The organism is Aeromicrobium sp. JJY06 (assembly GCF_044069275.1).
Lineage (GTDB): Bacteria > Actinomycetota > Actinomycetes > Propionibacteriales > Nocardioidaceae > Aeromicrobium > Aeromicrobium tamlense.
Genome location: NZ_JBIMRD010000001.1, coordinates 1,892,601 through 2,215,750, shown reverse-complemented (window position 1 = coordinate 2,215,750; position 323,150 = coordinate 1,892,601). Strand labels below are relative to the sequence as shown.

Sequence of the window (323,150 nt, the reverse complement as noted above, 5' to 3'; positions counted from 1 at the left end):
GGTGGGGGGGGGACACGGGGTGGTTCCCCCCCCACCTCACGCGAGCATCACTTGGTGATGTTCTGGTATTCCGGCTTGTTCTGCCAGTTGAACTCCACGTTCTCGACACCCTTGGCCGCGACAGCCGCGACGTTGGTGTTCCAGAGCGGGATGGCCGGCAGATCCTTGAAAAGGATCTCCTGGGCCTGCGCCAGCAGCTTGGCCATCTCGTCGCCCTCGGCGCTCAGCGCGTCGGACAGGAGCTTGTCGAACTCCTTGTTGGAGTAGTCGCCGTCGTTCGAGCCGGCGCCCGTGCCGAAGACCGGGCCGAGGTAGTTGTAGACCGACGGGTAGTCGGGCTGCCAGCCGGTACGGAAGGCGGTGCCGATCGTGCGATCGGTGACCTTGGTGCGCAGCTCGGCGAACGTCGCGTAGGCCTTGGGCTCCGCGTCGATCTCCAGGTTGTTCTTGAGCTGGTTGGTGAGGGCCTCGACCCACTCCTTGTTGCCCGGGCCGTCACCGTTGTACGCGACGACGAACTTGCCCTCGAACGGGGCGATGGCGTCGGCCTCGGCCCAGAGCTTCTTGGCCTCGTCGGCGTCGAACTCCAGGACCTCGGAGCCGGGGATGTCGGCGGTGAACTCGGGCATCAGCTCGGAGCTGAAGTCCTTCGAGGGCGAACGGGTGCCGTCGAAGATCTTGTCGGTGATCTCCTTGCGGTCGATCGCGCGGCTGATGGCCTGGCGACGCAGGTTGCCCTCCTCACCGGAGAAGTGATCGAGCGACTCGGGGATCGTGACCGTGCCGTTGACCGAGCCGGCCGCCTCGAACGCCTGGACCGAGTCGTCGGTCTTGAAGGTCGTCAGGGCGCTCGGCGGAGCCTGGTCGAGGACGTCGAGGTTGCCCGCCTGGACGTCGGAGTAGGCCGAGTCCGGGTTCGTGTAGAACTTGAAGGTCACGCCGCCGTTCTTGGCCTCGCGGTTGCCCTTGTACTCCTCGTTCGGCGTCATGACGGCCTCGACGTTGTTCTCCCACTTGTCGAGCTTGTAGGGGCCGTTGCCGATGGGGGCCTTGCCGAAGGCGTCCATGTCCTCGAACGCGGCCTCGGGCAGCGGGTAGTACGCCGAGTAGCCCAGACGCAGCGGGAAGAGCGCCTCGGGGTTCTTGAGCGTGACCTCGAAGGTCTTCTCGTCGACGACCTTCAGGCCGCTCATCTCGGTGCCCTTGTCGAGGATGACGCCCTCGTCGTCGGTGCCCTCGATCGGGTAGTAGAAGTAGCTCTGCAGCTGGGCGTTCTCGGCGGCAGCGCCGAAGTTCCACGCCTTCACGAAGGACTCGGCGGTGACCGGGGTGCCGTCGGTGAAGCTCCAGTCCTTGAGCTTGATCGTCCAGACCTTGTTGTCGTCGGACTCGATCGACTCGGCGATCTCGAGCTCCTGCGAGCCGTCAGCCTTGTACGAGACGAGACCCGCGTAGATCAGGTCGATGATGTTGCCGCCGCCGACCTCGTTCGTGTTGGTCGTGATCAGCGGGTTCTGGGGCTCGGTGCCGTAGGCGGTGATGACCGCATCGGTCGACTCCGAACCGCCGTTGTCGTCATCGCCGCCGCTCGAGCAGGCCGCCAGGGTCAGGCTGGCGACTGCGGCGAGGGCGACACCTGCGAGGGCTGAACGCCGAGTTCGCATGTATTTCCTCCTGTGAAGGCGTACGTCGGTGAACGTGCATGTGTACGCGTGCTTCATAGGTATCACCTTGGGGGTGCCCCAGCCCACTCCCGACGGCGTACTTCATCGAACTGCAACCAAACGAAAGAACCACTCCCATTGGCACGATCGGGCCATGCCCGAGCACGACGACGGCCCCGCTCCCGAAAGGGAGCGGGGCCGTCGGGCGAGGGCCGATCAGCCCTTGCGCTTGGTGATCTCCTCGGTCGCCTGCGGCAGGACCGACTTGAGGTCGCCCACGACGCCGAAGTCGACGAGCTCGAAGATCGGCGCCTCCTCGTCCTTGTTGACCGCGACGATCGTCTTGGACGTCTGCATGCCGGCGCGGTGCTGGATCGCACCGGAGATGCCGTTGGCGACGTACAGCTGCGGCGACACGGTCTTGCCGGTCTGGCCGACCTGGAACGTGTGCGGCTTCCAGCCCGAGTCCACGGCGGCGCGCGAGGCGCCGACGGCGGCACCGAGGGCGTCGGCCAGGGCCTCGACCTCGGAGAAGTCGCCACCGGTGCCACGGCCACCGGAGACCACGATGGCGGCCTCGGTCAGCTCGGGACGACCGGTGGAGACACGCGCCTCGGAGGACACGATCTTGACCTGCTTGGCCGACTCGGGGACGTCGAAGGACACGGCCTCGACGGTCCCGGCGCCGGCAGCGGCCTCCGGAGCAGCCGAGTTCGGCTTGACGGCGATGACCGGGGCGCCCTTGGTGACCTGCGCGGCAACGGTGAAGTTGCCGGCGAAGGCCGCCTGGGTGGTGGTGATCGAGCCGCCGTCGACGGCGACGTCGATGGCGTCGGTGATCAGGCCGGCCTCGGACTTGAGCGCGACGCGAGCCGCGATCTCCTTGCCCTCCGAGGTCGACGGGACCAGGACGGCCGCGGGCGACTTCTCGGCGACCAGGGCGGCGAGCGCCTCGGCCTTGGGGGCCACGAGGTACTCGGCGAAGGCGCTGTCGGCGTACGTGTAGATCTTCTCCGCGCCGTACTCGGCCAGGACCGAGGTGTCCGCACTCTGCCCATCAGCGTCGGCGAAGACGACGGCCGAGGCCTCGCCGATGCGGCGGGCGATCGTCAGGAGCTCCAGCGAGGGCTTCGTGACCTTGCCCTGCGGGGCGTCGATCAGAACGAGAACTTCACTCATTGATTCAGGCTCCTACTCACACGAACTTCTTGGACGCGAGGAACTCGACGAGCTTGGTGCCGCCGTCTCCCTCGTCGGTGACGATCTCGCCGGCGGTGCGCGGCGGGCGGGGGGTCGTGGACTCGACCTTGGTCCAGGCGTTGTCGAGGCCGACCTCGGCCGCGTCGACACCCAGGTCGGCGAGCGTCCACTCCTCGACCGGCTTCTTCTTCGCGGCCATGATGCCCTTGAAGGACGGGTAGCGGGCCTCGCCCGTCTGGTCGGTGACCGAGACGACGAGCTTGCCGGTGGCCTCGATCTCCTGCGTGGCAGCATCGCCGTCGCGACGGATCTTGACCGTCTCGCCGTCGACCGAGATCTCCGAGGCGAACGTGATGGCCGGCAGGCCCAGGCGCTCGGCGACCAGCGTGGGCACGACGCCCATGCCGGCGTCGGTGGAGCCCATGCCGAAGAACACCAGGTCGTAGTCGAGCTTCTCGATGGCCTTGGCCAGCACGAGCGACGTCGCGAAGGCGTCGGAGCCCGCGATGGCGTCGTCCTCGACGTGCACGCCGGCGTCGGCGCCCATCTGCAGGGCCTTGCGGACCGCGTCGGAGGCGTCGGCGGGACCGACCGTCAGCACGGTCACCTCGCCGTCGCCGGCCTCGACGACCTGCAGCGCCTGCTCGACCGCGTACTCGTCGAGCTCGGACAGAAGTCCGTCGACGTTCTCACGATCGACAGTGTTATCCGCTTCGAACGTGCGGTCCGCCGTGGCGTCCGGCACGTACTTCACAGCGACAACGATCTTGGTCACGAGGACCCTCCTGTGAATTCGGGGCGCGAGCGACGGTTTGATCACTCGCGAGTTATCGGGTCCACCTTGCCACGCGAAGCCATTCGCGAGTGAGGCGACCCTTCCTGTGGACGATGTTACCGAAAGGTAACCAGCGCGCCCATCCCAGCGGGAGTGGCGTGGGTCACGTGCCGGTGAACGTCGCCTTGCCGGGACCGTTCTCGACGAACGACCGCATGCCGTTCGTCTGGTCCTCGGTGGCGAACAGGCCGCTGAAGCCGGCCCGCTCGATCTCCAGGCCGGTCTGCAGGTCGACCTCCAGACCCCGGTCGACCACGTCCTTCGCGGTGCGCAGCGCGATCGCCGGCCCCCCGACGAACTGCGACGCCCACGCGACGGCGCGCTCGTACACCTGCGCCGCGGGCAGGACCTCGTCGACCAGCCCCAGCGCGAGCGCCTCGTCGGCACCGACGAACCGGCCCGTGTAGATGAGGTCCTTGGCCTTCGACGGGCCGATCAGGCGCGCGAGGCGCTGGGTGCCGCCGGCGCCGGGGATGATGCCCAGCAGGATCTCGGGCTGGCCGAGCTTCGCGTCGTCGGCGCAGAAGCGCAGGTCGGTGGAGAGCGCGAGCTCGAGGCCGCCGCCGAGCGCGAAGCCCGTGATGGCCGAGACCGTGGGCTTGCCGATCGCGGCGATCGCCCGGGTGAAGTCCTGCAGGAGGTGTCCGTGACGGAACATCTCCTGGTAGCCCATGTCGGCCATCTCCTTGACGTCCGCGCCCGCGGCGAAGACGCGCTCGCCGCCCCACACCACGACCGCGGCGACGTCGTCGCGGCGGTCGGCCTCGCGCGCCGCCTCCAGCAGCTCGGTCTGGACCTGTGCGTCGAGTGCGTTCATCTTGGGCCGGTCGAGGCGGATCGTGCCGACGCCGTCGGTCACCTCGAGTCGGACGAATGCGGCCATGTCAGTGCCTCCTGTGTGGGTTGCGCCCGAGCATAGGACAGCGTCAGGACACCGACCCGACGGCCTGCAGCGCCTCCCCCGACAGCCGGTAGGTGCGCCAGTCCTCGAGGTCGACCGCGCCCAGGGATCGGTAGAACTCGATCGACGGGGTGTTCCAGTCCAGCACCTGCCACTGCAGCCGGCTGTAGCCCCGCTCCACGCACACCCGGGCGAGCTCGGTCAGCAGGGCCTTGCCCAGGCCGCTCCCCCGCTGCGCCGGGTCGACGTAGAGGTCCTCGAGGTGGATGCCGTGGACCCCGTCCCACGTGGAGAAGTTGAGGAACCAGATCGCGGTGCCGACGACCGCGCCGTCGGCCTCGGCGACGTGCGCGTAGAGCGCGGGCTGCGTGCCGAACAGGCACTCGTGCAGCATCTCGTCGGTCAGGACGCACTGCTCCGGCGCCCGCTCGTACGCGGCGAGGTCGTGGACGAGACGCACCATGGCGGGCACGTCGGCGGCGGTGGCGGGGCGGATCCGCGGATCGGTCATGGGCTCGATTCCATCACGGCGGCCGGTAGCCTCGGCCACGTGACCGAGCCCGCCGAGCCCACCGCCTCCCTGCGCGACGACGACCTCGTCCTCGAGCCCACCTCGGGCGCGGACGACCTCCACGGCTTCGCGGTGGTCTACGGCGGCGATCGCATCGGCACCGTGGCGCTGCAGCACGCGCACGGCAAGGCCGGCCGACGGCTCGGGTCGATGCGGTGGAACTTCTCCTCGGGGCCCGGTGCCATGGTCGCCAGCCGCGCACTGCGCATCGCGGTGGAGTACGCGTTCGACCAGCTGGGCTGGACCCGGATCGAGGCGCGGGTGCCGGCGGACGACCCGCTCGGCCTGCGCGCCGCGTCGATCGCCGGTCTGCGCCGCGAGGGCATCGCCCGCTCCCCCGGCGACGCCGAGGACCTCGTCCTGCTGGGCCGCATCGTCGACGACCCGCCGGCCTTCAGCCGCGAGGGCTTCGTCGCCATCCTCAACGCTGGGCTGCCCCGCAAGCGCGTCATCGGGCAGGGCGTCCTGCGCGACCGCGACGGCCGGGTGCTGCTGTGCGAGCTGACCTACAAGCGCGAGTGGGACCTGCCCGGCGGCGTGGTCGAGGTGGGCGAGAGCCCGGCCACCGGCCTGGTCCGCGAGCTCGAGGAGGAGCTCGGCATCACCGTCGAGGTCAACGGGCTCGTGACGATGAACTGGCTGCCGCCGTGGAGCCGCTGGGACGACGCGTGCCTGTTCGTGTTCGACCTCGGGGTCGTCGACGCCGAGCTGGTCGAGCAGATGGTTTTGCAGCGCACCGAGATCGCCGCCGTGCACTGGTGCGACCTCGACCTCGTGCGCGAGCGCGCCACGCTGGCCACGACCGAGCTGCTCGAGTCGCTGGCCGACTCCCCGCTCCCGGCCTACCGCGAGGCCCCGCGCCAGCCCGACCCGGTCCGCGACCAGGCCCGCTGACCTGCGACCCGGCGCCTCAGAAGAGGGCGGCGGCGAGCGAGCGGCGGGCCTGCGCGACGCGCGGGTCGGCCAGGCCCACCACGGTGAACAGGTCGAGCAGGTGCTGGCGCACGCGCTCCCGGTCGTCCTCCGAGGTCCGCTTCACCAGGTCGATGAGGCGCAGGAACGCATCCTCCACGTGGCCACCGGTGACGTCGAGGTCGGCCACGAGCAGCTGCGCGTCGATGTCGTCGGGCGCGTCGGCCGCGGCGCGACGGGCCTCCTGGAGGTCGGCGCCGTCCACCCGCGCGTACAGCTTGGTCGCGGCGAGGCGCTCGGCCACCTCGGCATCGGCCGGGGACTGCGCGAGCAGGGCCTCGTACTCGGCCACGGCGGCGGCGAAGTCACCGCGGGCGTAGGCCTCGTCGGCGGCGGCGAAGCGCGGGTCGTCCTCCGGCTCCTCCGGGGCCTCGACCTCGGCGCCGCCCGACGGCTGGGCCCGACCGTTGAGGCCGTTCTGCTGGGCGAGGCGCACGAGCTCGTCGAAGAACCGCTTGACCTCGTTGGCGTCGACCGTGCCCTGGAACAGCGGGACGGGACGGCCCTGGACGAGGCCGACCACGAACGGCACGGCCTGCACCTGCAGCGCCTGGGCGATGCCCGGGTTGGTGTCCGCGTCGACCTTGGCCAGCTGCAGCGCGCCCCCGTAGGCGGCGGTGGCCTGCGCGAGGACCTCGTTGAACTCCACGCTCTGCGGCGAGCGCGGGGACCACACCGACAGCACGACGAGGTGCTGCATCGAGGAGTCGACCACCTGCTGGAAGTCGGCCTCGGTGACGTCGATGACGTAGACGGCGCCCTCGGGCGCGGGCGCGCCACCGCCGGCGGCGGGGCGGGGCTGGGCCAGGGAGGACAGGTCGAACGCGCCGGGCTGCGAGAAGCTCATGGGGACAGTCTAGGAAGACGGCTCACAGGCCGCGGATCGGCTCGGTGCGCTCGTCCCCGTCGGGTCCGCCGTCGAGCCGCCGGTCGCGCGAGGCCGACATCAGCCGCTCGCGCCGTCGGTTCTCCTTGTTCACGGCGTTGTTGATCTCGCGGTCGACCGCAAGGATGTCCGGCACGAACTTGATCTCGCGCAGGCCCTGCTCCTGCGCCGCCGACTCGAACACGAAGTGCCCGTATCCGAACACCCGGCCGAGCAGCGGGCGCGTCATGGTCATGTCGAGGATGCGGTTGATGGGCATCGTGGCCACGCGCGCGGTCAGGACACCGCTGAGCCGGACGACCCGCCAGTTCGTGACGACGAAGACGTCGCGCCACTCGACGTACGCGCGCACGGCGGCCGCGCCGACGACGACGAGGGACAGCAGCCACAGCACCTGCGCCGGGCCGGAGTTCCAGTGGAAGAGCAGGACGAGCAGGCAGCCCGCGGACGCCAGCACCGAGGCGGGCAGCGGCCAGTACACGGCCACGTGCTTGGGCACGATCTGCAGGACGCGCTCGCCGCTGCGGGGATTGAGGCGCTTGTTGAGCGCGACGTGGTGCTCGGGGTCGGGGAACGGCTCGCGCAGGCGTCCCCAGAACCGCGCCGTCACCGGAGGGGGCGCGGTCTCGATCGCCGGACGCTCGGTCATGGCGCCGGCCTAGAAGAGCTCGGCGACGAACACTCCGACCTGCCCGAATGCGCTGATGGCAGCGTCGAAGGCCCCGCGAACGGCCGACGCGGCGTCCTCAGGCGTGCTGAACAGGTAGTAGAGCCCGAAGCCCACCACGAACAGGATCACTGCCTTCTTCACCACGCGCACAGTTCTACCGGACCTGCAACCCGAAATGCGGGACGCCGCGCAGGCGTGTGCGCTACGCGTCGAGATCGGCCAGGAGCGTGTCGGCGGCCGAGAACGGGTCGACATCGCCCGCGAACGCCCGCGCGGCGAGCGCGTCGAGATCCTCGCCGCCGTCGAGGACGAACCGTCGCCGGACCTGGTCGAGCGCGATCGCCTGGATCTCGCGGCGGAGCCGATCAGTGCGTCGCCGGGCCAGCTGGCCGGAGGTGCGCAGATGGGCCGCGTGCTCCTGCAGATGGTCGACGAGCTCGGGCACGCCCGTGCCCTCGGTGGCCACGGTGAGGTCGATCGGACGCTTCCAGCCGTCCTGGCGGTCGCTCATCGAGAGCATCGTGCGCAGCTCGCGCCGCGTGGTGGCGGCGCCGTCGCGGTCGGCCTTGTTGACGCAGAAGACGTCACCGATCTCGAGGATGCCCGCCTTCGCGGCCTGGATGCCGTCGCCCATGCCGGGCGCCAGCAGCACGACCGTGGTGTCGGCCAGACCCGCGACCTCGACCTCGGACTGCCCGACGCCGACCGTCTCGAGCAGGACCACGTCGCAGCCGGCGGCGTCGAGGACGCGGATCGCGTGGGGCGTGGCCCACGACAGGCCGCCGAGGTGGCCGCGGCTGGCCATCGAGCGGATGAAGACCTCGGGGTCGGTGGCGTGGTCGGTCATGCGGATGCGGTCGCCGAGCAGCGCTCCCCCGCTGAAGGGCGAGGTGGGGTCGACCGCGAGCACGCCGACGCGCAGGCCCCGGGCGCGCAGCTCGGTGACGAGGGCCGACGTGGTCGTCGACTTGCCCACGCCCGGCGATCCGGTGAGGCCGACGACGTGCGCGCCCCCCACGAGCGGGGCCAGCGCGGCGCTGACCTCACGCAGGTGGTCGGACTCGGTCTCGACGAGGGTGATCAGACGCGCCACCGACCTGGCCTCGCCGGCTTGCGCCCGCGTGACCAGGTCGGTGACGTCGACGTTCCTGGGACTCAACTCCGCAGATTCGGGTGAGGGCCGATCAGGCCTGCGGGACCCGGATGATCAGAGCGTCGCCCTGGCCACCGCCGCCACACAGCGCGGCCGCGCCGGTGCCGCCGCCACGACGCTGCAGCTCGAGGGCGAGGTGCAGGACGATGCGCGCACCGCTCATGCCGATCGGGTGGCCGAGCGCGATCGCGCCGCCGTTGACGTTGACCTTGTCCTGGCTGACGCCCAGCTTGTTGGCCGAGACGATGCCCACGGCGGCGAACGCCTCGTTGAGCTCGAACAGGTCGATGTCGGAGACGGCGATGCCCTCCTTCTGGGCGGCCTTCTCGATCGCGTTGGCCGGCTGCTCCTGCAGCGTGGAGTCGGGGCCCGACACGTTGCCGTGGGCGCCGATCTCGGCGAGCCAGGTGAGGCCGAGCTCCTCGGCCTTGGCCTTGCTCATGACGATCACGGCACAGGCGCCGTCGGAGATCTGGCTGGCGGTGCCGGCCGTGATCGTGCCCTCCTTGGAGAACGCGGGACGCAGGCGGCCGAGGGACTCGCCGGTGGTGTCGCCACGCACGCCCTCGTCGGCGCTGACGACGACCGGGTCGCCCTTGCGCTGCGGGATCTCGACGGGGACGATCTCGTCGTCGAAGACACCGTTCTTCTGGCCCTCGGCGGCGAGCTGGTGCGAGCGGGCGCCGAACGCGTCCTGCTCCTCACGGGTGAGGGTGTCGGTGGCGGCGTTGCGCTGCTCGGTGAGCGAGCCCATGGCCTGGTCGGTGAGCGCGTCCCACAGGCCGTCGTACTCCATGTGGTCGAGCATCGTGACCTTGCCGTACTTGTGGCCGTCGCGCGAGCCCGTGAGCAGGTGCGGGGCCTGGGTCATCGACTCCTGGCCGCCGGCGACGACGACGTCGTACTCGCCCGCACGGATGAGCTGGTCGGCCAGCGCGATCGCGTTGATGCCCGACAGGCACACCTTGTTGACGGTGATCGCGGGGACGTCGAGCGGGATGCCGCCCTTGAACGCGGCCTGGCGCGCGGGCACCTGGCCGGCTCCGGCTCCGAGGACCTGGCCCATGATCACGTAGTCGACCTGGTCGCCGGTGATGCCGGCCTTGTCCAGGGCGCCCTTGATCGCGATGCCGCCGAGATCGGAACCGGACAGCGACTTGAGGCCGCCCTGCAGTCGACCGATCGGGGTACGGGCCCCGGCGACGATGACGGAAGTGGTCATGAAACGTGCTCCTTCGGTGCGTGCGTTGGGGTCACTGTACCCATGGGACCGGACGGCCCGACCGGGCGTGGGCCACCTCACATGACGGGCGTGAGGTCGGGCTCCGGCCCGAAGCGGAACCGGCGTCCGCTGATCTCGCCGACGTCGATGACGACGAGGTGGTACTTGAGCGTGGGCACCCACGAGTGCAGGTCGGCCAGGTCGAGCTCCTCGGCCTCCTCCTGCGTCTCGATCCGGCGCGCCGTGCCCTTCAGCACGACGCTCGTGGCGCCGTCGGCCGAGACCTCGTCGACCTCGAAGGCGACGTGGCTGTCCAGCAGGACGCCCATGAGCTTGGTGCCCTCGGCCGTGCGGAAGGCGATCCGGCGGCCGACGAGTGCGTAGTTGACGGGGAAGATCTCCGGCTGGCCCAGGACCGTCAGCGCCAGCCGCCCGAAGGTGTGGTCGGCGACGAAGTCCCACGGCTCGTTCCCGGTCATCTCGGTGATCGCAGAGGTGTCCATGTCTCATTGTCACCCCGGAAGCGGTCCACGGGGAGGACCCGCCGCTCCCGTACTAGGCTGCCCGCCATGATCAGTGAATCGCTCGTTCCGGGCCACCTGCTCACCGCCATCGACCACGTCGGCATCGCCGTCCCCGACCTCGACGACGCCATCGAGTTCTACTCGCGCGTGTTCGGCCTCGAGTCGATCCACGAGGAGGTCAACGAGGAGCAGGGCGTGCGCGAGGCGATGCTCGCCGTCGGCGACTCCGGCTCGTGCATCCAGCTGCTCGCCCCCCTGAGCGAGGAGTCCACGATCGCCAAGTACCTGGACCGCAACGGACCGGGCGTGCAGCAGTTGGCGTACCGTGTGACCGACATCGACGCGGTCTCCAACACCCTGCGCGACCGCGGCGTGCGCCTCCTGTACGACACCCCCAAGCGGGGCACGTCCGACAGTCGCGTCAACTTCGTGCACCCGAAGGACGCCGGGGGCGTGCTCGTCGAGCTTGTCGAGCCTGCGGCCGCGCACTGATTCCGGCTCGCGGCCCAAGTTCCCCGCCAGTAACATCACCGCAGACCCCCTGCACCACCGACGCGAAGGACCCTCAGTGCAGCACATCCTCGACGCCATCATGTCCGGCGACCGCACCGCAGAGACGTACCAGAACCTCGAGCTCCCCGAGACCTACCGGGGCATCACCGTCCACAAGGACGAGCAGAACATGTTCGAGGGCGTGGCCACCCGGGACAAGGATCCCCGCAAGAGCCTGCACCTCGACGACGTCCCCCTGCCCGAGCTGGCTCCGGGCGAGGCCCTCGTCGCCGTGATGGCCAGCGCGATCAACTACAACACGGTGTGGACCTCGATCTTCGAGCCCGTCTCGACGTTCGGCTTCCTCGAGCGCTACGGCCGCCTCTCGGAGTACACGAAGCGCCACGACCTGCCGTACCACGTGGTCGGCTCCGACCTCGCCGGCGTCGTGCTGCGCACGGGCCCGGGCGTCAACGCCTGGAAGCCCGGCCAGGAGGTCGTCGCGCACTGCCTGTCGGTCGAGCTCGAGAGCCCCGACGGCCACGACGACACGATGATGGACCCGCAGCAGCGGATCTGGGGCTTCGAGACCAACTTCGGCGGCCTCGCCGAGCTGGCGATCGTCAAGTCCAACCAGCTGATGCCCAAGCCCGCCCACCTGTCGTGGGAGGAGGCCGCCTCGCCGGGCCTGGTGAACTCCACCGCCTACCGCCAGCTGGTCAGCAAGAACGGCGCCAACATGAAGCAGGGCGACGTCGTCCTGATCTGGGGCGCCTCGGGTGGCCTGGGCTCCTACGCCACGCAGATGGCCCTCAACGGCGGCGCCATCCCCGTGTGCGTCGTGTCCAGCCCCGACAAGGCCGAGATCGTGCGCTCCCTCGGCGCCGAGCACATCATCGACCGCTCGGCCGAGGGCTACAAGTTCTGGAAGGACGAGCACAACCAGGACCCGAAGGAGTGGCAGCGCTTCGGCAAGAAGATCCGCGAGCTCACCGGCGGAGAGGACCCGGACATCGTGTTCGAGCACCCGGGTCGCGAGACCTTCGGCGCCAGCGTCTACGTCACCCGCAAGGGCGGAACGATCATCACCTGCGCGTCGACCTCGGGCTACATGCACCAGTACGACAACCGCTACCTGTGGATGAACCTCAAGAACATCAAGAGCTCGCACTTCGCGAACTACCGCGAGGCCTTCGAGGCCAACCGCCTCATCGACAAGGGCCTCATCCACCCGACCGTGTCCAAGGTCTACAAGCTCGAGGACACCGGCCAGGCGGCGCTCGACGTCCATCACAACAAGCACCAGGGCAAGGTCGGCGTCCTGACGCTGGCGCCCGAGGAGGGCCTGGGCGTGACGGACGAGGCCAAGCGCGCCAAGTACATCGACGAGATCAACCGCTTCCGCGGCATCTGATCCCGATGAGGTCGCGAGTCCGTGGGCTGGATGCCGCCCGCGGACTCGCGCTCGTCGGCATGGTGGTCGCCCACCTCGACACCCGGATCGACTTCGATCCGGGTGTCGCTGCGTCCTGGCGCCATGTGGGCGACGGGCGCGCTGCCGTGCTGTTCGTCGTGGTGGCCGGGTTCGCGCTCGCGCTGACCACCGGCGGCACGCGTCCCCACGAGGGCGAGCGGATGGCCGACGACCGGCTGGCGATCTTCGTGCGCGCGGCCGTGCTGGCCGCGCTCGGCGCCGCCCTGACCGCCCTCGGCACGCCCGTGGCGGTCATCCTGGCCTCGTACGCCGTGTACTTCGTCGTGGCGCTGCCCTTCCTGCGGGCGCCGGTCCCCGTGCTGCTGGGCGCCGGCACCGTGCTCGTCGTGGGCGGGCCGGTCATCATCGCGTGGCTCGTCGAACGGGTGCCCGAGCTGGCGGAGAGTCCCGTGGGCGACCTCTTCGTCGCGATGCCCTACCCCGCGATCCAGTGGACCGGTTTCCTGCTCGTGGGCCTCGCGCTGGGGCGCCTGCAGCCCTCCGACACCACGCTGTATGCGATCGCCGCCGTCGGGCTCGGCGTGGGGATCATCCTGCACCAGCTCATGCTCGACGTCCTCCAGCGCCTGATGAGCGAGCCGGGTGCGCGCGACGGCCTGGTGCTGAACCTGCTGAGGTCCGACCACCGCTCGCAGAACCCGATCGAGGCCGCCTCGGTGCTGGCGATCAGCGTGGCCGTCCTGGCCCTGCTCATCGCGCTCACGCCCCAGCTGCATGGGCTGCTGTACCCGCTGGAGTCCGCCGGCAGGATGGCGCTGACGCTCTACGTCGGGCACATCGTGGCCTACTGGATCGCGATCGAGACCGATCCGGTGCTCGAGGCAGGATCGGGCGCCCTGGCGGGGTGGACGCTGGTCGTCGCGCTCGTGCTGGCGAGCCTGTGGTTCCTGCGGTTCTCCCGCGGTCCGCTCGAGTGGGCGCTGCACCGGATCGTGCAGGCCACCCTCGGGCCGCGGCACGGCGTCAGCGCGGCTGGTCCTTGAACACCGCGGTGGTGCGGTCGGCGTAGGCCGACGAGTCGGCGCGCTCCATCGGGCCGTCCCACTCCCCCGGCAGGGGCAGGTCGGCCTGTGGGTTGAGGCGAGCGACGATCTCGTCCAGCACGCGCTCGGTGTCCCCCACCCACAGGTGCTTGGCGCCGTCGACCGCGATCACCTCGGCCTGCGGCACCGCGGCGAAGCGCTCCCGCGCCTCGGCGGGCTGGAGGTAGTCGTCGAACTCGGGCACGAGCGCGATCAGCGGCCGGCCGTCGGCGGCCCAGGCCTCCAGGTGCTCGGGCGCGCTGAAGCGCAACGGCGGCGACAGCAGGATCGCCCCGGCGACGTCGGGCTCCAGCCCGTACATGAGGGTCAGGTCGGTGCCGAAGGACCAGCCCACGATCCACACGTTCGGCAGCTCGGAGAACTCGGCGTACTCGATCGCGGCGGCCACGTCGAACCGCTCCCCCTGCGCCCGGTCGAACTCGCCTTCGCTGCGGCCGCGCACGCTCTCGGTGCCGCGGGTGTTGAACCGCAGGACGGCGATGTCGGCGAGCGCGGGCAGGCGGTAGGAGGCCTTGCGGAAGACGTGGCTGTCCATCATGCCGCCGTGCGTGGGCAGCGGGTGCAGGCAGATCATCGTCGCGACCGGGTCGCGGTCCTGCGGCAGCGCCAGCTCGCCCACCAGGGTCAGTCCGTCGGCGGTCGTGAGCTCGATGTCCTCGCGCCGGGCGGGCAGCACCGACGATCCCGTGATCTTCACACGTCCATCCTGCCCGAGGAGGCACGACGCCTCGCGCCGGGCGCGATCAGGACTGGCGCTGCCAGCAGTGCTGGTGCCAATGCCGGCGCTCGTTGATGCCGTCGGTCTCCAGCAGGCTCGGGACGTCGGGCCACACGACGAAGTGCGGGGTCGCCGGCGGGATCAGCTGGTCGCAGCCGGGGCACCGGTAGGGGTACGACGAGGTGGTGCCGGTGATGAACCGCTGCCAGAAGTCGCCGGAGCGCCGACGGACCAGCTCCTCGGGCCGCGCGGGAGGCTCGCGCCGGGCGGCACGGGCGGCGGCTGCCTTGCGACGCGACATGGCCCCGATCGTACCGATCGGGGCCATGTGCGAGAGGCGTGCGGTGCGGCTCAGTAGGTGTGGAAGCCGGCCTTGGTCTTGCGGCCCAGGCGGCCCTCGGCGACGACCTTCTCCAGCGACGGGGCCGGCTGCCAGCCCTCGTGGCCGAACGTCTCGACGAGGGTCTGCTGGATCGCCAGCGAGACGTCGTTGCCGACCACGTCGAGCAGCTCGAACGGGCCCATCGGCAGCTTGGTCTCCTTCATCGCGGCGTCGATCTGCTCCATCGAGGCGGCGCCGGACTCCTGCAGACGGATCGCGTCGTTGAGGTAGGGGAACAGCAGCGCGTTGACGATGAAGCCGGCGCGGTCACCGCACGAGACCGGGTGCTTGGCGGTGGCCAGGCACAGGGCGCGCACGGTCTCGTCGACGTCGGGGTCGGTGACCTCGGTGGTGACGACCTCGACCAGCTTCATGACCGGGGCGGGGTTGAAGAAGTGCATGCCGATGACGTCGGCCGGACGGCTCGTGGCGTCGGCGCAGGCGCGGATCGACAGCGACGACGTGGTGGTCGCCAGGATCGCACCGGGCTTGCAGATGCGGTCGAGGTCGCGGAACAGCTCGAGCTTGATGTCGAGGTCCTCGGCGATGGCCTCGACGACGAGGTCGACGTCGGCCAGGGCCTCGCGCTCGGTGGCGCCGGTGAGGCGGGCGAGCACGGCGTCCTTGCCGGCCTCGTCGAGCTTGCCGCGCGCGACGGCGCGGTCGAGGTTCTTGGTGACGTACGCGACGACGCCGTCCAGCTTCTCCTGCGAGCGACCGACGTAGACGACGTCGTAGCCGGCCTGGGCGAAGACCTGGGCGATGCCCGACGCCATGGTGCCGGTGCCGACGACGCCGACCGTGGCGACGGGGCGCTTGACCTCGGGGACGGGGGTGCCGTCGGCGCCCTCGCCGGAGAAGGAGGAGCCGGAGTCGGCGATCTCGACCAGCGCGGGGGCCGGGCGGTGCAGCGGGTCGCCGGTCTGGGCGAACTGCTCGGCCAGGCCGTCGACGACCGTCTTCGCGCCGAGCGCGTCGATCAGCGCCAGCGGGCCGATCGGGTAGCCGCAGCCGAAGCGCATGCCCGCATCGATGTCGGCCGCGGTCGCGTAACCGTCGCCGTACATCGTGGCCGCGTGGTTGAGGTACGGGTAGAGCAGCGTGCGCGCGATGCGTCCGCCCTCGTCGTCGGCGGTGATGCGATCGACGATCTCTGCCATCAGAATCTCCTTCGAGGCTTGGCCCGCCGGTACTGCTTCCCGCCGAGCGTTCGTGAAAGGGTAGCGTGACAGCACCTCTGTCTCGATGGGAGTCCCATGTCCTCACGTCTCGCCGCCACCGCCCTCGCGACCGTCCTGCTGGCCGGTTTCGCCGGGTGCGCGAAGGACGAGCCCGCGACGCCGTCCGACCCGACCTCGCAGACGCCCAGCGCCACCGTCGCCACGGACGATCCCCGCGCCGCGCTCGTGGGCTCGTGGCGCGCCGACGAGGCGGACTGGACCGTGCACTTCGCGGCCGACGGCTCGTTCACCGAGGACTTCGAGGGCAACGTGGACTTCCGCCGCGGTGCGTACCGCGTCGAGGACGGCATCGTCTACCTCGACGGGGACGACGGCGAGACCACCGAGGGCGAGCTCTCCGGCGAGACCATCAACTTCAAGCTCGGGATGCTCGAGCGCCTGTGAGGATCGTCGTCGCCCGCTGCCAGGTCGACTACGCCGGCCGGCTGACCGCGCACCTGCCGCTCGCGCTGCGGGTCATCATGGTGAAGTCCGACGGCTCCGTGCTCGTGCACGCCGACGGCGGGTCCTACAAGCCCCTCAACTGGATGAGCCCTCCGTGCACGCTGCGCGAGGGCGTCGCCGAGGACGGCGTCGTCGAGTGGACCGTCACGGCCAAGAAGACCGACGACACGCTCCGCATCCGGCTCGAGGAGGTCATCCACGACTCCGAGCACGAGCTGGGGGTCGACCCCGGCCTGCAGAAGGACGGCGTGGAGAAGCACCTACAGGAGCTGCTCGCGGAGCACACCTCGGCCCTCGAGGACGGCATGTCCCTCGTGCGGCGCGAGTACATGACCGCCATCGGCCCGGTCGACCTGCTGTGCCGCGACGCGGCCGGCGGCTCGGTCGCCGTGGAGATCAAGCGCCGGGGCGAGATCGACGGCGTCGAGCAGCTCACACGCTACCTCGAGCTGATGAACCGCGACCCGAAGCTGCGTCCCGTGCGCGGCATCTTCGCCGCCCAGGAGATCAAGCCCCAGGCGCGCACCCTCGCCAAGGACCGCGGCATCGACTGTGTCGTCGTCGACTACGACGACCTCCGCGGCCTCGACGACCCGAGCCTGCGCCTCTTCTGACCTCCGGTCAGCCAGATCTGTAGCGGTATCCACCCATTCCCGGCCGACCTGGCCGGAAAACGGTGGCTGCCGCTACACATCTCGCGCGGCGGAGCCGCGGGTCAGCGGGAGCAGACGCGCAGGTCGGCCCAGACGGCGCGGTGGTCGGCGCCGGAGATGTCCTCGGTGCCCGAGTCCTGCACGCTGAGGCCGCGCACGAGCACGTGGTCGATGTCGGCGAACGGCGGGTAGAGGCGGTCCATCGGCCACGTGGCGGTGGGCCACAGCCCCGCGGTGTCATACATGCCGCGCTTCGCGTCGCGGAAGGCGGCGTGCGCCGAGGACGCGTTGAAGTCGCCCGCCATCACGAGCGGGCGGCCGCGGTTGGCGCGCTGCCACTGCCCCAGCTCCAGCAGGCCGCCACGCCAGTCCTCGAGCCACTGGCTCACCGGCGGCATCGGGTGCACGGCGCGCACCAGCACGGCCGTGCCGTCGACGTCGACGGACATCGCCGGCTGCTGGAAGGTGGCGGCCTCGCCGGCCGGCACGTCGACGCGCGTGGCCGGGTACCGCGAGAGGATCACCGAGCCGTCGGTGTCGCGCGCCTCGGGCGTCTGGCCGCTGCGGTGCGTGAAGCGCTTGCCGTCCTCGGTGGCGGAGATCGCCGCGATCATCGGCTCGGTGACCTCGTTGAGGATCAGCACGTCGACGTCGTGGCTCTTCACGGCCGCCACGATCTCGTCGACGTCGGCCTCGGCGTAGTACGCGTTGAGTGTCATCACCGACAGCCGCGCCTGGCCCGCGTCGCAGTCCGGACGGTTGCTGACGTTGAGGATCGTCACGAGCGCCACCGCGATCACGACGGCGTTGGCGCCGCACGCGAGCCAGGCCCGCGCGAGCACGCTCAGGACGATGCCCGCGACGGCCAGCACGATCCAGAGCCGCCCGAGCGCCTGGACCGCGGGCAGCCACGACGGCTCCACACGGTCCAGCCACGGCGTCGCCGCCAGTGCCAGCAGCACCACGGCGACGAGCGTCAACAGCGCCCGGACGACCCTCACGGCGTCAGGCGCCCGCGATCGGCGGAGCGGTGGGGTCGGAGTCCTCGCCGGTCTCCTCGCGCGCGATCCAGTCCTCGATGCGCTCGTAGTCGTCCTTCGAGCGCGTGACCACCGCGAGCAGGTCGCTCATCTTGGCGACCTCCTCGACCTGCTCCTTGATGAACCACTGCATGAACTGGTCGGAGGCGAAGTCGTTGTCCTCGCGGGCGAGTCGCGTGAGCTCGTTGATCTGCGCGGTGACGCGCTTCTCCTGGTCGAGCGCGACCTGGACGGGCTCGACCACGTCGGCGAAGTCCATGCGCGGGGCGGGCAGGCCCGGGATGACGACCTGCTGGTCCTGGTCGAGCAGGTACTGCACCATCATCATGGCGTGGTCGCGCTCCTCGAGCGCCTGGGCGTAGAACAGGGCGGCCATCTGCGGCATCGTGAGCGCGTCGTAGTACGTCGCGATCCCCACGTACTGCTGGTGTGCGCTGAACTCGTGTCCGATCTGCTCCTGCAGGGCCTTCACGAACTGCTGGGACGCCATGTGCTCCTCCTTCGGCGAGGACAGCCTCACCTCGCGATGTACCGTGGATGTCGTGCCGAAGCCGCCGAAGAAGAAGTGCTGCGTGAGCAAGCCGCGCTGCAAGCGCTGCCCGATCCGCATGATGGCCGACGGCACGCTCCCCGACGGCTACACCGTCAAGAAGCGCAAGCTGGTCAAGGTCAAGAAGGACAAGAAGAAGGACAAGAAGTCCTCGAAGTCCTCCAAGACCAAGGCCAAGCCGCTGGCCGCCTGATCACTTCGACCGCTTCGATCACGGCGAGCCTATTGGTCGGCGCGCGCCGACGCCACGAAGGAGAGGCGAGCCTTCGCCCACCTGTCCCTCGAGCGGACCATTCCCGGAATCAGACGGGGAGGTCGTTGGCCTTGCGGATCTCGTCGACGACGCGGCCCATGATGTCGGTCATGCCGAAGTCCTTCGGCGTGAAGACGGCGGCGATGCCGGCGGCCTCGAGCTTGCGGCCGTCGGAGTCGGGGATGATGCCGCCGACGATGATCGGGACGTTCGTCAGGCCGGCGTCCGCCAGGCCCTTCTGCACGTCGGGCACCAGCTCCATGTGCGAGCCGGACAGGATCGACAGGCCCACCACGTGGACGTCCTCGGCCACCGCGGCCGCCACGATCTGCTCGGGCGTCAGACGGATGCCCTGGTAGATGACCTCGAAGCCGGCGTCACGGGCGCGCACGGCGACCTGCTCGGCGCCGTTGGAGTGCCCGTCGAGTCCCGGCTTGCCGACGAGGAAGCGCAGGCGGCCGCCCAGCTCCTCACCGGTCTGGCGGACCTTCTCGCGCACGGCGGTCAGCTCGGATCCTGCCTCGGCCACGCCACTCACCCCTGCCACGCCCGTGGGCGCCCGGTACTCGCCGAAGACCTCGCGCAGCGCCGCGGACCACTCGCCCACCGTGGCGCCCGCGCGCACGGCGTCGAGGGTGGCGGCCATGAGGTTCTGATCGGTCTTGGCCTGCTGCTGGACGACCTCGAGGGCCGCGTCGACGGCGGCCTGGTCGCGCTGGCTGCGCCACTGCTGCACGTCGGCGATCGCGTTGGCCTCGGCCTGCGGGTCGGCGACCATGATCGCGGTGTCGAGGTCGGCGGTCAGCGGCGACGGCTCGGTCTCGACGAAGCTGTTGAGTCCCACGACCTTCATCTCGCCGGACTCGATGCGCGCGCGACGCTCGGCGTGCGACGTGACCAGCTCCTGCTTCATGTAGCCCGAGACGACCGCGGCAACGGCGCCGCCCATCGCCTGGACACGGTCCATCTCGGCCTTCGCGCCCTCGACGAGCTCGTCGACCTTCGCCTCGATGACGTGCGAGCCGTCGAAGATGTCGCCGTACTCGAGCAGGTCGGACTCGTAGGCCAGCACCTGCTGGAGCCGCAGCGACCACTGCTGGTCCCACGGACGCGGCAGGCCGAGCGCCTCGTTCCAGGCGGGCAGCTGCACCGCGCGGGCGCGGGCGTTCTTGCTGAGCGTGACGCCCAGCATCTCCAGCACGATGCGCTGGACGTTGTTCTCGGGCTGCGCCTCGGTGAGGCCGAGCGAGTTGACCTGCACGCCGTAGCGGAAGCGACGCATCTTCGGGTCCTTGACGCCGTAGCGGTCGCGGGTGATCTCCTCCCACAGCCGGCCGAAGGCGCGCATCTTGCACATCTCCTCGACGAAGCGCACGCCGGCGTTCACGAAGAAGGAGATGCGGCCCACGACCTGCTCGAACTGGTCGTCGGGCACCTGGCCGGAGTCCTTGACCGCGTCGAGGACGGCGATGGCCGTGCTCATCGCGAAGGCGAGCTCCTGCACGGGCGTCGCGCCCGCCTCCTGCAGGTGGTAGCTGCAGATGTTGAGCGGGTTCCACTTCGGGATGTTCGCGACGGTGTACGCGATCATGTCGGTGGTCAGCCGCAGCGAGGCCTCGGGCGGGAACACGTAGGTGCCCCGGGAGAGGTACTCCTTGATGATGTCGTTCTGGGTCGTGCCGGCGAGGGCCGAGGGATCGACGCCCTGCTCCTCGGCGGCCACCTGGTACATCGCCAGCAGCCACATGGCCGTGGCGTTGATGGTCATCGAGGTGTTCATCTCCGACAGCGGGATGTCCTCGAAGAGGCGGCGCATGGCGCCCAGGTGCGGGATCGGTACGCCGACCTTGCCGACCTCACCACGCGACAGCACGTGGTCGGGGTCGTAGCCCGTCTGCGTCGGCAGGTCGAAGGCGACCGAGAGGCCGGTCTGACCCTTCGCCAGGTTGCGCCGGTAGAGGGCGTTGGACTCGGCTGCGGAGCTGTGGCCGGCGTAGGTTCGCATCACCCACGGGCGATCAGGCTGCACTGACATGCGGCAAGGGTACCGCTGCCCTGCGGCGCGCGACGGCGGGTCCACCCCGCCGTCACGCTCGGTTGCGATCAGGCGCCGGTGCGGTCGCCGCCGGGAACCCAGAGCACGTCGCCGCGCTCACGGTTCGCGTAGCGACCGAGGATGAACAGCAGGTCGCTGAGGCGGTTGAGGTACTTCGCGACGAGCGGGTTGACCGTGTCGCCGTGCTCCTCGATGGCGCGCCAGGCCGCGCGCTCGGCACGGCGGGTGACGGTGCGGGCCACGTGCAGCTGCGCGGCGGCCATCGTGCCGCCGGGGAGGATGAACGAGTCGAGCTTCGGCGTCGCCTCGTTGAAGCGGTCGCACCACTGCTCGAGGCGCTCCACGTAGTCGGGCTCCACGCGCAGCGGCGGGTACTCGGGCTCATCGACGATCGGGTTTCCGACGTCGGACCCGAGGTCGAACAGGTCGTTCTGGATGTGCGTCAGCACGGCGGTGACGTCGGCGTCCAGCTCGCCGGTGGCCAGTGCCACGCCGATCTGGCTGTTCGCCTCGTCGACGTCGGCATAGACGACCAAGCGCACGTCGTTCTTCGACGTGCGCGAGAAGTCGACGAGATTGGTGGTCCCGTCGTCTCCGGTCCTGGTGTAGATCCTCGTCAGGTGAACCATGCGTTCACCCTAGAGGTTGAGGTCAGAGGACCTCGCATCACATCCAGTCGATGCGGTTGATCTTGATGGGCGCCGAGGAGTCGTCCGCCTGGGCGGGCGAGGCGACGGTGCCCGCGGCGACGGCGAGGGCGAGGAGCGCTGCAGCGATGATCTTCTTCATGATCACAAGTGTGAAGGGTGGCGAGGTCACGAGCAACCGAAATGGCGGAGTTGCCTCGTATCGAAGATCACAGGACGTTGTTCACGCCACGTCCGGGCGGCGATGACTCCAGCCACGACAGCAACCCGGTCAGCGAGTTCGGGCTCAGCGCGAACTGCTCGATGCCGGCAGCGTTCTCGGTGCGCACGACGATGTGGCCGTCGTGCAGGGCGTACGCCTCGGCGCCCTCGGGGTCGCGGCGCCCCTCGATGAGGACGCCGCCGCGCTCGAACCGGTGGCGCGGGCGCGGGGAGAAGGAGAAGGTGCGATACCAGTCGATGGCGTCGTCACGATAGACCGCGACGCCGAGCACCCAGCCGGAGGCGGAGTGCTCGGCGCCACGATTCACGCTCAGCTCGAAGGTCACGCCCTGGCGGGCGATCCACCGACGACGTGCGATGAGCCCGACGAGGAAGAGCAGGCCCAGCACGACGATGATCGCGAGGGAGTCGACCAGCCACAACCACAGCGGCATCGATCAACCCCTCGCGATCACCATCAGGACGCCTTGCCGATGAGGCGGAGCTTCGCCTCGGCGCGGCGGACGGCCAGCTCGTCGTCGGACGAGCGAGCCTTCTCCAGGTCAGCGGTGGTGGCCGCCTCGTCGACCTCGTCGGCGAGGAACGTGTCCTCGGACAGGATCGACACGCGGTCGGCCGCCACGGAGATGAACCCCTCGCTGACGGCGGCGCGCAGGACCTCGCCGCCCTCCACGGGGTGGATCTCGACGACGCCGGGCACCAGCAGGGACAGCAGCGGCGCGTGGCCGGTGAGCACGCCGATGTCGCCCTCGGCGGTACGGGCGATGACCTCACGGGCCTCGCCCGACCACACGACGCGGTCGGCGGCGACGAGCTCGATCTGCAGTGTCATGTCAGCGGACCTCAGAGGTTCTTCTGGATCTCGGCCCACTTCTTGTCGACGTCGTCCAGACCGCCGCACATGAAGAACGCCTGCTCGGCCACGTGGTCGTACTCGCCGTCACAGATCTTGGTGAAGGCGTCGATCGTCTCGTCGAGCGGGACGGTCGAGCCCTCGATGCCGGTGAACTGCTTGGCCACGTAGGTGTTCTGCGAGAGGAAGCGCTGGATGCGACGAGCGCGCGAGACGATCGTCTTGTCCTCCTCGCTGAGCTCGTCGACACCGAGGATCGCGATGATGTCCTGGAGCTCCTGGTTGCGCTGCAGGATGCCCTTGACCCGGTTGGCCGTCGCGTAGTGGTCCGCCGCGATGTAGCGGGGGTCCAGGATGCGCGAGGTCGAGGTCAGCGGGTCCACGGCCGGGTAGATGCCCAGCGACGCGATCTCACGGCTCAGCTCGGTCGTGGCGTCCAGGTGGGCGAACGTCGTGGCCGGGGCCGGGTCGGTGTAGTCGTCGGCCGGCACGTAGATCGCCTGCATCGAGGTGATCGAGTGACCACGCGTCGAGGTGATCCGCTCCTGCAGCACGCCCATCTCGTCGGCCAGCGTGGGCTGGTAGCCCACGGCCGAGGGGACGCGACCCAGCAGGGTCGAGACCTCGGAGCCGGCCTGGGTGAACCGGAAGATGTTGTCGATGAACAGCAGCACGTCCTGGTTCTGGACGTCGCGGAAGTACTCGGCCATCGTCAGGGCCGACAGGGCGACGCGCAGACGCGCTCCCGGCGGCTCGTCCATCTGGCCGAAGACCAGCGCCACCTTGTCGAGGACGCCCGACTCCTCCATCTCGACGATGAGGTCGTTGCCCTCACGGGTGCGCTCGCCGACGCCGGCGAACACCGACACGCCGTCGTGGTCCTTGGCGACGCGGGCGATCATCTCCTGGATCAGCACGGTCTTGCCGACGCCGGCACCACCGAACAGGCCGATCTTGCCGCCCAGCACGTACGGCGTCAGCAGGTCGATGACCTTGATGCCGGTCTGGAACATCTCGGTCTTGGACTCGAGCTGGTCGAAGGCCGGAGCCTTGCGGTGGATGCCCCAGCGCTCGTTGACCTCCCAGGTCTCACCCTCGGCCAGGTTCATGACCTGTCCGGTGGTGTTGAAGACCTTGCCGAGGGTCTGGTCGCCGACGGGAACCGAGATCGGCTCGCGGGTGTCGGTGACGGGGGTGCCGCGGACGACGCCGTCGGTGGGACGCAGGCTGATCGCGCGGACCATGCCGTCGCCGATGTGCTGCGCGACCTCGAGGGTCAGCGTCTCCTTGGTGCCGGCGACCTCGGTGTCGACCAGCAGGGCGTTGTAGATCTCCGGCATCTGGTCGGCCGGGAACTCGATGTCGAGCACCGGGCCGATGACCCGGGCGACGCGGCCGGTCACGGCGGCCGAGTCGGTGGTGGTCTCTTCGACGGTTGCAGTCATGGTGTCTTCCTCAATCGGACTGGGAGGCCTCGGCGAGCGCGTTCGCGCCACCCACGATCTCGCTGATTTCTTGGGTGATGCCGGCCTGGCGAGCCTGGTTCGCCAGTCGGGTGTACTTCTCGATCAGGTCCTGCGCGTTGTCGGTCGCGGACTTCATGGCCTTCTGGCGCGCGGCGAGCTCGGAGGCCGCCGCCTGCAGCAGGCAGGAGTAGATGCGGCTGTAGAGGTACTTCGGCAGCACGGCCTCGAGCACCTCGGCGGCGCTCGGCTCGAACTCGTAGAGGGGCAGGACCTCGGAGTCCTCCGGGGCCTCCTCCCCCTCGACGATCTCGAGCGGGAACAGACGGATCGCCGTCGGCTCCTGCACCAGCATCGACTTGAAGCGCGTGTAGACCACGAAGAGCTCGTCGACGGCCTGGGCCGGGTCGATGGCCTCCTCGGCCGTCTCGTGCTCCGCGCCGCGAGCGATCAGCTCGTCGCCGATCGCGCGCGCGTCGTCGTACGTGGGCTTGTCCGAGAAGCCGGTCCACGACTTCTCGAACTCACGCTGGCGGAAGTTGAAGTACGACTCCGCCTTGCGGCCGGCCAGGAAGTACGTGACCTCCTTGCCCTCCGCGCGCAGGCGCTCGGCGAGCTGCTCGGTCTCCTTCAGCACGCTGGACGCGTAGGCGCCCGCCAGACCGCGGTCGCTGGCGACCACGAGGATGGCGGCCCGCTTCGCGTCCGGGTTCTCCGTCGTCAGCACGTGGTCGACGTTGGAGTACGTGGCCAGGGCCGACACCGCACGCGTGAGCTCTCGCGCGTACGGTGCGGCCGCGGCCGCGTGCTGCTGGGCCTTGATGATCCGCGACGCGGCGATCAACTCCATCGCACGCGTGATCTTCTTGGTCGACTGCGTCGACCTGATCTTCGCGCGGTACTCGCGGAGTGAGACAGCCATCGTCAGCCTCGCTTCTGTCGGACGATCTGCTCCTGCTCGACGTCCTCGTCGGCGAGTGCGTCGAACTCCTCGTGGCCGGCCTTGATCGATCCACCGTCGCTGGTCTCGAACTGGTCGAGGAAGGAGTCGTACGCGCCGTCGAGCGTCTGGGCGCTCGAATCCTCGAACTTGCCGCTCTCGCGGATCGCGTCGAGGACACCGGAGTGCGAGCGCTTGACGTAGTCGAGGAACTCGGCCTCGAAGCGGTGCACGTCGTTGACGGGCACGGCGTCGAGCTTGCCCGTGGTGGCGGCCCAGATCGAGACGACCTGCTGCTCCATCGGGAACGGGTTGTACTGCGCCTGCTTGAACAGCTCCATGAGGCGCTGTCCACGGGCGAGCTGGGCCTTCGACGCGGCATCGAGGTCGGACGCGAACATCGCGAACGCCTCCATGGCGCGGTACTGGGCCAGCTCGACCTTCAGCGAGCCGGTGACGGCCTTCATCGCCTTGGTCATCGCCGAGCCGCCCACGCGGGAGACCGAGATGCCGACGTCCACGGCGGGACGCTGGTTGGCGTTGAACAGGTCCGACTGCAGGAAGATCTGGCCGTCGGTGATCGAGATGACGTTGGTCGGGATGTACGCCGACACGTCGTTGGCCTTCGTCTCGATGATCGGCAGACCGGTCATCGAGCCCGCGCCCAGGTCGTCGCTGAGCTTGGCGCAACGCTCGAGCAGCCGCGAGTGCAGGTAGAAGACGTCGCCCGGGTAGGCCTCGCGGCCCGGCGGGCGGCGCAGCAGCAGCGACACGGCGCGGTACGCCTCGGCCTGCTTCGACAGGTCGTCGAAGATCACCAGGACGTGCTTGCCCTGGTACATCCAGTGCTGGCCGATGGCCGAGCCGGTGTACGGGGCGAGGTACTTGAAGCCGGCCGAGTCCGACGCGGGGGCTGCGACGATCGTGGTGTACTCCAGGGCGCCGGCAGCCTCGAGCGCGCCGCGCACGGAGGCGATGGTCGAGCCCTTCTGGCCGATGCCGACGTAGATGCAGCGGACCTGCTTGCTCGGATCGCCCGACTCCCAGAACTCCTTCTGGTTGATGATCGTGTCGATCGCGATGGCGGTCTTGCCGGTCTGACGGTCGCCGATGATCAGCTGGCGCTGGCCACGGCCGACCGGGGTCAGCGAGTCGATCGCCTTCAGGCCGGTCATCAGGGGCTCGTGGACGCTCTTGCGCTGCATGACGTTCGGCGCCTGGAGCTCGAGGGCACGACGTCCCTCGAGGTCAGCGATCTCGCCGAGGCCGTCGATGGGCGTGCCGAGCGGGTCGACGACGCGGCCGAGGTAGCCCTCGCCGACGGGGACCGAGAGGACCTCGCCGGTGCGCTTGACCTTCTGGCCTTCTTCGATGCCCTCGAAGTCACCGAGGATGACCACACCGATCTCGCGGACGTCGAGGTTCAACGCCAGACCGAGGGTGCCGTCCTCGAACTCGAGCAGTTCGTTGGCCATCGCCGAGGGAAGACCCTCCACCTGCGCGATGCCGTCGGCCGCGGACGCGACGACGCCGACTTCTTCGGCCTCGCCCTGCGTCGGGGTGTAATCCGACACGAACTTCTGCAACGCGTCGCGGATCTCCTCCGGACGAATCGAGAGTTCAGTCATGCTGTGTGCCTGCCTTCTTGTGCGAACGATGCGTTCTGGTCAGCCTGCGATGCGCCGGCGGGCGGCCTCGAGGCGGGTGGACATGGTGGCGTCGACGACCTCGTCGCCCACGGAGACGGCGATCCCGCCGATCACGGACGGATCGACCACGGTGTTGAGCTGGATCGCGCGGCCGTAGCGACGCGAGAGGGCGTCGGTGAGCCGCTGGCGCTCGGCGTCGTCGAGGTCGTAGGCCACGCGAGCGACGGCGACGAGCCGGTCCTCACGCGCTGCGACCTGACGGCTGAACGCCTCGAGGACCCGCTCGAAGGAGCCGGAGCGTCCGACCGCGGCCTGGCCCAGGAGGGACAGGGTCGACTCGGAGACCTTTCCACCGAAGACGTCCTGCAGCAGGGTGGTCTTCGCCGCGACCGGAACGGTCTTGTCGGAGACGACCTGACGCAGCTCGTCGGACTGGTGGATGACGCGACCGGCCTCGAACAGCTCGTTCTCGAGATCGTCGCCCCGGCCGGCCTCGTCGGCGGCCCGGGTGAACGCCGCGACTCCGGCGATCTCGAGGCCGTCGGTGAGGTCACGACCCGCGGCCCAGCGACCGCCGACCGCGGCCTGCAGGACCGCGAGGGCGTCCTGGCTGACCTTGCCGTCGAAGATGCCGGCGGCGAGCGTGCGCTTGCCGTCGGCCTCGATCGAGGGATCGGTCAGCACCCGACGCGCCGCGACGGCGGAGTCGAGGGCCTCGACGATGCCGAACAGCTCGGCGCCGACCTGGGCCGCCGACGCGCCCGGCACCGCGGAGACCGCGGCGAGGGTCGCGTCGAGCGACTTGGCAGACGATCCGCGCATCAGTTCGCCGACCCCTCGAGCTCGTCGATGAAGCGCTGCACCGTGCGACGCTGGGCATCGGTGTCGGCGAGGGACTCACCGACGATGCGACCCGCGAGCTCGGTGGCCATGCCGCCGACCTCGGACTTCAGCTGCGCGATGGCCTGCTGGCGCTCGGCCGCGATCTGGGCCTGCGCCGCCGAGACGATGCGCGCGGACTCGGCCTGAGCCTGCTCGCGCATCTCGACGACGATCTGGGCGCCCTGCTCGCGCGCCTCCTCGCGGATGGCGGCGGCCTCGTGCCGGGCCTCGGCCAGCTGCGCCGTGTACTGCTCGAGCGCGGCCTGGGCTTCCTTCTGCGCCGACTGCGCCTCCTCGATCCCGCCCTCGATGGCGGCCGTGCGCTCGGCGTAGGCCTGCTCGAAGTTCGGAATGACGTACTTCCGGATGAGGAAGTACAGGATCGCGAAGACGACCACTGCCAGCACGATCTCCGAGAGGATCGGCATCAGCGGGCTGTGTTCCTCGCCTTCGGCAGCCGTGGCGAGAATCGTGGAGTACATCAGTCAGTTCCTGACGTTGTCAGAGGACGAAGGCGAGCGCGATGCCGATGATGGCCAGGGCCTCGGCAAGAGCGAAGCCGAGGATCGCGATCGTCTGGAGGCGGCTCTGGGCCTCGGGCTGACGGGCGACGCCGTTGATGTAGGCGGCGAAGATCAGACCGATGCCGACGCCCGGGCCGATGGCGGCCAGGCCGTAGCCGATCATGTTCAGGGAGCCGAGGGTTTCGAGATCCACGGATTTTTCCTTTCGTTGACGACGCAGGGCGCGCCGTCGGTTTGCGAAAACTGGGAGGCTATTCGGTTGTGGCCGGCGCTCAGTGCTCGTCGGCGAGTGCCCCACCGATGTACATGGCGGTCAGCAGGGTGAAGACGTAGGCCTGCAGGAACAGGACCAGCAGCTCGAGGAAGCTCACGGCGATGCCCAGGACGAACGACAGCGCGCCGACCGGGATGTACCAGGGGTTGCCGGAGTCGAGGATCAGGTAGGCCGCACCGGTCGCGAAGAGGATCAGCAGCAGGTGGCCGGCGAACAGGTTGGCGAAGAGACGAAGCGCCAGCGTGACCGGGCGGACCAGCACGGTGGACAGGAACTCGAGCGGGATGATCAGCACGAGGATCGGGCCGGAGATGCCGCCCGGGACCGTGACGTGCTTGAGGTAGCCGAGGAAGCCGTGCTTCGCGACGCCGACGCCGTTGAAGACGAGCCACACGAGCGCCGCCAGCGGCAGCACGAAGCTGAAGCGCGAGAACGACGGGAACTGCAGGAACGGGATGAGGCCGAAGTAGTTGTTCACCAGGATGAAGGTGAAGAGCGAGAACAGCAGGGGCACGAACTTCATGAAGTCGTGCGAGCCGATCGAGTCGCGGGCGACGCCGTTGCGGACGAAGCCGTAGACGTACTCGCCGGCGAACTGCAGCTTGCCCGGGACGACGGCCTTGTTCTTCGAGGCGGCCCAGAAGAAGCCGACGATCAGCGGCACCGAGAGGACCAGCAGGAGCATCGGCTTGGTGACCCCGAAGTCACCGATCGAGAAGACCGGAGGGAGGTCGAAGCTGGCCGGCCCGGGGGCGTGATAGCCCTCAGAGTCCGAGGCGGCGTTCAGCACGGCGGTCGTCACGGCGGACAATCGATCACCCTTCTGTGGCGTCGAGCCCTGTCGGCCCCGACGTCGGTCGGCAGTTCGCGCGGGTCACTTCTCGCGTTGCGCCATCGCGACCGTGAGAATGCCCAGTGCAGCACCCACCACGACTCCGATGGCCACCATGAACGACGTGTCCCACCATCGGTCGAGCAGGAAGCCCACTCCACCGTAGAAGATCACTCCACCGGCCACACGCCCGAAGGCAACCCACGGATCCTGCGGCGGCGGTGCGTCGTTCATTGCACCCCGAATCTATCAGGGCCGTTTGCAGCCGCTGCAGGCAGGTCGTGAAAGTTGTCACTTGCTCGCGTGCGACCCGTTTCGCAGCGTCGAGGACACGCGGGCGAGGCTCAGTCGCGACCGGTTTCGCCCGGTTCTCCAGCGGTCTTCTCGGGCAGGTCGTACATCGGCGTGCGGTCCCGGGTGGCGTCGACGAGTCGGGCGGTCAGCCACGCGAGGGTGGTGGCGATCACCGTGACCGAGACCGACTCGGGGTCGATCGGGCCCGAGTCGCCGGACGAGCGCTGCAGCACCACGAACAGCGCCAGCAGGGCGACGACCTTCGTGAAGAAGAAGATCAGCGCGAACATCATCGACAGGCCGGGCGTGGCCTTCGCCACGGGTCCGAGGACCGCCGGGGTGGTGGCGAAGAACGCCAGCACGATGACGCCGCCGATGATCGCGCCCAGGAGCCCCTCGACGCCGACGACCGCCGCGGCCACGACGGTGCAGACCACGATCACCGCGAGCGCGATCCACGGGGCGAGCTGGCGTCGTTTCACGACCACACCTTCGATTCGAGTCGGGGAAGCAGGAAGATCGCGGCCGTCACCAGGGCGGTGATCAGCGCGATCGCCACGAAGAGCTGCCAGCCGCTGAACAGGCCCACCGCGACCACCCCGAACGCGACGAGCGCCGCGGCCGCGTACATGAGCAGCACGGCGCGACGGTGCGAGTGCCCGATCTCGAGCAGCCGGTGGTGGATGTGCATCTTGTCGGGGCTGAACGGCGACCGGCCCGCACGGGTGCGCCGCAACACCGCCAGGCCCATGTCGAGGAACGGGATCGTCAGGATCGCGAACGGCAGGATCAACGGGAGTATCGCCGCGGGCAGCAGGCTGGAGTCGGCGCCGCCGATGCCCTCGGAGAGGCTCGTGGCCGGGAACTGCCCGGTGAGGCTGATCGACGAGCACGCCAGGACGAAGCCCAGCAGCATCGAGCCGGAGTCGCCGATGAACATGCGAGCCGGGAAGAAGTTGTGGGGCAGGATGCCCAGGCACGCACCGGCGAGGCTGATCGTGAGCAGCGCGGCCGCGACCGCACGGGTCTCGCCGTTCTCGACGGCGAGGACGAACGCGTAGATGAAGAACGCGATCGACCCGATCGCGGCCATGCCGGCGGCCAGTCCGTCGAGGCCGTCGACGAAGTTCATCGCGTTGGCCGTGGCCACGATGAGGAAGACGGTCAGGATCATCGCCTGCGCCTGATCGAGGCCCAGGTAGGTGTTCGGCAGCGGCAGGTAGACGAAGTGCAGGCCCATCGCCACGGTGATGACGCCGGCCAGCACCTGGCCGGCGAACTTGCTGAGCGCGTCGAGCTCGAAGAGGTCGTCGATGATGCCGACGATGCAGATGACGCTGGCGCCGACGAGGACGGCGCGGACGTCGGCGTAGAGCGACGCGTCGCCGCCGGAGAGGAACGGCAGGTGGGTGGCGGTCAGGTACGCCGCGACGAGTCCGCCCAGCATCGCCGGCCCGCCGAAGTACGGCGTGGGGATGGCGTGGACGTCGCGGTCGCGCACCTGCGCGACCGCGCCGAGCTGCTGGGCCGTCTGCCGCGCGATCGACGACAGCAGGTACGCGACGCCGATCGCGACGCCGAAGACGACGAGGTACTCACGCACCGGCTCCACCGCCGGCGGGCTCGATCGTGTTGTTGTAGCGGTGCAGCGTGGCGAGCTCGATCGCTCCCTGGCGCAGCACGCGCGGCACGGGGCCCGTGACGTCGAGGATCGTGGACGGCGTGGAGCCGGCGGACGGGCCACCGTCGAGGTAGACCTTCACGGACTCTCCCAGCATGGCCTCGGCCTCGTCGGCCGACTCGGCCGCGGGGCGACCACTGAGGTTGGCACTGCTGACCGCGCTGGGGCCCGAACGGCGCAGGACGGCGCGCGTGCGCTCGTCGTCGGGGACGCGGACCGCCACGGTGCCGTGCGTCTCGCCGAGGTCCCACGTGAGCGACGGCTGGGCTCGGAACACGACGGTCAGCGGGCCGGGCCACAGGTCCTCGAGCATCGTCTGCAGCCACGCCGGCGGGCGCTCGGCGACGAGCGCGTCGAGCGTGGCGGGATCGGCGATGAGTACGGGCGGTGGCATGTCACGACCTCGGCCCTTCGCCTCGAGCAGCCGCGCGACCGCCATCGCGTCGAACGCGTCGGCAGCCACGCCGTAGACGGTGTCGGTCGGCAGCACGACGAGCGCGCCCTCGCGCAACGCCGAGACCGCCGCCTCGACACCCTCGTCGAGCTCGGTCGCGCAGTCGAACCTCATGGGTCAAGGTTAGGGGTCGACACCGGCACCCACGGCGCGGGATGCCGCCGGGGGGATCGTTAGAATCGTCAGGATGCGTTCCTCCAGGCTGGTCACCCCCGACGTGGCGCGATGACCCCGTCCCCCACGCTGGCCGCCGTCCTGGCCCTGAGCTCGGCGCTCGGGTTCGCGTTCTCGACCTCGTTCCAGCACCTGGCCGCGGGACGCGTGCAGCTCACCGTGACGCATCCCCTGCTCGTGCTGCTGCAGCTCCTGCGCAGCCCGCGCTGGCTGGCCGGCAGCTCGATCGGGCTCGTCGCGTGGCTGCTCCACGCGGTCGCCCTCAACCTCGGCACCCTGTCGCTCGTCCAGCCGATCATCCTGCTGGGCGTCGTGCTCGCGGTGGTCGTGAGGTCGGCGCTCGACCGCCGCTGGCCGCGCCGCAACGAGCTGGCCGGCGTGCTCGTCACGATCGTCTCGCTCATCGCGGTGGTCTCCGTGGCCGACACGAACCACGGCGGCGCGATGGCGCCCACCGGTCTGATGCTGGCCGTGGCCGGAACGGGCGTCGCGACCGCGCTCGTCGTGACGCGCTTCGCGAACGAGCTCCCGCGGCGCGGCATGGCCGCGTTCTTCCTCGGCATGACCGCGGGCATGCTGTTCGGCATCACCGCCTGCCTGATGAAGGTGGTCGGCAGCGCGATCGGCGACCACGGCGTCCCCGGGTTCCTCGGCACCTGGTCGCCGTGGGTGCTGCTGGCGTGCGCGTTCCTCGCGATGTCGCTCAACCAGCGCGCCTACCAGCTCTCGCGCCTCTCGCACTCGATGCCGGTGCTCAACGTGACGTCGGTGCTGCTGTCGATCCTGCTCGGCGCGCTGCTGTTCGACGAGTCGCTGCCGACCTCCCCCGCGACCCTGGCCCTGCAGGCCCTCGGCCTCGTCGGCATCGCGTGGGGCCTCTACCGGATCGCCGACGCCGGCCCCCGGGCCCGCGTCGCCTGACCTCCGCCTCCGCGCCCGCGCCCGCTCCGGCGCCGCCAGACCCGCGAGTGGCGCAAATCTGCCCGCCACTCGCCGAGTGGCGGGCGATTCTGCGCCACTCGTGACCCTGGTTTGCGCCTCTCGGGCGGCCCTGTGGATGGCGGTTCGACGCGCGTGCGCCGACGCCCGACGCTGGCGCGATGGAACCCATCCTCCATCGCAACGCCGCCGCGCACGGTCAGACCCTCAAGCAACTCCGTGGCCAGTCGTTCTCCCACCCGGTGAACGGCGTCGCGGTCGCGGCCAGCGAGTCCGAGGACCTGCGCACCCGCACGCGCGCCGCGCTGATGGTAATGCCCGACCATGCCGTGGCCACCCACCTGACCGCAGCGGCATTGCGGGGCTGGGCGATCCCCCGCGGCATCGCACCTCCGGTGATCGTCTGCACCGACTGCGAGGCACCCCACCTCGACCGACGTGGGGTCTACGTCCGCCGCTGCGAAATCCCCCCGAGGCACCGCTCCGTCGTCGATGGGATAGCGATGGCGTCGGCCGAGTGGACGATCGTGGAGCTCGCGGAGACGTTGAGCCTTCTCGACCTCGTGACGGTCATCGACTCGGCCCTCGCCGCCGGACACACGACGGTGCCGCACCTGCGCGAGGCCCTGGTGCCGGGGCGACGCGGCGTGCGGGTGCTGCGGCGAGCGCTCGAGTACTGCGACGGGCGCAGCCAGTCGGCCGGGGAGACAGCGCTGCGGCTGGTCCACACCCTCAGCGGCATCTCCGTCGACTCTCAGGTCGAGCACCGTGAGCACGACGGAACCCTGATTCTCGCGCTCGACCTCCTCGTCCGTGGCACGTCCTACGCGCCCGAGTTCGACGGCGCCGACCATCGCGATCCACGAACCCATCGGCGTGATCTCCGCCGCGAGCGGCTGCTGCACGGGCTCGGCATCCAGCGCGCCGGCTACACCTTCGTCGAGATCAGTCGCCAGCCCGAGGAGATCGTGCGTATGGCGGCCGAGGCGCTGGGGACGCCCGGGCGATTCTCGGCGGTCGACGCACGCGTCGAGATCGACCGGTCGAGCCTCACCCGCGCAGGGACGGCGGCCCTGCAGGAGCGTATGGCGCGGTTCGCCCGGACGAGTTCCCCGCGCGCCCGTCCGTGAGTACCGCGAGTGGCGCAGAACGGGGTCGCGAGTGGCGCGAAATCGCCCGCCACTCGGCGAGTGGCGGGCAGATTTGCGCCACTCGCGGTTCGGGGGGGGCGGAGGGGTCGGGAGGGGCCGGCGGGCTAGGGGCGGCGGGCGGTGACGTAGCGGGGGCGGTCGGCGAGGTCGGCGTGGTCGCGGACCTCGGCCCAGCGGGCCGTGAAGACCGCGGGGGCGGACTCGCCCTGGGCGTCGGCGTGCTCGGCGCCGACCACTCCCCCGGAGCGCAGGAGTCGCCAGGCGACCTGCTCGACGACGCGCATCGCGTCGAGACCGTCGTCGCCGGACCACAGCGCGAGCTGGGGGTCGTGGTCGCGGGCCTCGGGCGCGACCGACTCCCACGCGTCGAGCGGGATGTACGGCGGGTTCACCACGACCACGTCGACCGTGCCGTCGAGGTCGCCGAACGCGTCGGCCATGTCGCCGCGGCGCAGGTCAACTCCCGTGCCGTCGAGGTTGCGCAGGGCCCAGCCGTAGGCGGACTCGTCGAGCTCCACGGCGTGCACCCGGGCCTCGGGCACCTCGTGGACCACCGACAGCGAGATCGCGCCGGAGCCGGCGCACAGCTCCACCACGACCGGCGGACGGCCCTGCGCGAGGACCTCGCGCGCCGAGTCGATCGCCCAGCCGGCGAGGAGCTCGGTCTCGGGGCGCGGCACGAAGACGCCCGGCCCCACCTCGACGTCGACGTAGCGGAACGCGGCCGAGCCGGTGATGTGCTGCAGCGGCACGCGACGGGCGCGGGCGTCGATCATCTCCAGGTAGGTACGGCGCTGGGCGTCGTCGACCCGCGCGGTCAGCGTGAGCAGCGCGCGCGGCGTGCCGGTGACGTGGCTCAGCAGGACCTCCGCGTCGTGGCGCGGGGACGCGACCCCGCCCTCCTCGAGCCGCGCGGCGGCGTCCTCGAGCAGGCGGCGCGTGCTCATCCGCGGTCCTCGAGCGCGGCGAGCCGCTCGGCCAGGTCGGCCTCGACGAGCGAGCCGATGACGTCGTCCAGGGCGCCGTCGATGACCTGGTCGAGGTTGTAGGCCTTGAAGCCGGTGCGGTGGTCCGAGATGCGGTTCTCGGGGAAGTTGTAGGTGCGGACGCGCTCGGAGCGGTCGACCGTGCGCACCTGCGAGCGGCGCGCGTCGGCGGCCTGGGCGTCGGCCTGCGCCTGCGCGGCGTCGAGCAGCCGCGAGCGCAGGATCCGCATCGCCTGCTCCTTGTTCTGCAGCTGCGACTTCTCGTTCTGGCAGCTCACGACGATGCCCGTGGGCAGGTGCGTGATCCGCACCGCCGAGTCGGTGGTGTTGACGCTCTGACCGCCGGGGCCGGACGAGCGGAACACGTCGATGCGCAGGTCGTTGTCGTTGATCTGGACGTCGACGTCCTCGGCCTCGGGCAGCACCAGGACGCCGGCGGCGGACGTGTGGATGCGTCCCTGCGACTCGGTGACGGGCACGCGCTGGACGCGGTGCACGCCGCCCTCGAACTTCAGCAGCGCGTAGGGGGCCTCCCCCGGCTCGGGCGTGCCCTTGGCCTTCACCGCGGCCGTGACCGACTTGTAGCCGCCGAGAGCCGTCTCGGTGGAGTCGAGCACCTCGACCTTCCAGCCGTGCTGCTCGGCGAAGCGCGAGTACATCCGCAGCAGGTCGCCCGCGAACAGGGCCGACTCGTCGCCGCCCTCGCCGCCCTTGATCTCGAGGATGACGTCCTTGCCGTCGGCCGGGTCGCGCGGGACGAGCATGCGCTCGAGGCGCTCGGCGAGCGCGGGGACGCGACGCTCGAGGGCCTCGGCCTCCTCGGTCATGTGGAGCTCCTGCGCGGCGACGAGGTCCTCGCGGGCCTCCTGCCACTCGCGGTACACCCGGATGATGGCGGTGAGCTCGGCGTAGCGTCGCCCGAGGTCGCGCGCACGGCGCGCGTCGGAGTGCACGGCCGGATCGGCCAGCTGCTGCTCCACCTCGGCGTGCTCGTCGATCAGCGACTCGACGGCCTCGAACACGTCGTCACCTCCTTGCCTTCGGGTGCCCGGACACGACAACGGCGCCGATCGCTCCGTAGAGCGACCGGCGCCGGAGAAGTCCTACTTCTTGCCGTAGCGCTTCTCGAACCGGGCCACGCGGCCGCCGGTGTCGAGGATCTTCTGCTTGCCCGTGTAGAACGGGTGGCAGGCCGAGCAGACGTCGGCGCGGAGGGTGCCCTCGGTCGCCGTGCTGCGGGTGGTGAACGAGTTGCCGCAGGTGCAGGTGACCTGGGTCTCCACGTACGCGGGGTGGATGTCCTTCTTCATGATGTCCTCTCGTGTGGTCGCCGGGTCGGGACGCGGGGCGCGGACCGTGAACCGGAACCAAGGATCGATTGTGCCAGTCGGCATTGGCATAACCCAAATCGGGGTCCGGGTGTTCCCGGCGTTCCGAAAAACCCCGCACCGCCTACTATGACCTCCATGCGCACCGGGAGACTCAAGACCATCCTCGTCACCCTGGTGATGCTCGTCGTCATCGGCGGAGCCGGCCTCTACATCGCGAGCGAGTACGGCCGCTCCCGCGCCATCACGGTGATCGCGGCGGTCGGACTGATCGCTGCCCTCACGTGGGTGGTGCTGGCCGTGGTGTCGATCGCGACCGCGACCCGCGCCCGCCGGGTGGTGTCCGAGGAGGACACCACCCCGCGCAACGAGCAGCGCCCGGTGGCGCGCCGCACGATCCTGCCGGGCGACGACCAGCAGGTGGGTCGTCGTCGCCGCAAGGACGTCTCCGACGCCTGATCAGGCCGGCAGCAGCGCCTCGATGTCCTGGGCGATGTCCTGCGGGCTGGTCGTGGAGCCGTAGCGCTTGACGACGTTGCCCTCGGGGTCGACGAGGAACTTCGTGAAGTTCCACTTGATCGCCCCGCCGAGCACGCCCTTCTTCTCGGACTTGAGCCACTGGTAGAGCGGGTGCGCGTCCGAGCCGTTCACCTTCACCTTGGAGAACATCGGGAACTGCACGCCGAACTGCGACTCGCAGAACGTGGCGATCTCGCCCTCGGAGCCGGGCTCCTGGCCGCCGAACTGGTCGCACGGGAACCCCAGGACGACGAAGCCACGCTCGGCGTACGTGTCGTAGAGGTCCTGCAGCGGTCCGTACTGCGGCGTGAAGCCGCACTGCGAGGCGGTGTTGACCACGAGCGCGACCTTGCCGCGGTAGTCGGCCAGCTGCTGCTCGATGCCGTCGATGGTCGTGGCGCTGAAGTCCCAGGCGGTCGTCATGCCGCGAGCCTAGCGACGAAGGCCCGGTCCCCTGACGGGAACCGGGCCTTCGTGGATCGGCGGAGGCGGCTCAGGGCCGCCCGCGGTCAGCTCTGACCGTCGTTGGACCCGCCGGGCATCGTCTTGTTGATCTCCATGAGGAACTCGACGTTGTTCTGCGTCTTCTTCAGCTTGCCCAGGATGAGCTCGAGGCCCTGCTGGCCCTCGAGGCCCGAGAGCAGGCGACGCAGCTTCCACACGATGGCCAGCTCGTCGCGGGCCATCAGCAGCTCCTCGCGGCGCGTGCTGGAGGCGTCGACGTCGATCGCCGGGAAGATGCGCTTGTCGGCGAACTCGCGGCGCAGGCGCAGCTCCCAGTTGCCGGTGCCCTTGAACTCCTCGAAGATCACCTCGTCCATGCGCGAGCCGGTCTCGATGAGCGCGGTGGCCAGGATGGTCAGCGAGCCGCCGTCCTCGATGTTGCGCGCGGCGCCGAAGAACTTCTTCGGCGGGTATAGCGCCGAGGAGTCGACGCCACCGGACATGATGCGGCCCGACGCGGGCGCGGCCAGGTTGTAGGCACGACCCAGGCGCGTGATGCCGTCGAGCAGCACGACGACGTCGTGCCCCAGCTCGACGAGGCGCTTGGCGCGCTCGATGGCCAGCTCGGCGACCGTGGTGTGGTCCGAGGCCGGTCGGTCGAACGTCGACGCGATGACCTCGCCCTTGACGGTGCGCTGGAAGTCGGTGACCTCCTCGGGACGCTCGTCCACCAGGACGATCATCAGGTGGCACTCGGGGTTGTTCTCGGTGATCGCGTTGGCGACCTGCTGCATCACCATCGTCTTGCCGGCCTTGGGCGGCGAGACGATGAGGCCGCGCTGGCCCTTGCCGATCGGCGAGACGAGGTCGATGACGCGACCCGTCATGCCGCCGGCCTGGCCCTCGAGGCGCAGGCGCTCCGACGGGTACAGCGGCGTCAGCTTCGAGAAGTCGACGCGGCGCTTGGCCTCCTCGGCGTCCGACCCGTTGACCGAGTCGACCTTGACCATCGGGTTGAACTTCTCCTTGCGCTCGCCCTCGCGGGGCTGGCGCACCTGGCCGGTGATCGCGTCGCCGCGACGCAGGCCGAGCTTGCGCACGAGCGACATCGAGACGTAGACGTCGTTCTCGCTGGGCAGATAGCCCGTGGTGCGCACGAAGGCGTAGTTGTCGTGGATGTCGAGGATGCCCGCGGCCGGCACCAGGACGTCGTCCTCGGTGAAGGTGGGGTTGTCCTCGAGGCGGCCACCGCTGCCACCGCGGTTGCGGCCACGGCGGTTGCGGCGGCGTCCGCCGTCGTCGTCGCGGTTGTCGCGGCTGTCGCGGTTGTCGCGGCCCTGGTTGTCGCGGTTCTGGTCGCGGTTCTGGGTCTCGCGGCTCTGGTCGCGGCTCTGGTTGTCGCGGTTGCCCGCGCCCTGACCCTGGCCGCGGCCCTGGTCCTGGTTCCGGTTGCGTCCCTGGCCCCGGCCCTCGCGGTCACCGGACTCGCGGCGATCGCCCTTGTCCTGCGCCTTGTCGCCGTGGGCCTTCTCGCCCTGGCCGCGGTCGTTCTGACCCTTGTCGCTCTTCTCGCCCTGCGGCTTGTCGGCCTTCGCGGGCTTCTCGGCCTGCTCGGCCTGCGCCTCGACCGGCTCGGCCTGCGCCGGCTCGGCCTGCGGGGCGGCGTCGGCGGCCGGCTCGGCGGCGGCGGCCTTCTTGGCGCGGGCGGGGCGCGAGGTCTTCGTCTCGGCAGGCACGTCGATGAGCGTGTCCTGGCTGGCGCGCGGCGCCTCAGCCGGCTTCGCGTCGCCGCGAGCGGTCTTGATGGCGTCGATCAGCTGGCCCTTGCGCATCTTGGCGGCACCTTCGATGCCGAGGCCGTTGGCGATCTCCTGGAGCTCGGCGATCACCTTGCCGCCGAGCGCTCCGCCGGACTTGCGGGGAGCCTTCGCGGGGGCCTTGTCGGCACCCTCCGCGGGAGTGGGATCGACCGTGGTTGATTCCGTCACACGTTGTCCTTATCGGGAGGCCACGTTCCTGCCGACGCCGGTCGGGTTCGCCGACGGTGCGTCGCGTTCAGGATCGCCCGTATCCGACGGGCTCAGAGGTGGCATGGTGTCGGGGAGAGAAACTCGACTCCGACCAGTTCACTGTAACACGCACTCACGGCGCGACGTGGGCACCTTCGGGCGACACGCGCAGCTCGCGTCGCGCCCATCCGGACGGGGTCCAGTCCTCGAGTCCGTGCGCGAACGCCAGCACCGTGGGGCCGGCCCCGGAGATCACCGCGGGCACCCCCTCGACCCGCAGCTGACGGACCAGCTTGTACGAGTCGGGCATGGCCTCGGCACGGTACGTCTGGTGCAGCCGGTCCTCGGTGGCCGAGATCAGCCGCTCGGGCGCGGTGGTCAGTGCCGCGACCAGCAGGGCGGCGCGACCGGCGGTGAAGGAGGCGTCGGCGTGCGGCACGCTCTCGGGCAGCAGGCCCCGGGCGACCGACGTCGCGACGGGCTCGGGCGGCACGAAGACCGTGACGTCCGCCTCCACGTCGAGCCGCTGCGTCTCGGCGGCCGCTCCCTCGATCCACGAGATCGTGAAGCCGCCGAACAGGGCAGGGGCGACGTTGTCGGGATGGCCCTCGAGGTCGTTCGCCAGGCCGAACATCGTGCGGTCGTCCATGCGGTCCTCGCCGCCGACGACGAGCGCGCGCGCCAGCACCAGGCCGGCGGCGATCGCCGCCGCGGACGAGCCGAGGCCGCGACCGTGCGGGATCGTGTTGCGGCAGGACAGGTGCAGGCCGGCCGGCTTCTCGGCCAGCAGGTCGAACGCGGCGTCCATGGCGCGGTAGAGCAGGTGGGTCTCGTCGCGGGGCACCTCGTCGGCGCCCTCGCCCTCGATGTCGAACGTCAGGCCCGACGTGGTGACCTCGGCCGTGACCTCGTCGAACCAGCTCAGCGCCAGGCCGAGGGAGTCGAAGCCGGGGCCCAGGTTGGCGCTCGTCGCCGGGACCCTGACGGTGACCGGCACGTCGACGAACGTCATGCGAGACCGGCCGCCTCCGCGGCCGCGTGCACGTCGGCGTCGATCACCGTGTCGACGACCGAGCCGATCTGCGACAGCGGGGTGTCGATGTCCTTGAGGCCGTGGCCCGTGACGGTGATCGAGATGGTCAGGCCGGTGGGCACGTCGCCCGCCTCGACCGCGGCCAGCAGGCCGGCGACGCCCGCCGCGGAAGCGGGCTCGACGAAGATGCCCTCGTGACGGCCGAGCTCGCGCTGGGCGTGCAGGATCTGCTCGTCGGAGACGGCCTCGATGCGGCCGCCCGACTCGTCGCGGGCGTTCTCGGCGAGGGTCCACGAGGCGGGGTTGCCGATGCGGATCGCGGTGGCGATGGTCTCGGGGTTCGCGACGACCCGCCCGCTCACGAGCGGCGCGGCGCCGGCGGCCTGGAAGCCCCACATCTGCGGACGCGAGCTGGCGACGCCGTCCTCGTGGTACTCGACGAAGCCCTTCCAGTACGCGCTGATGTTGCCCGCGTTGCCGACGGGCAGCACGTGGATGTCAGGAGCCTTCCCGAGGACGTCGACGATCTCGAACGAGGCCGTCTTCTGGCCCTCGAGACGCATCGGGTTGACCGAGTTCACGAGCGCGACCGGGTACTCCTTGGCGAGTCCGCGCGACATGTTCAGGCAGTCGTCGAAGTTGCCGCGGACCTGGATGATGTCGCCGCCGTGCATGACCGCCTGGGCCATCTTGCCGGCGGCGATCTTGCCCTGCGGGACGAGCACGATGGGCGTCAGCCCCGCCCGCGCGGCGTAGGCGGTCATGGAGGCGGAGGTGTTGCCGGTGGAGGCGCACACGACGGCCTTGGCGCCCTCGGCGAGGGCCGCGCTGATCGCGGTGGTCATGCCGCGGTCCTTGAAGGAGCCGGTGGGGTTGTTCCCCTCGACCTTGACGAAGACGTCGCCGCCGACCAGACCCGACAGCCACGCCGAGTGGACGAGCGGCGTGCCGCCCTCCCCCAGCGACACGGCGGTCGCTCCGGCGTCGAGCGGGATGCGGTCCCGGTACTCCTCGATGACTCCGCGCCACGGGCTGGCCATCACGACACTCCTTCGACTCGCATGACCGACGAGACCCCGCACACCATCTCCAGCTCGCGAACCTGTCGCACGGTGGCCGCCAGGGCGGCGTCGTCGGCCTCGTGGGTGACGACGACGAGCTGGGCGTCGCCGCCGCGGCCCTCCTGGCGGACCGTCTTGATCGAGACGTCGTGGACGGCGAAGGCCTCCGCGACGGCGGCCAGCACGCCCGGACGGTCCTCGACGTCGATCTGGACGTGGTACCGCGTGCGGGCCCGGCCCATGTCGAGCACCTCGACCTGCGCGTGCGCGGTCTCGCCCGGGCCGAAGACGCCGTCGACGCGGTGGCGGGCGACGGTGACGACGTCGCCCAGGACCGCGCTCGCGGTGGGCGCTCCGCCGGCCCCGGGGCCGTAGAACATGAGCTGGCCGGCGGCCTCGCTCTCGACGAAGACCGCGTTGTAGGCGCCGCGGACGCTGGCCAGCGGGTGGGTCGACGGGATCATCGCGGGGTGCACGCGGACGGAGACCGCGGTGCCCGCGGGGTCGATCTCGCAGATCGCGAGCAGCTTGACGACCGAGCCGATCTCGCCGGCCGAGCGCACGTCGGCCGCCGTGACCTCGGTGATGCCCTCGCGGTGCACGTCGCCGATCGTGACGCGCGTGTGGAAGGCCAGGCCGGCCAGGATCGCGGCCTTGGCGGCGGCGTCGAAGCCCTCCACGTCGGCCGTGGGGTCGGCCTCGGCGAAGCCCAGCCGCTGCGCCTCGTCGAGGGCCTCGTCGAAGCCGGCGCCGGTGGTGGTCATCGCGTCCAGGATGAAGTTGGTGGTGCCGTTGACGATGCCCAGCACGCGCTCCACCTTGTCGCCGGCGAGGGACTCGCGCAGCGGGCGGACGATCGGGATGGCACCGGCCACGGCGGCCTCGTAGTAGAGGTCGCGCTCGGCCTTGACCGCCGCCTCGTAGAGGGTGTCGCCGTCCTCGGCGAGCAGCGCCTTGTTGGCGGTGACGACCGACGCGCCGCTCTCGAGGGCCGCCAGGATCAGCTCGCGGGCGGGCTCGATGCCGCCGATGACCTCGATGACGACGTCGAGGTCGCCGCGGGTCACCAGCGCCTTGGCGTCGGTGGTGAACAGGTCGGACGGGAGGTCGAGGTCACGTGCACGGTCGAGGCGGCGGACGGCGATGCCCACCAGCTCGACGGGGGCGCCGACGCGGCGACCCAGCTCCTCGGCGTCGCGGACGAGGAAGCGGGCGACCTCTGTGCCGACGACGCCACAACCGAGCATCGCGATGCGGATCGGGCGGGCTCCGGCAGGAGCCTCGGGCGAGGTCGTGGTCACCCGAGCAGCCTATCGGCCGCCGGACGCCGCCAGACCCGGGAGGGCGAAGGATGGGACGGGCCCACCGCGCAGGCGGGTCCGCCCCTCGACCTCACGACTCGCGCAGGCGTCCGCTGAGGACGACCGCGCCGAGGGCCACGAGCGGCGCGACGCCGAGGACGACCGCGAACGCCTCCTCGCTCGAGCGTGTGAGCAGCGCGGCGAAGACCGCACTGCCCAGCGCCAGTCCCATCGCCTGGACGACGGCGTCGTTCGTCTGCATCGCGGCGCTCGCCGCGCCGTGCTCCCCCGGCGGCGCGGTCTCGAGCAGCAGCACCGAGAGCGTCGAGGTCGCCATGCCCATCCCGAGGCCGGCCAGCGGCCACAGCAGCACGAGCGCCGTCAGCGGCAGCGCCTCGACGAGGACCAGGACGCCCGCCAGGCTGCCGATCGCGACCAGGGTGGTCCCGATCCGGACGCGCCGGTGCTTGTCGGCGAGCGCGGGCACGTTGGCGGCCAGCCACGAGCCGCTGAACCACAGCACGGCGCCACCGGTGAGGAACATGCCGCCCTGCGTCGGGGTGAGGCCGCGGTGCTCCACGAGCGCCAGGGGCAGGTACGCCTCGACGCCGAAGAACGCCAGGGAGACGACGCCACGAGTCGCGATGACCGTCGGCAGGCCGCGGCGGCCGGTCCACGTGCCCGCGGGGAGCAGGGGCGGGACGACGAGGACCGCGGTCACGAGACCGAGCAGCAGCAGGGCCCACCAGCCGTCGAAGCCGCGCTGGCCGGCCACGCTCACCGCCAGGACGGCGAGCGCGCCCAGGCTCGCCAGCCCGACGCGACGGGCGCTGAGACGGACGTCGGACTGCGCGCCGGGGGTGCCGAGCGCCGGCGTCAGCAGCCCGGCCGCCAGGAGCGCCGGGACGATGGCGCCGAGGACGGCCCAGTGCCAGCCGAAGGTCTCGGCGACCCAGCCGGCGACCGGCGGGCCGACGAGCGCGGGCAGCACCCACGCCGAGGTGAGGACGACGAACACGCGCGGGCGGATGTGCTCGGCGAACGCCTGCCCGACGAGCACGTAGAGCGCGACGGTGGTCAGGCCCGAGCCGAGGCCCTGCACGGCCCGCCCGACGACGAAGACCTCCATCGTCGAGGCGGTGCCCGAGACGACGAGGCCGACGACGAAGCCGGCGACGCCGGTCAGCAGCGGGACGGTGGGTCCCTCGCGGTCGCACCACGGCGCCGAGACCGTCATCGTGACCACCGACGCCGCGAGCATGACGGCGAACGAGACGCCGACGAGCGACAGGCCGTCGAGGTCCGCCGCCACGAGCGGCAGGGCGGTGGCGATCGCGTAGGACTCGAAGGCGAAGAGGAACGCCGTGGCGAAGACGCCGGCCACGACCGCGCCCTGCGGGCCGGTCCACAGCCGCTCGCGCGTCACCGTGCTCATCGGTGGGTCTCCTTCGGGACGGGGACGTGGAGTCCTCCGTGGTGGTGCAGGCGTACGGCGCGCATCGCTCTCCTTCAACGGGTTCGACGCCAGCCAACAACCTCAACCGCGGTTGAGGTCAAGCCGGCGCCGACCCGGCGCTCCGTACGGGTTCAGTCGACGTCGAGCGCGAGGAGGTCGTCCTCGGTCTCGCGGCGCAGGATGAGGCGCGCCTCGCCGTCGCGCACGGCGACGACCGCGGCCCGGGGCACGTGGTTGTAGTTGCTGGCCAGCGAGCGGCAGTAGGCGCCCGTGCCCGGCACGGCGAGCAGGTCGCCCGCGGCGATGTCGGACGGCAGGAACTCGGACTTCACGACGATGTCGCCGGACTCGCAGTGCTTGCCCACGACGCGGGCGAGGACCGGACGGGCGTCCGACGCGCGCGACGCGAGCGTGCACGAGTAGTCGGCGCCGTAGAGCGCGGGCCGGATGTTGTCGCTCATGCCACCGTCGACCGACACGTACATGCGCGAGCCGCCGCCGTCCAGACCGACGGCCTTGGTCGTGCCGATCTCGTAGAGCGTGAACGTGGACGGGCCGGCGATCGCGCGACCGGGCTCGATCGACAGCTGCGGGAGGTCGATCCCCAGCGCCGCGCACTCGTCGGTGACGATCTTGACGATCTCGCGGCCGAGGTCCTCGGGGGCGCGGGGGTCGTCCTGCGTCGTGTAGGCGATGCCGAAGCCGCCGCCGAGGTCGAGCTCGGGGGCGGTGACGCCCAGCTCGCGCGCGATCTGGTCGTGCAGGCGCAGGACGCGGCGCGCGGCCACCTCGAAGCCGTCGGTGACGAAGATCTGCGAGCCGATGTGCGAGTGCAGGCCCAGGAAGTCGAGGCCGTCGGCCGCGAGCACCCGGCGCACGGCCTCCAGCGCGGCGCCGTCGGAGATCGAGAAGCCGAACTTCTGGTCCTCGTGCGACGTGGAGATGTACTCGTGGGTGTGCGCCTCGACGCCGGCGGTGACGCGCACCATCACGGGCGCGCGCACGTCGAGCTCGGCGCTGAGCGCGGCGAGCCGCTCGATCTCCTCGAACGAGTCGATGACGATGCGGCCCACGCCGACCTCGAGGGCCCGGCGCAGCTCGGCGACCGACTTGTTGTTGCCGTGGTGGCCGATGCGGGCGGGCGGGAAGCCGGCGCGCAGCGCGACCGCCAGCTCTCCCCCGGTGCACACGTCGAGGTTGAGGCCCTCCTCGGCGATCCAGCGGGCCGTGGCCACGCACAAGAACGCCTTCCCGGCGTAGTAGACGTCGGCGTCGGGGAACGCGTCGCGGAACGCACGCGCCCGCGAGCGGAAGTCGTCCTCGTCCACCACGTAGAGCGGGGTGCCGAACTCCTGGGCCAGCTCGGCCGCCGTCTCGCCGGCGACCGTGAGGACGCCGTCGACCTTGCTGACGTTGGCGGACCACAGGTGCGGGACGAGCTCGTTCGCGTCGTCGGGCTCGCGCAGCCACTCGGGGCCACGGGTGCCGGCCTGGCCGTGGAGGGCTCCAGCCTCGTGCGATCGCATCGTCACATCCGTTCCGGCGCCGAGACGCCCAGCAGGCCGAGTCCGTTGGCGAACACCTGACGCGTGGCGGACACCAGCACGAGGCGGGCGCGGTGCGTGTCGGTGGCCTCCTCGTCGCCCTGAGGCAGGACGCGGCACACGTCGTAGAACTTGTGGAAGGTCGAGGCCGTGTCCTCGAGGTAGCGGGCCACACGGTGCGGCTCGCGCAGCTCGGCGGCGCGCTGGACGACGCGCGGGAACTCCGCGAGCGCCCGCAGCAGGTCGCCCGCGCGCTCCTCGACGAGCAGCGACGGGTCGAACGCGCCGAGGTCGGCCGTGAGACCCAGGTCGGCGCCGTTGCGCAGGATCGACGACAGCCGCGCGTGCGCGTACTGGACGTAGTAGACGGGATTGTCGTTGCTGGCGCTGGCCCACAGGTCGAGGTCGAGGTCGATCGTGGAGTCGGTGGAGTACCGGGCCAGGGCGTACCGCGCCGCGTCGACGCCGATCGCGTCGACGAGGTCCTCCAGCGTGATGACGGTGCCCGCACGCTTGCTCATCCGCAGCGGCTGGCCGTCGCGCAGCAGGTTGACCATCTGGCCGATGAGGATCTCGAGGTTGACGCCCGGCTCGTCGCCGAACGCGGCGCACATCGCCATCATCCGCGAGACGTAGCCGTGGTGGTCGGCGCCGAGCATGATGATCGCCCGGTCGAAGCCACGCTCGCGCTTGTCGAGGTAGTAGGCCAGGTCGCCCGAGATGTAAGCCGGCTTGCCGTCGGACTTGATGACGACGCGGTCCTTGTCGTCGCCGTAGTCCGACGTGCGCAGCCACTGCGCGCCCTCGGACTCGTACATCTTGCCCAGCTCGGTGAGGCGGGCGATCGCGCGATCCACGGCGCCGGTCTCGTGCAGGTGGTTCTCGTGGAAGAAGACGTCGAAGTCGACGCCGAAGTCGTGCAGGCTGCCCTTGATCTCGGCGAACATCTGCTCGACGCCCTCGGCGCGGAACAGCTCGGCGGCCTCGTCGTCGGGCAGCGCGGCGGCATCCGGGTGGTCCTCGACGATGCGGGCGGCGATGTCGTGGATGTACTGGCCGCCGTAGCCGTCCTCGGGGGCGTCCTCGCCACGCGCCGACGCCAGCAGGGACCGCGCGAAGCGGTCGATCTGCGCGCCGTGGTCGTTGAAGTAGTACTCGCGGGTGACGTCGCCGCCACTGAACTGCAGCAGTCGGCCCAGCGAGTCGCCGACGGCCGCCCAGCGGACGCCGCCGATGTGGATCGGGCCGGTGGGGTTCGCGCTGACGAACTCGAGGTTGATCCGCTGGCCCGCGTAGAGGTCGTTGCGGCCGTAGCCCTCCCCCGCGTCGAGCACGACGCGGGCGATCTCACCCTGGGCGCCGGCGGCGACGCGGATGTTGAGGAAGCCCGGACCCGCGACCTCGGCGCCGGCGATCCCGTCGTCCGTGGCCAGCTCGGCGGCGAGCAGCTCGGCGAACTCGCGCGGGTTCATGCCGGCCTTCTTGCCCAGTTGCATCGCGATGTTCGTGGCGTAGTCGCCGTGCTCCTTGACCTTCGGTCGCTCGACGCGGACCTGGGTGGGAACCGGGTCGGGAAGGGTCACGCGGCCGGCGTCCACGAGGGATGTCAGGGCCGCGACGATGGCGTCGGAGAGCTGGTCGGGGGTCACCGACACAGCCTATCGGCGTCGGTCTACGCGCGGGATTGCAGGACCCGGCGCACGGTCTCGACGAGGTTGTCGGGGTCGAACGGCTTCGTGACGTAGTCGTCGACGCCCGCGGCCGCGGCCCGGTTGAGGTCGATCTGCTGGCTCTGGGTGGACACCATCACCAGTCCGATGCCGGCGTAGCGCTGGTTCGAGCGGATGCGCATGATCGCGGTGACGCCGTCCATGCGCGGCATCATCATGTCCATCGTGATGACGTCGGGCAGGGTCTCGAGGTCGCGCAGGGTGTCCAGGCAGTCCTGGCCGTCCTCGGCCTCGATCACGTCGAAGCCGGCCAGCTCGAGGTTGGTGCGGATGAGGAAACGGATGGACGCCGTGTCGTCGACGACCAGCACGGTGGGGGGCACGGGGTCAACGCTACCGGTGCGCTACCTTGGTTCTCGCGACGTCACGCCGTGAAAGGCCCCCGTAGCTCAGGGGATAGAGCACCGCCCTCCGGAGGCGGGAGCGCAGGTTCGAATCCTGCCGGGGGCACCACGCAGCACGAGAAGCAGCGCAGCACCAGGATCCGTCCCGTCTCGGGGCGGATCCTCTTGCTTTTCTCCGGGGTCCGCCAGTCATTGAAGTCACTACATCGTGAAGTAGACTCATCACATGGAGTCCCGCGCCACGTCCGTGCTCGACAAGCTGCTGCTGCTGTCGAGCCTGATGTCGACCGACCTGACCCGGTTCGAGCAGGAGTCGGGTCTCACCACGGCCCGCACGCACCTGCTCTGGGTCCTCGGACTGTCCGGGCCCAGCACCCAGCAGGCGCTCGCCGCCGCGCTCGACGTGACGCCGCGCAACGTCACGGGTCTCGTGGACGGGCTCGTGGGATCGGGGCACGTCACGCGCGAGCCCCACCCCACGGACCGCCGCGCCATCCTCGTGACCCCGACCGCGCGGGGCTGTCGGGCGATCGACGACCTCAGGTCGAGTCACGCCGACCTGGCCGTTCAGCTCTTCGGGGACGTCCCCGACACGCGCCTGACCACCTTCGAGTCCACGCTCGACGAGACCATCGCGACCTTCCGCCGCCTGATGGAGGAGGCCACGTGAGCGGGCGAGGGCTCCTCCACCTCGGTCGGGAGGCCGTGCTGATGGAGCTCGCGCTGTACCGCTCGCTCGGGCGCTGGATCGCCCGTCGGCCCGACGTGCCGGACGGCGCCACTCCCCTCCGCTACGCCCAGCTCGTCGGACCGATGCTGTGGCTGTGGATCCTCGGCTCGGCCACCGAGACGGTCGCGGTCGAGCTGGTCCTGCGGCACGTCGACGCCGGCTGGGCCGAGGCGATCCGGCTCCCGCTGCTCGTGCTCGGCATCTGGGGCGTGCTGTGGATGCTCGGCATGCTCGCGTCCTACCGCGTGCGGCCGCACCTCCTGGAGGCGGATCACCTGCGCGTCCGCAACGGTGCCCGCACGTGGGTCGACGTCCCGCTGGCCGCGCTGACGCGCGCCCGCTCGGTCGAGCACGAGCTCCCGGGGACCATCCGAGCCGTGCACCACGAGGACGGCCTGCTGCTGGTCGGCGTCAGCGGCCGGACGAACCTCGAGCTCGACCTCGGCGGCCCCACGGTGCTGCGCTCGTCGCGGGGCGAGGTCACGGCGGACCGCGTCGGCCTGTGGGTCGACGAGCCGCGCGACGTCGCGCGGGAGCTGGCCTCACGGATCGCCGTGCGCCCCTGATCGAGCCCCCGCCTCGACCTTGTTGCGCGTGGCGCACGCGTACTAGGTTCGGACGAACACCTTCGACCGAGAGCGAGTCCGTGGACCCAGCCCCTGCGCAGAACCCACCCGTCGTCACCGCAGCCGACCTGCGGATGTCCTACGGCGAGAAGGAGGTGCTGAAGGGGCTCGACTTCGAGGTCCGGCGCGGCGAGGTCGTCGCGCTGCTGGGCCCGAACGGAGCCGGCAAGACCACCACGATCGAGATCCTGGAGGGCTTCCGCAAGCCGTCGGACGGCGACGTGCGCGTGCTCGACGCGGTGCCGCTGACCGCCGACGAGGCCTGGCGCTCGCGTGTCGGCGTCGTGCTGCAGTCGTGGCGCGACCACGGCCGGTGGAAGGTGCGCGAGCTGCTCGAGCAGTTCGGCTCCTACTACGCGCCGTACGCCACGCCCGGCCGCGAGCGGCCGTACGACACCGACGACCTGCTCGACCGCGTCGGCCTCACGCCGCAGGCCGACGCGAAGGTCAAGTCCCTCTCGGGCGGCCAGCGCCGGCGGCTCGACGTCGCGATCGGCATCGTCGGTCGGCCCGAGGTGCTGTTCCTCGACGAGCCCACCGTGGGCTTCGACCCGGTGGCCCGGCGCGACTTCCACGCGCTCGTCGACCGGCTCAGCGACCTCGAGGACACCACGATCCTGCTCACGACCCACGACCTCAACGAGGCCGAGAAGCTGGCCGACCGGATCCTGATCCTCAATCACGGCCGTATCGTGGCCGACGGCAGCGCCGCCTCGCTCGCCGAGCAGATCTCGGGCACCACCGAGGTGCGCTGGACCCAGCACGGCACGACGCACGCGCAGACCACCGCCGACGGCACCGCGTTCGTGCGCGAGCTCCTCGCGAGCCACCCCGACGGCATCGCCGACCTCGAGGTGCGGCGGTCGACCCTGGAGGACACCTACCTGGCCATGGTCGCCCGGCACGAGGAGTCCGACAAGCAGCAGGAGGTGCCGGCATGAGCGCATCCGACGTCGCCGTCCGGTCGGGCCTGAGGCGTGGCTGGATCGAGTTCCGCAACAGCCTGCGCGCCCCTGAGGACCTCACGTACTACGTGTTCCTCAACGGCATCCTCGCGCTGGTGCTGTACCTCAACCGCAACAACATGATCGAGGACGCCGACATCAGCGTGGCCCACTTCATCGTGCCCAACGCGCTCGCGATGATGGTGGTCTTCGGCGCCGCCTACGGACTGGCCACGGCGGTCACCACCGAGCGCGAGGACGGCACCCTGCTGCGCGCGAAGAGCGTGCCGCACGGCATGCGCGGCTACGTGGTCGGGCAGTCCGCCCGGGTCACGTACGAGACCGTCTTCGGCTCGGCGATCATCCTCGTCGCCGCCACCGTGCTCATCGACGGACTCTGGCACCGCGGCGTCCTCGGCCTCCTGGGCGTGGTCGGCCTGATCGTGCTCGGCCTGCTCGCCTGCGCGCCGATCGGCTTCGTGCTGGGCTCGATCTTCAAGAACCCGCGCTCGGTGGGCGGCTGGGGCATGGTCGTCATCGGCGCGCTCGTCTACGCCTCGGGCATCTTCAGCACCGGCGGACTGCCCCGCTGGGTGGAGGTCATCGGCCAGCTGTTCCCGCTGCACTGGCTCGCCGCGGGGATGCGTGCGGCCCTGCTCCCGGACTGGGCGGCGACGCTCGAGCCGGGCGGCGAGTGGCGGGTCTGGCAGGCGGTCGCGGTGCTGACCGTGTGGACCGTGATCGGGCTCGTCCTTGCGCCACGGCTGCTGCAGCGGATGGCCCGCCGCGAGTCCGGATCGGCCGTCGCCGCACGGCGCGACAAGGCCCTCACCCGCGTGTGACCTTCCCCCGTGGGGGCGACGCCCGGAGTCGCTTCCACCACAATGGACCCGATGCCCGACACCACGAGCGCGACCCACGACGACCTGCCGACCCTCCCGAGCCCGTGGCGTGCCCGGGTTCCCGGGTACTCCGACATCGACGCCCTCGTGGCCCTCAGACGGCTCGACGAGCTCCAGGGCACCGGTGAGGCGCACGTCGATCCGGCGGGCATCGAGTCCGAGGTCGCCGGCCAGGCCTCGTGGACCCGGCGCCAGCTCGTGGCCGTGGGCGAGGACGACGTCCCCCGCGCCTGGATCACGGTGCACGACCGCGCCGCGGGCCGTGCCCTCATCTGGGGCTACTTCGACCGCGACGTGCCCGAGATCGACGCGATCGCCGCGGCGTTCTACCGCTGGGCCGAGTCCGCGGCCGTGACGATGGCGCGCTTCCGCGGGATCAGCGCCACGCGGCTCGACGAGAGCCCGTTCGCCAGCGACACGCGCCAGGCCGGATGGCTCATCGACGCCGGCTACGCCAAGCGCCGCACGTGGTTGCACATGGAGCGGCCCGTCACCCCCGACGAGGCCTCGCTCGAGCCACGCGCCGGCGTCACGGTGCGGCCGGTCGAGCGGCACGAGAACGGGATGCCGGTGGCCTCCGACCTGCAGGTCGTCCACCAGATGCTCGAGACGTCGTTCCAGGACCACTTCAACTCGTACCGCGAGAGCTTCTCGGAGTTCGTCCAGCGGATGCGCGAGGACCCCGCGCACAGCTGGGACCATTGGTGGCTCGCGTACGTGGACACCGACGATGGCCATCACGTGCCCGCGGGCACGGTCGTGTGCTCGTCGAGCGCGGCGCCCGAGGGCGGCACGCAGGGCACGTACGTAGAGTACATCGGCGTCACGCGCGCCGCCCGGGGTCGCGGCGTGGCCAAGTCGCTGCTCGCCACGGTGATCGCCGACGCCGCCCGCAACGGTCGCGACCGCGTGTCCCTCGAGGTCGACGCGGACTCCCCCACGAAGGCCGACGAGCTCTACCGGTCACTGGGCTGGGAGACGGACTACGTCACCGAGTCCTGGTTCAAGGACCTCGACCTCGGCGTCTGACGCTCAGCTCCCGGCGGGACTGGTGCGCTCGCGCAGCCACGAGGTGGTGCCGGGCTCCAGGCCGCGCAGCTTCGGCGTGCGGTCGACCGGTGTCACGATGAGCGCGGCGTCGTCGGGCAGCGACCACTTGATCGCGTGGTAGACGACCGACAGCGTCTCGGAGCTCTCGACCAGCAGCAGCCCCGGCGCGATCGTCCGCGCCTCCACCCACGGCCCCTCGAGGTCCTCGGGCTCCCGCTCCGTCCACGCCAGGTACACGCTCACGCGACCATCCTGTCGGCCTCCGGGCGCCCGCGCACGGGGCCGCCGATTCCCCGGCACCGGTCAGCGCCGGACCTGAGGCGTCAGGCCATCAGGCCGAGGGCGGCGCGGACGATCTCGTCCTCGCCCAGCAGGACCTGGTCGGAGGCGGGGCCGAGGGGGATGAAGCTGTCGGCGCTCGCGACGCGGGCGATGCGGCCCGGGTGGCGGGCGGCGACGAGGGCGCTGACGACGCCCTCCCCCACGCCGCCGGAGTGTCGCGTCTCGTCCACGACGAGCACGCGGTCGAAGCCGCGGCAGGCGTCGACGATCTGCTCCTCGGGCAGCGGCGCGAGCCAGCGCAGGTCGACGACGGTGGCCTCGACCCCCCGCCGACGCAGTTCCTCCACGGCTCGCCGGCTCATGAACGTGCCGTTGCCGAAGGTCAGGATCACGAGGTCGCGACCGTCGCCGTGCACCCCGACCTCGCCCGGGGCGATCACCGCGTCCTCGGACGGCGGGGCGGTCCACAGGCCGTCGCCGTCCTCGTGAAGGTCGCGCGAGTGGTACCGCGCGATGGGCTCGAGGTAGACGCAGACCCGACCCTCGCGCGCCAGCCGGTGGCAGGCGCGCAGCAGGCCGGGCGCGTCGGCGGGGTGGCTCGGCACCGCCAGCACCAGGCCGGGGATGTCGCGCAGCACGGCCACGGAGTTGTCGTTGTGGAAGTGGCCGCCGAAGCCGCGCTGGTAGGCCAGTCCGGCGATGCGCACCACCATGCCGTTGCGGTACTGCCCCGCGGAGAAGAACGCGAGCGACGCAGCCTCGCCACGCAGCTGGTCCTCCGCGTTGTGCAGGTAGGCCAGGTACTGGATCTCCGGGATCGGCACGAAGCCCGCGAGCGCGGTGCCCAGCCCGGTGCCCAGGATCGTCTGCTCGTCGAGGAGGGTGTCGAAGACCCGCTGACCGCCGAACCGCTTGCGCAGTCCGCGGGTGACGCCGTAGACGCCGCCCTTGACCGCCACGTCCTCGCCGAACAGCAGGGTCTCGGGATGGTCCTCCAGCAGCTCCCCGAGCGTCGCGTTGATCGCCTGCGCCAGCGTGCGCCTGGATCCCTCGACCTCACGCCCCGGCACGGAGTCGAACCGCGGCAGCGCGAGCGGCGCGACGACGGCTGCGCGCGAGTCGAGTCGCGGCTCGCCGATGATCTCCTCGGCCTGCGCCATGACGCCGCGCCGCGTGCTCTCGTAGGCGTCGAGGGCCTCGGCGCCGGTCATCGCTCCTGCGTCGACGAGGGCGCGCGCCGTGGCGACGATCGGGTCGCGGTCGTAGTCGGCCTCGATCCGCTTGCGCGTGCGGTACGCGACCTCGGCGTCGGACCCCGCGTGGCCGAGGAACCGCACGGTGGAGAGGTGCAGTACCCCGGGGCTGCGGCTCGACCGGACGGCGTCGAGGGCGTCCTGCGTCTGGCGCAGCAGCCCGACGGGGTCGTCGCCGTCGGCCGCGCGGTACGCAATCCCCGGCAGGCCCTCGAGCATGGCGCCGGGCCAGCCCTCGGGCGAGGCCGTGCTGATGCCGATGCGGTTGTCCTCGCACACGAACAGCACGGGGCAGGCGAGCCCTCGGTGGGTCAGGTAGGCCGCGGCGTTGAGTGCGCCGACCGCCGTGGAGTGGTTGACCGAGGCGTCGCCGAAGCTGCACAGCACGACGGCGTCCTCGGGCCAGGCCGTGTGACGCCCGAGCCGGCGCGCGAAGCCCAGCCCGAGCCCGAGCCCCACTGCCCGCGGCAGGTGCGAGCTGATCGTGGAGGTCTGCGGGACGATGCTCAGCGCCGGGTGCCCGAACACCTTGTGCCGCCCGCCCGACATCGGGTCGCTGCGCGCGCTGGTGAGGCTCTGCAGGATCGCCCGCACGCCGTCGTCGCGGCCCGACTTCGCCGACCGCGCGGCGTACAGCCCGCCGGATCGGTAGTGCAGCAGGGCCGGGTCGCTCACCTCGGACAGCAGGCCGAGCGCCGCGTTGCTCTCGTGGCCGGCGGAGCCGATCGTGTAGTGCCCCTCGCCGCGTCCCTGCAGCCAGCGCGCCGCGAAGTCGAGGTGGCGGCTCTGCACCTGCGCCGCGAAGAGGTGGCGCAGCGCCACCACGTCGACGTCGCGGGCGGCCTCCGGGTCCGGCTGCAGTCCAGGCAGGGTGCGGACGACGTACTCGTCGATGGTCTCCATCAGACGCTCAGCGCCTCGCCGACCGCACGCGCGATCGGGACGTGGGCCGCGGGACCGTGGCCAGGCAGGACGAGGTCGGCGTCGAGCAGCGCGAGGTCCGGCAGCGTGGCCCGCAGTCGCGCCGTGTCGTGGTGGAAGAACGCGTCGATCGCCTGGGGCCCCTCGACCGGGCTCAGCGAGTGCCCCGTGACGAGCGCGTCACCCGTGGCGACGGCGCGCTGGGCCGGGAAGTGCAGGGCGATGTGTCCCGAGGTGTGCCCGGGCAGCGACACCGGGACGGGCGAGCACGGGAGGTCGAGCGGCTGCCCCGGCACGACGGCCTCGACCGTGTCGACGTGCGGGTGGCCCGACGCGCCGAGGCGCGCGATGCCGAGCGCCCAGCGCAGCACGCGCGGACGCCACGCGCGCAGCAGGACGTCGGTGGTGGTGGCGCTCTCGACGCGCTCGCCCCGCAGCATCGGCATCTCGTCGGCGCCCGCCAGCACGCGCACGCCGCGCGCCGAGAGGGCCGGCATCGAGCCCGTGTGGTCGACATGGTTGTGGGTCACCACGAGCGCCTCGACCTGCTCCATCGTGACGCCCGCGCGCCGCACGGACTCCTCGAGGAGGCCCGCCTGGCCCGGGTAGCCGCAGTCGACCAGCGCGGCGCGGTCGCCCTCCACCAGGACGATCCAGTTGACGTACTCGGTGCGGGCGAACCAGATCCCGTCGGCAACCTCGGTGACCTCCACGGCTCGAACCTAGGAGGCCGCGCAGGCGCTGTCCACGGACGCGCCGTGCGGACCCGCCGAAACGTGGTTAGCGTCGAGAGGGAACCACCACGTGAGCACCACACCCCGAGCCACAGGAGGCCCTCATGCCCACTCGCACCGCACGCACCGCCTGGGACGGCGGCTTCGAGGACGGATCCGGCCAGGTCGAGCTGACGTCGTCCGGCCTGGGCACCTTCGAGATGTCGTTCCCCAAGCGCTCGTCCGACGACGGTGGCGGCGCCACCAACCCCGAGGAGCTCATCGCGGCCGCGCACTCGGCCTGCTACACGATGCAGTTGACCGCGCTGCTGGGCCGCGCGGGCGCCACGGTCAACGCCGTCGAGACGTCGGCCGACGTCACGCTGGGCCCCGATCCCGACGGCGGGTTCCGCATCACCCGCATCAACCTCACCGTGCGCGCGGAGGCCGAAGGCATCGACGACGCGGAGTTCCAGCAGGTGGCCGAGGAGGCCAAGGAGACCTGCCCCGTGAGCAAGGCGCTCGACGGCGTCGACGACATGGGTCTCGACGCCACCCTCGAGACGCTCTAGAGCCTCGCGCCGGTCCCCGGCGCGAGGTTACCGACGGGTTCTGCGACCTGCCTGCGACCCTGTGGGCGAGCGCGTTACCCTGTCTTGAGTCCACCATCCGTGCGCGATCACGCGAGCGATTTTCCCCGGAAGAGGCGATTCAGGCCGTGGCCGAGTCCTCCCCCACCGCGTCGGCGACCGACGCTCCCCACCCCGACTTCGGCAGCAACGAGTGGCTGGTCGAAGAGATGTACGACCAGTTCACCGCCGACCCGTCCTCGGTCGACGCCGAGTGGGCCGACTTCTTCCGCAAGGGCGGCTACGGCGCCAACGGCGCCGCCTCGTCCGAGTCGAAGACGGCCGGGTCGTCGACGACGGCCGAGAAGCCCGCCCCGAAGTCCGAGTCCTCCGAGACCCGCACCGACGAGCCGGCGATCGAGCCGTCGCAGCAGCAGGCCGAGAAGCCGGCCACGCCGCAGAAGGCTCCCTCGGCGCGTGCCGCCGAGGAGAAGAACCCGCCGGCCCCGGCCGCCGCCCCGACCTCGCCGAAGCCCGCCGCCAAGGAGCAGCCCGCGAAGGCGCAGCCCGCCGCGGCCAAGTCCGCCGCGCAGGACAAGCCCGCCGAGACCCCCACGGGTCCTGGTGAGGTCGAGAAGGTCGTGCTGAAGGGCGCCTCGGCGCGCACCGCGACCAACATGGACGCCAGCCTCGCGGTCCCCACCGCCACCAGCGTCCGCTCGGTGCCGGTCAAGCTGCTGTTCGACCAGCGCGTCGTCATCAACAACCACCTCGCCCGCGCTCGCGGCGGCAAGGTGTCGTTCACGCACCTCATCGGCTACGCGGTCGTCAAGGCCGTCGCGGCCATGCCCGAGATGAACACCGGCTTCGAGTACAACGAGAAGGGCAAGCCGGTCCAGCTCAACCCCGAGCACGTGAACTTCGGCCTGGCCATCGACGTGCAGAAGGCCGACGGCTCGCGCCAGCTCATGGTGCCAAACATCAAGGCCGCCGAGACGATGGACTTCGCGCAGTTCTGGCGCGGCTACGAGACCATCGTGCGCAAGGCCCGCGACAACAAGCTCGAGGTCAGCGACTTCCAGGGCACCACCGTCAGCCTGACGAACCCCGGCGGCATCGGCACCAACCACTCGGTGCCGCGCCTCATGGCCGGCCAGGGCCTCATCGTCGGCGTCGGCTCGATGGACTACCCGCCGGAGTTCCAGGGCGCGTCCGAGGACACCCTCGCGCTCATGGCCGTCTCGAAGATGATGACGCTGACGTCCACGTACGACCACCGCGTCATCCAGGGCGCGCAGTCGGGCGAGTTCCTGCGTCGCGTGCACCAGCTCCTGCTGGGCGCCGAGGGCTTCTACGACGAGATCTTCACCTCGCTGCGGATCCCCTACGAGCCGATCCGCTGGGCGCAGGACATCTCGGTCCGCCACGACGACGACGTCGACCGCCAGGCGCGCGTCCTCGAGCTGATCCACTCGTTCCGCGTGCGCGGCCACCTCATGGCCGACACGAACCCGCTGGAGTACCGCCAGCGCACCCACCCCGACCTCGACATCGCGTCGCACGGCCTCACCCTGTGGGACCTCGACCGCGAGTTCCCGGTGGGCTCCTTCGGCAAGGCCTCGGGCAAGCGCTTCATGAAGCTGCGCGAGATCCTGGGCATCCTGCGCGACTCCTACGTCCGCACGATGGCCGTGGAGTACATGCACATCCAGGAGCCCGAGGAGCGCAGCTGGTTCCAGGAGCGCCTCGAGCGCCCGCACGTCAAGGAGCCCCGCGAGGAGCAGCTGCGCATCCTGCAGAAGCTCAACCAGGCCGAGGCCTTCGAGACCTTCCTGCAGACCAAGTTCGTCGGCCAGAAGCGCTTCAGCCTCGAGGGTGGCGAGACGATGGTCCCGCTGCTCGACGAGATCTGCGAGGGCGCCGCCGCCGACGGCCTCGAGGAGGTCTGCATCGGCATGGCCCACCGCGGCCGCCTCAACGTGCTGGTGAACATCGCCGGCAAGGACCCGGCCAACGTGTTCCGCGAGTTCGAGGGCAACATCGACCCGCGCACCGTGCAGGGCTCGGGCGACGTCAAGTACCACCTGGGCGTCGACGGCGAGTTCACCTCGGTCCGCGGCGACAAGATCAAGGTCTCGGTCGCGGCCAACCCGTCGCACCTCGAGGTCGTCGACCCGGTGCTCGAGGGCATCGCCCGCGCCAAGCAGGACGTGCTGAACCGCGGCGAGGAGTTCCCGGTCCTGCCGGTCCTCGTCCACGGCGACGCGGCGTTCGCCGGCCAGGGCGTCGTCGCCGAGACGCTCAACCTGTCGCAGCTGCGGGGCTACCGCACCGGCGGCACCGTGCACGTGATCGTGAACAACCAGGTCGGCTTCACCACGAGCCCGTCCTCGTCGCGCTCGTCGACCTACTGCACCGATGTCGCGCGCATGATCCAGGCGCCGATCTTCCACGTGAACGGCGACGATCCCGAGGCCTGCATCCGCGCCGCGCAGCTGGCCTACGAGTACCGCCGCACGTTCCACAAGGACGTCGTCATCGACCTCGTCTGCTACCGCCGCCGTGGCCACAACGAGGGCGACGACCCGAGCTTCACGCAGCCGCTGATGTACGACACGATCGAGAAGAAGAAGTCGGTGCGCAAGCTGTACACCGAGGCTCTCGTCGGTCGTGGCGACATCACGCTCGAGGAGGCCGAGGAGGCGCTCAAGGACTACCAGAAGCTGCTCGAGCAGAACCTGGCGAAGGTCAAGCAGGCGCAGCACGACCCCGGCTACACGCGCACCCCGGACTACCCGGAGAAGCCGTACGACGAGGAGCTGGTCACCGCGATCAGCGCCGACACGCTCAAGGCCATCTCCGACGCCTACACGAACGTGCCCGACGGCTTCACGGTCCACCCGAAGGTGCTGCCCCAGCTGCAGCGCCGCGCGGCCTCGATCACGGCCGGTCCCATCGACTGGGGCACGGGCGAGATCATCGCGATGGGCTCGCTGCTCGCCGACGGTCGCCCCGTGCGCCTCGTCGGCCAGGACTCGCGCCGCGGCACGTTCACCACCCGCTTCGCCACGATCATCGATCGCAAGGACGGAGCCGAGTGGACGCCGCTGCAGCACGTGGCCGACGAGCAGGCGTCGTTCTACGTCTACGACTCGCTGCTCTCGGAGTACGCGGCGCTCGGCTTCGAGTACGGCTACTCCGTGGCCCGTCCCGAGGCGCTCACGATGTGGGAGGCCCAGTTCGGCGACTTCGTCAACGGCGCCCAGTCCGTGATCGACGAGTACATCAGCTCCGGTGAGACCAAGTGGGGTCAGAAGTCGGGCGTCGTCCTGCTCCTGCCGCACGGCTACGAGGGCCAGGGCCCCGACCACTCGTCGGGCCGCATCGAGCGCTTCCTGACGCTCGCCGCGAACGACGAGATGACGATCGCCCAGCCGTCGACGCCCGCGTCGTACTTCCACCTGCTGCGTCGTCAGAACCTGCAGTCGCAGCACCGTCCGCTCATCGTCTTCACGCCGAAGTCGATGCTGCGCAACAAGCTCGCGGCCAGCCAGCCCGACGACTTCACCTCGGGCACGTTCCGCCCGGTGATCGGCGACGACACGGTCGACGCCGAGCGCGTGGAGAAGGTCATCCTGTGCTCCGGCAAGGTGACGTGGGACCTGCTGACCGAGCGCAAGAGCCTGGAGGGCGACAGCCCCCGCACGGCGATCGTGCGCCTCGAGCAGCTCTACCCGCGTCCGCTGGAGGAGATCAAGGAGGAGCTCGCGAAGTACCCCAACGCCCGCGAGATCCGCTGGGTCCAGGACGAGCCCGAGAACCAGGGCCCGTGGCCGCACGTCGCGCTCTACCTGCGCGACGCGCTGGGTCTGCCGATGACGCAGGTCACCCGCCCGGAGTCCTCGGCTCCGTCGGTGGGCTCGCACTCGGTGCACGTCACCGAGTTCAAGGACCTGATGAACCGCGCGTTCGCCTGATCGGTCGATGTACTTCACCGACCGGGGCATCGAGGAGCTGGCGGCCCGCCGCGGCGAGGAGGAGGTCTCCTTCGCCTGGCTGGCCGAGCAGCTGTCGATCTTCGTCGACCTGAACCCCGAGTTCGAGGTGCCCGTCGAGCGGCTGGCCACCTGGCTGGCCCGCCTCGACGACGACGAGGACTAGCCCGACCCGCAGCGCCTGCACCGCCCCGCCACCCGCGAGTGGCGCAGAACGGCCCGCCACTCGACGAGTGGCGGGCCTTCTTGCGCCACTCGGCGTCGGCCGGGCGCAGGGGCGCGGCTCGCGCGGCTCAGCGGGTCAGGACGATCTTGCCGAAGACGTCGCCGTCGATCACGCGCTGGAGGCCCTGTGCGGCGTCCTCCATGGCGATCTCCGCGTCGATGAGCGGCTTGGTGCCGGTGACGTCCATGAACTCGGCCAGGCGCCGCAGCTCGTCGCGGGTGCCCATCGTGGAGCCGTGGACGCGCATCTGCTGGAAGAAGATGCGGGTCAGCTCGGCGTGCGAGGGGGCGTCGCCCGACGTGGCGCCCGAGATGACGATCGTGCCGCCGGGGCGCATCGCGCGGACCGAGTGCGACCACGTGGCGGCACCGACGGTCTCCATGACCGCATCGACCTTGACTGGCAGCCGCGCACCTGACTCGAGGACCTCGTGGGCGCCGATCTCGAGCGCACGCCGGCGCTTGTCCTCGTCGCGGCTGGTCGCGAACACGCGAAAGCCCGCGGCCCGGGCCAGCGTGATCGCGGCGGTGGCCACGCCGCCGCCCGCGCCCTGCACGAGCACGGAGTCGCCGGGGTGCAGGTCGGCCTGCGTGAAGAGCATCCGGTAGGCCGTCAGCCACGCGGTGGGCAGGCACGCGGCCTCGGCCATCGACAGGCCCGCGGGCTTGGGCACCACGTTGCGCCTCGGCACGGCGACCTTCTCGGCGAACGTGCCCTGGTGGCGCTCCGACAGCAGCGAGCGGCGCGGGTCGAGCGTCTCGTCGCCGATCCAGTCCGGGTCGCTGATGACGGCGTGGACGATGACCTCGTTGCCGTCCTCGTCGAAGCCCGCCGCGTCGCAGCCCAGGATCATCGGCAGCGACTCCCCGCGCAGGCCGACGCCGCGCAGGCTCCACACGTCGTGGTGGTTGATCGACGCGGCCTTCACCGTGACCGTGGTCCAGCCGTCGGGGACCACCGGATCGGGCCGCTCCCCCACCACGAGGCCGTCCAGGGGGTTCTTCTTGTCCATCGAGGCGGCGTAGACGGCGAACACGGGCGATCTCCTGGGGTCGGGCGACAACTACCGCTGCGACCCTAACGGGGTCCGGCCGTGCTCGCCCGCGAGGGGCGTCCGATCAGTACGGGCGGCGAGCGAGGCCGTCGCGGCGCGCGGTGTCCGTCACGGCGCGGGCCACGGCCTGCGAGACGCGAGGATCGAACGGCGACGGGATGATGTGCGTCTCGGTCAGCTCGTCCTCGTCCACGAGGTCGGCGATCGCGCGCGCGGCCGAGAGCTTCATCGACTCGGAGATCTCGGTGGCGCGCACGTCGAGGGCGCCGCGGAAGATGCCCGGGAAGACCAGCACGTTGTTGAGCTGGTTCGGGAAGTCCGAGCGGCCGGTCGCCACGATCCGCGCGTGCCGGTGGGCGACGTCGGGGTGCACCTCGGGGTTCGGGTTCGCCAGCGCGAAGATGATCGCGTCGGGGGCCATGCGCGCGACGGCCTCCTCCGGAACCGTGCCGCCGGAGACGCCGATGTAGACGTCGGCGCCGTCGAGGGCGTCGGCGATGGTCCCGGGCCGGGCCCAGCCCGACGTCTCCTGCGCCAGCCACTGCTTGACCTCGTTGAGGTCGTCGCGCTCGGGCGTGATGACTCCGGCGCGGTCGGTGACGCTGATCTTGCGCACGCCGGCCGAGCGGAGGATCTTCGTGATCGCCACGCCCGCGGCTCCGGCACCGGAGATGACGACCTTGACCTCGTCGGGCTCGCGGTCGGTGAGGCGCAGCGCGTTGTAGAGGCCCGCGAGCACCACCACGGCCGTGCCGTGCTGGTCGTCGTGGAAGACGGGGATGTCGAGGCGCTCGATGAGGCGACGCTCGATCTCGAAGCAGCGCGGGCTCGAGATGTCCTCGAGGTTGACGCCGCCGAACGTGGGCGCCAGGCGCACGATCGTCTCGACGATCTCGTCGGTGTCGGTGGTGTCCAGCGCGATCGGCATGGCGTCGACGCCGCCGAACTGCTTGAACAGGATCGCCTTGCCCTCCATCACGGGCATCGCGGCGGCCGGGCCGATGTCGCCCAGGCCGAGCACGGCGGTGCCGTCGGTGATGACCGCGACGGTGTTGCCGACCCACGTGTACTGGTGCGCGACCTCAGGGTCGGCGGCGATCGCCTCGCAGACCTTGGCGACGCCGGGGGTGTAGGCCAGCGACAGGTCGTCGGCGTTCCCCACGGGTACCGTCGAGGTGACCTCCATCTTGCCGCCGCGGTGCAGCGAGAACACGGGATCGTCGTCGTCGGTGAGCGTCATGAGCAGGTCGGTGTCGATCGGGTCGATGTGGGTGGACATGGTTCCTCGCGCAGCAGGGGGTGATCAGGTGCGGGCGGCGCCGATCCGGCTGCCGGGTGCGGTGTCGTGCCGCGGGTGAGGACGGGGTGTGCCCCACCGTCCAGTCTCCCACACCGGTCATTCCCCGTGGTCGTCGGCCAGCGCCCGTCGCGCCGGGCCGGTGGCCAGGCAGGCGAGCACGACCAGCGCCGAGACCGCGATCGCGATCCCCACGGCGCGGTTGTCGCCGGTGTTCGCGTCGGGGTTGCGCAGGGACCACGCCAGCCCCAGGCCGATCAGCTGGGCGACCACCACGGGTCCCCGGGCGACGTGGGCACCGCGCACCAGGCCCACGGCCGCGGCCACGAGGCCGGCGCCGAGGATCAGCAGAAGCACCCCGATGCCCACGCCCACGGCGATGCGTCCGGGGACGAGTCCGGCCAGGTCGAGCACCGCCAACGCGATGAAGACCAGCCCCTGGAGGGCGACGACGACGGCGGCGATCCCGAGGGGGATGCGAGAGGACACAGGCACGCGCTCAGGCTAACGCGGCGCGAATGCAAGCATTTTCCACGTTACGAATATGTGACGTTTCCCTCAGGATCTGTCCGGGTACATCTGTTGTGGAGTGCGCAGAACCTTGCAAAACTGGTTGAGCGTGCGCCCCGGCGTACTCGATCCCCCCACGTAAGCTGCCCTAAGGAGTCATCCGCATGGATTGGCGTCATCGTTCGGCCTGTCTGGACGAAGATCCCGAACTGTTCTTCCCGATCGGCAACACGGGCCCGGCGATCCTCCAGGTGGAGGAGGCCAAGCTGGTGTGCCGCCGGTGCGACGTTCGCGACCAGTGCCTGCAGTGGGCTCTCGAGTCCGGCCAGGACCACGGTGTGTGGGGTGGCCTCAGCGAGGACGAGCGTCGCGCTCTCAAGCGCCGCAACGCGCGCGCCCGCATCAAGACCGCCTGATCGCCCTCACAGGCTGAAGGCGATCGTCACGGTCGTGCCGCCCGAGGGCATCGACTCGTAGTCGAGGTCGCCCTTCAGCTCGCCACGCACCAGCGTGGACACGATCGACAGGCCCAGGCTCAGTGTCGGGTCGAAGTCGTCCGGCAGCCCCCGTCCGTCGTCACTCACCCTCAGCCGGATCCGTCCGCGGATCCGGTTGACGGCCAGTGTCACGCGCCCACCCTCGGGTCCGAAGGCGTGCTCGGCAGCATTCTGCACCAGCTCGGTCAGCGTCATCGCCAGCGGGGTCGCGATCTCGGCGGGCACCAGCCCGAACGAGCCCACCCGCTCGGCCTTCACGACGCCGCCACCGACGTCCAGCACGGTGCGCAGCAGCGTGTCGGCGATCGCGTCGAACTCCACCGACTCGTCGAAGGACTGGCTCAGCGTCTCGTGCACGAGCGCGATCGAGCCCACCCGCCGCTCGGCCTCCTGCAGCGCCTCGCGCGCCGCGGGGATCTCCATCCGCCGGCTCTGGAGCCGCAGCAGGGCCGCGACGGTCTGCAGGTTGTTCTTCACCCGGTGGTGGATCTCGCGGATCGTGGCGTCCTTCGAGACCAGCTCGCGCTCGCGCAGTCGTAGCTCGGTCACGTCGCGCAGCAGGATGAGCGAGCCCGTGGCCGCTCCCCCGCTGCGCAGCGGCATGATCCGCAGCAGCATCGACGCACCCGACGCCTCGATCTCGGCCTCGGTCTCGCCGGCTCCGAACAGCGTGGAGAACGGGCGGTCGGCGTCGTTGCCGATGAGGTACGTCGTGACGTCGATCAGGTCGGCGCCCTGGAGGTCGCCCACGTAGCCGAGCCGACGGTACGCCGACAGCGCGTTGGGGCTCGCGTACAGCACGCGGCCCTCCGCGTCGGTGCGGACGAAGCCGTCGCCCACCCGCAGCGAGTCGGCCAGCTCGGACGGCACGCCCGGCAGCGGGAACTCGCCGCGCTGGATCATCTCGAAGAGCTCGTCGCTGGCCCGCTGGTAGGCCGACTCGAGGGCGCTCGCGGTGCGGCGGTCGGTGACGGGGCGGCGCTTGACGATCACGCCGATGCGTCGGCCGGCCCACATCACCGGCACGGCGGCCTGCGTGATCGAGGTGCCATCGGCGAGCCGCTCGTCCTCGACCGCGGTCAGGTCGCGCGGGACGAAGGTGCCCACCACGTCCTCCAGCAGGGTGGTCGGGCCCGTGGTCGGACGGATCTGCGCCGCCGCCCACATGCCCTTCTCCTCCGCGTCCTCCACCCACAGGACCAGGTCGCTGAACGACAGGTCGGCGACGATCTGCCAGTCGGTGACCAGCAGCTGCAGCCGGTCGATCTGTGCCGTGGTCAGCGCGGTCTGCGCGTCGGCGATGTCTTCGAAGGAGGGCACGTTCCGAGACTAGGGCTCCGCTGGAAGCGACTCGCGGGTAACCTGCGTCACATGACCGAAGACCAGCAGCAGGACGCCGCGTTCCCGGAGCCCACCGGACCGCACGGCGGCCACCACGCACTCGACGTCGCGCGGGCCCACGGAGCCGAGGCGATGTTCACCCTCTCGGGCGCCCACATCTTCCCGATGTACGACGCCGCCGTGAAGTCCGACGAGCCGATGCCGATCATCGACGTGCGCCACGAGCCCTCCGCGGTCTTCGCCGCCGAGGCGATCGGCAAGCTCACGCGCACGCCCGGTCTCGCGGTGCTCACGGCCGGCCCCGGCGTGACGAACGGCGTGAGCCCGGTGGCGCAGGCCTACTTCTCGGGCGCTCCCCTCGTGGTCGTCGGCGGCCGCGCCGCGCAGTCGACGTGGGGCACCGGCACGCTGCAGGAGCTCGACCACCCGCCGATCTTCGAGACCATCACGAAGTCCGCCACGACGGCCAAGAGCCTGGCCGACATCGCGCCGGTCGTCGACGAGGCGTTCACCCTCGCCGGCTCGTCGCACCGCGGCCCCACGTTCGTCGACATCCCGATGGACGAGTTCTTCAACTCCGGCCCGGTCACGCACGTGTCGAGCGGCCCCTCGACCGAGCGGATCGAGCCCGACCCCGACGCGGTCGCGTCGGTCGTGCGCCTGCTCGCCGAGTCCCGGCGTCCGGTCGTGATCCTGGGCAGCGACGTGTGGTCCGACCACGCCGAGGAGGCCGCCCTGCGCTTCGTGCAGGAGTCCGGCATCCCCGCGATCGCCAACGGCATGGGCCGCGGCATCGTCCCCGGCGGACACCCGAACCTCGTCACGAAGGCACGCTCGAAGGCCCTCGGCACCGCCGACCTCGTCGTGGTCGTCGGCACCCCGCTCGACTTCCGCCTCGGCTTCGGCCGGTTCGGTGGCAAGGAGGGCGGCGACCCCGCCGTCACGGTCCACATCGGCGACTCCCCCGGCCAGGTCTCCACCCACGCGTCGCTCGGCGCGTCGGCGGCCGGTGACCTCACCACGATCTTCGACGCGCTCCTCCAGGGACTCCAGTCCGGCACCAGCCGGCCCGACTGGTCGCCGTGGCTGAGCGAGCTGCAGGACGTCGTCGCGGCGGCCGTCCAGCGCGACGCGGCGCTGCTGACCGCCGAGGCCGACCCGATCCACCCCGCGCGGATCTACGGCGAGCTGCTGCCGCGGCTGGCCGACGACGCGGTCGTGATCGGCGACGGCGGCGACTTCGTGTCGTTCGCGGGCAAGTTCGTCGAGCCGCAGCGGCCCGGCGGCTGGCTCGACCCGGGCCCGTACGGCTGCCTCGGAGCCGGACTGGGCGCGGCGATGGCGGCCCGCATCGCGCGGCCCTCGAGCCAGGTCGTCCTGCTGATGGGCGACGGCGCCGCCGGCATGTCGATCATCGACGTCGACACGCTCGTCCGCCACGACCTGCCGGTCGTCATGGTGGTGGGCAACAACTCCGCCTGGGGTCTGGAGAAGCCCCCGATGCAGATGCTCTACGGCTACGACGTCGCGGCCGACCTCGCCCCGAACACGCGCTACGACCAGGTGGTCCAGGCGCTGGGCGGCGGCGGCGAGTTCGTCACCGACCCGAAGGAGATCGGCCCGGCGCTCGACCGCGCGTTCGCCTCGGGCGTGCCGTACCTGGTCAACGTCGCCACCGACGTGAACGCGCTCTACCCGCGCAACACGATGGGCGTCTGAGCGTGACCGACCCGTCCGGACAGGCCACCGTCACGCACACCGTCGGCCCCGAGCACACCGCCCGTGCGGTGGGCAGCGGCGACCTCGAGGTCCTCGGCACGCCGGTCGTGCTGGCCTGGCTCGAGGCCGCCACGTGCGCCGCGCTCGACCTCGAGCCCTCGCAGACCAGCGTGGGCACCCGCGTGGAGGTGCAGCACCTGGCCGCGAGCGCCGTGGGCGCCACCATCACTGCGACGGCCGCGGTCACCCAGCGCGACGGGCGCCTGGTGATCTTCGACGTCGCCGCCCGCGACCAGAACGAGGTGCTCGTGGCCAGCGGGCAGGTGCGCCGGATCGTGGTCGATCGCGAGCGCTTCCTGTCCCGTGTGCCCGCGGTGGGCTGAGTGTGCGAGACTTGATGGTCAGCGTTTTGAGGAGGAACCATGGGCAAGACCGGTCGCAAGCGCCGGGCGCGTCGCAAGAAGGGCGCGAACCACGGTAAGCGCCCCAACGCGTGAAACCGCGCCGATAACGCACGAAACCCCATCCGGCGGATGGGGTTTCGTCGTCTCCGGGACTCAGCGCAGGTCGGTGATCTCGACCTGGACGGTGCGGATCTGCAGCCGCACCTTCTCGCGCAGGGGCTCGGGAGCGATCTCGGTGCACGAGCGACCGACGAGCGCCTTCACGATCTGCTCGAGGTGGTACTCGTTCAGGCAGTCCGAGCAGTCGTCCAGGTGCGCCTGGATCTCGTCGCAGCTGGCGCCGTCGATCTCCTGGTCGAGGAAGACATAGAGGTTCTCCAGCGCCTTCTCGCAGTCGGGTCCGTCACAGCTCACTTGGTGTCACCTCCGGCCGGAACCTTCATCCCACGATCGCGGGCGTAGTCGGTGAGCAGGTCGCGCAGCTGCCGACGTCCGCGGTGCAGCCTCGACATCACCGTGCCGATGGGCGTGTCCATGATCTCCGCGATCTCCTTGTAGGGGAAGCCCTCGACGTCGGCGAGGTACACCGCGTAGCGGAAGTCCTCGGGGAGCGCCTGCAGGGCGTCCTTGACGTCGGAGTCGGGCAGGCGCTCGAGCGCCTCCATCTCCGCCGACTTCAGTCCCGACGAGCTGTGCGCCGCCGCCGCCGCGATCTGCCAGTCCTCGATCTCGTCCGTGACCTGCTGGGGCTGGCGCTGCTTCTTGCGGTAGTGGTTGATGTACGTGTTCGTCAGGATGCGGTACAGCCACGCCTTGAGGTTGGTGCCGGGCTTGAACTGGTGGAAGGCGCTGAACGCCTTCGCATAGGTCTCCTGCACCAGGTCCTCGGCGTCCTGGGGGTTGCGGGTCATGCGCAGAGCGGCCGAGTACAGCTGGTCGAGGAAGGGAAGGGCGTCGGCCTCGAATCGGGCCTGGCGCTCCTCCGGGGTCTCGTTCGACGGGTCCACGACGGTGTCGTCAGTCATCGTCGTCCAGCCTACTGTGGCCGGTCGTACGGGGCATGCGAGCATTCGTACCTCCTGTCAGGTCAAACGACTCGCCACGTGCCCCTATTCCCCCTCGATCGGGATCGGCTCGACCAGCTCGGGACCGTTGTTGCGGACGTTGTTGACCTCGGTGGAGACCGGCCACGTGCGCAGCACGCCGGGCGTGGCCGGGACGAGGTGGTCGAGCGCCTCGGGCCACGGCTCGGCCGCCAGCCACCGGCTCGCGACGTCGGGCTCGACGATCAGCGGCGCGCGGTCGTGGATGCGGCCGTCCTCGCCCTCGGCGGACGTGGTGAGGATCGTGTAGGTCAGCAGCCACGCGCCCTCGGGGTCCTTCCAGAACTCGTAGAGGCCGGCGAGGCCCAGGCCCGACTCGGCGCTCATGAAGAACGGCTGCTTCGGCGGCTTGCGCTTCGCGCCGGGCTCGCCCTCGGGCTGGTACCACTCGTAGAACCCGTCGGCCGGCACGATGGCGCGCCGCTTGGCGAAGGCCTTGCGGAACGAGGGCTTCTCGGCCACCGTCTCGCTGCGAGCGTTGATCAGCCGATTGCCGATCGAGGGGTCCTTGGCCCACGAGGGCACCAGGCCCCACTTCGCCGTGACGAGCTCGCGCCGGACCGTGTCCTCGCCGGTGCGCTGCACCACGAGTGGAGCGAGCTTGGTGGGCGCCAGGTTGTAGTCGGCGCCGGTGTCCTCGAACAGGTCGCCGAGGTCAGCCTCGAAGTCGTCGACCAGGGTGGCCGGGGTCCGGGAGGTCGCGTAACGGCCGCACATGCGGCCATCGTAGGCGCGGGCACCGACGCTCCGGGCCGAGCCGGCGGGTTCCGCCACACCCGAGATGGTGGCGGATCCCGCCGGTTCAACCGGTGAGTGCGTCGAGCACCCAGGTCACGTCCTGGGCCACCGGCGGCAGCAGCTCGAGCCACACCCGCGGCGGGGGCGACTCGAACGTCCGGCGGAGCAGGACCGTGACCAGGCTCAGCGTCGGCTGGTCCAGGCGCCGGCGTTCGGCCAGCACGCAGAACCGCCGCGGGCTCAACTGGGCGATGACCTCGTCGCCGGGGAACGCGGTGCGCAGGGCGACGCTCACGTCGACCGCGTGCAGCGCCTGCTCCAGCGGGTGACCGGGCTCCGGAGGCAGCTCGACCACCACGAGGGCGTGACGATCCGTGACCGTCCCGTCGTCCCGGACCGCGCCGCGGTACAGCCCGTCCAGGCTGTGTCGCAGGTGCGCCAGGGTCGACAGCTGGGTCAGCGGGTCCTCGCACGACGTCTCGAGCTGCAGCGCCCTCGACGTCTCGGCCCACGCCACGGCGACTCCACGGACCATCGCGAACGACGGTTCGAGGCCGTCGAAGGCCCTCTCCACGCGATCCAGGACCTCGTGGAGCGGGACTCCGAGAGACGCTGCACTCGCTCCCACCTCGTGTGCAACGTCCACTGCGTCCACCCGGCCGGCACGAACGGCCGAGTCGAGGTCGACATAGCTGACGTCGAAGGGGTCCATCTCCGTGCCTCCTCTCACAGGTGCCGGGCGCAGTCGCCGTGTTGTTCACCGAGGAGACGGGCGGCACCGGGGCCCATGACGCGACTTCGGCGACGAGTTTTCGTGCAACCGTGAGTTCGTCCCGAGAAATCCGGGCAAAACGAGTCCGCCCCCGTAGTCACAAAGGGCCACGTGAACACCGGACAGCAGCGGATCGGCCACCTAGACTGAGGAGCGTGGCTGACCGAGGTCACGCGCGTTCTGCTTCGCGACCACTCGGGAAAGGGGCTGGCAGTGACCCTCGACGCCCCGCCGCCTGCCCTCGGACAGGAGCGCAGCGACGCCGACCTGCTCACCGCGGTGCGCGGTGGTGACTCCGGCGCGTACGGCGAGCTGTACTCCCGCCACCAGGCGGCGGCCCAGCGCCTGGCGCGCCAGCTCATGCGGGGGCCCGACGCCGACGACCTCGTCGCCGAGGCGTTCACCAAGGTCCTCGTGACGGTGCAGAACGGCGGCGGCCCCCAGGAGTCGTTCCGGGCCTACCTGCTGACCGCGGTGCGTCGCCTGCACGTCGACAGGATCCGGGCCGTCACGCGCGAGCGTCCCACCGACGACCAGTTCGAGCTGGACGGCCGCGTGGACTTCGTCGACACCGCCGAGCTCGGCTTCGAGCGCACCACCACGGCCGAGGCGTTCGCGTCGCTGCCCGAGCGCTGGCAGATGGTGCTGTGGCACCTCGACGTCGAGGGCCAGAAGCCCGCCGAGATCGCGCCGATGCTCGGCATGAGCGCGAACAGCGTCTCGGCCTTGGCGTACCGGGCGCGCGAGGGGCTGCGCCAGGCGTACCTGCAGAAGCACCTCGTCCCCACGACGACGCCCGACTGCCAGTTCGCGATCGGCAACCTCGGCGCGTTCGTGCGCGGCGGCCTCTCACGACGCGACGCGGGCAAGGTGCAGCGCCACCTCGACGAGTGCCGCTCGTGCATGGGGCTGTACCTCGAGCTCCAGGACTTCAACCACGGCCTCGCGGGCATCCTCGCCCCGGCGATCCTGGGCACGGCCGCCTCGGGCTACCTGCAGGGCACCGGTGCCGCCGGCGCGCTGGCCGGTGCCGGCGGCGGCCAGGGTGGCGCGGGCGGCGGAGGCGGCGCGGGTGCCGGCGGTGGCGCGGGCGCCGTGGGCGGCTCGACCTCCGGTGTCATGGGCGTGCTCGGCACGATCGGTCCCGCGGGCATCGCGGCCGGTGCGGCCGCCAGCGTCGTGGTGATCGCCGGGGCAGCCGCGCTCATCACCGTGGACCGTCCCCCGGGGTTCGACACCACCACCTCGGCCGACGGGCCCGGCTCGGTGCTGCGGCCGAACGGCTCGGTGGTCCCCCAGACCCAGGGTCCCGACGTGGGACCGCTGCCCGACCCGATGGTGTGGCAGGACCCCGAGGAGCCCGTGGACGAGCCGACGGACGACGACGAGCCGCCGCTGCCTGACGACCTCGCGCCCGAGGACCCGGTCCCCACCGACCCCGTCCCGCTGCCCACCGAGCCGACCACCGAGCCCACGCCCTCCGAGCCGACCACGATCCCGACCGCGGAGCCGACCACGGAACCGACCACGGAACCGACCACGGAACCCACGACCGAGCCCACGACGGAACCGACCACCGAGCCCACGACCGAGCCGACCACGGAACCCACCACCGAGCCCACGACGGAACCGACCACGGAACCCACCACCGAGCCGACCACGGAACCCACGACCGAGCCGACCACGGAGCCGACCACCGAGCCCACGACGGAACCGACCACCGAGCCCACCACCGAGCCCACGACGGAACCGACCACCGAGCCGACCACGGAACCGACCACCGAGCCCACGACGGAACCCACGACCGAGCCCACGACGGAACCGACCACCGAGCCCACGACGGAACCGACCACCGAGCCCACGACGGAACCGACCACGGAACCGACCACCGAGCCGACCACGGAACCCACCACCGAGCCGACCAGCGAGCCCACGACGGCTCCGGTCGACCAGACCGTCCGCGCGTCCGCGACGACCTCGTTCTTCTCGACGAGCTTCGCCTTCACGGTCGGCCGCGACGCCCAGCCCGGGCAGGCGGCGCAGATCCGCATCACCTTCACCGGCGGCTTCCCGGACCTCGAGATCATCACCAGCTGGTCGGGCTGGACCTGCACCCGTCCCGGAGGCATCACGAGCCCGACCCTCACGTGCAACCAGACCGTCACCGCGAACCGCACGCTGCCGACCCTCACGGTCCGCACCCTCATCCCCTTCGCGTCGGGCACCTACACCGTCACCAGCGGCGGCACGTCGCTCTCGGGCTCGTTCCGCTGAGCGCGACCTCGGCAGCGTCCGCATCCTGCGGCATGATGAGGGCATGACTCTCCTGCGCGCGGTGGCCCGTCCGATGCTCGCCTCGATGTTCATCTCCGGCGGGGTGATGGCGCTGCGCAAGCCGCAGGCGCTGGCCGCGAAGGCCCAGCCCGTGGCCGACGTCCTGCGCAGGATCGCGCCGCAGGCCGACCTGTCGGCCGCGAACCTCATCCGGCTCAACGGTGTCGTGCACGTCGCCGCCGGCGCCGCGCTCGCCACGGGCCACCTGCCGCGCACCTCGGCACTCGTCCTGGCCGCCACGATGCCCGCCACCACCGTGTCGGGTCACCCGTTCTGGAACGAGACCGACCCCGTCGCGCGCCGCAACCAGTTCACCCACTTCGTCAAGAACGTGTCGCTCACCGGCGGCCTGCTGCTGTCGACCCTCGACCCCGACCCGCACAAGCCGTGGCTGGGCACCCGCGCGAAGAACACCGCGGTCGCCGCCAAGGACACGATCGTCGACCAGATCGACGACCTGCGGGGATGAGGATGGACTGGCCCGCCCCGCTCCCCTCGGCCGCCGTCGACGCCGACGTCCGGCTGCCGGGCTCGAAGTCGCAGACCAACCGTGCCCTCGTGCTCGCGGCGATCGCCGACGGCCCGTCCACGGTGCACGAGCCGCTGGCCGCCCGTGACACCGAGCTGATGGCCGAGGCGCTCGTCTCGCTCGGCGCCCGGATCGAGCGCGGGACGCGCTCGTGGACCGTCACCCCGATCCGGCCCGTCGAGGCGGCCTCGGTCGACTGCGGCCTCGCCGGCACCGTCATGCGGTTCGTCCCGCCGGTTGCCGCCCTCGGCTCGGGCGAGGCCCGGTTCGACGGCGACCCCCGGGCCCGCGAGCGTCCGATGGGCACCACGATCTCCAGCCTGCGCGACCTCGGCGTCCGCGTCGACGACGACGGCCGCGGCAGCCTGCCCTTCACCGTCCACGGCGCCGGGTCGGTGCGTGGCGGTGCGCTCACCGTCGACGCCTCGGCCTCCAGCCAGTTCGTCTCGGCCCTGCTGCTGGTCGCACCCCGGTTCGCCGAGGGCCTCGACCTGCGCCACGAGGGTGGCTCGCTGCCGTCGCTGCCGCACGTCGCGATGACCGTCACCGAGCTGCGCCGCCGCGGCGTCGTGGTCGAGGAGTCGGCGGGTCGCTGGCACGTCCGTCCCGGGCCCGTGAAGGCGCTCGACGTGACGATCGAGCCCGACCTGTCCAACGCCGGACCGTTCGTCGCGGCCGCCCTCGCCACGGGCGGTCGGGTGCGCGTGCGCGACTGGCCCGAGACCACCGACCAGGCCGGCGACGCCTGGCGCGACCTGGTCACGGCCTTCGGCGGGCGCACCGAGCGCGACGGCGCCGACCTCGTCGTCCTCGGTCCCGAGCGCCTCGCCGGGGTCGACCTCGACCTGCACGACGTCGGCGAGCTGACCCCCGTGGTCGCGGCGCTGGCCGCGGTCGCCGACGGCCCGTCCCGGCTCTCCGGCATCGGCCACCTGCGCGGTCACGAGACCGACCGCCTCGCGGCACTGGCGACCGAGATCAACCGCCTCGGCGGTCAGGTCGAGGAGCAGCCCGACGGCCTCGTGATCACGCCGGCCCCGCTGCACGGGGGCACGTTCGCCACCTACGAGGACCACCGCATGGCGCACGCCGGCGCGGTCATCGGGCTGCGCGTGCCCGGGGTCGTCGTGGAGAACATCGGCACCACCGCCAAGACCTACCCGGGCTTCGCCGACGACTGGGCGGCCGTGGTCTCGTGAGGGACGAGCACGACCAGTACGAGCGCCCCCGCCGGCGCACGCGGCCCCGCACGAAGGACCGGCCCGACTACTCCGACGCGCTCGTCGCCGTCGTCACCACGGTCGACCGCGGGCGCTACACGCTGCTGCTGCCCGACGGCACCGTCCTCACCGCGATGAAGTCCCGCTCGCTGGGCCGCCAGGGCGTCGTCGTCGGCGACGAGGCGCGCGTGGTCGGCGACGTCTCGGGCTCGGCCGGCAGCCTCGCCCGCATCGTCGAGGTGCTCGAGCGCCGCACGGTGCTGCGCCGCAGCGCCGACGACGACGACCCGATCGAGCGCGTCGTGGTGGCCAACGCCGACCAGCTGGTGATCGTGGCCTCCCTCGCCGACCCGCCGCCGCGCCCCGGCCTCATCGACCGCTGCCTCGTGGCCGCGTACGACGCCGGGATGGACCCCGCGGTGTGCCTCACGAAGGCCGACCTCGCTCCGGCCGACGAGATCCTGGCGCAGCTCGAGCCGCTCGGCGTCCGCGTCGTGACCACGCGGATCGAGGGCGACCTCGAGCCCCTGCGCGACCTGCTGCGCGACCGCACCAGCGTCCTGATCGGCCACAGCGGCGTGGGCAAGTCCACCCTGGTCAACGCCCTCGTGCCCGACGCCGGCCGCACCACCAGCCACGTCAACGAGGTCACCGGACGCGGCCGCCACACCTCCACCTCGGCGATGATCCTGCCCCTGCCGTTCGGTGGCCGGATCGTCGACACGCCCGGGTTCCGGTCCTTCGGTCTCGCCCACGTGGAGATCGACCGGATCCTGCGGGCGTTCGCCGACCTCAACACCGCGGCGCGCGACTGCCCACGCGGCTGCACGCACCTGGCCGAGGAGCCCGAGTGCGCGCTCGACGCCGCCGCTGCGGCCGGCGAGATCGATCCCGCCCGGCTCGCGTCGTTCCGCCGGATCATGGCCAGCCGCTCGCTGGCCGACGAGTACTGACCTGACCGCGGCCGCCAGACCGTAGGGTGGGCCCCATGGCCAACCCGTACCTGGATGACCTGCGCCTGGCCCACGTGCTGGCCGACTCCGCGGACAACCTCAGCATGGACCGCTTCGGCGCCCTCGACCTCGAGGTCTCCACGAAGCCCGACATGACCTACGTGACCGAGTCCGACCGTGCCGTCGAGGAGGCGATCCGTCGCACCCTCAAGACCTCGCGCGGCCGCGACATCGTCCTGGGCGAGGAGGCCGGCGAGACCGAGGGCACCGCCGAGAACGCCGACCGTCGCTGGATCGTCGACCCGATCGACGGCACCTCGAACTTCGTGCGCGGCGTGCCCGTGTGGGCCACCCTCATCGCCCTCGAGGAGGCCGGCGAGATCGTCGTCGGCTGCGTGTCGGCCCCCGCGATCGGCCGCCGCTGGTGGGCGATGAAGGGCGACGGCGCCCACACCGGCAAGTCGTTCCGCCAGACGCGTCCCATCCAGGTGTCGGGCGTGCGCGAGCTGACCGCCGCGTCGATGTCCTACTCCTCGGCGCCCAGCTGGGGCCAGATCGGCCGCCAGGGCGAGTTCGACGCGCTGCTGCGCCAGTGCTGGCGCACGCGGGCCTACGGCGACTTCTGGTCGTACATGATGGTCGCCGAGGGCGCCGTCGACATCGCCGCCGAGCCCGAGCTCAACGTGTGGGACATGGCGGCCCTCGACATCATCGTCCGCGAGGCCGGCGGCCAGTTCACGAGCCTGGCCGGCGAGCCCGGCCCGTGGGGCGCGAACGCCGTCGCCACGAACGGACGCCTGCACGACGCCGTGATGGCCTACCTCGGGCACTTCCCCGACGACGAGCCGTCGACGTGGCCCGACGAGCCGGAGGACGACGACGAGCCGCTGGCCGACAACGTCACCCGGCTGCGCTTCTCCCGCGACGACTGACCCGTGAGACCGACACCTGCGCCTCGGGTGTGATGCGGGCTACACTCCCCACACAGTCGAGTGTCGACGACAGTCGAGGAGGCAGCCATGCGCGTACGTGACGTACTCGCCGCCAAGGGCAGTGCGACCGTGTTCACCATCTCCCCCGATGCCACGGTCGAGGAACTCCTCGACCTGCTGGCCGAGCACAACATCGGCGCCCTCGTGGTCAGTGCCGACGGCCGCTCGATGGCCGGCATCGTGTCCGAGCGCGACATCGTCCGCAAGCTGCGGGCCCTGCCCGAGCCCCGGTCGGCGACGGTGCAGCAGATCATGACCACCGACGTGCAGGTGTGCCACCCCGAGGACTCGTTCGGCTCCCTCATGAGCTCGATGACCGAGCACCGCGTGCGCCACATCCCCGTGCTGGAGAACGAGGAGGTCGTCGGGCTGCTCAGCATCGGCGACGCCGTGAAGTTCCGCATGGACCAGCTGGAGTTCGAGCGCGACCAGCTGACGCACTACGTCCAGGGCTGAGGCCCTTCCACCCCCGCAGTGACCGCTCTCACCTTGCGCGTCGATATGCAATCGATATATCGTAAGTACATCGGATGCCGCAGTGGTGTCCGTGGAACACCGAAAGGGGACGAGCATGCATCGCACTCCTCCCAACCCCGCCGGTCCGCACCGGCACCCCCGCCGGGCGCGTCGTGCCGGCGGACCCCTTGACTTCGACTGGGACCTCGGTCCCGGCCGCGGCCGTCCCGGACCGCGCGGTCCGCGTCGAGGCCGCAAGGGGGGCGACGTCCGCGCCGCCGCCCTGCTCCTGCTCGACGAGGCGCCCGCCCACGGGTACCACCTGATCCAGCAGATCGCCGCCCGCAGCGAGGGCGCGTGGTCGCCCAGCCCCGGGTCCATCTACCCGGTCCTGCAGCAGCTCGAGGACGAGGGCTTCATCGACTTCGAGCGGGTCGACGGTCGCAAGACCGCCACCCTCACCGACGCCGGCAAGGCCTACGTCGAGGAGCACCGCGAGACCCTCGGCGAGCCGTGGGACCCCGAGCAGCTGCGCCGCGGCGGCGACGCCGAGTCCGGCGCGCTGATCACCTCGGTCAAGACGCTCAACGCGGCCACACGGCAGGTCATGACCGTCGGCAGCCTGGCCCAGCAGGCCAAGGCCGCCGAGATCGTCAACGAGGCCCGGCGTCAGCTGTACGGCCTGCTCGCGGACGATGACGCCTGACAATCGCCTGAGGCTGCCCGAGTCGGAGCTGGGCTGGCGGTTCAGCCGCTCCTCCGGCCCGGGCGGCCAGCACGTCAACACCACCGAGACCCGCGTCGAGGTCCTCTGGTCCCCCGCGGACAGCACCGTGCTGACGCCCGACCAGCGCGACCGCGTGACCGCGCGCCTGCGCAACCGCCTCGTCGACGGCCGGATCTCGGTGGTGTCGTCGACCCACCGCTCCCAGCTGCGCAACCGCGAGGACGCGCTGCGCCGGCTCGAGGAGCTGGTCGCCGAGGCGCTGCGCCCCGCCAAGCGCCGCCGCGCGACCCGTCCCACTCGGGGATCGGTCGAGCGCCGGCTCGACGCGAAGAAGCGCCGCAGCCAGCTCAAGCGCGACCGCCGCGACTGGTGATCCCATCCGCCGGTGATGACCCCGGGCGGTCCCCCGGCCGATAGCCTGCGGCCATGGACTGGGGCACGATCATCTCGCTGGCGGCCGTGGTCGCCGTGGTCTCGATCAACATCGCGGCCCTGGGCATCATCCCGGAGAACCGCCGTCCCCAGACCGCGATGGCGTGGCTCATCCTCATCGTCTTCGCGCCGTTCCTGGGGATCCTGGCGTTCCTGTTCTTCGGCAGCGCGCGCATCGGCCACCAGCGCCACCGCCAGCTCACCGCCGCCAACGAGGTGATCGCCCGCGAGACGCAGGTGCTCGCCTCCGACGTGCCCGCCGGCGCCCCGGACTACCTCGACGGCATCGTGCGGCTCAACCACCGGCTCGCGCTGATGCCGCTCACCGAGGGCAACCACGTCACCCTGCTCCCGGAGTACCAGGAGTCGATCGACGAGATGATCGCCGCGATCGACACGGCGCAGCGCCACGTGCACGTGGAGTTCTACATCATGGCGCTCGACGACATGACCCGTCCGTTCTTCGACGCCCTCGACCGTGCCACCGCGCGCGGCGTCACGGTGCGCCTGCTGTTCGACCACCTCGGCACGCGCGGCATCCCCGGCTACCAGGACCTCAAGGCACGGCTCGCCGCCTCCGACATCGAGTGGCACCTCATGATGCCGCTGCTGCCCTGGAAGCGGCGCTTCCGGCGGCCCGACCTGCGCAACCACCGCAAGCTCCTCGTGGTCGACGACGTCGTCGGCTTCACCGGCTCGCTCAACCTGACGCACCCGTCGTACAACAAGCCCAAGAACCTCGCAGTCGGTCGGGAGTGGGTCGAGCTGTGGATGCGGCTCGAGGGGCCCGTGGTCGCCACGATCGACGCGCTGTTCGCGGCGGACTGGGCGCTGGAGACCGAGGAGGTCCTCCAGGTCTCGATGCAGCAGGTCGACCAGGTGCCGCACTCCGAGCGCGACGTCGTGGGCGTCAGCGCCCAGCTGGTGCCGAGCGGCCCGGGCTTCGAGGCCGAGAACAACCTGCGCCTGTTCACGTCGCTGATCTACAGCGCGCGGCATCGGATCAGCCTCACCAGCCCGTACTTCGTGCCCGACGAGACCCTGCTCTACGCGGTCACGACGGCCGCCCAGCGCGGGATCGACATCGAGCTGTTCGTCAGCGAGCAGGCCGACCAGTTCATGGTCGGCCACGCGCAGGCCTCCTACTACCGCGAGCTGCTCGAGGCCGGCGTGCGCATCTGGCTCTACCCCAAGCCCTTCGTCCTGCACGCGAAGCACTTCAGCATCGACGAGGACGTGGCCGTCGTGGGCACGAGCAACATGGACATGCGCTCGTTCGCGCTCAACTACGAGATGAGCCTGCTGGTCGCCGACCCCGGGGTGGTCCGGCGGATCCGCGTCGTCGAGGACGACTACCGCGCGAAGTCACGCGAGCTGCTGCTCGACGAGTGGCTGGAGCGCCCCGCGCGCACGCGCTTCGTCGACAACGCGATGCGCCTCACCGCGACGCTGCAGTGAGCGGTCAGGGACGCCCGAAGACCTGCACGGTGTAGGTGCGGCCGTCGGCCTTCGCCACGCCCGTGGCCAGGCGGGTGTACCCGCGGCTGAGCATGTTCCGCCGGTGACCCGGCGACTTCAGCCACGCCCGCACGTTGGCCTTCGGCGACGTGAAGCCGGTGGCGACGTTCTCGCCGACGCGGCTCATCCTGCACTTCTTGAGCACGACACCGAGGTTCTGGTGGAACATCCGGCGCTCCGCGGCCATGCGCTTCGCCTGACGGTGGGCGTACCGGTTGAGGCACGAGTGGTGCTTCAGCTTCTTGATGTCACGGAAGGCCCGAGACGTGTTCGTCTGCTGGAACAGCTTCCGGTCGAACGTCGTGTTGGACATCGCCGACGCCTGCGGTGCCGTCGGGACGACGAGCAGGGCGAGAGCGGTCATGAAGGCTGCGATGACGTGACGCATGCCTTCCAGTGTTGCGAGGGTGATCCCAGGGATCAAGCGCCGGAGTAGCCGTTGAGCAGGGCGAAGAACACCAGGAGGGCGGCTCCCGCGGCCAGCAGTCCGCCCAGCGCGCCCAGGCCCGCGAGGCGTCCCCTGTCGTGCGGACGCGACGACAGACCCGGGATCAGCGACCACAGCAGGGCGCCGACCACGACCATCACGACGACGAAGAGCGGCAGGATCAGGTCCTCGTTCGTCTCGTCGAGCACCGCCGCCGTCGAGGGGAACAGGCCCAACGCGAGCAGCAGCAGGATGCCGCCGACGGCGAAGCGCCGATAGCCCCGGCGCTCGGGGGGCGAGTACAGCTCCTTGTCCTCCATGCCCCGAACCTACTGCGACGTCCGGGTGCATCGCACCCGCACGCGACACGCGCCCTGCGGGTGACCGCACGGTGGGGCAGGATCGAAGGACAGTGAAGGAGGCACCATGACCACGAGCCCTGACGAACCCCTGCCCGACTCCCCGCTGCCGGAGGTCGACCCCGACCTCGAGCCCGCGGCCGAGCCCGCCGACGCCGCCGACCAGCGCCGCGAGGTCTGGCAGAACGAGGACGACACCCTCGTACCCGACGCCGAGCGCATCGTCCCGATCGACGAGGACGCCGACGACTGAGCCCGGCTAGACCACGCCGGTCGTGCCGAGCAGCTGGCCGATCGCGTAGGTCAGCGCGAGAGCGAGCGCGCCGCCGATCACGAGGCGCCCGGCGGCACGTACCTTGCGCCCGCCGCCGATGCTGGCCGAGATCGTGCCCGTGAGGGCGAGGGCGACGAGCACCGCCACGAACGTGACCGCCACGCGCCAGTCGGCGGTCGTGAGCAGCATCGCGAGCAGCGGCAGCAGTCCGCCCACCGTGAAGGCGGCCGCCGAGGAGAACGCCGCGTGCCACGGGCTGACCAGGTCGTCCTGGTCGAGCCCGAGCTCCACCTCGAGGTGGGCGGCGAGCGCATCGTGCTCGGTCATCTCCTTCGCCGCCGTGAGGGCGGTGGGAGCGCTGATCCCCCGGTCCTGCAGCATCTGCGCGAGCTCGTCGAGCTCCCCCTCGGGGTCCTCGCGCAGCTCGTCCTTCTCGATCGCGATGAGGTTGCGCTCGGAGTCGCGCTGACTGCTGACCGAGACGTACTCGCCGAGCGCCATCGAGATCGCGCCGCCGACGAGGGCGGCGGTGCCGGCGGTCGCGATCGCGCTCGCGTCGTTCGTCGCGCCGGCCACGCCGACGACGAGGGAGGCGACCGAGACGATGCCGTCGTTGGCTCCGAGCACTCCGGCCCGGAGCCAGTTCAGCTTCTGCGACGTGACCGCTGCGTGCGGCTCTTCGACGACCATGCTCGAAGGCTAGGCCACGCCCCGGGCGGTGAGGACAGGCTCACAGCCGCACGGACAGCAGCGCGAGAAGCCACGCCATCGCGGTCAGCAGCGCCAGCGTCAGCTCGACCAGGATCGAGATGCCGGTGGCGCGCATCGCGTGGCCCGTGGCCTTCCGCGCCGCGACGGGGTCGCCCAGGCGCTGCAGCTCGGCGAGGTAGGTGCCGCCGATGAAGCCGATGAACAGGCCCACGAACGGGATGACGAAGAACCCGATCACGCCCAGGACCGCGCCGAACAGCAGGCTGCGGTTGGGCACCCCGCGTCGCTTGAGGTAGCGCCCCGCGATGAGGTACTTCAGCACGACCCCGCCCACGGTCAGCGCGGCGGCGAGGACCGCGACGGTCCAGCCGGCCGTGCCGCCGGTGATCGCGCCCCACGTGAAGACCGCGATGCCGACGACGAGGCCGCCGGGGATGACCTGGACGATCGCGCCGACGAGGCCGACGAGGATCGCCAGCGCGACCAGCAGGTCGAGGACGACACTGCTCACGAGAAGGCGCTGATCCCGGTCTCGGCCCGCCCGATGATGAGCTTCTGGATCTGGCTCGTGCCCTCGTACAGGGTCATGACGCGGGCGTCGCGCATGTACTTCTGGACCGGGTACTCGTCGACGTAGCCGTAACCGCCGAACGCCTGGATCGCGAGGTTGGCGGCCTTCACCGCGGCCTCGGACGCGAACAGCTTGGCCTTGGACGCCTCGACGCTGAACGTCTCGCCGCGATCGATGAGGTCGGCCGCGCGCCACGTGAGCAGCCGGGCGGCGTCGGCGTCGACCGACATCTCGGCGATCATGTCCTGCACCAGCTGGTAGCTCGCGATCGGCTTGCCGAACTGCTCGCGCGAGGTGCTGTACTCGACGGTCGCGTCCAGACAGCCCTGGACGATGCCGACGCAGCTGGCGGCGATGCCCACACGGCCCTTGTCGAGCGTGGTCATCGCGATCCGGAAGCCGCGGCCCTCCTCGCCGAGGAGGGCGTCGGCGGGCACGCGCACGTCGGTGAACGAGAGCGCCGCCGTGGCCTGGCCGCGCAGGCCGAGCTTGCCCGTGACCTCGGTGGCCTCGAAGCCCGGCGTGTCGGTGGGGACGAGGAACGCCGAGACACCCCGCGCGCCGGGACCGCCGGTGCGCGCGAAGACGAGTGCGACGTCCGCCCACGTGCCGTTCGTGATGAAGATCTTCGAGCCGTTGATGACCCACTCGTCGCCCTCGCGCACGGCGCGGGTGGTGAGGTTGCCGGCGTCCGACCCGTGGTCGGGCTCGGTGAGGCCGAAGCAGCCCAGCAGCTCGCCCGAGGCGATCCCGGGCAGCCAGCGCTGCTTCTGCTCCTCGGTGCCGAACTTCAGGACGGACTTGCCGAACAGGCCCGTGGACACCGACACGATGCCGCGGATCGCCGAGTCGGCGCGGCCGAGCTCCTCCATCGCCAGCACGTAGGTGACGTAGTCGCCGCCGATGCCGCCGTACTCCTCGGGGATGGTGAGGCCGAGGAATCCGAGCTGTCCGAGCTTGGGGATGATCGCGGTGTCGACCGACTCGACGCGGTCCCACTCGGCGCGGAACGGCACGACCTCCTTGTCCAGGAACTCGCGCGCGAGCGCGCGGAAGCTGCGTTGGTCCTCGTTCAGGCTCAGATCCATGCCCCGATCCTGCCATCGACCTACGATGCAGAGCATGACCCTGCCCGTGGCACGCACCCCCGATCCTCGCGACGCCCCCGCCCTGCGCTGGGGCATCCTCGGCGCGGGCGGCATCGCGGCGACGATGACCACGGCGCTGCAGGAGGGGACCCGGCAGCAGGTCGTCGCGGTGGGCTCGCGCGACCTCGGCCGGGCTCGCGCGTTCGCGGGGCGCTTCGGCATCGGGCGCGCCCACGGCTCGTACGAGGACCTCGTCGCCGATCCCGAGGTCGACGCCGTCTACGTCGCCTCGCCCCACTCGGAGCACCACGACCACGCGCTGCTCGCGATCGCGGCAGGCAAGCACGTGCTGGTGGAGAAGGCGTTCACCCGGAACGCGGCCGAGGCGGACGCCGTGCTCGAGGCCGCGGACGACGCGGGCGTCACGTGCATCGAGGCGATGTGGTCGCGGTTCCTGCCCGGCTACGACGTCGTGCGGCAGGCCGTCCTCGACGGCCTCGTCGGTGACGTGCGACTGGTCCAGGCCGACCACGGCCAGCTGCTCTACCCCGACGGGCCCGAGCGGCTCGCCGACCCGGCGCTGGCCGGCGGCGCCCTGCTGGACCTCGGCGTCTACCCGATCCACCTGGCCGCGATGCTGCTGCCGGACGTCGTCGAGGTGACCGCCACCGGCACGCTGACGCCGCTCGGGGTGGACGAACAGGAGAACGTGACCCTGCGCGACGCCTCGGGCGCCCTCGCCGCGCTCAGCGCCACGATGTCGGCCACCTCGCCCACGGTGGCCACCGTGGCGGGCACCAAGGCCCGGCTCGATCTCCAGGGGCCCTTCTTCCAGCCGTCCACGATCCGGCTGGTGGACCCCAACGACCGCACGCTCGACGTGTGGGAGCCGCCGACGCGCGACGCGCTGCTGGGGCTGCGGTACGAGGCCGCCGAGCTCGCCCGGTGCGTGGCCGACGGGACCCCGGAGTCTCCGCTCCTGCCGTGGTCCGAGACCCGCCGCGTCATGGCGCTGATGGATGAGGTCCGGTCGCAGCTGGGCGTGGTGCTGCCGGGCGAGTGAGGCCCGACCGGCGACGGCTGCGCCGCCTCCGCCGCTCGCCCGTCTACCGTGGAGTCACATGCGTTCCGACCGATCCCGCCGCCGCGCCGCCCCCGCGCTCGTCGCCGTGGCGATCGTCGTCGGCCTCCTGCTCGTGGCACGGCCGCTCAGTGCGGTCGACGCGCTGGTCGTGGTCGTGGTCGGCCTGCTGGCGGTTCTGGGTGCACACGAGCTGCTCACGGGCTCCCGCCTGCGCGACCGGCTGATCGGCGCGGGGGTGCTCGTCGCGTCCGTGGTGCTGGCGCTCGAGCCGCACTGGACCGTGCGCGTGCTGGTCGTGGTGTTCGCGGTCGTCCTGCTGGGCGAGGGGCTCGCGCGGGTCCGGCGGCGTCGCACCCGCTCCGAGCTGGCCACCGGCGCCGGCCTGGCGATCCTCGGCGTGCTGGCGCTGGCCTGGCCGGACGTCACGGTCTTCGTCATCGGGCTCGTGCTCGGCCTGCGACTCCTCCTGTTCGGGTTCCCGCGGCTGGGGGCACGGGTGCCGCCGCCCGTCACCGCGACGTTCGTGCTCGCGCTGGCGGTCTCACTGGCCGCCTACACGGTCGTCGTCACGGCGATCGCGCCGCGGCCCGACGCGTTCTACGTGGCGCCCGACGACACGCCCCGCTCCCCCGGCCTGCTGCTGCGCGCCGAGCCCTTCGTCACCGACGTGCCCGACGGGGCCCGCGCCTGGCGCATCCTCTACAGCACCACGCGCGCGGGCGACGAGCCCACGGTGGCGAGCGCGCTCGTCGCCGTCCCGCGCGAGCACCTGCAGGACCGGCCGCCGGTGATCGCGTGGGCGCACGGGACGACGGGGTTCGACCGTCGGTGCGCGCCGAGCCTGCGTCGGTCCCGCACGATCGGCGCCGGCGGGATCGAGGCCGTGCACGCGGCGCTCGCCGAGGGCTGGGCCGTCGTCGCGCCCGACTACCCGGGGCTCGGCACCCGCGGGGTGCAGCCGTACCTCGTCGGGTCGGGCGAGGCGCGGTCGGTGCTCGACGCGGTGCGCGCGGCACGGCGGCTGCCACAGCTGTCGCTGTCGAACGAGACGGTCGTCTGGGGTCACTCGCAGGGTGGGCACGCGGCCCTGTGGACCGCGATGACGCAGCCGGGATACGCCCCCGACGTGCCGCTCGCGGGCGTCGCCGCGATGTCGCCGGTCAGCAACCCGACCACGTTCCTGCGCGACCTCGGCCGGCGCCCGGTGGGCACGATCTTCGTCGCCTACGCGCTGGCGGCGTACAGCGGGACGTACCCCGACGTGGAGCCCGGCGACCACGTGCGCGCCAGCGCGCGGCTGCCGCTCGAGCGGATCGCCGACCGCTGCCTGCGCTCGCCGACCTCGGAGATCTCACTCGCGCAGGCGCGGGTGATGGCCGACCGGTTCGTCTCGAACTCGCTGTACGAGGGCGCGCTCGGGCGGCGGCTCAGCGAGAACGACGCCACGGGCGCCATGGAGGCGCCCGTGCTGATCGCGCAGGGCGAGAGCGACCGCGTGGTCACGCTCGGCCTGCAGGACGCGTACGTGCGCGAGCGGTGCGCGGCCGGCCAGTCGCTCGACTACCGCACCTACCCCGGCCGCGGCCACGGCGACCTCCTGCGCGAGGGCTCCCCCTTCGTCGAGGAGCTCCTCGACTGGACCACCGACCGCTTCGCCGACCAGCCCACCACGACCACCTGCTGACCTCCGCGCCTCCGGCGCGCCAGATGTGTAGCACTGTCCACCCTTTTTCGGCCGATCAGACCGTAAAAAGGTGGAAACCGCTACACATCTCGGTCGCCGGAGGCGACGGAGCCGGTCTGGACGCGCCAGAGGGCGGCGTAGGCGCCGTGGCTCGCGACGAGCTCGTCGTGGGTGCCGGCCTCGACGATGCGGCCGGCGTCGAGGACCCAGATGCGGTGCGCGTGGCGGACCGTGGAGAGGCGGTGCGCCACCATGATCGCGGTGCGGTCGCGGGTGGCGGTCTGGAGCGAGACCTGGATCGCGGCCTCGGTCTCGTTGTCCACAGCGCTGGTCGCCTCGTCGAGGATCAGCACGGCGGGGTCGCGCAGCAGCGCGCGGGCCAGCGCGAGCCGCTGGCGCTGGCCGCCCGAGAGCGTGACGCCGCGCTCCCCCACCCACGTGTCGTAGCCGTCGGGCAGCGCCTCGATGAACGCGTCGGCGGCGGCCTGGCGAGCGGCCTCGGCGACCGCCTCGTGATCGGCACCGGGACGCCCGTATGCGATGTTCTCCGCGATCGTGCCGGCGAACAGGAACACGTCCTGCGAGACGTAGCCGATCGAGCCGCGCAGCGACTCCCACTCCAGCTCGCGCAGGTCGCGGCCGTCGAGGCTCACCTCGCCCGAACGGGGGTCGTCGAAGCGCAGCATGAGGCGCAGCAGTGAGGACTTGCCGGCGCCCGTGGGTCCGACGATCGCGTGCGTCTCGCCGGCGGGGACGACGAGGTCGATGCCGTGCAGGACGTCCGGCCCGTCGGCGTAGCCCGCGCGGACGCCCGACAGCTCGAGCCGGCCGGCCACCGGAGACGGCAGCGCGACCGTGCCCGCGGGCACCTCGATCGGCTCGTCGAGCAGCGCCAGGATGCGCGCCGTCGAGGCGCGACCGCGCTGGTAGAGGTCGAGCATCTCGGCGATCTCGGTGAGCGGCCACAGCAGCCGCTGGGTCATGAACACGAGCACCGAGTACAGGCCCACCTCGAGCTCGCCGTTCAACGTGGCCCAGCCGCCGAACAGCAGCGTGCACGTGAAGCCGACGAGGATCGCCATCCGCACGAGCGGCACGAACGCGGCCGACGAGCGGATTGCGTCGACGTTGGCCTGGCGGTAGTCCGCCGAGGCCCGCTCGACACGGTCGCGCTCGCGATCCTCCGCGGTGAACGCCTTGATCGTGGTGATGCCGCCGAGGTTCGCCGCGACGAGGCCCGACAGGTCGGCCACCCGCTCGCGCACCGCGGCGTAGAGCGGCTCGAGGCGTCGCTGGAACCACAACGAGCCGAACACGATGAGCGGGATCGGCAGGAACGCCAGCACCAGCAGCTCCCACGACGCCACCGCGAACACCGCGCCGACGAGCAGGATGTTGAGGGCGGTCTGCAGCAGCGCCGGCGCGCCGATGTCGAGGAACCGCTCGAGCTGGTTCACGTCGTCGTTGACCGTGGCGAGCGTGGTGCCCTGCGGCCGGCCCTCGTGCCAGTGCACGTCGAGGCGCTGCGCGTGGTCGTACGCCTCCACCCGCAGGTCGTGCTCGACCGACTGCGCGAGCCCGCGCCAGGTGACCGCCGCGAAGTACTGCGAGGCCGACTCGACGATCCACACCAGCGCGTTGATCGCCGCGAGCCAGCCGAGCTGGGCGAACCGCGACTCCACGCCGAGCACGTCGGCGACGAAGGAGCCCTCACCGCGCACCACCACGTCGACGGCGGCGCCGATCAGCAGCTCGGGGACGACGTCGGCCACCTTGTTGACCGTGGACAGCACCACCGCGAGCACGAGCCGCTTGCGGTAGCGGCCGTAGCGTCGCCACAGCTCCTCCAGGGGTGCGCGGTCGGCGCGGTCGGACATGCGGTCTCCTCGGTCGGTGGGGTCGGGTCTCAGGCGTGGGGCGCCGAGAACCGGGGCAGATGCCAGTGCCAGTGGATGGCACCGACGCGGATGAGCAGGACGACCGCCCCGGCGGACAGCGCGGCGGCGCCGGTGGGCACCGTGGTCTGGCGCAGGACGACGTAGAGGGCGGCGCCGGCGACGGACGCCAAGGCGTAGATCTCGCCCACCAGGACGAGCGGCTTGCGGCGCACCAGCACGTCGCGGATGACGCCGCCGCCGGTGCCCGTGATGACGCCGAAGACGACGGCGACCCATGGCCGGACGTCCTCGGCCAGCGCGATCGACGCGCCCGTGACGGTGAACGAGGCCAGGCCGACGGCATCGGCGTAGAGCACGATGCGCCACGAGTCGACCTTCGACTGCGGGTGCCGCGATGCCACGGCGATCACCACGAGAGAGGTGACGGCGGCGACGATCAGCAGGCCGGGCGCGGTGACCCACCAGACCGGCTCGATGCCGAGCAGGAGGTCGCGCAGCGTGCCGCCGCCGACCGCGACGACCACGGCCAGCACGACGACGCCGAGCCAGTCCATCCCGGCCCGGACGGCCGCGTACCCGCCGGAGACCGCGAACGCGACGATCCCGACGACCTCGGCGGCCGCGAAGAGATCCTCGTTCACGGATTCCACCGTAGGGGGCCGTCCTGCCAGTAGCGTGCGCAGCATGGCCCGGACCCCCTCCTCGACCGACCACGCCTCCCGCGTCCTCGCGGCGCGCTGGCCGGCGCTGGCTGCCTTCGCCCTGCTGGTCATGACCACGCAGATCCTGTGGCTGACGTTCGCCGCGGTGACCCCGCAGACGGCCACGCACCTGGGCGTCTCCGAGGGCGCCGTCGGCGACCTCGCCGTCGTCAACGCGGCGATGTTCGTGCTGCTGGCGATCCCGACCGGACGCTGGATGGACCGGTCCTACGAGCGGGCGCTGGCCGCCGGTGCGCTGTTCACCGCCGTCGGCGCGATCGTGCGCGCGCTCGACCCGTCCTCCTACGCGGTCATCCTGACGGGCCAGGTGATCATGTCGGTCGGCCAACCCCTGGTCCTCAACGCGCTGACCAAGGTGGCCGCGCGCCACTTCCCCGACCGCGAGCAGACCACGGCGATCTCGGTGGCCGCGGGCGCGCAGTACGCCGGCATCCTCGTCGCGGTGCTGACCTCGGCCTGGCTCGTGGACGCCGGCGGATTCCGACTGCTGCTGGTCTCGCACGCCGTTCTCGCGGTGGTGGCCGCGGCCGCGGTGCTGCTCAGCCTGCGCCTGCCGGCCCACGCGGTCGACGTCCTGGGCCGCGCGAGGCTCGGCGAGCTGCGCCGCGACCCGCTCGTGTGGAAGATGGCGGGCCTGCTGTTCCTCGGCTTCGGCATCTACAACGGCATCGCCACGTGGCTGGACTCGATCCTCGTGGACTTCGGCCACCCGGGCCTGGCCGGACCCGTGATCGCGACGATGACGCTGGCGGGCATCGCCGGCGCGGCCGTGCTGCCGGGGCTCGCGGCGGCTCGCGACGCCCGCCGCACCGTGGCGCTCGGCGCCACCGCCACCCTCGCGGTGGTCATGGTGACACTCGCGGCCACGCAGCCGGTCTGGCTCGCGTACCTCGGCCTCGCGCTCGTCGGCTTCATGCTGATGGGCACCCTGCCCGTGGTGCTGGACTGGTCCGAGCTCCACGTCGGGCCCACCCGCGCGGGCACGGTCACCGGCATGCTGCTGCTGGCCGGCAACCTCGGCGCCGTGCTCGTGGTGCTGACCGTGCAGCTGGCCATCGGCGACCCGACCGCGGCACTCGTCGTGATGGCGGCCTGGGCCGTGCCGGGCTTCGTGGTGGCGTGGCTGCTGCCGAGACGTCAAGCGGCCCGGGGTCGCGCCTAGGCGGCCCTCTCGATCCGCACCACCACGGCCTTCGACACCGGGGTGTTGGACTCGCGCGCCGTGGAGTCGAGCGGGACGAGCACGTTGGCCTCGGGGAAGTACGCCGCGGCGCACCCGCGCGCGGTCGGGTAGGCCACGGCCCGGAAGCCGCGCAGGACGCGGTCGGGCTGGTCGGGCCACTCGCTGTAGACGTCGATCGCGTCGCCGTCCGCGATGCCGCGCTCGGCGAGGTCGTCGGGGTGCACGAACACGACGTCGCGGCCCGACTTGATACCGCGGTAGCGGTCGTTGCGGCTGTAGATCGTGGTGTTGAACTGGTCGTGCGACCGGACGGTCTGCAGCAGCAGACGCCCCGGCTCGAGCTCGATCGGCTCGAACCGGTTGGCGGTGAACCGCGCCTTCCCCGTGGCGGTCTCGAAGGTGCGGGAGTCGCGGGGGCCGTGCGGGAGGACGAACCCCTCCTCGCTCGCGACCTTGCGCTCGTAGTCCTCGCAGCCGGGGACGACGCGGCTGATGTGGTGGCGGATCGTGCCGTAGTCGGCCTCGAACGCCGCCCAGTCGATCGGCTGCCGGTCGGCCAGCGTGGCGCGGGCGAGCCGGCTGATGATCGCGACCTCCGACAGGAGGGTGTCGGCGACGGGGTCCACCTTGCCCCGCGAGGCGTGGACGGCGCACACCGTGTCCTCGACGGTGATGAACTGGTCCCCCGAGGCCTGCCGGTCGATCTCGGTGCGGCCCAGCGTGGGCAGGATCAGCGCGGCGTCGCCCGTGACGCCGTGCGAGCGGTTGAGCTTGGTGGAGACCTGCACGGTCATCGCGGTGCCGCGCAGCGCCGCCTCCGCGGACGCGGTGTCGGAGATCGCCGAGACGAAGTTGCCGCCCAGGGCCATCCAGAAGCGCACGTCGCCGCGCTGCATCGCGCGCACCGAGTCGACCGAGTCCAGGCCGTGACGGCGCGGCGGCTCGAAGCCGAACTCCGCGGCGAGCGCGTCCATGAAGCTGTCGGGCATCTTCTCCCAGATGCCCATCGTGCGGTCGCCCTGCACGTTGCTGTGGCCGCGGATCGGGGAGGCGCCCGCGCCGGGCCGGCCCATGTGCCCGCGCAGCAGCAGGAGGTTGACGATCTCCTTGATCGTCGCGACGGCCTGCGTGTGCTGGGTGAGCCCCATCGCCCACGTGACGATCACCTTGTCGGCGGCGAGGTAGCGGCGGGCGAGCTCGTCGATCTCGGTCGAGGTCAGACCGGTCGCACGCAGCACCGCCTGCTCGTCGAGGTCGGCCACGCTCGCGCGCAGCTCGTCGAGGCCCGACGTGTGCTGCTCGATGAACGCATGGTCGAGCACGGTGCCGGGCGCGGCGTCCTCGGCGGCCAGGACCCGCTGGATGACCGCCTGCAGCAGCGGGCCGTCGCCGCCGAGGCGGATCTGGCAGAACTGGTCGGCCATCTTCGTGCCCTTGCCGATCACGCCGCGTGCGTTCTGCGGGTTCTTGAACCGGATCAGCCCGGCCTCGGGCAGCGGGTTGATCGCGATGATCGACGCGCCGGCCCGCTTCGCCCGCTCCAGGGCCGAGAGCATGCGCGGATGGTTCGTGCCCGGGTTCTGACCCATGATGATGATCAGGTCGGCCTGCGGGATGTCCTCGTAGGTCACGGTGGACTTGCCCACGCCGATCGTCTCCACGAGCGCCGAGCCGGTGGACTCGTGGCACATGTTCGAGCAGTCGGGCAGGTTGTTCGTGCCGAACGCCCGCACGAAGAGCTGGTAGACGAAGGCGGCCTCGTTCGACGCACGGCCGGAGGTGTAGAACGACGCCTGATCGGGGTGGTCGAGGCCGTTCAGCGTCTCCGCGGCGAGCCGGAACGCCTCGTCCCAGGACACGGGCCGGTAGTGGTCCTCCCCCGGCGCCTTGTAGACCGGCTCGGTGAGCCGCCCCTGCTGGCCGAGCCAGTACTCGCTCTTGCCGGCGAGGTCGTCCACGGAGTGCTCGGCCCAGAACTCGCGCGACACCGTCAGCGGGGTCGCCTCCCACGTCACGGCCTTCGCGCCGTTCTCGCAGAACTCCGCCGAGTGCCGCCGGCCCGGGTCGGGCCAGGCGCAGCTCATGCAGTCGAAGCCGTCCTTCTGGTTGATCGACGTGAGCAGTCGCGCCGTGCGCGCCACGCCCATCGCGCTCAAGGCGGGACGCATCGCGTGCAGCACGCCCGGGAGGCCCGCGGCCCAGTCCTTGAGGCCGGTCACCTCGATGCCGTCGTCGTTCGGGTCCTCCACCAGCGGCTTGCGTGTCATCAGGCCTCCACCCGATCGGGACGTGAGTAGACGACCATCGACGACCCGCGCAGGAAGCCGACCACGGTCAGGCCGGCCTCCTCGCCGAGCTCGACCGCCAAGGACGAGGGAGCCGAGATCGCCGCGAGCAGCGGGGCGCCCGCCATCGACGCCTTCTGCACGAGCTCGAAGCCCGCGCGCCCCGAGACCAGCAGGACGCAGCCGGCCAGTGGCAGCTTCTCGTGCTCGAGCGCCCAGCCGACGACCTTGTCGACGGCGTTGTGGCGCCCGACGTCCTCGCGGACCACGAGCGGCTCCCCGGTGCGGCCGTCGAAGAGTCCCGCGGCGTGCAGTCCCCCGGTCTGGTCGAACACCGACTGGACGTCGCGCATGCGGTCGGGCAGGGCCGTCAGCAGCTCGGCCGGGACCGTCAGCGGGTCGGGCCCGACCTCGAAGGCGGACTTCGTGGTGACGGCGTCGATGCTGGTCTTGCCGCAGACGCCGCACGAGGAGGACGTGTAGCCGTGGCGCTCGAGGGCGAGGTGGTCGAGGTGGGCGCTGGCGTCGACCTGGACGTCCAGGACGTTGTACGTGTTGACGCCCTCGTCCGTGGTGCCGGCGCAGTAGCGCGCGGTGCGGATCTGCTCGCGCCGCGTGATGACGCCCTCGGAGACGAGGTAGCCCAGCGCCAGCTCGACGTCGTGGCCCGGCGTGCGCATGGTGACCGCGAGCGCGCGGCCGTCCACCCGGATCTCGAGTGGCTCCTCGCCGGTCAGCCGGTCCTCGCGGACGCGCGAGCGGCCGGCCTCGACCACGGTGACGCGACGGCGGACGGCGGGCTTGGTCATACGGCCACCGTATGCGAGATCGGCGGACCGGGCCGGGCGATGGGAGGCGGAGTCGGTACCCCCGCCTCGGGGGGTGTGCAGGGGCACCGACTCACGACAGACACAGCTCGGCTGGGGGACCGAGCGCTTTCCCTCCCGGCAGTCTCGAGTGGTGTGAGCTCGAGGCGCCGCGAGCCAAAAGTACCGGACTGGTACACAAGCGCGCCCGAAAATCGCACAATTTGTTCAGTCCCTGCACAAAGCCTGCAACGGCGGGGGAAAACGCACCTCAGACCGGGCGGAGGAGGCTGGTCTGGATCGAGACGACCGGCGGCACGATCGCGGACAGCCGCAGCCGGCGACGCGGTGGGGTCCGCCGGATCTCGCGGGCGACGAGCTCCTCCGCGGCGCCGATGGCGCCGACGACCTCGAGCTCGGTGGGCACGCGCACGTCGGCACCGGACGCCGCGGCGAGCTCGGCCACGCGCGCGAGGCTGCGGGCGTGGCGCTCCACCACGACATCGCGCTGGCGGCGCAAACGCTCCCCCGCGGCGTGGATCTCCACGACGAAGCTGCGCGCGAACGTCGGTCGCGCCTCGAGGCAGGCCGCGAGGCCCCGCACGCCGAGCTCGATCCGCTGCTCCCAGGCCGCGTCGTCGAGGGTCACGCCCTGGTCGCGGATGAACTGGACCAGCTGCTCGCTGATGGTCTCGTGGGCCGCGGCGAAGGCCTCCTCCTTGTCGGAGAAGCACTGGTAGAAGGTCGTGCGCGAGACGCGAGCCCGTCGGGTGATGCCCGTGACGGTGGCGCCGGCGAACCCCGCGTGCGCCACCTCGTCGGACACGGCCTGCAGGATGCGGCCGCGCTGCGAGGCGGCGACCTCGGACTCGGGGAGGGCCGCGCGCCCCCGCGGAAGTTCGAGCCGCTCCGGCAGCAGGCTCAGGGCGTCTTCGGGCACCCGGCACACATTATCCGCAGGAATCCCGGGGCGTCTCGGACTTCTCCCGCGACTGGACGCGGCCGACGACGCAGAAATGTTGCTCCGCAGGGCTTCGCACGCAACGTTTCCGTGCTGAGCACGCAAGAAATTTCCGTTGTTTGCACCCTGACCCCTGCGTAGCGTTGACTTCATGAGTTCCGTCCCCTTCCTCGACGTGGCCAACACCGTGCGCTGGGTCCGCTCCCGTGGCGCCGAGGCCGTCATCGCTGGCATGACCGACGCCGTCGAGGCCGACTTCCGCCGCTGGCCGTCGTTCGACAAGACCCCGCGCGTGGCCGCGCACTCGTCCGAGGGCGTCATCGAGCTGATGCCCACGAGCGACGGCGTCGCGTACGGCTTCAAGTACGTCAACGGGCACCCCTCGAACCCCTCGTACGGCCTCCAGACCGTCACCGCGTTCGGCGTCCTGGCCGAGGTCTCCTCCGGCTACCCGACGTTCGTGGCCGAGATGACCGTCCTGACGGCGCTGCGCACCGCCGCCACCTCGGCGATGGCGGCCCGCCACCTCGCCCGTCCGGACTCTCGCGTCATGGCGATGATCGGCACCGGCTCCCAGGCCGAGTTCCAGGCGCTCGGCATGCGTGCGGCGCTGGGCATCACGTCACTGCGCGTCTGGGACGTCGACCCCGCCGCGATGGAGAAGTTCGTCCGCAACGCCGAGCCGCTCGGCTTCGAGGTCCACGTCGCGTCCAGCGCGGCCGACGCCGTGCGCGGCGCCGACGTCATCACGACCTGCACCGCCGACAAGCAGCGCGCCCTCGTCCTCACCGACGACATGGTGGCGCCCGGCGTGCACGTCAACGCGATCGGCGGCGACTGCCCCGGCAAGACCGAGCTCGACCCGGCGATCCTGCACCGCGCGGACGTCTTCGTGGAGTTCGAGCCGCAGACCCGCATCGAGGGCGAGATCCAGGCCGTCGCGGCCGACCATCCCGTCACCGAGCTCTGGCAGGTCGTCACCGGGCAGGCGACGGGTCGCCGCGACGCCGACGCCGTCACGGTCTTCGACTCGGTGGGCTTCGCGGTGGAGGACTTCGCGGCGCTGCGGTACGCGCACGAGTCCGTCGCCGGCACCGACCTCGTGGGGTGGCTCGACCTCATCGCCGACCCCGCCGACCCGAAGGACCTGTTCGGCCTCGTCGCCGGCGCGGACGTCCTCTCGGCCGCCCACTGATCCACCGATCGCGAAGAAGTCCGGCGTCGCTCTTGACGCCGGACTCTCCTCGGCATAACGTGCAACCAAATGGTTGTAAATACTCAGAACGAGCTGACCGACGCCGAGGTCGACCGCATCTTCCACGCCCTCGCCGACTCCACTCGACGCGACATCGTCCGCCGCACCCTCGTGGGCGAGGCGTCGGTGTCCCGTCTGGCCGACTCGTACGACATGTCGTTCGCCGCGGTGCAGAAGCACGTGGCCGTGCTGGAAGGGGCCGGACTGGTGACCAAGCACCGACAGGGCCGCGAACGACTGGTCCGGGGCAATCCGCACACGATCGCCCGGGCCCAACAGCTGCTCGACGAGTTCGAGCTCATCTGGCGCTCGCGCGTGGAGCGCCTCGACGCCCTCCTGGCCGAGGACGAACCCGATCCCTCCTGAAAGGCACGACCATGCCCATCACCTCCGTGTCCAAGGACACCGACGACCTCACGATGACCGTCGTCGCCGACTTCCCCGTGCCGGTGCGCCGGCTGTGGGACGCCTACGCCGACCCCCGCCAGCTCGAGCGCTTCTGGGGGCCCGTCGAGTGGCCCGCGACGTTCAGCCGGCACGACATGACGCCGGGCGGCGAGTCGCACTACGTCATGACCGGCCCGGACGGCGACCAGAGCGCCGGCTACTGGAAGTTCCGCTCGGTCGACGAGGGGAAGGGCTTCGAGGTCGAGGACGGCTTCTGCACCGACCCGGGCGTGCCGAACCCCGACATGCCGTCCATGCGGATGACCTTCGCGTTCGAGGAGACCGGCGAGGGCTCCCGCGTCACGACCACGACGTGGTTCGCCTCCCTGGAGGACCTCGAGGAGCTCATCGCCCAGGGCATGGAGGAGGGCATGACCTCCGCCATGAGCCAGATGGACGCCGTCGTGGCCGACCTGAGCTCGTTCGCCGCCTCCGTGGGCACCGAGAGCCAGCTGCTCGACGACACCCACGTGCGGATCACCCGCATCATCCGCGGCACGGTCGAGCAGGTGTGGCGCGCCCACACCGAGCCCGAGCTGCTGCGGCGCTGGCAGCTCGGGCCCGAGGGCTGGACGATGCCGGTGTGCGAGGTCGCCACGAACGTCGGCGACACCTACCGCTACGAGTGGGAGCAGGAGGGCGGCGAGAACCGCTTCGGCTTCACCGGCGAGCTGCTCGAGGTGAGCCCGCCCGTCCGTTCGGTCACCACCGAGCGGATGATCGGCATGGAGGGCGAGGGCACGATCAACGAGCTCACCCTCACCCCCGTCGAGGAGGGCACGCTCATGTCGCTCTACGTCACCTACCCGAGCCGTGAGCTGCGTGACCAGATCCTGGCGACGGGCATGACCGACGGCATGGAGACCAGCTACGCACGGCTCGAGCGCGAGGTGCTCGCCCCGGCCTGAGCCATCGCCTCATCGCAGCCGCAGGCTCACCACCGCGGCTGCGATGAAGCGGTCACGCCCCTCGGGGCGGATGCGGCCCTCGACGAGGCGTGCGGGAACGGACAGGGACGGGCGGACCCGGCGGCGCCGGGTGGGCTTCGACTGGAGCATGGTCTGATCGAACAACCTCAACTAAGGTTCAGGTCAATGACTGTCCTCCTGACCCCGTCCCAGGTCGCCGAGCGAGCCGGCGTCGCGGTGTCCGCCCTGCACTTCTACGAGCGCGAGGGGCTCCTCACGTCCACGCGGACGGCGGGCAACCAGCGCCGCTACACACGCGACGTGCTACGGCGCATCGCGTTCATCCGCACGTCGCAGCGCGTCGGGATCTCCCTGGCCGAGATCCGCGAGGCGCTCGCGTCCCTGCCGACCGACCACGCCCCGTCCAAGGCCGACTGGTCGCGGCTCTCGCGGCGCTGGCGCCGTTCGCTGGACGAGCGGATCGCCCGGCTCGAGCGGCTGCGCGACGACCTCGACGGCTGCATCGGCTGCGGCTGCCTGTCGCTCAGGACGTGCCGGCTGCGAAACCCCGACGACACCCTCGCCGCCGACGGCGCCGGCCCTCGCCTCCTCGACCCCGACTGACGCTCAGACGTTGCGGCGGTACTGGCCGCCGACCTCGAAGAAGGCCTCGGTGACCTGCTGGAGCGAGCAGACCCGCGCGGCGTCCATCAGGACGGCGAAGACGTTCTCGTGGCTGGCGGCGGCCTCCTTGAGCCGTTCGAGGGCGGCCTCGGCCTCGCCGCGGTGCGCCTGCTGGAACGCGCGCAGGCGGCGCAGCTGCGACTCCTTCTCGCCCTCGGACGCCCGCGCGAGCGCGAGCTTCTGCGGCACCTCGTCGCCGTGCGGGTTCTTGAACGTGTTGACACCGACGATCGGCAGCGAGCCGTCGTGCTTGCGGTGCTCGTAGAGCATCGACTCGTCCTGGATGCGCCCGCGCTGGTAGCCGGTCTCCATCGCGCCGAGCACGCCGCCACGCTCGCTGATGGCCTCGAACTCGCGCAGCACGGCCTCCTCGACGAGCTCGGTGAGCTCCTCGATGACGAAGGACCCCTGCAGCGGGTTCTCGTTGGCGGCCAGCCCCCACTCGCGGTTGATGATGAGCTGGATCGCGAGCGCCCGGCGCACCGACTCCTCCGACGGCGTCGTGACGGCCTCGTCGAAGGCGTTGGTGTGCAGGCTGTTGGCGTTGTCGTAGATCGCGATGAGCGCCTGCAGCGTGGTGCGGATGTCGTTGAAGTCCATCTCCTGCGCGTGCAGGGACCGGCCCGACGTCTGCACGTGGTACTTCAGCTTCTGGCTGCGCTCCCCCGCGCCGTACTTCTCCTTCATCGCGACCGCCCAGATCCGGCGGGCGACCCGGCCGAGGACCGAGTACTCGGGGTCCATGCCGTTGCTGAAGAAGAACGACAGGTTGGGGGCGAAGTCGTCGATCGCCATGCCGCGGGCGAGGTAGGACTCCACGTACGTGAACCCGTTCGCGAGCGTGAACGCCAGCTGGCTGATGGGGTTCGCCCCGGCCTCGGCGATGTGATAGCCCGAGATCGACACGGAGTAGAAGTTCCGGACGCCGTGCTCGATGAACCACTCCTGGATGTCGGCCATCATCCGCAGGCTGAACTCGGTGGAGAACAGGCAGGTGTTCTGGCCCTGGTCCTCCTTGAGGATGTCGGCCTGCACCGTGCCGCGCACCTGCCGCAGCGCCTCGGCGGCGTCGATGCCCTTCTCGGCGGCCTGGTCGATCACGGCGTTGAGGAAGAACGCCAGCACCGTGGGCGCCGGGCCATTGATCGTCATCGACACCGAGGTCGACGGATCGAGGAGGTCGAAGCCGTCGTACAGGACCCTCATGTCGTCCAGGGTCGCGACGGAGACGCCCGACGTGCCGACCTTGCCGTAGATGTCGGGGCGCAGATCGGGGTCGCGGCCGTAGAGGGTCACCGAATCGAAGGCCGTGGACAGCCGCGTGGCGGGCTGGCCCTCGCTGAGCAGCTTGAAGCGGCGGTTCGTGCGGAACGGGTCGCCCTCGCCGGCGAACATGCGGGCGGGGTCCTCGTTGTCGCGCTTGAAGGTGAACACGCCCGCCGTGAACGGGAAGAAGCCGGGCAGGTTCTCACGCCGCCAGAAGCGGACGAGGTCGCCGTGCGAGCGGTACCGCGGCAGGCTCACCCGGCGCAGCCGGTTGCCCGAGAGCGTCTCGCGCGCGAGCGAGAACCGCAGCTCACGGTCACGGACCCGCACGACCTGCTCGTCGCCGGAGTACGCCTCCACGACGGCAGGCCAGGCGTCGAGGGACTCGCGCACCGGGGCCGGGAGCTCGTCCTGGGCGCGGCGCGCGGCCTCGGCCAGACCCGGTTCGTCGGGCAGCTCGGCCGCCGCCGCGGCGAGGTGCTGCGCCCGGTCGGCCGCGTCGGCCCAGCGCTCGGTCTCGTCGTGGAAGTCGCGCACGGTCTCGGCGATCTCCGCCAGGTACCGCACCCGCTGGGGCGGCACGAGGTGGTGCTCGTCGCTGGAGTGCCGCACCGACACCTCCGGCAGGACGCCCGGCTCGATGCCCAGCACTGACCGCAGCTCCTGGTAGAGCGCCGTCACGCCGTCGTCGTTGAAGTGCGCCGCCGACGTGCCGAACACCGGCATGTCCGACGGCTGCTGCCCGAACGCCTCGCGGTTGCGCACCAGCTGGCGACCCACGTCGCGCAGCGCGTCCTTCGCCCCGCGGCGCTCGAACTTGTTGATCGCCACCACGTCGGCGAAGTCGAGCATGTCGATCTTCTCCAGCTGACTGGCGGCGCCGAACTCCGGCGTCATGACGTACAGCGAGGCGTCGACGTACGGCAGGATGCCGGCGTCGCCCTGGCCGATGCCGGGCGTCTCGACGATCACCAGGTCGTTGCCCGCCGCCTTCAGCACGGCGATGACGTCGGTGAGGTGGTCGGGCACCTCGTGGCTGCCGCGCGTCGCGAGCGACCGGAACGACACCGGCCCGCCGATCGCGTTCATCCGGATGCGGTCGCCCAGCAGCGCGCCGCCGCCCTTGCGTCGCGTGGGGTCGATGGCCACGACCGCCACCCGCAGCTTGTCGCCGTGGTCGAGACGCAGCCGGCGCACCAGCTCGTCGGTCAGCGAGCTCTTGCCCGACCCGCCGGTGCCGGTGATGCCGAGGACGCGCGCGGTCGAGCGGCCGGCGCCGGTCGTGATCGCCGCGGTGAGGTCGGGACCGAGGCGCCCGGACTCGGCGGCTGTCAGGGCCCGCGCGACCGAGGCGCGGTCACCCGCCAGCACGGCGTCCGCCGCGGGCAGTCCCGCCTCGACGAGGTCGACGTCGCAGGCCTCGACGAGGGTGTTGATCATCGCCGCCAGGCCGAGCCGCTGGCCGTCCTGCGGGCTGAAGATCGTCACGCCGGCGCTGCGCAGGCGGGCGATCTCGTCCGGCACGATGACGCCGCCGCCCCCGCCGAAGACCCGCACGTGGCGGGCGCCGCGCTCGGCCAGCAGCTGCACGAGGTACTCGAAGTACTCCACGTGACCGCCCTGGTAGGAGCTCACGGCGACGCCCTGGACGTCCTCCTCCACGGCGGCGTCCACGATCTCGGCGACCGAGCGGTTGTGACCGAGGTGGATCACCTCGGCGCCCTGCGACTGCAGGATCCGTCGCATGATGTTGATGCTCGCGTCGTGCCCGTCGAACAGGCTCGAGGCGGTGACGAAACGCACTGGATTCGCGGGGACGTGCATGGCGACCTCATCAATTACTAGGATGTCCTAGCAATATACTCGGACGTCCGAGCATTGACCATGGGTCAGCGCCGCGCGATGCGGTGAATGGTGAAGGAGAGGACGAGGTCAGTGCCCCCGCGATCGGGGGGTGAGCGGGGGCACCGACCTGTCGGACGGGGTTCGGTCGGGGGAGACGAACCACACCGTCATGGGCAAAAGTACACCGCGGGTACAACTGTCCCGCCACCACCACGAGCGTGTCGGGACGTGGCCTGCGTCACGGTCGGTGCATGACGGCCGTGACGATCTCCCGGATCGGCGGGGCGACGGCGGCGAGGTCGAGGTCCTCGTCGTGTCGCTGGCTGCGCACCCGCCGCGCGACGAGCTCGTCGAACGCGCCGATCAGGGCGCGGAGGACGTCGTGCTCGGGCAACCGGATCGTGGGGTCGTCGGCCGACGACACCTTCGCCAGCTCGTGCAGGATCTGCACGTGCCGTTCGAGCATCTCCTCGCGCTGGCGTGCCAGCTGCTCCCCCGCCGCGAGGATCTCGACGAAGAAGCAGACGGTGAACGACCGCGCGGTCTCCAGCACGTGGAGGTAGCTGGCGAGCACCGTGGCGATGCGCTCGTCGAACTCGAGGTCGGGCCGGGTGAGCGCCGGCTCCCACACCCGCGTGAGGGCCAGGTCGCTGGCGTGCCAGTGCGCGGCGGCGAAGGCCTCCTCCTTGTCGGCGAAGGCGTCGTAGAACGAGGAGCGCGAGACGTGGGCCCGCTTCGTGATCGCGGCGACGGTGGCGGCGGCGTAGCCCGACTCGGCGACCTCGTCGAGCGCGGCCTGCATGATGCGGCCCCGGCGGGAGGCCTCCACGTCGGACTTCGACAGGGCCGATCGGCCGCGGGGCAGGTCGAGGCGATCGGGCAGCAGGCTGAGCAGACCGTCGTCCTCCATTCCCGCAGGATAGGTGGGCGCGGACGGCCTGTCCGGCGCTTCGGCAGACGCCTGCGATCAGGCGCGCGCCTCGACCCGGCTCCACCCGTCGGCGGTGCGCTCGACGGCGAGCTGCGCGGGCAGGCGCTCCTTCATCGTCTCGACGTGGCTGATGAGCCCGATCGTGCGGCCGTTCTGACGCAGCCCGTCGAGGGTCTGCATCGCGACCTCGAGCGTCTCGGCGTCGAGCGAGCCGAAGCCCTCGTCGATGAACAGGGTGTCCAGCGTGATGCCTCCGGCACGGTTGGTGACGACCTCGGCCAGGCCCAGCGCGAGCGCCAGCGACGCGAGGAACTTCTCGCCGCCCGAGAGCGACTCGGGGCTGCGGGTGACGCCCGTGTACTCGTCGCGGACCCGGACCTCGAGTCCGGAGTTCGAGCCACGGGTGGCGGTGACGTCGCTGCGCTCGAGTGCATAGCGGCCGCTGGACATCGCGTGCAGGCGCAGGTTGGCCGCGACGACGATCTGCTCGAGCTCGGCGGCCAGGACGTAGCTCTCGAGGCGCATCCGCCGCGTGTTGGGCGACTCACCGTGCACCGACCGGGCCAGCCGGTCGAGGACCGCGAACTCCGCGCGGGCCTGCGCGTGCGTGGCCCACGCGCTTCGGATCGTGGTGGCGAGCCGGTGCGCCGTGACGGCGCTGGTCTCGACCGAGCCGTAGCGGATCGTGGCGGCCTCGCAGGTCTCGCGCGCCTGCGCGTGCACCGCCTGCGGGCCCTGGATGTCGACCGGCTCGGCGGGCAGGTCCTGCAGCTCGGGAGCGGCGAGGGCGGTCTGGCTGGCCACCCGCAGCGCCTCGTGCTTCTCGATGCGTCGGCTGAGGTCGGCGATCGCGGCCGCGTCGAGGCGCGCCTGGGCGAACTCGCCCTCGTCGGCGAAGCCGTTCTGGTCGAGCGTGGCGGCGAGGGTCTCGCCGCATTCCCGGAGGCGCTCGCGCGCACCCTCGTCGGCGGCGCGGGCCTCGACGAGACGGCTCGTGGCCTCGAGGTGGCCGGTGACGACGGCGATGCGCTCCACGACCGAGCCGGAGTCGCCACGGACCCGGGCGACCGTGGCGGCCAGGGCGTCGGCCTGCTGCTCGGTGGTGGCGGCGCGCTGCTGGACCGCCGCCCGCTGCACCCCGAGATCGGCCAGCGCTGCGGCGATGCGCTCCTTGGCGGCTCGCGAGTCGACGCGCTCCTGCTCGGCCTGCTGGGCCCGGGCCAGCGCGTCCTCGGCCTCGCGCACCGCGGCGGTGAGCTCGTCGAGGGGACGGACCTCGGCCCAGCCCTGCACCGTGGCCCGGAGCGCCGCCGCCTGCTCGCCCGCGCGACGGGCCGCGTGGTCGGCGCGGTCGAACGCCTGCCGCGCCTCGTCGAGCGCCTCCTCGGTGACGTGCCCGTCGGCCAGGACGGCCGGCGCCGGGTGCTCGGCCGAGCCGCAGACCGCACACGGCTCGCCCGTGACGAGCGCCTGGGCCAGGGTGCCGGCGTACTCGGCGAGGCGACGCTCGTTGAGCGAGTCCAGGACCGTGGAGGCCGCCGTGCGGGCCTTGCCGCGCTGCAGCTCCTCGACCTGCGCCGCGGCGAGCTCTCGCTCGGCGGCGGCGCGCTTGCGGGCGAGGGCGAGGGCGTCGCGCAGCCGCTCGAGGGCGGACCCCGCCTGCTCGGCCGAGACGTCGACCTCGCGCTCGAGGACCGCGTCGTGGTGGAGGGCCTGGGCCGCGAGGTCGTCGGCCCGCCGCCCGAGGTCGTCGAGCTGCTCGGACAGGGTGCCCGCGAGGGCCCGCAGGCGCTCCAGCTCCTGCTCGTCGGCGAGGCGGGCCGTGAGCACCGCGAGGTCGGACGTGAGCCGGTCGCGGTGCTGGACGAGGTCGGTCGGCGGCGGACCGTCGACGACCTCCTCGAATCCCGCCAGCGCCGCGGCGAGCCCGGCCGCGGCCTCTTCGGCACGGGCCGCGGCGACGACCCGGGCCCGGTGCGCCACCTCGACCGACTGGGCGGCCACGGCGAGGTCGCGACGGACACGGTCGGCCGCGATCGCCGGCGCCTGCTGCACCACGAGGGTCATCGCCTCGGTGGCACGGGCGAAGCGGCGCTGGCGCTCGGCCAGCTCGGTGGCCTGCTGCAGCAGCTCGGCGGCGGCCTCGACCTCCTTGGTGGCCTGGTCGAGGTCGCCCCTGGCGAGCTCGACGTCGGCGTCGTGCGTCTCGAGGACCTGGGCGATCCACGCCTCGTCGACCTCCTCGGGCACGTCCCGGCCCGCGTGCTGGGCCAGGGCGGAGATCGTGGCGGCGGTGCCGGACTCGGCCTCGCGCAGGGACTGTCGCAGGGCGCCGGCGCGGCGCTGCAGCTCGACGTCGTAGTCGCTGAAGCGCTCGCTGCGGAACAGGGTGCGCAGCAGCTTCTGGCGGTCCTCGCTGGAGGCGACGAGGAAGCGCTGGAAGTCGCCCTGCGCGAGCAGGACGACCTGGAGGAACTGGTCGCAGCGCAGCGGCAGGATCTCGTGCAGCTCCTCGCCGACGGTGCGCGGCTGGGCCGCGATCCCGACCCACTGATCGCCCTCACGCACCGACAGCTCGGCGGTGGCCTTCTCGCGGGTCATGCCGGTGCCGCGCACCTTCGGCCGCGGGTACTCGGGCGTGCGGACGACGCGGTAGGTGCGACCGGCCGCACTGAAGACGAGCTCGACCCGCGTGGGCTCGTCGGGCGTGCAGTGCGTGCTGCGCACCTGCTTGCCGCCGCCGGTGGCGTAGCGCGGGGCCGAGTCGTAGAGGGCGTAGACGACCGCGTCGAGAATGCTGGACTTGCCCGCGCCCGTGCGGCCGGTGATGAGGAAGATGCCGTGGTCGGCGAAGGTGTCGAGGTCGACGGTCTGCGTCTGACGGAACGGGCCGAACCCCGTCATCGAGACCTGGTGGATCCTCATCGCGCCGCCTCGGTGCCGGCGACGTGGCCGACGAGGTCGTCGAGGATCGCGGCCTCGGCCTCGGTGGGACCCTCTCCCCCACGCACGAACGACAGGAACTCGGCCATGACCTGCTGGTCGGTGAGCGTGGCGAGCCGACGGGGATCCGTGGGCGCCACGGAGTCGTCGACCCGGCTGGGGCGGAACTCCAGCAGGGCGCAGTGCGGGAAGCGACGCTGCAGCCGGCGCATGGGGTCGTCGGGACGCGCGTCGTCGGTGAGGATGGCGCGGACCCACGACGACTCGTGCGCCGCGTGCGCGGCGTCGGTGAGCAGCTCGTCGAGGGTGCCGGTGAGCGTGGCGAGCGGTCGCGGGACCGGCAGGTCGAGCCAGTCCACGGCGCCGAGGCCGTCGGCGTCGAGGGTGACGAGCCACGCGCCGCGCGGCTTGTCCTGCTCGGAGAACGACAGGTGCAGCGGCGCGCCGCTGTAGCGGACGTGGGGCGCGAGCGTGTGGCGACCGTGGATGTGGCCGAGCGCCGCGTAGGTGACGCCGTCGAACGTGGGCACGGGCACGCGGTCGAGGCCGCCGGCGGTGATGCCGCGCTCGGACTCGCACGACTCGCCCTCGGCGCCGGAGACGAAGGTGTGCGCCAGCACGACCGAGCGCCCGCCGCGCTCGGCGAGGTCGGCCCGGATGTTGTCGAGCGCGAACCCGATCGCGTCGGCCTGGTGCGCGAGGCGCTGGTCGGGCCACACGTGGCGGATCAGCGCGGGCTCGAGGTAGGCGATGCCGTAGAAGTGCACGGGCCCGTGCTCGTCCTCGAGCGTGACGGGGGTGGCGTGGTCCTCGGGCCGGGTGACGACGTGGACGCCGGACTCGCGCGCGAAGGCGGCCTTGGCGCCCAGTCGCGCCGGCGAGTCGTGGTTGCCCGACGTGACGACCACCGCGGCGCCCGTGCGACGCAGGGCGATCAGCACGCGGTCGAGCTCCTCGACCGCGGCGGCCGACGGGGTGGACGAGTCGAAGACGTCGCCCGCCACGACCACGACGTCGACCGCATGGTCGCGCACGGCCTCCACGAGCGCGTCGAGCACCGAGGCGAGGGCCTCGGCGGTCGAGTGCTGGTGGAACGTCCGGCCGATGTGCCAGTCGGACGTGTGGAGGATCTTCACGTCTTCGACGCTAGCCAGCGGCTCGGACAATTCGGTGCACCGCACCGGGCGGGTCGCCGCGGCGTCGGCCACATCCGCCTCCCGCTAGGGTTCAGGCCATGGCGATCGTCCTGCTGGTCCGGCACGGTCGGTCCACCGCGAACACGTCCGGCACCCTCGCGGGCCGGCTCCCCGACATCCACCTCGACGACCTCGGGCGCGAGCAGGTCGAGACCACCGGCGCCCGTCTCGCGGACGTCCCGGTGGCCGACGTGGTCACCAGCCCCCTCGAGCGCTGCCGCGAGACCGCCGCCGCGATCGCCGGACGCCACGGCATCGAGCCCACCGTCGACGAGGCGATCACCGAGTGCGGCTACGGCGACTGGCAGGGCCGGGCCCTGAAGGAGCTCGCCGCCGAGGACCTGTGGAAGACCGTCCAGCTCCACCCCGCGGCCGCGGCCTTCCCGGGCGGCGAGTCGCTCGCGGCCATGCAGGCGCGCGGCGTCGCGGCCGTCCGCGGCCATGACGCACGGGTCGCGGCCGAGCACGGCGACGAGGCCGTGTGGGTCGCGGTCTCGCACGGCGACGTCATCAAGGCGGTCCTGGCCGATGCGCTCGGCATGCACCTCGACCTCTTCCAGCGCCTGCACGTGGACCCGGCCTCCGTGTCGATCGTCCGCTACGGGTCGCGCCGGCCCGACGTCGTCGCGGTCAACACCTCGGCCGGCGACCTGTCGTGGCTCAAGGCCGCCGAGCCCTCTGCCGACGCTGCGGTGGGCGGCGGCGCGGGTCCTCGTGCCTGATCGCATGAGCCGTGTCACGTCCACGCGCCCAGCGGCGTGCGGCACGGGCTCCTAGCATGGGTGCCATGGCGCAACGGGTGCACGAGTTCGACTGGCCGGACCGTCTGGTGATCGGCACGGTCGGCCGTCCCGGCGAGCGCTCGTTCTACCTCCAGGCGCGCACGGGTGAGCACCTCGTCAGCGCCCTCATGGAGAAGGAGCAGTCGGCCACCCTCGCCGAGAAGCTGGACGAGGTCCTCGACGAGCTCATGGCCCAGGACGGCAACCCGTTCAGCGTGCCGGCCGAGGCCCCCGAGGGACTCGACGACGACGGTCCGCTGGACTCCCCCGTCGTCGAGCAGTTTCGGGTCGGGATCCTCTCGCTGGGCTTCGACCCCACCACGGCGCAGGTCGTGATCGAGGCGTTCCCGCTCGTCGAGGACTCCCCCGAGTCGCTGCTCGAGCCAGAGCCCGAGGGACCGTCGGAGGTGCTGCACGTCCGCATCCCCGTGGGCGCCGCCCGCTCGTTCTGCAAGCGCACCCGCGCGGTCGTCGAGGCCGGCCGCCCCTTGTGCCCGCTGTGCTTCGAGCCGATCGACGGCGACGTCCACGTGTGCGGCGCCACGGACGACTCCTGGTGAGCCTCGAGGGCGACCTCGAGCTCGAGGGTCGCATCCTGCCCGCGTCCAACGCCACCTTCGTCGGCCGGATCGACGGCGTCCGCGTGGTCTACAAGCCCGTCGCCGGCGAGCGGCCGCTGTGGGACTTCCCCGACGTCGTCCTCGCGAAGCGCGAGGTCGCGTCGCGCCTGGTGTCGGAGGCCACGGGCTGGGACGTCGTCCCGCCCACGTGGTGGGGCGAGGGTCCCCACGGGCCCGGGATGCTGCAGGTCTGGCAGGACGCCGATCTCGAGGCCGAGGCCGTCACGCTGGTGCCGGCGGACGACCTCCCCGACGGCTGGTGCCACGTCCTCGACGGCCTCGACGCCGAGGACCGGCCCGTCTCGCTCGTCCACGAGGACTCCGCCGGCCTGCGCCGCATGGCGGTGTTCGACGCGATGGTCAACAACGCCGACCGCAAGGGCGGGCACGTGCTGGCGATGACCGGCGGCCACCGGCACGGCGTGGACCACGGCCTGACCTTCCACGAGGAGCCGAAGCTGCGCACCGTGCTGTGGGGCTGGCTCGGACAGTCGCTCTCCGACGACGAGCTCGGCGGCGTGCATCGAGTCCGCGACGGCCTCGACGCCGAGCTCGGCACCACGCTCGCGGAGTGGCTCGGCGAGCCCGAGCTGGCGGCCCTGCACCGTCGCTGCGACCGCTTGCTGGCCGAGGGCGTCTTTCCCTCGCCCGAGGGCGACATGCCCGCCGTGCCCTGGCCGCCCTTCTGAGCGTCCTCTGCGACTGAACGAGGTTTCCTGTCACTTCACGTGGTTCGCAAACCTCGTGAAGTGACGGTTTCCCCGGTTAACCGGGGAAACCGTCACCGCGACGAGGAGCGGCCGCCCGGGGCTCCGGGCGGCCGCTCGTGTCGGGTCGGTCAGATGCTGGCCAGCTCGGCGTCGCGGGTCTTCGAGTGACGCAGACCCAGGGCGGCGAGGACCGCGAGGACCACGGCTCCGGCGAAGGAGGCGATGGCCGTCAGCCCGGCGATCAGGCCCATGGTGCCGAAGGCGTAGGCGTTCAGGAGCATCCCGCGCAGGGTGTTGCCCATGAAGAGCGACTGCCGCAGCGCAGCGACCTGCTGGCCGGCCTCGGAGGCCTTCTCCTGGTCGGACAGGGCCATGAACTCACCGCTGACCTCCTCGTACGTGCGGTTGCCGCTGGAGGCGTTCATGTGGGCGAGGATGTAGTGGTCGGCGAAGGCGCGGGCCTCGGCACCGGTGTCGAGCGGGCTGCCGGCGAAGGGCTCGAGCGCCTCGCGGTCCGCGTCCGACAGGCTCGTCAGCGCGTCGCCCTCGGGCATCGTGATCCGCTGCGCCACCAGCTGCGACTGCACCTGGTCGTCGATGAAGAAGTGTGCCCAGGAGGCCAGGCCGCCCACGACCACCAGCAGTCCTGCCAGGGCCAGTCCGGTCCACGAGATGAGCTTGTCGAATGCCGAGCGGCGCATGATCTGTTCCTCCTGTGCGATGACTCCGCGTCGTTGCGTCGTCATCACTGACGCTACGGAGCGCCGCGCGCCCCGGGATGAGGCCAAGTGACCCACTTTCCCGGGCCCTTGGTCCCGGGTGCGTAGGGACCCGGCACGCGACGACGCCCGGCCCCAGGAGGGACCGGGCGTCGCGGGGACCTGCGTCGATCAGGACAGCGTCTCGAACGCCGGCAGGTTGCGCTTCATGACCTTGCCGGTGGGGTTGCGCGGCAGCTCGTCGAGGAACATCACCGCACGCGGCACGGCGAACCGGGCGACGTGCTGCTTGGCGTAGTCGACGACCTCGTCCTGCGAGAGCTCCTCGCCCTCGCGGACGACGACGTAGGCGGCCAGGCACTGGCCCCACTGCGGGTCGGGGATGCCGGTGACGACGACGTCCTGGACCTTCGGGTGCTCGATGAGGGCGTCCTCCAGCTCGCGCGGGAAGACGTTCTCGCCGCCGGAGATGACCATGTCGTCGTCACGGCCGGCGACGAACAGGCGGCCCGCCTCGTCGAAGTAGCCGAGGTCGCCCGAGTGCATGAGGCCGTCGCGGAAGTCCTTCGTGCGGCCGTCGGTGTACCCGGCGAACATCATCGAGTTGCCGACGTGGATCACGCCGGTCTCGCCCTGCGGGACCTCGTGGCCGTTCTCGTCGAGCACCTTGACCACGGTGTGCCACGGCACGCGGCCCGCGGTGCCCGGCGCGTCGCGCAGGTCCTTCGGGCCGGCGATCGTGACCCAGCCGGTCTCGGTGGCGCCGTAGAAGTTGTAGACCGAGTCGGTGAACGTGTCCATGAAGTGCGTGGCCAGCTCGCCGGCCAGGGCCGAGCCGCTGGACGCGGTGATCTTGAGGCTGGAGACGTCGTGGTTCTTGATGACCTCGGGATCGGCGTCGACGAGGCGCTGCATCATGAGCGGCACCACGACGAGGACCTCGGCCTTGTACTTCGCGATGTCCCGGATGACCTGCTCGGGCACGAAGCGGCGACGCAGGACGTAGGTGGGGACGGTCGAGAGGCCGAAGCCGAAGTTCAGCAGGCCCCACGAGTGGAACAGCGGCGCCGCGACGACCACGGTGGAGTTGCCCTCGTACGGGATCGCGCCGAAGTAGGTGAGCAGGGGCTCGAGGTTCTCGGGCTCCTTGCGCTTCGCGCCCTTGGGCAGGCCGGTGGTGCCCGACGTGAAGATGACGATGCTGCCCGGCTTGGCCGGCTTCGGGTGGTCGGCCGGCGACAGGCCCTTGGCCAGGCTGCCCAGCGTGGGCAGGCCGTGGGTCTCGTCGTCCTCCCACGCCACGACGATCGACTCGCGGTCGATGTCGGCGGCGACGGGCAGGAACTCCTGGTCGAGGATGACCATCTTGGCGCCCTCGCGCTTGACCAGCTCGGTGAGCTGGCCGCCGCTGGCCATCGTGTTGAGCAGCAGCATGCGGCCGCCGAACTGTGAGATCGCGACCATGGCGATCACCATGTGGCGGTGGTTGCGGCACAGCACCGCGATCGGGTCGCCGGGGACGAAGCCCTTGTCCTTGAACGCCTGCGTCAGGCGGTTGATGGCGTCGCTCGTCTCGCGCCACGTCAGCTGGCCGGCGTCGTCGATGATCGCGACCTGCTGGGGCTTGCGGGCAGCCGCGGCGCCGACGGCGGACGGGAATCCGGGACCCCACGAGGCGAGCTTCTTGCCTGCCTTCACCAACCGGACGGGGTTCTGGGCCTTGAGCAGCCCGATTCGCCGCAGCACCTTCAACTTGTAACCGAGGTCGCCCATCTTCTCTCCGCATCCTGTGTGTACCGGCAGGTAATGTGACGAAGGTTACCAGCGGGTCACTTGATCGCGTCAGGGACTTGTCCAAGATGCGGCGGGTTCGTCCTCGAATCGCAGGACGGATTCGTGACCGGTGTAACTCCGGGTGACCCCGCCGGTGGCGAAAGTCACTCGAATCCCAGCGGTTTCCAGATACCTCGGGAATGTCGCCGAAAGCCTCGCCCCGGCGTCCGGCCGCGCGCAGGATGGGTCGGGTGGGACGCGTGGCGCGTCCCGGGAACGAGGTCGACGTGACGCACCGGGTGGCAGTCGTGACGGGCGGGGCGAGCGAGACGGGGCTGGCCGCCGCACGCCTGCTGGCGCGCGACCACCACGTCGTCCTCAGCGACGCACGCGGCGAGCGGCTGGTGCGCGCCCTGGACCGTCTGGACTCCCCCGGGGTCTCGGCCGAGTCGATCGTGGCCGACGTCACCGACCTGCGCTCGGTGGAGGCGCTGATGCTGGCGGCCCGCGAGGCGGGGCCCGTCGTCTCGGTCGTCCACGCGGGCGGCACCACCGACTCGGCCGACTCACCCGAGGCCATCGTGCGCGCCCGCGTCCTGGGCACGATCAACGTCACGGCCGCCACCCTCGCGGTGGCCGGGCTGGGCACCACCCTCGTCCACGCCTCGTCCGCCGCCGCGACGGCGCTGCCCGTGCTGCCGCGCTGGGTCTTCCGGCTCGCACCGGCCGACCCGGAGGGCCTCGTCGCGACCCTCACGCGCCTGGCCACCCTGTGCCCGGCGCGGCGCGCTCCCGCCGCGGCCCACGCCATCAGCACCAGCTTCCTGCTCGGCTACACCTCCCGGATGGGCGAGGTCTTCGACTCGTGCGGTGCCCGGCTGCGCTCGACCCCCGCCGAGTCCGTGGTCGAGCTGTGCCGTCACGACCTCGTCCCGGCCGCCTGAGCCAGCCGCCGCGAGCGTTCTGGCGCGGCTCCCCTCCCCACTTTCGGAACGCGTTGAACCGTTTCGCGGACGGAAACGGTTCAACGCGTTCCAAGAGTGGAAGAGGGGGTCAGCCGCGCTTCTTGAGGTCGCGCCCGATGACGAGGCGCTGGATCTGGTTGGTGCCCTCGAAGATCTGCATGACCTTGGTCTCGCGCATGTAGCGCTCGACCGGGAAGTCCTTCGTGTAGCCCGCGCCGCCGAGCACCTGGACGGCGTCGGTGGTGACCTTCATGGCGTTGTCGGTCGCGACGAGCTTGGCGATCGAGGCCTGCCGCGAGAACGGGCGGCCGAGGTCGCGCAGGCGCGCGGCGGCGAGGTACGTGGCGCGGGCGCTCTCGACGGCCGCGGCCATGTCGGCCAGCAGGAACGTCAGACCCTGGTGGTCGATGATCGGCACGCCGAACGCCTCGCGCTCCCTGGCGTACGCGACGGCCGTGTCGAGGGCGCCTTGGGCGACGCCCGTGGCGACCGCGGCGATGCCGAGCCGACCGGAGTCCAGTCCGGCCAGCGCGATCGCGAGGCCCTGGCCCTCGTCGCCGAGCCGGCGCTCGACCGGCACCCGCACGTCGTCGAACAGCATGGTGGCCGTCGTCGAGCCCATCAGGCCCATCTTGTCCTCGGGCACGTCCGCCGCGAGTCCCTCGGCGTCGGCGGGCACGAGGAAGCACGTGATGCCGGCCTCGGCGCGCGCCATCACCTTGTAGTAGTCGGCCTGGCCGCCGTGCGTGGTCCACGCCTTCGCGCCACGGATCACGTAGTCGTCGCCGTCACGCTTCGCGGTGGTGCGCATCGCGGCGGGGTCGGAGCCCGCGTGCGCCTCGGACAGGCAGTACGCGCCGAGCAGCTCGCCGCCGAGCATGTCGGGCAGCCACCGCTGCTTCTGCTCGGGCGTGCCCGCGTGGTCGAGGCCGAAGCAGCTCAGCGCGTGCACGCTCGTGCCGACGCCGACGCTGGCCCACGCCGTGGCGATCTCCTCGACCACCTGCAGGTAGACCTCGTACGGCTGGCCGCCGCCGCCGAACTCCTCCGCGTACGGCAGCCCCAGCAGCCCGGCCCGACCGAGCGTGCGGAACACGTCGCGCGGGAACGTCGCCGAGCGCTCGTCGGCGTCCACGCGCGGGCGCAGCTGGTCGTCGACGATCTGGCGAGTCAGGTCGATCAGGTCGCTCGCCTCGTCGCTGGGCATCACGCGCTCCACGGCCACGGTGGGTCCTCCTCGGTGTGTCGGCACCTCCAGCATGGACCACCGCCGGAATGGTTGGATCAGGACATGGAGATCACTGGAGCATCAGCCATCGTCACCGGAGGCGCGTCGGGAATCGGCGCCGCCGTCGTCCGCCAGCTCGCCGCGAAGGGCGCGCGCGTGGTCGTCGCGGACCTCAACGACGACGCGGGCCGCGCGCTCGCCGACGAGGTCGGCGGCGTGTTCATCCACGTCGACGTCACCGACACCTCGCAGATCGAGACGGCGGTCGCCGCCGCCGAGGAGCTCGCGCCGCTGCGCGTGCTGGTGAACTCGGCCGGCATCGGCTGGGCCCAGCGCACGGTCGGTCGCGACGGCTCGTTCGAGTCCGCGCACGACCTCGACGCCTACAAGAAGGTCATCGCCATCAACCTGATCGGCACCTTCGACGCCATCCGTCTCGCCGCCACCGCGATCGGTCGCACCGAGCCGCTGGAGTCCGGCGAGCGCGGCGCGATCTGCAACCTCGCGTCCGTCGCGGCGTTCGACGGCCAGATCGGCCAGGCGGCGTACTCCTCGTCGAAGGGCGGCGTCGTCGGCATGACCCTGCCCGTCGCGCGCGACCTCGCGGCGATCGGCGTGCGCGTCAACACCGTGGCCCCCGGCCTGATCGACACCCCCATCTACGGCGAGGGCGAGGCGGCCGAGCAGTTCAAGGCCAAGCTCGGCGAGTCGGTCAACTTCCCCAAGCGCCTCGGCCACCCCGAGGAGCTGGCGAGCATGGTCGTCGAGTGCGTCACGAACTCGTACATGAACGGCGAGACGGTCCGCGTCGACGGCGCGATCCGGATGCCTCCGAAGTAGGTCGTCCCGGGAGGCGAGCACGCGGGGGCCCCGGCAGGATGGACCCATGCGTGCTCTCCTTCTCATCGACCTCCAGGAGGACTTCCTCGACCCGCCGCCGCTGGCCGAGCAGCGCTCGGACCTGGTCCGCGCGGTGCAGCGCTGGGCGGACTGGGCCCGCGACCACGACGTGCCCGTGATCGAGGCGCGCACGGTGCTGCCGGAGGACAAGTCGACGTGGGCGCTCAACATGCGCGAGGACGACCAGCCGGTGGTGCTCGAGGGCACGCAGGGCGCCGAGACGCTCACCGAGCTGGACCTGCGGCCCGACGTCGAGATCGTCAAGCGACGCGACGACGCGTTCCACGGCACCGACCTGCTCGAGCGGCTGCGCGCCCTCGACGTGGACGAGCTGATCGTGGGCGGCGTGGTCACCGAGGCGTGCCTCGCGATGACCGCCGCCACCGCCTACGCCCACGACCTGCGCGTGCTGATCGCCGAGGGCGCCGTGACGTCGGCCGATCGCGACGCCCACGACGCGGCGCTGAAGTGGCTGCGCGAGCAGTACCGGCAGGACGTCGTCTCCCCCGAGGACCTCGACGACTGAATCAGCCGACCGCTGAGGAGCGGTGAGAGGTCAACCCTTCCCGCCGAGCGGCGGTGAGTCACCAACCGAATCGGGCTGCCATGGGGTTGACGACTCACCGCTCTGCCAGCCAAGCCGCGGCGCCAGGTCAGGCGGCGGGAGCGGCCGTCGAGCGCCGGGTGTCACGGATCGGTCGCGACCGGTGTCTTGATGTCGGACGACCTCGCCGAGGTCCGATGAAGGAGACACCATGCCCAGCACGTTCCGCATCCCCGCCGCCCCGATGGACTCCCCCGCCGCGCGCGTCGTGAGCGCCGCAGCGCGCCGGATGTACGGCCGCGTGCCCGACCTCGTGCCCGTGCTGTGGAACCACCGCAAGGTGCTGCGCGCCGTGCTGGCGTGGGAGCGCCGCGTCGCGACGTGGGACGCTCTCGACCCGCACCTGAAGTCGTACGCCGTGATGGCCTCGGCCGCGAGCATCGGCTGCAGCTGGTGCCTCGACTTCGGCTACTACCTGGCCCACGACGAGGGCCTCGACGAGCAGAAGGTGCGCGAGGTCCCGCGGTGGCGCGAGTCGGACGCCTTCACCGAGCTCGAGCGCGACGTCATGGCCTACGCCGAGGCGATGACCGCGACCCCGCCGACGGTCACCGACGAGCAGGTGGCCGGGCTGCGCGCGGCCCTGGGCGAGCAGGCGCTCGTCGAGCTCACGATGATGGTGGCCGTGGAGAACCAGCGCTCGCGCTTCAACCTGGCCGCCGGCCTGGCCAGCCAGGGCTTCAGCGACGTGTGCGAGCTGCCGCTGGCGGACGTGCGGTGACGTCCGTCCTCGACGAGTTCACGGCGCACCGCGCGCTGCTGTTCACGGTCGCCTACGAGATGCTCGGCTCGGCCGCCGACGCCGAGGACGTCGTGCAGGAGACGTGGCTGCGCTGGAGCGCCGAGGACCGCGAGGACGTCCACGACCCGCGCGCCTACCTCGTGCGGATCACGACGCGCCTGGCCCTCAACCGCCTGCGCACGCTGGCGCGTCGGCGCGAGTCGTACGTCGGGCCGTGGCTGCCCGAGCCGCTCGTCACCGCGCCCGACGTCGCCGACGACGTGGCCCTGGCCGACTCGGTCTCCACGGCGATGCTGCTCGTGCTGGAGACCCTCGGCGAGACCGAGCGAGCGGTGTTCGTGCTGCGCGAGGTCTTCGACGTCCCCTACGAGGAGATCGCCGCCGCGGTCGACCGCACGCCCGCCACGGTGCGCCAGATCGCGCGGCGGGCACGGGCGCACGTATCCGCGCGCCGGCCGCGCGTGCAGGTGACACCGCGCGAGCGCACCGAGGTGGTGGCGCGGTTCCAGCGCGCGATCGCCGAGGGCGACCTCCAGCAGCTGCTGGACGTCATCTCCCCCGACGTGGTGCTGGTGTCCGACGGCGGCGGCAAGGTCAGCGCGGCCCGGCGCCCGATCGTCGGGCGCGACAAGGTGCTGCGGTTCCTCGCGGGCGTCATGCCCGACGACGTCGTCGTCGAGGCCGCGTGGATCAACGGCGAGCTGGGCCTCGTCACCCGTCAGGCCGGCGCGATCACCGCGATCGCGACCGCGGTGGTGCAGGACGGGGTCGTCGTCACGATGAACATCGTGCGCAATCCCGACAAGCTCGGGGCGACCGGCCCCGTGCGGCTCAGCCGGAGCTGAGCCGCACGGGCGGACGGTCAGGCGTCGTCGTCCTCGCCCTCGTCGCCGGGGCCGCCGGTGCCGGGGTCGTCGGGCGTCGGCAGGTCGGGAACCCCCGCGGGGCCCTCGACGCCGGGCACCGTCTCCGTGCCGGCCTCCTGCTCGTTCCCGCCCGGCTCCGAGACGCTCGCGTGCTGCGGGTCCACGGTGAGCTCGTCGGCCAGCTTCGCGGCCTTGCCCTCCGCCTGGTCACCGGTCTTCGGCGTGCTGTCCATGCTGTCCTCCTTCGGTGGTGCGGTGCAGCAGCAGGACGGCGCCGCCGTCGAGCTGCCGGCTCTCGGCGATCGTGAGGCCGCGCTCGGCCGCGTCGGCCTCGAGATCGCGTCCCTGCCCCTCGTCGCGCAGCTGGAGCAGGCCGACGCCGCCGCGGCACAGGTGCCGGGCGATCACGGTCAGGCACTCGCGCGCGAGGTCGAGTCCGTCGGCGCCCCCGTCGATCGCGGTCAGCGGGTCCTCCGGGAACTGCCCGACGCCGTCCGAGGTCAGGTACGGCGGGTCGGCGATGATGAGGGCGAAGCGCTCGTCGGGCAGCAGCACCTCCGACATCCCACCGTGACGGATGTCGGAGTCCACGCCCCACGCCCGCGCGTTGCGCGAGGCCCACACGCAGGCGTGCAGGTCGGCGTCGACCTGGACGAGGTGCCTTCCGGTGCCGGCCACGGCGAGCAGGCCGATGTGACCCGCCCCCGCACAGACCTCGAGCACGGGACCGGCCGGCACGCGGTCGAGCCACTCGCGGGCCCAGGCCGACTGCGCCTCCGTCCAAGGGCGGGGCGTCAGCACGCGCTCGTCGTAGCCGATCGACCGGCCGCCGAACGTGGTCGACCGCGCCTCGGGCTCGGTGGCCTGGAGCATCAGAAGACCGGCTTTCCGCCGGTGACGCCCAGGACGGTGCCCGAGACGTAGCTCGCGTCCGTCTCCGACGCCAGGAACACGAACGCCGGCGCCACCTCGGCGGGCTGGCCCGCGCGACCCAGCGGCGTGTCCGAGCCGAACTGCTCGAGCTTCTCCACGGGCTGCGTCGCGGGCTGCAGCGGCGTCCAGATCGGGCCGGGCGCGACCGCGTTCACGCGGATCCCCCGCGGGCCGAGCTCGGCCGCGAGGTTCACCGTGAGGTTGTTGATCGCGGCCTTCGTGGAGGCGTAGTCCAGCAGGCTCGTCGACGGCTCGTACGCCTGGATCGACGTGTTGTTGATGATGCACGAGCCACGACCCAAGTGCGCCAGCGCGGCGCGGGTGAGCCACAGCAGGGCCAGCACGTTGGTCGTGTAGGTGCGCTCGAGGCGCTCGTCGTCCATCTGCTCCAGGCCCTCGTCGCGCGCCATCTGGTAGCCGGCGTTGTTGACGAGGATGTCCAGGCCCCCGAGGCCGTCGTGGGCGTGGGCGATGACGCGGTCGCACGTGGCGCTGTCGCGCAAGTCGGCCTCGATGGCCAGGCAGGTCCGGCCGGCCTCCTCGACGAGGCGCGACGTCTCGCGGGCGTCCTCGACCTCCTCGGGCATGTAGGTGAATGCGACGTCGGCGCCCTCGCGGGCGTACGCGATCGCGACCGCACGACCGATGCCGGAGTCGCCGCCGGTGATGAGGGCCTTGCGGCCCTCCAGCCGGCCGGTGCCGACGTAGCTCTCCTCGCCGTGGTCGGGCACGGGCTCCATCACGTCGGTGCGGCCCGGGGGCTCCTGCTGCTGCGGCGGGAAGCCGCTCTGGTCCTCACTCATGGGACTCTCCTTCGTCGTCGAATCGGGTCCTGATCGCCTGGTGGGTCGCGTCGCACCAGGGCAGCGACGCGGACTTGCCGCACCGGCACACGGCGCTGACGGGTCTCTCGGTGCGGTGGATCTCGCCGTCGGGGGCGCGCACGCCGATGTCCCCGCGGATGAGCAGGGGTCCGTTGGGGCACACGCTCAGATCGACGCGGCGCGACATCAGATCCCCCACTTGTCGAACATCGCCGTGGCGAACCGGCTCTCCTGGTCCAGGCACGTGAAGACGCCGAACGCGACGTCCTCGGCCAGGTGCGGCTCGGCCTCGACCAGCGCGCCGGCGATGAACCGCGCGGCGGTCTGCTCGTGCACGGCGTCGGCCTCGACGTGCTCGTCGTAGTAGGCCGCGATCTCCTCGGGCAGGCCCAGCCGCCGCAGGCCGCGCGCCATCCGGCGCGACGGTCCCGAGCTGGAGGCCTCGAACGCCACGAGGTGGCCCACGGAGGCCCCGCGCAGCCGGCGCTGGAGGCCGAACATCGTCAGGGTCACGTTCATCTCGAGCACCTCGACCGGCACGTCGTCGATCGCCGCGCCCTCGCGGGCGTCGAGGCCGAGGGCGCGCATGCCCTCGGCGAACAGGTGCGCGTGGAGCCGCTCGGGACGACCGCCGCCGTACTCGTCGTACTGGAGCTCGGCCAGCGCGGCGCGCGCCGGACCGGGCAGCCGTGCGACGGTCCACGCGGTCGGGTCGGCCTCCTTGAGGTGGTAGATCGACCGATACCAGAGCAGCTCGCGGACCTGCTCCGCCGTGGCGGAGCGCTGCACGTGCGCGGCCAGCGACGGCCCGTCGTCGTTGCGCACGTACTCGAGCAGGACGTCGGGATCGGCGGACTCGGGCAGGCGACCCACGGCGCGCTCACGCAGTCGCGCCTCCAGGTCGCGCTCGACCTCGTTGCGCACGGCGATGAGCTCCGGCGTCCACTCCGCGTCCTGCACGTCGGCGAAGCCGCGGTGGTGCAGCTCGTGCGCGATCCAGGCCGTCAGCAGCCCGTCCTCCTCGCTCGACGGGCGGACCCGCGGGATCCGGTCCCACGGCATCGCCCCGGTGAGGGCCGCGACGGTCGCGGCACTCAGGTCGCCACGAGGCTGCGGCAGGGTCGACGTGGTCGGCCCACTTCCGGTGATGACGGCTGATGGCATCCGTGGTCCTTTCGATCTGCAACGGGGGGACACGGAGGGGGTACCCCCCGGAGCGCGCCTCATGCGCACCGCGCGCCCATCGTGCCCCGGCGCATGGAACCGCGCGAGTCGGCGCATGGAACCGCGCGAGTCGGGTACGTGAACCTCGACCGTCGAAACGAGGAGGATCCATGAGCACACCGCACCCTGACGCTCCCGCCGAGGGCCCCGATCCCGACGACCCGTCGACGCAGCCCGATCCGACCGAGCCGGACGACCCGCCGCACGACGCGGTCGACGCCGCGCCGAACCAGGACGTCCAGCAGCAGCTCCTCGAGCGCGACGGGCTGGCCTGAGGCGCCGATGACCGACGACAACCGACCCCTCTGGCTCGTGCCCGCGGAGGTCGCGGGCTCCGACACGCTCCCCGACGCCTGCGACGACCTCGTCGTCGGCGCCGGGGTGGTTGGCCTCACCACCGCCGTCCTGCTGGCCCGCGCGGGCCGGCGGGTCTGCGTGGTCGAGGCCCGCTACGTCGGCGCCGGCTCCACCGGGCACAGCTCGGCCAAGGTCTCGCTGCTGCAGGGCACGCGCCTGTCCACGCTGCTGGAGCAGCACTCGCGCGACGTCGTGCAGTCCTACGTCGAGATGAACCGGGCCGGCTTCGACTGGCTGGTCGACTTCGCCACGGCCCACGACGTCCGCATCGACCGCCGCGCCGCAGCCACCTTCGCCGCCAGCCCGAACGAGACCTCGCGGGCGCGCGCCGAGTTCGTCGCCGCGCAGTCCGTGGGCCTCCCGGTGGAGTGGTCCGACGGGCTCGACCTGCCGGTGCACGTGCACGGCGCGGTCACCCTCGCCGACCAGGCGCAGGTCGACCCCGGGTCGCTCCTGTCCGCGTTGGCGACGGAGCTGCGCGCCCACCAGGGCGTGATCGTGGAGAACGCGCGGGTCGCGAGCGTGGACTGGGTCGGTCCGCCGACGGCGCATCTGGAGGACGGCCGCACGGTGCACGCCGAAGCCCTCGTCGTCGCCACCGGCTCGCCGATCCTCGACCGCAGCCTGGCCTTCAGCGATCTCGAGCCCCAGCGGTCGTACGTCGTCGGCTACGAGCTGGCCGACCCGCCGCAGATCATGGCGCTGTCGTCCGGCTCGCCCTCGGTGTCGCTGCGCGACGCCCGCACCGCCGACGGGCGGCCCGCGCTGCTGGTGGGCGGCTTCGGCCACGGCGTCGGGCGCACCGAGTCCGAGCGCGAGCACGTCGAGGCCATCCGCACGTGGACCGCCGAGCACTTCCCCGCCGCTCGCGAGGTCGCCGCGTGGTCCGCGCAGGACTACACCACTGGCGACGGGCTGCCCCGCTTCGGGCGGATGCCCCGCGGCGGCGACCGGATCCGCTTCGCCACCGGGTTCGCCAAGTGGGGCTTCACGAACGGCACGGCCGCGGCCCTCGCGATCGCGCACGACGTGCTCGGCGACCCGATGCCCTGGGCGGACAGCGTCGTCGACCACTCCTCGCCGCTGCAGTCGGTGAAGGGCCGCGCGTCGATCAACGCCAAGGTCGCCAAGGAGGTCGCCACCGGCGCCGTCCGCGCGCTGTCCGGCTCGGACGCGCCGCTGGAGACCGGCGAGGGACGCGTGCACCGCGAGGGCGTCCACGTGGTCGCCGAGTCGCGCTCCGAGACCGGCACCTGCCGCGTGTCCGGGCTCTGCACCCACCTCGGCGGCGTGCTGCGCTGGAACGACCACGAGCAGTCGTGGGACTGCCCCCTCCACGGCTCGCGCTTCTCCCCCGAGGGCGACGTGCTGAACGGTCCCGCGACGAAGCCGCTCAAGCGGCTCGAGCCCTCGGAGGAGTCCTGACGTCGCGAGCGCCTCAGGGGCGGACGTGTCGCGCCTCCTGATCGGCGTCAGCGGCTGGAGCTACGACGGGTGGCGCGGCGACTTCTACCCGAAGGGCCTGCCCGGCGTCGCGAGCTCGAGCACGTCGCGTCGCGCCTGACGGCCGTCGAGGTCAACGGCACGTTCTACTCGCTGCAGCGGCGCACCACCTTCGAGCGCTGGGCCCCGGAGGTGCCCGAGGACTTCGTGTTCGCACTGAAGGGCCGCCGCTACGTGACGCACCTGCTGCGACTCGTCGGCGTCCGCACGACCGCGGAGGCCGCCGTGCTGGCGGGCGAGCACGACGACCGCGTGCCGCCCGAGCACGCCCTCGAGGTCCGGCACCCGTCGTTCGCCGATCCCGCCTTCGCGTCACTGCTGCACGACCTCGACGTCGCCGGCGTCTGGTCGGACGCGCCCAAGGACTGGCCCGTCCTCGACCTGCCCTCGAGCTCGATCGCCTACGCGCGCCTCCACGGCCACACCCGCCTCTACGCCAGTCGCTACAGCGATTCCTCCCTGGACGCGTGGGCGCAGTGGTGTCGCAGGCGGTCCGCCGAGGGCCGCGACGTGCACGTGTACTTCGACAACGACTCCGAGGGTCACGCGCCGCACGACGCCGAGGGGCTGCTCCACCGGCTCCGTCCGAGCTGACCTCCGCTCGGGTTGCCGACCCCCGGGGGCGGTGTGAGGCTGAAAGCGGTTGAACCCCCAGCCACCCGGTTCTCTCCCGATCCGACGGAGGCTCCATGACTGCGTTGTACGACCACCCCCACACGACGAGCTGCGAGGACCTCGTCCTCGAGCACCTGTCGCTCGCCACCGCCCTCGCCCGCCGGTTCGGCAACCGCGGCGTCGACGCCGAGGACCTCGAGCAGGTCGCCCGGCTCGCCCTGGTCAAGGCGGCGAAGCGCTACGACCCCGCTCAGGGCCCGTTCCCGCCGTTCGCGACCGCCACGATCCAGGGCGAGATCAAGCGGCACTTCCGCGACCGGGCCTGGATGGTGCGACCCCCGCGCCGGGTCCAGGAGATCCAGGCGCTCATCGCCGGCGAGCAGCTGCCCGAGCTGACGACGGCGAACCTCCACGAGATGGCCGCGCGCCTCGGCGTCGCCCCGGAGGACCTCCGGGACGCGGCCGCGGCACGGGGCTGCTTCCACCCCGACTCCATGGACGACGTCAACCACGGACGGCGCGAATTCGTGCGCGAGGACGACGACCTCGAGTTCGTCGACGAGTGGCTCACGGTCGCGCGCCCGCTGCGCGAGCTGGAGCGCGAGTCGCGCGAGCTGCTGCACTGGCGCTACGTCGACGAGATGACTCAGCAGGCGATCGCCGACCGGCTCGGCATCAGCCAGATGCAGGTGTCGCGCCGGCTGTCCAAGGTGCTGTCCTCGCTCCGCGGGCATCCCGACCTGGCTGCGGCATAAAATGGAGGAGCTCCACCGGCTGTAGGAAGGATCCGGGCGTGACCGGCGACACCACCACTCCCCTCATCAACCAGCTCGCGGACGTGGCCCTGTCGATGCATCAGGAGCACTCGGCCGAAGCGACCGTCGAGTCCGTGCTCGGCTACATCAAGACCGCGGTGGGCGCCCAGTACGCGGGCGCCCTGCTCTTCGGCGAGAAGGGAGCGATCGAGACCGTCCCGGGATCGGACGACATCGTCGAGAAGGCGGGCGCCGTCCAGGCCGAGGTCGGCGAGGGGCCCGACCTCGCCGCCATCGAGGAGGCCCAGTCCATCCTCGTCTCGGACATCCGCGCCGAGCCGCACTGGCCGCACTGGGCGCAGGCCATGGCCGAGCTGGGCCTGCGCAGCCTGGTCAGCGTGAAGCTGTCCACGCGCGACCGAGCCTTCGGCAGCCTGACCGTCTACTCGACCCATCCCGACGCGTTCACGGACGAGGACCGGTCGGTGGTCGAGGCGTTCGCGCGCCACGTGGCCATCGCGATCTCCACGTCCGTGCGGGAGCAGAACCTCAACGCGGCGATCGACTCGCGCAAGCTCATCGGCCAGGCGCAGGGCATCCTCATGGAGCGCTTCTCGCTGTCCGACGCGCAGGCCTTCGCGGTGCTGCTGCGGTACTCGCAGCACTCCAACACGAAGCTGCGCGTCATCGCCGAGCGCCTCGTGTCCGAGCGCACGCTGCCGCCCGAGTCCGACTGACTCAGGCTCGGCGCACCCGTTCGACCGAATCCAGCCATGCCGCCACCACGCGGTCGGCCATGTCGGAGGTGGAGCGCATGTTGCGCGTGACCTCCAGCCCGCGAACGAGGGCCATGAGCGACTCGAAGGCGAGCGCCTCCTCGTCGGGGTCCTCGATCCCGGCGTGGCGGCGGAAGAGATCGCGCAGCGCAGAGCCGAGCCGACGCTCGGCCGGCAGCAGAGCGGCCCGCAGCTGCTCGTCGGTGCGCGAGGCCGACCACAGCTCGAGCGCCGCCTGGAAGTACGGACCGGTCATGGCCTCGCGGATCGCCTCGACGAGCAGCCGCAGCGAACCCGGACCGTCCTCGAGCTCCTCGAGTGTGCTGCTGATCATCGCGAACCGTTGGTCGGCGACGTGATGAATGGCCGCGACCAGCAACTCGGACTTGGAGCCGAAATGGTGCAGCAGGGCGCCACGGGAGAGCCCCGCGGCGTCCTGGATGCGCTGGGTCGTCGTGCCCGCGTACCCGTAGGTGACGAGGCACTCCACGGTGGCGTCCAGCAGGCGCTCACGCGTGTGGGCGAGCTGCTCCTTGCGGGTCATGGACACGACGCCACGTTACTGAATCTCCGCGGCGGTGTTCACAGCTGCGCGAGCTCCCCGGCCGCGATCTGGTCGCGAAGACGGAACTTCTGCAGCTTGCCCATGGCGTTCGTCGGCAGCTGATCGGCCACGAACCACGACTTCGGCGTCTTGTGCGGTGCCAGGTGCTCGCGCAGGAACGTCTGGAGCTCGCCCGCCGAGGGACGCGCGGCGCCCGCGAGCTGCACCACGGCCGCGACCGACTCGCCCCATGCCGCGTCCGCGAGCCCGACGACGACGGCCGAGGCCAGTGCCGGGTGCGTGACGAGGACGTCCTCGATCTCGCGCGGGTAGATGTTCTCACCGCCGCGGATGATGAGGTCCTTGATCCGGCCGGTCACGGTGACGTAGCCGCGGGCGTCCATGCTGCCGAGGTCACCGGTGTGCAGCCAGCCCCGCGCGTCGATCGTCTCGGCCGTGGCCTCCGGCTGGCCGAGGTACTCGATCATCGCCTGGAAGCCGCGAGCGCAGATCTCGCCCTCCGTGCCGACGGGCACGACCTCACCGGACCGCGGGTCGAGGATCGCGACGTCCACGTTCGGCAGCGGCTGACCCGCGGTGTGCAGGGCGTCCTCGCGGGCGTCGTCCGGGCGGGTCTGGCACACGATCGGGCTCAGCTCGGTCTGGCCGTAGACGGCGCTGAAGCGGGCTCCGCACACCTCGTCCCAGCGGTCGACGAGGACGGGCGGCACGAGGTCACCACCCGACATCACGACGTCGAGCGCGGAGAGGTCGAAGCCGGCGAGGCCCGGGTGGGCGAGCATCGCGTGCAGCATCGCCGGGACCGCACCGATGCCCTTGACGCGATGGTCCTGGATCGCCGTCAGCAGCAGGGACGGGTCGAAGAGCTCGGCCAGCACGAGCGTGCCGCCCTGACCGAACGTCCCCATCGCGGCCAGGCCGCAGCCGGCGGTGTGGAACAGCGGCAGAGCCGTGGCGTAGGTCGCCCCGTACGGCAGGTCGCAGCGCTCGCGCACGTAGCGCGCGTTGTTGACCATGGCGACGTGCTTGAGGACCGCGGCCTTCGGGCGGCCCGTGGTGCCCGACGTGAACTGGATCTGCGTGGGCGAGTCCGGCGAGACCTCCGGCAGCTCCACGCGGCGCGGGGCGGCGCGGACGTCCTCGAGCCAGCCGCCGAGTGCGACGGCCTCGCGGATCCGCGACACCTGCGGCAGCACGGCCTTCACGATCGTGGCCATGTCGGTGCCGCGGAAGTCGTCGACGTGGAAGACGCCCACCGCCTCCGACGCCTCCAGCACGTGGCGCAGCTCCTCGCCGCGCAGCGCGGGGTTCGCCGTGACGAGCACGAGGCCCGCCAGCGCCGCCCCGTACTGGAGCACGATCCACTCCGGCACGTTCGGTGCCCAGACGGCGACGTGCTCGCCGGGCTCGAAGCGCTCGAGCAGCCAGGCGGCCGCGTGCTCGGCGTCGGCCAGCAGCTCGGCGTAGGTCCACACGCGGTCGTCGCGGTCGGGGGCGACCGAGACGAGCGCGATCGCGTCGGGCGCCTGCCCCGCCCCGTCACGCAGCAGGTCGCCGACGGTGAGCGGCAGGACGGGCTCGCTGGTGTCGGCCTCCCACAGCGACCGGGTCAGCGCCCTCATCGGCCGCCGCCCGCCGTGTCGCGCCGCATCGCCGCGACCTCGTCGGCCGTGGGGATCGCTCCGCCGCCGTCGGGGATGAAGCGGCCCGTGTCGCGCCACTGCACCGCGGCACCGAAGCCGTGCTCCTTCGCGAAGTCCACGAACCACCGGCCCTCGGGCGAGTGCCGCGTGATGCCGTCGAACAGGACGGCCATGTTCTGGGTGCTCTGCAGGCCCATGTTGTCCAGCGCCTGGTTGACCATGAGCTTCTGCATGACGAGCTGGTTGATCGGGACGCCGGCCATCCGCTCGGCCAGCCGCTCCACCGCGGCGTCGAGCTCGTCGGCGGGGACGGCGTCGATCACCAGGCCCCACTCCTTGGCCTGCGCGCCGTTGATCGTGTCGCCCGTGAGCAGCATGCGCTTCGCCCGCTCGGCACCGAGCCGGTACACCCACATCGCGGTCGTCGGGCAGCCCCAGATCCGCGCCGGCATGTAGCCGATCTGCGCGTCCTCGGCCATCACGACGAGGTCGCACGAGAGCGCGATGTCGCTGCCGCCCGCCACCGCGTGGCCCTGCACCTTGGCGATCGTCGGCTTGGCCGAGCGCCACAGGGAGAAGAAGTGGTCGGTGTTGGCCTTCATCATCTGGAAGTCCTGGATCGGGTCCCAGACCTCCCCCTGGTGGTCGATGCCGCCCTCGGCGTACACCTTCAGGTCGTAGCCCGAGCAGAACGAGCGGCCGCTCCCCTGCAGGACGATGACGCGCACCTCGGGATCGGCGTTCGCCTCGTCGACGGCGGCGTGGATCTCGCGGGCCATCTCGGCGGTGATTGCGTTGAGGCGCTCGGGGCGGTCGAGGGTGATGTAGGCCCGGCGGTCGCGGGTCTCGTAGCGCACGGTGTGGCCGGTGAAAGGCACGCTCAGCTCCTTCTCGGGGTGTGTGGTCGCCGTCACGATTTCACAGTCCGTCCGGACTGTCAATCAACACCGGCGATCACTCGTCGCCGTCGCGTCGCCCGCGCTTGGTCCGGCTGTCGTAGTGGGGTGCAACACTTCAGTGTTCGCGCCCGGCGAACGCGTCTCGAGGAGTTCCGTGAATCTGTTCGCTCGCTTCAGCATGGCCAACCGCGCCCTCATCGCGCTGGTCACCGTGGTCGCCTCCATCGCCGGCGTCTACTCCGTGACCCAGCTGAAGCAGGAGCTGATCCCGGCTCTGGAGTTCCCCGCCGTCATCGTGGTGTCGCAGTACCCCGGTGCCTCCGCCGACGTCGTGGACGCGCAGGTCACCCAGAAGGTCGACTCGGCCGCGAAGTCGCTGGAAGGCGTGGAGTCGATCCAGTCGACGTCCACCCCGGGCAGCTCGATCGTCATGGTCACGCTCGACTACGGCACCGACACCGCCTACGCGCGCCAGCGCCTCGAGAGCAGCCTCGGCTCCGCGCTGGCGGGCCTGCCCGACGACGTCAAGCCCCTCGTGATCGCGGGCAGCATCGCCGACATCCCGATCGTGCAGCTCTCGGTCTCGGGCGAGGGCGCCGACCTGGCCGACCTCACGTCGAAGGTCGACGAGGAGCTCGTCCCGCTGCTCGACGACATCGCCGGCGTCCGCGACGTCACCGTCTCGGGTGGACCGGTCGACCAGGTGCAGCTCACGATCCAGCCCGCCGCGCTCGCCGCCGCGAAGGCGAACGTCGGCGACATCGCCACCACGCTGCAGCAGAACGGCTCGCTGCTGCCCGCCGGCGCCGTCACCGACGACACCACCACCCTCAGCGTCCAGGTCGGCAGCGAGCTGCAGGACGTGAAGGAGATCGCCGCACTCCCCCTCGCGGGCAGCCCCGGCACCACGCTGGGCGACGTCGCGCGCGTCCGCCTCGCCGAGAAGGCCGCCACCTCGATCTCGCGCACCGACGGCAACCCCAGCATCGGTCTCGCGATCACCAAGACGCCCGACGGCAACACCGTCGACATCTCGCACGCGGTGGCCGAGGCCGTCGACGAGGCCGGCACGGCACTCGGCGAGGGCACGTCGGTCGACGTCGTGTTCGACCAGGCGCCCTTCATCGAGAAGTCGATCGAGGACCTCACCACCGAGGGCCTGCTGGGCCTGGTCTTCGCGGTCGTCGTGATCCTCGTGTTCCTGGCGTCGCTGCGCTCCACGATCGTCACCGCGATCTCGATCCCGCTCAGCCTGCTGGTCACGTTCGTCGGCCTGCTGGTCTTCGGCTACTCGCTCAACATCCTGACCCTCGGCGCCATCACCGTCGCGATCGGCCGCGTGGTCGACGACTCGATCGTGGTGATCGAGAACATCAAGCGACACCTCTCCTACGGCACGCGGAAGTCCGAGGCGGTGCTCACCGGCACCCGCGAGGTCGCCTCGGCGATCACCGCCTCGACCCTGGCCACGGTGGCGGTCTTCCTGCCCATCGGCCTGGTCGGCGGGCAGGTCGGCGAGCTCTTCCGCCCGTTCGCGTTCACCGTCGCGCTGGCGATGCTGTCCTCGCTGCTCGTGGCGCTCACGATCGTGCCGGTGCTGGCCTACTGGTTCCTGCGCGAGCGCCAGGGCGAGGTCGACCCCGTCGCCGTCGAGGCCGCCGCCCAGGAGAAGGAGCGCCGCACGCTGCTGCAGCGCGGCTACGTCCCGGTCATCGACTGGGCGCTGCGCCACCGCGTCATCACGCTGGTCCTCGCGGCCGTCCTCTTCGTCGGCTCGATGGCGCTCACGCCGTTCATGAAGACGAACTTCCTGGGCAACTCCGGCCAGAACACGTTCACGGTCGTGCAGTCGCTCGAGCCCGGCGCCTCGCTCGCCGCGATCGACACCGCCGCGCAGAAGGTCGAGGGCGCGCTGACCTCGGTCGACGGCGTCGACACCGTCCAGGCCACGATCGGCTCGGGCGACGGCCTGGCCGCGCTCTTCGGCGGGGGCGGCGACGCCAACTTCGCCGTCACCACCGACGAGGACGCCGACCAGGAGGCCCTCCAGGACGAGGTCTCCGCGCGGCTCGACGAGCTGCGGGACGTCGGCACGGTGCAGATCAGTGCCGCGGCCGCGATGGGCGGCTCCTCCACGATCGACGTCGTCGTCACCTCCGACGACCCGGCCTCGCTCGACGACGCCGCCGCGCAGGTGCTCGAGGCGCTCACGGACGTCGACGGCGCGTCCGACGTGTCCTCCAACGCGCAGGCCGCCCAGCCGACGATCACCGTCACCCTCAACCAGGTCGGTCGCACGCTCGGCGTGAGCGAGCAGCAGATCAGCCAGGCCGTGTCGTCGCTCACCGGTCCCACGCCGTTGGGCAGCGTCGTGCTCACCGGCGCGCAGACCGACGTGGTCGTCCTGCCGGGCGGCGAGGTGCCCACCTCGGTCGAGGAGCTGCGCCGGCTGCCGTTCGGCGACGCCACCCTGGGCGACGTCGCCGAGGTCGAGCAGGTCGCGCTGCCCGTGTCGGTCACGCGCCAGGACGGCGACCGCTCGATCACGGTCTCGGTCACGCCCGAGGGCGACGACCTGGGCACCGTGAACTCGTCCATCGCGAAGGCGATCGACGGCGTCGACCTCCCGGAGGGCGCCGAGGCCACCGTCGGCGGCGTGTCCGCCGACCAGGCCGAGGCCTTCGCCCAGCTCGGCATCGCACTGCTGCTGGCGATCGCGATCGTCTACATCGTCATGGTGGCGACGTTCAAGAGCCTCATCCAGCCGTTCCTGCTGCTGGTGTCGATCCCGTTCGCCGCCACCGGCGCTGTCCTGCTGCTCGTCATCACCGGCGTGCCGCTCGGCGTCCCGTCGCTCATCGGCATGCTCATGCTGATCGGCATCGTGGTCACCAACGCGATCGTGCTGATCGACCTGGTGAACCAGTACCGGCGCCAGGGCGCCTCGGCCGAGGAGGCGGTCCGCGAGGGCTCGCGCCACCGCGTCCGCCCGATCGTCATGACGGCCCTCGCCACGATCTGCGCCCTGACCCCGATGGCGCTCGGCGTCACGGGCGGCAGTGCGTTCATCAGCCAGCCGCTCGCGATCGTCGTGATCGGCGGCCTGGCCAGCTCGACCTTGCTCACGCTGATCCTGGTCCCGGTGCTCTACCTCGTGGTCGAGCGCTGGCGCACGCGCAAGGAGCAGCGCCGCGAGCGTCGCGCCGCGCGCCCTACCGCGGTCTGACGGTTGTGGTGGCTCCGGGTCGCGGCTAGTATGCAAATCGTTGTATGCAACGAGTTGCATGAGTCCCGGCCCGGAGGTCACCCCATGTCCCTGCCCACCGTCCTCGAGAACCGTCTGTCCATCCCGGTGATGGCGTCCCCGATGTTCATCGCCTCGGGTCCCGAGCTGGTCATCGAGCAGTGCAAGGCCGGCGTGGTCGGCTCGTTCCCCGCCCTCAACGCGCGCCCGGCGTCGCTGCTGAACGACTGGCTCGACCGCATCGAGTCCGAGCTCGCCGGCACCGACGCCGCCCCGTTCGCGGTGAACCAGATCGTGCACCGCTCGAACAACCGCCTCGAGGAGGACATGGCCACGATCGTCGAGCACCAGGTGCCGATCGTCATCACCTCGCTGGGCGCCCGCCCCGAGATCAACGACGCCGTGCACTCCTACGGCGGCATCGTGCTGCACGACATCATCAACAACCGCTTCGCGCACAAGGCGATCGAGAAGGGCGCCGACGGCCTCATCGCGGTGGCCGCGGGCGCGGGTGGCCACGCCGGCACCCTCTCCCCCTTCGCCCTCGTGCAGGAGATCCGCCAGTGGTTCGACGGACCGCTCGCGCTCTCGGGCTCGATCGCGCACGGCCGCTCGGTGCTGGCCGCGCAGGCGGCCGGCGCCGATCTCGCCTACGTCGGCTCGGCCTTCCTGGCCACCGAGGAGGCCAACGTGGTCGACGGCTACAAGCAGATGATCGTCGAGAGCTCGGCCGACGACATCGTCTACTCCGACCTGTTCACCGGCGTGCACGGCAACTACCTCCGCGGCAGCATCGAGGCCGCCGGGCTCGACCCGCACAACCTCCCCGCCGGCGATCCGTCGACGATGGACTTCGGCTCGGGCGGCACCACCGACGCGAAGGCCTGGAAGGACATCTGGGGCGCCGGTCAGGGCCTCGGCGTCGTCGACGCGACCGTGCCCACGGCCGACCTCGTCGCCCGCCTCGTCCGCGAGTACGACGAGGCCCGCCGCGACCTCCTCGCCGCCGTCCCGGCCTGAGTCTCAGCCGTCACACGATTCCCCGGTTAACCGGGTTTTCCTGCACGATGCGGGGGGAGCTTCCCCCGCATCGTGAGGGATTCCCCTGCTAACCGGGGAATCTTCTTTCCTACGCGCACCACCGACGCAGACGGGCCCCGGGGGCCGTCAGCGGAACCCGTAAGGCAGGCTTGGTCCCGCACGCCACGAAATCTGAACGTAACAAAGCAGACGGGAATGAAGCCTGGTGACCTTGCACGAGAGCCTCGGGACGATCTACGACGAAGTCCTGCACCGCAACCCCGGTGAGACCGAGTTCCACCAAGCCGTGCGCGAGGTGCTGGACAGCCTCAACCCCGTGGTCAGCAAGCACCCGCAGTACACCGACGCCGCCGTCATCCGCCGCGTCTGCGAGCCCGAGCGCCAGATCATCTTCCGTGTCCCGTGGGTCGACGACCAGGGCAACGTGCAGATCAACCGTGGCTTCCGCGTCGAGTTCAACTCCGCGCTCGGCCCGTACAAGGGCGGCCTGCGGTTCCACCCCAGCGTCTACCTGGGCATCGTCAAGTTCCTCGGCTTCGAGCAGATCTTCAAGAACTCCCTCACCGGCATGCCGATCGGCGGCGGCAAGGGCGGCTCGGACTTCGACCCCAAGGGCCGCTCCGAGGGCGAGATCATGCGCTTCTGCCAGGCCTTCATGACCGAGCTCTACCGCCACATCGGCGAGTACACCGACGTGCCCGCGGGCGACATCGGCGTGGGTGGCCGTGAGATCGGCTTCCTGTTCGGCCAGTACAAGCGCATCACCAACCGCTACGAGTCCGGCGTCCTCACGGGCAAGGGCATCACGTGGGGCGGCTCGCTCGTGCGCACCGAGGCCACCGGCTACGGCACGGTGTTCTTCGCCGGCGAGATCCTGCGCACCCGCGGCGAGTCGTTCGACGGCAAGCGCGTCGTCGTGTCGGGCTCGGGCAACGTGGCGACCTACGCGGTCGAGAAGCTGCAGCAGCTCGGCGCCACGGTCGTGGCCTGCTCGGACTCCAGCGGCTACGTCGTCGACGAGAACGGCATCGACCTCGAGCTGCTCAAGGACGTCAAGGAGGTGCGCCGCGCCCGCATCAGCGAGTACGCCGAGGGCCGCGACGGCGCGCACTTCGTGAGCGACTCCTCGATCTGGCACGTGCCGTGCGACATCGCCCTGCCGTGCGCCACGCAGAACGAGCTCGACGAGACCGACGCGAAGACGCTGGCGCAGAACGGCTGCACGATCGTGGCCGAGGGCGCGAACATGCCCTGCACGCCCGAGGCGATCAAGGCGTTCGGCGAGTCCGGCATCACCTTCGCGCCCGGCAAGGCCGCGAACGCCGGCGGCGTCGCGACGAGCGCGCTGGAGATGCAGCAGAACGCCTCGCGCGACCGCTGGTCGTTCGAGTACACCGAGGAGCGCCTCGCCGAGACGATGCGCGGCATCCACGACCGCTGCCTCGAGACCGCCGACGAGTACGGCACGCCGGGCAACTACGTCGCGGGCGCCAACATCGCCGGCTTCACGCAGGTCGCGGACGCAATGCTGGCCCTCGGCGTCATCTGAGACCCGACGGAAGCCGTCCGTCCCGGACGCGAGATATGTAGCGTTGTCCACCCCTTTCGGGGTGGATCCGCCGGAAAACGGTGGATGCCGCTACACATCTCGCGCGGCGGAGCCGTGGCTCAGGTCGCCTTGCGGCGGAACTCCGGCTGCTCGATCGGCTTGCTGGAGCCGTGGGACTTCTCGCTGCCGTCGTGCTCGGCCCCCTCGGCCGTGGCGTGGTGACGGTGCTTCTTCTTGTCGAGCGCCTCGCGGAACTTGGCCTTCATGTCGTCGGAATCGGTCACTGCGGCCTCCTCAGGTCGTGTCCAACGTAGCCCGGCGCGCAGGCCAGCGCGAGGGCGTCAGCGCCAGTGCCCGTGCCCCTTCGGCTTGCCGACGTCGCCCTTGCGGTAGTCGCAGACGCCCTCGGGGAACACCTGCTCGAGGCGGGCGATCTCCGCGCGGCCGGGACGCCACGAGCCGTAGAGCCCCGACTTCACGGCCTTCGAGACCGGCTGGAGCGCGCACTTCCAGATGCCGCCCTCGTACGGGGCGCCGGCCACGCGACGCGAGCTGGAGTAGATCGGGAAGCGCTGCGTGCACTCCCCTGCGGCCTTCGTGTCGAGGACGCCGTTCCAGACCTTCGGCCCGGCGGCGATGACCTCGCCACTCGTGGTGAAGCACGTGTCCACGGCGCGCGCCGGCTTGTTGCCCGAGACGCCCTTCCTCGGGTTCCGCGCGATGTTCGCCATCCACTCGTCGACGACCTCGAACGCGCGCAGCGTCGGGTCGTAGTCCTGCTGAGGCCGGGCGTCGGCGAACCAGATGACCTGGTTCGAGGCGTCCCGGTCGACGTTGAGCATGCGCTGGCGCACCGCGAACGACTGCTGGGTGTTGTGCATGTCCAGCTCGTCCTCGAGGTACGGCCGCAGGTCGATGATCGGGATGTCGATGTCGCCCTGGAACTGCATGCCCGAGGTGTAGGCCGCGCGGATGGCCTTCAGGTCGCCCGACCGCCGCGGCGCGGGTGCGTCGCCGCCGGGGCTGAGGTTCATGTTGCGCGAGCTCCACGGGTCGAAGTTCTGCGGAGTCGTGGCGCCGGCGAACGGTGCCCCCTCGGTCACCATGTCGCGGGCCTCCTTCCAGCTGCCCACCTTGGCGTTGAGGTCGACGAACTCGGCCGGCGTGATGACGCCGTCCTTCAGCGCCTGCAGGCCGTACTGGACGCCCACGTTGTCCCACGGCACGCGGGCGTACCCGTCGGAACCGGTGCCGTAGATGTTCACGAGGTCGGCGAAGTGGGTCCACTGGACGCCCTCGGTGCCCTGCGCGAGCTTGTCGAGGTCCTGCACGTCGGTGAACGTCGGGTTGAGCGCCAGCGGCGTGAGCCCGAACCAGCCGGGCTTGCACTCCATCAGCGGGGGCGCCGCCGAGCCGGGCGCACGGTCCATCACCTGGTAGCCCAGCGCCTGCATCGCGCCGTACAGCTGGTTCCACTGCGCGATCTCGCCGGCGGACAGGTTCTTCGGCTCCTTCGTGCCGTTGAGGCCGATGATCGCCTGCCGGACCTCGGGGTCCTTCCACTTCGGGTTCGCCCGGTCGGTGGCGTCGAAGTAGTGCTCCAGCAGCTCGCAGTCGCCCACGTGGATGATCTGCGTGACCATGTCGGGGTACGAGTACTGCGGGATCGCCGCGTCGATGATGCCCGGGTGGTTCTGCGCGTAGACGTACTGCTGGATCGCGCCGCCCGAGCCGCCCACGGCCACCGTGTAGTCCGGCACGCCGTAGGTCTCGATCGCGCGCTCCTTGAGCATCAGCGCGGTCTCGCCGCCGAGCTGCAGGTTGTAGTGCGTGCTGGTGCGGGTGCCGCTCGACCACATGACGCCGTAGCCCTGGCCGAGCAGGTCGGCGGGCAGCATCGCGCTGTCGCTCGTGGTGCCCTGCGCGTGCCCGATGGCGACGCCGCCCTGGAAGCTGAACACGAGGCGGCGGTTCCACAGCGCGTCGTCGGGACGCTCGGGATCGGCGTCGCCCACGGGCGCGAGCGCCGCGATGCTGTAGACGAAGCGGTTGACCGTGCCGCGCTCCCACCGCACCACGAACGGCACCTGCTGACCGTCCTTCGTCGTCGTGGTCGCGGTGTCGGCCGGCGCGTTCGCCGGGTCGTCGAGCCAGTGGAACCGGTTGTCCGTGGTGGAGCGGTAGACGTAGCCGATGCGGCGCTCGGCGGCGCAGTTCGCGCTCCAGCCGACGGTCTCGGCGTCGGCGGTCGGGTAGCCGCGCCCGTCCTGCGGGTAGTCGCCGTTCGCGTCCTCGCGCGCCACCGCGATGCCCTGCCGGTCCTGGTTGTCCACGATGGGCTGGCCGAGGATCTTGCGGCCGTCGAAGCGGCCGCGCGCCGTGGTGCAGACGAACGGCTGCTGCTGCGGTCCGGAGAAGATCGGCCCGGACTCGGGGAAGTTCGTGACGCGCAGCGAGGCGGAGCGGGCGCCGTGCCGGGCGCCCCTGCGGACCTCGGCCCGCAGCGTGGTCCGCCCGACGCGCAGGTCGTCGACGAGTCCGACGAGGGTGCGGTCGGAGGTCAGGTCGAAGGCGTCGGTGACGTCGGCCGCGCCGGCGCGGATCACCACGTCGGACGGCCGCACCTGCTTCGGCAGACTCACCTCGACGAGCGCGTCACCCGCGGAGACCTGGTCCGGGGCGCTCGACAGCACCTCGATGCGCAGGGCGTTGCCGTGGCGCGGGCTGCCGGCCTCGGCGGCGACGGTGGCGCCCGCGACGAGCGCGAGCCCGGCGGCGCCGACGAGGACGAGACGGAGGGGACGGTGGGGTGCACGCATGCCTGACTCCCAACAGGACAGCCCGAGAGACTCGATGTTCGAGCACCCTACTGTGACCTACGTCACATTGTCACGACCTGCGGACGAAGGCGACTCGCCCCGGTCCTCCCGCGCCGTCTCGTAGGCGGGCTCGCGCAGGCGCCTGACCCAGTCGTAGTTCTGCAGTCCCGGGACCGTCCTGCGGACGGGGTCGAACGAGGGCTGCTCGGCGGACTCGTGCAGCAGTCGCAGCACCGCGAAGGCGACCCAGGCGCCCTGCCCCTCGGCACGCAGCAGCACGTACTGCTGCGGTTCCGTGGGCGCGGCGGCCAGCAGCAGCGGACCCTCGGGGCCGCGGTACGGCAGCAGCGTCGTCGACAGGTGCCAGCCCGAGGACTTCACGGGGCGCAGCAGGAAGCGACTGAACCGCCCCGAGCCGGTGCTGGCGAGCAGCACGTCGGCATTGCCCTGCTCGGGCAGCCGCAGGGCGAGGCCCTGGATGTCGGGCCAGCCGTGCGGGAACCCGAACGCGGCGGAGACGCGGACGATCGCGCGCTCGGTGCCGGGCTCGTCGAGCCACGGGACCCCGGTCGGCAGCAGCGTACCCGTGCGGGTGAGCTCGGCCTCCCACACCGTGCCGCGCGGGTGCAGCGGCTTGCGGGCCCGACGAGCCACCGCGACGGCGTGCGTGGCGCCCTCGAGGACCAGCCCGCCGGCCCGCGCGGCCACGCGGCCGGCTCCGGTGGCGAGCTCCTCTGCGGCGCGGGGCAGTGAGGTCATCGGGGCTCCTGACGGGTCACGGGTGCAGCGGGGGCATCGTGCTGCCGGCGCGCTCGGGGATGCCCGACAGCAGCGCGTTGACCGCGTCGCGTCCCGAGTGGTCCGGGGTCCAGTCCAGCTCCGTCCGGGCGCGCTCGGTGGACATCAGGGGCACGCGCATCAGCGCACCCAGCAGGCTTCCGGGCACCGGAGCGGCGTGCACGCGCCACGCGGCGCCGAGCACGGCCTGCACAGCGCGCGCCGGGACCTCGACCGTGCGCGCACCCATGAGCTCGCCCAGCTCGGAATGGCGCAGCACCCCCTCGCCCGCGAGGTTGAACGGGCCGCTGACGGGGCGCTCGACCGCGGCCCGGATCGCACGGCCGACGTCGCCGGCGTGGATCGCCTGGAACCGGAGCCCGGCGGGCACGGGCAGGATCGGGATGCGGCGGCGATCCAGCAGCGCGGGCCTCGCGAGGGCGCCGCCGAAGATGCGGCGCTGCTCGCTCGCGGCGGAGCGCTGGAACACGAAGGCGGGACGCAGTCGCACCACGCGGACGTCCGGGTGCGACGCCTCGAAGCCGTCGAGGGTGCGCTCCACGTAGGCCTTCTCGCGGCAGTAGGTCGCCTCCGAGGCACCGTCCGTCAGCCACGACTCGTCGACGGGCGTGTCGTGCTCGACCGGCGAGTAGGCGGCCACCGACGACGCGACGACGACCTTCGGCACGCCGACCGCCTGGACCGCGTCGAGCACGCGCCGGGTGCCCACGGCGTTCGTGGCCCACGTGACGTCCTGGCGGTGCGTCGGCTGGAACTTCCAGGCGAGGTGCACCACGGCGTCGGCGCCGGTGAGGACGGTCGTGAGCTCGTCGTGCGAGACGTCGGCGGCATGCCAGCGCACCGAGGAGGCCCCCGCATTCGCGATCTCGGGCAGACGGCGCGCGACGGCGGTGAGCTCGTGCTCGCCGCCGGTGGACAGCTCGCGCAGGGCGGCGGACCCCAGGTTCCCGGTCGCGCCGGTGATGACGATCCTCATGCAGGACACGTACCCGCGGCGCGTGCTCTCACACCCCAGCCGTCGCCGCGGCGCTCGACCAGCCCCTGCTCCTCGAACGCCTCGAGCCAGCCCGTCATGGGCCAGCGGCCCCAGCGGCGGTGGAACAGCGCCCCGTTGCGCAGGATGTCGTCGAGGTGATCCACCGGGGGCCGTTGCACCGGGTGGTGCTGGTGGAAGGCCCTCGCGCCGCCGGTCCAGCCGAGGTCGACGCCCGCGCGCGCGGCGCACTGCGAGAAGTCGGTGTCCTCGCCTCCGTAGCCGACGTACTCCTCGTGGAAGCCGCCGATGCGGTCCCACGTCTCGCGGTGCACCGCGAAGGAGAGCGACCAGAACAGGTCGGGGTCGCCTCCGCGGATCCGCTCCCCCGGGGCCGGCGCCGGCCGGGCGGCGTGCGGTGAGTCCCACGCCTCGAGGTCCTCCGGGTAGCCCTCCGGCGGCGGGGGCGGGAGGTAGGTGACCGGGCCGCACCACAGGAGGTCCGGCTCGGTGGTCACGGCGTCCACGTAGTCCTGCACCAGCCCCGGCGAGACCAGGCAGTCGACGTCGAGGAACACCAGCACCTCGGCGCCGGCACGGAGCGCGGCGTCGGCGCCCGCGTTGCGCGCGGCGGCCAGCGGCAGACCGAGCGGGTCGCGATCGATCGCGAGGGCGTGCACGGCGGGTGGCGCCTCCGGGCTCCACTCCAGCAGCTCCGGGTCGTCCATCGCGACGAGCACGCGCTGGTCCGGCAGGCGGGTGTTGCGGGCCAGGCTCGCGTGCTGCGCCCGCAGGTGGTCGTGACGCCCGTGGGCGACGGTGATCACCGCGACGGACGTCATCGCGCGACCGGCTCCGCGACGAGTCCGGCGACGAGCGCCGCGAACCGCTCGGGTGCGTGGCCGTCACACCAGCGCTCCCAGCCTGAGCCGTCGAGGCGTGCGGCGCGCTCGAGCCGCTCCGCCCACCCGGCCGCGGGGAACCCGAACTCGACGAGTGCCGGCCACGACTCCCCGGCCAGCACGCGCGCGGTGGAGTGCTGCTCGTCGTGCGGCCGGTCGGCCGGGACGACGATCGCCGGGCGGCGTGCCGCGGCGACCTCGGCGATCGCGTTCTGGCCGGCGTGCGTCACCACGACGTCGGCCTCGCAGATCGAGGGGAACGGATCGGTGAGCCACGGTCCGTCGGCACCGCCCAGCACCTCCCACTGCCAGCCGGGCGTCTGGGCCCGGGCGACCTCGAGCTCCGCGTCGGTGAGGCCGCCGCCGCCCCTGCCGCCGAGCACCACGACGCGTCGCGCCGACGTCCTCCGGACGGGCTGGTCCTGCACCGGGAATCGCGAGACCGCGCCGACGCAGTGGAGCGGCTCGTCCACGCCACGCACCATGCCCTCGGCCTCCTCGGGCCAGAACGCGACGAGCGCGCTCGAGGCAGCCCGACCCAGCCGGTGGGCACGGTCGCCGCGGTCGCCGGGCAGGACGACCGAGACCACCGGGACCCCGTGCAGGCGGGCCAGCAGCGCGACCTCGACCGAGACGTCGCTGACGACGAGGGACGGGGCCGTCTCGCCGATCCACGTCGAGATCGCGGCCATCCGCGAGCGCAGCCCCGGCTCGCCGAGCGGCGCCCAGTGCAGGAGGCCGTCGGCGGTGTCGCCGGCCTCCTCGACCCACGCGTCGTCGCGCTCGAGCCGGACCCACTCCCCCGCCCAGCCTTCCGGCTTCGGCAGGGACGACAGGCCGGTCACCGGCTCGTCCAGCGACTGCGCGAGGACGGTGGCGCGGTGCAGATGGCCGCTGCCCTGGTGGTGGACGTAGTAGCCGATCATGCGGCGAGCGGCGTCGACACCGCCCGGTACAGGTCCTCGTACCGGTCCACCATCGTCGAGATCGAGCAGCGCTCGACCGCGGCTTGCCGGACGCGCGACCGGTCGAGCCGGGCCGCGAGGTGCATGGCCCGGGCCAGACCGTCGACATCGTCCGCCGCGGCGAGCGCGCCGACGGTGCCGTCGACGAACTCCGGCAGGGCGCCCCTGGCGAACGCGGCGACGGGCGTGCCGCAGGCCATCGCCTCGGCGGCCACGAGTCCGTAGGGCTCGTCCCACATCGGCGTCACCACGGCCACCCGCGCGGAGCCCACCGCGGCCCGCAGCGAGTCGTGCGTGAGATGTCCGAGATACCGGACATCCCCACCGAGCCGCGGCTCGATCTGCGTGCGGAAGTAGTGCGCGTCCAGCGACGGCCCGGCGAGGTCGAGCGGCATCCCGGCCGCCCGCGCCGCGTCGATCGCCAGGTGCGGACCCTTCTCCGGCACGAGCCGACCCGACCAGATCGCCGCGCGGCCGCCGGGCCCGGGCCACCACCGCTCGACGTCCACCCCGTTGGGGATGGTCGTCGTCGGGGTGACGTGGGCCCACGCCTGCGCCGTGAAGCGGCTGACCGCCACGAACGTGCTGGCGGGCGACGCGAACTTCAGGGCGGACTCCAGCCACGGCACCGGCGGCGTGTGCAGCGTCGTCACCATCGGCACGTCGAGCATCGCCGACATCGCCACGGGCAGGTGGTGGAGGCTGTTGTTGTGGATGACGTCGAACCGGCGGGCGTTCCGCGCGAGGTCGAGCATGAGCCCGAGGTAGGCGTGGTGCTCGTCCATCCAGGCCCCGGGCGTCACGTCGACGTCCGGACGGTTCACCTCTTCGTGCCGCAGCGCCTCCACCGGCAGCTCCGCCGTGCGCAGGTCCGGGTCCGATCCCGGCGCAGCGAACAGCGAGACGTCGTGGCCGCGCTGGGTCAGCTGGCGGGCGAGGGCGTGCGTGTGCGCCTCGAGTCCGCCGGCGAAGGGCTCGCTGATCGGGAACCGGCTCGAGGCGATGAGGCAGATCCGCAGGCCGCTCACGACAGCAGCCTCCGGTAGAGCTCCTCGTGGGCGCGGGACACCGCGATCCGCTGGGCGCGACGCTCGTCCACGTCGGCCCCGTGGTCGGGCCGGGCGGCGTGCGCGAACCGGACCGCGTCGCGCAGGGACTCGGCGTCGAAGTGCGACTCGTCGAAGCCGTAGCTCAGCACCGGCCCCTGGTCCGCATAGAAGCCGCACGTCGGCGCCACCACGGTGGTGCCGAGGTCGCGGCACGCCTCCAGCCAGCCCGAGTGCGTGCCGAAGCGGTAGGGCAGGACGGCCACGTCGAGGCTCGCGAGGTACTCCCACAGCTGGTCGTCGGGCAGGAAGTCGTGCACCCGCAGGTCGATCCGGCCGGCGGCGGCCTTCTGCTCGAGCCAGCGCGCGAGCTCGTCGTCGCGCCGGGCGCCGTCGGCGTCGAGGACGTCGCGGTGACCGTTGACCTGCAGGACCGCACCGGGCAGGACCGCAAGCGTCTCGTCGAGCACCTCCAGCACCGGGAACGGGTCCATCGACTCGCGCAGGCTCTTGATGTGCACGCCCACGCGGAACCCGTCCGCGTCACGGGCGGCCCGCTCGCGGCGGAGCCGCGCCATCGTGTCGAGCTCGACGACGTGCGGGTGCGGCAGCACGATCGCCTCCCGGCCCCAGCGGCGCCGGATCTGCGCGGCGGCGCCCTCGGTGAGCGTCACCACCGCGTCGGCGGCGGTGATGAGGACGCCGAGCTGCTCCTCGTGCAGCTGCGGGGTCGGGTGGTGCGGGTTGCGCAGGTCGTGCGCCGTCAGCACCAGAGGCTTGCCGCGCTCGCGGAGGACGTCGACGAGGCGCTGGAGGTCCTCCGGCGAGCAGGCGTCGAAGCCGAACTGCACGTGGAACACGTCGAAGTCGGCCGTGGCCGCCCACTCCGGACGCAGCATGACCGGCGGCCACCACGTGCTGGTGGTTGAGCGCGAGGGGTGGTCGGGGTCGGGGTCCGGCAGGTGCACGAACGGGCTCGGCCCGTCCGGCGGACGCAGGTGCCGCACGTAGACGTGCGTCGACGGGACGGAGGCGATGCGCAGCGGCTCGGTGGCGGCGCGCTCCGCCCCGGACCACGGACGGGCGTCCGTGGTCCGGGGGGACGGGACGGAGTGGGTGGTCAATCCAGGTCCCCGATCACGACACGGCCACGGGGAACCGGTCCCACACGCGGTGCGAGGCCATCAGCTCCTGGACCTGTCCGAACACCGTGGTGGCGTCGTCACCCGTCACGACGCCCGTCAGCCGACCCGAGTAGCCCGCCGACTCCAGCGCCGTCACACCGTCGCCCCACGCACCGATCACCTTCGCGTGGCGCCACGTCTCGTCGATCAGCAGCTGCACGCGCGGGTCGAGCGCAGGGCCGCTGGGCGCACCGGACTTGTCGTCGCGCGACGCCAGCGCGTCGGGCGCGGGCTTCGGATGGCCGGCCAGCAGGAGGACGTCGAACTCGACCGAGCGACCGGTCGCGAACGTCCGCTGCACCGTGAGCGGACCGACCGTGCCGCCGTGCGGGCCCACCACGAGCGGGACGGCGCCGGCGGAGAAGATCGCCGCACGCAGCGCCTCGACGCCCGCCAGGTCGCCGTCGGGGTCGACGACGATGCCGATCATGCGGCCGTCCGCGGGCCACGTGCCGCCGACCTGCGACAGCGCGGGGCTCGGCGTCTCCTGCGTGAGCTCGACCGTGGGCGCCGGGGCGGGCAGGCCGAGGGCCGTGGCCACCTCCTGGCACAGCACGGGATCGATGTCCGCCAGGTGCTGGAGCTGGCGCTCCTTGATCGCGTCCTCGTAGCACTTGCCCAGCTCGAACGAGTAGGCGCGGATGATGTGCTCCTTCTCGACGGGGCTCATGCTGGCCCAGAACAGCCGCACCTGGCTGAAGTGGTCGTCGAACGAGGCCGGGTTCGCGCGCACCTTCGTCGCCTCGGCGACGCGCACCGGCGTGTCCTCGAAGGCGCGGTCGTCGGCGCCGGCGAAGAACGGGCAGCCGCCGTCGAGCGAGTTCGGCTTGTACGGCGCGACCCCGGCGTGCACGGCGTGCTGGTGGAAGCCGTCGCGGAGCATGTCGTTGACGGGCGCGTGCGGCCGGTTGATCGGGATCTGCGAGAAGTTCGGCCCACCGAGACGCGTGATCTGCGTGTCGATGTACGAGAACAGCCGCGCCTGCAGCAGCGGGTCGTTGGTGACGTCGATGCCCGGCGGCAGGTGGCCCGGGTGGAACGCCACCTGCTCGGTCTCGGCGAAGAAGTTCGTCGGGTTGCCGTTCAGCGTCAGGCGGCCGATCGGCTGCACGGGCGCGAGCTCCTCGGGGACGATCTTCGTCGGGTCGAGCAGGTCGATGCCGGCGAACTCCTCCTCGGGGTTGTCCTCGAAGACCTGGATGCCCAGCTCCCACTCGGGGAACGCGCCCGCCTCGATCGCGTCGTAGAGGTCGCGGCGGTGGAAGTCCGGGTCGATGCCGTTGATGAACTGCGCCTCCTCCCACGTCAGGGAGTGCACGCCGAGCTTCGGCTTCCAGTGGAACTTCACCAGTGACGTGCCGCCCTCGGCGTTGACGAGGCGGAACGTGTGGACGCCGAAGCCCTCCATCATCCGGTAGGAGCGCGGGATGCCGCGGTCGGACATGTTCCAGATCGTGTGGTGCTGGGCCTCGGAGTGCAGCGAGACGAAGTCCCAGAACGTGTCGTGCGCGCTCTGCGCCTGCGGGATCTCGCGGTCCGGGTGCGGCTTGCCGGCGTGGATGACGTCGGGGAACTTGATGCCGTCCTGGATGAAGAACACCGGGATGTTGTTCGCGACGAGGTCGAACGTGCCCTCCTCGGTGTAGAACTTCGTGGCGAAGCCGCGGGTGTCCCGCACCGTGTCGGCCGAGCCGCGCGAGCCCAGCACCGTGGAGAAGCGCGTGAACACGGGCGTCGTGACGCCCTCCTGGAGGAACTGCGCGTGCGTCACCTCCGACGCCGTGCCGTAGCCCTCGAAGACGCCGTGGGCGCCGGCGCCGCGGGCGTGGACGACGCGCTCGGGAATCCGCTCGTGGTCGAAGTGGGTGATCTTCTCGCGGAAGTGGTGGTCCTGCATGAGGATCGGCCCGCGCGGGCCGGCCTTCAGCGAGTGGTCGCTGTCGCGCAGGCGCGCGCCCTGCGAGGTGGTCAGATACGCGCCGTGCTGAGTGCGCACGTCGTCGGGGGCGCCGGACGGCGCGCCGGTCGCCGACCGGGTGTCGGGTGCGCTCTGGTCCTTCTTGCGCGGCAGCGGCTCGCGCGGGGTGGTCGGCTCGTCCAGCGGGGCCGGCTCGGGTCCGGGCTGGCCCGGGATGTCCGGGCTCGCGAGCTCCGCCGCCTTGTCGAGCGCCTTCTCCGCCGTGCTCTCGACGGCGTCCTTGATGTTCTTCGCGGCCTTGCTCGGGTCCATCGTGGTCTCCTCGTGGAATCGGCGGTCGTCCTTTCCGGACGTACCCCTCCGCATGGGGGTCAATCGCGGGCGCGTCATCTCGTCGCGAACGGGTACTGGAGACCCACAAGGAGGCACGATGACCACAGATCCGCAGGACCCCCAGGAGCGCCCCGACGAAGCCGAGCAGGAGGGCACCGTCAGCGAGTCGGCGGCCAACCCGACGCCGCCGGACACCGATGTCACCACGTCCGAGGACGTGCACGACATGCCGCAGTCGCCCACCCGGCCCGACGTGGCCGAGGACGACCGCCAGCCCGACTGAGTCCCCGTGCGCCACATCGGGATCGAGGAGGAGCTGTTCGTCGTCGACGCGCGCGGACGGCTCGTGCCGCGGGCCGAGGAGGTGCTCGCGGCACACCTCGAGCGCGATCCCGAGCACCCGCTCGACCACGAGCTGTTCCTGCAGCAGGTCGAGCTGAAGACGGGTGCCCACGACGACCCCGACGCCCTGCGCGAGGATCTCGTGGCGCGCCGCGGTGACGCGATCGACTCGGCCCGCTCGCTGGGCCTGGAGCTGGCGGCCGTCCCCGTGGACGTGCTCGGTGGCGAGGACCCGGTGGTGACGCCGTACCCGCGCTACACCCGCATCGTCGAGCGGTACGGCGAGCTGGCCCGCACCACGATGGTCTGCGGCATGCACGTCCACGTCGAGGTCGATCCGGACGACGCGATCCCCGTGATCGACGCGCTGCGCCCGTGGACGCCGCTGCTCGCCGCGCTCGCCTCGAACTCGCCCTTCACGAACGGCCGGGACACGCGCGTGGCCAGCTGGCGCGGCCACCTGCGCGACACGTGGCCGTCGGCCGGGGTCGTCGAGCCGTTCCGCGACCGGGAGGCCTACCGCCTGCTCGTCGAGCACGCGATCGCGTCGGGTGCGGCGATCGACGAGCACATGGTCTACCTCGACGCGCGCATCGCGACCCGCTACCCCACGGTCGAGGTCCGCGTGGCCGACGTGTGCACCGACGTGGACGACGCGCTCCTCGTGGCCGAGCTGGCCCGCGCCCTGGTGGCCACGATCGTCACGGAGCGGACCGACCCGGGCGAATGGCGGATCGACGTCCTGCGCGACGCGGCCTGGCGCGCTCGCCGCGACGCGCTCGACGCCACGCTGCTCGACCCGCTGTCCGGGATGTTCGTCCCGGCCGCGCAGGCGCTCGACTCCCTGCTGAGGACCGTGGCGGTCGCGCTGAAGGACGCCGGCACGGCCGACCGGGTCGAGTCCGGCGTGCACCGGCTGCTCACGTACGGCACCGGCGCGGTGCGCCAGCGCGCGGTGGCGGGCGACCCGCCCGACCTCACGGCCGTCATGACCGACCTCGTCCGCCGCACCGACCCGCGCCCGGCCTGACGGTTTCGTCCCGCGCGTCCCGGGGTACGTGACCGCCGTGCATCGCGTGGGCATCGAGGAGGAGCTGTTCGTCGTCGACGACCGGGGACGTGTCGTCCCCGAGTCCGAGGCCGTGCTGAGGGCCCATCGCCGCATGGACCCCGGCGAGGAGCTCGACCACGAGCTCTTCCTCCAGCAGATCGAGCTGCAGACCTCGCCCCACTCCGACCACGCCGACCTGCGCGACGACCTGCTGACGCAGCGGTCCGGCGCGGTCGCTGCCGCCCGGGCCGTCGGGCTGAACGCCGTGGCGATGCCGGTGGACGTGCTGGGCGGCAGCGAGCCGCGACCGACGCCCCACTCGCGCTACGAGCGCATGATCGCCCGCTACGGCGAGATCGGCCGCAACGGCATGACCTGCGGCATGCACGTGCACGTCGAAGTGCCGGACGAGCAGGCGATCGGCGTCATCGACGCGCTGCGTCCCTGGACCCCGGTGCTGACCGCGCTCTCGGCGAACGCGCCGTTCTTCCACGGCCGCGACACCCACCACGCCAGCTGGCGCGGGCACCTGTGGGACATGTGGCCCACGGCCGGTCCGGTCGAGCCGTTCCGCGACCTCGAGACCTATCAGGCGACCGCCCAGGGGCTGATCGAGTCGGGCGCTGCGCTCGACGAGCACATGCTCTACCTCGACGCGCGCATCGCCGAGAAGTACCCGACCGTCGAGGTGCGGGTGGCGGACGTGTGCACCGACGTCGACGACGCGCTCCTCGTGGCCGAGGTCGCCCGCGCGCTGGTGACGACCCTCGTCGCTCGGCCCGAGTCGGGTGAGTGGCGGCTCGAGACCCTACGCGCGGCGCGGTGGCGCGCCCGCCACGATGGACTCGGCGGCACGCTGCTCGACCCCGTCACCCGCAGCTTCGTCCCGGCCGAGCAGGCGCTGGAGTCGCTGCTGTCGTCGACCCGCGACGCGCTCGACGCCGCCGGCACGACCGACGTCGTGACCGACGGAATCCATCGCGTCCTGACCCGCGGCAACGGCGCCGCCCGGCAGCGCGCGGCCGCCGGCGACCCGCCCGACCTGGGGGCCGTGGTGTCCGACCTTATCGCCCGCACCGACCCGAAGGAGACGTCATGACGAGCGTGTTCCGCCAGTGGACGATCGACGCGCACGACATTGAGCGGCTCGCCCGCTTCTGGTCCGGGGCGCTCGACTACCGGATCGAGTCCGACGGCAGCGACGGGCCGACGTGCCACCTGCTCCCCCGCGAGGACGCCCCGGCCGGCGCTCCCACGGTCTGGGTCCAGCACGCCGGCGACCCCTTCGTGGTCCTGCGTGACCCGGAGGGCAACGAGTTCTGCATCCTGCGCGATCCTCACTGACCCCGGTGACCGATCAGGGCTTGAACAGCACCTTGATCGTGGAGTCGGTCTTGTCCTGGAAGTTCTTGTAGGCCGCGGGCGCCTCGTCGAGCGGCACCCGGTGCGTGGCGAAGTCGGCCAGGCCCAGCGGATCGGACGAGTCCTCCGCGAGCGGCTTGACCTGATTCACCCACCGGCGCACGTTCGCCTGACCCATGTGCAGCTGCACCTGCTTGTCGAACAGGGTCTGCATGGGGATCGGGTCGACCGTGCCGGCGTACACGCCGCTGAGCGAGATGATGCCGCCGCGACGCACCGCGTCGATCGCGAGGTGCAGGGCGCCCAGGCGGTCCACGGCCACCGTGGTCATCGCCTTGCGGGCGAGGAAGTCCGGCAGGAAGCCGACCGCGGTCTGGCCGGCGTGCGCCACGGGCGAGCCGTGCGCCTCCATGCCGACGGCGTCGATCACGCCGTCCGCGCCGCGCCCACCAGTGGCCTCGCGGACGACCTCGGCGACGTCGACCTTCGTGACGTCGTACGTCTCGGCGCCGCGCGCGGCGGTGCGGGCGAGCCGCTCGGGCACGAGGTCGGCGCCGATCACCCGGGCGCCGCGATGCAGGGCCAGTCGCGCCGCCATGTCGCCGATCGGCCCGAGGCCGATGACGAGCAGTGTGTCGCCCTCGCCGACGGCCGAGTACTCGAGCGCCTGGAAGGCGGTGGGCAGCACGTCGGACAGGTACACGAAGTGCTCGTCGTCGAGGTCGGACTCGATCTTGATGGGCCCGTAGTCGGCGTGCGGCACGCGCAGCAGCTCGGCCTGGCCGCCGGGCACCGCACCGTAGAGGCTCGAGTAGCCGAACAGCGAGGCGCCCATGCCGGTGTCGCGGTTCTGGGTGACCTCGCACTGCGTCTGCAGGTCGCGGCTGCACATCCAGCATGAGCCGCAGGCGATCTGGAACGGCACGACGACGCGGTCGCCGATGTCGAGGTTGGTGACGCCCTGGCCCACCGCGACGACGCGGCCCATCGGCTCGTGGCCGAGGATGTCGCCGGGCGTCATGAACGGCCCGAGCACCTCGTACAGGTGCAGGTCCGAGCCGCACAGGCCCGTGGTCGTCACCTCGATGATCGCGTCGGTGTCCTCCTGGATCGTCGGATCGGGCATCGTCTCGACGCGCACGTCGCGCTTGCCCTGCCAGGTCACGGCCTTCATGTCCCCACCTCTGTCCTCGAAGTCACGGTCTCTCGGGGAGTACCCGACGACGGCAGGACTACACGGGAAGTCGCGTCAGGACTTCGACTCGCGGCTGAAGAACGAGAACGAGCCGTCCTGCTCCAGGACCGCCCAGGCGATGTCGTCCAGATCGGTGATGCCCTCCTGCCGGGCCGCGACCATGAGATCGTCGTGGGTCACCCGCTCGGCGCGCATCGACTCGGTGACCAGCTCGCCGTCGCGCACCAGCAGCGTCGGAACGCCCTCGAAGAACGCGCGCCGGCTCGGCATCCGGTACGACAGCCACGACATCGCGATGGTCAGCAGGCCGAAGGTGGCCACGGCGGTGACGGCGCCGGTGACCGAGGTGTCCTCGGCGATCACAGCCTCGGCGATGAGGTCGCCCATCACGACGAGGATGACGAGGTCGAACGGGGCCATCTCGCTCAGCTCGCGCTTGCCGACGATCCGGACGACCACCCAGACGAGGAAGAAGACGGCGGTGGCGCTCAGGACGATGCTCATGGCAGCACCACCGTTCGGACCGAGGCGACCTCTGCGGGCGGCTCGCCCCCCGTACCGACCTTGACCGCGTACCTCACGGGGCCGAGAGTCGACCGAGTCGGCATGCGGCCGTGCAGGTAGACCGTGAGCTCGCCGGCTGGCGGTCGGGCGAACGTCAGACGCACGGCCGTCTTGTCGCCGGTCTCGGCGGCGGGGCGCGGTGTCACGACCTCCAGACCGAGCGTCTCGAGAACGTCGCGCGGCAGCTGGACGGTCACCGGGCCGGTGACGTCCTCGATCGAGATCTCCAGCGCGGCGTCGGCGCCCGACCGCGTGAGCAACGGGTAGGTGACCGTCACGTCGGAGCCGTCGGGCGTCGCTCCTCGTGCCGTGGCGTCGCGGGGTCCGAGCCAGCCCAGGCACGCGAGCACGATGACCACCAGGAACAGCACGATGCCGAGGCGGCGCCAGTTGCGCGAGCGCCGCGCCTGGGCGGGTCCCGCCACACCTCGGAGGACGGGGATGTGGGCGTCGTCGTCAGAGCTCATGGGCACCTCCAGTGGCCGGTCGCCCGTCACCCTAGACCGCACCGGGTCTTCGTGCCCGCGGAGCGATCAGGGCGTCGGGTAGACGAGCTGGCCGTCGACGACGCGAGCGCCCTCGCTCGGCTCGTGCGCCGAGAGGCGACCGTCGGGCATGACGTGCTCGACCGGCAGCCCGTGCAGGAGCACCGCGGCATCCGAGACGAGGCGGCGGTGGCAGCGCCACCACACGAACTCCGAGCACATCACGGCGACGGTCGCGTCCTGGGCGCGATCGACGACCTCGCCGAGGGCTGCTGCGAACTCCGGTGTGCGGGTGTACGCGGCGTAGGCCCGGAACGCCTCGACCCGCCACCAGGCGTCGGTGTCGCCGGCGTCCTCGGGCACCCGGCGGCGCCCGCCGAGGCGCTCCTCCCAGACGTACTCGACCTTCTCGTCGGGGAGCCACGCCTCGAGGGCGTCGCGGGACACGTCGGGGTTGCGGCGGCTCCCGGGGAACCGCCGGATGTCCACGAGCACCTCGATCCCGGCCTCGTGCAGGCGTCGGGTCAGGTCGGACCGGTCGGACGTGCCGTGCCCGATCGTCAGCAGGCTCACTCGAATGCGGGGTGCTCGCTGGCGACCTCACGCACCTCGTTGAGGTGGGCGCCGAGGTATCCGGCCGCAGCGGCGACGATGGCTGCGCCGAGGGCGAGGTTTCGTCCCCGGCCGTGCTCCCCTCGACGGCGCGCCTGCCACGAGGCGGCGTACCCGACGACGGCAGCCGCGTTGCCGACGGCGTGCACCACGCCGACCCGTCGCTCGGGACGGCGCGGGATGCTGCCCCATTCGGCCCAGCCGGTGATCGCGGTCGGCGCCGCCGACAGGACCCCGAGGCCGACCAGACGTCGCGCGGCCGGACGCGAGTCCTTGCCGCCGACCAGGTCGAGCACGCTGGCCGAGGTCCAGAGCCCCAGCGGCAGGTCGGTGAGCAGCGGGTGGATCGCGTGCCCCAGCCAGTCGCCCTGCAGCAGCCGGCGGCGCTCCTCCGAGCCGATGAGGGCCCCGGCCACCGGGCTCAGGGCCCGGACGGCGGGGTCCAGCACGCGGGCGCCCTCGAGTCGCTGCGTGATGCGGACGAGAAGGGGTGTCGAAGAACGAGGATCTCGATCGGTCGTTCGATGCATGCCAGGCCTCCTTGCGTTCCCCTCAGGTCTACCCCGGGTCGCCGACCAGTGCGACCTCGACGCTCACTCAGCCGACGAAGATGCAGAACGGGTGCCCCTCGGGGTCCGCGAACACGTAGAGCGGCTCCTCGGGGTCGTCGGTGCGATCGAGGATGACCGTCGCCCCGAGCGACTCCGCTCGCTGGCGCTGCCGTCCGAGCGCCTCCGCGTCGGGCACGTTCGTGTCGAGGTGGATCTGCATCGGCACCTCGGGATCAGGCCACGTGGTCCGCTTCAGCTCGTCGGCATGCTGGAACGCCAGCCCGTGCCCGCCCTCGCGCCCCCGCAGCACCAGCCACTCGACGTCCTCCTCGCCCTCCCGCGGCTCGTCGCCGGCGCGGTACTCCAGGCCGAACAGCTCGCGATAGAACTCGGCCGTCCGCCGCACGTCCGTCGCGTCGATGACCGTCTGCAGGATCCGGGGATGCTCGCTCATGCTCCGAGGTACCCACAGTGCGCCCCCCTCAGGCAAGTCCTCGCGTCGTCTACACGCCCAGCCGATGACGTCCCGCGGCGTCGAAGTTGCGGCACCCAAGCCCAGATATGGGTCTGACTGACACATCGTCTACGCGTCTTTCCGTCGCGAAAGTCCTGAGGCGTCACTCCTGGAGCCAAATCTCACGAGTCTCGTAGCGCTCCCGTTCTGACCCTGCCGGCGCAAACCCCGCGTCGAGTGGCGAAGCACGAGGGCAAGATGGACGGCATGAGATACCTGCAAGTCCATTGGAACCACGGATTTAGCGGGGACCCGGTCATCCTCTACAGCGAGATCGATGCGGACGGGTATGAGATCCGAAAGGTTGACGAGTACGCCAACGGGCGACTCGATCTCGCCGATTATGGAATCGAGACCGGAAACACGTCCCTCGGAACGGCGCCGACTCCAACGCTAGAAGAGATCAACCGCGACGCCCAGTTCCGGGCGACGCCTCTGGATCCAGAGGAGTTCGAGCGCATCTGGGACCGAGCGAAGGCGTGTTTCGAACTGTCGTGAGGTCTCATCAGTGTTCGATCACCGCGCACTTCCGGGCGTCATTCCGCCGCCAGTCGCCCGCACTGATCTGCCGTGAGCGCGGATCCGTCCTATCTTCGGTGCAGTTCGGAATCGCATCGTCACGACCCTTCGAGGTCTCATAGGGTTGGCACGTGGAGGAGCCGAAACTACGGGAGGTGCTTACTGTCGCCCGTGCCTTCGAGTCTCTGGGCTGGCTCCTTCCGTCCGACTGGGTCGACATCTGCGTTGCGCTACTCATCCTTGGTGTCGAGGACGATGATGTGATCGCGCTAGCCTGCATGGACGCAGCGGTCACAGGGTGGGAAGTCGACCAGCCGGTTGCAAATCTGTATGAGCGCTACGGCATCAGTTCGCCCGCCCCAAAGGACTCTGTCGACGTGGCGGCGCAAGCTCTGGCGATGGACTTGCGAGCCCGCTCCGTCGCCGTGACGGGGCCGATGATACGAATGTTGGCGAAAGTCGCGGGACCGCACTACGAGTCCGATCTTGCGAACCAGGCCCTCGGCGCCGAGGAGTACCTGGACTGCACCTGTGTCGCGTCGGTCGACCCATCGTTCGAGGCTGAACTGGAGAACCTACCGCCTCTCGACGTGCCTGATGATCTCATCCGTCTGACGACCCGCCGACTACGTAGCACGCTTCCCGCATCGCAGCCGCCCCACTCGCACTAAGCGCCCGACCAGTACGCGAACCGCGCACAATTGAGGGCTGCGTCTATCCGCCGCGAAGGGACCGCCGGCCCGTCAGATGAGTAGTACTGAAACAACAAGACCAAATGCGAGCGCCAGCGCGACCGTTCGGAGTTCTCGGGTCGCTGCTGATGCCGCCGCGTAGCGAGCGTCGAGCCACCGAACGAGCCTCACGAATGCCCATAGGACAACGACCAGCAGGCCGAGACGCACGACGTGGTCCATGCGGGCAGTGTGGCAGGGAACGCGAGCCTGCGGAGCAGAACTCGGCTCGCCGGCCACAGCTACTCCGCATGTCGGCAGCGGGGCTACGCAGCCGCGAAGACTCAGCGCCGATGCCGCCGCGACCGTGCGCTCAGTTGACCTGAGGCCGCACCGCGAGTCAGTCGATCAACTGCTGCGCGAGGCGCTCGCCGATCTCGTTGAGCGCCCGGACCTGGGTCGGGTTGAGGTGGGTGGCGCCGTGCTCGTCGACGAGGGTCTCGGCGGTGCCGAGGTCGAGGGGCGTGTCGAGATCGAGGCCGGCGACGACGTCGGCCAGCGCCTCGACGGACTCGGCCACCAGCTTCTCCACGTCGGCCGCAGGCGTCGAGTCGGAAAGCGCGTCAAACTGCTCGTAGATCGCGCCGAACGACTCCATCAGCGAGGGCTCGGCGAACCGCTCGTACATCTCCTGGATGAGCCGCGACGCCTCCTCTCCCCCGAGGTGCGCGAGCAGGAGCAGCTGCTCGCGCTCGAGCCTCGCCAGTCGCGGGGACAGGCCGATCGCGGAGACGAGGGCCGCGTGGGCGGCCAGCTCGGGCGGCAGGTCCGGCGCGGCACCGCCCGCGCGCAGCGCCGCGACCACCGCGCGCTGCGCGGTGAGGCGATCGATCTGCGCCGCCAGCTCGGCGTCGAGGGACTCCAATCGCGCGTCGTGGTCGGCGTCGTCCTCGAGCGGGAGGTCCTGCAGCGAGAACCCGAGGTCCGCGAGCCGCTTGATCCGCAGCACCCGCACGAGGTGGCCGACGTCGTACTCGCGGTACCCGTTGAGCGACCGCGACGGCTCCTCGAGGATCCCGATCTGGTGGTAGTGCCGCAGCGTCCGCACCGTGACGCCCGCCAGCTCGGCGAGCTCCCCACTACGCATCGATGGACTCCGGTTCGCTCGGCTCGAGGTCGCGCAGCACGGAACCCGCGACCGCGACGACCGACGTCACGACCCACAGTGCCACGAAGCCGGCCGCCGCAGCCGTCAGGCTCACGTGCTCGATCGTGACCGCGGCGAGCAGGATCGCGGCCGGCGCCGCCGCGGTGACGAGCGCGTTCTGCGTCCCCATCACCCGGCCGAGCGCCCGCTCCGGCACCGCGCTGATCGTCAGCAGCCCCAGCAGCGCACCGGACAACCCACTGCCGAGCCCGAGCACGAACCCCGCGCCGAACAGCAGCCACGTCGGCGGCAGAAGCCCGATCACCACGAACCCGACCGACGACACGAGCAGCCCCGTCACGAGCCACGTCCGCCGCGCCAGGCGATCGGCGAGGGCGACGTACAGCCCACTCCCCACCAGCAGGCCCGCCGCGATCGACGTCAGCACGAAGCCCAGCAGGCCCGGCGTGTCGATCAGCGTGAAGTGCACCGGCAGGATCAGCGCCTGGAACGCCGACAGCACCATCACCGACAGCAGCGACAGCCCCGTCACCATCGCCACCAGACGGGTCCGCGTGAGGAGCCGCCAGCCCTCCACGAACTCCCGCCACGCCCCGAGCGGCGCGGTCGCCGGCACGTCGTCGGTCCGCCCGACGCTCCGCGGGATGCCGAGCGTCAGCAGCGCCGCCAGGAACGACGTGCCCGCCGTGATCCACAGGACCGTCGAGCCCTCGAAGAGCGTCATCAACAGACCCGCGACCGCCGGGCCGATCAGCAGCGAGATGGCACCGAGCGACTCGCGCAGTCCGATGAGCCGTTCGGTCGAGAGGCTCGAGCTCCTCGCGATCCCCGGCAGCAGCGCCTCGCGCGCCGTCATCCCCGGCACGTCACCGAGCGACCCGATCACCCCGAACAGGACGAACCAGCCGACCTCGAGCCCCACCAGCCCGTCCACGATCGGCAGCGCCGCGATCGACGCCGCCGACACGAGGTCCGTCACGACCGACGACGTCACGCGGTTGATCCGGTCGATCACCACGCCCATGAACAGGCCGGCGAGCACCGCCGGCACCGCGGTCGCCGCCGCCACCCAGCCCGCCGACATGGCGCTGCCGGTGGCCTGCAGCACGATCAACGGCAGGGCGATCGCCGCGATCGAGTTGCCCAGGACCGAGACGAAATAGGAGCCGAGATAGAGCACTGATGTCCGCATGGGACCAGTCCAAACCCTGACGTCGCGTCAGGGTCAAGTCGACCGATCCACACCTCTGCAACGGGCCCGAGGTCTTGTCGGTGGTGCTCACTACGTTGGGCTTCATGGAGTTGAGCCGAGCGGTGGTCACGGGTGACGCGGTGCGTCGCGCGCGTGCGATCGCGGAGTTCGAGGAGTGGGAGTTCGTCGTCTCCCACCATGCGATGCGGGTGGCCGAGATCGACCGCGTCGATGACATCCCGCTGTCGAAGGATCTGGCCCGGCGTGAGGTCACACTCGACCTGGCGCGAGCGCTGCGGACCACCGAGCACCAGGTGTGGGGCATGGTCCACGAGGCCGACACGCTGCAGACGCGGGCGCCGGGGGTGTGGGAGTCGTTCCGGTCCGGTGACATCGACGCCGACCGCACGTCCGCGATCGCCTCGACGGCCGAGCGGCTCCAGACGCGTGAGGCGTGGGCGGCGCTGGAGCACTCGGCTCCGGAGTACGCGGCCACCCACACGCTGGCCGAGCTGCGGTCGTGGCTGCGTCGGCTGCGGGCACGGCTCGAGCCCGAGGAGACGCAGGCCGAGGCCGACCGTGCGGTCGAGCAGCGTCGCGTCTCGATCACCCACAACGACGACGGCACCTCGTGGTTCAACGCGCTGCTGCCCACCGGACTGGCGATCGCGATCGGCGAACGCCTGCGCAAGGCCGCCCGCGCGATTCCGTCGGTCGATCCCGTCACGGGTGAGCGTGACCGCCGCACCCGCGACCAGAAGCAGGCCGACCTCGTCGCCGACTGGCTCACCTCCAACACCGGCACCGTCGGCGACCTCCGTGCCGAGATCGCCCATCAGCATCAGCGCCACCGACCTGCTCGGCTACACCAACGGCCCCGGCCTGACGCTCGACGGCGAGCCCGTCGGCGCCGCATGGGTCCGCGAGCTCGCCGCCAGCGAGCACGCCGTGCTCCGACGGCTGGTCCTCGACCCGATCGGGCACGTGCTCGACACCCAAATCTTGAAGTACCGACCACCCGAATCACTCCGCCAAGCGCTGCACTGGAGAGACGGCACCTGCCGCGTCGCCGGCTGCCGAGCACCCGTCCACGAGACCGACCTCGACCACGCCAAGGCCTACGACTCCGGCGGCCAGACCTCCGGCAACAATCTCCGGTGCCTCTGCCGCAAGCACCACAACATGAAGTCCCACGGTCACCTCCACGACCGCCACCTCGACGCGCCCCTGCAGCACGTGGAGCGGTACCGCACGACCCCGTAGGCCGGGCCGACAAGCCTGCGTCAAGCCGCGTCAAGAACGCGTCAAGACCGGCGGGTTCCGGCCTGCGCGGGTCTTGGCTGGCGGCATGAGCATCGAAAGCGTCCTCGTGACGGCCGTGGTGGTCGTCCTGGCGATCTACCTGCTGGTCGCCCTCGTCCTGCCGGAGCGGTTCCAGTGACCGACACCCTCGCAGGCCTCATCTCCATCGCCCTCCTGCTGTCGCTGCTGGCCGTCGCCTACGTGCCGGTCGGCGACCACATGGCGCGCGTCTTCACCAGCACCCGGCACCTGCGCGTCGAGCGCGCGATCTACCGCCTCACCGGCGTCGGCCCAGACGCCGAGCAGAGCCCACGGTCGTACGCCACGAGCGTCGTCGGCTTCACCCTCGTCAGCGTTGCTCTGCTGATGGGCATCCTGCTCGCACAGGCGCACCTGCCGCTCAGCCGCGACCTCGACGGCATGCCGTGGTGGATGTCGTTCAACACCGCGATCTCGTTCGTCACCAACACGAACTGGCAGTCCTACGCGGGCGAGTCCACCCTCGGCTTCACCGCCCAGATGGCCGGCTTGGCCGTGCAGAACTTCCTGTCGGCGGCCGTCGGCATCGCGGTGGCCGTGGCGCTGATCCGCGGCTTCGCCCGCTCCCGGTCGGGGTCGCTCGGCAACTTCTGGGTCGACCTCACCCGCGCCACCGTGCGCATCCTGCTCCCGCTCGCCTTCGTCGGAGCCGTCACCCTCATGGCCGGCGGCGTCATCCAGACGTTCAGCGACACCACGGCGACCACCCTCACCGGCGCCTCGCAGGTGATCCCCGGCGGACCCGTCGCCAGCCAGGAGGCCATCAAGCTGCTGGGCAACAACGGCGGCGGCTTCTTCAACGCGAACTCCGCCCACCCCTTCGAGAACCCCACGGCGTACACGAACCTGCTCGAGGTCTTCCTGATCCTCGTCCTGCCCGTCTGCCTGACGCGCACCCTCGGCACGATGGTCGGCAACCGGCGTCAGGGCCTCGCGGTGCTCGGCGCGATGACCGTGCTCGCCGGTACCGCACTCGCCGCCGCCACGTGGGCCGAGTCCGGCGCGCACGCCCCGTCCGCGCAGGCCGCGGGCGCGGCGATGGAGGGCAAGGAGACGCGGTTCGGCGAGTGGGCCTCGTCGCTGTTCGCGGTGGCCACCACCGGCACCTCGACCGGCGCCGTCAACGCCTCGCACGACTCGATGACCCCGGTCGGCGGCGGCGCCACGCTCGTCAACATGATGCTGGGCGAGGTCGCGCCAGGAGGCGTCGGCGCCGGGATCTACGGCATCCTCGTGATGGCCATCCTCGCCGTGTTCGTCTGCGGGCTCATGGTGGGCCGCACGCCCGAGCTGCTCGGCAAGAAGATCCGCGCCCGCGAGATGACCTGGGTCGCCCTCTACGCCCTCACCACGCCGACCCTCGTGCTGCTGGGCACCGGCGCCGCGATCGCCCGCGACTCCACCGCCGACGCCATGGGCAACCCGGGCGGCCACGGCTTCAGTGAGGTGCTCTACGCCTACACGTCGGCTGCGAACAACAACGGCAGCGCGTTCGGCGGGATCACCGTGACCTCGGACTTCTTCCAGATCACCCTGGGACTGGCGATGCTGCTCGGCCGGCTGATCCCGATCGTGCTCGTCCTGATGCTCGCCGGCTCGCTGGCCCAGCAGGCGAAGGTCCCGGTGACCGCCGGGACGCTGCCCACCCACCGCCCCCTCTTCGTCGGGATGCTCGTCGGCGTGATCGTCATCATGACGGCGCTCACGTACGTCCCGGCCCTCGCCCTCGGACCCATCGCGGAGGCCCTCGCATGAGCACCACCATCAACACCAGCACGCTCGGCCGCCAAGCACTCGACCAGCTGCCGGCGGCGCTGCGCAAGCTCGACCCGCGCCACCTGTGGCGCTCCCCCGTCATGTTCATCGTCTGGCTCGGCTCGCTGGCCGCCACCGTGGCCGCGATCGCCGACCCCGGCACCTTCACGATCTCGATCGCGGCGTGGCTGTGGCTGACGGTGATCTTCGGCAACCTTGCCGAGGCCGTCGCCGAGGGCCGCGGCAAGGCGCAGGCCGCCTCGCTGCGCGCCACCCGCACGGACACGATGGCCCGACGCCTGACTGCCAACGGTGAGGAGCGCGTGCCCGGCACCGAGCTCGCCGTCGGCGACCGCGTCGTGGTCGAGGCGGGCGAGGTCATCCCCGGCGACGGCGACGTCGTCGAGGGCATCGCCTCGGTGGACGAGTCGGCCATCACCGGCGAGTCGGCGCCTGTCATCCGCGAGGCCGGGGGCGACCGCAGCGCCGTCACCGGCGGCACGCGCGTGCTCTCGGACCGCATCGTCGTGCGCATCACCGCGGCGGCCGGCCAGACCTTCCTCGACCGGATGATCGGCCTCGTCGAGGGAACCTCGCGGCGCAAGACGCCGAACGAGATCGCCCTGTCGATCCTGCTCACGAGCCTGACGTTCGTGTTCCTGATCGCGGTCGCGACGCTCGCGCCGATGGCCGACTACGCCGGGGCGCCGCAGGATCCCGTCGTGCTGGTGGCCCTGCTGGTCTGCCTCATCCCCACCACGATCGGCGCGCTGCTGTCGGCGATCGGCATCGCGGGCATGGACCGGCTCGTCCGCGTCAACGTCCTGGCCATGTCCGGCCGCGCCGTCGAGGCCGCCGGCGACGTCAGCACCCTGCTGCTCGACAAGACCGGCACGATCACGCTGGGCAACCGCCGGGCGACGCTCCTCATCCCCGCCCCGGGGATCGACGAGGAGCGCCTGCGCGAGGCCGCCCGGCTGGCGAGCCTCGCCGACCTCACGCCCGAGGGCCGCTCGATCGTCGAGCTCACGAAGGGCGGCGACGAGGCACCCGCGGGTGCGGAGTTCGTCGAGTTCACCGCCCAGACGCGCATGTCGGGCGTGGACCTGCCGGACGGGAGGTCCATTCGGAAGGGCGCGGGCTCGGCCGTGACGGCGTGGCTCGGGGTTGCCCCGTCCGACATCGTGACGGACACGATCGACTCGATCGCCCGCCTCGGCGGGACGCCCCTCGTGATCGCCGAGACCGACCCCGACGGCAAGGGCACGGTGCTGGGCGTCGTCCAGCTGACCGACGTGGTCAAGCCCGGCATGACCGAGCGCTTCGACGAGCTGCGCGCGATGGGCATCCGCACCGTCATGGTCACCGGCGACAACACGCTCACCGCGCGAGCGATCGCGAAGGAGGCCGGCGTCGACGACTTCCTCGCCGAGGCCACCCCCGAGGACAAGCTCGCCTTCATCCGCAAGGAGCAGGAGGGTGGTCGGCTCGTCGCGATGACCGGTGACGGGACGAACGACGCTCCGGCCCTCGCCGCCGCCGATGTCGGCGTCGCGATGAACAGCGGCACCGCCGCCGCGAAGGAGGCCGGCAACATGGTCGACCTCGACTCGGACCCGACGAAGCTCATCGACATCGTCGAGATCGGCAAGCAGCTGCTCATCACGCGGGGCGCGCTGACCACGTTCTCGATCGCCAACGACGTGGCCAAGTACTTCGCGATCATCCCCGCGATGTTCGTGGCGGCCTACCCGTCGCTCGACGCGCTCAACGTCATGAACCTGGCCACGCCTGAATCGGCGATCCTCTCGGCGGTGATCTTCAACGCCCTCGTGATCGTCGCCCTCATCCCGCTGGCGCTGCGGGGCGTGCGGTTCCGCGCGGCCTCGGCCGTCTCGGTGCTGCGCCGCAACGTCCTCGTGTTCGGCCTGGGCGGCGTGCTCGTCCCCTTCGCCGGCATCAAGCTCATCGACCTGCTCGTCTCGAACCTCCCCGGAATCGGCTGATCATCATGCTCCTCACCACCCTCTCCGACCTCGGTCGCCAGTCCCTCGCGGCGCTGCGCCTGCTCGTCGTCCTCACGCTCGTCCTCGGAATCGCGTACCCGGTGGCCACGTGGGGCGTCGGCCAGGCGTTCGGGGAGCGCGCCGCCGGTCAGCCGGTGGAGGTCGACGGCCGCGTCGTCGGCTCCCGTCTGCTGGGCCAGTCCTTCGACGGCCCGCAGTGGTTCCACTCGCGGCCCTCGGCCAACGACCACGACACCCTGGCCTCCGCCCCCAGCAACCTCGGCCCGCTCAACGAGGACCTGATCGCCACGATCGCCGAGCGTCGGGCGGAGGTCGCGCAGCGGGAGTCCGGCCCCGAGTCCGACGTCCCGCCGGACGCCGTCACCGCGTCGGGCTCGGGCCTCGACCCCCACGTCTCGCCCGCCTACGCCGAGCTCCAGGTGGAGCGCGTCGCCCGCGCGAACGGGCTCACCCCGGCGGCGGTGCGGACGCTCGTCGCCGCGCACACGCAGGGTCGGTTCCTCGGCATCCACGGCGAGCCGGGCGTCAACGTCCTCGAGCTCAACGTCGCTCTTGCCGAGGCGGCTGCCGGGAGCGCCGGCGCGGGTGGAGACTGAGCACGTGGGAACGGCGAACGAGCGAGGCACGCTGCGCGTGTACCTCGGCGCCGCACCCGGCGTGGGCAAGACGTTCAAGATGCTCGACGAGGGCAACCGCCGGCTCGCCCGCGGCACCGATGTCGTGGTCGGCTTCGTCGAGACCCACGGCCGGGCCCACACGATCGACGCCGTCGCCGGGCTCGAGGTCGTCCCTCGGGCCCGGCGGCAGTACCGCGGCACCGTGCAGGAGGAGCTCGACCTCGACGCGATCCTCGAGCGCCGGCCCGCGGTCGTGCTGGTCGACGAGCTCGCCCACACGAACGTGCCGGGCAGCCGTCACGAGAAGCGCTGGCAGGACGTGGAGGCCCTGCGCGACGCCGGCATCGACGTCATCACCACCGTCAACATCCAGCACCTCGAGTCCCTGAACGACGTCACCGAGTCGATCACCGGCGTCCGCCAGCGCGAGACCGTGCCCGACGAGGTGGTCCGCGGCGCCGACCAGATCGAGCTCGTCGACATGAGCCCGCAGGCGCTGCGCCGGCGCCTCGCGCACGGCAACGTCTATGCCGCCGAGAAGGTCGACGCCGCGCTGCACCACTACTTCCGCGAGGGCAACCTCACGGCCCTGCGCGAGCTCGCGCTCCTGTGGCTCGCCGACCGGGTCGACGAGGGCATGGACCGGTACCGCGAGGAACATCGGATCACCGGCACGTGGGCCACCCGCGAGCGGATCGTCGCCGCGGTCACGGGCGGCCCGGAGTCCGCCACCCTGATGCGCCGCGCCGCCCGGATCGCGTCGCGGCGGGCGGGTGGCGAGTGGCTGGCGCTCTACGTCACGCGCCACGACGGACTCAGCTCGATCTCACCCGACCGCCTGACCCAGCTGCGCGCGAAGACCGAGGAGCTCGGCGGCACGTTCCACACCGTCGTCGGCGACGATGCGGCGGAGGCCATCCTGGCGTTCGCCCGGGCCGAGAACGCCGACCAGGTGATCATCGGCGCCAGCCGGCGCGGACGGCTCTCCACCCTGCTGCGGCCCGGGATCGGCGAGCGCGTCATCAGCGCATCGGGCGACGTCGACGTCCACATCGTCACGCACGACCACGCGCGGGGTCGCGGCTCCGCGTCGCAGCGCCCGGACCCCGCCCTGAGTCCCCGGCGCCGGGCTGTGGGCTTCGCGTTCGCCGTGCTCGCACCGAGCCTGCTCAGCCTGCTGCTGTGGTGGACCGACTCCCTGCACGGGCTGCCGTCCGAGGCGATGCTGCTCATGACCGTCGTGGTGGCGACCGCGCTGATCGGCGGCCTGTGGCCCGCCGTGCTGTCGGCCGTGCTCAGCGGGGTCCTGCTGAACGTGCTGTTCACGCCGCCGCGCTACACGCTCACGGTCGCCGAGCCCGAGAACGCCGCAGCACTCGTGCTGTTCGTGCTCGTGGGGATCGCGGTGGCGAGCGTCGTCGGCATCGCCGCGCGACGAGCCGTCGAGGCCCGGCGAGCCCGTGCCGAGGCGGACAGCCTCACGGTGCTCGCGCACACGCTGCTGACCTCCGGGCACGACCTCCGCGCGCTGCTGACCTCGGCCGTCGAGCTCTTCGGTGCCGACGGGGCGGCGGTGCTCCGGACCGACGGCCCGGAGATCGTCGCCGCCGTCGGGGACGCGCCGACGAGTCCCGAGAACGCCACCACCAGCACGTCCATCGACGACCGGACGGTCCTCGCCCTGCGCGGTGGCGCCCAGCACGCCGACGAGCGCGGGCTGCTCAACGCGTACGCCGCCTACGCGAAGGTGATGGCCGACCGCTCGCTGGCGCAGGAGGCGGAGGTCGACCGCCACCGTCTGGAAGAGGCGAACCGGACGCGCACGGCGCTGCTCGCGGCGGTCTCGCACGACCTGCGGTCGCCGCTGGCCGCGATCAAGGTCGCGGTCGCCAGCCTGCGCGGCACCTCGGTCACCTTCTCGCCCGAGGACGAGGCCGCCCTGCTGGAGACGATCGAGGAGTCCACCGACCGGCTCACCGCGCTCGTCACGAACCTGCTCGACATGAGTCGCATCCAGGCCGGCGCCGTGACCGCGCACCCGAGCGTGGTGGGACTCGAGGACGCCGTCCTCTCCGCGCTCGCGCCGCTCGAGTCCGGTGAGCGCATCCGCGTGGACGTCGCGCCCGACCTCGACGTCCTCGCGGACCCCGGCCTGCTGGAGCGGGTGCTGGCGAACATCGGCGAGAACGCCGTGAAGTACACGCCCGCGGACACCCCCATCCGGGTCGACGCCGCGGTGGTCGGCGGTCGCGTGACGCTGCGCGTCGCCGACACCGGTCCGGGCATCGGCGACGGCGACCTCGAGCGCATCTTCGCCCCGTTCCAGCGGCTCGGCGACGTCCCGGGACAGGACGGCGTGGGCCTGGGGCTGGCCGTCGCCCGCGGCCTGACCGAGGCCATGGGCGGGACGATCGCCACCGAGCCCACCCCCGGCGGCGGGCTCACGTTCGCCATCGACCTCCCCCGAGCGACCGAGGAGCAGCCATGACGTTCGTGCTGGCCGTCGACGACGACCCCGCGATCCTGCGCACGCTCGGGATCAACCTGCGGGCGCGCGACTACGACGTCGAGACGGCGGGCGACGGGCGCTCCGCGCTGCAGATCGTCGACGAGCGGATGCCCGACGTGGTGCTGCTCGACCTCGGCCTGCCCGACCTCGACGGCATCGCCGTGCTGCGGCGCCTGCGCGAGTTCACCCAGGTTCCGGTCATCGTGGTCTCGGCGCGCACCGAGCCGGACGACAAGGTCGAGGCCCTCGACCTCGGCGCGGACGACTTCATCACCAAGCCGTTCTCGATCGAGGAGCTGATGGCACGCATCCGCGTGATGACGCGGCGCGCCGCGGCCGAGCCCGCCCTCGTCGTCCGCGCCGGCGACCTGACTCTCGACGTGACGGAGTCCCGCGCCACCCGCGACGGCGAGGAGATCCACCTGACGCCGCTCGAGTGGAAGATCGTGGCGGCGCTGGTGCGCCGGCGCGGCCGGCTGGTGCGCCAGGGCGAGCTGCTGCGCGAGGTCTGGGGCCCGGGCTACGAGGGCCAGTCGAACTACCTGCGCGTCCACCTCGCGAGCATCCGTCGCAAGCTCGAGACCGATGCCTCGCGCCCCACGCTGTTCGTCACCGAGCCCGGCATCGGGCACCGGTTCGATCCGCAGGACATGCCAGCAACCCCTTGACCACTACTCAGTGATGCTATCTACTGGTACTCAACAACACTGAGTAGCAGCAGGAGTGACGTGGGCAAGCAGCTGACCGAGATGCTCAAGGGCACGCTCGAGGGGATCGTCCTGGCGATCCTGTCGGACCGTCCGGCGTACGGCTACGAGATCACCTCGTGGCTGCGCGACCGAGGGTTCGCCGAGATCGCGGAGGGCACGGTCTACGCCCTGCTCATCCGCATCGAGAAGCGAGGGCTCGTCGACGTGTCCAAGGTGCCGTCCGAGAAGGGCCCGCCGCGCAAGGTCTACTCGCTCAACGACGAGGGCCGGCAGTACCTCGACGAGTTCTGGGAGACGTGGAGCTTCCTGACCGAACGACTCGCCCAGCTCCACGAAGGAGAGAACTGACATGACCAACCCCATCTCCCGCATGATCGGCGAGAAGAAGCAGTGGCGGCAGTACAAGGCGCGCGTCGCGGCACTCCCCCAGCCGCACCGCGCGGCCGCCGAGGCGGTCGAGCACTACCTGATGCGCGTCGGCGCGGTGTTCGTGAGTGACGCCCAGGGCCTGATGCAGATGTTCGACGACCTGGCCGAGCTCTTCGAGCAGTCCGCCGCCGACGGCACGCCCGTCCGCGACATCGTCGGCGACGACCCCGTCGCGTTCGTCGAGGACTTCATCACCAACTACCCGTCCGGCCGCTGGCTCACCAAGGAGCGCGAGCGGCTGATCGAGACGATCACGAAGGCGGGGACATGAGCGCGATCAGCGTCCGCGACGTCCGGAAGTCGTTCGGCACGGTGGAGGTGCTGCGCGGGGTCGACCTCGAGATCGAGACTGGCAGCGTGTTCGCCCTGCTCGGCTCCAACGGCGCGGGCAAGACCACGCTGGTGCGGATCCTGGCCACCCTGCTGCGTGCCGACGCCGGCGAGGCCACGGTCGAGGGCTTCGACGTGGCCACGCAGGGCGGCGACGTCCGCGGCGCGATCAGCCTCACCGGGCAGTTCGCCGCCGTGGACGGGATGCTCACGGGCCGCGAGAACCTCGTGCTCATCGCCCGGCTCCGGCACGTCGACGATCCCGGTGCCGTCGCCGACGAGCTGCTCGCGCGGTTCGACCTCGTCGAGGCCGGCGCCCGGCGCGTGGGCACCTACTCCGGCGGCATGCAGCGGCGGCTCGACATCGCGATGAGCCTCATCGGCGACCCGCCGGTCGTCTTCCTCGACGAGCCCACCACCGGGCTCGACCCGCAGGCGCGGCTGGAGGTCTGGCGCACGATCGAGCGACTCGCCGCCGGCGGCACCACCGTGCTGCTCACCACGCAGTACCTCGACGAGGCCGAGCACCTCGCCGACCACATCGCGATCCTGCACGGCGGCCGGATCATCGCGCACGGCACGCTCGAAGAGCTCAAGCGGCTGCTGCCGCCCGCGAAGGTCGAGTACGTCGAGAAGCAGCCCACCCTCGAGGAGATCTTCCTCGCGATCATCGGCACGCCCGAGGAGGCGGCATGACCACCCACTCCGTTCGATGGACCCCCCTCAGTGACACCGCGGCCCTCACCGGCCGGTCGCTGCGGCACGTGCTGCGCAGCCCCGACACGATCATCACGACCACGGTCATGCCGATCATGTTCATGCTGCTGTTCGTCTACGTGTTCGGCGGCGCGATGGAGGTCGGCACCGACGACTACGTCGACTACCTGCTGCCCGGCATCCTGCTGATCACGGTCGCGTCCGGCATCGCCTACACGGCGTTCCGGCTGTTCATGGACCTGCAGGGCGGGATCTTCGCGCGCTTCCAGTCCATGCCGATCGCCCGGTCCGCCGTGCTGTGGGCGCACGTGCTGACCTCGCTCGTCGCGAACCTCGTCTCGCTGGCCGTCGTGGTCGGTGTGGCACTGCTGATGGGCTTCCGGTCGAGCGCCGGCGTGCTGGAGTGGCTCGCGGTGCTGGGCCTGCTGGTGCTGTTCACGCTGGCTCTCACGTGGCTCGCCGTGATCCCGGGACTGACGGCGAAGTCCGTCGACGGCGCGAGCGCGTTCGCGTACCCGCTGATCTTCCTGCCGTTCCTCAGCTCGGCGTTCGTGCCCACCGAGACGATGCCCGGGCCCGTGCGCGCCTTCGCCGAGAACCAGCCAGTGACGTCGATCGTGGACGCCCTCCGCGGGCTGCTCGACGGGCAACCCGTCGCCTCGGACGTGCTGATGGCGACCGCCTGGTGCGTGGCCCTCCTGGTCGCCTCATGGGTCCTCGCGACCGCGGTCCACCGGCGGAAGGTCAGGATGGGGGCATGACCTCCTCGCCGCAGCCCCGCTGGTTCACCGACACGAAGCCCGGCCACTCCCAGTGGTTCATCGAGCGCTTCCGGGCGCTGGAGGCCGACGGCGCCGACCTGCTCGGCGAGGCGCGGTTCGCCGACATGCTGGCGGCACGCGGATCGCGGATCCTCGACGCCGGCTGCGGCACCGGGCGGATGGCGGCGGCGCTGCACGAGGCCGGGCACACGGCCTACGGCGTCGACGTCGACCCCGAGCTGATCGCCGCCGCCGAGACCGACCACCCCGGGCCGACGTATGGCGTCGCCGACCTCAGCGAGCTGGCGCTCTCGGACGTGGGCGGCGAGCCGGTCGACCTGGTCATGTGCGCCGGGAACGTGATGGTCTTCCTCGCCCCGGGCACCGAGCGGCTGGTCCTCGAGCGGCTGTGCGCGGTCACCCGTCCCGGCGGTCGCGTGGTGGTCGGCTCGCGCCCCGGAGGCGACTACGCGTTCGAGGCCCTCGACGCCGACCTCGCCTCGCTGGAGGAACGCGGCATCGCCACCGTCCAGCACCGCTTCGCCACGTGGCACCTCGACCCGTTCGAGCCCGGCGGCGAGTTCGCCGTCACGGTCCTGGAGCGCGGAGAGGCCCCGATCGACGTAGCGTGAAGGGGAACCCGATCCTCGAAGGAGACTCCCCCATGAAGCTGGCCGAACTCCCCCTGCGCCTCGCCACCGGAGCGTTCATCCTCAACAGCGGCCTGAGCAAGCGGAACCTGCCGCCCGAGGCGGCCGAGGGTCTCCAGGGCATGGCCGCGAACGCCGTGCCGCAGGCCAAGGAGATGGAGCCGACGGCGTTCGGCAAGGCGCTCAGCAACGGTGAGATCGCGCTCGGCGCGGCCCTGCTGGCCCCGTTCGTGCCGTCCGCGGTGGCCGGCGCCGCGCTCACCGCGTTCGGCGGCGGGCTCATCAAGATGTACCTCAGCACGCCGGGCATGACCGCCGAGGGCTCGAGCGTCCGCCCGAGCCAGGACGGCACCGCGATCGCCAAGGACATCTGGCTCGTCGGCGCCGGCCTCAGCCTGCTGATCAGCGGTCTGACGCCGAAGAAGCCCCTGATCGGGCACTGAGCCGACCGACCACCGCCTCCGCCGCGTCGCGCAGCGCCTCTAGCTGTGAGGGACTCAGCGCGTCGAAGAACAGGTCGCGCACCTGCGCCACGTGCGCCGGCGCGGCGGAGCGGACGGTCGCCCAGCCGTCCTCGGTGAGCGCCACGAGGGGCGCGCGTCCGTCCTCCACGCACGCGTCGCGGCGCACCAGGCCGCGCTGCTCCATGCGCCGGACCTGATGCGCGAGACGGCTCTTCTCCCAGCGGAGGCGGCAGCGCAGCTCGCGCGCTCGCAGGACGCCATCGGCCTCCTCGGAGAGGTGCGCCAGCACGGCGTAGTCGGCCGCCGAGAGGTCGGCGTTCGCCTTCAGGCCCTGCGCCAGCTCGGCCATCAGGTCGTCGTGCATCGCAAGCAGTGCGCGCCACGTGCGCTGCTCCTCGTCGTCGAGCCACTCAGCCACGATCGACCAGCTCGCGCACGGCGGGGGCGATCTCGGCCGCGAACCGCTCGGTCGTGGCGGTGTCATCGGACGCGACGATGAACCCACTCGTGCCGTAGGACAGCGCGATGTCCGCCAGCTGCTCGGCCGACAGGTCAGGCCCGATGTTGAGCAGTCGACGGATGTCGCGCGGGTCGCGTCCCGCGCCGACGGCGGCGTCGTCGATGCGCCGGTTCATGTCGGCCAGGTCCGACGCGCCACCCTCGAGGTACGACAGCGAGGGCAGCCAGCCGTCGGCGACCCGTCCCGTCATCCGCAGGATCCGCGGCTTGTACGCGCCGACCCAGATGCCCACCGGGTGCGCCGGCGCCGGGCCGCGCTTCGCGCCGTGCACGTCGTAGTGCTTGCCGCGCACCGAGAGCACGGCGCCGTTCTCCGCGTCCCAGATGCCCCGGATGATCTCGATGGCCTCCTCGAGCGCTTCGATCGACTCGCCCGGGGTGCGGCGTGGGCCGCCCATCGCCACGATGCCGTCCCAGAACGCGCCGGCGCCGAGCCCGAGCTCGATGCGGCCACCGGTGAGCTGGTCGAGCGTGGCGACCGCGCGGGCCAGCACGGCCGGCGGCCGCAGCGGCAGGCTCGTGACGTTCGCCGCCAGCCGGACCCGCTCGGTTCTGGCCGCCACATAGGCCAGCAGGGTGGAGGTGTCGTGGAACTTCGCGACGTACGGGTGGTCCTGGAAGGTCACGAGGTCGAGACCCGCGCGGTCGGCCACGACCGCCTGCTCGACGGCGTGCTGGACGGGCCGGTTCGCCGGGGTGACGAAGGTGCCGAACAGCAGGTCGTGGCCGTAGGCGGTGGTGTCGGTCATGAGGCGCTCCTGGTCTCGGGGACGTCGATGTTGAAGTTGTCGCGGAAGAGGTTGTCCGGGTCGAGCTCGGCCTTCAGCCGCCGTAGTCGCGCGAGCGTCGCCGGCGGGAACGCGTCGGCGAGCCGCGCCGGATCGTCACTGCTCTCGAAGCTCAGGTAGAGCCCGTCGGACTGGCGGCGCACGGAGTCGAACCAGTAGTCGAGCCGTTGGGCGTTCGAGCCCATCGCGGTGATCGAGTAGGTCGCGTCGCGGTGGGCGTAGGCCGTGGCGTCCGACGGCACGTCGGCGACGGCACCGCCGACGGTGCGGACCTGGAAGAAGTGCGAGGCACCGCTGTTGATCAGGTCGGCCGAGGCGGACGCGAGTCCGGGCGTCATCTCGCGGGCCAGGACCGAGCGCGAGACGGGTTCGCCGCGACCGTGGTGCGGCGTCTCGGGAAACATGTTCATCACCGCCGCATACGGCGCGACGACGACCTGCTGCTGCACGAGCGGCGCGGCCTCGGCGAACGGCTGCAGCTGGCTCACGATGACGTCGGGGTCGGACGAGTCGACCATCGCCATCACCTGCGCCATGCCCTGACCGAGGATGAGGAACGGCGTGGTCTCGCGGGGCAGGTCGGCCACGACGCGACCGAACGACTCGAGGTAGGCAGCGGGATCGGGGGCACGGAACGCCAGCTGCGCCCAGCCGACGTCGGCGACCTCGTCCACCTCGAACTCGAAGGCGACGGCGATGCCGAAGTTGGCCCCGGCACCGCGGGCCGCCCAGAACAGCTCCTCGTGCTCGTCCGCCGTCGCGCGCACGAGACGGCCGTCGGCGAGCACCATCTCGACGGCGCGCAGGTGGTCGATGGTCAGGCCGTGCGCACGGCCGAGGAAGCCGATGCCGCCGGCCGTGGCGAGTCCGCCGACGCCCACTCCGCCGTAGTCGCCCGAGCTCAGGGCCCAGCCGTGCGGCTGGAGCGCCGTCGCGACGTCGCGCCAGCGCGCGCCGGGCTCGATGCGGACGAGCCGGGTGGCCTCGTCGAGGACCGTGATCGCGTTCATCCGACCGAGGTCGATGACGAGGCCGCCGTCGTTCGTCGAGCGGCCGCTGATGCCGTGTCCGCCGCTTCGGATCCCCAGCGGCAGGTGGCGGTGGGTGCGCGCGAAGGCGATCGCGCTGGCGACCTCGTCGGCGTTCGTCGGACGCAGGACGAGGCCGGGATCGCCGCCGCGCAGATAGGTCGATCGGAGCCCGGGGAACTCCGGATCGCCGGGCTCGACGACCCGGTGCGCAAGCTCCTCCGGGACGTGGTCGTAGCCGATGCCGGGGCGCCGCAGGGCGCGTCGGCGCGGTCCCTCGATGGCCTCGCGCACCTTCGGCAGGATCTCCACGGCGAACGTGCGCATCGCCGGCTCGTCCGCCCGGAGGACGAACGTGTCGTGCTCGAGCGCGAGCGCCGCCAGCTCGGCGATGCTCTCCGTGGTGATCGGGACCGCGCTCGCGTCGTCACGTGGCCAGACCGGGCTGACGACCTCGATGCGGCCGCCCGAGAGTCGCTCGAGGGTGCCCACGGCATGGGCGAGCATCTCGGGCGTCCGCTCGTCCGCGTCGACGCGCGCCACGAGGTGCAGCGCCTCGGTGCGCGCAGCCGCCCAGGCCGCCGTAGTGAGCGCGTCGTCGTCGGTCAGGAGGGCGAAGTCGTAGCCGAGCGCGTCGACGAGGTGGGCCGTCGCTGCCGTGGCCTCGACGCCGAACCGGAGCGGCCGGCCGTTCGCATAGGTTGACACATCAACATCTTACGTGGCCCTGCGTGAGAAGGTCACGTGCACGACACCGCTCTCGGCGGTCTCGGTGTGCGGGTCGTGGGTCAGCTCGAGGCCGCGCAGGTCGTCCCACAGTCGGATGCCGTCGCCCAGGATCATCGGCGTGATGCCCACGTGGAGCCGGTCGACGAGCCCCGCCCTGAGGAACTCGCGCACGGTCGACGCGCCGCCGCCGATGCGCACGTCGCCCCCGTTCGCCGCTTCCGTCGCCCGGTCGAGCGCCTCCTGCGGCGTGGCGGAGAGGAAGTGGAAGACCGTGCCGTTCTCGAACTCGATGTCGGCGCGCGGCGTGTGCGTCAGGACGAACACCGGGACGCGGAACGGCGGCTCCTCACCCCACCAGCCGCGCCAGTCCGGATCGTCGGGGAAGGTGTGGAGGCCGAACATGCCGGCGCCCATGACCTCGGCCGCGATGCCCTCGAAGTAGGCGGCGGCGTAACGGTCGTCGACGCCGGTGGTGCCCTCGCCGCTGGTGTCGCCGAACACACGCTCGCGGAACGTGCGCGTCGCGGCGTAGGCGGCGACGAGGCGCATCCAGTCCTGCCCGATCGGGTCGTCCGGCGTCCCGTCGGTGGTGGTGGCGAAGCCGTCGAGGGAGATGTTCAGATCCACGCGCACGCTCATGGGTCCTCAGTCTGGAGGCCGCGGGGCACCCCGACAAGACCGCGCCGCCCGTCCACTAGCGTGAGCCCGTGACCACGACGACCCGCCGCTTCGGCCACCGTCTCCTGCGTGACATCGGCGCGCCGGTCGAAGGCACGATCGTCGGCGCCGCGGCCGTCACCATCGCCGGCGCGCACGCGAGCTCGGCCGCCCGTGTGACGGTCGCGTGGGCGGTGGTGATCGTCGTGTATTGGCTCACCCACGTGTACCTGCATGCGCTGCGCGACCAGCTCAGCCGCCAGGCCGCTCCGCTGCACCGGCGTCTGGCCGACAACGCCGGCCTGCAGGTCGGCGTGCTCGTCGGGGGCGTGCCGGTCATCCTGGCCTACCTCGCCGCCGTCGCAGTCGGGCTGAGCCTGAGCGAGGCCGTCTACGTCTCGATCGGGTGGACGATCGTCCAGCTCGGCGGCACGGTCTTCATCGCGTCACGCGCGGCGCGCCTGTCGACGCGCCGCGCGTTCCACGAGTCCCTCATGGCCAGCCTGCTGGGCTTCCTGCTGCTGGGCGCGAAGGTCTTCCTGCACTGACCTCGCTCAGCAGCTGAAGCCGGAGGCGGCCCGGTCGCGCGCCGCCTGCAGCTGGGCGAAGTCGTCGACGAGGGAGGCGCGCGCCTCCTCGGGAGTGGAGCTGCCGTCCACGTTCTCGACCGCGTCCTCGAAGCGGTCCCACGCGTCGTCCACCTCGTCCCAGGACGCCTCGTCGGCCTCCTCGATCCGATCCTCGGCCTTCTCGATCGCCTTGCGGACCTCGAAGCGGGCGTCGCGCCACTCGTCGACCGTGGACTGGGCGTTCAGGGTCGACCCGACGTCGGCCAGCGTGGTGCGCAGCTCGTCGATCGCCTCGCAGGCGGCGGCCTCCTTCTCCTCCTGCGACTGGCCACAGGCGCTCAGGCCGAGGGTCAGCGCACTGGCGGTCAGGACGGTGGCGAGGGTCTTCTTCATGGTGCTCCTGCTCGGGGATGTCATGGGAGGGGGACGAGTGCGGGGACCTGCCACGTGCCGTCGAGGATCTCGCGGCGCGGGCGGTACAGGCGGACGAGGAAGTTCCAGCCCTCGGGCGTGGGGATCACGTTGGGCACCTCGGGCCCGAAGTCGCCGAAGCGCACGGTGACCGAGCCGTCCTCGTTCCGGGCTGCGGTGATGTCGTTGAGGTTGTAGGCGTCGCGGTCGTTCTTCGCGAAGAAGCCCTTCGCGTCGTAGACCGAGACCGACCAGAAGCCGTCGACGGGCACGTCGCGCATCGTCAGCTCGAAGCGTCCGTCGCCCTCGGGCTGGACGCCCACGTAGGCGGCCTCGGAGCTGGGCAGTCCGCCCCAGCCCGCGGCCGTGCCGATGAGGTGGCGGACGGGATCGACGTCCTCGGGACGGCCGAACATCCGGTCGAAGCCGGTGAGGCCGCGGGCGAGGTCGAGCAGCGCGTCGCGCGTGGCGTCGAAGCTCGACGAGTCGTAGTCGGCCATCGCGAACGGCTCGGACGAGCCGGCCTCGAGGGTCACCTGGTCCTGGAGGCGGTTGACCTCGGCGACGTCGGCGGGATCCTGCGAGTCCACCAGGATCCGCAGCGCCACGGCGGCATACCGCGAGCCGACCTGGGCCTGCGTGAGGCGGTGGGTGCCGGAGTCGTGCAGCACGAGCGGGACGAAGTGGCCCTCGTTGACGACCATCGCCGACAGGTACCGCTCGCCGCAGTCGGGCAGCGTCAGGATCGCGTCCTGCGCGAGGTCGACGACGGCGAAGCTGTACAGGGTGTCGCGATTGAGCCGTACGACGAGCTGGTGGTCGACGGGCGAGGGCTCGCGCACGTGCGAGAACGCGTTGACGCCGCCGGCGTCGGCCTGCAGGTCGCGAAGCATGCGGGAGTTCTCGGCGTCGACGAAGTTGTCGACGTTGACGTGTACGGGCACGGATCAGGCCTTGCGCGAGGCGAGGGCGCCCCAGGCAGCGGTCACCACGAGCGCACCGAGGAACGAGCCGATGAGGCCACTGGCCCGCAGCTCGATCCCGTCGCCGGCGATGAGGCTCGACACGAGACCGCCGAGCAGCGAGCCGAGCAGGCCGGCGACGATCGCCACCGTCCAGTTCACCGATTCCATGCGACGGCCCAGGACCATCTGCGCCAAGCCGCCTACGAGGATTCCGAACACGATGATCGCGATGATGAGCATGGGCACAGCGTAGAGCTCCGACGCGTCGGCGAGCGATGGTTGCCGCGCGGTCCGCGCGCCATTCACCCTCCCAGGGTGAGTCGCACGGCCTCGCGCCGCGTCGAGGCGCCCAGCTTGCGGTAGATCGAGCGCTGGTGCGTCTTGAGCGTGTTGGGCGATACGTGCAGCGCCGCGGCGATCTCGGCGTTCGTCATGGTGCTGCGCATGTAGGCCAGGATCTCGCGCTCGCGCGGTGAGAGGGCCGCCACGCCGGACGTCTCCTCGTCGACGGCGCCCGCGGCCAGCAGGCCGGCCACGAACTCCGGGTGGTGGGTGCCGCCCTCCAGGTGGGCCTCCAGCATCCGGCGCATGCCGGGCAGCGACAGGTCGTACGGCTGCGTGATGCCGAGCGGCACCGCCAGGTCGAGGCTGCGCTCCAGCAGCCGCGCGGCCGAGGCGTGCTGCGCGCGCTGGCGCTGGACGAGGGCGTTCAGAGCCAGCGCTGCGACCCGGAGGTAGAGGGGCAGCAGCTCCAGCGGGGACAGCCGGCGCAGCTGGGCGGCGACCTCGGGCCAGCGACGCGCCCGGCACATCAGCACGGCGGCCTGGAGTCCGATCACGGGCACGTGGCCGCGATCGACGGCGGCCCGAGCGAGCTCGAGCGCGGTCGCGAGGTCCCCCTGGGCCGCGCGGATCATCGCCGCAGCCATCGTGGAGTAGTGACCCCACGGCACGCCGTGCTGGTCGACGCTCGGGACGTCGCGCCGCAGCGCCTCGGCACGCTCCAGCCGACGCGGGTCACCGGTGTCGCAGGCCACGAACGTGCACATGATCCGCGCCAAGGGCGCGTAGGCCGCGGCCTCGTGCCGCTCGAGGACCTCGAGGAACCGGGTCTCCGCGGTCGTCGGGTCCCCCGACCAGTAGGCGATCCACCCCTCGGCGAAGGCCTCGATGCCGCCGTCGTAGACGTTCCACAGGTCGGTGCCGCGGCGCGTTCCGGGACCGAGCAGCTCCAGCTCACGCCTCGCGACCACGAAGTCACCGGCGAACGCGGCCGCGAAGGCGGCGTTGGCGTGGGCCCGGTGGGCCAGGACCGTGGCCCCGCGGCGCTCGGCGAGCTGGCTCGCGCTGCGCAGCAGCTCAAGTGCGACGAGTGGCTTCCGCCGCAGTCGCATCTCCGCCCAGCCCAGCAGGAACAGCGTGTCTGCGTGCGCCGGGTCGCCGGGAGCGAGGTGGGTGCGCAGCAGCTCGTCGAGCTCGTCGCAGGCCGCCGCCAGCTCGGCGCCGTCGTCGATCACCAGCAGGCGCCCCCGGGCGAGGGCGAGCCGCGCGCGGTCGGAGGACTCGGTGGCCCGTCCCGTCGCCTGCTCCAGCAGCATCGTCGCCACGGCGCGCTGCCCGCCGAGGTCGGCGCAGACGGCCTCGACGACGAGGATCACGGGGTCCTCGCGGTGGCTCTGCGGCAGGCCGTCGACCGCCGCGCGCAGGACGTCGAGGTCACCCTCGATCACGAGGGACAGCCAGTGCGCGGCGATCGTCCCCAGGACGAGGTCCGGATCGCCGGCGACGCGCGCCACGTCGAGCGCGGCCAGCGGGTCCGTGGGTCCGGCGAGGCGTGCGGCCGTGCGGCACAGCCGGACGAACTCGGCCGGATCGCTGCGTCTCAGGAGCGCGCGGCAGACCTGGGCGAAGCGGGCGTGCCAGCGGTACGCCACGTGCCCGTCGTGAGAGATGCGGGTGAGGAAGAGGCCGCGCGCCTCGGCGTCGGCCAGCAGCTGCTCCACGTCGTCGCGCCCCGACAGCTCGCGCGCGGTCCAGTGGTCGAACTGGTCGAGCACCGTGGTGCGCAGGGCGACCTCCCGCAGCGGCGCGGGCAGCCGGGCGAGGACCTCGAGCTCGATGTACTCCCCCACCGACTCCTCGGTGCCCGGAAGGGTCGAGCCGGGCGTCAGCAGGTCGAGCCGCACGGCGACGGGCCAGCCGCCCGTGGCCCGCACGATCTGGTCGGCGTCGTCCCCGTCGAGCCGAGCGTCGACGCCCCGCCCGACCTCGATGACCTCGTCGAGTGTCATCCGCAAGTCGTCGGCCGCGACCTGGACGGCACGGCCGGTCGGGCGGTGGCGGACGAGTCCGGGTGCGGGCGCTCGTGTCGCCAGGACGATCGAGAGGTGGCGTGGCGCCGCCGCGAGGAGGTCGGCCACGAGGCCGTGTTCGGTGAGGCCGGGCACCTCGTGCGCGTCGTCGAGCGCCAGGACCACCCGGTCGGGAAGCGCATCAAGCGCCGTCAGCAGCTCGCCGAGCAGCTCCTGCAGCGGTGCCGCCCGACCTCGGAGCCGGGCAAGCTGCGCGTACTCGTCGCCCGCGGTCGCTGCCGCCGCGGCCAGCGAGGCGAGGACGACGTTCGCGAGGCGCTGGGGGTTCTGGGCGTGGGTGCTCAGCGAGACCCAGCCGACGGGGCACGACTGCGCGCGCGCCCACTCCGCCAACACCGTGCTCTTGCCGAACCCGGCCGGCGCGACGATCTCCACCGCCGACGTGCCGGCCACGGCCTCGGTCAGGACCTCGACGAGCCGAGGTCGCGGGACGATCCCGGGCGCCGGCTCGGGCGGGCGGATCGCCATCCACGGCGCCGACCCGTCGACGATGGCCTGCCCCATGCGGGGCAGGCTATCGCAGGCGCTGCGCGCCCCGGTCCAAACGTCCGACGGTCGATCAGGCGAGCGCCTTGGCCTTCAGGACCTCGAACTCCTCGGCCGAGATCGTGCCCTCGTCGAGCAGCGCCTTGGCGATCGCGATCTGGTCGGCAGGACCGGCCGCGCCGGCCGGGGTTGCGGCCACCTCGCGGATGTAGCTCTCGGTCGCGCGACGCGAGCGCTCGGCCGCCGCGATCGAGCGCTCCGTCATCCCCCGGCCCCGGAAGATCACGTAGACCAGCGCCGTCAGCGCGGGCACGAAGATCAAGAACAGCAGCCAGACGGCCTTGAGCCAGCCTGACAGCTCGTGATCGCGGAACAGGTCGGCGATGACGTTGAACAGCACGATCAGGTAGGCCACGAAGAAGAAGGCCCAGAGCATCACCAGCACGAAGTCCCACACGTCGTTCATGTCTCTCCTCGGAGTCGGGGCGCGAGCGCGCCGGGACGATCCTCGCGGCTGGAGAGGTGCAGAGTTTCGTGCACGAAGGGAATTCACCCTGCGCGGGTGACCCGCGCAGGGTGAAGCGGCTCAGCTCTTCAGGTTGTCGACGAAGTCCGGGTTCTCGTCGAGCCAGGTCTTGACGGCGGCCTCGACACCGGCCTCCTTGTCCGCGTCGTACGCGTCGACCACGGACTTCTCGAGCGAGCCGTAGGTCTCGTCGTCGAGCGTGAAGTTCGCGAACATCTTCGCGACCTCCGGGTGCTCGTCGCCGAAGCCCTTCGTCGCGATCGCGTGCAGGGCCTCGGTCTTGCCGAGCGCGCCGTCCGGGTCCTCGAGGTCCTTGACCTTGAACTGGGCGTTGGCCCAGAACGGACGCCACAGGGTCACCACGATCTCGCGCTGGTCCTTCACGGCCTTCTGCAGCTCGGCCAGCATCGCGGTCGTCGAGGACTCGACGAGCGTGAAGTCGTCGTCCAGGCCGTACGCCGGGATGACGCTCTCCTTGGTGGTCTTGGTCAGGCCGGCGCCGGGCTCGATGCCGATGATCTTGCCGTCGAGCTCCTTGGCGTAGTCGGGCAGATCCGCGATCGAGGAGATCTTCGAGTACTCTGGGACGGCCAGGGTCAGCGCAGCGCCCTCGTAGTAGGCGCCCAGGTCCTCCAGGTCGTCGCCGTACTGGTCCATGTACGCCTCGTGCGTGACCTCGGACCAGGCCGAGGGGTACACGTCGATGTCGCCCTTGGCGACACCGGTGTAGAGCGGCGCGGCGTCGGCGATGTCCTTGATCTCGACGTCGTAGCCCTCGCGGTCGAGGATCTCCTTCCACAGGTACGCCGTGCTGAGGCCGTCGGTCCACGACGGGATGATGCCCAGGGTGATGCTCTTGTCAGCGCCCCCGGCACCGTCTCCGTCGTCGGAGCCACAGGCGGCCAGGCCGGCGCAGAGGGCCACGAGCGCCGCGGTCATTCCCACCACGCGGCGGATGTGTGTCGTCAACTTCTTCTCCTTGTTTCGTGTTGCTTCGTCAGGTTCGAGAATCGTGCGTTCAGTCAGTGCGAGAGGTGCGTGATCAGGCGGCGAGGGCGGGCTCCTCCGCTTCTCGCGAGCGCCGTCGCGACGGCCGGCGCCGCTTGCGCGCGCCGACGCCCGCGGTGACGCGGTCGAGGTAGATCGCGAGCGCGACCACGGACAGGCCCGCCTCGAAGCCCAGACCGACGTCCAGGCGCGAGATCGAGGTCATCACCGCGCCGCCCAGGCCGCCGCCGCCGACGAGTCCGGAGATCACCGCCATGGACAGCGCGAGCATGATCACCTGGTTGACGCCGGCCATGACGGTCGGCATCGCCAGCGGCAGCTGGATGCCGCCGAGGATCTGCCGCGGGGTGCCGCCGAAGGCGTGACCCGCCTCGACGATCTCGCGGTCCACCTGGCGGATGCCGAGCTCGGTGAGCCGCACCGCGGGTGGGAGCGCGAAGATCACGGTCGCCACCAGACCCGCGGCGACGCCGATGCCGAAGAGCATGACGACCGGCACGAGCCAGACGAAGGCCGGCATCGTCTGCATGAGGTCCATGACCGGCCGCACGAGGCGACTCACGCCGTCCCAGCGCGCGGCCGCGACGCCGATCGGCACGCCGATGAGGAGGGCGATCGCACTCGCGACGAGCACCACCGAGAGCGTCTGCATCGCGTTGTCCCACTGGTCCATCGCGATGACCGCGGTGAGGATGAGCGCCGCGCCGATCCCGAGTCGCCAGGTGGCTGACAGCGCGGCGATCACGGCCATGACGAGCACGGTGACGAGCGCGGGCGGCCACTGGAGCAGGTCGGTCAGCGCGCCCGAGACGGCGCCGATGCCGTCGGCGATCGCGTCGAAGAACCCGCCGGCATGGTCGAGGACCCAGTCGAACGCGACCTCGATCCACTCGCCCACGGGGATCCGCGGGACGCCGGACTCCACGGTGTCGATGGTTGCCAGGGTGGAAGTCATCACACTGCTCCTGCCGTCGTGCCGATGCCGTTGTCGCCGGTCTCCTTGCCGCCGACGGAGCCCAGCGCGCTGAGCAGCGTCACCCGCGGGATCACCCCGATCAGCCGGTCGTCCTCGACGACCGCGAGCGCCGCCGGGCTGTCCGCCGCGGCGCCGAAGAGGTCGACGACGGGCACGTCGGGACGCACCGTCACCGCGGGCCGCACCAGTCCGTCGAGCGACTCCTGGCCGCGGGCCAGCGCGGAGACGACGTCCTCCTCGAGCACGACGCCTCGCAGCCGCCGCTCGCGGTCGACGACCATCAGGGTGGAGATCTGGTGCTCGCGCAGGAGTCGGTGCGCGGCGCGCGGCCCCTGGAGCGAGCCGAGCACGGCCACCGGCGGCTCCATGACCGAGGCCGCCGTCAGCACCCGGGTCCAGTCCACGTCCTGGACGAACTGGGCGACGTAGTCGTTCGCGGGGTTGTTGAGGATCTGCTCGGCCGTGCCGACCTGCACGACGCGTCCGTCCCGCATCATCGCGATGCGGTCGCCCAGTCGCATGGCCTCGTTGAGGTCGTGCGTGATGAACAGGATCGTCTTGCCCAGCCGGTGCTGCAGCTCGACCAGCTGGTCCTGCATCTCACGGCGGATCAGGGGATCGAGCGCACTGAAGGCCTCGTCCATCAGCAGCACGTCCGTCCCGGCGGCCAGCGCCCGCGCGAGGCCGACGCGCTGACGCATGCCTCCGGAGAGCTCGTCGGGCATGGAGTCGCCCCAGCCGTCCAGCCCCACCATCGCCAGGGCCTCGTTCGCCGCGCGCTCACGATCACTGCGGTTCAGACCCCGCAGCTTCAGGCCGTAGGCGGCGTTCTCGCCGACCGTGCGGTGCGGCAGCAGGGCGAAGTGCTGGAACACCATGCTCACCTGGTCGCGGCGGATCTCACGCAGCTGCTTGGCATTCGCGCGACTGACGCTCTGCCCGCCGACCGCCAGCTCGCCCGCGGTGGGGGTCAGCAGACCGTTGACCATGCGGATCAGCGTGGACTTGCCCGAGCCCGACAGGCCCATCACGACGAAGATCTCGCCGGCCTCGACGTCGAAGCTCGCGTCGATCACGGCCGGAACGAGGCCGCGCTCCATCAGGTCCTGTCGCGAGGCTCCCTGTCGCAGCGGCTCGAGCGCGCGTTCGGGTCGCTTGCCGAAGACCTTGAAGACGCTCTCGGCTTGGATGACTGGCACTCGCGCTCCTGCGGATCGGTGGTCGGGTCGGGAGCGTCGCTCCCACGACGAGAGCCGATCTCTCCGGTTCGACCACCATGCGATCGCCACATCAAGCCAGGCACCACACGACAGAAATCGTCCGATGAACGCTCACGCCGCGTCCTCGAACGTATCAAGGCCCGGCGGGGCACCGAGCACCCGGTGCAGGCGAAGGGCGGCCCCAGGTGGGATCGGGCCGCCCTTCTCCTGCTCCCTCAGAACCGCGAGAACGGCCTCGGCGTCGCGTAGCCGAAGGTCGCGTTCTCCGTGAAGGCGTCGACCCCGAAGGTGGCGTTGAGCGCACCCGCGGCGGTGTCGGTGAGCGTCAGCCGCACCGCGCCGAGGTCACGACGATCCGAGCTGCGGATCTTGAAGAGGTCCACCCGGCCGACGTCGCCGATCGTGCCGGTCACCTTGCCGCTGACGCGTCCCCGCGCCAGGTCGATGGTGAAGTCGGAGACCGTGATCGTCGACGCGCCGGCGGTCAGGCTGAGGCCGCCGCTGTGCTTGATCTGCAGACCCTTGAGGCGGTAGCCCGTGATCGGGAACCGGGCGGCGAGCGTGCCCTTGTACGCGAACGCCTTCGCGCCCGCGGTCGGAGCGGGGGTGATGCCCGCGCCCGCGATCAGGTCGTAGACCGGCGGTGCCACGACGACCTGCGTGTAGCCGACCTTCTTGCCGCTGTGCTTCGCCGACGTGGCCTGCGCCGGTGCCCCCAGGGCGGTCGCCATGCCGAGCGTGAGCACGACCGTCAGCAGCGCGAGAATTGCCTTCCTCATGATGGATTCCCCTTTCGGCGACCGGCGGATCCGGCCGCTCGAGGGGGCTTCGTAGGCGGCTTCGATTCGGATGGGTCCGAATCGGTCAGGCCCTGTGGGCCTTCCAGATGCCCATCAGGAACAGGCTGATCGCCGACGCGATGGCCAGGGCGGTCCAGCCGGCAGTGACGCCGTCGACGGCACCCGAGCGGGCGGGGCCGAGGCTGAGCAGCGCGACGACCGAGGCCGCCCAGCAGCCCACGGCGACGAGCATGCCGATGCCGAGGATGACGCCGCCGATGTGGGAGGGTCTGGTGCCGTCGCGGTGGGCCTGGTCCTGCGGCTGGCCGACGTGCGGCACGTGCAGGTGCGGCAGGTGGAGATGAGCAGTGGCCATGATGCTCTCCTTCGCTCGAGGTCGCATCGACCGGTCCTTCGACTGTACGCCTGGTGCGCCGGGTCGACAACGGTGATTGAATGGCGCCGTGAACAAGCGTTCACGGCGTCACGAGGCGCCGGCTCCCAGTGCGGCACTGATCGTGACGACGCTGTCGCTGTGCGGCATCGTCGTCTCGCTCCAGCAGACGCTCCTGCTCCCCCTGCTCCCGGTCCTGCCGGACCTGCTCGACACGTCGGTCGACAGTGCCTCGTGGCTCGTCACCGCGACCCTGCTGGCCGGAGCGATCGCCACGCCGACCGTGACGCGCCTGGCCGACATGTACGGCAAGCGCCGCATGCTGATGCTGGCCCTCACGATCTCGGTCCTCGGCTCGCTCCTCGGCGCGTTCAGCCAGGACCTGCCGCTGCTGATCGTCGCCCGGGCCCTGCAGGGCGTGGGCACCGCCGTGGTCCCGGTCGGCATCGCGATCATGCGCGACGAGCTGCCGCGCGAGCGGATCCCGCTGGGCGTGGCCCTCATGAGCGCGACGCTCGCGATCGGCGCGGGTGTCGGGCTGCCGGTGGCCGGCCTGATCTCCGAGCACCTCGACTGGCACGCGATCTTCTGGGTGACCGGCGCCGTCGGTCTCGTCCTGCTCGGCGCGGCCATGGCGGTCCTGCCCGAGTCCCCGGTCCGCACCCGCGGCACCTTCGACATCCGCGGCGCCGTCCTGCTGTCGGCCGCGTTGACCGCCCTCATGCTCGCGATCTCGAAGGGCTCGATCTGGGGCTGGACCTCGCCGACGACGCTCGGCCTGGTCGTCGTGGGCGGCCTGCTGCTGGCCGCGTGGGTCCCCATCGAGCTGCGGACGCCCAGCCCGCTGGTCGACCTGCGCGTCTCGTCGCGCCGCGCCGTCGTGCTGGTGAACTCGACGTCCATCCTCGTCGGGTTCGCGATGTTCGCGAACATGCTGCTCACCACGCAGCTGCTCCAGCTCCCCGAGGAGACCGGGTTCGGGCTCGGCCTCGGCGTGCTGGAGACCGGCTGGTGGATGGTGCCGAACGCGGCCGCGTTCGGCCTGATGGCGCCGGTCTCGGCGTGGCTGACACGCCGCTTCGGCCCCCAGGTGACCGCCCTGTCCGGGACGCTGATCATGGGCGTCGCCTACATCCTGCGCGTGTTCCTCAGCGACGACCTCGCCCAGGTCGTGATCGGCTCGGTGATCGTCGGGATGGGCACCGCCATGGTCTACGGCGCGCTGCCGACGATGATCATGCGCGCCGTCCCGGTCACCGAGACGGCGTCGGCGAACGGCCTGAACGTGCTGCTGCGCTCGATCGGCACCACGAGCGCGAGCGCGATCGTCACGGCCGTCACGTCCGCGTTCGTCGTGACGGTCGGCGGGCAGGAGGTGGCCGGCGAGCAGGCCATCACCCTGCTGTTCTGGCTCGCGGCGGCCACGTCCCTCGCGGCGGCGGCGGTCACGGTCCCGACGCTGCGGATGCAGGACTTCTCCCCCGACGCCGACCGCGCCGGCACGGCGACCACGAGCCGCCCGACCCGCGTCGTGCGTGGCCAGGTCGTCGACGAGCAGGCCCGCCCGGTGCGCAGCGCCGTCGTGACCGTGCTGACCACCGACGGCAGCGCCGTCGACTGGGGCCAGGCCGACTCCGAGGGTCAGGTGGCCGTCGCGGTGCCGGGCCCGGGCGACTACTTCGTCGTCACGTCGGCCGACGGCTGGCAGCCGAGGTCGCGCATCGTCACGCTCGGCGACGAGACGCGGATGCCGCCGCTCGTGCTGCGCCACCGGCTGACGCTCGAGGGCACGATCACCGACACCGACGGCCAGCCCATCCCCGGTGCGCTCGTCATCCTGACGCACCACGCGGGCGAGGCGGTCCACTCCGCGCGCACCGACCACGACGGCCGCTACGCGGTGCCTCGACCGCCGAACGGACGCTACGTGCTCAGCGCGATCGCCGACAACGGCGCGACGGGTGCGCGGCCGGTCACGGTGTGGGAGGCCAACCGCACGGCCGACCTCACGCTCGGGACTCCCCTCGCATGACCGTCCGCGACGAGCCTGCCGCCCTGCGTGCCTCGGTGCTGCGGGCCGCCGCCGAGCTGTTCGCCCGCAACGGCTTCCCCGAGGTGACGATCCGGGCGATCGCCGCGCGCGCAGGCACCTCCCCCGCACTCGTCATGAAGGTCGCGGGCAGCAAGGAGGAGCTCTTCCACCGCACGGCGACGATCAGCGCGCCGACGCTGCCGGACGCCCCCGCGAGCGGCCTGGGCGCCGCCTTGGTCGAGGAGCTCGTCGACCGCCAGCGGCGCGGCGACCTCGAGCACCTGGGTCGTGCGCTGATGCTGCGCGTCAACGCGCCCGATCCCGAGGCGGTCCGCGCGAAGTTCCTGCGCGGCTACGTCGATCCGCTGGCCGAGCGACTCGAGGGCCCCGACGCGCGCCTGCGCGCCGAGCTGGCCGTGGCGGCGCTCACCGGTCTGGCGACCGTGCTGCGCTTCTTCGAGAGCCCCGAGCTGCTGGCCGACCTCGACGGGGTCGAGCAGGCCTACGGCCCGATCGTCCAACGGCTGCTCGACGGCGCGTGAGGGAGCGACCGCCGCCCGACTTGGGCATGCTTGCGGTCATGACGATCCTGGACGACAACCGGTACGTCGCGCTGGCCCGCCTGGTCCGGCGCCACGGCCGGTCCGACCTGCTCGCCGGAGCCCACCTCGACGAGTTCGACATCGACGACGAGACCCCGCTCGGCGACGCCGAGCGCGCGGAGGCCTTCGCCGCCGACCTCGAGCGCATGGGCCCCACGTTCATCAAGCTCGGCCAGCTGCTCTCGACGCGGTTCGACCTGCTGCCGTCCTCGTACACGACGGCGCTCGAGCGCCTGCAGGACGAGGTCGACCCGATCGACTTCGAGACCGTGCGCGAGGTCGTGGAGACCGAGCTCGGGGCCACCATCAAGGAGCGCTTCAGCGACTTCGACCCCGAGCCCCTCGCCGCCGCCTCGCTCGGGCAGGTGCACCGGGCGGTGCTGCGCAACGGGCGCGAGGTCGTGGTGAAGGTCCAGCGGCCCCACGTGCGCGAGACGGTGCGCGAGGACATGAAGGTGCTCGGCCGACTCGCCCGCGTGGCCGACAAGCGCACCGAGGCCGGGCGCAGCTTCGGGTTCGGGCGCCTGCTCGACCAGTTCCGCAGGTCGCTGGCCGGTGAGCTCGACTACCGCCGGGAGGCGCGCAACCTGGTGACCTTCGGCGAGCTCACGGCGGCCTACGACCTGCTCCTGGTCCCCCAGCCCGTACCGGCGTACACGACCTCGAAGGTCCTCGTCATGGACTACGTCGAGGGCCGCAAGGTCACCGACATCGGTCGGCTGGGCCTGGTCGACGTCGACGCGCGGCCCATCGTCGAGCAGCTGTTCAGCGCGTACCTGCACATGATCCTCGACGCCGGCATCCTGCACGCCGACCCGCACCCCGGCAACCTCCTGCTCACCGACGACGGCCGGCTCGCGCTCCTCGACCTCGGCATGACCGCCTCGGTGCCGCCGCGGGTCCAGCACGACATCATCAAGCTGCTGCTGGCCATCAGCGACGGCGACGGTGAGGAGGCCGCCTCGATCCTCGCGAGCGCGGGACACCGGCTCGACGGGTTCGACGCCGCGGCGTTCCGCGACGACGTGGCCCACCTCGTCTCCGAGGCCGTGGCCAGCGGTGCCGACGTCGAGGTCGGTGCCGTGCTGGTGGACCTCAGCCGGCTGTCCGGCAGCCACGGCCTGCGCCCGCCCGCCGAGATGTCGATGGTCGGCAAGGCGCTGCTCAACCTCGACCGCGCCACCTCGCACCTCGACCCCGGCTTCGCTCCCGCCGAGGCGATCCGCGAGAACGTCTCGAACATCTTCACGGCCGGGCTGACGATGTCGCCGGGTGGGATCGTCGCGGCGGCGATCGAGTCGCGGACCTTCGCGGCCGAGCTGCCCAAGCGCGCGAACCGCATCATGGACGCGCTCGCCGAGGGCGAGTTCCGGGTCAAGGTCGACGCGGTCGACGAGGAGCGCCTGCACACCGTGCTCCAGCGCGTCGCGAACCGGCTGACGCTCGGCATCATCATCGCCGCCACGATCCTCGGCGCCGCCCTGACGATGCGCGTTCCCTCGGAGTGGACCCTGCTCGGCTACCCCGGCCTGGCGATGCTGCTGTTCCTCTTCGCCGTGTGCGCGGGCGTCGCCCTGGCCGTCTGGATCGTCATGACCGACCGGAAGGTGGCCCGCACCGAGCATCCGACGGGGCCACCGCGGACCTGACTCAGGCGTCCACCCGCGGGCGTCGTCGCGCGGCCCGTCGGATGACCGAGCCGGGCTTGGACGCGAGCAGCGGGTCGAAGTCCTCGGTGATCTCCGTGAGCCGGGACTCGTCCACGAACACCGCACCGTCGCGAACCTCCTGCACGAGGTCGCGGCCCAGGATCGCGCTCGCCGTGCCCATGCCGCCCCAGATGGTGGCGTTGATGCCGAACAGGAACTCCGTGCTGCCGCCGGCCAGGAACAGGCCGGGGACGTGGGTGGTGACGCGCGGGCGGAACGGGCCGAGGTTCTTCATCAGCGGGGCGATGCCGTAGCAGGAGCCGTCGGTCGCGAGGGTGAACCGCTCCTGCGTGATCGGCGTCGACGCCTCGCAGAACACCATGCGCTCGCGCAGGTCGGGGATCATCATCGAGGCAGTGTCGAGCACACGCTCCGTGAGCTCGGCCTTGAGCTGGCGGTACTGCTCGTCGCGGCCGTAGCCCGCGCCCTGCGTCGGGTCCGAGTCCACGTTCCAGAACGCGTGCTCCTTCGGCGCGAAGCTCACGAGCTCGAGGGTCGAGTAGCCGGGCGGCGCCGAGTGCGTCCCGTGGGGATCCTTCGCGGTCGGGCAGCTGATGCCCACCGGCATCTGCTCGGGACAGCGGCCCGCGGCCACCTCCCGGTAGTAGCCGTCGACGTCGTGGTTCGGCCACACCCAGGCCAGCGGCGGGGTGTCGCGCTCGCGCAGGTCCACGTCGAGTGCGACGTAGACCGCGAACATCGGCAGTGTCATCTCGAGGTCGCGCAGGCGCCGCCGCAGCCGACGGGTGAGGTGCTCGTCGCCCACCAGCTCGGCCCACGTCTTCTTGAAGTCGGCCGCCGACACGACGACCTCCGAGCGGATCTCCTCCCCGCCCACGAGACGGACCCCGGCCGCGCGTCCGTCCTCGATCAGGATCCGCTCGACCGTGGCCTTGGTGCGGACCCGACCGCCGTGGGTCTGGATGACGTCGGTGAGGTGCGCGCCGATCACCTGGCCACCGCCGCGGGGGTAGTAGGCGCCGGCCTGGAGGTAGTGGTGCAGCAGGCCACCGTGCATGACGGCGGGCGTGCGGTGCGGGGGCCAGGTGTAGTCGCCGTTCTCCGCGAGGATCACGGCCTGGGCGTCGGCGCTGAGCCCGCAGGCGTCGAGCAGCTTGGTGATCGGCCGGACGCCCCAGCGCAGCAGCGCCCACGGGCGCCGGCGCGGCTCCTCGCCCGCGGAGATGATGCGCAGGATCCGCACGCAGCGGCGCAGTCCCGCCTCCTCGTCGGGGAACGTCTCGACGAGGCGCTCGAGGTAGGCGTCCCAGCCGGTCGGCGTCTCGAAGGTGGTGCCGGGCACCATGACCCGGCAGTGGCCGTCGGGGTTCTGACGCAGCCACTCGATCCGCCGGGTGAGGGCGAGGCCCGCGAGCGCGGTCTGCATGCGGCCACCCGGCTCGCACTCGCCGACGTAGTGGGTGCCGACGTCGAACTCGAACTTGTTGCCCGCGCGGCGGAAGACCTGCGTGCTGCCGCCGACGACCTGGTTGGCCTCGAGCACCAGCACCCGCTTGCCGTTCGCGGCGAGGTACGCGCCGGTCGTCAGGCCGCCGGGGCCCGCGCCCACGATGACGACGTCCCAGACGGCGGGGTCGCGCGAGGTCGTCGGAGTCTGCGTCATGGCGGCCCTTCGAAGAGTGATCTGGAGTCTGACTCCAAGTCAACCATGCTCGGGCGCCGCGGCACCCACCAACAGGCCTTCGAGCAGCACGAGTCCCGACTCGATCACGGCCGCCTCGACCCGCTCCGGCGAGAGCTCGAGGGCGTCGCGCCGCAGGGCCAGGGCCGCGACGCCGTTCCATGCGCCGAAGAGGAAGAAGGAGGCGAGCTCGGGGTCGACCCGCCGGATCGCGCCGGACTCCACCGCGTCGCGGATGCTCTCCTCGAACTCGCGGCGCAGCTCGCCGAACCGCTCGACGACCTGGACCTCGACGGGAGTCCGCGGCCCGCGCTCCCCCGTCACCATCAGGTACTTCACGACGACGGGGTGGTCGAGCACCAGCCGCAGGTAGGCGGCGCCGACACCGGCGAACCGCTCGAGCGGCGAGGTCTCGGCGGCGTACGCCGCACGCAGCGTCTCGGTGGCGACCGCGACGACCCGTTCGGTCACGGCGGCCAGCAGCCCGTCCTTCGTGCCGAAGTGCACGTAGACCGACGCCGGCGAGACGCCCGCTTGCGCGGCGACGTCCTCGATCCGGATCTCCTCGGGCGCGCGCTGCGACACGAGCAGCTCGGCCGCGTCGAGCAGCGAGGTGCGCGTGCGCTCGCGCCGACGCGCGCCACGCGCCGCGGCGGACTTCTCGGCGTCGCTCACGGCCCCACCCTAGGGGCGGCGACGCCCGGGTCAGCCGAGCGCGCGGCGGGTGGCCTCGTCGGCGGGGTAGAACGCCTCGATCGCGAGCTCGGAGAGCGTCACCTCGCGGGGCGTCCCGAAGACCGTGGTGGTCGAGATGAACGAGAGCACCCCGGCCTCGGTGCGCAGCTGGAACGGCACGACGAGCGCGGGCGAGGTGACCGGCTCGATGCCGCCGGCCACGACCTCGTCGTGCAGCTCGGCGAGGAACGAGTCACCGGTGCTCGTGTGCTCGCGGTGCAGCCGCTCGGCCAGGTGCGCGCGCCACTCGTCGAGGTTCGCGATGCGGGGCGCGAGCCCTCGCGGGTGGATCGACAGGCGGATCACGTTGACCGGCGGCTCCAGCAGGCCGGCGCCGACGCCCGCCAGCAGTCCGTACGTCGCCTCGTTCGCGGCGACGAGGTCCCAGCGGCGGTCCACCACGAGGGCCGGGTAGGGGTGGTGGGCCGCGAGGATCGCCTCCAGCGCGCGGTTCGCCTCGGCCATCGGCGGATCGGCCAGACCGTGCTCGGGGTGCGCGGGCGCGTGCCCGGCGGCGAGCAGCACCTGGTTCTGCTCGCGCAACGGCACGTCCAGCTGGGTGCACAGGCGCAGCACCATCGAGCTCGTGGGACGACTGCGTCCCGTCTCGATCCAGCTGAGGTGCCGCGTGGACACGTCGGCCCGGTTGGCCAGGTCCAGCTGGGAGAGGTGGCGGCGCTGGCGCCACTCGCGGATCAGGGTGCCGGCGGTTGCGCTCACGATCGTCAACCTAGCCACGCGAGGGCATCGTGACCATGACCTCGGAGGTCATCGACCATCAAGCGTGCTCGGGGTGTGATCGAGCCATCCACCCCGACGAACGGAGCACCTCATGACCACCACGACCAAGGCCTACGCCCTCGCCTACCTCCGCGAGGTCGACCTCGGACCCGAGATCGTCGAGTACATCGAGCGGATCGACGCGACGCTGGAGCCCTACGACGGCCGCTTCCTCGTGCACGGCGGTCAGCTCACCGGCATCGAGGGACCCTGGGACGGCGACCTCGTGATCATCGAGTTCCCGAGCGCCGACGCGGCCCGCGCCTGGTACGACTCGGACGCCTACCGGGCGATCCTCGCGCTGCGCACCGAGCACTCGAACTCGATGACCTGCATCGTCGAGGGGGTGCCCGACGGCTACCGCGCCGTCGACAAGATCGCGTCGCTGCAGGCCTAGGAAGGACTCGCGTGCCCACCTCCGCGATCGCCGGTAGCGTGAGGTGGGTCACACGAGGAGAGGCAAAGGCCGTGAGGATCGGTGTCCCGCAGGAGATCAAGAACCACGAGTACCGCGTCGCGATCACGCCTCTTGGCGTACGCGAGCTGACCAGTCGCGGACACGAGGTGCACATCCAGACCGGCGCGGGGGTCGGCTCGTCGATCAGCGACGAGGACTACGTCGCCGCGGGCGCCACGATCGTCGGCGACGCGGAGGCCGCGTGGGGCACCGACGGCGGGATGGATCTCGTGCTGAAGGTGAAGGAGCCCGTCGAGGCGGAGTACCACCGGATGCGCGAGGGCCAGCTGCTCTTCACGTACCTGCACCTCGCGGCCGACCGCCCACTGACCGAGGAGCTGCTCACGCGGAAGATCACCGGTGTCGCCTACGAGACGGTCACCGGCGCCACCGGCGGGCTGCCGCTGCTGTACCCGATGAGCGAGGTCGCGGGCTGCCTCGCTCCGCAGGTCGGGGCGCACGCACTGATGAAGGCGCAGGGCGGTCGCGGCGTACTCCTCGGCGGGGTGGGCGGCGTCGCGAACGCGAAGGTCGTCATCATCGGAGCCGGCGTCTCGGGGCAGAACGCGGCCAACATCGCGCTCGGCATGGGCGCCGACGTGACGCTGCTCGACACCGACCTCGACAAGCTGCGGATGAGCTTCTGGCGGTACGACAACCGCGTCCACGGGCTCGCGTCGTCGATGCTGGCCATCGAGCAGCAGGTGCTCCAGGCCGATCTCGTGATCGGCGCCGTGCTGCTGCCCGGCGCCGCCGCGCCGAAGCTGGTGACCAACGAGCTGGTCTCGCGGATGAAGCCCGGATCCGTCCTGGTGGACATCGCGATCGACCAGGGCGGCTGCTTCGAGGACTCGCACGCCACCACCCACGACGACCCGACCTTCACCGTGCACGGCTCGACGTTCTACTGCGTCGCCAACATGCCCGGCGCGGTCCCGAACACCTCCACCTACGCGCTGACGAACGCGACCCTCCCCTACGTGATCGCGCTCGCCGAGCACGGCTGGGTGGACGCCATGCGCGCCGACGCCGGCCTTGCGCAGGGTCTCAACACGCATGCCGGCGAGGTCACCCACGCCGGCGTCGCGGCGGGCGTCGGGCTCGATTCGGTCGAGGTTGAGTCGGTGCTCGCCTCCGCCTGACGCGTCGCGCGGGCGCGAGCGGGTACGTCCCTCACATGAGCGACTCGACCCTCTATGCCGCCCTCGCCGCGACCCTCATCGCCACCGGCTGGCTGCTGCCGATGGGCGTGATCCGGACGATGGCCACGCACGAGGTCGACCGCACCCCCGGCATGCGGAACCTCGCGCGGATCTCGCTCGCCCTCGGCTGCATCTCAGCGATCGCCTGCCTCGTCATCGCGATCGTCATCCTCAGTCGGTAGCCAGTCTGCGGTTCGGCGCCACCCTGAGGTGGGCGCGCTCCCCCTGCTTGCCGACGAGGCTGAGGAACTCGACGGGCCCGGCGCTCGTCGCGCCGAACCAGTGCGGGGTGCGGGTGTCGAACTCGACGGCCTCGCCCGGCTTGAGGACGATGTCGTGCTCGCCCAGCACGAGCCGCAGCCGACCGTCGAGGACGAAGGCCCAGTCGTAGCCCTCGTGCGTGCGCAGCTCGGGCTCGTCGTCGTCGCGACCGGCGGGCAGCACGAACTTGTAGGCCTGGATGCCGCCCGGGCGGCGGCTCAGCGGCACGATCGTCCGCCCGTCCTTCGTCGCGAGAGGCTTCAGGGTGACGCGCGGATCGCCGGTCGGCGGGGCGTCGACGAGTTCGTCGAGGGTCACGCCGTGCGACTTCGCGAGCGGGAGGAGCTGCTCGAGCGTGGGACGGCGCAGTCCCGCCTCGAGACGCGAGAGGGTGCTGGTCGAGATGCCGGTCTCGGCGGACAACTCGCTCAGCGTGACGTCGCGCCGCTGGCGCAGCTCCTTGAGCCGAGGCCCGACGGCATCGAGCGTGCGATCGATCTCCATGGCCCCAGTTTGCCATTCGGCAACAAAGGTTGCCGAATCGACGACCCGCGGGTCATGGTCGATGCATGGACCACACCTTCGACGACCACTACTGGAACGACATCTGGACGGGCGACCGCGCCGTCGCGATGAGCACGAGCGAGCCGAACCCCCACCTGCAGCGCGAGACGCGCGACCTCGAGCCCGGGACGGCACTCGACGCGGGCTGCGGCGCCGGAGCCGAGGCGATCTGGCTGGCGAGCCGAGGCTGGACCGTGACGGCTGCCGACATCTCCCCCGCGGCGCTCGCCTTCGGGGAGGAGCGTGCCGCGGCCGCCGGACTCGCCGGGCAGGTGGAGTGGTTGAGCGCCGACCTCTCCACGTGGACGCCCGGCACGACGTACGACCTCGTCACGACGCACTACGCCCACCCTGCGATGCCGCAGCTGGAGTTCTACGACCGCATCGCCCGGTGGGTCGCGCCCGGCGGCACGCTGCTCATCGTGGGACACCTCCACGGGCACGACTCGCCGGACGAGGCCTCCGCAACCGCCGCGAACATCACCGCCCGCTTCGACTCACCCGAGTGGGAGGTCGTGAAGGCCGAGGAGTCACAGCGGACGGTCACCGGGCCCGGCGGACACGAGACCGTCCTTCACGACGTCGTCGTCCGGCTCACGCGGTCAGCTGGATGAGCGCGAGCGAGGTTCCGGCCGCGACGGCGGTCGAGAGCGTCGCCAGGAGAAGCGCCCGCACCGGGACCGGCCACAGCTCGCGACCGCGGATCCCGAGGCCCAGCCCGAACATGCCCGCCGCCAGGAGCACGTTGGTCACAATGCCGGAGAAGGCGACCGCAGAGTCCGGCAGCACGCCGACGCTGCGGACGACGACCGCGATCATGAAGCCGACGACGAACCACGGGAGCAGCGGCGTGCTCGCATCCCGAGCGGCCTCGCTGCGCCGTGCGACGAGGATCGACATCGGGGCGAGCATCGCCACCCGACCGAGCTTCACGGTCGTCGCGAGAGCCACGGCGCCGCCGCCCAGGACGGACCCGGCCGCCACCACCTGGGCGACCTCGTGGATGCTGGCGCCCGCCCACACCGCCGTCTGGCCGTCGTCGAGACCGAGGACGTGGCCCGCCCACGGGATGAGCGCGATCATCAGCGATCCGAAGACCGTGACCAGGGCTACCGCGAGGCCGACGTCGCGCTGACGTGCGCGCACGGTGTCGGACACCGCCGCGATCGCCGCTGCGCCGCAGATCGAGAAGCCGGCGGCGAGCAGTGTCACGAAGCGTGCCTCCAGTCCCAGCCGCCGGCCGACGGCGAGCGTCCCGTAGTAGGTCACGAGCACGGTCGCCACGACCACGGCCACTCCGCCGGCGCCGATGCCGATCACCGCGTCGAGCGGCAGCTTCAGTCCCAGCAGGACGACGCCCCATCGGAGCAGCAGCTTCGTCACTCGATCCTGCCCGTGCATGAGAGACAGGTCCGCCAAGCGCGTGTTCGTGACGACGACACCGATGACGAGGGCGACCAGCAGCGGGCTTGCGAGGGGGAACGCCACGTTCACGGCGGTCGCCAGCGCGGCCGCGGCGACCACCGGAACGAGCCGGGACCCGGACGTGCGGACGTCGGTCATCAGGGCCATGTCTCGACCCTCGCCGAGCCGACCCGTCGCCAGTAGACCCCAAGTTCCAGGCGGGGTATAAACAGAGGTGATGACTCCCGACCTCGACCTGGAGACCCTGCGCCTGCTCGTGGCCCTCGGCGAGTTGGGCAGCCTCAGCGCCGCGGCCCAGTCTCGGGAGGTCAGCCAGCCGGCCGCGAGCGCGCGACTGCGGGCGTTCGAGGCGCGCTGGCGCGTCACCGTGGCCGAACGATCTCCTCGCGGAACCACCCTCACCACCGACGGGCTGGCGATCGTCACCTGGGCCCGAGGGGTGCTGCACGAGGTGGACCTCATGCGGTCCGCGCTCACGGCCATGAGCCAGGAGCGGCACGCCGAGCTCGACGTCGCCGCGAGCCTGACCATCGCCGAGTTCATCCTTCCGCGCTGGCTGGGCGAGCTGCGCCACGTCTCCCCCGACGTGAGGCCGCGCCTGCACGTCGTCAACAGCGAACGTGTCGCCGACCTCGTCCGGTCGCGCACCGTGGACGTCGGCTTCATCGAGAGCGCGGCCGTGCCGCGTGACCTGGCCCACCGGCTCGTCGGCTCGGACCAGCTCGCGGTGGTCGTCGAGCCCCGGCACGCCTGGGCCCGCCGCAGCACGCCGGTCCCCCACGCCGCACTGCGCGACGAGGCGTGGGTGCTCCGCGAGCCCGGCAGCGGCACCCGCAGCACGTTCGAGCGCGCCCTGCGCCTCGAGCCGCGGCTCGCGATGGAGGCCGACTCGACCACGGCACTCGTCGGCGCCGCTCGCGCCGGAGTCGGGGCGGCGGTCGTCTCGCGACGCGCGGTCGTCGCCGAGCTCGAGACCGGGCGGCTCGTGGAGGTCGAGACCGACCTCGACCTGTGGCGCCCGCTCACGGCGATCTGGCTGGCCGACCGCCGGCTGCCCGACTCGGTCGACGCCCTTCTGCGGATCGCCCGCTCGGGAACGACCACCCGCGTGCACGCCGCTCCGACTCGCGAGTAACGGGGATTGCAGGGTAGAAACGCTGTCGTGTCTGCTCCCGGAGTGTCCAACTCGATCACCGTCCGCCTCACCGTTCCTGCCGGCGGCTCCGGCGTGAGCGCGCTGAGCGCGTGCGTCGAGGAGGCCGGTGGGCTCGTCACCGCGCTCGACGTGACGGGCTCGGGCGTCGACGTGCTGCAGATCGACCTCACGTGCGCGGCGTCCGAGGGCGACGGGGCCGCCGAGCGCGTGGTCGACGCCCTGCGCCACCTCGAGGACGTCGAGATCCTCAAGGTCTCCGACCGGACGTTCCTCATGCACCTGGGCGGGGTCATCGAGACCGCCTCGAAGCACCCGCTGCGGAACCGCGACGACCTCTCGATGATCTATACGCCCGGCGTCGCCCGCATCTGCAACGCGATCGCCGCCGACCCCGAGGACGCGCGCCGGCTCACGGTCAAGCGCAACAGCGTCGCCGTGGTCAGCGACGGCTCGGCGGTCCTCGGCCTGGGCAACATCGGCCCGTACGCGGCTCTGCCCGTCATGGAGGGCAAGGCGGCGCTGTTCAAGTCGTTCGCAGGCATCGACGCCTGGCCGATCGTGCTGGACACGCAGGACGTCGACCAGATCGTCGAGACGGTCTCGGCGATCGCGCCGGGCTTCGCGGGGATCAACCTCGAGGACATCTCGGCGCCACGCTGCTTCGAGGTCGAGCGTCGGCTGCGCGAGCGACTCGACATCCCGGTGTTCCACGACGACCAGCACGGCACGGCGATCGTCGTCCTCGCAGCGCTGACGAACGCGCTGCGCGTGGTGGAGAAGGAGCTCGCGCACGTGCGCATCGTGCTCGCCGGCGCGGGTGCCGCGGGCACGGCGATCCTCAAGCTGCTGCTGACCGCCGGCGCGCGCAACGTCGTGGTCTGCGACGTCGACGGCGTCGTCCACCGCGGCCGCGAGAACGACCACGAGTCGCTGCGCTGGATCGCCGAGCACACCAACCCCGACGACGTCACGGGCACCCTCAAGGAGGTCCTGCCCGGCGCGGAGGTCTTCATCGGCGTCAGCGCCCCGAACATCATCGACGGCGACGACGTCGCGGCCATGGGCGAGGACGCCATCGTGTTCGCACTGGCGAACCCGACGCCCGAGATCGACCCGGCCGTCGCCCGTCGCACCGCCCGCGTCGTGGCGACCGGCCGCTCGGACTACCCCAACCAGATCAACAACGTCCTCGCGTTCCCCGGCACGTTTCGCGGCCTGCTCGACGCCCAGAGCCACGACATCCCCGCCGGCGCGCTCGTGGCCGCGGCCGAGGCCATCGCCGACGCCGTCACCCACGGCGAGCTCAACGCGAACTACATCATCCCGAGCGTCTTCCACCCCGGCGTGCACCACGCCGTCGCGAAGGCCGTCCAGGACGCCGCCGACCCCAGCTTCACGTTCACGGAGTTCGGCGACTCCTGGTGAGACGGCCGGCTAGGGCCGGCTGAAGGGGACGAGGCGGCGCAACTGGGTGACGTGGGCGGGCTCGAGCTCCGCGATGGAGGAGGCCCCGAGCAGCTTCATCGTGCGCACGATCTCCGTCTCGAGGATCTCGATCGTGCGGTCCACGCCCTGGCGCCCGCCCGCCATCAACCCGTAGAGGTAGGCGCGGCCGATCATGGTGAAGTCCGCCCCGAGCGCCATGCACGCGACGATGTCGGCGCCGTGCATGATCCCGGTGTCGACGCCGATCTCCAGGTCGGCGCCCACCTCGCGCACGACGTCGGGCAGGAGATGGAACGGGACCGGGGCGCGGTCCAGCTGGCGGCCGCCGTGGTTGGACAGCACGATGCCGTCCACCCCGCGGTCGGCCAGGGCGCGCGCATCCTCGAGGTTCTGCACTCCCTTGACCACGATCCTCCCCGGCCACAGGCCACGGATGACGTCGAGGTCGTCATAGGAGATCGTCGGGTCCATCGCGGCATCGAGCAGCTCGCCCACGGTGCCGCCGGTGGAGCTGAGGGAGGCGAACTCGAGCTTCGGTGTGGTGAGGAAGTCGTACCACCACCACGGTCGGACGGCCGCGTTGAGGATGGTCTTCAGGGCGATCTGCGGCGGGATCGAGAACCCGTTCCGGCGGTCGCGCAGACGAGCCCCGGCGACGGGCGTGTCGACGGTGAACTGCAGGGTGTCGAAGCCGGCAGCGGCCGCCCGGCGCGTCAGGTCGTACGAGATCTCCCGGTCACGCATGACGTACAGCTGGAACCAGTTCCGGCCGTCCGGATTGGCCGCCTTCACGTCCTCGATCGACGTCGTGCCCAGCGTGGAGAGCGTGAACGGGATGCCCGCGGCGCCCGCCGCACCGGCGCCGGCGATCTCCCCCTCGGTCTGCATGAGGCGGGTGAAGCCCGTGGGCGCGATCGCGAACGGAAGCCGCGACGGCCCGCCGAGGATCGTGGTCGAGGTGTCCACCGAGACAGCGGGTCGCAGCACGCGCGGGTGGAACTCGACGTCCTCGAACGCCTGCCGAGCCCGCGCCAGGGACAGCTCGTTCTCGGCCGCGCCGTCGGTGTAGTCGAAGGCGGCACGCGGCGTCCGACGCGCCGCGATGCGCCGCAGGTCGTGGATGGTCAGCGCGGCGTCGAGCCGTCGCTGCTTGGCGCTCCAGACCGGCTTCTTGAAGCGGAGGAGGTCGAAGACCTCCCTCGGACGCGGCAGCTGACGTTGGGCCATGACTCAACCTCTCACGGCTACGGTTGACGGATGCCGACCGCTTCCCGCTGGGGCGCCCTGGCGCTCGTCGCGCGTCCGCTCTACATCGCGACGGAGATCTTCGTCGCCGCCGCGGTGATCGGCGACTACAGCCTCCTGGCCGACACCGTGAGCAGACTGGGCGAGAGCGGCTGCGCGCCCGACTACTGCTCGGTCCGCCACGCCTGGATGAACGGATCGTTCGTGGCGTTCGGCCTGCTGCTGGCCGGCAGTGCGGTGACGCTGAGCCGTCGGCTCGGCCCGTGGGCGACGGGCCTGCTGGTGGTCTCGGGACTGAGCTCGGTCGCGACGGGCCTGACGCCACAGGATCAGCACCCCACCGCCCACGTGATCGCCGCGACCCCTCTGTTCGTCGCCCAGCCGGCAGCGCTCGTGGCGCTGGCGTTCCGCATCCGCGACGAACAGCCGATCCTGGCGCGCGTGATGCTGGGCGGTGGCGTGGTCACCGGCGCCGGCGCCGCGGCGTTCATCCTGGCCGGGGACGAGTACGCGGGCCTGTTCGAGCGCCTCGCCCTGTGGCCCGTGGTGATCCTGCTGTCCGCCTACGGCGTCAGGGCCCTTCGCCGTCCAGTCCCGGTGACGCGGGAGGTGTCCTGAGCAGGGCGAGCCGGTGGAGCTCGTCCTGGTAGGCGCGATAGGCGTCGCGCAGGTCGGCCGCGGGCCAGTGCGACGGGCGCAGGGCCGCCGGCAGCAGCGGATCGGTGCTGAGGTGGTGCACGAGCATCGCGGCCGCAGCGAGGCGAGATGCCGGCTCCCGGACGCTCGCGAGCCGGTCCAGCAGTTCTTCACCCTCACGCGCCCAGCCGCCGAGGTCCCACAGGCGCGCGGTCAGCTCCTCGGGATCCTGCTCCGGCGTCGCCCTGAAGGTCCGCAGCACGGGGTCGACCGGGGACGCACGGGTGAGGTTCGCCGGACGGGTCCAGACGCCCTCCCGCAGCTCCGCGAGACGGCGGGCCGCCAGCGCGTCGCGAAGGGAGGCGCGCTCCGCACCCGAGCGGCCGGAGACGACCACGATCGCCATCTCCCACGTGCCGTCCCAGGCCGTCTCGGCGTCCCGCACGGCCTCGTCCTGGTGCTGCTGGCGTCGCAGCAGGCGGTCGCCGAGTCGGTAGCCGGCGTCGGTGCGCCGCAGGTCGCCGTCGGCCACGGCGCGGGTGACCGCGACGCGCACCGTCGAGGGCGCGATGCCGAAGTATTGGCCGGCACGGGTGAGATCGGCCGGCGTGAACGGCTCCGGGTGCGCGCCGAGCACCAGGCTCAGGACCGTCGACCGCGCGGAGAGCGACGCGGGAGCGACACGCTGGGAAGCCACGGCCCCATCCTCGCACGCTACGCATCTGGACACGACTGTTGTCGAATATGTAACATCACGGCATGACGAGTGCCACGCACGAGGTGTTCAACCAGGTCCCCCCGCTGGTGGGGCACAACACGGCGGCGGATCCCGCGCTGCGCGAGGGTCTCGAGCGCGAGGGCGCCGGCTGGGCGCTCCCCGAGATCGACGAGCTGGGCCGGCTGGCCGGCACGACCGAGGCCCAGGACTGGGGCCGGCTCGCCGAGCGCGTGCCGCCGCGCCTCCACACGCACGACCGCTACGGACACCGCGTGGACGAGGTCGAGTACGTCCCGGCGTACCACCAGCTGATGCGCACCGCGGTCGAGCACGGCCTCCACGGAGCGCCGTGGGCCGACGACCGTCCCGGCGCGCACGTCGCCCGCGCGGCCAAGTTCTTCACCTGGAACGTCGACGCCGGCCACGGCTGCCCGATCTCGATGTCCTACGCCGTCGTTCCCGCCCTGCGCGCCAACCCCGAGCTCGCCGCGCGGTTCGAGCCGCTGCTGACGAACCGCGAGTACGACTTCGGCCTGCGCGACCCCGAGACGAAGCGCGGCCTGATCGCGGGCATGTCCATGACCGAGAAGCAGGGTGGCTCCGACGTCCGCGCGAACACCACCACGGCCACCCGGCAGCCGGACGGCACCTACGTCCTGCGCGGGCACAAGTGGTTCACCAGCGCGCCGATGAGCGACCTGTTCCTCACCCTCGCGCAGACGCCCGCCGGAGTCTCGTGCTTCCTCGTGCCGCGCGTCCTGCCCGGCGGCGAGCGGAACGCCATGCGGTTCATGCGCCTCAAGGACAAGCTGGGGAACCGGTCGAACGCCTCGTCGGAGATCGAGTACGACGCCGCCGTCGCGTGGCTCGTCGGCGAGGAGGGCCGCGGCGTCCGCACCATCGTCGAGATGGTCAACATGACGCGCCTCGACTGCGTGATCGGCTCCGCCTCGGGCATGCGCTCGGCGCTCACGATGGCCGCCCACCACGCCCGGCACCGGTCGGCGTTCGGGAAGCGGCTGGTCGACCAGCCCGCGATGCGCAACGTGCTGGCCGACCTGCAGGTCGAGTCGGAGGCAGCGACCACGGCGATGCTGCGGCTCGCGGGCGCCAACGACCGGGCCACGCGCGGCGACGAGGGCGAGGCTGCCCTGCGCCGCATCGCGCTCGCCGTCACCAAGTACTACGTCTGCAAGCGCGCGCCCTCCATGGTGAACGAGGCGCTGGAGTGCCTCGGCGGCAACGGGTACATCGAGGACTTCGACGTCGCGCGCATCTACCGAGAGATGCCGCTGCTCTCGATCTGGGAGGGCTCGGGGAACGTCGCGGCGCTCGACGCGCTGCGCGCCATGACCAAGGAGCCGTACACGCTCGACGCGTTCTTCGCCGAGGCCGAGCTGGCGAGCGGGGCGGACCGCCGGTACGACGCCGCGGTCGACCGGCTCAAGAAGGAGTTCACCTCGTTCGACGACCTCGAGTTCCGCGCCCGCCGCATCGTCGAGCAGATGGCCCTCGTGTTCCAGGGCAGCCAGCTCGTCCGGCACGCGCCGGCCGCGGTCGCGGACGCCTTCACCGGCTCGCGCCTCGACCGCGACTGGGGCGGCGCCTTCGGCACGCTCCCCCCCCGCGCCGACGTCGCCGAGATCATCGACCGCGCGATGCCGGCCTGAACGATGTCCGTCACGATCACCCGGGACGGCCCGGTCACGACGATCGGGATCGCGCGGCCGGAGGCCCGCAACGCCGTGGACCGGGCCACCGCGGAGGCGCTCGTCGAGGCGTTCGCGGCCTTCGACGCCGACACGGAGGCCAGCGTCGCGGTGCTGCACGGCGAGGGCGGGACGTTCTGCGCCGGAGCAGACCTGAAAGCGCTCGCCGCCGGTGACCCCAACCGGTTCGAGCCCGACGGCGACGGACCCATGGGACCCACGCGGATGCGGCTCGGCAAGCCCGTCATCGCGGCGATCGAGGGTCACGCCGTCGCCGGCGGCCTCGAGCTGGCGGTCTGGGCCGACCTGCGCGTCGTGGCGCAGGACGCGGTGCTCGGCGTCTTCTGCCGGCGCTGGGGCGTGCCGCTCATCGACGGCGGCACGGTCCGCCTGCCGCGTCTCATCGGCACGAGCGTCGCGATGGACCTGATCCTCACCGGACGCGCGGTCGAGGCCGACGAGGCCCTGCGCATCGGCCTGGCCAACCGCGTCGTGCCGCCGGGCGAGGCCCTCGCCGCCGCTCAGCAGCTCGCGCGCGAGATCGCCGCGTTCCCGCAGACGTGCCTGCGCGAGGACCGCCTCTCGGTGATCGAGCAGGAGGGTCTCGACGAGCAGGCGGCGCTGGCCGCCGAGTACCGCCACGGCGTCGTGTCCATCGACGCCGGCATGGTCGCCGGGGCGACCCGGTTCGCCGAAGGCGCCGGCCGCCACGGCGCCTTCGACGACTGAACTCTTCTCGCCCTCACACCGACGTGCCCGAGGTCGGCAACCGGACCACCTCGGCGGACGTCCTTCCCCTGGCGCAAGACTTCGGCGACAAGTCTCTCGATCAGGCGGTCGTAGTCATCGTGCTCGACCAGAACCTCCGAGATCGAACTCCTCTGCAATGACGGGTCCGTGGCTCGCCGTGCTGCGGTCGTTCCGCTGACACACCAAGCATCGGGCCGAATCCGTGCGGCGAAGGTGCATCAGCATCGGACTCGCAGCTCGCGCTCCATCAGAGCTGCGACAAGCTGTGGCAACGACAGCTGCCGTGAAGCTCGTGGCGGGTGGCCACGGCCGAGATCGACCGTGGCCACCGTCGGATTCACATGGCGGCAGCGGCCGGCTCTCGGCCGGTCAGTGCCAGCAGCTCGTCCCCGTCGATGCGGTAGGTCTCCCACACGTCCATCTGGTCGCCGCCGTGACTGACCAGGGCGCTGCGCAGGGGGTTGCTGCTGATCACCTGCCCCTCCAGACGGGTGTAACCCTGATCGACGGCGAGTCGTGCGAGCTCGGTCATCAGGATCAGACCCGTGCCCTGGCCCCTGGCCTCAGGGTCCACGTAGAAGTCCTCGACGTGGATGCCCGGCGCGGCGTCCCAGGTCGAGTACGTGCGGTACCAGAGCACCATCCCGGTGATGCGCCCGTCCCGTTCGGCCACGTGAGCCTTCAGGGTGGGATCGGTTCCGAAGAGCTGGATGCGCAGGATGGGCCAGGTCATCCGGCAGGATTCACCTTCGCCATGGAAATCGGCGAGGGCCTGGATCATCTCGGCCAATCTGGGCACGTCGGTCACGAGGGCCGGACGGACGTGGGTGGATGGGGAACGGGGGTTGTTCTTCATCAGGTGTCCTTTCACGGGGACGGAGCAGGTGATCCGTCCTGTGTGTCGGGACATTGCCATCAACGGTCTGATGAGCCATAGGGGCTGTGCAGCAACTGGACTCGCCGGACGAAGCGTTCGGCGTCCTCGCCCGGCGTCGGCACACAGATCGTGGTGGCGACGGACGCATCGAGACCCAGGGCAGTCTGCGCCTCGTCGTCGATCAGCAGCTTCGCCTGCTGAGCCTGGGCGGGCCTGAAGACGGCGACGAAGGCCCAGTCCGCCAGTCGTCCCCATCGCACGCTGGGAAACATCATCTCCAGGCGCCGGGCGACGACGAACATGGTCTCGTCCTCACGGGCTTGAGCGTCTGCGGGGAGAACGTCCACGCGGACTGCTGCGTGCCTGCTCGTCGTGGCAGCGCGCAGGAGCTCGATGGTCTCGCGCTGATTGAGGGTCTGCGTGGCGGGGTCGTGACCGGCGAGGGCTCCGGAGATCGAGGGGAACGACGACGTGCTCACGCTGGACCGCACGGGCCGCAGCATCACCACCCAGTCGCTCCGTCCTGTTCGCGAGGTGGGATCGACCCGGTGGATGTGGGCGGAGGTGCGCATGCGCCCACCCACGAGGTCGAGGTCGATCCGCTCGCCATCCTCGAAGGGAAGCGGGCGACCGAGAATGTCCGCTGCCGTGAGCTCGCGTTGTGACCGCTCTCCCGTGATCAGCTCGATGAGCCGATCGGCTGGTCCATTCCAGTCCTTGAGCCGGCCCAAGTGGTCGAACACGAACAGGAAGACGCCGATGGCGTTGAGCAGACTGTCGGCACGGGCTCGCGACGTGCTCCAATCGTCCGGGTGGCGCGCGACCCAGACGGCGAAGAGGGCGGCCAGGACGAGCACGAAGTGCGTCTGCTCGCTGGCTGAGACCTCCATCGCGATGATCGCGATCACCAGGATCTGGGACGTGAGGACGAAGATCCGAACGCGACGCTGAGGGTGCCGTTGACGGATGTTCAACGTCAGGATCACGCTCAGCAGCAGGGCGAAGCAGTAGGCCGCGTGGACGATGAACGGCGCGGTGCGACGGAACTCGGCCGAGGTGAGGTCCGGGTACACCACCAGGCGGACGAACACGATCACGATCGGCTCGATGAAGAACACGATCGTGACGAGGGTCGGTATCGACCATCGACCCGACACGAGGCGCTGGGCAGCCACGAAGGCGGCGGCGGCGGCGGAGGCGGCGGCCGCGAGGATGCAGGCGTTCGCGCTGGCGTTCGGGCCAGGGTCCGCGTAGTTCCACGCAGCACCGACCGACCAGAAGGCCGCGGCCAGGCACAGGATGGCGATCGGTCGCGCGGCAGCGGAGGCCCGCACCGGCAGTAGGAGGCACGCAGCGACCAGAGCGATGGAGGCTGCAGCCAGACTCGCTCCGATCACCTGCTCATTGTCGCGCATGGTCACCGAGCGCGGGCCCGATGGCCCCACAGACAAGCGATCAGGCCCGGAATCCAATGGATTCCGGGCCTGATCTTCGTGGTAGCGGGGGCAGGATTTGAACCTGCGACCTCTGGGTTATGAGCCCAGCGAGCTACCGAACTGCTCCACCCCGCGTTGCTCGGACAACTCTACCGGAGGGAGTGGAGGGACCCCAAATCGGGGTCCCTCCCCTCGCCGTCCTCAGATGAGGTCGTCGGTCAGGTGGTTCGGCGTGCCGAACCGGTGGGCGGTGATGCTGACGGCCTGCTCGTGGACGAACGGGAGCAGCTCCACGTGGCCCGCTTCGGTGGGGCGCGCCGCCCAGATCGCGAGGTCGGGCTTGCCGCCGGTCTGCTGCGCCACCGTCGTGCGGCTGCCGCCGACGAGGCGGACCCGGCCGTCGGTGAGGTGCGAGGCCATCGCGGTCCACGCCGCGTCGTCCTCGACCAACACCGAGACGCCGAAGGCGCGCAGCGCGGCGTGGACCGCGTCGGGCACCTCGAACGCCGACGAGACCTGCAGCGGAGCGCCGGAGGTGAGGCCGGCGCCGATCACGCGGAGGCCGTCGGCCAGCTGGGCGTCGGCGGCCAGGCGGACGTGCACCCGCGTCGGCACGTAGCGCAGGATGTTGCGCTCGGCGAACAGGTTCGAGACGTCGCGGGCGACGCCGAACTCCTCACGCCACGCCACCGCGTCGCTGCTGAAGCCACGCTCCAGGAACGCGAGGTCGTCCGCCGGCAGGTGCGCCTCGCGGGCCGCCTGCAGCAGCCGCTCGGCGCGTGCGTCGAGGCTCGCCTTGACGGTCGAGCGGGACCGCTCCCAGTCGCCGAGTCCGAACAGGTAGTGCGGGCCGCCCGCCTTCGTGCCGGCGCCGATGGCCGACTTCTTCCAGCCGCCGAACGGCTGACGCCGCACGATCGCGCCGGTGGTGCCGCGGTTCACGTAGAGGTTGCCCGCCTGGACGCCGTCCAGCCAGACCGCGATCTCGGCCGGGTCGAGGGCGTGCAGGCCGGCGGTCAGGCCGTAGTCGACCTGGTTCTGGATCTCCAGCGCCTCCTCCAGCGTCTCGGCGGTCATGATGCCCATCACCGGCCCGAAGTACTCGGTCAGGTGCGTGGTCGAGCCGCGCTTCACGCCGACGCGGACGCCGGGCGACCACAGCTGACCGGCCTCGTCCAGCTTCTTCGGCTCGACGAGCCACCGCTCCCCCGCGTCGAGCTGAGTCAGGCCGCGCAGCAGCTTGCCGCTCGCGGGCTCGATCAGCGGACCCATCTGGGTCTGCGGGTCCGACGGCCAGCCGACCGTCAGCGACGTCACGGCGTCGACGAGCTGCTCGCGGAAGCGCTTCGACGTCGCTACCGAGCCGACCAGGATGACCAACGAGGAAGCCGAGCACTTCTGGCCCGCGTGGCCGAAGCCCGACGCGGCGATGTCCTTGGCGGCCAGGTCGAAGTCGGCCGACGGCGTCACGACGATCGCGTTCTTGCCGCTCGTCTCGGCCAGCAGCGGCAGGTCGGGACGGAAGCTGCGGAACAGCTCGGCCGTCTCGTAGGCGCCCGTCAGGATCAGGCGTTCGACGCGCGGGTCGGACACGAGACGCTGGCCGAGGTCGGACTCCTCCACGTGCACGAGGTGCAGGACCTCACGCGGCACCCCGGCCTCCCACAGGGCCTCGACCATCACCGAGCCGCAGCGCGCGGCCTGCGGCGCCGGCTTGATGACGACCGCGGAGCCGGCGGCCAGTGCGGCGAGCGTGGAGCCCGCCGGGATCGCGACCGGGAAGTTCCACGGCGGGGTCACCACGGTCAGTCGCGACGGCACGAACGTGGCGCCGTCCACCGAGTCCAGCCGGCGCGCGAGGTGCGCGTAGTAGCGCGCGAAGTCGATCGCCTCGGACACCTCCGGGTCGCCCTGGTCGAGCGTCTTGCCCGCCTCGGAGGCCATGACCTCCAGCAGGTCGGCGCGACGCTGCTCCAGCCGAAGCGCGGCGCGCTCGAGGATCTCGGCGCGCTCGGTGGCCGGACGGCGACCCCACGCGTGACCCTCGACGACGGCGCCGGCGACGATCGCCTCGAGGGCGTCGGCGTCGGTCACGGTGTGCTCGGCGACGAGGTCCTTCCCGAGGGCGGAGTCGGCGACCTTCGCGAGGATCTGGCGGCCCCATGAGCGGTTCGCCGGCAGCGACGGGTCGGTGTCGGGGGTGTTCTCGAACGGCGCACCGATCGGGGTCTCCTCCACCGAGGCGAGGCGGTTCTGCCGGCGGTTCGGCGCGGGCACCGAGTCGTCGAGGGCGGCCAGCGAGGCGAGGAAGCGCTGCTGCTCTCGCTCGAACAGCTCGGTGCTGTCGTTCAGCTCGAACACGGCCGACATGAAGTTGTCGTGGCTCGCGCCCTCCTCGAGGCGGCGGATCAGGTACGCGATCGCGACGTCGAAGTCCTTCGGGTGCACGACCGGCGTGTACAGCAGCAGTCCGCCGACCTCACGGCGCACGACCTCGGCCTGGCTCTGCGCCATGCCCAGCAGCATCTCGATCTCGACGCCGTCGCGGACGCCGCGCTGACCGGCGAGCAGCCACGCGTGGGCGAGGTCGAACAGGTTGTGGCCGGCCACGCCGATGCGCACGTTCCGGACGCGCTCGGGGTGCATCGACCAGTCCAGGACGCGCTTGTAGTTCGTGTCCGACTCCTGCTTCGACGACCACGTCGCGAGCGGCCAGCCGTGCAGCGAGGCGTCGACGCGCTCCATCGGCAGGTTGGCGCCCTTCACGACGCGCACCTTGATGCCCGCGCCACCACGGGCCCGGCGGGCCGCCGACCACTCCTGCAGCTGGATCATCGCGCGCATCGAGTCGGGCAGGTAGGCCTGCAGCACGATGCCGGCCTCGAGGTCCTCCAGGCCGGGGGTGTCGAGGATCTTGGTGAAGACCGCGATCGTCAGGTCGAGGTCGTGGTACTCCTCCATGTCGAGGTTGATGAACTTCGGCGTCGCGGCCGCCGCGGCCTGGCGGTACAGCGGCATGAGGTTCTCGGCGACGTGGTCGACGGCCTCGTCGAACGCCCACGGCGAGTGCGGCGGCACGGTGGACGACACCTTGATCGACACGTAGTCGACGTCGGGACGCGCGAGCAGGTCGTGCGTGCCCTTCAGGCGGCGGGCGGCCTCGCGCTCCCCGAGCACGGCCTCGCCGAGCAGGTTGATGTTGAGGCGCACGCCCTCGCCGCGGATCTCGGCGATGCTGCGACCGAGCTTCCCATCGGTCGCGTCGACGATGAGGTGGCCCACGAGGGAGCGCAGCGCGCGCTGCACGACCGGGATGACCAGGCGCGGCACGAAGCGGCCGGCGAACGCGCCGAGGCGCACGGCGTTGCGCAGGTGCCACGGCAGGAAGGCCGGCACGTCCGACGCCAGCACGGCGAAGTTCCGCGCCGCGATCCTCGGGTCCTCCGGACGGATCACGCCGTCGATGAAGCCCACGGTGAAGTCCAGGCCCTTCGGGTCCTTCAGCAGACCGGCGAGCTGCGCGCCCGCCTTGTCGGCGGGCACCTTCGCCGCCTCGGCGAGCCAGTGGCGCACGAGCGCCACCGACTCCTCGGCCAGCGCGTCGGTCGGAGGGGGAGCGAGATCGGGGGTCATGCCGCCAGTCTGAGTCGCCCAGCCGTTAAGGTAAAGCGATCTTTTGTGACGGATATCGGTCAGATTCAGTGAAGGATGAACATGCTCGACGTACGCCGCCTCCGCCTCCTGCGCGAGCTGCAGATCCGGGGCACGCTGGCCAGTGTCGCGGCCGCCCTGCACCAGAGCCCGTCGTCGGTCTCGCAGCAGCTCTCGCTGCTCGAGCAGGAGGTCGGCGTCGAGCTGCTGAGGAAGGTCGGGCGCCGCGTCCAGCTCACGCCGCAGGCCGAGATCCTGGTCGAGCACACGTCGGCCGTGCTGGAGCGGCTGGAGCGGGCCGAGTCCGACCTCGCGGCCTCGCTCGACGAGGCGACGGGCACGTTCCGGCTGGCCGTGTTCCAGTCCGTCGCGCTCGCGCTGATGCCGGCGACGCTGTCGATCCTCGAGACCGAGCACCCGCGGCTGCGCGTGACGATGACGCAGCGCGAGCCCGAGTCGGCCCTGTACGAGACCTGGGCGCGCGAGTTCGACCTCGTGATCGCCGAGAAGTACCCCGGGCACAACACGCCGTGGCACCCCGAGCTGGACGCCGTCGACCTCACCACCGACGAGGTCCGGCTCGCCGTGCCGCCCGCGGGCAGCCGTTTCGGCGACATCACCTCGATCGCCGGGGCCGCGCGGGCGCCGTGGGTCATGGAGCCGTCCGGGGTCGCCTCGCGCCACTTCGCCGAGCAGGCGTGCCGGGTCGCCGGATTCGAGCCCGACGTCCGCTACGAGACCGCCGACCTCCAGGCCCAGATCAGCCTCATCGAGTCGGGCCACGCCGTGGCACTGCTGCCCGACCTGCTGTGGCTGAACCGCACGCCGCCGGTGACGCTGCACCGGCTCGCGGGCCGGCCCCGCCGCACGATCTTCACGTCGGCGAGGCGGGCCTCGGCCCACTCCCCCGGCGTCACGGCCACCCGCCAGGCGCTGTCGCGCGCCGTGGCGGAGGGCCGGTGACGCCAGCGGTCATCGAGTGACCACCTGGTCGCGCCGCGTCTTGACCAGGCTGGCCACGGTCACGACTGTCAGGACGACCGCGATCACGATCAGGCTCAGCCACGTCGGGATCTCCGGGACCGAGGCCGACACGTCCACGTGCGCCCAGTGCAGGATGAGCTTCACGCCGATGAAGGTCAGGATCAACGACAGCCCCGCCGAGAGGTAGACGAGCCGGTCCAGCAGTCCGCTGACCAGGAAGTACAGCGCCCGCAGACCCAGCAGCGCGAAGGCGTTGGCGACGAAGACGATGTACGGCTCCTGGGTCACCCCGAAGACGGCCGGGATGGAGTCCAGGGCGAACAGCAGGTCGACGCTGCCGATCGCCAGGAGCACGATCAGCATCGGGGTCACCATGGTCCGCCCGTCGACCCGCGTGACGATCCTGCCGTCGACGAAGTCGTCGGTGACGGGGAGGACGCGCCGGGCGAGCCTCACCACGGCCTGGTTCTCGATGTCGGGGTCCTCGCCGTGGTGGCGGTACATCTGCACGGCCGTGTAGATCAGCAGGACCCCGAACAGCAGGAACATGAAGGAGAACAGCGAGATCAGGGCCGCCCCGGCGAGGATGAAGAGCGCTCGCATGACGAGCGCCAGGATGATGCCGAACGTGAGCACCTTGTGCTGGTGCCGGTCCGGCACCGCGAAGGTGGACATGATCACGACGAACACGAAGAGGTTGTCCACCGACAGGCTCTTCTCCAGCACGTAGCCGGCGAAGTACTCGGTGCCGAGGGTCGTGCCGTACGCCCAGGTGAACCACACGCCGAAGGCGATCGCGATGGCGACGTAGAACGCCGACCACGCCGCCGCCTCGCGGAACCCGACGTGGTGCGGCTTGCGCCACCCGCGGACGAGGTCCAGGGCCAGCAAGCCGACGATGACCGCGATCGTCACGGCCCAGGTGACGCCGCTGATCTCGGTCATCGGTGCGTCCCTCGGTCGAACCCCGTCCGGGCGCGGTGGCGTCCATGGTGACTGCGGTACCGACGAACGTCGGCCACCGCCATCCACACCACTGCGCCGCCCCAGACGACCGCGCCGATGATGGCGATCGCCTCCACTGCGCCGACGTCGCCGTCCAGCGCGAACCAGGACGTACCGGGGGATGTCAGGAATGACGTACTCATCACGAGCCTCCATCGAGTCGTTGCACGATGAAGGTCTTCTCCAGCCCCCGAGGGCCCCGCGCGCCGGGTCTGAGCCGTAGTGACGACCACGCGGTGGAGGAGTACTCCCCTTCCTTGCCCATCAGGTTACCTCCCATCGACCAGACCTGCCGCCCCTCGAGGTGTGGCACCCCGCTCGCGGCCCTAGCGTCGAGACATGGCCACCATCGCGAAGAACATCGTCGACACCCTCGAGGCCAACGGCGTCCAGCGCGTCTACGGCATCCCCGGCGACTCCCTCAACGGCTTCACCGACGCGCTGCGCACGTCGGGCGTGGAGTGGGTCCAGGTCCGCCACGAGGAGGCCGCCGCGTTCGCCGCGGCCGGCGAGGCGGCCACCACCGGACGGCTCGCCGTGTGCGCCGGCAGCTGCGGTCCGGGCAACCTCCACCTCATCAACGGCCTCTACGACGCCAACCGCTCGCGCGTGCCGGTGCTGGCCATCGCGGCGCACATCCCGACCTCCGAGATCGGCACCACCTACTTCCAGGAGACCCACCCACAGGAGCTCTTCCGCGAGTGCAGCGTCTACGTCGAGCACGTCTCGAGCCCCTCGCAGATGCCGCGGATGATGCGCATCGCCATGCAGACGGCGATCGAGAAGCAGGGCGTGGCCGTGCTGGTGGTCCCCGGCGACATCGCGCTGATGGAGGCGCAGGACGACGCGATCACCGTGCTGCGTCCGTCCGAGTCGCGCGTCATCCCGTCCGACGCCGAGCTGCAGCGCGCGGCGCACCTGCTCCAGGGGAAGGTCACGATCCTCGCCGGGGCGGGATGCGAGGGCGCCCACGACGAGCTCGTCACGATCGCCGACCACCTGGCCGCGCCGGTCGTGCACGCGCTGCGCGGCAAGGAGCACGTCGAGTGGGAGAACCCGTACGACGTCGGCATGACCGGCCTGCTCGGCTTCGCGTCGGGCTACCGCGCGATCGAGGCGTGCGACGTCCTGCTCATGCTCGGCACCGACTTCCCCTACCCCGACTTCTTCCCGCCGAAGGCGAAGATCGTCCAGGTCGACGTGCGCGGCGAGCAGATCGGCCGGCGGACCCCGGTGGACCTCGGCCTGGTCGGCACGGTGCGCGACACGGTGCAGGCGCTGCTGCCCCTGCTGAACCGCACGTCCGAGCTCGACCACCTCGAGGACTCGCGCCAGCACTACCTCAAGACCCGCGAGAAGCTCGACGACCTCGCCACGCCGGTGAAGAAGGGGCGGGCCCAGCACCCGCAGTTCGTCGCCCGCGCGATCGACGAGGCGGCCGCCGAGGACGCCGTCTTCCTGCCCGACGTGGGCTCCCCCGTCATGTGGGCCGCGCGCTACCTGCACATGAACGGCCGGCGCCGGCTGATCGGCTCGTTCAGCCACGGCTCGATGGCCAACGCCGTCTCGCAGGCGATCGGCGTGCAGGCGGCGCACCCGGGCCGCCAGGTCGTCGCGCTGTCCGGTGACGGTGGCCTGACGATGATGCTCGGCGAGCTCATCACGCTCGTGCAGGAGGAGCTGCCGGTGAAGGTCGTCGTCTTCGAGAACAGCTCGCTCAACTTCGTGGAGCTGGAGATGAAGGCCGCCGGCTTCGTCAACTGGGGCACCGGACTGCGCAACCCCGACTTCGCCGAGGTCGCCCGGGCCATCGGCATGCACGGCGCCCGCGTCGAGCGGTCGGAGGACCTCGCTCCCGCGCTCGAGGAGGCCTTCGCGCACGACGGTCCCGCGCTGGTCAACGTGATCACCGAGCGCCAGGAGGTCACGATCCCGCCGTCGGTCAAGGCGTCGCAGCTGAAGGGCTTCTCGCTCTACGCCCTGCGCACGGTGATGTCCGGCCGCGGCGACGAGATCGTCGATCTCGCGAAGGCCAACCTCCGCCAGGTGCTCTGAACGGACCTAGGCTCGGCACATGAGCGAGGAACGCGCGATCGCCGCCCTGGACGCCGCGGGCGTCGCCCACACCGTCACCCGACACGGGCAGGTGGGCTCGCTCGCCGAGGCCGCCGCGGCACGCGGGGTCGACCCCGACCGCATCGTCAAGACGCTCGTGGTGCGCCGCTCCGGCGACGAGTACCTGTTCGTCCTGGTGCCCGGCGACCGGCAGATCAGCTGGCCCAAGCTGCGCGGCCTGCTGGGCGTCTCACGGCTCTCGATGCCTCCGGCCGAGGACGCCTTCGCGGCCACCGGCTACGAGCGCGGCACCATCACCCCGTTCGGCGCGAGCCACGCCTGGCCCGTGATCGCGGACGAGACCGTGCAGGGCACGATCTCGCTCGGCGCCGGCGCGCACGGCGTCGCCGTGACCGTGGAGGCCGCCGACGTGATCGCCGCGCTCGACGCGACGGTGGCCGACGTCACCGACTCCCCCACCGCCTGAGCGGTGGGGGCGCCGGCGATCACTCCCCGAGGAGTCGCTGCGCGGCCTCGAGGGCCTCGGCCATCGAGTCGATGCGAGCCTGGTACGTGGCCAGGTCGCCGTCCTCGAGCGCGGCCTGCGCCTGGTCGTAGAAGCGCGACGCGTCGGCCAGGTACTGCTCGGCCGTCTTCGTCTCGCCGCCGGCATCGCCACCGGCGTCACCGTCCGGCGTCGGCTCCTCCGGCGGAGGCGTGGCGTTCGGCTCCAGACCCAGCGCCGAGCGCAGCGCCTCGTCGAGGGTCTGGCCCACGCCCACGCCGTCGCCGAACGTGGCGGTGATGAGCTGGAGCACCGGGTACGAGCCCTCGCCCACGCGCTGGATGTAGATCGGCTGCACGTAGAGCATGGCGCCGCCGACCGGCAGGGTCAGCAGGTTGCCGCGCAGGATCCGCGTGTTCTGCGACTGCTCGTACTGCAGCAGCGCCGCTCGCACGCCGGCGTCGGACTCGAACTGGGCCGCGATCTGGTTCGGGCCGCCGACGCGCGTGTCGCTCGGCAGCTCGAGGATCTGCACCTTGCCGTAGTTCTCGGTGTCGGACGCCTCGGAGTTCACGCTCATGAACGACGCCAGGTTCTGCCGGTTGTTGGGCAGGTAGACGCTGGTCAGGCTGAAGCGCGAGGCCTCCTCGCCGGGACGGCTCATCGAGAGGTAGTACGGCGGCTGCTTCGTGTTGCCGGAGGCCGAGGGGTCCTCGGGGATCTTCCAGCGCTCGCCGTCCTCGTAGAACGTCTGGGCGTTGGTCACGTGGTAGCGGCTGAGCACGTCGCGCTGCACCTTGAACAGGTCCACGGGGTAGCGCAGGTGCTGCAGCAGCGACTCGCTGATCTCGGACTTGGGCTCGACGACGTCGGGGAACACCTTGGACCACGTCTTGAGGATCGGGTCCTCGGTGTCCCACTCGTAGAGCTTCACGGTGCCGTCGTAGGCGTCGACGACGGCCTTCACCGAGTTGCGCATGTAGTTGACCTGGTCAGTCGGCAGCGCGATCTGGCTGGCGCCGTCGGTGAGCGTGTCGCTGGTGGCCTCGTTGAGCGAGCGCGACTCCGAGTAGGGGTAGGAGTTGCTCGTCGTGTAGCCGTCGACGATCCACACGACCCGGCCGTCGACGACCGCGGGGTACGTGTCGCCGTCGAGCGTCAGCCACGGGGCCACCTTGCGGACGCGATCGCGCGGGTGACGGTCGTAGATGATCTTGGAGTTGCTGTTGACGCGGTCGGACAGCACGATCTTCGGCTCGGCGAACTTGAACGCGTAGAGCACCTGGCGGAACAGCGAGCCCATCTCCACGCCGCCCTTGCCGTCGTACGTGTTGGCGGTGGAGTCGCCGTCGGTGCCGTCGCCCTCGTCGGAGCCGCCGCCGCGCGGCGTGTCGACCTCGATCGGGTTGGCGCCGTCGGGACGGCCCACGATCGAGTACGACGGCGACTTCTCGCCGAAGTAGATCCGCGGGGCCTTCTCGAACTCGAGCTCGCCGGTGGGCGGGATGTCCTTGGCGACCCACACGGGCTCACCCTGGGAGCCGCGCTTGTTGCCGTACGCGGCGATCACGCCGTAGCCGTGGGTGTAGACGGTGTGGTCGTTCGACCACGTGCGCTGCGTGGACTGCAGGCCGTCGAGGTCGACCTCGCGCGCCGCGATGATGACGTCCTGCGGCTGCGGGTCGTCGCCGATCGCGTAGCGGTCGACGTCGAGCGTGCTCTGCACCGTGTAGTAGCCGCGCACCTGCTGCAACTGCTGGAACGCCGGCGAGATGAGCGTGGGGTCGAGCAGTCGGGTGCTGACGCGCGACTCGGCCGACGCGTTGAGCTCCTGCGGCGTCAGCTCGGTCTTGGCCGAGTAGTCGGCCGTCTCGACGTCGGCGACGCCGAACGCCTCGCGCGTGCCGTCGATGTTCTTCTCCAGGTACGGGCCCTCGCGGTCGGGCTCGGACGGGTTGACCTGGAACTGCTGCATGATCGCGGGCCAGGCGGCACCGATCAGCAGCGACGTCAGGAACCACAGGCCCAGGCCCAGCGCGGGCAGGGTCCACGAGCGCAGGAAGATCGTGGAGAAGAACATCAGGGCGCACAGGATCGCCACGACCATGAGGATGTTCTTGGCGGGGATCTCGGCGTTGGCGGCGGTGTAGGTGATGCCGTCGAACAGACCCGACGTGTCGTAGGACAGCGCGTAGCGGTCGAGCCAGTAGTTGGCGGCGCGCACGAGCATCGCGAGGCCGACGAGGACCGCGACCTGCACCTGCGCGGCGCGGCTGAAGCTCGGGCCCTTGTTGCCCAGGCGGATGCCGCCGAAGACGTAGTGGACGAAGACCACCGCGATGGCCGAGATCAGCAGCAGCGCGAACACGAACGAGACGATGAACTGCAGCCACGGCATGTCGAAGACGTAGAAGCCCACGTCCTTGCCGAAGTGCGGGTCCTTCGTGCCGAACGGCTCGCCGTTGCGCCACAGCTGGAAGGTCTCCCAGCGGCTGCTGCCGATGATGCCGGAGAAGAAGCCGACGAAGGCGGAGACGGCGATCAGCGCCCACTTCGCGATCGGCGTGATCGCCATGCGGTAACGGGCGGCGGGGTCGTCGCGTCGCAGGCCCAGCGGGTTCGGCCGGTTGCGGTGCGCGAGCCAGACGTTGGCGCCCACGACGAGCGCACCGAACAGGGCGAACACCACGAAGAGCGCCGAGCGCGTCAGCAGGACGGTGGTGAAGACGCCCTGGAAGTCGACCGAGCCGTACCAGAGCCGCTCGGTCCACAGGCTCACGAACAGCGAGCCCAGGACCAGCAGGGCCGCCAGCGTGACGATGGTCGGGATCAGCACCCTCCGCCCGCGGTCGGAACGCGGTTCAGGCTCGCGTCGAGGGGGTGTCGATCCGAAGATGTCGCTCACGGTGCTCCTGGCTCACAGCAGTGTGGGTCTGGTGGCGCCAGCCTACGGGGTGTGGAAGAACCGCGGACTCACGCGTCGTCCGCGAGCGTCCCGGCGACCAGGTCGGTCAGCCCGGGGACGAGGTCCGGGCCCTCGATCAGCGGCGCGTCCTCGGGTGCCCGCGGGCGCACCGCGACGTGTGCCGCGCCCTCGCGCAGCACCGCCGCGACGATGCGCATCTCCTGGCGGTCGGGGTGCTGCGCGGCGAACTCCGCGGCGGCGGCCGGGTCGTCCGGGAGGTCGTCCTCGGCCTCGGCGGGCAGCGTCAGCCGCTCCACCACGACGGCACAGCCGGCGACCTCCTCGGGCCAGCCGATCTCGGCCAGCAGGTCCTCGACCTGGCGGTCGGCGGGCAGCTCCTGCTCGATCGGCGTGTACGAGTCGGGGGCGCCCAGCTCGTCGGCCAGCTCGGGCTGCGCGGCGAGCAGGTCGCCCGTCAGCACGAGGGCGAACAGCCGCGGCGGCTGGTCCCAGCCACCGTCGTTCACGTGGGCCTCGACCTCGAGCGCGGCCTGGCGGACGGGCGAGTCCTCCCCCATGCCGCCACCGGTCACGGTCAGCTTCGGATCACTCACAGCTCGCCACCTTCGCCTTCGGGTCCTTCGCGAGCGTGCCCAGCGCATCGATCGCGTCCTGCAGCGTGGCCACCTTGACCAACGTCATGCCGAAGTCGTCCCCCTCGGCCGCCTCGCGGCAGTTGGCCGCCGGCACGAGGAAGATGTCGGCCCCGGCCTCGGCAGCCCCGGCCATCTTCTGGCGGACGCCGCCGATCGAGCCGACGGTGCCCTCGGGATCGATCGTGCCCGTTCCGGCCACGTTCTGCCCGCCGGTCAGGGCGCCGGGCGTGAGCGAGTCGTAGATCGCGAGCGCGAACATCGTGCCGGCGCTCGGGCCGCCGACGCGGTCGCCGATGTGGTTCTCGATGTCAATCGGGAACTCGAACGTCGAGCCCACGGCGATGCCGACGCGCGCCTGGTCGGGGTCGTCGTCCATCGCGGTGGTGCGGATCGTGACGGTGCCGTCCTTGCCGTCGCGCCGGTAGCCGATCGTGACGTCGTCACCCGGCTCGCGGTCGCCGACCGCCTGGCCGACGGACTCCTGCGTGGCGACCTTCTCGCCGTCCACGGTGAGGATGAGGTCGTCGACCTCGAGCTTGCCCTGCGCGGGACCGTCCTCGACGACGGCCGACACCTTCGGCACCTCGGGGACCGTGATCCCCGCGGCTCGCAGTGCGGCGGCGCGCGAGGCGTCCTGCGAGCTGGCCAGCTGCGCGGCTCCCTCGGCCGTGGACTGCTCGTTCGTCTGGTGGTCGGGGTAGACGAAGTCGTGCGGGACGACGTTGACGTCGGGGTCGAGCCAGCCCTCGATCGCGCCGGCCAGCGACATCCGCGACTCGGCGCGGGTGACCGAGACGGTCGTGAAGTCGAGGCGCCCGTCGGTGGGATAGGTGCGCACGTCGTCACCGAACGTGAGCATCGGGGTGCCGTCCAGCTCGCCGAGCGTGTTGAACACCGGCCCGGGCCGCATCGTCACGAAGGGCACCGGCAGGAACGCCACGAGGCACGTCAGCACCGTCACGACGGACAGGCCCACGGAGAGGGTGAGGGTGCGGCGGCTCAGGCGCAGCGGAGATGACACACCGACACCCTAGAGCCGGGCGGGAAACGCCGGGGCACGCCTCAGGACGGAGCGCCTAGGCTGGCTCCATGGCCGAGGAACCGCGCGAGGACCCCCAGAACCCCTTCAAGGGCACGCCCCTGGAGGGCCTGTTCGGACAGATGGGCGCAGGTCAGTTCGACCTCAACCAGATGATGTCCCAGATGCAGCGGATGTTCGAGCCGCACGAGGGCACCGTCAACTACCAGCTCGCCGCCGACGTGGCCCGCCACGCGGTCGCCGCCGAGGGCGAGGACCCGAGCCCCCACAGCGGCCAGGCCGGTGCCGTCGCCGACGCCGGCCGACTGGCCGAGATGTGGCTCGACAAGGCCACCGACGTGCCCGCCGCCGCCACCTCCGCGCTGGCGTGGAGCCGCGCCGAGTGGGTCGAGCACACGATGCCCACCTGGCAGGTCATGGTCGAGCCGGTGGCGCAGCACGTCGTGTCCTCCATGGCCGACGCGATGCCGCCCGAGGCGAAGGCGATGGCCGGCCCGCTGCTGGGCATGCTCAACCAGGCCGGTGGCGCAATGTTCGGCCAGCAGATCGGCTCGGCCATCGGGGCCCTCGCCACCGAGGTGCTCTCCTCCACCGAGGTCGGGCTGCCGCTCGGTCCCGAGCACACCGCGGCCGTGCTGCCGCACAACGTCTCGGCGTTCGCGACCGACCTCGAGGCCAGCCAGGCCGACGTGCTGCTCTACGTGATGCTGCGCGAGGCCGCCCACCACCGTCTCTACGCGCACGCCACGTGGCTGCGCGGCGCCGTGCTCGGCGCGATCGAGGACTTCGCCCGCGGCATCCGCATCGACGTCGGCTCGATCGAGGAGCAGATGCGCTCGATCGATCCCGGCAACCCCGAGGCGATGCAGGAGGCCCTCTCCGGCGGACTGTTCGACCCCGCGCCCACGCCCGAGCAGGAGCGCGCCAAGGAGCGCCTCGAGCTGCTGCTGGCCCTCATCGAGGGCTGGGTCGACGAGGTCGTCGCCCAGGCCACCGCCGGCGTCATGCCCGCCGCTCCCGCGCTGTCGGAGGCGATGCGTCGTCGTCGCGCCACCGGCGGCCCCGCCGAGGACACGTTCGCCTCGCTCGTCGGCCTCGAGCTGCGGCCCCGCCGCCTGCGCGACGCCGCCAACCTGTGGTCGGCGCTGCGTGACCGCCGGGGCGCCGAGGCGCGTGACGCCGTGTGGAGCCACCCCGACCTGCTGCCGACGTCGGCCGACCTCGACGACCCGCTGGGCTTCTGCGAGCGGCAGACCGCCGAGCTGAGCGATGCCGACTTCGACGCCGCCCTGCAGGAGCTGCTGTCGTCCGACGACTCCGGCGACGCGGACGACACCCCCGACGACCGCGCGTGAGCCTGACCGCGGACATCCGCGACGTCCTCGAGCAGTGGTCGGCGCCGTCGGGCGAGCAGGACCACCTGCGCGTCCTCTTCGCCGCGTACGCCGGTGCGCATGACGAGCCAGGAGCGCGCGCCTGCGCGCCCGACCACGTGACCGCGAGCGCCCTGGTCGTCTCGGCCGAGCACGACCGTGTGGCCCTGGTGCTGCACCCGAAGTTCGGCCGCTGGCTGCAGACGGGCGGTCACTGCGAGGCCGGCGACCCGTCGCTCGCCGATGCGGCCCGCCGCGAGGCCGAGGAGGAGACCGGCATCGCCGGCCTCACGATCGATCCCGAGCCGGTGCTGCTGTCGCGCCACCCCGTGCGCTGCCACGAGGGCGGCCACCACCTCGACGTGCAGTTCGTGGCGGTCGCGCCCGCGGGCGCCGAGCCGAAGTGCTCGGACGAGTCCGACGACGTGCGCTGGTTCGCGCTCGACGCGCTGCCCGAGCCGACCGACGACTCGGTCAGGGCTCTCGTCGACGCTGCCAGGTCACGCCTTCGAGGAACCCCATCGCCTCGTCCATCCGCGGGTGTCGCCTGACGATCGCGTCGAACCGCGGGCCGTGGCCCGAGACGACGAGGTGGGTCAGCTCGTGCACCAGCACGGCGTCGACGACGTGGTCCGGCATGTCCTGGAGCCGGTGCGACAGCCGGATCGTGCGGTCCAGCGGCGTGCAGGAGCCCCACCGCGTGTTCTGGTTGGTGACCCAGCGGACCGACGCGGGCTCGGGAGCCTCGGGCACGTAGCGGGCGGCCAGCTCGGCCGCGCGACGGGCGAGCGCCTCGTCGGAGCGCGGCGCCCGGCGGCTCCGCTCGCGCGCGTCGAGCTTCGCGACCATCTCGTCGACGGCGCGTCGCTCCTCGCGGGCGGACATGGTCGCGGGGATCATCACGATCGTCAGATCGCCCTCCCGGCGCGCCGAGACGGTGCGGGTCCTGCGGGCGCTGCGGCGCACCTCGATCCGGGGCATGGACACCAAGGTAGACGGCTGTCCACACGAACCCCACACCCTCCGTCGGCGTTCCCCACACGATGTGCACAGGTTCATCCACAGGCGGTGGACAGAGATCCGACATACCCATTGACCGAGCCCCGGGAGTCGGCCTACCTTGAGCGCAGTCGAAGCCCCGCTCCGACGCGCAAGGGGAAGGCGCGCCGGGTGGGGCTTCGCCCTTGCTTGCCGCCTCTTTGCGCCGATTTGCGCCTAGGCTGATCGTGACCTGTGCCACATTGGGCGGCACACATCGGCAAGGAGGCCGCTATGGCGGAGACATGGACCGGCGAGTTCTACTGCGTGAAGTGCAAGGACAAGCGCGAGACCAGTGGCGAAGTCCAGGTCAGCGAGAAGGGCACCCGCATGGCCAAGGGTGTGTGCCCCGTGTGCGGGACGAAGCTCAACCGCATCCTCGGCAAGGCCTGAGCATCGCGGTGGGGGCGGACCGCCGCCCCCACCGCCGCTCCCCTCCCCTGTGGATCGCTCGGGCGCGCGTCCGCTGACCTGGGCCACGATGGCCCGATGGCGCCCACCCCGATCCGCGGTCCTCGACTCCTTCCGGGCGCCCTGCTGCTGCGTCGCGATGCCCGCACGCTCCAGATCGGCACCAGCCCCGGTGTCCCCGTCCGCGACCGGCCGGGCCTGGCGCGCGTGCTGCGCCTCCTCGACGGCTCGCTGCCGCTGCCCGTCCTCGCCGACCTCGTGGCGCGCGACGTGCCCGAGTTCGCCGACGATCTCCACGCCACGCTGCGCGAACTCCGTGCCGCGGGTGCCGTCGTCGATCCCGTCCCGGCACCTCCCCGTCCGCGCGTGGCCGTGCGCCACGACCGGTCCACACCCGACGTCGCCGCGCTGCTGATCGACTCCCTCGGATCGGCGACCGCCGAGCCCGAGCTCGAGATCCTCCTCAGCGCGGGCGAGCCCGGCCGCTCGACCGTGGAGCACCTCGTCGGCGCGGGGGTCGCCCACCTGCCGGTCGTCCTCGACGAGCGACGCGTGCGGATCGGGCCGCTCGTCGTGCCCGGCGTCACGCCCTGCCTGGGCTGTCACGACGCGCACCGCTCCGCAGCGGACCCGGGGTGGCGGGCCCTCGTCCCCCAGTTCGAGCGAGGACGCCTGCTCGCGTGCGGGCTGGCGCCGGGCGTGCTGTTCCGCGCGACCGCCGAGGTGCTGCACCAAGTCGACTGCCTGCGGGACGGCACCCGTCCGCCGGCGCTCGGGCGGGTCGTGTCGGTGGCCTCTCCGCACGACGCCCCCGAGGTCGAGGACGTGCCGTTCGCGACCGAGTGCGCGTGCCGGCTGCTCGCCGCGTGACCGGTCGGATGCGGCGGGCGCCACTATCCTGACCACGTGGCCGACACCGACCCGGACGACGCTCCCGACACTCCCCTGACCGGCAGTGCCCTGCGACGCGGGGCCCGCCTGGCCAGCCTTCCCGCCGGCTTCGCGGCTCGTACGACCTGGGGCATCGGCCGCAGACTCGTCGGCGCCCCCGCCGCCGCGGTGATGACCGACGTCCAGCGCCGCACCGCCGACCAGGTGTTCTCCGTCCTCGGCCAGCTCAAGGGCGGCGCGATGAAGTTCGGCCAGGCGCTGAGCATCTTCGAGGCCGCGCTCCCCGAGGAGGTCATCGCCCCGTACCGCGAGGCGTTGACGAAGCTGCAGGACGCGGCGCCGCCCATGGGCTCGCCCACCGTCAGGCGCGTCATGGAGCGCGAGTTCGGCGCCGACTGGCCCGAGCGCTTCCCCGACTTCGAGATGACGCCGGCCGCCGCCGCCTCGATCGGCCAGGTGCACCGCAGCGGCTTCGTCGCCGAGCCGGGCGCCGAGCCCGTCGAGGTCGCGGTCAAGCTGCAGTACCCCGGGGCCGCCGAGGCGCTGAACTCCGACCTGCGCCAGATCGGCCGGCTGGCACGCCTGCTCGGCACGATGATGCCGGGCGTCGACGTGAAGGCGCTGGTGCGCGAGCTGCAGGAGCGTGTCGCCGAGGAGCTCGACTACTCCCTCGAGGCCGACGCCCAGGCCCGCTTCGCCGAGGCGTTCGCGAACGACCCGAACATCGTCGTGCCCCGACCGCTCGCGCACACCGAGCGCGCCCTGGTGACCACGTGGCTGCCCGGCGACCGCTCGCTGGCCGACGTCATCACCGACGGCACACCCGAGGAGCGCGACCGGCTGGGCGAGACCTACGTGCGCTTCCTGTTCGAGGGACCGGCGCGCGCCGGGCTCCTGCACGCCGATCCGCACCCGGGCAACTTCCGCGTGCTGCCCGACGGGCGACTCGGCGTGGTGGACTACGGTGCCGTGGCACGACTGCCCGACGGACTGCCCGCGCCGATGGGCCCGCTGCTGCGGGCCGCCGCCGACGGCGACTACGTCACGGTGGCCGAGGGGCTGCGCCGCGAGGGCTTCGTGCGCCAGGGCAGCACCGTCGACCCCGACGTGCTGGGCCGCTACCTCGGTCCGATCGTGGAGCCCGTGGCGGTCGAGGCGTTCACGTTCGACCGCGACTGGCTGCGCCGCCAGGGGCAGCGTCTGTCGTCACCGGGCGCGGAGGGCATGGGCACGGCGCTCAAGCTCACCGTGCCGCCGAGCTACCTGCTGATCCACCGCGTGTGGGCCGGCGGCGTGGGCGTGCTGTGCCAGCTGGGCGCCACCGCGCGCTTCCGCGGGATCGTGGCCGAGGCGCTGCCGGGCTTCGACGCCGCCTGAGCCTCAGGAGCCGGCCACCACGGCCAGCACGTCGTCGCCGTACTTCTCCAGCTTGGACTGGCCGACGCCCGAGACCTGCAGGAGCTGGTCTCCGCTGCTGGGTCGCAGCGCCGCGATGGCCTTGAGGGTGGCGTCGTTGAAGACGGTGAACGCCGGCTTGCTCTCCTCCTGCGAGACCTCCTTGCGCCACGCGCGCAGACGCTCGAACAGCGCCTCGTCGTAGTCGAGATCGGGGGTGGGCAGCTTGACCTTGCGCTGGGGCGCGCGCGAGACCTGGACCTCCTCGGGCAGGAGGCGGTCGAGGAAGCGACTGGGCTTGCGGCGCGCCTGGCCCCCGGCCTTGCGCGCGGCCGACCACGACACCATGAGGTGGCGCCGGGCGCGGGTGAGGCCGACGTAGAACAGCCGACGCTCCTCCTCGACCGAGGCCGGGTCGTCCATCGTGGCGACGTACGGCAGCGTGCCCTCCTGGGCGCCGGCGAGGAAGACGGCGTCCCACTCCAGGCCCTTGGCCGCGTGGAAGGTGGACAGCGTGACGCCGTCGGTGGACGGGGCGTGCGCCTGGTCGGCCCGGCGGTCGAGGTCGGCGACGAGGGCGGCGAGGTCGGCCTGTGGCTGCTCCTGCGCCAGGTCGGCAGCCATCGTGTGGATCGCCTGCAGCGACTCCCAGCGGTCGCGGACGGCGCCGCGTCCCTCCGGCGGGGTCTCGGAGAAGTCCATCGCCGCGAGCACGGCCCGGACGTCGTCGGCCAGCGAGCCCGAGCCCTCGCCCGCGTGGGCCGACCCGCGCAGCAGGGTGACCGCCTGACGCACCTCGGGCCGCTGGAAGAAGCCCGTGCCGCCGCGCATCGAGTACGGGATCTGGAGGCGGCCGAGCGCCTCCTCGTAGACCTCGGACTGGGCGTTGATCCGGTAGAGCACCGCCATCTCGCGGTAGGGCACGCCCTGGCGGTGCAGCGCGACGATGCGGTCGGCGATCGCGTCGGCCTCGGCGGGCTCGTCGGCGAACGGGCGGTAGTCGACGGCGGGGCCGGGCGAGTTCTGCGACTGCAGCCGCACGCCGAGCGTGACCGAGGGGCCGCGCCCGGCGAACACCTCGTTGGCGGCGGCGACGATCTGGGGCGTGGAGCGGTAGTTGCGCACGAGCTCGATGCGGGGAGCGTCGGGGAACCGGCGCGTGGTGAAGTCGCCGAGGATCGTGGCCGAGGCGCCGGCGAACGTGTAGATCGTCTGGCGCGGGTCGCCGACCACGCACACCTCGTCGCGCCCGCCGAGCCACAGGTCGAGCAGCGTGGACTGGAGCGGGTTGACGTCCTGGAACTCGTCGACGACGAACCACTTGTACTGCCGGCGGATCTCGGCCGCGATGGCCGGATCGTCGGCGAGGATCGCGGCGGTGATGAGCAGGATGTCCTCCATGTCGATCCGGCCCCGGTCGCGCTTGACCTGCTCGTACGCGCGCAGGACGGCGCCGACCTCGCCCGGGTCGATGTCGCCCACCGTGCGCTGGCGGCGGATCGCCTCGGCGCCGTAGTCGTCGGGGCGGACGTTGGACACCTTGGCCCACTCGACCTCGGCCGAGAGGTCGCGCAGCAGCGCCTGGTCGGCGCGCACGCCCACCTGTCGCGCGGCCTCGGCGACGAAGGCGAACTTGGACTCGAGGATCTGCGGGAACTCGGTGCCGTAGACGCGCGGCCAGAAGTAGCGCGCCTGGCGTAGCGCGGCGGAGTGGAACGTGCGCGCCTGCACGCCCGCGGCGCCCAGCGTGCGCAGCCGCTCGCGCATCTCACCCGCCGCCTTGACCGTGAACGTGACGGCGAGGACCTCGGTGGGCTTGTAGACGCCCGTGGCGGTGCCGTAGGCGATGCGGTGGGTGATGGCCCGGGTCTTGCCGGTGCCGGCGCCCGCGATGACGCACAGCGGGCCCCTCAGCGTGGTCGCGACCTCTCGCTGCTCGGGGTCGAGTCCGTTGAGCAGGTCGTCGGCGTCAGACATGGTCTCCCAGATCGTGTGCGGGGGTGGGCAGCGACCAGCGTAGCCGCGCCCGGCGACACGATCGGCGGTCGCACACAGGCCGCCGGGGAATGGGACGATCGACGGGCACGTTGACCATGACAGAAGCAATCGATCGACCGAGAGGGTCCCGATGTCCGACGCATCGTTCGTCCTGTACTCCACGCCATGGTGCGGCTACTGCCACCGCCTCAAGTCGCAGCTGCAGCGCGAGGGCATCGAGTTCACCGAGGTCGACATCGAGCAGGATCCGGACTCGGCCCTGATCGTCGAGCAGGCCAACGGCGGCAACCAGACCGTCCCCACGCTCGTCTTCGCCGACGGCACCGCCCTCACGAACCCCTCGGTCGCGCAGGTGAAGGCCCAGCTCGGGGTCTGAGTTCTCAGAAGCGCCCGCGAGGGCGACCCGCGGCCGGTAGCCTCGCGCCGTGACCCAGCCTCCGCAGCTCCCCCCGCCCGCCTACGGCTACGGCTACGTGCCGCAGCCCGCTCCGAGCGGGATGTACCAAGCGGCGGCCATCATCAATTGGGTGGTCCTGGGCCTCGTCGTCGTGGGCACGTGCGGACTCGGCATCATCGCGGCCGCGTGGTTCATCCCGATGACGATCAACATCCACCGCGGCGCGAGGGATCGTCAGAAGCACACCGCCCTGGCCGTCTGCACCCTGCTGTTCTGCAACCTCGTCTCAGGCATCCTGATGCTCGCCGAGGATTCGAACCGCTCGGAACGCCCGATCTACTGAGTCCTGTGGCGCGACGTCGGTGTTCGACGATAGGACGTCATCATGGCGCGGACCGAAGAAGCACACCTCGACGACGAGACCGCGCGTCGTAGGCGCATCGAACAGATCCAGGAACTCGCGGCCGACCCGCGGTTAGACGGCGAGGAACTCTACGACGCGTCGGGCCTGCCGCGGTAAGTGCTGGGAACGAGCTCTCGGCGCGCCGCTGGTCACTTCTCGAGGCCGGCCGGCGCCTACCAGGCGCCGGGGAGCTCGCCGCCGTACCACTGCTCGACGAGCCAGCGCGAGATCGAGACCTTCGGCGGCGGCAGCACGACCTGCTCGGACTCGACCGCCGCGAGCAGCTCCTCGCGGGTGAACCAGCGCGCCTCGGCGATCTCCTTGGGGTCGAGCACGAGGTCGGTGGTCTCGGCGACGGCGTTGAACCCGAGCATGAGGCTCTGCGGGAACGGCCACGGCTGACTGCCGAGGTAGCTCGCGCGCTCCACCTGCACCCCGACCTCCTCGGCCACCTCGCGGCGCACCGCGTCCTCGAGGGTCTCCCCCGGCTCGACGAAGCCCGCGAGCGTGGAGAAGCGACCCTCGGGCCAGTTCGGGTTCCGCGCCAGCAGGGCGCGGTCGTCGGCGTCGGTGACCAGCATGATCACGGCGGGATCCGTGCGCGGGTAGTGCTCGGTGCCGCACGACGGGCAGACGCGCAGGTGGCCCGCCTGGGCGCTGTAGAGGTACTCGCCGCAGCGCGAGCAGTAGGTGTGCGACTGCAGCCAGCGCGCCAGCCCCACCGCGTGGATCGCCAGGGAGAGCTCGTCGGGGTCGAGCAGCGGCGCCAGCACCCGGACGCTCACCGGGTTCAGCTCGCGCGGGACCCGCTGCACCGCCACGGCCGCGTGACGCGTGCCGTTCTGGTCGCCGAGCAGGATCCACTCGCCGTCGGGCGCCTCGTCGACCGGCACCCAGCGCAGCGCGGGCCCGTCGATCGTGGCCACGTGCTCGCCGCCCAGGACCAGCACCCGCGTGTCGGGGGTCCGCCACAGCTCATCGCTGCCTCGCAGGTTCCCCGCTCGGTCGTGCCGGGCCCGTTCGAACGCGAAATCCACGCCTCACCGTAACCCGAGCCGCGTCTCGAGCGCCGCACGCTCGGGCAGGTCGTCGAACGTGTGCGACCGACCGAGGCGGACGTAGTGGAACGTGCCCACGACCAGACGCGGGTCGAGGTCGTGCATCTCGGCCCACGCGAGGCGGTAGAGCGCGAGTTGGAGCGGGTCGGCGTCGGGCGTGCGGCTGGTCTTCCAGTCGACCACTTCGAAGCCGGCCGTGCCGTCGGCGAGCTCGGTGGCGAAGACGGCGTCGATCCGGCCGATCACCTGCTGCCCGCCGAGGCGCAGCGTGAACGGCGCCTCGATCGCGACGGGCTCGCGTCCGGCGAACGGTCCGGACTCGAAGGCCTCCTTGAGCGCCTCGAGGTCGGACTCGTCCATCACCTCGGCGTCGCCGCGGCCCGGGAGCTCGTCGGGGTCGAGCAGCGTCTGCTGGCCGTACCGGGCCTCGATCCAGGCGTGGAACCGCGTGCCGAAGCGGGCCGCCGCCGAGGGCTGGCGCGGCATCGGCCGTGCCAGCGCCCGGACGAACACCTCCTCGTCCTCGGCCAGCGCGAGCACGGACGTGGCCGACAGCGAGGCCGGGAGCTCGAGGTGGATGGCTCTCTCGGCGCGGGCCCGGGCCTCCTCCAGCAGCAGGTCGAGGTCGGTGCGCAGCTCGGCGAGGCGCTCGTCGCCCTCGACCGGAGGCGCCTCCTCCGCGTCGAGATGGCGCCGGACGGCGGCGGCGAGCTCGCGGCGGCGGTCGAACGAGGTCAGCGCGACCGGCCACGGGACGGTCTGGTCGACCAGGTGCGGGTTCTGGTCGTCGTCGACGGGCGCCTCGGCCCACACCACGGGGTCGCTCCCGTGCTCGGCGAGCCAGTCGCGGACGTCGACGAGGAACTGCGACTCGGCGCGCGGCCTCAGCTGGGTGCGGCCCCAGCGGTGGCCACTGACGTGCAGGCGCCGCTTGGCGCGCGTGAACGCCACGTAGGCCAGCCGGATCTCCTCCATCAGCGCGTCACGGCGGGTGTCCTCCTCGAACGCCTTCTTCGCCGGGCTGGTGAACTCGGCGACCTGCGGGACGAACGCGACGTCGCCGCGCAGCGGTGCCGGGAGCGCCTTGGCGACCGTGGGCCAGCGCGAGCGCCCGCGACCGGAAGGGAAGACGGTGCCCGAGACGAAGGGCACGAAGACCTCCTCGAACTCCAAGCCCTTCGCACGGTGGATCGTCAGCAGCTTGATCGAGTCGGCGTCGGACGGAGCGCTGAGCTCCATGCCCTCGTTGTACTCGCGTTCGGCGTCGAGGTGCGCCAGCAGGCCCGGCAGCGAGGCGTAGCGGTCGTGCTGGGCGTAGTCGCCGATCGCGTCGATCAGCAGCGCGAGGTTGTCGGTGGGCACGCCCGCGACCGGCAGCTCGACGTCGAGGTCGAGCTCGGTGACGACGCGGCGGGCGAGGTCGAGCAGCGGCTCGTGCGCGTGACGGCGCAGTCGTCGCAGCATCGCGGCGAGGTCGGCGAACCGCGAGCGCGCCTCGTCGGAGTAGGCGGCGTCGCCCGGGTCCTCGATCGCCTCGGCCAGCGACACGATCTCGGTGGGGTCGACGCCGGTGGTGGCCTCGTCGAGCGCCGCCTGCAGCAGCGCGTCGGGGTCGCTGGCGTCGACGTCTCCCCCGTCGCGCCACTGGCGGCCGAGCTCGGCGGCGCGACGGCCCAGCAGGGCGAGGTCGCGCTCGCCGATCCGCCAGCGCACGCCGGTGAGCAGGCGAAGGACGGCGGGGTTGGCCGTGACGTCGTCGAGGACGGCCAGCACCGACAGCACGTCGACGACCTCGGGCTGCTGGAGCAGGCCGGTGAGGCCCACGATCTCGACGGGAAGGCCCCGCGAGCGCAGTGCCCGCACGATCTCGGGGTTCTCGTTGGTGGTGCGCACCAGGACGGCGATCTCACGACGCTCGGTGCCGCGCTCGACCGAGTCGACCACGAGGTCCACGAGCGCCTCGATCTCCTCGGCGACGCCCTGGTGCAGCGCGACCGACACCTCGCCCGACGGATTCTCGGGCGCGGCCTTCAGTGGCGTGACGATCTCGGCGACGCCCGGCGAGCCGTAGTAGTCGCGGGCGACGTGGCCGGCGAGGTCGATGATCTCGGGCGCGCACCGGCGGGTGACGTCGAGGCTGAACAGCCGTCCCTTCGCGCCGCCGGCGCCCGGGAAGTCGTCGAGGAACGCCGTGAGGTTGCCCGAGGCGGCGCCGCGCCAGCCGTAGATGCCCTGGGCCGGGTCGCCGACGGCGCTGATGGGCCGGCCCGCGAACAGGGCCTGCAGCAGGTCGCGCTGGGCCACCGAGGTGTCCTGGTACTCGTCGAGCAGGACGACGTCGAAGCGCTCGCGCAGGACCTGCTGGACCTCGGGCAGGGTGGCCAGCTGGGCGCCCCAGGCCATCTGGTCGGAGAAGTCCATGACCCCCGCGTCGGCCTTGGCGGCGCGGTACTCGTCGACGAGGTCGGCCAGCTCGTCGCGCTTGAGGCAGGCCGCGACGATCTCCTCGTGCCACTTGAGCTGCTTCTCGGCGGACTGGGCGCGCTCGATCGTGGCGCGGTCGAACTCCCGCAGCTCGTCGGTGGTGACGAGGTGCTCCGACAGCTGGCCGTCGAGCTCGAGGAGATCGCCGATGACGGTGGGCAGCCACGCCGAGACGTGGCGCAGCGGGCCCTCGTGACGCCGGGCGGTGCGGGCGGCGATCTGGAAGCGCGTGGCGTCGGCGAGCACGCGCAGGTCGGGCTCGATCCCCATCCGCAGGCCGTGCTCGGCGATGAGGGTGCCGGCGAACGCGTGGTAGGTGGAGACGGTCGGCTCGCCGAACTCGGAGAAGTCGCCGACGAGCTCGAGCGACTCGCGCACGCGGCCGGCCAGCTCGGCCGCGGCCTTCGACGTGAAGGTCAGTCCCAGCAGCCGGTCGGGGGCGTAGCCGAGGTGGCCCACGAGCCACACGACGCGTGCGGCCATCACGGCGGTCTTGCCGGCACCGGCGCCCGCGATGATCGCCTGCGGCTGCGCCGGGTCGGCGGTGATCGCGGCCAGCTGCGCCTCGCTGAAGGGGATGCCGAGCACCTCGCGCAGGTGGTCGGTGTCGCGCACGAGCGGCGTCACTCGGCACCTCCGATCGTGGGACCGGTGAGCACGGGACACAGCGTGCGGAAGTCGCAGAAGCCGCAATGGTCGTTCGGGCGGGCCACGAGACGCTCGTCGCGGACCGCGCGCGCGGACTCGGCCAGCAGGTCGAGGGCGAAGAACGCCTCGTCGGGCGCGGGCGGGGCCTGCGGCTGCACCTTCGGCGAGTCGGGGTCCTTCGCACCGGCGGGGGTGCGCAGCTGGACCAGCTCGGCGCCGCCGGAGCGGGCCTCCTCGACGCCCAGCGACGCGACGGCGCCGTGCTCGACGGCCACCTGGTAGATCCCCAGCTGTGCGTGCTCGGCGATCTTGCGCGGGCCGGGGGCGTTGCGGCTGGTCTTGAAGTCGACGACGTGGACGTGGCCCTGGGCGTCGATCTCGACCCGGTCCATCGAGCCGCGCAGCAGCACCTCCTCGCCGCCCACGACGAGCGTGGTGGTGAAGGCGTGCTCGGCCGCGAGCGGCGTGCGCGGGTTGGCGCGGTGCCAGCGCGCGAAGCGGGTGAGGGTCTCGTGCGCGGCCTGCCGCTCGCGCTCGCCCAGCCAGGCCGCCTGGTGGTCGAGCCGGTGCCAGATCTCGTCGAGGCGTGCCGCCATCGCGATCTCGTCGGGCTCGACGCCGCGCTGGACGACGTCGGCCGCGAGGGCGTGGACGATCGACCCGAAGCCCTGCGCCGAGGTGGACGCGGACTCGCCGTGCGCCTCGCGTCCGAGGAACCAGCGCAGCGAGCACGCCGTGATCCCCTCGACCGCCGAGCCCGACAGAGCGAGCGGCTGGTCCGCCGGGCGCCACGGCGACTCGGCCTGCGTGGGCTCGGCCAGACCCCACCAGCGGGCGGGGTCGGCGGCGCGCGTGAGGGCGAGGTCGGCGCGCACGATCTCGGCGAGCATCGCGGCGGCCTCGTCGCGCACGGTCTCGTCGTCGGACTGCTCGCCGATGCGGCGCAGCTCGGCCACGACGCCGCGCAGCGAGACGGGACGGGCGGGACGGCCCAGCGGCAGGTCGGCATCGACCCCGAAGCCCGCGGCGATCAGCTCGGTGACGAAGCGCGAGGGCTGGTCGCCGTCGTCGGTGGGCGTCTGCACGGCGGTGACGACGAGGCGGCTGGTGGCGCGGGTGCACGCGACGTAGAACAGCCGGCGCTCCTCGCGCAGCTGCTCGCCCCGGGCGCCGGGGCCGACCGGCCCGTCGAGGTGCTCCGAGCGGAGCAGGCTGCCGCGCGACCTCAGGTCGGGCCAGCGGTCGGCCTGGACGCCGGCGACGACGACGAGCGGCCACTCGAGGCCCTTCGAGCGGTGCGCGGTCATCAGTCGGACCGCGTCGGGTCGCGCGGCGCTGGTCTCGAGCTGGTCGGCCGGGATCTGCTGGGCGCGCAGCTCGGCGACGAAGTTCACGGTGTCGCGACGACGACCGCCCTCCTCGGCGCGCGCCGCGTGCCGGAACAGCGCGCACACGGCGTCGAGGTCGCGGTCGGCGTGGACGCGGCCCTCGACGGTGCCCCACTGCTCGCGCAGGCGCGCGGGCCAGCGAGTGCCGTTCCACAGCAGCCACAGCGCCTGCTCGGGCGGCTCACCACGGCGCAGGACGGCCGCGGCACGCCCCAGCAGCGCCGCGAGGTCGCGGGCGGCGCCGACCGCGTCGGCGGTGGAGGGGTCGGAGGTGTCGACGCCCAGTGCGGTGGGGTCGTGCAGGGAGGCGGCCACGAGGTCGGTCGAGGGCGTCTCGGGGTCGCGGCGGCGCAGCGCGCGTCCGAGCCGGCGCATCGCGGGTCCGTCGAGCCCCGCGAGCGGACCCGCCAGCAGGGCCTCGGCCATCTCGGGGTCGAGCGGCTCCTCGCGCGCGATCCGGTCGGCGGCCTCGAGCGCCAGCAGCAGGGTGCGGACGGACGGCTGGGCGACGAGGGGGACCTCGTCGCCCGCGACCTCGACCGGCACACCCGCCGGACCCAGGACGCGCTGGAGACGCGTGAGGTCGGCGCCCGTGCGCACGAGGACGGCCATGTCGGACCACGCCAGACCGTCGTCGAGGTGGGCGCGGCGCAGCACCCCGGCGATGTGCTCGGCCTCGGCCGTGGCGGAGGCGTAGGTGACGACCTCGACCCGGCCCTCCTCACGGGCGGCCGAGTGCAGGTTGCGGTGCTGGCCGGCAGCGCGTGCGTCGAGCCCGGGCGGGACCGGCGGGCTGCCCAGCGCGACTCCGGCCGCAGCGAGGATCCGCGGTCCGAAGCGACGCGTGGTGGTGAGGGCGACCGTGGGGGCCGGCCGGTCGGCAGCGCCGAACTGCTGGGGGAACCGCGTGATCGCACTCGGATCGGCGCCGCGGAAGCCGTAGATGGCCTGGTCGTGGTCGCCGACCACCACGAGGTCGCGACCGTCGCCGGCGAGGTCGTGCAGCAGCCGCACCTGGAGCGGGTCGGTGTCCTGGTACTCGTCCACGACCACGAGGCGGTACCGGTCGCGCAGCGCGCGGCGGTGGTCGAGGTCGCCCGCGATGGCGGCGGCACGCGTGACGAGGTCGGTGTAGTCCGTGCGGTTCTGGAAGTCGATGACCTGGTGGTACTCCTCGATCGCGTCGGCGACGCGGGCCCACTCGGGCCGCTCGCGCGTGGCGGCGAGGGCACGCAGGTCGTCGGGACCGAGACCACGGGTGACCGCGGCGGCCATGAACGACTGGAGCTCGGCCGCGAGACCGCGGGTGCCGAGCGCCTCGCGCAGCGACGCGGGCCAGGACGACGCGTCGTGCCCGCCGAGCAGGTCGGCGACCACCGCGTCGCGCGTGGGCGCGGTCATCAGCTCGGGCGGTGCGGCGAAGGCCTCGGGGTCGCTGAACTCGCGCACGAGGGCGTAGCAGAACGCGTGGAAGGTCATCGCCGGAACCGTGCCCGACGTCGCCGACAGCCGGCGCCCGATGCGGTCGCGCAGCTCGCCGGCGGCCTTGCGGCTGAAGGTCAGGACGAGGATCTGGTCGGGAGTGAGCTCGCCCGACTCGATGCGGTCGACCACGACCTCGACCAGCGTGGTGGTCTTGCCCGTTCCGGGCCCCGCGAGGACCAGCAGCGGGCCGCCGCGGTGGTCGACGACGGAGCGCTGCGACGCGTCGAGCGCGGGCGCGTCGGCGCGCACGGGCTCGGGCCGCTGCAGGACGAACTCGGGTGGCACACGCCCATGGAACCAGACCTCGCCGACAGTCCTCGGGAGCCGGGGAGGGTCAGAAGTCCGGCGCGAGGGCGTCCTTCACGATCACCCGGCCGCTGCGGACGGGAGTGCCCTCGTCGCGCCAGTGCTGCTGGGCGTCGATCACGAGATGGGCGGGCAGGGAGCCGTCGGCGCGCACGACGCGCCACCACGGGACGCCGGCGCCCTCGAGCGACATCACGCGTCCGACCTGACGCGCGCCGCCGCGCCCCAGCCGCTCGGCGATCAGGCCGTAGGTGGCGACGCAACCCGGCGGGATCTGCTCGACGACCTCGAGGACGGCCTCGGTGAACTCCTCGTCCATGACCCCGATCCTGTCAGCAGGACCGGGGCCACGACGAGCGGTCAGTAGTTGGGCTGGCTCGGGTCGATCTGGTTGACCCAGGCCACGACGCCGCCGCCGACGTGCACGGCGTCGGAGTAGCCGGCGCCCTTGAGCACCGCGAGGGCCTCGGCCGAGCGGACGCCCGACTTGCAGTGCAGGACGACCTGCTTGTCCTGCGGCAGCTGGTCGAAGGCACGGCCCGCGAGGACCTCGCCCTTGGGGATCAGGACTGATCCGGGGATGCGGTTGATCTCGTACTCGTTCGGCTCGCGCACGTCGACCAGGACGAAGTCCCGACCACCGTCGCCGCGCTCCTTGAGCCAGCTCTCGAGCGTGGCGACCGAGATCGTCGAGTCGGCCGCGGCGTCGGCGGCCTCGTCGCTGATCGCGCCGCAGAACGCCTCGTAGTCGCCCAGCAGCTCGGTCGGCAGCACGCCGTTCGGGTCGCGGCGGACCTTGAGCGTCGTGTACCGCATCTCGAGCGCGTCGTAGACCATGAGGCGGCCGATCAGCGGATCGCCGATGCCGGTGATCAGCTTGATCGCCTCGGTGACCATGATCGAGCCGATCGAGGCGCACAGGACGCCCAGCACGCCGCCCTCGGCGCACGACGGGACCATGCCCGGCGGCGGCGGCTCGGGGTAGAGATCGCGGTACTGCGGACCCTCCTGCGCCCAGAAGACCGAGACCTGGCCCTCGAAGCGGTAGATCGAGCCCCACACGTACGGCTTGTTGAGGATGACGGCCGCGTCGTTCACGAGGTAGCGCGTCGCGAAGTTGTCGGTGCCGTCGAGGATCAGGTCGTACTGGCTGAAGATGTCCAGCACGTTGTCGTTGTCGAGGCGCACGTGGTGGGTGATGACGTTGACGTAGGGGTTGGCCTCCGCCACCGCCTCCGCGGCGCTCTGCACCTTCGGCTTGTCGATGTCGGACTGGCCGTGGATGATCTGGCGCTGCAGGTTGGACTCGTCGACGACGTCGTCGTCGATGATGCCCAGCGTGCCGACGCCGGCCGCGGCCAGGTACAGCAGCGCGGGGCTGCCGAGGCCGCCCGCGCCGATCACGAGGACCTTCGCGTTCTTGAGGCGCTTCTGTCCCGTCATCCCGACGTCGGGGATGATCAGGTGACGGCTGTACCGACGGACTTCGTCGATCGTCAGTTCGTCGGCGGGCTCGACCAGGGGCGCGACCACGGGCTTCTCCTTCGATTGCGGGGCTCACCGGGCTCAACCCGGCGCCGACGACCATTGTTCCCGTCCGGTCCCAGCATGTGGCGGCCCGTCCGCTGGGTGGACAGCACGCCACACGGCCCGCAACGCCGCGCTGCAAGCGACCGGTGGGTAACCGACCGCTAGGGTTGGGGCGTGACCCAGACCCCTGAGGCTCGGCCCCGCGCTGGACGGCTGCCGCGCACCGCTCGGCGGGCCCAACTGCTCGACGTGGCCCTCGACGTGTTCGTCGAGCAGGGCTACCACGCGGCCTCGATGGACGAGATCGCCGAGCGCGCGGGCGTCTCCAAGCCCGTGCTCTACCAGCACTTCCCCGGCAAGCTCGACCTCTACACCGCGCTGGTCTCCTCGGCCGTCGACACGGTGATCGAGGGCGTGCGCGAGGCCCTCGCCTCCACCCAGGACAACCGCGAGCGCGTCCAGGCCAGCATGCGCCTGTGGTACGACAGCGTCGCCGACCAGGAGAAGGCGTTCCGCCTCGTCTTCGAGTCCGACCTGACCAGCGACCCCGAGGTCCGCGAGCTGGTCGACCGGGTCACCTCCGAGTCCGCCGCCGCGATCGCCGAGGTGATCGTGGAGGACACCGGCCTGTCACGGGGCGCCGCCGAGCTGCTCGCGGCCGGCCTCGTCGGCATGGGCCACGTCGGCGCCCGCGCCTGGCTCTCCGGCGCGTCGGGCCTGTCGCGCGACGACGCCGTCACGCTCGCCTCGACTCTCGCCTGGCGCGGGATCGGCGGGTTCCCCAAGCCCACCAACCAAGGAGATGAGTGACCGTGGAGGTCAAGATCGGCGTGCAGAACGCCGCCCGTGAGCTGTCCGTCGACACCGACGTCGAGCCCGACAAGGTGCTGGCGACCCTGAACGACGCCCTCAAGGACGACTCGCTGTTCACCCTGACCGACAGCAAGGGTCACACCGTGGCCGTGCCGGCCGACAAGGTCGCCTACCTGTACTTCAACGCCGACAGCGGCCGCAAGGTCGGCTTCGGCCTCACGAGCTCCTGAGCCTGCGCCCGCCTCAGGCGTCCAGCCCGAGGCGGGCCATGCGCTCGGCATGGGCCTCGGTGATGCGCGTGAACATGCGCCCGATGGAGGCCAGGTCGAAGCCGCCCGGTCGATCCGCGGCACCGACCACCACGGCCGTCAGCACGTCGCGCTCGGCCACCACCATCTGGGCCTGGCTGAGCGCCTCGCCCATCAGCCGCCTGCCCCACAGCGCGAGCCTTCCGGCCACCCGCGGGTCCGCGGCGATCGCCTCGCGCACCTGGTCGACGACGAACTCGCTGTTGCCCGTCTGGCTCATCGTCTCCAGCACCAGCTGGCGGGTGTCGGCGTCGAGGAACGCCGCGATCTCGCGGTAGAAGTCGGCCGCCAGCCCGTCGCCCACGTAGGCCTTCAGCAGGCCCTCGAGCCAGTCCGACGGCTCGGTCTTGCCGTGGAAGCGGCTGAACGTGGTGCGGAACGAGTCCATCACCGCGTAGGGGTCCTCCCCCAGCTCGACGAGGCGGTCGCGCAGTTGCACGAAGTGGCTCCACTCCGACGCGGCCATCGTCTGGATCGCGACCTTGGTGCGCAGGTCGGGCGCCTCCTGGGCGTCCTGGTTGAGCTGCTCCACGGCACTGAGCTCGCCGTAGCTGAGCAGGGCCAGCAGCTCGACCACGCCCGCACGGTAGTCGGGGTCGTCGAGGGGTCCACCGGGGGTCGCGTCGGAGCTCATGATCGGGACTGTAGCGCGGCGTCCGCCCGGCCCGAGGCACGCGACGTTACAGTGGAGGGGTATTCGCCGATCCTGTCGCCACAGGATCCAAGCCATTTCAGATCCGCTGACAGTAGATCGCGCACAGAAACCAGAGCAGACCCCTGACTACCTTCACCGAACTGGGCGTCATGCCCGAGATCGCCGACGCCCTCGCCGACAAGGGCATCATCGAGGCCTTCCCCATCCAGGAGATGACCCTCTCGGTCGCCCTCGTGGGCACCGACCTCATCGGACAGGCCCGCACCGGCACCGGCAAGACGCTGGCCTTCTCCATCCCCGTCATCCAGCGCACCGTGGCGCCGCACGACCCCGACTACGACCAGCTGGTCGAGCCGGGCAAGCCCCAGGCCCTCATCGTCGCGCCGACGCGCGAGCTCGCGATCCAGGTCGCCGGCGACGTCGCCACGGCCTCGAAGAATCGCGGCACGCGCAACCTCACCATCTACGGCGGCGTGCCCTACGAGCCGCAGCTCGAGGCCCTCGAGGCCGGCGTCGACATCGTCGTCGGCACCCCGGGCCGCATCCTCGACCTCGTCAACCGCGGCGCGCTCGACATCAGCCACGTCAAGTCGCTCGTCCTCGACGAGGCCGACGAGATGCTCGACCTGGGCTTCCTGCCCGACGTCGAGTCGATCCTCGCGCGCACGCCCGAGACCCGCCAGACGATGCTGTTCAGCGCGACGATGCCGTCCTCGATCGTCACCCTGGCGCGCAAGCACATGCGCCACCCGATGAACATTCGTGCCGAGTCGGCCGAGGCCGGCCAGACCGTGCCCGCCACGAGCCAGTTCGTCTGGCAGGCGCACGACATGGACAAGCCCGAGGTCGTCGCCCGCATCCTGCAGGCCGACGACGTCGAGCGCGTCGTGATCTTCACCCGCACCAAGCGCCAGGCGCAGCGCGTGGCCGACGACCTGGCCGACCGCGGCTTCCCGGCCTCGCCGCTGCACGGCGACATGGCCCAGAAGGCCCGCGAGAAGGCGCTCGACGGCTTCCGCGAGGGCAAGGTCAGCATCCTGGTCGCCACCGACGTCGCCGCCCGCGGCATCGACGTGGCGAACATCAGCCACGTCATCAACTACACGTGCCCCGAGGACGACAAGACCTACGTGCACCGCATCGGCCGCACCGGTCGCGCCGGCGCGACCGGCACCGCGGTCACGTTCGTCGACTGGGCCGACATCCAGCGCTGGAAGCTCATCAACAAGGCGCTCGACCTGCCCTACGACGAGCCGCAGGAGACGTACTCCACGTCGGACCACCTGTTCCACGACCTCGGCATCGACCGCAACGTCAAGGGTCGTCTGAAGCCGCCGGCGCCGAAGGAGCCCCGCTCCGAGGGCGGCCGCGACGGCCAGAAGCGCGACGGCGATCGTCGCGACGGTGGCAGCCGCAACCGCAGCCGCAGCCGTCAGCGCACCCGCGGCGGCCAGCCCGTCGAGGGCGCCGAGCGTCCCGCGGCCGAGACGGCCTCCGCGACCTCGGGCGAGGACCAGCCGGCCGGCGAGGGCCAGGCGCGTCGCCGCCGCCGTCGCCGCCGTCCCTCGGGCGAGCAGGCCTCCGGCTCCACCCCCGCCTCCGCGTCCTGACGCGACGTGACAGTTTCCCCGGTTAACCGGGGAAACTGTCACTGAGCGAGGTTTGCGAACCCTGTGAAGTGACAGGAAACCTCGTGAAGTGGGCCGGGCTCGTCGCCGTCACGCCGTGACGACGACCGGAGTGCCGTCGGGTGCCCAGTCCCAGAGGTACTTGGCGTCCGACTTCTCCTGGCGGATGCAGCCCGCCGACAGGGCCTGGCCCAGCTGCTCGATGGTCTGTTCCGGCTTGCCGTTGTTGTAGACCGGGATCGAGTGGAAGCCGATGGGCGCGTTCTGGCCGGTCGTGAACTGCACGAAGTACTCCATCGTGCCGGTGTAGTCGAAGCTCGTGGCGTGCCGCGTGCGCGACTGCACGGCGTAGCTGCCCGGCTGGAGGTTGTCGAAGCGGCTCCCCGAGACGAGGTAGGTGCGGTCGACGGTCCCGTCGGCCTCGATCAGCCAGACCCGCTGGTCGGACTGGTCGAACACGATGCGGCGGCCCTCACCGGAGCTCGCCGGGGGCGGCGGGCTGGCCTTCGCCTTCGCGGCCTGCTGCTTCGCCTTCTTCTCGGCCAGGGCCTTCGTGCGCTGGGTCTGGAGGGCGAGCTCGCGCGTGGTGTGCGCCTGCTCGCCGGCGGCCGTGATCACGGGAGCCACCGTCTCGACGACGGCGGCGCCGGTTCCGGCGGTGGCGGACGTCGCGGGCTCGCGCACGAGCGAGACCGCGGAGACGGTGGCGGTGAGCGCGACGGCGCCGATGAGCGCGGCGACGCGGCCGAGACGGACACGGGGCGGGGAAGCCATGTCCTCCACGGTAGGCGCGACCTTGCGCCGATGGCCGACTTCGCGCGGTGTGCGCGTGGCGGACTCGCCGGGCCCGTCGGGTCCGGTCATCGGGCCCCGACCAGGACGCGGGCGACGGCGCGGTAGGCGTCGGCCCCCTTGTGGGCACGCGCCGTGCTGAGGATCGAGCGGCCGATCGCGGGCGCCTCGGCGAAGCGGATGGTCTTGGGGATCGGGGGCTCGAGGACCTCGAGGTCGTAGGTGTCACCGATGGCCGCCAGGACGTTGCGCGCGTGCGCGGTGCGGCCGTCGTACATCGTGGCCAGCACGCCGCGGATCACCAGATCGGGATTGATGAACTGGCGCACGTCGTGGATGGTGTCGAGCAGCTGGCCGACGCCGCGGTGCGAGAGCGTCTCGGCCTGCAGCGGGATGACCACCTCGTCGGCGGCCGACAGCGCGCCCACCGTGAGCACGCCCAGCGCGGGCGGGCAGTCCAGCAGGATCCAGTCGTAGTCGTCGGCGATCTTCGCCAGCGCGACCCGCAGCCGCTGCTCGCGGCCGGTGCGCGTGACGAGGTTCTCCTCGGCCTCGGCCAGCGCGATGTTCGCCGGCAGCAGGTCCAGGCCCTCCTCGGTGGTGACGATCGCGTCGCCGGCGGGCGCCTTGCCCAGCAGCACCTCGGCGATCGTGACGTCGAGCTCCTCGGGGTCGATGCCGAGGGAGAACGTGAGGCTGCCCTGCGGATCGAGGTCGACCAGGAGCACGCGCTGTCGCTCCTCGAGGAGCGCGGCCCCGAGCGACGCGACGCTGGTGGTCTTGGCGACGCCGCCCTTCTGGTTGGCGAGGGCCACGGTGGTGGTCACGCGGCAATTGTGCCATCGACGGGCGACCGCGGGGACGCGGACGAGCGCGCGTCCGCCACGTGAACCCGCCGGCTGCCTAGCGTGGCGGCATGGACGACGTGGTGGCCGTGCGCGGTCTCGTGAAGACCTTCGGATCGTTCCGCGCGCTGGACGCGTTCGACCTGACCGTGAAGGCGGGCGAGGTGCACGGGTTCCTCGGCCCGAACGGGGCCGGCAAGTCCACGGCGATCCGCTGCCTGCTGGGCCTGCTGCGTCACGACGCCGGCACCGCGACGGTGCTCGGGCTGGACCCGTGGAGCGACACGGTCGCCCTGCACCGGCGACTGGCGTACGTGCCGGGCGACGTCGTGCTGTGGCCGAACCTGACCGGCGGCGAGATCGTCGACCTGCTGCTGCGGACCCGCGGCTTCGAGCCGCGCCGCACGCGCCGGGACGAGCTGGTCGACGCGTTCGAGCTCGACCCCGCGAAGCGGGCCCGCGCGTACTCGAAGGGCAACCGGCAGAAGGTGGCGCTGGTCGCCGCCCTGGCCGCGCCCAGCGACCTGCTGCTCCTGGACGAGCCGACGTCCGGGCTCGACCCGCTGATGGAGCAGGTGTTCGTCGGCTGCGTGGCCGAGCACCGCGCGGCCGGGTCCACCGTGCTCTTGTCGAGCCACGTCCTCGGCGAGGTCGAGCGACTGGCCGACAGCGTCACGATCATCCGTGAGGGCCGCACCGTGGAGAGCGGCGCCTTGGCCGACCTGCGTCACCTGCGCCGCAGCCGCGTGACGGCGACCGTCGCCCGGCCCGAGGCGGTCGCGGGGCTGCGGCTCGACGGCGTGCACGACGTCCGCGTCGAGGGCTGCACCGTGTCGTGCACCGTAGATGCCGAGGCGATGACACCGCTGCTGGGCGCCCTGGCCGGGGCCCAGGTCGAGTCGCTCACCAGCACGCCGCCGACGCTGGAGGAGCTGTTCCTCGACGCCTACCAGTCCACTCCGGCCGAGCAGGTCCCATGAGCCAGACCTTGGCCGGCGCGCCCACGCTGCTGCGGCTGGCGGTGCGACGCGACCGGTGGTCGATCCCCGCGTGGCTCGCGGTCCTGACGCTCGTGTGCGGCACGTCGGCGGCGGTCACCCCGGGCCTCTACCCGACCGAGGCCGACCGGGTGGCCGCGGCGGCCGGTCTCAACGCGAGCGCCGGCATCGTCGCCCTCTACGGACCCGTCCTCGACCCGACGAGCCTCGGCGAGCTCGCGATGACCAAGATGACCGTGACCTACTCGGTCCTGGTCGCCGTGATGACGCTGTTCCTCGTCCGCCGACACACGCGGAGCGAGGAGGAGACCGGTCGCGCCGAGCTCCTCGGCGGCGCCGGCGTCGGACGGCTCGCGCCGCTGGTCACCGCGCTCGGCCTCGCGGCCGTGGTCTCCGCCCTCCTCGGGCTGCTCGTCGCCGTGACGAACGCCCTCGCGGGCCTGCCGTGGACCGGCTCGGTGGCGTTCGGCGCGGCATGGGCCGGGACGGGACTCGTGGGAGCGGCGATCACCGCCGTGTGCTGCCAGGTCTCGGCGAGCGCCCGCACGTGCGCCGGGCTCGCCGCCGCGGTCCTCGCGGTCCTGTTCGTCGCCAGGGCCGCCGGTGACGCCTCCGGCGCGGAGTGGCTGAGCTGGCTGTCGCCGTTCGGGTGGAACACGCGACTGCAGGCCTACGGGGACACCCGGTGGTGGGTGCTGGGCCTGTACGTCGCGCTGGCCGTCGCGGCGGCCGCCGTCGCGGTCGTGCTCGCGGCCCGGCGCGACCTCGGCGCGGGCCTGCTCGCGCCGCGGCCGGGTCCGGCCCGAGGTCCGGGCTGGCTCGCCGGTCCCCTCGCCCTGGGCGTGAGGTCCCACGTGGCGCCGCTGTGGGGCTGGACGGCCGCGGTCGCGCTGATGGGACTGCTGTTCGGCGCGATCTCGCCGAACCTCGACGGCATCCTGTCCGACGAGACCGAGCGCCTGCTGGAGGAGCTCGGCGGCACGGGTGCCCTGCGCGACACGATGATCGCGTCGATCGCCTCGATCGCGGCGCTCATCGTGTGCTGCTTCGGCATCACGGTCCTGACCCACGCCGCGGACGACGAGCGCGACGGGCGCACCGAGATGGTCCTGTCCACGCGGGTCACCCGCGCCCGCGCGTACTGGTCGGTCGTGACGCTCGCGCTGGGCGGCGTCACGTGGCTGCTGCTCGTCGCGGGGCTCGCCCTGGCACTCGGCGTCCGGCAGGGCACCGACCACTCCCCGGCCCGGATCGTCGAGGCGGCCCTCGGACAGGCGCCCGCCGCCTGGGTCACGGTGGCCGTCGGGGTGCTGCTGTTCGCGTTCCGAGCCCGCTGGGCCGTGGTCGGCTGGGGCGTCCTCGTCGCCTTCGGCACGCTGGGACAGATCGGCGAGCTCCTCGGCCTGCCCGACGCCGCCCTGCGGCTGTCGCCCTTCACGCACGTCCCCCACCTCCCGCTCGAGGGCGCCGATCCCGTGTCGACGCTGGCTCTCTCGGGTGTCGCGGCCGCCCTCCTCGGGGTGGGCTGGTGGGCCTACCGGGGCCGGGACCTCGCGTGACTGGCATGCTGGGCTCCATGACCCGCACGGCCCTGATCACCGGCGCCACCGCCGGCATCGGAAACGCGTTCGCCCGGCAGCTGGCGCGACGGGGGACGAACCTCGTCCTCGTCGCCCGAGACACCGTCCGGCTGGAGCAGGTCGCGGCCGAGCTGACCGACGCGCACCGGGTCGAGGTCGAGGTCATCACCGCCGACCTCACCACCCTGCAGGGCATGGATCGCGTCGCCGACCGCCTGTCCGAGTCCGGCCGCCCGATCGACCTGCTGGTCAACAACGCCGGCGCCTCGCTCGCCGGCTGGTTCGGCACCACCGACATCGCCGACGAGGACCGCCAGCTCGACCTGCTGGTGCGAGCCCCGATGCACCTCATGGACGCCGCCATCAAGTCGATGTCCGGACGCGGACAGGGCGGGATCATCAACGTCGCCAGCGTCGCCGCGTTCACCCCGCGGGGGGCCTACTCCGCGCACAAGGCATGGCTCGTGAACCTCTCCCAGTGGGCCAACTGGCACTACTCCGACGTGGGCATCACCGTGCAGGCGCTGTGCCCGGGCTTCACCCGCACCGAGTTCCACCAGCGGATGGGCGCCGAGATCGGCGACGTGCCGCGGTGGATGTGGCTCAAGGCCGACGCCGTCGTCAAGGGCTCGCTGCGCGACCTCGAGCGCGGCAAGGCGATCTCCGTGCCGTCGGCGCGGTACAAGGTCCTCGCCGCGATCGCCCGCCATGCTCCGGCCACGGTGGTCGCGAAGATCGCGCAGCGGGGTCGATGACCCGGTGAGCGTTCCCAAGACCCTCGACATCCCCGAGGGCGTCGAGGTCCTCCGCGCCGAGACGTCCCGCACCGAGCACGCCGTGCACCTGGCCCGCGCCACCGGCGAGCGGCTCGGCTCGATCCTGCTCGTGCCCGGCTGGACCGGCAGCAAGGAGGACTTCACGCCCGTCCTGCCGCTGCTCGCGGCGCTCGGGTACGACGTCGTCGCGTTCGACCAGCGCGGGCAGTACGAGTCGCCCGGTGACCCGCTCGACGACTACTCGCTCGACGCGCTCGCCGAGGACGCGCTCGCCCTCGCCGACACCCTTCTCGAGGACGAGCGGTTCCACCTCATGGGCCACTCGTTCGGCGGGCTCGTCGCGCAGACCCTGACGATCGCGCACCCGCAGCGGGTCCGCAGCCTCAGCCTGCTGTGCACGGGCCCGGGCGCGCTCGGCGACTCCCCTACCCGGCCGCTGCAGCGGATCGCCGCGGCGATCGGCAAGGTGCCGCTGCTCGACATCCACCAGCTGCGCGAGCAGGGCATCAAGCGCCCCGCGCAGATCACGGCCTTCCTCGCGAAGCGGTTCACGGCCAACGCGCCGGCCTCGCTCAAGGCGATGACGCAGCACCTGCTGGACGCCCCCGACCGGGTGGACGAGGTCGCCGCCACCGGAGTGCCCGTGTGGGTCGCGCGCGGCGAGACCGACGACGCCTGGCCCCACGACGCGCAGGCCGAGATGGCCGAGCGCCTGGGCACCGAGATCGTCGTGCTGCCCTCCGCGGCCCACTCCCCCGCCGTCGAGGCCCCCGAGGAGCTCGTCGACGACTGGCGCGGCTTCCTGCTCGCCCACTGACGCCTTCCGGAGCCGCGGCGGTCAGCCGACGATGGCGCGGAGGGCCTCGACGTGGCCGCGGTAGGCGGCGCGGCCTGCCTTGGTGAAGGCGGCCCAGGAGCGGACCCGACCGGCGCGGGTGGCCTTGGTGACCTTGACGTAGCCGGCGTCCTCGAGCGCCTTGACCTGCTTGCTCAGCACCGACTCGCTCACGTCGAGCCGCTCGCGCAGCAGCGCGAACTCCGTCTTGTCGACGGTGTCGAGGATCGCGCAGATCTGCAGCCGGTGCGGGGCGTGGATCAGCGGGTCGAATCCGTCCGAGCTCACGGCTGCTCCTCGATGCTGCGCACCCAGTCGGCGTCCCAGCGCGGGCCGAGCACGGCCCACGTCGCGGTGGTCACCAGCGCGGCCACGGCCGCGACCACGGGCCCGAGGAACGCCAGGCCGAGCGAGACCAGCGAGACGGCCACCATCAGCCACGCACGCCAGGCGCCCGGCTCGCGCAGCGTCGCGAACGTGACGATGCCCGTGTGCTTCGTGTACCAGGTCATCGCCCCGAAGGCCGTCGCCAGGCCGACCGCGTAGAGCAGCCAGCGGACCCAGCCGTCGAGCCCCAGCCCGAGGATCACGAGCCCCATCCCGAAGCCCGCCACCGCGTAGTAGCCACGCGGGCTCGCAGCCCGGTGCGCCGTCTCGCGCCGCGTGGCGGCGATCTGCTCGAGCGCCTCGCGCGCCTCGTCCCGTTCCGTCATGATGCCTCCGTCTCGACTTGCCAACACGGAAAGTCTAGACCCCGACTTTCCATTGTGGCAAGCCACTGCGGCAAGCCGATACGGAAAGTCAGCCGAGGAGGCGCTCCAGCTGCTCGGGATCGGTGAGGTTCGCGCCAAGGTGGAACGCGGAGCCCTTGCCGGTGCCGTGGTGGTCGCTGGAGCCCGTCCGGGCGAGGTCGAGGTCGGCGGCAATGGCCGCGAGCTCGGCGCGGGCGCGGGCGTCGTGGTCGGGGTGGTCGACCTCGATGCCGGCGAGGCCGACCTCCGCGAGCTCGGCCAGCAGGCCGGGGGTGACCTTGCCGCGGCTGTCGCGCGCCCAGGCGTGGGCGATCACGGGCCGTCCGCCCGCCTCGCGCACGAGCCGCACGGCGTCGAAGAGGCTCGCCGCGTAGCGCGCGACGTACGCGGGCTTGCCGGGAACGAGCCAGTCGCGGAACGCCTCGTCGCGGTCCTGGATGTAGCCCTTGGCGATCATCGCGTCGGCCACGTGCGGGCGCCCCCACGCGGCGGCGTCGCCGGCCACCGCCAGCACCTCCTGCTCGGTGAGCGGCATCCCCAGCGCTGCGAGCTTGTCGAGGATCCGCGGCAGGCGCTGGTTGCGGCCACCCAGCACGCGCTCCAGCTCCTCCACGAGCGGCGCGTACGTCGGGTCGAACTCGTAGCCCAGCAGGTGCACGCTGAGCCCCTCGAACTGCGTGGAGATCTCGATGCCGCGGATGAGCCGCAGGCCCACCTCGTCGGCGGCCTCCTGCGCCTCGGCCCAGCCCTCGGTCGCGTCGTGATCGGTGAGGGCGATCGCGTCGAGTCCCTCGGCCTTCGCCTTGCGCACGAGGTCGCCGGGCGTGTCGGTGCCGTCGGACCGCGTCGAGTGGGTGTGGAGGTCGATGCGCACGTTCAGAAGACTAGGCCCTGCTCGCGCGACCGCCCTGCTGGACGTTCCACTGCTGGACCACCGGCTGACCCCGGTCGTCGCCGAGCACCGAGTAGGTCGCCGTGTCGATCGCGAACACCCGCCCGTCGGCCACCTCGAGGCCCAGCCAGCGCGCCGCCAGGACGCGCAGCGAGTGCGCGTGGGCGAACACCAGCGTGCGCCCGCCGAGCGACCGCGCCCGCTCCACCACGCGGTCGAGGCGCGCGCCGACCTGCTCGGCCGTCTCTCCCCCGGGCGTCGGGTGCGACCACACGGTCCAGTCCGGCACGGTCTGGCGGATCTGCTGCGTCGTGATGCCCTCGTACTCGCCGTAGTTCCACTCGACGACGTCCTCGACCACCTCGGGCTCGAAGCCGGCCAGCTCGGCCGTCACGAGCGCGCGACGCCGCGGGCTGCTCCAGACGCGGTCGAACCGCACGCCCGACAGCTGCGGGCGCAGCGCCTCGGCCTGCTCGCGCCCGAGGTCGGTCAGCTCGACGTCGGTGACCGACGTGTGCTTCCACGAGCGGCTCCACTCCGTCTCGCCGTGACGGACGAGCCACAGCTCGGCGGTCTCGGGCTCCTGCTCGGCGCTCATGGACTCAGCGTGGCACGAGGACCCAGTAGTCGAGGTCCAGCAGCACGCCCGGCGCGTACTTGCCGTCCTCGCCCCTGAGGGTCATCGACTCGTCACGGCCCTTGGTGGCGACGAGCCGCAGCCGCAGCGCGCCGACTCCGGGCGCGGAGGTCTCGGCCTTGTCGAGCACCTCGCTCCACGCGTAGATCGTGTCGCCGGCGAACGCGGGCGACGTGTGCGCGCCGGCGTTGATCGCGGCAATCAGCTGGGCGTTCGCGAGACCGTTGAACGACAGGGCGCGCGCCAGCGAGATGACGTGGCCGCCGTAGACGAGGTTGTTGCCGTCGGGACGCGCCTCGACGTTGAAGTGCACCTTGGCCGTGTTCTGCCACAGGCGCGTGGCCTGCTGGTGCTCCGAGGCGGTGAGGGTGACGCCGTCGACGTGATCGATCCGCTCGCCGACCTCGTAGTCGTCGAACCGGTGCGGCTCGCCGGCGGCGACGAAGTCGTACCCGGTGAAGTCGAGCCCCTGCGGGACGACGAGGTCCTCAGGGGCCACGAACGGCGCCAGCTCGGGGATCACGGTCTCGGGCGCGGCGGCCTCGGCGTCGCGCTTGTGCACCATGACCCAGCGCGCCCAGTCCAGGACGACCTCGTCGCGCTGGTTCGTGGCGGTGGAGCGCACGTAGACGACGCCGGACTTGCCGTTGGAGTTCTGCTTCAGGCCGATGACCTCCGACGAGGTGGAGATCGTGTCGCCCGGGACGATCGGCGCGTGGAAGCGGCACTCCGCGTAGCCGAGGTTCGCGACCGCGTTGAGCGAGACGTCGGGCACGGTCTTGCCGAACGCGACGTGGAACCCGATGAGGTCCTCCACCGGGTGAGGGTCGAGGCCCACCGAGGCGGCGAACGCCGCGGACGAGGGCACCGCGAACCGCGTGGGGTACAGCGAGCCGTAGACGGCGCGGTCACCCTCGGTGATCGTGCGCGGCGTGGCGTGCTGGATCACCTGTCCGAGCGTGAAGTCCTCGAAGAAGTTGCCCGGGTTCGTCTTGCTCATGTCGTCCTCACTGTCGCCGATGGTGCGGGACCATCATGGCGGATCGTCAGAACGCGAGCGTCGCCGCGACCATGTGGTGGTCCGACGGCGGGGTCGCGCGGTAGCGCGCGGTGCGCAGGTTGGCGTCCACGACCGTCTCCCAGCCGCGCGCTCGGATGCCCGCCGCGAGCACGTAGTCGATCCGCGTGCCCTGGTGCTTGTAGTACGCCGCCGGCGTCGAGCCGCGCGGACGCTTGAGCTTCTTGTCGCGGTACATGCACGTGTTCTTCGCGCTGCCCGGGCCCTTGCCCGCGACGGCGTTGGACGAGTTGTACGAGACGTTGATGCGTCGCTTGACGTGCAGCGGCACGCGGGCGAAGCGGGTGGCGGACAGCGACGAGGTCACGCCGACGGACTTGCAGGAGCCGCGCCACTTCGCGCTCTTGGAGCGGTAGACGCGGCGGTCGGTGCCGAGCAGGTCGACCAGGCCGGCGCGCGTGAAGTCGTCCACGGCGGTCGTGCTGCGGGTGCGGCCGTTGCTGTTCAGGTCGCCCACCAGGACGGCCGGCAGGCTGCCCGCGCGCAGCTGCTTGACGGTCGCGAGCACCTGGGCCGCCTGCTTGCGGCGGAACGAGTTCGACGCCGAGGTCGTGATGGCCTTGCCGCGGTAGCGGGCGTCGAGGTGCGTGTTGGCGAAGAGGAACTGCTTGCCGGTGGCGCGGACGCGGAAGATCGTCCAGTCCAGCGTGCGCTTCGTGCTGGTGGCGCTGGACAGCGGGCGCGAGCCGTGGCGCACGACCTCGAGGACGCGCGAGTCGTAGACGGTGCGGTTGTCCGAGGAGCTGGCCGAGGCCGAGGTCGTGCACGTGCGCCACGGGGCGCGCTCGCCGCGCCACGTGCCGTTCCAGACGGCGGGGTTCGGGCCGGTGGTCGGGCACGACTTCCGGTACGTGTTGGTGACGCGGTACGGCGCGCCGGGCGTGCGCGCATTCATGAGGTCGACGACGTGCTCGAACTGCGCGTGGTTGCGCGAGCCGGCCGCGCGGCGCTGCATCCAGGCCTCCGAGGCCTCCTGCAGGCCGATCACGTCGGGCGAGCAGCGCATGATCATGCCGACCACGCGGTCGGCGCGCGACTCCCAGCCGGGCATCGTGCCGGCCGAGGCGTTGTAGCCCGCGATGTTGTAAGACGCCGCGAGCAGCGGCGTACGCCCGGCGAGCACTCCACCGGCCGAGGTCTCGCGGACCACGTCGTGGTACGCCGCGCAGCGCGCGTTGGCCGCCGATGCGGGCGCGACGGCGGCGAGCGGGGCGACGAGCAGGCCGGCGGCGACGGCGAGGGCCAGCGCCAGGGCAGCACGAGGGGAACGCACGGGAGACCTCCGGAGGACGTGCGACCCACCCGGTCGCACGGTCTCCCATCCTACGTTCCCACGCGTCACTCCAACAAAAAACCGTCACATCCGCCGCAGCGGACGCGCGTCAGAACGTCGGGGTCGCGCCGGGCAGGCCCGCGAGCAGCTCCTGGCCCCGCGCGAGGTGCTTGTGCTCGACGAGCAGCTCGTACTTGCTCGGCAGGATCGTCTTGACGCTGCTGAAGTCGCGCTGCCCGCGGGTGGAGGCGTAGCCCACCGCCGCGATGATCGCGCCCCACACGACGCCGAGCAGGATGCCGGCGAGGACCGCCGCGAGCCAGTCGCCCTCCGCGGCGAAGATGCCCAGCAGCAGGCCGATGAGCAGGCCGAACCAGGCGCCGCCGAGCACGCCGCTGAGGATCACCCGCCCCCACGTGAGGCGCCCGGTGACGCGCTCCAGCTGCTTGAGCTCGGTGCCGACGATGAGCACGTTTTCGACCGGGAAGTCGTGGTCGGAGAGGTGGTCGACGGCCTTCTGCGCCGCGTCGTAGTCGTCGTAGACGCCGAGGGACTGCGGGTACTCCAACGAGAAGATCTGGGCCATGCGGCCAGCCTAGACCCGTGAACGCACGAGAACCCCGCGTCCACGGAGTGGATGCGGGGTTCTCGTCGCGGGACTCAGAGCTTGTAGTCCTTGAGCAGGTTGCGCCCGATGATCATCTTCTGGATGTCGGACGTGCCCTCGCCGATCAGCATGAAGGCCGACTCGCGGTAGAGCCGCTCGATCTCGTACTCCTTGGAGTAGCCGTAGCCGCCGTGGATGCGGAACGACGCCTCGACGACCTCGTTGCAGTACTCGCTCGCGAGCATCTTGGCCATGCCGGCCTCGACGTCCATGCGCTTGCCCGAATCCTTCAGGCGCGCGGCCCGCACGACCATCGTGTGGGCGGCCTCGACCTTGGTGGCCATCTCGGCCAGGCGGAACAGGATGGCCTGGTGCTGGGCGATCGGCTTGCCGAACGTCTCGCGCTGCTGCGCGTACGCGATGCCCAGCTCGAAGGCGCGGTTCGCGATGCCGACGGCGCGGGCGCCGACGTTGACGCGGCCGACCTCGACGCCGTCCATCATCTGGTAGAAGCCCTGGCCGGGCGTGCCGCCGAGGATCTGGTCCGCCGAGATCTGGTGCTTCTCCAGGATCATCTCGGTGGTGTCGATGCCCTTGTAGCCCATCTTCTCGATCTTGCCGGGCACCGTGACGCCCTGGGCCGTCTCGCCGAAGCCCGGCTCCTTCTCGATGAGGAAGGTGGTCATGTTCTTGTAGACGCTGTCCGAGCCCTCGTCGGTCTTGGTCAGCACCGCGACGAGCGTGGACGAGCCGCCGTTCGTCAGCCACATCTTCTGGCCGGTGATCTCGTACGAGCCGTCGTCCTGCTTGGTGGCCTTGGTGGAGATGGCCGAGACGTCGGAGCCGAGCGAGGGCTCGCTCATGCTGAAGGCGCCGCGGACCTCGCCGGTGGCCATCTTCGGCAGGTACTTCTGCTTCTGCTCGTCGGTGCCGTGCTGGATCAGCATGTAGGCGACGATGAAGTGCGTGTTGATGACGCCCGAGACGCTCATCCAGCCGCGCGCGATCTCCTCGACCACGAGCGCGTAGGTCAGCAGCGACTCGCCGAGTCCGCCGTACTCCTCGGGGATCATCAGGCCGAAGATGCCGAGCTCCTTGAGGCCCTCGACGATGTCGGTCGGGTACTCGTCCTTGTGCTCCAGGTCCGTCGCGACCGGAATGATCTCCTTCTCGACGAACTGGCGAACGACCTTGAGGATCTCGACCTGCTCTTCGGTCAGGCCCTCGGTGCTGACAAGACGCCCCATGACGGTGCTCCTCGAATCTCGGTGGGAATCGGGGCGAGCCTACAGTGGCGCGCTGTCGGGCACCGGGCGGGGACCGCGCGGATTCAGTCGGCGACGAGGGTCTCGGCCCGGCGCGCCCGCCCCGTGGACGCGGTCACCACGGCGAGGCCGGCGAGGATCAGCACGATGCCGCCGTACGTCAGCCACGGCAGCGACTCGCCCAGGAACGCCGCGGCCAGCAGGGCCGCCCCGGGCACCTCGAGCAGCAGCATGAGCGACACGACCACGGGCGACATGACGGCCAGCAGGTGGTTGATGACGGAGTGCCCGAGCAGCTGCGCGCACACCATGACCGCCACGATCATCACCCAGGCCCGGGCCGACCAGCCGCCCAGCGGGACGCCGGCGACGAGGCAGACGACGAGCAGGATCGCCGAGCAGATGCCGTAGCAGGTGAAGGTGTAGGCGGTCGTCGAGAGCGTCTCGCGCACGCGGGCGCCCACCACGACGTAGATCGCGGCGAACAGGCCGCCGGCCAGCGCCAGCGCGTCGCCCCACAGCGCCTCCTTCGACAGCGAGAGGTCGACGCCGGAGATCGCGGCCACGCCGACCACGGCGAGGAGGGAGCCGGCGACCACGGCGGGCGCGGCGCGCCGGCCCCGCAGCGCGTCGATCGCGATGACGAAGAGGACCTGCATCGAGACCAGCGCCGTGGCCGCCGCGACCGAGGTCAGCTTGAGCGAGCCGACCCAGCAGGCGAAGTGCGCGGCCAGCGCGGCACCGGCGACGATCGCGAGGGTCCAGCCGTGCCGGTCCTGTCCCGTGATCGCGGTGCGGTGCCGGGTCAGCGCGATCGGCGCCAGCAGGCCCGTGGCCATGGCGTTGCGCCAGAAGGCGATCGCGAGCGCAGGCGCCGCCGTGGCCGCCATCAGCGGACCCGACATCGACACGCCGATCACCGCGACGAGCGCCAGCAGATAGTTCACCGCGTCAGTCTCCCCCGCCCTTCCCGTGACCCGCGTGCTGGGGAGGCGGTGAGTCCTCAACCCTTCCCTCGCTCCGGCGGTGCGCCATGAACCCCATCGGCCCTCCGTCCGGTTGCTGGCTCACCGCCCACCAGCCGTCCGCCGACCGTAGGGTTGACCACTCACCGCCCCACCAGCCCCCATCGGCGGGCGACCCCCGGCCGGTAGCCTCGGACCCGTGAGCAGCCAGCCGACCCGGATCTTCGTGTCCCGTCTCGTCGGGCAGGCCGTCTTCGACCCCGTGGGCGACCAGGTCGGCAAGCTGCGCGACGTCGTCGTCGCCGTCCGCAGCGCCACCCAGCGCCCGCGCGTGCTCGGCCTCGTCGTCGAGGTCCTCGGCCGGCGCCGCGTGTTCCTGCCGATCACCCGGGTCACCTCGATGGATTCCGGTCAGGTCATCACCACGGGCGTGCTGAACCTCCGTCGCTTCCAGCAGCGCTCCACCGAGACCCTCGCCGTGCACGAGCTGTTCGACCGCCAGGTCACGCTCGCCGACGGCACGCCGGCCGCCCTCTACGACATCGCGATCGAGCAGGACCCGCGCCGCGACTGGTACGTCTCCACCGTCGCCGTCGCCGAGCCCCACAAGCGCTTCGGCCGCCGCGGCACCAGCCACGTCGTCGAGTGGGACGAGGTCCGCGGACTGGCCAGTGAGACCGCCGCCCAGGGCGCCACCCACCTGCTCGCGATGATGGACGAGATGCGCCCGGCCGACATCGCCAACGCGCTGCGCGACCTGCCGCCCAAGCGCCGCATGGAGATCGTGCGCGAGTTCGGCGACGAGCGCCTCGCCGACGTCCTCGAGGAGATGCCCGAGGCCCTGCAGGTCGAGGTGCTCGGCATCCTCGACCCGAGCCGCGGCGCCGACGTGCTGGGCGAGATGGACCCCGACGACGCGGCCGACCTGCTCGGCGAGCTGCCCGCGCAGACCGCCGAGGAGCTCCTCGGCCTCATGGAGCCCGACGATGCCGAGGACGTCCGACGCCTTCTCTCCTACGAGGAGCGCACCGCCGGCGGCATGATGACCACCGAGCCGGTCGTCCTCGACCCGAGCGCCACGATCGCCGACGCGCTGGCCCTGGTCCGCGAGCCCGAGCTGAGCGTCGCGCTGGCCTCGATGGTCTACGTGTGCCGGCCGCCGCTGGAGACCCCCACCGGCCGCTTCCTGGGCGCTGCTCACTTCCAGGCGCTGCTGCGCGAGCCGCCCTCCACGCTGGTCAGCCAGATCATCGTCAACGACATCGACTGGCCGCGCCCGGAGGCCTCGCTGGCCGAGGTCGCGGGCCTGCTGGCGGCGTACAACCTCGTCGCCGTCCCGGTCGTCGACGAGAACCAGCACCTGCTGGGCGTCGTGACGATCGACGACGTGCTCGACCACCTGCTCCCGAAGGGATGGCGTGAGCATGGCTGACCGCGAACGCCTCGACCAGCCGCGCGACCTGCGCCGGGGCCTGCGCCGCAACCTCGCCGCCCGCAAGGACGCCGATCCCGAGCGCTTCGGCCGCTTCGCCGAGTCCGCCGCGCGCTTCCTCGGCACCGCGACGTTCATCGCCTGGATGACGCTGTTCATCTTCGTGTGGATCGTGTGGAACGTGCCGTACGGCCCCGACCGTCCGCGCTGGGACGAGTACCCCTTCATCTTCCTCACGCTGATCCTGTCGTTGCAGGCGTCGTACGCCGCGCCGCTGATCCTGCTCGCGCAGAACCGGCAGGAGGCGCGCGACCGCATCGCCGCCGAGCAGGACCGCGAGGCGGCCAGCCGCTCGCACGCCGACATGGAGTTCCTGGCGCGCGAGGTGGCGAGCCTGCGGATCGGCCTCGGCGAGGTCGCCACCCGCGACTTCCTGCGCAGCGAGCTGCGCGGCTTCCTGGCCGAGCTGGACAAGGACGAGGAGCCCGACGAGCAGGACCGGACCCGGCCCGACCGGCCCTCACCGTCCGGACCTTGACGCGACCCCCGGACGTTCGATAGGGCCCCGTAGACTTCACGGCATGGCTGACGTCACCCAGGACCAGATCACCGAGGCGCTCTCGACCGTCAACGATCCCGAGATCAAGCGCCCGATCACCGAGCTGGGGATGGTCGACACCGTCACGATCGGCGAGACCGAGATCGTCGTTCGCCTCCTGCTCACCGTCGCCGGCTGCCCGCTCAAGGACACGCTGACGCGCGACGTCACCGCCGCCGTGGCCAAGGTCGCCCCGGCCCACACGGTCCGCGTCGACATGGGCGTCATGACCGACGAGCAGCGCAAGGCGATGCAGGAGCACCTCCGCGGCGGCCGCGCCGAGCGCGAGATCCCCTTCGCCCAGGCCGGCTCGCTCACCAAGGTCTACGCGATCGCCTCGGGCAAGGGCGGTGTCGGCAAGTCGTCCGTCACCGTGAACCTCGCCGTCGCGATGGCCAAGCGCGGCCTCAAGGTCGGCGTCGTCGACGCCGACATCTACGGCCACTCGATCCCCGACATGCTCGGCGTGGGCGACCAGCGCCCCACCCAGGTCGAGGACATGATCATGCCCGTCCCGGCCCAGGTCGGCGACGTGTCGCTGAAGGTCATGAGCATCGGCATGCTCAAGCCCCGCAAGGACCAGGTCGTCGCCTGGCGCGGCCCGATGCTCGACCGCGCGCTCGTGCAGATGCTGGCCGACGTCTACTGGGGCGACCTCGACGCCCTCTTCCTCGACCTCCCGCCGGGCACCGGCGACATGGCCATCAGCCTCGGGCAGCACCTGCCCAACGCCGAGGTCGTCGTCGTCACGACCCCGCAGCAGGCCGCGGCCCAGGTGGCCGAGCGCGCCGGCACGATGGCCTCGATGATGCACCAGCGCGTCGTGGGCGTCATCGAGAACATGTCGTGGCTGCAGCTGCCCTCGGGCGAGAAGCTCGAGGTCTTCGGCTCGGGCGGCGCCGCCGAGGTGGCCACCACGCTGACCGCGCGCCTGGGCTACGACATCTCCCTGCTCGGCCAGGTGCCGCTGGAGGAGAAGCTGCGCGAGGGCGGCGACAGCGGCTCCCCGATCGTGATCGAGGATCCTGACGCCGAGAGCGCCAAGGTGCTCCAGCAGATCGCCGACGGCCTCAGCGGCCGTTCCCGTGGCCTGGCCGGCATGCAGCTCGGCCTCGCCCCCGCCGGCCGACTGTAAGGTCGCGCCCGTGGGCCTGGGCTGGATGGAGATCGGTGCGATCGCCGTCGTCGCCGTCATCGTCTTCGGACCCGACCGGCTTCCCGGTCTGGCGCGTCAGGCGGCGCAGTTCGTCAAGACCGTGCGCCAGATGGCCGAGAGTGCCAAGTCCGAGCTGGGCAAGGAGCTCGGCGACGAGTTCAAGGACATCAACCTGCGTGACCTCGACCCGCGGGCCGCGGTGCGCGACGTGATCCTCTCGGACACGACTCCCCCGCCCGTCCCGAGCGTGCGCATCCTGCGCCCGGGCGAGATCCCGCCCTTCGACTCCGAGGCGACCTGATTCCGGTCAGATGCCGAGGGCGCCGAGGACGCGGGTGCGGCCCGCGCGGGGCTCGCGGTGGGCCAGCTCGCGACGCAGCGCGGCGCGGCCTCGGTGCACGCGCGTGCGCACGGTGCCGGGCTTGACGCCCAGCAACAGCGCGATCTCCGTGTGCTCGAGCTGCTCGACGTCGGACAGCACCACGGCCACGCGCAGCTGGCTGGGCAGCGTCGCGAGCGCCGCCTCGATGTCGGGGTCGAAACCGGCGTCGTGGACGAGTTCGTGCGGCAGGTCGCCGTCGTCGACGAGGCGCGACTCGTGCGCGTCGGTCAACGCCGCAGTGGGCTGACGACCCGCGCGGCGGGCCCGGTCGAGGAAGAGGTTCGTGGTGATCCGGTGGAGCCAGCCGGCCAGGTTGCGGGCCTCGTAGCGGTCGAGCGAGGTGAACACGCGCTCGAACACGTCCTGCGTGAGGTCCTCGGCGTCCTGACGGTTCCCGGTGAGGCGCGTGGCGAGGCGACGGACCTGGGTCCCGTGCTGGGCGTAGATCTCGGCCTGGTCCTGCAGCGTGGGCTTCCCGTCGGGCATGCCACGATCCTCGACCCTCAACCTGAGAGCAGTCGAAGAACGCCCTGACGGTTGGCGAAGTCCGGTGGGCCCTGACCCGCGCGTCCCCTGCGCTCCCGGGGCCCCGCGTCGATAGGCTGGACCCACCCGCCGAACGATTGCGAGGGGACGATGACTTCCGAAGCCAGCCAGGCCTACGTCGAGCAGTACCGGTCCGAGGACGACCACCTGCGCACTGCGCGCCAGCACGCCGAGACCGTTGGCGTGGTCCCCGTCCTGCCCGGCGCGCGCGCCGCGCTGACCTTCCTGGCGGGCGCCGCGGGCGCCAAGAGCATCGCCGAGATCGGCACGGGCACCGGCGTCTCCGGACTCGCCCTGCTGCGCGGCATGCTGCCCGACGGCGTGCTGACCTCGGTGGACCTCGAGGCCGAGAACCAGCGCCTGGCCCGCCAGGTCTTCCTCGCCGCGGGCATCTCCCCCACGCGCTTCCGCCTCATCACGGGGTCGGCGCTCGACGTCCTGCCGCGGCTCAACGACGGCGGCTACGACCTGGTGTTCTGCGACGGCGACAAGGTCGAGTACGGCGAGTACCTCGACGAGGCGCTGCGCCTCACCCGCGCCGGCGGCTTCGTGGTGTTCGACAACGCCCTGTGGCACGACCGCGTGGCCGACCCCTCGCAGCGCGACCCCGAGACCGTGGCCATCCGCGAGCTCGTGGAGCGCGTGGGCGCCGACGAGGACCTGTCCTCGCTGCTGCTGCCGCTCGGCGACGGCCTGCTGGTGCTGCAGAAGCCGCACTGACGCGGCGGTCGGTCAGCCCTCGAAGCGCGCGGAGGAGCGGAAGCCCGCCGGGCCGCGCACGACGGCGACGACCTCGAACGGCTCGATCTCGGGCAGGGCGCCGATCAGCGCGGTGCCCGGGGCGTCGGCCGCCCGGGTCTCGAAGTCGGCCTGGAAGGCGGCTCGCGCCTCGTCGCTGACGAAGACGTAGGTGCCCTCGAACCACTCGCCCTCGCGGGCTCGCCACGTCTTGAAGCGCAGGCCGGCCAGGCCCGCGAACTTCGCGTGGGACTCGGACTCGACGTACTCGTGCAGCTGCTCGAGCACGCCGTCAGGCGCGTCGGCCAGGGGCCAACGCACGGAGAGTCCGTACATCCAGCGTGCTCAGACGGCCTTGAGGGCGTCACCGAGCGTGGCGGCCTCGTCGTTGTTGAGCTCGACCACCAGACGTCCGCCGCCCTCGAGCGGGACGCGCATGACGATGCAGCGTCCCTCCTTGGTGACCTCCATCGGTCCGTCGCCGGTCCGAGGCTTCATGGCGGCCATCTGTACCCCTCTCGTTGGTCGCCCGAATTTTCGGGCCGGGATCCATTATCGCGCATCGCGACGACGGAATCACGCCAAGGGGGCGAAAGCGTCAGGCGGAGCGCAGCTCGCCGGACGCGTCGCCCCGCTCCGCGCCCTCGGCCTCGGCGGCCGGGGTGACGATGCGGGGGTCGATCTCGGGGCGCACACCGAGCATCGCGACGAGCTCCTGCTCGGTGGCCAGACGCTCCTCGAGCTCGTCGATCTGGGCGCTGCCGGCGGCCAGGTCGGCGCGCAGGCGGGAGATCTCGGCCTCGCTCGCTCGCAGGCGCTCGGAGACGGCGCGACGGAACGACGCGTCGACGTCGAGGTGCTCGCGCTCGCGCTCGGCGATGACGCGCGCGTCGCGCACGCGGTCCTTCGCGAACTTCTGGCGAACCTCGCGGATCTCCTCGGACATGAGAACGGTCGACGTGATGCCGGCCGAGAGGGCCACGCAGGAGGCCATGATGAGGGCCGGGATCGTCTGCATCGCGACAGCGGCGATGACGACGACGGCGGCCAGAGCAAGCACGATCGCGGCGGATGTCACGCGCAGCGAGCGGGGAAGTGTGCGGCTGGACATGCGGCCCAGATTAGGCGGGGCGCGAGGTGGACTCGTGACGGCACGCCGACGGCGGTCCGACAAACTTTCAGGTGAAGCCTGAGGCTTGCTCCGAGTGGACGTCGCGGCGCCGAACACTACGGTGGGACGGGTGCGATCTTCCACGACGCTGCGGCTGGCCTGCGCGCTGGCCCTCGCCCTCTCGGCCCTGACCGCCTGCTCCACCCGGGTCGCTCCCCCGGCCTCCGACGCACGGCCGCAGTACCTCGCGATCGGCGACTCCTACGCCGCCGGCTACCGGCCCGCTCTCGACGGGGAGCCCGCGCAGAACACGACCTCGGGGTTCGCCTGGAAGGTCGCGCGCGACCGCGACCTGGAGCTCGTGAACGTCAGCTGCGCGGGGATCACGGCGGTCGCGTTCGTCGGGGGCGAGACGTGCGACGAGGAGCTGCGCGGACCCGACGCGCCGCCGCTGGACGGCGGGTCCCCCGCGGACGCGGTGGTGCGTCACCTCGACCGCTACGGCGACGACGTGAGGCTCGTCACGGTGGTGCTCGGGGCGAACGATCTGCGAGGCTGCTCGCTGGACGCCGAGCTGCGCTCGTGCGTGCAGGCGGCCGTTCCCGAGACCACCGCCGCCATCGATGCGCTGCTGGGGCAGATCCGCGAGCGCGTGGGCGCCGACGTGCCGATCGTCGGACTGACCTACCCCGCCTTCTGGACCGGTGAGCCGGTGCGCCGGCCCGACTCCGACGTCGCCCGCGCCGTGGCCGACGAGACCGTGGACATGTTCCGCACGATCCTCAACCCGGCGCTGCGCGCGGTCTACGCCAAGCACGACGCCGCCTTCGTCGACGTCACCGAGGAGTTCGGGGCCTACGCCTCCCCCGACGCGACGGTGGTGTCCCCCGACTTCGGGACGATCCCCGCGCGCGCCGAGGACATCTGTGCCCTCACCTACTACTGCGCGCTCGGGGACATCCACCCCACGAGCGCGGGCCACACCGTGATCGCGCGGCTCGTGGAGGGGGCGCTGCGGTCCTGACTCACGCGTCGCCGCTGAGCCAGCGACGCAGGCGGTCGTGCACGCGGTGCAGGTGCTCGACCGGGACCTGCTCGTCGGCCTTGTGCGCGTAGATCGGGTCGCCGGGACCATAGTTGACCGCCGGGACGCCGAGCAGGGTGAACTTCGCGACGTCGGTCCAGCCGAACTTCGGCCCCACCTCGCCGCCGACGGCGTCGACGAACGCGGCTGCGGCCGGTCGCTCGAGGCCGGGCAGGGCGCCGGGCGCCGAGTCGGTGACCGTGAGCTCGAAGCCGTCGAAGACCTCGCGCAGGTGGACCAGCGCGGCCTCCTCGTCGCGGTCGGGCGCGAAGCGGTAGTTCACGGTGAGGACCGCCTCGTCGGGGATCACGTTGCCACTCACTCCCCCGCGGACGCCGACCGCGTTGAGTCCCTCGCGGTAGGTCAGTCCGGCGATGTCGACCGTGCGCGGCTCGTAGGTCGCGAGGGTGGCCAGCACGGGCGCGAGGTCGTGGATCGCGTTGTGGCCCATCCACGAGCGGGCCGAGTGGGCGCGCTCGCCGGTGGTGCGCACGTCGACGCGCATCGTGCCCTGGCAGCCGGCCTCGACGCCCGCGTTGGACGGCTCCATGAGGATCGCGAAGTCGCCCGCCAGCCACTCGGGGTGCTCGCGCGCGATGCGGCCGAGGCCGTTGTGGACGGCGGCAATCTCCTCGGCCTCGTAGAACACCCACGTGACGTCGCGGACCGGTTCGGCGAGGGCCGCGGCGAGGCTCAGCGCGATCGCGACGCCGCCCTTCATGTCGCACGTGCCCAGGCCCCACAGGATGTCGCCCTCGAGCCGCGAGGGCATGTTGCCGTTCTCGGGCACGGTGTCGAGGTGACCGGCGATGACGACGCGCTCGGACCGCCCGAGGTTCGTCCGGGCGATGATCGTGTGCCCGTTGCGAACCACCTCGAGGTGGTCGTGCGACCGCAGCGCGGCCTCGACCGCGTCGGCCAGGACGGCCTCGTCGAGGCTCTCGGACGGCACGTCCACGACGGCGCGGGTCAGGGTGACGATGTCGGCGCTCAGGTCCAGGCTCACGCCCTCCACCCTAGGCCCCCGCCCGCGCGGCGGATCAGGCGTCGAAGACGCAGAACTCGTTGCCCTCGGGATCGGCCATGACGGTCCAGCGGCGGTCGTCGCCGGGTGGCAGCAGCACGGTGGCGCCGCGCTCCACGAGGTCGTCGACCGTGGCGTCGCCGACCAGCCTGACGTCCCAGTGGATGCGGTTCTTGACCGTCTTGGGCTCGGGCACCGTGACGAAGTCGAACGACTCGGTGGGCGAGCCCGGGATGTCGTCGACCCACGAGTACTCGTCGTCGCTGCTGTAGGTGGCGCCGAAGACGTCGGCCCACCACGCGCCGATGGCGGCATGGTCGATCGCGTCGACCACGACGTCCTTGAGGCCGTCGGGACGCTCGCCGCCCTCGAAGACGCAGAACTCGTGGCCCTCGGGATCGAGGAAGGTCGTCCAGCTGAACTGGCCGGGCTCGGTGAGGCGCTCCAGACCCTCGAAGGGCGCGAGGTCGCGCGCGACGATGTCAAGGTGGACGCGGTCCTTGACCGTCTTGGGCTCGGCGGAGTTGATCCAGATCGTCTGCCCCGGGTCGTCGCCACGCAGCACGGCGCCGACCTCGTCGGTCTCGCCGCGCAGGTGCAGCCAGCGCCCCCACCGCTCGGCGGCGGCCGCCGGGTCCTCGACGTCGATCACCAGGTCCTTGAACTCCACGAGTGCCATGGAGCCCACGCTAGGGGCGACCACCGACGGCGTCACCCCGAGCGCGTCAGGACGTGAGCGCCTCGGCGACCACGGGCGCGATCGCGCGCAGGGCGCGACCGCGGTGGCTGATCGCGTCCTTGTCCTCGCGCGAGAGCTCGGCGGTCGACACCTCGTGGCCCTCGGCGGCGAACAGCGGGTCGTAGCCGAAGCCGCCCGCGCCGCGCTCCTCGCGCAGCACGCGACCGGGCATCTCGCCGACCTCGACGACCTCGGTGCCGTCCGGCAGCACGAACGCCATCGCGCACCGGAAGGTGGCGCCGCGGCGCTCGTCGGGGACGTCGGCCAGCTGGGCCAGCAGCAGTCGGTTGTTCGCGGCGTCGCCACCCTGGTCCTTCGGAACGCCGGACCAGCGCGCGGACAGCACGCCGGGCATGCCGTTGAGCGCGTCGACGCAGATGCCCGAGTCGTCCGCGAGCGCGGGCAGGCCGGTGACCTGCGCGGCCGTGCGCGCCTTGATGAGGGCGTTGCCCTCGAAGGTCGGCTCCGTCTCGGCCGGCTCGTCGTAGGGCTCCACGTCGGCCAGGCCCAGCACCTCGACGCCCGGCACGAGCGGCTCGAGGATCCGGCGCAGCTCGTCGAGCTTCTTGGCGTTGCCCGAGGCCAGGACGACGCGGGTCACGAGGCGAGCGCCTCGCGCTGCAGGCGGGTCAGGTCGGCGCAGCCCTTCTCGGCCAGGCCGAGCAGCGCGTCGAGCTCGGAGCGGTCGAAGGCCGCGCCCTCGGCGGTGCCCTGGACCTCGATGAACTTCCCCGATCCGGTCATCACGACGTTCATGTCGGTCTCGGCGCGCACGTCCTCGACGTAGGGCAGGTCGAGCATCGGGGTGCCGTCGATGATGCCGACGCTGACGGCGGCGATGGAGTCGACGAGCGGGTCGCCCTTCACGGCGCCCTGGGACTTCAGCTGGGCGATCGCGTCGACCAGCGCGACGTAGGCGCCGGTGATCGCGGCGGTACGGGTGCCGCCGTCGGCCTGGAGGACGTCGCAGTCGATCGCGATGGTGTTCTCGCCGAGCTGCGAGAGGTCGACCGCGGCGCGCAGCGAGCGCCCGACGAGACGGCTGATCTCGTGCGTGCGGCCGCCGACCTTGCCCTTGACCGACTCACGGGCGGAGCGGTCGTGGGTGGCCTGCGGGAGCATCGCGTACTCGGCGGTGAGCCAGCCCATGCCCGAGCCCTTGCGCCAACGCGGCACGCCCTCGGTGGCGGCCACGGCGCACAGCACGCGGGTCTTGCCGAACTCGATCAGGCACGAGCCCGCGGCGTGGTCGAGCCAGCCTCGGGTGATCGTGATCGGTCGCAGCTCGTCGGGGGTCCTGCCGTCTTCTCGGGTCACCCCGCCACGGTAGCGGCCCGCAGTTTCCCCGGTTAAGTGGGTTTCCTGTCACTGAACGAGGTTTGCAAACCTCGCGAAGTGAGAGTTTCCCCACTTAACCGGGGAATCCGTCAGTCGGCTCAGCTGCCGCCGGGCTGCAGCTCGCCGTTGACGGTCAGCTTGTACGGCGCGTACTGCTGGACCATCTCGGTGGAGTCGTCGTAGCTGACGATCGCCACGATCTGCTTGGCCGGCTTGAGCGCGATCAGCGAGAGCTTGTCGAGCTTGACCGAGCTCTTGCCGTCCGAGGCCACCTGGGCCACGTACGGGACCTTGCCCGGGCGGATGCCGACCAGCTTGACGTGCCAGTTCTCGACGGGCGTCGGACGGATCTGCGTCGGCGACTGGAAGTCGTCGAGGTTCGAGCCGTCGCTGATCGTCGTGTCACCGACGACCACGTTGTCGATCTTCAGGCCGCCCTCGTTCACGCCGCCGTCCGAGATGTACCGGAAGGACAGCAGGATCTCCTGGCCCGCGTACGCCGAGAGGTCGAACGCGTGCGGCTCGAAGCCGTCGGTGGTGCCGGCGAGCGCCGGACCCTGCGGGCCGTCGACGGTCTTGTCGCCGGCGAGCGACGTGTAGGTGGCGCCGCCGTCGGTGGACACCTGCACGTAGCCGTAGTCGTAGCCCTCCTCGGCGCCGTACTTGGCGTCGAGCGTCAGCGTGGGCGAGCCCGCCGGGACCGTCACCGGGGTGACCGCCGCGACGTCGAGGCTGTTCTCGTTGCCCGAGAACAGGACCGCGTCGCCGGGGCGATCGCTGTCGTCGGTCACCGAGGTCCAGCGCAGCGGCTGGGCCGGGAGCGTCTTGGCGCCCTCGAACGTCGCGCTGCGCAGCTGGGCGCCGGTGATCTGCTTGCCCTTGACCGTGAGCGGGACGTAGTCGGCGCCGTTCGGGGCCGCACCCGGCGTCGCATAGGCGGCGGGGTTGTCCAGGTTCACCGACGAGCGCAGGCTCGGCGTGGTGACCTTCGACTTCGTCGTGCCCACGATGAGCGCCTTCTTGGCGTCACCGACCAGCTGGTCGAGCAGCGTCATCGACTGGAAGTCGTGGAACACCTTGCGGAAGCTGGTGCCCTTCGCCTTGAGCTGCTTGTCGATCGCGGCGATGCCCTGGGCCTCGCCGTCGCGGTGCAGCTCGGAGATGAAGTCCTCGCCGAACCTGTCGCCCAGGTACAGCATCAGCTGGTACGCGTGGCCGTAGTCCGCCAGGACGCCCGAGGACGTGTTGCCCTCGTCCCAGAGGTTGAAGGAGTTCTCGGGGCCGCCGCAGTCACGCGGGTTCGTGTTGTACGGGGTCTGGACGGTGCCGTAGCCCTGGAAGCAGTAGAGGTGGCCGTCGCCGCCCTTGTCGTAGACGGTCTTCGTGCCGTCGACGTAGCCCACGAGGGTCTGCGCCCAGTCGGACAGGCCCTCGTTGACGGCGATGCTCTCGCCGGGATCGGTGTAGTACTGCAGCAAGTGCTGGTACTCGTGCGCGAACGTGCCCTCGTAGAGGTGCGGGCGCGCCGGACGGCTGGTGCACACGTCGCCGGTCGGCTCGTCGGCCGGGTCGGCACCGGTGCGGTGCTCCCAGTCGAACGCGTCGATCGTCATGATGTTGCGGTCCATGTACTCGTTGAAGATCGACCAGAAGAAGCCCGCGATGTAGGTGGGAGCCGCCGGGAAGTCGTAGTAGTTGTCGTCGCGGACGTTGTCGACGAGCGTCACGATCTTCTCGCCGCCGCCGCTGAAGTCGCCCTCGATGAGCGCGTTCGACCCGTCGCGGGCCGGCGGCGTGCTGAACGCCTCGGACTCCTTCGGGTAGATGTTCGAGTCGAACTCCTCGACCAGGCTCTCGACCTGGGCGTCGGTCACGACCGTGGCGTCGTCACCGCGGCAGTCGCCCTCGGGGAACGTGATGTCGTTGGCGACCCACACCTCGATGTTGTCGCCGGACCCGCGCAGTGTGTAGTCCTTGTAGTAGATCGAGCCCTGCACGTCGTCGAGCGCGAGCCACTCGCGCACGGTGCCGACGGGCGGGGTCTCGCCCGCCGGGGCGGCCGAGCGGCTCTGGGCGCGCTTCCCGGCCTTGTACTGCGTGGTGGTGTCGACCTTCTTGCCCTGGAAGGTGAGGTCCTTCAGGTCGAGGTCGGGGTGGAACGGCTGGGGATCGGCGGCCTTCGCGGAGGTCGGCGCGGCCGCAGTGGCCGTGCTGCCGGCGATCGCCGGCCCCGTCAGTGCCGAGGCCGCGAGTGCTGCGGACACGGCGAGTGGCTTCCATGAGATCTTCACGATCTACCTCTCTTGGTGCCCGTCCCCCCGGACGCACACGCCGTGCCCTGATGGCACGGTGGCTGGGCACCGAGAGTCACTTAACCCTCTGGCGCCCCACCAGGGCAATGCCCCGGAGAGTTACAACTCGACTACGTCACCCGATCGCACGAGCGTGTAGTCGCCGGTGTAGGTGGTGAGCAGGTCGGCCTCGACCTCGGCGCGGTCGGTCCACGGCGGGATGTGCGTCAGCAGCAGTCGCGCGCTCTGCGCCTTGGTGGCGAGGCGGCCCGCGTCGGCGCCGGTGAGGTGCAGGTCGGGCGGGTTCTCGGCCGACTCGACGAACGACGCCTCGCACAGGAACACGTCGGCGCCGGAGGCGAAGTCGGCCAGGTCGTCGTCGGGTCCGGTGTCGCCGGAGTACACCAGGACGCTGCCCTCGTGCTCGATCCGGACGGCGTAGGCCTCGACGGGGTGCGGGGTGCGCCGGGCCTTGAGCGTGAACGGCCCGATCGTGGTCTCGAGGCCGTCGGCCAGCTCGTGGAACTCGAACGGCAGGGTCATCCCGTTGGGGGCCGTGGTGCCGTAGGCGTTGGACAGCTGCCAGTCGCTGCCGGGCGGCGCGTAGACCGGGATCTTCGGCGGCGGGCCCGACGGGTGGTACTTGCGCACGACGTAGAGGCCGCTCATGTCGAAGCAGTGGTCGGCGTGCAGGTGCGACAGGCTGATCGCATCGATGTCACGCAGGTCGATGACGTCCTGCAGCGGCCCGAGGGCGCCGGAGCCGAGGTCGAGCAGCAGCCGGAACGTGCGGCCCTCGAACGGGGCCTCCACGAGGTAGCAGCTGGCGGCCGACTCGGGTCCGGGGAAGGAGCCGGAGCAGCCGACGATCGTGAGCCTCACGTGGCCACCCAGGCGAACTGGTCGACCGACTCGACCTCGGGACCGAGGAAGCGACGGCCGAGGTCGGCGAACTCGGCGGGGTGCCCCGTGGTGAGGAAGCGGTGCTCGGGCGGCGGCAGCGCGCCGTCGCGCTCGAGGCCGTGCGACGCCAGCAGGCGGTACACGTCCTTCGCGGTCTCCTCCGCACTGGACACGAGGGTCACGCTATCGCCCATCACGTACGCGAGGACGCCCGTCAGGAGCGGATAGTGGGTGCAGCCGAGCACGAGCGTGTCGACACCGGCCTCCTGGAGGGGCGCGAGGTACTCCTGCGCGACGGCGATCAGCTCGGGCCCGCCGGTGATGCCGGCCTCGACGAACTCGACGAAGCGCGGGCACGTGCTGGTGTGCAGGTCGATGCCGGGATTGGCGGCGAACGCGTCGTCGTAGGCGCCCGACGTGGCGGTGGCGGCGGTGCAGATGACGCCGACCCGGCCGTTGCGCGTGGCGTTCACGGCGCGGCGCGTGGCGGGCAGGATCACCTCGACCACGGGGACGTCGTAGCGCTCGCGCGCGTCGCGCAGGACGGCGGCGCTCGCGGAGTTGCACGCGATCACGAGGGCCTTCACGCCCAGCGCGACGAGGTGGTCGAGGCACTCGAGGGCGTACTCGCGGACCTCGGAGATCGGCTTCGGCCCGTAGGGCTGCCGGGCCGTGTCGCCGAGGTAGACGATCGGCTCGTGCGGCAGCTGGTCGAGCACGGCCCGGGCGACCGTGAGGCCTCCGAAGCCCGAGTCGAAGATGCCGATGGGTGCGTCGCTCACACGTCAGAGGGTAGACACCTCGCCGCCCCGACGGGCAATCGAACGGGCGTGAGGTCCGTCATCACGGCGAGACGACGGTGTCGCCGAGGGTCCCCCGCGGGTGCAGGTTTCGGTGCAGGATGGGCGCATGCGTGATCTGCCTCACTTCGGACCCGACTTCACCTGGGGCGTCTCGACCGCCTCGTACCAGATCGAGGGGGCGGTCGACGAGGACGGCCGCGGGCGCTCGGTGTGGGACGAGTTCAGCCACACTCCCGGCCGCATCCTGAACGGCGACACGGGCGACGTGGCCTGCGACCACTACCACCGCTACCGCGAGGACGTGGCTCTCATGGCCGACCTCGGGGTGGACGCGTACCGCTTCTCGATCGCCTGGCCGCGGATCCAGCCCGACGGCGTGACGGTCGAGCCACGCGGGCTCGACTTCTACGACCGGCTCGTCGACACCCTGCTGGAGCACGGCATCGAGCCCAGCGCGACGCTGTTCCACTGGGACTCGCCGCTGGCGCTCGAGGCGGGCGGCGGCTGGGAGAACCGGGACATCGCCGACCGGTTCGCCGAGTACGCGCGGATCGTCGGCGAGCGCCTCTCCGACCGCGTGACGCGCTGGTTCACGCTCAACGAGACCGTGGTGTTCACCCTGCTCGGTCACGCCACCGGCATCCACGCGCCGGGCAAGGAGCTCGGATTCGGCGCGCTCCAGGTGGCCTGGCACCAGCTGCTCGCCCACGGCCGGTCGGTGCAGGCGCTGCGCGCGGCCGGGGCGCAGCAGGTGGGACCGGCGAACAACCACTGCGAGGTGCTGCCGATCGAGGACACTCCGGAGCACCGCGACGCCGCGGGCCTGTTCGACCTGATCTACAACCGCGCGTTCCTCGACCCGATCCTGCGGGGCACGTGGCCGCTGGCCGGGATCGTCGACCCCGTCGCGCAGGACGGCGACCTCGAGCTGATCTCGCAGCCGATCGACTTCCTGGGCGTCAACTCGTACAACCCGCAGTACGTCGCCGCGGCCGAGCCCGGTGCCGAGATCCCGTTCGAGATGGTCACGCCCGAGGGGCTGGAGTACAACGACTTCGGCTGGCCGATCATCCCCGAGGGCTTCACGCGGATGTTGACGGGACTGAAGGACACCTACGGCGACGCGCTGCCGCCGATCCTCATCACCGAGAACGGTGGCGCGTTCAACGAGACGCCCGGCGAGGACGGCCGGGTCCGCGACCAGCGCCGGATCGACTACACCGCTGCGCACCTCGGCGCCCTGCACGACGCGATCGACTCCGGGGTCGACGTGCGCGGCTACTTCCACTGGTCGTTCATGGACAACTTCGAGTGGGCCGAGGGGTACTCGCAGCGCTTCGGCCTCACGTACGTCGACTACGAGACGCAGCAGCGCATCCCGAAGGACTCGTTCGCCTGGTACCGGTCGGTGATCGACGCGCAGCGGGACCGATGACCACGCCCGTCGCGCGACGGGCGCCCGTGCGCCTGCCGTGGCTGCTGTCGGTCGCGGTCGTCAACCTCGGCACGTACGTCGCGTTCTTCGGCCCCCTCGCGGTGCTGCTGCCCCAGCAGACCGAGGCGATCGTCGGCGACGGCAAGGAGACGGCGCTCGCGATCGTCACGGGCATCGGGGCGGCGATCTCGATGGTGGCCAATCCGCTGTTCGGCGCGCTGTCCGACCGCACCCGGTCGCGCTTCGGCCGGCGGGTCCCGTGGATCACGGCCGGCTCGGTGGTCGGCGCGCTGGGCCTGACGATCCTGTCCGGCGCCAGCGAGTTCTGGCAGGTCGTCGTCGGGTGGTGCCTCGTGCAGGCCTCGGTCAACGCCTCGCTGGCCTCGATCACGGCGACCCTGCCCGATCGGGTGCCGGTCGCCCAGCGCGCGTGGGCCGGCGGGCTCGTCGGGCTGGGCCAGACGCTCGGCATCCTCGTCGGTGCGGGGCTCGCGATCGCCTTCGGCGGCACCCGCGCGGGCTACCTCGCGTGCGCCGCCTTCCTGCTGCTGAGCGCCCTGCCGTACCTCGTGCGCAGCCACGACGAGCCGCGCCCCGAGCGCGTGCCGTGGTCGACTCGCGCGTTCGCGCGGTCGTTCTGGATCTCCCCCAGCCGGCATCCCGACTTCGCGTGGGCGTGGCTGACCCGCTTCGTCGTCAACCTCGGCAACGCGATCGCGACGCTGTACCTCTTCTACTTCCTGCAGGACGCGGTCGGCGTGGAGGACCCGGACGGCGGCGTCTTCGTCGTCATCGCGGTGAACTCAGTGGTGGTCGCGATCTCGGCCGTGGTCGCCGGGCGCTGGTCCGACCGCGTCGAGCGCCGCAAGGTCTTCGTCGTGTGGGCCGGCGTCGTGATGGCGGTGGCCGCGCTGCTGCTGGCGTTCTGGCAGACGTGGCCCGGCGTGCTCGTGGCCGCCGTGGTGCTGGGCGTGGGCTTCGGGGCGTTCATCGCCGTCGACCTGGCGATCATCACCGAGGTCCTGCCCGACGAGGCGGGGTTCGCCAAGGACCTCGGCGTCATCAACATCGCCAATGCCCTGCCGCAGGTGCTCGCGCCCGTGGTCGCCGCGGTCATCGTGACCTCGCTGGGCGGCTACACGACCCTCTACGTCACGGCCGCCCTCGTCGGACTCGCCGGCGCTCTGGCCGTCGTGCGCATCCGCGGCGTGCGCTGAGACGCACGGACGCCCCCACTTCTGGAACGGTTGACACGTTTTCGCGGAGCGAAGGCGTCCATCCCGTTCCAGAGGTGGGGGCGGAAGGCGGCGGCGGTCAGGCGACGCTGAGGTCGACCTCGACGTTGCCGCGCGTGGCGTTGGAGTACGGGCAGACCTGGTGGGCCTGCTCGACGAGCTTCTCGGCCTCCTCGCGGCTGACGTTCGGCAGCGTGACCTCGAGGGCCACGGCCAGGCCGAAGCCGCCCGTGCCGTTCTCGCCGATCGAGACGTCGGCGACGACCTCGGAGTCGGTGACGTCGGCGCCGGAGCGCTTGGCGACCGTGCGCAGGGCGGAGTGGAAGCACGCGGCGTAGCCGGCGGCGAAGAGCTGCTCGGGGTTCGTGGCCCCTCCGGCTCCGCCGAGCTCCTTGGGGGCGCGGACGTCGGCAATCAGGATGCCATCGGTGGACTCGACGTGACCGTTGCGGCCGTCACCGGTCGCGACGGCGCTGGCGGTGTAGAGAGGTTTCATGTCCACAACTGTATTGCGCGCAATTGATTGCCGCAAGGTCTAGTCTGGAGTCGTGGACGACTACCCGCAGCTCGCGCTCGACCAGCAGCTCTGCCTGCCGCTGTACGCCGCCTCCCGCGCCGTGACCCGTCGCTACACGGACCTCCTCGCCGAGGTGGGCCTCACCTACCCGCAGTACCTGTGCCTGCTGGCGCTGTGGGAGTCCGACGCGCCGCTCGGCGTCGGGGAGCTCGGCGCGCGTCTGCACCTGGACTCGGGCACCCTCACTCCCCTGCTCAAGCGCCTGGAGGCCGCCGGGCTCGTGACCCGCGCCCGCGATCGGACCGACGAGCGTCGCGTGCTCGTCTCCGCCACCGAGCAGGGCTGGGCGCTGCGCGAGCGCGTGGCCGACGTGCCCGCCCGCCTGGTGGAGGGCATGGGGATGTCGGCGGCCGACGGTCGCGCCCTGCGCGGACTGCTCGACCGCCTCATCGCCGAGCTGGAGGGCTGAGCCTCAGAACAGCTTGGGCTGCGGCGGCGCGTGCGCCGGATCCACCCCGTCGAACAGGCTGGAGACCGACTCGCCCGCGTGGATGCGCGCGATGGCCTCGGCGAACAGCGGCGCCACCGAGCGCACCGTGAGCTCGGGCCAGTCGGCCGGCGCCGGGACCGTGTCGGTCGTGACGACCTCGGTGATCGCGGGGTGCGAGCGCAGTCGCTCGACCGCCTTGCCCGCGAAGAGGCCGTGGGTGCAGGCGACGGAGGCCTCGGTGACACCGGACTCGGCCAGCTTGTCCATGAGCTCGATGATCGAGCCGCCCGTGGCGATCTCGTCGTCGAGGACGATCGCTCGCTTGCCCGCGACGTCGCCCACGATGGTGTCGATGACGACCTTGTCGTCGGCCTTGCGCTGCTTGCTGCCGGCGGCCACGGGCAGGCCCAGCAGGCGGGCGAACTGCGAGGCCGTCTTGGCGTTGCCGAAGTCGGGCGAGACGACGATCGCGTTGCTGAGGTCCTGCGCCCGGTAGTGCTCGGCGAGCTCGCCGAGAGCCGTGAGGTGGTCGACCGGCATCGAGAAGAAGCCGTGCACCTGCGGGGCGTGGAGGGTCATGGTGACGACGCGGTTGACGCCGGCCGTGGCCATCATGTCGGCCACCAGCTTGCCGCCGATCGAGATGCGCGAGGCGTCCTTCTTGTCCGAGCGCGCGTACGCGTAGTGCGGGACCACCACGGTGACCGAGGCCGCGGACGCACCGCGCGCCGCGTCGACCATCAGCAGCAGCTCCATGAGGTGGTCCTGCGTGGGCGGCACGAGCGGCTGGACGATGTAGACGTCGCGCTGGCGGCAGTTGTCGAGGAGCTGGACCTGGAGGCAGTCGTTGCTGAACCGCTGGGTGTCCGAGGGGCTGAGGGCGACGCCCAGGTTGCTGCAGATCTCCTCTGCCAGCTTCCGGTGTGCACTGCCCGAGAACACGACGATGTCGCTCACGGCTCGAAGGCTAACGGGTCGCGGGGCGCGCTGAACAGGTCAGGCCCAGAGCTGGCCCTCGAGGCGGTCCTCCGCCTCGTCGATGGTGCCCTCGTACGCCCCGGTGGACAGGTACTTCCAGCCCGCGTCGCACACGACGAACGCGATGTCGGCGCGCTCGCCCGCCTTGACCGCCTTGGTCGCCTGACCCAGCGCCGCGTGCAGGATCGCGCCCGTCGAGATGCCGGCGAAGATGCCCTCGGCGTCGATCAGCTCGCGCACGCGCCGCACGGCGTCGCGCGGGCCGACGGAGAAGCGAGAGTCGATCAGCGAGGCGTCGTACAGCTCGGGGACGAAGCCCTCGTCGATGTTGCGCAGGCCGTAGACGAGCTCGCCGTAGCGCGGCTCGGCCGCGACGATCCGCACGTCGGGCTTGTGGTCGCGGAAGAACCGTCCAATCCCCATGAGGGTGCCCGTGGTCCCCAGTCCGCCCACGAAGTGCGTGATCGTGGGCAGGTCCTCGAGCAGCTCGGGCGCGGTGCCGCGGTAGTGCGCATCGGCATTCGCGGGGTTGCCGTACTGGTAGAGCATGACCCAGTCGGGGTGCTCGGCCGCGAGGCCCTTGGCCACCCGCACGGCCTCGTTCGAGCCGCCCGCCGCGGGCGAGCTGATGATCTCGGCGCCGAACATCGTGAGCAGCTGGCGCCGCTCGACCGAGGTGTTCTCGGGCATGACGCAGATCAGCCGGTAGCCGCGCTGGCGCGCGACCATCGCCAGCGAGATGCCGGTGTTGCCGCTGGTGGGCTCGAGGATCGTGCAGCCGGGCGTGAGGGTGCCGTCGGCCTCGGCCGCCAGGATCATCGACAGTGCCGCGCGGTCCTTGATCGAGCCGGTGGGGTTCCGGTCCTCCAGCTTCGCCCAGAGCCGCACGTCGTCGCTCGGCGAGAGGCTCGGCAGCCCCACCAGGGGCGTGTGGCCGACCGAGTCGACGAGCGAGTCATAGCGCATCGTCAGGCCGCGCCGCCCGCGACCGCGGGCAGGATGACGACGGTGTCGCCATCGGACAGCTCGGTCGCGAGGCCGCCGGTGAAGCGCACGTCCTCGTCGTTCACGTAGACGTTGACGAAGCGACGCAGCTCGGCGCCGTCGAGCAGGCGCTCCTTGATGCCCTCGTGGTTCGCCTCGAGATCGTCGATCAGGGCGGACAGGCTGGTGCCGTCGGCCTCGACGGCGCGCTCACCACCCGTGTAGGGGCGCAGGATCGTGGGGATGCGGACCTCGACGGCCATCAGATGTCACCTTCGGTTGGGGGGACTGCGGGACCCGCAGTCGTGCTGTCTTCGGTGTAACGGTCGACGACGCGAACTTCTTCCTCGGTGATCGTTCCGTCGACGATGCGGTAGGAGCGGAAGTCGACCTCACCGGCCTCGTGGGCGCCGTCGCGGGTGGACACGAGCACGTAGTGCGCGTTCGGCTCGGAGGCCAGGTTGAGGTCGGTGCGCGACGGGTAGGCCTCGGTGGCGGTGTGCGAGTGGTAGATGACGACGGGCTCCTCGTCGCGGTCGTCCATCTCGCGGTAGAGGCGCAGCAGGTCGCCGGAGTCGAACTCGTAGAACGTGGGCGACATGGCGGCGTTGAGCATCGGGATAAGCCGTTCGGGGCGGTCGGAGCCGTAGGGCCCGGCGATGACGCCGCACGCCTCGTCGGGGTGGTCGCGGCGCGCGTGGGCGACGATCGCCTCCACGTGCTCGCGCAGGATGGTCAACACGGTTCCCGAGTCTATCGAGGCGTCCCGACGCCCGATCCACCCATCCGTGGTGCGGACACCGACCCTGCCGGCACCCGGTCAGGCGACGTGGACGAGGGTCTCCTGCACGAAGCCGAGCCAGTCGAAGACGTCGCCCATCGCGAGCGTGGCCTCGTCGTCGGACTCGGCGAGGCGCTCGGCGTCCTCCTCGGTCTCGATGCCCAGGCGCACGGCGAGCGCGATGCGGATGTCGGTCAGGGCGCGCAGCCAGGACATCACTGCCGCGTCGTCCAGCTCGACCTCGACGTGCTTGGCGCTCTCGGCGAGCCCGCCCGCCTCGAGACTCTCGATCACCGCGCGCGCGTTGTCGACCTTGACGGACGAGAGGGACTGCTCGGTGAAGCGGCGGAACTCCGCGGCCTCGACCGGGTCGTCGCGGTAGGCGTCGGGCAGCAGGCGCGCCAGCACGGGATCCTCGGGCGGCTGCACCGGGCCGGTCATGCCGATCAGCTGCGCCAGCGGGTCGGGCTCGGACTCGCTGGGACCGTTGCGGTCCTGGAGCAGCTCGACGACCTGGCTGGCCAGGTTGACCAGCAGCTGCGCCTCGTTGAGCTCGAACGTGGCCGTGACGGTGCCGCGCCGGCGGCGGCGGAACGGCTTCACGCGTCGCTCCGCTCGAGCGTGGCCCACAGTCCGTACTCGTGCATGGCCTGCACGTGCCGCTCCTGCTCCTCGCGGCGGCCGCTGGAGACGATGGCCCGGCCCTCCTCGTGCACGGCGAGCATCAGCTGGGTGGCCTTCTCCTCGGTGTAGCCGAAGTACGTCCGGAAGACGAACGCCACGTACGACATGAGGTTGACCGGGTCGTTCCAGACGATGGTCACCCACGGGTCCTCCAGCTGGACGACGAGGTCGGCGTCCGGCTTCTCGGTCTCGACGGGGGTGGGGGTGGTCACGACCCCATTGTGCCTGCCCGCGCTCCCCCGCACGAAGGTCGGCGTGGTCCTACGCTGAACCCATGGTGTCGACCGCGCTGCTGACCGACCACTACGAGCTGACGATGCTGCAGGCCACGCTGGCCGACGGCACGGCCTCACGGCGCAGCGTGTTCGAGGTGTTCGGACGGCGGCTCAACGGCGGGCGACGGTTCGGCGTGGTCGCCGGCACCGGGCGCGTGCTCGACGCACTGGCGAACTTCCGGTTCGACCAGTCCGAGATCGAGTTCCTGCGACTGTCGAAGGTCGTCGACGACGTCACGTGTGACTGGCTCGCGGACTACCGCTTCACCGGCGACATCTGGGGCTACCCCGAGGGCGAGCTGTGGTTCCCCGGCTCGCCCATCCTGCGGGTCGACGCCACGTTCGGCGAAGGCGTGATCCTCGAGACGCTGATCCTGTCGATCCTCAACCACGACTCGGCCATCGCCTCGGCCGCGACGCGCATGACGATGGCCGCGGGCGACCGGCCGTGCATCGAGATGGGCACGCGCCGCACGCACGAGGAGGCCGCCGTCGCGTCCGCGCGGGCCGCCTACATCTGCGGGTTCGCCGCCACGTCGAACCTCGAGGCCGGACGCCGCTACGGCATCCCCACCGCCGGCACCGCCGCGCACGCGTTCACGCTCGTGCACGACTCCGAGCGCGACGCGTTCACGTCGCAGATCGGCTCGCTCGGGCACGACACGACGCTGCTGGTCGACACGTACGACACGCCGCAGGGTGTCGCCACGGCGATCGAGGTCGGCGGTCCGCACCTCGGCGGCGTGCGCCTGGACTCCGGTGACCTCGCCGACGTCGCGCGGGCCACGCGGGCGCAGCTCGACGCCGCCGGCAACACCGACACCCGCATCACGGTCACGAGCGACCTCGACGAGTACGCGATCGCCGCCCTGGCCGCCGCGCCCGTGGACGGCTACGGCGTGGGCACCTCGCTCGTGACCGGGTCGGGCTCCCCCACGAGCGGGTTCGTCTACAAGCTGGTCGCGCGCGAGACCGCCGACGGCGCGATGCTCGGCGTCGCGAAGAAGAGCAAGGACAAGACGTCGATCGGCGGCCGCAAGACCGCGCTGCGCCGGCTCAGCGCCAAGGGCGTGGCCGAGGCCGAGGTCGTCGGGATCGACGTGAAGCCCCGTGACGACGGTGACGACCGCGAGCTGATGGTGCCGCTCGTCGAGGCCGGCGAGCGGGTGCACCGGGCCACCCTGCAGGACTCGCGAGCCCGCCTCCAGGCGTCGCTGCGCGAGCTGCCCGCGTCGGCGCGACGCCTCTCCAAGGGCGATCCCGCCATCGCGACGATCTACGAGGAGGACTGATGGGCGGACCCCGCACCCTGGTCGTCGTCGACGTCCAGAACGACTTCTGCGAGGGCGGCTCGCTGGCCGTCGCCGGCGGCGCGGCCGTCGCGCAGACCGTGGCCGACCTGATCGCCGCGGGCGACTACGAGCTCGTGGTGGCCACCCGCGACGCGCACGTCGACCCCGGCCCGCACTTCAGCGAGACGCCCGACTACGTGGACTCGTGGCCGCCGCACTGCGTGGTCGGCACGCCCGGCGCCGAGCTGCACGAGCCGCTCACGAACGACCTCTTCGCCGCCATCTTCGACAAGGGCGCCTACGAGGCCGCCTACTCGGGCTTCGAGGGCACCGACGCCGATGGACGCACCCTCGCCGACTTCCTGCGCGAGCGCGACGTCGATGAGATCGACGTGTGCGGCATCGCGACCGACCACTGCGTGCGCGCCACCGCGCTCGACGGGGCGGCCGAGGGCTTCCGCGTCAGGGTGCTGGAGGACCTCACCGCGGCCGTGACCCCGGAGAGCCTCAACCGCGTGCGGCAGGAGTGGTCCGCCGCGGGCGTCACCACGGCCTGACCCGAGGTCAGCCGGCGACGAGCTCGAGGGTGCGGACGCGGCCGGGCGTGGAGCGCGGGTCGGCACCGCGGCGCGCGGACGCCACCGGGTGCAGCATGACCTCGTCCACGTCGAACTGGGCGGCGAGCGCCTCGAGCTCCTTGCGCGCGGTGTCGGGGTCGCCGACCACCATCCGCGCCAGGCCCGAGTCGACGAGCGAGTCCATGCCCGGGTCGAGGTCGAGCGCCTCCGCGTCCTCCACGAGGTCGATCGGCGCGAGCGGCTTGCCGGTGCGCAGGCGTGCCATGTTCTGCAGGTTCGGCAGCGCGAGCGCGGCGGCCTCGTCGGCGGTGTCGGCCACGACGATGTTCACGGTGAGGAACGTCGTGGGCCGGTCGCAGACGTCGCTCGGCCGGAACTCGCTCCGGTAGACCTCGAGCGCCTCCGCCGTGCCGTGCCCGCTGAAGTGGTGCGCGAAGACGTACGGCAGGCCCTTCGCGGCGGCGAGGTGCGCCGAGTACATCGACGAGCCGAGCAGCCACAGGTTCGGGGCGCCGACGGCGGCCGGGGTCGCCTTCAGCACGTACTGCTGGTTCGGGATCGGCACGCGCACGCCGCGGCCGTCCATGAGAGCGACGACGTCGTCGAGGTACCGCGGGAAGTTCTCGATGTCGGAGTCGTCACGACCCGCGGCGCCGCGCAGCGCCCACGAGGTGACGGGGTCCGAGCCGGGCGCGCGACCGATGCCGAGGTCGATGCGACCCGGGAAGGCGGCCTCGAGCAGGGCGAACTGCTCAGCCACCGCGAGCGGCGCGTGGTTGGGCAGCATGACGCCGCCCGAGCCCAGCCGGATGCGCTCGGTCGCCGCCGCCAGCAGGGCGATCAGGACCGGCGGCGACGTGGCCGCCACGGCGGGCATGTTGTGGTGCTCGGCGACCCAGTACCGCTCGAACCCGAGCCGGTCGGCGGTCTGCGCCAGCTCGGTGGCGGCCGCGACGGCATCACCGCTGGTCTGGTCGGTACGGACAGGGACGAGATCCAGGACCGAGAGCTTCACACCGGGTTCAACCCGGGAGAGACCGGTTCGATTCCCACGCGCTAGCGTCGAATCATGCGAGAGGCATTCGGGGCCACGTTCATCGGGCCGGAGGGCTACCTGAACACGGCGGCCTACGGGCTGCCACCGAAGGCCACGGTCGACGCCCTCGAACGGGTCCACCGCGGCTGGGCCGCGGGCACCGTCGCGGGACCCGACTTCGACGCCGACATCGCGGCGGGTCGCGCGGCGTTCGCGACCCTGGCCGGCGTCCCGGTGAGGTCCGTCGCGATGGGCTCGTCCGTCGCGGCGCTGCTCGGCCCGGTGGCCTCCGCCCTGCCCCACGGCTCGCGCGTGCTGGTCCCCGAGGGCGAGTTCACGTCGGTCAGCTTCCCGTTCGCCGCCCACGACGGCCGCGGCGTGACCGTCACCGAGGTGCCGCTCGAGCGGTTGCCCGAGCTGGCCGCCGATCACGACGTGGTGGCGGTGTCCACCGTGCAGTCGGCCGACGGCGCGCAGGTCGACCTCGCCGCGCTGCGAGCCGCCACCGAGGGCTCGGAGACCCTCGTGATCCTCGACGCGACGCAGCAGCTCGGCTGGCTCCGGCTCGACCTCGCGTGGGCCGACGTCGTCGTGAGCTCGAGCTACAAGTGGCTGCTGGCGCCCACCGGCATCGCCTGGGCGTCCTACGCCGAGCGGATGGTCGAGCGGCTCGTCCCCCACCACGCCAACCGCTACGCCGGGGGCGCGCCGTGGCAGACCACCTACGGGCTGCCGCTGCGGCTCACCGACGACGCCCGCCGGTTCGACATCTCCCCCTCGTGGTTCCCGGTGGTCGGCGCAGCCACGAGCCTGGCGTGGATGGCGACGCTCGACCTCGCCGCCGTCACCGCGCACAACCTCGACCTCGCCGGGCGGGCGCGGGCCGCGCTGGACCTGCCGCCGCTGGACTCGGCGATCGTCTCGATCCCGATCGAGCACGCCGCCACACGCCTGCAGGACGCGGGGCTGCGCGCCTCGGTGCGCCAAGGCGCGGCCCGGATCGCGTTCCACCTCTACAACGACGAGGAGGACCTCGACAGCGTGGTCGACGCCCTGCGTGCGTGACGCCCGGTCGGCACCCCGAGGATGCCGAGCCGGGCGTCACCTCCCGAAGGAACCCTGAGTTGTACGTTCGCACAACTTTGGGGAAAGTGCGACCTGGGTCACGTGCCGAGGTTCTCGATGAGGAAGCCTCCGGGGTAGCTCTTGATGCGGCTCGAGTCGCGCACCCGGCGCGGCTCGGTGCGCTCGGGCAGGAGCCGCACCACACGGCCGCGCAGGCCCAGCGCACCGTGGCTGAGGCGCTCGAACCAGGCCGGTGGGTGCTCGTAGCCGAAGGCCTCGCGCAGGTGCGGGTCCATGATCGCGATGCTGAAGCGTCGGACGGCGGGGGCGAGCGGACGCGGGTAGAACGTGGTCAGCAGGTCGAGCGTCGCATCGGCCACCGCGCGCGACCGCGGGTCGAAGCGGAAGTGCTCGGCCTCGTAGTCGTCGAGCAGGCGCTCGAACCCGGCAAGGTCCGTGGGCAGGTCCGTGATCCCCATCAGGCGCCCGAGGCGGCGGTAGTAGTTCACGCCCGCGACGTCCTCGATGGGCGTGGTGCGACGGAAGCCGTAGCGGTTGACCCAGCGGTTCGGCATCACGACGAAGGTCGCCAGCACGTACCGCATGTCGTCGTTGCTGATGTCGTAGCGGCCGTGCATCTGGTTCATCCGTCGGATCGCGGCGCGACCAGGCGTGCTCTCGAGTCCCTGGTCGACGATCTCGCCCAGCAGCAGCGCCGTGTCGTCGTGGCGCCGCTGGGTGTCGGTGCCGAACTGCTCGGTCTCGTACAGCAGCCGCCCGATCGACGGGACCGCGTACGTGCGAAACAGCGCGAAGCTCAGGGCCTGCTCGAGGTCCCACGGGAAGTCGTACTGGCCGAACAGCCGCGCGATCTCCTCGTAGTCGACCTCGGGATCGAGGCCGTCCGAGCGGACCCGGCGGGTCACCTCGGCACCACCACGTGCGCGGCGACGAAGTCGACGATGTCGGAGGCGGCGTCGGTCGCGGCCGGCGAGACGCCCGGCAGGCTGACGAACCCGTGCACCGTGCCCGGGTACTCGCGGTAGCGCACCGGAACACCCGCGCGCTGCAGCGCCTCGCGGTAGTGGACGCCGTTGTCGAGCAGCGGGTCGTGGTCGGCCGTCAGGATGAACGCCGGCGGGAGCCCGTCGAAGGACGTGGCCCGCAGCGGCGAGGCGAGCGGGTCCTCGGTGCCGTAGGCGTCGCCCATGTAGAGGTGCGCGAAGGCGCTCATGTTGGCCGAGGACAGCACCGGCTCGTCGGGCATCCGCAGCTCGGAGGCGAACTTGTCGTACATCTCCACCGCGGGGTAGATCAGCACCTGGGCGCGCAGCGCCGGCCCGCCCTCGCTCACCGATCGCTGTGCCGCGACGGCCGCGAGGTTGCCGCCGGCGCTGTCGCCCATCACGGCGAGCCGGTCGGCGTCGAGCCCGAGGCCGTCGGCGCGTGCGGCGATCCAGCCCAGCGCCTCCCACGTGTCCTCGACGGCGGCGGGGTACGGGTGCTCCGGCGCCAGCCGGTACGACGGCGAGACCACGACCGCGCCGCTGCCCGCGGCGAGCCGCGAGGCGAGCCACGCCGACTGCTCGGGCGAGCCCTGCACCCAGCCTCCGCCGTGGAAGTTCACGACCGCGGGGCGCAGGCCCCCGACGCCCGTCGGGCGGTGCACGATCGCGCGCAGGGTGCGGCCCTTGAGCGGGATCTCGATCTCCTCGGTCCGCACGCGCCGATCGGGGCGGCCGAACACCAGCCGGCCGGGCGGCGACTCCATGAGCCGCAGCCGCTGGGCGCGCAGCTCGGCGTAGTCCGTGGCCTCCTCGACCGGGGTGGCCAGGCGCTTCATGAGGGCGGCGAACGCACGGGTCCGCGGCGGCAGTGGGGCACTCACGGGGCACAGCCTAGGGGTCGGGCGTGACCGGGGTCACCCGTCGGCTCAGCCCGAGGCGCGCAGGGCCCAGTCGCGCAGCATGTCGATGCGGTGCTGCAGCTGCGCCGTGGTGGCCTGGGCGGCGGCCGGGCCACCACACTCCTGGCGCAGCTTGTTGTGGGTGACGCCGTGCGGCGTGCCCGTGCGATGGTGCCAGGCGGCCACGAGCGAGTTCAGGTCGCGGCGCAGCTGGGCGCGGCGCTCGTACTCGACGTCGGCCTCGGCGCGCGCCGGGGCGTCCTCGCGCTTGCGGGTGCGCGCGCTGCGCAGCAGCTCGGCCACCTGGTCGCGCTCGAGCAGGCCGGGGATGCCGAGGAAGTCGAGCTCCTCGGCGTCGCCGGCCACCATCTCGTAGTCGATCGGCGCGAACTCGTCGCCGTCGTAGACCACGCGGTCGAACAGCGCCTCGCTGCCGATCGCGGCGTACTGGTTGCCGAGCTCGTCGCTGGCGCCCTCGGACGCGTTGGCGCGTGCGATGAGCGCCTCCTCGGCGGCGAACAGGTCGGACTCGTCGTGCACGGGGCGGCCGATGACGTGGTCGCGCTCGGCCTCGAGGTCGGCGGCGAGCTTCAGCAGGCCCGGCACGCTGGGCAGGAAGACCGACGCGGTCTCCCCGCGGCGCCGGGCACGCACGAAGCGGCCGATCGCCTGGGCGAAGAACAGCGGGGTGGCGATCGTGGTGGCGTAGACGCCGACGGCGAGACGCGGGACGTCGACGCCCTCGCTGACCATGCGGACCGCGACCATCCACGGGTCGTTCCCGGCGGCGAACTCGGCGATCTTGGCGCTCGAGCCGGCTTCGTCGGAGAGCACCAGCGTGGGCGACTGCCCCGTGAGCTCCTTGAGCAGCGCGGCGTAGGCGCGGGCTGACGTCTGGTCGCTGGCGATCACGAGGCCACCCGCGTCGTGGATGTCGCGGCGGACCTCGACGAGACGCTTGTGGGCGGCCTCGAGCACGGCCGGCACCCACGAGCCCGTGGGGTCGAGCGCGGTGCGCAGGGCCTGCGCGGTCTGGTCGCGCGTGAGCGGCTCGCCGAGCCGGGCCGAGACCTCGTCGCCCGCGCTGGTGCGCCACTGCATCTCGCCCGAGTAGGCCATGAACAGGACCGGTCGGACGACGCCCTCCTTGAGGGCCTCGCCGTAGCCGTAGGCGTAGTCGGCCACCGACGAGATCGAGCCGTCGCCGACCGGCGCGTAGGTGACGAACGGGATCGGGTTGTCGTCGGAGCGGAACGGCGTGCCGGTGAGCGAGAGGCGGCGGATCGCCGGCTCGCACGCCTCCAGCACGGCGTCGCCCCACGACAGCGCGTCGCCGGCGTGGTGGACCTCGTCGAGGATCACGAAGGTGCGGCTGCGCTCGATGCGCACGCGGTGGCCGACAGGGTTGGTGGCCAGGCCCGCGTACGTGACGCAGTAGCCGTCGAAGCGGGCACCGAGCGCCCCCGACAGGTTCGGCTCGAGCGCGATGCCCGAGCGCGCGGCGGCCTGCGCCCACTGCGACTTGAGGTGCTCGGTGGGGGTGACCACGACGACCCGCTCGACGACGCGACGGTGCAGCAGGTCGGCCGCGATCGTCAGCGCGAAGGTGGTCTTGCCGGCGCCGGGCGTGGCGACGGTGAGGAAGTCGGCCGGCTGCGTGCGGACGTACTGCTCGAACGCCTCACGCTGCCAGGCCCGTAGCGACAGGCCCGCACTCACTGGTCGGAGTCACTCCCGGACTCGTCGTCGTCGCCGGGGTTGAAGTTCTCCCAGATGTCCTTGCACTCCGGGCAGACCGGGAAGCGCTGCGGATCGCGACTGGGGACCCAGACCTTGCCGCACAGGGCCACGACGGGCGTGCCCATGACCATGGCCTCGGTCAGCTTGTCCTTCGGGACGTAGTGGCTGAAGCGCTCGTGGTCGCCGTTGTCGAGGCGCTGCTCGGTGCGCTCGTCTTGAACGGTCTGGGTGCCGCGGCCGAAGAATCCCACGCCTCCATCGTAGGCGACGGATCCGACGCCGAGGACCGGTCCACGCCGACGACCTCAGTTCAGCCCGGGGTCGTCGGGCAATGTCGACCAGAAGCGGGTGTCGCCCGCCTGACGCCGGAGCACCTCGCTCCACAGGCGGTCGGGATCGGGCGAGATCAGGTCGCCGTCCCGGGCCGGCACCACGAGCCACGCGCCCTCCGCGATCTCCTCCTCCAGCTGGCCCGTGGACCAGCCGGCGTAGCCCGCGAACACGCGCAGGCCGAGCAGCTCGCCGCCCACCGGGACGGGTCCCTCGAGATCGACGATCCCGACGCGGCCGGCCATCTGGCGCCAGCCGATCGGGCGCGACTCCATGTCGCTGACGACGCCCACCGCCAGCGCGGAGTCCATCGCGCAGGGGCCGCCCTCGAACAGGCAGCCGGGCGCATTGGCCGACTCGGCCCACCCGGGCAGGACCTCGTCGAGGTCGGACTCGAGGGGGTGGTTCACGATCACGCCCAGCGCGCCGTCCTCGTCGTGGTCCAGGACGTACACGACGCTTCGCCGGAAGGGGCCGGAGTCGATCGCCGAGGTGGCGACCAGGAGCTGGCCTCGCACCGTTGCCATACCCCCATGATGCCGGATCCGCGGTCACGCTCACCTAGACTTGCGGCATGACGGACGCGGCGCGCGACGAGGAGTTCACCGTCGACGTGCTCGCCGAGCGGGCCGGCATGACGGTGCGCAACGTGCGCGCCTACTCCACGCGTGGACTGATCGACCCGCCACGCCTCGAGGGACGCACCGGGTACTACACGCAGAAGCACCTCCAGCGCCTCGTCCTCATCCGCACCCTGCTGGGTCGTGGCTTCACCCTGGCGGCGGTCGAGGACGCGATCCTGAAGTCGCCGTCCACCGCCTCCCACGTGGCGCTCGACCTGCTGAACATCTTCGAGGTCGACGACGCCCAGGACCCCACCGAGGTGATCAGCCGGGCCGAGCTGGCCTCGCTGTCGAACGTGAGTCCCGACCACAAGCTGATCGACCAGATGATCGAGCTCGGGCTGCTGGAGCACGTCGACGACCAGACGGTGCGCATGCTGAACCCGAGCGTCGTGCGTCAGGGGGCCGCGTCGGTCGCCCTCGGCCTGAGCCCCGACAGCGTGGTCGACATCGTGCCGCACATGCGCGAGCACCTCGAGCAGATCTCCGACCGGTTCGTCCACCACGTCAGCCGCGACGTCGCGCAGCCGTTCCTCGACGCCGGCCTGCCCCAGGAGGAGTGGCCCACGGTCTTCGAGAGGATCGACCAGCTGATCCCCATCGCGAGCCAGGTGGTCGTGGCGATGTTCCGCAGTGTGCTGCGCGAGGCGATCGAGGTCGAGATCGGCCACAAGCTGGAGGAGCTGGCCGCCGAGAGCGACCAGCCGTCCCCCTGACGACTACTGCGCGCTGAGCGCCGTGGACTCCCGCTTGCTCAGCAGCTCGATCCAGGTCTTGCCCTTGGGCAGCTTCATCGCCTGGCCGTCGCGCGTGGTCAGCACGATCGTGGAGGCGTTGTTCGCCTTCTTCCACTTGGCGTTGACGCGGGTTCCGCCGACGAAGACGACCGCCTTGCCGCCGCCCTGGAACGTGGTCTCGGGCACCGGGTTCCCAGCGGGATCGGTGTAGCCGGCGTCCTTCTCGTCGGCCCACAGGACCACGAGGTTCCTGGCGCCGAACTCCTTCGCGCTGGTGCCGTTGGTGCGCTTCCAGGCCTTGCCGTTGAACTTCCACGACGTGGTGTGGCTGCGGGAGAACTTCACGGTGGCGCCGGTGACCTGCGGGCCCTTCGGCGCCGCGGCGTCGGTGGCCCACTGGAAGTAGGGGCGCTCGGGCTGCTCGTTCTTGACGTCCTTGTTGAGCCGGCCGAGGTCGACGACGACGTTGTACGGCGCGTAGCCGGCGTCGCGCGAGAGGCCGGGCGACCCGGCGTCCTGCGAGTGGATCGGGATGCCCGCGTCCTTGATGCGCGAGATCGTCCTGCCCGCGCCGCCCGAGGCGACGACCTGGCCGCGCACCGGCTTCGCGATGCCGATGTCGGTGGCGCGCATCGAGCGCACGTGGCCGACGTCGCCGGGCAGGCGCGTGTAGTAGAGCGCGGCGAGGCGCGTGATGCCGCCCTCGACGGTCTGCTCGACCACCAGGTCGGCCTGGTCGATGCTGGTCTGCGGGGCCGAGGCCGGGGTGTTGTCGACCTTGACGACGAAGACCGGGTTCGCAGGCGTCTTCTTCAGGGTGCCGCCGGTCAGCGGGTTGATCGCCGCGACCTTCGCGGCCGTGGTCTTCGCAGGCTCCTTCGGGGCGGGCGACTCCTTCTCCTCGCCTCCGTTCGAGCACGCGCCCACCGACAGCACGAGGGCACAGGTCACCGACAGCATCCGCAACTTCATGCCCCCCAGCATGCCTGAGGGGGTGTGGGCGGCCGGCCACGGCACGCCGGACCCGGGGGCGCGTCCCGGCTTGGAATCCCCGTGATTACCCTGCCCTCCTCCGGCTCGCAGGGCCAGTGTCGGAGTCCGGTGCCACGATGGGTCCATGTCCTTCGGCCCCGCGACCCAGACGTGGTTCGACGAGTCGTTCACCGCACCCACCAGCGCGCAGACCGGCGCGTGGAACGCGATCGAGAACGGCCGCCACACGCTCGTCGTCGCGCCCACGGGCTCGGGCAAGACCCTCGCGGCGTTCCTGTCGGCGATCGACCGGCTGCTGCACCGCGACCCCGAGGCCGAGCCGCGGGGCACCTCGGTCCTCTACATCTCGCCGCTCAAGGCGCTCGCGGTCGACGTCGAGCGCAACCTGCGCTCGCCGCTCGTGGGCATCTCCGGGGTGGCGGCGCGGCTGGGTCACGAGCTCGCGCCGGTGTCCGTGGGCGTGCGCACGGGCGACACGCCCCCGGCCGAGCGGCGACGGCTCCAGTCGCACCCGCCCGACGTCCTCATCACCACGCCCGAGTCCTTGTTCCTGGTCCTCACCTCCGCGGCACGCGAGATGCTCGCCGGCGTCCACACCGTGATCGTCGACGAGGTCCACGCGGTCGCGGGCACCAAGCGCGGCGCCCACCTGGCGGTGTCGCTCGAGCGGCTCGACGACCTGCTCGACTCACCCGCCCAGCGCATCGGTCTGTCGGCCACGGTCAGCCCGCACGACGAGGTCGCGCGGTTCCTCGGCGGGCGCGCGCCGGTCGAGGTCGTCGCACCCGACGCGCCCTCGCGGCTCGAGCTGTCGGTGCGGGTGCCGGTCGAGGACCTCACCGAGATGCCGCCGCGGCACGAGGGGCCGCGTGAGGGCAGCGCCGCCCGCGGCCTCGACGAGTCCCGCTCCCAGGAGGCGGGCGGCACGATCTGGCCCCACGTCGAGGAGGCGATCGTCGACGCGATCGAGTCGGCGCGCACCACGATCGTGTTCGCCAACAGCCGCGGCGTGGCCGAGCGGCTCACCCAGCGGCTCAACGAGGTCTGGGTCGAGCGCACCACGGGCGAGCGTCCCCAGCCCGACACCCGCAACCCCGCGCAGATGGGTGGACTCTCGGGGGTCTCCTCGGGGGTCGAGCCGGTGCTGGCGCGCGCCCATCACGGCTCGGTCAGCAAGGAGCAGCGGGCGCTCATCGAGGACGACCTCAAGTCCGGCCGGCTGCGCTGCGTCGTGGCCACCTCCAGCCTCGAGCTCGGCATCGACATGGGTGCGGTCGACCTCGTCATCCAGGTCTCGGCGCCGCCGTCGGTCGCCTCGGGCCTGCAGCGCGTGGGTCGCGCCGGGCACCAGGTCGGCGAGGTCTCGCGCGGGCTCGTGTTCCCCACGGGACGGCACGACCTGCTGTCCACCACGGTCACGGTCGAGCGGATGCTGGCGGGGCGGATCGAACGCCTCGCGGTGCCGGCCAATCCGCTCGACATCCTCGCCCAGCAGACCATCGCGGCGTGCGCCCTCGAGCCGATCGACGTCGAGGCGTGGTTCGAGACCCTGCGCCGCTCGGCGCCCTTCGCCACCCTGCCCCACGCCGCCTTCGAGGCCACGCTCGACCTCGTCGCCGGGCGCTACCCGTCCGACGAGTTCGCCGAGCTGCGCCCGCGCGCCGTGTGGGACCGTCACGCCGGCACCCTCACCGGGCGGCCGGGCGCCCAGCGCCTGGCAGTCACCAGCGGCGGCACGATCCCCGACCGCGGCATGTTCTCGGTGGTGCTGGCGGGCGAGGAGGGCACGGCCGGGCGCCGCGTCGGCGAGCTCGACGAGGAGATGGTCTACGAGTCGCGCATCAACGACGTGATCGCCCTCGGCGCCACCAGCTGGCGGATCATGGAGATCACCGCCGACCGGGTCATCGTCACGCCCGCGTTCGGCCTGCCCGCGCGGCTGCCGTTCTGGCGCGGCGACGCGATGGGGCGTCCCTACGAGCTCGGCGAGGCGATGGGCGCGTTCCTGCGCGAGCTGAGCGCGATGTCGCCGGCGAAGCAGCGCCGGCGGGTCGAGGAGGTCGGCCTCGACGCCTACGCCGTGGGCAACCTGTCCGCCCTCGTCGCCGACCAGTACGAGGCCACGCGCCAGCTGCCCACCGACACCACGCTCGTCGTCGAGCGGTTCCGCGACGAGGTCGGCGACTGGCGGCTCGTGCTGCTCTCGCCGTACGGCCGTGCCGTGCACGCGCCGTGGGCGCTCGTCGTCGGCCGCCGGATCGAGCAGCGCTACGGCGTCGACGGCGCGGTCGTGGCCTCCGACGACGGCATCGTCGCGCGCGTCCCCGACGTCAGTGGCGAGCCGCCGGGTGCCGAGCTGTTCGACCTCGAGGACCCTGACGACCTCGAGCCCCAGGTCACCGAGCTCGTCGGCGGCTCGGCGCTGTTCGCGGCGCGCTTCCGCGAGTGCGCGGCGCGGGCGCTGCTGCTGCCGCGGCGGAATCCCGGCGCCCGCGCGCCCCTGTGGCAGCAGCGCCGGCGCGCCTCCATGCTGCTCGACGTCACGCGCAAGTACCCCGACTTCCCGATCCTGCTCGAGACCGCGCGCGAGGTGCTCCAGGACGTCTACGACCTGCCCGCGCTGGTCACGCTCGCCCGGCGGATCCGCTCGCGCGAGGTCGCCCTGGTCGAGGTCGGAACCGACAACGCCTCGCCGTTCGCCCAGCGGCTGCTGTTCGGCTACGTCGGCGCGTTCCTCTACGACGGCGACCTGCCCCTGGCCGAGCGGCGCGCGGCCGCGCTCACGCTCGACCCCGAGCTGCTGGGTCAGCTGCTGGGGCGGGCCGACCTGCGCGAGCTGCTCGATCCCGAGGTCGTCGCGCAGACCGAGGCCGAGCTCCAGCGCCTCGTCCCCGAGCGGCACGCCAAGGACCTCGAGGGCGTGGCCGATCTGCTGCGCCTGCTCGGACCGCTCTCGGTCGAGGAGGTCGCCGAGCGCACCCGTGAGGACGTGCGACTGCAGGCCGGCGGCTGGCTCAAGGAGCTGCGCGAGTCGCGGCGCGCCATCGAGGTGCAGGTCGGCGGGCAGGCGCGCTGGGCCGCGATCGAGGACGCCGGCCGGCTGCGCGAGGCGCTGGGCACCGCGCTGCCGCTCGGTGTCGCCGAGGCCCACCTCGCCACCGGTGCCGACCCGCTCGGCGAGCTCGTGGCGCGCTACGCCCGCACCCACGGCCCGTTCACCGGCGAGCACGTCTCGCAGCGCCTCGCGCTCGGTCCGGCCGTCGTCCGCGACGCGCTGCAGCGCCTCAGCGAGTCCGGCCGGGTCACCCGCGGCGAGTTCCTGCCGGTCGCGTCGGGCGAGGCCGAGTGGGTCGACACCGAGGTGCTGCGCCGACTGCGGAACCGCTCGCTGGCCGCGGCCCGCAAGCAGGTCGAGCCGGTCGACTCCGCCGCGTTCGCGCGCTTCCTGCCGGCCTGGCAGCACGTCGGCTCGCGCCTGCGCGGCGTCGACGGCGTCCTCACCGTGGTCGAGCAGCTGGCCGGCGCCGCGCTGCCCGCCAGCGCGTGGGAGTCGCTCGTGCTGCCCTCGCGCATCAGCGACTACTCCCCCGCCATGCTCGACGAGCTGACCACCGCGGGCGAGGTCACGTGGACCGGCGCCGGCACCCTGCCCGGCCGCGACGGCTGGATCCGGCTGCTGCCGGGCGACACCGCCGGGCCCGCCACCGGCGAGCTCGTCGAGGCCGGCTCCGACACCCCCGCCGGGCGCCTGCTCGAGGTCCTCGGCGACTCGGGCGCCTGGCTGTTCGGCGAGCTCGCCGACCGCGTGGAGGGCGAGCGCGAAGGTCTGGTCGAGGCGCTGTGGGAGCTGGTCTGGAGCGGCCAGGTCAGCAACGACACCTTCGCCCCGGTCCGCAGCCTCGTGGCGGGTGGCGGCTCACACCGCACGAAGCGGCAGGCTCCACGGGCGCGGATGGTGGGTGGGCGCATGCGCGCGCCCCGTGCCGTGGTGCCTCCGATCGCCTCGGGCCGCTGGTTCTCGGTCCCACTCGGCGGGCAGACCACGGCCGAGCACATCGCCCGGGCCGAGACCCTGCTGCACCGGTACGGGGTCGTCACGCGCGGCTCGGTGCAGGCCGAGCAGACCCCGGGTGGCTTCGCCGCCGCCTACCGCGTCCTGCGCGAGATGGAGCAGAACGGCACGGCCCTGCGCGGCTACTTCGTCGACTCGCTCGGGGCCGCCCAGTTCGCGGCGCCGGGCGTCGTCGACCGGCTGCGCTCGTTCGTGCGCGACGCCGACGAGCCCGCCGACTCCCCCGCGGTCACGCTGGCGGCCACCGATCCGGCGAACCCGTTCGGCGCGGCGCTGCCGTGGCCCGATCGCGGTGGCGACGGCCACCGTCCGGCGCGCAAGGCCGGCTCCCTCGTGGTCATCCACGACGGCCGGCCGGTCATCTACCTCGAGCGCGGCGGGAAGTCGGCGCTCACCTTCAGCGACGAGCCCGTCGCGCTGGCCGCCGCGGCCGAGTCCCTCGTGCAGACCGTGCGGCGGGGCCGCCTCGGTCGGGTCACGGTGCAGACCGCCGACGGCGAGCCGGTGGCGTCCACGCCGCTGGGCGAGGCGCTGGCCGCGGCCGGCTTCGAGGCCCACCTGAAGGGGCTGCGACTCGATGCCTGAGGGCGACACCGTCTGGCGCGCCTGTCACCACCTCCACGAGGCGATGGCCGGGCACGTGCTGACGTCCACGGAGTTCCGGGTGCCGCGCTACGCCACCACCGACCTCGCCGGCCAGGTCCTGCGCGAGGTCGTGCCGCGCGGCAAGCACCTGCTGATGCGCACCGACGACTGGACGATCCACTCGCACCTGAAGATGGAGGGCTCGTGGCACCTCTACCGCCCCGCCACCCTGCGCCGCGGCGGGCGCGGGCTGCGGCGTCCGGCTCACACGGTGCGCGCGATCGTCAGCACCGAGGAGTGGTCGGCGGTCGGCTTCAGCCTGGGCGTCGTCGAGGTGCTGCGACGCGAGGACGAGGACACCGTCGTCGGTCACCTCGGACCCGACGTCCTCGATCCCGACTTCGACCGCGAGCTGGCGCTGGCGAACCTCGCGCGCCAGCCCGACCGGCCGATCTTCGTGGCGCTGCACGACCAGCGGAACCTCGCCGGCTTCGGCAACGAGTTCGTCAACGAGATGCTGTTCCTGTCGGCCGTCGACCCCCGCACCCCGGTCGCCGACGTCGACCTCGGCCGCGTGGTCGACCGTGGCGTGAAGCTCATCCGCCTCAACCGCGACCGCACCGAGCGCTCGTTCACCGGCAGCCTGCGCCCCGGCGAGCTGCACTGGGTCTTCGGCCGCACCGACCGTCCGTGCCACCGCTGCGGCACGACCATCCGCGAGATCGCCCTCGGCCCTCCCACCCAGGAGCGCCGCGTCTACTTCTGCCCGAACTGTCAGGCCCCCTCCCCCGCCTCCGGCGGGCCAGATCTGTAGCGCTGTCCACCCTTTCTCGGACTCAACCGACGAAAAGGGTGGATACCGCTACAGATCTCGCGCGGCCGGGGCCGTGGTCAGCGCTCGCGAATCAGCGGGGCGGCCAGCTGGGCCAGGGCCGGGGCCATCTGGATGCCGTAGCCGGCCTGGCCGACGTAGTGGAAGAAGCCGTCAGCCTTGGCGTCCCAGCGGGCCACGGGGTTGCCGTCGGGAGCGAACGTGCGCAGCCCCGCCCAGGCCGTGCGCACGCTGCGCAGACCGAGCGTGGTCACCGCGTTGACGGCCTCGATGGCGCGCGCGATCTCGAGCTCGTCCGGCTTGGGGTCGCCCGGCTCGTGCAGCGATGCGTCCTGCGGCGAGCACAGCACCGCACCGCCCTCGGCCTTGAAGTAGAAGCCGTCGTCGATGCCCGCCGTGAACGGCACGCCGTCCAGAGACGCGTTCGTCGAGGACTGGAAGATCGTGCGGCGCCGCGGCTCGAGCCGCAGCCGCTCGGCGCCGAACAGCGCGCCCACGACGTCGCCCCAGGCGCCCGAGGCGTTCACCACCACGTCGGCACGGAACACGTCGCCAGCGGTCGTCGTGACCACCCACTCCGAGCCCTCGCGCAGCGCCGAGGCCACCCGGGCCGAGGTCGCGATCGTGCCGCCGCGCGCCCGGAACGCGCGGGCGTAGGCGTGGTGCAGGCCCATGACGTCGAGGTCCAGCGCCGTCTCGTCCCACGCGGCGACCTTGATCTCCCCCGGCCTCAGCACGGGGCACAGCCGCTCGGCCTCGGCGCCCTCGATCAGCTGCGCCTGCGTCTCGGCCGCGAGCCGCTCGACCTCGGCGTCGCGCCCGTTCACCCCGAGCCACAGGCACGACATCGGCGACGCGACGGGCCCGTCGACGTCGAACGGCGGGTCGATCAGGTAGTCGCGGGAGGCGGTGGTCAGCTCGCGGACCACGGGTGGGCCGTAGCTGCCGATCCAGGTCGCGGCCGACCGGCCGGTGGTGTGCACGGCCAGCGACCGCTCGGCCTCCAGCACGAGGACCTCGCGGTCGGCGGCCAGCTCGTACGCGACGGCGACGCCGGAGATCCCGCCGCCGATGACGATGACGTCCATCGACCCATCATGGCCGACCCGCGCGGGAACGGCGGGTGAACCGTCAGGCCACGCCGGAGCGCGTCGCCGGAAGGTCGGCGCGACGCACCCACACCATGTCCTCGTCGAGGTCGGTGCGCCGCGCGTCCCAGCTGTCGAGGAACCAGTTCTGCCGCACCTTCCACGGCGTGCGGGCGCCCGACTTCGGCAGCAGCTCGTCGGCGCGCGCGATGTAGCCCGAGGACAGGTCGAGCAGTCGCGCGTCGTGGCCGAAGTCGGCGTCCGGGTCGGGGATGCCGTACGCGTAGCCCTTCGCGTCGAGATGGTTCAGGTAGTCGGCCACGTACTTCCAGGTCAGGTCGGCCCGCAGTGTCCACGACGCGTTCGTGTACCCGACGCACCACGCCAGGTTGGGCACGCCGCTGAACATCTGCCCCTTGTAGGTGTAGAGCTCGTGCGGGTTCACCTTGGTGCCGTCGATGCTGACGTCGATCTGGCCCAGCGCCACCAGCTTGAGGCCCGTCGCCGTGACGACGATGTCGGCGTCGAGGTGCTCGCCGGACGCCAGCGCGACGCCCTTCGGCGTGAGCTCGGTGATCCGGTCGGTGACGATCTCGGCCTTGCCCGCGCGCACCGCCTGGTAGAGGTCGCCGTCGGGCACGACGCACAGCCGCTGGTCCCACGGCTTGTACGGCGGCGTCAGGCTGTCGCGGTCGACGCCGGGCATCGACCTGCCGGTGAGTCCCAGCAGGATCGACCGCGACGCCCGCGGGAACGCGCGGCAGAACATGTAGAAGCCCACGGTCATCACGGCGTAGCGCAGTCGCGCGACCCGGTGGACGAGGCCGGCGGGCAGCACCTTGCGGGCCGCGTTGGCGACCGGGTCGCTGCCGGGCTGGCTCAGGACGTAGGTGGGCGTGCGCTGCAGCATCGTGACCTTCTCGGCGTCCTTGGCCATCGACGGCAGCAGCGTGACGGCCGTGGCGCCCGAGCCGATCACGACGACCTTCTTGCCGGCGTGGTCGAGGCCCTCGGGCCAGAACTGCGGGTGCACGACCTCCCCCTCGAAGTCCTCGAGGCCCGGGAAGTCGGGCGTGTAGCCCTCCTCGTAGGAGTAGTAGCCGCTGCAGAGATAGAGGAACGAGGCGGTGACGACCTCGGTGGAGCCGTCCTTCACCGTGCTGGTGACCGTCCAGGTGGCGTCGTCGCTCGACCACTCGGCGGTGGTGACGCGACGCCCGAACCGGATCCGGTCGGCGATGCCGTGCTTGGCGGCCGTGGTCTCGAGGTAGTGGCGGATGTCGTCGCCGTCCGCGATCGCCTTGGGGTGCGTCCACGGCTCGAACGGGAAGCTCAGCGTGTACATGTCGGAGTCGGACCGGACGCCCGGGTACCGGAAGAGGTCCCAGGTGCCGCCGATCGCGTCGCGCTGCTCCAGCACGGCGTACGACTTGCCCGGGGCTCGCTCCTGGAGGCGGTAGGCGGCCCCGATGCCCGACAGGCCGGCACCGACGATGAGGACGTCGACGTGTTCGGTCATTGCACACTCCTATGTGACATTGGTGATGTCACATTAGCAGCACGTGTGGCGCACGTCACCGGCTCGCGTCACTCGGAGTTGCGGAGCGGCTCGTGAGCCCGTTCAGCGCCGGAGCCATGACCCGTGCCCCTCTAGAATGTGCGGCATGACCGCCGTTGCCTCCGACGCGCCTGCGCCGGCACCTGCCGAAGACTCCCCGCGCTCCGATCGCGGACTGGGGATCTTCCTCGTCGTGACCGGAGCCATCGCGCTGTGGTCGTCGCTGATCCTCACGTACGACAAGATCTCGCTGCTCAAGGGCGAGGCCGCGGGCACCGCGAAGGAGCTCGGCTGCGACCTGTCGGCGTTCGTCAGCTGCAGCAGCGTCGTCAGCTCGGACCAGTCCGAGGCGTTCGGCTTCCCGAACACGTTCATGGGCATCGTCGGCTTCAGCGTCGTGGTGACGCTGGGCGTCCTGCTGGCCGCCGGCGTGGTGTTCCCGCGTTGGATCTGGGTCGGCCTCGGACTCGGCACCCTGTTCGGCATCGGCTTCGTCACCTGGCTGCAGTACCAGGCGATCTTCGAGATCGGGAAGCTCTGCCCCTGGTGCATGGTCGTCTGGGCGATGATGATCCCGATGTTCGTCGTGGTCGTCGGCCGCGTCACCGGCAGCCGCTTCCTCAAGAACTGGGCGGTTCTGATCTCGGCCCTGTGGATGGTCGCCGTCGTGGCCACGATCTGGTTCGAGTTCGGCGAGACCCTCTGGGCCTGACGCCCTTCTCCCCCACGCAACGACGACGGCCCGGCTGGTGATCCAGCGGGCCGTCGTCGTTCCTGGTGCTACTTCTTGGCGATCTTCGTGAATCCGGAGTACCGGGACACCGTGGTGTACCCCGACTTGTACGCGGTGATCCGCACGCGGATCTTCTTGCCGCGGTACTTCTTCGGGATCTTGTAGCTCGACTTCGTCGCCTTCGAGATCCGCTTCGAGCCCACGTACCACTGGTAGCGGTACGTGACCGGAGCCGGACGCCACGACGCCGAGGCTCGCAACGTGCCCTTGTAGCGGGCCGAGCCGAACACACGCGGCGTGTTCGTCGTCAGCACGCCACGGGCCACCGCACGGGTCGCCGGGCTCGAGATCGTGATCGGCGCGTACCCCGTGCGCTCACCCCGGACCTGGACGACGATCGACTTGCCCACCGCGCTCGCAGGAACGGTGTACATCGTCGAGGTGCCCTCCTGCGCGATGCGTCCGCCGACGAGCCACGTGTAGCGACGCGTCGCAGGCGAGACCGGAGTCCATCCCGTCGCACTGGCCGTCAGGCGCTGACCCACGCGCAGCGTGCCGGTCACCGCCACCTTGCCCCCGGTGAACGAGGCGCCCGTGATCCTGACGGTCGGGGTGGCGAACGACTTGGGGTTGTAACCGGCACGGATGCCCTTGACCACGGCGTGCACGTCGGAACCGATCAAACCGGAGGACGGGGTGAATGTGGCGCGCGTCTGACTGGGGATCTTCTCCCCGTCGGCGTACCACTCGTACTCGAACTTGTCTGTCAGCGGAGTCCACGTGCCTGGCACCGCGGTGAGCGGCTTACCTTGCACTCCTGACCCTTCGATCCGCGGCGTAGGCGTGGACGTGAAGTCCAGGTTCGTGACCGTCACCGTGGGAGCGCTCTCGATCGTCATCGGATCGAAGTTGAGGCGGCGAGCCGTGACCCGGACACGAATGACCTTGCCGGCCTGCGCCGCGGTGACCCGGAACGTCTCGCCGGTCTCGCCCGAGATCGGCTGGTTGTCCGCCCACCACTGGTAGGAGAAGGAGTCCGGTCGAGGCGAGAAGCTGCCGGTCGAAGCGCTCAGGGTGTCGTTGACCTGGATGTCGTTGCGCGGCTTCGTGATCGTCGGCACCGCGTTGTTCGTGAAGACGCCGTCCTGGATCGGCAGCGTGGGAGTCCACTGAGCCGATGCGGGGCTGGGGAAGGTCTCCGACCGGTAGCCGTCCTTCTTGCCCGTAACCACCGCCATCAGGCAGCGGCCCTTCTCGTTCAGCGTCGGAGCGAAGGACTGTCTGTCTGCATCGGGGATGGGTTCCCACCGCTTGAGAATGCCCTCGTTGCAGTTGGGGGTCTCGATCCAGTACCGGTACCAGCGGAAGCGCAGGTCGACGCCTCCCGGGTGCCACCCATTGTCAGCGGCGTCGTAGCGCTCGATCTGAGGCGTGTCAGGATTGAGGTCGACCGTCAGGATGTTCTGCACTCCGCGGTGACCGATGACCACAGCGGGGCGCAGCGGCTGCAGCCCGGTCTCTGCGGAGCTCGACGTGGAGCAGGTCTCAGCGGTCCGGACGCGGTCGACCAGAGCCAGCGAATCGAGGGACGCGTTGTTGGCATCGGAGATCGACAGGGTCACCGACGAGCCGGCCGTGACCGGCACCTCGAACGTCTCGACCGAGCTGAAGTGGTTGAACGGCGTGATGTCGGCGTGCAGCGGGATCGCCTGATCATCAGGCTGACGCTCGAACTCCTGGTTGATCCCGTGCCAGTACGTGATGGCATTGGTCGACATGGGCGTCGGCTCGAGCTCCACCTTGTCGATGACGCGCTCGGGAGTCTGGGCGATGTACCGGGGCCCGGCGTGCATCGCGTACTCGGTGTCACTACCCGCCCGCTTCAGAGAGATCAGATCGGACTCCGTGGTCCGCGGATCGTACGTGTGCACGCGCTCCTCGGTGCCCATCGCAACGTCCACCAGCAGGCAGGTGCCCGCGGCCTGAGCCGACACGTCGAACGTCATCGACACCGTGTCGTCACCCGCGAGGTTCGTCGACGGCTGCAGCCCTGGCACGCTCATGTTGAAGATGTCCGACGCGCGACCGGTCGACATGACGGCGTACTGCCCGTTGCCCCCGCGGCGCGGGAAGTCGTTAAACGCGCGGGTCTCGACGCCGAAGGCGATCGGGTCGCCCGCCTGCGTGACCGTGATGCCGGCCGGCAGATCGAGTGCGGTCGCCAGGGCGGCGTCGGACGCGTCAGCGTGGGCGGTCCCCACCGACGACGCCGCGAGCAGTCCGCCCAGCAGCGTGCCCGCGATGACCGGGCTGGTGTACCTGCGCATTGGATGTCCCCTCTGATCCGAAAAGCCGACGCCGGGTGCAGTTCCCCGGCGGCGGGTCATGCAGCCTTGAACTGAGCGATCGCCGCGATGATCGCGGGACCGATGACGATGATGAACAGCACCGGCAGGATCGTGCCCATGAGGGGCAGCAGCATCTTGACGGGAATCTGGTTGGCGACACCCTCCGCGCGCAGGCGTCGGCCCATGCGCATCTCGTTGGCCTGGTCGCGCACGATGTCCGACACCGGGACGCCGAACTCCTCGCCCTGCAGGATCGAGCGCACGAACTTGCGCAGCTCGTCCACGTCGGTGCGGGCGACGAGCGACTCGTAGGCCTCGCGGCGCGGCAGGCCCAGGCTGATGTCCTGGACCGTGCGGACGATCTCGTCGGCCAGCGGGCCCTTGCCGGTCTGTCCGGTGCGGGCGAGCGCGTTCTCGAAGCTCGTGCCGGACTCGATCGAGATGGTGATCTGGTCGAGCATGTCGGGCAGCGCGTACTGGATCTCCTCCTGGCGCCGCACCGCCTTGCCGTTGATGATGATGTCGGGCGCGAAGTAGCCCATGACCGGCGCGCCGATCAGCAGCATCCAGCCGAGCAGGCCGCCCTGGCCCGAGAAGATCATGATGCCGACGCCCACGCCGAAGGCTCCGAAGATGACCTTCTGCAGGAGGATCTTGGCGACGCTCGAGCCCTCGGGGCGACCGGCGAGCATGTAGTTGCGCTCGGCCTTGTCCACGATCGAGCGCGGCGTCAGTCGGTAGCCGAGACCGCTCTTCGTCGTGCCCTGGTGCAGGTCCTTCGCCGAGCCTCCGACGACGACCTCGGACTCGGTCAGCTCGCGCAGGCGCGCGGCGGCCGCCGACTCCTGCTTGCCGAAGACGCCGAGCGCCTTGAACAGCAGGCCCAGCGCGATGAAGATCGAGACGATACCGATGAGGAGCATCAGAGTTTCACCTTCGTGATGGACCGGAGCCACAGGCCACCGAGCGTGTAGAACACCAGGCTGATGATCAGCAGGATCTTGCCCGCGCCTGTGTTGAACAGCGGCATCATGTAGGCCCGGTTCACCAGCAGGAACAGCAGGCCGACGGCCACCGGCAGGCTCATCAGGATGAGCGCCGATGCCTTGCCCTCGGCGGCGAGCGACTCGACCTTCATCCGCAGTTCGTTGCGCTGCGAGATCGTCTCGGTGACGCGGTCGAGGATCTCGCTCAGGCGACCGCCCGACTCACGCTGGATCGCCACGGCCTCGGTGACCCACATGAAGTCGGCGCTCTGCATCCGCTCGGCGGTGTCCTTCATGCCGTCGATCAGATCGCGACCCAAGCGGGTCTCGTTGACGATCCGGGCGAGCTCCTCGCCCATCGGCTCGTCCATCTCGGCGGCGACGCTGCCCAGCGCATTCGGCACGTTCATGCCCGACTTCAGCGCCGAGCTGAACTGCGACATGGTCTCGGACATCTGCTGGCCGAACTTCTCGCGGCGGCGCGAGGTCTTCACGCCGACGTACATCTTCACCAGGAACGGAGCCGCCAGCAGCAGGATGACACCGAAGAACAGCGAGCTCGTCAGCGCGAGGCCCGCCGTGAACGCGACGAACGCGATCAGCAGCGTCGTGGCGACCACCGAGGTGACGCTGGACTTGATCCCGGCCAGCGCCAGCTCCTCCTCCGAGAACGGCTTGAGGCCGAACGTCGAGAGGACCTTGTCGATGAGGTCGTAGACCGGGGTCGACGTCTGGATCCGCTGACCCTCCGTGGCCACGCCGCCGGCGGCCTCGGCCCTCATCTGCTCGGAGCGCAGGTTGGCCAGGTCCGGCTGCAGCATGGCGTAGCCGAACGCCGCGACGGCGACCAGGATCGACACGACGCCGATCGACAGCAGACCGGTCATGAAGCGGACTCCTCGCGTGCGGTGAGCAGGTGCGGCGGCACGTGGATGCCGCGCTCCTCGAGCAGGTCGACCAGGTGGGCGCCGTCGCCGACGGCCTTGACGGTGCCACGGGGGTGGCCGTCCTCGTCGTAGCCGGCACCGAAGTCGAAGCGGTAGAGGTCACGCAGCACGGGCTCGTCGTCCTGGACACCGACCAGCTCGGTGACGTAGGTGATGCGGCGCGAGCCGTCGCGCAGGCGCGAGATCTGGACGATCATGTCGACGGCCGAGCCGATCTGCTCGCGGATCGCGCGCAGCGGCAGGTCCATGCCGGCCATCAGCACGAGCGTCTCGAGACGCGCGATGCAGTCGCGCGGCGAGTTGGCGTGCAGGGTGGAGATCGAGCCGTCGTGACCCGTGTTCATCGCCTGCAGCATGTCGAGCGCCTCTCCCGAGCGGCACTCGCCGATGACGACACGGTCGGGACGCATGCGCAGCGAGTTCTTGACCAGGTCGCGGATCGTGACCTCGCCGCGACCCTCGATGTTCGCGGGCCGAGCCTCGAGCTGGACGACGTGCGTCTGCTGCAGCTTGAGCTCGATGGCGTCCTCGATCGTGACGATGCGCTCGTCCTCGGGGATGAACGACGAGAGCACGTTGAGCAGGGTGGTCTTGCCGGTGCCGGTACCGCCCGAGACCAGGATGTTGAGGCGACCGCGCACGCACAGCTCGAGCAGCTCGGCCAGCTGCGGGCTCATCGACCCGTAGTTGATGAGGTCCTGGATGCTGAGCGCCTTCTTGGCGAACTTGCGGATCGTGAGCGACGAGCCGCGCACGGCCAGCGGCGGGATGACGGCGTTGACGCGCGAGCCGTCGGTCAGGCGGGCGTCAACCAGCGGCGAGGACTCGTCGATGCGGCGGCCGACCTTGCCGACGATGCGCTCGATGACGCGCCGCAGCTGGTCCTCGGAGCTGAAGGACTCGTCGGCCAGCGTCAGCTTGCCCTTGCGCTCGACGAAGATCTGCTCCGGGTGGTTGACCATGATCTCGCTGACGTCGTCGTCGTCGAGCAGGCGCTGGATGGGGCCGAGGCCGAGCGCGTCGTCCTCGATCTCGCGCATGAGCTGCGCGCGCTCGGAGGCACCGAGCTGGACGTGCTCCTCCTGCAGGATGAGCTCGAGCTCGGAGCGGACGAAGTCACGCAGCTGCAGGTCGGTCAGCGAGGCGTCGTTGATGCGCGAGCCGATGCGTCGGAACAGCGACTCCACCGAGCGCTTCTTCAGGTCGTCGAGCACCGCGGAGCGCTGCAGGACGGTCGTGGGGCGATTCGCGGTGTCGGAGACCTTCTCGGCGGCCAGCAGCCGGTCGGTGATGCTCATTCGTCCCTCCTGAACAGTCCACCTCGGCGGCGAGCGGTCTCGCCGCGCAGCTTCGCCACGAGCGCGTCGACGGCTCCGGAGAGCTCGGCCGAGCGCTTCGCCTGCGCCAGGGGCCTGCCGGTGTTGACCGACAGCGCGATGTCGACCGAGCGAGCGATCGACACGTCGACCGGCATCCGCATCGCCTGGGCGATGTCGTCGATCTCCAGGCCGGTGCCGGACTCGGTCATGTTGACCACGAGGTGGCGGTTCCGCGGCAGCAGGTCGATCCGGTCGAGCAGGTCGGCGGCACGACGCAGCGCCTTGACGCTCGACACGTCCATCGTCGTCACCATGATCACGTCGGTTGCGACCTCGAGCGCCGCCATCGTCTCGTCGGTCAAGCCCGAGCCCGTGTCGACGACGACGAACGCGTAGTCCGTGGACAGCTGGCGCAGCAGGTTGCTCTCCTGGTGCGGCGCGATCTTCTCCAGCGCCGCCGGCGACTCCGAGGCGGCCAGCACGAGCAGCTTCTCGTCGAACGCGTTGAGCAGGCCCTTCACGACGAGGGGCGGGTGCACGGCCTCCTCGGTGAACGCGTCCTCGAGGGTGTGCTGGGCGCTGATGTTCAGGACGCTCGCGACGTCGCCGAACTGGGAGTCGAAGTCGACGATCACCGTGTCCAGCGGGGCACGCCTCGACAGGGCGATCGCGAGGTTCGTGGAGATGGTGGTCTTGCCGACCCCGCCCTTGGGCGACAGCACCACGACCACGCGGTGCTCGTCGGGGTCGATCTTGACGACGGGCGCCGCGGGGACCGGCGGAGTCGCGTCGCGCTCACTGGTCGCGCCCGGCATGGCCGAGCCGATGTGACGGGCCAGCAGCCGCTCGATCTCGAGGTCGGAGGAGATCGCCGCGACCGCCTCCACGACGCCGAACTGCCGCTGCTCGGAGGACAGCGGCTCAGGGGACTCTCGGACCAGCACGACGGGGACGTCCAGCTGGTGGTCATGGACGATGTCGGCCAGCTCCATGGACTGCTCGTCATCGACGTCCTCGCAGATGACCACGAGGTCGATCGCCCTCATCGTGCCCAGCATGGAGTTGAGCGCGTGCTCGGTGAACGTGGGCTTGAGGCCCACGACCTGACGGTCTGCGACGCGCCGCAGCCTTCCCGCGTAGGGGCTGGACTCGGTGATGACGACGATGATGCTCACTTGAAGAGTGTCCCCACATCCACGGCCGAGGCACCGTCACGGTTGGTCTTCTCGTTCTGCACGGTGAGACGGACCTGTCCGAACTGGGCAGCGGCAGCCACCTGTGTGGCCTGGGAGGTGTTCACCGCGAGGGTGACCACCATGGTGTTGTCCTCGTTGGACTTGACGTTCGTGACCAGGACGTTCTGCGCGATCATGCGACTGCGCTTGTCCTTGTCCTGCTCGACGGTGGCGATGACACCGACGCGAACGCCTTCCTCGATGCGCTCCCCGACGCCGGCCGCGGCGTCGAGCGAGACCGACATCTCCTGCAGGCCGTCCGGCACGTCCGCCTTCGACGCGGCCTTGGCACCCTTCTCGTCGAAGCGAGACTCCAGCAGGAGCTCGCCCGCGACGAGGGGGACGGTGGACTTCAGACCCTCGATCTTCTTGAGGTCGTTGATGGCACCCTTCGCGGTGGCGGCGTTGGGCAGCTGGACGAGCTCGACGTTGTCCTTCACGGTCGCGGCGTCGGCATTCGCGCTGATGTCGTTCGCGACCCGGTAGACCTCCACCATCTCGGCACCCTCGAACGCGCGGTTCTTGGCGCTCGCCGCGTACGCGACGACAGCGCCGATGCCGATGATCGCGAACAGAGCGGCGGCGATGGCGGCGATCACGCGAGAGTTCATGAACCGTGTCCTTCAGGTAGTGAGTGTCAGTCGACGAGCTTGACGCTGGCGAGGCCCAGGTTGGGCGCCTCGCCGCTGAGGCCGGAGCCCGTGTTGTTGTAGAACGACCCGTACTGGGTGAAGCCGTTGAAGAGGGCGCCCTCGGACGAGCGGACGAACTGCCCGCGGACGCCGGCGCACCCGCCGCCGATGGTGGCGAAGTTGAACTTCATGTCGCAGTTGTTGGTGTAGCTGAGCGCCGAGAAGCTGGGCTGCACGCCGAAGTAGATGAACGGGTAGTTGACCCACTTGTCGACCCTGAAGGGCGCGAAGCCGAGGATCACCAGGCGGCTCGGGTAGGTCACCGAGCCCCAGAAGACCGACTTCTTCTCCACCGCGTAGATCGGCATCATGATGACGCTGCCGTTACCGACGCCGGCGAGCTTGCTCTCCATGCACGTGTCGGCGGTGATGAGCGACCAGTCGTCCAGCATGTTGCGGTAGACATCCCAGAGGTTGGCGCTGAAGTCGCAGTTCGTGTTGACGCCCGGGAAGAACGAGCGCGTGAAGTACATGGCCTGGCCGACCGAGGTGTAGCCCGAGGCCGAGCCGCGCTTGCCGTAGACCGTGGCCGCCGTCGCGCCCGTACCCGGGCAGCTGGACTCGTTGGTGCTGTAGCGGGCCCACAGATAGGTGCGCATCGCACCGGGCGACGTCGCCGAGCCCGGCTGGGCCGCCAGCCAGTCGCAGTAGGGCAGGCCCATGGGGATCAGCTTCGTGCCGACCAACGGCACGGTGCCCCACGACGCAGTGGCCTCGGCCCGGACCGTACTGGCCGAGTCGCCCAGGACGCGCGCGAAGGTGTGGTTGACATTCTTCGAGACGCGCACGGTGACCTTGCCGTCGTCGAAGACGGGGCTCTTCGTCACTCCGTCCTTGAGCGTCTGGGCCGAGACGCTGGCGCCGGCGTTCTGCTGGGCGTACCAGGTCGCGGTGCTGGGGTTGCATGACGAGGTCTTCTTGAGCGAGCAGTCCGTGGCCAGCGCCAGGACGGCCTGGTCGGCGGCGTTCTGCACCGCGGCCTTCTCACTGGAGGCGACGGCGAAGTCGATGGAGACGGCGGCCATGCCGAGCAGGGCGACCATCGAGAGGGTCACCAGGACGATCGTGGCGCCCTTCTCCTTCTTGCGGAGCCCGAACCGGCGCGACCGGGGACGAGTCGTCAGTTGCATTGCGCCACGCCCTTTCCGCGGTAGGTGAAGCTGGCACCGAAGAGACCGGTGTAGGTGGGTCGGGTGACCGTGGTCGTCACGGTGACCGCCTGGCCGGCCGTGGCGGTCGTGCAGTCGATGTTCCGGGTGACGTTGGCCGTCGGGGCCATCCCGGTCACGTTGGCTCGTGCCGTGTTCCAGTTGCGGTCGACCGCGTAGTTCCGGGCCGCGATCTGCGTCGCGTTGTTCAGCTGGGTCCGGTAGTTGAACGCCATGCCGAACTCGACGATCCCGATGATGATCGTCATCAGGATGGGGACGACGAGGGCGAACTCCACGGCCGCAACACCGCGCTCGCGCTCGCGGCGCGAACGTCGTGTCCAGGTCGTGAAGTGCAGCATCACGTCTCCTCCCTCAAGGACTCGTGGGTGGGGCGTCGGTGCCCCGGGGACGGGTGTGCCGCGCCGCGATTCGCGACGCGGTACACCCCAGGTCGGTTCGTCGTGCGAACCGCTCGGACTCAGAGACCGAGCTGGCCGCCGAGGCCGTTCCAGAAGCCGGTGAGCTCGCCACCGAAGACGGCGATGGCGCCGACGATCGCGACGGCGATGCCGGCGATGATGAGCGCGTACTCGGTCGCGGTGGCGCCCTTCTCGTCACGCTCGGACAGGACGGCGGTCAGGAAGCTGAAGATCTGCAGCATGGGTTTTCTCCTCTGTGTGTCGTGGTGAGCTCGCATACTGCAAGTCACAGATCGAAAACTAGTGGGGCTGTATCGCATCGGTGTTGCTTTCTGAGAAACAAACACGCCGAAGTTCAGAAAATGGTTCTTTGGGACTACTGAGGCTCATGTGACTGATGTGGTTTGTGTCTGGGACGGCAGGGCTAACTCGGATCAGCCGCATGGCCCGGATCAGCCACGTCCCACTGGTCACAACAGGGTGGCGAAGCGCAGCCAGTTCGCGGCGAGCGAGTCGCCGAACATCACGATGATCGCGACGAGCATGATCGCCACGCCGCTGATCAACAGCGCGTACTCCGTGGCGCTCGCGCCACGCTCTCCCCGGCGCGGGGTGGGCTGCTGCTGGTGCATGGTCGTCTCCTGGGGATCGTCGCGCCCGTCCCCGAGACGTGGGCCGCTGTGACGCTTGGGGCTGAAGGTAGTCCACCCCCGACCCGGCCGCGCCGGTTTCACCGAGAAACCGCAGGCCTTTCCGGCCGCGCCCGCGGACGAACCGGCAGACAATCGAAGGATGGACTTCCAGACCCTCGCGCTCATCTGCGTGATCGGCCTGCTCGGGCCCCTGCTGGCGGTGCCGTCGACCTGGCGCATCCCCGTGGTGGTCGGCGAGCTGATCGGCGGGCTCGTCGTCGGCGCGAGTGGCGCCGGCTGGCTCGATCCCGGCGACGAGACGTTCACGTTCCTGGCCGAGCTCGGCTTCGCCATGACGATGTTCGTGGTCGGCACGCGGGTGCCGATCCCCGAGCGCGGACTGAGGTCGGCGCTCGTCGTCGGGGCGGGCCGGGCGGCGCTCGTCGGCGTCGCTGCGGCCGTGGCCGGCGCAACGCTGGCCTGGGCGTTCGACTCCCCTCACGCCGCGGTGTTCGCGGTCCTCATGGCCTCGTCGTCGGCAGCGCTGGCCATGCCGGTCCTCGAGGACGAGGAGTTCGACGGACCCCATCTCGTCCCGATGCTCACGCAGATCGCCGTCGCCGACGTGGCGTGCATCCTCGCGCTGCCGCTGGCCATCGCGCCGGACCGGGCCGCGGAGGCCGCGCTCGGCTCGCTGTTCGTCGTGATGGCCGGCGTGGCCCTGTTCCTCGCCCTGCGCACACTGGAGGCCCGCGGCATCTGGGAGGCCGTGCACGAGGAGAGCAAGGAGCGCCGGTTCGCCGTCGAACTGCGGTTCAGCCTCATCGTGCTGACCGCCATCGCGGCACTCGCGGTGGCCACGCACGTCACCGTGATGCTCGCCGGCTTCGTGTGCGGGCTCGCGATCGCCGCCGTCGGTCCCCCGCGGCGACTCGCACGCCAGCTGTTCGCCCTGGCGGACGGCTTCCTCGGCCCGGTGTTCTTCGTGTGGCTGGGCGCCTCCCTCGACCTCACGGGCCTGCTCGACGAGCCCGGACTGATCGCCCTCGGCGTCTGCCTCGGCCTCGGCGCGCTCCTCACCCACCTCGTCGTGCGGCTGACCGGGCTGCCCGTGCCGCTCACGGTGCTGACGGCCGGCCAGGTCGGGGTGCCCGTCGCCGCTGCCGCCATCGGCACGCAGACCGGCGAGCTCGAGGGTGGGCTGCCGGCGGCGCTGATCCTTGGGGCACTCCTCACCGTGGCGGCGGTGTCGGTCGCGGCGCGCTTCCTGCCCTCCCCGACCCCGGCGGACTGACCGTGCCCACCCCGACCGGCAGACTGGACCCATGAACAGCTCGAGCGACTCCGCCGTCGCCGTCTACCTGGACTTCGACAACATCGTCATCTCGCGGTACGACCAGGTGCACGGCAAGCAGTCCTTCTGGCGCGACCGCGACGCCGGCTTCGACGACGCCAGGCTCAAGGCGGCCGAGGTCGACGTCCACGCGATCCTCGACTACGCCTCCTCCTTCGGGCGGCTCGCACTGACGCGCGCCTACGCCGACTGGTCGATGCCGGTGAACACCCGCTACAAGAAGCAGCTCGTCGACCGCGCCATCGACCTCATCCAGCTCTTCCCCGCGTCGGGCTCGAAGAACGGCGCCGACATCCGGCTCGCCGTCGACGCGCTCGAGGACATGGCACGGATGCCGCAGGTCGGCACGGTCGTGCTGGCCGCGGGCGACTCCGACTACATCCCGCTGGCCCAGCGCCTGAAGCGGATGGGGCGCTACGTCGTGGCCGTCGGCGTCGCGGGCGCCACCAGCCGTTCGCTGGCCGCCGCGTGCGACGAGCTGCTCACGTACGACAGCCTGCCGGGTCTCTCGCAGGGCTCAGACGAGGTCGAGGAGACCGCGCCCCCGGCGAAGAAGGCCGCGAAGAAGACGGCCAGGAAGTCCACGAAGGCGGCTCCCGAGGCCGATCCCGAGGCCGATCCCGAGCCCGCTCAAACGCCCGCCGTCGCGCTCAAGCCGATCTTCGTGGCCGCCGCCCCCGACTCCGACGACGAGCAGGACGACGAGCGCGCGCTGGCGCGCCAGGCCACCCGCCTGCTGCTGCGGGCGATGCGCCTGCTGGGCGAGAAGGACTCGGACGACGAGTGGGTCCACTCGGGGACCGTGAAGAGCCAGATGAAGCGCATGGACTCCTCGTTCAACGAGAAGGACCTGGGATTCAAGTCGTTCACGGACTTCCTCAAGTCGCGCAAGTCCGCTGTCGAGGTCGACGAGTCCGGCCAGACGCGCAAGGTTCGGCTGCGACCCGGCCACTGAGATTGGCCCCGCGTGGGACTTATGCCCTAGACTGGACACGTTGCATGGCATGACTCAGCAGATTGATGGTCGAGCCTCTCTTCGAGGCTTATCGGTTTTCTCTTTGGTTGGTAGTGACGCGTGACATCCAGCCGCACGCGACTCACGAGTGCGCACAACTCCCAAGGAGACAACATGGCTACCGGAACTGTGAAGTGGTTCAACGCTGAGAAGGGCTTCGGCTTCATCGCCCCCGACGACGGCGGCGAGGACCTGTTCGCGCACTTCAGCGAGATCCAGGGCAACGGCTACCGTTCGCTCGAGGACAACCAGAAGGTCGAGTTCGAGGTGACGCAGGGCCAGAAGGGCCTGCAGGCCGCCAAGATCCGCGCGATCTGAGCTTTCGCAACGCGAGAACTCCCCGGAAAGCCCCCGCCACTGGCGGGGGCTTTCCACTTTTCGGGTCTCCCTGCTAGACGCGGAGGCGGTCACCGTCGCGCCCGACGGCGGCGCCGAGGGCCGCGAGCCGCTGCTCGACGTCGGGGTCGTTGTGGTGACTGAGGTGCACCGCAACGACCTGCGTCGCCGCGTCCACCACGCCGGCCGACCGCAACGCCTCGACCGCGTCCGCGAAGGTCGCGAGTCCCAGGTGCCGCTCCCCCGCCAGGTCGAGCCGGTCGCCGAACGTCTGCTCCAGCAGCACCACGTCGAGCCGCGGCGCCCCGATCGCCTCCAAGGCGCCGGGCGCCCACGGCCCCGTGTCGCAGCCGTAGAGCAGGCTGCCGGCGGCGTCGACGCGGTAGAGCACGGCCTCCCCGAGGGCCTCGTGGGCCGCGGGCACCACGGTGATCCCGAACGGTCCCGCCTCGACCGCTTCGCCCGCCGTCACCTCGACGAGCCGCACCGCGGTCTGGCCGGGAGCGAGCCAGTCGCGGCACCGCGCGATCGCGGGCGCCGGTCCGAAGACCGTGAGTGGCCGCTCGCTGACCCAGCCGCGGTGCAGGAGGAACGCCGGGTCGAGGTGGTCGGAGTGCGCGTGCGACACGAGCACCGTGTCGACATCGACGAGGTCGACTCCGGCGCGCAGCGCCTGCCGCGCGGCCTCGGGACCGGGATCGATCCAGAGCCGCCCGTCGACGAGCACGCTGGTGGGCGTCCGGAGCTCGCCGCGCTCGCCCATCGTCGTGCACGAGGCGCAGCGGCAGAACGGCGACGGCCAGCCGTCAGCCGAGCCGGTGCCCAGTAGCAGGACCTCCACGGGCTCAGTCGTGCGCCGGCGCCTCGCCGCGCAGGCCGGGCGAGCACATGACCTTCTCGGGCGTGATCGCGATGACGACGCGGCGCGGGTTCTCCTTCGGCTGGCGGTAGCGCTGCGCGTAGAGCTGCTCGGCCAGGGTGATCGACTCGCGGTCGCGCAGGATCTCGGCGGTGCCGGCGATGCTCAGCCACTGCGGTCCGGCCACCTGGGCCACGGTGGCGCGCGGGTCTCGCTCGACGTTGCGCACCTTCTGGCTGCCGTCCATCGTGGTGATCCGCACGATGCCCTCGTGCACGGTGAAGCCCACCGCGACGACGTGGATCCGTCCGCCGGGTCCGATCGTGGACAGGGTCGCGAGGTGGCGATCGGTCAGGAAGTCGCCCTCGGGCAGCCAGACGTCGGTCATGGGTCCATCATCGCGGGCGGGCGCCCGTGCTCCCGCTCGGGTGCCGGATCGTAGGGTGAAGGACGTGTCGACCCCGAACCCCGCCGCGCCCCTCGAGCTCGCCCACGGTCCTGCCTGGCCGAACCGCTGGACGCTCGCTCCCCTGACGAACAAGCAGAGCCACGCCGACGGCACCCTGTCGGACGACGAGTACGAGTGGCTCGTCGCGCGGGCCCGCGGTGGCTTCGGCCTCGTGATGACCTGCGCCGCCTACGTCTCGCCCGAGGGCCAGGCCTGGAAGGGGCAGCTCGGCATCAGCGACGACCGGCACGACGCGGGCCTGCGACGGCTCGCCGACGGCATCCGCGAGCTCGGTGCCGTCTCCTCGATCCAACTGCACCACGGCGGCATGCGCGCGGACGCGTCGATCTCGGGCCACCCGCTCGTCGCGCCGTGGGACGACCCCGACCGCGGCGTCCACGCCCTCTCGACGAGCGACGTCCAGCGCGTCATCGACGACTTCGTGGCCGCCGCCGTCCGCGCCGAGAAGGCCGGGTTCGACGGCGTGGAGATCCACGGCGCCCACGGCTACGTGCTGTGCCAGTTCCTCGACGCGCGCAAGAACCACCGCACCGACGGGTACGGCGGCTCGCTCGAGGGTCGCAGCCGACCGCTGCGCGAGGTCCTGAGCGGGATCCGCGCCGCCACCGGCGCGGACTTCCAGGTGGGCGTCCGGGTCTCACCGGAGGGCTACGGCATCACGGTCGCCGACTCGCGTGCCCTCGTCGAGCAGATCCTCGCGTCGGGCGACGCCGACTACGTCGACCTGTCGCTGTGGGACGTCGCGAAGGAGCCGCGCGACACCGCGGTGGACGGCCTGCTGATCGACCAGTACGTCGATCTGCCGCGTCACGGCACTCGCCTCGGCGTGGCCGGGAAGATCCTGGCGGCCCAGGACGCCGACTGGTGCCTCGAGCGCGGGGCCGACTTCGTCACCGTGGGCACGGCGGCGATCATCCACCACGACCTCCCCCGACTCGTCGCCTCGACGCCCGGGTTCGTCAGCGAGCCGCAGCCCTTCAGCCGCAGCCGCCTCGAGCAGGAGCACCTCGGCCGCGACTTCATCGACTATCTCGCCGACGGCTGGGACGACTTCGTCGCCTGATCCCGGGAACGACACCCGGGAACGACTCAGGGCCACCCCGTGCGGGGTGGCCCTGTCGCGTTGACTCATGAGGGCTGGTGGAGCTGCCGGGAATCGAACCCGGGTCCTATGACGCTGAACCAAGACTTCTCCGGGTGCAGTTCGTCTGGCGCTTTTCTCGGCCCCGGTGCTCGGACGAACGCGTCACCGACAGGCTCAGTAGCGGAGAAGTCCCGATCTGACCTCGCTACGCGGTCAGACCAGCAAGTCCTCTAGATGAGATGGACGATCCGGGACGAGGACGCTCCCGGGTCCACCCTTCGCAGGTCGCTGTCAGGCAGCGAGGGCGAAGTCAGTGCGCTTGGAATCGGCACTTATGGGTTTGCAACGATCGTTTGAGAGATGACGTTGCCTTCTCTACCCGCTTCTCTTGGATCGAACGACCACAGTCGAAACCGATCAGCCCCTCTGAAATTGTCAATGCACCCATTCTAACCGGCTGCCGGTGCGAATTGTTCCCGTCGGGCTCGCGAGCGGTCAGTGGACGGGGCCGACGAGGTCGGCGCCGTTGTGCCACAGCACCGAGCGCATCCAGTCGTCGCCGAGGCCGAGGCGGTCGAGGGCCTCGACCTGGTGCGCGTAGGGGTACGGGATGTTCGGGAAGTCGCTCCCGAAGACGATCCGGTCCTGCAGCGCCAACAGCCGCTTCGGGTCCACCGGCGGCGGGTCGTCGAAGAAGTCGACGAAGGTCATCGTCGTGTCCAGCCGCACGTTCGGGTACTGCTCGGCAAGGTCGCAGAACGCATCGACCTCGGGCATGCCGAGGTGGGCGATGACGAGCGGCAGCCGCGGGAAGCGCTCCAGCACGGCGGCCACGCCGCGCGGGCCCGTGTGCGGACCGGGCGCCGGCCCGGAGCCGGCGTGCAGCACGATCGGGACCTGCGCCTCCTCGAGCGCCGCCCAGACGGGGTCGAGCAACGGGTCGTCGGCGGCGAACTCCCCCACCTGCAGGTGGGCCTTGAAGATCCGCACGCCCGACGCGAGGGCGGCCGGGACGTACTCGGCCGCCTCGGGCTCGGGGAAGAACGTGGCCGACGGCACCGAGTCGGGCACCCGCTGGGCGAACCCGGCGAGCCACTCGTTCATGAACGGGGCGATGCCCGGCTTGTGCGCGTAGGACAGCGCGGTGAAACGCCTCACGCCGAGCGAGCGCAGCGTCTCGACGCGCTCCTCGTCGCTCGTGCGGTAGTGGATCGGCCACGCGCGGCCCAGCTTCGGGCCGGCGGAGTCGAAGTACGCCCAGACCTTCGCCAGCACCTGCGGCGCCATGAAGTGCACGTGGACGTCGACGATCCCCGGCACGCCCAGCCGCTCGAGGTACGCGGCGAGGTCGGCGTCCTGCCAGGTCATATGCCCTTGAGCCGGCGACCGACCTCGCGCTCGGCGTCGCGGGACGCCTGGCGCTCGGCGATGGCGTGGCGCTTGTCGAAGGCCTTCTTGCCGCGGGCGAGGGCGATCTCGACCTTGGCGCGGCCGTCCTTGAAGTACAGGCTCAGCGGGATGATCGTGAGGCCCTTGGACTGCGTGCGGTGCTCGATGCGCTCGATCTCGTGCCGGTTGAGCAGCAGCTTGCGGCGACGGCGCGTCTCGTGGTTGGTCCACGTGCCGTTGTCGTACTGCGGGATGTGCACCTGCAGCAGCCAGGCCTCGCCGCGGTCGATCTCACCGAACCCGTCGACGAGGGAGGCCCGGCCCTGGCGCAGCGACTTGACCTCCGTGCCGGTCAGCACCAGACCCGCCTCGAAAGTGTCCTCGATGTGATAGTCGTGCCGCGCCTTCTTGTTCTGCGCAATCAGCTTGCGACCGGTCTCCTTGGCCATTCGACCATTGTGTCAGGTCGGGCGAGCGTCAGCTGGGGGCGACCGGACGCTCAGAGCCAGTTCATCGGGTTCGTCGTCGACCCGTTGACCAGCACCATGAAGTGCAGGTGGCAGCCCGTGGAGTAGCCCGTGGAGCCGACGTAGCCGATGACCTCGCCACGCTTGACCTTCGCGCCACTGCTGCGGGCGAACCGCGACAGGTGGTTGTAGGTCGTAATGACGCTCTTGCCGCGCTTGACGCCGTTGTTGAGGATGACGCGGTTGCCGTAGCCGCCGTTGTAGTACTGCGACACGATCGTGCCGCCGGCGGCCGCGCGGATCGGGACGCCGCAGCCGACGCCGAAGTCGGTGCCGTCGTGCAGCTTGTAGACGCCGGTGATCGGGTGACGACGCATGCCGTAGGGCGAGGTGATCGGGCCGTTGACCGGGCGGCTCAGGGCGCCACCGGAGTCGCCGGTGGTGCCACCGCCGTCGCCGCCGCCTCCACCGCCGCCGCCCTTCTTCTCCCTCTCCTTGCGGGCGCGCTCGGCGGCCTCGAGCTCCTTGCGGACGATCTCGGCCATCTGGCTCTCGAGGCGACGACGGTCGGCCTCGAGCTCGGCCTGGAGGGCCAGGTCCTCGGCGAGGGTCGCGTCGGCGGTGCGCTTGGCACCGGCCCGAGCGGTGACCAGCTTCGCCACGGAGGCGGCCTGCGCCTCGGCCTGGGCGGTCAGCTCCTGCATCTGCACGACGACGGCCTCGGCCTGCTGCTTCTGCTTCGCCACCTGGTCGCGGAGCTCCTCGACCTTGTCGCGCTCGATGCCGAGCATGACCTCGGAGGCCGCGAGCTCCTGCATGACGGCGATCTGGGCGTCGCCGATCGAGGTCTTGGCGCTCATCTGCTCGGAGAACAGTCCGGGGTCGGAGCCGCGGAGGAGGTCGCCGAAGGCCTTCAGCCCGGCGTCGCCGGCCATGACGGACTCGACGGCGAAGGACTCCACGGCGCCGCGCGACTGACGCAGCTCCTTCTCGGCCCGCTCGAGGCGGGCCTCGGCGGCGGAGAGCTCGGCCTCCGCCTTGTCCAGGGCGGCGCGCAGGCGCGCGTCCTCGGCCTGGGCGACCGCGAGCCGGCCGCGCGTCTGCCCCAGCTGGGACTGCGCGTCGGCGAGCTTCGTGTTGGCGTTGATGAAGGCGAGCTTCGCGTCGCGGGCCGCCTTCGTGGACTCCTGGACCTCGTTCTTGGCGTCCTTGAGGCGCTTGTCGTTCTCGCGCTGCTCGCGCTTGACGTCGTCCTTCTCGTCACCGAAGGTGGGCGCGCTGAAACCGGCCACCAGCAGGGCGCTGAGGGCGAGGGCGAGCAGCGGCTTGCGCAATCTCGTCATGTGCCTCGAATCCGGGGAAGTGTCCGTCAGGACGGAATCGTGCGATGTGACTCGAGTGACTCTACGCCTCAGGTTGAGGGTTTGGTGGGCGCTCCGCGCCGCGCGTGTCGCCGCCGGACCTCAGACGTCGAGGTACTTGCGGGTCATCACGAACGTCGGCACGAGCGCGAGGAGCAGGGCGAGGACCGTGGTCATGCCCATGACCAGGAACGCGTCCTCCCAGCGCACCCACGTGGTGATCCGGCCGAGCGTGTCGCGCAGGTAGCCGTAGACGACGAAGTGCATGAACGCCGCGAGGCCACCCGCCGCGAGGGCCGCCGAGATGAACGCCGCGACGAGCGACTCGAGGACGAACGGCGCCTGGATGTGCCAGCTGGAGGCGCCGACGAGCCGCATGATGCCGATCTCGCGGCGCCGCGCGAAGGCCGTCATCCGGATCGTGTTGGAGACCTGCAGGATCGCCGCGATGATCAGCAGGCCCGCTGTCGCGAGCGCCGCCCACTGCATCTTGTCGAGCATCTCGAACAGCGGCCCGAGCAGGTCGCGGAGCGAGTTGACGTTGCCCACGCCGTCCATGCCCGAGACCTCGCTGACGACGCCGTCGAACTGCTGTGGGTCCTTCAGCGTGACGAAGTACGACTCGGGGAACGAGTCGACGCCGAGGGTCTCGAGCTGCTTGCGGCCCGTGTCGGTCTGGCCGAGGAGCTCACGCGCCTGGGCGTAGTTCTCCTGAGGGCTGCGGACGGTGAAGTCGCGCACCTCGGGGTTGTCGGTGAGGGCGTCCTGGACGGCCTGCTTCTGCTCGTCGGTGGCCGCACCGCCGACGCACGTGGCCGCCGGGGAGTTCTTGGTGCACAGGTTCACCTGCAGCTGCAGGCGGTCGCCGAAGTACTGCTCGGTGCGCTCGGCCTGGGCCTGGATCAGCAGGCCGAGGGAGGCCAGCAGCAGCGACACGCTCATCGTGACGATCAGCGAGATCGTCATGGAGGTGTTGCGGGTCAGGCTGGCGCGCAGCTCGTTGAGGATCGCTCGCATGGGTCTCAGTTCTCGTAGCCGTAGATGCCGCGGGCCTCGTCGCGCACGACGCGCCCCTCGTCGAGCTCGATGACGCGCTTGCGCATCTGGTCGACGATCGAGGAGTCGTGGGTGGCCATCAGGACGGTGGTGTCCTCGCGGTTGATCCGGTCGAGCAGCTTCATGATGCCGACGCTGGTGCTGGGATCGAGGTTGCCGGTGGGCTCGTCGGCGATGAGGATCATCGGCCGGTTGACGTAGGCCCGCGCGATGGCGACGCGCTGCTGCTCGCCACCGGAGAGCTCGTCGGGCCGGCGGTGGCCCTTGCCGTCGAGGCCGACCAGGTCGAGGGTCTCGGGGACGAGGCGCTTGATCTCCTCGCGCGGCTTGCCGATGACCTCGAGCGCGTACGCGACGTTCTCGAACACGGTCTTGTTCGGCAGCAGCCGGAAGTCCTGGAAGACGGTGCCCAGCTGACGGCGCAGCTTCGGCACCTTCCAGCTGGAGAGCTTGTTGATCTCCTTGCCCGCGACGTAGACGTGGCCCGAGGTCGGACGGGCCTCACGCAGGATCAGGCGCAGGAAGGTCGACTTGCCGGAGCCGGAGGCGCCCACGAGGAAGACGAACTCGCCCTTCGTGATCTCCAGGTCGAGCCGGTCGAGGGCGGCGCGCTTCTGGCCGGGGTAGGTCTTGGTGACCTTGTCGAAGCGAATCACCCGATTGAGTGTAGGTGTGTGACCTGAGGAAACCCGGCAGCCGCCGGGCCCGTTTCCCGTGAGGAGTGCCTCACTGCGGATGCGCCCTCGAACGCGGGGCAGGGCCGTCCGAGGGGCGTTCCTCCGGCGCGACCTGCCGTGGTCGCGGCGGCTAGGGTGAGAGCGAGTCAGCACGCCGGGAGTTCACATGAGTCTGCATGCAGTCGAGGCCGCCGCCTCGATGCTCTCGGCTCGGGGCACCGACCTGGAGGAGCTCGTCCGCGAGGCCGGACGAATCCGCGACGAGGGCCTCTCCCGCGCCGGCCGGCCCGGCGTCATCACGTGGTCGCGCAAGGTGTTCGTGCCCGTCACCACGCTGTGCCGCGACCGCTGCCACTACTGCGTCTTCGTCGACACCCCCGCCAAGCTCGAGCGCAAGGGCATCGCACCGTACCTCTCCGAGGACCACGTGCTCGCGATCGCCCACCAAGGAGCGGCGCTCGGCTGCAAGGAGGCGCTGCTGACCCTCGGCGACCGTCCCGAGGACCGCTGGGACGTCGCGCGCGAGTGGCTCGACGCGCACGGCTTCGCGTCCACGCTCGACTACGTCGGCCACCTGGCCCGGCGGATCACCGCCGAGACGGGCCTGCTGGCGCACCTCAACCCCGGCGTGATGACCGCCGGGGAGCTGCGGGTCCTGCGCCCCACCGCCCCGTCGATGGGGATGATGCTCGAGACCACCAGTCACCGGCTGTTCGCCGAGCCCGGCCAGGCGCACTTCGGCTCCCCCGACAAGGATCCGGCGCTGCGGCTTCAGGTGCTCGAGGACGCCGGCCGCCAGCGCATTCCGTTCACCACCGGCATCCTCGTGGGGATCGGCGAGACGGTCGAGGAGCGCTTCGACTCGATCCTCGCGCTGCGCGACCTGTCGGACCGCCACGGCAACGTGCAGGAGGTGATCGTGCAGAACTTCCGCGCCAAGCCCGCCACCGCGATGCAGGGCGTCGCCGACGCCGAGACCGATGCCTACATCGCCGCCGTCGCCACCGCGCGCATCGTGCTGGGCCCCGACGCCCGCATCCAGGCGCCTCCGAACCTCTCCGACCCCGCCGAGCTCTCCCTCCTCGTCGCGGCCGGCATCGACGACTGGGGCGGCGTCAGCCCGCTCACCGCCGACCACGTGAACCCCGAGCGCCCGTGGCCCCAGGTCGACCAGCTGGCCGAGCTCACCCGCGCCGCCGGGTTCGAGCTGCGCGAGCGCCTCACCGTGCACCCGCACTACATCCGCGACCGCGACACGTGGATCGACCCCGCGCTGCACGACGCCGTGCTCGCGCTCGCCGACGACGACGGCCTGGCCCGGGGAAGCGCTGGCAGTGACGTTCCCGGGGCGGAATCGGCCGAGACGCCCCGCAGACGTCACGCCCAGCGGGCGCGGATCGAGGACGACCCGGCCGGGCTCTCCGACGACGAGTACGTCCGGCTGATGACCTCCACCGGGCGCGAGCTCGATCGGCTCGCCGGGCTGGCCGACGAGCTGCGGCGCTCGGTCGCCGGGGCCACCGTCTCGCTGGTGCAGAACCGCAACCTCGGGTCCGACCGGGTCACCGACCCCGACCTCGTCGCGCAGGTCGCGGCCGACGCCGTCGACCTCGGGGCCACCGAGCTGTGCATCCAGGGCACCGCGCCGGCCGGCACGCCGGACGACGTCTACGAGCAGATGCTGCGCGCCGCCCGCTCCGCCGCGCCGGGCCTGCACCTGCACGCCTTCCGCCCTGCCGACGTCATCGACGGCGCGCGCCGTACGGGCCGCACGGTGGCCGAGCAGTACGCCGCGCTGACCGCCGCCGGCGTCGACACCGTGCCCGGCACGGGCGTGAAGGTCCTCGACGAGGAGCACCGCGCCCGGCACTTCCCCGCCGACCTGCCGGTCGACGACTGGGAGCAGGCGATCCGCGCGGCCCACGGGCTCGGCCTACGGTCCACCTCGGTGCTGTTCTACGGTCACGGCGAGTCGCCCCTGCAGCGCGTGCGCCACCTGCGCCGCCTCCGTGCGATCCAGTCCGACTCCGGGGGCTTCAACGAGCTCGTGCCGATGGCCTTCCCCGGCGGCGACCACGACGACGACCAGCACCGCGCCGTGCACGCCGTGGCCCGGCTCCTGCTGCACGGCAGCATCAGCCACGTGCAGGCCGCCTGGACGCGTCTGGGCGTCGACGGCGCCACGGTCGTCCTGCGTTCGGGCGCCGACGACCTCGGCGGCACCCTGTACGACGGCCGGGTCCTGCCCGAGGACGGTGTCGAGTTCGGCCACGAGCTCACCGTCGAGGCCGCCGAGCGCATCGCCCGCTCCCTCGGCCGCCAGCTGCGCCTGCGCACCACCACCTACGGCGTCGCGCGATGACCCGCGTCCGCGTCGCGGTCGTCGGCGCCGGCTTCGCCGGGGTCGCCATGGCCCGCCGTCTCGCCGCAGCAGGCGAGTCGTTCGTCGTGCTCGAGCGACGTCCGGGCATCGGCGGCACGTGGCACGACAACCGCTACCCCGGCGTCGCCTGCGACGTGCCCGCGCACCTGTACGGCTACTCCGACATCGCCCACCCGGGCTTCAGCCGGGTGTTCGCGCCCGGGGCCGAGATCCGCGAGTACCTCGAGGACGCCGCCGCTCCCGTCGCCGACCGCATCATGCTGTCCACGCGGCTCGACGACGCGCGGTGGGACGGCACCCACTGGCAGCTCATCACCTCGAGGGGCGCGCTCGAGGCCGAGGTCCTCGTGATGGCGGCCGGCCGACTCACCGAGCCGCGCCTGCCCGACGTGCCGGGCACCTTCGACGGCCCCGTCGTGCACACGGCGCGCTGGGACGACGAGCTCGACCTCGAGGGCCTGCGGGTCGCCATCGTCGGCACCGGCGCCTCCGGCGTCCAAGTGGTACCCGAGCTCGCCCGGCGGGCCGAGTCCGTCGTGGTGCTGCAGCGCAGCGCGCCGTACATCCTGCCCAAGGGCGATCGCGCGTATGCCGACGCCGAGATCACCCTGTTCGAGCAGCAGCCCGAGCGGCTCGCCGACCTGCGTGGCGCGCTCATGCGCGAGACCGAGGAGGTCTTCGACCAGCGCGCCGGGGACGGCCGGGCCGAGGCGCGCGCCCGGGCCCTCGGCCACCTCGCCGACCAGGTGCCCGACCCCGTCCTGCGCGCGGCATTGACGCCCGACCACGAGTTCGGCTGCAAGCGCGTCCTGTTCAGCGACGACTACTTCGCCACCCTGCGGCTCCCCCACGTGCGGCTCGTCCCCGGCGCCCTCACCGGCTACGAGCCCGGCGCCGTGCTGGCGGCCGACGGCTCGCGCCACGAGGTCGACGTCGTCGTCGCGGCCACGGGGTTCCACAGCACGCGCCAGCCCTACGCCGAGCTCGTCACCGGGCGCGACGGGATCTCGCTCGACCAGTACTGGTCACAGGGCATGCGCGCCTACGCCTCCACCGCGGTGCACGGCTTCCCCAACCTGTTCGTGCTCGACGGCCCCAACGCCACGCTCGCCCACAACTCGGCCGTGCTGATGATCGAGGCCCAGGCCGACTACGCCATGTCCGCGATCCCGTGGACCGCGCACGGCCCGCTCGAGGTGTCGGTGGAGGCCGAGCAGGCCTACATCGACGAGATCCAGGGGCGCAGCGGCGTGTGGACCTCGGGCTGCAGCAACTGGTACGTCGACGAGCAGTCGGGCCGCCAGGTGCTGCTGTGGCCGGGCAAGGCCCAGGAGTTCCGCGACCGCTTCGGGTACTTCGAGCCCGAGCCGTTCGGGCTGGCGCACCTCGACCCTTCGGAGTCCGCGGGTGCCTGACCGGCGGCGTGCCTGGACGGTCGTGATCCCGGTGAAGCCCCCGCACCTGGGCAAGTCCCGTCTCGACCTGCCCGGGATCGACCGGGTCGAGCTCGCCCGCGCGATCGCCCTCGACACGATCGAGGCGGCCGCCGAGGTCGCCCGGGTCGTCGTCGTCACGGCCGACCCGTTGATCGGCGCTCCCGGCGTGGAGGTCGTACTGGAGCCCGAGCCGCGCGGCATCGCCGCCGCCGTCACCGACGGCCTGGCGGTCGCAGCCCACGGACGTCGGGCCGTGCTGCTCGGCGACCTGCCGGGCCTGCGTCCCGACGACCTCGCGCTCGCGCTGGAGCTGGCCGAGGAAGTCCGGCTCGGAGCCGTGCCCGACGAGGAGCGTCAGGGCACCACGCTGGTCAGCGCGCGCGAGGGCGACCTGCCGGCCGCGTTCGGGCCGGGGTCGTGGCAGCGCCACCGCGAGGCCGGCTTCGTCGAGCTGCCCGTCCCCGTCTCGTCCACGATGCGCCGTGACGTCGACCGGGCCGACCACCTCGTCGGCCCTCTCGGCCCGCGCACCTCGGCAGTGCTGCGGCGCGTGGTCTGAGGGTCAGTTCCTGCTGAAGACGGGGCCCGTGCCCTCGGGCACCAGCCGGCCACCGTCCACGGTGAGCGCCGCGGGCAGCTCGGCCGGCGGGTCCTCGTCGTCACCGCAGTGGACCACCCCGCGCTCGTCGGGCGTCAGCAGCACCTGGCCTCCGCGCAGGTCCCAGCGACCGGGCATCTCCGAGCACGTGTCGGTGATGACGTAGGTGTCGTCGTCCAGGAGCGTGAGGATGAGCCGGCGGCCGGTCTCGGGCACCGGCTGGGAGACCCAGGCACCCAGCACGGGCAGCGTGTCCTCGGGCTCACCGACGCCCGCCGACGAGGTCTGCGCGGGGTAGCCCTCGGGCGTCTCGCCCGCACACCCGGCCAGCACGAGGACCGCCAGGACGAGGGCCGACAGGGTGCGCATGGCCACAAGGTAGACCCGGCCCGCGCCGCGGTCAGCACCTCTGAGGGATGGATTTCAGGCTGGAATGCGAGCATCCTTCACAGCAGTCGCTCTGGCCCCTCAGTCCTTCGTGAAGGTCGGCCCGACGCCCTGAGGAACGAGCTGGTCGCCGTCCACCGTGAGGGCCGGCGGCAGCTCCACCGGCGCGCCCACGTCCTCGCCGCACTGGGTCCCGCCGTCGTCGGGCGTCAGCACGACCTCGCCTCCCGTCAGCTCCCAGCGCCCGGTCAGCTCGAGGCACTCGTTCTCGGCGACGTAGGTGTTGTCGTCGGAGAGCGTGAGGATGACGGTCTGGCCCGACTCGAGCGGCTCGGACGTCCAGCGGCCCAGCACGGGCAGCGTGTCCTCCGGCTGCTCCTCCCCCGGCGAGGTGCCCGGGTCCGATGCGGGGTCGGAGCCGTCCGAGCACCCGGTCAGCAGGGCGAGCGCGAGCAGGAGTGCAGCGAGGAGGCGCATGCGCCCACGCTAGCGACCGCCCTGAGACTGGTCGATGCGCGCGGTGGGCGGTGAGTCCTCAACCCTTCCCGCTTGGGGGCGGTGGGTGGTCAACCGCTCAGGGGGTCCATTCGGTTGACAGCTCACCGCCTCTCTGCGGGAGGGGTTGAGGACTCACCGCCACCCCGGCGCGTCAGGGGCGGAGGGCGGCGCGGGCGAGGGTGGCGGACCTCTCGGGGTCGGTCATCCAGAGCGGCTCGACGCGCACGTCCCAGCCCTCGGCCTCGAGCCCGGGGGCGAGCGCGGCATCCTCCTCGGCCACGAGCCAGGTGTCGAGCACGCCGCCCTCGGCGCGGCGTCCGTAGTGGCGCGCCACGGCGTCGGCCGCGGTCTCCACGCCGATCGCGGCGAGGCAGGCGTCGGCCATCCCGCGCACGACCTTCCCGCCGATGATCGGCGAGACGCCCACGACCCGGCGCGCGCGGCCCAGCGCCTCGCGCACGCCCGGCACCGCGAGGATCGGGCCGATCGACACGACGGGGTTCGACGGCGCGAGCACGACGACGTCGGCCTCCTCGATCGCCTCGACCACCCCGGGCGCGGGACGGGCGTCGGCGATCCCGGGGCTCTCGAACGCGGTCGCCCGCAGGGAGGCCCGGTGCCGCGTCCACCACTCCTGGAAGTGCATCCGGGTGCCGTCCTCGACGACCACGTGGGTGTCGACCTCGGTGTCGGTCATGGGCAGCAGACGCACGCCGATCGGCCACCGCGCGCCCAGCCGCTCGGCGACCTGCGACGGAGCCAGCCCGTCGCGCAGCCAACCCGTGCGAGCCAGGTGGGTGCCGAGGTCGAGGTCGCCGAGGGTGAACCACGGCCAGCCCGCGCCCCACGCCTGGAGCTCGGCGCTGACGCGTTCGCTCTCCCCCGCCCGGCCCCAGCCGCGCTCGGTGTCGTTCACGCCGGCCAGCGCGTAGAGGATCGAGTCGATGTCGGGCTGCAGGCGCACGCCGGAGAGCCACAGGTCGTCGCCCGTGTTGACCACGACCGTGATCTCGTCGGCGTCCTCGACCGCGTCGCGCAGGCCCTTGACGAAGCGGGCGCCGCCGACCCCGCCGGCCAGCACGGTGACGCGCATCAGCCGCCCGTCCGGAAGAGGTCGTCCTCGAGCGGACGCAGGATGCTGCGCGCTCCCGGCAGGTCGAGATCGCCCACGAGGTCGGATCGACCGCGCACGACCGCGACCGGCACGTGTCCGTCCTTGGGCTTGACCAGCTCGGCCGCCGAGCACAGCTCGTCGCCGACGCACGGCAGGGTGACGGCCAGCGGCCGGCCGTCGGCGTCCCGGTCGGGCCGCTCGAACAGCCGCACCGCGGCCGCGCCGATCGCGACGTCGGTCTGACCCATCCGCCACGGTCGGCCCAGGGTGTCCGAGACCAGCACGCCGACGTACGCCTCGCGCCGCAGGTCCTCGGCGAGGGCCCGCGCCGAGGCGTCGGGGTCCTCGGGCAGCAGCAGCACCTGACCCTCGGGCACGTTGCTCGCGTCGATGCCCGCGGCGGCCGCGACGATGCCGAGGCGGTTCTCGACGATCCGCACCGGACCCCGTTCGGCCACCACGCGCACCGTCTCGGCGGCGATCGCGGCCTCGCGGTCAGCCGCGGGGACGAAGCGCCCCTCGGCCTTGCTGACGACCTTCGAGGTCACCACGACGATGTCGCCGTCCTGCAACTCCGCGTGCTCGCGGATCAGGGCGGCGAGGTCGTCGCCGGGACGGATCTCGGGCAGCCCGGAGATCCCGAGGACGGTCAGCATCGGGACGGTCAGGCCGCAGTGGACTGGTTCCGGCGCCAGCGGATGCCGGCCTCGATGAAGTCGTCGATCTCGCCGTCGAGGACCGCCTGGGTGTTGCCGGTCTCGTACTCGGTGCGCAGGTCCTTGACCAGCTGGTACGGGTTGAGCACGTAGTTGCGCATCTGGTCGCCCCAGGACGCCTGCACGTCTCCGCGGAGCTCGTCGAGGTGGGCGCGCTCCTCGGCCTTCTTCAGCGCGAGCAGCTTCGCCTTGAGGATCACCATCGCGCTGGCCTTGTTCTGCAGCTGGCTCTTCTCGTTCTGGCAGCTGACGACCACGCCGGTGGGGATGTGGGTCAGGCGCACCGCCGAGTCGGTGGTGTTGACGCTCTGGCCGCCGGGGCCGCTGGAGCGGTAGACGTCGACGCGCACCTCGTCCTCGGGGATCTCGATGTTGTCGGTCTCCTCGAGCACCGGGACGACCTCGACCGCGGCGAAGGACGTCTGGCGGCGGCCCTGGTTGTCGAACGGGCTGATGCGCACGAGGCGGTGGGTGCCGGCCTCGACCGACAGCGTGCCGTAGGCGTAGGGAGCCCGGATCGCGAAGGTCGTGGACTTGAGCCCCGCCTCCTCGGCGTAGCTGGTGTCGTAGATCTCGACCGGGTACTTGTGGCGCTCGGACCAGCGGATGTACATGCGCTGGAGCATCTCGGCGAAGTCCGCGGCGTCGACGCCGCCGGCGCCGGAGCGGATCGTCACGAGGGCCTCGCGCTCGTCGTACTCGCCCGAGAGCAGCGTGCGCACCTCGAGGCTGTCGATGGAGTTGGCCAGGCGGTTGACCTCGGCCTCGGCCTCGGCGAGGGAGTCGGCGTCGCCCTCCTCGGCACCGAGCTCGAGCAGGACCTCGACGTCCTCGAGCCGCTGGCGCAGGTTGGAGACGCGCTCGCTCTCGGCCTGGAGGGCCGACAGCCGCCCGGTGACGCGCTGGGCATTGGCCTGGTCGTCCCAGAGGTCGGGGGCGCCCACCTGCTCCTGGAGGTCGGCGATCTCGGCCTCCATCTTGGGCAGGTCGAGCACGCGCTCGATCGACGTCAGCGTCGCGCCGAGCTGTTTGATCCGGTCGTTCAGGTCCGTGGTGGCCACCTGTCGAGGTTACCGCTGCGGGCGAAGCACGGTGTCCTCGACCGCCGTCGCGGGCCGTCGTTCCAGAAACCGTCGGTATCTTCAGTGATTCACGTCACATGGGCCGGGGGTGACCGGCATGATCATCGACCGAGGGAGTCGATCACCGAATCGGAGACGCCATGACGAACGAGCGCATCGCCGCCACTGCTGCGGGCGGCGAGCTGGGATTCCTCGCCTTCGGGCTCGTGCCGCACGCCGAGACACTCGGACCGCTGGGGAGTCTCGTGCTGCTCGTCGTCTCGGCGGCGGTCACCGCCGTGGCCGCCCGACTGGTGATCGCCGCATGCGGGGCGGACGATCCGTGGCGCGAGGTGGCACTGGACCCCACGTGGGACCTGTCACTCGCCGACCTGTCCGCCTGACACGCCAGCGGCGGGCCGTCTCGAGGGAGGCGACCCGCCGCTGCTTCGTCCGACGCCCTACCTCCCCAGGCGCAGCGCGTCGCGGATCGTGAAGAACACGTCGGTCTGGTCGGTCAGCCCCACCACGTTCGCGGCGCGCGGCCCGTACCCGGCGATGCGCAGCTGCGAGCCGGTGTGCTGCTGCGAGCCGGCCGCGGCGCTCGTCGCGTAGTTGATCGTCATCGGCTGGCCGTCGCGCGTCAGCAGGTTGACCGTGGCGCCGGGCGTCGTCGAGCCCGCCTCCACGATCTGGCTGGTGTGGGCGTGGTCGGCGGTCACGATCACCGTCGTGTTCTTGTCCTTCTTCGCGTAGTCCAGCGCGACCTTCACGGCCTCGTCGAGGTCGAGCGTCTCGCCGATCTGGCCGCAGGCGTCCGACGAGTGGTTGCGCTTGTCGATGCTCGCGCCCTCCACCTGGAGGAAGAAGCCCTTGCGGCCCTTGCGATCGAGCAGCTCGATCGACTTCTCCGTCATGTCGGCCAGGCTCGGCAGCGAGGCCGTGCGCGCGGGGTTCTCGGTGCAGGAGACCGGGGCCTTCGTGCCGCCGTCGGCCGTGGCGGCCGGGCCGGTCCACCGCACCGGGAAGTTGCCCGGCGCGAAAAGGCCGAGCAGCGGCTCGTCCTGGTCGGCCTTCTTGACCTTCGACAGCGCGGCGAGGTCGTCGACGACGCGGTAGCCCCGCTGCTGAGCCTGCTCGCGCAGCGTGCGGCCCTGCCAGCGACCGGCGGTCGCGGTCTCGGCGAACGTGGTCGCGCCGCCGCCGAGGCTGACGTCCGGACGCGTGTCGAGCAGCTGCTCCGTGATGCTGCCGGCGCCACCGTTCTCCTTGGCGTTGGTCGGGCAGGTCTTGGTGGTCGCGGTCGGGCCGTAGCAGCTGCGCGCGGTGACGTGCGCGACCTGCACCGCCGGAGTCGCGTCCTGGAGCTCGGCGGTGGAGACGCTGCCGGTCTTGTACCCGGCCCGCTTCGCCAGCTCGAGCAGGGTCCGCTGAGGCTTGCCGTGGATGTCGACGCTCACCGCGTTGTCGTACGTCTTGGCGCCCGTCGCCCAGGCCGATCCGGTGGCGGCCGAGTCGGGCACGTAGTCGGGCTTGCCGTCCTTGGTGAGCGAGTACGTCGTGTACTGACCCGTGAGGGGCAGGGCGTCGATCCCGGGGAACCGGCCGGCGGCGCCGTGGACGTAGTTGCGGGCACTGGTGATCTCCGAGTCGCCCATGCCGTCGCCGATGATGAGGATGACGTTGTCCGGTCGACCGCCGTCGATGGCCTTCTTCACGGCCTGGGTCTGGTCGCCGGAGAGGCGGGCCGCGCCGCCGTGGCGACTGAGGTCGCGCTCGGCCGTCGCCACCGATCCGACCACTGCTCCCCCGAGAAGCAGTGAGGCGGTGCCGAGGACGAGCACGCTGCGGGTGCTGGTGCGTAGGTTCATGGCCTCAGCCCAGCGCCCTGCGGTGACGACCGGGTGAACCGCGGGGGAAGTCCGGCGGTCCAGTCGGGCACGCGTCAGCGCGCCTGGACGAGTCGGTGGGTGGGATCGGGAGCCGGGCCGGGGTCGGCGACCTGGCCGATGACCGTGAAGGTCGTGAAGAACGTCGCGCACGAGAGCACGAGCGCGGTGCGCCTGGCCTGTTGCCACGTGATGCGGTTCATGACACCAGCGCAGCCGATCGGGGTGAACCCGTGGTGAACCCGGCTGGAAGAGTGCGCGGCGATCGGTCGGCCACCCGCGGCCCCTCGCGCGGCATGATGGGGTCATGGACGCTCCCAGGCCGATCACCCCGCCCGGCTGGTACGACGACGGTCACGGGCAGCTGCGCTGGTACGACGGCTCGCAGTGGACCCAGCACACCGCACCCCTGGCGCAGGCCGGTCCTCCGCGGGTGCCCCAGCAGCCCGTCGCGCCTCCGCGCCAGCAGGTCCGACGGGAGGACCTCGTCCAGGTCAAGCGCTCGAAGCTCGTCTGGATCCTGCCCATCGTGTTCGTGATCGCGGCACTCGTGGGCGCCCTGTCGGCCGTGGCGGCCTGGAACGCGGGCGGCTTCGACGCCGACCCGCTGGAGCGGACCTACGCGGACTTCGTGCGCGCCGAGCAGACGCGCGACTGTGCCGCGCTCGAGGAGGTCACGACCCGCAGCTTCCGCGACGACCTGTACGACGAGCCGTTCACGTGTGCCCTCCTCGCCTCGCGCCCGCCGGTGATGCAGGGCGGTGATCCGGTGTGGGGCATGCGCCTCGGGCCTGTGGGGATCCTGCTGGTGGACGACTCGGGCTGGGTCGGCCTGGACGGCGAGCGTCAGCGGGTCTCCTCGGTGGAGACCTACACGCTGATCCGCCAGGACGGCCGCTGGAAGCTGGACGCGAGCGACTGATCCGGACTTGCTCCTCGCGCCCGTCCGGGTGATGGTGGTCACATGGTGTGGGGGCGCCGCCGGATCCGGATCGCGCTGGTCGCGTCGGCCGTGCTGGGCGCCGGCGCCCTGCTCGCCGTCTCCGAGTCCACCGAGCAGCGGAGGTCATCCGGCACGACGGCCACCGCGCCCGTGGCGGCGACGGTCGTCGCTCCAGCCCCCGCGGCCGTCCGGGTCGCCGCCGCCACGCCGCGCTGCTTCGGCGCCGCGTCGATGGCCAGGAAGCGGTGCCACAACCCGGCGCTCAAGGGACGGCTGATCCCGAGGCCGAGCATCGCCAGGCGCGAGACAGCCCGGTACCCGGGCAAGGAGTGCTACCAGTCGGGCGTCCAGCAGATCCGCCTCAACCGCGGCTGCACGTTCGGCACCCGCGCCGCGGGGCGGCCTCACGTGATCCTCGTCGGCGACTCACACGCGAGGGCCCTGATGCCCGCGTTCGTGGAGATGGCCGAGGCCGGCCACATCTCGCTGGAGGCGCAGGTGCGCGGCTCGTGCTCGTGGACGACCTCCCGCGTCAACCACCCCGACAGATCCCGCATCCGACCGTGCACGCTCTACCGGAAGAACCTGCAGCGGTGGCTGCTCAGGCAGGCGCGCACCACCGACGTCGTCGTGACCACCGGCTATGCACGCCAGGTCTCGGGCAGCGCGAAGTCGCAGGTCATCAAGATGCGCGACCTGTGGCGACCGGTCATCAAGCGCGGCGTGCGCGTGATCGCGATCAGCGACAACCCGCGACTCAAGCGCGAGCCGCAGAAGTGCCTCGTGAAGTACGGCGCGACGCGCGGCGCGAGGAAGTGCGGCGTCTCGACGAAGGCCGGGCTCCACCGCGACCCGTTCCTGCTCACCGCGAAGAAGACGCGGGGCGCCACCGCGCTCGACCTGCGTCCCCGGTTCTGCAAGAAGGGCTTCTGCCCAGCGGTGATCGGCGGCGCGAACGTCTACCGCGACCACACGCACATCACCGTGACCTACTCCAAGACGCTCGCCCCCGTCATCACCGGCAAGTTCCGGGCGATGCGGATCATCCGCTGACCCCCGACTCGTACAGCGTCAGGCCCTCGCAGAGATCGGGAGCGGCCGTGGGAGGCGTGCACCCGTACGGAGAGTGAACGACGGCGGCCGCGCCGAGGCCCGTCGTCCGGAACACGTCCGCCTCCTCACCCTCCGCGGTCCCGGGACCGACGACGACGTGGCCCCGTTCGCCGTCCGCCGTGCTGTAGGCGAGGTCCAACTGCCACGAGCACGCGCAGTCGCGCGCCGACGCCAGGACGTCGACGAACTCGAGGTCGGAGCTGGTCACCTCGAGGGTCTTCGGCTCAGTCTCGGCCCCGGAGACGGGATCGCGCCAGGCCACGCGCTCCTCGTCCAGCGACACGCTCAGGTAGGAGACGTCGGCGACGCCGCCCTTGTCGCCGGTGAACCAGTAGCCGGCGAGGGGCCGGTCCCGCTCGCTGACCCGGACCGTGAACTGGTGGATCGTCACCGGGTCGTCCGTCGCGGCACGCAGCTGGAGGCGGAACATCGTGGTGCCGGCGTCGAAGGCGCCCGCGGCGTCCTCCTGCTCCATCGCGGCCTCGCCGCCCTCGCCCGCGATGTGCTCCTGGGCGTGCTGGCGCACGTCGGGCGCGCCGGGCGGCCACACGTGCTCGTCGCGGTGCTCGGCCTCCACCATGGAGTCGAACTCGTCCGTGGCCAGCACGGTGACCTGGAGCGGGTCACGCCCGGTGGCGTCACGGACCGACGACCACAGACCGGGTCCGAAGTAGGAGACCGCCCAGGCGGCCACGATGGACGCGAGCCCCGCGGCGATCACCTTCGAGCGCTGCGTCAGCCACGAGACGGCCCCGGCATCGCGGGTCGACCGTCCGGCGCGCGCGGCGGATCGACCCGTGCGCTCGCCGCGGCCCGCCATGTCGCCCCCGACCGGAGGAGCCGTTCAGCGGGAGTCGATTCCCGAGACCGGTCCTCCGGCTCCAGCATGATCCCGCGGTCCCGCGGCTGACAAGGGTGTGTCGCGCGCAGGGCTCAGTTGGCGGCGTCGAACGCCTCGAGGATCTCCTTCTTGATCCGGCCGCGCTCGTTCACCTGGTGGCCGTTCTCCTTGGCCCACGCACGCACGTGGGCGAGCTCCTCGGGCGACCGGCCCGAGCCGCTGCCGGTGCTGCCGCGGCGGGAGGAGGGCGCCGACGAGCGGGTCGTCGTCCTGCGCCCGGCCTTGATGTAGGTGGCGAGGGCGGACCGCAGCTCGTCGGCCTCCTTCGTCGTCAGGTCGATCTCGTAGGCGGTGCCGTCGAGCGCGAAGGAGACGGTCTCACCCTTGCCGTCCTCGATCTCCTTGCCGGAGATGTCGCTGGAGAGAATGGTGACCACGCGCTGCGCCATGGTTTCTGCCTTTCGCCGTGAATTCCCTATTCGGCGAGAATTGTCATTCCGCCGTCGAATTCACCTTATCGACAGAGAACACGAGAAAGTCGTCTCATCGATATCGATATCTCGAGAAAAAGAGAATTCAGCGCTCGTTGCCGCGCTTGAAATTCCCCGTGGCCCGCGCGAGCAGGTGCTGGACCTGGCGACGGTCAGCCGACGCGAGGCGCGCGGCGAGCCGTTCGGCGGCGCGGCCGGACACGGTGGTCACGGTGCGGCCCTGCCAGTCGATGAGGACCGTGCCGTCCTTCGTGACGCGATGGGTGAAGACGTCCTCGGCGAACCGGTCGCGGGCGTCCTCGACCACGATCAGTGCTTCGGGGTGCCCTCGGCGGCGGGAAGCGGCATGCGCTGCGTGGCCTCGATGTCGTGGCCGTCCGTGGCGGTCTCCGGCGGGATCACCGGGACGTGGTGCTTGCTCTTGGCGTTGACGGCCATCGCGAGGATCCAGATGACGACGTACACCAGCGCGGTGCCGCCGATGAACAGGCCGATCCACTCGATCGTGGACAGGGCGTTCTCGTCGACCGGCCAGGAGTCCGAGTCGGGGACGGTGCTGGCCATGGCCGGGGTCGCGGCGGCGACGACGGCGAGCAGGGCTGCGGTGACGGCGGTGATCACTCGGGCGAGGCTCATGGGGCCATGGTATCGGCCACCGTCTGGGCCTGACCGCTCACCCGTAGGGTTGAGGGGTGGAATGGACATGGACCCCTGAGGACGTCGTGGCGTGGCTGCTCGACGTGCCCGGGCGAGCCCTGCTCATCGTGCTCATCGCCATCGCCATGCGGTGGCTGGCGCACCGCTTCATCAACCGACTGACCGGTCGCGCCGCGAAGGGCGCCGTGCCGGGAGTCCTGGCGAACTCGAAGGCCGGCGTCTTCCTGGCCGACCTGCGCAACGGCTCGAGCGAGCGCCGTCGCCAGCGCGCCGAGACGATGGGATCGCTGCTGCGCAGCATCGCCTCGGGCGTCATCTGGAGCATCGCGTTCGTCATGGTGCTCGGCGTCTTCGGCCTGCCGATCGCCCCGCTGCTCACCGGCGCCGGCGTCGCGGGCGTGGCCCTCGGCTTCGGCGCGCAGACGCTGGTGAAGGACTTCCTCTCGGGCATCTTCATGATCCTCGAGGACCAGTACGGCGTCGGCGACGCGGTCGACGTGGGCGAGGCCGTCGGCACGGTCGAGGCGGTGGGCCTGCGGGTCACGCGGCTGCGCGACGTGAACGGCACCGTCTGGTACGTCCGCAACGGCGAGATCCTGCGCGTCGGCAACCACAGCCAGGAGTGGGCGCGCACCGTGCTCGACGTGACGGTCGCCTACGACTCCGACCTCGAGCTCGTGCAGCAGATCCTGCGCGAGGAGGCGCACGGGCTGTTCACCGACTCCACCCTGTCCGCCGTCATCATCGAGGAGCCCGAGGTGTGGGGCGTCGAGCGGTTCGACAAGGACGGCGCGGTCGTGCGCACGGTCCTCAAGACCGCTCCCCTGCACCAGGCCGACGTGGGTCGCGCGCTGCGCAGCCGCGTCCTGCGCCGCTTCGACGAGAACGGCATCCGCATCCCCTCGACCACACTTCCGCCCTCGGGAGGCACCGCATGACCGAATCACCCGCGCAGGAGACGTTCTACGAGGCCATCGGCGGCCGCGCCACGATCGAGCTGATCGTGGACGTCTTCTACCAGGGCGTCGCGCAGGACGAGGTGCTGAAGCCGATGTACCCCGAGGAGGACCTCGGTCCCGCGGCCGAGCGGCTCACGATGTTCCTCGAGCAGTACTGGGGCGGCCCCACCGAGTACTCGCAGCGTCGCGGTCACCCGCGCCTGCGGATGCGGCACGCGCCCTACGCCGTCACCGAGGACGCGCGTGACCGCTGGCTGAAGCACTTCCGCGAGGGACTCGACGCGGCGCGGCTCGATCCCGAGCACGACGCCCAGTTCTGGGCGTACGCGCAGCACGCCGCCAACTTCATGATCAACTCGCCGAGCTGATCAGGACATCGCGGCCGCGAGCGACTCCTTCTCGCGGTCGCTGAACGGGCGCGACGACTGGGTCGCGGCGTCGAAGCCCACCAGCACCGCCAGCGACGAGGCGAACGCGACGCCCTCGTCGCCGAGCTGGGCCTCGATCGTGAACGAGGCGTTGCCGACGCGACCCACGCGCGCCGTGGACTCCAGGCGCGCCTGCGCCGGGATCGGGCGGTGGTAGCGCGCCTCCACGCTGGCGACCACGAAGTTGCCCGGCGTGAGCCGCGTGAGGACGCCGTTGATGAACGGCACGCGGGTCTCCTGGAAGAGCTCGAAGACCTGCGCCTCGTTGACGAGGCCGGTGGCGTCGAGGTCGGTGTGCCGTAGCGCGATCGAGCCGGGCTGGGCCGCGGCGTTGAGCCGCTCCTCCGGCGCGAGGGCGCCGTAGGTGACGTCGACGACCGCGAACTCGTCGTCCGAGCCCTCGACCCCGATGACCTGCTGCACGCGGTCACCCTCGACGCGGCTGGTGACCACGACGGGGCGCCTCCCCAGCAGCATCGGGCGCTTGAACTGGATGTTCATCGCGCCGATCGGGCCCGCCGGCAGCTCCGGGATCGCAGCCCGCGCGTTCTCGGCGTACTTGAGGTAGACGACGTTGTTGACGTGGTTGAGCGAGTCGAGGTCGGCCCACCGCATCGGGATCTCGTGTCGGTACTCGGTCACCCGCGCATCCTGTCACGGCGCCCGGAGTGATGCTCAGGCGCCGAGCGTGTCGTCGATCTCGACGACGGAGTCGCCCTCCTGGACGATCTGGCCCTCCGCGACGAGGATGCTCGCGACGTGGCCGTGGGCCGGCGCGACGACGGGGATCTCCATCTTCATCGACTCGATGATGACGAGCGTGTCGCCGGGACCGACCTGGTCGCCCTCGCGGGCGAGGATCTTCCACACGTTGCCGACGATCTCGGCCTTGGCGTCGATCACGCGTGCTCCAGCAGGCGCAGCGAGGCGGCGAGGCGCTCGCGCGTCTCCTCGGGGTGGATGACGTCCTCGATGATGCCGTTCTCGGCCGCGACGAACGGACGGGCGACGTTCTCGCGGTAGTCGGCGGCCAGCTCGTCGCGCAGCGCGGCGGGGTCCTCCGCGGCGGCGAGCGCGCGACGGTGCAGCAGCGCCACGGCGCCGCCGGGGCCCATCACGGCGATCTCGGCGTTGGACCAGGCCCACGCGTGGTCCGCGCCGAGCGAGGTCGAGCCCATCGCGATGTACGCGCCGCCGTAGGCCTTGCGCACCACGACGGTCAGGCGCATCGACTTCTTGGCCTCGACGTACGCCTTGAGCACCTTCGCGCCCTGCGTGATGATGCCGCGCCCCTCCTCGACCGTGCCGGGCAGGAAGCCGGGCACGTCGACGAGCGTGACGATCGGGATGCCGAAGCGGCCGCAGAACTCGACGAAGCGGGCGATCTTGACCGAGTTCTTCGAGTCGAGGATGCCGCCGCGGACGGCGGGCTGGTTGGCGACGACGCCCACGGGGCGGCCGTCGATCCGGCCGAACATCGTCAGCGCGCTCCCGCAGTACTCCGGCGACAGCTCGAGGCGGGCGCCGTTGTCGAGCACGCCGTCGATGACCTGGTGCATGTCGAAGACGACGCTGGCCTTCTCGGGCACCACGGTCGGCAGCGCCTCCGCCGCGATCGGGTTGACCGGCACGGGGGCGGTCACCGGCAGCGGCGCGTCGGCGTTCGAGGGCACGTAGGACAGCAGGTGGCGGACCGACTGCAGGGCCTCGACCTCGGTCTCGACCTCGAGGTGCGCGACACCGCTCGTGCGGGTGTGCATGCCCGAGCCGCCGATCTCGTCGGCGGTGGCGTCCTCGCCGGTCGCGGCGCGGACGATGTCGGGGCCGGTCAGGAACATGTGGCCGTGACCCTTGACCATGACGGTCCAGTCGGTCAGCGCGGGCGAGTAGGCCGCGGCGCCGGCGCACGGGCCGAGGATCACCGAGATCTGCGGGATGCGCTGCTGGGCCTCCACGTTGAGCGCGAAGATCTCGCCGCAGCCGTGGAGGGCGAGGATGCCGTCGGGCACGCGGGCTCCGCCGGAGTCGTTGACGTAGACGATCGGGAAGCCGCGATCGATCGCGAACCGCTGGGCGCGGCAGATCGCCTCGGCCATCACGGCGCCGATGGCACCGGAGGCGATGGCGGCGTCGTGGCAGGCCACGACGACGGGGCGGCCGTCGACCAGGCCCCATCCGGTCACCACGCCGCTGCCGGCGCCGGGGGTGGCGGCGCGCAGCGGGGCGAGCTCGACGAAGGTGCCCTCGTCGAGCAGGAGCTCGGCGCGCTCGCGTGCGGTGTGCACGCGGGCTCCGCGGGGCTCGACGCGAGCGAAGCGCTCGCGGCGTCGGGTGTCGAGGCCGGCGCGCGGGGCCGACTCCGGGGCGGTCGTCTGGGTCGTCAGCCGGTCGTCCGAAACATGAGGCATTCCTCGACTATAGACCAAACGTGAGGATTCCCTCATATTCGTTCGGCGTGTTTTCGATGTGACCTTTCGCACCAGAGGGGCGTGCGATACGGTGACGACTAAGCAAGCGCTTAGACAACCGAGGAGACCTACGTGTCCGAACCCCGTACCGCCATCATCACCGGAGCCGCCCGTGGCATCGGCGCCGGCATCGCCAAGCGATTCGCCGCCGACGGCTTCAAGGTCGCCGTCCTCGACCTCGACGAGGCCGCCTGCCAGACCGTCGTCGACGAGATCGTCGCG

At 71.5% G+C, this 323,150-nt stretch carries 338 protein-coding genes, 2 tRNA genes, 1 other RNA gene and 1 pseudogene (1 of these 342 only partly in view); 136 read left to right on the top strand and 206 right to left on the bottom strand.

Features of this window, described 5'->3' with window-relative positions; translation table 11 throughout:
- Window positions 1–47: 47 nt before the first annotated feature.
- From ACGWYL_RS10885 to ACGWYL_RS10865, 5 genes are all read right to left on the bottom strand, one after another.
- Window positions 48–1,664, bottom strand: a complete 1,617-nt coding sequence (locus tag ACGWYL_RS10885) for an ABC transporter substrate-binding protein (RefSeq protein WP_179425478.1) — start codon at window positions 1,662–1,664, stop codon at window positions 48–50.
- A 216-nt stretch (window positions 1,665–1,880) separates the two neighbouring features.
- Complete coding sequence (locus ACGWYL_RS10880) at window positions 1,881–2,843, bottom strand: electron transfer flavoprotein subunit alpha/FixB family protein (RefSeq protein ID WP_269306193.1); 963 nt, start codon at window positions 2,841–2,843, stop codon at window positions 1,881–1,883.
- A 16-nt stretch (window positions 2,844–2,859) separates the two neighbouring features.
- Complete coding sequence (locus ACGWYL_RS10875) at window positions 2,860–3,639, bottom strand: electron transfer flavoprotein subunit beta/FixA family protein (RefSeq protein WP_269306191.1); 780 nt, start codon at window positions 3,637–3,639, stop codon at window positions 2,860–2,862.
- Window positions 3,640–3,802: 163 nt separating this feature from the next.
- Complete coding sequence (locus ACGWYL_RS10870) at window positions 3,803–4,582, bottom strand: enoyl-CoA hydratase/isomerase family protein (RefSeq protein WP_179425482.1); 780 nt, start codon at window positions 4,580–4,582, stop codon at window positions 3,803–3,805.
- Window positions 4,583–4,625: 43 nt separating this feature from the next.
- The gene (locus tag ACGWYL_RS10865) at window positions 4,626–5,111 is read right to left on the bottom strand and encodes a GNAT family N-acetyltransferase (RefSeq protein WP_395487163.1); all 486 of its coding nucleotides are present in this window, start codon (window positions 5,109–5,111) and stop codon (window positions 4,626–4,628) included.
- A gap of 39 nt (window positions 5,112–5,150) precedes the next feature.
- On the opposite strand from ACGWYL_RS10865, the gene ACGWYL_RS10860 reads away from it, so the two are divergent.
- Window positions 5,151–6,065, top strand: coding sequence for an NUDIX hydrolase (locus ACGWYL_RS10860; RefSeq protein WP_395487162.1), 915 nt, complete (start codon window positions 5,151–5,153; stop codon window positions 6,063–6,065).
- 16 nt (window positions 6,066–6,081) lie between these two features.
- Here the strand turns inward: ACGWYL_RS10860 and ACGWYL_RS10855 are convergent, their stop codons facing one another.
- The 6 genes from ACGWYL_RS10855 to ACGWYL_RS10830 form a co-directional block, all read right to left on the bottom strand.
- Entirely contained in the window at window positions 6,082–6,990 is a 909-nt protein-coding gene (locus ACGWYL_RS10855; protein ID WP_395487161.1) for a co-chaperone YbbN, read from the bottom strand.
- Window positions 6,991–7,012: 22 nt separating this feature from the next.
- A complete protein-coding gene (locus tag ACGWYL_RS10850; RefSeq protein ID WP_395487160.1) occupies window positions 7,013–7,678 on the bottom strand; it encodes a PH domain-containing protein in 666 nt (221 codons plus the stop codon).
- 9 nt (window positions 7,679–7,687) lie between these two features.
- The gene (locus ACGWYL_RS10845) at window positions 7,688–7,843 is read right to left on the bottom strand and encodes a hypothetical protein (protein WP_179425488.1); all 156 of its coding nucleotides are present in this window, start codon (window positions 7,841–7,843) and stop codon (window positions 7,688–7,690) included.
- Between the two features lie 58 nt (window positions 7,844–7,901).
- Window positions 7,902–8,858: a methylmalonyl Co-A mutase-associated GTPase MeaB gene (meaB, locus tag ACGWYL_RS10840; protein ID WP_395487159.1), complete on the bottom strand. Its 957-nt coding sequence runs from the start codon at window positions 8,856–8,858 to the stop codon at window positions 7,902–7,904.
- 25 nt (window positions 8,859–8,883) lie between these two features.
- Window positions 8,884–10,074: an acetyl-CoA C-acetyltransferase gene (locus tag ACGWYL_RS10835; RefSeq protein WP_395487158.1), complete on the bottom strand. Its 1,191-nt coding sequence runs from the start codon at window positions 10,072–10,074 to the stop codon at window positions 8,884–8,886.
- A gap of 77 nt (window positions 10,075–10,151) precedes the next feature.
- A complete protein-coding gene (locus ACGWYL_RS10830; RefSeq protein WP_179425494.1) occupies window positions 10,152–10,577 on the bottom strand; it encodes a pyridoxamine 5'-phosphate oxidase family protein in 426 nt (141 codons plus the stop codon).
- A 66-nt stretch (window positions 10,578–10,643) separates the two neighbouring features.
- Here ACGWYL_RS10830 and mce point away from each other — a divergent pair, with 66 nt between their 5' ends.
- The 3 genes from mce to ACGWYL_RS10815 all read left to right on the top strand — a co-directional run bounded on the left by mce (window position 10,644) and on the right by ACGWYL_RS10815 (window position 13,568).
- Window positions 10,644–11,090 (top strand): methylmalonyl-CoA epimerase, encoded by a 447-nt coding sequence (mce, locus tag ACGWYL_RS10825; protein WP_395487157.1) that lies wholly within the window; start codon window positions 10,644–10,646, stop codon window positions 11,088–11,090.
- A 76-nt stretch (window positions 11,091–11,166) separates the two neighbouring features.
- Entirely contained in the window at window positions 11,167–12,504 is a 1,338-nt protein-coding gene (ccrA, locus tag ACGWYL_RS10820; protein ID WP_179425498.1) for a crotonyl-CoA carboxylase/reductase, read from the top strand.
- Window positions 12,505–12,509: 5 nt separating this feature from the next.
- The gene (locus ACGWYL_RS10815; RefSeq protein WP_395487156.1) at window positions 12,510–13,568 is read left to right on the top strand and encodes a heparan-alpha-glucosaminide N-acetyltransferase domain-containing protein; all 1,059 of its coding nucleotides are present in this window, start codon (window positions 12,510–12,512) and stop codon (window positions 13,566–13,568) included.
- On the opposite strand, the gene ACGWYL_RS10810 is transcribed toward ACGWYL_RS10815, so the two are convergent.
- Genes ACGWYL_RS10810 through ACGWYL_RS10800 form a run of 3 tightly spaced genes read right to left on the bottom strand, consistent with a single transcriptional unit; the run spans window position 13,549 to window position 15,888 of the window.
- On the bottom strand, window positions 13,549–14,325 hold the full coding sequence (locus ACGWYL_RS10810) for an alpha/beta hydrolase (RefSeq protein WP_395487155.1): 777 nt from the start codon (window positions 14,323–14,325) through the stop codon (window positions 13,549–13,551). The two genes, ACGWYL_RS10815 and ACGWYL_RS10810, sit on opposite strands and share 20 nt — an antisense overlap.
- 46 nt (window positions 14,326–14,371) lie before the next feature.
- Window positions 14,372–14,647 (bottom strand): hypothetical protein, encoded by a 276-nt coding sequence (locus ACGWYL_RS10805; protein ID WP_179425504.1) that lies wholly within the window; start codon window positions 14,645–14,647, stop codon window positions 14,372–14,374.
- Between the two features lie 50 nt (window positions 14,648–14,697).
- Entirely contained in the window at window positions 14,698–15,888 is a 1,191-nt protein-coding gene (locus ACGWYL_RS10800) for a 3-hydroxyacyl-CoA dehydrogenase NAD-binding domain-containing protein (RefSeq protein ID WP_179425506.1), read from the bottom strand.
- A 96-nt stretch (window positions 15,889–15,984) separates the two neighbouring features.
- On the opposite strand from ACGWYL_RS10800, the gene ACGWYL_RS10795 reads away from it, so the two are divergent.
- Window positions 15,985–16,353 carry a hypothetical protein gene (locus ACGWYL_RS10795; protein WP_179425508.1) on the top strand — a complete coding sequence of 123 codons (369 nt, stop codon included), beginning with the start codon at window positions 15,985–15,987 and terminating at the stop codon, window positions 16,351–16,353.
- Window positions 16,350–17,027, top strand: a complete 678-nt coding sequence (gene nucS / locus ACGWYL_RS10790; RefSeq protein WP_179425510.1) for an endonuclease NucS — start codon at window positions 16,350–16,352, stop codon at window positions 17,025–17,027. The genes ACGWYL_RS10795 and nucS overlap by 4 nt, the downstream gene beginning before the upstream one ends.
- A 101-nt stretch (window positions 17,028–17,128) precedes the next feature.
- On the opposite strand, the gene ACGWYL_RS10785 is transcribed toward nucS, so the two are convergent.
- Complete coding sequence (locus ACGWYL_RS10785; RefSeq protein WP_179425512.1) at window positions 17,129–18,067, bottom strand: endonuclease/exonuclease/phosphatase family protein; 939 nt, start codon at window positions 18,065–18,067, stop codon at window positions 17,129–17,131.
- Between the two features lie 4 nt (window positions 18,068–18,071).
- On the bottom strand, window positions 18,072–18,596 hold the full coding sequence (locus ACGWYL_RS10780) for a ferritin (RefSeq protein WP_179425514.1): 525 nt from the start codon (window positions 18,594–18,596) through the stop codon (window positions 18,072–18,074).
- A gap of 52 nt (window positions 18,597–18,648) precedes the next feature.
- Here ACGWYL_RS10780 and ACGWYL_RS10775 point away from each other — a divergent pair, with 52 nt between their 5' ends.
- Window positions 18,649–18,849, top strand: coding sequence for a hypothetical protein (locus tag ACGWYL_RS10775; protein WP_179425515.1), 201 nt, complete (start codon window positions 18,649–18,651; stop codon window positions 18,847–18,849).
- 109 nt (window positions 18,850–18,958) lie between these two features.
- Here ACGWYL_RS10775 and ACGWYL_RS10770 read toward each other — a convergent pair whose 3' ends face one another.
- The 16 genes from ACGWYL_RS10770 to ACGWYL_RS10695 form a co-directional block, all read right to left on the bottom strand.
- The gene (locus ACGWYL_RS10770) at window positions 18,959–20,944 is read right to left on the bottom strand and encodes a protein meaA (protein ID WP_179425517.1); all 1,986 of its coding nucleotides are present in this window, start codon (window positions 20,942–20,944) and stop codon (window positions 18,959–18,961) included.
- A 68-nt stretch (window positions 20,945–21,012) separates the two neighbouring features.
- On the bottom strand, window positions 21,013–21,594 hold the full coding sequence (locus ACGWYL_RS10765) for a cob(I)yrinic acid a,c-diamide adenosyltransferase (protein ID WP_179425527.1): 582 nt from the start codon (window positions 21,592–21,594) through the stop codon (window positions 21,013–21,015).
- Between the two features lie 37 nt (window positions 21,595–21,631).
- Window positions 21,632–21,754, bottom strand: a complete 123-nt coding sequence (locus tag ACGWYL_RS10760) for a hypothetical protein (RefSeq protein WP_263280671.1) — start codon at window positions 21,752–21,754, stop codon at window positions 21,632–21,634.
- A 67-nt stretch (window positions 21,755–21,821) separates the two neighbouring features.
- Entirely contained in the window at window positions 21,822–22,268 is a 447-nt protein-coding gene (locus ACGWYL_RS10755; RefSeq protein WP_179425529.1) for a DUF2550 domain-containing protein, read from the bottom strand.
- A gap of 23 nt (window positions 22,269–22,291) precedes the next feature.
- Window positions 22,292–22,666, bottom strand: a complete 375-nt coding sequence (locus ACGWYL_RS10750) for a F0F1 ATP synthase subunit epsilon (protein WP_179425531.1) — start codon at window positions 22,664–22,666, stop codon at window positions 22,292–22,294.
- Window positions 22,667–22,677: 11 nt separating this feature from the next.
- Complete coding sequence (gene atpD / locus ACGWYL_RS10745) at window positions 22,678–24,147, bottom strand: F0F1 ATP synthase subunit beta (RefSeq protein ID WP_269307041.1); 1,470 nt, start codon at window positions 24,145–24,147, stop codon at window positions 22,678–22,680.
- Window positions 24,143–25,072: a F0F1 ATP synthase subunit gamma gene (locus ACGWYL_RS10740; RefSeq protein ID WP_179425535.1), complete on the bottom strand. Its 930-nt coding sequence runs from the start codon at window positions 25,070–25,072 to the stop codon at window positions 24,143–24,145. The genes atpD and ACGWYL_RS10740 overlap by 5 nt, the downstream gene beginning before the upstream one ends.
- A 2-nt stretch (window positions 25,073–25,074) precedes the next feature.
- Window positions 25,075–26,718, bottom strand: coding sequence for a F0F1 ATP synthase subunit alpha (gene atpA, locus ACGWYL_RS10735; RefSeq protein ID WP_179425537.1), 1,644 nt, complete (start codon window positions 26,716–26,718; stop codon window positions 25,075–25,077).
- A 39-nt stretch (window positions 26,719–26,757) separates the two neighbouring features.
- Window positions 26,758–27,561, bottom strand: a complete 804-nt coding sequence (locus tag ACGWYL_RS10730) for a F0F1 ATP synthase subunit delta (RefSeq protein WP_269306166.1) — start codon at window positions 27,559–27,561, stop codon at window positions 26,758–26,760.
- On the bottom strand, window positions 27,561–28,103 hold the full coding sequence (locus ACGWYL_RS10725; RefSeq protein WP_179425541.1) for a F0F1 ATP synthase subunit B: 543 nt from the start codon (window positions 28,101–28,103) through the stop codon (window positions 27,561–27,563). Before ACGWYL_RS10725 ends, ACGWYL_RS10730 begins: the two co-directional genes overlap by 1 nt.
- Window positions 28,104–28,122: 19 nt before the next feature.
- Window positions 28,123–28,308: an ATP synthase F0 subunit C gene (gene atpE / locus ACGWYL_RS10720; RefSeq protein ID WP_179428207.1), complete on the bottom strand. Its 186-nt coding sequence runs from the start codon at window positions 28,306–28,308 to the stop codon at window positions 28,123–28,125.
- Between the two features lie 109 nt (window positions 28,309–28,417).
- Window positions 28,418–29,221 (bottom strand): F0F1 ATP synthase subunit A, encoded by an 804-nt coding sequence (gene atpB / locus ACGWYL_RS10715; protein WP_269307038.1) that lies wholly within the window; start codon window positions 29,219–29,221, stop codon window positions 28,418–28,420.
- A 72-nt stretch (window positions 29,222–29,293) separates the two neighbouring features.
- On the bottom strand, window positions 29,294–29,485 hold the full coding sequence (locus tag ACGWYL_RS10710; RefSeq protein WP_179425543.1) for a hypothetical protein: 192 nt from the start codon (window positions 29,483–29,485) through the stop codon (window positions 29,294–29,296).
- A gap of 110 nt (window positions 29,486–29,595) precedes the next feature.
- Window positions 29,596–30,027 carry a hypothetical protein gene (locus ACGWYL_RS10705; RefSeq protein ID WP_179425545.1) on the bottom strand — a complete coding sequence of 144 codons (432 nt, stop codon included), beginning with the start codon at window positions 30,025–30,027 and terminating at the stop codon, window positions 29,596–29,598.
- On the bottom strand, window positions 30,024–31,148 hold the full coding sequence (locus tag ACGWYL_RS10700) for an MraY family glycosyltransferase (protein WP_179425547.1): 1,125 nt from the start codon (window positions 31,146–31,148) through the stop codon (window positions 30,024–30,026). Before ACGWYL_RS10700 ends, ACGWYL_RS10705 begins: the two co-directional genes overlap by 4 nt.
- Entirely contained in the window at window positions 31,141–31,794 is a 654-nt protein-coding gene (locus ACGWYL_RS10695) for an L-threonylcarbamoyladenylate synthase (protein WP_269306163.1), read from the bottom strand. The genes ACGWYL_RS10700 and ACGWYL_RS10695 overlap by 8 nt, the downstream gene beginning before the upstream one ends.
- Before the next feature lie 111 nt (window positions 31,795–31,905).
- Here ACGWYL_RS10695 and ACGWYL_RS10690 point away from each other — a divergent pair, with 111 nt between their 5' ends.
- Together ACGWYL_RS10690 and ACGWYL_RS10685 are read left to right on the top strand one after the other, a co-directional pair.
- Window positions 31,906–32,775, top strand: a complete 870-nt coding sequence (locus tag ACGWYL_RS10690) for a DMT family transporter (RefSeq protein WP_269306162.1) — start codon at window positions 31,906–31,908, stop codon at window positions 32,773–32,775.
- Between the two features lie 260 nt (window positions 32,776–33,035).
- Window positions 33,036–33,923: a hypothetical protein gene (locus tag ACGWYL_RS10685; RefSeq protein WP_395487154.1), complete on the top strand. Its 888-nt coding sequence runs from the start codon at window positions 33,036–33,038 to the stop codon at window positions 33,921–33,923.
- Window positions 33,924–34,048: 125 nt separating this feature from the next.
- On the opposite strand, the gene prmC is transcribed toward ACGWYL_RS10685, so the two are convergent.
- From prmC to rpmE, 3 genes are all read right to left on the bottom strand, one after another.
- On the bottom strand, window positions 34,049–34,891 hold the full coding sequence (gene prmC, locus ACGWYL_RS10680; RefSeq protein ID WP_179425553.1) for a peptide chain release factor N(5)-glutamine methyltransferase: 843 nt from the start codon (window positions 34,889–34,891) through the stop codon (window positions 34,049–34,051).
- Window positions 34,888–35,952 carry a peptide chain release factor 1 gene (gene prfA / locus ACGWYL_RS10675; RefSeq protein WP_395487153.1) on the bottom strand — a complete coding sequence of 355 codons (1,065 nt, stop codon included), beginning with the start codon at window positions 35,950–35,952 and terminating at the stop codon, window positions 34,888–34,890. Before prfA ends, prmC begins: the two co-directional genes overlap by 4 nt.
- 81 nt (window positions 35,953–36,033) lie before the next feature.
- On the bottom strand, window positions 36,034–36,240 hold the full coding sequence (rpmE, locus tag ACGWYL_RS10670) for a 50S ribosomal protein L31 (protein ID WP_179425557.1): 207 nt from the start codon (window positions 36,238–36,240) through the stop codon (window positions 36,034–36,036).
- A gap of 156 nt (window positions 36,241–36,396) precedes the next feature.
- Here rpmE and ACGWYL_RS10665 point away from each other — a divergent pair, with 156 nt between their 5' ends.
- Window positions 36,397–36,717, top strand: a complete 321-nt coding sequence (locus ACGWYL_RS10665) for a hypothetical protein (protein ID WP_179425559.1) — start codon at window positions 36,397–36,399, stop codon at window positions 36,715–36,717.
- On the opposite strand, the gene ACGWYL_RS10660 is transcribed toward ACGWYL_RS10665, so the two are convergent.
- The 9 genes from ACGWYL_RS10660 to ACGWYL_RS10620 form a co-directional block, all read right to left on the bottom strand.
- On the bottom strand, window positions 36,718–37,200 hold the full coding sequence (locus tag ACGWYL_RS10660; protein ID WP_179425561.1) for a glutathione peroxidase: 483 nt from the start codon (window positions 37,198–37,200) through the stop codon (window positions 36,718–36,720).
- 86 nt (window positions 37,201–37,286) lie between these two features.
- On the bottom strand, window positions 37,287–39,209 hold the full coding sequence (gene rho / locus ACGWYL_RS10655; protein WP_395487152.1) for a transcription termination factor Rho: 1,923 nt from the start codon (window positions 39,207–39,209) through the stop codon (window positions 37,287–37,289).
- A 154-nt stretch (window positions 39,210–39,363) separates the two neighbouring features.
- Window positions 39,364–40,242 (bottom strand): homoserine kinase, encoded by an 879-nt coding sequence (thrB, locus tag ACGWYL_RS10650; RefSeq protein WP_395487151.1) that lies wholly within the window; start codon window positions 40,240–40,242, stop codon window positions 39,364–39,366.
- The gene (thrC, locus tag ACGWYL_RS10645) at window positions 40,239–41,303 is read right to left on the bottom strand and encodes a threonine synthase (RefSeq protein ID WP_179425567.1); all 1,065 of its coding nucleotides are present in this window, start codon (window positions 41,301–41,303) and stop codon (window positions 40,239–40,241) included. The genes thrB and thrC overlap by 4 nt, the downstream gene beginning before the upstream one ends.
- Window positions 41,303–42,625 carry a homoserine dehydrogenase gene (locus tag ACGWYL_RS10640; protein ID WP_395487150.1) on the bottom strand — a complete coding sequence of 441 codons (1,323 nt, stop codon included), beginning with the start codon at window positions 42,623–42,625 and terminating at the stop codon, window positions 41,303–41,305. The genes thrC and ACGWYL_RS10640 overlap by 1 nt, the downstream gene beginning before the upstream one ends.
- A gap of 91 nt (window positions 42,626–42,716) precedes the next feature.
- Window positions 42,717–44,060 carry an MFS transporter gene (locus ACGWYL_RS10635; RefSeq protein ID WP_395487149.1) on the bottom strand — a complete coding sequence of 448 codons (1,344 nt, stop codon included), beginning with the start codon at window positions 44,058–44,060 and terminating at the stop codon, window positions 42,717–42,719.
- A gap of 152 nt (window positions 44,061–44,212) precedes the next feature.
- Window positions 44,213–45,607 carry a diaminopimelate decarboxylase gene (gene lysA / locus ACGWYL_RS10630; RefSeq protein WP_269306156.1) on the bottom strand — a complete coding sequence of 465 codons (1,395 nt, stop codon included), beginning with the start codon at window positions 45,605–45,607 and terminating at the stop codon, window positions 44,213–44,215.
- Window positions 45,608–45,609: 2 nt separating this feature from the next.
- On the bottom strand, window positions 45,610–47,274 hold the full coding sequence (gene argS / locus ACGWYL_RS10625) for an arginine--tRNA ligase (RefSeq protein WP_269306155.1): 1,665 nt from the start codon (window positions 47,272–47,274) through the stop codon (window positions 45,610–45,612).
- A 23-nt stretch (window positions 47,275–47,297) separates the two neighbouring features.
- Window positions 47,298–47,678 (bottom strand): response regulator, encoded by a 381-nt coding sequence (locus ACGWYL_RS10620; protein ID WP_395487148.1) that lies wholly within the window; start codon window positions 47,676–47,678, stop codon window positions 47,298–47,300.
- A gap of 55 nt (window positions 47,679–47,733) precedes the next feature.
- Between ACGWYL_RS10620 and ACGWYL_RS10615 the strand changes: the two genes are divergently transcribed.
- From ACGWYL_RS10615 to ACGWYL_RS10590, 6 genes are all read left to right on the top strand, one after another.
- A tRNA-Arg gene (locus tag ACGWYL_RS10615) sits at window positions 47,734–47,808 on the top strand.
- A gap of 117 nt (window positions 47,809–47,925) precedes the next feature.
- A complete protein-coding gene (locus tag ACGWYL_RS10610; protein WP_395487147.1) occupies window positions 47,926–48,369 on the top strand; it encodes a MarR family winged helix-turn-helix transcriptional regulator in 444 nt (147 codons plus the stop codon).
- Complete coding sequence (locus ACGWYL_RS10605) at window positions 48,366–48,995, top strand: hypothetical protein (protein ID WP_395487146.1); 630 nt, start codon at window positions 48,366–48,368, stop codon at window positions 48,993–48,995. The genes ACGWYL_RS10610 and ACGWYL_RS10605 overlap by 4 nt, the downstream gene beginning before the upstream one ends.
- An 80-nt stretch (window positions 48,996–49,075) precedes the next feature.
- Window positions 49,076–49,996 carry an ABC transporter ATP-binding protein gene (locus ACGWYL_RS10600; protein WP_269306148.1) on the top strand — a complete coding sequence of 307 codons (921 nt, stop codon included), beginning with the start codon at window positions 49,076–49,078 and terminating at the stop codon, window positions 49,994–49,996.
- Window positions 49,993–50,841: an ABC transporter permease gene (locus ACGWYL_RS10595; protein WP_269306146.1), complete on the top strand. Its 849-nt coding sequence runs from the start codon at window positions 49,993–49,995 to the stop codon at window positions 50,839–50,841. Before ACGWYL_RS10600 ends, ACGWYL_RS10595 begins: the two co-directional genes overlap by 4 nt.
- 51 nt (window positions 50,842–50,892) lie before the next feature.
- Entirely contained in the window at window positions 50,893–51,930 is a 1,038-nt protein-coding gene (locus ACGWYL_RS10590) for a GNAT family N-acetyltransferase (protein WP_269306143.1), read from the top strand.
- Between the two features lie 3 nt (window positions 51,931–51,933).
- Here the strand turns inward: ACGWYL_RS10590 and ACGWYL_RS10585 are convergent, their stop codons facing one another.
- From ACGWYL_RS10585 to ACGWYL_RS10575, 3 genes are all read right to left on the bottom strand, one after another.
- Entirely contained in the window at window positions 51,934–52,194 is a 261-nt protein-coding gene (locus ACGWYL_RS10585) for a hypothetical protein (protein ID WP_179425582.1), read from the bottom strand.
- Window positions 52,195–52,274: 80 nt separating this feature from the next.
- A complete protein-coding gene (locus tag ACGWYL_RS10580; RefSeq protein WP_395487145.1) occupies window positions 52,275–54,389 on the bottom strand; it encodes a thiamine pyrophosphate-dependent enzyme in 2,115 nt (704 codons plus the stop codon).
- Window positions 54,389–55,120, bottom strand: coding sequence for an MBL fold metallo-hydrolase (locus tag ACGWYL_RS10575; protein WP_269306139.1), 732 nt, complete (start codon window positions 55,118–55,120; stop codon window positions 54,389–54,391). Before ACGWYL_RS10575 ends, ACGWYL_RS10580 begins: the two co-directional genes overlap by 1 nt.
- A gap of 125 nt (window positions 55,121–55,245) precedes the next feature.
- Between ACGWYL_RS10575 and ACGWYL_RS10570 the strand changes: the two genes are divergently transcribed.
- From ACGWYL_RS10570 to ACGWYL_RS10560, 3 genes are all read left to right on the top strand, one after another.
- Window positions 55,246–55,692, top strand: coding sequence for an OsmC family peroxiredoxin (locus tag ACGWYL_RS10570; RefSeq protein ID WP_179425589.1), 447 nt, complete (start codon window positions 55,246–55,248; stop codon window positions 55,690–55,692).
- Between the two features lie 146 nt (window positions 55,693–55,838).
- A complete protein-coding gene (locus ACGWYL_RS10565) occupies window positions 55,839–59,666 on the top strand; it encodes a multifunctional oxoglutarate decarboxylase/oxoglutarate dehydrogenase thiamine pyrophosphate-binding subunit/dihydrolipoyllysine-residue succinyltransferase subunit (RefSeq protein WP_269306137.1) in 3,828 nt (1,275 codons plus the stop codon).
- A gap of 7 nt (window positions 59,667–59,673) precedes the next feature.
- Window positions 59,674–59,850, top strand: coding sequence for a DUF6104 family protein (locus ACGWYL_RS10560; RefSeq protein WP_179425593.1), 177 nt, complete (start codon window positions 59,674–59,676; stop codon window positions 59,848–59,850).
- Window positions 59,851–59,977: 127 nt separating this feature from the next.
- Here the strand turns inward: ACGWYL_RS10560 and ACGWYL_RS10555 are convergent, their stop codons facing one another.
- The 3 genes from ACGWYL_RS10555 to ACGWYL_RS10545 form a co-directional block, all read right to left on the bottom strand.
- On the bottom strand, window positions 59,978–60,946 hold the full coding sequence (locus ACGWYL_RS10555) for a zinc-binding dehydrogenase (RefSeq protein WP_395487144.1): 969 nt from the start codon (window positions 60,944–60,946) through the stop codon (window positions 59,978–59,980).
- A gap of 82 nt (window positions 60,947–61,028) precedes the next feature.
- Window positions 61,029–62,243 carry an NADP-dependent malic enzyme gene (locus tag ACGWYL_RS10550; protein WP_179425597.1) on the bottom strand — a complete coding sequence of 405 codons (1,215 nt, stop codon included), beginning with the start codon at window positions 62,241–62,243 and terminating at the stop codon, window positions 61,029–61,031.
- Between the two features lie 117 nt (window positions 62,244–62,360).
- Window positions 62,361–62,756, bottom strand: a complete 396-nt coding sequence (locus ACGWYL_RS10545) for a hypothetical protein (RefSeq protein ID WP_179425598.1) — start codon at window positions 62,754–62,756, stop codon at window positions 62,361–62,363.
- A 179-nt stretch (window positions 62,757–62,935) separates the two neighbouring features.
- On the opposite strand from ACGWYL_RS10545, the gene ACGWYL_RS10540 reads away from it, so the two are divergent.
- The gene (locus tag ACGWYL_RS10540; RefSeq protein WP_179425600.1) at window positions 62,936–63,187 is read left to right on the top strand and encodes a WhiB family transcriptional regulator; all 252 of its coding nucleotides are present in this window, start codon (window positions 62,936–62,938) and stop codon (window positions 63,185–63,187) included.
- A gap of 6 nt (window positions 63,188–63,193) precedes the next feature.
- Here ACGWYL_RS10540 and ACGWYL_RS10535 read toward each other — a convergent pair whose 3' ends face one another.
- Complete coding sequence (locus ACGWYL_RS10535; protein WP_179425602.1) at window positions 63,194–64,588, bottom strand: sensor histidine kinase; 1,395 nt, start codon at window positions 64,586–64,588, stop codon at window positions 63,194–63,196.
- A gap of 51 nt (window positions 64,589–64,639) precedes the next feature.
- Here ACGWYL_RS10535 and ACGWYL_RS10530 point away from each other — a divergent pair, with 51 nt between their 5' ends.
- The 3 genes from ACGWYL_RS10530 to ACGWYL_RS10520 are packed head-to-tail and all read left to right on the top strand — an operon-like array spanning window position 64,640 to window position 66,825.
- The gene (locus tag ACGWYL_RS10530) at window positions 64,640–66,328 is read left to right on the top strand and encodes an acetolactate synthase (protein WP_269306130.1); all 1,689 of its coding nucleotides are present in this window, start codon (window positions 64,640–64,642) and stop codon (window positions 66,326–66,328) included.
- A 2-nt stretch (window positions 66,329–66,330) separates the two neighbouring features.
- Window positions 66,331–66,711, top strand: coding sequence for a thioesterase family protein (locus tag ACGWYL_RS10525; RefSeq protein WP_395487143.1), 381 nt, complete (start codon window positions 66,331–66,333; stop codon window positions 66,709–66,711).
- Between the two features lie 39 nt (window positions 66,712–66,750).
- The gene (locus ACGWYL_RS10520) at window positions 66,751–66,825 is read left to right on the top strand and encodes a 50S ribosomal protein bL37 (RefSeq protein ID WP_369797015.1); all 75 of its coding nucleotides are present in this window, start codon (window positions 66,751–66,753) and stop codon (window positions 66,823–66,825) included.
- A 60-nt stretch (window positions 66,826–66,885) separates the two neighbouring features.
- Here ACGWYL_RS10520 and rsrA read toward each other — a convergent pair whose 3' ends face one another.
- The 4 genes from rsrA to ACGWYL_RS10500 form a co-directional block, all read right to left on the bottom strand.
- The gene (rsrA, locus tag ACGWYL_RS10515; RefSeq protein ID WP_179425608.1) at window positions 66,886–67,146 is read right to left on the bottom strand and encodes a mycothiol system anti-sigma-R factor; all 261 of its coding nucleotides are present in this window, start codon (window positions 67,144–67,146) and stop codon (window positions 66,886–66,888) included.
- Window positions 67,143–67,757 (bottom strand): sigma-70 family RNA polymerase sigma factor, encoded by a 615-nt coding sequence (locus ACGWYL_RS10510; RefSeq protein ID WP_179425610.1) that lies wholly within the window; start codon window positions 67,755–67,757, stop codon window positions 67,143–67,145. Before ACGWYL_RS10510 ends, rsrA begins: the two co-directional genes overlap by 4 nt.
- A gap of 84 nt (window positions 67,758–67,841) precedes the next feature.
- On the bottom strand, window positions 67,842–68,552 hold the full coding sequence (locus ACGWYL_RS10505) for an SOS response-associated peptidase (protein WP_179425612.1): 711 nt from the start codon (window positions 68,550–68,552) through the stop codon (window positions 67,842–67,844).
- A gap of 85 nt (window positions 68,553–68,637) precedes the next feature.
- Window positions 68,638–69,147 (bottom strand): hypothetical protein, encoded by a 510-nt coding sequence (locus ACGWYL_RS10500; RefSeq protein WP_179425614.1) that lies wholly within the window; start codon window positions 69,145–69,147, stop codon window positions 68,638–68,640.
- Between the two features lie 411 nt (window positions 69,148–69,558).
- Here ACGWYL_RS10500 and ACGWYL_RS10495 point away from each other — a divergent pair, with 411 nt between their 5' ends.
- From ACGWYL_RS10495 to cls, 9 genes are all read left to right on the top strand, one after another.
- Window positions 69,559–71,619 (top strand): sigma-70 family RNA polymerase sigma factor, encoded by a 2,061-nt coding sequence (locus tag ACGWYL_RS10495; RefSeq protein WP_395487142.1) that lies wholly within the window; start codon window positions 69,559–69,561, stop codon window positions 71,617–71,619.
- 43 nt (window positions 71,620–71,662) lie between these two features.
- Window positions 71,663–72,148, top strand: a complete 486-nt coding sequence (locus tag ACGWYL_RS10490; RefSeq protein WP_179425618.1) for a DoxX family protein — start codon at window positions 71,663–71,665, stop codon at window positions 72,146–72,148.
- A 2-nt stretch (window positions 72,149–72,150) separates the two neighbouring features.
- Window positions 72,151–73,407, top strand: a complete 1,257-nt coding sequence (gene aroA / locus ACGWYL_RS10485; RefSeq protein WP_395487141.1) for a 3-phosphoshikimate 1-carboxyvinyltransferase — start codon at window positions 72,151–72,153, stop codon at window positions 73,405–73,407.
- Window positions 73,404–74,381, top strand: a complete 978-nt coding sequence (gene rsgA / locus ACGWYL_RS10480) for a ribosome small subunit-dependent GTPase A (RefSeq protein ID WP_317628344.1) — start codon at window positions 73,404–73,406, stop codon at window positions 74,379–74,381. The genes aroA and rsgA overlap by 4 nt, the downstream gene beginning before the upstream one ends.
- A 35-nt stretch (window positions 74,382–74,416) precedes the next feature.
- Window positions 74,417–75,313: a histidinol-phosphatase gene (hisN, locus tag ACGWYL_RS10475; protein ID WP_179425620.1), complete on the top strand. Its 897-nt coding sequence runs from the start codon at window positions 74,417–74,419 to the stop codon at window positions 75,311–75,313.
- Between the two features lie 87 nt (window positions 75,314–75,400).
- Window positions 75,401–75,829, top strand: a complete 429-nt coding sequence (locus ACGWYL_RS10470) for a CBS domain-containing protein (RefSeq protein WP_395487140.1) — start codon at window positions 75,401–75,403, stop codon at window positions 75,827–75,829.
- 115 nt (window positions 75,830–75,944) lie between these two features.
- The gene (locus tag ACGWYL_RS10465) at window positions 75,945–76,535 is read left to right on the top strand and encodes a PadR family transcriptional regulator (RefSeq protein ID WP_395487139.1); all 591 of its coding nucleotides are present in this window, start codon (window positions 75,945–75,947) and stop codon (window positions 76,533–76,535) included.
- Entirely contained in the window at window positions 76,525–76,929 is a 405-nt protein-coding gene (gene arfB / locus ACGWYL_RS10460) for an alternative ribosome rescue aminoacyl-tRNA hydrolase ArfB (protein ID WP_269306116.1), read from the top strand. The genes ACGWYL_RS10465 and arfB overlap by 11 nt, the downstream gene beginning before the upstream one ends.
- 53 nt (window positions 76,930–76,982) lie before the next feature.
- The gene (gene cls / locus ACGWYL_RS10455; protein ID WP_179425628.1) at window positions 76,983–78,446 is read left to right on the top strand and encodes a cardiolipin synthase; all 1,464 of its coding nucleotides are present in this window, start codon (window positions 76,983–76,985) and stop codon (window positions 78,444–78,446) included.
- Between the two features lie 4 nt (window positions 78,447–78,450).
- Here the strand turns inward: cls and ACGWYL_RS10450 are convergent, their stop codons facing one another.
- Both ACGWYL_RS10450 and ACGWYL_RS10445 read right to left on the bottom strand, forming a co-directional pair.
- Window positions 78,451–78,894 (bottom strand): CAP domain-containing protein, encoded by a 444-nt coding sequence (locus ACGWYL_RS10450; protein WP_269306114.1) that lies wholly within the window; start codon window positions 78,892–78,894, stop codon window positions 78,451–78,453.
- A 32-nt stretch (window positions 78,895–78,926) separates the two neighbouring features.
- Window positions 78,927–79,253 (bottom strand): hypothetical protein, encoded by a 327-nt coding sequence (locus tag ACGWYL_RS10445; RefSeq protein ID WP_395487138.1) that lies wholly within the window; start codon window positions 79,251–79,253, stop codon window positions 78,927–78,929.
- 106 nt (window positions 79,254–79,359) lie between these two features.
- Here ACGWYL_RS10445 and ACGWYL_RS10440 point away from each other — a divergent pair, with 106 nt between their 5' ends.
- Window positions 79,360–79,545 (top strand): hypothetical protein, encoded by a 186-nt coding sequence (locus ACGWYL_RS10440; protein WP_269306113.1) that lies wholly within the window; start codon window positions 79,360–79,362, stop codon window positions 79,543–79,545.
- A 6-nt stretch (window positions 79,546–79,551) separates the two neighbouring features.
- On the opposite strand, the gene ACGWYL_RS10435 is transcribed toward ACGWYL_RS10440, so the two are convergent.
- From ACGWYL_RS10435 to ACGWYL_RS10425, 3 genes are read right to left on the bottom strand one after another with little or no spacing between them, the layout of a single operon-like run.
- The gene (locus tag ACGWYL_RS10435) at window positions 79,552–80,256 is read right to left on the bottom strand and encodes a VIT family protein (RefSeq protein ID WP_179425635.1); all 705 of its coding nucleotides are present in this window, start codon (window positions 80,254–80,256) and stop codon (window positions 79,552–79,554) included.
- A 40-nt stretch (window positions 80,257–80,296) separates the two neighbouring features.
- Window positions 80,297–80,788, bottom strand: coding sequence for a DUF456 domain-containing protein (locus ACGWYL_RS10430; protein WP_218845835.1), 492 nt, complete (start codon window positions 80,786–80,788; stop codon window positions 80,297–80,299).
- Window positions 80,785–81,936: an acyl-CoA dehydrogenase family protein gene (locus tag ACGWYL_RS10425; protein WP_269306110.1), complete on the bottom strand. Its 1,152-nt coding sequence runs from the start codon at window positions 81,934–81,936 to the stop codon at window positions 80,785–80,787. Before ACGWYL_RS10425 ends, ACGWYL_RS10430 begins: the two co-directional genes overlap by 4 nt.
- A 34-nt stretch (window positions 81,937–81,970) precedes the next feature.
- Between ACGWYL_RS10425 and ACGWYL_RS10420 the strand changes: the two genes are divergently transcribed.
- Together ACGWYL_RS10420 and ACGWYL_RS10415 are read left to right on the top strand one after the other, a co-directional pair.
- The gene (locus ACGWYL_RS10420) at window positions 81,971–82,999 is read left to right on the top strand and encodes a Gfo/Idh/MocA family protein (RefSeq protein ID WP_395487137.1); all 1,029 of its coding nucleotides are present in this window, start codon (window positions 81,971–81,973) and stop codon (window positions 82,997–82,999) included.
- Window positions 83,000–83,057: 58 nt separating this feature from the next.
- Window positions 83,058–84,704 carry a lipase family protein gene (locus ACGWYL_RS10415; protein WP_395487136.1) on the top strand — a complete coding sequence of 549 codons (1,647 nt, stop codon included), beginning with the start codon at window positions 83,058–83,060 and terminating at the stop codon, window positions 84,702–84,704.
- Between the two features lie 80 nt (window positions 84,705–84,784).
- Here the strand turns inward: ACGWYL_RS10415 and ACGWYL_RS10410 are convergent, their stop codons facing one another.
- Together ACGWYL_RS10410 and ACGWYL_RS10405 are read right to left on the bottom strand one after the other, a co-directional pair.
- Complete coding sequence (locus ACGWYL_RS10410; RefSeq protein ID WP_395487135.1) at window positions 84,785–86,581, bottom strand: ABC transporter ATP-binding protein; 1,797 nt, start codon at window positions 86,579–86,581, stop codon at window positions 84,785–84,787.
- 29 nt (window positions 86,582–86,610) lie between these two features.
- Entirely contained in the window at window positions 86,611–87,243 is a 633-nt protein-coding gene (locus ACGWYL_RS10405; protein ID WP_179425645.1) for a trimeric intracellular cation channel family protein, read from the bottom strand.
- Window positions 87,244–87,286: 43 nt separating this feature from the next.
- On the opposite strand from ACGWYL_RS10405, the gene ACGWYL_RS10400 reads away from it, so the two are divergent.
- Window positions 87,287–88,486, top strand: a complete 1,200-nt coding sequence (locus ACGWYL_RS10400; protein WP_395487134.1) for a nitrate/nitrite transporter — start codon at window positions 87,287–87,289, stop codon at window positions 88,484–88,486.
- On the opposite strand, the gene ACGWYL_RS10395 is transcribed toward ACGWYL_RS10400, so the two are convergent.
- The 3 genes from ACGWYL_RS10395 to ACGWYL_RS10385 form a co-directional block, all read right to left on the bottom strand.
- On the bottom strand, window positions 88,483–90,774 hold the full coding sequence (locus tag ACGWYL_RS10395) for an FdhF/YdeP family oxidoreductase (protein ID WP_395487133.1): 2,292 nt from the start codon (window positions 90,772–90,774) through the stop codon (window positions 88,483–88,485). The genes ACGWYL_RS10400 and ACGWYL_RS10395 overlap by 4 nt on opposite strands.
- Entirely contained in the window at window positions 90,774–91,601 is an 828-nt protein-coding gene (gene fdhD / locus ACGWYL_RS10390) for a formate dehydrogenase accessory sulfurtransferase FdhD (RefSeq protein WP_395487132.1), read from the bottom strand. The genes ACGWYL_RS10395 and fdhD overlap by 1 nt, the downstream gene beginning before the upstream one ends.
- Window positions 91,602–91,869: 268 nt before the next feature.
- Window positions 91,870–92,538, bottom strand: a complete 669-nt coding sequence (locus ACGWYL_RS10385) for a TetR/AcrR family transcriptional regulator (protein WP_395487131.1) — start codon at window positions 92,536–92,538, stop codon at window positions 91,870–91,872.
- Between the two features lie 172 nt (window positions 92,539–92,710).
- Here ACGWYL_RS10385 and ACGWYL_RS10380 point away from each other — a divergent pair, with 172 nt between their 5' ends.
- The 3 genes from ACGWYL_RS10380 (at window position 92,711) to ACGWYL_RS10370 (ending at window position 95,169) form a co-directional block, all read left to right on the top strand.
- On the top strand, window positions 92,711–93,754 hold the full coding sequence (locus ACGWYL_RS10380) for an ornithine cyclodeaminase (RefSeq protein WP_179425655.1): 1,044 nt from the start codon (window positions 92,711–92,713) through the stop codon (window positions 93,752–93,754).
- Window positions 93,755–93,823: 69 nt separating this feature from the next.
- On the top strand, window positions 93,824–94,180 hold the full coding sequence (locus tag ACGWYL_RS10375; protein ID WP_269306094.1) for a helix-turn-helix transcriptional regulator: 357 nt from the start codon (window positions 93,824–93,826) through the stop codon (window positions 94,178–94,180).
- An 11-nt stretch (window positions 94,181–94,191) separates the two neighbouring features.
- The gene (locus ACGWYL_RS10370) at window positions 94,192–95,169 is read left to right on the top strand and encodes an SRPBCC domain-containing protein (protein WP_395487130.1); all 978 of its coding nucleotides are present in this window, start codon (window positions 94,192–94,194) and stop codon (window positions 95,167–95,169) included.
- Between the two features lie 9 nt (window positions 95,170–95,178).
- On the opposite strand, the gene ACGWYL_RS10365 is transcribed toward ACGWYL_RS10370, so the two are convergent.
- The gene (locus ACGWYL_RS10365; protein ID WP_179425661.1) at window positions 95,179–95,319 is read right to left on the bottom strand and encodes a hypothetical protein; all 141 of its coding nucleotides are present in this window, start codon (window positions 95,317–95,319) and stop codon (window positions 95,179–95,181) included.
- Window positions 95,320–95,355: 36 nt separating this feature from the next.
- On the opposite strand from ACGWYL_RS10365, the gene soxR reads away from it, so the two are divergent.
- Complete coding sequence (gene soxR, locus ACGWYL_RS10360; protein WP_395487129.1) at window positions 95,356–95,793, top strand: redox-sensitive transcriptional activator SoxR; 438 nt, start codon at window positions 95,356–95,358, stop codon at window positions 95,791–95,793.
- A gap of 3 nt (window positions 95,794–95,796) precedes the next feature.
- On the opposite strand, the gene icmF is transcribed toward soxR, so the two are convergent.
- From icmF to ACGWYL_RS10340, 4 genes are all read right to left on the bottom strand, one after another.
- Complete coding sequence (gene icmF / locus ACGWYL_RS10355) at window positions 95,797–98,943, bottom strand: fused isobutyryl-CoA mutase/GTPase IcmF (RefSeq protein ID WP_395487128.1); 3,147 nt, start codon at window positions 98,941–98,943, stop codon at window positions 95,797–95,799.
- 259 nt (window positions 98,944–99,202) lie between these two features.
- On the bottom strand, window positions 99,203–99,874 hold the full coding sequence (locus ACGWYL_RS10350) for a TetR/AcrR family transcriptional regulator (protein WP_395487127.1): 672 nt from the start codon (window positions 99,872–99,874) through the stop codon (window positions 99,203–99,205).
- Between the two features lie 57 nt (window positions 99,875–99,931).
- Window positions 99,932–102,820, bottom strand: a complete 2,889-nt coding sequence (locus ACGWYL_RS10345) for an AAA family ATPase (protein ID WP_395487126.1) — start codon at window positions 102,818–102,820, stop codon at window positions 99,932–99,934.
- Window positions 102,817–103,974 (bottom strand): exonuclease SbcCD subunit D, encoded by a 1,158-nt coding sequence (locus ACGWYL_RS10340; RefSeq protein WP_269306082.1) that lies wholly within the window; start codon window positions 103,972–103,974, stop codon window positions 102,817–102,819. The genes ACGWYL_RS10345 and ACGWYL_RS10340 overlap by 4 nt, the downstream gene beginning before the upstream one ends.
- 98 nt (window positions 103,975–104,072) lie before the next feature.
- On the opposite strand from ACGWYL_RS10340, the gene ACGWYL_RS10335 reads away from it, so the two are divergent.
- The 3 genes from ACGWYL_RS10335 (at window position 104,073) to ACGWYL_RS10325 (ending at window position 106,125) form a co-directional block, all read left to right on the top strand.
- Window positions 104,073–104,756: a histidine phosphatase family protein gene (locus ACGWYL_RS10335; RefSeq protein WP_179425673.1), complete on the top strand. Its 684-nt coding sequence runs from the start codon at window positions 104,073–104,075 to the stop codon at window positions 104,754–104,756.
- 65 nt (window positions 104,757–104,821) lie between these two features.
- Window positions 104,822–105,376, top strand: a complete 555-nt coding sequence (locus tag ACGWYL_RS10330; RefSeq protein WP_179425675.1) for a DUF3090 domain-containing protein — start codon at window positions 104,822–104,824, stop codon at window positions 105,374–105,376.
- Window positions 105,373–106,125: an SCO1664 family protein gene (locus tag ACGWYL_RS10325; RefSeq protein ID WP_395487125.1), complete on the top strand. Its 753-nt coding sequence runs from the start codon at window positions 105,373–105,375 to the stop codon at window positions 106,123–106,125. The genes ACGWYL_RS10330 and ACGWYL_RS10325 overlap by 4 nt, the downstream gene beginning before the upstream one ends.
- Before the next feature lie 149 nt (window positions 106,126–106,274).
- Here the strand turns inward: ACGWYL_RS10325 and ACGWYL_RS10320 are convergent, their stop codons facing one another.
- A complete protein-coding gene (locus tag ACGWYL_RS10320) occupies window positions 106,275–106,847 on the bottom strand; it encodes a hypothetical protein (RefSeq protein WP_179425677.1) in 573 nt (190 codons plus the stop codon).
- Between the two features lie 189 nt (window positions 106,848–107,036).
- Entirely contained in the window at window positions 107,037–108,638 is a 1,602-nt protein-coding gene (locus ACGWYL_RS10315; protein WP_179425679.1) for an AMP-binding protein, read from the bottom strand.
- 260 nt (window positions 108,639–108,898) lie between these two features.
- On the opposite strand from ACGWYL_RS10315, the gene ACGWYL_RS10310 reads away from it, so the two are divergent.
- Entirely contained in the window at window positions 108,899–109,582 is a 684-nt protein-coding gene (locus ACGWYL_RS10310; protein WP_395487124.1) for an SDR family NAD(P)-dependent oxidoreductase, read from the top strand.
- Window positions 109,583–109,691: 109 nt separating this feature from the next.
- Here the strand turns inward: ACGWYL_RS10310 and ACGWYL_RS10305 are convergent, their stop codons facing one another.
- Entirely contained in the window at window positions 109,692–110,828 is a 1,137-nt protein-coding gene (locus ACGWYL_RS10305) for an acyl-CoA dehydrogenase family protein (protein WP_395487123.1), read from the bottom strand.
- A gap of 66 nt (window positions 110,829–110,894) precedes the next feature.
- Between ACGWYL_RS10305 and ACGWYL_RS10300 the strand changes: the two genes are divergently transcribed.
- From ACGWYL_RS10300 to ACGWYL_RS10285, 4 genes are all read left to right on the top strand, one after another.
- Window positions 110,895–111,671 carry an SDR family NAD(P)-dependent oxidoreductase gene (locus ACGWYL_RS10300; protein WP_395487122.1) on the top strand — a complete coding sequence of 259 codons (777 nt, stop codon included), beginning with the start codon at window positions 110,895–110,897 and terminating at the stop codon, window positions 111,669–111,671.
- Window positions 111,672–111,717: 46 nt separating this feature from the next.
- On the top strand, window positions 111,718–112,257 hold the full coding sequence (locus ACGWYL_RS10295; protein ID WP_179425687.1) for a cysteine hydrolase family protein: 540 nt from the start codon (window positions 111,718–111,720) through the stop codon (window positions 112,255–112,257).
- Window positions 112,258–112,486: 229 nt separating this feature from the next.
- Window positions 112,487–113,056 (top strand): carboxymuconolactone decarboxylase family protein, encoded by a 570-nt coding sequence (locus ACGWYL_RS10290; protein ID WP_395487121.1) that lies wholly within the window; start codon window positions 112,487–112,489, stop codon window positions 113,054–113,056.
- Window positions 113,053–113,922, top strand: coding sequence for an RNA polymerase sigma-70 factor (locus tag ACGWYL_RS10285; protein ID WP_395487120.1), 870 nt, complete (start codon window positions 113,053–113,055; stop codon window positions 113,920–113,922). The genes ACGWYL_RS10290 and ACGWYL_RS10285 overlap by 4 nt, the downstream gene beginning before the upstream one ends.
- A gap of 17 nt (window positions 113,923–113,939) precedes the next feature.
- Here ACGWYL_RS10285 and ACGWYL_RS10280 read toward each other — a convergent pair whose 3' ends face one another.
- The 5 genes from ACGWYL_RS10280 to ACGWYL_RS10260 are packed head-to-tail and all read right to left on the bottom strand — an operon-like array spanning window position 113,940 to window position 116,864.
- On the bottom strand, window positions 113,940–114,176 hold the full coding sequence (locus ACGWYL_RS10280) for a hypothetical protein (RefSeq protein ID WP_269306067.1): 237 nt from the start codon (window positions 114,174–114,176) through the stop codon (window positions 113,940–113,942).
- Window positions 114,151–114,816 carry a methyltransferase gene (locus ACGWYL_RS10275; RefSeq protein ID WP_395487119.1) on the bottom strand — a complete coding sequence of 222 codons (666 nt, stop codon included), beginning with the start codon at window positions 114,814–114,816 and terminating at the stop codon, window positions 114,151–114,153. Before ACGWYL_RS10275 ends, ACGWYL_RS10280 begins: the two co-directional genes overlap by 26 nt.
- Window positions 114,816–115,679, bottom strand: coding sequence for an SDR family oxidoreductase (locus tag ACGWYL_RS10270; RefSeq protein ID WP_179425697.1), 864 nt, complete (start codon window positions 115,677–115,679; stop codon window positions 114,816–114,818). The genes ACGWYL_RS10275 and ACGWYL_RS10270 overlap by 1 nt, the downstream gene beginning before the upstream one ends.
- Window positions 115,672–115,887 carry a CDGSH iron-sulfur domain-containing protein gene (locus tag ACGWYL_RS10265; protein WP_179425699.1) on the bottom strand — a complete coding sequence of 72 codons (216 nt, stop codon included), beginning with the start codon at window positions 115,885–115,887 and terminating at the stop codon, window positions 115,672–115,674. Before ACGWYL_RS10265 ends, ACGWYL_RS10270 begins: the two co-directional genes overlap by 8 nt.
- Window positions 115,887–116,864: an iron-containing redox enzyme family protein gene (locus ACGWYL_RS10260; RefSeq protein ID WP_269306062.1), complete on the bottom strand. Its 978-nt coding sequence runs from the start codon at window positions 116,862–116,864 to the stop codon at window positions 115,887–115,889. Before ACGWYL_RS10260 ends, ACGWYL_RS10265 begins: the two co-directional genes overlap by 1 nt.
- Before the next feature lie 170 nt (window positions 116,865–117,034).
- Between ACGWYL_RS10260 and ACGWYL_RS10255 the strand changes: the two genes are divergently transcribed.
- From ACGWYL_RS10255 to ACGWYL_RS10235, 5 genes are all read left to right on the top strand, one after another.
- Window positions 117,035–117,199 carry a hypothetical protein gene (locus ACGWYL_RS10255; protein WP_179425700.1) on the top strand — a complete coding sequence of 55 codons (165 nt, stop codon included), beginning with the start codon at window positions 117,035–117,037 and terminating at the stop codon, window positions 117,197–117,199.
- 7 nt (window positions 117,200–117,206) lie between these two features.
- Window positions 117,207–118,706, top strand: coding sequence for an FAD-dependent oxidoreductase (locus ACGWYL_RS10250; protein WP_395487118.1), 1,500 nt, complete (start codon window positions 117,207–117,209; stop codon window positions 118,704–118,706).
- 135 nt (window positions 118,707–118,841) lie between these two features.
- On the top strand, window positions 118,842–119,378 hold the full coding sequence (locus ACGWYL_RS10245) for a DUF72 domain-containing protein (RefSeq protein ID WP_395487246.1): 537 nt from the start codon (window positions 118,842–118,844) through the stop codon (window positions 119,376–119,378).
- A gap of 95 nt (window positions 119,379–119,473) precedes the next feature.
- Entirely contained in the window at window positions 119,474–120,154 is a 681-nt protein-coding gene (locus ACGWYL_RS10240) for a sigma-70 family RNA polymerase sigma factor (protein WP_395487117.1), read from the top strand.
- Between the two features lie 38 nt (window positions 120,155–120,192).
- Window positions 120,193–120,891: a GAF and ANTAR domain-containing protein gene (locus ACGWYL_RS10235; RefSeq protein WP_179425706.1), complete on the top strand. Its 699-nt coding sequence runs from the start codon at window positions 120,193–120,195 to the stop codon at window positions 120,889–120,891.
- A 1-nt stretch (window position 120,892) separates the two neighbouring features.
- Here ACGWYL_RS10235 and ACGWYL_RS10230 read toward each other — a convergent pair whose 3' ends face one another.
- The 3 genes from ACGWYL_RS10230 to ACGWYL_RS10220 are packed head-to-tail and all read right to left on the bottom strand — an operon-like array spanning window position 120,893 to window position 124,052.
- Complete coding sequence (locus ACGWYL_RS10230; protein ID WP_179428224.1) at window positions 120,893–121,474, bottom strand: TetR/AcrR family transcriptional regulator; 582 nt, start codon at window positions 121,472–121,474, stop codon at window positions 120,893–120,895.
- A 38-nt stretch (window positions 121,475–121,512) separates the two neighbouring features.
- Entirely contained in the window at window positions 121,513–123,117 is a 1,605-nt protein-coding gene (locus ACGWYL_RS10225) for a class I adenylate-forming enzyme family protein (protein ID WP_179425708.1), read from the bottom strand.
- Complete coding sequence (locus ACGWYL_RS10220) at window positions 123,114–124,052, bottom strand: crotonase/enoyl-CoA hydratase family protein (protein ID WP_218845841.1); 939 nt, start codon at window positions 124,050–124,052, stop codon at window positions 123,114–123,116. The genes ACGWYL_RS10225 and ACGWYL_RS10220 overlap by 4 nt, the downstream gene beginning before the upstream one ends.
- A 139-nt stretch (window positions 124,053–124,191) precedes the next feature.
- On the opposite strand from ACGWYL_RS10220, the gene ACGWYL_RS10215 reads away from it, so the two are divergent.
- From ACGWYL_RS10215 to gdhA, 3 genes are all read left to right on the top strand, one after another.
- Window positions 124,192–127,263: an efflux RND transporter permease subunit gene (locus tag ACGWYL_RS10215; protein WP_395487116.1), complete on the top strand. Its 3,072-nt coding sequence runs from the start codon at window positions 124,192–124,194 to the stop codon at window positions 127,261–127,263.
- Window positions 127,264–127,347: 84 nt separating this feature from the next.
- The gene (locus ACGWYL_RS10210) at window positions 127,348–128,301 is read left to right on the top strand and encodes an NAD(P)H-dependent flavin oxidoreductase (RefSeq protein ID WP_395487115.1); all 954 of its coding nucleotides are present in this window, start codon (window positions 127,348–127,350) and stop codon (window positions 128,299–128,301) included.
- Window positions 128,302–128,533: 232 nt separating this feature from the next.
- Window positions 128,534–129,871: an NADP-specific glutamate dehydrogenase gene (gene gdhA, locus ACGWYL_RS10205; RefSeq protein WP_223303462.1), complete on the top strand. Its 1,338-nt coding sequence runs from the start codon at window positions 128,534–128,536 to the stop codon at window positions 129,869–129,871.
- A gap of 119 nt (window positions 129,872–129,990) precedes the next feature.
- Here gdhA and ACGWYL_RS10200 read toward each other — a convergent pair whose 3' ends face one another.
- From ACGWYL_RS10200 to ACGWYL_RS10160, 9 genes are read right to left on the bottom strand one after another with little or no spacing between them, the layout of a single operon-like run.
- A complete protein-coding gene (locus ACGWYL_RS10200; RefSeq protein WP_269306044.1) occupies window positions 129,991–130,155 on the bottom strand; it encodes a DUF5302 domain-containing protein in 165 nt (54 codons plus the stop codon).
- 57 nt (window positions 130,156–130,212) lie between these two features.
- Window positions 130,213–132,690, bottom strand: coding sequence for a DUF6351 family protein (locus tag ACGWYL_RS10195; protein WP_395487114.1), 2,478 nt, complete (start codon window positions 132,688–132,690; stop codon window positions 130,213–130,215).
- Between the two features lie 57 nt (window positions 132,691–132,747).
- A complete protein-coding gene (locus ACGWYL_RS10190; protein ID WP_395487113.1) occupies window positions 132,748–133,449 on the bottom strand; it encodes a hypothetical protein in 702 nt (233 codons plus the stop codon).
- A 16-nt stretch (window positions 133,450–133,465) separates the two neighbouring features.
- Complete coding sequence (locus tag ACGWYL_RS10185) at window positions 133,466–134,464, bottom strand: NAD-dependent epimerase/dehydratase family protein (RefSeq protein ID WP_395487112.1); 999 nt, start codon at window positions 134,462–134,464, stop codon at window positions 133,466–133,468.
- Entirely contained in the window at window positions 134,461–135,303 is an 843-nt protein-coding gene (locus tag ACGWYL_RS10180; protein ID WP_395487111.1) for a glycosyltransferase family 2 protein, read from the bottom strand. Before ACGWYL_RS10180 ends, ACGWYL_RS10185 begins: the two co-directional genes overlap by 4 nt.
- Entirely contained in the window at window positions 135,300–136,289 is a 990-nt protein-coding gene (locus tag ACGWYL_RS10175) for a glycosyltransferase (RefSeq protein ID WP_395487110.1), read from the bottom strand. Before ACGWYL_RS10175 ends, ACGWYL_RS10180 begins: the two co-directional genes overlap by 4 nt.
- Window positions 136,286–137,356, bottom strand: a complete 1,071-nt coding sequence (locus tag ACGWYL_RS10170) for a glycosyltransferase family 4 protein (RefSeq protein ID WP_395487109.1) — start codon at window positions 137,354–137,356, stop codon at window positions 136,286–136,288. The genes ACGWYL_RS10175 and ACGWYL_RS10170 overlap by 4 nt, the downstream gene beginning before the upstream one ends.
- A complete protein-coding gene (locus tag ACGWYL_RS10165; RefSeq protein WP_395487108.1) occupies window positions 137,353–138,498 on the bottom strand; it encodes a glycosyltransferase family 1 protein in 1,146 nt (381 codons plus the stop codon). Before ACGWYL_RS10165 ends, ACGWYL_RS10170 begins: the two co-directional genes overlap by 4 nt.
- 13 nt (window positions 138,499–138,511) lie before the next feature.
- Window positions 138,512–140,788, bottom strand: coding sequence for a catalase (locus ACGWYL_RS10160; RefSeq protein WP_395487107.1), 2,277 nt, complete (start codon window positions 140,786–140,788; stop codon window positions 138,512–138,514).
- A 118-nt stretch (window positions 140,789–140,906) separates the two neighbouring features.
- Here ACGWYL_RS10160 and ACGWYL_RS10155 point away from each other — a divergent pair, with 118 nt between their 5' ends.
- The 4 genes from ACGWYL_RS10155 to ACGWYL_RS10140 are packed head-to-tail and all read left to right on the top strand — an operon-like array spanning window position 140,907 to window position 143,546.
- The gene (locus ACGWYL_RS10155) at window positions 140,907–141,092 is read left to right on the top strand and encodes a hypothetical protein (RefSeq protein WP_179425728.1); all 186 of its coding nucleotides are present in this window, start codon (window positions 140,907–140,909) and stop codon (window positions 141,090–141,092) included.
- Window positions 141,093–141,098: 6 nt separating this feature from the next.
- Complete coding sequence (locus ACGWYL_RS10150) at window positions 141,099–142,181, top strand: YbdK family carboxylate-amine ligase (protein ID WP_179425729.1); 1,083 nt, start codon at window positions 141,099–141,101, stop codon at window positions 142,179–142,181.
- 37 nt (window positions 142,182–142,218) lie between these two features.
- The gene (locus tag ACGWYL_RS10145; RefSeq protein WP_395487106.1) at window positions 142,219–143,301 is read left to right on the top strand and encodes a glutamate--cysteine ligase; all 1,083 of its coding nucleotides are present in this window, start codon (window positions 142,219–142,221) and stop codon (window positions 143,299–143,301) included.
- Entirely contained in the window at window positions 143,298–143,546 is a 249-nt protein-coding gene (locus tag ACGWYL_RS10140) for a VOC family protein (RefSeq protein WP_179425733.1), read from the top strand. Before ACGWYL_RS10145 ends, ACGWYL_RS10140 begins: the two co-directional genes overlap by 4 nt.
- Window positions 143,547–143,559: 13 nt before the next feature.
- Here ACGWYL_RS10140 and ACGWYL_RS10135 read toward each other — a convergent pair whose 3' ends face one another.
- The 6 genes from ACGWYL_RS10135 to ACGWYL_RS10110 form a co-directional block, all read right to left on the bottom strand.
- Window positions 143,560–144,738: an alcohol dehydrogenase catalytic domain-containing protein gene (locus ACGWYL_RS10135; RefSeq protein ID WP_395487105.1), complete on the bottom strand. Its 1,179-nt coding sequence runs from the start codon at window positions 144,736–144,738 to the stop codon at window positions 143,560–143,562.
- 75 nt (window positions 144,739–144,813) lie between these two features.
- Window positions 144,814–145,263 carry a DUF421 domain-containing protein gene (locus tag ACGWYL_RS10130; protein WP_179425737.1) on the bottom strand — a complete coding sequence of 150 codons (450 nt, stop codon included), beginning with the start codon at window positions 145,261–145,263 and terminating at the stop codon, window positions 144,814–144,816.
- Window positions 145,260–145,790 (bottom strand): hypothetical protein, encoded by a 531-nt coding sequence (locus tag ACGWYL_RS10125; protein ID WP_395487104.1) that lies wholly within the window; start codon window positions 145,788–145,790, stop codon window positions 145,260–145,262. The genes ACGWYL_RS10130 and ACGWYL_RS10125 overlap by 4 nt, the downstream gene beginning before the upstream one ends.
- Window positions 145,791–145,856: 66 nt before the next feature.
- A complete protein-coding gene (locus ACGWYL_RS10120; protein ID WP_395487103.1) occupies window positions 145,857–146,381 on the bottom strand; it encodes a DUF488 family protein in 525 nt (174 codons plus the stop codon).
- Window positions 146,378–146,869, bottom strand: a complete 492-nt coding sequence (locus ACGWYL_RS10115) for a DUF2231 domain-containing protein (RefSeq protein WP_395487102.1) — start codon at window positions 146,867–146,869, stop codon at window positions 146,378–146,380. Before ACGWYL_RS10115 ends, ACGWYL_RS10120 begins: the two co-directional genes overlap by 4 nt.
- A 148-nt stretch (window positions 146,870–147,017) precedes the next feature.
- Window positions 147,018–147,425, bottom strand: a complete 408-nt coding sequence (locus ACGWYL_RS10110) for a VOC family protein (RefSeq protein WP_395487101.1) — start codon at window positions 147,423–147,425, stop codon at window positions 147,018–147,020.
- A gap of 267 nt (window positions 147,426–147,692) precedes the next feature.
- On the opposite strand from ACGWYL_RS10110, the gene ACGWYL_RS10105 reads away from it, so the two are divergent.
- Window positions 147,693–147,983 (top strand): DUF6881 domain-containing protein, encoded by a 291-nt coding sequence (locus ACGWYL_RS10105; RefSeq protein WP_395487100.1) that lies wholly within the window; start codon window positions 147,693–147,695, stop codon window positions 147,981–147,983.
- 152 nt (window positions 147,984–148,135) lie between these two features.
- Window positions 148,136–148,675, top strand: a complete 540-nt coding sequence (locus tag ACGWYL_RS10100; RefSeq protein WP_395487099.1) for a hypothetical protein — start codon at window positions 148,136–148,138, stop codon at window positions 148,673–148,675.
- 72 nt (window positions 148,676–148,747) lie between these two features.
- On the opposite strand, the gene ACGWYL_RS10095 is transcribed toward ACGWYL_RS10100, so the two are convergent.
- The 3 genes from ACGWYL_RS10095 to ACGWYL_RS10085 all read right to left on the bottom strand — a co-directional run bounded on the left by ACGWYL_RS10095 (window position 148,748) and on the right by ACGWYL_RS10085 (window position 151,035).
- A complete protein-coding gene (locus tag ACGWYL_RS10095; RefSeq protein WP_395487098.1) occupies window positions 148,748–148,918 on the bottom strand; it encodes a hypothetical protein in 171 nt (56 codons plus the stop codon).
- 157 nt (window positions 148,919–149,075) lie between these two features.
- Window positions 149,076–149,822, bottom strand: coding sequence for a MerR family transcriptional regulator (locus tag ACGWYL_RS10090; protein WP_395487097.1), 747 nt, complete (start codon window positions 149,820–149,822; stop codon window positions 149,076–149,078).
- The gene (locus ACGWYL_RS10085) at window positions 149,815–151,035 is read right to left on the bottom strand and encodes an MFS transporter (protein WP_395487096.1); all 1,221 of its coding nucleotides are present in this window, start codon (window positions 151,033–151,035) and stop codon (window positions 149,815–149,817) included. Before ACGWYL_RS10085 ends, ACGWYL_RS10090 begins: the two co-directional genes overlap by 8 nt.
- Window positions 151,036–151,139: 104 nt before the next feature.
- Between ACGWYL_RS10085 and ACGWYL_RS10080 the strand changes: the two are divergent.
- From ACGWYL_RS10080 to ACGWYL_RS10015, 14 genes and pseudogenes are all read left to right on the top strand, one after another.
- Window positions 151,140–151,820: pseudogene (locus tag ACGWYL_RS10080) on the top strand (DUF222 domain-containing protein); the annotation flags it as partial.
- Window positions 151,821–151,854: 34 nt separating this feature from the next.
- Window positions 151,855–152,298, top strand: a complete 444-nt coding sequence (locus tag ACGWYL_RS10075) for an HNH endonuclease (protein WP_395487247.1) — start codon at window positions 151,855–151,857, stop codon at window positions 152,296–152,298.
- 85 nt (window positions 152,299–152,383) lie between these two features.
- Complete coding sequence (locus ACGWYL_RS10070; RefSeq protein WP_179425759.1) at window positions 152,384–152,476, top strand: potassium-transporting ATPase subunit F; 93 nt, start codon at window positions 152,384–152,386, stop codon at window positions 152,474–152,476.
- A complete protein-coding gene (gene kdpA / locus ACGWYL_RS10065) occupies window positions 152,473–154,131 on the top strand; it encodes a potassium-transporting ATPase subunit KdpA (RefSeq protein WP_395487095.1) in 1,659 nt (552 codons plus the stop codon). The genes ACGWYL_RS10070 and kdpA overlap by 4 nt, the downstream gene beginning before the upstream one ends.
- Window positions 154,128–156,137, top strand: coding sequence for a potassium-transporting ATPase subunit KdpB (gene kdpB, locus ACGWYL_RS10060; RefSeq protein WP_395487094.1), 2,010 nt, complete (start codon window positions 154,128–154,130; stop codon window positions 156,135–156,137). Before kdpA ends, kdpB begins: the two co-directional genes overlap by 4 nt.
- Before the next feature lie 5 nt (window positions 156,138–156,142).
- Window positions 156,143–156,754: a potassium-transporting ATPase subunit KdpC gene (gene kdpC / locus ACGWYL_RS10055; protein WP_395487093.1), complete on the top strand. Its 612-nt coding sequence runs from the start codon at window positions 156,143–156,145 to the stop codon at window positions 156,752–156,754.
- A 4-nt stretch (window positions 156,755–156,758) separates the two neighbouring features.
- Entirely contained in the window at window positions 156,759–159,263 is a 2,505-nt protein-coding gene (locus tag ACGWYL_RS10050; protein WP_395487092.1) for an ATP-binding protein, read from the top strand.
- Window positions 159,260–159,952 carry a response regulator gene (locus tag ACGWYL_RS10045; protein ID WP_179425767.1) on the top strand — a complete coding sequence of 231 codons (693 nt, stop codon included), beginning with the start codon at window positions 159,260–159,262 and terminating at the stop codon, window positions 159,950–159,952. Before ACGWYL_RS10050 ends, ACGWYL_RS10045 begins: the two co-directional genes overlap by 4 nt.
- A 60-nt stretch (window positions 159,953–160,012) precedes the next feature.
- The gene (locus ACGWYL_RS10040) at window positions 160,013–160,342 is read left to right on the top strand and encodes a PadR family transcriptional regulator (RefSeq protein WP_179425769.1); all 330 of its coding nucleotides are present in this window, start codon (window positions 160,013–160,015) and stop codon (window positions 160,340–160,342) included.
- Between the two features lies 1 nt (window position 160,343).
- Window positions 160,344–160,694 carry a DUF1048 domain-containing protein gene (locus tag ACGWYL_RS10035; RefSeq protein WP_395487091.1) on the top strand — a complete coding sequence of 117 codons (351 nt, stop codon included), beginning with the start codon at window positions 160,344–160,346 and terminating at the stop codon, window positions 160,692–160,694.
- Window positions 160,691–161,449: an ABC transporter ATP-binding protein gene (locus tag ACGWYL_RS10030; protein WP_179425773.1), complete on the top strand. Its 759-nt coding sequence runs from the start codon at window positions 160,691–160,693 to the stop codon at window positions 161,447–161,449. The genes ACGWYL_RS10035 and ACGWYL_RS10030 overlap by 4 nt, the downstream gene beginning before the upstream one ends.
- A complete protein-coding gene (locus tag ACGWYL_RS10025) occupies window positions 161,446–162,231 on the top strand; it encodes an ABC transporter permease (RefSeq protein ID WP_395487090.1) in 786 nt (261 codons plus the stop codon). The genes ACGWYL_RS10030 and ACGWYL_RS10025 overlap by 4 nt, the downstream gene beginning before the upstream one ends.
- On the top strand, window positions 162,228–162,863 hold the full coding sequence (locus ACGWYL_RS10020) for a class I SAM-dependent methyltransferase (protein WP_395487089.1): 636 nt from the start codon (window positions 162,228–162,230) through the stop codon (window positions 162,861–162,863). The genes ACGWYL_RS10025 and ACGWYL_RS10020 overlap by 4 nt, the downstream gene beginning before the upstream one ends.
- Before the next feature lie 32 nt (window positions 162,864–162,895).
- Window positions 162,896–163,324 carry a hypothetical protein gene (locus ACGWYL_RS10015; protein WP_179425779.1) on the top strand — a complete coding sequence of 143 codons (429 nt, stop codon included), beginning with the start codon at window positions 162,896–162,898 and terminating at the stop codon, window positions 163,322–163,324.
- On the opposite strand, the gene ACGWYL_RS10010 is transcribed toward ACGWYL_RS10015, so the two are convergent.
- Genes ACGWYL_RS10010 through ACGWYL_RS09995 form a run of 4 tightly spaced genes read right to left on the bottom strand, consistent with a single transcriptional unit; the run spans window position 163,284 to window position 167,048 of the window.
- Complete coding sequence (locus tag ACGWYL_RS10010; protein WP_179425781.1) at window positions 163,284–163,763, bottom strand: MarR family winged helix-turn-helix transcriptional regulator; 480 nt, start codon at window positions 163,761–163,763, stop codon at window positions 163,284–163,286. The two genes, ACGWYL_RS10015 and ACGWYL_RS10010, sit on opposite strands and share 41 nt — an antisense overlap.
- Window positions 163,756–164,613: an LLM class flavin-dependent oxidoreductase gene (locus ACGWYL_RS10005; protein ID WP_395487088.1), complete on the bottom strand. Its 858-nt coding sequence runs from the start codon at window positions 164,611–164,613 to the stop codon at window positions 163,756–163,758. The genes ACGWYL_RS10010 and ACGWYL_RS10005 overlap by 8 nt, the downstream gene beginning before the upstream one ends.
- Window positions 164,610–166,388 carry an FAD-binding oxidoreductase gene (locus ACGWYL_RS10000; RefSeq protein ID WP_395487087.1) on the bottom strand — a complete coding sequence of 593 codons (1,779 nt, stop codon included), beginning with the start codon at window positions 166,386–166,388 and terminating at the stop codon, window positions 164,610–164,612. The genes ACGWYL_RS10005 and ACGWYL_RS10000 overlap by 4 nt, the downstream gene beginning before the upstream one ends.
- A 9-nt stretch (window positions 166,389–166,397) precedes the next feature.
- Entirely contained in the window at window positions 166,398–167,048 is a 651-nt protein-coding gene (locus tag ACGWYL_RS09995) for a dihydrofolate reductase family protein (RefSeq protein ID WP_179425785.1), read from the bottom strand.
- A gap of 68 nt (window positions 167,049–167,116) precedes the next feature.
- Between ACGWYL_RS09995 and ACGWYL_RS09990 the strand changes: the two genes are divergently transcribed.
- Window positions 167,117–167,614, top strand: coding sequence for a hypothetical protein (locus ACGWYL_RS09990; protein ID WP_179425787.1), 498 nt, complete (start codon window positions 167,117–167,119; stop codon window positions 167,612–167,614).
- A 6-nt stretch (window positions 167,615–167,620) separates the two neighbouring features.
- Here the strand turns inward: ACGWYL_RS09990 and ACGWYL_RS09985 are convergent, their stop codons facing one another.
- The 10 genes from ACGWYL_RS09985 to ACGWYL_RS09940 form a co-directional block, all read right to left on the bottom strand.
- Window positions 167,621–168,028, bottom strand: a complete 408-nt coding sequence (locus ACGWYL_RS09985) for a hypothetical protein (RefSeq protein ID WP_179425789.1) — start codon at window positions 168,026–168,028, stop codon at window positions 167,621–167,623.
- A 20-nt stretch (window positions 168,029–168,048) separates the two neighbouring features.
- Complete coding sequence (locus ACGWYL_RS09980) at window positions 168,049–168,990, bottom strand: DUF1214 domain-containing protein (RefSeq protein WP_395487086.1); 942 nt, start codon at window positions 168,988–168,990, stop codon at window positions 168,049–168,051.
- A 3-nt stretch (window positions 168,991–168,993) separates the two neighbouring features.
- Entirely contained in the window at window positions 168,994–169,251 is a 258-nt protein-coding gene (locus tag ACGWYL_RS09975) for a GlsB/YeaQ/YmgE family stress response membrane protein (RefSeq protein ID WP_179425793.1), read from the bottom strand.
- A gap of 62 nt (window positions 169,252–169,313) precedes the next feature.
- On the bottom strand, window positions 169,314–171,887 hold the full coding sequence (locus tag ACGWYL_RS09970) for a LuxR C-terminal-related transcriptional regulator (protein WP_395487085.1): 2,574 nt from the start codon (window positions 171,885–171,887) through the stop codon (window positions 169,314–169,316).
- Window positions 171,888–171,942: 55 nt separating this feature from the next.
- Complete coding sequence (locus ACGWYL_RS09965) at window positions 171,943–172,335, bottom strand: SHOCT domain-containing protein (protein WP_269305964.1); 393 nt, start codon at window positions 172,333–172,335, stop codon at window positions 171,943–171,945.
- Between the two features lie 120 nt (window positions 172,336–172,455).
- Window positions 172,456–173,364 (bottom strand): glycine betaine ABC transporter substrate-binding protein, encoded by a 909-nt coding sequence (locus tag ACGWYL_RS09960; RefSeq protein ID WP_395487084.1) that lies wholly within the window; start codon window positions 173,362–173,364, stop codon window positions 172,456–172,458.
- 73 nt (window positions 173,365–173,437) lie between these two features.
- Window positions 173,438–174,358, bottom strand: a complete 921-nt coding sequence (locus ACGWYL_RS09955; protein ID WP_179425797.1) for a proline/glycine betaine ABC transporter permease — start codon at window positions 174,356–174,358, stop codon at window positions 173,438–173,440.
- On the bottom strand, window positions 174,358–175,578 hold the full coding sequence (locus ACGWYL_RS09950) for a glycine betaine/L-proline ABC transporter ATP-binding protein (protein WP_395487083.1): 1,221 nt from the start codon (window positions 175,576–175,578) through the stop codon (window positions 174,358–174,360). Before ACGWYL_RS09950 ends, ACGWYL_RS09955 begins: the two co-directional genes overlap by 1 nt.
- A 236-nt stretch (window positions 175,579–175,814) precedes the next feature.
- Entirely contained in the window at window positions 175,815–176,378 is a 564-nt protein-coding gene (locus tag ACGWYL_RS09945) for a hypothetical protein (RefSeq protein ID WP_395487082.1), read from the bottom strand.
- Between the two features lie 85 nt (window positions 176,379–176,463).
- On the bottom strand, window positions 176,464–176,754 hold the full coding sequence (locus ACGWYL_RS09940; protein ID WP_179425803.1) for a hypothetical protein: 291 nt from the start codon (window positions 176,752–176,754) through the stop codon (window positions 176,464–176,466).
- An 88-nt stretch (window positions 176,755–176,842) separates the two neighbouring features.
- Between ACGWYL_RS09940 and ACGWYL_RS09935 the strand changes: the two genes are divergently transcribed.
- Genes ACGWYL_RS09935 through ACGWYL_RS09925 form a run of 3 tightly spaced genes read left to right on the top strand, consistent with a single transcriptional unit; the run spans window position 176,843 to window position 181,055 of the window.
- Complete coding sequence (locus tag ACGWYL_RS09935) at window positions 176,843–178,804, top strand: MFS transporter (protein WP_395487081.1); 1,962 nt, start codon at window positions 176,843–176,845, stop codon at window positions 178,802–178,804.
- Window positions 178,801–179,346 (top strand): TetR/AcrR family transcriptional regulator, encoded by a 546-nt coding sequence (locus ACGWYL_RS09930; protein ID WP_269305955.1) that lies wholly within the window; start codon window positions 178,801–178,803, stop codon window positions 179,344–179,346. Before ACGWYL_RS09935 ends, ACGWYL_RS09930 begins: the two co-directional genes overlap by 4 nt.
- A gap of 38 nt (window positions 179,347–179,384) precedes the next feature.
- Window positions 179,385–181,055, top strand: coding sequence for an ABC1 kinase family protein (locus tag ACGWYL_RS09925; protein WP_395487080.1), 1,671 nt, complete (start codon window positions 179,385–179,387; stop codon window positions 181,053–181,055).
- Between the two features lies 1 nt (window position 181,056).
- Here ACGWYL_RS09925 and ACGWYL_RS09920 read toward each other — a convergent pair whose 3' ends face one another.
- From ACGWYL_RS09920 to ACGWYL_RS09910, 3 genes are read right to left on the bottom strand one after another with little or no spacing between them, the layout of a single operon-like run.
- Window positions 181,057–182,739 (bottom strand): phytoene desaturase family protein, encoded by a 1,683-nt coding sequence (locus tag ACGWYL_RS09920; protein ID WP_395487079.1) that lies wholly within the window; start codon window positions 182,737–182,739, stop codon window positions 181,057–181,059.
- A gap of 39 nt (window positions 182,740–182,778) precedes the next feature.
- Window positions 182,779–183,432, bottom strand: a complete 654-nt coding sequence (locus ACGWYL_RS09915) for a TetR/AcrR family transcriptional regulator (RefSeq protein ID WP_179425813.1) — start codon at window positions 183,430–183,432, stop codon at window positions 182,779–182,781.
- Between the two features lie 30 nt (window positions 183,433–183,462).
- On the bottom strand, window positions 183,463–184,212 hold the full coding sequence (locus ACGWYL_RS09910; protein WP_395487078.1) for a helix-turn-helix domain-containing protein: 750 nt from the start codon (window positions 184,210–184,212) through the stop codon (window positions 183,463–183,465).
- A gap of 112 nt (window positions 184,213–184,324) precedes the next feature.
- On the opposite strand from ACGWYL_RS09910, the gene ACGWYL_RS09905 reads away from it, so the two are divergent.
- From ACGWYL_RS09905 to ACGWYL_RS09895, 3 genes are all read left to right on the top strand, one after another.
- Window positions 184,325–184,669 carry a DUF1330 domain-containing protein gene (locus ACGWYL_RS09905; protein WP_179425815.1) on the top strand — a complete coding sequence of 115 codons (345 nt, stop codon included), beginning with the start codon at window positions 184,325–184,327 and terminating at the stop codon, window positions 184,667–184,669.
- A 71-nt stretch (window positions 184,670–184,740) separates the two neighbouring features.
- Window positions 184,741–185,871 (top strand): alanine dehydrogenase, encoded by a 1,131-nt coding sequence (ald, locus tag ACGWYL_RS09900; RefSeq protein ID WP_395487077.1) that lies wholly within the window; start codon window positions 184,741–184,743, stop codon window positions 185,869–185,871.
- 35 nt (window positions 185,872–185,906) lie between these two features.
- The gene (locus ACGWYL_RS09895) at window positions 185,907–186,113 is read left to right on the top strand and encodes a hypothetical protein (protein WP_395487076.1); all 207 of its coding nucleotides are present in this window, start codon (window positions 185,907–185,909) and stop codon (window positions 186,111–186,113) included.
- Here the strand turns inward: ACGWYL_RS09895 and ACGWYL_RS09890 are convergent.
- The gene (locus ACGWYL_RS09890; RefSeq protein WP_395487075.1) at window positions 186,103–186,696 is read right to left on the bottom strand and encodes a helix-turn-helix domain-containing protein; all 594 of its coding nucleotides are present in this window, start codon (window positions 186,694–186,696) and stop codon (window positions 186,103–186,105) included. The genes ACGWYL_RS09895 and ACGWYL_RS09890 overlap by 11 nt on opposite strands.
- A 65-nt stretch (window positions 186,697–186,761) precedes the next feature.
- On the opposite strand from ACGWYL_RS09890, the gene ACGWYL_RS09885 reads away from it, so the two are divergent.
- The gene (locus ACGWYL_RS09885) at window positions 186,762–187,370 is read left to right on the top strand and encodes an SAM-dependent methyltransferase (RefSeq protein ID WP_395487074.1); all 609 of its coding nucleotides are present in this window, start codon (window positions 186,762–186,764) and stop codon (window positions 187,368–187,370) included.
- Here ACGWYL_RS09885 and ACGWYL_RS09880 read toward each other — a convergent pair.
- Entirely contained in the window at window positions 187,351–188,328 is a 978-nt protein-coding gene (locus ACGWYL_RS09880; protein ID WP_395487073.1) for a YeiH family protein, read from the bottom strand. The genes ACGWYL_RS09885 and ACGWYL_RS09880 overlap by 20 nt on opposite strands.
- A gap of 70 nt (window positions 188,329–188,398) precedes the next feature.
- On the opposite strand from ACGWYL_RS09880, the gene ACGWYL_RS09875 reads away from it, so the two are divergent.
- Both ACGWYL_RS09875 and ACGWYL_RS09870 read left to right on the top strand, forming a co-directional pair.
- Window positions 188,399–189,316, top strand: a complete 918-nt coding sequence (locus ACGWYL_RS09875; protein ID WP_395487072.1) for a LysR substrate-binding domain-containing protein — start codon at window positions 188,399–188,401, stop codon at window positions 189,314–189,316.
- A gap of 27 nt (window positions 189,317–189,343) precedes the next feature.
- Window positions 189,344–190,762, top strand: a complete 1,419-nt coding sequence (locus ACGWYL_RS09870) for an NAD-dependent malic enzyme (protein WP_395487071.1) — start codon at window positions 189,344–189,346, stop codon at window positions 190,760–190,762.
- A 9-nt stretch (window positions 190,763–190,771) separates the two neighbouring features.
- Here the strand turns inward: ACGWYL_RS09870 and ACGWYL_RS09865 are convergent, their stop codons facing one another.
- Window positions 190,772–192,010: an alpha-hydroxy-acid oxidizing protein gene (locus tag ACGWYL_RS09865; protein ID WP_395487070.1), complete on the bottom strand. Its 1,239-nt coding sequence runs from the start codon at window positions 192,008–192,010 to the stop codon at window positions 190,772–190,774.
- 30 nt (window positions 192,011–192,040) lie between these two features.
- Between ACGWYL_RS09865 and ACGWYL_RS09860 the strand changes: the two genes are divergently transcribed.
- Window positions 192,041–192,646, top strand: coding sequence for a DUF998 domain-containing protein (locus ACGWYL_RS09860; protein WP_395487069.1), 606 nt, complete (start codon window positions 192,041–192,043; stop codon window positions 192,644–192,646).
- Here the strand turns inward: ACGWYL_RS09860 and ACGWYL_RS09855 are convergent.
- The gene (locus ACGWYL_RS09855) at window positions 192,600–193,361 is read right to left on the bottom strand and encodes a PaaX domain-containing protein, C- domain protein (RefSeq protein ID WP_395487068.1); all 762 of its coding nucleotides are present in this window, start codon (window positions 193,359–193,361) and stop codon (window positions 192,600–192,602) included. The genes ACGWYL_RS09860 and ACGWYL_RS09855 overlap by 47 nt on opposite strands.
- Window positions 193,362–193,423: 62 nt before the next feature.
- On the opposite strand from ACGWYL_RS09855, the gene ACGWYL_RS09850 reads away from it, so the two are divergent.
- Together ACGWYL_RS09850 and ACGWYL_RS09845 are read left to right on the top strand one after the other, a co-directional pair.
- Window positions 193,424–195,052: an acyl-CoA dehydrogenase family protein gene (locus tag ACGWYL_RS09850; protein ID WP_395487067.1), complete on the top strand. Its 1,629-nt coding sequence runs from the start codon at window positions 193,424–193,426 to the stop codon at window positions 195,050–195,052.
- Window positions 195,053–195,055: 3 nt separating this feature from the next.
- Window positions 195,056–195,820: a crotonase/enoyl-CoA hydratase family protein gene (locus ACGWYL_RS09845; protein WP_395487066.1), complete on the top strand. Its 765-nt coding sequence runs from the start codon at window positions 195,056–195,058 to the stop codon at window positions 195,818–195,820.
- A 358-nt stretch (window positions 195,821–196,178) separates the two neighbouring features.
- On the opposite strand, the gene ACGWYL_RS09840 is transcribed toward ACGWYL_RS09845, so the two are convergent.
- From ACGWYL_RS09840 to ACGWYL_RS09825, 4 genes are all read right to left on the bottom strand, one after another.
- Window positions 196,179–196,697: a GNAT family N-acetyltransferase gene (locus ACGWYL_RS09840; RefSeq protein WP_395487065.1), complete on the bottom strand. Its 519-nt coding sequence runs from the start codon at window positions 196,695–196,697 to the stop codon at window positions 196,179–196,181.
- Between the two features lie 59 nt (window positions 196,698–196,756).
- Window positions 196,757–198,133: a hypothetical protein gene (locus ACGWYL_RS09835; RefSeq protein WP_395487064.1), complete on the bottom strand. Its 1,377-nt coding sequence runs from the start codon at window positions 198,131–198,133 to the stop codon at window positions 196,757–196,759.
- 79 nt (window positions 198,134–198,212) lie between these two features.
- A tRNA-Met gene (locus ACGWYL_RS09830) sits at window positions 198,213–198,289 on the bottom strand.
- Window positions 198,290–198,355: 66 nt separating this feature from the next.
- A complete protein-coding gene (locus ACGWYL_RS09825; protein WP_395487063.1) occupies window positions 198,356–201,787 on the bottom strand; it encodes a bifunctional proline dehydrogenase/L-glutamate gamma-semialdehyde dehydrogenase in 3,432 nt (1,143 codons plus the stop codon).
- Window positions 201,788–201,868: 81 nt separating this feature from the next.
- On the opposite strand from ACGWYL_RS09825, the gene ACGWYL_RS09820 reads away from it, so the two are divergent.
- The gene (locus ACGWYL_RS09820; protein ID WP_395487062.1) at window positions 201,869–202,768 is read left to right on the top strand and encodes a LysR substrate-binding domain-containing protein; all 900 of its coding nucleotides are present in this window, start codon (window positions 201,869–201,871) and stop codon (window positions 202,766–202,768) included.
- 9 nt (window positions 202,769–202,777) lie between these two features.
- Here the strand turns inward: ACGWYL_RS09820 and ACGWYL_RS09815 are convergent, their stop codons facing one another.
- Window positions 202,778–203,734, bottom strand: a complete 957-nt coding sequence (locus tag ACGWYL_RS09815) for a TerC family protein (protein ID WP_395487061.1) — start codon at window positions 203,732–203,734, stop codon at window positions 202,778–202,780.
- 399 nt (window positions 203,735–204,133) lie between these two features.
- On the opposite strand from ACGWYL_RS09815, the gene poxB reads away from it, so the two are divergent.
- Both poxB and ACGWYL_RS09805 read left to right on the top strand, forming a co-directional pair.
- On the top strand, window positions 204,134–205,849 hold the full coding sequence (poxB, locus tag ACGWYL_RS09810) for a ubiquinone-dependent pyruvate dehydrogenase (protein WP_395487060.1): 1,716 nt from the start codon (window positions 204,134–204,136) through the stop codon (window positions 205,847–205,849).
- Window positions 205,850–205,868: 19 nt separating this feature from the next.
- On the top strand, window positions 205,869–206,336 hold the full coding sequence (locus tag ACGWYL_RS09805) for an aminoacyl-tRNA deacylase (protein ID WP_179425874.1): 468 nt from the start codon (window positions 205,869–205,871) through the stop codon (window positions 206,334–206,336).
- Window positions 206,337–206,355: 19 nt separating this feature from the next.
- Here the strand turns inward: ACGWYL_RS09805 and ACGWYL_RS09800 are convergent, their stop codons facing one another.
- From ACGWYL_RS09800 to ACGWYL_RS09790, 3 genes are all read right to left on the bottom strand, one after another.
- Window positions 206,356–209,190 carry a UPF0182 family protein gene (locus tag ACGWYL_RS09800; RefSeq protein WP_395487059.1) on the bottom strand — a complete coding sequence of 945 codons (2,835 nt, stop codon included), beginning with the start codon at window positions 209,188–209,190 and terminating at the stop codon, window positions 206,356–206,358.
- Between the two features lie 137 nt (window positions 209,191–209,327).
- Complete coding sequence (locus tag ACGWYL_RS09795; protein ID WP_218845860.1) at window positions 209,328–209,873, bottom strand: PPA1309 family protein; 546 nt, start codon at window positions 209,871–209,873, stop codon at window positions 209,328–209,330.
- Window positions 209,866–210,936, bottom strand: coding sequence for a PDZ domain-containing protein (locus tag ACGWYL_RS09790; RefSeq protein WP_395487058.1), 1,071 nt, complete (start codon window positions 210,934–210,936; stop codon window positions 209,866–209,868). Before ACGWYL_RS09790 ends, ACGWYL_RS09795 begins: the two co-directional genes overlap by 8 nt.
- Window positions 210,937–211,004: 68 nt before the next feature.
- Here ACGWYL_RS09790 and ACGWYL_RS09785 point away from each other — a divergent pair, with 68 nt between their 5' ends.
- On the top strand, window positions 211,005–212,309 hold the full coding sequence (locus tag ACGWYL_RS09785; protein ID WP_269305698.1) for a zinc-dependent metalloprotease: 1,305 nt from the start codon (window positions 211,005–211,007) through the stop codon (window positions 212,307–212,309).
- Window positions 212,306–212,878 (top strand): NUDIX hydrolase, encoded by a 573-nt coding sequence (locus ACGWYL_RS09780; RefSeq protein WP_395487057.1) that lies wholly within the window; start codon window positions 212,306–212,308, stop codon window positions 212,876–212,878. The genes ACGWYL_RS09785 and ACGWYL_RS09780 overlap by 4 nt, the downstream gene beginning before the upstream one ends.
- Here ACGWYL_RS09780 and ACGWYL_RS09775 read toward each other — a convergent pair.
- A complete protein-coding gene (locus ACGWYL_RS09775) occupies window positions 212,802–213,308 on the bottom strand; it encodes a M48 family metallopeptidase (RefSeq protein ID WP_395487056.1) in 507 nt (168 codons plus the stop codon). The genes ACGWYL_RS09780 and ACGWYL_RS09775 overlap by 77 nt on opposite strands.
- A gap of 291 nt (window positions 213,309–213,599) precedes the next feature.
- On the opposite strand from ACGWYL_RS09775, the gene ACGWYL_RS09770 reads away from it, so the two are divergent.
- From ACGWYL_RS09770 to ACGWYL_RS09760, 3 genes are all read left to right on the top strand, one after another.
- Window positions 213,600–213,758, top strand: a complete 159-nt coding sequence (locus ACGWYL_RS09770; protein WP_179425886.1) for a DUF5679 domain-containing protein — start codon at window positions 213,600–213,602, stop codon at window positions 213,756–213,758.
- Between the two features lie 96 nt (window positions 213,759–213,854).
- On the top strand, window positions 213,855–214,646 hold the full coding sequence (locus ACGWYL_RS09765) for a hypothetical protein (RefSeq protein WP_179425888.1): 792 nt from the start codon (window positions 213,855–213,857) through the stop codon (window positions 214,644–214,646).
- A 36-nt stretch (window positions 214,647–214,682) separates the two neighbouring features.
- The gene (locus tag ACGWYL_RS09760; protein ID WP_269305691.1) at window positions 214,683–216,044 is read left to right on the top strand and encodes an AarF/ABC1/UbiB kinase family protein; all 1,362 of its coding nucleotides are present in this window, start codon (window positions 214,683–214,685) and stop codon (window positions 216,042–216,044) included.
- Between the two features lie 3 nt (window positions 216,045–216,047).
- Here the strand turns inward: ACGWYL_RS09760 and ACGWYL_RS09755 are convergent, their stop codons facing one another.
- Window positions 216,048–218,039, bottom strand: a complete 1,992-nt coding sequence (locus tag ACGWYL_RS09755) for an ATP-dependent helicase (RefSeq protein WP_395487055.1) — start codon at window positions 218,037–218,039, stop codon at window positions 216,048–216,050.
- 151 nt (window positions 218,040–218,190) lie between these two features.
- Here ACGWYL_RS09755 and ACGWYL_RS09750 point away from each other — a divergent pair, with 151 nt between their 5' ends.
- Genes ACGWYL_RS09750 through ACGWYL_RS09740 form a run of 3 tightly spaced genes read left to right on the top strand, consistent with a single transcriptional unit; the run spans window position 218,191 to window position 218,977 of the window.
- On the top strand, window positions 218,191–218,436 hold the full coding sequence (locus ACGWYL_RS09750; protein ID WP_395487054.1) for a mycoredoxin: 246 nt from the start codon (window positions 218,191–218,193) through the stop codon (window positions 218,434–218,436).
- A gap of 49 nt (window positions 218,437–218,485) precedes the next feature.
- Window positions 218,486–218,800, top strand: a complete 315-nt coding sequence (locus ACGWYL_RS09745; protein ID WP_179425894.1) for a hypothetical protein — start codon at window positions 218,486–218,488, stop codon at window positions 218,798–218,800.
- 42 nt (window positions 218,801–218,842) lie between these two features.
- Window positions 218,843–218,977 (top strand): hypothetical protein, encoded by a 135-nt coding sequence (locus tag ACGWYL_RS09740; protein ID WP_263280662.1) that lies wholly within the window; start codon window positions 218,843–218,845, stop codon window positions 218,975–218,977.
- 56 nt (window positions 218,978–219,033) lie between these two features.
- Here ACGWYL_RS09740 and nudC read toward each other — a convergent pair whose 3' ends face one another.
- Genes nudC through moeZ form a run of 5 tightly spaced genes read right to left on the bottom strand, consistent with a single transcriptional unit; the run spans window position 219,034 to window position 227,762 of the window.
- On the bottom strand, window positions 219,034–219,897 hold the full coding sequence (gene nudC, locus ACGWYL_RS09735) for an NAD(+) diphosphatase (RefSeq protein ID WP_395487053.1): 864 nt from the start codon (window positions 219,895–219,897) through the stop codon (window positions 219,034–219,036).
- 3 nt (window positions 219,898–219,900) lie between these two features.
- On the bottom strand, window positions 219,901–223,029 hold the full coding sequence (locus ACGWYL_RS09730; protein ID WP_395487052.1) for a UvrD-helicase domain-containing protein: 3,129 nt from the start codon (window positions 223,027–223,029) through the stop codon (window positions 219,901–219,903).
- Complete coding sequence (locus ACGWYL_RS09725; RefSeq protein WP_395487051.1) at window positions 223,026–226,208, bottom strand: ATP-dependent helicase; 3,183 nt, start codon at window positions 226,206–226,208, stop codon at window positions 223,026–223,028. Before ACGWYL_RS09725 ends, ACGWYL_RS09730 begins: the two co-directional genes overlap by 4 nt.
- A 49-nt stretch (window positions 226,209–226,257) precedes the next feature.
- Window positions 226,258–226,548 carry an MGMT family protein gene (locus ACGWYL_RS09720; protein WP_395487050.1) on the bottom strand — a complete coding sequence of 97 codons (291 nt, stop codon included), beginning with the start codon at window positions 226,546–226,548 and terminating at the stop codon, window positions 226,258–226,260.
- Window positions 226,549–226,589: 41 nt separating this feature from the next.
- Window positions 226,590–227,762 (bottom strand): adenylyltransferase/sulfurtransferase MoeZ, encoded by a 1,173-nt coding sequence (gene moeZ / locus ACGWYL_RS09715; protein ID WP_179425905.1) that lies wholly within the window; start codon window positions 227,760–227,762, stop codon window positions 226,590–226,592.
- 171 nt (window positions 227,763–227,933) lie between these two features.
- On the opposite strand from moeZ, the gene ACGWYL_RS09710 reads away from it, so the two are divergent.
- Together ACGWYL_RS09710 and ACGWYL_RS09705 are read left to right on the top strand one after the other, a co-directional pair.
- Window positions 227,934–228,569 (top strand): TetR/AcrR family transcriptional regulator, encoded by a 636-nt coding sequence (locus ACGWYL_RS09710; protein WP_269305675.1) that lies wholly within the window; start codon window positions 227,934–227,936, stop codon window positions 228,567–228,569.
- Window positions 228,566–228,802, top strand: coding sequence for a DUF3107 domain-containing protein (locus ACGWYL_RS09705; RefSeq protein WP_317628336.1), 237 nt, complete (start codon window positions 228,566–228,568; stop codon window positions 228,800–228,802). The genes ACGWYL_RS09710 and ACGWYL_RS09705 overlap by 4 nt, the downstream gene beginning before the upstream one ends.
- Before the next feature lie 13 nt (window positions 228,803–228,815).
- Here ACGWYL_RS09705 and ACGWYL_RS09700 read toward each other — a convergent pair whose 3' ends face one another.
- Window positions 228,816–229,514, bottom strand: a complete 699-nt coding sequence (locus tag ACGWYL_RS09700) for a ferritin-like fold-containing protein (RefSeq protein WP_179425909.1) — start codon at window positions 229,512–229,514, stop codon at window positions 228,816–228,818.
- 170 nt (window positions 229,515–229,684) lie between these two features.
- Between ACGWYL_RS09700 and ACGWYL_RS09695 the strand changes: the two genes are divergently transcribed.
- Entirely contained in the window at window positions 229,685–231,145 is a 1,461-nt protein-coding gene (locus tag ACGWYL_RS09695) for a DEAD/DEAH box helicase (RefSeq protein WP_395487049.1), read from the top strand.
- A gap of 108 nt (window positions 231,146–231,253) precedes the next feature.
- On the opposite strand, the gene ACGWYL_RS09690 is transcribed toward ACGWYL_RS09695, so the two are convergent.
- Both ACGWYL_RS09690 and ACGWYL_RS09685 read right to left on the bottom strand, forming a co-directional pair.
- Window positions 231,254–231,937, bottom strand: a complete 684-nt coding sequence (locus ACGWYL_RS09690) for a L,D-transpeptidase (RefSeq protein WP_395487048.1) — start codon at window positions 231,935–231,937, stop codon at window positions 231,254–231,256.
- Between the two features lie 86 nt (window positions 231,938–232,023).
- Window positions 232,024–232,782 (bottom strand): ParA family protein, encoded by a 759-nt coding sequence (locus ACGWYL_RS09685; protein ID WP_179425915.1) that lies wholly within the window; start codon window positions 232,780–232,782, stop codon window positions 232,024–232,026.
- An 89-nt stretch (window positions 232,783–232,871) separates the two neighbouring features.
- Between ACGWYL_RS09685 and ACGWYL_RS09680 the strand changes: the two genes are divergently transcribed.
- Genes ACGWYL_RS09680 through ACGWYL_RS09665 form a run of 4 tightly spaced genes read left to right on the top strand, consistent with a single transcriptional unit; the run spans window position 232,872 to window position 236,971 of the window.
- Window positions 232,872–233,780 (top strand): ATP-binding cassette domain-containing protein, encoded by a 909-nt coding sequence (locus ACGWYL_RS09680; RefSeq protein WP_395487047.1) that lies wholly within the window; start codon window positions 232,872–232,874, stop codon window positions 233,778–233,780.
- Entirely contained in the window at window positions 233,777–235,357 is a 1,581-nt protein-coding gene (locus tag ACGWYL_RS09675; protein ID WP_395487046.1) for an ABC transporter permease, read from the top strand. The genes ACGWYL_RS09680 and ACGWYL_RS09675 overlap by 4 nt, the downstream gene beginning before the upstream one ends.
- A gap of 17 nt (window positions 235,358–235,374) precedes the next feature.
- Window positions 235,375–236,133 carry an SDR family oxidoreductase gene (locus tag ACGWYL_RS09670; protein WP_179425919.1) on the top strand — a complete coding sequence of 253 codons (759 nt, stop codon included), beginning with the start codon at window positions 235,375–235,377 and terminating at the stop codon, window positions 236,131–236,133.
- A gap of 4 nt (window positions 236,134–236,137) precedes the next feature.
- Window positions 236,138–236,971 (top strand): alpha/beta fold hydrolase, encoded by an 834-nt coding sequence (locus tag ACGWYL_RS09665; protein ID WP_395487045.1) that lies wholly within the window; start codon window positions 236,138–236,140, stop codon window positions 236,969–236,971.
- A gap of 21 nt (window positions 236,972–236,992) precedes the next feature.
- On the opposite strand, the gene ACGWYL_RS09660 is transcribed toward ACGWYL_RS09665, so the two are convergent.
- From ACGWYL_RS09660 to ACGWYL_RS09620, 9 genes are all read right to left on the bottom strand, one after another.
- Window positions 236,993–237,277: a transcriptional regulator gene (locus ACGWYL_RS09660; RefSeq protein WP_317628334.1), complete on the bottom strand. Its 285-nt coding sequence runs from the start codon at window positions 237,275–237,277 to the stop codon at window positions 236,993–236,995.
- Window positions 237,274–237,702 (bottom strand): hypothetical protein, encoded by a 429-nt coding sequence (locus tag ACGWYL_RS09655; protein WP_269305655.1) that lies wholly within the window; start codon window positions 237,700–237,702, stop codon window positions 237,274–237,276. Before ACGWYL_RS09655 ends, ACGWYL_RS09660 begins: the two co-directional genes overlap by 4 nt.
- Before the next feature lie 88 nt (window positions 237,703–237,790).
- Window positions 237,791–238,615 (bottom strand): PHP domain-containing protein, encoded by an 825-nt coding sequence (locus ACGWYL_RS09650; protein ID WP_269305653.1) that lies wholly within the window; start codon window positions 238,613–238,615, stop codon window positions 237,791–237,793.
- A 10-nt stretch (window positions 238,616–238,625) separates the two neighbouring features.
- Window positions 238,626–239,231 (bottom strand): histidine phosphatase family protein, encoded by a 606-nt coding sequence (locus ACGWYL_RS09645; protein WP_395487044.1) that lies wholly within the window; start codon window positions 239,229–239,231, stop codon window positions 238,626–238,628.
- 4 nt (window positions 239,232–239,235) lie between these two features.
- The gene (locus ACGWYL_RS09640; protein WP_395487043.1) at window positions 239,236–240,270 is read right to left on the bottom strand and encodes a MaoC family dehydratase; all 1,035 of its coding nucleotides are present in this window, start codon (window positions 240,268–240,270) and stop codon (window positions 239,236–239,238) included.
- A 46-nt stretch (window positions 240,271–240,316) separates the two neighbouring features.
- Complete coding sequence (locus ACGWYL_RS09635) at window positions 240,317–241,621, bottom strand: endonuclease/exonuclease/phosphatase family protein (protein WP_395487042.1); 1,305 nt, start codon at window positions 241,619–241,621, stop codon at window positions 240,317–240,319.
- Between the two features lie 109 nt (window positions 241,622–241,730).
- Window positions 241,731–242,207, bottom strand: a complete 477-nt coding sequence (locus ACGWYL_RS09630; RefSeq protein WP_395487041.1) for a general stress protein — start codon at window positions 242,205–242,207, stop codon at window positions 241,731–241,733.
- A 74-nt stretch (window positions 242,208–242,281) separates the two neighbouring features.
- Window positions 242,282–243,475, bottom strand: coding sequence for an acyl-CoA dehydrogenase family protein (locus ACGWYL_RS09625; protein ID WP_179425935.1), 1,194 nt, complete (start codon window positions 243,473–243,475; stop codon window positions 242,282–242,284).
- A gap of 83 nt (window positions 243,476–243,558) precedes the next feature.
- Complete coding sequence (locus tag ACGWYL_RS09620) at window positions 243,559–244,440, bottom strand: DMT family transporter (protein ID WP_179425937.1); 882 nt, start codon at window positions 244,438–244,440, stop codon at window positions 243,559–243,561.
- A 217-nt stretch (window positions 244,441–244,657) separates the two neighbouring features.
- Between ACGWYL_RS09620 and ACGWYL_RS09615 the strand changes: the two genes are divergently transcribed.
- The 4 genes from ACGWYL_RS09615 to ACGWYL_RS09600 are packed head-to-tail and all read left to right on the top strand — an operon-like array spanning window position 244,658 to window position 247,945.
- Window positions 244,658–245,890 carry a magnesium transporter MgtE N-terminal domain-containing protein gene (locus ACGWYL_RS09615; protein WP_269305641.1) on the top strand — a complete coding sequence of 411 codons (1,233 nt, stop codon included), beginning with the start codon at window positions 244,658–244,660 and terminating at the stop codon, window positions 245,888–245,890.
- Window positions 245,883–246,428 (top strand): DUF1003 domain-containing protein, encoded by a 546-nt coding sequence (locus ACGWYL_RS09610; protein WP_179425941.1) that lies wholly within the window; start codon window positions 245,883–245,885, stop codon window positions 246,426–246,428. Before ACGWYL_RS09615 ends, ACGWYL_RS09610 begins: the two co-directional genes overlap by 8 nt.
- Window positions 246,429–246,471: 43 nt before the next feature.
- Window positions 246,472–247,623, top strand: coding sequence for an Mrp/NBP35 family ATP-binding protein (locus ACGWYL_RS09605; RefSeq protein WP_179425943.1), 1,152 nt, complete (start codon window positions 246,472–246,474; stop codon window positions 247,621–247,623).
- Between the two features lie 10 nt (window positions 247,624–247,633).
- Window positions 247,634–247,945, top strand: a complete 312-nt coding sequence (locus ACGWYL_RS09600; RefSeq protein ID WP_269305639.1) for a sec-independent translocase — start codon at window positions 247,634–247,636, stop codon at window positions 247,943–247,945.
- A gap of 6 nt (window positions 247,946–247,951) precedes the next feature.
- Here ACGWYL_RS09600 and ACGWYL_RS09595 read toward each other — a convergent pair whose 3' ends face one another.
- On the bottom strand, window positions 247,952–248,512 hold the full coding sequence (locus tag ACGWYL_RS09595; RefSeq protein WP_395487040.1) for a sigma-70 family RNA polymerase sigma factor: 561 nt from the start codon (window positions 248,510–248,512) through the stop codon (window positions 247,952–247,954).
- A 150-nt stretch (window positions 248,513–248,662) separates the two neighbouring features.
- Here ACGWYL_RS09595 and ACGWYL_RS09590 point away from each other — a divergent pair, with 150 nt between their 5' ends.
- Window positions 248,663–249,292: an O-methyltransferase gene (locus tag ACGWYL_RS09590; protein WP_179425947.1), complete on the top strand. Its 630-nt coding sequence runs from the start codon at window positions 248,663–248,665 to the stop codon at window positions 249,290–249,292.
- 12 nt (window positions 249,293–249,304) lie between these two features.
- Here the strand turns inward: ACGWYL_RS09590 and ACGWYL_RS09585 are convergent, their stop codons facing one another.
- From ACGWYL_RS09585 to ACGWYL_RS09575, 3 genes are all read right to left on the bottom strand, one after another.
- Window positions 249,305–249,631: a hypothetical protein gene (locus ACGWYL_RS09585; RefSeq protein WP_269305635.1), complete on the bottom strand. Its 327-nt coding sequence runs from the start codon at window positions 249,629–249,631 to the stop codon at window positions 249,305–249,307.
- 24 nt (window positions 249,632–249,655) lie between these two features.
- A complete protein-coding gene (locus ACGWYL_RS09580; protein WP_078700305.1) occupies window positions 249,656–249,817 on the bottom strand; it encodes a DUF3117 domain-containing protein in 162 nt (53 codons plus the stop codon).
- A 91-nt stretch (window positions 249,818–249,908) separates the two neighbouring features.
- Window positions 249,909–250,421 (bottom strand): hypothetical protein, encoded by a 513-nt coding sequence (locus ACGWYL_RS09575; protein WP_179425951.1) that lies wholly within the window; start codon window positions 250,419–250,421, stop codon window positions 249,909–249,911.
- 130 nt (window positions 250,422–250,551) lie between these two features.
- On the opposite strand from ACGWYL_RS09575, the gene ACGWYL_RS09570 reads away from it, so the two are divergent.
- Window positions 250,552–251,445, top strand: coding sequence for an SGNH/GDSL hydrolase family protein (locus ACGWYL_RS09570; protein ID WP_179425953.1), 894 nt, complete (start codon window positions 250,552–250,554; stop codon window positions 251,443–251,445).
- Window position 251,446: 1 nt separating this feature from the next.
- Here the strand turns inward: ACGWYL_RS09570 and dapE are convergent, their stop codons facing one another.
- The 7 genes from dapE to murI all read right to left on the bottom strand — a co-directional run bounded on the left by dapE (window position 251,447) and on the right by murI (window position 258,582).
- On the bottom strand, window positions 251,447–252,511 hold the full coding sequence (gene dapE / locus ACGWYL_RS09565) for a succinyl-diaminopimelate desuccinylase (RefSeq protein WP_395487039.1): 1,065 nt from the start codon (window positions 252,509–252,511) through the stop codon (window positions 251,447–251,449).
- 34 nt (window positions 252,512–252,545) lie between these two features.
- Complete coding sequence (locus ACGWYL_RS09560) at window positions 252,546–253,208, bottom strand: VOC family protein (RefSeq protein ID WP_395487038.1); 663 nt, start codon at window positions 253,206–253,208, stop codon at window positions 252,546–252,548.
- A gap of 46 nt (window positions 253,209–253,254) precedes the next feature.
- Window positions 253,255–253,869, bottom strand: coding sequence for an RdgB/HAM1 family non-canonical purine NTP pyrophosphatase (gene rdgB / locus ACGWYL_RS09555; RefSeq protein WP_179425960.1), 615 nt, complete (start codon window positions 253,867–253,869; stop codon window positions 253,255–253,257).
- Window positions 253,866–254,585 (bottom strand): ribonuclease PH, encoded by a 720-nt coding sequence (gene rph, locus ACGWYL_RS09550; protein WP_179425962.1) that lies wholly within the window; start codon window positions 254,583–254,585, stop codon window positions 253,866–253,868. Before rph ends, rdgB begins: the two co-directional genes overlap by 4 nt.
- A gap of 119 nt (window positions 254,586–254,704) precedes the next feature.
- Entirely contained in the window at window positions 254,705–256,897 is a 2,193-nt protein-coding gene (locus ACGWYL_RS09545) for a peptidase M6 (RefSeq protein ID WP_395487037.1), read from the bottom strand.
- Between the two features lie 120 nt (window positions 256,898–257,017).
- Window positions 257,018–257,779 carry an MBL fold metallo-hydrolase gene (locus ACGWYL_RS09540; protein ID WP_179425964.1) on the bottom strand — a complete coding sequence of 254 codons (762 nt, stop codon included), beginning with the start codon at window positions 257,777–257,779 and terminating at the stop codon, window positions 257,018–257,020.
- Window positions 257,776–258,582: a glutamate racemase gene (murI, locus tag ACGWYL_RS09535; RefSeq protein ID WP_179425966.1), complete on the bottom strand. Its 807-nt coding sequence runs from the start codon at window positions 258,580–258,582 to the stop codon at window positions 257,776–257,778. The genes ACGWYL_RS09540 and murI overlap by 4 nt, the downstream gene beginning before the upstream one ends.
- Before the next feature lie 127 nt (window positions 258,583–258,709).
- On the opposite strand from murI, the gene ACGWYL_RS09530 reads away from it, so the two are divergent.
- Window positions 258,710–260,038 (top strand): GH1 family beta-glucosidase, encoded by a 1,329-nt coding sequence (locus ACGWYL_RS09530; protein ID WP_395487036.1) that lies wholly within the window; start codon window positions 258,710–258,712, stop codon window positions 260,036–260,038.
- Entirely contained in the window at window positions 260,035–261,255 is a 1,221-nt protein-coding gene (locus tag ACGWYL_RS09525) for an MFS transporter (protein WP_395487035.1), read from the top strand. The genes ACGWYL_RS09530 and ACGWYL_RS09525 overlap by 4 nt, the downstream gene beginning before the upstream one ends.
- 97 nt (window positions 261,256–261,352) lie before the next feature.
- Here the strand turns inward: ACGWYL_RS09525 and ACGWYL_RS09520 are convergent, their stop codons facing one another.
- Complete coding sequence (locus ACGWYL_RS09520; RefSeq protein ID WP_179425971.1) at window positions 261,353–261,769, bottom strand: organic hydroperoxide resistance protein; 417 nt, start codon at window positions 261,767–261,769, stop codon at window positions 261,353–261,355.
- 52 nt (window positions 261,770–261,821) lie between these two features.
- On the opposite strand from ACGWYL_RS09520, the gene ACGWYL_RS09515 reads away from it, so the two are divergent.
- Window positions 261,822–262,259, top strand: a complete 438-nt coding sequence (locus ACGWYL_RS09515; protein WP_179425973.1) for a MarR family winged helix-turn-helix transcriptional regulator — start codon at window positions 261,822–261,824, stop codon at window positions 262,257–262,259.
- 3 nt (window positions 262,260–262,262) lie between these two features.
- On the opposite strand, the gene ACGWYL_RS09510 is transcribed toward ACGWYL_RS09515, so the two are convergent.
- The 6 genes from ACGWYL_RS09510 to clpS all read right to left on the bottom strand — a co-directional run bounded on the left by ACGWYL_RS09510 (window position 262,263) and on the right by clpS (window position 265,919).
- On the bottom strand, window positions 262,263–263,237 hold the full coding sequence (locus tag ACGWYL_RS09510; RefSeq protein ID WP_179425975.1) for a ribose-phosphate pyrophosphokinase: 975 nt from the start codon (window positions 263,235–263,237) through the stop codon (window positions 262,263–262,265).
- Window positions 263,238–263,276: 39 nt separating this feature from the next.
- The gene (locus tag ACGWYL_RS09505; RefSeq protein WP_179425977.1) at window positions 263,277–264,224 is read right to left on the bottom strand and encodes a PLP-dependent cysteine synthase family protein; all 948 of its coding nucleotides are present in this window, start codon (window positions 264,222–264,224) and stop codon (window positions 263,277–263,279) included.
- A gap of 2 nt (window positions 264,225–264,226) precedes the next feature.
- The gene (locus ACGWYL_RS09500; RefSeq protein WP_179425979.1) at window positions 264,227–264,505 is read right to left on the bottom strand and encodes a MoaD family protein; all 279 of its coding nucleotides are present in this window, start codon (window positions 264,503–264,505) and stop codon (window positions 264,227–264,229) included.
- A complete protein-coding gene (locus tag ACGWYL_RS09495) occupies window positions 264,505–264,984 on the bottom strand; it encodes a Mov34/MPN/PAD-1 family protein (RefSeq protein WP_179425981.1) in 480 nt (159 codons plus the stop codon). Before ACGWYL_RS09495 ends, ACGWYL_RS09500 begins: the two co-directional genes overlap by 1 nt.
- A 78-nt stretch (window positions 264,985–265,062) precedes the next feature.
- Window positions 265,063–265,626, bottom strand: coding sequence for a DUF2017 domain-containing protein (locus ACGWYL_RS09490; protein ID WP_179425983.1), 564 nt, complete (start codon window positions 265,624–265,626; stop codon window positions 265,063–265,065).
- Complete coding sequence (clpS, locus tag ACGWYL_RS09485; protein WP_179425985.1) at window positions 265,623–265,919, bottom strand: ATP-dependent Clp protease adapter ClpS; 297 nt, start codon at window positions 265,917–265,919, stop codon at window positions 265,623–265,625. Before clpS ends, ACGWYL_RS09490 begins: the two co-directional genes overlap by 4 nt.
- A gap of 65 nt (window positions 265,920–265,984) precedes the next feature.
- On the opposite strand from clpS, the gene ACGWYL_RS09480 reads away from it, so the two are divergent.
- Window positions 265,985–267,274, top strand: a complete 1,290-nt coding sequence (locus ACGWYL_RS09480) for a nicotinate phosphoribosyltransferase (RefSeq protein WP_317628349.1) — start codon at window positions 265,985–265,987, stop codon at window positions 267,272–267,274.
- A complete protein-coding gene (locus tag ACGWYL_RS09475; protein WP_395487034.1) occupies window positions 267,274–267,831 on the top strand; it encodes an isochorismatase family protein in 558 nt (185 codons plus the stop codon). The genes ACGWYL_RS09480 and ACGWYL_RS09475 overlap by 1 nt, the downstream gene beginning before the upstream one ends.
- Before the next feature lie 7 nt (window positions 267,832–267,838).
- Here the strand turns inward: ACGWYL_RS09475 and ACGWYL_RS09470 are convergent, their stop codons facing one another.
- Entirely contained in the window at window positions 267,839–268,867 is a 1,029-nt protein-coding gene (locus ACGWYL_RS09470) for an LLM class flavin-dependent oxidoreductase (protein WP_395487033.1), read from the bottom strand.
- A gap of 54 nt (window positions 268,868–268,921) precedes the next feature.
- On the opposite strand from ACGWYL_RS09470, the gene ACGWYL_RS09465 reads away from it, so the two are divergent.
- Entirely contained in the window at window positions 268,922–269,953 is a 1,032-nt protein-coding gene (locus tag ACGWYL_RS09465; RefSeq protein WP_395487032.1) for an aminotransferase class V-fold PLP-dependent enzyme, read from the top strand.
- Window positions 269,954–270,051: 98 nt separating this feature from the next.
- On the opposite strand, the gene ACGWYL_RS09460 is transcribed toward ACGWYL_RS09465, so the two are convergent.
- The 5 genes from ACGWYL_RS09460 to ACGWYL_RS09440 are packed head-to-tail and all read right to left on the bottom strand — an operon-like array spanning window position 270,052 to window position 274,456.
- Window positions 270,052–270,879: an oxygenase MpaB family protein gene (locus tag ACGWYL_RS09460; RefSeq protein WP_395487031.1), complete on the bottom strand. Its 828-nt coding sequence runs from the start codon at window positions 270,877–270,879 to the stop codon at window positions 270,052–270,054.
- Window positions 270,876–271,841 carry an alpha/beta hydrolase gene (locus ACGWYL_RS09455; protein ID WP_395487030.1) on the bottom strand — a complete coding sequence of 322 codons (966 nt, stop codon included), beginning with the start codon at window positions 271,839–271,841 and terminating at the stop codon, window positions 270,876–270,878. Before ACGWYL_RS09455 ends, ACGWYL_RS09460 begins: the two co-directional genes overlap by 4 nt.
- 45 nt (window positions 271,842–271,886) lie before the next feature.
- Window positions 271,887–273,578, bottom strand: a complete 1,692-nt coding sequence (locus ACGWYL_RS09450) for a DEAD/DEAH box helicase (RefSeq protein WP_395487029.1) — start codon at window positions 273,576–273,578, stop codon at window positions 271,887–271,889.
- The gene (locus tag ACGWYL_RS09445) at window positions 273,575–273,850 is read right to left on the bottom strand and encodes a DUF3039 domain-containing protein (RefSeq protein ID WP_179426001.1); all 276 of its coding nucleotides are present in this window, start codon (window positions 273,848–273,850) and stop codon (window positions 273,575–273,577) included. Before ACGWYL_RS09445 ends, ACGWYL_RS09450 begins: the two co-directional genes overlap by 4 nt.
- Window positions 273,851–273,904: 54 nt before the next feature.
- The gene (locus ACGWYL_RS09440) at window positions 273,905–274,456 is read right to left on the bottom strand and encodes a YqgE/AlgH family protein (protein WP_179426003.1); all 552 of its coding nucleotides are present in this window, start codon (window positions 274,454–274,456) and stop codon (window positions 273,905–273,907) included.
- 47 nt (window positions 274,457–274,503) lie between these two features.
- Between ACGWYL_RS09440 and ACGWYL_RS09435 the strand changes: the two genes are divergently transcribed.
- Window positions 274,504–275,268, top strand: coding sequence for a MerR family transcriptional regulator (locus ACGWYL_RS09435; RefSeq protein WP_269305605.1), 765 nt, complete (start codon window positions 274,504–274,506; stop codon window positions 275,266–275,268).
- Between the two features lie 3 nt (window positions 275,269–275,271).
- Here the strand turns inward: ACGWYL_RS09435 and ACGWYL_RS09430 are convergent, their stop codons facing one another.
- The gene (locus ACGWYL_RS09430) at window positions 275,272–276,261 is read right to left on the bottom strand and encodes a DUF3048 domain-containing protein (RefSeq protein WP_395487028.1); all 990 of its coding nucleotides are present in this window, start codon (window positions 276,259–276,261) and stop codon (window positions 275,272–275,274) included.
- A gap of 145 nt (window positions 276,262–276,406) precedes the next feature.
- On the opposite strand from ACGWYL_RS09430, the gene ACGWYL_RS09425 reads away from it, so the two are divergent.
- Both ACGWYL_RS09425 and ACGWYL_RS09420 read left to right on the top strand, forming a co-directional pair.
- Window positions 276,407–280,939: an ATP-dependent helicase gene (locus ACGWYL_RS09425; protein WP_395487027.1), complete on the top strand. Its 4,533-nt coding sequence runs from the start codon at window positions 276,407–276,409 to the stop codon at window positions 280,937–280,939.
- Window positions 280,932–281,753: an Fpg/Nei family DNA glycosylase gene (locus ACGWYL_RS09420; protein ID WP_179426011.1), complete on the top strand. Its 822-nt coding sequence runs from the start codon at window positions 280,932–280,934 to the stop codon at window positions 281,751–281,753. The genes ACGWYL_RS09425 and ACGWYL_RS09420 overlap by 8 nt, the downstream gene beginning before the upstream one ends.
- Before the next feature lie 77 nt (window positions 281,754–281,830).
- Here ACGWYL_RS09420 and ACGWYL_RS09415 read toward each other — a convergent pair whose 3' ends face one another.
- Together ACGWYL_RS09415 and ACGWYL_RS09410 are read right to left on the bottom strand one after the other, a co-directional pair.
- Complete coding sequence (locus tag ACGWYL_RS09415) at window positions 281,831–282,859, bottom strand: FAD-binding oxidoreductase (RefSeq protein ID WP_179426013.1); 1,029 nt, start codon at window positions 282,857–282,859, stop codon at window positions 281,831–281,833.
- Between the two features lie 43 nt (window positions 282,860–282,902).
- Window positions 282,903–284,378 (bottom strand): flavin-containing monooxygenase, encoded by a 1,476-nt coding sequence (locus ACGWYL_RS09410; protein ID WP_395487026.1) that lies wholly within the window; start codon window positions 284,376–284,378, stop codon window positions 282,903–282,905.
- A 145-nt stretch (window positions 284,379–284,523) separates the two neighbouring features.
- Here ACGWYL_RS09410 and ACGWYL_RS09405 point away from each other — a divergent pair, with 145 nt between their 5' ends.
- Window positions 284,524–285,129 carry a vitamin K epoxide reductase family protein gene (locus ACGWYL_RS09405; RefSeq protein ID WP_395487025.1) on the top strand — a complete coding sequence of 202 codons (606 nt, stop codon included), beginning with the start codon at window positions 284,524–284,526 and terminating at the stop codon, window positions 285,127–285,129.
- A 68-nt stretch (window positions 285,130–285,197) separates the two neighbouring features.
- Here the strand turns inward: ACGWYL_RS09405 and ACGWYL_RS09400 are convergent, their stop codons facing one another.
- From ACGWYL_RS09400 to ACGWYL_RS09355, 10 genes are all read right to left on the bottom strand, one after another.
- Window positions 285,198–287,477, bottom strand: a complete 2,280-nt coding sequence (locus ACGWYL_RS09400) for a hypothetical protein (RefSeq protein WP_395487024.1) — start codon at window positions 287,475–287,477, stop codon at window positions 285,198–285,200.
- 56 nt (window positions 287,478–287,533) lie between these two features.
- The gene (locus tag ACGWYL_RS09395) at window positions 287,534–288,421 is read right to left on the bottom strand and encodes a type II secretion system F family protein (RefSeq protein ID WP_269305589.1); all 888 of its coding nucleotides are present in this window, start codon (window positions 288,419–288,421) and stop codon (window positions 287,534–287,536) included.
- Window positions 288,421–289,371 (bottom strand): type II secretion system F family protein, encoded by a 951-nt coding sequence (locus ACGWYL_RS09390; RefSeq protein WP_269305587.1) that lies wholly within the window; start codon window positions 289,369–289,371, stop codon window positions 288,421–288,423. The genes ACGWYL_RS09395 and ACGWYL_RS09390 overlap by 1 nt, the downstream gene beginning before the upstream one ends.
- Complete coding sequence (locus ACGWYL_RS09385) at window positions 289,368–290,729, bottom strand: CpaF family protein (RefSeq protein WP_179426032.1); 1,362 nt, start codon at window positions 290,727–290,729, stop codon at window positions 289,368–289,370. The genes ACGWYL_RS09390 and ACGWYL_RS09385 overlap by 4 nt, the downstream gene beginning before the upstream one ends.
- Window positions 290,726–291,925 carry a CpaE family protein gene (locus ACGWYL_RS09380; protein WP_179426034.1) on the bottom strand — a complete coding sequence of 400 codons (1,200 nt, stop codon included), beginning with the start codon at window positions 291,923–291,925 and terminating at the stop codon, window positions 290,726–290,728. The genes ACGWYL_RS09385 and ACGWYL_RS09380 overlap by 4 nt, the downstream gene beginning before the upstream one ends.
- Entirely contained in the window at window positions 291,922–292,596 is a 675-nt protein-coding gene (gene cpaB, locus ACGWYL_RS09375; protein ID WP_179426036.1) for a Flp pilus assembly protein CpaB, read from the bottom strand. The genes ACGWYL_RS09380 and cpaB overlap by 4 nt, the downstream gene beginning before the upstream one ends.
- 26 nt (window positions 292,597–292,622) lie before the next feature.
- Complete coding sequence (locus ACGWYL_RS09370; RefSeq protein WP_395487023.1) at window positions 292,623–293,807, bottom strand: TadE/TadG family type IV pilus assembly protein; 1,185 nt, start codon at window positions 293,805–293,807, stop codon at window positions 292,623–292,625.
- The gene (locus ACGWYL_RS09365) at window positions 293,798–294,187 is read right to left on the bottom strand and encodes a TadE family protein (protein WP_223303439.1); all 390 of its coding nucleotides are present in this window, start codon (window positions 294,185–294,187) and stop codon (window positions 293,798–293,800) included. The genes ACGWYL_RS09370 and ACGWYL_RS09365 overlap by 10 nt, the downstream gene beginning before the upstream one ends.
- A 119-nt stretch (window positions 294,188–294,306) precedes the next feature.
- A complete protein-coding gene (locus ACGWYL_RS09360) occupies window positions 294,307–294,489 on the bottom strand; it encodes a Flp family type IVb pilin (protein ID WP_218845863.1) in 183 nt (60 codons plus the stop codon).
- Between the two features lie 228 nt (window positions 294,490–294,717).
- The gene (locus ACGWYL_RS09355) at window positions 294,718–294,879 is read right to left on the bottom strand and encodes a Flp family type IVb pilin (protein ID WP_395487022.1); all 162 of its coding nucleotides are present in this window, start codon (window positions 294,877–294,879) and stop codon (window positions 294,718–294,720) included.
- A 160-nt stretch (window positions 294,880–295,039) separates the two neighbouring features.
- On the opposite strand from ACGWYL_RS09355, the gene ACGWYL_RS09350 reads away from it, so the two are divergent.
- The 3 genes from ACGWYL_RS09350 to ACGWYL_RS09340 all read left to right on the top strand — a co-directional run bounded on the left by ACGWYL_RS09350 (window position 295,040) and on the right by ACGWYL_RS09340 (window position 297,566).
- Window positions 295,040–296,173, top strand: coding sequence for a cation:proton antiporter (locus ACGWYL_RS09350; protein ID WP_395487021.1), 1,134 nt, complete (start codon window positions 295,040–295,042; stop codon window positions 296,171–296,173).
- Between the two features lie 31 nt (window positions 296,174–296,204).
- The gene (locus ACGWYL_RS09345) at window positions 296,205–297,188 is read left to right on the top strand and encodes an NYN domain-containing protein (protein WP_269305576.1); all 984 of its coding nucleotides are present in this window, start codon (window positions 296,205–296,207) and stop codon (window positions 297,186–297,188) included.
- A 174-nt stretch (window positions 297,189–297,362) separates the two neighbouring features.
- Window positions 297,363–297,566, top strand: a complete 204-nt coding sequence (locus ACGWYL_RS09340; RefSeq protein ID WP_179426048.1) for a cold-shock protein — start codon at window positions 297,363–297,365, stop codon at window positions 297,564–297,566.
- Between the two features lie 73 nt (window positions 297,567–297,639).
- Here the strand turns inward: ACGWYL_RS09340 and ACGWYL_RS09335 are convergent, their stop codons facing one another.
- A complete protein-coding gene (locus ACGWYL_RS09335) occupies window positions 297,640–298,425 on the bottom strand; it encodes an MBL fold metallo-hydrolase (RefSeq protein WP_395487020.1) in 786 nt (261 codons plus the stop codon).
- A gap of 4 nt (window positions 298,426–298,429) precedes the next feature.
- Window positions 298,430–298,831: a pyridoxamine 5'-phosphate oxidase family protein gene (locus tag ACGWYL_RS09330; RefSeq protein WP_179426052.1), complete on the bottom strand. Its 402-nt coding sequence runs from the start codon at window positions 298,829–298,831 to the stop codon at window positions 298,430–298,432.
- 64 nt (window positions 298,832–298,895) lie between these two features.
- On the opposite strand from ACGWYL_RS09330, the gene ACGWYL_RS09325 reads away from it, so the two are divergent.
- Complete coding sequence (locus ACGWYL_RS09325; protein WP_317628333.1) at window positions 298,896–299,975, top strand: NADH:flavin oxidoreductase; 1,080 nt, start codon at window positions 298,896–298,898, stop codon at window positions 299,973–299,975.
- Between the two features lie 75 nt (window positions 299,976–300,050).
- Here the strand turns inward: ACGWYL_RS09325 and ssrA are convergent.
- The 6 genes from ssrA to ftsE all read right to left on the bottom strand — a co-directional run bounded on the left by ssrA (window position 300,051) and on the right by ftsE (window position 304,925).
- Window positions 300,051–300,421: a transfer-messenger RNA gene (ssrA, locus tag ACGWYL_RS09320) on the bottom strand.
- Window positions 300,422–300,491: 70 nt separating this feature from the next.
- Window positions 300,492–301,364 carry an amidohydrolase family protein gene (locus ACGWYL_RS09315; protein ID WP_395487019.1) on the bottom strand — a complete coding sequence of 291 codons (873 nt, stop codon included), beginning with the start codon at window positions 301,362–301,364 and terminating at the stop codon, window positions 300,492–300,494.
- Window positions 301,361–301,834: an SsrA-binding protein SmpB gene (smpB, locus tag ACGWYL_RS09310; RefSeq protein WP_179426062.1), complete on the bottom strand. Its 474-nt coding sequence runs from the start codon at window positions 301,832–301,834 to the stop codon at window positions 301,361–301,363. The genes ACGWYL_RS09315 and smpB overlap by 4 nt, the downstream gene beginning before the upstream one ends.
- Window positions 301,835–301,884: 50 nt before the next feature.
- Entirely contained in the window at window positions 301,885–303,195 is a 1,311-nt protein-coding gene (locus ACGWYL_RS09305) for a peptidoglycan DD-metalloendopeptidase family protein (RefSeq protein WP_395487018.1), read from the bottom strand.
- 120 nt (window positions 303,196–303,315) lie between these two features.
- On the bottom strand, window positions 303,316–304,230 hold the full coding sequence (gene ftsX, locus ACGWYL_RS09300; protein WP_179426066.1) for a permease-like cell division protein FtsX: 915 nt from the start codon (window positions 304,228–304,230) through the stop codon (window positions 303,316–303,318).
- Between the two features lie 5 nt (window positions 304,231–304,235).
- A complete protein-coding gene (gene ftsE / locus ACGWYL_RS09295) occupies window positions 304,236–304,925 on the bottom strand; it encodes a cell division ATP-binding protein FtsE (protein ID WP_179426068.1) in 690 nt (229 codons plus the stop codon).
- Window positions 304,926–305,112: 187 nt separating this feature from the next.
- On the opposite strand from ftsE, the gene cofG reads away from it, so the two are divergent.
- Genes cofG through ACGWYL_RS09280 form a run of 3 tightly spaced genes read left to right on the top strand, consistent with a single transcriptional unit; the run spans window position 305,113 to window position 309,324 of the window.
- Window positions 305,113–307,308, top strand: coding sequence for a 7,8-didemethyl-8-hydroxy-5-deazariboflavin synthase CofG (gene cofG, locus ACGWYL_RS09290; RefSeq protein WP_395487017.1), 2,196 nt, complete (start codon window positions 305,113–305,115; stop codon window positions 307,306–307,308).
- The gene (locus tag ACGWYL_RS09285; protein WP_395487016.1) at window positions 307,305–308,744 is read left to right on the top strand and encodes a flavin-containing monooxygenase; all 1,440 of its coding nucleotides are present in this window, start codon (window positions 307,305–307,307) and stop codon (window positions 308,742–308,744) included. The genes cofG and ACGWYL_RS09285 overlap by 4 nt, the downstream gene beginning before the upstream one ends.
- On the top strand, window positions 308,737–309,324 hold the full coding sequence (locus ACGWYL_RS09280; protein WP_395487015.1) for an NTP transferase domain-containing protein: 588 nt from the start codon (window positions 308,737–308,739) through the stop codon (window positions 309,322–309,324). Before ACGWYL_RS09285 ends, ACGWYL_RS09280 begins: the two co-directional genes overlap by 8 nt.
- A gap of 3 nt (window positions 309,325–309,327) precedes the next feature.
- Here the strand turns inward: ACGWYL_RS09280 and ACGWYL_RS09275 are convergent, their stop codons facing one another.
- The 5 genes from ACGWYL_RS09275 to prfB all read right to left on the bottom strand — a co-directional run bounded on the left by ACGWYL_RS09275 (window position 309,328) and on the right by prfB (window position 313,139).
- Window positions 309,328–309,732 (bottom strand): hypothetical protein, encoded by a 405-nt coding sequence (locus tag ACGWYL_RS09275; protein ID WP_179426076.1) that lies wholly within the window; start codon window positions 309,730–309,732, stop codon window positions 309,328–309,330.
- A gap of 99 nt (window positions 309,733–309,831) precedes the next feature.
- Window positions 309,832–310,227, bottom strand: a complete 396-nt coding sequence (locus ACGWYL_RS09270; RefSeq protein ID WP_395487014.1) for a hypothetical protein — start codon at window positions 310,225–310,227, stop codon at window positions 309,832–309,834.
- Between the two features lie 172 nt (window positions 310,228–310,399).
- The gene (gene cofD / locus ACGWYL_RS09265; RefSeq protein WP_395487013.1) at window positions 310,400–311,341 is read right to left on the bottom strand and encodes a 2-phospho-L-lactate transferase; all 942 of its coding nucleotides are present in this window, start codon (window positions 311,339–311,341) and stop codon (window positions 310,400–310,402) included.
- A complete protein-coding gene (cofE, locus tag ACGWYL_RS09260) occupies window positions 311,341–312,018 on the bottom strand; it encodes a coenzyme F420-0:L-glutamate ligase (protein WP_395487012.1) in 678 nt (225 codons plus the stop codon). Before cofE ends, cofD begins: the two co-directional genes overlap by 1 nt.
- A gap of 8 nt (window positions 312,019–312,026) precedes the next feature.
- A complete protein-coding gene (gene prfB / locus ACGWYL_RS09255; protein WP_179426080.1) occupies window positions 312,027–313,139 on the bottom strand; it encodes a peptide chain release factor 2 in 1,113 nt (370 codons plus the stop codon).
- Between the two features lie 161 nt (window positions 313,140–313,300).
- Between prfB and ACGWYL_RS09250 the strand changes: the two genes are divergently transcribed.
- Window positions 313,301–313,543: a hypothetical protein gene (locus ACGWYL_RS09250; RefSeq protein WP_395487011.1), complete on the top strand. Its 243-nt coding sequence runs from the start codon at window positions 313,301–313,303 to the stop codon at window positions 313,541–313,543.
- A gap of 57 nt (window positions 313,544–313,600) precedes the next feature.
- On the opposite strand, the gene phoA is transcribed toward ACGWYL_RS09250, so the two are convergent.
- Window positions 313,601–315,010, bottom strand: coding sequence for an alkaline phosphatase (phoA, locus tag ACGWYL_RS09245; RefSeq protein WP_395487010.1), 1,410 nt, complete (start codon window positions 315,008–315,010; stop codon window positions 313,601–313,603).
- Between the two features lie 74 nt (window positions 315,011–315,084).
- The gene (locus ACGWYL_RS09240) at window positions 315,085–315,231 is read right to left on the bottom strand and encodes a hypothetical protein (RefSeq protein ID WP_395487009.1); all 147 of its coding nucleotides are present in this window, start codon (window positions 315,229–315,231) and stop codon (window positions 315,085–315,087) included.
- 104 nt (window positions 315,232–315,335) lie between these two features.
- Between ACGWYL_RS09240 and ACGWYL_RS09235 the strand changes: the two genes are divergently transcribed.
- A complete protein-coding gene (locus ACGWYL_RS09235) occupies window positions 315,336–315,950 on the top strand; it encodes a DUF2510 domain-containing protein (RefSeq protein ID WP_218845865.1) in 615 nt (204 codons plus the stop codon).
- Window positions 315,951–315,992: 42 nt separating this feature from the next.
- Window positions 315,993–317,024 carry an SGNH hydrolase domain-containing protein gene (locus tag ACGWYL_RS09230; protein WP_395487008.1) on the top strand — a complete coding sequence of 344 codons (1,032 nt, stop codon included), beginning with the start codon at window positions 315,993–315,995 and terminating at the stop codon, window positions 317,022–317,024.
- On the opposite strand, the gene ACGWYL_RS09225 is transcribed toward ACGWYL_RS09230, so the two are convergent.
- From ACGWYL_RS09225 to ACGWYL_RS09210, 4 genes are all read right to left on the bottom strand, one after another.
- Window positions 317,014–317,904, bottom strand: a complete 891-nt coding sequence (locus ACGWYL_RS09225; RefSeq protein WP_395487007.1) for a hypothetical protein — start codon at window positions 317,902–317,904, stop codon at window positions 317,014–317,016. The genes ACGWYL_RS09230 and ACGWYL_RS09225 overlap by 11 nt on opposite strands.
- Before the next feature lie 113 nt (window positions 317,905–318,017).
- Window positions 318,018–318,374, bottom strand: a complete 357-nt coding sequence (locus tag ACGWYL_RS09220) for an Lsr2 family protein (RefSeq protein ID WP_395487006.1) — start codon at window positions 318,372–318,374, stop codon at window positions 318,018–318,020.
- Between the two features lie 127 nt (window positions 318,375–318,501).
- Window positions 318,502–318,723, bottom strand: a complete 222-nt coding sequence (locus ACGWYL_RS09215; RefSeq protein ID WP_179426091.1) for a hypothetical protein — start codon at window positions 318,721–318,723, stop codon at window positions 318,502–318,504.
- Between the two features lie 2 nt (window positions 318,724–318,725).
- Window positions 318,726–319,052 carry a hypothetical protein gene (locus ACGWYL_RS09210; RefSeq protein WP_179426093.1) on the bottom strand — a complete coding sequence of 109 codons (327 nt, stop codon included), beginning with the start codon at window positions 319,050–319,052 and terminating at the stop codon, window positions 318,726–318,728.
- Between the two features lie 56 nt (window positions 319,053–319,108).
- Here ACGWYL_RS09210 and ACGWYL_RS09205 point away from each other — a divergent pair, with 56 nt between their 5' ends.
- Window positions 319,109–320,011, top strand: coding sequence for a mechanosensitive ion channel family protein (locus ACGWYL_RS09205; RefSeq protein WP_269305543.1), 903 nt, complete (start codon window positions 319,109–319,111; stop codon window positions 320,009–320,011).
- Window positions 320,008–320,400 carry a globin gene (locus ACGWYL_RS09200; RefSeq protein WP_179426096.1) on the top strand — a complete coding sequence of 131 codons (393 nt, stop codon included), beginning with the start codon at window positions 320,008–320,010 and terminating at the stop codon, window positions 320,398–320,400. The genes ACGWYL_RS09205 and ACGWYL_RS09200 overlap by 4 nt, the downstream gene beginning before the upstream one ends.
- On the opposite strand, the gene ACGWYL_RS09195 is transcribed toward ACGWYL_RS09200, so the two are convergent.
- Genes ACGWYL_RS09195 through ACGWYL_RS09185 form a run of 3 tightly spaced genes read right to left on the bottom strand, consistent with a single transcriptional unit; the run spans window position 320,401 to window position 322,868 of the window.
- Window positions 320,401–321,102 (bottom strand): thioesterase family protein, encoded by a 702-nt coding sequence (locus tag ACGWYL_RS09195; RefSeq protein WP_395487005.1) that lies wholly within the window; start codon window positions 321,100–321,102, stop codon window positions 320,401–320,403.
- Between the two features lie 33 nt (window positions 321,103–321,135).
- Window positions 321,136–321,363 (bottom strand): biotin/lipoyl-binding carrier protein, encoded by a 228-nt coding sequence (locus ACGWYL_RS09190; protein WP_179426100.1) that lies wholly within the window; start codon window positions 321,361–321,363, stop codon window positions 321,136–321,138.
- Complete coding sequence (locus tag ACGWYL_RS09185) at window positions 321,360–322,868, bottom strand: acyl-CoA carboxylase subunit beta (RefSeq protein WP_179426102.1); 1,509 nt, start codon at window positions 322,866–322,868, stop codon at window positions 321,360–321,362. Before ACGWYL_RS09185 ends, ACGWYL_RS09190 begins: the two co-directional genes overlap by 4 nt.
- A gap of 132 nt (window positions 322,869–323,000) precedes the next feature.
- On the opposite strand from ACGWYL_RS09185, the gene fabG reads away from it, so the two are divergent.
- On the top strand, window positions 323,001–323,150 hold the beginning of the coding sequence (fabG, locus tag ACGWYL_RS09180; protein ID WP_179426104.1) for a 3-oxoacyl-ACP reductase FabG. The gene runs 606 nt beyond the window's last position; 150 of the gene's 756 nt are visible here — the first part of the coding sequence; its start codon is at window positions 323,001–323,003; its stop codon lies off the right edge, out of view.

Bases quoted from the DNA above. Each gene is read 5' to 3' on its own strand.
- ACGWYL_RS10295 (WP_179425687.1), top strand. From the start codon at position 111,718: ATGCGTGCTCTCCTTCTCATCGACCTCCAGGAGGACTTCCTCGACCCG.
- ACGWYL_RS10320 (WP_179425677.1), bottom strand. From the start codon at position 106,847: ATGCGCCGCTCGGCATTCGACAAGCTCATCTCGTGGACCGGACTGGCC.
- ACGWYL_RS10370 (WP_395487130.1), top strand. From the start codon at position 94,192: ATGCCCATCACCTCCGTGTCCAAGGACACCGACGACCTCACGATGACC.
- ACGWYL_RS10160 (WP_395487107.1), bottom strand. From the start codon at position 140,788: ATGGACCCGAGCAAGGCCGCGAAGAACATCAAGGACGCCGTCGAGAGC.
- aroA (WP_395487141.1), top strand. From the start codon at position 72,151: ATGGACTGGCCCGCCCCGCTCCCCTCGGCCGCCGTCGACGCCGACGTC.
- ACGWYL_RS09360 (WP_218845863.1), bottom strand. From the start codon at position 294,489: ATGCTGCAGATCTTCAGCTTCCTGACCGCCGTCCTGTCCGAGCGTGAC.
- ACGWYL_RS10505 (WP_179425612.1), bottom strand. From the start codon at position 68,552: ATGTGCGGCCGTTACGCGACCTCCCGGACCCCGGCCACCCTGGTCGAC.
- ACGWYL_RS09330 (WP_179426052.1), bottom strand. From the start codon at position 298,831: ATGACCGACGTCTGGCTGCCCGAGGGCGACTTCCTGACCGATCGCCAC.
- icmF (WP_395487128.1), bottom strand. From the start codon at position 98,943: ATGCACGTCCCCGCGAATCCAGTGCGTTTCGTCACCGCCTCGAGCCTG.
- ACGWYL_RS10315 (WP_179425679.1), bottom strand. From the start codon at position 108,638: ATGGGCGACCTCGGTTACAAGTTGAAGGTGCTGCGGCGAATCGGGCTG.
- ACGWYL_RS10805 (WP_179425504.1), bottom strand. From the start codon at position 14,647: ATGTCGCGTCGCAAGGCAGCCGCCGCCCGTGCCGCCCGGCGCGAGCCT.
- ACGWYL_RS09775 (WP_395487056.1), bottom strand. From the start codon at position 213,308: ATGCCCCGGATCGAGGTGCGCCGCAGCGCCCGCAGGACCCGCACCGTC.
- ACGWYL_RS10795 (WP_179425508.1), top strand. From the start codon at position 15,985: ATGTCCTCACGTCTCGCCGCCACCGCCCTCGCGACCGTCCTGCTGGCC.
- ACGWYL_RS09340 (WP_179426048.1), top strand. From the start codon at position 297,363: ATGGCTACCGGAACTGTGAAGTGGTTCAACGCTGAGAAGGGCTTCGGC.
- ACGWYL_RS09880 (WP_395487073.1), bottom strand. From the start codon at position 188,328: ATGGCCCTGATGACCGACGTCCGCACGTCCGGGTCCCGGCTCGTTCCG.
- ACGWYL_RS09435 (WP_269305605.1), top strand. From the start codon at position 274,504: ATGACGGACGCGGCGCGCGACGAGGAGTTCACCGTCGACGTGCTCGCC.
- atpE (WP_179428207.1), bottom strand. From the start codon at position 28,308: ATGATCGGCTACGGCCTGGCCGCCATCGGCCCGGGCGTCGGCATCGGT.
- ACGWYL_RS09825 (WP_395487063.1), bottom strand. From the start codon at position 201,787: ATGACCCCCGATCTCGCTCCCCCTCCGACCGACGCGCTGGCCGAGGAG.
- ACGWYL_RS09530 (WP_395487036.1), top strand. From the start codon at position 258,710: ATGCGTGATCTGCCTCACTTCGGACCCGACTTCACCTGGGGCGTCTCG.
- ACGWYL_RS10110 (WP_395487101.1), bottom strand. From the start codon at position 147,425: ATGAGCGAGCATCCCCGGATCCTGCAGACGGTCATCGACGCGACGGAC.
- ACGWYL_RS10580 (WP_395487145.1), bottom strand. From the start codon at position 54,389: ATGGAGACCATCGACGAGTACGTCGTCCGCACCCTGCCTGGACTGCAG.
- ACGWYL_RS09815 (WP_395487061.1), bottom strand. From the start codon at position 203,734: ATGACCGAGATCAGCGGCGTCACCTGGGCCGTGACGATCGCGGTCATC.
- ACGWYL_RS09955 (WP_179425797.1), bottom strand. From the start codon at position 174,358: ATGACTTCCACCCTGGCAACCATCGACACCGTGGAGTCCGGCGTCCCG.
- ACGWYL_RS09365 (WP_223303439.1), bottom strand. From the start codon at position 294,187: ATGCTGCACTTCACGACCTGGACACGACGTTCGCGCCGCGAGCGCGAG.
- ACGWYL_RS09525 (WP_395487035.1), top strand. From the start codon at position 260,035: ATGACCACGCCCGTCGCGCGACGGGCGCCCGTGCGCCTGCCGTGGCTG.
- cofE (WP_395487012.1), bottom strand. From the start codon at position 312,018: ATGCTGACCGTCCTCGGGATCTCCGGGCTGCCCGAGATCCGTCCCGGC.
- ACGWYL_RS10425 (WP_269306110.1), bottom strand. From the start codon at position 81,936: ATGGATCTGAGCCTGAACGAGGACCAACGCAGCTTCCGCGCGCTCGCG.
- ACGWYL_RS10130 (WP_179425737.1), bottom strand. From the start codon at position 145,263: ATGAGCATCGTCCTGAGCGCCACCGCCGTCTTCTTCCTCGTCTGGGTG.
- ACGWYL_RS10300 (WP_395487122.1), top strand. From the start codon at position 110,895: ATGGAGATCACTGGAGCATCAGCCATCGTCACCGGAGGCGCGTCGGGA.
- ACGWYL_RS10380 (WP_179425655.1), top strand. From the start codon at position 92,711: ATGAGTTCCGTCCCCTTCCTCGACGTGGCCAACACCGTGCGCTGGGTC.
- ACGWYL_RS10815 (WP_395487156.1), top strand. From the start codon at position 12,510: ATGAGGTCGCGAGTCCGTGGGCTGGATGCCGCCCGCGGACTCGCGCTC.
- kdpB (WP_395487094.1), top strand. From the start codon at position 154,128: ATGAGCACCACCATCAACACCAGCACGCTCGGCCGCCAAGCACTCGAC.
- ACGWYL_RS10375 (WP_269306094.1), top strand. From the start codon at position 93,824: ATGGTTGTAAATACTCAGAACGAGCTGACCGACGCCGAGGTCGACCGC.
- ACGWYL_RS09235 (WP_218845865.1), top strand. From the start codon at position 315,336: ATGGACGCTCCCAGGCCGATCACCCCGCCCGGCTGGTACGACGACGGT.
- ACGWYL_RS10185 (WP_395487112.1), bottom strand. From the start codon at position 134,464: ATGAGGATCGTCATCACCGGCGCGACCGGGAACCTGGGGTCCGCCGCC.
- ACGWYL_RS09185 (WP_179426102.1), bottom strand. From the start codon at position 322,868: ATGCCTCATGTTTCGGACGACCGGCTGACGACCCAGACGACCGCCCCG.
- ACGWYL_RS09625 (WP_179425935.1), bottom strand. From the start codon at position 243,475: ATGGGGCGTCTTGTCAGCACCGAGGGCCTGACCGAAGAGCAGGTCGAG.
- ACGWYL_RS10195 (WP_395487114.1), bottom strand. From the start codon at position 132,690: ATGCGTGCACCCCACCGTCCCCTCCGTCTCGTCCTCGTCGGCGCCGCC.
- ACGWYL_RS09630 (WP_395487041.1), bottom strand. From the start codon at position 242,207: ATGGCCCAGATCTTCTCGTTGGAGTACCCGCAGTCCCTCGGCGTCTAC.
- ACGWYL_RS09695 (WP_395487049.1), top strand. From the start codon at position 229,685: ATGCCCGAGATCGCCGACGCCCTCGCCGACAAGGGCATCATCGAGGCC.
- cofD (WP_395487013.1), bottom strand. From the start codon at position 311,341: ATGCGCGTCACCGTGCTGGCCGGCGGGGTCGGCGGCGCCCGCTTCGTC.
- ACGWYL_RS10410 (WP_395487135.1), bottom strand. From the start codon at position 86,581: ATGTCCGACCGCGCCGACCGCGCACCCCTGGAGGAGCTGTGGCGACGC.
- ACGWYL_RS09995 (WP_179425785.1), bottom strand. From the start codon at position 167,048: ATGAGCGTGCGCGTGGATCTGAACATCTCCCTCGACGGCTTCGCCACC.
- soxR (WP_395487129.1), top strand. From the start codon at position 95,356: ATGACTGTCCTCCTGACCCCGTCCCAGGTCGCCGAGCGAGCCGGCGTC.
- ACGWYL_RS10870 (WP_179425482.1), bottom strand. From the start codon at position 4,582: ATGGCCGCATTCGTCCGACTCGAGGTGACCGACGGCGTCGGCACGATC.
- ACGWYL_RS10880 (WP_269306193.1), bottom strand. From the start codon at position 2,843: ATGAGTGAAGTTCTCGTTCTGATCGACGCCCCGCAGGGCAAGGTCACG.
- ACGWYL_RS10255 (WP_179425700.1), top strand. From the start codon at position 117,035: ATGAGCACACCGCACCCTGACGCTCCCGCCGAGGGCCCCGATCCCGAC.
- ftsX (WP_179426066.1), bottom strand. From the start codon at position 304,230: ATGCGAGCGATCCTCAACGAGCTGCGCGCCAGCCTGACCCGCAACACC.
- ACGWYL_RS10395 (WP_395487133.1), bottom strand. From the start codon at position 90,774: ATGACACGCAAGCCGCTGGTGGAGGACCCGAACGACGACGGCATCGAG.
- ACGWYL_RS09945 (WP_395487082.1), bottom strand. From the start codon at position 176,378: ATGAGGAAGGCAATTCTCGCGCTGCTGACGGTCGTGCTCACGCTCGGC.
- ACGWYL_RS09560 (WP_395487038.1), bottom strand. From the start codon at position 253,208: ATGGCACTCGTGGAGTTCAAGGACCTGGTGATCGACGTCGAGGACCCG.
- ACGWYL_RS10015 (WP_179425779.1), top strand. From the start codon at position 162,896: ATGAAGCTGGCCGAACTCCCCCTGCGCCTCGCCACCGGAGCGTTCATC.
- ACGWYL_RS10180 (WP_395487111.1), bottom strand. From the start codon at position 135,303: ATGACGTCCGTCGCGGTGATCACCGTCGCCCACGGGCGTCACGACCAC.
- ACGWYL_RS10045 (WP_179425767.1), top strand. From the start codon at position 159,260: ATGACGTTCGTGCTGGCCGTCGACGACGACCCCGCGATCCTGCGCACG.
- ACGWYL_RS09595 (WP_395487040.1), bottom strand. From the start codon at position 248,512: ATGCCCGACGGGAAGCCCACGCTGCAGGACCAGGCCGAGATCTACGCC.
- ACGWYL_RS10440 (WP_269306113.1), top strand. From the start codon at position 79,360: ATGACCACGAGCCCTGACGAACCCCTGCCCGACTCCCCGCTGCCGGAG.
- ACGWYL_RS09420 (WP_179426011.1), top strand. From the start codon at position 280,932: ATGCCTGAGGGCGACACCGTCTGGCGCGCCTGTCACCACCTCCACGAG.
- ACGWYL_RS10750 (WP_179425531.1), bottom strand. From the start codon at position 22,666: ATGACACTGCAGATCGAGCTCGTCGCCGCCGACCGCGTCGTGTGGTCG.
- ACGWYL_RS10005 (WP_395487088.1), bottom strand. From the start codon at position 164,613: ATGACCGACACCACCGCCTACGGCCACGACCTGCTGTTCGGCACCTTC.
- ACGWYL_RS09395 (WP_269305589.1), bottom strand. From the start codon at position 288,421: ATGCTCCTCATCGGTATCGTCTCGATCTTCATCGCGCTGGGCCTGCTG.
- ACGWYL_RS10330 (WP_179425675.1), top strand. From the start codon at position 104,822: ATGGCGCAACGGGTGCACGAGTTCGACTGGCCGGACCGTCTGGTGATC.
- ACGWYL_RS10885 (WP_179425478.1), bottom strand. From the start codon at position 1,664: ATGCGAACTCGGCGTTCAGCCCTCGCAGGTGTCGCCCTCGCCGCAGTC.
- poxB (WP_395487060.1), top strand. From the start codon at position 204,134: ATGGCCACCATCGCGAAGAACATCGTCGACACCCTCGAGGCCAACGGC.
- thrB (WP_395487151.1), bottom strand. From the start codon at position 40,242: ATGACGTTCGTCGACGTGCCGGTCACCGTCAGGGTCCCGGCGACGAGC.
- ACGWYL_RS09755 (WP_395487055.1), bottom strand. From the start codon at position 218,039: ATGTCTGACGCCGACGACCTGCTCAACGGACTCGACCCCGAGCAGCGA.
- ACGWYL_RS10210 (WP_395487115.1), top strand. From the start codon at position 127,348: ATGTCCCTGCCCACCGTCCTCGAGAACCGTCTGTCCATCCCGGTGATG.
- rpmE (WP_179425557.1), bottom strand. From the start codon at position 36,240: ATGAAGAAGGACATCCACCCCGCGTACGTGGAGACCCAGGTCACCTGC.
- ACGWYL_RS09275 (WP_179426076.1), bottom strand. From the start codon at position 309,732: ATGCGCACCCTGTCGGCCCTCGTCCTGGCGGTCCTCGTGCTGGCCGGG.
- ACGWYL_RS10465 (WP_395487139.1), top strand. From the start codon at position 75,945: ATGCATCGCACTCCTCCCAACCCCGCCGGTCCGCACCGGCACCCCCGC.
- cpaB (WP_179426036.1), bottom strand. From the start codon at position 292,596: ATGAACTCTCGCGTGATCGCCGCCATCGCCGCCGCTCTGTTCGCGATC.
- ACGWYL_RS09820 (WP_395487062.1), top strand. From the start codon at position 201,869: ATGCTCGACGTACGCCGCCTCCGCCTCCTGCGCGAGCTGCAGATCCGG.
- ACGWYL_RS10550 (WP_179425597.1), bottom strand. From the start codon at position 62,243: ATGTCCACCCACATCGACCCGATCGACACCGACCTGCTCATGACGCTC.
- ACGWYL_RS10435 (WP_179425635.1), bottom strand. From the start codon at position 80,256: ATGGTCGTCGAAGAGCCGCACGCAGCGGTCACGTCGCAGAAGCTGAAC.
- ACGWYL_RS10740 (WP_179425535.1), bottom strand. From the start codon at position 25,072: ATGGCTGTCTCACTCCGCGAGTACCGCGCGAAGATCAGGTCGACGCAG.
- ACGWYL_RS09270 (WP_395487014.1), bottom strand. From the start codon at position 310,227: ATGCGCCTCCTCGCTGCACTCCTGCTCGCGCTCGCCCTGCTGACCGGG.
- ACGWYL_RS09220 (WP_395487006.1), bottom strand. From the start codon at position 318,374: ATGGCGCAGCGCGTGGTCACCATTCTCTCCAGCGACATCTCCGGCAAG.
- ACGWYL_RS09675 (WP_395487046.1), top strand. From the start codon at position 233,777: ATGAGCCAGACCTTGGCCGGCGCGCCCACGCTGCTGCGGCTGGCGGTG.
- ACGWYL_RS09390 (WP_269305587.1), bottom strand. From the start codon at position 289,371: ATGACCGGTCTGCTGTCGATCGGCGTCGTGTCGATCCTGGTCGCCGTC.
- ACGWYL_RS10175 (WP_395487110.1), bottom strand. From the start codon at position 136,289: ATGATCGGCTACTACGTCCACCACCAGGGCAGCGGCCATCTGCACCGC.
- ACGWYL_RS09315 (WP_395487019.1), bottom strand. From the start codon at position 301,364: ATGACCTGGCAGGACGCCGACCTCGCCGCGTACCTCGAGCGGCTGGGC.
- hisN (WP_179425620.1), top strand. From the start codon at position 74,417: ATGGCCAACCCGTACCTGGATGACCTGCGCCTGGCCCACGTGCTGGCC.
- ACGWYL_RS10225 (WP_179425708.1), bottom strand. From the start codon at position 123,117: ATGAGGGCGCTGACCCGGTCGCTGTGGGAGGCCGACACCAGCGAGCCC.
- ACGWYL_RS09740 (WP_263280662.1), top strand. From the start codon at position 218,843: ATGGCGCGGACCGAAGAAGCACACCTCGACGACGAGACCGCGCGTCGT.
- ACGWYL_RS09750 (WP_395487054.1), top strand. From the start codon at position 218,191: ATGTCCGACGCATCGTTCGTCCTGTACTCCACGCCATGGTGCGGCTAC.
- ACGWYL_RS09240 (WP_395487009.1), bottom strand. From the start codon at position 315,231: ATGAACCGCATCACGTGGCAACAGGCCAGGCGCACCGCGCTCGTGCTC.
- ACGWYL_RS10570 (WP_179425589.1), top strand. From the start codon at position 55,246: ATGCCCACTCGCACCGCACGCACCGCCTGGGACGGCGGCTTCGAGGAC.
- ACGWYL_RS09840 (WP_395487065.1), bottom strand. From the start codon at position 196,697: ATGAAGAACAACCCCCGTTCCCCATCCACCCACGTCCGTCCGGCCCTC.
- ACGWYL_RS10765 (WP_179425527.1), bottom strand. From the start codon at position 21,594: ATGGTTCACCTGACGAGGATCTACACCAGGACCGGAGACGACGGGACC.
- ACGWYL_RS10265 (WP_179425699.1), bottom strand. From the start codon at position 115,887: ATGTCGCGCCGCGTCGATCTGAGCGTGTGCCCCAACGGACCCCTGCTC.
- ACGWYL_RS10135 (WP_395487105.1), bottom strand. From the start codon at position 144,738: ATGAAGGCCGTGACCTGGCAGGGCAAGCGCGACGTGCGCGTCGAGACG.
- lysA (WP_269306156.1), bottom strand. From the start codon at position 45,607: ATGCGATCGCACGAGGCTGGAGCCCTCCACGGCCAGGCCGGCACCCGT.
- thrC (WP_179425567.1), bottom strand. From the start codon at position 41,303: ATGGCCAGCCCGTGGCGCGGAGTCATCGAGGAGTACCGGGACCGCATC.
- ACGWYL_RS09500 (WP_179425979.1), bottom strand. From the start codon at position 264,505: ATGGCCGTCGAGGTCCGCATCCCCACGATCCTGCGCCCCTACACGGGT.
- ACGWYL_RS09850 (WP_395487067.1), top strand. From the start codon at position 193,424: ATGACGAGTGCCACGCACGAGGTGTTCAACCAGGTCCCCCCGCTGGTG.
- ACGWYL_RS09905 (WP_179425815.1), top strand. From the start codon at position 184,325: ATGACCACCACGACCAAGGCCTACGCCCTCGCCTACCTCCGCGAGGTC.
- kdpC (WP_395487093.1), top strand. From the start codon at position 156,143: ATGCTCCTCACCACCCTCTCCGACCTCGGTCGCCAGTCCCTCGCGGCG.
- ACGWYL_RS09440 (WP_179426003.1), bottom strand. From the start codon at position 274,456: ATGGCAACGGTGCGAGGCCAGCTCCTGGTCGCCACCTCGGCGATCGAC.
- ACGWYL_RS09895 (WP_395487076.1), top strand. From the start codon at position 185,907: ATGAGCGACTCGACCCTCTATGCCGCCCTCGCCGCGACCCTCATCGCC.
- ACGWYL_RS09385 (WP_179426032.1), bottom strand. From the start codon at position 290,729: ATGAGCATCACCGACCGGCTGCTGGCCGCCGAGAAGGTCTCCGACACC.
- ACGWYL_RS10070 (WP_179425759.1), top strand. From the start codon at position 152,384: ATGAGCATCGAAAGCGTCCTCGTGACGGCCGTGGTGGTCGTCCTGGCG.
- ACGWYL_RS09970 (WP_395487085.1), bottom strand. From the start codon at position 171,887: ATGGGGCAGGCCATCGTCGACGGGTCGGCGCCGTGGATGGCGATCCGC.
- phoA (WP_395487010.1), bottom strand. From the start codon at position 315,010: ATGAACCTACGCACCAGCACCCGCAGCGTGCTCGTCCTCGGCACCGCC.
- ACGWYL_RS09765 (WP_179425888.1), top strand. From the start codon at position 213,855: ATGGCGCCCACCCCGATCCGCGGTCCTCGACTCCTTCCGGGCGCCCTG.
- ACGWYL_RS09845 (WP_395487066.1), top strand. From the start codon at position 195,056: ATGTCCGTCACGATCACCCGGGACGGCCCGGTCACGACGATCGGGATC.
- ACGWYL_RS10725 (WP_179425541.1), bottom strand. From the start codon at position 28,103: ATGTACTCCACGATTCTCGCCACGGCTGCCGAAGGCGAGGAACACAGC.
- ACGWYL_RS09605 (WP_179425943.1), top strand. From the start codon at position 246,472: ATGGCTGACGTCACCCAGGACCAGATCACCGAGGCGCTCTCGACCGTC.
- ACGWYL_RS09875 (WP_395487072.1), top strand. From the start codon at position 188,399: ATGACTCCCGACCTCGACCTGGAGACCCTGCGCCTGCTCGTGGCCCTC.
- ACGWYL_RS10850 (WP_395487160.1), bottom strand. From the start codon at position 7,678: ATGACCGAGCGTCCGGCGATCGAGACCGCGCCCCCTCCGGTGACGGCG.
- ACGWYL_RS09410 (WP_395487026.1), bottom strand. From the start codon at position 284,378: ATGACCGAACACGTCGACGTCCTCATCGTCGGTGCCGGCCTGTCGGGC.
- ACGWYL_RS10345 (WP_395487126.1), bottom strand. From the start codon at position 102,820: ATGAGGATCCACCAGGTCTCGATGACGGGGTTCGGCCCGTTCCGTCAG.
- prmC (WP_179425553.1), bottom strand. From the start codon at position 34,891: ATGAGCACGCGCCGCCTGCTCGAGGACGCCGCCGCGCGGCTCGAGGAG.
- ACGWYL_RS09400 (WP_395487024.1), bottom strand. From the start codon at position 287,477: ATGCGCAGGTACACCAGCCCGGTCATCGCGGGCACGCTGCTGGGCGGA.
- ACGWYL_RS09230 (WP_395487008.1), top strand. From the start codon at position 315,993: ATGGTGTGGGGGCGCCGCCGGATCCGGATCGCGCTGGTCGCGTCGGCC.
- ACGWYL_RS10490 (WP_179425618.1), top strand. From the start codon at position 71,663: ATGACTCTCCTGCGCGCGGTGGCCCGTCCGATGCTCGCCTCGATGTTC.
- ACGWYL_RS09670 (WP_179425919.1), top strand. From the start codon at position 235,375: ATGACCCGCACGGCCCTGATCACCGGCGCCACCGCCGGCATCGGAAAC.
- ACGWYL_RS09370 (WP_395487023.1), bottom strand. From the start codon at position 293,807: ATGCAACTGACGACTCGTCCCCGGTCGCGCCGGTTCGGGCTCCGCAAG.
- ACGWYL_RS09770 (WP_179425886.1), top strand. From the start codon at position 213,600: ATGGCGGAGACATGGACCGGCGAGTTCTACTGCGTGAAGTGCAAGGAC.
- ACGWYL_RS10835 (WP_395487158.1), bottom strand. From the start codon at position 10,074: ATGACCACTTCCGTCATCGTCGCCGGGGCCCGTACCCCGATCGGTCGA.
- ACGWYL_RS09975 (WP_179425793.1), bottom strand. From the start codon at position 169,251: ATGCTCATCATCGCGATCATCGTGTTCGGAATCCTCGTAGGCGGCTTG.
- ACGWYL_RS10470 (WP_395487140.1), top strand. From the start codon at position 75,401: ATGCGCGTACGTGACGTACTCGCCGCCAAGGGCAGTGCGACCGTGTTC.
- ACGWYL_RS10090 (WP_395487097.1), bottom strand. From the start codon at position 149,822: ATGCGTAGTGGGGAGCTCGCCGAGCTGGCGGGCGTCACGGTGCGGACG.
- smpB (WP_179426062.1), bottom strand. From the start codon at position 301,834: ATGGCCAAGGAGACCGGTCGCAAGCTGATTGCGCAGAACAAGAAGGCG.
- ACGWYL_RS10240 (WP_395487117.1), top strand. From the start codon at position 119,474: ATGACTGCGTTGTACGACCACCCCCACACGACGAGCTGCGAGGACCTC.
- ACGWYL_RS10780 (WP_179425514.1), bottom strand. From the start codon at position 18,596: ATGGCGTCCCAGCAGTTCGTGAAGGCCCTGCAGGAGCAGATCGGACAC.
- ACGWYL_RS10105 (WP_395487100.1), top strand. From the start codon at position 147,693: ATGAGATACCTGCAAGTCCATTGGAACCACGGATTTAGCGGGGACCCG.
- ACGWYL_RS09985 (WP_179425789.1), bottom strand. From the start codon at position 168,028: ATGAAGAAGACCCTCGCCACCGTCCTGACCGCCAGTGCGCTGACCCTC.
- ACGWYL_RS10450 (WP_269306114.1), bottom strand. From the start codon at position 78,894: ATGCGTCACGTCATCGCAGCCTTCATGACCGCTCTCGCCCTGCTCGTC.
- ACGWYL_RS09645 (WP_395487044.1), bottom strand. From the start codon at position 239,231: ATGAGCGCCGAGCAGGAGCCCGAGACCGCCGAGCTGTGGCTCGTCCGT.
- ACGWYL_RS10540 (WP_179425600.1), top strand. From the start codon at position 62,936: ATGGATTGGCGTCATCGTTCGGCCTGTCTGGACGAAGATCCCGAACTG.
- ACGWYL_RS10635 (WP_395487149.1), bottom strand. From the start codon at position 44,060: ATGAGCACGGTGACGCGCGAGCGGCTGTGGACCGGCCCGCAGGGCGCG.
- ACGWYL_RS10420 (WP_395487137.1), top strand. From the start codon at position 81,971: ATGACCCTGCCCGTGGCACGCACCCCCGATCCTCGCGACGCCCCCGCC.
- fdhD (WP_395487132.1), bottom strand. From the start codon at position 91,601: ATGACCAAGCCCGCCGTCCGCCGTCGCGTCACCGTGGTCGAGGCCGGC.
- ACGWYL_RS10250 (WP_395487118.1), top strand. From the start codon at position 117,207: ATGACCGACGACAACCGACCCCTCTGGCTCGTGCCCGCGGAGGTCGCG.
- ACGWYL_RS09860 (WP_395487069.1), top strand. From the start codon at position 192,041: ATGCCGACCGCTTCCCGCTGGGGCGCCCTGGCGCTCGTCGCGCGTCCG.
- ACGWYL_RS09505 (WP_179425977.1), bottom strand. From the start codon at position 264,224: ATGCGCTATGACTCGCTCGTCGACTCGGTCGGCCACACGCCCCTGGTG.
- ACGWYL_RS10155 (WP_179425728.1), top strand. From the start codon at position 140,907: ATGACCACAGATCCGCAGGACCCCCAGGAGCGCCCCGACGAAGCCGAG.
- ACGWYL_RS09250 (WP_395487011.1), top strand. From the start codon at position 313,301: ATGACGAACGAGCGCATCGCCGCCACTGCTGCGGGCGGCGAGCTGGGA.
- ACGWYL_RS09575 (WP_179425951.1), bottom strand. From the start codon at position 250,421: ATGTCCAGCCGCACACTTCCCCGCTCGCTGCGCGTGACATCCGCCGCG.
- ACGWYL_RS10610 (WP_395487147.1), top strand. From the start codon at position 47,926: ATGGAGTCCCGCGCCACGTCCGTGCTCGACAAGCTGCTGCTGCTGTCG.
- ACGWYL_RS10445 (WP_395487138.1), bottom strand. From the start codon at position 79,253: ATGGAGGACAAGGAGCTGTACTCGCCCCCCGAGCGCCGGGGCTATCGG.
- ACGWYL_RS09720 (WP_395487050.1), bottom strand. From the start codon at position 226,548: ATGGACGAGGAGTTCACCGAGGCCGTCCTCGAGGTCGTCGAGCAGATC.
- ACGWYL_RS10275 (WP_395487119.1), bottom strand. From the start codon at position 114,816: ATGCTCCAGGCCACCGAGCCCGAGGCGCGGTCGACCACGTTCGGCGGC.
- ACGWYL_RS09475 (WP_395487034.1), top strand. From the start codon at position 267,274: ATGGGCGGACCCCGCACCCTGGTCGTCGTCGACGTCCAGAACGACTTC.
- ACGWYL_RS10595 (WP_269306146.1), top strand. From the start codon at position 49,993: ATGAGCGCATCCGACGTCGCCGTCCGGTCGGGCCTGAGGCGTGGCTGG.
- arfB (WP_269306116.1), top strand. From the start codon at position 76,525: ATGACGCCTGACAATCGCCTGAGGCTGCCCGAGTCGGAGCTGGGCTGG.
- cls (WP_179425628.1), top strand. From the start codon at position 76,983: ATGGACTGGGGCACGATCATCTCGCTGGCGGCCGTGGTCGCCGTGGTC.
- ACGWYL_RS09580 (WP_078700305.1), bottom strand. From the start codon at position 249,817: ATGGCCGCCATGAAGCCTCGGACCGGCGACGGACCGATGGAGGTCACC.
- ACGWYL_RS09865 (WP_395487070.1), bottom strand. From the start codon at position 192,010: ATGGCCCAACGTCAGCTGCCGCGTCCGAGGGAGGTCTTCGACCTCCTC.
- ACGWYL_RS09925 (WP_395487080.1), top strand. From the start codon at position 179,385: ATGACGATCCTGGACGACAACCGGTACGTCGCGCTGGCCCGCCTGGTC.
- ACGWYL_RS10335 (WP_179425673.1), top strand. From the start codon at position 104,073: ATGGCGATCGTCCTGCTGGTCCGGCACGGTCGGTCCACCGCGAACACG.
- ACGWYL_RS10350 (WP_395487127.1), bottom strand. From the start codon at position 99,874: ATGGAGGACGACGGTCTGCTCAGCCTGCTGCCCGATCGCCTCGACCTG.
- ACGWYL_RS10030 (WP_179425773.1), top strand. From the start codon at position 160,691: ATGAGCGCGATCAGCGTCCGCGACGTCCGGAAGTCGTTCGGCACGGTG.
- ACGWYL_RS09430 (WP_395487028.1), bottom strand. From the start codon at position 276,261: ATGAAGTTGCGGATGCTGTCGGTGACCTGTGCCCTCGTGCTGTCGGTG.
- ACGWYL_RS09200 (WP_179426096.1), top strand. From the start codon at position 320,008: ATGACCGAATCACCCGCGCAGGAGACGTTCTACGAGGCCATCGGCGGC.
- ACGWYL_RS10365 (WP_179425661.1), bottom strand. From the start codon at position 95,319: ATGCTCCAGTCGAAGCCCACCCGGCGCCGCCGGGTCCGCCCGTCCCTG.
- ACGWYL_RS09655 (WP_269305655.1), bottom strand. From the start codon at position 237,702: ATGACGGAACGGGACGAGGCGCGCGAGGCGCTCGAGCAGATCGCCGCC.
- ACGWYL_RS09590 (WP_179425947.1), top strand. From the start codon at position 248,663: ATGACTTCCGAAGCCAGCCAGGCCTACGTCGAGCAGTACCGGTCCGAG.
- ACGWYL_RS09305 (WP_395487018.1), bottom strand. From the start codon at position 303,195: ATGACGAGATTGCGCAAGCCGCTGCTCGCCCTCGCCCTCAGCGCCCTG.
- ACGWYL_RS10025 (WP_395487090.1), top strand. From the start codon at position 161,446: ATGACCACCCACTCCGTTCGATGGACCCCCCTCAGTGACACCGCGGCC.
- ACGWYL_RS10125 (WP_395487104.1), bottom strand. From the start codon at position 145,790: ATGAGCTCTGACGACGACGCCCACATCCCCGTCCTCCGAGGTGTGGCG.
- ACGWYL_RS10095 (WP_395487098.1), bottom strand. From the start codon at position 148,918: ATGGACCACGTCGTGCGTCTCGGCCTGCTGGTCGTTGTCCTATGGGCA.
- ACGWYL_RS10530 (WP_269306130.1), top strand. From the start codon at position 64,640: ATGACCGAAGACCAGCAGCAGGACGCCGCGTTCCCGGAGCCCACCGGA.
- ACGWYL_RS09425 (WP_395487027.1), top strand. From the start codon at position 276,407: ATGTCCTTCGGCCCCGCGACCCAGACGTGGTTCGACGAGTCGTTCACC.
- ACGWYL_RS09465 (WP_395487032.1), top strand. From the start codon at position 268,922: ATGCGAGAGGCATTCGGGGCCACGTTCATCGGGCCGGAGGGCTACCTG.
- ACGWYL_RS09285 (WP_395487016.1), top strand. From the start codon at position 307,305: ATGACCCGCGTCCGCGTCGCGGTCGTCGGCGCCGGCTTCGCCGGGGTC.
- ACGWYL_RS10730 (WP_269306166.1), bottom strand. From the start codon at position 27,561: ATGCGCGGATCGTCTGCCAAGTCGCTCGACGCGACCCTCGCCGCGGTC.
- ACGWYL_RS09785 (WP_269305698.1), top strand. From the start codon at position 211,005: ATGGCCGAGGAACCGCGCGAGGACCCCCAGAACCCCTTCAAGGGCACG.
- ACGWYL_RS09405 (WP_395487025.1), top strand. From the start codon at position 284,524: ATGACCGCCGTTGCCTCCGACGCGCCTGCGCCGGCACCTGCCGAAGAC.
- ACGWYL_RS10695 (WP_269306163.1), bottom strand. From the start codon at position 31,794: ATGAGGTTCGACTGCGCGACCGAGCTCGACGAGGGTGTCGAGGCGGCG.
- cofG (WP_395487017.1), top strand. From the start codon at position 305,113: ATGAGTCTGCATGCAGTCGAGGCCGCCGCCTCGATGCTCTCGGCTCGG.
- ACGWYL_RS10590 (WP_269306143.1), top strand. From the start codon at position 50,893: ATGCCCGACACCACGAGCGCGACCCACGACGACCTGCCGACCCTCCCG.
- ACGWYL_RS09520 (WP_179425971.1), bottom strand. From the start codon at position 261,769: ATGAAACCTCTCTACACCGCCAGCGCCGTCGCGACCGGTGACGGCCGC.
- ACGWYL_RS09885 (WP_395487074.1), top strand. From the start codon at position 186,762: ATGGACCACACCTTCGACGACCACTACTGGAACGACATCTGGACGGGC.
- ACGWYL_RS09690 (WP_395487048.1), bottom strand. From the start codon at position 231,937: ATGGCTTCCCCGCCCCGTGTCCGTCTCGGCCGCGTCGCCGCGCTCATC.
- ACGWYL_RS09890 (WP_395487075.1), bottom strand. From the start codon at position 186,696: ATGGAGATCGATCGCACGCTCGATGCCGTCGGGCCTCGGCTCAAGGAG.
- ACGWYL_RS10755 (WP_179425529.1), bottom strand. From the start codon at position 22,268: ATGCCGCTGTGGTTGTGGCTGGTCGACTCCCTCGCGATCATCGTCGTG.
- ACGWYL_RS10280 (WP_269306067.1), bottom strand. From the start codon at position 114,176: ATGGACAGCACGCCGAAGACCGGTGACCAGGCGGAGGGCAAGGCCGCG.
- mce (WP_395487157.1), top strand. From the start codon at position 10,644: ATGATCAGTGAATCGCTCGTTCCGGGCCACCTGCTCACCGCCATCGAC.
- ACGWYL_RS10690 (WP_269306162.1), top strand. From the start codon at position 31,906: ATGACCCCGTCCCCCACGCTGGCCGCCGTCCTGGCCCTGAGCTCGGCG.
- ACGWYL_RS10270 (WP_179425697.1), bottom strand. From the start codon at position 115,679: ATGAGTGAGGACCAGAGCGGCTTCCCGCCGCAGCAGCAGGAGCCCCCG.
- ACGWYL_RS10865 (WP_395487163.1), bottom strand. From the start codon at position 5,111: ATGACCGATCCGCGGATCCGCCCCGCCACCGCCGCCGACGTGCCCGCC.
- ACGWYL_RS10230 (WP_179428224.1), bottom strand. From the start codon at position 121,474: ATGACCCGCAAGGAGCAGCTCGCCCACACGCGTGAGCGCCTGCTGGAC.
- ACGWYL_RS10760 (WP_263280671.1), bottom strand. From the start codon at position 21,754: ATGAAGAAGATCATCGCTGCAGCGCTCCTCGCCCTCGCCGTCGCCGCG.
- ACGWYL_RS10830 (WP_179425494.1), bottom strand. From the start codon at position 10,577: ATGGACACCTCTGCGATCACCGAGATGACCGGGAACGAGCCGTGGGAC.
- ACGWYL_RS10660 (WP_179425561.1), bottom strand. From the start codon at position 37,200: ATGACGACCGCCTGGGACTTCAGCGCCACGACCATCGACGGCATCGAG.
- ACGWYL_RS09700 (WP_179425909.1), bottom strand. From the start codon at position 229,514: ATGAGCTCCGACGCGACCCCCGGTGGACCCCTCGACGACCCCGACTAC.
- ACGWYL_RS10140 (WP_179425733.1), top strand. From the start codon at position 143,298: ATGACGAGCGTGTTCCGCCAGTGGACGATCGACGCGCACGACATTGAG.
- ACGWYL_RS09920 (WP_395487079.1), bottom strand. From the start codon at position 182,739: ATGACGCAGACTCCGACGACCTCGCGCGACCCCGCCGTCTGGGACGTC.
- ACGWYL_RS09680 (WP_395487047.1), top strand. From the start codon at position 232,872: ATGGACGACGTGGTGGCCGTGCGCGGTCTCGTGAAGACCTTCGGATCG.
- ACGWYL_RS10085 (WP_395487096.1), bottom strand. From the start codon at position 151,035: ATGCGGACATCAGTGCTCTATCTCGGCTCCTATTTCGTCTCGGTCCTG.
- ACGWYL_RS10415 (WP_395487136.1), top strand. From the start codon at position 83,058: ATGCGTTCCGACCGATCCCGCCGCCGCGCCGCCCCCGCGCTCGTCGCC.
- ACGWYL_RS10190 (WP_395487113.1), bottom strand. From the start codon at position 133,449: ATGACCTCACTGCCCCGCGCCGCAGAGGAGCTCGCCACCGGAGCCGGC.
- ACGWYL_RS10260 (WP_269306062.1), bottom strand. From the start codon at position 116,864: ATGCCATCAGCCGTCATCACCGGAAGTGGGCCGACCACGTCGACCCTG.
- atpA (WP_179425537.1), bottom strand. From the start codon at position 26,718: ATGACTGAACTCTCGATTCGTCCGGAGGAGATCCGCGACGCGTTGCAG.
- ACGWYL_RS09355 (WP_395487022.1), bottom strand. From the start codon at position 294,879: ATGCACCAGCAGCAGCCCACCCCGCGCCGGGGAGAGCGTGGCGCGAGC.
- ACGWYL_RS10400 (WP_395487134.1), top strand. From the start codon at position 87,287: ATGGCCCGGACCCCCTCCTCGACCGACCACGCCTCCCGCGTCCTCGCG.
- ACGWYL_RS09210 (WP_179426093.1), bottom strand. From the start codon at position 319,052: ATGAGCCTCGCCCGAGTGATCACCGCCGTCACCGCAGCCCTGCTCGCC.
- ACGWYL_RS09345 (WP_269305576.1), top strand. From the start codon at position 296,205: ATGAACAGCTCGAGCGACTCCGCCGTCGCCGTCTACCTGGACTTCGAC.
- ACGWYL_RS10665 (WP_179425559.1), top strand. From the start codon at position 36,397: ATGCGCACCGGGAGACTCAAGACCATCCTCGTCACCCTGGTGATGCTC.
- ACGWYL_RS09965 (WP_269305964.1), bottom strand. From the start codon at position 172,335: ATGAACGACGTGTGGGACTTCGTGCTGGTGATGCTCTGGGCCTTCTTC.
- ACGWYL_RS10020 (WP_395487089.1), top strand. From the start codon at position 162,228: ATGACCTCCTCGCCGCAGCCCCGCTGGTTCACCGACACGAAGCCCGGC.
- ACGWYL_RS10855 (WP_395487161.1), bottom strand. From the start codon at position 6,990: ATGAGCTTCTCGCAGCCCGGCGCGTTCGACCTGTCCTCCCTGGCCCAG.
- ACGWYL_RS09640 (WP_395487043.1), bottom strand. From the start codon at position 240,270: ATGAGCAAGACGAACCCGGGCAACTTCTTCGAGGACTTCACGCTCGGA.
- ACGWYL_RS10710 (WP_179425543.1), bottom strand. From the start codon at position 29,485: ATGAACGACGCACCGCCGCCGCAGGATCCGTGGGTTGCCTTCGGGCGT.
- ACGWYL_RS09225 (WP_395487007.1), bottom strand. From the start codon at position 317,904: ATGGCGGGCCGCGGCGAGCGCACGGGTCGATCCGCCGCGCGCGCCGGA.
- ACGWYL_RS09350 (WP_395487021.1), top strand. From the start codon at position 295,040: ATGGACTTCCAGACCCTCGCGCTCATCTGCGTGATCGGCCTGCTCGGG.
- ACGWYL_RS10800 (WP_179425506.1), bottom strand. From the start codon at position 15,888: ATGGCAGAGATCGTCGATCGCATCACCGCCGACGACGAGGGCGGACGC.
- ACGWYL_RS10560 (WP_179425593.1), top strand. From the start codon at position 59,674: ATGTACTTCACCGACCGGGGCATCGAGGAGCTGGCGGCCCGCCGCGGC.
- ACGWYL_RS10035 (WP_395487091.1), top strand. From the start codon at position 160,344: ATGACCAACCCCATCTCCCGCATGATCGGCGAGAAGAAGCAGTGGCGG.
- ACGWYL_RS09415 (WP_179426013.1), bottom strand. From the start codon at position 282,859: ATGGACGTCATCGTCATCGGCGGCGGGATCTCCGGCGTCGCCGTCGCG.
- ACGWYL_RS09805 (WP_179425874.1), top strand. From the start codon at position 205,869: ATGAGCGAGGAACGCGCGATCGCCGCCCTGGACGCCGCGGGCGTCGCC.
- ACGWYL_RS10290 (WP_395487121.1), top strand. From the start codon at position 112,487: ATGCCCAGCACGTTCCGCATCCCCGCCGCCCCGATGGACTCCCCCGCC.
- ACGWYL_RS10770 (WP_179425517.1), bottom strand. From the start codon at position 20,944: ATGTCAGTGCAGCCTGATCGCCCGTGGGTGATGCGAACCTACGCCGGC.
- ACGWYL_RS09930 (WP_269305955.1), top strand. From the start codon at position 178,801: ATGACCGTCCGCGACGAGCCTGCCGCCCTGCGTGCCTCGGTGCTGCGG.
- ACGWYL_RS09940 (WP_179425803.1), bottom strand. From the start codon at position 176,754: ATGGCCACTGCTCATCTCCACCTGCCGCACCTGCACGTGCCGCACGTC.
- ACGWYL_RS09610 (WP_179425941.1), top strand. From the start codon at position 245,883: ATGGCTGACCGCGAACGCCTCGACCAGCCGCGCGACCTGCGCCGGGGC.
- ACGWYL_RS10510 (WP_179425610.1), bottom strand. From the start codon at position 67,757: ATGACTGACGACACCGTCGTGGACCCGTCGAACGAGACCCCGGAGGAG.
- ACGWYL_RS09835 (WP_395487064.1), bottom strand. From the start codon at position 198,133: ATGCGCGACAATGAGCAGGTGATCGGAGCGAGTCTGGCTGCAGCCTCC.